The organism is Pseudomonas sp. R1-7 (genome assembly GCF_051132105.1).
In the GTDB taxonomy this organism is placed as follows: domain Bacteria; phylum Pseudomonadota; class Gammaproteobacteria; order Pseudomonadales; family Pseudomonadaceae; genus Aquipseudomonas.
Map to the genome: position 1 here is coordinate 3,843,733 of NZ_CP071661.1, position 461,373 is coordinate 4,305,105.

Annotated in this window: 392 protein-coding genes, 1 other RNA gene and 7 pseudogenes (2 of these 400 cut by a window edge); 150 read left to right on the forward strand and 250 right to left on the reverse strand. The window is 60.0% G+C overall.

Going from position 1 to position 461,373, the window contains the following annotated elements:
- Window positions 1-99, reverse strand: the 5' end (the start) of a protein-coding gene (locus J3P79_RS17145; protein ID WP_039589128.1) for a TerC family protein. The gene continues 651 nt to the left of window position 1, outside the view; only the first 99 of its 750 coding nucleotides appear in the window; the start codon lies at window positions 97-99; its stop codon lies off the left edge, out of view.
- A gap of 28 nt (window positions 100-127) precedes the next feature.
- A complete protein-coding gene (locus tag J3P79_RS17150) occupies window positions 128-391 on the reverse strand; it encodes a hypothetical protein (protein ID WP_434604469.1) in 264 nt (87 codons plus the stop codon).
- A gap of 136 nt (window positions 392-527) precedes the next feature.
- On the opposite strand from J3P79_RS17150, the gene nhaR reads away from it, so the two are divergent.
- Window positions 528-1,424 carry a transcriptional activator NhaR gene (nhaR, locus tag J3P79_RS17155; protein WP_434604472.1) on the forward strand — a complete coding sequence of 299 codons (897 nt, stop codon included), beginning with the start codon at window positions 528-530 and terminating at the stop codon, window positions 1,422-1,424.
- On the opposite strand, the gene J3P79_RS17160 is transcribed toward nhaR, so the two are convergent.
- Window positions 1,421-2,581: an MFS transporter gene (locus J3P79_RS17160; protein ID WP_434604475.1), complete on the reverse strand. Its 1,161-nt coding sequence runs from the start codon at window positions 2,579-2,581 to the stop codon at window positions 1,421-1,423. The genes nhaR and J3P79_RS17160 overlap by 4 nt on opposite strands.
- A gap of 280 nt (window positions 2,582-2,861) precedes the next feature.
- On the opposite strand from J3P79_RS17160, the gene sstT reads away from it, so the two are divergent.
- Window positions 2,862-4,094, forward strand: coding sequence for a serine/threonine transporter SstT (gene sstT / locus J3P79_RS17165; protein WP_434604478.1), 1,233 nt, complete (start codon window positions 2,862-2,864; stop codon window positions 4,092-4,094).
- Between the two features lie 89 nt (window positions 4,095-4,183).
- On the opposite strand, the gene J3P79_RS17170 is transcribed toward sstT, so the two are convergent.
- Window positions 4,184-4,693: a DUF1993 domain-containing protein gene (locus J3P79_RS17170; RefSeq protein WP_434604480.1), complete on the reverse strand. Its 510-nt coding sequence runs from the start codon at window positions 4,691-4,693 to the stop codon at window positions 4,184-4,186.
- A 129-nt stretch (window positions 4,694-4,822) separates the two neighbouring features.
- On the opposite strand from J3P79_RS17170, the gene J3P79_RS17175 reads away from it, so the two are divergent.
- Window positions 4,823-5,470, forward strand: coding sequence for a YceH family protein (locus tag J3P79_RS17175; protein ID WP_434604482.1), 648 nt, complete (start codon window positions 4,823-4,825; stop codon window positions 5,468-5,470).
- Between the two features lie 6 nt (window positions 5,471-5,476).
- On the opposite strand, the gene J3P79_RS17180 is transcribed toward J3P79_RS17175, so the two are convergent.
- Entirely contained in the window at window positions 5,477-6,298 is an 822-nt protein-coding gene (locus tag J3P79_RS17180; protein ID WP_434604485.1) for a shikimate 5-dehydrogenase, read from the reverse strand.
- A gap of 246 nt (window positions 6,299-6,544) precedes the next feature.
- Here J3P79_RS17180 and J3P79_RS17185 point away from each other — a divergent pair, with 246 nt between their 5' ends.
- Window positions 6,545-6,895, forward strand: coding sequence for a hypothetical protein (locus J3P79_RS17185; RefSeq protein WP_039589121.1), 351 nt, complete (start codon window positions 6,545-6,547; stop codon window positions 6,893-6,895).
- 88 nt (window positions 6,896-6,983) lie between these two features.
- Here J3P79_RS17185 and J3P79_RS17190 read toward each other — a convergent pair whose 3' ends face one another.
- From J3P79_RS17190 to J3P79_RS17215, 6 genes are all read right to left on the reverse strand, one after another.
- Complete coding sequence (locus J3P79_RS17190) at window positions 6,984-8,504, reverse strand: nucleobase:cation symporter-2 family protein (protein ID WP_039589120.1); 1,521 nt, start codon at window positions 8,502-8,504, stop codon at window positions 6,984-6,986.
- A 139-nt stretch (window positions 8,505-8,643) separates the two neighbouring features.
- A complete protein-coding gene (locus J3P79_RS17195) occupies window positions 8,644-9,465 on the reverse strand; it encodes an arylamine N-acetyltransferase family protein (RefSeq protein WP_434604488.1) in 822 nt (273 codons plus the stop codon).
- Between the two features lie 117 nt (window positions 9,466-9,582).
- Window positions 9,583-10,377, reverse strand: coding sequence for an exodeoxyribonuclease III (gene xth, locus J3P79_RS17200; protein ID WP_434604490.1), 795 nt, complete (start codon window positions 10,375-10,377; stop codon window positions 9,583-9,585).
- 70 nt (window positions 10,378-10,447) lie between these two features.
- Window positions 10,448-13,024, reverse strand: a complete 2,577-nt coding sequence (locus tag J3P79_RS17205; protein ID WP_434604493.1) for a bifunctional diguanylate cyclase/phosphodiesterase — start codon at window positions 13,022-13,024, stop codon at window positions 10,448-10,450.
- Window positions 13,025-13,235: 211 nt separating this feature from the next.
- Window positions 13,236-14,807, reverse strand: a complete 1,572-nt coding sequence (locus J3P79_RS17210; RefSeq protein ID WP_434604495.1) for a sensor domain-containing diguanylate cyclase — start codon at window positions 14,805-14,807, stop codon at window positions 13,236-13,238.
- Between the two features lie 235 nt (window positions 14,808-15,042).
- A complete protein-coding gene (locus J3P79_RS17215) occupies window positions 15,043-15,702 on the reverse strand; it encodes a ribonuclease T2 family protein (protein WP_434604498.1) in 660 nt (219 codons plus the stop codon).
- 275 nt (window positions 15,703-15,977) lie between these two features.
- Here J3P79_RS17215 and J3P79_RS17220 point away from each other — a divergent pair, with 275 nt between their 5' ends.
- Window positions 15,978-17,129 carry a mechanosensitive ion channel family protein gene (locus tag J3P79_RS17220; protein ID WP_434604500.1) on the forward strand — a complete coding sequence of 384 codons (1,152 nt, stop codon included), beginning with the start codon at window positions 15,978-15,980 and terminating at the stop codon, window positions 17,127-17,129.
- Between the two features lie 87 nt (window positions 17,130-17,216).
- The gene (locus tag J3P79_RS17225; RefSeq protein ID WP_434604502.1) at window positions 17,217-17,696 is read left to right on the forward strand and encodes a hypothetical protein; all 480 of its coding nucleotides are present in this window, start codon (window positions 17,217-17,219) and stop codon (window positions 17,694-17,696) included.
- 32 nt (window positions 17,697-17,728) lie between these two features.
- Here the strand turns inward: J3P79_RS17225 and J3P79_RS17230 are convergent, their stop codons facing one another.
- On the reverse strand, window positions 17,729-17,971 hold the full coding sequence (locus tag J3P79_RS17230) for a hypothetical protein (protein ID WP_434604504.1): 243 nt from the start codon (window positions 17,969-17,971) through the stop codon (window positions 17,729-17,731).
- Between the two features lie 109 nt (window positions 17,972-18,080).
- Window positions 18,081-19,304, reverse strand: a complete 1,224-nt coding sequence (locus J3P79_RS17235; protein WP_434604507.1) for an MFS transporter — start codon at window positions 19,302-19,304, stop codon at window positions 18,081-18,083.
- A gap of 241 nt (window positions 19,305-19,545) precedes the next feature.
- On the opposite strand from J3P79_RS17235, the gene J3P79_RS17240 reads away from it, so the two are divergent.
- Window positions 19,546-20,463 carry an AraC family transcriptional regulator N-terminal domain-containing protein gene (locus J3P79_RS17240; RefSeq protein ID WP_434604509.1) on the forward strand — a complete coding sequence of 306 codons (918 nt, stop codon included), beginning with the start codon at window positions 19,546-19,548 and terminating at the stop codon, window positions 20,461-20,463.
- 29 nt (window positions 20,464-20,492) lie between these two features.
- Here the strand turns inward: J3P79_RS17240 and J3P79_RS17245 are convergent, their stop codons facing one another.
- From J3P79_RS17245 to J3P79_RS17260, 4 genes are all read right to left on the reverse strand, one after another.
- On the reverse strand, window positions 20,493-20,714 hold the full coding sequence (locus J3P79_RS17245) for a LysR substrate-binding domain-containing protein (RefSeq protein WP_434604511.1): 222 nt from the start codon (window positions 20,712-20,714) through the stop codon (window positions 20,493-20,495).
- 276 nt (window positions 20,715-20,990) lie between these two features.
- Window positions 20,991-21,266, reverse strand: a complete 276-nt coding sequence (locus tag J3P79_RS17250; RefSeq protein ID WP_434604513.1) for a hypothetical protein — start codon at window positions 21,264-21,266, stop codon at window positions 20,991-20,993.
- A gap of 184 nt (window positions 21,267-21,450) precedes the next feature.
- Complete coding sequence (locus J3P79_RS17255) at window positions 21,451-22,302, reverse strand: TIGR03915 family putative DNA repair protein (protein ID WP_434604515.1); 852 nt, start codon at window positions 22,300-22,302, stop codon at window positions 21,451-21,453.
- Window positions 22,293-23,513 carry a putative DNA modification/repair radical SAM protein gene (locus J3P79_RS17260; protein ID WP_434604517.1) on the reverse strand — a complete coding sequence of 407 codons (1,221 nt, stop codon included), beginning with the start codon at window positions 23,511-23,513 and terminating at the stop codon, window positions 22,293-22,295. Before J3P79_RS17260 ends, J3P79_RS17255 begins: the two co-directional genes overlap by 10 nt.
- 161 nt (window positions 23,514-23,674) lie before the next feature.
- Here J3P79_RS17260 and J3P79_RS17265 point away from each other — a divergent pair, with 161 nt between their 5' ends.
- The 3 genes from J3P79_RS17265 to J3P79_RS17275 are packed head-to-tail and all read left to right on the forward strand — an operon-like array spanning window position 23,675 to window position 25,228.
- Complete coding sequence (locus J3P79_RS17265) at window positions 23,675-23,845, forward strand: YhfG family protein (protein ID WP_434604519.1); 171 nt, start codon at window positions 23,675-23,677, stop codon at window positions 23,843-23,845.
- Window positions 23,845-24,450 (forward strand): putative adenosine monophosphate-protein transferase Fic, encoded by a 606-nt coding sequence (locus tag J3P79_RS17270; protein WP_434604521.1) that lies wholly within the window; start codon window positions 23,845-23,847, stop codon window positions 24,448-24,450. The genes J3P79_RS17265 and J3P79_RS17270 overlap by 1 nt, the downstream gene beginning before the upstream one ends.
- A gap of 25 nt (window positions 24,451-24,475) precedes the next feature.
- Entirely contained in the window at window positions 24,476-25,228 is a 753-nt protein-coding gene (locus tag J3P79_RS17275) for a metallophosphoesterase (RefSeq protein ID WP_434604523.1), read from the forward strand.
- 295 nt (window positions 25,229-25,523) lie between these two features.
- On the opposite strand, the gene J3P79_RS17280 is transcribed toward J3P79_RS17275, so the two are convergent.
- A complete protein-coding gene (locus tag J3P79_RS17280; protein ID WP_434604525.1) occupies window positions 25,524-26,222 on the reverse strand; it encodes a potassium channel family protein in 699 nt (232 codons plus the stop codon).
- Between the two features lie 317 nt (window positions 26,223-26,539).
- Between J3P79_RS17280 and dusA the strand changes: the two genes are divergently transcribed.
- Together dusA and tal are read left to right on the forward strand one after the other, a co-directional pair.
- The gene (gene dusA, locus J3P79_RS17285; RefSeq protein ID WP_434604527.1) at window positions 26,540-27,526 is read left to right on the forward strand and encodes a tRNA dihydrouridine(20/20a) synthase DusA; all 987 of its coding nucleotides are present in this window, start codon (window positions 26,540-26,542) and stop codon (window positions 27,524-27,526) included.
- A 178-nt stretch (window positions 27,527-27,704) separates the two neighbouring features.
- Window positions 27,705-28,631: a transaldolase gene (gene tal / locus J3P79_RS17290; protein ID WP_434604529.1), complete on the forward strand. Its 927-nt coding sequence runs from the start codon at window positions 27,705-27,707 to the stop codon at window positions 28,629-28,631.
- A 123-nt stretch (window positions 28,632-28,754) separates the two neighbouring features.
- Here the strand turns inward: tal and rssC are convergent, their stop codons facing one another.
- The 3 genes from rssC to J3P79_RS17305 form a co-directional block, all read right to left on the reverse strand.
- Complete coding sequence (gene rssC, locus J3P79_RS17295; RefSeq protein ID WP_434604532.1) at window positions 28,755-29,237, reverse strand: anti-sigma factor antagonist RssC; 483 nt, start codon at window positions 29,235-29,237, stop codon at window positions 28,755-28,757.
- Window positions 29,237-30,418: a two-component system response regulator RssB gene (gene rssB, locus J3P79_RS17300; RefSeq protein ID WP_434604534.1), complete on the reverse strand. Its 1,182-nt coding sequence runs from the start codon at window positions 30,416-30,418 to the stop codon at window positions 29,237-29,239. Before rssB ends, rssC begins: the two co-directional genes overlap by 1 nt.
- A gap of 344 nt (window positions 30,419-30,762) precedes the next feature.
- Window positions 30,763-31,452 carry an MlaA family lipoprotein gene (locus J3P79_RS17305; protein ID WP_434604536.1) on the reverse strand — a complete coding sequence of 230 codons (690 nt, stop codon included), beginning with the start codon at window positions 31,450-31,452 and terminating at the stop codon, window positions 30,763-30,765.
- Window positions 31,453-31,653: 201 nt separating this feature from the next.
- Between J3P79_RS17305 and J3P79_RS17310 the strand changes: the two genes are divergently transcribed.
- Window positions 31,654-32,274, forward strand: coding sequence for an HAD family phosphatase (locus J3P79_RS17310; RefSeq protein ID WP_434604538.1), 621 nt, complete (start codon window positions 31,654-31,656; stop codon window positions 32,272-32,274).
- Window positions 32,275-32,382: 108 nt separating this feature from the next.
- Window positions 32,383-32,652, forward strand: coding sequence for a DUF4404 family protein (locus tag J3P79_RS17315; protein WP_434604540.1), 270 nt, complete (start codon window positions 32,383-32,385; stop codon window positions 32,650-32,652).
- 66 nt (window positions 32,653-32,718) lie between these two features.
- Here the strand turns inward: J3P79_RS17315 and queF are convergent, their stop codons facing one another.
- Window positions 32,719-33,549 carry an NADPH-dependent 7-cyano-7-deazaguanine reductase QueF gene (queF, locus tag J3P79_RS17320; RefSeq protein ID WP_434604542.1) on the reverse strand — a complete coding sequence of 277 codons (831 nt, stop codon included), beginning with the start codon at window positions 33,547-33,549 and terminating at the stop codon, window positions 32,719-32,721.
- Between the two features lie 61 nt (window positions 33,550-33,610).
- Window positions 33,611-34,132, reverse strand: a complete 522-nt coding sequence (gene copI, locus J3P79_RS17325) for a copper-resistant cuproprotein CopI (protein WP_434604544.1) — start codon at window positions 34,130-34,132, stop codon at window positions 33,611-33,613.
- Window positions 34,133-34,284: 152 nt separating this feature from the next.
- Between copI and J3P79_RS17330 the strand changes: the two genes are divergently transcribed.
- Together J3P79_RS17330 and J3P79_RS17335 are read left to right on the forward strand one after the other, a co-directional pair.
- The gene (locus J3P79_RS17330) at window positions 34,285-34,965 is read left to right on the forward strand and encodes a heavy metal response regulator transcription factor (RefSeq protein WP_434604546.1); all 681 of its coding nucleotides are present in this window, start codon (window positions 34,285-34,287) and stop codon (window positions 34,963-34,965) included.
- Window positions 34,962-36,311 carry a heavy metal sensor histidine kinase gene (locus tag J3P79_RS17335; RefSeq protein ID WP_434604548.1) on the forward strand — a complete coding sequence of 450 codons (1,350 nt, stop codon included), beginning with the start codon at window positions 34,962-34,964 and terminating at the stop codon, window positions 36,309-36,311. Before J3P79_RS17330 ends, J3P79_RS17335 begins: the two co-directional genes overlap by 4 nt.
- Before the next feature lie 69 nt (window positions 36,312-36,380).
- On the opposite strand, the gene J3P79_RS17340 is transcribed toward J3P79_RS17335, so the two are convergent.
- The 3 genes from J3P79_RS17340 to J3P79_RS17350 form a co-directional block, all read right to left on the reverse strand.
- Window positions 36,381-37,625 (reverse strand): lipoprotein-releasing ABC transporter permease subunit, encoded by a 1,245-nt coding sequence (locus tag J3P79_RS17340; RefSeq protein WP_434604550.1) that lies wholly within the window; start codon window positions 37,623-37,625, stop codon window positions 36,381-36,383.
- Between the two features lie 63 nt (window positions 37,626-37,688).
- Window positions 37,689-38,372 carry a lipoprotein-releasing ABC transporter ATP-binding protein LolD gene (lolD, locus tag J3P79_RS17345; RefSeq protein ID WP_162843734.1) on the reverse strand — a complete coding sequence of 228 codons (684 nt, stop codon included), beginning with the start codon at window positions 38,370-38,372 and terminating at the stop codon, window positions 37,689-37,691.
- A gap of 7 nt (window positions 38,373-38,379) precedes the next feature.
- Window positions 38,380-39,630, reverse strand: a complete 1,251-nt coding sequence (locus tag J3P79_RS17350; RefSeq protein WP_434604552.1) for a lipoprotein-releasing ABC transporter permease subunit — start codon at window positions 39,628-39,630, stop codon at window positions 38,380-38,382.
- Window positions 39,631-39,724: 94 nt separating this feature from the next.
- On the opposite strand from J3P79_RS17350, the gene J3P79_RS17355 reads away from it, so the two are divergent.
- Entirely contained in the window at window positions 39,725-40,321 is a 597-nt protein-coding gene (locus J3P79_RS17355; RefSeq protein WP_434604554.1) for a PilZ domain-containing protein, read from the forward strand.
- Window positions 40,318-41,040: a glycerophosphodiester phosphodiesterase gene (locus J3P79_RS17360; RefSeq protein WP_003199672.1), complete on the forward strand. Its 723-nt coding sequence runs from the start codon at window positions 40,318-40,320 to the stop codon at window positions 41,038-41,040. Before J3P79_RS17355 ends, J3P79_RS17360 begins: the two co-directional genes overlap by 4 nt.
- A 42-nt stretch (window positions 41,041-41,082) precedes the next feature.
- Here the strand turns inward: J3P79_RS17360 and sthA are convergent, their stop codons facing one another.
- Window positions 41,083-42,477 carry a Si-specific NAD(P)(+) transhydrogenase gene (sthA, locus tag J3P79_RS17365; protein WP_003183399.1) on the reverse strand — a complete coding sequence of 465 codons (1,395 nt, stop codon included), beginning with the start codon at window positions 42,475-42,477 and terminating at the stop codon, window positions 41,083-41,085.
- Window positions 42,478-42,675: 198 nt separating this feature from the next.
- Window positions 42,676-43,662 carry an FAD:protein FMN transferase gene (locus tag J3P79_RS17370; RefSeq protein WP_434611521.1) on the reverse strand — a complete coding sequence of 329 codons (987 nt, stop codon included), beginning with the start codon at window positions 43,660-43,662 and terminating at the stop codon, window positions 42,676-42,678.
- 131 nt (window positions 43,663-43,793) lie between these two features.
- Here J3P79_RS17370 and J3P79_RS17375 point away from each other — a divergent pair, with 131 nt between their 5' ends.
- The gene (locus tag J3P79_RS17375; RefSeq protein WP_434604556.1) at window positions 43,794-45,092 is read left to right on the forward strand and encodes an MFS transporter; all 1,299 of its coding nucleotides are present in this window, start codon (window positions 43,794-43,796) and stop codon (window positions 45,090-45,092) included.
- A 59-nt stretch (window positions 45,093-45,151) separates the two neighbouring features.
- On the opposite strand, the gene J3P79_RS17380 is transcribed toward J3P79_RS17375, so the two are convergent.
- On the reverse strand, window positions 45,152-46,615 hold the full coding sequence (locus J3P79_RS17380) for a glyceraldehyde-3-phosphate dehydrogenase (RefSeq protein ID WP_434604558.1): 1,464 nt from the start codon (window positions 46,613-46,615) through the stop codon (window positions 45,152-45,154).
- Window positions 46,616-46,783: 168 nt separating this feature from the next.
- On the opposite strand from J3P79_RS17380, the gene mfd reads away from it, so the two are divergent.
- From mfd to J3P79_RS17395, 3 genes are read left to right on the forward strand one after another with little or no spacing between them, the layout of a single operon-like run.
- Window positions 46,784-50,233 carry a transcription-repair coupling factor gene (gene mfd, locus J3P79_RS17385; RefSeq protein WP_434604561.1) on the forward strand — a complete coding sequence of 1,150 codons (3,450 nt, stop codon included), beginning with the start codon at window positions 46,784-46,786 and terminating at the stop codon, window positions 50,231-50,233.
- A gap of 10 nt (window positions 50,234-50,243) precedes the next feature.
- Window positions 50,244-50,810, forward strand: a complete 567-nt coding sequence (locus J3P79_RS17390) for a CsiV family protein (protein WP_434604563.1) — start codon at window positions 50,244-50,246, stop codon at window positions 50,808-50,810.
- Window positions 50,811-50,821: 11 nt separating this feature from the next.
- Complete coding sequence (locus tag J3P79_RS17395) at window positions 50,822-53,515, forward strand: DEAD/DEAH box helicase (RefSeq protein ID WP_434604565.1); 2,694 nt, start codon at window positions 50,822-50,824, stop codon at window positions 53,513-53,515.
- Between the two features lie 65 nt (window positions 53,516-53,580).
- On the opposite strand, the gene J3P79_RS17400 is transcribed toward J3P79_RS17395, so the two are convergent.
- The 3 genes from J3P79_RS17400 to J3P79_RS17410 all read right to left on the reverse strand — a co-directional run bounded on the left by J3P79_RS17400 (window position 53,581) and on the right by J3P79_RS17410 (window position 56,224).
- Window positions 53,581-54,321 (reverse strand): S-methyl-5'-thioinosine phosphorylase, encoded by a 741-nt coding sequence (locus tag J3P79_RS17400; protein ID WP_434604567.1) that lies wholly within the window; start codon window positions 54,319-54,321, stop codon window positions 53,581-53,583.
- A 10-nt stretch (window positions 54,322-54,331) separates the two neighbouring features.
- A complete protein-coding gene (gene nagZ / locus J3P79_RS17405; RefSeq protein WP_434604569.1) occupies window positions 54,332-55,342 on the reverse strand; it encodes a beta-N-acetylhexosaminidase in 1,011 nt (336 codons plus the stop codon).
- Between the two features lie 174 nt (window positions 55,343-55,516).
- Window positions 55,517-56,224, reverse strand: coding sequence for a TetR family transcriptional regulator (locus J3P79_RS17410; protein ID WP_434604571.1), 708 nt, complete (start codon window positions 56,222-56,224; stop codon window positions 55,517-55,519).
- Window positions 56,225-56,465: 241 nt separating this feature from the next.
- Between J3P79_RS17410 and lexA the strand changes: the two genes are divergently transcribed.
- Both lexA and sulA read left to right on the forward strand, forming a co-directional pair.
- The gene (gene lexA, locus J3P79_RS17415; protein WP_039589083.1) at window positions 56,466-57,074 is read left to right on the forward strand and encodes a transcriptional repressor LexA; all 609 of its coding nucleotides are present in this window, start codon (window positions 56,466-56,468) and stop codon (window positions 57,072-57,074) included.
- A 10-nt stretch (window positions 57,075-57,084) separates the two neighbouring features.
- Window positions 57,085-57,558, forward strand: a complete 474-nt coding sequence (gene sulA, locus J3P79_RS17420) for an SOS-induced cell division inhibitor SulA (protein ID WP_434604574.1) — start codon at window positions 57,085-57,087, stop codon at window positions 57,556-57,558.
- A gap of 72 nt (window positions 57,559-57,630) precedes the next feature.
- On the opposite strand, the gene J3P79_RS17425 is transcribed toward sulA, so the two are convergent.
- The 7 genes from J3P79_RS17425 to J3P79_RS17455 all read right to left on the reverse strand — a co-directional run bounded on the left by J3P79_RS17425 (window position 57,631) and on the right by J3P79_RS17455 (window position 66,049).
- Window positions 57,631-57,864 (reverse strand): hypothetical protein, encoded by a 234-nt coding sequence (locus J3P79_RS17425; protein ID WP_003183419.1) that lies wholly within the window; start codon window positions 57,862-57,864, stop codon window positions 57,631-57,633.
- Between the two features lie 105 nt (window positions 57,865-57,969).
- Entirely contained in the window at window positions 57,970-58,494 is a 525-nt protein-coding gene (locus tag J3P79_RS17430; RefSeq protein ID WP_434604576.1) for a DUF6586 family protein, read from the reverse strand.
- A gap of 206 nt (window positions 58,495-58,700) precedes the next feature.
- A complete protein-coding gene (gene topA / locus J3P79_RS17435; RefSeq protein ID WP_434604578.1) occupies window positions 58,701-61,313 on the reverse strand; it encodes a type I DNA topoisomerase in 2,613 nt (870 codons plus the stop codon).
- A gap of 115 nt (window positions 61,314-61,428) precedes the next feature.
- The gene (locus J3P79_RS17440) at window positions 61,429-61,665 is read right to left on the reverse strand and encodes a DUF1653 domain-containing protein (RefSeq protein ID WP_039589078.1); all 237 of its coding nucleotides are present in this window, start codon (window positions 61,663-61,665) and stop codon (window positions 61,429-61,431) included.
- Between the two features lie 109 nt (window positions 61,666-61,774).
- On the reverse strand, window positions 61,775-62,950 hold the full coding sequence (fadA, locus tag J3P79_RS17445; protein WP_039589077.1) for an acetyl-CoA C-acyltransferase FadA: 1,176 nt from the start codon (window positions 62,948-62,950) through the stop codon (window positions 61,775-61,777).
- Between the two features lie 30 nt (window positions 62,951-62,980).
- On the reverse strand, window positions 62,981-65,128 hold the full coding sequence (gene fadB / locus J3P79_RS17450; RefSeq protein WP_434604580.1) for a fatty acid oxidation complex subunit alpha FadB: 2,148 nt from the start codon (window positions 65,126-65,128) through the stop codon (window positions 62,981-62,983).
- Window positions 65,129-65,611: 483 nt separating this feature from the next.
- Window positions 65,612-66,049 carry a hypothetical protein gene (locus J3P79_RS17455; RefSeq protein ID WP_434604582.1) on the reverse strand — a complete coding sequence of 146 codons (438 nt, stop codon included), beginning with the start codon at window positions 66,047-66,049 and terminating at the stop codon, window positions 65,612-65,614.
- Between the two features lie 102 nt (window positions 66,050-66,151).
- Here J3P79_RS17455 and J3P79_RS17460 point away from each other — a divergent pair, with 102 nt between their 5' ends.
- On the forward strand, window positions 66,152-66,592 hold the full coding sequence (locus tag J3P79_RS17460) for a universal stress protein (protein WP_434604584.1): 441 nt from the start codon (window positions 66,152-66,154) through the stop codon (window positions 66,590-66,592).
- A 75-nt stretch (window positions 66,593-66,667) separates the two neighbouring features.
- Here J3P79_RS17460 and J3P79_RS17465 read toward each other — a convergent pair whose 3' ends face one another.
- The gene (locus J3P79_RS17465; protein ID WP_434604586.1) at window positions 66,668-68,587 is read right to left on the reverse strand and encodes an ATP-binding cassette domain-containing protein; all 1,920 of its coding nucleotides are present in this window, start codon (window positions 68,585-68,587) and stop codon (window positions 66,668-66,670) included.
- 214 nt (window positions 68,588-68,801) lie between these two features.
- Here J3P79_RS17465 and J3P79_RS17470 point away from each other — a divergent pair, with 214 nt between their 5' ends.
- Window positions 68,802-70,730, forward strand: coding sequence for a transglycosylase SLT domain-containing protein (locus J3P79_RS17470; protein ID WP_434604588.1), 1,929 nt, complete (start codon window positions 68,802-68,804; stop codon window positions 70,728-70,730).
- 120 nt (window positions 70,731-70,850) lie between these two features.
- Here J3P79_RS17470 and J3P79_RS17475 read toward each other — a convergent pair.
- Together J3P79_RS17475 and J3P79_RS17480 are read right to left on the reverse strand one after the other, a co-directional pair.
- Window positions 70,851-71,186, reverse strand: a pseudogene (locus J3P79_RS17475) (Fic family protein); the annotation flags it as partial.
- Between the two features lie 44 nt (window positions 71,187-71,230).
- On the reverse strand, window positions 71,231-73,000 hold the full coding sequence (locus tag J3P79_RS17480; protein WP_434604590.1) for an ABC transporter transmembrane domain-containing protein: 1,770 nt from the start codon (window positions 72,998-73,000) through the stop codon (window positions 71,231-71,233).
- 258 nt (window positions 73,001-73,258) lie between these two features.
- Here J3P79_RS17480 and J3P79_RS17485 point away from each other — a divergent pair, with 258 nt between their 5' ends.
- Complete coding sequence (locus J3P79_RS17485) at window positions 73,259-73,438, forward strand: PA1571 family protein (RefSeq protein ID WP_003199629.1); 180 nt, start codon at window positions 73,259-73,261, stop codon at window positions 73,436-73,438.
- Between the two features lie 66 nt (window positions 73,439-73,504).
- Here the strand turns inward: J3P79_RS17485 and pdxB are convergent, their stop codons facing one another.
- Complete coding sequence (gene pdxB, locus J3P79_RS17490; protein WP_434604592.1) at window positions 73,505-74,647, reverse strand: 4-phosphoerythronate dehydrogenase PdxB; 1,143 nt, start codon at window positions 74,645-74,647, stop codon at window positions 73,505-73,507.
- A gap of 157 nt (window positions 74,648-74,804) precedes the next feature.
- Here pdxB and J3P79_RS17495 point away from each other — a divergent pair, with 157 nt between their 5' ends.
- Window positions 74,805-76,208, forward strand: a complete 1,404-nt coding sequence (locus tag J3P79_RS17495) for an MATE family efflux transporter (RefSeq protein ID WP_434604594.1) — start codon at window positions 74,805-74,807, stop codon at window positions 76,206-76,208.
- On the opposite strand, the gene tusA is transcribed toward J3P79_RS17495, so the two are convergent.
- Window positions 76,205-76,456: a sulfurtransferase TusA gene (tusA, locus tag J3P79_RS17500; protein ID WP_434604596.1), complete on the reverse strand. Its 252-nt coding sequence runs from the start codon at window positions 76,454-76,456 to the stop codon at window positions 76,205-76,207. The genes J3P79_RS17495 and tusA overlap by 4 nt on opposite strands.
- A gap of 94 nt (window positions 76,457-76,550) precedes the next feature.
- Window positions 76,551-77,624, reverse strand: a complete 1,074-nt coding sequence (gene rlmM / locus J3P79_RS17505) for a 23S rRNA (cytidine(2498)-2'-O)-methyltransferase RlmM (protein WP_434604598.1) — start codon at window positions 77,622-77,624, stop codon at window positions 76,551-76,553.
- Between the two features lie 172 nt (window positions 77,625-77,796).
- On the opposite strand from rlmM, the gene acnA reads away from it, so the two are divergent.
- From acnA to J3P79_RS17520, 3 genes are all read left to right on the forward strand, one after another.
- Window positions 77,797-80,538, forward strand: coding sequence for an aconitate hydratase AcnA (gene acnA, locus J3P79_RS17510; protein ID WP_434604600.1), 2,742 nt, complete (start codon window positions 77,797-77,799; stop codon window positions 80,536-80,538).
- A 117-nt stretch (window positions 80,539-80,655) separates the two neighbouring features.
- Complete coding sequence (locus tag J3P79_RS17515; protein ID WP_434604602.1) at window positions 80,656-81,444, forward strand: lysostaphin resistance A-like protein; 789 nt, start codon at window positions 80,656-80,658, stop codon at window positions 81,442-81,444.
- A 76-nt stretch (window positions 81,445-81,520) separates the two neighbouring features.
- Window positions 81,521-83,086 carry a methyl-accepting chemotaxis protein gene (locus J3P79_RS17520; protein ID WP_434604604.1) on the forward strand — a complete coding sequence of 522 codons (1,566 nt, stop codon included), beginning with the start codon at window positions 81,521-81,523 and terminating at the stop codon, window positions 83,084-83,086.
- A 175-nt stretch (window positions 83,087-83,261) separates the two neighbouring features.
- Here the strand turns inward: J3P79_RS17520 and J3P79_RS17525 are convergent, their stop codons facing one another.
- Window positions 83,262-83,948, reverse strand: a complete 687-nt coding sequence (locus J3P79_RS17525) for an alpha/beta family hydrolase (RefSeq protein WP_434604606.1) — start codon at window positions 83,946-83,948, stop codon at window positions 83,262-83,264.
- Between the two features lie 95 nt (window positions 83,949-84,043).
- On the opposite strand from J3P79_RS17525, the gene ccoN (J3P79_RS17530) reads away from it, so the two are divergent.
- The 19 genes and pseudogenes from ccoN (J3P79_RS17530) to J3P79_RS17620 all read left to right on the forward strand — a co-directional run bounded on the left by ccoN (J3P79_RS17530) (window position 84,044) and on the right by J3P79_RS17620 (window position 106,201).
- Window positions 84,044-85,468 (forward strand): cytochrome-c oxidase, cbb3-type subunit I, encoded by a 1,425-nt coding sequence (gene ccoN, locus J3P79_RS17530; protein WP_434604608.1) that lies wholly within the window; start codon window positions 84,044-84,046, stop codon window positions 85,466-85,468.
- A 10-nt stretch (window positions 85,469-85,478) separates the two neighbouring features.
- Window positions 85,479-86,087: a cytochrome-c oxidase, cbb3-type subunit II gene (gene ccoO / locus J3P79_RS17535; RefSeq protein WP_003183469.1), complete on the forward strand. Its 609-nt coding sequence runs from the start codon at window positions 85,479-85,481 to the stop codon at window positions 86,085-86,087.
- Window positions 86,088-86,090: 3 nt separating this feature from the next.
- The gene (locus J3P79_RS17540) at window positions 86,091-86,291 is read left to right on the forward strand and encodes a cbb3-type cytochrome oxidase subunit 3 (protein WP_434604610.1); all 201 of its coding nucleotides are present in this window, start codon (window positions 86,091-86,093) and stop codon (window positions 86,289-86,291) included.
- The gene (gene ccoP / locus J3P79_RS17545) at window positions 86,288-87,241 is read left to right on the forward strand and encodes a cytochrome-c oxidase, cbb3-type subunit III (RefSeq protein ID WP_434604612.1); all 954 of its coding nucleotides are present in this window, start codon (window positions 86,288-86,290) and stop codon (window positions 87,239-87,241) included. The genes J3P79_RS17540 and ccoP (J3P79_RS17545) overlap by 4 nt, the downstream gene beginning before the upstream one ends.
- Window positions 87,242-87,724: 483 nt before the next feature.
- Window positions 87,725-89,167, forward strand: a complete 1,443-nt coding sequence (gene ccoN / locus J3P79_RS17550; protein WP_434604614.1) for a cytochrome-c oxidase, cbb3-type subunit I — start codon at window positions 87,725-87,727, stop codon at window positions 89,165-89,167.
- Entirely contained in the window at window positions 89,167-89,775 is a 609-nt protein-coding gene (ccoO, locus tag J3P79_RS17555; RefSeq protein ID WP_434604617.1) for a cytochrome-c oxidase, cbb3-type subunit II, read from the forward strand. Before ccoN (J3P79_RS17550) ends, ccoO (J3P79_RS17555) begins: the two co-directional genes overlap by 1 nt.
- 5 nt (window positions 89,776-89,780) lie before the next feature.
- A complete protein-coding gene (locus J3P79_RS17560) occupies window positions 89,781-89,966 on the forward strand; it encodes a CcoQ/FixQ family Cbb3-type cytochrome c oxidase assembly chaperone (protein ID WP_003183474.1) in 186 nt (61 codons plus the stop codon).
- Window positions 89,963-90,946: a cytochrome-c oxidase, cbb3-type subunit III gene (gene ccoP / locus J3P79_RS17565; RefSeq protein WP_039589058.1), complete on the forward strand. Its 984-nt coding sequence runs from the start codon at window positions 89,963-89,965 to the stop codon at window positions 90,944-90,946. Before J3P79_RS17560 ends, ccoP (J3P79_RS17565) begins: the two co-directional genes overlap by 4 nt.
- Before the next feature lie 60 nt (window positions 90,947-91,006).
- Window positions 91,007-91,105, forward strand: a pseudogene (locus tag J3P79_RS17570) (VapC toxin family PIN domain ribonuclease); the annotation flags it as partial.
- A gap of 95 nt (window positions 91,106-91,200) precedes the next feature.
- On the forward strand, window positions 91,201-95,532 hold the full coding sequence (locus J3P79_RS17575) for an RHS repeat-associated core domain-containing protein (RefSeq protein WP_434604619.1): 4,332 nt from the start codon (window positions 91,201-91,203) through the stop codon (window positions 95,530-95,532).
- 320 nt (window positions 95,533-95,852) lie between these two features.
- Window positions 95,853-96,560, forward strand: a pseudogene (locus J3P79_RS17580) (RHS repeat-associated core domain-containing protein); the annotation flags it as partial.
- 963 nt (window positions 96,561-97,523) lie between these two features.
- Window positions 97,524-98,939: a cytochrome c oxidase accessory protein CcoG gene (ccoG, locus tag J3P79_RS17585; RefSeq protein WP_434604621.1), complete on the forward strand. Its 1,416-nt coding sequence runs from the start codon at window positions 97,524-97,526 to the stop codon at window positions 98,937-98,939.
- A gap of 11 nt (window positions 98,940-98,950) precedes the next feature.
- Window positions 98,951-99,490 carry a FixH family protein gene (locus tag J3P79_RS17590; protein ID WP_434604624.1) on the forward strand — a complete coding sequence of 180 codons (540 nt, stop codon included), beginning with the start codon at window positions 98,951-98,953 and terminating at the stop codon, window positions 99,488-99,490.
- 194 nt (window positions 99,491-99,684) lie between these two features.
- Window positions 99,685-102,135, forward strand: a complete 2,451-nt coding sequence (locus J3P79_RS17595) for a heavy metal translocating P-type ATPase (RefSeq protein WP_434604626.1) — start codon at window positions 99,685-99,687, stop codon at window positions 102,133-102,135.
- 24 nt (window positions 102,136-102,159) lie between these two features.
- Entirely contained in the window at window positions 102,160-102,378 is a 219-nt protein-coding gene (gene ccoS / locus J3P79_RS17600) for a cbb3-type cytochrome oxidase assembly protein CcoS (RefSeq protein WP_434604628.1), read from the forward strand.
- Entirely contained in the window at window positions 102,371-103,054 is a 684-nt protein-coding gene (locus J3P79_RS17605) for a sulfite exporter TauE/SafE family protein (protein WP_198723086.1), read from the forward strand. The genes ccoS and J3P79_RS17605 overlap by 8 nt, the downstream gene beginning before the upstream one ends.
- Before the next feature lie 310 nt (window positions 103,055-103,364).
- Window positions 103,365-104,747, forward strand: a complete 1,383-nt coding sequence (gene hemN, locus J3P79_RS17610) for an oxygen-independent coproporphyrinogen III oxidase (protein ID WP_434604630.1) — start codon at window positions 103,365-103,367, stop codon at window positions 104,745-104,747.
- Between the two features lie 95 nt (window positions 104,748-104,842).
- Window positions 104,843-105,577, forward strand: coding sequence for a fumarate/nitrate reduction transcriptional regulator Fnr (gene fnr, locus J3P79_RS17615; RefSeq protein WP_039589048.1), 735 nt, complete (start codon window positions 104,843-104,845; stop codon window positions 105,575-105,577).
- 75 nt (window positions 105,578-105,652) lie between these two features.
- A complete protein-coding gene (locus tag J3P79_RS17620; RefSeq protein ID WP_003183509.1) occupies window positions 105,653-106,201 on the forward strand; it encodes an adenine phosphoribosyltransferase in 549 nt (182 codons plus the stop codon).
- A gap of 63 nt (window positions 106,202-106,264) precedes the next feature.
- Here J3P79_RS17620 and recR read toward each other — a convergent pair whose 3' ends face one another.
- From recR to dnaX, 4 genes are all read right to left on the reverse strand, one after another.
- Window positions 106,265-106,867 (reverse strand): recombination mediator RecR, encoded by a 603-nt coding sequence (gene recR, locus J3P79_RS17625; RefSeq protein WP_039589404.1) that lies wholly within the window; start codon window positions 106,865-106,867, stop codon window positions 106,265-106,267.
- Between the two features lie 66 nt (window positions 106,868-106,933).
- The gene (locus J3P79_RS17630) at window positions 106,934-107,962 is read right to left on the reverse strand and encodes an NADP-dependent oxidoreductase (RefSeq protein ID WP_434604633.1); all 1,029 of its coding nucleotides are present in this window, start codon (window positions 107,960-107,962) and stop codon (window positions 106,934-106,936) included.
- A 301-nt stretch (window positions 107,963-108,263) separates the two neighbouring features.
- Window positions 108,264-108,602, reverse strand: coding sequence for a YbaB/EbfC family nucleoid-associated protein (locus J3P79_RS17635; protein WP_003183512.1), 339 nt, complete (start codon window positions 108,600-108,602; stop codon window positions 108,264-108,266).
- 64 nt (window positions 108,603-108,666) lie between these two features.
- Window positions 108,667-110,745, reverse strand: coding sequence for a DNA polymerase III subunit gamma/tau (gene dnaX, locus J3P79_RS17640; protein ID WP_434604635.1), 2,079 nt, complete (start codon window positions 110,743-110,745; stop codon window positions 108,667-108,669).
- Window positions 110,746-110,888: 143 nt separating this feature from the next.
- On the opposite strand from dnaX, the gene J3P79_RS17645 reads away from it, so the two are divergent.
- Entirely contained in the window at window positions 110,889-111,656 is a 768-nt protein-coding gene (locus J3P79_RS17645; RefSeq protein ID WP_434604637.1) for a substrate-binding periplasmic protein, read from the forward strand.
- Here J3P79_RS17645 and J3P79_RS17650 read toward each other — a convergent pair.
- Window positions 111,608-113,350, reverse strand: a complete 1,743-nt coding sequence (locus tag J3P79_RS17650) for a putative bifunctional diguanylate cyclase/phosphodiesterase (protein ID WP_434604639.1) — start codon at window positions 113,348-113,350, stop codon at window positions 111,608-111,610. The two genes, J3P79_RS17645 and J3P79_RS17650, sit on opposite strands and share 49 nt — an antisense overlap.
- Window positions 113,351-113,688: 338 nt before the next feature.
- Here J3P79_RS17650 and J3P79_RS17655 point away from each other — a divergent pair, with 338 nt between their 5' ends.
- Window positions 113,689-114,003: a helix-turn-helix domain-containing protein gene (locus J3P79_RS17655; RefSeq protein WP_434604641.1), complete on the forward strand. Its 315-nt coding sequence runs from the start codon at window positions 113,689-113,691 to the stop codon at window positions 114,001-114,003.
- 80 nt (window positions 114,004-114,083) lie between these two features.
- Here J3P79_RS17655 and J3P79_RS17660 read toward each other — a convergent pair whose 3' ends face one another.
- The 7 genes from J3P79_RS17660 to J3P79_RS17690 all read right to left on the reverse strand — a co-directional run bounded on the left by J3P79_RS17660 (window position 114,084) and on the right by J3P79_RS17690 (window position 124,300).
- Window positions 114,084-114,737 carry a Pr6Pr family membrane protein gene (locus tag J3P79_RS17660; RefSeq protein ID WP_434604643.1) on the reverse strand — a complete coding sequence of 218 codons (654 nt, stop codon included), beginning with the start codon at window positions 114,735-114,737 and terminating at the stop codon, window positions 114,084-114,086.
- 274 nt (window positions 114,738-115,011) lie between these two features.
- Window positions 115,012-115,108: signal recognition particle sRNA small type (gene ffs / locus J3P79_RS17665), an RNA gene on the reverse strand.
- Between the two features lie 182 nt (window positions 115,109-115,290).
- Window positions 115,291-116,451 (reverse strand): zinc-binding metallopeptidase family protein, encoded by a 1,161-nt coding sequence (locus J3P79_RS17670; RefSeq protein WP_434604645.1) that lies wholly within the window; start codon window positions 116,449-116,451, stop codon window positions 115,291-115,293.
- Between the two features lie 91 nt (window positions 116,452-116,542).
- Window positions 116,543-118,900 carry an NAD-dependent DNA ligase LigA gene (gene ligA / locus J3P79_RS17675; RefSeq protein ID WP_434604647.1) on the reverse strand — a complete coding sequence of 786 codons (2,358 nt, stop codon included), beginning with the start codon at window positions 118,898-118,900 and terminating at the stop codon, window positions 116,543-116,545.
- 147 nt (window positions 118,901-119,047) lie between these two features.
- A complete protein-coding gene (gene zipA, locus J3P79_RS17680; RefSeq protein WP_434604649.1) occupies window positions 119,048-119,893 on the reverse strand; it encodes a cell division protein ZipA in 846 nt (281 codons plus the stop codon).
- 257 nt (window positions 119,894-120,150) lie between these two features.
- Window positions 120,151-123,639 (reverse strand): chromosome segregation protein SMC, encoded by a 3,489-nt coding sequence (smc, locus tag J3P79_RS17685; protein WP_434604651.1) that lies wholly within the window; start codon window positions 123,637-123,639, stop codon window positions 120,151-120,153.
- A 1-nt stretch (window position 123,640) separates the two neighbouring features.
- Window positions 123,641-124,300 carry a GntR family transcriptional regulator gene (locus tag J3P79_RS17690; RefSeq protein ID WP_045155498.1) on the reverse strand — a complete coding sequence of 220 codons (660 nt, stop codon included), beginning with the start codon at window positions 124,298-124,300 and terminating at the stop codon, window positions 123,641-123,643.
- A gap of 276 nt (window positions 124,301-124,576) precedes the next feature.
- On the opposite strand from J3P79_RS17690, the gene xdhA reads away from it, so the two are divergent.
- The 4 genes from xdhA to guaD all read left to right on the forward strand — a co-directional run bounded on the left by xdhA (window position 124,577) and on the right by guaD (window position 130,705).
- Window positions 124,577-126,031, forward strand: a complete 1,455-nt coding sequence (gene xdhA / locus J3P79_RS17695) for a xanthine dehydrogenase small subunit (RefSeq protein ID WP_434604654.1) — start codon at window positions 124,577-124,579, stop codon at window positions 126,029-126,031.
- Window positions 126,024-128,423, forward strand: coding sequence for a xanthine dehydrogenase molybdopterin binding subunit (gene xdhB, locus J3P79_RS17700; RefSeq protein ID WP_434604656.1), 2,400 nt, complete (start codon window positions 126,024-126,026; stop codon window positions 128,421-128,423). Before xdhA ends, xdhB begins: the two co-directional genes overlap by 8 nt.
- Before the next feature lie 120 nt (window positions 128,424-128,543).
- Window positions 128,544-129,380, forward strand: a complete 837-nt coding sequence (gene xdhC / locus J3P79_RS17705) for a xanthine dehydrogenase accessory protein XdhC (RefSeq protein WP_434604658.1) — start codon at window positions 128,544-128,546, stop codon at window positions 129,378-129,380.
- Window positions 129,381-129,400: 20 nt separating this feature from the next.
- The gene (gene guaD / locus J3P79_RS17710; RefSeq protein WP_434604660.1) at window positions 129,401-130,705 is read left to right on the forward strand and encodes a guanine deaminase; all 1,305 of its coding nucleotides are present in this window, start codon (window positions 129,401-129,403) and stop codon (window positions 130,703-130,705) included.
- A 117-nt stretch (window positions 130,706-130,822) separates the two neighbouring features.
- Here the strand turns inward: guaD and J3P79_RS17715 are convergent, their stop codons facing one another.
- Window positions 130,823-131,587, reverse strand: a complete 765-nt coding sequence (locus tag J3P79_RS17715) for a GntR family transcriptional regulator (protein ID WP_039589032.1) — start codon at window positions 131,585-131,587, stop codon at window positions 130,823-130,825.
- A 243-nt stretch (window positions 131,588-131,830) separates the two neighbouring features.
- Here J3P79_RS17715 and J3P79_RS17720 point away from each other — a divergent pair, with 243 nt between their 5' ends.
- Entirely contained in the window at window positions 131,831-133,030 is a 1,200-nt protein-coding gene (locus tag J3P79_RS17720) for a benzoate/H(+) symporter BenE family transporter (protein ID WP_434604663.1), read from the forward strand.
- An 82-nt stretch (window positions 133,031-133,112) separates the two neighbouring features.
- Here J3P79_RS17720 and J3P79_RS17725 read toward each other — a convergent pair whose 3' ends face one another.
- Complete coding sequence (locus J3P79_RS17725; protein WP_039589030.1) at window positions 133,113-133,457, reverse strand: YggL family protein; 345 nt, start codon at window positions 133,455-133,457, stop codon at window positions 133,113-133,115.
- Between the two features lie 233 nt (window positions 133,458-133,690).
- Between J3P79_RS17725 and dacB the strand changes: the two genes are divergently transcribed.
- Window positions 133,691-135,157: a D-alanyl-D-alanine carboxypeptidase/D-alanyl-D-alanine endopeptidase gene (gene dacB, locus J3P79_RS17730; RefSeq protein ID WP_434604666.1), complete on the forward strand. Its 1,467-nt coding sequence runs from the start codon at window positions 133,691-133,693 to the stop codon at window positions 135,155-135,157.
- Window positions 135,158-135,287: 130 nt separating this feature from the next.
- Here the strand turns inward: dacB and J3P79_RS17735 are convergent, their stop codons facing one another.
- Both J3P79_RS17735 and rlmKL read right to left on the reverse strand, forming a co-directional pair.
- Window positions 135,288-137,672: a sensor domain-containing diguanylate cyclase gene (locus J3P79_RS17735; RefSeq protein WP_434604668.1), complete on the reverse strand. Its 2,385-nt coding sequence runs from the start codon at window positions 137,670-137,672 to the stop codon at window positions 135,288-135,290.
- Window positions 137,673-137,810: 138 nt separating this feature from the next.
- Window positions 137,811-140,081: a bifunctional 23S rRNA (guanine(2069)-N(7))-methyltransferase RlmK/23S rRNA (guanine(2445)-N(2))-methyltransferase RlmL gene (rlmKL, locus tag J3P79_RS17740; RefSeq protein ID WP_434604670.1), complete on the reverse strand. Its 2,271-nt coding sequence runs from the start codon at window positions 140,079-140,081 to the stop codon at window positions 137,811-137,813.
- A gap of 530 nt (window positions 140,082-140,611) precedes the next feature.
- Here rlmKL and rmf point away from each other — a divergent pair.
- Window positions 140,612-140,827, forward strand: a complete 216-nt coding sequence (gene rmf, locus J3P79_RS17745; RefSeq protein ID WP_003223300.1) for a ribosome modulation factor — start codon at window positions 140,612-140,614, stop codon at window positions 140,825-140,827.
- Window positions 140,828-140,973: 146 nt separating this feature from the next.
- Here rmf and J3P79_RS17750 read toward each other — a convergent pair whose 3' ends face one another.
- Window positions 140,974-141,993 carry a quinone-dependent dihydroorotate dehydrogenase gene (locus J3P79_RS17750; protein ID WP_434604672.1) on the reverse strand — a complete coding sequence of 340 codons (1,020 nt, stop codon included), beginning with the start codon at window positions 141,991-141,993 and terminating at the stop codon, window positions 140,974-140,976.
- Between the two features lie 234 nt (window positions 141,994-142,227).
- Here J3P79_RS17750 and J3P79_RS17755 point away from each other — a divergent pair, with 234 nt between their 5' ends.
- The 8 genes from J3P79_RS17755 to cobA all read left to right on the forward strand — a co-directional run bounded on the left by J3P79_RS17755 (window position 142,228) and on the right by cobA (window position 153,762).
- The gene (locus tag J3P79_RS17755) at window positions 142,228-143,439 is read left to right on the forward strand and encodes a CmpA/NrtA family ABC transporter substrate-binding protein (protein ID WP_434604674.1); all 1,212 of its coding nucleotides are present in this window, start codon (window positions 142,228-142,230) and stop codon (window positions 143,437-143,439) included.
- 14 nt (window positions 143,440-143,453) lie between these two features.
- The gene (locus J3P79_RS17760; protein ID WP_025212689.1) at window positions 143,454-144,029 is read left to right on the forward strand and encodes an ANTAR domain-containing response regulator; all 576 of its coding nucleotides are present in this window, start codon (window positions 143,454-143,456) and stop codon (window positions 144,027-144,029) included.
- A 249-nt stretch (window positions 144,030-144,278) separates the two neighbouring features.
- A complete protein-coding gene (locus tag J3P79_RS17765; RefSeq protein ID WP_039589025.1) occupies window positions 144,279-145,490 on the forward strand; it encodes a nitrate/nitrite transporter in 1,212 nt (403 codons plus the stop codon).
- 9 nt (window positions 145,491-145,499) lie between these two features.
- A complete protein-coding gene (locus tag J3P79_RS17770; RefSeq protein ID WP_434604677.1) occupies window positions 145,500-147,170 on the forward strand; it encodes a protein kinase domain-containing protein in 1,671 nt (556 codons plus the stop codon).
- 341 nt (window positions 147,171-147,511) lie between these two features.
- Entirely contained in the window at window positions 147,512-149,965 is a 2,454-nt protein-coding gene (gene nirB / locus J3P79_RS17775; protein WP_434604679.1) for a nitrite reductase large subunit NirB, read from the forward strand.
- A complete protein-coding gene (gene nirD / locus J3P79_RS17780; RefSeq protein ID WP_030141942.1) occupies window positions 149,962-150,282 on the forward strand; it encodes a nitrite reductase small subunit NirD in 321 nt (106 codons plus the stop codon). Before nirB ends, nirD begins: the two co-directional genes overlap by 4 nt.
- Window positions 150,279-152,996 carry a nitrate reductase gene (locus J3P79_RS17785; protein WP_434604682.1) on the forward strand — a complete coding sequence of 906 codons (2,718 nt, stop codon included), beginning with the start codon at window positions 150,279-150,281 and terminating at the stop codon, window positions 152,994-152,996. The genes nirD and J3P79_RS17785 overlap by 4 nt, the downstream gene beginning before the upstream one ends.
- Window positions 152,997-153,006: 10 nt before the next feature.
- Complete coding sequence (gene cobA / locus J3P79_RS17790; RefSeq protein ID WP_434604684.1) at window positions 153,007-153,762, forward strand: uroporphyrinogen-III C-methyltransferase; 756 nt, start codon at window positions 153,007-153,009, stop codon at window positions 153,760-153,762.
- A 645-nt stretch (window positions 153,763-154,407) separates the two neighbouring features.
- On the opposite strand, the gene J3P79_RS17795 is transcribed toward cobA, so the two are convergent.
- From J3P79_RS17795 to ppsA, 8 genes are all read right to left on the reverse strand, one after another.
- Window positions 154,408-155,442 (reverse strand): OmpA family protein, encoded by a 1,035-nt coding sequence (locus J3P79_RS17795; protein ID WP_434604686.1) that lies wholly within the window; start codon window positions 155,440-155,442, stop codon window positions 154,408-154,410.
- Window positions 155,443-155,549: 107 nt separating this feature from the next.
- Window positions 155,550-156,140, reverse strand: a complete 591-nt coding sequence (gene sigX / locus J3P79_RS17800) for an RNA polymerase sigma factor SigX (RefSeq protein ID WP_025212681.1) — start codon at window positions 156,138-156,140, stop codon at window positions 155,550-155,552.
- A gap of 91 nt (window positions 156,141-156,231) precedes the next feature.
- A complete protein-coding gene (locus J3P79_RS17805) occupies window positions 156,232-157,056 on the reverse strand; it encodes a mechanosensitive ion channel family protein (protein ID WP_045155488.1) in 825 nt (274 codons plus the stop codon).
- 2 nt (window positions 157,057-157,058) lie between these two features.
- Window positions 157,059-157,304: a hypothetical protein gene (locus J3P79_RS17810; RefSeq protein WP_014337331.1), complete on the reverse strand. Its 246-nt coding sequence runs from the start codon at window positions 157,302-157,304 to the stop codon at window positions 157,059-157,061.
- Window positions 157,305-157,367: 63 nt separating this feature from the next.
- Window positions 157,368-158,363, reverse strand: coding sequence for a zinc transporter ZntB (locus tag J3P79_RS17815; RefSeq protein WP_434604688.1), 996 nt, complete (start codon window positions 158,361-158,363; stop codon window positions 157,368-157,370).
- A gap of 25 nt (window positions 158,364-158,388) precedes the next feature.
- Complete coding sequence (gene rraA, locus J3P79_RS17820) at window positions 158,389-158,880, reverse strand: ribonuclease E activity regulator RraA (RefSeq protein WP_039589016.1); 492 nt, start codon at window positions 158,878-158,880, stop codon at window positions 158,389-158,391.
- A 128-nt stretch (window positions 158,881-159,008) separates the two neighbouring features.
- Window positions 159,009-159,998, reverse strand: coding sequence for an alpha/beta fold hydrolase (locus tag J3P79_RS17825; protein WP_434604691.1), 990 nt, complete (start codon window positions 159,996-159,998; stop codon window positions 159,009-159,011).
- A gap of 87 nt (window positions 159,999-160,085) precedes the next feature.
- Complete coding sequence (gene ppsA / locus J3P79_RS17830; protein WP_434604693.1) at window positions 160,086-162,461, reverse strand: phosphoenolpyruvate synthase; 2,376 nt, start codon at window positions 162,459-162,461, stop codon at window positions 160,086-160,088.
- Between the two features lie 184 nt (window positions 162,462-162,645).
- Between ppsA and ppsR the strand changes: the two genes are divergently transcribed.
- On the forward strand, window positions 162,646-163,464 hold the full coding sequence (gene ppsR / locus J3P79_RS17835; protein WP_434604695.1) for a posphoenolpyruvate synthetase regulatory kinase/phosphorylase PpsR: 819 nt from the start codon (window positions 162,646-162,648) through the stop codon (window positions 163,462-163,464).
- A gap of 82 nt (window positions 163,465-163,546) precedes the next feature.
- Here the strand turns inward: ppsR and J3P79_RS17840 are convergent, their stop codons facing one another.
- Window positions 163,547-164,392 carry a type 1 glutamine amidotransferase domain-containing protein gene (locus J3P79_RS17840; protein WP_434604697.1) on the reverse strand — a complete coding sequence of 282 codons (846 nt, stop codon included), beginning with the start codon at window positions 164,390-164,392 and terminating at the stop codon, window positions 163,547-163,549.
- A 98-nt stretch (window positions 164,393-164,490) separates the two neighbouring features.
- Between J3P79_RS17840 and J3P79_RS17845 the strand changes: the two genes are divergently transcribed.
- Window positions 164,491-165,387, forward strand: coding sequence for a LysR family transcriptional regulator (locus J3P79_RS17845; protein WP_434604699.1), 897 nt, complete (start codon window positions 164,491-164,493; stop codon window positions 165,385-165,387).
- Window positions 165,388-165,574: 187 nt separating this feature from the next.
- Here J3P79_RS17845 and J3P79_RS17850 read toward each other — a convergent pair whose 3' ends face one another.
- The 4 genes from J3P79_RS17850 to J3P79_RS17865 all read right to left on the reverse strand — a co-directional run bounded on the left by J3P79_RS17850 (window position 165,575) and on the right by J3P79_RS17865 (window position 169,468).
- Window positions 165,575-165,802, reverse strand: a complete 228-nt coding sequence (locus J3P79_RS17850; protein WP_434604701.1) for an MbtH family protein — start codon at window positions 165,800-165,802, stop codon at window positions 165,575-165,577.
- Between the two features lie 84 nt (window positions 165,803-165,886).
- Window positions 165,887-167,296, reverse strand: coding sequence for an aspartate aminotransferase family protein (locus tag J3P79_RS17855; RefSeq protein ID WP_434604703.1), 1,410 nt, complete (start codon window positions 167,294-167,296; stop codon window positions 165,887-165,889).
- Window positions 167,297-167,456: 160 nt separating this feature from the next.
- Window positions 167,457-168,788 (reverse strand): ATP-binding protein, encoded by a 1,332-nt coding sequence (locus J3P79_RS17860; RefSeq protein ID WP_434604705.1) that lies wholly within the window; start codon window positions 168,786-168,788, stop codon window positions 167,457-167,459.
- Window positions 168,788-169,468 (reverse strand): response regulator, encoded by a 681-nt coding sequence (locus J3P79_RS17865; RefSeq protein WP_434604707.1) that lies wholly within the window; start codon window positions 169,466-169,468, stop codon window positions 168,788-168,790. The genes J3P79_RS17860 and J3P79_RS17865 overlap by 1 nt, the downstream gene beginning before the upstream one ends.
- Before the next feature lie 173 nt (window positions 169,469-169,641).
- Between J3P79_RS17865 and dsbD the strand changes: the two genes are divergently transcribed.
- Genes dsbD through dsbG form a run of 3 tightly spaced genes read left to right on the forward strand, consistent with a single transcriptional unit; the run spans window position 169,642 to window position 172,981 of the window.
- Entirely contained in the window at window positions 169,642-171,369 is a 1,728-nt protein-coding gene (gene dsbD, locus J3P79_RS17870; protein ID WP_434604709.1) for a protein-disulfide reductase DsbD, read from the forward strand.
- On the forward strand, window positions 171,369-172,238 hold the full coding sequence (locus J3P79_RS17875; protein ID WP_434604711.1) for a prolipoprotein diacylglyceryl transferase family protein: 870 nt from the start codon (window positions 171,369-171,371) through the stop codon (window positions 172,236-172,238). The genes dsbD and J3P79_RS17875 overlap by 1 nt, the downstream gene beginning before the upstream one ends.
- On the forward strand, window positions 172,214-172,981 hold the full coding sequence (gene dsbG, locus J3P79_RS17880) for a thiol:disulfide interchange protein DsbG (RefSeq protein WP_434604713.1): 768 nt from the start codon (window positions 172,214-172,216) through the stop codon (window positions 172,979-172,981). Before J3P79_RS17875 ends, dsbG begins: the two co-directional genes overlap by 25 nt.
- A 156-nt stretch (window positions 172,982-173,137) precedes the next feature.
- Here the strand turns inward: dsbG and J3P79_RS17885 are convergent, their stop codons facing one another.
- Both J3P79_RS17885 and J3P79_RS17890 read right to left on the reverse strand, forming a co-directional pair.
- Window positions 173,138-173,944 (reverse strand): alpha/beta fold hydrolase, encoded by an 807-nt coding sequence (locus tag J3P79_RS17885; protein ID WP_434604715.1) that lies wholly within the window; start codon window positions 173,942-173,944, stop codon window positions 173,138-173,140.
- 192 nt (window positions 173,945-174,136) lie between these two features.
- Complete coding sequence (locus J3P79_RS17890) at window positions 174,137-187,123, reverse strand: non-ribosomal peptide synthetase (RefSeq protein ID WP_434604717.1); 12,987 nt, start codon at window positions 187,121-187,123, stop codon at window positions 174,137-174,139.
- A gap of 282 nt (window positions 187,124-187,405) precedes the next feature.
- Between J3P79_RS17890 and J3P79_RS17895 the strand changes: the two genes are divergently transcribed.
- Window positions 187,406-187,954: an RNA polymerase factor sigma-70 gene (locus J3P79_RS17895; RefSeq protein ID WP_039589001.1), complete on the forward strand. Its 549-nt coding sequence runs from the start codon at window positions 187,406-187,408 to the stop codon at window positions 187,952-187,954.
- A 102-nt stretch (window positions 187,955-188,056) separates the two neighbouring features.
- On the opposite strand, the gene J3P79_RS17900 is transcribed toward J3P79_RS17895, so the two are convergent.
- The 3 genes from J3P79_RS17900 to J3P79_RS17910 form a co-directional block, all read right to left on the reverse strand.
- The gene (locus tag J3P79_RS17900; protein WP_434604719.1) at window positions 188,057-189,070 is read right to left on the reverse strand and encodes a GNAT family N-acetyltransferase; all 1,014 of its coding nucleotides are present in this window, start codon (window positions 189,068-189,070) and stop codon (window positions 188,057-188,059) included.
- A 67-nt stretch (window positions 189,071-189,137) separates the two neighbouring features.
- Window positions 189,138-189,911 (reverse strand): substrate-binding periplasmic protein, encoded by a 774-nt coding sequence (locus J3P79_RS17905; RefSeq protein ID WP_434611522.1) that lies wholly within the window; start codon window positions 189,909-189,911, stop codon window positions 189,138-189,140.
- Window positions 189,912-190,005: 94 nt separating this feature from the next.
- On the reverse strand, window positions 190,006-190,632 hold the full coding sequence (locus J3P79_RS17910; protein ID WP_434604721.1) for a TetR/AcrR family transcriptional regulator: 627 nt from the start codon (window positions 190,630-190,632) through the stop codon (window positions 190,006-190,008).
- A gap of 212 nt (window positions 190,633-190,844) precedes the next feature.
- On the opposite strand from J3P79_RS17910, the gene J3P79_RS17915 reads away from it, so the two are divergent.
- Both J3P79_RS17915 and J3P79_RS17920 read left to right on the forward strand, forming a co-directional pair.
- Window positions 190,845-191,387 (forward strand): exonuclease domain-containing protein, encoded by a 543-nt coding sequence (locus tag J3P79_RS17915; RefSeq protein WP_434604724.1) that lies wholly within the window; start codon window positions 190,845-190,847, stop codon window positions 191,385-191,387.
- A 79-nt stretch (window positions 191,388-191,466) separates the two neighbouring features.
- On the forward strand, window positions 191,467-191,751 hold the full coding sequence (locus J3P79_RS17920) for a pyrimidine/purine nucleoside phosphorylase (protein WP_003183665.1): 285 nt from the start codon (window positions 191,467-191,469) through the stop codon (window positions 191,749-191,751).
- Window positions 191,752-191,839: 88 nt separating this feature from the next.
- Here the strand turns inward: J3P79_RS17920 and J3P79_RS17925 are convergent, their stop codons facing one another.
- Together J3P79_RS17925 and J3P79_RS17930 are read right to left on the reverse strand one after the other, a co-directional pair.
- On the reverse strand, window positions 191,840-192,649 hold the full coding sequence (locus tag J3P79_RS17925; protein ID WP_434604726.1) for an MOSC domain-containing protein: 810 nt from the start codon (window positions 192,647-192,649) through the stop codon (window positions 191,840-191,842).
- A 72-nt stretch (window positions 192,650-192,721) separates the two neighbouring features.
- Complete coding sequence (locus J3P79_RS17930) at window positions 192,722-193,645, reverse strand: chemotaxis protein CheV (RefSeq protein ID WP_039588994.1); 924 nt, start codon at window positions 193,643-193,645, stop codon at window positions 192,722-192,724.
- A 483-nt stretch (window positions 193,646-194,128) separates the two neighbouring features.
- On the opposite strand from J3P79_RS17930, the gene J3P79_RS17935 reads away from it, so the two are divergent.
- From J3P79_RS17935 to J3P79_RS17945, 3 genes are all read left to right on the forward strand, one after another.
- On the forward strand, window positions 194,129-194,596 hold the full coding sequence (locus J3P79_RS17935) for a hypothetical protein (RefSeq protein ID WP_434604728.1): 468 nt from the start codon (window positions 194,129-194,131) through the stop codon (window positions 194,594-194,596).
- A gap of 225 nt (window positions 194,597-194,821) precedes the next feature.
- Window positions 194,822-195,715: a sensor histidine kinase gene (locus J3P79_RS17940; protein WP_434611524.1), complete on the forward strand. Its 894-nt coding sequence runs from the start codon at window positions 194,822-194,824 to the stop codon at window positions 195,713-195,715.
- Window positions 195,712-196,371 (forward strand): response regulator, encoded by a 660-nt coding sequence (locus tag J3P79_RS17945; RefSeq protein WP_434604730.1) that lies wholly within the window; start codon window positions 195,712-195,714, stop codon window positions 196,369-196,371. The genes J3P79_RS17940 and J3P79_RS17945 overlap by 4 nt, the downstream gene beginning before the upstream one ends.
- Here the strand turns inward: J3P79_RS17945 and yegS are convergent.
- Window positions 196,355-197,272: a lipid kinase YegS gene (gene yegS / locus J3P79_RS17950; RefSeq protein ID WP_434604732.1), complete on the reverse strand. Its 918-nt coding sequence runs from the start codon at window positions 197,270-197,272 to the stop codon at window positions 196,355-196,357. The genes J3P79_RS17945 and yegS overlap by 17 nt on opposite strands.
- 345 nt (window positions 197,273-197,617) lie before the next feature.
- On the opposite strand from yegS, the gene J3P79_RS17955 reads away from it, so the two are divergent.
- Window positions 197,618-197,926, forward strand: a complete 309-nt coding sequence (locus J3P79_RS17955; RefSeq protein ID WP_434604734.1) for a hypothetical protein — start codon at window positions 197,618-197,620, stop codon at window positions 197,924-197,926.
- A gap of 60 nt (window positions 197,927-197,986) precedes the next feature.
- Here the strand turns inward: J3P79_RS17955 and J3P79_RS17960 are convergent, their stop codons facing one another.
- Window positions 197,987-199,174: a molybdopterin molybdotransferase MoeA gene (locus tag J3P79_RS17960; protein ID WP_434611526.1), complete on the reverse strand. Its 1,188-nt coding sequence runs from the start codon at window positions 199,172-199,174 to the stop codon at window positions 197,987-197,989.
- A 22-nt stretch (window positions 199,175-199,196) separates the two neighbouring features.
- On the reverse strand, window positions 199,197-199,736 hold the full coding sequence (moaB, locus tag J3P79_RS17965) for a molybdenum cofactor biosynthesis protein B (RefSeq protein WP_434604736.1): 540 nt from the start codon (window positions 199,734-199,736) through the stop codon (window positions 199,197-199,199).
- Window positions 199,737-199,814: 78 nt separating this feature from the next.
- Here moaB and mobA point away from each other — a divergent pair, with 78 nt between their 5' ends.
- Complete coding sequence (mobA, locus tag J3P79_RS17970) at window positions 199,815-200,417, forward strand: molybdenum cofactor guanylyltransferase MobA (protein ID WP_434604738.1); 603 nt, start codon at window positions 199,815-199,817, stop codon at window positions 200,415-200,417.
- Between the two features lie 75 nt (window positions 200,418-200,492).
- Complete coding sequence (locus J3P79_RS17975; protein ID WP_039588986.1) at window positions 200,493-200,714, forward strand: YgdI/YgdR family lipoprotein; 222 nt, start codon at window positions 200,493-200,495, stop codon at window positions 200,712-200,714.
- An 80-nt stretch (window positions 200,715-200,794) separates the two neighbouring features.
- Here J3P79_RS17975 and J3P79_RS17980 read toward each other — a convergent pair whose 3' ends face one another.
- From J3P79_RS17980 to J3P79_RS17990, 3 genes are all read right to left on the reverse strand, one after another.
- Window positions 200,795-201,685, reverse strand: a complete 891-nt coding sequence (locus tag J3P79_RS17980; protein ID WP_434604740.1) for a pseudouridine synthase — start codon at window positions 201,683-201,685, stop codon at window positions 200,795-200,797.
- A 72-nt stretch (window positions 201,686-201,757) separates the two neighbouring features.
- Window positions 201,758-202,078 (reverse strand): transcriptional regulator, encoded by a 321-nt coding sequence (locus J3P79_RS17985; RefSeq protein ID WP_434611527.1) that lies wholly within the window; start codon window positions 202,076-202,078, stop codon window positions 201,758-201,760.
- Between the two features lie 91 nt (window positions 202,079-202,169).
- Complete coding sequence (locus J3P79_RS17990; protein WP_434611529.1) at window positions 202,170-202,406, reverse strand: glutaredoxin family protein; 237 nt, start codon at window positions 202,404-202,406, stop codon at window positions 202,170-202,172.
- 188 nt (window positions 202,407-202,594) lie between these two features.
- Here J3P79_RS17990 and J3P79_RS17995 point away from each other — a divergent pair, with 188 nt between their 5' ends.
- The gene (locus J3P79_RS17995; RefSeq protein WP_434604742.1) at window positions 202,595-204,307 is read left to right on the forward strand and encodes a cation:proton antiporter; all 1,713 of its coding nucleotides are present in this window, start codon (window positions 202,595-202,597) and stop codon (window positions 204,305-204,307) included.
- A 7-nt stretch (window positions 204,308-204,314) separates the two neighbouring features.
- Here the strand turns inward: J3P79_RS17995 and J3P79_RS18000 are convergent, their stop codons facing one another.
- Window positions 204,315-205,523: an ammonium transporter gene (locus J3P79_RS18000; protein WP_434604744.1), complete on the reverse strand. Its 1,209-nt coding sequence runs from the start codon at window positions 205,521-205,523 to the stop codon at window positions 204,315-204,317.
- Between the two features lie 339 nt (window positions 205,524-205,862).
- On the opposite strand from J3P79_RS18000, the gene J3P79_RS18005 reads away from it, so the two are divergent.
- The 7 genes from J3P79_RS18005 (at window position 205,863) to J3P79_RS18035 (ending at window position 216,007) form a co-directional block, all read left to right on the forward strand.
- Window positions 205,863-206,177, forward strand: a complete 315-nt coding sequence (locus tag J3P79_RS18005; RefSeq protein WP_434604746.1) for a DUF883 family protein — start codon at window positions 205,863-205,865, stop codon at window positions 206,175-206,177.
- A gap of 2 nt (window positions 206,178-206,179) precedes the next feature.
- On the forward strand, window positions 206,180-206,569 hold the full coding sequence (locus J3P79_RS18010; RefSeq protein WP_039588979.1) for a phage holin family protein: 390 nt from the start codon (window positions 206,180-206,182) through the stop codon (window positions 206,567-206,569).
- Window positions 206,566-206,901 (forward strand): hypothetical protein, encoded by a 336-nt coding sequence (locus tag J3P79_RS18015; protein WP_039588978.1) that lies wholly within the window; start codon window positions 206,566-206,568, stop codon window positions 206,899-206,901. Before J3P79_RS18010 ends, J3P79_RS18015 begins: the two co-directional genes overlap by 4 nt.
- Window positions 206,902-207,050: 149 nt before the next feature.
- The gene (locus J3P79_RS18020) at window positions 207,051-208,379 is read left to right on the forward strand and encodes a deoxyguanosinetriphosphate triphosphohydrolase (RefSeq protein WP_434604749.1); all 1,329 of its coding nucleotides are present in this window, start codon (window positions 207,051-207,053) and stop codon (window positions 208,377-208,379) included.
- Between the two features lie 345 nt (window positions 208,380-208,724).
- The gene (locus tag J3P79_RS18025; protein ID WP_045155463.1) at window positions 208,725-209,351 is read left to right on the forward strand and encodes a response regulator transcription factor; all 627 of its coding nucleotides are present in this window, start codon (window positions 208,725-208,727) and stop codon (window positions 209,349-209,351) included.
- A gap of 11 nt (window positions 209,352-209,362) precedes the next feature.
- A complete protein-coding gene (locus J3P79_RS18030) occupies window positions 209,363-212,983 on the forward strand; it encodes a transporter substrate-binding domain-containing protein (RefSeq protein ID WP_434604751.1) in 3,621 nt (1,206 codons plus the stop codon).
- Between the two features lie 75 nt (window positions 212,984-213,058).
- Window positions 213,059-216,007 carry an HD domain-containing phosphohydrolase gene (locus tag J3P79_RS18035; protein ID WP_434604753.1) on the forward strand — a complete coding sequence of 983 codons (2,949 nt, stop codon included), beginning with the start codon at window positions 213,059-213,061 and terminating at the stop codon, window positions 216,005-216,007.
- Here J3P79_RS18035 and J3P79_RS18040 read toward each other — a convergent pair whose 3' ends face one another.
- Together J3P79_RS18040 and J3P79_RS18045 are read right to left on the reverse strand one after the other, a co-directional pair.
- Window positions 216,008-216,490: a GAF domain-containing protein gene (locus tag J3P79_RS18040; RefSeq protein ID WP_434604755.1), complete on the reverse strand. Its 483-nt coding sequence runs from the start codon at window positions 216,488-216,490 to the stop codon at window positions 216,008-216,010.
- A complete protein-coding gene (locus J3P79_RS18045; protein WP_434604757.1) occupies window positions 216,487-217,377 on the reverse strand; it encodes an ATP-binding protein in 891 nt (296 codons plus the stop codon). Before J3P79_RS18045 ends, J3P79_RS18040 begins: the two co-directional genes overlap by 4 nt.
- A gap of 163 nt (window positions 217,378-217,540) precedes the next feature.
- On the opposite strand from J3P79_RS18045, the gene J3P79_RS18050 reads away from it, so the two are divergent.
- Window positions 217,541-219,862, forward strand: a complete 2,322-nt coding sequence (locus J3P79_RS18050; RefSeq protein ID WP_434604759.1) for a response regulator — start codon at window positions 217,541-217,543, stop codon at window positions 219,860-219,862.
- On the opposite strand, the gene J3P79_RS18055 is transcribed toward J3P79_RS18050, so the two are convergent.
- From J3P79_RS18055 to msrB, 3 genes are all read right to left on the reverse strand, one after another.
- Complete coding sequence (locus J3P79_RS18055) at window positions 219,846-220,307, reverse strand: MarR family winged helix-turn-helix transcriptional regulator (protein WP_434604761.1); 462 nt, start codon at window positions 220,305-220,307, stop codon at window positions 219,846-219,848. The two genes, J3P79_RS18050 and J3P79_RS18055, sit on opposite strands and share 17 nt — an antisense overlap.
- Entirely contained in the window at window positions 220,304-220,789 is a 486-nt protein-coding gene (locus tag J3P79_RS18060; protein ID WP_434604763.1) for a glutathione peroxidase, read from the reverse strand. The genes J3P79_RS18055 and J3P79_RS18060 overlap by 4 nt, the downstream gene beginning before the upstream one ends.
- A gap of 143 nt (window positions 220,790-220,932) precedes the next feature.
- Window positions 220,933-221,328 (reverse strand): peptide-methionine (R)-S-oxide reductase MsrB, encoded by a 396-nt coding sequence (gene msrB / locus J3P79_RS18065; protein WP_434604765.1) that lies wholly within the window; start codon window positions 221,326-221,328, stop codon window positions 220,933-220,935.
- 220 nt (window positions 221,329-221,548) lie between these two features.
- Between msrB and J3P79_RS18070 the strand changes: the two genes are divergently transcribed.
- Both J3P79_RS18070 and htpX read left to right on the forward strand, forming a co-directional pair.
- The gene (locus J3P79_RS18070; protein WP_003183730.1) at window positions 221,549-222,760 is read left to right on the forward strand and encodes a pyridoxal phosphate-dependent aminotransferase; all 1,212 of its coding nucleotides are present in this window, start codon (window positions 221,549-221,551) and stop codon (window positions 222,758-222,760) included.
- Window positions 222,761-223,060: 300 nt separating this feature from the next.
- The gene (gene htpX / locus J3P79_RS18075) at window positions 223,061-223,948 is read left to right on the forward strand and encodes a protease HtpX (protein ID WP_003183732.1); all 888 of its coding nucleotides are present in this window, start codon (window positions 223,061-223,063) and stop codon (window positions 223,946-223,948) included.
- Window positions 223,949-224,040: 92 nt separating this feature from the next.
- Here the strand turns inward: htpX and J3P79_RS18080 are convergent, their stop codons facing one another.
- Window positions 224,041-224,694, reverse strand: coding sequence for a thiopurine S-methyltransferase (locus tag J3P79_RS18080; protein ID WP_434604768.1), 654 nt, complete (start codon window positions 224,692-224,694; stop codon window positions 224,041-224,043).
- A 104-nt stretch (window positions 224,695-224,798) separates the two neighbouring features.
- Between J3P79_RS18080 and J3P79_RS18085 the strand changes: the two genes are divergently transcribed.
- The gene (locus tag J3P79_RS18085; protein ID WP_434604770.1) at window positions 224,799-225,566 is read left to right on the forward strand and encodes a DODA-type extradiol aromatic ring-opening family dioxygenase; all 768 of its coding nucleotides are present in this window, start codon (window positions 224,799-224,801) and stop codon (window positions 225,564-225,566) included.
- 200 nt (window positions 225,567-225,766) lie between these two features.
- On the opposite strand, the gene J3P79_RS18090 is transcribed toward J3P79_RS18085, so the two are convergent.
- Together J3P79_RS18090 and J3P79_RS18095 are read right to left on the reverse strand one after the other, a co-directional pair.
- Entirely contained in the window at window positions 225,767-227,440 is a 1,674-nt protein-coding gene (locus J3P79_RS18090) for a DEAD/DEAH box helicase (protein ID WP_030141884.1), read from the reverse strand.
- 382 nt (window positions 227,441-227,822) lie between these two features.
- A complete protein-coding gene (locus J3P79_RS18095) occupies window positions 227,823-228,578 on the reverse strand; it encodes a spermidine synthase (protein WP_434604772.1) in 756 nt (251 codons plus the stop codon).
- Window positions 228,579-228,719: 141 nt separating this feature from the next.
- Between J3P79_RS18095 and J3P79_RS18100 the strand changes: the two genes are divergently transcribed.
- Complete coding sequence (locus tag J3P79_RS18100) at window positions 228,720-230,066, forward strand: class II 3-deoxy-7-phosphoheptulonate synthase (RefSeq protein ID WP_039588915.1); 1,347 nt, start codon at window positions 228,720-228,722, stop codon at window positions 230,064-230,066.
- Window positions 230,067-230,200: 134 nt separating this feature from the next.
- On the opposite strand, the gene J3P79_RS18105 is transcribed toward J3P79_RS18100, so the two are convergent.
- Window positions 230,201-231,430, reverse strand: coding sequence for a winged helix-turn-helix domain-containing protein (locus J3P79_RS18105; protein WP_434604774.1), 1,230 nt, complete (start codon window positions 231,428-231,430; stop codon window positions 230,201-230,203).
- A 64-nt stretch (window positions 231,431-231,494) separates the two neighbouring features.
- Window positions 231,495-231,713, reverse strand: a complete 219-nt coding sequence (locus J3P79_RS18110; RefSeq protein WP_039588913.1) for a DUF1127 domain-containing protein — start codon at window positions 231,711-231,713, stop codon at window positions 231,495-231,497.
- Between the two features lie 97 nt (window positions 231,714-231,810).
- Between J3P79_RS18110 and J3P79_RS18115 the strand changes: the two genes are divergently transcribed.
- Window positions 231,811-232,665, forward strand: a complete 855-nt coding sequence (locus J3P79_RS18115; protein WP_027912697.1) for a LysR substrate-binding domain-containing protein — start codon at window positions 231,811-231,813, stop codon at window positions 232,663-232,665.
- On the opposite strand, the gene J3P79_RS18120 is transcribed toward J3P79_RS18115, so the two are convergent.
- Window positions 232,655-233,404 (reverse strand): sulfite exporter TauE/SafE family protein, encoded by a 750-nt coding sequence (locus J3P79_RS18120; RefSeq protein ID WP_434604776.1) that lies wholly within the window; start codon window positions 233,402-233,404, stop codon window positions 232,655-232,657. The two genes, J3P79_RS18115 and J3P79_RS18120, sit on opposite strands and share 11 nt — an antisense overlap.
- A gap of 144 nt (window positions 233,405-233,548) precedes the next feature.
- Here J3P79_RS18120 and J3P79_RS18125 point away from each other — a divergent pair, with 144 nt between their 5' ends.
- From J3P79_RS18125 to J3P79_RS18135, 3 genes are all read left to right on the forward strand, one after another.
- Window positions 233,549-234,010 carry a MarR family winged helix-turn-helix transcriptional regulator gene (locus J3P79_RS18125; RefSeq protein ID WP_434604778.1) on the forward strand — a complete coding sequence of 154 codons (462 nt, stop codon included), beginning with the start codon at window positions 233,549-233,551 and terminating at the stop codon, window positions 234,008-234,010.
- A 297-nt stretch (window positions 234,011-234,307) separates the two neighbouring features.
- Complete coding sequence (locus tag J3P79_RS18130) at window positions 234,308-234,727, forward strand: organic hydroperoxide resistance protein (protein ID WP_039588908.1); 420 nt, start codon at window positions 234,308-234,310, stop codon at window positions 234,725-234,727.
- Window positions 234,728-234,764: 37 nt separating this feature from the next.
- Complete coding sequence (locus J3P79_RS18135; protein WP_434604780.1) at window positions 234,765-235,778, forward strand: alpha/beta hydrolase; 1,014 nt, start codon at window positions 234,765-234,767, stop codon at window positions 235,776-235,778.
- Window positions 235,779-235,848: 70 nt separating this feature from the next.
- On the opposite strand, the gene J3P79_RS18140 is transcribed toward J3P79_RS18135, so the two are convergent.
- Both J3P79_RS18140 and earP read right to left on the reverse strand, forming a co-directional pair.
- Window positions 235,849-236,418 (reverse strand): elongation factor P, encoded by a 570-nt coding sequence (locus tag J3P79_RS18140; RefSeq protein WP_003226785.1) that lies wholly within the window; start codon window positions 236,416-236,418, stop codon window positions 235,849-235,851.
- A 48-nt stretch (window positions 236,419-236,466) separates the two neighbouring features.
- On the reverse strand, window positions 236,467-237,600 hold the full coding sequence (gene earP, locus J3P79_RS18145) for an elongation factor P maturation arginine rhamnosyltransferase EarP (protein WP_434604783.1): 1,134 nt from the start codon (window positions 237,598-237,600) through the stop codon (window positions 236,467-236,469).
- 121 nt (window positions 237,601-237,721) lie between these two features.
- On the opposite strand from earP, the gene J3P79_RS18150 reads away from it, so the two are divergent.
- Together J3P79_RS18150 and J3P79_RS18155 are read left to right on the forward strand one after the other, a co-directional pair.
- Entirely contained in the window at window positions 237,722-238,108 is a 387-nt protein-coding gene (locus tag J3P79_RS18150) for a hypothetical protein (RefSeq protein ID WP_434604785.1), read from the forward strand.
- A gap of 2 nt (window positions 238,109-238,110) precedes the next feature.
- Window positions 238,111-238,593 carry a GreA/GreB family elongation factor gene (locus tag J3P79_RS18155; protein WP_434604787.1) on the forward strand — a complete coding sequence of 161 codons (483 nt, stop codon included), beginning with the start codon at window positions 238,111-238,113 and terminating at the stop codon, window positions 238,591-238,593.
- A gap of 7 nt (window positions 238,594-238,600) precedes the next feature.
- On the opposite strand, the gene cysB is transcribed toward J3P79_RS18155, so the two are convergent.
- From cysB to J3P79_RS18175, 4 genes are all read right to left on the reverse strand, one after another.
- Window positions 238,601-239,575: an HTH-type transcriptional regulator CysB gene (cysB, locus tag J3P79_RS18160; RefSeq protein ID WP_003183769.1), complete on the reverse strand. Its 975-nt coding sequence runs from the start codon at window positions 239,573-239,575 to the stop codon at window positions 238,601-238,603.
- A 111-nt stretch (window positions 239,576-239,686) separates the two neighbouring features.
- Window positions 239,687-240,187 (reverse strand): universal stress protein, encoded by a 501-nt coding sequence (locus J3P79_RS18165; protein ID WP_434604789.1) that lies wholly within the window; start codon window positions 240,185-240,187, stop codon window positions 239,687-239,689.
- Between the two features lie 96 nt (window positions 240,188-240,283).
- Entirely contained in the window at window positions 240,284-241,189 is a 906-nt protein-coding gene (locus J3P79_RS18170; RefSeq protein WP_434604791.1) for a 5'-nucleotidase, read from the reverse strand.
- Between the two features lie 18 nt (window positions 241,190-241,207).
- A complete protein-coding gene (locus J3P79_RS18175) occupies window positions 241,208-242,170 on the reverse strand; it encodes a putative 2-dehydropantoate 2-reductase (RefSeq protein ID WP_434611531.1) in 963 nt (320 codons plus the stop codon).
- A gap of 217 nt (window positions 242,171-242,387) precedes the next feature.
- Between J3P79_RS18175 and J3P79_RS18180 the strand changes: the two genes are divergently transcribed.
- Window positions 242,388-243,464, forward strand: coding sequence for a 3-deoxy-7-phosphoheptulonate synthase (locus J3P79_RS18180; RefSeq protein ID WP_434604793.1), 1,077 nt, complete (start codon window positions 242,388-242,390; stop codon window positions 243,462-243,464).
- A gap of 84 nt (window positions 243,465-243,548) precedes the next feature.
- Here J3P79_RS18180 and J3P79_RS18185 read toward each other — a convergent pair whose 3' ends face one another.
- A complete protein-coding gene (locus J3P79_RS18185; protein WP_039588899.1) occupies window positions 243,549-243,830 on the reverse strand; it encodes a GNAT family N-acetyltransferase in 282 nt (93 codons plus the stop codon).
- Window positions 243,831-244,465: 635 nt separating this feature from the next.
- On the opposite strand from J3P79_RS18185, the gene oprI reads away from it, so the two are divergent.
- On the forward strand, window positions 244,466-244,717 hold the full coding sequence (oprI, locus tag J3P79_RS18190; protein WP_011335311.1) for an outer membrane lipoprotei OprI: 252 nt from the start codon (window positions 244,466-244,468) through the stop codon (window positions 244,715-244,717).
- Window positions 244,718-244,844: 127 nt separating this feature from the next.
- Here the strand turns inward: oprI and J3P79_RS18195 are convergent, their stop codons facing one another.
- From J3P79_RS18195 to J3P79_RS18205, 3 genes are all read right to left on the reverse strand, one after another.
- Window positions 244,845-245,816, reverse strand: a complete 972-nt coding sequence (locus J3P79_RS18195) for a L,D-transpeptidase family protein (RefSeq protein WP_434604795.1) — start codon at window positions 245,814-245,816, stop codon at window positions 244,845-244,847.
- Window positions 245,817-246,059: 243 nt separating this feature from the next.
- Complete coding sequence (locus J3P79_RS18200; RefSeq protein WP_003183788.1) at window positions 246,060-246,353, reverse strand: hypothetical protein; 294 nt, start codon at window positions 246,351-246,353, stop codon at window positions 246,060-246,062.
- A gap of 56 nt (window positions 246,354-246,409) precedes the next feature.
- Entirely contained in the window at window positions 246,410-247,015 is a 606-nt protein-coding gene (locus J3P79_RS18205; RefSeq protein WP_434604797.1) for an arylesterase, read from the reverse strand.
- Between the two features lie 10 nt (window positions 247,016-247,025).
- Between J3P79_RS18205 and J3P79_RS18210 the strand changes: the two genes are divergently transcribed.
- From J3P79_RS18210 to greB, 3 genes are read left to right on the forward strand one after another with little or no spacing between them, the layout of a single operon-like run.
- On the forward strand, window positions 247,026-247,709 hold the full coding sequence (locus J3P79_RS18210; protein ID WP_039588896.1) for an ABC transporter ATP-binding protein: 684 nt from the start codon (window positions 247,026-247,028) through the stop codon (window positions 247,707-247,709).
- Entirely contained in the window at window positions 247,709-250,213 is a 2,505-nt protein-coding gene (locus J3P79_RS18215; protein WP_434604799.1) for an ABC transporter permease, read from the forward strand. Before J3P79_RS18210 ends, J3P79_RS18215 begins: the two co-directional genes overlap by 1 nt.
- A 34-nt stretch (window positions 250,214-250,247) precedes the next feature.
- On the forward strand, window positions 250,248-250,745 hold the full coding sequence (greB, locus tag J3P79_RS18220) for a transcription elongation factor GreB (RefSeq protein WP_434604801.1): 498 nt from the start codon (window positions 250,248-250,250) through the stop codon (window positions 250,743-250,745).
- Between the two features lie 11 nt (window positions 250,746-250,756).
- On the opposite strand, the gene J3P79_RS18225 is transcribed toward greB, so the two are convergent.
- The 3 genes from J3P79_RS18225 to J3P79_RS18235 form a co-directional block, all read right to left on the reverse strand.
- Window positions 250,757-251,065, reverse strand: a complete 309-nt coding sequence (locus J3P79_RS18225; RefSeq protein ID WP_039588891.1) for a hypothetical protein — start codon at window positions 251,063-251,065, stop codon at window positions 250,757-250,759.
- Between the two features lie 249 nt (window positions 251,066-251,314).
- The gene (locus J3P79_RS18230) at window positions 251,315-251,749 is read right to left on the reverse strand and encodes a DoxX family protein (RefSeq protein WP_039588890.1); all 435 of its coding nucleotides are present in this window, start codon (window positions 251,747-251,749) and stop codon (window positions 251,315-251,317) included.
- 98 nt (window positions 251,750-251,847) lie between these two features.
- Window positions 251,848-253,269: a transglycosylase SLT domain-containing protein gene (locus J3P79_RS18235; protein WP_434604803.1), complete on the reverse strand. Its 1,422-nt coding sequence runs from the start codon at window positions 253,267-253,269 to the stop codon at window positions 251,848-251,850.
- Between the two features lie 232 nt (window positions 253,270-253,501).
- Between J3P79_RS18235 and J3P79_RS18240 the strand changes: the two genes are divergently transcribed.
- The 3 genes from J3P79_RS18240 to J3P79_RS18250 all read left to right on the forward strand — a co-directional run bounded on the left by J3P79_RS18240 (window position 253,502) and on the right by J3P79_RS18250 (window position 256,263).
- Window positions 253,502-254,311: a TatD family hydrolase gene (locus J3P79_RS18240; protein ID WP_434604805.1), complete on the forward strand. Its 810-nt coding sequence runs from the start codon at window positions 253,502-253,504 to the stop codon at window positions 254,309-254,311.
- A gap of 207 nt (window positions 254,312-254,518) precedes the next feature.
- Entirely contained in the window at window positions 254,519-255,736 is a 1,218-nt protein-coding gene (locus J3P79_RS18245) for a methyl-accepting chemotaxis protein (protein ID WP_434604807.1), read from the forward strand.
- Between the two features lie 164 nt (window positions 255,737-255,900).
- Entirely contained in the window at window positions 255,901-256,263 is a 363-nt protein-coding gene (locus J3P79_RS18250) for an Mpo1-like protein (RefSeq protein ID WP_434604809.1), read from the forward strand.
- Window positions 256,264-256,277: 14 nt separating this feature from the next.
- Here the strand turns inward: J3P79_RS18250 and J3P79_RS18255 are convergent, their stop codons facing one another.
- The 3 genes from J3P79_RS18255 to J3P79_RS18265 form a co-directional block, all read right to left on the reverse strand.
- Window positions 256,278-257,075, reverse strand: a complete 798-nt coding sequence (locus J3P79_RS18255) for an acyl-CoA thioesterase (RefSeq protein WP_434604811.1) — start codon at window positions 257,073-257,075, stop codon at window positions 256,278-256,280.
- Window positions 257,076-257,211: 136 nt separating this feature from the next.
- On the reverse strand, window positions 257,212-257,973 hold the full coding sequence (locus tag J3P79_RS18260; RefSeq protein WP_434604813.1) for a CHAD domain-containing protein: 762 nt from the start codon (window positions 257,971-257,973) through the stop codon (window positions 257,212-257,214).
- Window positions 257,974-258,078: 105 nt separating this feature from the next.
- Entirely contained in the window at window positions 258,079-258,369 is a 291-nt protein-coding gene (locus tag J3P79_RS18265; RefSeq protein ID WP_039588883.1) for a hypothetical protein, read from the reverse strand.
- 208 nt (window positions 258,370-258,577) lie between these two features.
- Between J3P79_RS18265 and J3P79_RS18270 the strand changes: the two genes are divergently transcribed.
- Entirely contained in the window at window positions 258,578-259,615 is a 1,038-nt protein-coding gene (locus J3P79_RS18270) for a patatin-like phospholipase family protein (protein WP_434604816.1), read from the forward strand.
- Between the two features lie 163 nt (window positions 259,616-259,778).
- Here J3P79_RS18270 and J3P79_RS18275 read toward each other — a convergent pair whose 3' ends face one another.
- The 7 genes from J3P79_RS18275 to J3P79_RS18305 all read right to left on the reverse strand — a co-directional run bounded on the left by J3P79_RS18275 (window position 259,779) and on the right by J3P79_RS18305 (window position 268,859).
- Window positions 259,779-260,477 carry a response regulator gene (locus tag J3P79_RS18275; protein ID WP_434604818.1) on the reverse strand — a complete coding sequence of 233 codons (699 nt, stop codon included), beginning with the start codon at window positions 260,475-260,477 and terminating at the stop codon, window positions 259,779-259,781.
- 48 nt (window positions 260,478-260,525) lie between these two features.
- On the reverse strand, window positions 260,526-263,177 hold the full coding sequence (locus J3P79_RS18280) for a DUF4118 domain-containing protein (RefSeq protein ID WP_434604820.1): 2,652 nt from the start codon (window positions 263,175-263,177) through the stop codon (window positions 260,526-260,528).
- Window positions 263,178-263,220: 43 nt separating this feature from the next.
- On the reverse strand, window positions 263,221-263,766 hold the full coding sequence (kdpC, locus tag J3P79_RS18285; RefSeq protein WP_434604822.1) for a potassium-transporting ATPase subunit KdpC: 546 nt from the start codon (window positions 263,764-263,766) through the stop codon (window positions 263,221-263,223).
- A 47-nt stretch (window positions 263,767-263,813) separates the two neighbouring features.
- On the reverse strand, window positions 263,814-265,868 hold the full coding sequence (gene kdpB, locus J3P79_RS18290) for a potassium-transporting ATPase subunit KdpB (protein ID WP_434604824.1): 2,055 nt from the start codon (window positions 265,866-265,868) through the stop codon (window positions 263,814-263,816).
- A gap of 10 nt (window positions 265,869-265,878) precedes the next feature.
- Window positions 265,879-267,573 carry a potassium-transporting ATPase subunit KdpA gene (gene kdpA, locus J3P79_RS18295; RefSeq protein WP_434604826.1) on the reverse strand — a complete coding sequence of 565 codons (1,695 nt, stop codon included), beginning with the start codon at window positions 267,571-267,573 and terminating at the stop codon, window positions 265,879-265,881.
- Window positions 267,574-267,581: 8 nt separating this feature from the next.
- Window positions 267,582-267,671 carry a K(+)-transporting ATPase subunit F gene (kdpF, locus tag J3P79_RS18300; protein WP_325918153.1) on the reverse strand — a complete coding sequence of 30 codons (90 nt, stop codon included), beginning with the start codon at window positions 267,669-267,671 and terminating at the stop codon, window positions 267,582-267,584.
- A 240-nt stretch (window positions 267,672-267,911) separates the two neighbouring features.
- Window positions 267,912-268,859: an IS110 family transposase gene (locus J3P79_RS18305; RefSeq protein WP_434604829.1), complete on the reverse strand. Its 948-nt coding sequence runs from the start codon at window positions 268,857-268,859 to the stop codon at window positions 267,912-267,914.
- Window positions 268,860-269,253: 394 nt separating this feature from the next.
- Here J3P79_RS18305 and eat point away from each other — a divergent pair, with 394 nt between their 5' ends.
- Complete coding sequence (gene eat / locus J3P79_RS18310; RefSeq protein ID WP_434604831.1) at window positions 269,254-270,618, forward strand: ethanolamine permease; 1,365 nt, start codon at window positions 269,254-269,256, stop codon at window positions 270,616-270,618.
- Window positions 270,619-270,737: 119 nt separating this feature from the next.
- Entirely contained in the window at window positions 270,738-270,905 is a 168-nt protein-coding gene (locus J3P79_RS18315; RefSeq protein WP_014337248.1) for a DUF2897 family protein, read from the forward strand.
- 185 nt (window positions 270,906-271,090) lie between these two features.
- Here J3P79_RS18315 and J3P79_RS18320 read toward each other — a convergent pair whose 3' ends face one another.
- The 4 genes from J3P79_RS18320 to J3P79_RS18335 all read right to left on the reverse strand — a co-directional run bounded on the left by J3P79_RS18320 (window position 271,091) and on the right by J3P79_RS18335 (window position 275,202).
- Complete coding sequence (locus J3P79_RS18320; protein ID WP_434604833.1) at window positions 271,091-271,942, reverse strand: urea carboxylase-associated family protein; 852 nt, start codon at window positions 271,940-271,942, stop codon at window positions 271,091-271,093.
- Window positions 271,943-271,957: 15 nt separating this feature from the next.
- Window positions 271,958-272,611 (reverse strand): GntR family transcriptional regulator, encoded by a 654-nt coding sequence (locus J3P79_RS18325; RefSeq protein WP_434604835.1) that lies wholly within the window; start codon window positions 272,609-272,611, stop codon window positions 271,958-271,960.
- A gap of 140 nt (window positions 272,612-272,751) precedes the next feature.
- A complete protein-coding gene (locus J3P79_RS18330; RefSeq protein ID WP_434604837.1) occupies window positions 272,752-273,087 on the reverse strand; it encodes a ComEA family DNA-binding protein in 336 nt (111 codons plus the stop codon).
- 114 nt (window positions 273,088-273,201) lie between these two features.
- Window positions 273,202-275,202: a polysaccharide biosynthesis protein gene (locus J3P79_RS18335; RefSeq protein ID WP_434611534.1), complete on the reverse strand. Its 2,001-nt coding sequence runs from the start codon at window positions 275,200-275,202 to the stop codon at window positions 273,202-273,204.
- 333 nt (window positions 275,203-275,535) lie between these two features.
- On the opposite strand from J3P79_RS18335, the gene cysC reads away from it, so the two are divergent.
- The 8 genes and pseudogenes from cysC to J3P79_RS18375 all read left to right on the forward strand — a co-directional run bounded on the left by cysC (window position 275,536) and on the right by J3P79_RS18375 (window position 286,252).
- Window positions 275,536-276,126 (forward strand): adenylyl-sulfate kinase, encoded by a 591-nt coding sequence (gene cysC, locus J3P79_RS18340; RefSeq protein WP_434604839.1) that lies wholly within the window; start codon window positions 275,536-275,538, stop codon window positions 276,124-276,126.
- Window positions 276,123-277,529 (forward strand): FAD/NAD(P)-binding protein, encoded by a 1,407-nt coding sequence (locus J3P79_RS18345; RefSeq protein ID WP_434604841.1) that lies wholly within the window; start codon window positions 276,123-276,125, stop codon window positions 277,527-277,529. The genes cysC and J3P79_RS18345 overlap by 4 nt, the downstream gene beginning before the upstream one ends.
- A 425-nt stretch (window positions 277,530-277,954) precedes the next feature.
- The gene (locus J3P79_RS18350) at window positions 277,955-279,889 is read left to right on the forward strand and encodes an acyltransferase family protein (RefSeq protein WP_434604843.1); all 1,935 of its coding nucleotides are present in this window, start codon (window positions 277,955-277,957) and stop codon (window positions 279,887-279,889) included.
- 469 nt (window positions 279,890-280,358) lie between these two features.
- Window positions 280,359-281,432, forward strand: coding sequence for a glycosyltransferase family 2 protein (locus J3P79_RS18355; RefSeq protein WP_434611537.1), 1,074 nt, complete (start codon window positions 280,359-280,361; stop codon window positions 281,430-281,432).
- Window positions 281,433-281,725: 293 nt separating this feature from the next.
- Window positions 281,726-282,492 (forward strand): annotated as a pseudogene (locus tag J3P79_RS18360) (IS5 family transposase); the annotation flags it as partial.
- 172 nt (window positions 282,493-282,664) lie between these two features.
- Window positions 282,665-283,696 carry a GDP-mannose 4,6-dehydratase gene (gmd, locus tag J3P79_RS18365; protein WP_434604845.1) on the forward strand — a complete coding sequence of 344 codons (1,032 nt, stop codon included), beginning with the start codon at window positions 282,665-282,667 and terminating at the stop codon, window positions 283,694-283,696.
- Between the two features lie 86 nt (window positions 283,697-283,782).
- Window positions 283,783-284,754 (forward strand): GDP-mannose 4,6-dehydratase, encoded by a 972-nt coding sequence (locus J3P79_RS18370; protein WP_434604847.1) that lies wholly within the window; start codon window positions 283,783-283,785, stop codon window positions 284,752-284,754.
- 79 nt (window positions 284,755-284,833) lie between these two features.
- Complete coding sequence (locus tag J3P79_RS18375; RefSeq protein WP_434604849.1) at window positions 284,834-286,252, forward strand: mannose-1-phosphate guanylyltransferase/mannose-6-phosphate isomerase; 1,419 nt, start codon at window positions 284,834-284,836, stop codon at window positions 286,250-286,252.
- Between the two features lie 120 nt (window positions 286,253-286,372).
- Here the strand turns inward: J3P79_RS18375 and J3P79_RS18380 are convergent, their stop codons facing one another.
- The 15 genes from J3P79_RS18380 to J3P79_RS18450 all read right to left on the reverse strand — a co-directional run bounded on the left by J3P79_RS18380 (window position 286,373) and on the right by J3P79_RS18450 (window position 303,604).
- Entirely contained in the window at window positions 286,373-287,374 is a 1,002-nt protein-coding gene (locus tag J3P79_RS18380; RefSeq protein ID WP_434604851.1) for a glycosyltransferase family 2 protein, read from the reverse strand.
- A 32-nt stretch (window positions 287,375-287,406) separates the two neighbouring features.
- Window positions 287,407-289,542, reverse strand: a complete 2,136-nt coding sequence (locus J3P79_RS18385; RefSeq protein WP_434604853.1) for an ArnT family glycosyltransferase — start codon at window positions 289,540-289,542, stop codon at window positions 287,407-287,409.
- 81 nt (window positions 289,543-289,623) lie between these two features.
- The gene (locus J3P79_RS18390; protein ID WP_434604855.1) at window positions 289,624-290,760 is read right to left on the reverse strand and encodes a glycosyltransferase family 4 protein; all 1,137 of its coding nucleotides are present in this window, start codon (window positions 290,758-290,760) and stop codon (window positions 289,624-289,626) included.
- 18 nt (window positions 290,761-290,778) lie between these two features.
- The gene (locus J3P79_RS18395; protein WP_434604857.1) at window positions 290,779-294,156 is read right to left on the reverse strand and encodes a glycoside hydrolase family 99-like domain-containing protein; all 3,378 of its coding nucleotides are present in this window, start codon (window positions 294,154-294,156) and stop codon (window positions 290,779-290,781) included.
- Window positions 294,153-295,496 (reverse strand): ABC transporter ATP-binding protein, encoded by a 1,344-nt coding sequence (locus J3P79_RS18400; RefSeq protein ID WP_434604859.1) that lies wholly within the window; start codon window positions 295,494-295,496, stop codon window positions 294,153-294,155. Before J3P79_RS18400 ends, J3P79_RS18395 begins: the two co-directional genes overlap by 4 nt.
- Entirely contained in the window at window positions 295,486-296,304 is an 819-nt protein-coding gene (locus tag J3P79_RS18405) for an ABC transporter permease (protein WP_434604861.1), read from the reverse strand. The genes J3P79_RS18400 and J3P79_RS18405 overlap by 11 nt, the downstream gene beginning before the upstream one ends.
- 291 nt (window positions 296,305-296,595) lie before the next feature.
- Complete coding sequence (locus tag J3P79_RS18410) at window positions 296,596-297,603, reverse strand: MraY family glycosyltransferase (RefSeq protein ID WP_434604863.1); 1,008 nt, start codon at window positions 297,601-297,603, stop codon at window positions 296,596-296,598.
- Window positions 297,600-298,562, reverse strand: a complete 963-nt coding sequence (locus J3P79_RS18415; protein WP_434604865.1) for a UDP-glucose 4-epimerase family protein — start codon at window positions 298,560-298,562, stop codon at window positions 297,600-297,602. The genes J3P79_RS18410 and J3P79_RS18415 overlap by 4 nt, the downstream gene beginning before the upstream one ends.
- Window positions 298,559-299,482 (reverse strand): glycosyltransferase, encoded by a 924-nt coding sequence (locus J3P79_RS18420; protein WP_434604867.1) that lies wholly within the window; start codon window positions 299,480-299,482, stop codon window positions 298,559-298,561. The genes J3P79_RS18415 and J3P79_RS18420 overlap by 4 nt, the downstream gene beginning before the upstream one ends.
- A 57-nt stretch (window positions 299,483-299,539) precedes the next feature.
- Window positions 299,540-300,430: a glucose-1-phosphate thymidylyltransferase RfbA gene (gene rfbA / locus J3P79_RS18425; protein WP_434604869.1), complete on the reverse strand. Its 891-nt coding sequence runs from the start codon at window positions 300,428-300,430 to the stop codon at window positions 299,540-299,542.
- Complete coding sequence (rfbD, locus tag J3P79_RS18430) at window positions 300,427-301,320, reverse strand: dTDP-4-dehydrorhamnose reductase (protein WP_434604871.1); 894 nt, start codon at window positions 301,318-301,320, stop codon at window positions 300,427-300,429. The genes rfbA and rfbD overlap by 4 nt, the downstream gene beginning before the upstream one ends.
- Window positions 301,317-302,393, reverse strand: coding sequence for a dTDP-glucose 4,6-dehydratase (rfbB, locus tag J3P79_RS18435; RefSeq protein ID WP_434604873.1), 1,077 nt, complete (start codon window positions 302,391-302,393; stop codon window positions 301,317-301,319). Before rfbB ends, rfbD begins: the two co-directional genes overlap by 4 nt.
- 228 nt (window positions 302,394-302,621) lie before the next feature.
- Complete coding sequence (locus J3P79_RS18440; protein ID WP_434604875.1) at window positions 302,622-302,861, reverse strand: LapA family protein; 240 nt, start codon at window positions 302,859-302,861, stop codon at window positions 302,622-302,624.
- A 30-nt stretch (window positions 302,862-302,891) separates the two neighbouring features.
- Window positions 302,892-303,188, reverse strand: coding sequence for an integration host factor subunit beta (gene ihfB / locus J3P79_RS18445; RefSeq protein WP_007899751.1), 297 nt, complete (start codon window positions 303,186-303,188; stop codon window positions 302,892-302,894).
- A 137-nt stretch (window positions 303,189-303,325) separates the two neighbouring features.
- Window positions 303,326-303,604, reverse strand: coding sequence for a hypothetical protein (locus tag J3P79_RS18450; protein WP_434604878.1), 279 nt, complete (start codon window positions 303,602-303,604; stop codon window positions 303,326-303,328).
- A gap of 407 nt (window positions 303,605-304,011) precedes the next feature.
- Between J3P79_RS18450 and J3P79_RS18455 the strand changes: the two genes are divergently transcribed.
- From J3P79_RS18455 to J3P79_RS18470, 4 genes are read left to right on the forward strand one after another with little or no spacing between them, the layout of a single operon-like run.
- Window positions 304,012-304,806, forward strand: coding sequence for a methyltransferase domain-containing protein (locus J3P79_RS18455; RefSeq protein ID WP_434604880.1), 795 nt, complete (start codon window positions 304,012-304,014; stop codon window positions 304,804-304,806).
- Entirely contained in the window at window positions 304,803-305,210 is a 408-nt protein-coding gene (locus J3P79_RS18460) for a GtrA family protein (RefSeq protein WP_434604882.1), read from the forward strand. Before J3P79_RS18455 ends, J3P79_RS18460 begins: the two co-directional genes overlap by 4 nt.
- A 2-nt stretch (window positions 305,211-305,212) precedes the next feature.
- Window positions 305,213-306,496, forward strand: a complete 1,284-nt coding sequence (locus J3P79_RS18465; RefSeq protein ID WP_434604884.1) for an NAD-dependent epimerase/dehydratase family protein — start codon at window positions 305,213-305,215, stop codon at window positions 306,494-306,496.
- Window positions 306,486-308,060: an FAD-binding protein gene (locus J3P79_RS18470; RefSeq protein ID WP_434604886.1), complete on the forward strand. Its 1,575-nt coding sequence runs from the start codon at window positions 306,486-306,488 to the stop codon at window positions 308,058-308,060. Before J3P79_RS18465 ends, J3P79_RS18470 begins: the two co-directional genes overlap by 11 nt.
- Before the next feature lie 122 nt (window positions 308,061-308,182).
- On the opposite strand, the pseudogene J3P79_RS18475 reads toward J3P79_RS18470, so the two are convergent.
- The 9 genes and pseudogenes from J3P79_RS18475 to mtnA form a co-directional block, all read right to left on the reverse strand.
- A pseudogene (locus J3P79_RS18475) lies at window positions 308,183-309,063 on the reverse strand (IS66 family transposase); the annotation flags it as partial.
- Window positions 309,064-309,152: 89 nt separating this feature from the next.
- Entirely contained in the window at window positions 309,153-310,844 is a 1,692-nt protein-coding gene (rpsA, locus tag J3P79_RS18480; RefSeq protein WP_215008676.1) for a 30S ribosomal protein S1, read from the reverse strand.
- Window positions 310,845-310,964: 120 nt separating this feature from the next.
- Window positions 310,965-311,654, reverse strand: coding sequence for a (d)CMP kinase (cmk, locus tag J3P79_RS18485; RefSeq protein ID WP_030141014.1), 690 nt, complete (start codon window positions 311,652-311,654; stop codon window positions 310,965-310,967).
- Window positions 311,651-313,858, reverse strand: a complete 2,208-nt coding sequence (locus tag J3P79_RS18490; protein WP_434611539.1) for a bifunctional prephenate dehydrogenase/3-phosphoshikimate 1-carboxyvinyltransferase — start codon at window positions 313,856-313,858, stop codon at window positions 311,651-311,653. Before J3P79_RS18490 ends, cmk begins: the two co-directional genes overlap by 4 nt.
- A gap of 28 nt (window positions 313,859-313,886) precedes the next feature.
- Entirely contained in the window at window positions 313,887-314,999 is a 1,113-nt protein-coding gene (gene hisC / locus J3P79_RS18495; protein WP_434604888.1) for a histidinol-phosphate transaminase, read from the reverse strand.
- A gap of 13 nt (window positions 315,000-315,012) precedes the next feature.
- Window positions 315,013-316,107, reverse strand: a complete 1,095-nt coding sequence (pheA, locus tag J3P79_RS18500; RefSeq protein WP_003199233.1) for a prephenate dehydratase — start codon at window positions 316,105-316,107, stop codon at window positions 315,013-315,015.
- On the reverse strand, window positions 316,107-317,192 hold the full coding sequence (serC, locus tag J3P79_RS18505) for a 3-phosphoserine/phosphohydroxythreonine transaminase (RefSeq protein ID WP_434604890.1): 1,086 nt from the start codon (window positions 317,190-317,192) through the stop codon (window positions 316,107-316,109). Before serC ends, pheA begins: the two co-directional genes overlap by 1 nt.
- A 106-nt stretch (window positions 317,193-317,298) precedes the next feature.
- Window positions 317,299-319,962, reverse strand: coding sequence for a DNA gyrase subunit A (gene gyrA, locus J3P79_RS18510; protein ID WP_039588855.1), 2,664 nt, complete (start codon window positions 319,960-319,962; stop codon window positions 317,299-317,301).
- A 423-nt stretch (window positions 319,963-320,385) separates the two neighbouring features.
- Window positions 320,386-321,462, reverse strand: a complete 1,077-nt coding sequence (gene mtnA / locus J3P79_RS18515) for an S-methyl-5-thioribose-1-phosphate isomerase (RefSeq protein ID WP_434604892.1) — start codon at window positions 321,460-321,462, stop codon at window positions 320,386-320,388.
- A gap of 106 nt (window positions 321,463-321,568) precedes the next feature.
- On the opposite strand from mtnA, the gene J3P79_RS18520 reads away from it, so the two are divergent.
- The 5 genes from J3P79_RS18520 to J3P79_RS18540 all read left to right on the forward strand — a co-directional run bounded on the left by J3P79_RS18520 (window position 321,569) and on the right by J3P79_RS18540 (window position 326,434).
- A complete protein-coding gene (locus J3P79_RS18520; protein WP_434604894.1) occupies window positions 321,569-322,900 on the forward strand; it encodes a TRZ/ATZ family hydrolase in 1,332 nt (443 codons plus the stop codon).
- Between the two features lie 60 nt (window positions 322,901-322,960).
- Complete coding sequence (gene ubiG / locus J3P79_RS18525; RefSeq protein WP_039588851.1) at window positions 322,961-323,659, forward strand: bifunctional 2-polyprenyl-6-hydroxyphenol methylase/3-demethylubiquinol 3-O-methyltransferase UbiG; 699 nt, start codon at window positions 322,961-322,963, stop codon at window positions 323,657-323,659.
- Between the two features lie 4 nt (window positions 323,660-323,663).
- Window positions 323,664-324,335 (forward strand): N-acetylmuramic acid 6-phosphate phosphatase MupP, encoded by a 672-nt coding sequence (gene mupP, locus J3P79_RS18530; RefSeq protein ID WP_039588850.1) that lies wholly within the window; start codon window positions 323,664-323,666, stop codon window positions 324,333-324,335.
- A 72-nt stretch (window positions 324,336-324,407) separates the two neighbouring features.
- The gene (locus tag J3P79_RS18535; RefSeq protein ID WP_434604897.1) at window positions 324,408-325,148 is read left to right on the forward strand and encodes a YciK family oxidoreductase; all 741 of its coding nucleotides are present in this window, start codon (window positions 324,408-324,410) and stop codon (window positions 325,146-325,148) included.
- 359 nt (window positions 325,149-325,507) lie between these two features.
- Window positions 325,508-326,434, forward strand: a complete 927-nt coding sequence (locus tag J3P79_RS18540) for a GGDEF domain-containing protein (protein WP_434604899.1) — start codon at window positions 325,508-325,510, stop codon at window positions 326,432-326,434.
- Window positions 326,435-326,564: 130 nt separating this feature from the next.
- On the opposite strand, the gene J3P79_RS18545 is transcribed toward J3P79_RS18540, so the two are convergent.
- On the reverse strand, window positions 326,565-327,368 hold the full coding sequence (locus J3P79_RS18545) for a TenA family transcriptional regulator (RefSeq protein WP_434604901.1): 804 nt from the start codon (window positions 327,366-327,368) through the stop codon (window positions 326,565-326,567).
- A 46-nt stretch (window positions 327,369-327,414) separates the two neighbouring features.
- On the reverse strand, window positions 327,415-329,874 hold the full coding sequence (locus J3P79_RS18550; RefSeq protein ID WP_434604903.1) for an EAL domain-containing protein: 2,460 nt from the start codon (window positions 329,872-329,874) through the stop codon (window positions 327,415-327,417).
- 291 nt (window positions 329,875-330,165) lie between these two features.
- Between J3P79_RS18550 and J3P79_RS18555 the strand changes: the two genes are divergently transcribed.
- Window positions 330,166-334,773 carry a deaminase domain-containing protein gene (locus tag J3P79_RS18555; protein ID WP_434604905.1) on the forward strand — a complete coding sequence of 1,536 codons (4,608 nt, stop codon included), beginning with the start codon at window positions 330,166-330,168 and terminating at the stop codon, window positions 334,771-334,773.
- A gap of 23 nt (window positions 334,774-334,796) precedes the next feature.
- On the opposite strand, the gene J3P79_RS18560 is transcribed toward J3P79_RS18555, so the two are convergent.
- The 5 genes from J3P79_RS18560 to J3P79_RS18580 form a co-directional block, all read right to left on the reverse strand.
- Window positions 334,797-336,680, reverse strand: a complete 1,884-nt coding sequence (locus tag J3P79_RS18560) for an ABC transporter ATP-binding protein (protein WP_434604907.1) — start codon at window positions 336,678-336,680, stop codon at window positions 334,797-334,799.
- A complete protein-coding gene (locus tag J3P79_RS18565; protein ID WP_434611541.1) occupies window positions 336,610-337,212 on the reverse strand; it encodes a DsbA family protein in 603 nt (200 codons plus the stop codon). Before J3P79_RS18565 ends, J3P79_RS18560 begins: the two co-directional genes overlap by 71 nt.
- A 36-nt stretch (window positions 337,213-337,248) precedes the next feature.
- Window positions 337,249-338,190, reverse strand: coding sequence for a rhodanese-related sulfurtransferase (locus tag J3P79_RS18570; protein WP_434604909.1), 942 nt, complete (start codon window positions 338,188-338,190; stop codon window positions 337,249-337,251).
- A 165-nt stretch (window positions 338,191-338,355) separates the two neighbouring features.
- Window positions 338,356-338,655 (reverse strand): BolA family protein, encoded by a 300-nt coding sequence (locus J3P79_RS18575; protein ID WP_041024552.1) that lies wholly within the window; start codon window positions 338,653-338,655, stop codon window positions 338,356-338,358.
- A gap of 12 nt (window positions 338,656-338,667) precedes the next feature.
- Entirely contained in the window at window positions 338,668-339,189 is a 522-nt protein-coding gene (locus J3P79_RS18580; protein ID WP_039588834.1) for a DUF2059 domain-containing protein, read from the reverse strand.
- Between the two features lie 202 nt (window positions 339,190-339,391).
- Here J3P79_RS18580 and J3P79_RS18585 point away from each other — a divergent pair, with 202 nt between their 5' ends.
- Window positions 339,392-340,786: a class II fumarate hydratase gene (locus J3P79_RS18585; RefSeq protein ID WP_434604912.1), complete on the forward strand. Its 1,395-nt coding sequence runs from the start codon at window positions 339,392-339,394 to the stop codon at window positions 340,784-340,786.
- A gap of 63 nt (window positions 340,787-340,849) precedes the next feature.
- Here J3P79_RS18585 and J3P79_RS18590 read toward each other — a convergent pair whose 3' ends face one another.
- Window positions 340,850-341,812, reverse strand: a complete 963-nt coding sequence (locus J3P79_RS18590) for a DMT family transporter (protein WP_434604914.1) — start codon at window positions 341,810-341,812, stop codon at window positions 340,850-340,852.
- Window positions 341,813-342,001: 189 nt separating this feature from the next.
- Here J3P79_RS18590 and J3P79_RS18595 point away from each other — a divergent pair.
- A pseudogene (locus J3P79_RS18595) lies at window positions 342,002-342,196 on the forward strand (DUF6316 family protein); the annotation flags it as partial.
- Between the two features lie 148 nt (window positions 342,197-342,344).
- On the opposite strand, the gene J3P79_RS18600 reads toward J3P79_RS18595, so the two are convergent.
- Together J3P79_RS18600 and pap are read right to left on the reverse strand one after the other, a co-directional pair.
- Window positions 342,345-343,529, reverse strand: coding sequence for a thiolase family protein (locus J3P79_RS18600; protein WP_434604916.1), 1,185 nt, complete (start codon window positions 343,527-343,529; stop codon window positions 342,345-342,347).
- Window positions 343,530-343,633: 104 nt separating this feature from the next.
- Window positions 343,634-345,143 (reverse strand): annotated as a pseudogene (gene pap, locus J3P79_RS18605) (polyphosphate:AMP phosphotransferase).
- A gap of 150 nt (window positions 345,144-345,293) precedes the next feature.
- Here pap and mnmC point away from each other — a divergent pair.
- The 5 genes from mnmC (at window position 345,294) to J3P79_RS18630 (ending at window position 352,690) form a co-directional block, all read left to right on the forward strand.
- Window positions 345,294-347,276, forward strand: coding sequence for a bifunctional tRNA (5-methylaminomethyl-2-thiouridine)(34)-methyltransferase MnmD/FAD-dependent 5-carboxymethylaminomethyl-2-thiouridine(34) oxidoreductase MnmC (mnmC, locus tag J3P79_RS18610; RefSeq protein ID WP_434604918.1), 1,983 nt, complete (start codon window positions 345,294-345,296; stop codon window positions 347,274-347,276).
- A 137-nt stretch (window positions 347,277-347,413) separates the two neighbouring features.
- Window positions 347,414-349,186, forward strand: coding sequence for an N-acetylglutaminylglutamine amidotransferase (locus J3P79_RS18615; protein WP_434604920.1), 1,773 nt, complete (start codon window positions 347,414-347,416; stop codon window positions 349,184-349,186).
- Between the two features lie 3 nt (window positions 349,187-349,189).
- Window positions 349,190-350,935 (forward strand): N-acetylglutaminylglutamine synthetase, encoded by a 1,746-nt coding sequence (gene ngg / locus J3P79_RS18620; RefSeq protein WP_434604922.1) that lies wholly within the window; start codon window positions 349,190-349,192, stop codon window positions 350,933-350,935.
- A gap of 146 nt (window positions 350,936-351,081) precedes the next feature.
- Window positions 351,082-352,272, forward strand: a complete 1,191-nt coding sequence (locus tag J3P79_RS18625) for an osmoprotectant NAGGN system M42 family peptidase (RefSeq protein ID WP_434604924.1) — start codon at window positions 351,082-351,084, stop codon at window positions 352,270-352,272.
- A 190-nt stretch (window positions 352,273-352,462) separates the two neighbouring features.
- Window positions 352,463-352,690 carry a YheU family protein gene (locus J3P79_RS18630; RefSeq protein WP_024778700.1) on the forward strand — a complete coding sequence of 76 codons (228 nt, stop codon included), beginning with the start codon at window positions 352,463-352,465 and terminating at the stop codon, window positions 352,688-352,690.
- Here the strand turns inward: J3P79_RS18630 and csrA are convergent.
- The 3 genes from csrA to J3P79_RS18645 form a co-directional block, all read right to left on the reverse strand.
- Window positions 352,679-352,879 (reverse strand): carbon storage regulator CsrA, encoded by a 201-nt coding sequence (gene csrA, locus J3P79_RS18635; protein ID WP_045155403.1) that lies wholly within the window; start codon window positions 352,877-352,879, stop codon window positions 352,679-352,681. The genes J3P79_RS18630 and csrA overlap by 12 nt on opposite strands.
- Before the next feature lie 149 nt (window positions 352,880-353,028).
- Window positions 353,029-353,361 carry a YnfA family protein gene (locus J3P79_RS18640; protein ID WP_434604927.1) on the reverse strand — a complete coding sequence of 111 codons (333 nt, stop codon included), beginning with the start codon at window positions 353,359-353,361 and terminating at the stop codon, window positions 353,029-353,031.
- Window positions 353,362-353,419: 58 nt separating this feature from the next.
- Window positions 353,420-354,235: an SDR family oxidoreductase gene (locus tag J3P79_RS18645; protein ID WP_434604929.1), complete on the reverse strand. Its 816-nt coding sequence runs from the start codon at window positions 354,233-354,235 to the stop codon at window positions 353,420-353,422.
- Window positions 354,236-354,523: 288 nt separating this feature from the next.
- Between J3P79_RS18645 and J3P79_RS18650 the strand changes: the two genes are divergently transcribed.
- On the forward strand, window positions 354,524-354,676 hold the full coding sequence (locus J3P79_RS18650; protein WP_018606531.1) for a DUF3309 family protein: 153 nt from the start codon (window positions 354,524-354,526) through the stop codon (window positions 354,674-354,676).
- 57 nt (window positions 354,677-354,733) lie between these two features.
- Here the strand turns inward: J3P79_RS18650 and J3P79_RS18655 are convergent, their stop codons facing one another.
- The 12 genes from J3P79_RS18655 to ccmA all read right to left on the reverse strand — a co-directional run bounded on the left by J3P79_RS18655 (window position 354,734) and on the right by ccmA (window position 365,505).
- Window positions 354,734-356,827, reverse strand: coding sequence for an LTA synthase family protein (locus J3P79_RS18655; protein ID WP_434604931.1), 2,094 nt, complete (start codon window positions 356,825-356,827; stop codon window positions 354,734-354,736).
- A 254-nt stretch (window positions 356,828-357,081) separates the two neighbouring features.
- Window positions 357,082-357,957, reverse strand: coding sequence for a polyamine aminopropyltransferase (gene speE / locus J3P79_RS18660; RefSeq protein WP_434604933.1), 876 nt, complete (start codon window positions 357,955-357,957; stop codon window positions 357,082-357,084).
- A gap of 160 nt (window positions 357,958-358,117) precedes the next feature.
- Window positions 358,118-358,525 carry a hypothetical protein gene (locus J3P79_RS18665; protein ID WP_434604935.1) on the reverse strand — a complete coding sequence of 136 codons (408 nt, stop codon included), beginning with the start codon at window positions 358,523-358,525 and terminating at the stop codon, window positions 358,118-358,120.
- A 14-nt stretch (window positions 358,526-358,539) separates the two neighbouring features.
- A complete protein-coding gene (gene ccmI, locus J3P79_RS18670) occupies window positions 358,540-359,742 on the reverse strand; it encodes a c-type cytochrome biogenesis protein CcmI (protein ID WP_434604937.1) in 1,203 nt (400 codons plus the stop codon).
- Window positions 359,735-360,208 (reverse strand): cytochrome c-type biogenesis protein, encoded by a 474-nt coding sequence (locus J3P79_RS18675; RefSeq protein WP_434604939.1) that lies wholly within the window; start codon window positions 360,206-360,208, stop codon window positions 359,735-359,737. The genes ccmI and J3P79_RS18675 overlap by 8 nt, the downstream gene beginning before the upstream one ends.
- A complete protein-coding gene (locus J3P79_RS18680) occupies window positions 360,205-360,741 on the reverse strand; it encodes a DsbE family thiol:disulfide interchange protein (RefSeq protein ID WP_434604941.1) in 537 nt (178 codons plus the stop codon). The genes J3P79_RS18675 and J3P79_RS18680 overlap by 4 nt, the downstream gene beginning before the upstream one ends.
- On the reverse strand, window positions 360,738-362,726 hold the full coding sequence (locus tag J3P79_RS18685; protein ID WP_434604943.1) for a heme lyase CcmF/NrfE family subunit: 1,989 nt from the start codon (window positions 362,724-362,726) through the stop codon (window positions 360,738-360,740). Before J3P79_RS18685 ends, J3P79_RS18680 begins: the two co-directional genes overlap by 4 nt.
- 3 nt (window positions 362,727-362,729) lie before the next feature.
- Window positions 362,730-363,185, reverse strand: coding sequence for a cytochrome c maturation protein CcmE (gene ccmE / locus J3P79_RS18690; protein WP_039593064.1), 456 nt, complete (start codon window positions 363,183-363,185; stop codon window positions 362,730-362,732).
- Window positions 363,182-363,358, reverse strand: a complete 177-nt coding sequence (gene ccmD, locus J3P79_RS18695) for a heme exporter protein CcmD (RefSeq protein ID WP_007939192.1) — start codon at window positions 363,356-363,358, stop codon at window positions 363,182-363,184. Before ccmD ends, ccmE begins: the two co-directional genes overlap by 4 nt.
- Complete coding sequence (locus J3P79_RS18700) at window positions 363,355-364,110, reverse strand: heme ABC transporter permease (RefSeq protein WP_039593065.1); 756 nt, start codon at window positions 364,108-364,110, stop codon at window positions 363,355-363,357. The genes ccmD and J3P79_RS18700 overlap by 4 nt, the downstream gene beginning before the upstream one ends.
- A 94-nt stretch (window positions 364,111-364,204) precedes the next feature.
- Window positions 364,205-364,873 (reverse strand): heme exporter protein CcmB, encoded by a 669-nt coding sequence (ccmB, locus tag J3P79_RS18705; protein WP_039593066.1) that lies wholly within the window; start codon window positions 364,871-364,873, stop codon window positions 364,205-364,207.
- Window positions 364,870-365,505, reverse strand: coding sequence for a cytochrome c biogenesis heme-transporting ATPase CcmA (ccmA, locus tag J3P79_RS18710; protein WP_039593067.1), 636 nt, complete (start codon window positions 365,503-365,505; stop codon window positions 364,870-364,872). Before ccmA ends, ccmB begins: the two co-directional genes overlap by 4 nt.
- A gap of 182 nt (window positions 365,506-365,687) precedes the next feature.
- On the opposite strand from ccmA, the gene J3P79_RS18715 reads away from it, so the two are divergent.
- Window positions 365,688-367,259, forward strand: coding sequence for a flagellar hook-length control protein FliK (locus J3P79_RS18715; RefSeq protein ID WP_434604946.1), 1,572 nt, complete (start codon window positions 365,688-365,690; stop codon window positions 367,257-367,259).
- Window positions 367,256-367,585, forward strand: coding sequence for an EscU/YscU/HrcU family type III secretion system export apparatus switch protein (locus tag J3P79_RS18720; RefSeq protein WP_420767903.1), 330 nt, complete (start codon window positions 367,256-367,258; stop codon window positions 367,583-367,585). Before J3P79_RS18715 ends, J3P79_RS18720 begins: the two co-directional genes overlap by 4 nt.
- Window positions 367,586-367,763: 178 nt before the next feature.
- Here J3P79_RS18720 and J3P79_RS18725 read toward each other — a convergent pair whose 3' ends face one another.
- The 65 genes from J3P79_RS18725 to J3P79_RS19045 all read right to left on the reverse strand — a co-directional run bounded on the left by J3P79_RS18725 (window position 367,764) and on the right by J3P79_RS19045 (window position 437,435).
- Window positions 367,764-368,159 carry a DUF2802 domain-containing protein gene (locus J3P79_RS18725; protein WP_030141059.1) on the reverse strand — a complete coding sequence of 132 codons (396 nt, stop codon included), beginning with the start codon at window positions 368,157-368,159 and terminating at the stop codon, window positions 367,764-367,766.
- A gap of 1 nt (window position 368,160) precedes the next feature.
- A complete protein-coding gene (locus J3P79_RS18730) occupies window positions 368,161-368,646 on the reverse strand; it encodes a chemotaxis protein CheW (protein WP_039593070.1) in 486 nt (161 codons plus the stop codon).
- Window positions 368,647-368,718: 72 nt separating this feature from the next.
- Window positions 368,719-369,591, reverse strand: a complete 873-nt coding sequence (locus J3P79_RS18735; protein ID WP_434604949.1) for a CheW domain-containing protein — start codon at window positions 369,589-369,591, stop codon at window positions 368,719-368,721.
- 96 nt (window positions 369,592-369,687) lie between these two features.
- Window positions 369,688-370,479 carry a ParA family protein gene (locus J3P79_RS18740; protein WP_039593072.1) on the reverse strand — a complete coding sequence of 264 codons (792 nt, stop codon included), beginning with the start codon at window positions 370,477-370,479 and terminating at the stop codon, window positions 369,688-369,690.
- 49 nt (window positions 370,480-370,528) lie between these two features.
- Window positions 370,529-371,413, reverse strand: coding sequence for a flagellar motor protein MotD (motD, locus tag J3P79_RS18745; RefSeq protein ID WP_434604952.1), 885 nt, complete (start codon window positions 371,411-371,413; stop codon window positions 370,529-370,531).
- Window positions 371,414-371,428: 15 nt separating this feature from the next.
- Entirely contained in the window at window positions 371,429-372,169 is a 741-nt protein-coding gene (locus J3P79_RS18750; protein ID WP_305499634.1) for a flagellar motor protein, read from the reverse strand.
- Entirely contained in the window at window positions 372,169-373,302 is a 1,134-nt protein-coding gene (locus tag J3P79_RS18755; RefSeq protein ID WP_434604954.1) for a protein-glutamate methylesterase/protein-glutamine glutaminase, read from the reverse strand. Before J3P79_RS18755 ends, J3P79_RS18750 begins: the two co-directional genes overlap by 1 nt.
- A gap of 48 nt (window positions 373,303-373,350) precedes the next feature.
- Window positions 373,351-375,600, reverse strand: coding sequence for a chemotaxis protein CheA (locus J3P79_RS18760; RefSeq protein WP_434604956.1), 2,250 nt, complete (start codon window positions 375,598-375,600; stop codon window positions 373,351-373,353).
- Between the two features lie 30 nt (window positions 375,601-375,630).
- Window positions 375,631-376,416 carry a protein phosphatase CheZ gene (locus J3P79_RS18765; protein WP_039593077.1) on the reverse strand — a complete coding sequence of 262 codons (786 nt, stop codon included), beginning with the start codon at window positions 376,414-376,416 and terminating at the stop codon, window positions 375,631-375,633.
- Window positions 376,417-376,434: 18 nt separating this feature from the next.
- The gene (locus J3P79_RS18770; RefSeq protein ID WP_003183998.1) at window positions 376,435-376,806 is read right to left on the reverse strand and encodes a chemotaxis response regulator CheY; all 372 of its coding nucleotides are present in this window, start codon (window positions 376,804-376,806) and stop codon (window positions 376,435-376,437) included.
- Window positions 376,807-376,973: 167 nt separating this feature from the next.
- A complete protein-coding gene (gene fliA, locus J3P79_RS18775; RefSeq protein WP_014337177.1) occupies window positions 376,974-377,717 on the reverse strand; it encodes an RNA polymerase sigma factor FliA in 744 nt (247 codons plus the stop codon).
- Window positions 377,714-378,544: a flagellar synthesis regulator FleN gene (gene fleN / locus J3P79_RS18780; RefSeq protein WP_003184001.1), complete on the reverse strand. Its 831-nt coding sequence runs from the start codon at window positions 378,542-378,544 to the stop codon at window positions 377,714-377,716. The genes fliA and fleN overlap by 4 nt, the downstream gene beginning before the upstream one ends.
- Window positions 378,545-378,658: 114 nt before the next feature.
- A complete protein-coding gene (gene flhF, locus J3P79_RS18785; protein ID WP_434604958.1) occupies window positions 378,659-380,008 on the reverse strand; it encodes a flagellar biosynthesis protein FlhF in 1,350 nt (449 codons plus the stop codon).
- Between the two features lie 11 nt (window positions 380,009-380,019).
- Window positions 380,020-382,149, reverse strand: coding sequence for a flagellar biosynthesis protein FlhA (gene flhA / locus J3P79_RS18790; RefSeq protein WP_434604960.1), 2,130 nt, complete (start codon window positions 382,147-382,149; stop codon window positions 380,020-380,022).
- 123 nt (window positions 382,150-382,272) lie between these two features.
- Complete coding sequence (locus tag J3P79_RS18795; protein WP_434604962.1) at window positions 382,273-383,013, reverse strand: hypothetical protein; 741 nt, start codon at window positions 383,011-383,013, stop codon at window positions 382,273-382,275.
- Window positions 383,014-383,179: 166 nt separating this feature from the next.
- Window positions 383,180-384,316 carry a flagellar biosynthesis protein FlhB gene (gene flhB / locus J3P79_RS18800; protein WP_434604964.1) on the reverse strand — a complete coding sequence of 379 codons (1,137 nt, stop codon included), beginning with the start codon at window positions 384,314-384,316 and terminating at the stop codon, window positions 383,180-383,182.
- Window positions 384,317-384,319: 3 nt separating this feature from the next.
- On the reverse strand, window positions 384,320-385,096 hold the full coding sequence (gene fliR / locus J3P79_RS18805; RefSeq protein WP_434611544.1) for a flagellar biosynthetic protein FliR: 777 nt from the start codon (window positions 385,094-385,096) through the stop codon (window positions 384,320-384,322).
- 10 nt (window positions 385,097-385,106) lie between these two features.
- A complete protein-coding gene (gene fliQ, locus J3P79_RS18810; RefSeq protein WP_024618176.1) occupies window positions 385,107-385,376 on the reverse strand; it encodes a flagellar biosynthesis protein FliQ in 270 nt (89 codons plus the stop codon).
- 23 nt (window positions 385,377-385,399) lie between these two features.
- Window positions 385,400-386,149: a flagellar type III secretion system pore protein FliP gene (gene fliP / locus J3P79_RS18815; protein WP_039593081.1), complete on the reverse strand. Its 750-nt coding sequence runs from the start codon at window positions 386,147-386,149 to the stop codon at window positions 385,400-385,402.
- Window positions 386,149-386,586, reverse strand: coding sequence for a flagellar biosynthetic protein FliO (gene fliO, locus J3P79_RS18820; RefSeq protein WP_434604967.1), 438 nt, complete (start codon window positions 386,584-386,586; stop codon window positions 386,149-386,151). The genes fliP and fliO overlap by 1 nt, the downstream gene beginning before the upstream one ends.
- Window positions 386,587-387,045, reverse strand: a complete 459-nt coding sequence (fliN, locus tag J3P79_RS18825) for a flagellar motor switch protein FliN (RefSeq protein WP_434604969.1) — start codon at window positions 387,043-387,045, stop codon at window positions 386,587-386,589.
- A gap of 59 nt (window positions 387,046-387,104) precedes the next feature.
- Window positions 387,105-388,073 (reverse strand): flagellar motor switch protein FliM, encoded by a 969-nt coding sequence (fliM, locus tag J3P79_RS18830; RefSeq protein WP_003184019.1) that lies wholly within the window; start codon window positions 388,071-388,073, stop codon window positions 387,105-387,107.
- Window positions 388,074-388,082: 9 nt separating this feature from the next.
- Window positions 388,083-388,586 carry a flagellar basal body-associated protein FliL gene (gene fliL / locus J3P79_RS18835; RefSeq protein WP_045155390.1) on the reverse strand — a complete coding sequence of 168 codons (504 nt, stop codon included), beginning with the start codon at window positions 388,584-388,586 and terminating at the stop codon, window positions 388,083-388,085.
- 230 nt (window positions 388,587-388,816) lie between these two features.
- Window positions 388,817-390,187 (reverse strand): flagellar hook-length control protein FliK, encoded by a 1,371-nt coding sequence (locus J3P79_RS18840; protein ID WP_434604971.1) that lies wholly within the window; start codon window positions 390,185-390,187, stop codon window positions 388,817-388,819.
- 86 nt (window positions 390,188-390,273) lie between these two features.
- A complete protein-coding gene (locus tag J3P79_RS18845; RefSeq protein WP_434604973.1) occupies window positions 390,274-390,618 on the reverse strand; it encodes an Hpt domain-containing protein in 345 nt (114 codons plus the stop codon).
- 31 nt (window positions 390,619-390,649) lie between these two features.
- Window positions 390,650-392,356: an ATP-binding SpoIIE family protein phosphatase gene (locus J3P79_RS18850; protein WP_434604975.1), complete on the reverse strand. Its 1,707-nt coding sequence runs from the start codon at window positions 392,354-392,356 to the stop codon at window positions 390,650-390,652.
- A gap of 5 nt (window positions 392,357-392,361) precedes the next feature.
- Window positions 392,362-392,667: an STAS domain-containing protein gene (locus tag J3P79_RS18855; protein WP_258648063.1), complete on the reverse strand. Its 306-nt coding sequence runs from the start codon at window positions 392,665-392,667 to the stop codon at window positions 392,362-392,364.
- A gap of 102 nt (window positions 392,668-392,769) precedes the next feature.
- Window positions 392,770-393,219, reverse strand: a complete 450-nt coding sequence (fliJ, locus tag J3P79_RS18860; RefSeq protein ID WP_434604978.1) for a flagellar export protein FliJ — start codon at window positions 393,217-393,219, stop codon at window positions 392,770-392,772.
- A gap of 6 nt (window positions 393,220-393,225) precedes the next feature.
- A complete protein-coding gene (gene fliI, locus J3P79_RS18865; protein WP_039593088.1) occupies window positions 393,226-394,584 on the reverse strand; it encodes a flagellar protein export ATPase FliI in 1,359 nt (452 codons plus the stop codon).
- Complete coding sequence (gene fliH, locus J3P79_RS18870) at window positions 394,574-395,404, reverse strand: flagellar assembly protein FliH (RefSeq protein ID WP_434604981.1); 831 nt, start codon at window positions 395,402-395,404, stop codon at window positions 394,574-394,576. The genes fliI and fliH overlap by 11 nt, the downstream gene beginning before the upstream one ends.
- A 7-nt stretch (window positions 395,405-395,411) precedes the next feature.
- Window positions 395,412-396,431 carry a flagellar motor switch protein FliG gene (gene fliG, locus J3P79_RS18875; protein ID WP_007958288.1) on the reverse strand — a complete coding sequence of 340 codons (1,020 nt, stop codon included), beginning with the start codon at window positions 396,429-396,431 and terminating at the stop codon, window positions 395,412-395,414.
- Window positions 396,424-398,208: a flagellar basal-body MS-ring/collar protein FliF gene (fliF, locus tag J3P79_RS18880; RefSeq protein WP_434604983.1), complete on the reverse strand. Its 1,785-nt coding sequence runs from the start codon at window positions 398,206-398,208 to the stop codon at window positions 396,424-396,426. The genes fliG and fliF overlap by 8 nt, the downstream gene beginning before the upstream one ends.
- Before the next feature lie 15 nt (window positions 398,209-398,223).
- Window positions 398,224-398,550: a flagellar hook-basal body complex protein FliE gene (gene fliE / locus J3P79_RS18885; RefSeq protein ID WP_238961932.1), complete on the reverse strand. Its 327-nt coding sequence runs from the start codon at window positions 398,548-398,550 to the stop codon at window positions 398,224-398,226.
- A gap of 215 nt (window positions 398,551-398,765) precedes the next feature.
- A complete protein-coding gene (locus J3P79_RS18890; RefSeq protein ID WP_434604986.1) occupies window positions 398,766-400,151 on the reverse strand; it encodes a sigma-54-dependent transcriptional regulator in 1,386 nt (461 codons plus the stop codon).
- Window positions 400,152-400,156: 5 nt separating this feature from the next.
- Window positions 400,157-401,365, reverse strand: coding sequence for a sensor histidine kinase (locus J3P79_RS18895; protein ID WP_434604988.1), 1,209 nt, complete (start codon window positions 401,363-401,365; stop codon window positions 400,157-400,159).
- 110 nt (window positions 401,366-401,475) lie between these two features.
- Entirely contained in the window at window positions 401,476-402,951 is a 1,476-nt protein-coding gene (locus J3P79_RS18900; protein WP_039593093.1) for a sigma-54 dependent transcriptional regulator, read from the reverse strand.
- Between the two features lie 173 nt (window positions 402,952-403,124).
- On the reverse strand, window positions 403,125-403,421 hold the full coding sequence (locus tag J3P79_RS18905) for a flagellar assembly protein FliT (protein WP_045155386.1): 297 nt from the start codon (window positions 403,419-403,421) through the stop codon (window positions 403,125-403,127).
- 11 nt (window positions 403,422-403,432) lie between these two features.
- The gene (gene fliS / locus J3P79_RS18910) at window positions 403,433-403,828 is read right to left on the reverse strand and encodes a flagellar export chaperone FliS (RefSeq protein ID WP_045155385.1); all 396 of its coding nucleotides are present in this window, start codon (window positions 403,826-403,828) and stop codon (window positions 403,433-403,435) included.
- A 131-nt stretch (window positions 403,829-403,959) separates the two neighbouring features.
- On the reverse strand, window positions 403,960-405,396 hold the full coding sequence (fliD, locus tag J3P79_RS18915) for a flagellar filament capping protein FliD (RefSeq protein ID WP_434604991.1): 1,437 nt from the start codon (window positions 405,394-405,396) through the stop codon (window positions 403,960-403,962).
- A gap of 82 nt (window positions 405,397-405,478) precedes the next feature.
- Window positions 405,479-405,844, reverse strand: a complete 366-nt coding sequence (locus J3P79_RS18920) for a flagellar protein FlaG (protein WP_063322409.1) — start codon at window positions 405,842-405,844, stop codon at window positions 405,479-405,481.
- Between the two features lie 72 nt (window positions 405,845-405,916).
- Window positions 405,917-406,768, reverse strand: a complete 852-nt coding sequence (locus J3P79_RS18925) for a flagellin domain-containing protein (RefSeq protein ID WP_434604993.1) — start codon at window positions 406,766-406,768, stop codon at window positions 405,917-405,919.
- Window positions 406,769-407,021: 253 nt separating this feature from the next.
- Window positions 407,022-407,291 carry a hypothetical protein gene (locus J3P79_RS18930; RefSeq protein ID WP_434604995.1) on the reverse strand — a complete coding sequence of 90 codons (270 nt, stop codon included), beginning with the start codon at window positions 407,289-407,291 and terminating at the stop codon, window positions 407,022-407,024.
- Window positions 407,288-408,580, reverse strand: a complete 1,293-nt coding sequence (locus tag J3P79_RS18935) for a motility associated factor glycosyltransferase family protein (protein ID WP_434604997.1) — start codon at window positions 408,578-408,580, stop codon at window positions 407,288-407,290. The genes J3P79_RS18930 and J3P79_RS18935 overlap by 4 nt, the downstream gene beginning before the upstream one ends.
- Before the next feature lie 85 nt (window positions 408,581-408,665).
- A complete protein-coding gene (locus J3P79_RS18940; RefSeq protein WP_198723637.1) occupies window positions 408,666-409,592 on the reverse strand; it encodes a ketoacyl-ACP synthase III in 927 nt (308 codons plus the stop codon).
- Between the two features lie 196 nt (window positions 409,593-409,788).
- The gene (gene pseI / locus J3P79_RS18945) at window positions 409,789-410,841 is read right to left on the reverse strand and encodes a pseudaminic acid synthase (protein WP_434604999.1); all 1,053 of its coding nucleotides are present in this window, start codon (window positions 410,839-410,841) and stop codon (window positions 409,789-409,791) included.
- Window positions 410,834-412,339 (reverse strand): UDP-2,4-diacetamido-2,4,6-trideoxy-beta-L-altropyranose hydrolase, encoded by a 1,506-nt coding sequence (gene pseG, locus J3P79_RS18950; protein ID WP_434605001.1) that lies wholly within the window; start codon window positions 412,337-412,339, stop codon window positions 410,834-410,836. The genes pseI and pseG overlap by 8 nt, the downstream gene beginning before the upstream one ends.
- Entirely contained in the window at window positions 412,336-413,037 is a 702-nt protein-coding gene (gene pseF / locus J3P79_RS18955) for a pseudaminic acid cytidylyltransferase (protein WP_434605003.1), read from the reverse strand. Before pseF ends, pseG begins: the two co-directional genes overlap by 4 nt.
- Before the next feature lie 6 nt (window positions 413,038-413,043).
- Window positions 413,044-414,204: a UDP-4-amino-4,6-dideoxy-N-acetyl-beta-L-altrosamine transaminase gene (gene pseC / locus J3P79_RS18960; RefSeq protein ID WP_434605005.1), complete on the reverse strand. Its 1,161-nt coding sequence runs from the start codon at window positions 414,202-414,204 to the stop codon at window positions 413,044-413,046.
- The gene (gene pseB / locus J3P79_RS18965) at window positions 414,201-415,202 is read right to left on the reverse strand and encodes a UDP-N-acetylglucosamine 4,6-dehydratase (inverting) (RefSeq protein ID WP_434605007.1); all 1,002 of its coding nucleotides are present in this window, start codon (window positions 415,200-415,202) and stop codon (window positions 414,201-414,203) included. Before pseB ends, pseC begins: the two co-directional genes overlap by 4 nt.
- 26 nt (window positions 415,203-415,228) lie before the next feature.
- The gene (locus J3P79_RS18970; RefSeq protein WP_434605009.1) at window positions 415,229-418,162 is read right to left on the reverse strand and encodes a TIGR00180 family glycosyltransferase; all 2,934 of its coding nucleotides are present in this window, start codon (window positions 418,160-418,162) and stop codon (window positions 415,229-415,231) included.
- Window positions 418,163-418,213: 51 nt separating this feature from the next.
- Window positions 418,214-418,951: a cephalosporin hydroxylase family protein gene (locus tag J3P79_RS18975; protein WP_434605011.1), complete on the reverse strand. Its 738-nt coding sequence runs from the start codon at window positions 418,949-418,951 to the stop codon at window positions 418,214-418,216.
- A gap of 15 nt (window positions 418,952-418,966) precedes the next feature.
- Window positions 418,967-420,037, reverse strand: coding sequence for a class I SAM-dependent methyltransferase (locus J3P79_RS18980; protein WP_434605013.1), 1,071 nt, complete (start codon window positions 420,035-420,037; stop codon window positions 418,967-418,969).
- On the reverse strand, window positions 420,027-420,896 hold the full coding sequence (locus tag J3P79_RS18985) for an NAD-dependent epimerase/dehydratase family protein (protein WP_434605015.1): 870 nt from the start codon (window positions 420,894-420,896) through the stop codon (window positions 420,027-420,029). The genes J3P79_RS18980 and J3P79_RS18985 overlap by 11 nt, the downstream gene beginning before the upstream one ends.
- Window positions 420,896-421,456: a dTDP-4-dehydrorhamnose 3,5-epimerase gene (gene rfbC, locus J3P79_RS18990; RefSeq protein WP_434605017.1), complete on the reverse strand. Its 561-nt coding sequence runs from the start codon at window positions 421,454-421,456 to the stop codon at window positions 420,896-420,898. The genes J3P79_RS18985 and rfbC overlap by 1 nt, the downstream gene beginning before the upstream one ends.
- On the reverse strand, window positions 421,453-422,535 hold the full coding sequence (gene rfbG, locus J3P79_RS18995; protein ID WP_434605019.1) for a CDP-glucose 4,6-dehydratase: 1,083 nt from the start codon (window positions 422,533-422,535) through the stop codon (window positions 421,453-421,455). Before rfbG ends, rfbC begins: the two co-directional genes overlap by 4 nt.
- Entirely contained in the window at window positions 422,517-423,290 is a 774-nt protein-coding gene (gene rfbF, locus J3P79_RS19000) for a glucose-1-phosphate cytidylyltransferase (protein WP_434605021.1), read from the reverse strand. Before rfbF ends, rfbG begins: the two co-directional genes overlap by 19 nt.
- A gap of 261 nt (window positions 423,291-423,551) precedes the next feature.
- Window positions 423,552-427,124 carry a glycosyltransferase gene (locus J3P79_RS19005; RefSeq protein WP_434605023.1) on the reverse strand — a complete coding sequence of 1,191 codons (3,573 nt, stop codon included), beginning with the start codon at window positions 427,122-427,124 and terminating at the stop codon, window positions 423,552-423,554.
- A 94-nt stretch (window positions 427,125-427,218) separates the two neighbouring features.
- A complete protein-coding gene (locus J3P79_RS19010) occupies window positions 427,219-428,784 on the reverse strand; it encodes a flagellar hook-associated protein 3 (protein WP_434605025.1) in 1,566 nt (521 codons plus the stop codon).
- A 13-nt stretch (window positions 428,785-428,797) separates the two neighbouring features.
- The gene (flgK, locus tag J3P79_RS19015; protein WP_434605027.1) at window positions 428,798-430,864 is read right to left on the reverse strand and encodes a flagellar hook-associated protein FlgK; all 2,067 of its coding nucleotides are present in this window, start codon (window positions 430,862-430,864) and stop codon (window positions 428,798-428,800) included.
- Between the two features lie 10 nt (window positions 430,865-430,874).
- Window positions 430,875-432,176, reverse strand: a complete 1,302-nt coding sequence (gene flgJ, locus J3P79_RS19020) for a flagellar assembly peptidoglycan hydrolase FlgJ (RefSeq protein WP_434605029.1) — start codon at window positions 432,174-432,176, stop codon at window positions 430,875-430,877.
- Between the two features lie 12 nt (window positions 432,177-432,188).
- Window positions 432,189-433,259: a flagellar basal body P-ring protein FlgI gene (locus J3P79_RS19025; RefSeq protein ID WP_162488974.1), complete on the reverse strand. Its 1,071-nt coding sequence runs from the start codon at window positions 433,257-433,259 to the stop codon at window positions 432,189-432,191.
- Window positions 433,260-433,304: 45 nt separating this feature from the next.
- Window positions 433,305-434,000 (reverse strand): flagellar basal body L-ring protein FlgH, encoded by a 696-nt coding sequence (flgH, locus tag J3P79_RS19030; RefSeq protein ID WP_039593103.1) that lies wholly within the window; start codon window positions 433,998-434,000, stop codon window positions 433,305-433,307.
- 63 nt (window positions 434,001-434,063) lie between these two features.
- A complete protein-coding gene (flgG, locus tag J3P79_RS19035) occupies window positions 434,064-434,849 on the reverse strand; it encodes a flagellar basal-body rod protein FlgG (RefSeq protein WP_039593104.1) in 786 nt (261 codons plus the stop codon).
- A 49-nt stretch (window positions 434,850-434,898) separates the two neighbouring features.
- Window positions 434,899-435,636: a flagellar basal body rod protein FlgF gene (locus J3P79_RS19040; RefSeq protein ID WP_198723594.1), complete on the reverse strand. Its 738-nt coding sequence runs from the start codon at window positions 435,634-435,636 to the stop codon at window positions 434,899-434,901.
- Between the two features lie 236 nt (window positions 435,637-435,872).
- A complete protein-coding gene (locus J3P79_RS19045) occupies window positions 435,873-437,435 on the reverse strand; it encodes a sigma-54-dependent transcriptional regulator (RefSeq protein WP_434605031.1) in 1,563 nt (520 codons plus the stop codon).
- Between the two features lie 328 nt (window positions 437,436-437,763).
- On the opposite strand from J3P79_RS19045, the gene phhA reads away from it, so the two are divergent.
- The 3 genes from phhA to J3P79_RS19060 all read left to right on the forward strand — a co-directional run bounded on the left by phhA (window position 437,764) and on the right by J3P79_RS19060 (window position 440,198).
- Window positions 437,764-438,549, forward strand: a complete 786-nt coding sequence (gene phhA, locus J3P79_RS19050; protein WP_434605033.1) for a phenylalanine 4-monooxygenase — start codon at window positions 437,764-437,766, stop codon at window positions 438,547-438,549.
- Window positions 438,550-438,648: 99 nt separating this feature from the next.
- Window positions 438,649-439,005 (forward strand): 4a-hydroxytetrahydrobiopterin dehydratase, encoded by a 357-nt coding sequence (locus tag J3P79_RS19055; protein ID WP_030141118.1) that lies wholly within the window; start codon window positions 438,649-438,651, stop codon window positions 439,003-439,005.
- Window positions 439,005-440,198 (forward strand): amino acid aminotransferase, encoded by a 1,194-nt coding sequence (locus J3P79_RS19060; RefSeq protein WP_434605036.1) that lies wholly within the window; start codon window positions 439,005-439,007, stop codon window positions 440,196-440,198. The genes J3P79_RS19055 and J3P79_RS19060 overlap by 1 nt, the downstream gene beginning before the upstream one ends.
- A 29-nt stretch (window positions 440,199-440,227) precedes the next feature.
- Here J3P79_RS19060 and J3P79_RS19065 read toward each other — a convergent pair whose 3' ends face one another.
- Window positions 440,228-440,791: an NAD(P)H nitroreductase gene (locus J3P79_RS19065; protein ID WP_434605038.1), complete on the reverse strand. Its 564-nt coding sequence runs from the start codon at window positions 440,789-440,791 to the stop codon at window positions 440,228-440,230.
- A gap of 154 nt (window positions 440,792-440,945) precedes the next feature.
- On the opposite strand from J3P79_RS19065, the gene J3P79_RS19070 reads away from it, so the two are divergent.
- Window positions 440,946-442,400: a TrkH family potassium uptake protein gene (locus J3P79_RS19070; protein ID WP_434605040.1), complete on the forward strand. Its 1,455-nt coding sequence runs from the start codon at window positions 440,946-440,948 to the stop codon at window positions 442,398-442,400.
- Here the strand turns inward: J3P79_RS19070 and J3P79_RS19075 are convergent.
- Window positions 442,357-443,412, reverse strand: coding sequence for an AraC family transcriptional regulator (locus J3P79_RS19075; protein WP_434605042.1), 1,056 nt, complete (start codon window positions 443,410-443,412; stop codon window positions 442,357-442,359). The two genes, J3P79_RS19070 and J3P79_RS19075, sit on opposite strands and share 44 nt — an antisense overlap.
- Window positions 443,413-443,571: 159 nt before the next feature.
- Between J3P79_RS19075 and J3P79_RS19080 the strand changes: the two genes are divergently transcribed.
- Together J3P79_RS19080 and J3P79_RS19085 are read left to right on the forward strand one after the other, a co-directional pair.
- Complete coding sequence (locus J3P79_RS19080) at window positions 443,572-443,883, forward strand: Mpo1-like protein (protein WP_434605044.1); 312 nt, start codon at window positions 443,572-443,574, stop codon at window positions 443,881-443,883.
- An 11-nt stretch (window positions 443,884-443,894) separates the two neighbouring features.
- Entirely contained in the window at window positions 443,895-444,479 is a 585-nt protein-coding gene (locus tag J3P79_RS19085; protein WP_434605046.1) for an HD domain-containing protein, read from the forward strand.
- Window positions 444,480-444,525: 46 nt separating this feature from the next.
- On the opposite strand, the gene J3P79_RS19090 is transcribed toward J3P79_RS19085, so the two are convergent.
- Window positions 444,526-445,344: a UDP-2,3-diacylglucosamine diphosphatase gene (locus J3P79_RS19090; RefSeq protein WP_039593122.1), complete on the reverse strand. Its 819-nt coding sequence runs from the start codon at window positions 445,342-445,344 to the stop codon at window positions 444,526-444,528.
- Between the two features lie 135 nt (window positions 445,345-445,479).
- On the opposite strand from J3P79_RS19090, the gene J3P79_RS19095 reads away from it, so the two are divergent.
- Together J3P79_RS19095 and J3P79_RS19100 are read left to right on the forward strand one after the other, a co-directional pair.
- Entirely contained in the window at window positions 445,480-446,229 is a 750-nt protein-coding gene (locus J3P79_RS19095; protein WP_434605049.1) for an AraC family transcriptional regulator, read from the forward strand.
- A gap of 92 nt (window positions 446,230-446,321) precedes the next feature.
- Window positions 446,322-447,212, forward strand: a complete 891-nt coding sequence (locus J3P79_RS19100) for a DMT family transporter (RefSeq protein WP_434605051.1) — start codon at window positions 446,322-446,324, stop codon at window positions 447,210-447,212.
- Window positions 447,213-447,218: 6 nt separating this feature from the next.
- On the opposite strand, the gene J3P79_RS19105 is transcribed toward J3P79_RS19100, so the two are convergent.
- Complete coding sequence (locus tag J3P79_RS19105) at window positions 447,219-447,506, reverse strand: SelT/SelW/SelH family protein (protein WP_434605053.1); 288 nt, start codon at window positions 447,504-447,506, stop codon at window positions 447,219-447,221.
- Window positions 447,507-447,577: 71 nt separating this feature from the next.
- Between J3P79_RS19105 and J3P79_RS19110 the strand changes: the two genes are divergently transcribed.
- Window positions 447,578-449,779 carry a patatin-like phospholipase family protein gene (locus J3P79_RS19110; protein ID WP_434605056.1) on the forward strand — a complete coding sequence of 734 codons (2,202 nt, stop codon included), beginning with the start codon at window positions 447,578-447,580 and terminating at the stop codon, window positions 449,777-449,779.
- A gap of 36 nt (window positions 449,780-449,815) precedes the next feature.
- Here the strand turns inward: J3P79_RS19110 and J3P79_RS19115 are convergent, their stop codons facing one another.
- From J3P79_RS19115 to recQ, 3 genes are all read right to left on the reverse strand, one after another.
- Window positions 449,816-451,795, reverse strand: a complete 1,980-nt coding sequence (locus tag J3P79_RS19115) for a FimV/HubP family polar landmark protein (RefSeq protein WP_434605058.1) — start codon at window positions 451,793-451,795, stop codon at window positions 449,816-449,818.
- A gap of 113 nt (window positions 451,796-451,908) precedes the next feature.
- Window positions 451,909-452,343 (reverse strand): MarR family transcriptional regulator, encoded by a 435-nt coding sequence (locus tag J3P79_RS19120; RefSeq protein ID WP_003199001.1) that lies wholly within the window; start codon window positions 452,341-452,343, stop codon window positions 451,909-451,911.
- Between the two features lie 116 nt (window positions 452,344-452,459).
- Complete coding sequence (gene recQ, locus J3P79_RS19125; protein WP_434605060.1) at window positions 452,460-454,586, reverse strand: DNA helicase RecQ; 2,127 nt, start codon at window positions 454,584-454,586, stop codon at window positions 452,460-452,462.
- A 260-nt stretch (window positions 454,587-454,846) separates the two neighbouring features.
- Between recQ and J3P79_RS19130 the strand changes: the two genes are divergently transcribed.
- Window positions 454,847-455,434: a UPF0149 family protein gene (locus tag J3P79_RS19130; protein ID WP_434605062.1), complete on the forward strand. Its 588-nt coding sequence runs from the start codon at window positions 454,847-454,849 to the stop codon at window positions 455,432-455,434.
- A gap of 8 nt (window positions 455,435-455,442) precedes the next feature.
- Window positions 455,443-455,838 carry a YbaN family protein gene (locus tag J3P79_RS19135; protein WP_434605064.1) on the forward strand — a complete coding sequence of 132 codons (396 nt, stop codon included), beginning with the start codon at window positions 455,443-455,445 and terminating at the stop codon, window positions 455,836-455,838.
- 162 nt (window positions 455,839-456,000) lie between these two features.
- Here the strand turns inward: J3P79_RS19135 and J3P79_RS19140 are convergent, their stop codons facing one another.
- A protein-coding gene (locus J3P79_RS19140) for a retention module-containing protein (protein WP_434605066.1) crosses the window boundary here: on the reverse strand, window positions 456,001-461,373 show its 3' portion. Its footprint extends 999 nt past the window's final position; only the last 5,373 of its 6,372 coding nucleotides appear in the window; its start codon lies beyond the right edge, outside the window — the gene reads right to left on this strand; it ends in the stop codon at window positions 456,001-456,003.

Here is a 461,373-nt window from a genome sequence, read left to right on the forward strand (position 1 = left end):
GATCAGGTTATCGATGCCAAGCACGATTTCCATGACGACCAGGGTTGCCAAGGCAATCCAGGCGGTGGGGCTGGCGGCGAGCTGTAACAGATAATCCATGGGTCAGTCCTGACTCGATATGACGGAGTTAAATGGTCTTGGTGGGGGATTGGGATTCTTCTATGTCTTTCTCAGGCTCTTTCTTGGGACTGATCAGTCCACCGGTGGCCTCGCTGAGCGCTTGTTCGGCCGCCTTATGCGTATCGTCGATGGCTTGCTTGGCCGTTTCGACCGCTTGCTCCTTCAACTGCTCGGCCAGTTGCTGAGCGCTTTTTTCCGCTTGTTCGCAGCCAACCAGGGCCGTCGTGGAAAAAGCGAGCAAGGCAGCAAGCCCCACGTTTCTGTACTTCATGCGCAATGCCTCTCAGAGAATAGACGGAGCCCAAAAGATGGCTCACCGATGGCCCGGGATTCTAGAGACGTAAATACTTCAGGAAAATTCGTATTTTCAGCGGCTATACTTCGATTTTTACGAAGTGGTGCGCGCCATGCTCAATTATCGACAGCTGCATTATTTCTGGGTGGTGGCGAAAACCGGCAGCATCGTGCGGGCCTGCGAGCAACTGAACCTGACCCCGCAAACCATCAGCGGACAGATTTCACTGTTCGAACAGACCTACAACATCAAGCTGTTCCGCCGCGTCGGACGCCAGTTGGAGCTGACGGAGGCCGGCCGTCAGACGTTGCCTTACGCCGAGCACATGTTCCAACTGGGCGGTGAGTTGGAGCTGATGCTGCGGGCCCAACCCAACGAGCAGCAAACGCTGTTCCGGGTTGGGGTGGCGGACGTCGTACCCAAGTCCATCGTCTATCGTTTGCTGGCACCGACCATGGAATTGAGCGAGCCGCTGCGCATCACCTGTCGAGAAGACAAGCTCGAACGGCTGTTGGCGGACCTGGCCATCCAGCGCCTGGACCTGGTGATATCCGACAGCCCGATGCCAAGCCATCTGGACATCAAGGGCTACAGCCAGAAATTGGGGGAATGCGGGATCAGCTTTTTTGCCACCCCGGCACTGGCCGACCGTCATGGACAGGATTTCCCCCAGGGCCTGCACGACGCCCCGCTGCTGATTCCCGGGCCGGAGACGGTCGTGCGCAGCCGACTGCAACGCTGGTTCGCCGAGCAACAGATCCAGCCGCGCATCGTCGGTGAGTTCGATGACAGCGCGCTGATGCAGGCGTTTGGGCAATCAGGCAGCGGGATTTTCATCGGTCCCAGCGTGATCGCCGAAGAGGTCCAGCAGCAATACGGCGTGCAGGTGATCGGCCAGACCGATGCCGTGAGCGAGTCGTTCTACGCTATTTCAGTGGAGCGCAAGGTCAGCCATCCGGGCATCGTCGCGATCGCCGAAGGGGCGCGCCGCGAACTGTTCAGCGTTTAGCGCTGCGCGCAGGCGGCACGTGGCTTGAAGGTCATCAGCAATAGCGCCAGCAGGATCGACACCAGAATGAACCCGGCCGCGGCAAAACCGACCTTGCCCAGCCCGAGGGTATCGATGACCCGCCCACCTACCATCGCCCCGAGGCCGATTCCCAGGTTCGCACCCGCGATATTCAGCGACGCGGCAAACGCCGGTGCCTCTGGCGCGGCCTTCATCAGCCGCACATGGCTGACCAAAAACAGCGCGGCCTGGGTCACGCCCCATATGCCCAACGCGGCAGCCAGCCCCAGGGTCGAATGGATGCTTGGCACCAGTGCGACCATGCCGCCGATCATAAACAGGCAGAACACCATCGAGGCGATCAACGGATGCCGGTCTACCGCTCGACCACCCAGGGAGTTGCCCAGCAGGCCCACGGCGCCAAAGCCCATCAGACACCAGCCTACAAGCGTGCCGTCGAAACCGGCCAGGCGTTCAAGGATATCCGCGAGGTAGGTGTAAGCGGTGAACATACCGCTGAACACCAGGATCGACAGCAGCACATGACCCTGCATCAACGGGCTGTGCAAGATTTTGAATTGCGAGCGCAAGCTCACCTGATGCTGGTGCAGGTCGGTCTTTGGCAGGTAGATAAACAACAACAGTGCCTTTGCGAACGAAATGACTGCCAGGATTGCAAAAGCGCTTCGCCAGCCGAATGCATCGCTGATCAGCGTACCCACCGGGATGCCGAACACCGTGGCGCAGACGATGCCGAAGCCTATCCGGGCGATCGCCCGTCCGGCGAACTGCGGCCCGACGATGTCCACCGCTGTTTCACTGGCCAACGCCCAGAACACCGGCAGGCCCAGCGCGGGAATCAGCCGGGCAACGGCCATTACCCAGATATTGGGCGCCAACGCTGCCAGGGCGTTGGCCAAACCGAACATCACGAGCACGCTGATAAACAATTTTCGCCGCTCAACCCGAGCGAACCAAGCGGTCAGGAACGGCCCGAACGCCGCGACGGTAAACGCAAACAAAGTCACCAGCAGCCCGGCCTGGGGGACGGTGACGTGCAAGTCGCGAGCGATGGAAGGCAGCAGGCCAACGATGATGAATTCCGTGGTCAGCACCGTGAAACCGGCGGCGGACAGCAGGAAAATGGGCAACAGCATGCGGAACTCCGAAAAACGACGACACCAGCGATAGCCAAAGGCTCGCTGGAGGGATTGAAAAGGTGAGTAGGACAAAGCCTACCAGAATGTGCCCGTCAGAAAAACGCGCTCAAACATGCGGTGACGGATCGTCACAGGTCCGTCAGATTTTTCGTCGGGCTGTGATAAAGTCCGCGACCTGCAAAAACGCTCTACCTTCTTTCGGTCCCGTCCAAGTGGCCTGCCGGCTCGTTGCCCCGTTCGGTTGACCGTTACACATAAAAAAATCAGAGATACCGTTATGACAGCTGTCTCCCCTTCTCTATTGCACCGCCTCAAACGCACTGGCCTGGTCACGCAGATCGTTATTGGCCTGATCGCCGGTATCGTCCTGGCATGGCTGGCGCCGGACCTGGCGAAATCCACTGAGTTCATCGGCAAGGTTTTCGTATCCGCGCTGAAGGCGGTAGCACCGATCCTGGTGTTCGTGCTGGTCATGGCGTCGATCGCCAACCATAAGCATGGCCAGGAAACCCACATCCGGCCGATCCTGTTCCTTTATCTGCTGGGTACCTTCGCGGCCGCCGTGGTCGCGGTCATTGCCAGCACGCTGTTTCCCTCCAGCCTGGTGCTGAGCGCGCAGGACGTCGCGATCACCGCGCCAGGTGGCATCAGCGAAGTGCTGCAAAGCCTGGCCCTGAGCGTCGTCGACAACCCCGTCCGTGCGTTGATGACCGGTAACTTCATCGGCATCCTGGCCTGGGCCATCGGCATGGGCATCGCCATTCGCCACGCCGGCCAAACCACGCGCACCGTCCTTGAAGACTTGTCCAACGGCGTGACCGTGATCGTGCGCCTGGTGATCCGCTTCGCCCCGCTGGGGATTTTCGGACTGGTGGCTTCGACTCTCGCCACTTCCGGCTTCAGTGCCCTGCTCGGCTATCTGCATCTGTTGATCGTATTGGTCGGCTGCATGCTGTTCGTGGCACTGGTGATCAACCCGCTCATCGTGTTCTGGAAGCTGCGTCGCAACCCGTACCCGCTGGTGTTTACCTGCCTGCGTGAAAGTGGCATCACCGCATTCTTCACCCGTAGCTCCGCGGCGAACATCCCGGTGAACCTGGAATTGAGCAAGCGCCTCGGCCTGCATGAGGATACTTACTCGGTTTCGATCCCGTTGGGCGCAACCATCAACATGGCCGGCGCGGCTATCACCATCACGGTCCTGACGCTGGCCGCCGTCCACACCCTGGGCATCGTGGTGGATGTTCCCACGGCCGTGCTGCTGAGTGTCGTTGCCGCCGTCTGCGCCTGCGGTGCTTCCGGGGTCGCGGGCGGGTCGCTGCTGCTGATTCCGCTGGCGTGCAGCCTGTTTGGCATTCCCAGCGAAATCGCCATGCAAGTGGTCGCGGTGGGCTTCATCATCGGGGTACTGCAGGATTCGGCTGAAACCGCGTTGAATTCGTCCACCGATGTCTTGTTCACGGCAGCGGCTTGCCTGGGCGAAGAAGAGCGGGCGCGGCGTACAGCCTAAGCAATGCGCCGACTTTAGGGCCGTCATCGAACAGCCACAAAAAAGCCCGGAACGGCCACACCGTTCCGGGCTTTTTCATGCTTGCGGGTTTAGAACGCGCCCATGTAATCGCGCTTGCCCACTTCCACACCGTTATGACGCAGCAAGGCATACGCAGTGGTCACGTGGAAGAAAAACTGCGGCAAGCCGTAGGTCAGCAGGTAGTTCTGGCCCGTGAAGCGTTTTTCCTTCGGCGTGCCCGGGCGGGTCACGATCTCGATGCCTTCCTTGCCGTCGATCTGCTCGGCACTGATGCCGTCAATGAAAGCCAGCACCTTGGCGATCAGTGCTTGCAGCTCAGCGAAGGTGGTCTCGCTGTCGTCATACTTCGGCACTTCAATCTCGGCCAGGCGCGCGGACACGCCCTTGGCGAAGTCCACGGCAATCTGCACCTGGCGTACCAACGGGAACATGTCCGGGAACAGGCGCGCTTGCAAGAGCGCATTCGGATCGATGTTTTTCGAGGTGGCGTGGGCTTCGGCCTTGTTCAAGACATCGCTCAGGGCGTTGAGCATCTGCTTGAAAACCGGGACGGAGGCGGCGTACAGGGAAATAGTCATGGCGATCTCATGGAATGGTAGAAGGAGGTGAATCAAACGTGGGCGATTATAGCCACGGCTTGTTGCGCACCTTGTCTTTTATTGCGCAAGGATTACGCTAGGCGCCTTCCACAGCATAGGGAACGCGCGATGAGCATCGAAGAACAAGGCCCGGCCGAAGAACCGCGGCTCAACAGCACGGAAATCCGCATTCTCGGCGCCCTGATCGAAAAGCAGGCCACCAATCCCGAGACCTACCCTCTCACCCTGAACGCACTGGTACTGGCCTGCAACCAGAAAACCAGTCGCGAACCCGTGATGAACCTCAATCCGGGACAAGTCGGCCAAAGCCTGCGGGCGCTGGAGGGACGGGGTTTTACCCGATTGGTAATGGGCAGCCGCGCCGACCGCTGGGAGCACCGTGTCGATAAGGCACTGGAATTGGTGCCAGCCCAAGTGATCCTGATGGGGTTGCTGTTCTTGCGCGGGCCGCAAACCGTCAACGAACTGTTGACCCGCAGCGGTCGCATGCATGATTTCGAGGACACCGAACAGGTGGTGCACCAGCTGGAGCGCCTGATCGCTCGTGGCTTGGCGCTGTTGGTGCCACGCCAGGCCGGCCAACGCGAAGACCGTTATGTGCACGCCATGGGCGACCCGGCGGACATCGAGGCGATCCTCGCCGCGCGTCACCAGCCGGCCGAACGCAGCGCCGCGGGCGGCGTATCGCTGGAACGTATCGAAGAACTCGAAGCGCGAATCGCGGCGCTGGAAGAGCGGCTGGCACGGCTGGAATAACGGCGCTTACCCGGCCCGGGCAAATGTTACGGCTTTGTCGAACTGTTCCAGGTCGGGGCGCACACCGGTGTAAAGGACAAACTGCTCCAGGGCTTGGATCGCAATGACCTCCAGCCCTGTGATCACCCGCTTGCCTTGCGCCCGGGCGCGCACGATCAATGGTGTTTCCGAAGGAATCGCCACGACATCGAATACGGTCTCGGCCGCAGCGATGGCGGCGGGCTCGAATGCCAGCTGGTCCGCTTCCGCACCGCCGGTCATGCCGATTGGCGTGACGTTGATCAGCATTTGTGGGCGCCGATCACCCAGTTCGGCTTGCCATTCGTAACCCAACGAATCGGCGAGGGCCCGGCCGGTGGTTTCGTTGCGAGCCACGATCAAGCCATTTTTGTAGCCGCCGTCCCGCAAGGCGCTGGCGACTGCCTTGGCCATGCCACCGCTGCCGCGCAGGGCAAACGTGGATTCCTTGGGCACGGCATGGTGCTGCAACAGTTGCGCGATGGCGATGTAGTCGGTGTTGTACGCTTTCAAATGACCGTTGGTGTTGACGATGGTGTTGATCGACTGGATAGCCGCGGCGGAAGGATCCAGTTCATCGACCAAGGCAATGCAGGCCTCCTTGAATGGCATCGACACACCGCACCCACGGATGCCCAGGGCGCGGATACCGCCGACGGCGCCGGGTAGATCCTGGCTGGTGAACGCCTTGTAATAGAAATTCAGCCCCAACTGCTCATACAAGTGATTGTGGAAACGCAGGCCGAAATTACCCGGGCGTCCCGATAGCGACATGCATAGCTGGGTGTCTTTGTTGGGGTTCATCTGCATGTTGGTCTCCTTCGAACCAGTTTCGGATGGACGGGCGTGCTGTCCCGACCAGTTCATTCGATGATCAGACACCGGGCGCAGCGAGCCGACTCGGCATTCTGTAAAAAAAATCCGCCACAGACCTTACACAATATTTACCCAACGGCGTCGTAAATCCTGGGAAAATCACTGTCAGAGCAAGTATCCCCGCGCCCCTACTCGGGTCTGCTACAGGCCATAGGCGCCGGGCCGGAACGAGGAAACGCCATGAAACGCAAACTCCCCATCATCGCCCTGCTCGTGGGGGCACTCGCGGTCACCGGCCAGGCATCCGCCCATGGTCGCGGTGGTTGGGAGGGGCCCGCAGTGTTCGGCGCCATCGTCGGCTCTGCCATTGTCGGCTCCGCGCTCATCAACCGTGACCGGCCGGTGTACGTCCAGCAACCGGTCTACGTGCAGCCACAGCCGGTCTACGTGCAGCAGCCTCCGCCGGTCTATTACCAGCCGCAGCCGGTGTACATCGAGCAACCGATCTACTATCGCCCGGCCCCGGTGTATTACGGCCCACCGAGGGGCTATTACTACGGTCCACCACGTGGGCACTACGGCCGCTGGTAAACGGCGCCCTTGCGCGAAACAAAAAAGCAGCCTGTGATCGATGATCACAGGCTGCTTTTTCATTGGGTCAAAATGCCCGTTGCAGGGTCTAGACGTGCTCGCTGCTTTTCAATCGCACCGGGCCATGTTCCGCGGTCGGATGGTCAGGCGCGGCCACCACGGGAATTTCATTGCCATCGCAGTCGTGCAACTTGCCGTCGCTGAAATAATCCCCCTCGCGCAGCGCCGCCAGATCCTGATAACGCAGCACCCGTTCGGTGCCGGCGGCGAATACCGATTGTTGATCGGAGTTGCCGGCGGTGAAGTGGTTGAAGGCCAGGTTCAGCACGATAGCCATGATGGCCGATGAACTGATACCGGAATGGAAGATCGTCGCGAACCAGCTCGGGAAATGGTCGTAGAAATTCGGCGCGGCGATCGGGATCATGCCGAAGCCGATGGAGGTCGCGACGATGATCAGGTTGACGTTGTTGCGGTAATCGACCTTCGACAGCGTGCGGATACCGCTGGCGGCGACGGTACCGAACAGCACGATACCGGCGCCGCCGAGCACTGAAGTCGGCACGGCGGCGATCACGCGTCCCATGAACGGCAACAGCCCGAGCACCACGAGGAACACCCCGCCCGTTGCCACCACGAAACGACTCTTGATCCCGGTCACGGCCACCAGTCCAACGTTCTGGGCAAAGGCGCTCTGGGTGAACGACCCGAAGATCGGCGCGATCATGCTCGACAGCATGTCGGCCCGCAAGCCGTTGCCCAGGCGTCGGGAGTCGACCTTGGTGTCGATGATCTCCCCCACCGCCAGGATATCGGCCGAGGTTTCCACCAGCGTCACCATGATCACAATGCACATCGACAGGATTGCGGCGATATGAAAGGTCGGCATGCCAAAGTGAAACGGTGTCGGGAAGCCGAACATCGGGCCTTCACCCACCGATGAAAAATCCGCCATGCCAAGAAACACCGCGATGACCGTACCGATGACCATCGCCAGCAGGATCGAAAGGCGGGAAATCGTCGCGCTGCCCATCTTGCTCAGCACCAGCACCAGCACCAGGGTCACGGCGGCCAGGCCAATGTTGGCCATGCTGCCGAAATCCGGTGCATGGCTGTTCCCACCCATTGCCCAGCGCGCCGCCACGGGCATCAATGTCAGGCCGATGGTGGTGATGACGATGCCGGTAACCAAGGGTGGGAAAAAACGCGTGATGCGGGAAAACACCGGGGTAATCAGCAGGCCGATCAAGGAAGCGGCGATCACCGCGCCGAGGATGGCCTGGAACCCTCCTTCCCCACCGGTGCCGACAATCGCAACCATGGTCGCGACACCGGAAAACGAAACGCCCTGGACCAGTGGCAGTTGGCAACCAAAAAACGGCAGGCCGAGGGTTTGCAACAAAGTCGCCAGTCCTCCTGCGAACAACGAAGCCGCGATCAGCAGACCGATGTCGGCCGCGGACAACCCGGCCGCCTGGCCGATGATCAAGGGCACCGCGACGATGCCTCCGTACATGGTCAACACATGTTGCAGGCCGTAAGCCATATTCGCGCCGACGCCGAGGTTTTCGTCCTCGGGCCGTGGGAGTGAAACATGGGGCGTTTTCATGGTTCGGGGGTTCCCTGTTTTTTGTTATGCGCACACTGTATTCAAAATCCAGGACAAATGTCCATAGAGTTGTATACAACTTGTTGCGCATGCGTCCCGAACAGGGATTGCAATTCCTAAACCAAAACGGCCAAAAACATCACACAAAAAGCCCTTCAATCGCAGGGCGCAGTAATTCCCGGGGTGGTACGGTGAGGCTGAACTCGGTTTCCACCAGCGCGATCAGCTCATCGGCGTCGCTGATGGTGCGTCGTTCGCTTTCATGTCCAATCCGGTGCACGGCATAGCTGTTGCCATTGAGCGTCTTGCGTATTCCATCACCCGTGCGGGCGACCATCAGCCTCCCCATGAATGGCGACTCGGGGTGGGAGCAGACGTACCAATTGCCGACGGTGTAATCGATTTCCTCCTGGCGTTGCAGGTCGAAGAGGTACATCGGGCGCCATTCATCGCCGACCTGGGCGCGCAGCATGTAGCCGTCCTGGTTGATGTCGATGCGATACGGCTCGTGAGGCGTGGGCTGGGCATCGCGGTTATCCAGCAAGAGCGGCGCGGTGGGCACCATGCCGCCGAAGCCGACGTCGGTGACATAGCGCACCCCATCCAGCGTCACCACGCTCAAGCGATGGGTACGCGCGGGCCAGGCGCCCTCCGGTGCGTTCATTACGACGCGTCCGGTGATGCCTCGGACATCGAAGCCCAGCGCCTGCAGCAACGCCAGGAACAATTGATTGAGTTCGTAGCAATAACCGCCACGACCTTGTTCGAAGACCTTTCGCTCGACCGACTCCAGATCGATGGGCACAGGCTGGCGCAGCAGCGTCGAGAGGGTCTCGAAGGGAAACTCGGCCGTATGGCGCCATTGAAGCTGACGCAGCGTATCCAGCGTGGGAGGCGGCGCCGTGTCGAAACCCAGGCGTCGCAGGTAGCGACCGGGATCGCTCAATCGGGGTTCGCTCATGAGGGGGTATCCTTTCCTGTCAGGGCAGGGCTTTCGGTTAGCTCGCTGCGACTGGGCAGGTATAAGGCATTTCCCTCCTACAGACAAATCTGACAAGGGCCTGGTCCGCTTGAACCGTCAGCGCCGTTTTCGCGAAGACAACCGGATCCAGGTCGGCGCGTGATCGCTGGGATGCTCCTGGTTCCTGACCCAGGCATCCACGCCCGCATCGCTCAGGTAAGCGCTGGCCATCGGGTTGAGCAGCAGGTGATCGATGCGCAGCCCGGAATTTTTCTGCCAGTGCTGGCGAAAATAATCCCAGAAGGTGTAGATCCGCTCCTCCGGATAGAGGTGACGCAAGGAGTCGGTCCACCCCTGCTCCAGCAACCGCTGATAACACTCACGGCTTTCAGGCTGCAGCAGCGCGTCCTTGAGCCAGGAACGCGGGTTATAGATATCCATGTCGGTGGGCACCACATTGTAGTCCCCGGCCAGTACCACCGGATGGTCGCTCGCCTGGAGTGCCTGCGCATACTCGATCAGGCGTTCGAACCATGCCAGCTTGTAGTCGAACTTCGGACCTGGCTGGGGATTGCCATTGGGCAGGTAGAGGCAGCCCACAAGGACGCCATGCACCGCTGCCTCCAGATAACGACTGTGACTGTCGTCCTCTCCTCCTGGCAGCCCGCGTCGGCTCTCCAACGGTTGCGCATCGCGGGCCAGGATCGCCACGCCGTTCCACGACGCCTGGCCATGCCAGATCGATCCGTATCCCGCCGACTCCAGCTCCGCGGCCGGGAAATCCTTGTCCGCAGCCTTGAGCTCCTGCAGACAAGCAATGTCTGGTTTTTCCCGCTCCAGCCATTCCAGCAGGTTAGGTAGCCGCGCCCGAATGCCGTTGATGTTGAAGGTCGCAATCCGCAGGTTCTTCATGGGCGAAAATTTCCTGAATGCCAAGACATAGTTGTGACCGGCGACAGGCCCCGCGGGTTGCAACCGTTGCTCAGGAACCGGTTCGCGGCAACGACTGGCCGCTTTCGAGCAGGTCCGCGAATGCCTGCTTGTCGATTGGCCGGCTGAGGAAATAACCCTGGACTTCGTGACACTCATCCGTGCCCAGTGACCCCAACTGCGCCAAGGTTTCCACGCCCTCCGCCGTGACGGTCAAGCCCATGGCCTTGCCCAGGTTGATGATCGCCTGGACTACCGCCCGGTCGTTGCTGCTGTTGCTCATCGAGGCAATGAAGCGCTTGTCGATCTTGATGCCGTCGAACGGGTACGTGCGCAGGTAACCGAGGGACGAGTAACCGGTACCAAAGTCGTCCATGTTCAAGCGCACCCCCAACTCCTTGAGCGCATTCATCACCTGGAGCGCGCCATCGACGTCGTTCAGCATGACGTTTTCGGTAATCTCCAGTTCGAGGCGACTCGCCGGGAAGTGGGTTTCGATCAATACCTGGCGAACATCCTCGACGACATCACTGCGCTCGAATTGCGCCGGTGACAGGTTGACCGAAACCATCAGCGCTCCCGGCCAGGTCAGCGCGGTCTCACATGCCTCGCGCAGTACCCAGCGTGAGAGCGGGACAATCAGGTCGGTTTGCTCGGCCAGCGGAATAAAGGCATCGGGGCCCAACAGCCCCTGGGTTGGATGTTGCCAGCGTACCAGCGACTCGACCGCGACGATCTCCCGGCCATCGACGGTGTAGCGTGGTTGGAAATGCAGGATGAATTCGTTGTTTTTCACCGCTTGGCGCAGGTCGCTTTCCAGCTGGCGGCGATGCTGGATCTGATCGTTCATGTGCGAGGCGAAATAGCACCAGGTCTTCTTGCCCTCGGACTTGGCCTGGTACAACGCGATGTCGGCGCAGCGGATCAACTCGCCCGGCACGTAGCCTTGGCGTCGGCTCACGGCAATGCCGATGCTCGCGCCAATGTGCAAGGAATGAGACTCGTAGTGGATCGGTTGCTGCAGGCTGTCGATCAGCCGCGTACAGAAACGATCGATTTCCGAGGTATGCTCCACGCCGCTGAGCACCACCACGAACTCATCCCCTCCCAGGCGCGCCACCAGGTCCTGCTCGCGAGTACTGTCACGCAGGCGCTGGGCCACTTCCAGCAACACCGCATCGCCCGCCGGATGGCCCAGCGAATCGTTGATCGGCTTGAAATTGTCCAGGTCCACCATCAGCAGGGCCAATGGCGCCGAATGCTCCTTGGCGATCAACGCGTCGTCCAGATGGCGTGCCAACTTGTTGCGATTCGGCAGGCCGGTCAACGCATCATGCAACGACAAATGCTGGACCTGAGCGTGGGCAGCCACCTCATCGGTGATGTCGCTGGCCGTGCCGCGATAGCCCGTCACGGTCGCCTTGACGTGGATCGGCCGTGCCGACACCCGACAGAATCGCAATTGCCCGGAATGATCTCGGTAAGAGCAACGCAGGTTGCTGGCGTTCTGTTCTTCGACCAGGTTGCCCAGCCAGGAGGCAATCGGCAACGTATCGCAATACAGCAACTGTTCGATCTCCTGGCCCAGCCACTGCTGATCGGAGAACCCGGTGACGGTGTTGAAGCGACCCGACAGATAGGTGATGCGTTGCTGACTGTCGATTTCCCATATCCAGTCGGATGCTGCCTCCGCCACGGCGCGAAAGCGCTCTTCACTGGCCTCAAGCGCCTGTTTCGACCTTTCCAGGCTGTCGTAGCTGGCGTCCACCTGTCGCGCCGTGCGCATGGCATAGCGAAGAAAATAAGCGGTGAGCAACGACAGGATCAGCAGTGCGCCTCCCAACGGTGGCGCCAGCGACCACAGCAGTTGCTGGCCCGGCCGCTCCAGTCGCGAGACCAGGCTGTAGCCGGTATTGTCCAGCGGCACCGCCGGCTGCTCGGGCGCCAATGTGGCGTCTTTTACCAGGTTCAGGTCGGTCAGGCCGTAGCCCTTGCCTAGCTTGCGCAGTTTCACCGGTGTCAATTGGTCGACGAACAGCAGGATCGACGTCCCCTTTGCATCGACCTGGGGACGTTCGTCGTTAGGCACGATCACCGAAGCCGTGACGACGGCCGGCCAGCCCTCGAACAAGGTGTAGCGGATCATCGGCCTCGTCAGGTCTGGTTGTGCCTGGAGCTCGTCCACGAGTTTCTTCAGCGGCGCGTCCATGTAGGCCGCCGCCTCTGCCTGCACATGCTGCCCCCGCACGACCGCATATTTGGTGCGCTCCCGGTCGACGACAAACACACCCTCGTATTCATCATTGGTGAAAAGGGTCTTGCCCATGTTCTGGTCGGCATAGGCCCACTGCACATTGACCTCGTCGTTGAGGTGCTCGTAGGCAGTGGTCCAGAACGCGTAGCTGGTGATGTAGTTTTTCGAGGCGGTGATGCGATTATCGAGGGCACGCTCGATGTAGAAGCGAGTCTCGTCCACATCTTGCGCATCCAGCTTTTGCGCAATATTGAACAGCGCGGCGACGGCTACCAGCACACCCAGGACAAACAGCCCGCCGAGGGCCGCCACCAGGCGACGAGTGATTGGCGTATGACGCGAGACATCAGAGGGGGTATCGGCAGTGGTATCCATTGACCTGCTCCTATCCTTTCGGCCCTTTCGGCGCGCGGGCTTCGTCGTGCAAGCAGCACCGCGTCAAGTGCATTCGACCGTTGCGTTTTCCTAACCTTAGCAGCCACCGCCCAGCCAAATGAGGGGCCCACAAGATTTGACGAAAGGGCCTACGCCTCGCCTGCATGATGAGCAATGGACCGTCAGCCGCCGCCGATGATTCCAACGGATCTCACCGATCGGAACGTTCCAACGCATCGAACGCACCTTCCCGGGACAAGGCCGCGACGCAGTTGCGACCGCTGTGCTTGGCCTGATAAAGCGCAGCATCGGCGCGCTGGATAAACACTTCGGTACTGTCCAGGCTGCTGGGCACGAAGGCATAGCAGCCGAGGCTGACCGTCAGGTAGCCGGAGGGCGAAGCCGAGTGGGTTATGTGCTTGTCGATGACGTTGCGGCGGATCTGCTCGGCCAATGCCATGGCGCCGTGCAGGTTGGTGTCGGGCAGCAAGACGGCGAACTCCTCCCCGCCGTAACGCACCGCCAGGTCGGCCTTGCGGTGGCAGCACGCCTTGAGCACCTTGGCCACCTCCGCCAAGCAGTGGTCCCCCGCAACATGCCCATAGGTATCGTTGTAGCGTTTGAAAAAATCGATGTCGAGCATGATCAGGCTCAGAGAGCTGCGCTGACGGGCGCCTCGGCCGAATTCGATGTCCAGGGCGCGTTCGAACAACCGCCTATTCGCCAGGCCGGTCAGGCTGTCGTGGGTAGCGATCAGCTCCAATGCTTCCTGGGCCTTGCGCAAATCCGCCTCGATCCGCTCGCTGTTGCGCACCTGGCGCACGAAGACCCAGCCGAACAGACAGACACCCAACACCACGAGGGCCACGATAAGGCTGGACTGGAAAGCCCTGTCGTACCAGCCCACCAGGATCGCTTGCTCGGACATCGCGGCGGTCACCACCAACGGATAAGCCTGCAAATGCCGGTGCCCATATAGCCTGACGATACCGTCGGAAGATGGCCGAAGATCCGTATCGCCGTCGCCCATGCTGGCGTGCTGGTGCTCGTATACGTACTCATCGGCAAGCGGACGACCGATCTGTGCTTCATCGAAAGGCCGGCGCGCCAGCAACGTACCGTCTGACAACGCCAAGGCCATTTCGCCCCTGTCGTCGATATTGAAGCTCTTAAAGAACTGATCGAAATACGTCATCTTGATGCCCGCCAGCAGCACGCCCTGGAAGTTGCCTTTTTGGTCATTCAATCGACGGGAAACCGGAATGATCCATTCACCGTTCTGTCGACTTCTAACCGCTGGGCCCACGTGGGCTATGAGCGAGGAATTCTGCTGGTGGAACTTGAAATAATCTCGGTCCGCAACCCCTGCGCCCCTGTGCAGGCGTTCGAAAGACGTCACGATCCAATGACCGTTCTTGTCGAACAGGAACAGGCCGTGCAACTGCTCCAACGACTGCACCCGTCGCGCAAAGGTCTGGTGCAAGCGTGGATGTGTCGTGGGACCGAACCCATCGTTCTGAATCCAGTCCGCAAGGCTGGCAAGTACCAGGTCGGCTTGCAGGAACGTGTCCTGGGCCTGTTGGGCCATGGCGCGGGTGAGGTTGGCCGAGGCGATGCCCGCCGACTCCAGGTCATGGCGACGCGATTGCTCCAATTGCAGGTAGAGCAAACCGCAAAGACAAAGGCACACAGCTGCAATGAACGCCACCGCGGCCTTGAGCAACGGCAGGCGCTTCAATGCAGCGCCGGGCGCATGGTTCGGATCATGGATGGGGATAGGCAAGCGAAATCCTGAGGAGGGCAAAAGCATGAGCGAATCGCTCAAAAGCCCCCAATAATCGGGAGCTTAGCGTACCGCTTGGGGGGCGGCAATTTGCCTTTAGGACTAAGTCGATGGATGGCTGGATGGATCCAAAAACACTCGTGTCTTCTGGCCAATATGCCCTTTTGAGCCAAGCAGGACACGACTTTTGGCGAAGCCTGGCGCCTCCGCCAAGAAGTCATGTCTGGTTCGTTTATCAGCGAACCGGCGGGACTCGGATTTCACCCTCTCGGCATTGAGTCTTGACGCCTTTGCCACAACTTGTGAATGCCAGATCCTTGTCCATGCACACCCGAACCTCGGATAATTGTGGTCCTCGGCAAATCACCGCGACACCATCCGGCCCGATGCCTGGATTGCTTTGACGGAATAACCGGACAACTTCCTCGGCTTTGAAATAGTGAGAAGCATTGAAAGGCTGCAACTGAGCGGGAATCTCGACGGCGCCAACGGCCCGATCTGTCACCTCGAGATAGCCCATGGCGCCGAGACCGCTGCACGTGCCGTGCTTGGACCACTCGTGCTCAAGCAATTTGCCGGTTGGAAACAACGTCAGCCCCTTTTCCCGCTCGCCAGCGTTCAACGGTACCCCGGCTGAACAGAATTGCGGCCAACCTCCGCTAGCATATTGTGGCCAGAGGCCATGCAGGACAAAACCATAGCCTTTGCCGGAACATTGCGGGTCGCTCTGGTGAGTAAGACAGAAAGTGGGTGACCAGGACAGCGACAGCACGTAGTAATCGAATACTCCCCCGACCGGTGCGGCCCGGGTTTGGCTTGGCTCGTTGGCAACGCCTGTGCCGATGAAGCCAATCATCAGTACAACCAACATGACCACTGATAAATTTTGTTTCATGACCCCTCCTTGGGACAAGTGTCGAATTGAAGAACTGCAATCCGGCCAGTGATTATTCCAGAAGTTCACACCTCCAATGCTCAACGGACAGCGTTGCTTACAATCAATCATTCGGGCATCTGAATTCCCCATCGCACGCCCGCCACACGGGCCGACAATAAAGTTGAACGGCCCCAGCTTCACATGAACTAACAAAGTTCATGGCCCGGCCCGTGCCTTTGCACTGAATCGGCCAGGGCACAACCTGAACAGCAATGGCACAGGTGAACCGACCCATGGATTCAAGCTCCCTCGAGATTCTTACCGACACCCAACTCCTCGGCATTTCCATCGCCAACTGGCTACTGGCACTCAGCGTGATGACGGTGAGTTTCATTGTCGCCAGGGCCGGCATCGGCTTCCTGTTGAAAAACGTGCGGGCCCGAGCACAGAAGCCCGACGCCTATATCAGTCATATCGCAGTCGAGGTGCTGTCCAGCACCAGCAACACCCTGTTGTTGCTGGCCTCGATTCTCATCGGCATCGGCGTTCTGGACCTGCCGGAGCGCTGGTTGGGCCGGATCAGCAGCCTGTGGTTCGTGGTGGCGGCCCTACAAGTCGGGCTGTGGGCGAACCGAGCGATCGCCCTGTCGCTGATGCACTATTTTGCCCGCCACAGCCACAGCGATATCCATCAGAAAAGTGCCTTGGCCACCTTGAGCCTATGGGGCGCGAAAGTGTTCCTGTGGGCGGTGGTATTGCTGGCGATGCTCTCCAACCTGGGCGTGAACATCACCGCGTTCATTGCCAGCCTCGGCGTCGGCGGCATCGCCGTAGCGCTCGCCGTGCAGAACATTCTCGGCGACCTGTTCGCCTCGCTGTCCATTGCCGTGGACAAACCCTTCGAAGTGGGGGACTTTATCGTGGTCGGCTCGCTGGCCGGTACCGTGGAACATGTCGGCCTGAAGACCACACGCATCCGCAGCCTGGGGGGCGAACAGATCGTCATGGCCAATGCCGGGATGATCAGCACTACCATCCAGAACTACAAGCGCCTGCAAGAGCGCCGGATCGTCTTCGAATTCGCCCTGCCCCAGGAATGTTCGACCGAACAACTTCGGCAAGTACCCGCCATCGTCGAAAACATCATCAAGGCCCAGGAGAAAACCCGCTTCGACCGCGCGCATTTTCGCAGCTTCGGCGAAAGCACGCTGGAATTCGAAACGGTCTACATCGTGCTGGACCCCAGCTATAACGTGTACATGGACATCCAGCAGGCGATCAACCTCGGGATGATGGACGAGTTCGCCAAGATCGGCGTGCGCTTTGCCATGCCGTCCCGCGCCGTGCATGTGGCTTCGTTGCCGGAGATGCCTGAACAATGGGTCAGAGGCAACAGTGAAAGAATGCCGCTACGAGTTGATGCGTCATCCGGCGCCCAGCATTGAGGCTAAATTGCGCTTCCATGACCCACCGCAAAAGCCTCTCCAGCCCCTTCGGCTAAGCTCAACCCATCACCAAGACAGGGAATCGACATGAGCAAGGCAGACGAACTCGCGGCAAAGCTGAGGCAGGCCCAACGCACGCCGGCCGACACCGATAATTGCGCCGATCTGGCGATCGAACATTGGCCTGGCCAGGTGTACGAGCTGTACCGCCAGGTTGAAAGCTGGCTGGCGCCGGTTTGTGAGGCGGGCCTGGTCATCCGACGCAACCCCACCCATGTCTTTGAAAGCCATTCCAGCGGTTCAACGTACAACTATGCCATCGACCAACTGGTGATAGAAGGCAATCACCGCCGCATCTCCCTCGACCCGATCGCCCGTTTCTCCCCCGATGCCGAGGGATGCATCGAAGTCCATATGAAGGGATTGGAACGCTGCATCCTGCGCACGGTGGGCGAACATGGCGAGTCGCGTTGGCATCTGCGGCCAACCGGCCAGCAGAGGCCCGAACCCGTGACGCTGGATGAAGACACTTTCCTGTCGCTCATCGAGGAAGGCTTGGGCCTCTGAGCGAAAACCGGCGATGCAACGCGTCGCCGGCCTTAGAGTGCAGCCGTTTCAAATGCCGCTTCGGGCCCGCGTTTGGTCGGCGTCCCGGCGGGCTTGCCGACGAGGAACGAGAGGGCATTGTCGATCTCATCGGCGGCCCGCTCTGCGTGTCGGGCATCCGCCCAGGTCCAGTATTGTTCGGATACCAGCCCACCCACTGCTTGGGCGCATAACGCGTCGCAACTGATGCCCATCTTTCCCGCCGCTGCAATCACGGCCAGGAGCGCTTGCTCCAAGGGTTGAATTCTTTCGGTAGACACAACTGACCAACTCGGTAGATAACCAGCCTGAAGCTTACCAAGATATCAATATGCCACCAACCGCAGGCGCCCAACGGTTCCTCACTCAACCTGCGGTGCCATATGCCGTGGGGGCGGACGTTTGCGCCGATTGCCGGGCCGTCGCGCGCGCCGCCAGGACCGTCAGTACAGCGGCCACAACCAACACCGCGGCGCTGGTTTCAAAGGTCGCACGATAGCCGCTCACGTCAAACAGAACGCCACCCACCGTAGCACCTGAAGCGATGGCCAGTTGAACGATCGCGACCATCAAACCGCCCCCTGCCTCGGCATTTTCCGGCAACGTCCTGGCCAGCCAGGTCCACCAGCCCACCGGCGCGGCCGTCGCCACCAGGCCCCAGACACCAAGCAGCAGGGCCGTGACGGGCGCGGAACTGCCGAACACCACCAACCCGAGGGCGATCGCCGCCATCAACAGCGGGATGACGATAAGTGTGGGATACAGGCCTTTTTTCAGGAACGCGCCGATCAGGAAGGTGCCGAGCAATCCCGCCAGACCAATCACCAGCAACATCAGCGAGAGCAGCGAGACGTCCACTTGCGTCACGCTCTCCAGGAACGGCCGCAGGTAAGTGAATAACATGAACTGGCCCATGAAGAAGGTGCTGACCGCCAACATGCCCAAGGCAACCGGTGCCCGGGTCATCAACTTGAACGGATTGTCGGCGCCCCGCTTTGCCTGTCTGGGCATCGAAGGCAGGCTAAACAGCAGCCATGCAAGGGCGAGCGCAGCGACAGGCACAATGCAGAAAAACGCACCACGCCAACCGATTATCGCTCCGAGGAAGCTGCCCAACGGGGCGGCCACCACAGTGGCCAAGGCATTGCCGCCGTTGACGATGGCCAACGCGCGAGGGATTTTATCCTCCGGCACCAACCGCATGGCCGTCGCCGCCGACAGCGACCAGAATCCGCCAATCGCAACGCCGATCAATGCGCGCCCGACCATGAAAATCAGGTAACTGGGCGCGAGCGCCGCCACTGTCCCGGAGATGATCATCAACAACGTCAGCGCCGAGAGCAGCCACTTGCGTTCGATTCGGGCCGCAATCGATGCGATGAACAGACTGGTGACCAACGCAAAGGCACCGGAGACGGCGATACCCTGGCCGGCCTGTCCTTCAGTGATCTGGAGATCGGCAGCCACCGGCGTCAGCAGGCTGACGGGCATGAATTCGGACGCAACGAGCGCGAAGGCTGCCAACGACATGGCAAGCACAGCGCCCCACGCTGGCTTGCCCTGTGGTTCTGGTGATGAGGTAGAGGTCATAACAATCCTGAAACTTCTGGAGGGCTCGGAAACCCTTGTGGGAGCATGCTTGCTTGCGATGGCGACGATGACGCCATGAACTGAATCCGATGGGTATTTTCACGAACCGGCGCCGCAGGCCGGTAGAACATTTCGCTGGAGTCCTTGCCCGATCCTGCGAACCCGCCTGTTGCCCATAGGCAACGCTTCGCTTGGCGGGGTAATGTTCTGCCCATAGCTCTCAACCCCGACAGATATCGACATGACCGCCCAAGACAGATCGCCCCAACAGAGGCTCGCCAACCTCATCGGTCACCGCACGACGGGCCCGGGCGACTTTGAAACGCCAATGGCCGGACTTTGTTTTTTCCGCCGCGACGCCCCTGCCCCGCCCATGATCTGCATGATCGAGCCAAGCATCGTCCTCGTCGCCCAAGGGGCGAAACAGGTGTGGATTGGCGGCCAGGCGTACGGGTACGACACCACCCGCTTTCTCATGACGTCACTGGACATGCCCGCGAACTCCGAAGTATTGGCGGCCAGCCCGGAACGGCCCTGCCTGGGGCTGGTCATGCGCCTCGATTTGCGCATGGTGGCGGATCTGGTCGCCCAAGGTTGCGTGGCGCCACGGGTCGAGCGTCCCGTCGGGATTGGTGCGGGAATCGGCACCACTTCCCAGGATTTCCTCGAGCCGTTCGTGCGCCTGCTGGCCCTGCTCGATGAACCCGAAGCGATCCCGGTGCTGGCGCCCCTGATCCAGCGTGAGATCCACTATCGGTTGTTGATGGGCGACCAGGCCGGGCGGCTTAGGCAGATTGCCTCCGTCGACAGCCAGGGTTACCGAATCGCCAAGGCCATCGACTGGTTGAAAATGAACTACACCGGGCCTGTTCGCGTGGACGATCTCGCGGCGCGCGTGCAGATGAGCGCCCCAACCTTCCATCATCATTTCCGCCAGCTCACGGCGATGAGCCCACTGCAATACCAGAAATGGCTGCGCTTGAACGAAGCAAAGCGCCTGATGCTCAACGAGCACCTGGACGTGGCGAGCGCCGCCTACCAGGTGGGCTATGAAAGCCCCTCGCAGTTCAGCCGTGAATACAGCCGACTGTTCGGCGCATCCCCGAAGCGGGACATCGCGGCGGTGCGCAGGCCGGCAGATGTCATGAAATCCGACTGATTCGCGGTGCGCAGGGCGCGTCGTTGCGCTCACCCGCCTGACATCGCCTGGTAGTACTGCGCCATGTAATCCACGATCACTCGAACCTTGGCCGGCAGATGCCGGGCGTGAGGATAAAGCGAGTAGTAGTGCCGCTCCCCAAGGGTGTGCTCAGGCAGGATCCGCACCAACCTTCCCGCCAGCAAGTCATCCTGCACCGTCGCCAGGGTAAACGCAGCAATGCCGCCGCCTGCCAGGGCATAAGCGTGCAAGGCAGTGATGGTGTCTGTATGAAACGTGCCGTGACAGTCCAGGGTGATCGATTCCTCCGGGAATGCTAGGGGTGTGGCCGGTACCCGAACACAGCGTGGGCGGCACAGGACTTGTTTGGGATTTGCACAGGTGAGCCTTGATCAGGGGCGTTGCCGCTCGCTAAAGGACGTCGAAAAAACCGTGGCGAGGGAGCTTGCTCCCGCTCGGCTGCGAAGCAGTCGTGAGGCGTTTTATCCAGCATCAAGGGGCGACCCTTAGTAGGGTCGCCGACTGCATCAAGACGCGAGAATTTGTGCCTGTAAGCGTCGTCCGATCACATCCAGCAAATCACAACCGTCGCGCAGAGGGATTGCCAGCACCTGGGCGAAGTCGTGCAACACGACGGCGTCCGTACCGATTTCGGAACGCATCGCGAGGTTTTCGAGCAGTTGCGTGACAGCGGCGATTCGGCAGGCGGCTGTGTCGTGCAGCACGTCCAGAGGTGCTTCCGTGTCGATCAGAAGGGCGTGGAAATTGTTTTCGATACCGGTGATGGGCATGTAGCGGGACATGGGTGTTTCTCCTGCAGAGTTAGGTGTCCTAGGCTTAAAAGGGCTTCCACACCCTGCCGCTGAATTTGCAGCGACGGAAGGAATTTAACGTGCGGGGCGATTGGCGGATAGTCAGCGGTGAGCGACGCAGTTTGAGGGAAATTTCCGATGGGGCTGTCCGGCGTTGGGTTCGCAGCTTGTTTAGCTATTCGTTAGCGACGGCACCAGCAACTATTCGCTTACCGATTTGCCTTCCCACCTCCAACGCCTGCCCATCCTTCTGCTTCCCCTGCCGCGCCTGCCCCACCAGCTGAGGAATCAAATCCCCTTCCGGCAAGTGCTTCCAGAATCGCCCCGGCATGTGCTGGCGCAACGCGGTGGGGTTGAGCCTCGCCGGGTTGAAGATGTGTCGATAATAGGTGCGCCACAATTCCGCTCCGGGGTCTTCGGCGTGGCGGGCCCATTGTTGCCATTGCTCGGGGCAACGGCGCTGGTAGTCCAGCGAATGCCCATCGAAACGAATGCCGTCGCGGGGCGTTGCGATCAGCCACCGCTGCCGGCCCAGCCGCTCGGCAAAATGCCCGCTCGCGCTTTCAAGGATGTCGTGGGCCGGCTGGTGGAAGGCCACCAGATCCAGTTGCAGTTGTTCGGCGACCGCAGGCGGCAAGGGTATGAAACGCACGAACGCGTGAAGGTGATGGGCTTCGCGGCTGACCTGCTTGATGCGCCGTTGCAACTCGCTGCCCAATCGATCACCGGCGAGCATCGCGGTGCGATCGCCATGGGCGACGCGCCAGAGGACTTCGTACAGCAGGCTCCAGCGTTGGTCGCCCTGGTAGCGACTGGCCTGTTCCAATTGACCCAACAACCCCGCCGGGACGCGCGTCTGGAACGGTCCCGGGCCTTGCGGCAATGGCGCCGGCACGGCCAGCAAGTCGGCCATGGGACCCTGGGCCCAGGTCACGTCGCTGGGGTCGATTCCATGGCCCAACAGTGTTCTGGCCTGATTACGCCAGGTGGCGAAATCCTCATCGCAATCCAGTGCAATCACGCCCACAGCCCCATTTGCACGGGCCGCTGCGGATCACGCAAACGGGCTCGGAGCAAGCCGCTGCGCATCTGCCCTTCAACGGGTCGGTAATCACTGGTCACAATAAACGGACGGGCCTTTTCCAATACGCAACGCAACTGCACCAGGTCGTCGTAGCGAATCCGACGCTCCCTGCGCAGTGTCACCAGGCGCTGGACGCTGCGCAGGCCGATTCCGGGAATGCGCGCGAGCAAGGCCGGCTCGGCTCGGTTGAGGTCGAGTGGAAATACCTCGCGATTGGCCAACGCCCAAGCCAGCTTGGGGTCGATGTCCAGATCCAGGTTGCCGGCTGTGGTCAACAGCTCGCCCGCCTTGTAACCGTAGCCACGCATGAGAAAGTCGGCTTGATACAGCCGGTGCTCGCGCAGCAACGGTGGCGCGGCGAGCGGCACACTGGCGGGGCTCTCGGGGATCGGGCTGAAGGCCGAATAATAGACTCGACGCAAGCCGTAGCCCTGATAGAGCGACTCGGCATTGCTGAGGATGGCATGGTCGTCAGTGGCGTCGGCCCCGACGATCACCTGGGTGCTCTGCCCGGCCGGGGCAAAGCGAGGCGCCCGTGGCTCGCCGGCCACCGCCTGTTGACTCTCGTGGATGGTGCCCATGGCCTGGCGAATCGTCGCCAATTGTTTTTCCGGCGCCAAGCGCTTGAGGCTGACCTCGGAAGACAATTCGATATTCACGCTCAGGCGATCCGCCAGCCGCCCGGCCTCTTCGATCAATAGCGGATCCGCGTCGGGAATGGTCTTGAGGTGGATGTAGCCTCGAAAGTGATGCTTCTCGCGCAGCAACCGCGCCACCCGAACCAGTTGCTCCATGGTGTAGTCGGCCGAGCGAATAATGCCGGAGCTCAGGAACAGGCCGCTGATGCAGTTACGGCGGTAGAAATCCAGGGTCAATCGCACCACTTCTTCGGGTGTGAAACGCGCCCGCGGCACATTGCTCGATCGGCGGTTGACGCAGTACTGGCAGTCGTACAGGCAGAAATTGGTCAACAACACCTTCAGCAGCGACACACAGCGCCCATCCGGCGTGTAGCTGTGGCAGATACCCATGCCATCCGTGGCCCCAAGCCCGTCCCGACCACGCGAACTGCGCTTTGGGGCACCGCTGCTGGCGCAGGACGCGTCATATTTGGCAGCGTCGGCAAGAATGCCGAGCTTGGCGATCAGCTCCATGGAAGACCCTCGAATACTGGATGCATGAACAGTATTCGGAGATTGACTGCGATGCAAGCGCCGTTGATCTATCCAGCCAACGAACTGATAGTGACGGATGGGTTTATCGGCGACGCGATGGGCTATAATCCGCTCATCCACACGATTCGAGGTCCCACCCCATGGGCACTGTCAGCCTTGAAACAAAGAAGGCCTACGCGGCCAGGACGCGCAGGTCGAACTACACAGCCAGCCTGCGCCTGGAAGGTTTCAAAGTGTCCTTCGAGGACGGCGAACGCAAGCTGCCTTCCCGTGAAGACGTCTTGAAAACCTTCACCAAGACCCGAGCCTGATGCCCGACAAATATGGCGTCGGCGAGGACGCCTACTGCTATCCCGGCTCCACGGTCCTGCGCAATAAACTCGATATCCGCGACGAACCCACCCTGGGTGAAGCCGAACAACAACTCTCCGCCATCGCGGCAAGCAACGTCGAATTCACCCCTCCTCCTTACAGCCTGTCTTACCTGCAGAATATCCATCGCGCATTGTTCGCCGACTTGTTCGAATGGGCCGGAGAACTGCGGACCGTGGGCATGGCCAAGCAGGACACGCGCTTTTGCCAACCCGAATTCATGGAAAAGGAAGCCAACAAGATCTTTGCCCGGATGGCGGTGGCAAACTGGTTCGAAGAAATGAGCCGGGATGAACTCATTGTCGCCGTGGCAGACGCCTATTCCGATATCAATGTCATCCACCCGTTCCGCGAAGGCAACGGTCGCGCCCAGCGCATCCTGTTCGAGCACCTCATCATGAACGCCGGGTTCGAAATCAGTTGGTGGGGCATCGAAAAAGACGAATGGATCAGCGCAAACATCGCGGCTTATAACTGCGTGCTTGATCCCATGGAAAGGGTTTTCAAGAAGTGCATTGGACAGCCGATACAATCTCGACCATAAGTTATCTGCGCCCTAAGTACATCCCTTGCCAGCCAAACCTGCCGAAACCCCTTATATGCACCGGATCGCCTCCTTTCCCGCGAACGAGCAAGGCCGAGACTTTGTCGTGGGCGACGTCCATGGACATTTCGAGCTTCTGGCCACAGTCCTGGATAAACTCGATTTCAATACCGAAATAGACCGTTTTTTTTCCGTGGGCGACCTCATCGACCGCGGTCCCGACTCCGAGAACGTATTGCATTGGCTCGCAAAGCCCTGGTTTCACGCCGTGCGCGGCAACCATGAACAAATGGTGATCGACGGCATCTGCGGCCGCGGAGACAAACCCAGGCACATCCGCAACGGCGGAGCTTGGCTCTATGAGTTGAACCCGGCCATCCAAGAGCAACTTCTAAACGCTCTTCAAGCACTTCCACTCATTATCGAAATTGATTTATCGGCAAATAAAAAGATTGGGATCGTACATGCCCAAGCGCCGATTATCGGGCCTAACAATGACTGGCAAGGTGCAAAAGACGCAATTACCGGAAAACTCGGAGAGCAGCTTCAACAGCAAGCCTTGGCGCAAGCCCTGTATGCCCGGGACAAAATCGAACAGCAGGATTCGACGCCCATCGAGGGCGTCCACGAACTCTATGTCGGACATTCAACCGTCCCCACCGTCACGCGCCTCGGCAACGTTGTCTATGTGGACACTGGTTGTTCCTTTTCCGACGGTGCACTGAGCCTCATGGAAATCACCAGCCAATCCGTTTTCAGCATGGGTATGACGGATTGAGGTAACGGACTGCCTCGCTCACCGATCAGGCCCGACTACAACTTCCTTACTTTTGGAACACTCGGTTTCAACCTGCTTTACATCATCAGTTGTACAAAAATTGGTATGAGATTCATTCCCTTCTCAGGGGGCCTACCTACCGTTCGTCACTTTCTAAGCGGCTGCTACGCTTTCCTCAATTCACGGAGGAAAAGCACATGCCCCGTTCAGATCGGCTGATTGTTTTGAAAGAGTCGGTCCTTCAAGAGGGAAGAGTCAACCGCAAACGCCCTGGGTGGCCAAGTCAAATCGGGTGTCATCTGGCCTGATGCGACGGATAAATACCGGCAAGCCGCGCTATCACGACTCCCACGTAAAAGACGCCTGAAAACTCCTCGACCATCACCAGCGAGCGGGCGTGGTTGGTCATCGGAATTACATCCCCGTAACCAGTGGTCGTAAGCGTCGTGAAGCTGAAATATATCAGCTTGAAGAAAGTGCCGGGCTGTCTGAAATCGAAGTTGCCAGGGCCGAATGAGCCAGCGGCGGAAATCTCGACCAGGGCATAGATGAAGGACCAAACGAAGGCCAGCATGATGTAGCCCGCAAGCGCGCCATGCAGCTTGTCCGCTGTAATCGGCCCGCGCTTGAGAAGGTAGCGCAGTATCCCGCTGAACGAAACCGTAAGAGACGCCGTATAGGTTATCCCGGCAAGTTCAAGAGTCGGGATACTCTCGGTCCACAAGGCCACCCATTGAAGGCCAATTCCGAGCAACGCCAGGCACAGTTTGAGGATGAACACGGGACGGGTCTGCCGGGTGGCGAAAGCGCCCACGAGCAGCACGACCGAAAACAGAATGCCGAGCAACATGCGAGCAATCAGCCCCTTCTCAAGAAAGGGGAACAGGAGGATCAGTCCCAGTAGAAGCAGCAATAGATAAGTGCATGGCCCTAGCCCTATCACCATCTGAGCTAAATCCGCGTCGGATTCGGTTTTATCTTGCGGACTTGTCATACCAGTTTCCTCGAGGCTGAAGTAACGCTCGTGACCTGACATTGCATCCTTGAAACCGGATCTGATTTTAGAATCTGGTTCTAGAATAGTCGGCAGTAAAACTCTAGTCGCGAATGCATTGAGGGAGGGCTCCGTCTGCCAGACAACTCTGGGTCGACAGCAGCATTTCATCTAAGGTCTAACGCGGGGCGACGGGACAGGGACTCGTCCCGGTCTGGATTCAACGAAGATAGTAGCGAGACTTGAGAACCCGCCAAGTACCCGACAAGCAACCCTGATAAACTGCGCCTCATTCGCCCCGATGACTCAGATTCCCAATGTCCCTACAACCTGCTCCACTCTCCCGCCGCTTTTCCGTCGCGCCCATGATGGATTGGACTGACGCCCATTGTCGCTACTTCCTACGCATCCTTTCCAAACACGCCCTGCTCTACACCGAAATGGTCACCACGGGCGCCCTGCTCAACGGTGATCACGAACGCTTCCTGCGCCACCACGAAACCGAGCATCCGCTGGCCCTGCAGCTGGGCGGTAGCGTTCCAGCCGATTTGGCCGCTTGCGCCCGGATGGCCCAGGAACATGGCTACGACGAGGTCAACCTCAACGTCGGCTGCCCAAGCGATCGGGTGCAGAACAACATGATCGGCGCTTGCCTGATGGGGCATCCAGGATTGGTTGCCGATTGCGTGAAGGCGATGCGGGATGCGGTGTCGATTCCGGTGACCGTCAAGCATCGGATCGGGATCAATGGACGCGACAGTTACGAGCAGTTGTGCGAGTTCGTCGGGACCGTGCGTGACGCCGGTTGCAACAGTTTTACCGTGCATGCGCGAATTGCGATTCTGGAGGGGTTGTCGCCAAAGGAAAATCGCGACATTCCGCCGCTGCGCTATGACGTGGTAGCGCGGTTGAAGGCTGATTTCCCCGAGCTGGAAATCGTGCTCAATGGTGGGATCAAGACCCTGGAGGCGTGCCACGAACACTTGCAGACCTTCGATGGTGTGATGCTGGGCCGCGAGGCGTACCACAATCCGTACCTGCTGGCCGAAGTGGATCAGCAACTGTTCGGCAGCACCGCGCCGATCACTACCCGAGCCGAGGCGCTGGCGCAGCTACGGCCCTATATTGCCCATCACTTGGCAACTGGCGGTGCCATGCACCACATCACTCGTCACGTCTTGGGGCTGGGCACCGGATTCCCGGGCGCGCGGCGGTTCCGGCAGTTGTTGTCAGTGGATATCCACAAGACCAAGGATCCGTTGGCATTGCTGGATCAGGCGGGGCAGTTGCTGGAAGGTCGTTAACCATCACTTGCTTTGAACCTGCGCGCTGTTTTGGCATCGTATCTACCGGTAGTTGCCCCGGCCTTTCAAACAGCCGTTTTCAGGTTGTTGCCGCTGGGGCCATCGATACCTCTTCACGCCCTTGAGTGGCTGCCGGCCCTCGGGTAATGTCAACGGACCCATAGGACAGAGCACGCTCATGACTTCCAAGCTGGAACAACTCAAGCAGTTCACCACCGTCGTGGCCGATACCGGCGACTTCGAAGCCATCGCCCGCATCAAGCCCGTCGACGCCACCACCAACCCTTCCCTGCTGCTCAAGGCTTCGGCGATGCATGGTTATGCCGAGTTGCTGAACGCCTGCGTTGCGGACTGCAAGGGCGATGTGGGCCTGGCCAGCGACCGCTTTGGCGTCGCGGTGGGCCAAGAGATCCTGAAAGTGATTCCGGGGCGCATTTCCACCGAAGTGGATGCACGCCTGTCGTTCGATACCGAAGCCATGCTCAAGCGCGCCCATCGCCTGGTCGAGCTGTACGAAAAAGCCGGCATTGGCCGGGAGCGTGTACTGATCAAGATCGCTTCCACCTGGGAAGGCATCCGCGCCGCCGAGAAACTGGAGCGCGAAGGCATCCAGTGCAACCTGACGCTGCTGTTCTCCTTCGCCCAGGCCGCGGCCTGTGCCGATGCCGGGGTGTTCCTGATTTCACCGTTCGTAGGCCGTATCTACGATTGGTACAAGAAAGCCAACGGCAACGACTACACTGGCGCCGATGATCCGGGTGTGCAGTCCGTCACGCGCATCTACAACTACTACAAGTCCAATGACTACAAGACCGTGGTCATGGGTGCAAGCTTCCGCAACCTCAATCAGATCGAGCAGTTGGCCGGTTGCGACCGTTTGACCGTCAGCCCTGAGCTGCTGGAAAAACTCGCTGCCGACGAAGGCAAGCTGGAGCGCAAACTGGCGCCTGGCCAAGCCGGGGAAGCGCGCTTGAGCCTCAATGAATCTCAATTCCGCTGGTTGTCCAACGAGGACGCCATGGCGACTGAGAAACTGGCGGAGGGCATTCGTCAGTTCGCCCGGGACCAGGAGAAGCTGGAGGCGTTGCTGCAAGCCAAGCTGTAAGCTGATTCGCAAGGCATGCAAAAGGGCGAACCTTGATGGGTTCGCCCTTTTTCATGCGGCTTAGCCTGAGAAACATCGCGCCTGCGCGCGAAAGCGTCAGTCCGATCTACACACGCCTAGTGCTCAGGGCCGCTCCAGCGCGCTCACCAAGTCATGGAACGCCTCGCGATTGGAGTCGTTCAGCCCCATGAGGATCTTGTGGGCCTCAAGCACCTTGATCCGCACTTCTTCCTCGGACTGGTCCTGGTCAGGCAGGTCATCCAGGCATTCGGGGCAAGGCACAGGATCGCCAACGATGTTGAACACTTGGTCGAAGCCCATCGATTGCAGGAGACGGGTAATGTCGTTGTGGATGGTGACGACAGTCGGCAGCAGGCCGACCTTTTGCCGCGACAGGATCGACAGCTTGGCCAGCAGGCCCAAGGTGGTGCTGTCGATGCTGCGGGTTTCGGTCAGGTCGATCACGATGGCGTTGAAGTTCAGCGCGGTGAAGATCTTCTCGATTGTCGCATCCAGCGCCGAACACAGGGTCAGGCGCACTTCACCGACAAACTTCAGGACAAAGGTGCCGTCCTGCTCGGCGAACTGGATTCTACCGGTACTCATCAAAGGTTCCTGCTCAACACTAATAGGGCGATATCATCCGGCATCTCCCCTAGCGTGGCTAATCCAAACACTTGGCGCAGGCCTTCCAGGCTGCCGCCCGCTGCACTTACCCGCTCGGGCAAGGCCGCTTCTTTCTCTTTGAGTGTAGGTTCTGACAAAAGGTCCAGAATGCCATCAGACATCAGCGTCAAGCTGAATGTCGGCGGCAGCTCCAGTACGTGGTCTTCATAGGTCGCCTCGTTGAACAGGCCTACCGGCAAACCACGACCCTCCAGGTAACGCACACTGTCAGGTGTATACAACACGGGCAACGGCAGGTGACCGCCGATGCTATACGTCAACAAACCAGTCTCCTCGTCGATGACCCCACCGACCATCGTGACGTGTTTGCCCAGCTTACAACTGATCAGGCCCCGGTTGATATGCCCAAGGACTTCCGAAGGCTTGAACTCGGGCAACGTGCCGTTGCGCTTGGACTCGAACAGCAGGCGCGTGGTCATGAATTTCAACAGCACCGTCACGAACGCCGACGAAGCCCCGTGCCCGGAGACATCCGCCAGGTAGAACGCCACTCGACGTTCATCGACACGGAAATAATCAACAAAATCCCCCGACAGGTACAACGACGGGATGATCTGGTGGGCAAAGCGGAAATCATCGACCGTCCAGGGGCTGACCGGCAGCATGTTCATCTGGACCTGGCGCCCGGCGTTCTGATCTTCCTGCAGCAGGTTCAGGCTGGCTTCCAGCTCGCGATTGGCGGTCTCCAGCTTCTCGCGGTAGCGCTGGTTTTCCACCAGCAGTCGCGAGCGGTCCAGGGCTCGGCGCACCGAGTGTTCAAGCACGGCGAGGTCTTCGAGGGGCTTGATCAGATAATCCGCCGCGCCCAGGCGCAACGCCTCGACCGCGTCGTTCATCACGCCCGCGCCGGAAACGACGATGACCGGAGTCTGGGACGACAGCTCGGTGACCTGGCGAATGAGCTCGAGTCCGCCCATCTGCGGCATGCGCAGGTCGCAGATGACCAGGTCGGGCTTCTCCTGCTCGAATACCTGAAGACCCTGTTGGCCGTTACTGGCCTGCAAGACGCTGAAACCACTGTCTTCCAAATAGGCGGCGAGACTGGCTCGCACCACTTCGTCATCATCGATTATCAGCAGCGTGGCACTGGTTTTTGGCATGTGGGCAAACGGCGCCAGAATTAGGTTGGCGTAGCGGGCACGGCGTTGGGCTTGGCGCGCACTACTGGATTCGCTTTCTAGCCTCTCTGTCGTACCTGCTTCAGGCCTTTGCCCTACACACGATTACACCAGAGGTGCCCTTCTAAGGCGCAGACGGTACTCCCATCCGCGGGGCGTTTCAAGCTCATGCGAATCGCCGCTTGCGCTCTTCATTTGTCAAAGCACAGAGAGTTATAAGAACCGAGCGAAGCGTAACTCAATGGAAGGATCAACCCGCCTTTGAACGCAAGCCAAAGCAAAGAAGGCGGCCTTTCGGGCCGCCTTCTTAAATTGACGAATCGAAATCAAAAATCGTCTTCGACCTGACCATCCTTGACCTTGAACTCACGGTTTTGCAGGAAGGCATTGCGGATAAACACATATTTGTCGCCGCTGACCAGCTTCTCGGCCGAGAGCAGGCTCGCACGGGTGTCGACGATGTTAAGGCCCCAGATCGAATTGCGGACCGAGACATTGTCGATATAAGGGTAAGGCGTGGTATGGCTGTCGACCAGCTTGGCCGGTGCATCACGCAGGGTGCTCGGCCCCAGCAACGGCAACATCAAGTACGGTCCGCTGCCCAGTCCCCAGTACCCGAGGGTCTGGCCGAAATCCTCGTCGTTACGCTGCAGCCCCATCTTGGTGCCCACGTCGAAGAACCCGAGGAGACCGAACGTGGTGTTGAAAATCAATCGGGCCGTGTCGACTCCGGCAGCGGCCGGCTTGGCTTGCAGCACATCGTTGGCCAGGTTGCCGACGTCACCGATGTTGCGGAACATGTTGTGGATGCCGTCCTCAAGGAACTGCGGCGTCACGTACTGGTAGCCCTGGGCCAGCGGCTTGAGCGCATAGGTGTCAATGGTGTCGTTGAAGGTGAAGATCGGACGGTTGATGCTTTCCCATGGATCTTCTTCCGTGGCGGCCTGGGCGGCAAACGGTACCAGCAGGACGCTGGCAGATAGACACAGCTGAGCGAGAAGATGGCTCCAGCGCATACGGAAAAACTCCTTGGATTGTTCAGGCAAGGGCGCCGAGCCCAGGCGGTAAGGCCGCTAGTATAAGTCGTAAAACATGGTTAGGCAGCATTGAAAGAGAAGCTCCCTGTAGGAACATTCCACAGATCGGCGACTTCATTTCACTGTCACCGGACTGTCATCGGCGCTCGTTACGCTGCTGGGTATTTCAAGGACGTTCCCATGCCGCGCGCCGAAGCCCTGCCCCTCCCCGCTCCCAGCCTTACCGCAGTACTGTTTGGCCTGAGCGGATGCCTGGTGGATTTCGGCGCGCGTGTACGCCAGCCAGGGGCAAAGCCTGCGGATCATGCCCATCCGACACCCGGCGCACTGGAAAGCCTGCAACGTTTGCAGCATCTGGACATCCCCTGCGCCTGGCTCGATGAGTTGCCTCCCGCCGTCAGCCATGGATTGGCGGTTTCGTTGCCGGTGTCCATCAAGGCGCCGCAACTTCCTGCAACAAATCAACCGTGGCCAGCGCCGCATGCCTGCTGGCAAGCGCTCATGGCACTTAACGTCCAGCAATTGGACGGCTGCGTGTTGGTGAGCGGCGAACCCAAGCTTTTGCAGTCGGGACTCAACGCCGGATTGTGGACCATCGGGTTGGCGTCCTGCGGCTCGTTGTGCGGCCTGTCCCCTGCCGATTGGCAGGCCCTGAGCCAGCAGGAACGGGAGGTCAAGCGGGCCAAGGCCACCGTTCAGTTGTTCAGCCTAGGCGTGCATTCGGTGATCGACCATTTGGGCGAACTGGACACCTGCCTCGCCGACATCAGCCTGCGCAGGCAAAAAGGCGAGAAGCCCTGACCGAGATCATGCAGGGCGCGCAAGTGTGGATTACTCTTAAAGCAGCCATGGACTTTTGACGCAGCGTCGCGGTCCATGGCAGTGCCTATCAATAAAGGGAGTACGCCAATGCCTGCCCGCCGCGAAGAATTGCAAGCCCAACTCGATACCTTGCGCGAGCAATTGGAACAGAACCCGCCGCTGTCTGAACCAGAGCGCGAACATCTGCAACAATTGATGGCGCAGATCGACGCTGAAATCCAACTGGAAAACCAGCTTCAGGACAACAATCTGGTCGACGGTGTAAACCTGGCCGTAGAGCGTTTTGAAGTGGACCATCCAACCATCGCCGGAACGCTGCGCAATATCGTCAATACCTTGGGCAGCATGGGGATTTAAGCCCTTCAAGTGCCAAAAGCCCTGCTATCGCCAGCAGGGCTTAGTTCTATGCCTCCCACAAAGGTTTTATTGGCGGACGAGGCGATGGTTTGGCAACTGCACCTCCTCAGTGCTGCGATACGGATTGATATCCAGCCCACCCCGCCGCACATACCGCGCATAAACCGTCAGCTTCTGCGGCTTGAGCAAGCGCTGCAGGTCCAGGAAGATCCGCTCGACACACTGCTCATGGAAATCCGAATGCTGGCGGAAGCTGACGATGTAGGCCAGCAGGCTGGCGTGATCCAGCGCCGCGCCACGGTACTCCACCGCCACGCTGCCCCAATCCGGCTGGCTCGTCACCGGGCAGTTGGATTTGAGCAAATGGCTGTGCAGGCTTTCCTCGACGATGCGCGAATCATCGCAACGCAGCAGTTCCGGGCGCGGATGCTCGTAGGAATCGACGCTGACATCCAACTCGTCGATGCATGCACCGGGCAACGCCACGATGCCTTCGTTTTCCACGTCCTTGAGACTGCGGATCCGTACACCCACTGGTTTACCGGCAGCCGCCGAAAGGTCCTTGCGCAAGGTCGCTTCCAAACTCGCGGTATCGGCGAACGGGGTCTGGTTCAACGAGTTCAGGTACAGCTTGAAGGATTTGGACTCGATGATGTTCGGCGAATCCGCCGGTATGGCGAACTCACCGATGGCCACCACTGGCTTACCCGAGGGCAACAGCCAGGACAATTCGAAACAGTTCCAGAAATCCACGCCTGTGTACGGCAAGGTCTCGGCTGTCAGGCCCAGTTCCGCCCATTTCGCGGTGCGCGGAATCGGGAACAGCAGTGACGGCGTGTACGTGGCGATGTATTCGCTGGATTTGCCCAGCGGCGAATGTTCGGCTGCGGGATGCATGACGGAAACCTGACTGAAGAATCAGCGGATTCTATCAGCCTTTGCCGCAGGCTTTGAGTGCTTACTGACTGACTGTCAGGTCGCCCTTCATGCCGGCCTGGTAATGTCCCGGAACATTGCAGGCGAATTCCAGGCGAGTGGCCTTGCTGAAGGTCCAGGTCAGTTCGGCGGTCTTGCCCGGCTCCACCAGCACGCTGTTGGGATCATCGTGGCGCATGCTCGCCTTGCCGTGGCCCATGGCGGCATGGTCTATTCCCGGCTTCATCGCGGTCGGCGTCAACTGGCCGCTTTGCTGCATCTTGAGCATTTCCTGCTGGTGTCCAACATGCATTGCAGCGTTGCCCAGATTGAACTCATGAAGCAGCTGGCCTTTATTGACCAGCACGAACCGAACCGTCTCGCCGGCCTTGATATCCAGCGCACCGGGATCGAACGTCATGTCACCCATCACCACATCAATGCTGCGACCGGCCTTGGCCGCTGGCGCAGGCTGGCCGAAATCGAAATGGCCCGGCGACGCCCACGACGGCGCACTGAGGGCCAGCGCGCAAACGGTCAGGATCAAGCGTTTTCCCATCAACATGTCCATACTCCAATCAGATTCAACGTGTGGGAAACTCTATCGCCACAGGCCTGCCAATCGGCTTACAACTCGATTACAACTTTGTCAGGTTGCGCCACGAACCCGCCCGCCACGGTATAACGCCCTCGTTCCAATCCTGCATTGAGCCGCCCATGAAATTGCTGATCGTCGAAGACCAACTGAAAACCGGCCAATACCTGCGCCAAGGCTTGAGCGAGGCCGGGTTCAACGCCGACCTGGTGGCCGACGGCATCACCGGCCAGCAGTTGGCCCTGAGCGGTGAATACGCGCTGCTGATCCTCGATGTGATGTTGCCGGGTCGCGATGGCTGGCAGATTCTGCAAGCCGTACGCGGGGCCGGCCTGGACACGCCCGTACTGTTCCTGACGGCGCGCGATGCCGTACAGGATCGCGTTCATGGCCTGGAACTGGGAGCCGATGATTACCTGGTCAAGCCCTTCGCCTTCTCCGAGTTGCTGGCCCGGGTGCGCAGCCTGTTGCGCCGAGGCAGCTCGGCGACCCAGGAAACCAGCCTGCAACTGGCGGACCTGCGCCTGGACCTGATCCGCCGTCGCGTGGAACGCAGCGGCCGGCGCATCGATTTGACAGCGAAGGAGTTCGCCTTGCTGGAAATGCTGCTGCGGCGCCAGGGCGAGGTGCTGCCGAAGTCGCTGATTGCCTCGCAAGTCTGGGACATGAATTTCGACAGCGACACCAATGTCATCGAAGTCGCGATTCGGCGCCTGCGGATCAAGATCGATGATGAGTTTCCCAACAAGCTGATCCACACCGTGCGCGGCATGGGCTACGTGCTCGAAGAGCGCAGCCTGTGAGCCGTCGGTGGTCATTGAGCAACCGGTTGGCGCTGCTGTTCGCCGCCTGCACCGCCATTGTGTCGCTGTTCGCCGGGGTGCTGTTCAGCCGAGGCAGCGAGGCACACTTCGTCGAACTGGACCAGCAATTGCTCGAAACACAATTGCTCGGCGTACGTCGCGCCCTGCAAGACGCTCACGGCCATGATCCGCAAGTTCGCCTCGAGGAGGAGCTGAGTCGTCGGGCGGACCTCGCCTTGCGCATCAGGGACGCCAATGGCGAGCGCTGGCATGGCTCGATTCGGATCCCGCCCCAAGTGCCTGAACGCACCGGATTGTCAACGCTCGACGATGCCGATAACAACTACCGGACACTGAGCGCACCGCTGTACCCCGACCGCCCGGATGCGGCCCAACTGACGCTGCTGCTGGACATCACCCATCACCAGCATTTCCTGCAGCGCATGCAACGCCTGATCTGGCTGACCGTCGGCCTCTCGGCCTTGGCCACCGCCCTGCTCGGCGCTTGGGCGGCCCGGCGGGGCTTGCGTCCCTTGCGGCGCATGGGCGCCATCGCCGGTAGCGTCTCGGCCCGCTCCCTCAATTCCCGCCTGCCGGAAGAGCATATGCCTGCCGAACTGGCGGAATTGGCCCACAGCATCAACGACATGCTCGGACGCCTCGACGACGCGTTTCAGCGTCTGTCGGCGTTTTCCGCCGACATCGCCCATGAATTGCGCACGCCACTGTCGAACCTGCTGACCCACACCCAAGTCACCCTCACCCGCGAGCGCTCGCTGGAGGACTATCGCGAAGCCCTGCACAGCAACCTGGAAGAGCTGCAATGGATGGCGCAACTGGTCAACGACATGCTCTACCTGGCCAAGGCCGACCATGGATTGTTGGCGCTGCACCGCGAACCGCTGCAACTGGCCGAGGAAGTGGACCTATTGCTGGACTTCTTCGCGCCCCTGGCCGAGGACGCCAACGTACGCCTGGGTCGCGATGGGGAAAGCCTGATCGAGGGTGACCGCAACATGCTGCGCCGGGCCCTTTCCAACCTGCTGGACAATGCCCTGCGCTTCACCCCGGCTGACGGCGAAGTGCGCGTACGAATTGTCGATGAGGCTCAAGGAGTGAGGGTGGCCGTGGAAAACAGTGGCGAGGGGATTCCAGCTGATCTGCTGCCGCGCCTGTTCGACCGTTTCTACCGCACCGACCCGGCCCGCCAGGAAGGCAGCAGCGAACATGCTGGATTGGGGCTCGCCATTACTCGCTCGATCGTCCGTGCCCACGGTGGGGAAATCCGCTGCGAATCGGCCGATGGCTGGACGCGGTTTGTGATTGAGTTGCCCAAAAATAATTGAGGCCGTACTCAATCCCCCGTGGCGAGGAAGCTTGCCCCCTCGCAACAAAAGCCGGTCCAGCAAACCGGCTCAGGAATACCGCAACGCCTGCGCCGGTTCGATCTTGGCCGCGCGCCAGGCCGGGTATACGGTGGCGAGGAAGCTGAGGATGAACCCGGCAGAACAGATCAACACCACGTCGCCACGCTGAAGCTCGGACGGCAGGTTGCTGACGAAGTACACGTCGGAACTGAAGATGTGCTGGCCGCTGACACGTTCCAGCCAACCCACCAGCGCACTGACGTTCAACGCCGCGATCACGCCCAGCACGCCACCGATCAGCGTGCCAACGACGCCGATCACCGTGCCTTGGACCATGAAGATCGCCATGATCTGCCGCGGCGTCGCGCCGATGGTGCGCAGGATGGCGATGTCCGCGCCTTTGTCGTTCACCACCATGATCAGCGTGGCGATGATGTTGAACGCCGCCACCGCGACAATCATCAGCAACAGCAAGCCAATCATGGTCTTTTCCATTTTCATGGCGCTGAAGAGACTGCCCTGGGTGTGGGTCCAGTCATCAGCCTTATAATCCGCGCCAAGGCCGGCGGCGATGTCACCGGAAACCTTCGGCGCCGCGTACAAATCTTTCACCGCCAGGCGCACACTTTGCACCTGGTTCGGCTGCCAGTGCTGCATCTGCGCGGCGTCGGCCAGGTGAATCAGCGCCATGGAGCCGTCCAGCTCGGCGCCGACCTTGAACACACCCACCACATTCAAGCGCTGCATTCGCGGAGTGATGCCACCCGGCGCGGTGCTGACTTCCGGCACGATCAACGTCAGTTTGTCGCCGACATTCAGGCGGAACCGCCGTGCTGTGATTTCGCCGATCACCACGCCAAATTCACCCGGCTTCAGGGCATCGAGGCGCCCTTGGACAATGTGCTGGGCAACGATGGACACCTTGCCTTCCTGAGCCGGGTCCACGCCACTGATCTGGATAGGCTGCATCGAACCTTTATGGCTCAGCATCCCCTCCATCTCGGTAAACGGCACGGCCGCGGTGACTTCGGGATTCTTCAGCGCGGCGGCGGCCACCGGCTGCCAATCGTCGATCGGGTTTACGCCAACGATCGTGGCATGCGGAACCATGCCAAGGATGCGCGAGCTCATTTCACGCTGAAAGCCGTTCATCACCGACAGCACGACGATCATCGCCAATACGCCAAGGGCGAGGCCGATCATCGAGGTCATGGAAATGAACGACACGAAGCGATTGCGACGCTTGGCGCGGGTATAGCGCGTGCCGATGAAAATCGATAACGGTCTGAACATTCGCTGGGCACCGTATGAAAATAAAAGACCCGGCACTTGCGGCAAGCACCGGGTTTCGGTCGGTCAGATAGGCGTCAGGCAACCTTCCTGCAAATGCAGGACACGGTCCATCTGGCGGGCCAGGTTCATATCGTGGGTCACCACCAGGAACGCCGTGCGCATCGAGGTGCTGAGCTCCAGCATCAAGTCCTGGATACCTTGGGCGGTATGGGAATCGAGGTTGCCGGTCGGCTCATCGAGCATCACAAGGCCGGGCTTGTTGACCAGGGCGCGGGCAATCGCCACGCGTTGGCGCTCGCCACCGGACAGCTCGGCCGGCTTGTGCTCCAGGCGATGGCCCAGCCCTACCCGCTCCAGCAACGCCGTAGCGCGCTGCCGGGCCTCGGGAATCGCCGTGCGGCCGATCAACAGCGGCATGCAGACGTTCTCCAGTGCGGTGAATTCGGGCAGTAGATGATGAAACTGGTAGACGAAACCCAGGGAACGGTTACGCAGCAGGCCCCGGGCCTTCTCGTTCAGAGCCGACAGTTCTTCGCCGGCCAGCCAGACACTGCCGGCGGTCGGCGTATCCAGGCCGCCCAGCAGGTTGAGCAAGGTACTTTTGCCCGACCCGGAGGTGCCGACAATCGCCACGCGCTCGCCAGGGTGCAGCTCCAGTTGCAGGCCCGACAACACCACCACCGACTCCGGACCTTCCTCGTAGGATTTGCCCAGGTTACGGCAGCTCAAGATTGCTTTTTCACTCATGCCCGACTCACTCATAACGTAACGCCTCCGCAGGCTGGGTGCGCGCGGCACGCCAGGCTGGATACAGGGTGGCGAGGAAACTCAGGACCAACGCGGCGCCGCAGACCATCAACACATCGTCGGCCTGCAACTGCGATGGCAGGTAGTCGATGAAGTACACGTCGGCGTTGAGAAACTTGTGCCCGATCAGGGTTTCGAGACCGGCAATCGCGGCACTCACGTTCAGCGCAGCGAACATCCCGACCAAGGCCCCGACGACCGTACCGATGACGCCGATGACCGTGCCCTGGACCATGAAGATGCGCATGATCTGCCCCGGCGTGGCACCGAGGGTACGCAAGATGGCGATGTCGCCCTTCTTGTCGTTCACTACCATCACCAGCGTGGAAATGATGTTGAACGCCGCAACGGCAACGATCAGCAACAACAGCAGGCCGATCATGGCTTTTTCCATGCGGATCGCCTGGTACAGGTTGCCGTGGGTGCGGGTCCAGTCCCGGGCGTAATAACGGTCTTCGCCAAGCTGCTGGGCAATGTTCCAGGCAACACGCGGCGCCTGGAACAGGTCATCGAACTTCAACCGCAGGCCCTGGACCTGGTCCGGCTTCCAACGATGCAGGCGGGCGAGATCCTGAAGATTGGTCACGCCCAGGTAGCCGTCGAGCTCGCCGGCGCCGACATGGAAAATGCCAACGACAGTGAAGCGTTTCATACGCGGGAACATGCCGCCCGGGGTGACGGTGACTTCCGGCGCGACGAAGGTCAGCTTGTCGCCGATGGCCACGCCGAGCTTGGCCGCGGCCTTGTCGCCGATCACTATGCCGAAACTGCCCGGCGCCAGATCGTCGAGTTTGCCCTGCTTCATGAAGTTGTCGATGATCGACACCTGCCGCTCCAGCCCGGGGTCGATGCCATTGAGCAAGACCTTGGAGACCTTGCCGTCGTTGGTCAGCAGCCCCTGCATCTGGGTGAAGGGCGCAACGGCCAGCACCTGCGGGTTCTGCTTGACCCTGGAGGCCAGGCTCGGCCAATCGCTGATGGCTTCGCCGGTTTCGAGTGTCGCGTGGGGCACCATGCCAAGCACGCGGGTACGCATTTCATGGTCGAAGCCGTTCATCACCGACAGCACGACGATCATCACGACCACGCCAAGGGCCAGTCCGATGATGGACGTCAGGGAAATGAACGATACGAAATGATTGCGACGCTTTGCACGGGTATAACGCGTGCCGATGAATACGAAGAGAGGTCTGAACATGTCGGGGCTTGTTCGGAGGGAAAAGGAACGTCCTTGTGGCGGGGGTCACAAACCAGCTTTACACTCAGACCACCGCCGCTACCATGGGTTCGCCATGTCGACATTAGATGAAGAAGATCGCCGCGAATACTACCGTATCGAGGACACGATCGCACTGGAAATTCGGCCCCTGTCCATTCCTGAAGCTGCCAGCCAGGAAGTGTTGCAGGATGAATCCCCATTGTTCAATCTGCTCAGCGAACTGCACCTGAGCGAATTCGAGTCACAGCACCTGTTGCGCCAGATCAGCGAGCGCGAGCGCAGCATCGCGGCGTACCTCAAGGCCATGAACAAACGCATCGACCTGCTCAGCCAGGTCATCGCCGTGACGGTACTCGGCGAAATCGGCGAACCGCAGCCGGTGATCATTTCCGAAGGCGGCATCGACTTCCAGTACCCCACCCCCGTCGCTGTCGGCGCGCATCTGTCGATCAAGCTGGTGCTGATGCCCCAGGCCCTCGGTCTGTTGCTGCGGGCGCGGGTCACCCATTGCGATCCGAAGGGTGGCGGCTACGACATCGGCACCGAGTTTGAACACCCGACCGACGCCCAGCGTCAATTGCTGGCCCGCTATATCTTGCAGAAACAGGCGCAAGAACGGCGCCTGGCCCGTGAACTGAACGAATCTGGCACCAATAAGGAAGAACCGTGACCCTCATTTATGGCCACCGCGGCGCCAAGGGCGAAGCACCGGAAAATACCCTCACCGGTTTCCAGGAATGTCTCAAGCACGGCGTGCGTCGTTGCGAGCTGGACCTGCACCTGTCCATGGACGGCGAGTTGATGGTCATCCACGACCCGACCCTCAAGCGCACCACGGATCGCCGGGGCAAGGTAGTCGAACATACCGCTGCCGAACTGGTGACCTACGATGCGCGCAAGGGTGGCCCGGGCTGGATCAAGCCATGCCCGATTCCGCGACTGGAAGAGTTGTTCGAGAAATGCGACTTCGAGCATTGGCAGCTCGAAGTGAAAAGCGCGTCACGTACCCGCGCCGCCGCCACCGTGCTGGGCATTCGTGAGATGGCCCAACGCTTCGGCCTGCTGGACAAGATCACCATCACCTCCAGTTCCCGGGAAGTGCTCAAGGCAGCCCTGGACCTGACCCCGGACATTTCCCGTGGACTGGTGGCCGAATACGCCTGGCTCGACCCATTGAAGGTCGCCCAGAGCTACGGCTGCGAGATTCTGGCGTTGAACTGGACCCTGTGCACGCCGGAACGCCTGATCAAGGCGCAGCGCCAGGGGTTGCATGTGTCGGTATGGACGGTCAACGAGCCCGCGCTCATGCGCAGGCTCGCCGATTTTGGCGCTGACAGCCTGATTACAGACTTTCCCGGTTTGGCCACTGCCACCCTCGAGAATTGCTGAAATCGGTCTCCCCGGCCGGCTCAGGCCACCGGCCGGAGCCGCTCAAAAAAGCCGGTTGAGCCCATCGTAGGCGGCTACCCGATAGGCTTCGGCCATGGTCGGGTAGTTGAACGTGGTGTTCACGAAGTATTTCAACGTGTTCAGTTCGCCCGGCTGGTTCATGATCGCCTGGCCGATGTGCACGATCTCCGAAGCCTGGTAGCCGAAGCAGTGCACGCCCAGCACTTCCAGCGTCTCGCGGTGGAAGAGGATTTTCAGCATGCCTTGCGGCTCGCCGGCGATCTGCGCACGCGCCATGCTCTTGAAGAAGGCCTTGCCCACTTCGTAAGGCACCTTGGCCTGGGTCAGTTCCTGCTCGTTCTTGCCGATCGAGCTGATCTCCGGAATGGTATAGATGCCGGTCGGCACGTCGTTGACGAAACGCCAGCTACCGTTGTCGACAATGCTGCCAGCGGCCGAACGGCCCTGGTCGTGGGCGGCACTGGCCAGGCTCGGCCAGCCGATCACGTCACCGGCGCCGTAGATGTTCGGCACGCAGGTGCGGTAGTTCTCGTCGACTTCGATCTGGCCACGGCTGTTGACTTTCACACCGATATTTTCCAGGCCCAGGGTGTCGGTGTTGCCGGTGCGGCCGTTGCACCAGAGCAAGGCGTCGGCCTTGATTTTCTTGCCGGACTTGAGGTGCAGGATCACGCCGTTGTCGACGCCTTCGACGCGATCGTAGTCTTCGTTATGGCGCACGGTGATGTTGTTGTTGCTGAAGTGATAGCTCAGGGCCTGGGAAATCTCGGAATCCAGGAAGCTCAGCAACTGGCCGCGGTTGTCCACCAGCTCCACCAGCACGCCCAGGCCGCTGAAGATCGACGCGTATTCGCAGCCGATCACGCCAGCACCGTAGACGATGAGCTTACGCGGGGTGTGACCCAGGCTCAGGATGGTGTCGCTATCGTAGATACGCGCATGGTTGAAATCGATGTCGGCCGGGCGATACGGGCGCGAACCGGTAGCGATGATGATGTGCTTGGCCACCAGTTTCTCGACCACGCCGTTGCCACAGACCACTTCGACCGTCTGCTCGTCGGCAAAGCTGCCAGTACCGAAGAACACATCCACGCGGTTGCGGGCGTAGTAGCCGGTACGCGAGGCCACTTGCTTGGAAATGACCTTCTCGGCACTCTTGAGCACGTCGGGGAAGGAGAACCAGCGCGGCTCGCCGATGGCTCGGAACATCGGGTTGGTGTTGAACTGCATGATCTGCCGGACCGAGTGACGCAAGGCCTTGGACGGGATGGTGCCCAGGTGGGTGCAGTTGCCGCCGACCTGCCGACGGCTGTCGACCATCGCCACCTTGCGCCCTGCCTTGGCCGCGTTCATTGCCGCGCCTTCCCCAGCAGGGCCGGAACCCAGTACCACCACGTCGTAGTTGTAGACAGCCATGCATACTCCTCAGAACAGGCCGCGATGCCACGCTTGGCACCGACAGCTAAATCATGCCGGCCGGCGGCATGAAGGAACAATTTGGGACCGGTTCACGAGCCCGGCCACAGTCTATAGAAGCTTCAACGCCGCGCACATTACCCCTTGGTCGCGTCGTAGGCTAGTTTTTGCCACATCTTACCTTTCAGGCCGCTGTCATCATTGGTTTTTTCCGAGACTCATCCGTTCAAACACATCGTTTGTTCGAACGACAAAACGGTCGTTGTCCCGCAACACGAAAAATACTCCGATGCCATGTTCCTGGGCATAGTCCCAAGCCTGTTCAGGACCCAGAATCAGCAACAGCGTCGATAGTCCATCGGCCATCATCGCTGAAGGATGAATCACCGTGACTGACGCCAGGTTGTGTAGGACCGGCGCCCCCGTGTGCGCGTCGAAGGTGTGGGAATAACGCTTGCCGCCCTGCTCGAAATATTTTCGGTAATCACCTGACGTCGAAACCCCGTAGCCGTTGACCTCGATGACGCGCTCGGCCACTTGCCGGTCGTCACGTGGCTCTTCCAGGGCGATGCGCCAGGGTGACCCGTCCGGCTTGCGCCCGACAGCCTTGAGTTCACCGGTGGCCTCGGCCAGGTAACTGTCGATGCCAAGGGCCTGGAGCCTGGCGGCGATGCGGTCAACAGCATAGCCCGCAGCGATACTGTTGAAGTCGACTTCCACCGCGGCGTCCTTGCACAGCCGGTCGCCCTCAATGCGCAAGTGTTTATGACCAACACGCTGACGAGCCTCGGCCAGGGCCTCAGCGCTTGGCACCTTTTCTTCCCGGGACTGCGGACCGAATCCCCATAGGTTCAATAAAGGCTCAACCGTCAAGTCGAAGGCACCGTCGCTTTGCGAAGACAGTTGCGCGCCTGCGCGGATCAGCTCGAGAACCGGGTCCGGCATGACCTGGCAACTGTCGGCAGGCAGCGTATTGAAACGCTCGATGTCCGAGTCGCTGCGATAGGTAGACAGTTGCTGATCCACTTCGGCGAGGATCTTTTCCACTTCGCCCCGCACCACTTTCGGGCCGGGTGTGGCGACATGCCTGACGTACTGGATCGAATAGCGACTACCCATGGTCGGGCCATCGAAGCGTTCAAGGGTGTCGCCGTTACCGCAACCGGACAACACGCCGGCCAGCATCACAAGCCCAATCCATCGTCTAGTTAACAAATCTTCATCTCCCCTCAAAACCGCGCCAGCCATTATGGGCTACAGCGCTCCCGCAGCGAGCAATGCTTCCCTACAAGATTGGCCAGAGTGAGTACCTATACATGTCTTCCCAAACGAGCAACGGCAAGGCGATTTTCCGCGTCGTCAGCGGCAACTTCCTCGAGATGTTCGACTTCATGGTCTACGGCTTCTACGCCACTGCCATCGCCAAGACGTTCTTCCCGACCGACAGCGCCTTCGCCTCGCTGATGCTATCCCTGGCCACGTTCGGCGCCGGGTTCCTGATGCGCCCACTGGGCGCGATCTTCCTTGGTGCCTACATCGACCGCCACGGTCGCCGCAAAGGCCTGATCATCACCCTGGCCATGATGGCCGCCGGCACGGTGTTGATTGCCTGCGTGCCGGGTTATGCCACGTTGGGCGTGGCGGCACCGTTGCTGGTGCTGCTGGGACGATTGCTGCAAGGTTTTTCCGCTGGCGTGGAACTGGGCGGGGTGTCGGTGTACCTGGCGGAAATCTCCACGCCGGGGCGCAAGGGCTTTTTTGTCAGTTGGCAGTCGGCCAGCCAACAGGCCGCAGTGGTATTCGCCGGCCTGCTGGGCGTCGGTCTCAATCACTGGCTGAGCCCGCAGGAAATGGGCGAATGGGGCTGGCGTGTACCGTTCCTGGTCGGCTGCTTGATCGTGCCGGTCATCTTTGCAATTCGCCGCTCATTGGAGGAAACGCCTGAATTCCAGGCCAGAAAACATCGCCCGACCCTGTCGGAAATTGTCCGCTCCATTGGTCAGAACTTCGGCATCGTCCTGGCCGGCATGGCGCTGGTGGTGATGACCACGGTGTCGTTCTATCTGATCACGGCTTACACACCAACATTCGGCAAGGCCGAATTGAACCTTTCAGACTTGGACGCGCTGTTGGTGACGGTGTGCATCGGCTTGTCTAACTTCTTCTGGCTACCAGTGATGGGCGCCTTTTCCGACAAGATCGGACGCAAACCGCTGCTGCTCGGCGCCACTGTCCTGGCAATCCTGACCGCCTATCCGGCACTGTCCTGGCTGGTGGCGAACCCCAGTTTCAGCCATTTGCTGATCGTCGAGCTGTGGCTGTCGTTCCTGTACGGATCCTACAACGGGGCCATGGTGGTCGCCTTGACGGAAATCATGCCGATCGAGGTACGCACCACCGGTTTTTCCCTGGCCTATAGCCTCGCCACCGCCACCTTCGGCGGGTTTACCCCGGCGGCCTGCACCTATTTGATCCATGTGCTGGATAACAAGGCCGCACCGGGGATCTGGCTCAGCGGTGCGGCGGTGCTGGGTTTGATTGCGACGCTGGTGCTGTTCAGGGGCAATCGCCATGAATTGCGGACCGCCCAGGCTTCTGCCGTTGGCGGCGCCTGACAAATCCCAGACAACAAAACGCCCCGACAAGTCGGGGCGCTTTCATTTGCAGCTAAGGCTTAGCGCGGGAACGCAGGCGGATTCACATCAGCCATGTCTTCCATCACGCGAACCACTTGGCAGCTGTAGCCGAACTCGTTGTCGTACCAGACGTAAAGGACAACGCGGTTATCCTGGACGATGGTCGCTTCGGCGTCGACAACACCGGCGTGGCGCGAGCCCACGAAGTCGGTGGACACCACTTCCTGCGAGTTGACGAAGTCGATTTGCTTATGCAGATCGGAGTGCAGCGCCATGTAGCGCAGGTACTCGTTCATCTCTTCGCGAGTCGCGGCTTTCTCGAGGTTCAGGTTGAGAATGGCCATCGACACGTTCGGCGTCGGTACACGGATCGCGTTGCCGGTCAGCTTGCCGGCCAGCTCAGGCAGGGCCTTGGCGGCAGCAGTGGCGGCACCGGTCTCGGTGATGACCATGTTCAGCGCGGCGCTACGGCCACGGCGATCGCCCTTGTGGAAGTTGTCGATCAGGTTCTGGTCGTTGGTGTACGAGTGAACGGTTTCGACGTGACCGTTGATGATGCCGAACTTGTCGTTCACGGCCTTGAGCACCGGCACGATGGCGTTGGTGGTGCAGGAGGCGGCGGACACGATCTTGTCGTCAGCGGTGATTTCGTTGTGGTTGATACCGTGAACGATGTTCTTCAGCTTGCCCTTGCCAGGCGCGGTCAGGACAACGCGGTCGATACCCGGGCAGGCCAGGTGCTGACCCAGGCCATCGGCGTCACGCCATACGCCGGTGTTGTCCACCAGGAGTGCGTCCTTGATGCCGTACTGGGTGTAATCCACCTCGGTCGGATTCTTCGCGTAGATCACCTGGATCAGGTTGCCGTTGGCGGTGATGGTGTTGTTTTCTTCGTCGATGGTAATGGTGCCATTGAACGAACCATGGACCGAATCGCGACGCAGCAGGCTGGCGCGCTTGGTCAGGTCATTCTCGGCGCCTTTGCGCACGACGATGGCACGCAGGCGCAGGCCGTCGCCACCACCGGTTTTCTCGATCAGGATGCGCGCCAGCAGGCGGCCGATACGACCGAAGCCGTACAGGACCACGTCGGTGCCCTTGCGGGGCGAAGCGTTTTGCTGGCCAACCACGTCAGCCATTTCTTCGCGAACGAACTGCTCGGCGCTACGGCCATTGGCTTCGCTACGGAATTTGAACGCCAACTTGCCCAGGTCTACCGAAGCCGCGCCGAGCTTGAGCTCGCTCATGGCCTTGAGCAGGGGGAATGTTTCGTGGACGGAGAGTTCGCTGTCGTCGGAAGAACGGTGGCGAGCAAAGCGGTGGGCCTTGAGGATCGCGATGACAGACTGGTTGATCAGGCTGCGGCCATAGATCGAGCTCACCACGTTGTTATTGCGGTAGAGCTGACCGATGAGAGGGATCATCGCTTCTGCGAGTGCTTCACGATCAATCCATTCACCAAGACACTGGTCGGGCTTCTGAGTCACGGTAACCTTCCACATGTAGGGGCTGAAAAAAGGGGCTACATTATGCCGCCGAGTCCTCTGCGGAGCAATGCGCGCCCGTCGCGCCGTGGTTTTGCGTTCTGACAGCGTAGTCCGCGACTGACAGCCGGGCACTTCCCCCGCTACAATTGTCGACTTTGTCGCAACGCTGGAGCTCAACCTTCCGTGCCCGTTCTGCGTCTTCCGCTTCTCCCTGCCGCGGCAGGTAAACAGCACTGGGGCAACCTGCCCGGTGCCGCCCTGAGCCTGGCTATCGCCGAGGCCGCCAGCGCTGCAAAGCGCTTCACCCTGTTGTTGACTGCCGACAGCCAAAGCGCCGAGCGGCTGGAACAGGAACTGGGTTTCTTCGCCCCGGATTTGCCAGTACTGCATTTCCCGGACTGGGAAACCCTGCCCTACGACCTTTTTTCGCCGCACCAGGACATCATTTCCCAGCGAATCGCCAGCCTTTATCGGCTGCCGGAGCTCAGTCATGGCGTTTTGGTAGTGCCCATCACCACAGCCCTACATCGCCTGGCCCCGACCCAATTTCTGCTGGGCAGCAGCCTGGTGCTGGACATCGGCCAGAAGCTCGACGTCGAACAAATGCGCACTCGGCTTGAGGCCAGTGGCTACCGCTACGTCGATACCGTTTACGAGCACGGCGAATTCACGGTGCGCGGGGCTCTGATCGACCTGTTCCCGATGGGCAGTAAACTGCCGTATCGCATCGACCTGTTCGATGACGAGATCGAGACCCTGCGCACCTTCGACCCGGAAAACCAGCGTTCCATCGACAAGGTCCAGTCGATCCGCCTGCTGCCAGCGAAGGAATTCCCGCTGCAAAAAGACGCGGTCACCCGCTTCAAAGCGCGGTTTCGCGAACGTTTCGACGTGGATTTCCGTCGTTGCCCGATCTTCCAGGACCTGAGCAGCGGAATCACCCCGGCCGGCATCGAGTATTATTTGCCGTTGTTCTTCGAAGAAACCTCCACGCTGTTCGATTACCTGCCTCAGGACACCCAGGTCTTTTCCCTGCCGGGCATCGAGCAGGCTGCGGAAAATTTCTGGAACGACGTGCGCAATCGCTACGAAGAACGTCGTGTCGACCCCTCCCGTCCGTTGTTGCCGCCCGCCGAGCTGTTCTTGCCGGTGGAAGATTGCTTCGCCCGCCTGAAGAGTTGGCCGCGCGTGGTGGCGAGCCAGCAGGACGTGGAAACCGGCGTCGGCCGTGAACGCTTCCCCGCCAAGCCCTTGCCCGACCTGGCAATCGAAGCCAAGGCCACGCAACCGCTGGCAGCCCTGGCCGGTTTCCTCGATGGATTCCCTGGCCGCGTGCTGTTTACCGCCGAGTCCGCCGGCCGCCGCGAAGTATTGCTGGAACTGCTCGAACGCCTGAAGCTGCGCCCGAAGACCGTCGACAGCTGGCCTGATTTTGTTTCGGGCAAGGATCGGCTGGCGATTACAATCGCGCCGCTCAACGACGGCCTGGTCCTTGACGATCCCGCCCTTGCCCTGGTGGCCGAAAGCCCGCTGTTCGGCCAGCGCGTCATGCAGCGTCGCCGCCGCGAGAAGCGCGCCGACGCCGCCAACGACGCGGTCATCAAGAACCTCACCGAACTGCGTGAAGGCGCGCCGGTGGTGCATATCGATCACGGCGTGGGCCGTTACCTGGGCCTGGCGACCCTGGAAATCGAAAACCAGGCCGCCGAGTTCCTGACCCTCGAATACGCCGAAGGCGCGAAACTCTATGTGCCGGTGGCAAACCTGCACCTGATCGCCCGCTACACCGGCAGCGATGACGCCCTGGCCCCGCTGCATCGCCTCGGCTCGGAAACCTGGCAGAAAGCCAAGCGCAAGGCCGCCGAACAGGTGCGCGACGTGGCGGCGGAATTGCTGGACATCTACGCCCGCCGCGCCGCTCGCGAAGGTTACGCCTTCGCCGACCCGAAAGCCGATTACGAAACCTTCAGCGCCGGTTTCCCGTTCGAAGAAACCGTCGACCAACAGACCACCATCGAAGCCGTGCGCGCCGACATGCTCGCGCCCAAACCCATGGACCGCCTGGTCTGCGGCGACGTCGGCTTCGGCAAGACCGAGGTGGCGATGCGCGCTGCGTTCATTGCCGTGCACGGCGGCAAGCAGGTGGCGATCCTGGTGCCGACCACCCTGCTCGCCCAGCAGCACTACAACAGTTTCCGCGACCGCTTCGCCGACTGGCCGGTGACCGTGGAAGTGATGAGCCGCTTCAAGTCCGCCAAGGAAGTTAACGCCGCCGTGGCCGACCTGGCCGAAGGCAAGATCGACATCGTTATCGGCACGCACAAACTGCTGCAGGACGATGTGAAGATCAAGAACCTCGGGCTGGTGATCATCGATGAAGAGCACCGCTTCGGCGTGCGCCAGAAAGAACAGCTCAAGGCCCTGCGCAGCGAAGTCGACATCCTGACCCTGACCGCCACGCCGATCCCGCGCACGTTGAACATGGCGGTTTCGGGCATGCGCGACCTGTCGATCATCGCCACGCCGCCGGCCCGGCGCCTGTCGGTGCGCACCTTCGTCATGGAGCAGAACAAGAGCACGGTCAAGGAAGCCCTGCTGCGTGAGTTGCTGCGCGGTGGTCAGGTGTATTACCTGCACAATGACGTGAAGACCATCGAGAAATGCGCCGCCGACCTGGCCGAGCTGGTGCCGGAAGCACGTATCGGCATCGGTCACGGGCAGATGCGCGAGCGCGAACTCGAACAGGTGATGAGCGACTTCTATCACAAGCGCTTCAATGTGCTGATCGCCTCGACCATCATCGAGACCGGCATCGACGTACCGAGCGCCAACACCATCATCATCGAGCGCGCCGACAAGTTCGGCCTGGCCCAGTTGCACCAGTTGCGCGGCCGGGTGGGACGCAGTCACCACCAAGCCTATGCCTACCTGTTGACGCCACCGCGCCAGCAGATCACCCCGGACGCGGAGAAGCGCCTGGAAGCCATCGCCAACACTCAAGATCTGGGGGCAGGCTTCGTGCTGGCCACCAACGACCTGGAAATCCGTGGCGCTGGCGAATTGCTCGGCGATGGCCAGAGCGGCCAGATCCAGGCCGTCGGCTTCACGCTGTACATGGAGATGCTCGAACGCGCGGTCAAATCGATCCGCAAGGGCGAGCAGCCGAACCTCGACCAACCCCTGGGCGGCGGACCGGAAATCAACCTGCGGGTGCCGGCGCTGATCCCCGAGGACTATCTGCCGGATGTCCACGCACGCCTGATTCTCTACAAACGCATTGCCTCGGCCTCCGACGAGGAAGGCCTGAAGGACCTGCAAGTGGAGATGATCGACCGCTTCGGCCTGCTACCGGAACCGACGAAGAACCTGGTGCGCACCACGCTGCTCAAGCTCAAGGCCGAACAACTGGGCATCAAGAAAGTCGACGGCGGGCCCAACGGCGGCCGGATCGAATTCGAGGCCCAGACCCCGGTCGATCCGCTGGTGCTGATCAAGCTGATCCAGGGCCAACCCAAACGCTACAAATTCGAAGGCGCCACGATGTTCAAGTTCATGGTGCCCATGGAACGCCCGGAAGAGCGCTTCAATACCGTAGAGGCGCTGTTCGAGCGCCTCAATCCGACCACTGCTTGAAGGACGCCCAATGCGCCTGTTTCACTCCTTGATGTTGTTGATGACGCTGATCGCTCCACTGGCGGTTGCCGACGACTTGTATCAGGTCGAAATGATCCTGGTCCGCCAGAATGCCGAGCCGGCCATTATCAGCCGCGCCGCACCGGAAGACTGGGACGCCGGCGCGCAACGCCTGGGCAAGGATAGCCAGCGTACGCCGGCGCTGGGCAACATCGTCGAAAAACTCAACGCCAGCGGTCAGTACACCGTGTTGATGCACAAGGCCTGGCAACAGAACCTGGGCGAACAGGGCCGCAAGATTGCCGTCAGCGACGGCGCCGAGCAGTTCGGCCAGTTTCCCATCGAAGGCACCCTGGAACTCAAACTCGGCCGCTTCACCGACGTGGACGCCGACTTCTGGATCAACCAGATCGACGCCAATGGCCTGGTCACGGCCAGCGAGCGCCTGAAACAGCAGAGCCATACCAAGAATGGCCAGCTGAATTTCCTCGATAATGGCCATCTCGGCTTGCTGATCAAGATCACGTCGTTGACCGCGCCTGCGCCACGGCAGGCTCCTGACGTCATTCCAGACTGATCGGCGCGCCCATGCCCTCGCCCCTGAGCAAACCGCTGGCACCTTCCTGGGTCAATCGATTCAAGGAACAAAGCCTGGAGCGTGGGCGCCGATACGCGCTGGAAAACCGCGTCAGGATCGTCGAGGCCGGCGACAGCACGATCATCGCCAGTTGCGAGGGATCGGGCGGCAGCGTCTATCGCCAGACCATTCGCCTCAAGGAGTCGGCCAAAGGCACGTTGATCCTGCTTGATGCTGCCTGCTCCTGCCCGGTGCGCATCAACTGCAAGCATTGCGCGGCGGTGCTGCTGCAAGTCCAGGAAACCCTGGCTTATCCTGCTGCGGAAAAAGACGCCCAGATGTTGGAGAAACTCCAGGCGGTGCTGGACAACCGCAGCCCCAAGGCCCCGCCGCAAGTCTTGGTGGAAAACGTGCAGCCGGTGCCACGACTATGGCTGGCGAGTGTCGAGTTCAGTGCCTTCGAACCGCGCAACGGCAAGATGCAGCGCTACATCCAGCACCGCGCCGCCCTGTCCTTCAGTTATCTGGACGAGTACGTCAGCGGCCAGCGCAACACCGACGTACTGATTCGCCAGGAAACCCAGACGCTGCGGATAAAACGCCAAACCGATGTGGAACAGTCCTACCGCGAACAGCTACGAATCCTCGGCTTCAAAATCGCGACCCGACAAAGCAAGGCCTTGCCGGAGAGCGCCGGCGAACTGTACGAAATGGTCAACGACAGCGCTTGGCTGACCTTTACCCTCAACGACCTGCCGAAGCTGCGCAACCAAGGCTGGGAATTGCAGATCGACGAAGACTTTGGCTTCGACCTGACGGCGGTGGACGAGTGGTACGCCTCGGTCGAGGAAACCCCGGAGCGGGACTGGTTCGATCTGGAGTTGGGCATTATTGTCAACGGCGAGCGATTGAGCCTGCTACCGATCCTGTTGAACCTGATGCGCTCGCACATCGAGCTGTTCAACCCGGAACGCTTGGCCAGGCGCCGCGATGACGAACTTATCCTGGTCAACTTGCCGCACCGTCCCAACTCGGAATTCGGCCCGCAGCAAGTGGCCCTGCCCTACGGGCGGTTGAAGCCGGTATTGGCGACCCTGGGCGAGTTCTACCTGCAAGAGCCCGGCACCACCAAGCTGCGCCTCAACAGCGCCGACGCCCTGCGCCTGAACCCGTTGCAAGACATGCCGCTGCGCTGGGAAGGTGGCGAACACATACGCAGCCTCGCCCAACGCTTGCGCGACATCAAGGATTACACTGCCACCGCGCCGAAGGGCTTGAACGCAACGCTGCGGCCCTACCAGCTCGAAGGCTTGAGCTGGATGCAGTCGCTACGGCAACTGGAAGTCGGTGGCATTCTTGCGGATGACATGGGGCTTGGCAAAACCCTACAGACGCTGGCGCACATCCTCAGCGAAAAAAATGCCGGGCGCCTCGATCGGCCGTGCATGGTGGTGATGCCGACGAGCCTGATCCCCAACTGGCTCGACGAAGCCTCACATTTCACTCCGCAGCTCCAGGTACTGGCCCTGTACGGTGCAGGACGCAAGAAACACTTCGAGCGCCTGGCCGATTATGACTTGATCCTGACCACCTATGCGTTACTGCCCAAGGATGTCGAACGCCTCAAGACGCAGCCGCTGCACGTATTGATCCTCGACGAAGCCCAGTACATCAAGAACCCCACCAGCAAAGCCGCCCAAGCCGCCCGGGAACTGGATGCCCGGCAACGGTTGTGCCTGTCCGGTACGCCATTGGAAAACCACCTGGGTGAACTCTGGTCGCTGTTTCATTTCCTGCTGCCGGGCTGGCTCGGCGACGTCAAGAGCTTCAATCGCGACTACCGCGTACCCATCGAAAAACGTGGCAGCGACGTACGATTGCAACACCTCAACGGTCGGATAAAGCCCTTTCTGCTGCGCCGAACCAAGGAGCAAGTGGCGACCGAACTGCCGCCCAAGACCGAGATCATCCATTGGGTGGAGCTCAGCGACGCCCAGCGGGACGTCTACGAAACCATGCGCCTGGCGATGGACAAGAAGGTACGCGACGAAATCACCCGCAAAGGCGTGGCACGCAGCCAGATCATCATCCTCGAGGCACTGCTGAAGCTGCGCCAGGTGTGCTGCGACCTGCGCCTGATCAGCGACGCCACCCTGCCCGCCCGCGGCAGCACCTCGGGCAAGCTCGACAGCCTCATGGAAATGCTCGAAGAGTTGTTCGAAGAAGGTCGACGGGTGCTGCTGTTTTCACAGTTCACTTCCATGCTGGCGCTGATTGAAGATGAGCTGAAAAAGCGCGGGGTGGCATACGCCATCCTGACCGGCCAGACCAGGGACCGACGCACGCCAGTGAAGGAATTCCAAAGCGGAAAGCGTCAGATCTTTCTGATCAGCCTGAAGGCCGGTGGCGTAGGCTTGAACCTGACAGAAGCCGACACCGTGATTCACTACGACCCCTGGTGGAACCCCGCCACCGAAAACCAGGCCACTGACCGCGCCTATCGCATTGGCCAGGAAAAACCGGTGTTCGTATACAAACTGATTGCCCGCGGCACGGTAGAAGAAAAGATCCAGCTGCTGCAGAAGGAAAAATCCGACCTGGCGGCCGGCGTGCTGGATGGGCGGGTGGCGGGGGATTGGAAACTGCAGAACGAAGACATCGAGGCGCTATTCGCGCCGCTGCCGGACAAGCTGGAAAAGCGTTAAGCATTTTCATGTGGGAGCGAGCAGGCTCGTTCCCACCAGGTTATTTCCGGGTCAACCAAGTTGGTTTAGCCCGCCATCAACACCCGTGCCAAGGTCGACTTCACCTTACCCATCCCGTCATGCAAAGCCTGCTCGATCTCAGCCATGGTGATCACAGCGGTGGACTTGCCCGCCGCCGGGTTCACCACCAGCGCCAGGCAGGCGTAATCCAACTCCAGCTCCCGAGCCAATGCCGCCTCAGGCATGCCGGTCATGCCGACGATATCGCAGCCATCGCGCTCCAGGCGGGCAATTTCGGCCACGGTTTCCAGGCGCGGTCCTTGGGTGCAGGCGTAGACACCGTGACTGCTGTAGCCACAGCCTTCGGCCGCCAAAGCCGCAATCAATCGCTGGCGCAGCAACTCCGTGTAGGGATAGCTGAAATCGATATGGGTCACCGCGTCCAGGTCATCGGCAAAGTAAGTGTGTTGGCGACCGCTGGTGTAATCGATCAATTGATGGGGCACGCAAAAATGCCCGGTCCCCATCGCGGCGTGGATCCCACCCACGGCGTTGACCGCCAGGATGGCCTCGGCTCCCGCCTGCTTGAGCGCCCAGAGATTGGCGCGATAGTTGACCTGGTGAGGCGGGAAACGGTGAGGATGGCCATGGCGCGCCAGGAACAGCACCTCGCGCCCGGCGTATTCACCGATCTGCACCTCGGCCGATGGCGTGCCGTAGGGCGTCTCTACCGCCAGGGATTGGCGCAGCGTCAAGCCTTCCAGCTGGGTCAGGCCGGTGCCGCCGATAATTGCATAAACGGTCATCAAAACATCCTCAATCAATCAGTTGGGCGGCTTTCAACGCGCCGATGGCGGTCAACCAGCGTGGATCCTGACGGTACTCGGTGCCGGCAAAGGCCTGGCCGCGCATGCGGGCAATCCGCGCCGAAGGCATGACCTTCAAGCGCTGGGCTGCGCTCAAGGCCAATTCGGCGACCGCGCGGTCGTTGCACACCAGCCCCATGTCGCAACCTGCCGTCAACGCAGCCTCGATCCGGCTGGCGGCATCACCGACCACATGGGCGCCGGCCATGGAGAGATCGTCGCTGAAGATAACGCCATCGAACTGCAGCTCACCGCGCAGGATGTCTTGCAGCCAACGGCGGGAAAACCCGGCAGGACCGGCATCCACCTTGGGATAAATGACGTGGGCCGGCATGACGGCCGCCAGTTGCTTGCTCAACCTGGCAAACGGTACCAAGTCATGGGCACGGATCTGCTCGAGACTGCGCTCGTCAGTAGGAATGGCGACATGGGAGTCTGCCTCGGCCCAGCCGTGCCCTGGGAAATGCTTGCCGGTGGCCGCCATCCCGGCAGCGTTCATGCCACGAATGAAGGCACCGGCCAGCAACGCGGCGCGCTCGGGATCGCCCTCGAAGGAACGGCTTCCCACCACCGCACTGCGTTGGTAATCGAGGTCCAGCACGGGGGCGAAGCTTAAATCGAGGCCGACCGCCAGCACTTCGGTGGCCATGATCCAGCCGCACTGCTCGGCCAAGTATTCGGCGTTCGGGTTATCAGCGATGGCCCGCATCGCCGGCAGACGTACGAAGCCTTGGCGCAGGCGCTGAACCCGGCCGCCTTCCTGGTCGACCGCTAACAAAAGTTCGGGACGAATGGCCCGGATCGAGGCACTCAGCTCGCGCACTTGGCGAGGATGCTCGATGTTGCGAGCAAAAATGATCAGCCCACCCACTTCGGGCTGACGCAACAGATGGCGATCTTCAGCCGTCAGCCAGGTTCCGGCGACGTCCACCATCAACGAGCCTTGAAGGGCAGCAGTCATAACAGTTCCTTTTCAGTAGCGGTGGATGCATGTAGCGACGCATGCACGATGGCGCCGCCAGGCTGACGGCCCGACAGGTCGCGCATAGGCGATGGGTTTGGATAGGAATTCAAAAGGCGGATCGGCATGGGCGGCTAGCTTAGCGGATGTAGCCAGCCGCGCCCACCCGTGTGCTCAAGCCTTGGCGAGTGCCGGCGTCGATTTGCTACGCGGACGCAGCTGTGCTGCAGCCATTGCCTCGTCGGTGACACCGCTTTCGGCGCGCATGCCTGCTGCCAGGAACGGCACCATCAGGCGCATCACCTGCTCGATAGAGGTATTCACACCGAAGTCGGTCTCGGCAATCGCCCGCAACGCCTTGATGCCGGACATGCTGAATGCCGCGGCACCGAGCATGAAATGCACGCGCCAGAACAATTCGATAGGAGGTATTCGCGGCGCCGCTTCGTTGACCAGCAGCATGTAGCGACGAAACACCTTGCCGTACATGTCTTCCAGGTAACGCCGCAAGTGCCCTTGGCTCTGGCTGAAGGCCAGGCCCAGCAGGCGCATGAAGATGGAAAGGTCGTTACCGCTGCGGGGCTGGACTACGAGGGCTTGCTCGACCAGGATCTCAAGGAGTTCCTCCAGCGAGGGCTTGACGTCAGGCTTGGCCTGGCGACGCTCCAGTTCGCGATCGAGACTGATACAGAACGGCCCGAGAAACCGCGAGAAAACCGCCTGGATCAGGGCTTTTTTCGAGCCGAAATGGTAATTCACCGCAGCCAGGTTCACCCCGGCCTTGCTGGTAATCAGACGCAAAGAGGTTTCAGCGAAACCTTTTTCCGCGAACAATTGCTCGGCAGCATCGAGAATGCGTTCAACGGTTTCCGACTGGGCCATGGCTACTCCGCCTGACAAACACTTGTTTGAAACATACGTTTCAGCCTGGGGATTGTCAAGCCTGCCGGGGCATTTTGCGAACGCTCGGTCAGCTATTTAACCACACCTTTGACAAGCTGTAGCGCCACCCCTTGAAGCGGCCCACTCAACCGTCCGGCAGCCCAGCCAAAAAAGGAGGATTGCCAAGCGGCTCGCACTGTATATAATCCCAGTCACTGTATAAAAAGACAGAGCGATCGATATGCTAAAGCTGACGCCACGCCAAGCAGAGATTCTGGCCTTCATCAAACGCTGCCTAGAAGACAACGGTTATCCGCCGACTCGTGCGGAAATTGCTCAGGAATTGGGTTTCAAGTCCCCTAATGCGGCCGAAGAGCACCTCAAGGCGCTGGCCCGCAAGGGTGCGATAGAGATGACGCCCGGGGCGTCACGAGGCATTCGCATCCCAGGCTTCGAAGCCAAGGCCGACGAAACCACCCTGCCGATCATTGGCCGCGTGGCGGCTGGCGCCCCTATCCTCGCCCAGCAACACGTCGAGGAGTCCTGCAACATCAACCCTTCTTTCTTTCACCCAAGGGCCGACTACCTTCTGCGCGTGCACGGCATGAGCATGAAGGACATCGGCATTTTCGACGGGGACCTGCTGGCAGTCCACACCACACGTGAAGCTCGTAACGGCCAAGTTGTGGTAGCGCGGATCGGCGACGAAGTCACCGTCAAGCGGTTCAAGCGCGAAGGCAGCAAAGTCTGGCTGATCGCCGAGAACCCGGAATTCGCCCCCATCGAAGTGGACCTGAAAGACCAGGACCTGGTTATCGAAGGCTTGAGCGTTGGCGTCATTCGCCGCTAAAGGAGGCTTTATGCAATTTCCTCACACACCACAGCACACACAACTACCGCTGTTCGAGGCATTCATGGCCCAACCGCTGGCTCCAGCCCTGAAAGAGGTCATCGAGTCGCCCTGGGGCGTTGAACCCGAAGCCTTCAGCGAGCTGTCGTTGCGTGGTGCGGCGGGAAATTGCCTGAACCTGCTGGCGCCGATCCTGAGGGAACTCAGCCAAGACCAGGATGCTCGCTGGCTCACGCTGATCGCGCCGCCCGCCAGCGTTACGCAGGCCTGGTTGCGAGATGCCGGCCTCAATCGCGAGCGAATCCTGCTGCTGCAACCACGCGGCAGCCAAAGCGCCCAGCAATTGACCTGCGAAGCGTTGCGCCTGGGACGCAGTCATACGGTGGTCAGCTGGCTCAATCCCTTGACCGCTACCGCGCGCCAACAGTTGATCAGCGCTGCGCGGACTGGGGATGCGCAAAGCCTGAATATTCGATTGGGCTAGGATTAACGCAGGGCTTCTCCAGAAGAGAGAAGCCAGATCCGTCACATTGTTTCAAAAACCGACAGGCGGGGATCAATGAAGAACCCGCGGCCCCTCTTCCTTGTTGAATTCGCCTTCAACCAGGCGACCTGCCATCTGGACGCCCACGCTAAGCATCGCCTTGGCGACCTCGACATGCTGGCCCTGGAGGAACACCTTGGCATCCTCGGAGAAGTTCAGGGTAACCAGAGAACCCTCATCTTCAGCCCTGCGCAGCTCAATGCGACCATCAGGAAGTTCGACAATTTCTAGAAAGGACGTAGGCATAAAAGTCTGTTCTCCACGAAAGGCGGGGATTATATAGTCATCGGCCAGGCTTCGCTCAGGATCTTGACCAAGCGTTATGGGCGGCCATCACGAGGCGAATGAAAATCAGCACTCGTTCAGCCCTTCACGGAAGCGAATAGCCAGGCTTTTGAGGTTCTGGCGCCAGCTCTCCAATTCTTCCCGACTCAGCTCCGGCTCTGGTTCTTGCTCGTCAAGATTGACTGCCACGATCAACGGCTGGGTGACGTCACCTTTCGGTTTGCGCGGGGCCCGTGGCGGCTGGAATAAAGCAGCATGCGCCTCGAGTAGCTTGGCCAGCCAGGTTTCCCGGTTTTGCGCCAGCTCGACCATTTCCGCCAGCTCGGGAATCGCAAGGTTATCCAATACCTCAGGCGTCAATATCAGCTCAGCCCGCGCGGCATTTGCCTGGGGCAAGCGATAGAACCCGGCGATTTCATGGCAGAGGCCCAACAAGGCACCGTACAGATGAAACAGCACTGATTCACGCCCAGCCTGGACCAGCGCCGGAGCATTCATCGCACGCCCGTCTTCTGCCCTTGCAAGTGCTTCAAGCGACAGGCCGGCGAAGTAAATCTTCTGGTTGGTGCGGGTGTAGAGTTCGTGGGCCATGGCGGCATTCTCCCCAACGAAATAAAAGCGTCACGCAGTGCGACAGTGTCGTGGATCAACCGAAGCCACTGCAAGCCAAAAACTAAAAGGCCGCATGAAAACCTATGGGTTGTCATGCGGCCTTTTGCTTACCTGGAGTCTAGAAGGACGACTGGGTCGTCCAGCGCGAGCAAGGTCGCTCGCCACAGGGATCGGGCAGAGTCATATCAGCGCTTGTCTTCAACCGTCCACTTACCACCGTCGTAGAACGCCTTCCAACCGGTCGGCTTGCCATCAACCTCGGTCTGCACGTATTGCTCCTTGGTCTTGCGGCTGTAGCGAATTACCGCTGGGCGTCCGTCCGGATCTTTCTGCGGCGCATCGCAGAGGAAATGGTACTTCGGATCGATCTCGTCCTTGTGCGGCAAGATTTCAATCACCAACGGGGCCCGAGTCTCGCGGTTTTTCGGGAACTGGCTGGCTGCCAGGAACAGGCCAGATGCACCATCGCGCAAGATATAGGTGTCGTTGACCTTCTCGCACTTGAGCTCAGGCATCTTTACCGGATCCATCTTCGGCGGCGCCGCATCACCGCTCTTGAGCAGCTTGCGGGTGTTCTTGCAGGTCGGGTTGGTGCAACCGAAGAACTTGCCGAAACGGCCGGTCTTGAGTTGCATTTCGCTGCCACACTTGTCGCATTCCAGGCTCGGCCCCTCGTAGCCCTTGATGCGATAGGTGCCTTCTTCGATCTCGTAGCCGGCACAATCGGGATTGTTGCCGCAGATGTGCAGCTTGCGCTTTTCGTCCAACAGGTAGGCATCCATCGCCGTACTGCAGATCGGACAACGGTGCTTGCCGCGCAGTACCAGGGATTCCGACTCACCCTCATCGTCCGCAGCGATTTCGTCGCCCGGCACCAGATTGACCGTCGCCTTGCAGCGTTCCTTGGGCGGCAGGCTGTAGCCTGAGCACCCGAGGAATACGCCAGTCGAGGCGGTACGGATCTGCATCGGGCGGCCGCAGGTCTGGCATGGGATGTCAGTCATGACCGGCTGGTTGGCGCGCATGCCATCTTCAGGGCTCTCGGCTACCTCGAGTTTTTTCTTGAAGTCGCCGTAGAACTCATCGAGCACATTCTTCCAGTCCCGCTCACCCTGGGCCACATCGTCCAGGTTTTCTTCCATTCCGGCGGTAAAACCGTAGTCCATCAGGTTCGAGAAGCTTTCGGAGAGGCGCTCGGTAACGATGTCCCCCATCTTTTCCGAATAGAAACGACGGTTGTGCAACGTCACGTAGCCGCGATCCTGGATCGTGGAAATGATCGCCGCATAAGTCGACGGACGCCCGATACCACGTTTTTCCATTTCCTTGACCAGGCTGGCCTCGGAGTACCGCGCCGGCGGCTTGGTGAAGTGCTGGGTCGGATCCAGCTTGACCAGCTTCATCACATCGCCCTGGGCCATGTCAGGCAAGACATCGTCGTCCCCTGGCTTGGTGATCTGCGGCATGACACGGGTGTAGCCGTCGAACTTCAGGATGCGGCCCTTGGCGCGCAGTTCGAAGTCGCCAGCACCGACGCTGACGGTGGTCGACAGGTATTGCGCCGGCAGCATCTGGCAGGCCAGGAACTGGCGCCAGATCAGCTCGTAGAGACGCTCGGCATCGCGCTCCATGCCCGACAGCTTGCTTGGCTCGGTATTGGCATCGGATGGGCGAATCGCTTCGTGAGCCTCTTGTGCGCCCTCCTTGCTGCTATAGACGTTCGGCGCATCCGGCAGGTATTTCTTGCCGAACTCGCTTTCTATATAAGTACGCGCCATCGCCACGGCATCGGCCGAGAGGTTGGTCGAATCGGTACGCATGTAGGTGATGTAGCCCGCTTCGTACAGACGCTGGGCCATCATCATGGTTTTCTTCACACCGAAGCCCAGGCGGTTGCTCGCGGCCTGCTGCAAGGTGGAAGTAATGAAAGGTGCCGACGGCTTGCTGCTGGTCGGCTTGTCTTCGCGCTTGACGATGCTGTAGCTCGAAGCCTTGAGCTTCTCCAGCGCCGCCATGGCCTGGGCTTCGTTGAGCGGCTTGAAGGCTTCGCCCTTCTTGCGGGCCACTTCGAAGCGCACGGTAGCGCCCTTGGCGGTGCCGAGATCAGCGTGGACTTCCCAATATTCCTCGGGAATGAACGCGCGAATCTCCCGCTCGCGCTCTACCACCAGCTTCACCGCGACCGATTGCACACGACCAGCCGACAGGCCGCGGGCGATCTTGGCCCACAACAATGGCGAGACCATGTAGCCCACGACGCGATCAAGGAACCGCCGCGCCTGTTGAGCGTTGACCCGGTCGATGTCCAGCTCGCCCGGTTGGGAGAAAGCTTCCTGGATGGCCTTCTTGGTGATTTCGTTGAACACCACACGCTTGTAGCGGCTGTCATCCCCACCAATGGCTTCGCGCAGGTGCCAGGCAATGGCTTCCCCTTCGCGGTCCAAGTCCGTCGCGAGATAGATGGTGTCGGCGTCCTTGGCGAGCCGACGCAGTTCTTCGATGACCTTTTCCTTGCCTGGGAGAATCTCGTACTTGGCTTTCCAGCCGTGTTCCGGATCGACCCCCATGCGTGAGACCAGCTGCTTGCGCGCCTTGTCCTTCGGCGACAGCGCCGGCGCTTCACCAGCGGCCGCCTTGCCGCGCTTGGCGGCTGGCTCCTTGCTGGCGCTAGCCGAACCGCTGGTGGGCAGGTCTCGGATATGGCCGATACTCGACTTCACCACGTATTGGTTGCCCAGATACTTGTTGATGGTCTTGGCCTTAGCCGGGGATTCCACAATGACCAGCGATTTGCCCATGGATCAGAAAATTCCTGAATTCTAAAAAGTGAAAGGCGGTTGGCGCCTGACGCGGCACCGCTATATATAGTGGCTGCAAGGTGAGGTCAAGGGCGGGGTCGCCCTCGCACTGGCCTCAAGGCTTGGAAAAAACGCTCTCCTCGACCTGCACCAAAGCAAAGCGCGGCACTTGTTCGCCGTCAACTTCGACAGACTCCTGGAACATGCTCAACGGACGCACCCAAAAGCCGTAATCGCCATACAGGGCTTGGTAGAAGACTACTTCTTCCTCGGTTTCCGAATGCCGCGCAACACTGAATACGCGGTACTGCGGACCTTTGTAATGCTGGTAGAGCCCAGGTTGTATCGGCATGCGTTGGCCCTCACTCAAATTTTTTCAAAATAAAAACAAAATCTTTTTTTTACTAAACCCAAAAAACAAAAACCGGGGCACTTGGCCCCGGCTTCCATCAACGCAACGCTCAGACGCGTTCGAAGACAGTGGCGATGCCCTGGCCGAGGCCAATGCACATGGTGGACACCCCAAAGGTGCCGCCGTTCTGCTTCATGACGTTGAGCAGCGTGCCAGAGATACGCGCACCAGAGCAACCGAACGGGTGACCCAGGGCGATAGCGCCGCCGTGCAGGTTAACCTTCTCGTTCATCTTGTCGAGTATTTTCAGATCTTTCAGCACAGGCAGGGCCTGCGCGGCGAAAGCTTCGTTGAGCTCGAAGAAGTCGATGTCGGAAATGCTCAGGCCTGCACGCTTCAAGGCTTTCTGCGTGGCCGGTACTGGACCATAGCCCATGATCGCGGGATCCACACCCGCGACAGCCATCGACCGAATCACTGCCATCGGCTGGATGCCCAGGTCCTGGGCACGCTGGGCCGACATCACGATCATGCACGACGCGCCGTCGGTGATCTGCGACGAAGTACCCGCCGTCACGGTGCCGCCCTTTGGATTGAAGGCGGGCTTCAAGGCTGCCAGGCTCTCCAGGGTGGTTTCCGGACGAATGGTTTCGTCGTAGTCGAACAGCTTCAGGAAGCCATTCTCGTCGTAGCCCTGCATCGGGATGATTTCATCCTTGAACTTGCCTTCCACGGTCGCCTTGTGGGCGAGTTGGTGGGAGCGCACGCCAAAGGCGTCCTGCTGTTCGCGGGTGATGCCATGCATCTTGCCGAGCATTTCCGCGGTCAGGCCCATCATGCCCGAGGCTTTTGCCGCGTACAGCGACATGTGCGGGTTCGGGTCGACACCGTGCATCATGCTCACGTGGCCCATGTGCTCGACACCACCGACCACGAACACATCACCGTTGCCGGTCATGATCGCCTGGGCGGCAGTGTGCAGCGCGCTCATGGACGAACCGCACAGGCGGCTGACAGTCTGGCCAGCGGCAGTGTGAGGGATCTGGGTCATCAACGACGCCATGCGGGCGATGTTCCAGCCCTGCTCCAGGGTCTGGTTCACACAGCCCCAGATCACGTCTTCGACTTCGTTGGGGTCGACCTTGACGTTGCGTTCCAGCAGTTTGCTGATCAGATGCGCCGACATGTCTTCAGCGCGGGTGTTGCGGTGCATGCCGCCCTTGGAGCGGCCCATCGGCGTACGACCGAAGTCGACAATCACGACGTCTCTAGGATTCAAGCTCATAAATGTTCTCTCGCTCTAGTCGTTGGGCGCTTAACCGAAGAAGCTCTGGCCATTCTTGGCCATTTCACGCAGCTTCGCGGTCGGGTGGTACAGCGCGCCCAGATCAGCGTACTGGTCAGCCAGGGCAACGAACTCGGCCACACCGATCGAATCGATGTAGCGCAGCGCACCGCCACGGAATGGAGGGAAACCGATGCCATAGACCAGACCCATGTCGGCTTCGGCGGCGGTTTCGACGATGCCGTCTTCCAGGCAACGCACGGTTTCCAGGCACAGCGGGATCATCATCCAGTTGATGATGTCCTCATCGGTGACTTCGCGCTGCTCGTAGACGATCGGCTTGAGCACTTCCAGCACCGACGAATCGGCGACTTTCTTCTGCTTGCCGCGCTTGTCGGTCTCATAGGCGTAGAAGCCCTTGCCATTCTTCTGGCCCAGGCGCTTGGCTTCGTAGAGCACGTCGACGGCCGAACGACGGTCGTCCTTCATGCGGTCCGGGAAGCCTTCAGCCATGACGTCGCGACCGTGGTGGCCGGTGTCGATGCCGACCACGTCCATCAGGTACGCCGGGCCCATCGGCCAGCCGAATTTTTCCATGATCTTGTCGATGCGCACGAAGTCCACACCGGCGCTGACCAGCTTGGCGAAGCCGCCGAAATACGGGAACAGCACGCGGTTGACCAGGAAGCCCGGGCAGTCATTGACGACAATCGGGTTCTTGCCCATTTTCTTGGCATAGGCCACGGTGGTGGCAATGGCCAGTTCGCTGGACTTCTCGCCACGGATGACTTCCACCAGCGGCATCATGTGCACCGGGTTGAAGAAGTGCATGCCGACGAAGTTTTCCGGACGCTTGAGGGCCTTGGCCAGCAGCGAAATGGAAATGGTCGAAGTATTCGAGGCGAGGATGGTGTCCTCTTTGACCTTGTCTTCGACTTCAGCCAGTACCGCCTGCTTGACCTTCGGGTTTTCGACAACGGCTTCGACCACCAGGTCGACATGGCCGAAATCGCCGTAAGACAGGGTCGGACGAATGCCGTTGAGGACTTCGGCCATCTTCGCGGCGGTCATGCGACCTTTGTCGACGCGACCGACCAGCAGCTTGGCGGCTTCGGCCAGGCCCTGCTCGATCCCGTGCTCGTTGATGTCTTTCATCAGGATCGGCGTGCCCTTGGACGCCGACTGATAGGCGATACCGCCACCCATGATGCCGGCGCCCAGTACGGCGGCCTGCTTCACGTCACGGGCGATTTCGTCATAGGCCTTGGCCTTTTTCTTCAGTTCCTGGTCGTTTAGGAACAGGCCGATCAGGCTTTGCGCAGCCGAGGTCTTGGCCAGCTTCACGAAACCGGCGGCTTCGACTTCCAGGGCCTTGTCGCGACCGAAGTTCGCAGCCTTCTGGATGGTCTTGATCGCTTCGACCGGCGCTGGGTAGTTCGGGCCGGCCTGGCCGGCCACGAAACCCTTGGCGGTTTCGAACGCCATCATTTGCTCGATGGCGTTGAGCTTGAGCTTTTCCAGCTTAGGCTGGCGCTTGGCCTTGTAGTCGAACTCGCCGCTGATGGCGCGCTTGACGGTCTCAAGGGCCGCTTCCTGGAGCTTGCCAGGTTCGACCACCGCGTCCACGGCGCCAACTTTCAGCGCGTCTTCGGCGCGGTTTTCCTTGCCAGCGGCAATCCACTCGATGGCATTGTCGGCACCGATCAGGCGTGGCAGGCGCACGGTACCGCCGAAGCCCGGGTAGATGCCCAGCTTGACTTCCGGCAGGCCGATCTTGGCCGCGGTGGACATGACGCGGTAATCCGCTGCCAGGCACATTTCCAGGCCGCCACCCAGGGCGATGCCGTTGATGGCTGCGACGGTGGGTACGTTGAGGTCTTCGAAGTCGCTGAAGATACGGTTCGCTTCGAGGTTGCCAGCGATCAGTTCGGCATCGGGCAGCTTGAAGTTGTCGACGAATTCGGTGATGTCGGCGCCGACGATGAACACGTCCTTGCCACTGCTGACGATCACACCCTTGATCGAAGCATCTGCCTTGATAGTGTCCACGGCCTGACGCAATTCATTCAGGGTAAGACGGTTGAACTTGTTGACGGACTCACCCTTGAGGTCGAATTTCAGTTCGACGATGCCACTTTCAAGAGCCTTAACCGTGATGGCTTTACCTTCGTAAATCATCAACTGATCTCCACGATATGGAAGCTGAACAGTACACGTTGGACGCTGGCCCCTGGCTCGGCACGGACATACCGCCGATGCTACGCCAATCCGCCAGACACACCCGTCAACGCGATAGTCGGGTTCTGTAGGAACGTTCTGAAAATACAAACGCTCAATTCATACGCCCGTTTGATTTGGGTACGTCACCTTCACGGAATTTCCGACAATTGTCAATCGCCCTAAACAAGCGTTTGAACGGGACTCCGCAGTCATTTCCGTACCGCACGGATCCGCAACACGGAGCCGCATGAGCAACCATTCATAGAATCAATAATTAGAAAAGTCGCCCTAATTCCAACCGCAACGGATTCAACCGACTACGCTGGTGACAACACATTGGAGTTCTATACGCGAAGGTCGTTTCGAATGAACGACCAGAAGAAATGCTTACCGGCCTGCCTGGCCACCCAGCCCGATGTACCTGTCGGGCTTTTTTACGCGTCAGGCCAGTGCCTTGAGCACTGCAGAAATGTCTTGCAAGACACTGGCTTCGCCTTTTTCCCCCCAGTACAACGCGATCATCTGCCGGTCGGCCTCGACCTTGTAGACATTATCCGGCAACGTTCTGAAATGATTGAGCAAGGATTCATCCTGGCAGGTTTCCTGCCATTGATTCACCCACACGCCGGGCGCCTTTTGCCAATAGCTCCAAACGGCCGGCCGGCTCCCACGCCGGGCCCGGTGGTATTGCGCACATGGGTTTGGCGGCTGCTGACCCAGCCAGTGTGGCCAATCTTGCGGGGTCAATTGCATGGCCAGCCCGAGGCGTCGCGCCTCCATGCGAAGGGCCATGCGCCCGCTCTGTGAACGGGACGGCCGCAACCATGCGAGGGGGCTCAATACCACTAACAGGATTGACACCACTATCCAGACCGTCATATCTGTACTCCCGAATTCTGAAGAGCCCATTGACCTGCGTCGCCATCAATGCGCTTGAAACCAGCCATACTTACCGTATCGCCATTCTCTGGAGTGCTTTCCATGTCCTACTCACACGTTCTGGTCGCCGTCGACCTCACTGAAGAATGCGATCCCGTCGTCAAGCGGGCCCTCGCCCTTTGCGAAGGCCGGGAAAGCAAACTGTCGCTGGTGCACATCGTCGAGCCGATGGCCATGGCCTTCGGTGGCGACGTTCCGATGGATCTTTCCCAGCTCCAACAGCAGCAGTTCGACCAGGCCAAGGAACGCCTTGACCGGCTGATCGTGAAATACCCTGCCTTGAAAAAGGAGAACAGCCACCTGACCTACGGCCAGCCGCGCCAGGAAATCCATCACCTGGCCAAGGAGCAAGGCTGCGACTTGATCGTGGTCGGAAGCCATGGCCGTCACGGTTTGGCGCTGTTGCTGGGCTCCACGGCCAACGACGTGCTGCATGGTGCGCCTTGCGATGTACTGGCGGTGCATCTGGTCAAGCGCACCTGACCTGCAAGGGATGGCCATTCCAAACAAAAATCCCGGCACTCATCGGTGAGCGCCGGGATCTTTGATCTCAACTGATCAAGCGTCCAGCTCAGCCCAACGCTCGACCAATGCATCCAGCTCAGCCTGCAACTGCTCCAGATGCGCGATCACTTTGGCGGTTTCGGCCGCTGGGCGTTGGTAGAAGCCGGCGTCAGCCATCTCGGCCTCCACGGCGGCGATCTGCTGCTCTTTCGCGTCGATATCGCCCGGCAACGCTTCGAGCTCACGCTGCAGCTTGTAACTGAGTTTCTTCTTCGCTGGAGCCGGTGCAGCAGCGGTGGCAACCGGCGCGGGCTCGGCCTTGACCACCGCCGAATTGAGGTCGGCCTTGCCAGACTTGCTCTCGGTCACGCCCAACAGGCGCGGCGAGCCACCCTGGCGCAGCCAATCCTGATAACCACCAACGTATTCGCGAACAAAGCCTTCGCCTTCGAATACCAAGGTGCTGGTGACCACGTTGTCGAGAAACGCCCGGTCGTGGCTGACCATCAGCACAGTGCCATTGAAGGTCAACAACACTTCTTCGAGCAGTTCGAGGGTCTCCACGTCCAGGTCGTTGGTCGGTTCGTCGAGCACCAGCAGGTTCGCCGGCTTGCTGAACAGCTTGGCCAGCAGCAGGCGTGCGCGCTCACCGCCCGACAGAGCCTTCACCGGCGTACGGGCGCGCTGCGGGCTGAACAGGAAATCGCCGAGGTAGCTCAATACATGGCGGCTCTGGCCATCGATCTCAATGAAGTCGCGACCTTCGGCCACGTTGTCGATCACGGTCTTTTCCAAGTCCAATTGATGGCGCAGCTGGTCGAAGTAGGCGACATCGATCTTCGTCCCCTCTTCCACCTTGCCGCTGGTCGGCACCAGGCCGCCCAGCATCAGCTTGAGCAAGGTCGTCTTGCCGGTACCGTTGGCGCCGAGCAGACCGATCCGGTCGCCGCGCTGCAAGACCATGGAGAAATCCTTGATCAGGAACGGGCCGCCTGGGTGAGCGAAGCTGACGTTCTCCAGCACCATGACCTGCTTGCCGGATTTATCTGCCGTTTCCAGCTGAATATTGGCCTTGCCGGTGCGCTCACGGCGTTCGCTGCGCTCGACGCGCAGGGCCTTGAGGGCGCGCACGCGGCCTTCGTTACGGGTACGTCGGGCCTTGATGCCCTGGCGGATCCAGACTTCTTCCTGGGCCAGGCGCTTGTCGAACAAGGCGTTCGCGGTTTCTTCGGCCGCCAGCACCGCTTCCTTGTGCACCAGAAAGCTGGCGTAGTCGCCATTCCAATCGATCAGGCCGCCGCGATCCAGTTCCAGGATGCGGGTTGCCAGGTTCTGCAGGAAGGAACGGTCGTGGGTGATGAACAGCACTGCCCCTTGGAAATCCTTCAGCGCTTCTTCAAGCCAGGCGATGGCGCCGATGTCCAGGTGGTTGGTGGGTTCGTCGAGCAGCAGGAGGTCGGGCTCGGACACCAAGGCCTGGGCCAGCAGGACACGGCGACGCCAACCGCCGGACAGTTCGGCCAAGGTCTTGTCGGCCGGGAGCTGCAGGCGGCTCAAGGTGCTGTCGACCAACTGCTGCAAGCGCCAGCCGTCGCGGGCCTCGAGGTCGTGCTGCACATGCATCAGCTTGTCCAGGTCGGCATCGGTGACGATGTTCTGGCTCAGGTGGTGGTATTCGGCCAACAGCGCGCCGACACCGTCCAGGCCTTCGGCAACCACGTCGAACACGGTCCGCTCGTCGGCCACCGGCAATTCCTGGGGCAATTCGCCGATCTTCAGGCCTGGCGCGCGCCAGACCGAGCCGTCGTCAGGCTTCTGGTCGCCCTTGACCAGCTTCATCATGCTGGACTTGCCAGTGCCGTTGCGGCCGATGATGCACACCCGCTCTCCACGGGCGATCTGCCAGGACACCTTGTCCAACAACGGCATCGCGCCGAAAGCAAGGGACACATCGCTGAATTTGAGCAGGGTCATGAGCTTCTCCAAAAACCGGGCGCGCATTCTACCTGAGAAGAGCCCTCAAGGGTCCGCCAATTTCATCGTCGAAGCACTCTGCACAACAAATGTTGCGAAGTTGTGCCAACGGCCCCGCAAAGCTTTCGCCGGTTGCTGGCAAAAGGCTAAGCTACAGGCAAGTTACCCTGGGTTTTTCCTTGGGCTTGTCATGTTTTTTTTGCCCGGACGTATCATGCGCAGTCGCCTTTTCAGTGTTCTATCTTGTTTGTTTGTGTGTGCCACTGCCGTTCAAACCGCCCAGGCGGTGGATATTTCCACCCAGCGCCAGTATTACGACGAGGCCAAGCGCGCCCTGGCGAAAGGCGATTCCGGCCCCTACTTTCGCTATAGCCAGGCCCTGCGTGATTATCCGCTGGAACCGTACCTGGCCTATGATGAACTGACCGCGCGACTCAAAAGCGCGAGCAACGCCGAGATCGAAAAATTCCTCGCCGAGCATGGCGACCTGCCCCAGGCCAACTGGATGAAGCTGCGCTGGTTGCGCTGGCTGGCCGAGCGTGGTGACTGGGCGACCTTCGTCAAGTATTACGATCCCAAGCTCAACTTCACCGAACTGGATTGCCTCAACGCCCAATATCAGCTCAGCCACGGCCTGAAGGCCGAAGGCTACGCCAATGCCGAAAAGCTCTGGCTCACCGGAAAATCCCAGCCGGCAGCCTGCGACGCGTTGTTTGGCGTGTGGGCCACGCAGGGGCAGTTGACTGAGCAGAAACGCTGGGAGCGCGCCAAACTGGCGGCCCAGGCACGCAATTATCCACTGGCCAACAGCCTGGTCAGCGGCCTGACCACCCTCGCCGCCCGGGGCAAGTTGTTGGTCGATGTCGCGCAAAAACCCGAACAGCTCAACCAACCTTCACGCTTCACCCCCGCCGACGAGCCGATGTCCGATATCGTCAGCCTCGGCCTGCGCCGCCTGGCCCGCCAGGATCCGGAGAAAGCCATGGCATTGCTGGACGGCTATGCCAGCACCATGCATTTTTCCCGGGACGAAAAAGTCGCCATTGCCCGGGAAATCGGCCTGACCTTGGCCAAGCGCTTCGACAGCCGAGCCCTGGATGTCATGACCAAATATGACCCCGAGCTGCGGGACGACACCGTATCGGAATGGCGCTTGCGCCTGCTCCTGCGCCTGGCCCGCTGGGACGACGCCTACCAACTGACCCGTCGCTTGCCCGAATCGCTGGCCAGCACCAATCGCTGGCGCTACTGGCAGGCCCGCAGCCTGGAACTGGCGCAGCCGCAGAATCCTGAAGCATTGACGCTGTACAAGCATCTGGCTCGCGAGCGTGACTTTTACGGCTTCCTGGCTGCCGACCGTTCCCAGTCACCCTATTCGCTGATCAACAAGCCGCTGCCCATGAGCCAGGCGCTGATCAACAAAGTACGCAACACCCCGGGTGTACGTCGGGCGCTGGAATTCCATGCCCGCGGTCAAATCGTCGATGGGCGACGCGAGTGGTACCACGTCAGCCGTCATTTCAACCGGGACGAAATGGTTGCCCAGGCAAAACTGGCCTACGACCTGAAATGGTATTTTCCGGCCATCCGCACCATCAGCCAGGCCAAGTACTGGGATGACCTGGACATCCGCTTCCCGATGGCCCACCGCGACACCTTGGTGCGCGAAGCCAAGGTCCGCGGCTTGCATCCAAGCTGGGCGTTTGCCATTACCCGGCAGGAAAGTGCTTTCATGGACGACGCCCGCTCCGGTGTCGGCGCCAGCGGCCTCATGCAACTGATGCCAGCCACTGCCAAGGAAACCGCACGCAAGTTCAGCATTCCCCTGGCGTCGCCGCAGCAAGTGTTCAACCCGGACAAGAATATCCAGCTGGGCGCGGCCTACCTGAGTCAGGTCCACAGCCAGTTCAACGGCAACCGCGTCCTCGCCTCCGCCGCCTACAACGCCGGCCCCGGCCGCGTGCGTCAATGGCTGCGCGGCGCTGATCACCTGAGCTTCGACGTCTGGGTCGAAAGCATCCCCTTCGACGAAACCCGCCAGTACGTGCAGAATGTGTTGTCCTATTCGGTGATCTACGGCCAGAAGCTCAACTCGCCGCAACCGCTGGTGGACTGGCATGAGCGGTATTTTGATGATCAGTGACTGATCTGCTCCTGTTGGAGGGAGTTTGCGCGCGATAACGTCAGTACCTTCAACAGGAGCATTGGCTGACTTATCGCAGTCGCGAGCAAACCCGCCTTGATCACTTCGTGCCGACAGAATTCAACCAGAACGTATCAGCGTGCGCTTACCCAGCTGGGTAAGCCGATACCGTTGTGCCGGGCTTCTCGGCGATTGAGGATCGGTCATTTCAACCAAACCGCACGCCAGCGCCGGCTTAAGGTAATTCCCCCGAAAAGTCGCCTTATGCGCTAGCCCCAACTGCTCCATCAATTCACTGACCTTCAAAGGACCCGCCCCTCTTAACACCTGAAGCAGCCTCGCTACTTGGTCGGTTACTTGGTCGGTTACTTGATCGGTGACCGGTTCATTGCTAATCGCTTCCCCGAGAGCGAGATTCAGCGATTGCAACATGAACTCTACAAATGGTGTCGCCTCCAAACAGTCCGACATAATGCCCCAACACGTCGGCGTCAGCAGCATCAATGAGCGTCCTCCCCCTGCTGGCTGAACTGCAACGCCGCCAACCGCGCGTACAACGCATTGCTGGCAACCAATTCCTGGTGACTACCAACGGCAACCACCTTGCCCTGGTCCATCACCGCAATCCGGTCGGCGTTTTTCACCGTCGCCAGGCGGTGGGCGATGACCAGGGTGGTGCGGTTTTTCATCAGGTTGGGCAAGGCTTGCTGGATGAGGTGTTCGCTTTGCGCATCGAGGGCGCTGGTGGCTTCGTCCAGCAGCAGGATCGGCGCGTCCACCAACAAGGCCCGGGCGATCGCCAGGCGTTGGCGCTGGCCGCCGGACAATCCGAGACCGCCATCGCCCAAGTGGGTCTGGTAACCGTCAGGCATTTTCTCGATGAAGTCATGGGCGTGGGCAATTTGCGCGGCCTCACGTACCTGCTCGAACGTTGCCTGGGGATTGCCGTAGCGGAGGTTCTCTTCGACCGTGCCGAAAAACAGCGCTGGGTTTTGCGAAACCAGGGCGAAATGGCGACGCAGGTCCAAGGGATCGACCGAGGTAAATGGCACATCATCGATCAGGAGCCGTCCTTGCAGCGGATCGTAGAAACGCAACAGCAAGTCGTACACCGTTGACTTGCCCGCACCGGAGGGACCGACCAGGGCGAGGGTCTCGCCGGCCTTGATATTCAGGTCGAGGCCATCGACCGCATAGCTGTCCGGCCGGGAGGGATAGGCAAATCGCACGGCTTCAAGGCGCAAGTCACCTCGTACCCGCTCTGGCAACTTCACCAGCCCCATAGCCGGCGGCTGGATGATGTTCTCCGAGCGCAGCAATTCGGCAATGCGCTCCGCGGCGCCCGCAGCCCGTTGCAGCTCGCCGATCACCTCGCTGAGGGTACCGAAGGCGCTGCCGACGATCAGGCTGTAGAACACGAACGCCGCCAACTCACCACCGGAAATCCGCCCGGCGATCACATCCATACCGCCAACCCAGAGCATCACCCCCACCGCGCCCAGCACCAGCACGATCACCAACGTGATCAGCCAGGCACGCTGAGCGATGCGCTTGCGGGCAGTGTCGAAGGCCTGCTCCACCGTTATGGCAAAACGTTGTTCATCCTGGACCTGGTGGTTGTAGGCCTGCACGGTCTTGATCTGGCCGAGGGTTTCGGAAACGTAGCTGCCGACGTCGGCAATGCGATCCTGGCTCTGGCGCGACAAGCTGCGCACGCGGCGACCAAACACCAGGATCGGCGCCAGCACCAATGGCAGAGCAACAACCACGATGCTGGTCAGCTTGGGATTGGTGATAAATAGCAGCACAATCCCGCCAATTACCATCAAGGCGTTGCGCAAGAACAACGACAACGACGAGCCGATCACCGATTGCAACAAGGTCGTATCGGCGGTCAGCCGTGACTGGATTTCCGAACTGCGGTTGTTTTCATAGAAGCCAGGATGCAGATACACCAAGTGATTGAACACCTGCCGCCGGATATCGGCCACCACCCGCTCGCCAATCCATGACACCAGGTAGAAACGTGCGAACGTACCGATCGCCAAGCCCACCACCAGCACCATGAACAAGCCAATGGACTGATTGAGCAGGTGCGGCGAGCGGGTCATGAAGCCCTGGTCTACCAGCAGGCGGATTCCCTGGCCCATGGACAACGTGATACCCGCCGTGACGATCAGAGCCAGTAACGCCCCGGCAACCTGCTTGCGATAAGGAGCGATGAAGCCGCTGGCCAGGCGTATGGCGCGGCGATGTCGGGATGAAAGCATTGAGAGTGTCCGATAATGCAACAGGAAATGGGTCGGCCGTCAGCACCGAAACGCAGCGGAACAAAATGGAATCAGAATGAGTCAGGTTAAATATGACCACCGAGACTAGCGCCTAGATGTTATCGGTCTAATGTCTGGCTGGAAACGCGAGTGTGTTTCTGGTTGAGTGGAGATGTCGTCATGAACCTTCAAGGAGTGTCATGGCTCGGTCACCTGACGACATTACGATAGGCACGCAACCTGATGAGGAGACAGGCCATGTCCTTGCAACACAGCAGCGACGACAAGATTCAAGTGATCCGCACCCAACCGGACCAGTCCCTGGGCTGTTCATTCATCGATGCCCAGGGGCGCGAAGTCCCGATCACCGAAGACATGATCCAGAAGGCCTGCAGTGAACTGGAGAAACGACTGGTCAAGCCTGCCGAACAAAAGTGATACGGCCCGTCTTCAATTGAACCCGACCTTGATGTCGGGTTTTTTATGCCTGTTCAGCCTGTCCGCTTAAACGGCAGTGGCACCCAGGGCAAGCACGATCCCTTGCAAGACTGGCGACTGTCCTTCGATACGCACCTTCAAGCTGTCGATTTCGCGGCGTGGCGGGTAATGCTTGCGCAACGCATCAAAAGCACTGCGCTGTTCGCTCACCGTGCCGATCAGGCTGCGGCGAAAATCCGCATCGTCACGGCGTGGGTCATACACGCTCCGGCACAACGCCGCCAGCGCCCAGGCCGGGTCGGTATCGGCGTCCAGCGTGATGCCTGCGAGCCAAGGCCGGGGCAGCAGGTCCGCCAGGCTGACGTCGGCGGGCCGCCCAAGGAAGTCGCACAAGGCCTGGTAGATTTGCGCCGTACCGCGCTGGCGACCGTCCAGGCTGTAGCCGGCGATGTGCGGAGTGGCGATGACGCAGAGGTCGGCCAGGTCCACATCCACGGTCGGTTCCTGTTCCCAGACATCCAGGACCGCCTGCAAGTCTTCGCGCTCCAACAGCACCTCGCGCAGCGCCGAGTTATCGATGACCGGGCCGCGCGCGGCGTTGATCAACCAAGTGCCAGGCTTGAGGTGGTTCAGGCGTTGCTCATTAAAAAGGTGCCAGGTCGGTTGCTCGCCCTCGCGGGTCAATGGCGTGTGCAGGCTAATGACGTCGCACTGCTCGATGATCTGCTCCAGGCTCACGTAGTCGCCGCCTTCGGCAGCCTGGCGAGGCGGATCACAGACTTTCACCGTCCAGCCAAGGCCCTTGAGGACCTCGATCAATCGCCCACCCACCTGTCCCGCGCCAACCACGCCAAACGTGCGCCGAGCAAGATCCGCGCCTTCGATCTCCGCCAGGGTCATGAGGCTGCCCAGCACGTAATCCACCACGCCGCGGGCATTGCAGCCGGGCGCGCTGGCCCAGCGGATGCCGGCCTCGGCAAAATAATCCAGGTCCAAGTGATCGGTGCCAATCGTGCAGGTGCCGACGAAGCGCACCTTGCTGCCTTCCAACAGCGCCCGATTGACCTGGCTCACCGAGCGCACCAGCAACACGTCGGCCTGCTCGACCAATGTCCGGTCGATGCCACGTCCCGGCACCCGGCGGATTTCACCGAAACCTTGGAAAAATGCATCGAGCAGGGGGATGTTTTCGTCGGCGACGATCAGCATGGCGAAGCTCCTTTGGCGGGATGGGCAGTGTAGGCGTTCCGCTGGGCCTGCGCATCACCTAGCGCGATTACAAATCCACAACACAGGTTTTTTCCTGACCACTGCGTCAAGGCGTAGAATTCGCCGCCTTGCGTTTATCTTTTCGGATGCTTGCCCCGTGAATCCCGTGATTGACACCCCCGCCGCCCTCTCCCGCCCGGCCCGCGTTCGCTTGGAGCTCAAGACGTTGCTCGCCCTCGCCTTGCCGATCATGGTGGCGCAGTTGGCGACCACCGCCATGGGCTTTGTCGATGCGGTGATGGCCGGCCGGGTCGGCCCGCGAGACCTCGCTGCGGTGGCGCTGGGCAACTCCATCTGGGTGCCGGTGTTCCTGCTGATGACCGGCACATTGCTCGCCACCACACCCAAAGTTGCCCAGCGTTTCGGCGCCGGCACGTTTGAACAGATCGGCCCCTTGGTGCGCCAGGCATTGTGGCTCGCCCTCGCGGTGGGACTGATCTCGACCCTGGCGCTGCTCAGCGCCGAGCCGATCCTGCACATCATGAAGGTCGATCCAGAATTGATCGGCCCGTGCATGGAATACCTTCGGGGCATCGGCACAGGCCTGCCAGCGGTGGCGCTCTATTACGTGCTGCGCTGCTTCAGCGACGGCTTGGGGCGTACGCGACCGGCGATGGTGCTGGGGCTGTGCGGACTGGCGCTGAACATTCCGCTCAACTACATCTTCATCTATGGACACCTGGGCGTCCCGGCCATGGGCGGGGTCGGCTGCGGCTGGGCAACGGCCATCGTGATGTGGTTCATGGCGGCGGGCATGGCGGTCTGGACATACCGGGCCCCGATCTATCAATCGAGCCGCTTGTTCACTCGCTTCGACTGGCCCCAATGGTCGATGATCAAGCGCCTGCTGGGCATCGGCCTGCCGATCGGCATCGCGGTGTTTGCCGAATCGAGTATCTTCGCGGTGATCGCCCTGCTGATCGGCAGCCTCGGCGCCACGGTGGTGGCCGGGCATCAGATCGCGCTGAACTTCAGCTCGCTGGTGTTCATGATCCCCTACTCCTTGGGCATGGCCGTGACAGTACGGGTAGGCCAGGCGCTGGGACGCGGTCAGCCTCGGGACGCGCGTTTCGCCGCTGGCGTCGGCATGGGCACCGCGTTGGCGTACGCCTGCCTGTCGGCGAGCCTGATGTTCGCGCTGCGCGGGCCTATCGCCGCGATCTACACCGCCGATCCGCGGGTAATCGAAGTGGCGTCGATGCTGATTGTCTACGCCGCGCTGTTCCAGTTTTCCGATGCGATTCAGGTCACGGCGGCAGGCGCGTTGCGCGGCTACCAGGACACACGGGTGACGATGATCCTGACGCTCTTCGCTTATTGGGGCATCGGCTTGCCGGTGGGTTACGCCCTGGGCTTGACCGACTGGCTCGGCACCGCCAGCGGCCCGAGCGGATTGTGGCAAGGCTTGATCGTGGGGTTGAGCTGCGCGGCGCTGATGCTGTCGATCCGCCTGGCACGCAGCGCGCGCGGGCAGATCCGCATCAGCCGCTCGACAAGTTAGGCGAGTTTCTTGCGGATCCAGTAGAGGTAGGTGCCGGCGTCCTCTTGCTGGGCCACCAGTTCGTGGTCCAGGAACACGCAAAACTTGGGAATGTCGCGGCGAGTCGAGGGATCGGTGGCGATGACTTTCAGCAGGCCACCGGGGGCCAGGTCGCGGATGTGTTGGTGCAGCATCATCACCGGCTCCGGACAGTTGAGGCCCGTTGCGTCCAGCGTGCCGTCCACCGGCGTGTCGTTCATTTCACTCATGTTCTACTCCTGAAACTGGCCGGCATTGTCGCGCAATGTCGGCGCGCCTAACAAATGTACATCAGCCCTGTGGCGAGGGAGCTTGCTACATACTTCAGCGGGACTTCGGCTTCTTGCTGTCCAACCGCCGCAAATGGCACGTCACTTCCTCACGGTCGTGGTACAGCTGCTTGCAGCCAATCTCGACCTTGATGCCTCGGGCCTTGAAACCCTCGGCGATGCGTTCGAGCAGGCGCTTCACCTCGGCATAACGCTGCTTCATCGGCAACTTGAGGTTGACCACGGCCTCGCGGCAATGGCCCTCGCCAATCCACTCTTCCAGCATCGCCGCGTTGCGCGCCGGTTTCTCCACGATGTCGCAGACCATCCAATCCACCGGCTGCTTGGGCTTGAACGTGAAGCCGTCCGCCATCAAGTGCTGCACCAGGCCGGTGTCCATCAGGCTTTCGGCCATCGGGCCGTTGTCGATGGCCGTCACCAGCATGCCACGGTTGACCAGTTGCCAGGTCCAGCCACCTGGCGCGGCGCCGAGGTCCACGCCAGTCATGTCACTGTGCAGGCGCTCGTCCCATTGGTCCCGCGGGATGAAATGGTGCCAGGCTTCTTCGAGCTTGAGTGTCGAGCGACTCGGCGCTTCACGGGGGAACTTCAAGCGCGGGATGCCCATCGGCCACATCGCCGAGTTATCCGCCTCCGCCAGGCCCAGGAACACTTCGCGACCGCTCTTGAAAGTCAGCAACAGCCGTGGCTTGCGCGGGTCGTCCACCAGCTTGCCGGCCCCACTCAAGGCCTTGCGCAGCGGGCCTTCGAATTTCTTGCAGAAGTTCGACAGTTCCTTACCGTCATTCGTATCAACCACTTCCAGCCACAGGCTGCCGCACGTCGGGAAGGCAGCCATCTGAGCCAGGATCACGCTGATACGGTCGGTTTCAGGCAATTCGATGAACGTGCCGCGGGCCCACTGCCGCGGGAAGATCAGCTCGGCGAAACGCTGCCCACGCATCAGCCGCTCGGCGCCGTCCTCCTCAGTGCAGACAAATTCGGCGCAGGCGCTGGCCGGCTTGGCCTTGGCATAGCCGGCCACGTTGAGCCGGACCGCGTGTTCGGCGATCTCGGAACAGACCTCGCCTTCGAAGCCTGGCCGGCAGTGCATAAAAAGCGTGTTCATTGAAACTCCGTAGCAAAGCCTGTCACGAAAACCGGCGCATGATAGCGGAGTTCGGAACCGCGAACCTGCCCATAGAGTCCAGTGATTAGTCATACGTTCAAAACAGGGCTAGGTTAAAGGCTCTGTCCGTTCCGTCAGTCCGTAGCCGTGCGGACTCAAAGGAGTGATTTCAATGCCGTCCCTCGATAGCCTGAAAACCCTTAAAACACTGCAAGTCGACGCCAGGACCTACCACTACTTCAGCTTGCCGGATGCCGCCCGAAGCCTCGGTGATCTGGACAAACTGCCCATGTCGTTGAAGGTGCTGCTGGAAAACCTGCTGCGCTGGGAAGATGAAAAAACCGTCACCGGTGCCGACCTCAAGGCCTTGGCCGGTTGGCTCAAGGAGCGCCGCTCCGACCGCGAGATTCAATACCGCCCGGCACGGGTGTTGATGCAGGATTTCACTGGCGTCCCTGCCGTGGTCGACCTGGCCGCCATGCGCGCAGCCGTGGAAAAAGCCGGTGGCGATCCCCAACGGATCAACCCGTTATCACCGGTGGACCTAGTGATTGACCACTCGGTGATGGTGGACAAGTTCGCCAGCCGACAGGCATTCGAGCAGAACGTCGAGATCGAAATGCAGCGCAACGGCGAGCGCTACGCTTTCCTGCGCTGGGGCCAGAGTGCCTTCGACAACTTCAGCGTGGTGCCGCCAGGCACCGGCATCTGCCACCAGGTCAACCTCGAATACCTGGGCCGCACCGTCTGGACCAAAGAGGAAGACGGTCGCACCTACGCCTTCCCCGACACCCTGGTGGGCACCGACTCCCATACCACAATGATCAACGGCCTCGGCGTGCTTGGCTGGGGCGTCGGCGGGATCGAGGCGGAAGCGGCGATGCTCGGCCAACCGGTGTCGATGCTGATTCCGGAAGTCATCGGCTTCAAACTCGTCGGCAAGTTGCGCGAAGGCATCACCGCCACCGACCTGGTGCTGACCGTCACGCAGATGCTGCGCAAGAAGGGCGTGGTGGGCAAATTCGTCGAGTTCTATGGCGACGGCCTTGCCGACCTGCCGCTGGCCGACCGCGCCACCATTGCCAACATGGCCCCGGAATACGGCGCCACTTGTGGCTTCTTCCCCGTGGACGATGTGACGTTGGATTACCTGCGCCTGTCCGGCCGGCCGACGGAAACCGTAAAACTGGTGGAAGCCTACTGCAAGGCCCAAGGACTGTGGCGCCTGCCCGGTCAGGAACCGGTATTCACTGACACGCTGGAACTGGACATGGGCAGCGTCGAAGCCAGCCTCGCCGGCCCCAAGCGCCCTCAGGACCGGGTCTCACTGCCCAATGTCGGCCAAGCCTTCAGTGATTTCCTCGGCCTGCAAATCAAGCCCACCAGCAAAGAAGAAGGTCGCCTCGAAAGCGAAGGCGGCGGCGGTGTCGCGGTGGGCAATGCCGACCAGGTGGGCGAAGCGGAATATGAATTCGAAGGCCATACCCATCGCCTGAAAAACGGCGCCGTGGTCATCGCGGCGATTACGTCCTGCACCAACACCTCCAACCCCAGCGTGATGATGGCCGCCGGATTGCTGGCTAAAAAAGCCGTGGAAAAAGGCCTGGCTCGCAAGCCCTGGGTGAAGAGCTCCCTGGCGCCGGGCTCGAAAGTGGTGACCGACTACTACAATGCCGCCGGCCTGACAGAATACCTCGACAAGCTCGGTTTCGACTTGGTGGGCTACGGTTGCACGACCTGTATCGGCAACTCAGGTCCGCTACCCGATCCGATTGAGAAAGCCATCCAGAAAGCCGACCTGACCGTGGCGTCGGTCCTGTCCGGCAACCGCAACTTCGAGGGCCGGGTGCATCCCTTGGTGAAAACCAACTGGCTGGCCTCGCCGCCCCTGGTCGTCGCCTATGCCCTCGCCGGTACCGTGCGGATCGACATCAGCAGCGAACCGCTGGGCAACGATCGCGACGGCAATCCGGTCTACCTCCGGGACATCTGGCCGAGCAGCAAGGAAGTGGCCGACGCCGTGGCCCAGGTCGACACCAGCATGTTCCATAAGGAATACGCCGCCGTGTTTGCCGGAGACGAGCAATGGCAAGCGATCGAAGTGCCGCAAGCGGCCACCTACGTCTGGCAATCGGACTCGACCTACATCCAGCACCCACCGTTCTTCGACGACATTGGCGGGCCACCACCGGTCGTCAAGAACGTCGAAGGTGCGCGGGTTCTCGCGCTGCTGGGAGACTCGGTGACCACCGACCATATCTCCCCGGCCGGCAACATCAAGGCCGACAGTCCGGCCGGTCGTTACCTGCGCGAACAGGGGGTGGAGCCACGGGACTTCAACTCCTACGGCTCGCGACGGGGCAACCACCAAGTGATGATGCGGGGCACCTTCGCCAACATCCGTATCCGCAATGAAATACTCGGCGGCGAGGAAGGTGGCAATACGATCTATATCCCCAACGGCGAACGCATGTCGATCTATGATGCCGCGATGTTGTATCAGGCTAGCGGCACGCCCCTGGTGGTCATCGCGGGCCAGGAGTACGGCACGGGTTCGAGCCGGGACTGGGCGGCCAAGGGTACGAACCTGCTCGGGGTCAAGGCGGTGATCGCAGAGAGTTTCGAGCGTATCCACCGTTCCAACCTGGTGGGTATGGGCGTGCTGCCGTTGCAGTTCAAGCTCGATCAGAATCGCAAGAGCCTGAACCTTACCGGCAAGGAAACCCTGGACATCCTCGGCTTGAGCGACACCGAGCTGACGCCGCGCATGAACCTCCCCGTGGTGATTACCCGGGAAGACGGCAGCCAGGAACGGATCGAAGTGTTGTGCCGGATCGACACCTTGAACGAAGTGGAATATTTCAAGGCCGGTGGGATCCTTCACTTTGTCCTACGGCAACTGATTGCAGGATAAAAAGAAGCGTCCTACGAAAACACCGCCTCAGATGGGGCGGTGTTTTTTTGGGCGCCTGCCTATAATCCCCGCCGGCTCTGCGAGCTTCGCCAGTTTTCCAGCCCCAAAGGATTCGACATGCCCGCCCTACCGTGGCCGTACCTGGCCCTTCTCTCGATCGGTTATGGCCTTGCCCTGGTCTATGGCCATCTGGCCTGGACAGCGGTTATTTCGATCGCGCTATTGTTATTCGCCGGGTATGCCGTTCGTCAGCGGCAGACGCCGGTCGGGCAATTCCTCGGGCATTGCCTGTTTGCCGTACTCGCGGTCGCGCTGGCGCTGCACTGGATGCCAGGCTTTTTCAATGGCAGGGCTATCGCGACGCAACGCTTTACAGAGGATGCCGTGCGGTTCGCCATGTACCTGAACCAGGACAAACCGCTGATCGGCTTCTGGCTCCTGCTGTTCTGCCCATGGATCGTCGGTCGGCGCCCGTTTCGCTTGTCCGTCTACGCCACGGTCCTCGGCTTGTGCCTGAGCGCGGTCATGGCACTAGGCGGGGCCCTGCTGCTGGGCATGACCCATTGGTCACCGAAATGGCCGGACCAGGCTTGGCTGTGGGTACTGAATAATCTTTTATTGGTGACGTTGGTGGAGGAAGCTCTGTTTCGTGGCTACATTCAGGGTGGCCTGAGCCGACGCTTCAAACATTTGCGCCATGGCGACAACCTTGCATTGCTGATGGCCTCGCTGGTGTTCGGCCTGGTACATGCCGGCGCCGGTTGGGAATGGATGCTGCTGTCGGGACTGGCCGGTATCGGTTACGGCCTGGCGTATCGATTTGGCGGCCTGGGCGCGGCGATTGCCACGCATTTTGGCCTGAACCTGCTTCATTTCGCCCTATTTACCTATCCGATGCTCGCGTGATACCGCCGGGAAGAATTATTTCAACAAAAAGCTGACGGTGCCGACAACCTTTCAAAGCCTTGCGGACTACAACACCATGCGTAACAACCAACCGATTACACAACGCGAAAGGACCTTCCCGGCCCAGCAACGATTGATTTCCACCACCAATACCAAGGGTGTGATTACCTACTGCAACGATGCATTCGTTGAAATCAGCGGGTTTTCCAAGGAAGAGCTGATCCATTCGCCACACAACCTGGTCCGCCATCCGGATGTCCCGTCAGCGGTGTTCGCCCACATGTGGAACACCTTGAAACAAGGCTTGCCATGGATGGGCATCGTCAAGAATCGCAGCAAGAACGGCGATCATTACTGGGTCAACGCCTACGTCACGCCAGTATTCGAAGGCAACCAGGTCGTTGGCTATGAGTCGGTACGGGTCAAACCCACCGCCGAGCAGATTACCCGGGCCGAAGCGCTCTACAAGCGCATCAATGACGGCAAGTCCGCGGTGCCGAGCAGCGACAAGTGGTTGCCGATCCTGCAGGATTGGCTGCCGTTCATCCTGGTCAGCCAGTTGAGTTTCGTTGTCGGCGCGTTCCTCAACTCTTCCTGGGGCTTTGCCCTCGCTGCCCTGCTCTCGGTGCCGTTGGGGCTGATGGGCCTGCAGTGGCAGCAACGCGGAATCAAGCGCTTGCTGCGCTTGGCCGAGCAAACCACCTCGGACCCGTTGATCGCGCGGATGTACACCGACAGCCGTGGCGTCCAGGCACGCCTGGAGATGTCGATCCTCAGCCAGGAAGCTCGCCTGAAAACCTGCCTGACCCGACTGCAGGACACTGCCGAGCACCTCAACGCGCAAGCCCGGCAGTCCAACTCCCTGGCGCACGACAGCTCCAGCGGCCTGGAACGCCAGCGGGTGGAGACCGAACAAGTCGCCACTGCCGTCAACCAGATGGCTGCCACCACGCAGGAGGTCGCCAGCCACGTGCAACGCACCGCCGATGCGACCCAGGAGGCCAATCGCCTGACGGGCCGTGGTCGCGATATCGCCGGGGAAACCCGCGAGGCCATCGAGCGCCTGTCGGTCGTCGTGGGGGAAACCGGGCAGACCGTGACTCAATTGGCCAAGGACAGCGATGAGATCGGTGGCGTAGTCGATGTGATCAAAGGCATCGCCGACCAGACCAACCTGCTGGCCCTCAACGCCGCCATCGAAGCGGCCCGTGCCGGCGAGATGGGCCGCGGCTTTGCCGTGGTGGCTGACGAAGTTCGGCAACTGGCGCAACGCACCAGTGAGTCCACCGGGCAGATCCATGCGCTGATCGCCAAGCTGCAACAGACCGCCAACAATGCCGTGCAGACCATGGACGCCGGTCATCGCCAGGCCGAAGAAGGCGTGGCGCGGGTCATGGAAGCGGACCAGGCGCTGGTGGGCATCAGCGAAGCGGTTGCCCACATCACCGACATGACCACCCAGATCGCCGCCGCGACCGAGGAGCAGAGTTCGGTGGCGGAAGAAATCAGCCGCAACATCAGCAACATTTCGGAACTGGCCGACCAGACCTCGGGCCAGGCCCACAGTTCGGCGCTGCTCAGCGAGGAGCTGACCCGCACGGCCAATACGCAGTATTCGTTGGTGGAGCGGTTTAACCGCTGACTGCAGCCTGCAAACAAAAAACCCGGACAGCGAAAGCTTCCGGGTTTTTTGTCGTCTGGCAGGCCGCTATCGCGAGCAAGCTCGCTCCCACAGGTTTCCACTGAGGTTATTCAACCGGGTTCAAATGTGGGAGCGAGCTTGCTCGCGATGAGGCCGGGACAGGCTGCCCGAGAACCTACTGGAGAAACCCGGCTACCCTGCGCGCCGCCGCGTCCAAATGCTGCTCATGACTAAACCCCGAAGCCTTCAACGGCTTCAAATCATGATCCCCCGCCACCAGCCACATCGCCTCGATGCTCGGTGACAAGGTATAGCCCTGCACCGCCTCCCGATTACCCAACGCATCCCGCTCACCCTGAACGATCAAGGTTCGAGTCTTCAATCCGGCCAGGTGCTCGACCCGCGGTTTCTCCGGCTTGCCCACCGCGTAGAACGGATAGCCCAGGCACACCAGCGCATCGGCGCCAAGCTCATCGGCCAGCAGGCTCGCCATGCGCCCGCCCATGGATTTGCCGCCAATGGCCAGCCGCCCAGCGACATAAGGCCGCACCGTGGCGTACACCTCTCGCCAGCATTCCAACAATTTCGGTGCGGGATTGGGTGGACGTCTACCCCCGTCCAAGCGCCGCTGGGCCATGTAGGGAAACTCGAAACGCAACACATTGACGCCATGCGCGGCAAGGCGCGCGGCCATTTCTTCCATGAATCCGCTGTCCATCGGCGCACCGGCACCATGGGCCAGAATCAGGGACGGCGGCTCGGCGCCGGCGGCCGGTTTCGCGGCTGTCCATAACCAGCCGTGATCGGCCACACATCGCGCCCATTGATCCCCGTCAATACTGGCCTTGTGCTGTTTGTCCATGCTTGCCTCGCTTTTAGTCTGCCTATAACTCCAGGCGAAGAACGCCGCACTGCCTTGCGCAGGCGCTACTTCGGCTGAACCGTGGATGGGGAACCATGAACACTTCTATCAGTACCGCCTACAACTACAAGGTGGTCCGCCAATTCGCCATTATGACGGTGGTGTGGGGCATCGTCGGCATGGGGCTCGGGGTTTTTCTCGCCGCCCAATTGGTCTGGCCACAGCTCAATTTCGATTTGCCCTGGACCAGCTTCGGCCGCCTGCGCCCGCTGCACACCAACGCGGTGATCTTCGCCTTCGGTGGCTGCGCCCTGTTCGCCAGTTCGTTCTACTCGGTGCAACGCACCTGCCAGACCCAGCTGTTTGCGCCGAAACTCGCCGCGTTCTGCTTCTGGGGCTGGCAACTGGTGATCCTGCTGGCGGCCATCAGCCTGCCGCTGGGCTACACCAGTTCCAAGGAATACGCCGAACTGGAATGGCCGATCGACATCCTGATCACTATCGTCTGGGTGGCCTACGCCATCGTGTTCTTCGGTACCGTGGCCAAGCGCAACACCAAGCACATCTATGTGGGTAACTGGTTCTTCGGCGGGTTCATCCTGACCGTGGCGATCCTGCACATCGTCAACAACCTGGAACTGCCGGTGAGCCTGACCAAGTCCTACTCGGTGTACGCCGGGGCCACGGATGCGATGGTGCAATGGTGGTACGGCCATAACGCCGTGGGCTTCTTCCTCACCGCAGGCTTCCTGGGGATGATGTATTACTTCGTGCCGAAACAGGCCGAACGTCCGGTGTATTCCTATCGCCTGTCCATCGTGCACTTCTGGGCACTGATCACCCTGTACATCTGGGCCGGCCCGCACCACCTGCACTACACCGCGCTGCCGGACTGGGCGCAGTCGTTGGGCATGGTGATGTCGCTGATCCTGCTGGCGCCGAGCTGGGGCGGCATGATCAACGGCATGATGACCCTCTCGGGCGCCTGGCATAAGTTGCGCAGCGACCCGATCCTGCGGTTCCTGGTGGTGTCCCTGGCGTTCTACGGCATGTCGACCTTCGAAGGTCCGATGATGGCGATCAAGACCGTCAACGCCCTCTCCCACTACACCGACTGGACCATCGGCCACGTACACGCCGGCGCGCTCGGCTGGGTGGCGATGATTTCCATCGGTGCCTTGTACCATATGATTCCGAAGGTCTTCGGTCGCACGCAGATGCACAGCATCGGCCTGATCAACGCGCACTTCTGGCTCGCGACCATCGGCACCGTGCTCTACATCGCCTCGATGTGGGTCAACGGCATCGCCCAGGGCCTGATGTGGCGTGCAGTGAACGAGGACGGCACGCTCACCTACTCCTTCGTCGAAACCCTGGTGGCCAGCCACCCTGGCTTCATCGTGCGGCTGGTGGGCGGGGCGATCTTCCTCAGCGGCATGCTGCTGATGGCCTATAACACCTGGCGCACCGTGCGGGCCTACCAGCCTGCCGAAGCCGCCGCTGCCGCGCAGATGGCTTGAGGAGTCCGCCATGAAACACGAAACAATCGAAAAAAACGTCGGCCTGCTGATGCTGTTGATGGTGCTGGCCGTGAGCATCGGCGGCCTGACCCAGATCGTGCCGCTGTTCTTCCAGGACGTGACCAATAAGCCGGTGGATGGCATGAAGCCCTACACCGCCCTGCAATTGGAAGGTCGCGACATCTACATCCGTGAAGGCTGCGTCGGCTGCCACTCGCAGATGATCCGTCCGTTTCGCGCCGAGACCGAACGCTATGGCCACTACTCGGTGGCCGGTGAAAGCGTCTGGGACCACCCGTTCCTGTGGGGCTCCAAGCGCACCGGACCGGACCTGGCGCGTGTCGGCGCGCGTTACTCCGATGACTGGCACCGCGCGCACTTGTACAACCCACGTAACGTCGTGCCCGAGTCGAAAATGCCGGCCTACCCATGGCTGGTGACACAGGCAGTCGACAGCAGCCACACCGAAGGCAAGCTGCGCGCCATGCGCACCCTCGGCGTGCCGTACACCGATGACGATATCGCGGGCAGTGTCGCCTCGCTCAAAGGCAAGACCGAAATGGACGCGCTGGTCGCCTACCTGCAAGTGCTCGGCACTGCCATCAAGAGCAAGAGGTGAGCCATGGTGCTTGAAATGAGTACTGGCATGATCCGCGGCCTAGGCACAGTCGTGGTCTTCATCGCCTTCATCGGCCTGGTCCTGTGGGTGTTCAGCAGCAAGCGCGGCCCGGAATTCGCCCAGGCACGCCTGCTGCCGTTCGCCGACGAACCGCCTGCTGACATTCCCCCCCAAGACCCCGCATCAAGGAGTACCCGGCCATGACCACTTTCTGGAGTACGTGGATCTGCGTACTGACCATTGGCAGCCTCATCGGCCTGACCTGGCTGCTGATCGGCACCCGCAAGGGCGAGACCAAGGGTAGCGTCGACCAGACCATGGGCCACAGCTTCGATGGCATCGAAGAATACGACAACCCGCTGCCACAATGGTGGTTCCTGCTGTTTGCCGGCACCCTGGTGTTTTCTGTCGGCTACCTGGTCCTCTACCCGGGCCTGGGCAACTGGAAAGGCATCCTGCCCGGCTATGACAACGGCTGGACCGGCGCCCATGAATGGGAAAAGGAAATGGCCAAGGCCGACGCCAAGTTCGGGCCGATCTTCGCCAAGTTCTCGGCCATGCCGGTGGAGGAAGTCGCCAAGGATCCGCAAGCCTTGAAGATGGGGGGCCGCCTGTTCGCCTCCAACTGCTCGGTCTGCCATGGCTCGGACGCCAAGGGCGCCTTCGGCTTCCCGAACCTGGCCGACAGCAACTGGCGCTGGGGCGGTAATGCCGAGACCATCAAGGCGACCATCATGGGTGGGCGCATGGCGGCGATGCCGGCATGGGGCGAAGTGCTGGGAGACGCCGGGGTCAAGAACGTTGCCGCCTATGTACGTCACGATCTGGCCGGCCTGCCCTTGTCTGCCGACAGCGGTGCCGACCTGCAAGCTGGCCAGCAAGCGTTCAACGCCACTTGCGTCGCCTGCCACGGCGCCAACGGCCAGGGCACCGAAGCCATGGGCGCGCCAAACCTGACGCAACCGGCCGGCTTCATCTACGGCACCAGCCTGGCGCAACTGCAACAGACCATTCGCCATGGCCGCCAAGGCCATATGCCTGCGCAGAATGAACTGCTCGGCAATGACAAAGTGCAACTGCTCGCCGCTTACGTCTACAGCCTGTCCCACGGCGCCGGAACCGAGCGCCTGCAAGCCGAAAACAAAAGCGAATAAATCCTGACCACACGAAACAGCCGCTTCCATCCGGAAGCGGCTGTTTCGTGCCCCTGCGCGACGCATTGTCGCACCCCTCCCATAGTCTTCCTTTCGGTTCTCTGGAATCGGGTCTAAGCTTGCCTTTGCGTGCACTGGCGACTGCCGGTTTCAGGTCGATCCGACCCGATGCGTTCGACAATCGTTCGTTCAAAAGGCCGCAAACGCAGGTGAATACCGGCTGTTGCGACAGTTGCCTGGCATCCCCCGAACGTCGTGTTTGAACACACCCCGTTACAACCGACCTGACCCCCTCGCCTCCTTCCTTTGTCGCGACATTTTGCCGTGGGCCAATTTTGTCCCTACACAGAACATGGAAAGGCCGCAGAATCAGCTTTGGAAAGCATTGACCCAGGTCATGGCGCGTTGCAATGACCCCCCGCTTTCTCCATACTTGCGACCGATTTTTATCCTAATAAAACACCCAAACCGTGGAACCTTAGAATGAGCACAGCAATCAGTCCGACTGCTTATAACTATAAGGTAGTCCGCCAGTTCGCCATCATGACGGTGGTCTGGGGGATCCTTGGCATGGGGCTCGGTGTCTTCATCGCCTCGCAACTGGTCTGGCCGGAGTTGAACTTCGATCTGCCATGGACGACATTTGGACGCCTGCGCCCGCTGCACACCAACCTGGTGATCTTCGCCTTCGGTGGTTGTGCATTGTTTGCCACTTCTTACTATGTCGTGCAGCGAACCTGCCAGACGCGACTGATTTCCGACAGCCTCGCCGCCTTCACCTTCTGGGGTTGGCAAGCGGTGATCATCGGCGCGATCGTGACTTTGCCGATGGGTTTCACCACCACCAAGGAATACGCGGAACTGGAATGGCCCCTGGCTATCCTGCTGGCGATCGTCTGGGTGACCTACGGTTTGGTGTTCTTCGGCACGATCGTCAAGCGCAAGACCAAGCACATCTATGTCGGCAACTGGTTCTACGGTGCCTTCATCGTCGTGACCGCCATGCTGCACATCGTCAACCACGCGTCGCTGCCAGTCAGCTTCTTCAAGTCGTACTCGGCCTATTCAGGTGCGACCGACGCGATGATCCAGTGGTGGTACGGCCACAACGCCGTGGGCTTCTTCCTGACCACCGGCTTCCTGGGGATGATGTACTACTTCGTGCCAAAACAGGCCGAGCGTCCGATCTACTCCTATCGCCTGTCCATCGTGCACTTCTGGGCGCTGATCACCCTGTACATCTGGGCCGGTCCGCACCACCTGCACTACACCGCGTTGCCGGACTGGGCACAGTCCCTGGGCATGGCGATGTCGATCATCCTGCTGGCGCCAAGCTGGGGCGGCATGATCAACGGCATGATGACCCTGTCGGGCGCCTGGCATAAGCTGCGCACCGACCCGATCCTGCGCTTCCTGGTGGTATCGCTGGCGTTCTACGGCATGTCGACCTTCGAAGGCCCGATGATGGCCATCAAGACCGTCAACTCCCTGAGCCACTACACCGACTGGACCATCGGCCACGTACACGCCGGTGCACTCGGCTGGGTCGCGATGATTTCCATCGGCGCCATCTACCACATGATCCCGAAACTGTTCGGTCGTGCGCAAATGCACAGCACCGGCCTGATCAACGCGCACTTCTGGCTCGCGACCATCGGCACCGTGCTCTACATCGCCTCGATGTGGGTCAACGGCATCACCCAAGGCCTGATGTGGCGCGCCATCAACGACGACGGCACCCTGACCTACTCGTTCGTCGAAGCGCTGCAAGCCAGCCACCCGGGCTTCATTGTCCGTGCCTTGGGCGGCGCGTTCTTCGCCAGCGGCATGCTGCTCATGGCCTACAACGTGTATCGCACCGTTCGTGCCTCTGACCCGGCTGAAGCTGAAGCCGCCGCCAAGATCGCCGTAGTTGGAGCTCACTGATGAAGCACGAAGCAGTAGAGAAGAATATCGGCCTGCTGGCCTTCTTCATGGTCATCGCGGTGAGCATCGGCGGTCTGACCCAGATCGTTCCGCTGTTCTTCCAGGACGTGACCAACAAGCCGGTAGAAGGCATGAAGCCACGCACCGCCCTTGAACTGGAAGGCCGCGACGTCTACATCGCCAACGGTTGTGTCGGCTGCCACTCGCAGATGATCCGTCCGTTCCGCGCCGAGACCGAACGCTACGGCCACTATTCGGTCGCCGGCGAAAGCGTCTGGGACCACCCGTTCCTGTGGGGATCCAAGCGCACCGGCCCGGACCTGGCCCGTGTTGGCGGCCGCTACTCCGACGACTGGCAGCGTGCGCACTTGTACAACCCGCGCAACGTGGTGCCTGAGTCGAAAATGCCGGCCTACCCGTTCCTCGTAGAAAACAAGCTCGACGGCAAAGACACCGCCAAGAAAATGGAAGTCCTGCGCGCCTTGGGCGTGCCTTACACCGACGAAGACATCGCCGGTGCCAAGGATGCCGTCAAGGGCAAGACTGAAATGGACGCGCTGGTGGCCTATCTGCAAGGCCTGGGCACCATCATCAAAAGCAAACGGTGATCTGGATGGATATCGGGATGATTCGTGGCTTGGGCACCGTCGTCGTGATGGTGGCCTTTATTGGCCTGGCCCTGTGGGTGTTCAGCCCCAAGCGCAAGTCGGAGTTTGACGACGCGACCTTGCTGCCGTTCGCGGATGATCCCGAAGCCATCAAGCACGTCGAGCAAGCTTCTAGGAGTAACAAAGAATGACTACGTTCTGGAGTCTGTACGTCACAGTCCTCAGCCTGGGAACGATCTTCGCCCTGACCTGGCTGCTGCTGTCGACCCGCAAGGGCCAGCGCAGCGAAGCCACCGAGGAAACGGTTGGCCACTCCTTCGACGGGATCGAGGAGTACGACAACCCGCTGCCGAAATGGTGGTTCATGCTGTTCGTGGGCACCATCATTTTCGCCCTCGGCTACTTGGTGCTCTACCCTGGCCTGGGCAACTGGAAAGGCCTGCTGCCAGGCTATAACTACCTGGACACCGAAAAGCAGACCGCCTTCGCCAACGGCCAGACCGGCTGGACCGGTGTGCACGAGTGGGAAAAGGAAATGGCTCGCTCGGACGCCAAGTTCGGTCCGATCTTCGCCAAGTTCGCCTCCATGCCGATCGAAGAAGTCGCCAAGGATCCGCAAGCCCTGAAGATGGGCGGTCGCCTGTTCGCCTCCAACTGCTCGGTCTGCCACGGTTCCGACGCCAAGGGTGCCTACGGCTTCCCTAACCTGACCGACGCCGACTGGCGCTGGGGCGGCGAGCCGGAAACCATCAAGACCACCATCATGGGCGGTCGTCATGCCGTCATGCCGGGCTGGGCTGCCGTGGTTGGCGAACAAGGCGTCGCCGACGTGGCCGCCTACGTGGTGACCAGCCTGCACGGTCGCAAACTGCCGGAAGGCGCCAAGGCCGATCCGGCCAACGGCCAGAAGCTGTTCGCAGCCAACTGCGTGGCTTGCCACGGCCCCGCCGGCAAGGGCACGCCCGCCATGGGCGCTCCCGACCTGACGCACCCGGCCGGCTTCATCTACGGTTCGAGCTTCGCCCAGCTGCAGCAGACCATCCGCTATGGTCGCCAGGGCCAGATGCCGGCCCAGGCCGATCTGCAGGGCAACGACAAGGTGCACCTGTTGGCCGCCTACGTCTACAGCCTGTCTCACGGCGAAAAGGCTCCGGCCGCTGACGCTCAGTAAGGCCAGCCCCTGTTACACGAAAGGCCCCGCCAAATCCAATTGGCGGGGCCTTTTTCATAGGCCTTCGCCGCGTTGGTCCACGGGCTGACCGTGGTAACTGGCAACGTGACGGATTTTCAAAGCAGCGGCGTGGCATTGCTCACCCCCTGGTCAAGCTGATATCACAGCGGACCCACACTTCACCGCCAGGGAGACAGGCGCAATGAAACGCATCGATCCACTCAAGCACACAGGCACCAGCCTGAGCATCGTCCATGTCTGATGCGCTCTGGGCGGCCCGCCTGGGCGACGCGTTGAATCACACCTCAATGATGGCCGACATCCTTGGGGGCGTGCTGGAGGTGGCGGCGAACATTGCGATTACTGCCGTGGCGACCGCCGCGGTAGTCGCGGCCACGGGTATTACGGTGGTCACCGGTGGCCTGGGCTGCTTCGTCCTGGGCCTGGTGGTGGGCACCGTCGTCGGCCTGGCGATGAGCAAGACCGGGGCCGACAAGGGCCTGAGCAATATATGCGAGGGTATTGGCAACGCCCTCTTTCCGCCCACGGTGCAGGCGAACATTCTCACCGGCTCCGCCGACACCTTTACCAATAACATCCCATCTGCCCGTGCCGCCGGGGCGATCGAATCCCACGTCGCCCCGGCCGGCACCGAGCTGGAAGACCAGGAACCTGAAGAAGAGCCCAGCTACCTGGACATGGCCGGAGAGTTCTTCTCGCAGATGTGGCGTCCTACGGTCGCCACACCGGCACCCGGCGCGGTACCCAAGCCGGAAGACCTGGTCATCTGCATGAAGCATCCGCCGATGCCACCGCAGTTCATGGCCGAAGGTTCGGACAAGGTCACCATCAACGGCCAGCCCGCCGTACGCAGCGGCGACCGCAGCACCTGCGATGCAACGGTGGTGTCGTCCGGGCTGATTTCCCCCAACGTGACCATTGGCGGCGGTTCGGTGGTGGTGCGCGAGATCCGCAGCGGCAAGACCCCGGGTGTTGGCCTGGCGGTCACAGCGTTGTTGATGCTCAAGGGCGGCAAAGGCAAGTTCTTCAGCAAATTGCCATGCATGCTGGTGGGCGGCGCGGTATCCATGGCCGCCAGCAGCGCGGCGAACGCAGCCGCCAATGCCGCCCTGGGTTCGTCGAACCCGGTGCATGCCGCTACTGGCGCCAAAGTGCTGGGCGGTGATGAGGAACTGGATTTCGTCTTGCCCGGCATCCTGCCGATCGACTGGCAACGCTTCTACAACAGCCGTGACGAGCGTCGCGACAGCCTGTTCGGTGCCGGCTGGAGCGTGACCTATGAGGTACGGGTCGACATCCTGCCTCACCCCGACGGCGGCGAAACCCTGGTCTACACCGACGAACAGGCGCGCCCCATCGACATGGGCTCCATCCCGTTGGGCGGCGCCGTATTCAGTGCCGGCGAAGGCCTGGCGGTGCGCCGCCATACAAGTGGGCAATTGCTGATCGAGAGCGATGACGGCCTGTACCGTTTGTTCGAACCCACGCCGGCCAACCCATCCCACTTGCGATTGAGCCAACTGGGCGACCGCAACGACAACCGTATCCACCTCGACTATGACGAGGGCGGACGCCTGGTGCGGCTGCGCGACACCTTCGATCTGGTGCAGGTCGAACTGATTCGAGAAGGCGAACGCGTCAGCCAGATTCAACGGCTCTACCCTGGTCAATCGCGGGAAGTGCTGGTCAGCTACGCCTACGATGCATCGGGCAATCTCGCCGAAGTACGCGACGCTGGCAACCAGGTGCAACGGTGTTTCAGCTATGACGCTGGCCACCGGATGGTCGAACACCAACTGCCCACGGGCCTGCGCTGCTTCTACGAATGGGCCTTGATCGATGACCAGGAATGGCGTGTAGTCCGGCACTGGACCGACGAAGGCGACGCCTACCAGTTCGACTATGACTTGCAAGCCGGTATCACCCGCATCCGCGACAGCCTGCAACGCGTCAGCACTCGGCACTGGAACAGCCAGCACCAGATCATCCGGTACAGCGACAACCTCGGCCAGACGTGGCTGTTCGAGTGGAACGATGAGCGCCAGTTGCTCAGCGCCACCGATCCACAGGGCGGCCAGTATCAATTCAGCTACGACGACGTCGGCAACCTGATCAGCGAAACCGACCCGTTGGGCCGCAGCGAATCCAGCCTCTGGCTTGAACACTGGCCCCTGCCGCTAGTGGACACCGATGCCGCCGGCAATAGCTGGACGTACCGCTACGATCAACGCGGCAACTGCACGGCGCAAACCGACCCGCTGGGCCATCGCACCCGCTACCGCTACGACGCCCACGGCCAGGTGGTAGAAATCATCGATGCCACCGGCAAAAGCAAGAAGCTGCGCTGGAACCCGTTCGGGCAACTGGTCGAACACGTTGATTGCTCGGGTTACCCGACACGCTTCAGTTATGACGCGCGCGGTTACCTGCAAACCATCACCGACGCCCTCGGTGAGCGCACCCAATTCAGCTACGACGCCCAAGGCCGGCTGCTGAGCAGCCAATTGCCGGACGGCCGCACCGAACGCTACCAGCGTGACACCGCCGGCCAGCTCACTGGCTACACCGACCCGGCCGGACACACCACGCACTATCAGTACAATCGTCGCGGCCAGGTCCGCCTACGCACCGACGCCCAGGGCCGGCAAGTGCAGTTCGCCTACGACAGCTTCGGCCGGCTGCAAGCGCTGACCAACGAGAATGGCGAGAGCTACCGGTTTGCCTGGGACGCTGGGGATCGGTTGAGCGAGCAACAAGACCTGGATGGCAGCGCCAAACGCTACGACTACGACCGCCTCGACAACGTCGCGGCAGTGACGGCGATGCCTGCACCGTACGGCACGGGCCTGGCGCTCATTCCCGAAATACCGCCGGCGCCCATCGTCCATTGCCTGGAACGCGATGCCGTGGGCCGGCTGATCGCCAAAGTCACCGACGACGGCCGCACCGAATACCGCTACGACCCGCTGGACCAACTCACCGCCGTCACCTTCACCGACCTGCAAGGCAACGCGCAAACCCTGAGCTTTACCTACGACGCCCTCGGCCAGCTGCTCGCCGAAAACGGCGCCGCCGGCAGCCTGCAACACCACTACGACGAACTCGGCAACCTGATCCAGACCCAACTGCCCGATGGCCGCTGGGTCAACCGCCTGTACTACGGCAGCGGCCACCTGCACCAGATCAACCTCGACGGCCAGGTCATCAGCGACTTCGAACGCGACCGCCTGCACCGCGAAGTGCTACGCACCCAAGGCCAGATCAGCACCCGCAGCGAATACGACCGCAGCGGCCGCCTGCGCACGCGACAACGCCGCCACAGCAGCCAACCCTCGCTGCTACCGGCAGCGGTGCAAAAACACTTCGAGTACGACCCCGCCGACAACCTCATCGGCAAACTCGACCAGCAACCCGACGCACAACAGCGCCAGCTCCTGCACTACGACGCCACCGGCCGCATCATCGCCACCCAGGACAGTCTCCACGGCCAGCGCGAAACCTTCACCTACGACGCCGCCGCCAATCTGCTGGACGGCCCGGCCCCCGGCGCCGGGCTGATGGTGCACAACAGACTGCTGACCTACCAGGACAAGCGCTACCGCTACGACGCCTTCGGCCGGATGATCGAAAAACGCAGCGCCAAACGCGGCGTGCAGCACTTCGCCTACGACGCCGAAAGCCGCTTGATCGAGGTGCGCAACGACAACGGCAGCGTGGTGAAAATGGCCTACGACCCGCTGGGCCGGCGCATCGCCAAGACCGAACACGACAGCAATGGATACCCGTTGGGCGAAACCCGTTTCACCTGGGATGGCCTTCGCCTGTTGCAGGAACACCGCCACCAGCAAACCAGCCTGTACCTCTACGAAGACGAAGGCTACGAACCCCTGGCCCGCGTCGACGGCAGCGGCCCGCTGCAAAAGATCCGCTACTACCACAACGACCTCAACGGCCTGCCGGAACAACTCACCGAAGCCGACGGACACAACGTTTGGCAGGCGACGTATCGGGTGTGGGGCAATACGCTGGAGGAAGTGCGCGAGCCGTATTACATCGAAGAACAGAATTTGCGGTTCCAGGGGCAGTACCTGGACCGGGAAACCGGGCTGCATTTCAATACGTTCAGGTTTTATGATCCGGATGTGGGGCGGTTTACCACGCCGGATCCGATTGGGTTGGCGGGGGGAATTAATCTCTACCTCTACGCCCCCAATCCATATGGCTGGCTGGACCCGCAGGGCTTAAAATCTTGTGGACCTAATCGGACGCGTCATGTTCCGAATCGACATATCAGAAGACACAACAACACCAGCAAAAGCAAGTTCACAGCAAAGGAAAAAACCAAACTACAAGCCAAGAGCAAATACAAAAAGCCTAGTCAATATAAAAAACTCGAGGACAGAACCATTCGAGATCCCAGTCGCACTATCATTCAGGGTGATGGCAGAATACGCTACGAGCGAGATTATGACCGAGTTATAGGTACCCGAGGAGAGAAAGGCCATGTGACTATCTATGATCCGAAAAAAGAGAAAATCATCACATCTTACCCTTCAGACTTCTAGAGGCCTCCTCATGCTAGATATTTCCTACCTTTCAGACGATAACAACGAACACCCCTCCTTCATAATAAAGGACTCTGAATTCAAACTGTTTGACCCAGCATTCACCAAACTAAAAAACCAAACAGGCGTCTACATTGACCCATATGGAAAATGCAGAATTTATCCAAGCCACCAAAAAATATTAATCTCACTACTTTCCAAGAACAACGAAAGTCGAGTTATTGACTTTATCAGCTTTCTAAAAAAAGCAATCCAGCTGGACGAAGTGCTCTTTGCTGACGGCGATTAATACATCGCTCATAGACCATAACTTATTACCCGGCGCTGGACTGGTGGTGCACAACAAACTGCTGACCTACCAGGACAAACGCTACCGCTACGACGCCTTCGGCCGGATGATCGAAAAACGCAGCGCCAAACGCGGCGTGCAGCACTTCGCCTACGACACCGAAAGCCGCTTGATCGAGGTGCGCAACGACAACGGCAGCGTGGTGAAAATGGCCTACGACCCGCTGGGCCGGCGCATCGCCAAGACCGAACACGACAGCAATGGATACCCGTTGGGCGAAACCCGTTTCACCTGGGATGGCCTTCGCCTGTTGCAGGAACACCGCCACCAGCAAACCAGCCTGTACCTCTACGAAGACGAAGGCTACGAACCCCTGGCCCGCGTCGACGGCAGCGGCCCGCTGCAAAAGATCCGCTACTACCACAACGACCTCAACGGCCTGCCGGAACAACTCACCGAAGCCGACGGGCACAACGTTTGGCAGGCGACGTATCGGGTGTGGGGCAATACGCTGGAGGAAGTGCGCGAGCCGTATTACATCGAAGAACAGAATTTGCGGTTCCAGGGGCAGTACCTGGACCGGGAAACCGGGCTGCATTTCAATACGTTCAGGTTTTATGATCCGGATGTGGGGCGGTTTACTACGCCGGATCCGATTGGGTTGGCGGGGGGCATTAATTTCTATGCTTATGCGCCGAATCCTGCAGGGTATGCCGACCCACTAGGACTGAGCTGTACCTCGGCCAAAGGCTTTGCCAGGAAAAATACGATAACCCAACGATGGACTGGAAAACTGACCGGGAAAAAACCTTATGACCTCATAAAAGACTCACCCGTCTACGTAAACGGCACGCTAATGAACAGTGGAACTTAAATGATTGATTTTGCAGCCGACATAAAATCCAAGCATTCAATTGCGAACATTTTATTGCAAGACAATATCTCGACCTACATGAATGAGCTCTATGAGCATCATAAAGTCTAGATAAAGAGCTACACGCTACCTGACGGTGAAACTAGAACAGCGTACGTAATCGATAGTACGCTCACCCTCTCGACCCTTCCTGACGGAACAATTTTTTCAATCGGTTGCAACGCGCGATACAAAGGGCTTTACCAAAATACGCTTTCCACAGGAATGCCTTTTGACCAGATAAAAAAGCTGACCGAACGCCAGCGCATATTTAATGGCGTCATAATCCTCAACGAGGATTTTGGCTTCTGCTACGTCTTGCCAACACCTTATGACGAGATAGCTGACAGCATCGAAAACATACCGCCGACGCTAACGCTGGATGAAATTTACATATCCGACTTTTCTTCCTGGCTTCATAAACCGCAATAACATAAACCATCAAATTATCCGTCTGAATGCCAGCTAGAAACAGGCAGCGCGGAACGCTGGCTGAGCACACGATTTGAGGCGAAACGCAGATCCCATGGCGAGAGAGCTTGCTCCCGCTGGCCAAGCCGCCCCAGCCATCCAGCACCCCGCCAACGCCATGCGGTGTCTATAGTCAATTGATCCAGGTCATGACTTGTTACATCCGCTACACCATTCGGCCCATACACCCAACGCGACCAAAGGTCGCACCCTTGACCTAGAGCGACAGGCGTATCATTGCGCCACTGCAATACCCTTTCTGACCGTGGTCGGCACGTACTGGCCTCGGCATTTTTCCACTGCCGTGGGATGCAATTGATGAGCAACCAGATTCCGGTACATGACGTTACCCCGCCTGCCAAGGACGCCAACAAAAGCGTCGACCTGTACGCCTCTCGGGAAAAAATCTACACCCGTGCTTTCACGGGCCTGTTCCGCAACCTGCGGATGGTCGGCGGGGCGTTCCTGTTCCTGCTGTATTTCGGCACGGTCTGGCTGAATTGGGGCGGTCACCAGGCTGTCTGGTGGAACCTGCCGGAACGCAAATTCTTTATTTTTGGCGCCACCTTCTGGCCCCAGGATTTCATCCTGCTGTCGGGGATGTTGATCATCGCCGCCTTCGGCCTGTTTTTCATCACGGTGTACGCCGGTCGTGTCTGGTGCGGCTACACCTGCCCGCAAAGCGTCTGGACCTGGATTTTCATGTGGTGCGAAAAGGTCACCGAAGGCGACCGCAACCAGCGTATCAAACTCGACAAGGCGCCCATGAGCGGCAACAAATTCCTGCGCAAATTCGCCAAGCACAGCCTGTGGCTGCTGATCGGTTTCGTCACCGGCATGACCTTTGTCGGTTACTTCACGCCGATCCGCGAGCTGGTCTTCGAGTTCTTCACCGGGCAGGCAGATGGCTGGTCGTACTTCTGGGTCGGCTTCTTCACCCTTGCCACCTACGGCAATGCCGGCTGGCTGCGTGAACAAGTGTGTATCTACATGTGCCCTTACGCCCGATTCCAGAGTGTGATGTTCGACAAGGACACCCTGATCGTTTCCTATGACCCACGTCGCGGCGAAAGCCGTGGCCCGCGCAAGAAAGGTGTCGACTACAAGGCGCTGGGCCTCGGCGACTGCATCGACTGCACCATGTGCGTCCAGGTCTGCCCCACCGGTATCGACATCCGCGACGGTTTGCAGATCGAATGCATCGGTTGCGCGGCCTGCATCGATGCCTGCGACAACATCATGGACAAGATGGATTATCCGCGCGGCCTGATCAGCTACACCACCGAACACAACCTCTCGGGGCAGAAAACCCATAAACTGCGCCCGCGCCTGATCGGTTATGCCCTGGTGTTGCTGGCGATGGTCAGCTTGCTGGTCACGGCCTTCTTCATGCGTTCGCTGGTGGGTTTCGACGTCAGCAAGGACCGCGTGCTGTATCGCGAGAACGCCGAAGGCCGGATCGAGAACGTCTACAGCCTGAAAATCATGAACAAGGACCAGCGCGACCATACGTACGTCCTCGAAGCCGCCGGCCTGCCTGATCTCAAGCTGCAAGGCCGACGGGAAATCAAGGTCGCCGCTGGTGAGATCTACAGCCAGCCGGTCGAGCTGTCCAGCGCACCGGAGCAACTGCCATCGAGCACCAACGAGGTGATCTTCATCCTCAAGGATGCCGATGACGAAAGCGTTCACGTTGAAGCCAAGAGCCGGTTCATCGGCCCACAGACTCGTTGAGAGAAATGAACATGCCTGCAGCAACCGCCACCAGCCCTTGGTACAAGCACCTCTGGCCGTGGATCATTATCGGGATCCTTGCCTGCTCGGTAACGCTGAGCCTGACCATGGTGACCATCGCGGTAAACAACCCGGATAACCTGGTCAACGACAACTATTACGAAGCCGGCAAGGGCATCAACCGCTCCCTGGAGCGCGAGCTGCTGGCCCAGACCCTGCAATTGCATGCCAACGTGCAGTTGGACGACCTCACCGGCGAAGTGGACCTGCGCCTGGACGGCAACAGCCGCCCCCAGACCCTGGAACTGAGCCTGATCTCGCCGACCCAGCCGGAGAAGGACCGCAAGATTGTCCTGACCCGCAACGACAGCGAACCTGGGCGCTACGTTGGCCAGTTGGCGGACAAAATCGAAGGTCGGCGCTTCGTCGAACTGCTGGGTGTGGAGAACGACAAGACCTGGCGTTTGTTCGAGGAAGAGCAGATCAACCACGACCAGGCCATCCTGCTCGGCGACGAGCCGCTGCAAGGCGCTGAAGACCTGAAAAAATAAGCCGCTTTGTGGCGAGGGAGCTTGCTCCCGCTGGGCCGCGAAGCGGCCCTGAAGCCTGAGTCCCGGCGCGATCAGGCTCCATGGTGTCGGCTGCTTTGGGCCTGCTACGCAGGCCAGCGGGAGCAAGCTCCCTCGCCACAAAAAGCGCCCTCACTTATAGCAAGCTCCTTCCACAAGGCCTTCATGCGACAACCATGACCACTCCACAGCCCTGCTATCACTGCGCCCTGCCCGTTCCTCCCGGCAGTCGCTTCACCGCCGTTGTCCTCGGTGAGACCCGCGAGCTGTGCTGCCCGGGTTGCCAGGCGGTGGCCGAAGCGATCGTCGCCGGCGGCCTGGAAAGCTATTACCAGCATCGCAGCGAAGCGTCGGCCAACCCCGAGACCTTGCCCGTCCAGTTGACCGATGAACTGGCGCTGTATGATCGCCCGGACGTGCAGCAGTCGTTCGTTCGCCATGAAGGCGAGCTGTCCGAAACCACCCTGCTGATGGAAGGCATCAGCTGCGCCGCCTGCGGCTGGCTGATCGAAAAACACTTGCGCACTTTGCCGGCGGTGGCCGAGGCGCGACTGAACCTGTCCAACCACCGCCTGCACGTCCGCTGGGCCGATGCTCAATTGCCGCTGAGCACCCTGCTCGCCGAATTGCGCCAGATCGGCTACGCCGCGCACCCGTACCAGGCCGATCAGGCCAGCGAACAGCTCGCCGCGCAAAACCGCCTGGCCCTCCGCCAGCTGGGAGTGGCCGGCTTGCTGTGGTTCCAGGCGATGATGGCGACCATGGCCACCTGGCCGGAATTCAACATCGACCTGAGCCCGGAGATGCACACCATCCTGCGCTGGGTCGCGCTATTTTTGACGACGCCCATCGTGTTCTACAGCTGCGCGCCTTTTTTCAAAGGTGCCATGCGTGACCTGCGCACGCGCCACCTGACCATGGACGTTTCAGTGTCCCTGGCCATCGGTGGCGCTTACATCGCGGGGATCTGGACGTCCATTACCGGTGCCGGTGAGTTGTACTTCGATGCCGTCGGCATGTTTGCCCTGTTCCTACTGGCGGGCCGCTATTTGGAACGTCGCGCCCGGGAGCGCACCGCTGCCGCCACCGCTCAACTGGTCAACCTGCTGCCAGCCTCGTGCCTGCGCCTGGATGATGACGGCCAGAGCGAGCGCATCCTGCTCAGTGAGTTGCACACCGGCGACAGGGTGCTGGTCCAGCCCGGCGCGATCCTGCCCGCCGACGGCAGGATTCTCGAAGGCCAGTCGAGCGTCGACGAATCGCTGCTGACCGGTGAATACCTGCCGCAACCCCGCCGGGCCGGCGATGCAGTCACGGCGGGCACGCTTAACGTCGAGGGCGCGCTGACCGTCCAGGTACTGGCGTTGGGACAGGACACGCGCTTGTCCGCCATCGTGCGCCTCTTGGAACGCGCCCAGGGCGAGAAACCACGGCTGGCGGAAATCGCCGACCGCGCCGCCCAATGGTTCCTGCTGTTCTCCCTGGTTGCGGCGACAGCCATCGGCCTGTTGTGGTGGTATCTGGACCCTTCGCGCGCCTTCTGGATCGTCCTGGCGATGCTGGTTGCGACCTGTCCTTGCGCGCTGTCCCTGGCGACGCCAACCGCCCTGACTGCCGCTACCGGCACCCTGCACAAACTCGGGCTGCTGCTGACCCGTGGTCATGTGCTGGAAGGCCTGAACCAGATCGACACGGTGATCTTCGACAAAACCGGGACCCTCACCGAAGGACGCTTGGCGTTGCGTGCCATTCGACCACTGGCGGCACTCGACAGTGACCAATGCCTGGGCCTGGCCGCCGCCTTGGAAAATCGCTCCGAACACCCGATTGCCCGCGCCTTCGGCCGTGCGCCGCTGGCCGCCGAGCATGTACAGAGTTTCCCGGGACTGGGGCTTGAAGGCGCAGTGAGCGGACAGCGATTGCGCATCGGCCATCCCGGCTTTGTCTGCGAACCGAGTGGCGCCTCCGTCCCGCAGATGCCGAACGAACCCGGACAATGGCTGCTGCTGGGCGACGACATAGGACCGCTGGCCTGGTTTGTCCTCGATGACCGCCTGCGTACGGATGCCCCGGCCCTGGTCGCGGCCTGCAAAGCGCGGGGCTGGCGCACCCTCCTGCTGTCGGGTGACAGCTCGCCGATGGTTGCCAGCGTTGCCGCCGAACTGGGCATCGATGAAGCTCGCGGCGGCTTGCGCCCTGACGACAAGCTGGCCGTGCTCCAACAGTTGCATCAGCAAGGGCGCAAAGTGCTGATGCTCGGCGACGGTGTCAACGACGTACCGGTGCTGGCGGCGGCCGATATCAGCGTCGCCATGGGCTCGGCCACCGACCTGGCCAAGACCAGCGCCGACGCGGTGCTGCTGTCCAACCGCCTCGAGGCCCTGGTCCACGCCTTCAGCCTCGCCCGGCGCACCCGTCGGGTCATCATCGAAAACCTGGTCTGGGCGGGGCTGTACAATGGCCTCATGTTGCCGTTCGCCGCCCTCGGCTGGATCACGCCCGTGTGGGCCGCGGTCGGCATGTCCATCAGTTCGTTGACCGTGGTGCTGAATGCGCTGAGGCTGACCCGCCAACCCAAGGCGCAGGTTCTCGACGCCACGCCCGATACCCGTCCGCAGCCGGCCTGAGCCGCGCGGGCATGGAGATCCGACATGCCAGCTCTTTACGTGATGATCCCCGCCGCGCTCCTGATCGTGGCCATCGCCGTGTACATTTTTTTCTGGGCCGTCGACAGCGGCCAATACGACGACCTTGACGGCCCGGCCCATAGCATTCTGTTCGACGACCAGGACCCGAACCACAAGGCGGCGGTGGACGAAGCCAGCGGCGAGACCCAAAAAACCGATGACAAGGCGCCGCCCCATGCTTGATCTGGCGCCGCTACTGGTCTCGGCCGTCATCCTCGGCCTGCTGGGCGGCGGCCATTGCCTGGGCATGTGCGGCGGCCTGATGGGCGCCCTTACCCTGGCGATTCCCAAGGAACAGCGCAGCCGGCGCTTTCGGCTGTTGCTGGCCTACAACGTGGGACGGATCCTGAGTTACGCCACGGCCGGCTTGCTGATCGGCCTGGCCGGCTGGGCCGTCGCCAACAGCCCTGCGGCGATGATCATGCGCGTGCTGGCGGGTCTGCTGCTGATCGCGATGGGCCTGTATCTCGCCGGATGGTGGAGCGGCCTGACCCGCATCGAAAGTATCGGCCGTGGTCTGTGGCGACACATCCAGCCCGTCGCCAACCGCCTGCTACCGGTATCGAGCCTGCCACGGGCGCTGCTGCTCGGCGCATTGTGGGGCTGGTTGCCCTGCGGGTTGGTCTACAGCACCCTGCTGTGGTCCGCCAGCCAGGGCAATGCGCTGGACAGCGCGCTGTTGATGCTCGCCTTCGGCCTCGGCACCTGGCCCGTGCTGCTCGCCACGGGCCTGGCGGCCGAGCGCGTCACCGCCCTGCTGCGTAAGCGTAGTGTGCGGATGGCCGGCGGATTGCTGGTGATTGTCTTCGGCATCTGGACGCTGCCGGGGCCGCACCAGCATTGGCTCATGGGGCACTGAGCGAATCGCCATCTTCGCCAGCCATTCAGAGAGAATGAACTCAACCACCGCAACAGCCCCCGTGGCGAGGGAGCTTGCTCCCGCTGGCCTGCAAAGCAGGCCCCTACGATCTTCAGGCAGAACGCATCTAGCTGATATTGCGTCTGCTGCGCAGCCGAGCGGGAGCAAGCTCCCTCGCCACGGGTCTTGAGTGGCCTGGACAGACGTCGCCCCTCGACGACTGCTGATGCGCCGTTGACGCAAATCAACACGCCCGTTTCCCCTCCCCCATAGACTTTCGACCATGCCAGCCTATCCGGGGAACGCCCGCATGCTCGACGCCATTCGTTGGGACTCAGACCTGATCCGCCGCTATGACCTGGCGGGACCACGCTACACCTCTTACCCAACTGCGGCGCAGTTCGCCGGCCAGGTGGGCTCCTTCGACTTGCTCCACGCGCTTCGCGACAGTCGCAAGGCGCTCAAGCCCCTGTCGTTGTATGTGCACGTGCCGTTTTGCGCCAATATCTGCTACTACTGCGCCTGCAACAAAGTCATCACCAAGGATCGCGGTCGCGCCCATGCCTACCTGCAACGCCTGGAGCAGGAAATCCAGCTGATCGGCTGCCACCTCGACCCCGCCCAGCGCGTTGAACAACTGCATTTGGGCGGAGGCACGCCGACGTTTCTCAGTCATGACGAACTGCGCCAGTTGATGGCCAAGTTGCGCCAGCACCTGAGCCTGATGGACGACGATTCCGGCGACTACGGCATCGAGATCGATCCCCGGGAAGCCGACTGGTCGACCATGGGCCTGCTGCGGGAACTGGGCTTCAACCGGGTCAGCATCGGCCTGCAAGACCTCGACCCAGCGGTGCAGCGAGCCGTCAACCGCCTGCAAAGCCTGGAAGAAACCCGCGCGGTGATCGAAGCTGCGCGCACGTTGCAATTTCGCTCGATCAACATCGACCTGATCTACGGCTTGCCCAAGCAAACACCAGAAAACTTCGCCCGCACCGTCGAGGAAGTCATCAGCCTGCAACCCGACCGCCTTTCGGTCTTCAATTACGCCCACCTGCCGGAACGCTTCATGCCGCAACGGCGGATCAATAGCCAGGACCTGCCGAACCCGGTCCAGAAACTGGCCATGCTGCAAGGCACCATCGAGCAACTGACCGCCGCCGGTTATCGCTACATCGGCATGGACCACTTCGCCCTGCCCGACGACGAACTGGCGATTGCCCAAGAGGAAGCGACCCTGCAACGCAACTTCCAAGGCTATACCACCCACGGGCATTGCGACCTGATCGGCCTCGGCGTGTCGGCCATCAGCCAGGTCGGCGATCTGTACTGCCAGAACAGCAGCGACCTGGCCCAATACCAGAACGCTCTTGCCGACGGGCAGTTGGCTACCAGCCGCGGACTGGTGTGCAATGCCGACGACCGGTTGCGACGCGCAGTGATCCAACAACTGATCTGCCATTTCTCGCTGGCGTTCGCCGAGATAGAGCAAGACTTCAATGTCGATTTTCGGGGTTATTTCGCGTCGTTATGGCCGCAATTACAGACAATGGCGTCCGACGGACTGCTGGAATTGACCCAAACGCATATCAAGGTACTGCCCGCCGGGCGCCTGTTGGTGCGTTCTGTCTGCATGGTCTTCGACGCGTATTTGGAGCAGCAAAACCGACAGCGTTTTTCCCGAGTCATCTGAGCGCGACAATTTGACGGTGATACTGCACTGGCCGGAGTTTGTACGGTGGGTTACCCTTACGGCTTATGTGTGTTTTTCTCACAAGGATTTAAGAAATGTCCGAGCCAGTCAAATCCCGCGCTCACAACCAGGCCCATTGCAAGGACTGCAGCCTGGCCCCGCTGTGCCTGCCACTTTCGTTGAATCTGGAGGACATGGACGCGCTGGACGACATCGTTAAACGGGGACGGCCGCTGAAAAAAGGTGAGTTCCTGTTTCGCCAGGGTGATGCCTTTGACTCGGTCTACGCCGTGCGCTCGGGCGCCTTGAAGACCTTCAACCTGAGCGACGGTGGCGAAGAGCAGCTCACCGGCTTCCATCTGCCCAGCGAGCTCGTGGGCCTGTCGGGAATGGACACCGAGACCCATCCGGTTTCGGCCCAGGCGCTGGAAACCACCTCGGTGTGTGAAATTCCTTTCGATCGTCTCGACGAACTGGCCCTGCAACTGCCGCAACTGCGCCGGCAATTGATGCGGGTGATGAGCCGGGAGATCCGTGACGACCAGCAGATGATGCTGTTGCTCTCGAAGAAGACCGCCGACGAGCGCATCGCCACGTTCCTGGTCAACCTCTCGGCGCGTTTTCGTGCCCGTGGGTTTTCGGCCAATCAGTTCCGCTTGAGCATGTCCCGCAATGAAATCGGTAACTACCTGGGCCTGGCCGTGGAAACCGTGTCCCGGGTCTTCACCCGCTTCCAGCAGAGCGAATTGATCGCAGCCGAAGGCAAGGAGATCCATATCCTCGATCCGATCCAACTCTGCGCCCTGGCCGGCGGCTCGGTCGAAGGCTGACGCGCTTGCGCGGCTGAGGCTTTTGCCCCGCCGCGCTATACTGCCGCGTTTGTAGCCAGCCAGGACACCTCGACGATGGTCTTCGACTCCTTCGACATCAAATCGCTGATCCGCCCCGTGATCGACTTTCCCAAGCCAGGCGTGATCTTTCGCGACATCACGCCGCTGTTCCAGTCACCCACCGCCCTGCGGCTGGTCATGGACAGTTTCGCCCACCGCTATGTAGAGGCCGAGTTCACGCACATCGGCGCGATGGATGCGCGAGGCTTCCTGATCGGCTCGATCCTGGCCTATCAGTTGAACAAGCCGCTGGTATTGTTTCGCAAGCAAGGCAAGCTACCGGCCGATGTATTGGCCGAGGGTTACCAGACCGAGTACGGCGAGGCTTTCCTGGAAGTGCACGCCGACAGCCTGTGCGAGGGTGATTCGGTGGTGATGTTCGATGACCTGATCGCCACTGGCGGGACGCTGATTGCCGCCGCCAACCTGATCCGCCGCATGGGCGCGAAGGTCCATGAAGCCGCCGCGATCATCGATCTGCCGGAGCTGCTCGGCTCCCAGCGCCTGGAAGACATGGGCATCCCGACGTTCTGCCTGACGCAGTTCTCGCTCAGCGAAAAATAACCTCTGAACAACGAATAACCCTGTGGGAGCGAGCAAGCTCGCTCCCACAGGGTCTGCGTGCAGCTACAACGCGATCGGCTTGCGCCCCGCAAACGAATGCGCCAGTGTCCCGCCATCGACCAATTCCAACTCCCCTCCCAGCGGCACGCCGTGGGCGATGCGAGAGGCGACCAGGCCTTTGTTGCTCAGCAACTGGGCAATGTAATGGGCGGTGGCTTCGCCTTCGACCGTCGGGTTGGTGGCGAGGATGACTTCCTTGAACGTACCCGCCTCTTCGATCCGCGCGATCAGTTGCGGGATGCCGATGGCTTCAGGCCCCAAGCCGTCGAGCGGGGACAAATGGCCCTTGAGCACGAAATAACGCCCGCGAAAGCCGGTTTGCTCCACCGCATACACGTCCATCGGCCCCTCGACCACGCAGAGCAGGCTGTCGTCCCGACGCGGATCGGCACATTGCGGGCAAAGGTCGTCTTCAGTCAGGGTACGACACTGGCGGCAGTGCCCGACACCTTCCATGGCCTGGCTCAAGGCCAGGGCCAGGCGCGACCCGCCGCTGCGATCACGCTCTAGCAGTTGCAACGCCATGCGCTGGGCAGTTTTCTGACCCACGCCCGGCAAGGTTCGCAGGGCATCGATCAGTTGGCGAATCAAAGGGCTGAAGCTCATGGAGGAAACGTCCGACATAACAACGAGACGCGGTTTATACCCGCGCCTCCGATTAGCGTCAAATACTCAATCGCGCCCCACTCGCACCACCAACTTGCCGAAGTTTCGCCCCTCCAACATGCCGATAAAGGCCTGGGGCGCGTTTTCGAGACCGTCGACCACGTCTTCGCGGAACTTGACCTTGCCATCGCGCACCCAAGGCGCCATGGCGCTGATGAACTCCGGCTGGCGATCACCGTAGTCGTCGAACACGATGAAACCCTGGATCCGCACGCGCTTGGTCAGCAGCGTGCGCTGTAACTGCGGCAGGCGATCCGGACCACTTGGTGGCTGATGATCGTTGTAGGACGCGATCAAGCCGCAAAGCGGGATGCGCGCCTTGGGGTTGAGCAGCGGCACCACCGCATCGAAGACCTTTCCGCCGACGTTCTCGTAATAGATGTCAATGCCTTGGTTGCAAGCCTGGGCCAGCTCTTCGGCGAAGTTCGCGCCTTTATGGTCGACGCAAGCATCGAAACCCAGCTCATCGACCACGTATTTGCACTTCTCGCTGCCTCCCGCCACCCCCACCACCCGCAGGCCCTTGATCTTTGCCACTTGACCCACCACAGAGCCCACGGCGCCCGATGCCGCCGCCACGACCAGGGTTTCGCCGGCCTTGGGCTGGCCAATGTCCATCAACCCCATGTAGGCCGTCATGCCAGGCATCCCCAGCACTCCAAGGGCCATCGAGGGACTGGGCAAGCCGGAAGGGATTGGAATCACGTTCCGGCCATCGCTGATGCAGTGGCTTTGCCAACCCGTGGCGCCCACCACCAGATCACCCTCATGGAATTTCGGATGCATAGAGCGCTCTACCCGGCTGACAGCGCCACCGGTCATCACCTCGTCGATTTGCACCGGCGCGGCGTAGGAAGGCGCGTCACTCATGCGCCCGCGCATGTAGGGGTCCAGGGACAGGAACAGCGTCTTGAGCAGGATTTGCCCTTCGGCCAGGTCCGGCAGCGTCACGTGTTCAAGACGAAAGTTTTCGGAGGTTGGCGCACCTTGGGGGCGTGAGGCCAAGACGATGCGCTGGTTGGAAATCGATGACATGGATGCGTCTCCTTGTTCGTTGAGCGGACACGTATAGGAAGCAGACCATTGCCGAGGGGGCGGCGTTCGATGTTTGTTCGGTTGGACCGCAGTGACCGCATCGCGAGCAAGCTCGCTCCCACAGTGGACTGTGGTGAATACAAGATTTGTGCTCACTCATGAACCCTGTGGGAGCGAGCTTGCTCCGGGCGGCGTTCCGACGATAGCGACCTGACATCCGCCGAAGTATCTGGACCAGAAACAAAAATGCCAGGCGCGATGCCTGGCATTGTGTGTAGCCCATCCCACGCGGGATGGCGAATCAGAACGGCAGTTTCATGCCCGGCGGCAGTTGCATGCCAGCGGTCATGCCGGACATCTTGTCCTGGCTGTTGGCTTCGATCTTGCGCACTGCGTCGTTGACGGCGGCGGCAAACAGGGCTTCGAGCATTTCCTTGTCATCTTCGCTCAAGCCTTCGACCACGCTCGGGTCGATGCTGACACGCTTGATGTCGTGGCGACCGGTCATGACCACGGTCACCATGTCGCCGCCGGACTTGCCGGTGACTTCAGCGTTGGCCAGTTCTTCCTGCATCTTGGCCATTTTTTCCTGCATCTGCTGCGCCTGCTTCATCAGGCCGGCCATGCCACCTTTCATCATGGTAATCACCTCGAAAGTACTTGGATAAACAACGCGCCCGGCCTGCCCGGCCCGGCGCCTTCAGTTATGAGCCCTGGGTGACCGGGGCCTCGACAGGTTCGATAGTATCGTGACGGACCACGGCGCCGAACTGTTGCATCATCTGCTGGATGAACGGATCGTTGTGGATCGACTCCTCGGCCTCGCGCTGTCGGTCGGCACGGCGCCGGGACGCGGCCTGGGCCGGGGTTTCCTGCTCGGGCTTGATCAGCTCGATGGTCAACGTGAGCGTGCGCTGGTGGTACTGGTTCAGCGCATCGTTTAGGCGACGCTGCTGGGTCGCGTTGAACAACGCGCTGTGGGCCGGATCCAGATGCAGCAACCAATGGTCGCCCTCCACCGAGATCAACGTACAGTTGGCGGCGATGCTGCCGGTCATGCCGCTGATCTGCAGCTTGGGGAACAGCTCCAGCCATTGCAGGGCCAGCCCGGTGGCCGGCATCGCCGCTGGTTCCGGCTCGGGCTCAGGGGCCGGCTCGGCGGCATGCTCACTGGCCAGGTCATCCAGGTAGCTGTACGCCGAATCCATGTCCGGCTCGATGTAATCCTCATCCAGCGGCGGCTCATCGTCCAGGTCGATGCCCGGCGTCGCGACATCGACGTCGGCCACCGTTGGCTCCGGCATCGGCGCAGCCACCCACTCGGGTGCATCGGGCACGACGCTGTCGGGGGTCGGCATGGGCATCGGCGGCAACTCGGGCTGCTCGGCGATGGTTTCCAGCACCGGCTCCACGGCGGGTTGCTGGACAATCTGCGGCTCGACAGGATCGTTCCAGGGCAGGTCGATGACTTCTTCGGCGACGGGCTCGGGCAACGCTTCGGCGGCTGGCTCAGGTTCCGGCTCGACGACCGGCTCCGGCGCGGTAACGACAGGCGCCGGTTGGGCTGCGGGCGCCGCTACCGGAGCAGAAGCCACTGCCGACGCAACAACGGGCGTGGCAGCCACTGGCTTGGCGGAATCAGCTGTGGCCTGGCTGATCCCCACTGGCTTTAGCGCTTGTCTCGGCGCGTCCGCCGTATCGGCCGGTCGGAACGCAAGCATTCGCAGCAGCACCATCTCGAAGCCGCCACGCGGATCCGGTGCCAAGGGCAGGTCGCGGCGACCGATCAGGCCCATCTGGTAATAAAACTGCACGTCTTCGGCCGGCAGCGCCTGGGCCAAAGACAGCACGCGGTCCCGGTCACCGTGGCCGTTGTCGACCCCCTCGGGCAAGGCCTGGGCGATGGCGACCCGGTGCAACACGTTGAGAATCTCTGAAAGCACGCCGTTCCAGTCCGGCCCCTGCTCGGCCAAGTGGCGCACCGCTTCCAGCAACGCCTTTGCGTCCCCTTCGATCAGCGCATGCAAAACGTCGTAGACCTGGCCGTGATCGAGGGTGCCGAGCATGGCGCGCACCTCGGCAGCCATGACCTTGCCTTCACCGAAGGCGATGGCCTGGTCGGTCAGGCTCATGGCATCACGCATCGAACCGTCGGCGGCGCGGCCCAGCAGCCACAGCGCATCATCCTCGAACGGCACGTTCTCGACACCCAGCACATGCGTCAGGTGCTCGACGACGCGTTCCGGCGTCATGTTCTTCAGGGAGAACTGCAAGCAGCGCGACAGAATCGTTGCGGGGAGTTTCTGCGGGTCGGTGGTCGCCAGGATGAACTTGACGTAGGGCGGCGGCTCTTCAAGCGTCTTGAGCAGCGCGTTGAAGGAATGGCTGGAGAGCATGTGCACTTCGTCGATCAGGTAGACCTTGAAGCGCCCACGGCTCGGGGCGTACTGCACGTTGTCGAGCAGCTCGCGGGTGTCCTCGACCTTGGTGCGGCTCGCGGCGTCGATTTCGATCAGGTCGACAAAACGACCTTCGTCGATTTCCCGACAGACCGAACATTCGCCGCAAGGCGTCGAAGTGATACCGGTTTCGCAGTTCACGCACTTGGCGATGATCCGCGCGATGGTGGTCTTGCCCACGCCGCGGGTGCCGGTGAACAGATAGGCATGGTGCAGCCGCTGGCTGTCCAAGGCATTGATCAGAGCCTTGAGCACATGGGTCTGGCCGACCATTTCGCGGAACGAGCGCGGACGCCATTTACGTGCAAGAACCTGATAACTCATCGAAAACCGTCGCAACGAAGGAACATAAGCGGCTAATGCTAGCGGAGCAGGGGCGAAATTGCATCCGGTGTCCTCGTCTAATCTGACTAAGCTTGGTTGGAAAGCTCGGTTGTCGACACGCTTTTGTACAGTCAGGAGAGTTTATGCGCTTGGCCATGGGGGCTTTGCTGTTATTGGGAACGGGATGTTTCGCTGATGAGGTCCCCTTGCGTTTCGCCATCACCGATGGCTGGGCCATGCCCATGGTGCAGATCGATAGAGGTCGCCCGACACAGGGCATCCTGCCGGACATCATGACCAGCCTGGCGACACAGGTGGGCATGCCGGCGCAATTCCATGTCCTGGCCCGCGCAAGGCTGGACAGCGCCATGGAGCATGGCGAAATAGACCTGCGCTGTTACGTCTCGCCTGACTGGGTAAAGGATAAAGGCGGGGATTATCTGTGGAGTGTCCCGCTATTTTTCCAGCGCGATGTGCTCGTCGGCTTGGCCAGCGCTCCCGCCCGCATAACGCCTCGGGCGCTCACGCAACAGGCCATCGGTACCGTGCTCAGCTACAGCTATCCCACCCTGCAGCCATTGTTCGACAGCGCTCACCTGCGGCGTGACGATGCGCGCAGCCAGGATCAAGTGTTGGCAAAACTGGTGGCCGGGCGCTATCGCTATGCGGTCAGTAATCAATGGGCGCTGGACTGGTTCAACCAGCGTCACAGCGCTGACCGACAGCTACATGAAGTCGCCGTCCTCCAGGAACAGCAATTGAGCTGCTATGTGCGCAATGATCCGAAGATTCCGGCACAGCGCATCCTGCGCACCTTGTTGAACATGAAGATGTCCGGGGAAATCGACGCGATCATCCAGCTCTATACCGGCCGCTCCGAAGGGTCGCAGGCCGGCGTCGCGTCTCCATGACTTCCTGGAAAGACCTGCCATTGCGGTGGCGGGACAAAGCTCTTCGCCCAGCCAGGCACCTGGCCGGCCGGCATGGGCCGGGCGATGAAATACCCTTGGGCCACCTCGCAGCCCAGGCGCAACAGCAACTGACCGTGCTCGAGGCTGTCCAGGCCCTCCGCGACCACCTGGCGACCAAATGCCCGGGCGAGGCCGATCACCGCCTTGGTCAACGCCAGGTCGTCTCGGTCCTCGAGAATATCGCGCACGAATGTCTTGTCGATCTTGATGGTTTGCGTACGCAAGTGCTTGAGGTCGTTGAGCGAACAATTGCCCGTGCCGAATCCACCCAGGGAAAACCCTACCCCCAAGGCTTGGCAGGCCTGGAGGCAGGCGCTGACCTGGGCGAGATTTTCCACCGCGACCGACTCGACAATCTGCAGGTCGAGCATGCGCGGGGACACCGCCGGATGCCGCTCCAACATCCCCTGCAACCGCTCGACGAAATCCGCCCGCTGGAAGTGCCGCGCCGATATGTTGATGCTCACCGGCCACCCCTGCCCCACACGTTGCCATTGCTGTAGCTGGGTCAACACCTGCTCCATGACCCATTCACCCACCTCGACAATCAGGTCGGTCTCTTCCACCAATGGCAGGAACTCACGCGGCGGCACCAGGCCACGTCGCGGGTGTTTCCAGCGCAACAACGCCTCGAGACCGACCACCGCGCCATTGCGCATGTTGACCTTGGGTTGGAAATGCAGCCGCAGCTCATTGTCAGCCAGGGCTTGGCGGACCCGCTCAACGGTCTGGTAGGTGGCCCGCACCTCTTTGTCCCTGGACACATCGAACAGATGGAAACGATTGCGACCGCTCTGCTTGGCCACATACATCGCCTGGTCGGCGTGGCGCAGCAACGTATCGGCGTCCTCGTTATCCCAGGGAGACAGGGTGACACCGACGCTGGCGAAAACATTGATGCTCTTGCCGTCGATGACGTAAGGCATGGAGACCGCGATCAGCACCCGGTTCAATGCCGCGTGCAGCTCGTCCATGCCATGCACATGACGCAACACCAGCACGAACTCATCCCCGGCCAGTCGAGCGACAACGTCCTCGCCCCGCACAATGCTGCGCAACCGCCTGGCGACCTCCATCAGCAATCGATCACCGATGGCGTGGCCATAACCGTCGTTGACTGCCTTGAAACCGTCCAGGTCGAGCATGCACACGGCGAGCGGCAGGTTTTCCACCCGGGAAAATTCAAGTGCCTGGTCCAGCAGGTCGGACAAGTAGGTGCGATTGGGCAACCCCGTGAGCACGTCATGACCGACACGCCATTGCAGTGAATGCAGCAGGCGCCGTTTTTCGCTGACGTCGAAGCGAATCGCCAGATAACGCTCGACGCGCCCCGTGGTTTCGTCGGCTACCGGCACCAGCGTGGTATCGACCCAATGCAGCGTACCGTCCTTGGCCCGATTGCAGATTTCACCCTTCCAGACTTTTCCCATGGCGATAGTCCGCCACATGGCGCTGAAGAACTCGCCGGGATGCTGGCCGGAATTGAGGAGCCGGTGGCTCTCCCCCAACAGCTCATCACGCGGGTAGCCAAACAGCTCGCAAAACTGATCGTTGACGTACGTGATACGCCCGCTCAAGTCGGTTTCGGAAAAAATGGCGGCGGCGTCGACAGCCCTGCGGTACTTCTTATCCATCGAAGCAGTCATCCATGAGTCAGGCTCGTTTGTCGCGCGCGGTTGCACCGCCCCCGGACGGGCGAAAATCAACTAGGCTCAAATACCTTGAGAGAGCTGGAGTACGGACGCTGGCGGTACGGCCTGAACACTCCAAGCCCCGCCTTGTGTCACTGCGAAAAGAAGCGCGAGCCCCGGCCTACCCACACGCCCGGCTTCCGAAGCAGATCACCAAACTCCCGTACCAAAGGTCGATTCTACGAAACACATCACATTTTGCAAAGCAAGGTGATGGAACACGCGGTTGCCTAATGCAAAAATCTATCGTTAAGTTCTTGATTCTGAATGGGAATTAAGCGATGCAAATTTCAAGTCTGGGTCCAGCCATCAGACGCTACCGCAAAGTAGCGGGGCTGACTCAGGCTGAACTTGGCGAAAAGACCGGTTTTGACCCCAAAACCATCAGCCGCTTCGAAACCGGTACTTACACTCCCAGCGTCGAGGCGTTGCTCCTGCTTGCCAACGTACTGGACGTCCAGCCCAAGGTTTTCTTCGCAGACATGGGCGACGAAGATGAGCAACGGGCGTACCTGTTCAGCGTCATCCACAAAGCCACCCCGAAAGACCTTGGGAAGCTGATTGCGGCGGTTGACCAGGCGTTGTCCAAGCCTTGAAGCGATGTGACGAGAGTCATCCAAACGGGCGATGCCTGACAGATCGGAACGCGTGGGGCCGGGCTGACAGTCCAAACCGATCAACCCTTGCCTCTCGCCCGATCCACAGCCACGACCACCCATGACACCACCAAAAAACCCAACAGCACCATCAACGCATTAGCCAGGGTCTGCGGATAACCCAATCGATCCACTTCGATGAATGGATAAGGATAGGAGCCGACCCAGCGGCCGCGTATCAGGATGTAAATGAAATAGACCAAGGGGTAGATCAGCCACGGCCACACACTGCCCCAGCGCAAGATTCCCTTTGGCACACAGAACCACCAATAGATGACAAACAGAACAGGCATCACGTCGTGCAACAACTCATCGGCCACCCATTGCAAACCCTGGGGATTCCAGGTGTGACGCAGCAGCAGGTTGTAGGCCAGGCAGACCACTATAATGGCAGCAGCCACCCCGCACTGCACGGACGGCCGGAGGAAGAAGCGCCGCAACGGCGAATCGCCTGAGGTCGCAGCGAACGTCAGCACCACGGCTACCAAAATATTGGTCAGCACCGTGAAATAACTGAAAAAGACGTCCACTCCCCCCAGCAAACTCCTCCCATCCTGCCAGCGCGAAGCCAGGATCAGGTAAAGCTGGAGGAACAATGCCAACCATCCGAGCGCCGCAGCGAACTTGACCGCGATGCCGCTTGCGCCTTGCGTCGATACCCTGTCTTCGCTCATGAGCTTGCCCCTGGCTGCGCGCCCCTGCGACTGCAAAGCCCCATGGATTGGGTACTCGATCAACAGGTGCCTGACGCACACGAACGTAGGAAAAAAGGGCATCCGGCTCTACTGTCAGATCTGACAGTCCCGATCAACGGTAGGAAACTGTCGAAACGTGTGAGCGCACGATACCTGGACAGCAGGGGACATTGACCGAACCCGGCGCAAACAAGCAATCATGGAGAATTTTGGCAGACCTTGCGAACGAAGGCCTGGAGCGTTATGGAGGCAACCCCACCAGCCACACCCCGGCACACAATGTTCCCGCTGTGGCTGCTTCCTTCCGGATCTGACCAGGTTCACGGGTAATCGTTGCGGGGGGACCGATGGGGTCACCATAACGACGCCCGCCTGACGGCGAGCCGCGCCATTGTACCTATCTGACAAGAAGTTACAACCGTTCGTGTCGTATTGAAAAACCGAAGGTGTTCAAGCACTTGCTGTGGGAGCAACGCTTGCTCGCGAAGGCGCCGGCACATTCGCGAGGGATGCCGGCTTCCATCCATAGGACCTACAACAACACCTCATCCGCTCGGCCGCCCTCCTCCTGGATCACCAGATGGATGAAATGCAATTTGGTGATCACCGCGGCCGGTACGACGAACGGGTAGAAATCCGGCTGCCCCATGCTGCGGGACAATTCGTTGAGCATACCGGCCAGTTCGATCCAGGCATTGACGAACGAAAGGAAAGCCGCACCGCCTGCGTGTTCGGCGTCGTACAAGGTCTCGGGGGGAAACGGCTGGTAGTCGAAATCCATTTCCCGCGCACTCATGCCGAAGCCCAACGCGGTGTCGACGGCATCCATCATGTGCAGGTAATGGGCCCAGGTTTCGGCCCAATCTTCCCATGGATGCATGGTGGCGTAGGCGCTCACGTAGCGGCTTTGCCAATCCAGCGGCGCGCCTTGTTGGTAGTGACGCTCCAAAGCCTCGGAATAACTGGCACGCTCATCGCCGAACAGCGTGCGAAACGGCTCCAGCCAATGGCTGTCGGCAATCAACCGATCCCAATAATAATGGCCCACCTCATGACGAAAATGCCCGAGCAACGTGCGATACGGCTCATGCATCTGCTGGCGCACGTGCTCGCGATGAGCATCGTCGGCTTCCTTGATGTCGAGGGTGACAAGGCCGCTGGCGTGCCCGGTCGTCGGCGGCTTTCCGTCGGGATCGACGCCGATGAAGTCGAAGGCCAGGCCGATTTCGTCGTCGGCGGTCTTCGGGATGACCGGCAGGCCGAGGGTAATGAGTTGTGCCACGAGACGACGCTTGGCGGTTTCGACCTTGCACCAGCGTTCAGGGTTTTCCGGGATCGACAGGTCAGGAATCGTGCGGTTCAGGCTGCAGGCGATGCACAGCGTGTCTTGCCCGTTGGCTGGCAGCAGCCAGTTGCAGGCCGCGGGGGTATCGAGATTGGCGCAGCGACGGAACAGTCCGGCCTGCGGGTCGGCATCCAAGGTCCAGGTACCAGGCTGCTCGCCGGGCTGCAGGGACGACAGGCGACTCTGCTCCGGCTGATAGCCCAGCGCCGCCAGACAGGCCAGGCATTGGCTGTTGCGAAAGAACAGCGACTGACCGCAACGACACGGCCAGATTTTACTGTTGCGTGATCGATCGCCCAGAAACGGCGCGGCGATGCGTGAGCTCAGTTGTTCGAAGAAGCGGTACATGGCGATCTCTCCTGGAGCCTGCAAGACTAGATCGCCCTGCCCTCATGATCGTTCCAAAAACGCTGAGTCATGACGCCACATAAGCCAAGCCTCAGAGCGCGACGCCATGCCCGGTCAGGAACTCGACAAAGGCTTGCTCATCGAGCACCTTGAGCCCAAGCTCGTTGGCCTTGGTCAATTTCGAACCGGCGCCCGGCCCGGCGACCACACAGTGGGTCTTCGCCGACACGGAACCGGCGACCTTGGCTCCCAGGCTTTCCAGCTTGTCCTTGGCGACATCGCGACTCATCAGCTCCAGCGAACCGGTCAGGACCCAGGTGTGCCCCGCTTCCGGCAAACCCTCGACGACTTTTTTCTCGCTCTGCCAATGCATGCCGAAATCCCGCAGTTGCTGCTCAGCGGCCAACGCCTGCTCGCGATTGGCGGCGATGGCGAAGAACTCGCGCACAGCGTTGGCCTGCTTTTCCGGCAGCGCTTGGCGCATGTCCAGCCAATCGGCATCCATGACCGCTTCGAGTGAGCCGAACTTGTCCGCCAGCTTTTGCGCGCCGCCCGGCCCGACCGACGGAATGTGCAGCTTGTCGAGGAAGCCGCCCAGGGTGGTGCTGGCGGAGAATTCCGCGCTCAGCTCGCCTTGATCCTGAATCTGCAGGCCATGGCGCAGCAAATCCTTGATGACCTGGCGATTGTGCGGGTCCTCGAAGAAGCTGTGGATCTCATGGGCGACTTCGAGGCCGACATCCGGCAGATACGTCAGCACGTGCGGCAACGCCGCCTGCACACGCTCCAGCGAACCGAGGGAGCGGGCCAGGACCTTGGCGGTTTCCTCGCCTACATCTGGAATGCCTAACGCATAGATAAAGCGCGCCAGGCTCGGCGTCTTGCTGTCGACAATCGCTGCCAGCAGATTCCTGCTGGACAGCTCGGCGAAGCCTTCCAGATCGACCACTTGCTCGAACGTCAACGCGTACAGGTCCGCCGGGGAACCCACCAGCCCCTCATCCACCAGTTGCTCGACACTCTTTTCGCCCAGGCCTTCGATATCCATGGCGCGGCGCGAGACAAAATGAATGATCGCCTGCTTGAGTTGCGCGCCACAGGCCAGGCGGCCGACGCAGCGGTACACCGCACCTTCGCTGACGGTTTCGCGGCCCTTGCTGCGCTTGATCAGCTGCGTGCGTTCAACGTGAGAACCGCACACCGGACACTGCTGTGGCACTTGCACCGGACGAGCATTGTCCGGACGCCGCTCCGAAACGACCTGCACCACCTGCGGAATCACATCACCGGCGCGGCGAATGATCACCGTGTCGCCGATCATCAGGCCCAGGCGCGCCACCTCGTCCATGTTGTGCAGCGTAGCGTTGGCCACGGTCACGCCAGCCACCTTCACCGGCTTGAGCCGCGCCACGGGCGTGACAGCGCCGGTACGGCCGACCTGGAACTCGACGTCCAGCAACTCGGTGAGTTCTTCGCTGGCGGGAAATTTATGAGCGATAGCCCAACGCGGCTCCCGTGCGCGGAAACCGAGTTCACGCTGTGACGCGATGCTGTTGACCTTGAACACCACCCCGTCGATTTCGTAGGGCAGCGAATCGCGTCGCTCGCCGATGTCACGGTAGTAATCCAGGCATTCGTCGATGCCGTGGGCCAGCTTCAGCTCCCGGCTGATGGGCATGCCCCAGGCCTTGAGTTGTTTGAGGTTGCCGATGTGAGTATCGGCGATGTCCGAGGTCACCTGGCCGATGCCATAGCAGCAGAACTCCAGGGGACGGTTGGCGGTGATCCGCGAGTCCAACTGGCGCAGGCTGCCTGCCGCGGCGTTGCGCGGGTTGGCGAAGGTCTTGCCGCCCGCCTCCAACTGCGTGGCATTGAGACGTTCGAAGCCAGCCTTGGACATGTACACTTCGCCGCGCACTTCCAGCACCGGAGGCCAGCCGCTGCCCTGCAGCTTGAGGGGAATATTGCGTACGGTTCGCACGTTGACGCTGATGTCCTCCCCCGTGGTGCCGTCACCCCGCGTGGCACCGCGCACCAGCATGCCGTCTTGATACAACAGGCTGACGGCCAAGCCATCGAGCTTCGGCTCGCAGCTGTATTCCACCGCCGCGCCACCACCCAGCAAGTCGCCCATGGGCAAGTCAAGGCCTTCGGTCACACGCCGGTCGAACTCGCGCATGGTGGTTTCGTCGAAGGCGTTGCCGAGGCTGAGCATCGGGATTTCGTGACGCACCTGGCTGAACGCCGAAAGAGCCACGCTGCCAACCCGCTGGGTCGGCGAGTCGCTGGTGACCAATTCCGGGTGCTGCTCTTCGAGGGCCTTGAGTTCGTGGAACAGCCGGTCGTACTCGGCGTCCGGGATGCTTGGTTCGTCGAGGACGTGGTAGCGATAGTTATGCTGATCCAGCTCGGTGCGCAGCTCTAGGATGCGGGTTTCGACGGCGTTCATGGTGTTCTCTCATAAAGCAAAAGAGCAGCCTGGGCTGCTCATTTTTTAAAGACTTCCTGGGAGGGCTTCGCCTGGCGCGCCAGCCCGGCCCAGCGGGAGCAAGCTCCCTCGCCACAAAAAGCCCTGGCCATAAAGACTCTGGCGGCTTCAGCGCTTCTGGGTCAGCGCACGGCGCTCGAATTCAACGATGCGCTGGCGATAGTGCTCGATGGTCTGGGCGGTCAGCACGCTGCGCTGATCGTCCTTCAGTTCGCCGTTGAGCTCCTGGGACAACTTGCGCGCCGCGGCCACCATCACGTCAAAGGCCTGCTTGGGATGACGCGGGCCTGGCAGCCCGAGGAAGAAGCTCACCGCCGGCGTGCTGAAATGATCGATGTCGTCGAGATCGAACACGCCAGGCTTGACCGCGTTGGCCATGGAGAACAGCACTTCGCCATTGCCGGCCATGCTTTCGTGACGGTGGAAAATGTCCATCTCGCCGAAACGCAGGCCGCTTTCCAGAATGTTCTGCAGCAACGCTGGGCCTTTGAAGCCGGCCGGGTCGCGGCAGATCACGCTGATCACCAGCACTTCTTCGGCCTGGGCCTGGTCCTTGTCGCCGCCGGACGACTTGCTCTCGTCCGGGAAGTCACCGTCACGGCTGTTGAAGCTCGGGCCACCATCCAGGTCGAGGTTCAGGTTCAAATCCCCCTGGGACGGCTCGCTGTTGCGCTTGCCTCGCTTGGAACCCGACTCCCGTGGCTCGCGGGCAGGCGCACTCATGGACGGCAAATCGTGCTCGTCCAGCTGCGGCTCCTTGTGGGTGTCCAGCACCCGGGGCGGGCCCAACAGCTCGGCGCTGTCGTCCTCATCGGGCAGGTTCGACAGGCTGCGATCCAGGCGAAACTTGAGTTTGCCCTTGCCGCCGCGCATGCGACGCCAGCCGTCGAAAAGAATACCGGCAATGACAATGATGCCGATGACGATCAGCCACTCGCGCAGACCGATTTCCATGTAATCCCGTGCCTCTATAAAAATGCTGAAAAATAAGGGGCTTAGCTATTTGCAAACCGCTTTAAAACGTGGCGCCAACTCTATGTTCTGAATGGCGTTTTGCCCACGCATACGAAAAATTGACATTAAACTAGCACGACCAAAGATAACTTTACACCGTCTGTCGCATAGGCTTGTGCCAATCTGTGAAATGTCCGGCAAGCCTTGTGGGTTAAAAAGACCTACAGGGCCTTAGGTAAACTCCTACAACTGGCACTTTAAGCATCCACCATCGCCATGGCCTCTTCCACATCCACTGCCACCAGCCGCGAGCAGCCCGGCTCATGCATGGTCACGCCCATCAACTGATCGGCCATTTCCATGGCGATCTTGTTGTGGGTGATGTAGATGAACTGCACCGTTTCCGACATTTCCTTCACCAACCGTGCGTAACGGCCTACGTTGGCGTCGTCCAATGGCGCATCGACTTCGTCGAGCATGCAGAACGGCGCCGGGTTCAATTTGAAAATCGCAAAGACCAACGCCAGCGCGGTCAACGCTTTTTCGCCACCTGAGAGCAAATGGATGGTGCTGTTCTTCTTGCCAGGAGGACGCGCCATGATTGTCACCCCTGTATCGAGTAGATCTTCGCCCGTCAGTTCCAAGTAGGCGCTGCCGCCACCGAAAACTTTCGGGAAAAGTGCCTGCAAACCGCCATTGATCTGATCAAAGGTATCCTTGAAACGGTTGCGGGTTTCCTTGTCGATCTTGCGGATGACGTTTTCCAGGGTCTCCAGCGCTTCCACCAGGTCATCGTTCTGGGCGTCCAGGTAACGCTTGCGCTCGGACTGTTGCTGATACTCATCGATGGCCGCCAGGTTGATCGCCCCCAGGCGCTGGATGCGCTGGGCAATGCGTTCGAGTTCTTCCTCGGCGTCTTTCTCGTTGGCTCCCGCCACCAGGGTGGCGAGAACACCATTGAGGTCGTAGCCATCCTCCAGCAATTGGTCCTGCAAGGCCTTGCGGCGCACGGTCAGGGCTTGCCATTCCATGCGCTGTTGTTCCATCTGGCCGCGGATCAGTTGCGATTGCTGCTCGGCCTGGCTACGACGTTTTTCGGCGTCGCGCAGTTCACGGTCAGCGTCCTCCAACGCAATCTGCGCGGTCTTGAGTTCTTCATCGATGCTCATGCGCTTGTCGAGCAACTCTTCGAGCTTGAGGCGCAGCTCTTCCAGCGGTGCCTCGCCCTCCTCCAGATTGAGGCTCAATTGTTCGCGTTTTTCGGTCAGGCGCTCGGACTGCATTTCCAGCCGTTCCAAGGCCTGCCGCGTGGAATCGTATTGCGCCTTGAGCGAGCCCAGGCGTACCGCCAATTGATGAGCATGATCCTTGTGCTGGCGCGCTTCCTGACGCACGCGGTCGAGACGCTCTCGAAGGCTGTCGCGTTGGGCCAACAGCAATTCACGCTGTTCGGTATCCAGCGCCATCGCGTCGAGGGCTTCTTGCAATTGCAGGCGCGCCTCGCCGATCTGCTCGTGTTCCAAAGCCCGCTGCTCGCCCAACTCGGCGATTTCTTCGTCGAGACGGGTCCGACGCAAGGCCAATTGTTCAACCTTGGCCTTGCCGGCCGACAGCTGCGCCTTGAGTTCGCCCTGCTGGCGCGCTTCGTCCTGCAACAGCCGACGCAAATGCTCGCGACCGTTCTCCTGTTGACGCTGTTGCGCCCGCAGGTTTTGCAGTTCGGTTTCCAGCGCTTCGACGCTGGCCTCGCGCTCCTCGCGCTCGGCGCCCAGGCGCTGGATTTCCTGGCCACGAGCGAGCATGCCGCTCTCTGCTTCGCTGGCCCGGCGCACCCGCAGGAAATGCCGGCCGACCCAATACCCGTCACGACTGATCAGGCTTTCGCCGGCCGCCAATTGCCCGCGCAAAGCCAGGGCCTGTTCGAGACTGTCCACTGGCTTGACCTGCCCCAGCCAGGGCGACAGATCGACCTGGGCTTCGACTTTGTCCAACAGACTGCCCGGCACCCGCACGCCGTCGCCGGCCGGGCTAAGCAGCCGTAGGTCGCCTTGCGTGAAGCCCGACAGGTCGAAGCCGGCGAAATCATCGACCAGCACCGCTTGCAAGTCGGCGCCCAACACGGTTTCTACCGCCAGCTCCCAACCGGTATCGACCTTCAGGCCTTCGGCCAGGCGTGGACGCTCGGCAAGGTGCTGATCGCGCAGCCATTCGGCGGTGCCGGTGCCAGGGTCCAACGCGGCCTGTTGCAGGGCTTCCAGCGACGCCAGGCGCCCATTGAGTCGCTGCAATTCGCCCTGGGCCTGTTGCTGATTCTGCAAGGCCAGTTGCAAGGCCTGGCGCAGTTGCTCAAGGCGTTCGACCTGGGCGTCTTCGCTGGCCTGCAAATCTTCGAGCGTGGCTTCGCTGGTGGCGAGTTGCTCGCTCAGCTCCAGGATGGCTGCATCCTCCGGGTCTGCCGCAAGCAATGCACGCTCTTCGGACTGACGCCTTTGACGCTCGGCCAGGCGCTCCATACTGGTTTCGAGTTGCTGGATGCGCGACTGCTGGACTTCAGCCTGGCGTCGCGGCTCGGCCGAGGTCAGGTTGAAACTGTCCCACTGCTCCTGCCAGCCGTGCATGGTCAGTTCGGCTTCTTCCAACGCGGCAGCGGCTTCTTCGGCGGCGGCGCTGGTGAGCTCCTGCTCCGGCGTGAGCCGTTCCAGTTCTTCGCCAAGCGTGAGCAGCAACGTGCGGTCGTGGCCCAGGTGCGATTCGGTTTCCAGGCGCGCGCGCTCGGCCTCCTTCAAGTCGTCCTGCAACTGGCGCAAGCGTTGCTGGCCATGCTGGATGCTCTGCTCGACCCGGGCAATGTCGCCACCCACGGAATAAAAGCGCCCCTGCACCAGATTAAAGCGCTCGGACAGGTCATGGTGCCCATCGCGCAGGCGCTCGATGGCGGCATCGGCGTTGCGCTGCTCGGCCACCAACGCTTCGAAGCTGACTTCCTGGTTGCCGATGATCGCCTCGCGCTGGCCGACCTGTTCGTTCAACGCCTGCCAGCGCAGTGCCGACAGTTGGGCCTTGAGCTGGCGCTCCTCGCCCTTGTATTCCTGATATTTCTTTGCCGCCTCGGCCTGACGGTGCAGGCGTTCGAGCTGGCGTTCGAGTTCTTCGCGAAGGTCGGTCAGGCGCGCGAGGTTTTCGTGGGTACGGCGGATACGGTTTTCGGTCTCGCGCCGGCGCTCCTTGTATTTGGAAATGCCGGCGGCTTCCTCGATGAAGTTGCGCAGGTCCTCAGGCTTGGCCTCGATCAGCTTGGAAATCATGCCCTGTTCGATGATCGAGTAGCTGCGCGGCCCCAGGCCGGTACCGAGGAAGATGTCGGTGATGTCCCGCCGACGGCATTTGGCGCCGTTGAGGAAATAGCTGTTCTGGCTGTCGCGGGTCACTTTGCGGCGAATGGATATTTCCGCGTAGGCTGCGTACTCGCCAATCAGCGTGCCGTCGGAGTTGTCGAAGACCAGCTCGATGCTCGCCTGGCTCACTGGCTTGCGACTGGTGGAGCCGTTGAAGATGACGTCGGTCATCGACTCGCCACGCAGGTTTTTCGCCGAGCTTTCGCCCATCACCCAGCGCACGGCGTCAATGATGTTCGATTTGCCGCAGCCATTGGGTCCTACAACCGCCGCCATGTTGCTGGGGAAGTTCACCGTCGTCGGGTCGACGAAGGATTTGAACCCTGCCAGCTTGATGCACTTGAGCCGCACGTCAGGCCGCCGTCAGCGCCGAGACCACCAGATCGCAACTGCGCTGGGCGTAAGCCGTGAGCACGATGCGGATCTGTGGCAAATCACGGGCCAGCACGGCGGCGAGCAGACGCTGGAACAACTCGAGGAACTCGCTCATTTCCGCCTTGCGCTGTTCCAGGGCCAGGAAATAGGCGCGGCTCATCGCCGGCTGCAGGTTCTCGACGGTTTCCTGCAAGTAAGGGTTGTTGGCAAAGGGATAGGCGGCGCGCATCACGCTGAAACTTTCGTCGACGAAGGTGCGGATGTCCTGGCGCGCGTAGGCGTCGTTGAGGCGCTGCTGGATCGCGACGAACGGCGCCATGTCGGCCTGTTCTTTCCAACCATGGGCCACGGCGTTGCCCAGCAGGATGTACAGCTCGCTCATCAATGCACAAAGGCTGCGCACCTTGTGTTCGGTCAGCTCGGTGACGTGCGCGCCCCGGCGCGGCAGGATCGCGATCAAGTGGCGTCGCTCCAGGATCAGCAAGGCCTCGCGGACCGATCCGCGGCTGACGTTGAGCGCCAGCGTGACCTTCTGCTCCTGGATGCGCTCTCCCGGCTTCATTTCGCCGCGAATGATGCGCTCGGCGAGATGGTGGGCGATTTGTTCGGCGAGGCTGTCCGGGGCCTTGAACGTCATGGTTGTCCTTCAAACTCTTAGATCTGCACAAGCGGCGCAGTGTAGCGCACTCGATACGTCATGGCGCAGGGCCTGCACCGGGTTTTGGCACGATATAAGCAAAAATCCAGTGGAGCGGAGCTTGCTCCTACAGAGAGACCATACTCAATGAATAGGTTGTCTATCGACAGAGCGGATTTTTCTTGACCTTTAAGTCAGAAAATCATTGACCGAAAAGTCAGAACTGCTAAATTCAGCCCACGTCGATACAACAATAATGAATCTGCGAGGCCTTCCGTGATCCAGTTTTTACTCAACCAGGAACTCCGTAGCGAGCACGCCCTGGACCCGAACCTGACCGTGCTCGACTATCTGCGCGAACACGTTGGTAAACCCGGCACCAAGGAAGGCTGCGCCAGCGGCGACTGCGGCGCGTGCACTGTCGTGGCAGGCGAATTGGAAACGGACGCAGATGGCCGCGAACGCATTCGCTATCGCAGCCTCAATTCGTGCCTGACTTTCGTCTCGTCGTTGCACGGCAAGCAACTGATCAGCGTCGAAGGCCTCAAGCACCAAGGCCAACTGCACAGTGTCCAGCAGGCAATGGTCGATTGCCACGGTTCGCAATGCGGTTTCTGCACGCCGGGCTTCGTCATGTCGCTGTTTGCCCTGCAGAAGAACAGCGAGCAACCCGACGCTCACAAGGCCCACGAAGCCCTGGCCGGCAATCTGTGCCGCTGCACCGGCTATCGGCCGATCCTGGACGCCGCCGCCCAGGCCTGTTGCGGCAAGCAACCGGATCAGTTCGATGCCCGCGAGACCGAGACCATCGCCCGACTCAAAGCCATCGCACCGACCGAGACCGGCGAACTCAACAGCGGCGACAAGCGTTGCCTGGTGCCGCTGACCGTCGCCGACCTGGCCGATCTCTACGACGCGTACCCCCAGGCACGACTGTTGGCCGGCGGTACGGACCTGGCCCTGGAAGTCACGCAATTTCATCGCACCCTGCCGGTGATGATCTATGTCGGCAACGTCGCCGAACTCAAGCGCGTCGAGCGTTTTGACGATCGCCTGGAGATCGGCGCCGCCACCCCTCTTTCCGATTGCTACGAAGCCTTGCAAGCCGAATACCCGGACTTCGGCGAACTGCTGCAGCGCTTCGCCTCGTTGCAGATCCGCAACCAGGGCACCCTGGGCGGTAACATCGGCAACGCCTCGCCGATTGGCGACTCGCCCCCCCTGCTGATCGCTCTCGGCGCGCAGATTGTCCTGTGCAAAGGCCAGGCCCGTCGCACCCTGGCCCTGGAAGACTACTTCCTCGATTACCGGGTCACCGCACGGCAGGAAAGCGAATTCATCGAAAAGATCATCGTGCCCCGGGCCAGCGCCGAACAGGCGTTCCGCGCCTACAAGGTTTCCAAGCGCCTGGACGATGACATTTCCGCCGTCTGTGCGGCGTTCAACCTGCGTATCGAAAACGGTGTGGTCCAAGACGCTCGCGTCGCCTTCGGCGGCATGGCCGCCACACCCAAGCGCGCCAAACATTGCGAAGCCGTCCTGATCGGTGCGCCATGGAAAAACAGCACCATCGAACGCGCCTGCATCGCGTTGGGCGAGGACTTCACGCCGCTGTCGGACTTCCGCGCCAGCAAGGAATACCGCCTGCTCAGCGCCCGCAACCTGCTGCGCAAATATTTCATCGAACTGCAAACGCCGCACATCGAGACTCGGGTGACCGCTTATGTCTAACCATCACGCCATAGAGAAGACCCAGGCTGAACTGGCGGAGCTGTTCGCCCGCGACCTCACCACCGGCGTGGGCCGTAGCGTCAAGCACGACAGCGCCGCCAAGCACGTGTCCGGCGAAGCACAGTACATCGATGACCGCCTGGAATTCCCGAATCAGTTGCACGTCTACGCCCGGCTGTCGGACCGCGCCCACGCCCGGATCCTGAGCATCGACACCGCGCCCTGCTACGCCTTCGATGGCGTGCGCATCGCCATTACCCACCAGGATATTCCGGGCCTGAAGGACATCGGTCCGCTGCTGCCCGGTGACCCGCTGCTGGCGATCGACGACGTGCAATTCGTCGGTCAACCGGTGCTGGCCGTTGCTGCCAAAGACCTTGAGACCGCACGCAAGGCGGCGATGGCGGCGGTCATTGAATACGAAGACCTGGAACCGGTGCTGGACGTGGTCGAGGCGCTGCGCAAGCGGCATTTCGTGCTCGACAGCCACACGCACCAGCGCGGCGATTCAGCCACGGCACTGGCAAGCGCCGAGCATCGCATCCAGGGCTCGCTGCACATCGGCGGCCAGGAACACTTTTACCTGGAAACCCAGATCTCCTCGGTGATGCCCACCGAAGACGGCGGCATGATCGTCTACTGCTCGACCCAGAACCCCACCGAAGTACAGAAACTGGTGGCCGAGGTGCTCGGCGTGTCGATGAACAAGGTCGTGGTGGACATGCGCCGCATGGGCGGCGGCTTTGGCGGTAAGGAAACCCAGGCCGCCAGCCCGGCGTGCCTGTGCGCCGTGATCGCACACCTCACCGGCCAGCCGACGAAGATGCGCCTGCCCCGGGTCGAAGACATGCTGATGACCGGCAAGCGCCACCCCTTCTACATCGAATACGACGTCGGCTTCGACAGCACCGGGCGCCTGCACGGCATCGCCTTGGAACTGGCCGGCAACTGCGGCTGCTCGCCGGACCTGTCGGCATCGATCGTCGACCGGGCGATGTTCCACGCCGACAATGCCTACTACCTGGGCGATGCGACCATCAACGGCCACCGCTGCAAGACCAACACCGCGTCGAACACAGCCTACCGAGGTTTCGGCGGGCCCCAAGGCATGGTCGCCATCGAAGAGGTGATGGACGCCATCGCCCGGCACCTGGGGCTCGATCCCCTGGCGGTGCGCAAGGCCAACTATTATGGCAAGACCGAGCGTAACGTCACCCACTACTACCAGACCGTCGAGCACAACATGCTCGAGGAAATGACCGCTGAGCTTGAAGAGAGCAGCCAGTACGCCGAGCGCCGCGAAGCGATCCGTCGCTACAACGCCAATAGCCCGATCCTGAAAAAGGGCCTGGCGCTGACGCCGGTCAAGTTCGGCATTTCGTTCACCGCCAGCTTCCTCAACCAGGCCGGGGCGTTGATCCACGTCTACACCGACGGCAGCATCCATCTGAACCACGGCGGAACGGAAATGGGCCAGGGCCTGAACACCAAGGTCGCCCAGGTGGTGGCCGAAGTGTTCCAGGTGGAAATGGACCGCGTGCAGATCACCGCGACCAACACCGACAAGGTGCCGAACACCTCGCCGACCGCCGCCTCCAGTGGCGCCGACCTGAACGGCAAGGCGGCGCAGAACGCCGCCGAAACCATCAAGCGCCGGCTGGTGGAATTCGCCGCGCGGCAGTACAAGGTCAGCGAGGAAGACGTGGAGTTCCACAACGGCCATGTGCGGGTGCGCGATCACATCCTGACGTTCGAGGCGCTGGTGCAGCAGGCCTATTTCGCCCAGGTCTCACTGTCGAGCACCGGCTTCTACAAGACCCCGAAAATCTACTACGACCGCAGCCAGGCCCGCGGCCGACCGTTCTACTACTACGCCTACGGCGCGGCGTGTGCCGAAGTGATCGTCGACACCCTCACCGGCGAGTACAAGATGCTGCGCACCGACATCCTTCACGATGTCGGCGCCTCGCTGAACCCGGCCATCGACATCGGCCAGGTCGAGGGTGGTTTCATCCAGGGGATGGGCTGGCTGACCATGGAAGAACTGGTGTGGAACGACAAGGGCAAGCTGATGACCAACGGCCCGGCCAGCTACAAGATCCCCGCCGTGGCCGACATGCCGTTGGACCTGCGGGTCAGGCTGGTGGAAAACCGCAAGAACCCTGAAGACACCGTGTTCCACTCCAAGGCCGTGGGCGAGCCACCGTTCATGCTCGGCATCGCCGCGTGGTGCGCGATCAAGGACGCCGTTGCGAGCCTGGGCGATTACCGGCATCAACCGAAAATCGACGCCCCGGCGACGCCGGAGCGGGTGTTGTGGGGGTGTGAGCAGATGCGAGGGTTGAAGGCAGTGAAAGCCGAGGAACCCGAGGCCGAGTTGGCTTCGCTTTAGACCGCGCGCGGCTATCGCGAGCAAGCTCGCTCCCACAGGGGATTTGTGTACGCCGATCCAATGTGGGAGCGAGCTTGCTCGCGATGAGGCCGGAACAGACAAAGAGATGTCGAGGTGAATATGTACAACTGGATCAGCGCCCTCGCCGACCTGCAAACTCGCGGTGAATCCTGCGTGCTGGTGACGATCATCGAAGAGCTCGGCTCCACACCGCGCAATGCCGGCTCGAAAATGGTCATCAGCGCCAGCCAGACGTTCGACACCATCGGTGGCGGGCACCTGGAATACAAGGCCATGGAAATCGCCCGGAACATGCTCGCCTGTGGCCGGCAGGACACCCATCTGGAGCGCTTCAGCCTCGGCGCCAGCCTTGGCCAGTGCTGCGGTGGTGTCACCGTGTTGCTGTTCGAACCCATGGGCCAGGTCCAGGCGCAGATCGCCGTGTTCGGCGCCGGCCATGTCGGGCGCGCCTTGGTGCCGTTGCTGGCGAGCCTGCCCTGCAAGGTGCGCTGGATCGACTCGCGGGAAGCCGAATTCCCCGAACAACTGCCCCACGGCGTGCACAAGATCGTCTCCGAAGAGCCCCTGGATGAAGTCGACGATTTGCCCGCCGGCAGTTACTGCATCGTCATGACCCACAACCATCAGCTCGATCTGGAGCTGAGCGCTGCGATTCTCAAGCGCAATGACTTTGCCTATTTCGGGCTCATCGGCTCGAAGACCAAGCGGGTCAAGTTCGAACACCGCCTGCGTGATCGCGGTTTCGACAGCGGCACCCTGCAACGCATGCGTTGCCCGATGGGCATCGGCGAAGTCAAAGGCAAGTTGCCCGTGGAAATCGCCATCTCCATCGCCGGCGAAATCATCGCCACCTATAACGCGGATTTCGGCCAGCACACCTCGCGCGCCGAACCCATTGCCAAGTTGCTGCCGGCTTCGCGCCGCAGCCAGCGTTAATCCCTTTACCGAGACAGACCATGCCCCTGACACGCAAAGCCTACCGCGCCGCCCTGCTCCACAGCCTCGGCGACCCGGCCGAAGTCGGTATCGAGGCGTCCTATGAATATTTCGAGGACGGCCTGTTGGTGGTGGAAAACGGCCAGATCAGCGCCATCGGCCACGCCAGCGACCTGCTGCCGACCCTGGCGGCGGACATCGAAGTCGCCCATTACCCGGACGCGCTGATCACTCCCGGCCTGATCGACACGCACATCCACCTGCCACAAACCGGGATGGTGGGCGCCTATGGCGAGCAACTGCTGGACTGGCTCAACACCTACACCTTTCCCTGCGAAAGCCAGTTCGCCGATGAAGACCACGCCAAGGCGGTGGCGGATATTTTCGTCAAGGAACTGCTGCGCAATGGCACGACCACAGCCCTGGTGTTCGGCAGCGTGCACCCGCAATCGGTGAACGCGTTTTTTGAAGTGGCCGAGAAGCTCGACCTGCGCATGATCGCCGGCAAAGTGATGATGGATCGCAACGCCCCCGACTACCTCGTCGACACCGCCGAATCCAGTTACACCGAAAGCAAGGCGCTGATCGAACGCTGGCACGGCAAGGGGCGCCTGCACTACGCCGTGACGCCGCGCTTCGCCCCCACCAGCAGCCCGGAACAACTGACCCTGGCCGGCCAATTACTGGGCGAATACCCGGACTTGTACATGCAGACCCACATCAGTGAAAACCTGCAGGAAGTGCAGTGGGTCAAGGAGCTGTTTCCAGAGCGCAAGGGTTACCTGGACGTCTACGATCACTACCAACTGCTCGGCGAACGCTCGGTGTTCGCCCACGGCGTGCATCTGTGCGACGACGAATGCGCGCGCCTGGCACAAACCGGTTCGGCCATCGCCTTCTGCCCGACCTCGAACTTTTTCCTCGGCAGCGGCCTGTTCAACCTACCGATGGCCGAAAAGCACAAGGTGAACGTGGGATTGGGCACGGATGTCGGTGGCGGCACCAGTTTTTCGCTGCTGCACACTTTGAACGAAGCTTACAAGGTGATGCAGCTGCAGGGGGCGCGCCTGAGCCCGTTCAAATCGCTGTACCTGGCCACCCTGGGAGGCGCCCGCGCCCTGCGCCTGGAGGACAAGATCGGGACGTTGCAGCCGGGGACGGACGCGGATTTCCTGGTGCTGGACTACAACGCCACGCCGCTGCTGAGCTATCGCCTCAAGCAGGCCAAGGACATTGCCGAGCGCCTGTTCGTGTTGATGACGCTGGGGGATGACCGGGCGGTGGCGCAGACTTATGCGGCGGGTCGGTTGGTGCATCAGCGCTAGATATCAGCGCCTGTCGAATCGCCATCGCGAGCAAGCTCGCTCCCACAGTGGATTTGTGTTGTCCACGCTGTGGGAGCGAGCTTGCTCGCGATTGACGGCATGACTGACTCGACTCGATCAGAGCTTGGCAGGCGTACGCCCTGGCTTCTTGCTTTGCAGCAAATGCGAGAACACCGCATGCAAATCATCCGACGCACTTTCTTCGTCGAGGTTGAGCTTGCTATCGATGTGGTCCATGTGATGCATCATCAGGTTCACCGCCAAGGCCGCATCGCGGGCCTCGATGGCGTCGATCAGTTGGGTGTGTTCATCGTAGGAACAGTGCGAGCGGTTGCCGCTTTCGTACTGCGCAATGATCAATGAGGTCTGGGACACCAGGCTGCGCTGGAAACTGATCAGCGGGGCATTTTTCGCCGCCTCGGCCAGCTTGAGGTGGAATTCGCCCGACAACCGGATGCCGGCGCCACGGTCGCCACGGGAGAAACTGTCGCGCTCGTCGCTGACCATCTGTCGCAGCTCGGCGAGCTGCTCGGCGGTGGCGTGCTGGACCGCCAACTCCGTGATCGCCTTCTCCACCAAGCGCCGGGCGAAGAACACCTGGCGAGCTTCCTCGACGCTCGGGCTTGCCACCACGGCACCACGATTGGGCCGCAGCAGCACCACACCTTCATGGGCCAGGCGTGACAGCGCGCGGCGAATGATGGTGCGGCTCACCCCGAAAATCTCCCCAAGTGCCTCTTCGCTCAATTTGGTACCGGGCGCCAGGCGTTGTTCGAGGATAGCCTCGAAAATGTGCGCATAGACGATGTCGTCCTGGGTTCCGCTGCGGCCGGCTTTGCCTGCTCGCGGTTGTTTCTTGAGGGGCTGCAACTGTTCGTTCATGGGCACTCGAGTCGGGAGAACTGCGGCGATTTAACCGTGACTGTAATACGGCACAGCGGGTCGCTGGCAAGTATCGCGTAAAAAACACGGCGATTGTACACAACCTCTGATGGCAACACGACTGTACGGCTGTTTGCGGACACGGCTGTATCGCAACCGGTCGGTGGGTTGAGTTTAGGCTTTAAAGCCGAACCTGTACCGCTATCACGCCCCGCCAATCTACAACAAGGATCACCGCCCACCATGACCGAAGTCACGACCGCGCCACTTCGTCCGTTGGCCGATACATCGCCCTCGGCCATCGTCGCCGGCTTCATCGCCATGATGACCGGCTACACCAGCTCACTGGTGCTGATGTTCCAGGCCGGCCAAGCGGCGGGCCTGACCAGCGGGCAGATTTCCTCATGGATCTGGGCCATCTCCATCGGCATGGCGGTGTGCTCCATCGGCCTGTCCCTGCGCTACCGCACGCCCATCACCATCGCCTGGTCGACACCCGGCGCGGCGTTGCTGATTACCAGCCTCGGCGGGGTGAGTTATGGCGAGGCCATCGGTGCGTATATCACCTGCGCAGTCCTGGTCACGATCTGCGGCCTGACCGGTAGTTTCGAGCGCTTGGTCAAACGTATTCCAGCCTCGCTGGCGGCGGCGTTGCTGGCAGGCATCCTGTTCAAGATCGGCAGCGAAATCTTCGTCGCGGCGCAACATCGCACCGGTCTGGTGCTGGGGATGTTTTTCAGCTACCTGATCATCAAGCGCCTGTCGCCGCGTTATGCCGTGCTGGCGGCGCTGCTGGTCGGCACGGCGTTGTCGGGCCTGCTTGGGCTCCTGGATTTCAGCGGTTTCGCCCTGGAAGTCGCGACGCCGGTCTGGACCACGCCGCATTTTTCCCTGGCGGCCACCATCAGCATCGGCATCCCGCTGTTCGTGGTAGCGATGACTTCGCAGAACATGCCCGGCATCGCCGTGCTGCGCGCCGATGGATACAACGTGCCGGCCTCACCGTTGATCACCAGCACCGGCATCGCTTCGCTGCTGCTGGCGCCGTTCGGCTCCCATGGCATCAATCTCGCGGCCATCAGCGCGGCCATCTGCACCGGGCCCCACGCCCACGAAGATCGCAACAAACGCTACACGGCGGCGGTCTGGTGCGGGATTTTCTACGGGATTGCCGGGGTGTTCGGCGCGACGCTGGCGGCGTTGTTCGCGGCATTACCAAAGGAACTGGTGCTGTCGATTGCGGCGCTGGCATTGTTCGGGTCGATCATCAATGGCCTGAGCATCGCCATGAACGAAGTGAAGGAACGGGAAGCGGCGCTGATCACCTTCATGGTCACGGCGTCGGGGCTGACGCTGTTTTCCATTGGTTCGGCGTTCTGGGGGATTGTCGCGGGGATATTGACGCTGCTGATCCTGAACTGTCGCAACGATTGCTCGCGATAGCGGCCTGAAGGGCAGCAGCGACCCAACAGGCAGGCACAAAAAAACCGGCACCCGTAAAGGCCGCCGGTTTTTTTCTACACCATCAAGCCTTCGGATTGATCGGCTTTTCCGGATACCACACGTCCAGCAACGGGCTGACTTCAACGCTGGTCAGCTCAGGACGGGCCTTGAGCCAGGCTTCTACGGCAGCGCGCTGCTCTTCGGTGACCGAGCCACGCTTCTGCAGGCAAACCAGACCGTAGTCGTCACCGCCGACGTAACCCAGGCCGTTGGCTTCCATGGCTTCTTTCAGGAAAGCGTCGAGGAAAGCGTCAATAGCCTCATCGGCCAGATCTTCTTTGAAATCCAGGTTCAGTTCGAAACCCAGCTCTTGAAATTCATCCACGCACAGCTTTTTGCGCAGACGCTGGGAACGGTTAGTCGCCATTGAAACAATCCTCATAAGTAATAACGGCCGGCACTTTACCAGTTTGGTGCGTCGATTGCCCGACTGATCGGGCATCTACGCCTACCGTCGGTAAAAAAATACCGCTTCGGCGGGCTTGGGCACGGCACAAGCCGTTGCGCCTTGGGGCATAATGCCGAACTTTCATGACCGTTGAGGACGTTCATTTTCATGTCCTCGTCTTTTCCCCCCTCGCCTGCAGGGTTTTACTTCACATGATCAGATCTTTGCGTCCACTGCTCCTGGCCAGCCTTCTTCTTCCCTTGGCCCTTCCTGTTTCCACCAGCGCCGCCACCATCAACACTGCCCTGTCGCCCAATGTGCAAAAGGCGCTGAAGAACAGCAAACTTCAAGACAACGCCCTCTCCCTGGTGATGGTCCCGCTGAACGGCCCGGGCACGCCGACGCTGTACAACGCCGATGTCTCGGTGAACCCGGCGTCCACCATGAAGCTGGTAACAACCTATGCGGCCCTGGAAATGCTCGGGCCGAACCATCAGTGGAAAACCGAGTTCTACACCGACGGAACCCTCAATGGCGGGATCCTCAACGGCAACCTGTACCTCAAGGGCGGCGGCGATCCCAAGCTGAACATGGAAAAGCTCTGGCTGTTGATGCGCGACTTGCGGGCCAACGGCGTGCGACAGGTGACCGGCGACCTGGTGCTCGATCGCAGCTTTTTCATCCAGCCGCAATTGCCCGAGTTCAACGATGACGGCAATGACGAGAACAAACCCTTCCTGGTCAAGCCCGACTCGCTACTGGTCAACCTCAAGGCCTTGCGCTTCGTCGCCCGCAATGACGGCGGCCGGGTACTGGTGTCGGTGGAACCGCCGATTGCCAGCATTCGCATCGAAAACGTGGTCAAGGCCGTCAATGGCAAGCAATGTGCCGGCGGCGTTCGCTATAACCCCGTAGCCCAAGCCGATGGCAGCATGACCGTCACCGTCAGCGGCCAACTGGGTGAAGGTTGCAGCTCCCAGACCTACCTGTCGCTGCTCGATCACGCCACTTACACCGCTGGCGCCGTCCGGGCGATCTGGAAGGAACTGGGCGGCAGCATCCAGGGCAACGACCGCCTGGCCGCGACGCCGAAGAGCGCCAAGCTGCTGGCCCGGGCATTTTCGCCGGACCTGGCGGAGATCATCCGTGACATCAACAAATACAGTAACAACACCATGGCCCAGCAACTGTTCCTGAGCCTGGGCGCGGAGTTTCGCAACGAGGCCGACGGTGACGACGCCAAGGCTGCGCAACGTGTTGTGCGCCAATGGCTGGCCAAGAAAGGCATCACGGCGCCGCACCTGGTGATGGAGAACGGCTCGGGCCTGTCCCGCGCGGAACGGGTCAGTGCCCGGGAAATGGCAGCGATGCTGCAAGCGGCGTGGCGCAGCCCGTATGCGGCGGAGTTCGTCAGCTCGATGCCTATCGCCGGCACCGACGGCACCATGCGCAAACGCCTGAAGACCACTGCCATGGCCGGCGAAGCCCACATCAAGACCGGCACGTTGAATACCGTGCGCGCCATCGCCGGCTACAGCCGCGACATCAACGGCAATACCTGGGCGGTCGTGGCGATCCTCAACGATCCGAAGCCATGGGGCGCTTCCTCTGTGCTGGACCAGGTGTTGCTGGACCTTTATCGCCAGCCGAAACTGCCACAGGCGGCGTCGCTGCTCTGAGCCAGAACCCTACGCCAACCCAATGTGGGAACGAGCTTGCTCGCGATTCGGTCGACCAGCACACATCGATGCTGAATGTCACACCGCTATCGCGAGCAAGCTCGCTCCCACAATGGGTAGCGTGAAGCCATTATCCCAGCTGCACCTCAACCCGATCCCTTCCAGCCTGCTTCGCCGCATACACCCCGGCGTCAGCCCGCAGCAACAACGCATCGGCACCTTCGCCGGCGTGCCAACTGGCGACACCAAAACTGGCGGTGATGACGCCTACGTCGTCGATCGGCGCGCTTCGAAGGCCGTCCCACAACCCCAACGCCAGCGTATAGGCGCTTTCGCTGTCGGTGTCGGGGCACAGCACCACGAACTCCTCCCCACCCAACCGGCAGAACACATCGGTGCGGCGCAATCGCTGGGTGATCCGCTGGCAGACCGCCTGCAGTACCCGATCCCCCACCGCATGGCCGTGCTGGTCGTTGACGCGCTTGAAATGATCAATATCGAGCATGATCACTGTCAGTTCCCCAGAGCCGCGCTCGACCCGGGTCATTTCCGACGTGAGGCGTTCCTGGAAGTAGCGCCGGTTGCGAATCCCGGTCAAGGCGTCGGTGACCGACAGCGCCCGCAACTCTTCCTCGACGCGCTTGAGGTCGGAGATATCCGAGATATAGCCGTGCCACAACACCCCGCCGCCAGGCAACTGTTCAGGTGTCGCCTCGCCACGCACCCAACGCAGGCCGCGATGCGGCAGTTGCACGCGATACTCTTCTCGCCAGGGGCTCAGGGTATCGGCCGACGTGCGAATCGAAGCGCGCACACGTGCACTGTCCAATGGATGGATGCGCGAGAAAATCGCTTCCGCGTGTCGCACCAGCACATCTGGCTCCAGTTCATAGATGTCGCGGATGCCATCGCTGGCGTAGATCACACTGAAGCCGCCGTTGAAATCCATCTTGAATTGGTAGATGCCGCCAGGCACATGGGCGCTGAGTTTTTTCAACAACAGATCCCTCGCTGCCAACGCTTCGTGGACGCGCTTGCGCTCGGTGACGTCGATGCAGATCGCCAGGTGCCCGACCCATAAGCCCTGCTCATCGAGCACCGGCGTGGCCAACATGTTGACTGTCAGGTGGCTGCCGTCGCGGCGCACCAGGGTCCACTCGCGGGCCTGCTGCTCACCTTGTTCACCGCCTTCGAGCAACATCGCGTGGCACGTGGGGATCGGTTTGCCAAAGCGGGCCGCCAGCTGTGCGGCACGGTACTGCAATTCGCGGGGGACATGGAGGCTCTCCAGGGTCATGCTTTGCAGGACATCGCAGCTGCGGTAGCCGAGCATCTGTTCGGCGCCGGCATTGAAGGTGGTTATCACACCGCGCAGGTCGGTGGCGATGATCGCAACCTGTGTCGCGGCGTCCAGCACGCCCCTCAGTTGGCCATGGGTGCCGCGCAGTTCCGATTCCCTGGCGCGCAGCTCCCGGGTTCGCTGCTCCACCAATGCCAAGGCCCGTTGCCGTTGACTGACCAGCATATAAAGCAAGGCGCTGAGCAACAGGCTGATCAAGCCTCCCAGCACCGTTAGGCTGATGACGTTGGAATGACTGCTCGACAGGAATGCAAGACTGGGCCGCAACTCTATGCGGAAGTCATGATCGGCGAGGCGCACCATCCGTACCGCCGACAAGTCGCTTTCGCCCGGCCGGTTCGAGGTTTCGAACAGGAGTTCCCAAGGGAGCTCGTGGGCGGAATCAAGCACGCGCATCGACAGGTTGTCATCGTCAACCTCCGGCAGGCCATCGGCGACCAACTGGCGCATGCTGATCGCCGCCACCACGTAACCGAACGGCTCGCCGGTTGATCGCTTGAAAACTGGCGCTGCCAGCATGACTCCACGGGAAAGGGCCGGATCGCCACCTATCAGGTCTATGGGCTCGGAAACCACCAAGGCGTTATGCTGACGGGCCCGTTCAAGTGTGGCGCGGCGCGTTGGGTGCCAAAGCAAATCCAGGCCCAGGGGCGCGCTAAAGGATGGCTGACTCTGGACGTACAGCACCGGGACATATTCGTCCCGTTCCTCGGCCACGCGCAGGTTCCCAGCCTCGTCCGGTTCACGCACGGTAAAGGTGCTGGACACTTCGGCCTGTGCCTGTTGTTCAAATGCCTGGAGCTCACCTCTCAGCACCCGAGGCGCCCAAGCGAAAGCCCAAGTACGTCGTAGCAGCGCTTCGGTGTAGCCATGGAATTCGGAGCTGGAAACCCCTGCGGAGTTGGCGAAAAAGCGCCTCAGACTGTCGAGACGTTGCTCCTGGTCCTGGAAACGCTCTTCGAGACGGCTATAACGCTCCTCGGCCAACAGGTCAAAGCGCTGGCGCAATTGCTGGTTGAATTGTTTCAACGTGCCCCAGGCCAACAAACCGGTCAGCAGCAGGCCCGCCACCAGAACCACGCAAGCCACTAGCCATGCCGAAGCATCTTCGCTGATAAAGCCCAGGATCCTGGGGCGCACCTGATGTAATGCCATACACATAACTCAGAAAAGGACCAGGCGTAGGTACAGCCCCGGCCACAGCCTAAGTTATAGCTATATGCCATCACTTTAGCCAGTCCTAGAGTGCCGGGAGCCTTGAATTTCAAGGCTCACATGGATCCAATGACCTGCTCAGCGCGCCATGATTTTCCAGGCGCGGTGGATCTTGGCGTTGCGGGCGAAATCCGGGTCGATGGTCTTGGCGGTGATTTCCTCCACCGCGTAGCGCTCGGCCAGGTTCTCTTCGAGCTGGAACTTGCGGAAGTTGTTGGAGAAATACAGCACGCCGCCCGGCGCCAGGCGCGCCATGGCCAGGTCGAGCAACTGCACGTGGTCGCGCTGCACGTCGAACACCCCTTCCATGCGCTTGGAGTTGGAGAAAGTCGGCGGGTCGATGAAGATCATGTCGTACTCGTCGCGACTGGCTTCAAGCCAAGCCATGACGTCGCCTTGTTCCAGGCGATTCTTGTCGGAAAAACCATTGAGCGACAGGTTGCGCCGTGCCCAGTCCAGGTAGGTTTTCGACAGGTCGACACTGGTGGTGCTGCGCGCACCGCCCTTGGCAGCGTGGACGCTGGCGGTCGCGGTGTAGCAGAACAGGTTGAGGAAACGCTTGCCGGCCGCCTCTTTCTGGATGCGCAAGCGCATTGGCCGGTGGTCGAGGAACAAGCCGGTGTCCAGGTAATCCGTGAGGTTGACCAGCAGCTTCACGCCGCCTTCGTTCACCTCGGTGAACTTGCCCTGGGCGCTCTGGCGCTCGTATTGCTTGGTGCCGCTCTGGCGCTCTCGACGCTTGATGACGACGCGGCTCTTGTCGACGTTCAAGGCCTGGGGAATCGCCGCCAACGCATCGAACAAGCGGGCCGAGGCCTTTTCCGGATCGATGGACTTCGGCGCGACGTACTCCTGCACATGAACCCAATCGTGATAGAGGTCGATGGCCATCGAGTATTCCGGCATGTCGGCGTCGTAGACCCGGTAGCAGTCCACGCCTTCACGCTTGGCCCATTTGCTCAGCAGCTTGAGGTTTTTTTGCAACCGGTTGGCAAACATCTGCCCACCTTCACTCAGGCGCGCCTGTTCGACCACAGGAGCCGGTGCCGGCGCTGGCTTGATCGGGTTGCCGTTCTTGTTGTATTGACGTTCCTGCGGAACATCCGGCGCCTGGTCGTAGGCGGATTGCTCACGCTCGGCCTGACGTTGTTCCGGGGTGCGACGTTCTCCCGTGACGAACTGATCCGGCAGCACCTTGATCAATAGCAACTTGCAGGGCAAGGCGCCGTTCCAGAACGAATATTGCTTGTGGCTGCGAATGCCCATGCGCTTGCCCAGGTCCGGCGCGCCGGTGAACACCGCGGCTTCCCAGTTCAGGCAGGCCTGGCGCAGGCGTTCGCCAAGGTTCTGGTAGAGGTAAAGCAGGCTGGCTTCATCGCCCAGGCGCTCGCCGTACGGCGGATTGCAGATCACCAGGCCCTTCTGGTTCTGGTCCGGGCGCGGCTCGAAAGTGGCAACTTCGCCCTGGTAGATCTTGATCCACTCGCTCAGGCCGGCGCGCTCGACGTTGTTGCGACCCGGCTGGATCAGCCGTGGATCGGCCTCGTAGCCACGGATCCACAGCGGCGGCTTGGCCAGCCCGGCGGCGGCGCGCTCCACGGCCTCTTCATGAAGCTTCTTCCACAACGCCGGCACGTGGCCGAGCCACGCGGTAAAGCCCCATTGCTGGCGACGCAGGTTCGGCGCCATGTCGGCGGCAATCATCCCGGCCTCCACCAGGAACGTGCCGACACCGCACATCGGGTCAGCCAGCGCCCCGCCTTCGGCGGCAATGCGCGGCCAGCCGGCGCGGATCAAGATCGCGGCAGCGAGGTTTTCCTTCAGCGGCGCGGCGCCTTGCTGCAAGCGATAGCCACGCTGGTGCAAGCTGTGGCCCGAGAGGTCCAGGGAGAGGATCGCTTCGCCACGGTCCAGGCGCAGGTGGATGCGCAGGTCCGGGTTGAGCTTATCGATGGAAGGACGTTCACCCGACGGCGTGCGCAATTTGTCGACGATGGCGTCCTTGACCTTCAGAGCGCCGAAATGCGTGTTGTCGATGCCCGAGCCGTGGCCACTGAATTCCACCGCCAGGGTGCCATCAGCGAGCATGTGGTCTTGCCAATCGACATCCAATACGCCGTGGTAAAGGTCTTCGGCGTCCTTCATCGGGAAGCGCTTGAGCACCAACAGCACGCGGTTCGCCAGACGCGACCACAGGCAGAGCCGGTAGGCCGTCTCCATGTCGGCGCTACCACGCACTGCCGAGGTGTGCTCGCGAGCCTCTTCGAGGCCAAGCCCGACGGCTTCCTCAAGAAGCAGGCCTTCGAGGCCCTTGGGACAGGTGAGGAAGAGTTCGAAACGGTCGGACATGGGATTTCCAGAGCCTTTGGCTAAGTGGACCGGGCAACGCATTGCCGGGCCGGGTTCAATCAGGTGCTTTTCTCAAGAGCACCCGCGTGGCACGAAAGTGTGCCGTTCCGTACTCGCCGCTCAGGTTCAAAGAGCTTAGATGCGTGTACAGATAAAAAATTCTGTGCAACAAATTGTGAAAAGTTGTCCCTTTCGTCGAATAGTACCCGAGTGCAACAGGAGGACATTCTCATTCGATCCTGGTGACCGCCTTCAACGCAGGGCTGATCATACAGGGGTCTTGCCCGAAAGCGGGTGTCGAACATCGTGTTACTTATCGCACTAGCATCTTTATTGTTACGTGCTTATGACAAAACGATCATTCCATCCGTGTGACGCTTTGGTTAGAACTCACCACAGGTTGACGTCGCAACGGCGTCAACACCTTGGCTCGTCACGCCGGCAACGAGCCGCCAACGGCAGAATGATTCTGCCCCGACCTCGATTGAGGTCGACGCTAAGCAACAGTCAACAAGTGAGGGCAACACCCTATGAGAAGACTTAAGCGTGATCCGTTGGAAAGAGCATTTTTACGCGGTTACCAATATGGCGTTGGTGGTAAATCCCGTGAGCTTTGCCCCTTTACTCTACCGTCGGTACGTCAAGCCTGGATCAATGGCTGGCGAGAAGGACGCGGCGACAATTGGGACGGTATGACCGGCACTGCGGGTATCCATAGACTCAACGAACTTCACGCCGTCGGCTGACACAGGGCTTATTACTCGAGAACTCGACAATCTGACACTTGTATCGATTTAACCACGCACGTCCCATCCGGACGGCGGGCTACGGCCCAGGGGGCTCCTTCAGGAGCCCTTTTTAATGCCCGGCAGATAGATCCGCCAGGCCAGATTCAACCCAACGCCGCAATCGCATCCACCGACTCACGAATCAACGCCGGGCCCTTGTAGATGAAACCCGAGTAAACCTGCACCAGGCTCGCCCCGGCGGTGATCTTCTCGGCGGCGTGCCGGCCTTCGGTAATCCCGCCCGCCGCAATGATCGGCAAGCGTCCCGCCAGTTCACCCGCCAGGACTTTCACGGTATGGGTGCTCTTGTCACGCACCGGCGCGCCAGACAAGCCGCCCGCCTCGTCACCATGCTCCAGCCCTTCGACACCTTCGCGGCCCAGCGTGGTGTTGGTGGCGATCACCGCGTCCATGCCTGTCTCGATCAGGGCCTGGGCCACCTGGACGGTTTCCTCGTCGCTCATGTCCGGGGCGATCTTGATCGCCAGCGGCACATGCCTGCCATGGATGACCGCCAGTTCCGCACGGCGCCGGGCCAGGTCGGCCAGCAATTGCTTGAGCGAGTCACCGAATTGCAGGCTGCGCAGCCCCGGGGTGTTGGGCGAGCTGACGTTGACGGTGACGTAGCTGGCGTGGGCATAGACCTTGTCCAGGCAGATCAGGTAATCGTCGACGGCGCGCTCCACCGGGGTGTCGAAATTCTTGCCGATATTGATGCCCAGCACGCCCTTGTACTTGGCCGCCGCGACACGGGTCAGCAAGTGATCGACGCCCAGGTTGTTGAAGCCCATGCGATTGATGATCGCCTCGGCCTGGGGCAGGCGGAACAGTCGTGGCTTGGGGTTGCCCGGCTGCGGACGCGGTGTGACGGTGCCGATTTCCACGAAGCCGAAACCCAACTGCGCAAAGCCGTCGATGGCCGCGCCATTCTTGTCCAGGCCCGCTGCCAACCCGACCGGGTTGGGAAACTCCAGGCCCATGACCGTCACCGGCAGTTTCGCCGGAGCCTTGCACAGCAGACCGTTGAGACCCAAGCGCCCGCCCGCGCCGATCAAGTCCAGGGACAGGTCGTGGGAGGTTTCCGGGGAGAGTTTGAACAGCAGTTCACGGGCCAGGGTGTACATGGGCGGCTTTGACTCGGGCGACGAAATGAGGCGGCGATTATAGCCGCGCAACGGCCTCGCAAGCGAGGCGCTCGCACAAAAGCGCAGCGCTGGCATATGCCTTGCACCTTTTTGGTCATCAGCGCCCCATGCCAACGACGGAATGAGTGACGCACTGTTTCAAAGGACAACGGCGTCGGCGTCCGGCCTCCCCAGGCCAGGACACGACGCTTTTTCATGTGGAAGGTGATAGCGATGAATGAAATTCCAGCCACGCCCCTGGCCTGGGTCAATGGCAGCGATGCCCCGGAAAAAAGCGCGGTCAACCTCGGCTTCATGGCCCTGAGCGACTGCGCCCCGGTGGTGGTGGCCGCCACCCAGGGCTTTGCCCAACCTTACGGCCTGACGTTGAACCTCAAGCGCCAAGCGTCCTGGGCCAACCTGCGGGACAAGCTGGTCAGCGGCGAAATCGACGCAGCCCACAGCCTGTACGGCCTGGTTTACGCCGTGCACTTGGGCATCGGCGGCGTTGCGCCCACCGACATGGCCGTACTGATGGGACTGAACCAGAACGGCCAGAGCATCAACCTGTCCCACGGTCTCCAGGCCCAAGGCGTGACCAGTCCTGAGGCACTGGAACGGCACGTGCACCAAACTCGCCCGAAACTGACCTTTGCCCAGACATTTCCCACCGGCACCCACGCCATGTGGCTCTATTACTGGCTCGCCGCCCAGGGCATCCATCCTCTCTCGGATGTCGACAGCGTCGTGGTGCCGCCGCCGCAGATGGTCGCGCACCTGCAAGCCGGGCGCATCGACGGCTTCTGCGTGGGCGAGCCTTGGTGTGCCAGCGCGGTAAAACAGAACCTCGGCTTTACCCTGGCGACCACCCAGACCATCTGGCCCGATCATCCAGAAAAAGTCCTGGGCTGCACCCGGGCGTTCGTCGAGCAATACCCCAACACCGCCCGGGCGCTGGTGATGGCGATCCTCGAAGCCAGCCGCTTCATCGAGCAAAGCGAGGAGAACCGTCGCAGCACCGCACAACTGCTGAGTGCTCCCGAATACCTCGACGCCCCGCTGGACTGCATCGAGCCGCGCCTGCTGGGCACCTACGCCGACGGCCTGGGCAACAGTTGGCAGGATCCCCATGCCATGCGCTTCCACGGGGGCGGCGAGGTGAACCTGCCGTACTTGTCCGATGGCATGTGGTTCATGACCCAGTTCCGCCGCTGGGGCCTGTTGCGCGAAGACCCGGACTACCTGGGCGTCGCCCGCCAGGTGCAGCAGCTCCAGCTGTACCGTGAAGCCGCAGCGGCGCTGGGCATAACCTCCCCAGGCCAGGACATGCGCAGCAGCCAACTGATCGACGGCACCATTTGGGACGGTTCGGATCCGGCCGGGTACGCCCGCAGCTTCAAACTGCACGCCTTGAGCGATGCGGCTCCCCTTCTCGCCAGCCGCTGACAGGAGCCACGACCATGCTGCGTATCCTGCTGATCAACGACACCGCGAAAAAAGTCGGTCGCCTGAAAGCGGCCCTGATTGAAGCCGGCTTCGAAGTGATCGACGAATCCGGCCTGACCATCGACCTGCCGGCGCGCGTCGAAACAGTGCGTCCTGACGTGATCCTGATCGATACCGAGTCACCCGGACGCGATGTGATGGAGCAAGTGGTGCTGGTCAGTCGCGACCAGCCGCGACCGATCGTCATGTTTACCGATGAGCACGATCCGGATGTGATGCGCCAGGCCATCAAGTCAGGTGTCAGCGCCTATATCGTCGAAGGCATCCACGCCGCGCGCCTGCAGCCGATCCTCGACGTGGCCATGGCCCGTTTCGAGAGCGACCAGGCGTTGCGTGCCCAGCTCCTGGCCCGGGACCAGCAACTGGCCGAACGCAAGCGCATCGAACTGGCCAAGGGCATGCTGATGAAGATGAAGGAATGCAACGAGGAACAGGCCTACACCCTGATGCGCCGACAGGCGATGAGCCGCCAGCAGAAGCTGATCCAGGTGGCTGAGCAGATTATCGCGATGAATGAGCTGCTCGGCTGAAAACCTTTCAGCGCCTGGCCTGCCCCTATCTGGCAGGTTGGCACAGATCTCGCTTAAGCAATCCCACAGGTAACCAACGGCGGTTGCCCCACCTACGACAAAGACGTCGCACACCCTACTTGCCTCTCTGGCGATCCGGGTTGCGGCGTTTTTTTGTTTTGGTCCTGCGGGACCGGTGGTGCGACCACAGGCGGCGCACTGCTCAAAGCACTGACTCATTTCTCGAGACTTTTACAGCTGAGGTGCGCGATGAATTCAAGCTTCTGGAAATCCGGCCACACCCCGACACTGTTCGCGGCCTTCCTTTATTTCGATCTGAGTTTCATGGTCTGGTACCTACTCGGCCCACTGGCGGTGCAGATCTCTGCCGACCTGCACCTGACTACCCAGCAACGCGGCCTGATGGTCGCCACGCCGATCCTGGCCGGCGCCGTGCTGCGCCTGTTCATGGGCCTGTTGGCCGACCGGATTTCACCAAAGACCGCCGGCATGGTCGGCCAGGTGATCGTCATCGGTGCGCTGTTCTGCGCCTGGAAACTCGGCATCCACAGCTACGAACAAGCGCTGCTGCTGGGCCTGTTCCTCGGCGTGGCCGGTGCTTCATTCGCCGTGGCCCTGCCGCTGGCGTCCCAGTGGTATCCGCCACAGCATCAGGGCAAGGCCATGGGTATTGCCGGCGCCGGCAACTCGGGCACCGTGCTCGCAGCATTGATTGCACCGGTCATGGCCGTGGCCTTCGGCTGGAGCAACGTGTTCGGCTTCGCGCTGATCCCGCTGGTGCTGACCCTGGTTCTCTTCGCCTGGCTGGCCAAGAACGCCCCCGAGCGACCAAAAGCCAAATCCATGGCCGACTACCTCAAGGCCCTGGGCGACCGTGACAGCTGGTGGTTCATGTTCTTCTACAGCGTGACCTTCGGCGGCTTCATCGGCCTGGCCAGCGCCCTGCCCGGCTATTTCAATGACCAATACGGCCTGAGCCCGGTCACCGCCGGCTACTACACCGCCGCCTGCGTCTTCGGTGGCAGCCTGATGCGCCCACTGGGTGGCGCCCTGGCGGACCGTTTCGGCGGCATCCGCACCTTGCTCGGCATGTACACCGTCGCGGCCGTCTGCATCGCCGCAGTGGGCTTCAACCTGCCGAGCTCCTACGCGGCACTGGCACTGTTCGTCTGCACCATGCTCGGTTTGGGTGCGGGCAACGGCGCGGTGTTCCAACTGGTGCCCCAACGCTTCCGTCGCGAAATCGGTGTGATGACCGGACTGATCGGCATGGCCGGCGGCATTGGCGGTTTCGCCCTGGCGGCGGGCATGGGCGCGATCAAGCAGAGCACCGGCAGCTATCAACTGGCGCTGTGGTTGTTCGCCAGCCTCGGTGTGCTGGCCTGGTTCGGCCTGCATGGCGTCAAGCGTCGCTGGAGAACCACTTGGGGTTCGGCCGCCGTCACTGCCGCGCGGGTATAACAACCAACCATGAGCTTGCAATTGAGTTTCGCCGAAGCCAGCGCCATCGGCCCACGGGAGGAAAACCAGGACGCCCTGCGCCTGGTCACCCCTGCCCCGGCCCTGGCCGCCAGCAAGGGTTACCTGTTCGCCATCGCCGACGGCGTGAGCCAATGCGCCGATGGCGGGCTGGCCGCCCGTTCGACTCTGCAGGCATTGGCGCTGGACTACTACGCCACGCCGCAAACCTGGGGCGTGGCCCAGGCGCTCGACCGGCTATTGTCCGCGCAGAACCGCTGGCTGCAAGCCAACGGTGGCGGGCAGCCGCTGCTTACCACCGTCAGCGCCCTTGTATTGCGGGGCCGGCGTTTTACGCTGGCCCACGTCGGCGATTGCCGGGTCTACCGCTGGCACGGCGATCACCTGCAACGCGTCAGTGAAGACCACGTCTGGGAACAGCAAGGCATGCAACACGTGCTCAAGCGTGCCCTGGGACTGGATCAACACTTGATCCTCGACTTCCTCGACGGCGAACTGCGCGAAGACGAAACCTTCGTCTTGCTCAGTGACGGTGTCTGGGCGGTCCTGGGGGACACGGCCATCGCCGGTATCCTTCGCGACCAACCGGACCTGGACCTCGCCGCGCAGACGCTGGTCAACGCCGCGCACCTGGCCGGCAGCCAGGACAACGCCAGCGCGCTGCTGGTGCGGGTCGATGCGGTGGGCGAAGCCAGCATCGGCGACGCGCTGATCCAATTGCAGCAGTGGCCTTTGCCCCCTGCGCTGAAGGCGGGCCAGACGTTCGAAGGCTGGCAGATCGAAGGTGCACTGGGCCAAAGCCAGCAATCATTGCTCTATCGAGTACGTGACGGCCAAGGCCAGCCCTGGCTACTGAAAACCCTTCCCGCGCAGCTACGGGACGACACCCGGGCCGGGCAAGCGCTGCTCTCGGAGGAATGGTTTCTCAAGCGGGTCGCGGGCAGGCAATTCCCCGAAGTGCATGGCCTTCCCCAACGTCAACATTTGTACTACGTGATGCGCGAATACCCGGGCGCGACGCTGGCCGAGCTGTTCAACCAGGGCGGGCCGCTGCCCCTGGCCCAATGGCAGGACTTGGCACAACGCCTGGTGCGAGCGGTGGGCCTGCTGCATCGACGGCAGATTTATCACCGCGACATCAAGCCGGAAAACCTGCACCTGGGCGACGACGGCGAATTGCGCTTGCTGGATTTCGGCTTGGCGTACTGCCCGGGCCTGTCCGAAGACCAGGCCAACGTCTTGCCCGGCACGCCCAGCTACATCGCTCCGGAGGCATTCGGCGGCACATTGCCTACGGCGCAGCAGGATTTGTACGCCGTCGGTGTGACGCTGTATTACCTGCTGACCGGGCATTATCCCTACGGCGAAATCGAAGCCTTCCAGCGACCGCGCTTTGGCGTGCCGGTGACCGCCAATCGATATCGACCGGACTTGCCCGAATGGCTTGGGCAGAGCCTGGAACGTGCCGTGGCGGCAGACCCGGCTCAGCGCTTTGAAACCGCCGAAGAATGGTTATTGCTGCTGGAACAGGGCGAGCGCCGCAGCTTGAGCGTAAGGCCCCGGCCGCTGCTGGAACGCGAGCCGCTGAAGGTCTGGCGGACCTTGGCGCTGGGGTCGTTGGTGGTGAATATTGTGTTGCTGTTCCTGGTGTTTCATGGGTGAGATCCGGTCGCGCCCATCGCGAGCAAGCTACCAGCTGCCACGCTCCATTACCGGGCAACACGCTTTGATTCGGTGCAATAAATCCCTCCCCAATCCGCTCAACCAGCCCGCCGCTCAATAAATTCGCGCCTTCGAGCCACTTGGCACAACCACTGCATGACCTCTCTCACCCTACATACAGCAACGCCTCCAACGATGAAGGCGGTGCTTCCCGAGAGAACGGGACCAGGACAAAGGCGTCCTCGCTAGCTTGCTAGCGGGACGCCTTTTTTGTTTTCGAAAAAATTGCCGAGCCAGCCTGACCGCCGTGATGAACAGGCCTGAGCTTGCGGAGAACCCTGATGAAAAAACTCAAACTGGTAATGATCGGCAACGGCATGGCCGGGGTTCGAACCCTTGAGGAACTGCTCAAGCTGAGCAACGAGCTGTACGACATCACGGTGTTCGGCGCCGAGCCCCACACCAACTACAACCGCATCCTGCTCTCGCCGGTGCTGGCCGGTGAGCAAACGTTCGAAGAAATCGTGCTCAACGACCTGAGCTGGTACCTGGACAACAACATCAAGCTGTTGCTCAACCGCAAGGTGGTGGAAATCGACCGGGTCAAGCGCCGGGTCATCGCCGAGGACGGCAGCGAAGCCGAATACGACCGCCTGCTCATCGCCACCGGCTCCACGCCGTTCATCTTGCCGATCCCCGGCAACACCCTGGACGGTGTGATCGGCTACCGCGACATCGCCGACACCCAAGCGATGATCGACACTGCCAAGACCCATAAGCACGCGGTGGTCATCGGCGGCGGCCTGCTGGGCCTGGAAGCCGCCAACGGCTTGAAGCTTCGCGGCATGGACGTGACCGTCGTGCACATCGGCGAATGGCTTTTGGAACGGCAACTGGACAAGACCAGCGGTCAGTTGCTGCAAACCGCCCTGGAAAGCCGTGGCTTGAAATTCCGCCTCTGTGAACAGACCCAGGCCCTGCACGACGCCGGCAATGGCCGGGTCGGCTCGGTACAGTTCAAGAACGGCGACATCATCCCCGCCGACCTGGTCGTGATGGCCGCCGGCATCCGCCCCAACACCGAACTGGCGGAAAAATCCGGCATCCCCTGCAACCGCGGGATCCTGGTCAACGACACGATGCAAACCTACGATCCGCGCGTCTATGCCATCGGCGAATGCGCCAGCCACCGTGGCACGGCTTATGGCTTGGTGGCGCCGTTGTTCGAACAAGCCAAGGTCTGCGCCAATCACCTCGCGCAACTGGGCTTCGCCACTTACAAGGGCTCGGTCACGTCGACCAAGTTGAAAGTCACCGGCATCGACCTGTTTTCCGCCGGGGATTTCATGGGTGGCGAAGGCACCGAGACCATCACCCTTTCCGACCCGATCGGCGGCGTCTACAAAAAACTGGTGATCAAGGACGACGTGCTGGTCGGCGCCTGTCTGTACGGCGATACCGCGGACGGTGGTTGGTATTTCCGCCAGATCCGTGAGAACCATGGCATCAGTGAGATCCGCGATCACCTGATGTTTGGAGAAAACGCACTTGGTGACGTAGGTCACCAGGGTCAGGACAAAGCCATGAGCATGGCCGACACCGCCGAAGTCTGCGGCTGCAACGGCGTGTGCAAGGGCACCATCGTCAAGGCCATCCAGGAACATGGGTTGTTCAGCGTTGACGATGTGAAAAAACACACCAAGGCCGCCAGTTCCTGTGGCTCCTGCGCCGGCCTGGTGGAGCAGATTCTGATCAACACCGTGGGCGGCGCAGCGGACGTCAAGCCGAAAAGCGAAAAAGCCATCTGCGGTTGCAGCGATCTCAATCACGGCCAGATTCGCCAGGCAATCCGCGACCAGCATCTGCTGACCATCGCCGGGGCAATGGGCTACTTGAACTGGCGCACCCCGAACGGCTGCGCCACCTGCCGCCCCGCCCTGAACTACTACCTGATTTCCACCTGGCCCGGTGAAGCCCACGACGACCCGCAGTCGCGCCTGATCAACGAACGCGCCCACGCCAACATCCAGAAAGACGGCACCTACTCAGTGGTCCCGCGGATGTGGGGCGGCGTGACCAACCCTTCGGAACTGCGGCGCATTGCCGACGTGGCCGACAAATACAACGTGCCTATGGTCAAGGTCACCGGTGGCCAGCGCATCGATTTGCTGGGGATCAAGAAACAAGACCTGCCCGGCGTCTGGAAAGATCTCGACATGCCATCCGGCCACGCCTACGGCAAATCCATCCGCACCGTGAAGACCTGCGTCGGCAGCGAGTTCTGCCGCTTTGGCACGCAGAACTCCACGCAGTTGGGCATCGAGCTTGAGCACGACCTGTTCAACATGTGGTCCCCGCACAAAGTGAAACTGGCCGTCTCCGGTTGCCCACGCAACTGCTCGGAAGCGGGCATCAAAGACGTCGGCATCATCGGCGTCGATTCCGGATGGGAGATGTACATCGGCGGCAACGGCGGGATCAAGACCGAAGTCGCCGAGTTCTTCGTCAAACTCAAGACCGCCGAAGAAGTGCGCGAATACAACGGCGCCTTCTTGCAGCTGTACCGCGAGGAAGCCTTTTACCTTGAACGCACCGTGCACTACATGCAGCGGGTCGGCATGGAGCACATCAAGAAAGCCGTGCTGGAAGACCCGGAGCGGCGCAAAGCGCTCCACGAGCGATTGAAGTTTTCCTTGTCGCTGGAACAAGACCCATGGAAACAGCGCCTGGAGCAGCCCCAACTGAAGAAAGAGTTCGAGGTCATCCCCGTGAAGAACCTGGAGGTGCCGGCATGAACTGGCTGGATATCTGCGCGTTGGACGAGATAAATGCCCTGGGTTCCCGGATCATCCAGGGGCCAAAGGGCGATATTGCGATTTTTCGTACCAGCGACGATGAAGTTTTCGCACTCGACGACCGCTGCCCGCACAAGGGAGGTCCATTGTCCCAGGGCCTGATCTACGGCAAGCGCGTGGCCTGCCCGCTGCATAACTGGCAGATCGATCTGGAAACCGGCCTGGCCCAAGCCCCGGACGTGGGTTGCGCCCATCACCACTCGGCCCGGGTCGAAAACGGCCGCGTGATGCTGGCCCTGCGGGAAGCAAGCTCATGAGCCGCCAGACCACAGCCTCGACCTGCTGCTACTGCGGGGTCGGTTGCGGCGTGTTGATCGAGCATGACGGCGAGCGCATCCTCGGCGTCAGCGGCGATCCCAGCCACCCGGCCAACTTCGGCAAATTGTGCAGCAAGGGCTCGACCCTGCACTTGACCGGCGACCTCGCCGCACGCGCCCTTTACCCCGAGCTGCGCCTGGGCAAAGGCCTGGCTCGGGCTCGCACCGACTGGGACAGCGCCCTGGACCATGCCGCCACTATTTTCGCCGAGACGATTGCCGAGCACGGCCCCGACAGCGTGGCGTTCTACATCTCCGGCCAGCTGCTGACCGAGGACTACTACGCCTTCAATAAACTCGCCCGGGCCCTGGTGGGCACCAACAACATCGACAGTAACTCGCGGCTGTGCATGTCCTCCGCCGTGGTGGGCTACAAGCGCAGCCTCGGCGCCGACGCCCCGCCTTGCAGTTATGAAGACCTGGAACTGAGCGATTGTGTGATGATCGTCGGCAGCAACATGGCCTACGCCCATCCGATCCTGTTTCGTCGCCTCGAAGAAGCAAAATCCCGCCGGCCTGAGATGAAAATCATCGTCATCGACCCCCGGCGCACCGACACCTGCGACCTGGCGGACCTGCACCTGGCGATCCTCCCGGGCACCGATGTCGCGCTGTTCCATGGGATTTTGCATTTGCTGCTGTGGGAAGACTGGATCGATCGCAGTTTCATCAAAGCCCACACCGAAGGCCTTGCCGATTTGAAGAATCTGGTGCGCGACTACACGCCTGCCATGGTTGCCCAGCTCTGCGGCATCAGCGTCGAGCAGCTGCACCAATGCGCCGAATGGGTCGGCACATCGCCCAGTTTCCTGTCGTTGTGGTGCATGGGCCTGAACCAGTCCACCGCCGGCAGCGCGAAAAACAGCGCGCTGATCAATCTGCACCTGGCCACCGGCCAAATCGGCCGGCCGGGCGCGGGACCGTTCTCGTTGACCGGCCAGCCCAACGCCATGGGCGGGCGCGAAACCGGCAGCCTGTCGAACCTGCTGCCAGGCCATCGCGAAGCCGCCAGCCCGGAACATCGCGCTGAAGTGGCCGATTACTGGGGCGTTGACCAACTGCCCGCGACCACCGGTTTGAGCGCCATCGAATTGTTCGAACAAGTGCGCAGCGGCAAGATCAAGGCCCTGTGGATCGCCTGCACCAACCCGGCCCAATCGATGCCGGACCAGGCCGCCGTGCGCGAAGCCCTGCAAGCCTGCCCGTTCGTGGTATTGCAGGAAGCCTTTCGCACCACCGAGACCGCCGCGTTCGCCGACCTGCTGCTGCCCGCAGCCAGCTGGGGCGAAAAAGAAGGTTCGGTGACCAACTCCGAGCGGCGCATTTCCCACGTGCGCCGGGCAATCAACGCACCGGGTGAAGCGCGACCGGACTGGGCCATCACCGTGGATTTCGCACAACGCCTGGAGAAACGCCTGCGCCCGGACCTGCCCAGCCTCTTCGCCTTTGAAACCCCAGCCCAGCTGTTCGATGAATACAAGCAATTGACCCGTGGTCGTGACTTGGATCTGTCCGGTATCAGCCATGCGCTGATCGATCAGCTCGGTCCCCAGCAATGGCCTTTCCGCGACGGCGCCACGGTCGGCACTGCCCGCTTGTACGTGGATGGGATTTTTCCTACCGAAAGCGGCCGTGCCCGATTTGTCGCCGACCCTTATCGCGCCGCCAAGGAACTGCGTGACGCGCGCTATCCCTTGACGCTGAATACGGGTCGCCTGCGAGACCAATGGCACGGCATGAGCCGCACCGGAACCGCTGCGCAGTTGTTTGGCCATGTGAACGAAGCAGTGCTTAGCCTGCATCCCGACGATTTGGTTCGCCATCGCCTGCAAACCGGTGACCTGGTCAGTCTCAAGAGCCGTCGCGGCAGCCTGGTCGTGGCGGTAGACAGCGATGAAAGCGTACGCCCCGGACAGGCCTTCCTGCCCATGCATTGGGGTGACCGGTTTCTCAAGGGCGGGGTCAATACCCTGACTCAACCGGCATTCGACCCGTTGTCAAAACAGCCGGAGCTCAAACACAGCGGGGTACGCCTGGAACCGGTGAACCTGCCCTGGCAGCTTTTCGCCCTGATCGAAGGTGATGTTCAACAGCATCTGGAGGCCCTGCGCCCCCTGTGCGAGGCGTTTTCCTACGTCAGCCTTAGCCTCACCGGTCGCGAACGTCCCGCGCTGCTGATTCGCGCCGCCAGCGCCGTCGCACCCGAACCGCAACTGCTACAGGCGATTGACGAACAGCTCGGCCTTATCGACGGGCCTGTCTTGGCCTATGACGACCCACGTCGCGCCATCGGCAAGCGGGTGCGGATCGAAAACGGACGCATCACTGCCATTCGCCTGGCCGGTGAAACCCTGGCCCGGCACTGGCTGCAGAACCTCTGGCTGGAAGGTCGTGCCGATGAGCAACTGCGGCGCTGGCTGCTGGCGCCGTTGAGCGCGCCGCCGGGCAACACCGGCGCCACCATGGGTGGCGGGAAAACCCTGTGCAACTGCATGAATGTCAGCCAGCGCGCGGTTTGCGCGGGTATCGAGCGCGGCCTGGATTTGCAGGGCCTGAAAAAAGAACTGGGCTGCGGCATGCAGTGCGGTTCCTGCGTACCGGAAATCAAGCGCCTGCTGGTTGCCTCCGCGCAACCGATGGCGGCTATCTCGTGAGGAAAACACTATGAACGCAAAAGTCTGGCTGGTAGGTGCAGGTCCCGGCGACCCTGAATTGCTGACCCTCAAAGCCGTGCGCGCCTTGGGCGAGGCTGACGTGGTGCTGATCGACGATCTGGTCAATGCCGCGGTGCTGGAGCATTGCCCCGCTGCGCGCGTCATCGCTGTGGGCAAGCGCGGCGGCTGCCGTTCCACGCCACAGGCGTTCATTCACCGGTTGATGCTGCGTTATGCGCGCCAAGGCAAATGCGTCGTGCGCCTCAAGGGCGGCGATCCGTGCATTTTCGGCCGGGGCGGTGAAGAGGCGCAGTGGCTACGCGAGCAGGGTGTCGAAGTGGAAATGGTCAATGGCATCACCGCCGGCCTTGCCGGAGCCACCCAATGCGACATTCCGCTGACCTTGCGCGGCATTGCCCGGGGCGTGACCCTGGTTACGGCCCACACCCAGGACGGCAGCAGCCTGAACTGGCAAGCCTTGGCGCAAAGCGGTACGACGCTGGTGGTGTACATGGGCGTGGCGAAACTGAGCGAGATTCGTGAGCAATTGCTGGCCGGTGGCCTGGCGGCGGACACACCTGTCGCCATGATCGAAAACGCCTCCCTGCCCCACCAGCGTGACTGCCGCAGCGACCTGGCCTCGATGGAAGCCGCTGCCAGCGCCTTCCAGCTCAAGAGCCCGGCGATACTGGTGATTGGCGCCGTGGCCGAAGCAGCCGAATTGGCCGCCTCACCGCCGGCTTGGACCCAGGTTTGCGCCCTCTAGCAGACACCCATCAGATCTGTGGGAGCAAAGCTTGCTCGCGATGACGATGGTTCAGTTAGACATGCATTGACTGACACACCTCCATCGCGAGCAGGCTCGCTCCCACAATTGGAACGGGGTATGACCGAAGAGCCAGGTCGGCTGCCAGGCCGCCATCGCGAGCAAGCTTTGCTCCCACAGATAAGATGGGTGTACGACCGAAAGAGCCAGGTCGGCTCTCAGGCCGCCTCGCTTTTGCTTTTGATCTGGAGGCCCCGTTAACCACGCTGGCCGAACGCAGGCATTGTGGAGTGGGCAATCCGGCATGGATGCCGGGTTAGCCGCGCTGGGCCATGGATGGCCCTTCGCGGCGGGCCCACGGAGCAATGCCGGAGAGAGGGCATGCCGAGCCTAGGCGAGGCACCGAGTGGTGGGGCAAAGCCTTTTTGGTTACTTTTTTGGCGTCTGAAAAAAGTGACCCGCCGTAAGGGCGGAACCCTAAGTAGCCGTTACCGCAGCAACGGATATGTACCCGATCAAGCCATCAGACCGCCATCGCGAGCAAGCTCGCTCCCACAGGTCTTGTGCTTCCCCCCCCGGATCTCCATAAATCGCAGGCAAAGAAAAACCCGGCCTAGGCCGGGTTTTTCCAAAGCTTCGGGCTAATTACTTAGCTTGGGCTTCAACCTGCGCTTCTACGCGACGGTTAACTGCACGACCAGCGTCAGTGGCGTTGTCAGCTACTGGGCGGGATTCGCCGTAGCCAACAGACTGAACGCGGGACGATTCAACACCGTACTGGTTGGTCAGAACTTGCTTGACGGCGTTTGCACGACGCTCAGACAGCTTCTGGTTGTAAGCGTCAGGACCGACGGAGTCAGTGTGACCTTCAACAGTGGTGCTGGTGGATGGGTACTGCTTCATGAAATCAGCCAGGTTCTTGATGTCGCCGTAGCTGTTTTCTTTAACAACAGACTTGTCGAAGTCGAACTTGACGTCCAGCTCAACACGTACGACTTCAGCAACAGCTGGGCAGCCATCAGCGTCAACAGTTACGTTGGCTGGGGTGTCAGGGCACTTGTCGACGTTGTCGCACACGCCATCGTTGTCGCTGTCGGAGCAGACTTCAGCCGGAGCTGGAACTGGAGCAGCAGCAGGCTTGGAGCCGCCACCGAAGTTCACACCGATACCGACGCTAGGAGCCCACTCGGTGTCGCCCTGGTCGATGTTGTACTGAGCTTCAACGCCGGCACGGGCGTAGAAGTTGTCGGTGAAATACAGCTTGGCGCCGCCACCAACGTTGGCGAAGGTAGAACGGTTACGACTGTTGCTACCGTTCTGGTCGATGCTCTGGTCGGAGAAACCGGCAGAGACGTAAGGACGCAGCATGTCGCCTGGGTTGTTGAAGTGGTACAGAGCGTCCAGAGCGGTGTTGGCGCCCTTGACGTTGGTGCCGTCTTCAGTACGTGCGTTGTGCACTTCGTCGTAGGCCAGACGCAGTTCAACGTCGTCGGTCAGGAAGTAACCAACCGAACCGCCGAACAGGTTGCCGTTGTTCTTGAAATCACGAGCGCTGTCGAACATTTCTTTCTTGGCGAAGCCTTCGATTTCAACTGCGCCTTGGCCTTGTGCCAGAGCGCCGAAAGAAGTGGCAGCAATCAAAGAACCAATGGCAAAGCCCAAGGTGTTTTTCAGTTTCATCCGTTAAATCCCCATCTGGTGATTGTGAAGCAGTCCCGCAAACCGGGGGACAACTCGGCGGCAAGTCTATCAGAACTTGCCTACACGTAAGAGATATTTGCACCGAACTAAGTTTCGGCAATGCCTGCAAATTTCTCACGCAGCTTATCGAGCGCGCGCTTGTAACGCATTTTTGTCGCGCTCAAACCCATATGCATTATGTCTGCGATCTCTTGGAATTCCAGTTCTGCGACAAAACGTAGCACCAGAATCTCCCGATCGATCGGGTTCACATAAACCAGCCAGCGATCGAGCCCACCCTTTTCCTCGGGCTTGGGCGCCTTTTCTTCAGACGCTTCCTCAAGGGGGTCAAGGCTCAACGCGTCCATTAACCGACGCTTTCGCCGTTCCTTGCGATACTGCGTGATGCATTCGTTGTAAGTGATGCTATATAGCCACGTCTTGAACTTCGATTTCCCCTCGAAGTTCTTCAAGCCGTACAGCACCTTCAACATCACCTCCTGACAGACATCATCAGCATCGCGATCGTTCCCAAGATACCGTGCACAAACATTAAATAATGTTCGTTGGTAACGGCGCATCAGCTCTTCGTAAGCGCGTGTTACGTGAAACAGCTCCGTATGCGCGCGCGCGACCAACTCCTCATCGGAGAGATCACGGGGGTCGTAGCGCGTGGATAGCGATTGGGGTTTGTTCAAAACAAGTCGGGCCGACAGTTTAGGTCAATGTGCGCCGCAGCCTGCGATAGCAGGCATTTTGCGGCGGCATACATTAGCAGGGTTTGCCGGGTTAGCGGCTACTCACATGCTGTTCCAGCAGAATCCGATTGGAAAGCGACACCAGCTCGCCCTCCTCGGTCAGCAATGTGGTCTTCACCGTGCCAATCTCTTCGATCTGGCCTTCGACCTCTCCAACACGCACTTGTTGCCCAACCTCATACAGCTCACGCACATAGATTCCCGCGAGAATCTGGCCGGCGATTTCCCGGCTTCCCAACCCCATGGCCAGCGCAACCGCCAGACCAACGGTAATCAAGACAATCACGATCACATGGTTGAGCAGGTCAGTCTTGACCTCCAACTGGCTGATCGCGACCGAAATACTGATGATAATGACCAGGCCCTGGGCGATTCGCCCGAGTCCCGAAGCATAGTCCAGCCCCACACCCTCTGCAGCGCCGCGCACCAGGCCGTTGGCCAGTTGCGCCAAGAGAACGCCCACCAGTAACACCAGGGCCGCGCCGAAGACCTTCGGCAAGTACAGCGCAAGCATGTCCAGGGTCGCTGAAACGCGCTCCAGGCCCAGGGACTCAGCCGCGGAAACCAGGAATATAAGCAGCACGAACCAATAGACGATCTTGCCCACCAGCGTGGAGATCGGGACCTGGATGCCGCCACGGGACAGGAGCTTGGTCAGCCCGGTGCCACCCATCAGGCGATCGAGGCCCAGCTTGGCGAGCAGCTTGGACAATAGCGTGTCCAGCAGCTTGGCCACGACGAAACCCAACAACAGCACCACCAGGGCGCCAAAGAGATTGGGGATGAAGTTAGCTATCTTGGTCCACAACGCAGTCATTGCCGTGACGAGGCTCTGAGTCCAGAGATCAAGTTCCATATTCAGTCAGCCTTATCAGCGGTGCGAGTAACGGGTTTACGACGGGAAACCGGCGAGACGTGGGCCGACCCGTTGTTCAGGGCGATCATCAGCGCGGGCAACCAACGGCCCAGCAGGCTGAACAAGTCGCCGGCGCCGACCTGGCGGTTGGCGGTTTTGAGTACACGGCCCAGGCATGCATCGTCGTCCCGGCTGGACGGCGAGGCCTTGAGCATGTCGCGCAGAGACTGTTCAAACGGATCGTGCATACGCACCTCTCGTGATGTCTGTGGAAGACGCGATCAGTTTTCGTCGGGTCACATGAAACCCCATCACACCCACCGCAAGCGGCGAAACAGCCACCATTGACCCATGGCCACGCAGACCATCAGCAGGCAGGCGACCAGGAACCCGTATGGGCTTTCGGAAAACGGAATGCCGCCGACATTGATGCCGAGCAGCCCGGTGAGAAAACTCATCGGCAGGAAGATCCCGGTGATGATGCCGAAGCGATACATAGTGCGGTTCATGCGCACCGAGAGACGCCGGTCCTCGGCCTCCAACACGAGCCCCACGCGCTCCCGAGTCAATTCCAGCTCCTCGAGGTAGCGGGTCAGGCTGTTGTTCAATTCATTCCAGTAATCACCGTCGTCCTCGACGAACCAGGGCAACTTGATCCGCGACATCTGGCCGAAAATATCCCGCTGCGGCGCCAGGAATCGCTTGAGCCCGGCCGCCCTTCGACGGATGTGAAGAATGGCGTCGTGCTCCGGCGTATACCGTTCGTCGGTATCGAGTTTTTCTTCCTCGGTGTCGACGATTTCGGACAGGCACGTCACCAGGTCCTGCACCTTATTGGTCAGGTATTGCGCCATATAAAGGATGAGTTCCGAAGCAGTCCTGGGGCCCTTGCCCTCGGACAGCTCGGCCAGCAGCTCATCGGTGGCGCGCAATGGGCGCAGCCGCAGGGATATCACCCGCTGAGCCGCGGCGAAGATGCGCACCGATACCATGTCTTCCGGCTCGGCCCCTGGATTGAGGTTGATCCCGCGCAAAAAAAGCAGCAATTCGGCGTTGGGCAGGGGCAGCAGTCGCGGCCGGGTGTTTTCTTCAAGCAGCAGGTCGCAGTTGAATTCACTCAAGCCACTGGATTTGCGCAACCACGCATGGGTTTGCGGATGACTGCGATCCCAGTGCAGCCACAGGCTTTCATGGGCCTGCAACTGCAGATCGTCAAGTTCGGTCCGGGCTATCGAACGCGCGCCACCTTTACCATCCAGCACCAGGGCGTGCACCAGCCCCCATTGCGCGTTTTCTTCCTCGAACATCCTCATCCCTTATGGCTTTGGTGCTTTATTCAGGCATCTTCAGCGGGCTTGGCGAGACAATCACGCCGTTGTTGTCCGCGTAGACATATTCGCCCGGACGGAACGTCACGCCAGCGAAGGTAACAACCACATTGAGATCACCGATGCCGCGCTTGTCGGTCTTCATTGGGTGGCTGGCCAGGGCCTGGACGCCGAGGTCGGTCTGGGCAATGACGTCGACGTCGCGAATGCAACCGTAGATCACCAGCCCTTCCCAGCCGTTTTTCGCGGCCTTTTCGGCCAGCATGTCGCCCAGCAGCGCCCGACGCAGGGAGCCGCCGCCGTCGACGACCAGCACCTTGCCCTTGCCATCGAGTTCAACCTGCTCCTTGACCAGCGAGTTGTCTTCGAAACACTTGATGGTCACGATCTCGCCGCCGAAGGAATCGCGACCGCCGAAATTGCTGAACATCGGTTCCACTACTTGCACGAGGTCCGGATAGGCATCGCACAGGTCAGGCGTGAGGTAATGGTTCATCGAACAACTCCTGTATGGACTGGAACGTCGGGCTGAAGTGAACCGCCGTTTGTGACCAGAACAGCGGAACGCGTCATATCTTAGCCGCAAGCTGACAAGAGCGAAATGCCCCCGTCAGAGCCTTCGCGTCAAACGGCCTCGGCCAGGCGCGGCTGGTCCGCCAGCAATGCCGCACCTTGATTTTCCAGCCATCGCGCCACCAGCGGCCAGACCTCGGCTTGCGCGGCCTTGCTGACGAGCATTTCGACGTGGCCGAAATCACCGCCGAAGCCTTGCTCGCGCCCGAGGCAGACAAATTGCTTGTGCTCGGAACCGATCTGGTCGAACAGTTTGCGGCAGGCCCAGGTCGGATCCTGCTGATCACCGGCGGCGCTCACCGCCAATACCGGCACCTGCACGTCGGCGAGGCCCGCCCACCAATTTTTCTCGGCATCACCAAAACGCCCGAACAGGCCATACCAGCGCAGGCTCTCCAGGGCCAGGCCGATGGGTTCATCTTCCGGACCACGCTTGAGCCTGGAACCGGACAAATGCGCGAAACGCTTGAGGATGAAACGCCCGCTCCATTCCACCGGCGGGATTTTCAGCGGCCAGTACGTACGACTGACCTGGGCCCCGAAGAACGCAGCCGACGCCACGGCAGGCTCGCCCAGATAGTGACCGCCCAAGGCAGCGGCCAGGGTAATGCCGCCCAGGGAATGACCGATCCAGTGCGGCACTTGCCCGCTTTGCTCACGCACAAAGGCGCCAATGGCCGGCAAGTCATAACGGGCGTAGTCGCCCACGCGGTTATTGCGGTAGCCCTGGTTGCGCTGGGACAACCCATGACCGCGCATCTCGGGAATCCAGACATCGAAGCCCAGGCGTGCCAGGTACGCACCCAGGCCGAGGCCCTTGGGGGAATACCAGAAGCGTCGGTTGGAAAAGCTGCCGTGCAACAGGATCACCGGGACACCACGGGTTTCGCCGGCATCGGCCATGCCCAGTCGGGTGACGGCCAGTTCGACGCTGTAGTCCGGGCTGTTGCCGGGTTTGAGGCGGTAGACATCTTCGCTCAGATCACCGCGCCATTCGGCGCTGATCAGGGCGACAGGAAATAGGTTGCTGCTGCTTTGCATAAGCTTCTTGCACAAAAAAGGGCGGCTTCCAGATGGAGCCCGCCCTACTTCAAATCAAAAAGGGGCTGGTGATGCCCCTTCACTCGATCAGACCGCAGCCTGCCCCTCAGCCAGGAAGAACCAGGTCTCCAGCACGGAATCGGGGTTCAACGAAACGCTTTCGATACCCTGCTCCATCAGCCACTTGGCCAGGTCCGGGTGGTCCGAAGGGCCCTGGCCGCAGATGCCGATGTACTTGCCGGCCTTGTTGCAGGCGGCAATGGCGTTGGCCAGCAACTTCTTGACCGCTGGGTTCCGCTCGTCGAACAGGTGGGCGATGATCCCGGAGTCGCGGTCCAGGCCCAGGGTCAGCTGGGTCAGGTCGTTGGAACCGATGGAGAAACCGTCGAAGAACTCGAGGAACTCGTCGGCCAGGATGGCGTTGGACGGCAGCTCGCACATCATGATCACGCGCAGGCCGTTCTCGCCACGGGCCAAGCCGTTTTCCGCCAGCAGGTCGACCACCTGGCTCGCTTCACCGAGGGTCCGTACGAACGGCACCATGATTTCCACGTTGGTCAGGCCCATCTCGTTGCGCACGCGCTTGAGGGCACGGCATTCGAGTTCGAAGCAGTCACGGAACGACTCGCTGATGTAGCGCGAAGCACCGCGGAAGCCCAGCATCGGGTTTTCTTCTTCCGGCTCGTAGAGCTTGCCACCGATCAGGTTGGCGTATTCGTTGGACTTGAAGTCCGACAGGCGCACGATGACCTTTTTCGGCCAGAAAGCCGCCGCCAGGGTGCTGATACCTTCCACCAGCTTCTCGACGTAGAAACCGACCGGATCGTCGTAGCCGGCGATGCGCTTGTCGACGCTGTCCTTGATTTCCTGCGGCAGGCCGTCGTAGTTCAGCAATGCCTTGGGGTGTACGCCGATCATGCGGTTGATGATGAATTCCAGGCGGGCCAGGCCCACGCCGGCGTTCGGCAACTGCGCGAAGTCAAAGGCGCGGTCCGGGTTGCCGACGTTCATCATGATCTTGAACGGCAACTCCGGCATCGCGTCCACGGAGTTCTTCTTGATGTCGAAGCCCAGCTCACCTTCGAAGATGTAGCCGGTGTCGCCCTCGGCGCAGGAAACGGTCACGCCCTGGCCGTCCTTGAGCAGCTCGGTGGCGTTGCCGCAACCGACCACGGCCGGAATACCCAGCTCACGGGCGATGATTGCCGCGTGACAGGTACGGCCACCGCGGTTGGTGACGATGGCGCTGGCGCGCTTCATGACCGGTTCCCAGTCCGGGTCGGTCATGTCGGAGACCAGCACGTCGCCGGCCTGGACCTTGTCCATCTCCGAGACGTCCTTGATGATCCGCACCTTGCCGGCGCCGATACGCTGGCCGATGGCGCGGCCTTCCACCAGCACGGTGCCGGTTTCCTTGAGCAGGTAGCGCTCCATGACGTTGGCCTGGGTGCGGCTCTTCACGGTTTCCGGACGGGCCTGCACGATGTACAGCTTGCCGTCGTCACCGTCCTTGGCCCACTCGATGTCCATCGGGCACTTGTAGTGCTTCTCGATGATCATCGCCTGCTTGGCCAACTCGCTGACTTCAGCGTCGGTCAGGCAGAAGCGTGCGCGATCAGCCTTGTCGACGTCGACAGTCTTGACCGAACGACCGGCCTTGGCTTCGTCGCCGTAGACCATCTTGATGGCCTTGCTGCCCAGGTTGCGGCGCAGGATGGCCGGGCGACCGGCTTCCAGGGTGCCCTTGTGGACATAGAATTCGTCGGGGTTCACCGCGCCTTGCACGACGGTTTCACCCAGGCCATAGGCACCGGTAATGAACACGACGTCGCGAAAGCCCGACTCGGTATCGAGGGTGAACATCACGCCGGCGGTGCCGGTTTCGGAGCGGACCATGCGCTGTACACCAGCGGACAGGGCGACCAGCTTGTGGTCGAAGCCCTGGTGGACGCGGTAGGAAATGGCGCGGTCGTTGAAAAGGGAGGCGAAGACTTCCTTGGCGGCCCGGATGACGTTTTCCACGCCACGGATGTTCAGGAAGGTCTCCTGCTGGCCGGCAAACGAAGCGTCCGGCAAGTCTTCGGCGGTGGCCGAGGAGCGCACGGCGACGGCGACATCGGGGTTGCCTTCGGAGAGCTTGGCAAAGGCCGTGCGGATCTCGGCGTTCAGTTTCTCGGGGAATTCGGCTTCCATGATCCACTGGCGGATCTGGGCACCGGTCTTGGCCAGGGCATTGACGTCATCGACGTCCAGGGCGTCGAGCGCATCGTGGATCTGCTGGTTCAGGCCGCTCAGTTCCAGGAAATCACGATAAGCCTGGGCGGTCGTGGCGAAGCCACCTGGCACCGATACACCGGCGCCGGCGAGGTTACTGATCATCTCGCCCAGGGATGCGTTCTTGCCCCCCACATGCTCTACATCATGGACGCCGAGCTTATCGAGGGAAACTACGTACTCTACCAAGGTGATCTCTCCACTAACTGTGTTGGAAAAGCTCAAGGTACCGGCGGCTCCAGGGGAGCGCTCACCGGCGATATGGCCTGGACCTGGAAAATAAGTGAGAATGCGGGCCACGGGCGGCCGGCAAATCGCGCCTATCATATCCAAGAATCGTCACTAGCTCACTAGCTTAAGGCCCAAGGCGCAAATGAAACGATCTGCTTTCTTTATCTCCGACGGCACCGGCATCACGGCCGAAACGCTAGGCCAGAGCCTGTTGGCGCAGTTCGAAAACATTACCTTCACCAAGCTGACACGCCCGTACATAGACAACGTCGACAAGGCGCGGGCCATGGTACAACAAATCAATAAAGCCGCCGAAAACGACGGTTTTCGTCCGATCATCTTCGATACCATCGTCAATCAGGACATCCGTGAGATTCTCGCAACGTCCAATGGTTTCATGATCGACATTTTTTCCACGTTCCTGGCGCCGCTCGAACAGGAACTGAGCGAACACTCCTCCTACTCCGTGGGCAAGTCCCATTCCATTGGCCACAACTCCAACTACATGGAGCGGATCGAAGCGGTCAACTTCGCGCTGGACAACGATGACGGCGCCCGCACGCATTATTACGACAAGGCCGACTTGATCCTAGTGGGTGTGTCGCGGTGTGGTAAGACGCCGACGTGCCTGTACATGGCGATGCAATTCGGCATCCGCGCGGCCAACTATCCGTTGACCGAAGACGACATGGAGCGCCTGCAACTGCCCAGCGCCCTGCGCGCCCACCAGCACAAGCTGTTCGGCCTGACCATCGACCCGGACCGCCTCACCGCGATCCGCAACGAGCGCAAGCCCAACAGCCGTTACTCAAGCTACGCCCAGTGCGAGTTCGAAGTGCGCGAGGTGGAAAACCTGTTCCGGCGGGAGAACATTCCCCATATCAACTCCACGCATTTTTCCGTGGAAGAGATATCGGCGAAGATCCTGGTGGAGAAAGGGGTGGAGCGGCGGTTCAAGTAAACCCGCTAACCACTAAAACCTGTGGAAAAACCTGTGGGAGCGAGCTTGCTCGCTCCCACAGGGGAATCGTGATGTTCCCGGATCAGCGTTTCAACCGCTCGACCAACGCCTGACCCACCTCCAGCGCCGACGCTGGATTCTGGCCGGTGATCAACTCCCGGTCCATGACCACATGAGAGGTCCACGGCGAGGTATTGCTGCTGTATTGGCCACCCGCCTGCTGCAATGCAGTCTGCGGATAAAACTTCATGGCGCCTCCACCCAGCAGTCCTTTGGCCAATTCCTCTTCCTGATTGCTGATGACCGTCATCTTGTAGCCCGCGTAGATCCAGCCGGACTGGGCCGAGGCCTGGCCCTTGGCCCTCATCTGGCCGACGAAGCCGTTGGCATCGGGCAGGGTCGCCAACAGGGCGATCGGCCCATGGCAAACGAGCGCGGTGGTCTTTCCCTTTTCGTGAAAGTGCGTCAGCACCCGCCCCAGCGACGCGCTCGTGAGCAAATCCTGCATCGGGGCATGGCCGCCGGGGACGTACACGGCATCGAAGCGATCCAGGCCGATCTGTTCGACACGGCTCAGGCTGATCACCGGTGAATCCTCGGGCGAGGTGATGTTCAGTTGGGTCAGCAACGCCTGGTAGCGCGCAAGTTCCGCCGCGTCGTTATTGAAGTACATCTTGTCCACCGAGGAGCGGTCCAGGGTCGGCGCCTTGCCCTCGGGCGTGGCAAAGGTCACGCGGTGACCGGCGTCCAGCAACAGTTTCACCGGCTGTAGCAACTCGTTGAGGTAGAACCCTGTGGAAAAGACCTGGCCATTCTTCAGATCCAGATGATCGGAGTCCGACAGAACCACGAGCACATTATCGGCATGGGCCGCGGCGCTGATGCCTGCCAGAACGACAGACGTTGCCAAGGTAGTGAGCTTTTTCATGATGACTCCGTTTCGATAAAAGATGCGCTCACTGTATTGACGCACTTACCGGCGATAAACTGGCCACCCGGAACATCACTTGGCCTCTGGAGGCAATAATGGCCCGTCGATTCGATCATCTGGCCGACGTGGAAGCCTTCGTCACGGTCGTGGAAAAAGGCACCCTCAGCGCCGGTGCCGTGGCGCTGGGCACCACGCCTTCAGTGTTGAGCCGTGCCATCTCACGCCTCGAAGCGCGCCTCGGGGTGCAACTGTTGCGGCGCACGACTCGCCGACTGAACCTGACCGATGCCGGGACCTTGTATCTGGAACAGTCGCGCTCGGCCTTTGCCTTGATCGACGACGCCGAGCGACGTATCCAGGGTCAGGACGGCGTCTTGACCGGTCGTGTGCGCCTCAGCGTGCCGACCACCTACGGCCATTACCGCCTGCCAGCGCTGCTGGCGCGTTTCGCCCAGGCTTGTCCGCAAGTGCGGGTCGAGCTGAGCATCACCAATCGCAACGTCGACCTGGTGGCCGAGGGATATGACCTGGCGATCCGCCTCGGGCCGCTGCCCGACAGCGGATTGGTCGGCCGCAAGCTGGAAGACGCTCGTCTCTGCGTGGTGGCCGCACCGCGATACCTTGAGTGCGCCGGAACACCCCGGCGCATCGACGAACTGACAGCCCACGCCTGCCTGCCCTTCGTGATGCCCAGTAGCGGACGCATCGCCCCGTGGCTGTTCCGCGAACACCAGCAAGACCGGGAATGGTTGCCGACAGGCAATGTGCAAGTGTCCGACGACGTGCTGGGCATCGTTTCCCTGGCACAGGCCGGATTGGGGATCTGCCAGACCTATGAATTCATCGTCCGGGAGCGGATCGAGCGGGGGGAATTGGTGGAATTGCTGGAGGACTTTGGCGGGCGCAGCAGAGCGTTTTCAATCATCTATCCGCCCCATCGGCAATTGCCGGCGGCGGCACGGGCGTTGATTGATTTTCTGGTGGAACAATAGGTGATAAACGCCAGCCCCCTTTGGAAGCGAGCTTGCTCGCGATTGCGGAGTATCAGTCAGCATCAATGTTGCTGATCCGCCGCTATCGCGAGCAAGCTCGCTCCCACACGGGTCCCTATGTGACTGCAAGATTTGTATTTCCCCACAGTCCTCCCGGAAAACTTCCTTGCTGCCACAGCTTCAACATTTAGTGAGCCGCAACCGCCTGCTCTTCCATCTTCTTGCGCAAGCTCAACGGCCGCATGTCGGTCCAGACCTCCTCGATATACGCCAGGCATTCTTTCTTGAAGCCGCTTTTGCCAACCGTACGCCAGCCTTCCGGAACGGCCTTGTAGTCCGGCCAGATCGAATACTGTTCTTCGTGGTTGACCACGACCTGGAAGAGGATGTCCTCACGGTCGAATACTGAAGTCATGGTGTTTCTCCGTCGTTGCTCAAGGTTCGCCGCGCCACGGGCGCAGCCAAGGTATGAAAAGGAACGTATCGGGCCGAATGAAAATTAGGCGTCGGCCACGGCGGCTTCGAGGGCGCGCCGGAAAATCTCCGCGACCCGGTCGATTTCCGCCGCCGTGATGATCAAGGGCGGCAGGAACCGCACCACGCCTGCTTGTCGTCCGCCCAGTTCCAGGATCAATCCACGCTTGAGGCACTCACGCTGCAACCGTGGCGCCAGGCATGCGTGCACCGGTGGATGCCCCTGGGTGTCCGGTTGGCCCGCCGGGTCTACCAGCTCGACGCCGAGCATCAGGCCACGACCGCGAATATCGCCCAACTGCGGAAAATCCCGTTGCAGGATATGCAAATGTTCGCTCAAGCGCTCGCCCATGGCGGCCGCGTGGGCCGGCAGGTTGTGCTCCACCAAATAACGCATCACGGCGGAACCGGCGGCCATGGCCATCTGATTCCCTCGGAAAGTACCGGCATGGGCGCCCGGCAGCCAAGTGTCCAGCCAGTCGCGATACACCACGACCGCCAGCGGCAGGCTGCCGCCGATGGCCTTGGACAGCACGACCACGTCCGGGACGATGCCGGCGTGCTCGAAGGCAAACATCTTGCCGGTGCGACCAAAACCGCTCTGGATTTCATCGACGATCAGCGCCACGCCGGCCTGCTCGGTGATCCGCCGCAAGCCGCGCAGCCAGTCGAGGTCGGCCGGTATGACGCCGCCCTCGCCCTGCACCACTTCGACGATGACGGCCGCCGGCAACTGCACGCCGGCCTCCGGATCGTTCAGCAGGTTTTCCAGGTAATGCAGATTGGCCCTGACGCCCGCCACACCGCCCAGTCCGAACGGACAGCGGTAATCGTAGGGATACGGCATGAACTGCACGCCATTGCTGAGCAAGGCACCCAAGGGTTTCTTCGGCCCCAGACTGCCCATCAGGCTCAACGCGCCCTGGCTCATCCCGTGATAACCGCCCTGGAACGACAGGACCGTGCTTCGCCCCGTCGCAGTGCGGACCAGCTTGAGCGCCGCCTCCACCGCATCGGTACCGGTGGGCCCGCAGAACTGGATTTTCGCCTCGGCGGCGAGGGCCGCCGGCAACAGGCCGAACAGGTCCTGGACAAAGCGGTCCTTGACCGGCGTCGTCAGGTCCAGGGTATGCAGCGGCAGTTCATCGGCGAGCACTTGCTGGATCGCCTCGATCACCACCGGGTGGTTGTGCCCGAGCGCCAGCGTGCCGGCGCCGGCCAGGCAATCAATGAAGGTACGGCCCTCGACATCCTCGACGTACAGGCCCTTGGCGCGCTTGAGTGCCAAGGGAATTCGCCGCGGATAGCTGCGGGCGTTGGATTCCTGGCGATTCTGACGAGCCAGCAATGGCGATTCGTTGAACTGGTAAAGCGTCTCGACCGGCGTGGAACTGCTTCGTACTGGCGACGCTTCGATAGGACTTGTGACTGACATGTTCTCGACCCCGCAATGAGTGACCAAACGGCGCACCGGGCAGGTGCGCATTCGGTAGCGCACATGCAGGTTTCCTGTTGTGGAAACGCATCAGCAGGGCAAGGATTTACTGCCGGATAAAGACCGTGGCGAGGGAGCTTGCTCCCTCGCCACGAGTTATCTACGGAGCGGGCGATAGTTGCACCGGCACGGTCAACTCGACCCGCAACCCGTCCGGGCGGCTGTCGAATTGCAGGCCACAGCCGCAACGCTGGACGATGGCCTGGACAATCGCCAGCCCCAGCCCGCAGCCATTGCTCTGGCCGTTGCGCCAGAAGCGCTGGGTCAGGTGCTGGATATCGTCGGCGGCGATGCCCGGCCCATGATCACGCACCTGGAAACGCACACGCTGGCCCACCATTTCCAGGTTCAGCTCCACGTCAGTCTCGTCCGGCGTATGGCGCAAGGCGTTTTCCAGCAGATTGCGCAGCGCGGCAATGGACAGCACCGCCGGCATCTGCACCGGAGCATCGGTCAGTTGAGGCGACACCCGCAGCCTGATCCGCTGGGATGCGCCGCCGGTGGCGTCCTGGATGGCCAGCCGCGCGACCTGCTCGGCGTTGCATTGCACGCCATCATCAAACGACAGGCTGCCTTCCACCCGGGCCAGCAGCAACAGTTGCTCCAGCGTGCGATGCATCCGGTCGGCCCCCTCCTCCGCCCGGGCAAGGGACTGGTCACGCGCGGCCCCCTCGGTCATCCGCGCCACCTGCAGGTGCGTCTTGATGGCCGTCAACGGGCTACGCAGTTCATGGGCGGCATCGCCGGTCAGCCGTCGTTCGCGCTCGATGGTCTTGCCGATGCGCTGGAGCAACTGATTCTGGGTTTCCAGCAAGGGCCGCAACTCGCTGGGCAGCGGATGAATCTGCAGCGGTTCCAGCGAATCCGCGTTGCGCCGCGTCAGTGCATCGCGCATGCGGTTGAGCGGTGCCAGGCCCTGGCCGATGCCCAGCCACAACAGGCACAGGCAACCGAGCAACGCCACGCCGACCGGCACCGATGCCGCCAGCAGCACCGACAGGTTCAAGGCTTCGCGTTCGATCTGGCGATCAGCGGTGGTGATGCGCAAGTCGCCTCGGGCCAGGGTAAAGCTGCGCCACGGCGCTCCGTCGATCATCTGGTCGTGAAAGCCCATTTTCTCGGCTTCCAGGGGTTGCCCCGGGGTGTCATGGCTGCGCGCCAGAATCTCCCCGCGCAGCGAGCTGACCTGGCAGGCCATGCCGCCAGGGACGCTCAATTGCTCGGCACTGAAATGCGTGCCTTCACCTTTGCTCGGAACCGGCGGCAACTGCTCCAGCAACCCGGCGACCATCCGCGCCGAGGCCACCAGGCGCTGGTCGAGGGAAAACATCATCTGGTTGCGCAGGTCGCTGAGCATCCACGCCGCGGCCAACGCCCAGATCAGGGCGAAGGCAGCGCCGAGGGTCAAGCTCAAGCGCAGTCGAAGGCTCATCACTTGGCGGATTCCCCGCCATCGGCCGGCCCCAGGCGATAACCCAGCCCGCGCACCGTTTCGACGATCCCGTTGCCCAATTTGCGCCGCAGGTGATGGATATGGACGTTCAGGGCGTTGCTTTCCAGTTCATCGCTGAAGCCGTAGACGCTGTCCTTGAGTTGTTCGGTGGAGAGTACTCGGCCGCGGCTGTGCAGCAGCGCCTGCAACAGCGCCTGCTCGCGGCGGGAGAGGTCCACCGACTGACCGTCCAGGATCGTTTCCCGGCTGCTCGGGTCGTACGTCAGGCGGCCATGTTCGATCAGGTTGACGCTGCGCCCTGCCACACGCCGCAGCAGCGTGTGCAGGCGCGCCGCCAGCTCGCGCAGGTCGAAAGGCTTGAGCAGGTAATCATCGGCGCCCGCCTGCAAGCCGTCGACACGGTCGGTCACCGAGTCCCGTGCGGTCAGGATCAGCACCGGGATTTCCAGGCCTTGCTGACGCAATTGCTTGAGCAGCTTGAGGCCGTCTTCATCGGGCAAGCCGAGGTCCAGCACCATGACGTCGAACGTCGCCACGCCGACCATCGCCCGCGCCGCCGATGCCGTGGCGACGTGCTCGACGGTCAGGCCTTGGGCCGTGAGCCCGGCAACGATGCCGCTGGCAATCAACTCATCGTCTTCGCAGACCAGTACGTGCATGGTGAGCCCCAAGGAAAAAGTAAATTAGGCAGGCGGCCGATTAAGCCGACATTATGCGACGAGTCGGGCAGATATGGGCGATCATTGGCCCTTGCCGTTATCGCTGGGTTAATCGACGGTTAATCGCCGGTCGCCACTGTGCCCTTCACTTGCTTCGTTCTAAGGCTTTGTCCATGCGTCGATTGATTTTGCTGTGGCTGTTCCTGATCTCGGGCCTGGCCCAGGCCGCCAATCCCTTCGAAACCAAACCCGACTTCCTGCCGGTGGGAAAGGCGTTCGTCTTCACCTCCGAACGCCTGGATTCCGGTGAAACCCAGCTGTTCTGGCAAATCGCCGACGGGTATTACCTGTACCAGCAGCGGCTCAAGTTCGATGGCCTGGCCGAAGCGCAAAAACCGAAGTTGCCCGAGGGCGAAGCACACAGCGACGAATTCTTCGGCGACCAACAAGTGTATCGCCAGGCCCTGGAACTGAAGATTCCCGCCGGAGCGACCGGCAAAATCAAGGTCGGTTTCCAGGGCTGTGCCGACGCGGGCCTGTGCTATCCACCCCAGACGCAAGTGGTCGACCTGGGCGGCACGGGTGCGGTGGCAGCCACTGGCGAAGCGCAGGACCAAGCCCTGGCCAGCGGCTTGCAACAACGCGCGCTGGGCTGGAGCCTGCTGGTGTTTTTTGGCCTGGGACTGTTGTTGGCGTTCACCCCCTGCTCGCTGCCGATGTTGCCGATCCTGGCAGGATTGGTGGTGGGCAGCGGCGCCGGCCCTCGGCGCGGCCTGGCATTGGCGGGCAGCTACGTGATCAGCATGGCCCTGGTGTATGCCGCCATGGGCGTGCTTGCCGCGCTGCTGGGGGCCAATTTGCAGGCAGTGCTGCAACAACCCTGGTTGCTGGGCACGTTTGCGGCGATCTTCGTCGTACTGGCCCTGCCGATGTTCGGCTTTTTTGAATTGCAATTGCCAGCCGGCCTGCGTGATCGCTTGGAAAACGCCGGCCGCCAGCGCCGCGGCGGCAGCCTGGCGGGCGCTGGCATCCTGGGGGCGCTGTCCGGCCTGTTGGTCGGCCCATGCATGACCGCGCCGCTGGCCGGCGCGCTGCTGTACATCGCCCAGAGCGGCAATGCGCTGCACGGCGGCCTGATCCTGTTCACCATGGGCGTCGGCATGGGCCTGCCGCTGTTGTTGCTGGTGACGGTCGGCAATCGTTTCCTGCCCAAGCCCGGCACCTGGATGAACCTGCTCAAAGGTGTATTCGGCTTCCTGTTCCTGGGTACCGCGTTGCTGATGATCCGCCCGGTCATCGACGGCTCGCTGTGGATCGGTCTGTTGGGCGCGCTGCTGGTAATTGCCGCCTACTGCGCCTGGCGCCAGACAGAAGGGTTCGGCCGCGCCGCCTATCTGTGGGGCAGCGTCTCGCTGCTGTTCGGGTTGTGGGGCAGCCTGCTGGTGGTAGGGTCAGCGGGAGGCAGCGATGATCTATTCAAGCCGCTGGAGGTCTACAGCGGTGCCCGCGCCACCGCGACCGCCGAGGCCCGGGACGCCTTCACCACGGTCAGCGAGCCCGCTGCCCTGCAGCGCGAACTGGACGCCGCCAAGGCCCGGGGCCAGTGGGTCTTGCTCGACTACTACGCCGACTGGTGCGTGTCCTGCAAAATCATGGAAAAGCAGGTGTTCGGCCGTGCCGAAGTCCTTGATGCGCTCAAGGACGTACGCCTGCTGCGCCTGGATGTCACTGCAGACAACGCCGCCAGCCGTGAGCTGCTCAGCCGCTATCAGGTGCCTGGACCACCGAGCCTGTTATGGCTCGGCACCGATGGCGAGGAGCGTCGAAGCCAGCGCATTACCGGCGAAATCGACGCGAAGGGTTTCCTGGAACGCTGGAACATGACCCGGAACGCGCCCTGATGCTGACGTTGACCTTGGGCACCTTTGCCATTGCCCTCAATCACTTGCTGTTGATCAGCGCATTGGCCTTGGCGACTTTCGTCGGCTGGCGCGTGGCAAGGCGCGGCGGCGAGAATCCCGAATCAGTGCTGTTCGCACTGTTCCTGCTGGGGCTCCTGGCCGCGAGGATCGGCTTTGTCGTCGCTTACTGGAGCCATTATCGGGACGACCCGTGGCAGATCGTCGATCTGCGCGACGGCGGATTCCTGGCCTGGCCGGGCATCGTCGCACTGCTGGTCGGTGCCCTGCTCTGGGCGCGTCGCCGCCCGGGCCTGCGCCGGCCATTGGCTTTCAGCGTCACCGGCGGCCTGCTGTTCTGGCTGGTGGCGACGATGTCGTTGACGATCTATGAACAAGGCACCCGTCTGCCGGAGATCGACCTGCGCAACGCCGAGGGCGAAACCGTGAACCTCGTCGATTATCAGGGCGGCCCGTTGGTGATCAATCTATGGGCCACCTGGTGCCCCCCCTGCCGACGCGAAATGCCGGTGCTGGAGGAAGCTCAAAAACAGCGCCCGGACCTGACCTTCCTGTTCGTCAATCAAGCCGAAAGCATGCAAAGCGTCAGCACCTACCTCGCCACGCAGGGCTTGAGCCTCACCAACGTGCTGTTCGACGGCAGCGGCCGCCTTGGCCAGGCCGTCGGCTCGATGGCGCTGCCAACGACGCTGTTCTACAGCGCCGATGGCCGCCTGCTGGGCAGTCACCTGGGCGAATTATCTGACGCGAGCCTGGCCCGGGCCCTGGAAAATTTCGATACGCCGGGTACCACCACGGCGGCCCACCCCGCGACAAGGAAACTGCCATGCCCCGCCTCCACCACCTGCTGACCCTGGCCTTCGCCGGCGCGCTGTTGCAAGCACCGCTGCTCCAGGCCGAGGAATTGCCCGCGGCCATCAAGAAGATCGAAGCCAAGGGCGCGAAGATTGTCGGCACCTTTGAAGCACCGGACGGCTTGCGCGGTTACGCGGCGCAATACCAGAACCGTGGCATGGCGCTGTACCTGACGCCGGATGGCAAGCATGTGTTGCTGGGCAATCTGTATGACGCCGATGGCAAGGACCTGAGCGCCGAACCGCTGCAAAAGCTGGTCTACGCGCCGATGGCCAAGGCAATCTGGGCGAAGATGGAAGCCAGCAACTGGATCGCCGACGGCAACAAGGACGCCCCCCGCACGGTGTATCTGTTCAGCGACCCGAACTGCCCGTACTGCAACATGTTCTGGGAACAAGCCCGCCCTTGGGTCAAGGCCGGCAAGGTACAGTTGCGCCACATCATGGTGGGCATCATCCGTGAAGACAGCCCAGGCAAATCAGCCGCGCTGCTGGCCGCCAAGGAGCCGGAAAAAGCCCTGGCGGACCATGAGAAGGCCGGCAAGGGCAGCGCACTCAAGCCGCTCAAGGAGATCCCGCCGGCCATCCAGGCAAAACTGGACGCCAACCAGGCGTTGATGGACGAACTGGAGCTCTCCGCCACCCCGGCGATCTTCTATCTGGATGACCAGGGCGAACTGCAACAGCAGCAAGGCGCGCCGTCGCCGGACAAACTGGTGAAGATTCTCGGACCGAAGTGACTGGCCTCACTTCAGAATCTTTGTGGGAGCGAGCTTGCTCGCGATGGCGGCAGATCAGTCAGCATTGATGTAACATACACATCGCAATCGCGAGCAAGCTCGCTCCCACAGGGGCTTTGCATCGGTCACAAAATCCCTGCTGGCGATCACGGTGGGTTAGCTACGCAGGAACGCCAACAACGCCTCCGTCACGAACGCCGGATTTTCCAGGTTGGAAATATGCCCCGCCTGCGGAATCAGCACATGATCGCAGCCAATCAGCTGGGCCATCTCCAATGCCTCGGACGGTGGTCGAGGCTTGTCCTGGTCGCCGCACATCACCAGCGTGCGCTTGGCATCCAGTCCGGGCAGCTGCGCCAGGATATCGTCCCGACCAAAAATGATCCGCCCCAACGGCACGATGCTGTCCTTCAGGCGGTCGGTTGGCAGCGCGGCCAAGGTGGCGCGAAACTGCTGGTAGAGCGCCGACTGCGGATCGATGCCCGGCCGGAAGAAAATCGGCACGATGATGTCCAGCAAAGGCTCGGGAATCGCGCCGCTGGCTTCGATTTTGTCGAACAGCGAAAAGTAATACAGCCGGGTCGGCTCCGGCTCGACGCCGACGTAGGTGTCCATCAGCACCAGCGATTGCACACGCTCGGGCGCCGCCAGCGCCAACCGTGCGCCCCACATTCCCCCGACCGACAACCCGACCAGGTTGAAGCAGTCGACCCCCAAGTGATCCATCAACGCCAACGTCTGGCGAGACAAATCGTCAAGCGAGCTCATGCCCTCAGGCAACCGCCCGGACTGCCCGTGGCCCCACAGCTCCGGGACAATGACCCGATAGTGCTTCGACAAGGCGTCAATCTGCGGCGCCCACATGCGGTGGTCCCACAAATAGCTGCTGCCCAGCACCACCACCGAACCTTGGCCTTGGTCCAGGTAATGGAACGGTTGTCCGTCGATTGCTGCAAAGGGCATGGGTGACCTCCTTGTTTGGGAATGAAAAACCTTGGGGAGACTGGGCCGCGAAGCGCCAGACGTCAACCTTGGGTCCTGAAGTGCTGGTAATGGCCTCTTCGCGAGCAAGCTCGCTCCCACAGGGAGTGATCGACACAAATCCCATGTGGGAGCGAGCTTGCTCGCGATGGGGGCGTTACACGCACCGCAAAACTAAAGCCCTTCCAACTCAGCCATCAAATCATTCAACCGATCCACCTTCTCCTCGGTGATTTCGCTGGCCTCCAATCCGCCGATGTATTCGGCCAATTCCCGCACCGTGCTGCACTCGAACATGGCCCTGAGCGGCACATTGCGTTGCAGGGCTTTTTGCACGCGGGAAGCGATCTGCGTCGCCAGCAGCGAGTGCCCGCCGAGCTCGAAGAAATTGTCCCGTACCCCCACCCGCTCGACCTTCAACACTTCGGCCCAGATATCGGCCAGGGTCTGCTCCAGTTCATTGGTGGGCGCCTGGTAGTCCTGGCTATGCAGCTGGCCGATGTCCAGCGCTGGCAGCGCCTTGCGATCGAGTTTTCCATTGGCATTGAGAGGCAGCCGGTCGAGCCATAGCCAGTGCAGCGGCACCATGTATTCCGGCAGCTCGCTGCGCAGGCGCTGTTTGATTCGATCCAGGCGTTCGCTCGGGCTGAGCGTGGCGTCGGCGGCAACGAGATAGCCCACCAGGTGCTTGCCATTGGCACCTTCCTGCACCCCGACGGCCGCGTCGCGGACTTCGGGCTGCTCGTGCAACCGTGCTTCGATTTCCCCCAGCTCGATCCGGTAGCCACGAATCTTCACCTGATGGTCGATGCGCCCGACATATTCCAACACTCCATCGCTGCGACGACGCGCCAGGTCGCCGGTGCGGTACAGCCGCTCGCCCGGTGCGCCGAACGGGTTGGGCACGAACACCGGCGCCGTACGCAGCGGATCGCTGACGTAGCCACGCCCAACCCCGATGCCGGCGACGCACAGCTCGCCCACCGCGCCCAATGGCACCAGTTCCAGCGCGCCGTCGAGCAGGTACAAGCGGTTGTTGTCGGTCGGCGCGCCGATGGGTAGGTAGGTGCCACGGGTCGAGGCCAGGTCAACTCGGAAGAACGCGACGTCATCGGAACATTCCGCCGGGCCGTAGGCGTTCACCAGGCCGATGCCTGGGTAACGCGCCAGCCACTGATGAGCCAACTCCGGGGGCATCGCTTCGCCGGTGGGTAGCATCCAGCGCAAACCCTCCAGGCCGATACGCTCCTGGGCCAGCATGCCCTGGATCAGCGACGGCACGCTCTCCAACACGCTAACGCCCTGGCGACCCACGTGGTCCAACAACCCTTGAGGATCGTGGGCGATGGCATTGGGCACGATGTCCACCCGAGCGCCGAACAACGGCGCGGCCAGGAACTGCCACACCGAAATATCGAAGCTTTGTGACGCGGTCTGGGCAATCACATCCGTTTCATCCAGCGCCAGGTACGGCACCTTGCTGAGCTGGTTATTGAGCATGCCGCGCTGCTGGACCATCACGCCCTTGGGCAATCCGGTGGAGCCGGAGGTATAGATCACGTACGCGAGGTTGTCCGGCCCGCTGTAGATGCCTGGATTGTCCGTCGAAACAGCGCGGGCCTGGACGTCTTCCCAGACCAGCAGCTTCGGCCGCCCTGCACAAGGGAACGCTTCCAGCAAGCCCTGCGCCTGCTCATGACAGGCCTGTGTGCAAACCAGCAACGGCGTGCGGCTCAGCTCGATGATGCGGCTCAGGCGCTGGCTCGGCAGGCCCGGGTCCAGCGGCAGGTAACCGCCGCCGGCCTTGAAGCTGCCGATGATCATGCCGAGCAGATCCAGATCGCGCTCGGCCAGCAGCGCCACCGGCTGGTCCAGACCGACGCCCGCCTCGATCAGCGCATGGCCGAGGCGATTGCTGCGTTCGTTCAACACAGCGTAAGTCCAGGTGTCGTCCTGGCAACTGGCGGCAATGCGTTGTGGATGAGCCGTCACCCGGGCCTCGAACAGCTCGGCGTAACTCTGTTCCAGTGGATAGGCCCGTGCGCTCTGGTTGCAACCTTCGATGAGGAAATCCTCCTCCTCAGCTCCGATCAGCGGCAGCTCGGCCATGTCGCCGTGGAAACCCTGCATCAACGCCAGCAGCAATCGCTTGAATTCGCCCAGCAGACCTTGGACGGTCGACTCATCGAAGTAGCGCTGGTCGTAGGACAGATGCAGCCCCAGGTCGTCGCCCGGATAACACACCGCCGTCAGCGGGAAGTTGGTGTGGGTGCGACCTGAATCCGAGGTGGCGTTGAGGCTCTGGGCGCGGTCCAGCACGGAAACTTCCACCGGCGCGTTCTCGAACACGAACAAGCTGTCGAACAGCGGCTGGCCCTTGGGCAGCTCGCTGACCTCCTGGATGCTCACCAGTGGCAGGTATTCGTACTCGCGCAGTTGCATGTTGTTATCCAGCAAGCCGCTGAGCCATTGGCGAACGCTGCAACGCTGGTCATCCGCCGGGATGCGCACGCGCAAGGCAACGCTGTTGATGAACAGCCCGACCGTGCGCTGCATGTGCGGCAGCTCCACCGGCCGCCCGGCCACGGTGACGCCGAACAATACGTCGCGATCACCGCTGATACGGCGCAGCACCAGGGCCCAGGCCGCCTGGGCGAAGGTGTTGACGGTCAATTGATGGGCCTGGGCCAGCTCCCGAAGGCGCGCACCGTCCCGGGCGTCGAGGCGGGTGTAGCAATCGCCGACAACCATGCCGCCGCTGTCACCGGCGTGCTCGCGCAGGAATGGTCGGTCGCCGGGGATCGGCGTGGTCCGCTCGAAGCCTTGCAGATTCTGCTTCCACCACTGCCGGGCGTCGGCCAGGCCCTGGCGCTGCAGCCAGCCGATGTAGTCGCGATAGCGCGGCGGCACGGCCAGGCGGGGCTCGCGATGCTCACCGAGGGCGGTGTAGATCTCGAAGAAATCGTCCATCAGCAGCGAACGGCACCACGCATCGATGAGGATGTGATGATTGCTCATCATGAACCAGTAGCGCGCCGCGCCGACCCGGATCAAACGCAAGTGGAACGGCGGCTCGTTCAACAGATCGAAACCGGCCTCGCGTTCGCTCTTGAGCAGCGCCTGGAGCTTGGGCTCCTGCGCTTGCTCGGGCACTTGCGTCCAGTCGAGGTATTCCACCGGCGTGCGGCCGGGCTTGTGGATGACCTGCAGCATGTCTTCGCCGACGTTCCAGCAGAACGAGGCGCGCAAGGCTTCGTGACGGGCGATCACCGCTTGCCAGGCCTGGGCGAAACGTTGGGGGTCGAGTTCGCTGTTGATGCGGTAGCGGTCCTGCATGTAATACAGGCCCGTACCGGGCTCCAGCAACGTATGCAACAGCATGCCTTCCTGCATCGGCGTCAGCGGGTAGACATCTTCGATCCCTGCGGCCGGCACCGGCAGGTTGTCCAGCTGTGCCTGGGTCAGTTTCGCCAGCGGGAAGTCCGATGGCGTCAGGCCGCCCGCCTCGTCCGTGAGGCAATGCTCGATCACATGCTGCAATTCCTCAAGATAAGCGTCGGCCAGCGCGGCGATGGCCTGGCGATCATGGCGCTCGGCGCTGAAGGTCCAGCGCAGCGCCAGTTCGCCGCCGCTGACCTGGCAGTCGAGGCTCAGCTCGTTGGGCAGCGGTGCGTCGGGGTCATGGATCGCGCCAAGCGCTTCGTCCAGCGGGCGGAGCAGCGCGTCCTGGCCGAGGGTATGGTCGAGCTGGCCGAGGTAGTTGAACGTGACTGTCGCTTGCGGCAGGCCGGCCATCGCCTCACGGGTGCCGGTGTCTGCCAGGTAACGCAGCACGCCATAGCCGAGGCCCTTGTGCGGCACCGCGCGCAGCTGTTCCTTGATGGCTTTGATCGAGCTGCCGATGTCAGCGGCCGACGGGCTCAGGCGCAGCGGATAGACGCTGGTAAACCAACCCACGGTGCGGGTCAGGTCGAGATCATCGAACAGCGCCTCGCGGCCATGACCTTCGAGCTGGACCAGGGCCGATTCGTGATTGCTCCAACGGCACAACACCCGGGCCAGCGCGGTGAGCAACAGATCATTGACCTGGGTGCGATAGGCGCTTGACGCTTGTTGCAGAAGTTGTCGGGTGCGCTCGGCGTCCAGGCGCAGGCTGACGTTGCCGGCATGACGCTCCTGCCGCCCGCCATCGGGACGCGCGCAAGGCAGCGTCACGTCCGGGCCATTCAATTGGCCTTGCCACCAGCTCAACTCTTCGCGCAGGGATTCGCTGCCGGCATAAGCCTGCAAACGCGCGGCCCAGTCACGGAACGGACTGGTCTTGGCCGGCAATTGCAGCGTTTGTTTGTCGATGCATTGGCGATAGGCCGTTTGCAGGTCGTCCATCAACACCCGCCATGACACACCGTCCACCACCAAGTGATGGATGGCGATCAGCAAACGCTGCCGACCGTCAGGCATTTGCGCCAGCACGGCCCGCAGCAGCGGCCCGCTCGACAGCTCGAAGCCACGCTGCGCCTGGGCAAACACGGCTTCGCAGGCGTGCGAAGAATCCACCGACACAGCCTCCAGCAGCGCCTTCTCGAACACTGGCTGATGCTCGGCGCGCCAGTGCCCGGCGCTGTTGCCGAAGCCCAGGCGCAAGGCATCGTGCTGCTCGAACACCGCGCGCAACGCTCGCTCCAGATAATCGGACTCCAAGCGCGTGGCTGGCTCCAGCAACAGCGCCTGGTTCCAGTGATGACGGTTGGGCATCTCGCTGGCGAAGAACCAATGCTGGATCGGCGTCAACCCAGACTCACCGGTCAACAAGCCTTGCTCGGCGCTGGCTTGTTCGCTGTGAGTGGCGACGGCCGCCAGGGCCTGCACGGTCTGGTGCTGGAACAAATCCCGCGGCGTGAAATGCAGGCCTTGTTGCCGGGCCCGGCTGACAACCTGGATCGACAGGATCGAATCGCCGCCCAGTTCGAAGAAATTGTCGTTGAGGCCGACCTGCTTGACGTTCAGCACGTCGCGCCAGATCGCCGCCAACGCTTGCTCCACGACATTGCTCGGCGCCACGTACTGCTGGCGATTGAGCTCCGGATCCGGCATCGGCAAGGCGCGGCGGTCGAGCTTGCCGTTGGCGGTCAGCGGCATGCTCGGCAACAGGATCAAATGCGCGGGCACCATATAGTCCGGCAGTTGCGCCTTGAGGTGGTTCCTCAGCGCTTCGCGCAGCGCCGCTTGCCCGGCGGCATCCTGTTCGGTGATGTCGCTGACCAGGTACCCGGCCAATTGCTTGCCGCCGGACATATCCAGGGCCAGTACCACGGCGTCGCGCACGGCGTCGTGCTCCAACAGGCGGTTTTCGATTTCCCCCAGTTCGATACGGAAACCGCGAATCTTCACCTGATGGTCGATCCGCCCCAGATACTCCACCTGCCCGTCATCGCGCTGGCGCACCAAGTCGCCAGTGCGGTACAGCCGTCCGCCATCAGCGGTGAACGGGTCGGCGACGAAACGCTCGGCGGTCATGCCCGGACGCTGGTGATAACCCTGGGCCAACCCGGCGCCGCCGACATACAACTCACCCGTCGCGCCCTGAGGCACCAGTGCCAGGTCGGCATCGAGAATGTAGGCCACGCGAGCGCCGATCACACTGCCGATCGGTACGCTGCCGGCGCCCTCTTCCAGCTGTTCCGGGGCAAGGCTCGCCAGGGGCATGACGACGGTTTCGGTCGGGCCGTAGGCGTTGAAGAACAGCTTCGGGCTGAACGCGGCGCGGATGCGCTGCAAATGCTCGCCCGTCAGGGCTTCGCCACCGGTGATGCACATGCGCACCGGCAGCGTCTGGCCCTGGGTTGCCAACCATTGCGCCAGTTGGCTGCCATAGCTGGGCGTGAAACCGAGGACGTTGATGCGGTGTTGGCGGATCAGGCCGCAGATTTCCTCGGCATCCCATTGGCCCTGGGCACGCAGCACCACATGGGCGCCACTGAGCAACGGCACCAGCAAGCGCTCGGTGGCGGCATCGAAATTGATCGAGTAGAAATGCAGTTCGCAGTCATCAAAGCGCATGCCGAAGCGCTGGATCACCGCCTGGCAATGCATGGCGATCTCACCGTGGGACACCACCACCCCCTTGGGTTTGCCGGTGGAGCCGGAGGTGTAGATCAGATAGGCCTGGTGCTGCGGCAGGTTGATCAGCGGCGGCGACTGCTCGGGATAATCCGTCAGGGTCGCGCTGTCATCTTCCAGGCACCAACTCCGTATGCCTTCCGGCAGTTGGCCGAGCGCCTGGAACATGGCCCGATCACTGAGCAGCAAGCCGACGCCGCTGTCCTCGATCATGTAGAGCAAGCGGTCCAGCGGATACTCCGGATCCAGCGGCACGTAGGCGCCGCCCGCCTTGAGGATCGCCAGCAGGCCGACGACCATTTCCAGCGAGCGCTCCAGGGCCAGCCCTACCCGGACCTGCGGCCCGACGCCGCGGTCGCGCAACATCCAGGCCAGGCGATTGGCCCGGCATTCGAGTTCGCCATAGGTCAGGGTCTGCCCGGCGAATGTCAGCGCCGGCGCGTCCGGGCGCACCCTGGCCTGTTCTTCGAACAATGAGTGGATGCATTGATCCAGGCGATGCTCGCCCGGCTCTTCGCCGAGACTGTCGAACAACTGCCGCTGTTCACTGGCGTCCAGCAGCGGCAGTTCGCTCAACCGCCGAGCCGGATCCACCAGCAGTGCTTCCAACAGGTTGCGCCAGTGCCCGGCCATGCGGGCAATGCGCGGTTCGTCGAACAAATCGGTGCTGTAGGTTAGGCAGCAGCCCAGGCGTTGGTCGAGGTCGGTGACTTCCAGGTTGAGGTCGAACTTGGTCGCACGCGCATCGTTGACCAGATAGTCGACGCTCATGCCGGCCAGCGTGCGGCTCTGCTGGAATTCCCAGCGCTGTACGTTGCACATCACTTGGAACAGCGGGTTGTACGCCGCGCTACGCGGTGGCTGCAAAGCTTCCACCAGATGATCGAACGGCAGGTCCTGGTGGGACTGGCCCTCGATCACCGTGTGGCGCACCTGCTCGAACAGCTCGCCCACGGACATCTGCCCGTCGAGCTGGCAACGCAGCACTTGGGTATTAAGGAACGCGCCGATCAGCCCTTCGCTTTCCGGCCGGATCCGGTTGGCCACCGGCGCGCCGATGCGCAGATCGGTCTGGCCGCTGTAGCGATAGAGCAGCACCGCCAGGGCAGCGGTCATGGTCATGAACAGGGTCAGGCCATGCTCGGCGTTGAACGCTCGGACCCGTGCGGCCAAGTCGTCGCCGAGGTCGAAACGGAACAGTTCGCCGCGATGACTTTGCACCGGCGGGCGCGGGCGGTCCGCCGGCAATTCCAGCAAGGGATGTTCGCGGCCCAGCTGCGTGGTCCAGTAATCAAGCTGACGCTGGCGCTCGCCGGACTCCAGCCATTGGCGCTGCCAGGCGCTGTAATCCAGGTATTGCACCGGCAACGGTTCCAGCGGTGACTCGCGGTCATCGATGAAGGCTTCGTACAGCGCGCTCAATTCGCGGGCAAAAATGTCCATCGCCCAGCCTTCGGTGACGATGTGATGCAGCGTCAGCACCAGGTAGTGTTCGCGCTCGGCGGTCTTGACCAGGCACGCCCGCAGCAGCGGCCCGGTTTCCAGGTCGAAGGGTTCGTGGGCTTCGCTGTCGGCCAATTGCTGCACATGCCGTTGGCGAATGTCGGCGTCGAGCATGGAAAAATCTTTCCAGTCCATGCGCAGGCCTGTCTCGTCGTGTACCTGTTGGCGCGGCACGCCGTCGACGCTCGGGAACGTGGTGCGCAGGGTTTCATGGCGCACGATCAAGGCCTGCAACGCCGCTTCGAAGCGCCCGACATCCAGCACCCCGCGCAGGCGCGCCATGCCGCCGACGTTATAGGCCGGGCTGTCCGGCTCCATTTGCCAGAGGAACCACATGCGTTGCTGGGAATAGGACAGTGGCACCGGTTGGCTGCGGTCGACTTTCTCGATCGGCGGCTGGCGGTTGGTCTGGCCGCTGGCCTGGATCAACCGCACCTGTTCGGCGAAGGCCCCCAGCTCGCTGGCTTCGAACAACGCGCGCAACGGCAGCTCGACGTCGCAGGCCTGGCGCGTGCGGGAAATGATCTGGGTCGCCAGCAACGAGTGGCCGCCCAGGGCAAAGAAATCGTCCCGCAGGCCGATGCGGGCAAGACCCAGCACGTCGCGCCAGATTTCGGCGATCTGCTGTTCGAGGACGCTGGCCGGCTCGACGTGTTCGCGCACCTGCCATTGCGGCTCGGGCAAGGCGCGACGGTCAAGCTTGCCGCTCGGGCTCAGGGGCATGGCGTCCAGGCGCAACAATTGCGCGGGCACCATGTAGTCAGGCAGCTCGCTGGCGAGGGCGTTTTTCAGGCGAGCGGCCTGGGCGGCGGCGTCTTCGTCAGGCGCTGCGGCGGTGTAATAGCCGATCAACTGCGGACCGGCCGCCGTGTCGCGCACCAGCACCGCCGCCTGGGCGACGCCGTCCTGGGCCAACAAGCGCGCCTCGATTTCCTGCGGCTCGACGCGGAAGCCGCGCAGCTTGACTTGCTGATCGAGGCGGCCGAGGTATTCGATCACGCCGTCGGCATCCCAGCGCGCCGAATCGCCAGTGCGATACAGCCGTGCGCCAGCCGGCCCTTGGGGATCAGCGATAAAACGTTCCGCCGTCAGCGCCGGGCGCCCGAGGTAACCGCGAGCCAGGCCCAGGCCACCGATGCACAGTTCCCCCGGCACGCCGACGGGCACGGGATTGAGTTCGCTGTCGAGGATCCGGCACAGCACATTCGCCAAGGGACGACCGATGGGCGAGCGCTCGCCATCGCCTGCGGTGCAGTGCCAATGAGTGACGTTGATCGCGGTTTCGGTTGGGCCGTAGCGGTTGTGCAACTGCGCGATCGGCAGATGCGCGAGCACTCGGTTACGCAATTCGGCCGGCAAGGCTTCGCCCCCGGAGAAAATCCGCCGCAGGCTCGTGCAACGGGCACTCAAGGGCTCGTTGATAAACAGGCCGAGCAGCGGCGGGACGAAGTGCAGCGTGGTCACGCCAAACTGCTCGACCAATTGGGCAATGCGGTGCGGGTCGCGGTGTTCACCCGGGCCGGCCAGGAGCAAGCGGCTGCCGGTGATCAGCGGCCAGAAGCATTCCCACACCGACACGTCGAAACTGATCGGCGCCTTTTGCATCAACACGTCGCTTTCATCCAGCCCATAGGTGGCCTGCATCCATTGCAGGCGCTCGGCCAGGGCCGCGTGAGTATTGCCAACGCCCTTGGGTTGGCCGGTCGAGCCGGAGGTGTAGATCACGTAGGCCAAATGATCGCCGTGCAGGTGCAGCCCCGGCGGATTGCTCGGCCATTGCTCCAGATGCAGCGCGTCCATGGCGATGACGCTGACGCCCTCGCAGGCCGGCAAGCGGTCGAGCAGCGCGGTTTGGGTCAGGAGCAGATCGACGCCGCTGTCGTGGAGCATGTAGGCCAGGCGCTCGCTCGGGTAATCGACATCCAGCGGCACGTAGGCGCCGCCGGCCTTGATGATCGCCAACACGCCGATAAGCAACTGCGGTGAGCGTTCGGTGGCAATCGCCACGCACACGTCCGGGCCGACGCCTTTGTCTCGAAGATAATGGGCCAGCCGATTGGCCTGGGCATGCAGTTCGGCGTAGTCCAGCGAACCACCGTCCCACTGCAATGCAATGCGTTGCGGGGTGTGGCGGGCCTGCTCATTGAGCAGTTCCGGTAGCCATTGCGTGGCGGGCTCGCAAGGTGCCGCCGCCCAACGCTGCTGCTCGGCGAGTTCTTCGGCGCTCAATAACGGCAGATCACCGAGGGCCTGCCGGGGATCAGCGCAGACCGCCCGCAGCAAGCTGCAAAAATGTTCGGCCAGGCGTGCGATGGTTGCCGCGCCGAACAGCTCGTCCGCGTAGTCGAACGACAACGTCAGCCGACCATGGCGATCTTCTTCGCTGTGCAATTGCAGGTCGAACTTGGCTTCGCGGCTGTGCCATGGCAACTCATCGGCCAACAGCCCGGGCAGGCGCCGCAACGCGCCGAGGTCGCGCTGCTGATGGTTGAACATCACCTGGAACAGACCTTGTTCGCGGGCCTGGGGGAAGGCTTCCAGCAGCTGTTCGAAAGGCAGGTCCTGATGGGCCTGGGCGCCGAGCGTCGCCTCTCGCGCCTGGGCCAGCAACGCGGCGAATGGCTGGCGCGAATCGGTTTGTGCGCGCAGTACCTGGGTGTTGATGAAAAAGCCGATCAGCCCTTGGGTTTCCAGGCGCGGGCGGTTGGCGTTGGGCACGCCGATGCGCAGGTCGGATTGGCCGGTATAGCGCTGCAACAAGGCCTGGAACGCCGCCAGCAATAGCATGAACACCGTGGCGTCATGGGCCTGGGCGACTTGGCGCAGGGCATCGCCAAGCACTCTGTCCAGGCGCAGGCTATGGCGCGCGGCGCTGCGATGCCGCTGGGCGCTGCGCGGATGGTCGGTATGCAACGCCAGGGTCGGGTGCTCGTCGCCCAATTGCTCTTTCCAATACGCCAGTTGGCGCTCGGCCTCGCCCTGGGCGAGCCATTGCCGCTGCCAACTGCCGTAGTCGGCGTATTGCAGCGGCAACGGCCCCCAGTCGGCGGTTTGCCCTTGGGACGCTGCGGCGTAGAGCCGCGAAAACTCATCGATCAAGACGTTCATCGACCAGCCATCGGCGATGATGTGATGCATCGTCACCAACAACTGGTGATCGTCTTCAGCCAGGCGCAACAAAGTGACCCGCAGTAGCGGCCCGTTTTCCAGATCGAATTGAGTGGCCGCCTCGTCTTCGCGGATCTGCCGCGCCCGCGCCTCGCGCTGGTCGGCGGGCACATCGCCGAGGTCGATCACTTGGAGATTGAACTCACCGGCCGGGTCGATCTGTTGCAGGGCCACGCCATCGCGCTCCAGAAAGCGTGTGCGCAGGGATTCGTGGCGCTCGACCAATTGCTGGAAGCTGGCGCGCAGCGCCGCTTCGTCCAGCTCGCCACGCAGGCGCAGGGCGCCGGGGATGTTGTAGGCGCGACTGGTAGGATCCAGCTGCCAAGTCAGCCACAAACGGCTCTGGGCCAGGGATTGCGGCAGGGCTTCGTCGCGGGCCAATGAATTGATAACGCCCTGGGCCTGGCCGCCGTCCTGTTGCAGATTCGCCACCGCCGTCGCGAAAGCACCCAGGGTCGGCGCTTCAAAAAGCAGGCGCAGGTTGAGCTCCATACCCAGCACTTCACGCAGCCGTGCAATGACTTGGGTCGCTGCGATGGAGTTGCCACCCAGCAGGAAGAAATGGTCATTGCCCTGCACCCGATCAATCTGCAACTGCTCGCACCAGAGACGGCCGATCAGGTCTTGCAGCTCGGATGACGGCGCGGATTCGTCGACCGTCTCAGCCTTGGGCGAAGGAAACAGTGCATAGCTGTCGAGGCTGCCATCCGCCAATCGGGCGCGGCACGCCGAACGTTGCAGTTTGCCGCTGGACGTCTTCGGCAGCGCCCCAGGGTTGAGCAGCACCACCACGCCAGGCGCTTGTTGGCAGGCGTCGGCCACGGCTTGGCGAATCGCGTTGATCAGGGCTTCGGGAGGCAGGATCTTCTGCACGCTGCGGCTGATCTCGGCGGCGATGCCGATGCCTTCCTCACCCGCCTCGTTGACGGCGAAGGCGGCAACGCGACCTTTGCGCACCACCTCCACTTCCCGCTCGATGGTTTGCTCGATGTCCTGCGGGTAAAGGTTGTGCCCACGTACGATCAGCATGTCCTTCAAGCGTCCGGTGATGAACAGCTCACCTTCGCGGACAAAACCCAGGTCGCCGGTGCGCAGCCACGTGCGGCCGTCATGCTCGACGAAGGTCTTGGCGCTCGCCTCGGGGTTGCGCCAGTAACCGCGGGCGATGCTCGGCCCGGCGGCCCAGACTTCCCCGACCTGGCTGTCGGTGAGCGGTTGCAAGGTGTTGGGCTCGACGATAAGCACCGCATGGCCCGGCTGGCTGACACCACAGCTCATCACCGCGCTGCCCTGCCCTGGCTCGGCACGGTTTTGCGTCAAGGCCGCATCATCCATGCGCATCGAGGGGATGCCCCGGCCACGTGGCGTGCCAGCCACGAACAACGTCGCTTCGGCCAACCCGTAGGAAGCCATGAAACTGTCGGCCGTGAAGCCGCACGTCGCGAATTTTTCGGCGAAGCGTCCAAGGCTGTCGAGGCGGATCGGTTCGGAGCCGGAGTAAGCGACGCGCCAGCCGCTCAGGTCGAGGCGGCCCAGGGCGGACTCACTGACCCGTTCGCTGCACAGGCGATAGGCGAAGTCCGGGCCGCCGCTGATGGTGCCGCCGTATTCGCTGATCGCTTCGAGCCAGCGCAACGGTCGCGCGAGGAAATAGGCCGGCGACATCAGCACGCAAGGCACGCCACTGAAAATCGGTTGCAACAACCCACCGATCAACCCCATGTCGTGATACAGCGGCAGCCAACTGACGATGACATCGTCGGGATTCACATCGATGCCGAAGCCATGGCGAATCAACAGCTCATTGGCCACGAGGTTGCCGTGGCTGACCTGTACACCCTTTGGCAATGCGGTGGAACCGGAGGTGTATTGCAGGAAAGCGATGTCATCGTCTTGCAGGTCCGGCATCCGCCATTGCTCGGCGCGAGTCGGATCGAGCGTATCGACGCACAGCACCGGCGGTGCCGATTCGATGGCTTGCAAGGTGTCGCGCAAGTCAGCGGTGGTCAGCAACAGCCGCGGTTCGGCGTCGGCGATGATCGACAGCAAGCGCTCCTGATGATGCCGACGAGTGGACTCCGGCGGGTAGGCCGGTACGGCGATCACGCCGGCGTACAGGCAACCGAAAAACGCCGCGACGTAATCCGGGCCGCTGGGAAACAGGAGCACCGCCCGGTCGCCGGATTCTGCTTCGGCCTGCAAGGCGGCGGCAATGGTCCGGGCGCGCAGATCCAGGTCGCGATAACTCAACACCACGCCCTGCTCCGGAGTGTCGGCAAGGAAGCGCAAGGCTACCCGGTCCGGGGTCAACGTGGCGCGGCGCTGGAGGGCATGAGCCAGGGTGCTGGGAAGTTCGAACGCGTCGGTCATGAGGGGCTCCTGCCTGAAATTCGGCTTGCAAGTGGTCACCCATGGGACGGATGACCCCGGCAAATAATTAGTCGCCGAACCCTGTTCCCACACGGGTACCAGACCTGCGGAGCACCGTGCACCGCGGCGATGAGTCGCAGCTGGGGAGCTGGACTTCCGCCCATCAATAATTCTTCTTCTCAATTGACAATAATTATCATTAAGCCTAATTTGGCCGTCGATGCGTAGGACATGTCCGCCGGACCGGTCGTCCTGCTAACTATTTGCAGCAAGGTGAATTCCATGACGGAACAAGTATCCACAAGCAGGTGCGACTCACCGCTACTCCAGGCATTCGTCGATAACCGAACCATCCTGGTCAAGATCGCAGCGCGTATCACTGGCTGCCGGTCCCGCGCCGAAGATGTGGTCCAGGATGCCTTTTTCCGGTTGCAATCGGCGCCCCAGATCACCTCATCCTTCAAGGCCCAGCTCAGTTACCTGTTCCAGATCGTGCGCAACCTGGCCATCGATCATTACCGCAAGCAAGCGCTGGAGCAGAAATACTCGGGGCCGGAAGAGGAAGGGCTGAACGTGGTGATCCAGGGTGCTTCGCCGGAGACGTCTCACATCAACTTTTCCACCCTTGAGCACATTGCCGAAGCATTGACCGAGTTGCCCAGCCGCACCCGTTACGCCTTCGAGATGTATCGCCTGCATGGCGTACCGCAGAAGGACATCGCCAAGGAATTGGGGGTCTCGCCGACCTTGGTGAACTTCATGATTCGCGACGCGCTGGTGCATTGCCGCAAGGTGTCCGGGGTGCGCGGGGATACGTTTGCACGGCGGTGATCAGCTGATTTGCCGATGCCATTGTGGGAGCAACTGTCTTGGATGGGTTTATTCAGCCATCTTTTCCAGGGACAGCAAGGCTCCCACAGCAACCTGCCCACCTCACATCAACGAACACCGATCAAAAAACCGCTCCCGCCCCAGGATCATCAACGCCGCTCGCTTGTGCGGAAAATCGAACTCCTTTTCGCAGTGAAAGCACTGGTTGTGCAAATGCCCGATCATTCGAGCATTGTCAGCCCTGGGCTCGGCTACCACGCGTTGGGTACGCGGGTCGTCCAGAAACAGATAATGCACCAGTGCCGATAACCAGCTGGCGACCTTATGCGGGCCGCGGTGTTGTTCTTCACCCACCAGCATATGGATGCCACGGTCATAATCGTCAGCCGGGTAGAACGGCGCGATTCGATCTTCCTTGGCCCAATACGCTTCGAAATACGCGAATGGCTGGTCGTCGAAACAGCCGATCAATGTCAAGACCCGTGGGTCGCGCTGCAGTTGGTTCAAGTACTCGCGATGCTGCTCCAGGCTGCCCTCCTCCTGCCAGAAGCTGGCGACCCGAGGGCTGTTTTGCCAACGATTGAAGCGCGTCAGGTCCTGCTCGATTTCAAGGGTTCGCAAGGACACCCAGGCACCCAACCGCGCATCGAAACGCCGGTACACCTCGCCACGCGGCTTGATCGGCCTGCGGGGATGTCGCTTGCCATCGGTGATGATCATCTGTTGCGGATAACTGCCGCTGAACGACACCCCTAGCCAGGGCTGCGGCAACTGCCAGAACAGCGTGCGCTCGCATGCGTATTCGTTGGGGGTTGCAGTGGCTACCAGCAGGCCGCTGAGCAAGGCTTCGCCGGGATGTTCGTCGAGGTGCCAGACCAGGCACTGGCAACCTGGATCCCGGGAGAACAGCCAATAGCAGGCCGCCCAGAGTGCCGGCCCCACTGGGCGATCGTTGGTTTCCTGCAAATGCACATGCAACGGCGAGCCGCGCTCCAGGCGCAACTGGATCAATGGCGCGCCTTCCAGCATCAGGCTCAGGTGACGTTCGGTTTCATCGGCGCCGAGGCAACGACCGCCGGGCAAAGGCAGCGTCGCTGGAGGATTGAGGTCAGGCATTGAAGGCTCACGTATTCGTCGGTAGTCAACGTGTGACGTGAGCCGGTAGGGGAAATTTAGTGGCGCTTCAGTGCTGGTGGGTCGACACCAGTTCGATCTGGTAAGGCTTGAAAATTTCCAGCAGTTGGCCGTTGTCTCGCAACTTGCCCAGCAATTGCCCGAACGCCTCGCTGGAGATTGGCGCCTGTGGCCGGATCAACGCGTAGTGGTGGTAGACCTGGTCGACACGTTCGGATACGAGCAGTTGCGGAGCGAATTGCGGATTGCGCAACAGATAGTCGCTGAGGTACGAGCGGGTCACCAACGCAACGTCCGCGCGCCCGCGCAAGACCATTTGCAGATTGCTGTCGTGGGAGTAAGTCAACGTGGCGTTGAACTGGCCAATGAGGAACTTGGGATCGGCATTGAATTCGGCGAAAGCGTAGTGATAACCGCTGAACAGTGCCAAACGCTTGGCCCTCAGGTCGGCGAAATAGCTCTGCTCGCGCTCAGGCAAACGCTGGGTCACAAAGATTTCCGCGTCTTCGAGCCCCATGTCTACCGTTGTGTGCGGCACATCCTTCCAGCCCCACTCCGGGTTCTCGAAGATTGCCATGTCGACCCGGCCTTGCTTGAAATCGTTGAAACGCCGCGGAATCGAAGTGGGTACGAGCACGAACTGGTAGTCGGTCTGGGAGCGATTCAACGCCTCGACCAGTTGCGGTAGCAGACCGGTGTCGGCGCCATTTTCGGGGCGAACGGTATAGGGCGGAAAATGTGCAGCGCCGATCCGGACCAGTTGCGCCGCCTCGACGGGCACCATCCATAAAAAGACCAGAGCAGCCAGAACCCGCGAGGTCATCCCCATCGGCGAAAACGTCAAGATAACCACTCCCCAGAAGCATTCTTCAATATGTTCACGCCAAGCGCTTTGAAGCGCTTAGCCAGCCGCTCGCTTATTGTTCTTCTTTCAATACCAGAATCAACGCCTGTTCCGCCAGTTGATCAAGGCTCAGGCTGCCTTCGGCGCGAAACCAGGTGCTGGTCCAGGACAACGCGCCGGTCAGGAAACGCCGGGTGACGAATACGTCTCCGCGAATATACCCGGCCTCCTTGGCCTCTCCCAGGACTTCAAGCCACACACGCTCGTAAATATCACGCAGGGCCAGCACCTGCCGCTGCCCTTGCTCGGACAAGGAGCGCCACTCGTAGACCAGCACCGCCATCGCCTCGCCGTTTCCGCCCGTGATCGATTGCAATTCGCAGCGGATCAGCGCCAGCACCCGCTCGCGAACGTTGGAACCCTCGGCCAGGGCCGCGCGCATCAACGCGGTGTTGTAGCGGACGGTTTCTTCCATCACCGCACGCAGGATCTCCTCCTTGCTTTTGAAGTGATGAAAAATGCTGCCCGACTGAATCCCCACGGCACTCGCCAGATCGCGAACCGTGGTGCGCTCGAAGCCTTTAAGGCGAAACAGGTGGGCGGCGGCCTGGAGCAGTTTGCCGCGAGCGCTGTCCGGATCTGTCAGTTGCCCGCCGTCGACCAGCTCACGCATCACGTCCAGGGCTTTTCGCTCGTCCACCGACTTGCTCCTCAATCGAACGATCAATGCGCGGCCACTATCAAAACGCCAGCGACACGGCAATTTAAGCTGGCCGGGGCAACCAAGCAAGCGCTCGGGCGCAAGAACCTGCGCTCGACTCCGTGGGTCGGCGCGTCAACACAGGACTAGGCGGATGCGCCGGGTTTGACTACGCTCAAAGCCATCAGCACGCCGATACCGGGAACACTGCAATGCCTCACTGGCTGGTGATTGATCTGGAGGCTACCACCGATGAAGGTGGCTGGCCGGTAACCGAAATGGAAATTATCGAAATCGGCGCGACCCTGGTGAATCGAGACGGCCGGGAAATTGATCATTTCCAGCGGTTCGTACGGCCGCTGAGGCGACCGTTGCTCACCTCTTTCTGTCGCTCGCTGACCCATATCAGCCAGGCCAACATCGACAGTGCCGGCCCCCTGACCGAGGTGTGGCCGGCATTCGAGCATTGGCTGGCGCCCTACCACGCCAAACTCGAAGGCTGGGTCAGTTGGGGTGATTACGATCGCAAGCAACTGCTCCAGGAATGGCAGCGACAGCAACTGCACAGCGTCCTCGGCCACGTGCCGCACATGAACCTCAAGCAGCGCTTTGCCAAGGCCCGCCGGTTGGAGCGGCCGTTGGGGCTCAATGGCGCGCTGCAACTGGCTGGGCTGCAATTTAGCGGGCAACAGCACCGCGCGCTGGAGGATGCCCGCAATACAGCGCGATTATTGCCCTTGGTTCTGACGGGCTGAGCCGGCGCAGCAGATGACGGCCCGTGTAGCCTTGTGCATACTGGCCGGCCTTTTTCAGCCCTTTCTCGAGGAATCGCCCATGTTCAAAGTCAACGAGTACTTCGACGGCACCGTCAAGTCGATCGCGTTCGGCACTGCCGAAGGCCCCGCGACCATCGGCGTCATGGCACCGGGCGAATACGAATTCGGTACCGCCCAGCGGGAAATCATGCATGTCGTTTCCGGCGCCCTGACCGTGAAGCTGCCTGACAGCACCGACTGGGAAACCTTCGCGGCCGGCAGCCAGTTCAATGTCCCGGCCAACAGCAAGTTCCAGCTCAAGGTCGCCGTCGACACGGCTTACCTGTGCGAGTATCGCGGCTGAATCGGGCCGTAGCGGAGACGTTTGCTCCCCTCGCGCAAAGCGATTGGTGATCAACAAAAATGCCCGTGCCCCACGACACGGGCATTTTTTATTCCAGCACTTCTACCGGCATGCCTATTTCGAGGCTGCCATGACCGTCGTTCACCAGGTTCTGGCCGAACATCGCGCCGTCCGGAGTGGACCGATACTGCTGCAGCGTTGCGAAAGGCTCGCGCTGCGGATCGCGCTCACCGGTCTGCGGATCGATCGTGGTCATGATGCAGCGCGAGCACGGCTTGACCACCCGGAACTCCACGTCGCCGATACGAATCCGCTTCCAACCGTCCTCTGCGAACGCCTCGCTGCCCTCGACCACCAGGTTCGGACGAAAGCGCAGCATTTCCAGCGGGCGACCGACCCTGCCAGACAGATCCTCCAATGAAGCCTGACCAATCAACAGCAAGGGGAAACCGTCGGCGAAGGCAACCTTGTCATCGTCCTTGCCATAACCGGCCGCCGTCGTGCGGGCCAATTCCACCGGCACGTGGACCAACCGGGTAGGGCTGCCGATAAACCCGCTGACCCAGGCCGCCGCTTCGTCACCGGCATCCGGCACGCGCAGCGTGTCACGCCAGATAATCACGCCGCGCCGTTGTTCTTCGAGGACAGGCGGCAGCGGCACGTCGATGGCGCCATGGCCCGGCGCACGGAGCGTCAGGCCACCCGCCTCGTTCCACAGCGCCGAGAGCTGGCTCATCTTCGCCACGGCCCGCTGGGTCAGGAACCGGCCGCTGGCCTCGTCCACCAGCATCCAGCGCCGGTCACCGTCGAGCCCGAGCTTGTCCAGGCCAATCCCTTGCAACGGCTGGCCCTTGCCGGACTTCAACGGATAACGGTACAGCGCGCTCAGCCGCAACATGGTCGACTTCCCTGGGAGGCGAAAAAACGCAACCTTATACGAGCCGGTCGACGAAGCAAACCTCGATTGGCCTCAGTCGAGCATCAACCGCTGGCGCACCACATCGACGAGCTTGTCCGGCTGGAATTTGGAGAGGAAATTGTCACAGCCGACCTTCTTGACCATCGAGTCGTTGAAGCTTCCGGACAACGAGGTATGCAACACCACGTAGAGCCCACGCAGGCGCGGGTCGTTGCGAATTTCGGTGGTCAGGCGATAACCGTCCATTTCCGGCATTTCCGCGTCGGTGAAGATCATCAGCAGCTTGTCGGTCATCACCTCGCCGGAATCAGCCCAGGCCTTGAGCATGTTCAATGCCTTCAGGCCGTCGCTGGCGATGTGCATCTTCACGCCCAACTGGCCCAGGGTGTCGCGCAACTGAGAAAGCGCGACATTGGAGTCGTCCACCAGCAAGACCTCGCGGCCACGGGCGCGCTCGAGCACCGGATCCTCGAGTTTGTCCCGGGAAACCTTGGCGTTGTACGGAACGATCTCCGCCAGGACTTTTTCCACGTCGATGATTTCCACCAACTGGTCGTCCACTTTGCTGATGGCCGTCAGGTAATGCTCGCGACCGGCGCTGGTCGGGGGTGGCAGGATCGCTTCCCAGTTCATGTTGACGATGCGATCGACGCCGCCCACCAGGAACGCCTGGACCGAGCGGTTGTACTCCGTGACGATGATGGTGCTGTTCGGCCCTGGCACCAGCGGACGCATGCCGATGGCCTGGGAAAGGTCGATGACCGGCAACGTCTGGCCTCGCAGGTTGACCACGCCGCAGACGAATGGGTGGCGCTGGGGCATCAAGGTCAGCTTCGGCAGTTGCAACACTTCCTGGACCTTGAACACGTTAATGGCGAACAGCTGCCGCCCCGCCAGGCGAAACATGAGAATTTCCAGGCGATTCTCACCCACCAGTTGGGTTCGTTGATCTACTGTGTCGAGAATGCCGGCCATCGATGACTCCTGGGCTTGTTCGGATGAATCTTATAAAGGCTCTATCGGCTGCCAGAGCCGGTTCTTGACCCCGATATGAAATACTGCCACGGGGGATTGATGTCACATTAACATCATGCTTTACTGGCGTTCCGTTTTCTCCCGTTATTATTTCGCTGCGCGACTCCGTTCTGCGCACAAAGTTCCCCTGTCTAAGGGATTCCCCTAGGCACAATCAGGTCCAACCTGATATTCCCGCTATCCAATAGCCATTAATGTGACGCCATTCTCATTGCTGAACGGAGTCAGGCTTTTGTGCGCCACTGCAGGACATCGGACCTCAAGCCTTCCGGCCGATCCCGCCCGTGCAATCGTTTGCAATCAGCAGGCCTTTGCCGAACGGCATGGGCTCGCCGGGCGTCTTCGTTCGTCAACGGCCATGAGATCCAACCGTTCGCCACGCGCGAGTTACTTTTCGCCTGACATGATGTTGTGGAGATAAGCATGCCGAACGATCGCAAGAATTGGAGCCAGCGCCTTCCTGAGTTCCTGATCGAAGCCGAGACCCTCTTGGCCAAGTCAGAAGAGTGCCTGAGCCACCTGCAATTGATCAGCAATGACAAAGACGCCATTGATTGCATGCTCAGTACGCTGCTGAAGCTGGCAAACAAGGCCGATGCGCTGGCGCTGGAGGCTGTTTCGGAGTTTTCGTTGCACATTCACGGCTTGCTCAGCCATGCGCAAAACATGGAACTGCACGAACAGGCACTGGGCGCGCTGAAGGATTGCTTCACGCTGATGGCCTGGCAATTGGAGTTGGTCGACCACACCACCGGCAAACTGGGCCTGGACAGCAGCGAACAGACCTCACTCATCGAAGCCTTCGCCTTCCAGGTGGGCCAGAACCCTTGCCAGGCGTTGCAACCACCGCGCCCGCTGGCATTGGTGCCATACGCCCAGAAACAAGCATGAGCGTGCTTGTCGCACCCCGTGGGCCTGTGCCTGGTTCATCAAGCTTTCCGGTCGCCAAGCCGAGCGCGACCAACGATATTTGAAGTGGTACTATGTCTCGCGTCAGTCGCTTCAACCAGCCGCCGCCAACTGAAGCCGTCCCCGACCTGAAACGTTTACCCGACCCGGCCCGTCAGATGCGCTGACCGGCTTGCCCGCAGCGAACATCCATTGGCTCCATCCGCTATGTACGCCAGCTTCAAGTCATTCATTTCCTGGCCTCCCTCCCGAGAAAACGCCCGCCGGTTCACACTGTTTCTGTGCATCTGCTCGACCCTCGGTTGCCTGCTGGCTTACTTGTCGGCCCTCACGGTGCCGTTGAGCTTGCTGGCGTTGAATGTTGCGGCCCTTGCCTGCGTCTGGATCCAATACCGGTTGTCACGAAAGTCCATCAAGTTCCAGCCGCAGGAACTCGCTGACCGGCTGCTTGAGGTCCAGGAAAATGAGCGTCATCGGCTCAGCCGGGAATTGCACGACGATATCGGTCAATTATTGACAGCGGCAAAGCTGCAAAGCGAATGGCTCAAGCGCCGCATGCCGGAAGAACTGCGGAGCCAGTGCTCGGTGCTCAGCGAGACGCTCGACGAAACGCTGAACAAGGTGCGCGACGTGTCGGCGATCCTCAATCCAAGACAACTGACCAGCCTGGGACTCGAAGCCAGCCTACGCGCCCATCTGCTCAAGACCCTGGCAAATACGCCGGTCAACTGGAGCCTGGATTGCCAGCAGCGCATGACCGGTATCCCGGAGGAAATGACGGTAGCGGCTTTTCGGATCACCCAGGAAGCGGTCACCAACATCCTGCGGCACGCCCAGGCAAAGAACCTGCTGGTGCGCCTGCAACGACTGCCCGAAGGGCTGACATTGCTGATCAGCGATGACGGCCAGGGGTTTGTCCCCGCCCCCCATCCCGCTCGTGAAGGGCAACGCGGCATGGCCGGCATGTCGGAGCGAGTCGAACAACTGGGCGGTACACTCAAGGTAACCAGCGAGACCGGCAAAGGCACGCATATCGAAGCTCGTTTTCCGTGGGCGCCTCGCACCCTGGAACGGGCCAGCAAGAATAAGGTTCTCCATTGACTTGTAATTTGCTTCTGGTAGATGACCATTCGCTGATCAGGGCGGGTGTACGCGCCCTGGTCCTCGACCTGCCTGGCTACGCCGTGGTCGGCGAAGCCAACGACGGCGCACAATTGCTGGAGCTGGTAGAGCGACTCAACCCCGATATCGTGCTGCTGGATATTTCCATGAAAGACACCAGCGGCCTGCAAGCCTTGCAACAGCTCAAGCAGGTCCGCCCCCACAGCAAGGTGTTGATCCTGTCCATGCACACCGATCCAGAGGTGATCATGCAGGCACTGGAATCCGGCGCACATGGGTATCTGCTCAAGGACGCCACCCCCACCGAACTGGAGCACGCCCTGGAAGCGCTACGCAACAACGAGCGCTACCTGAGCCCGGCCATCGCCCATACCGTGATCAACCAGGCGCTCACCCGGACCCAGAAACAGCAGCCCAATCCTGTCCAGAGCCACAACCTGACGGCGCGCCAACTGGAAATCCTGCGGCTGATCGTGCGCGGCAAGTCCACGCGGGAAATTGCCAACGGTCTCAGCCTGAGCATCAAGACGGTAGAGACCCATCGCGCACAGATCATGAAGCGCCTGCAGATCCATGATGTGGCAGGCCTGGTGTTGTTCGCAGTGCGCGAGCAGATTATCAGCCTGGACGATTGAGCACTCCGGGCGACCCCAACAGCGGCGAGTCCGCCGGCAAATGCACCCGCAGAGCCTTGGGCCGCAAGGTAAAATGCAGCGTGTCGACCTGTAAGGGCTCGCCATCCAGATTGATATCCAGCCCTTGGGCTACCTTGATTTCCACCCAGGGCAAGCGTGCCCGCACGAACATGTTGTCGATACCCAGGCCGCCGGCCAGCAGGTCCTTCAGCGTGCTGACAACTTCTTGGGGCGCCGGCAGGATGCTGATGTCGAGTAGTCCATCGTCCGCCAGCGCCTCAGGGCACAGCATATGGCCCCCACCGGCCTGCCGGCCATTGCCTATCCCCAATGCCAACAGATCGCCGCGCCAGTGGAAACCAGGCCCTTGCAGTTCGCCATAGGCGGCGCTCAGCTCGCTGAACCGAGAAATACCGGTAAACAGATAGGCGGCGCCGCCGAGCACTTTTTTCAGATCTTCGGACGTGTTCGCCGTCACCTGGCTACCGAAACCGCCCGTCGCCATGTTGAGGAAGATCTTCCCGCCCACCTCTCCCACATCGACCGCCCTGGGCTCGACATCGAGCAAATCCAGGGCCTGCTCAGGCTCCAGCGGGACACCGGCCGCCCGGGAAAAATCGTTGGCCGTGCCCAGTGGCAGCAACACCAGGCTGGCATCGCCAGACTGCTGGACAATGGCCTCGGCAATATCTCGCAAGGTCCCATCGCCGCCGCCGGCAATCAGCCGTGTATATCCGGCGGCCAATGCTTCCTCGACACACCGCCGGGCATCACCGGCTTCCCAGGTCAATCGAACCGCCAGGTCCCACCCGTGCTTGCGCTTGAGCATCACTGCGGCGCGAACCTCTTCGTTGAGCGCTTGCTTGCCATGCAGGATCAATAGCGCCTTGCCTTTGCTCATCGTCGTCTCCGTCATTGGAAGGATGGTTCACGAAATGGGACCGCACATTCACTGGAAAAAGCCAGGCCCCCATTCAAATAAAAGACATGGTGTCGACCAGCCAATCCCACTGAGCCCGGACGGGGCCACCCCACGGCATTTATGTATTCAAGGAATTTTCTTACGAGGCGTGGCGAATCAGCTCAATTGACCCCCTGGTCGTATTGAGACACCTTGGTTTGTGTCGCTTTGCACCGGCAAACGATCATTTAAACAAGGATGAGTCACCCATGGATGGATATGTCATGGCCCCCAGAGGCCCGTTGAATCGCTTGATAAATCATGGCAACAGGCAAGGAGCGTCCTATGCGCAGCCATGAACGCAAGGTCCCGCCTCAGCAGTTCGGACCGTACGCGAGCGAGCGGACCGACGCCAAAAACGAAGGTAAAAGTTGCAATAAACCCGCTGGAGGAATTGATTTGGAACCGCGTGTCGTTGAACTGGAAACCCACCTCAAATACATCCGCAGGGATATGGATGAAATCCGTACCGACGTAAAAGCGGTTCGCCACCGGCTAGCCTATCTGGCAGGCGCGGCGGCGGTAGTGGTCGGCCTGCTGGGCTGGGTCGCCAACAGCCGTTTCGATCAGTTGGTGACGCTGCTGTCGCGATAAGGCGATACCGCGAAAGGCCCGACTCCAACTCGGGCCGTAACCGATGAGTTGCGATCAGGATTAACCCAGCACTTCAGTCAAAGGGATGAAGCCCACTTCATCGCCCTCGACCAGTGTCCGCCCTTCGAGGACTTCGACCAGTCCATCGGCCCAAGCCGCGCTGCGCAGGACTCCTGAACTCTGGTTGCGGTAGATAATGGCCCGACCGTTCTCGATGCGGCCTCGCAAGTATTCCCGCCGACTGCCCGCCTTCGGCCAGGCAAAACCGGCTGGCACCTTGAACGTGAGCGGTGCCACTGACTGAACGCCTTGGCGTCGCAATAAATAAGGCCGCGCCAACAGAGCGAATGTCACCAGCGTCGAAGCGGGGTTTCCTGGCAAGCCTATTACCGGTACACCACGAAAATGCCCGAACGTCAGGGGTTTTCCTGGCTTGATGGCGAGTTTCCAGAGTGTCAGCTCACCTTCTTCACGAAGCGCGACCCCCAGGAAGTCGGCCTCACCTACCGACACACCACCCGTGGACAGGATCAGGTCGACGTCCGACAACCGGGCCAGGCAATTGCGCGTAGCAGGCAAGTCATCGGGCAGGATTCCCGCATCGACGACCTCGCACCCCAGGCGTTGCAGCCAGCCACAGAGCAACACGCGATTGCTGTTGTAGATCTGGCCCGCCCCCAGGGGCTGGCCAGGCTCCACAAGTTCATCGCCTGTGGACAGGACCGCCACGCGCACTTTGCGCACGACCGTCAGCGATGCACAGCCCAGGGATGCCGCCAGCCCCAGTTCGATCGGACCCAAGCGGGTGCCCGCGCAAAGCACCTGCTCCCCGACGGTCGTTTCCTGCCCTTGGGGGCGAATATTTTGTCCAATCGCCAGGGGCTGGGTGAGCCTTACCCGCCCATCATCTTCAACGACGACATTTTCCTGCATCTCGACGCAATCGGCGCCGACCGGAATCGGCGCGCCGGTAAATATCCGCGCGCAGGTGCCCACTGCCAAAGGTTCCGGGGCCTGCCCCGCGAAGATCCGCTGGCTGACCACAAGCGGCTCGCCGCGCGAGTCGGCCAGGCGCAAGGCGTAGCCGTCCATCGCACTGTTGGGCCACGGGGGCAAGTCGAGCGTCGCCACCAGGTCTTCGGCAAGCACCCGACCCTGCGCTTGTGCCAAGGACACACGCTCGCGCTGGACAATAGGCGAAGCCGCCGCACGCTCAAGCAATCGTTCCAACGCGACCTCGACGGCCATCAAGGCGCCGGCCTTGCCCGGTTTACCCACGGGATTCACAAGGAGCCGCCTGTTTCAAATGGGCTACGAAGTTACACGGCCGGTGCCGCGCATCCAACTGCTCGGCCAGGATGCCGTCCCATCCGGTGCGCACCGCATTGGTCGAGCCCGGCAGGCAGCACACCAACGTCCCGTTGGCCAGTCCCGCCAGAGCCCGGGACTGCACAGTGGAGGTGCCAATGTCGGCTACGGATATCTGCCGGAACAACTCACCGAAACCATCGACCTGTTTGTCCAGCAGGCACGCAACGGCCTCCGGCGTACTGTCGCGACCGGTAAAGCCGGTGCCTCCAGTGATCAGCACCACCTGCACCACCTCGTCGGCGATCCAGGTGGCGACTTGCGCGCGGATCTTGTACAGATCATCTTTGAGCAACACCCGCGCCGCGAGGTTGTGTCCAGCTGCCGAAAGCCGGTCGACGAAGACCTGCCCCGACGTGTCGGTTTCCAGGGTACGGGTGTCGCTGACTGTCAGCACCGCGATATTGAGCGGTACGAAAGGTACATCAGCCTTGGGTTTCATAGGCTCGTCCAGTTGTAGGGGAAACAGCCTGGTGTTATATCACAGCGCCCGTTTTTTTCGCCCGTGCGGAGACACACCATGACCATGATCGATCCCCTGCCATCCTGTTCCATCCTGCTCCTGGCGGGGGGGCGAGGACAACGCATGGGCGGACAGGATAAAGGTCTGCTGGAGTGGCAAGGCCGACCGCTGATTGCTCATCTGCACCGACAGACCCGAGCCCTGAGCGATGACTTGATCATCTCCTGCAACCGCAACCGGGAACGTTACGCCATATATGCCGACCAACTGGTTCATGACGACGAAGGCGATTTTCCCGGCCCGCTGGCGGGCATCCGCGCGGGCCTGAGGGCGGCACGCCATCCGTACCTGTTGGTCTTGCCATGCGACGTGCCGCAAATCGACACGAGCCTGCTCCAAAGCATGCGCGAAACAGCAAGCCGAAACCCCGACAAACCGCTGATGGTCCGTCATGGCGAACATTGGGAACCGCTGTTATGCGTTATCCCGAGCGCCTTGGCCGGGGCTTTCGAACAGGCGTGGAGCGAAGGTGAACGCAGCCCCGGCCGCATCATGCGCGCGCTGCACGCGGTCCCATTGCAATGTCCGGCGGATGATCCCCGGCTGGCCAATCTGAATACGCCGGAACTCCTTGTCCAACACAAAGGCGTGTCAGATTGACACTAGCCAGGAACTTGCGCGCGATGTATACGTCTGAAGGTCAGTAACTTGAAGAATCCCTTTCGGAGAAACACCATGACTCAACGGACCCTCGCTACTTTCATGCTCGCGCTGGGCCTCGCCACTCTTGCCGGGTGCGCATCGCCAACAGTGATTACCTTGAATGACGGTCGCGAAATCCAGGCCGTCGACACGCCGCATTATGATGAAGACAGCGGCTTCTACGAATTTGAACAGCTGGATGGCAAGCAGACCCGCGTGAACAAGGATCAGGTTCGTACCGTTAAAGACCTGTAATCCCCAGCGTCACCGCCAGATAAAGAAAAGCCCGCAATGCTTATTGCGGGCTTTTTGTTACCTGCTCGAAACGATGGCGGCTACCATCCCAACGAAATCCTGCTTTCAAAAAACCGCTCCTGCCCCGTAAGCGGATCGACGAAACGCACACCCTGGGCCAGCAGCTTGAGCGGATTGGCATAATCGTCCTCGGCGTCTCGCACCACATCCGGATAGAACGGATCATTACAGATAGCCGCGCCCAAGGCGTTCATGTGAACCCGTAGCTGATGCTTTTTACCAGTGACTGGGTACAGGCCGTAGCGCCACAGGTCCCCGTTCCTTTCAAGCACTTCCATGGCCGTTTCGGTGTTGGGCTCGCCTGCCCCTTCCTGCATCCGGAAGAATGGCTCCCCACCGACCATCCGGCTTTTGTGCACCCGGGGAAACGTCACCCCAGGCAACGCGGGAGCGATGGCCTGGTAGTATTTTTCAATCCGTCGCGTCGGAAACAAGGATTGAAAAAGCGAGCGGGTGTCCGGATTGGCTGAAAACAACACCAGCCCCGCCGTATGCCGATCGATTCGGTGCAAGGGCACCAGGTGAGGATTGTCCAGGCGACGAATCAACCTTCGCAACAACGTCTGCTCGACATACTCGCCCGCAGGGGTGACGGGCAGGAAATGCGGCTTGTCCGCCACGATCAGGTGCTCGTCGACATGGACAATCGACTCCACCACCGGAATCGGCTTTTCGTCGGGCACCTCCCGAAAGTAATGAATGCGCAGGCCCTCACGGTATGGCAGGTCAGCGGAAATCGCCTTGCCCTCTGCGTCCAGCACGCGGCCACGGGCGATGCGGTCCTGCCACTGCTCGCGGCTGATCGCGCTGAAATGCTCGCAGAGACAATCCAACACCGTCTGCCAGGCACCGGGCGGCAAATACAGCGTGCTGGCCTGATGCCGGGCTGCACAAAACGATGAATCGGACATGGATAACCCTTGAGCCTGTTGCGGGTTCGGCATTATCCGACAGTCACGCGGGCCAGCCCAGCGATGATTGACTCAGGCGGTGATCGGCGTCGGTCGCGCCGCAGCTTCGGTGAATTCCTTCAACCAGCGCAGCACTTCGACCGCCTCCCAGCGCCCCGGATCGTACAGCGCATACAAAAGCCCCTGATACCCCACCACATCCAGTTGCTTGTGGTAGCCGGCGCGCTGGAACAGCGCTTCTATCTCGGCGAAGCAGGTATTGAAGTGCAGCTTGTTGAAGGGTGTCTTGCCTTCGGTCACCAGCCCGTCCAGACGCAACTCCAGCACCGCCTCGCGCACAACCTCCACGGGCATCCGGTTCACGCTGTTTTTCAGTTGTTCGACATTGACCAAGGCATGCACTCCAGATAGCTGTATGGGCATACAGTAACCGAAGATCGTCTTTTCGCCAATCGCGTAATACCGACCCAGCCGATGGAAGGTATCAACTTAGAAACGCGGCAACCTGGTCTGAATCGAAGGGCCAGTTCAATTCCGCGCCCGTATCGATCCTGCGCAACACGGGAATGCGCAGGCCATAGGCTTCGAACAAGGCCTCGTTTTCGGCAATATCCACCAGCTCCACCAACAATCCATGTTCGACGAAGGGCATCAGCTCCCCCTCGGCAACTTCACACAGATGGCAACCCAGGGTGCCGAACAGCTGGCATTCAGGTGTCATGGCAGGTATCCAAAAAAGACAGATCGCCATTCTAGGCCCGCCCCACGCAGCCGTCGAGCCGCGTACCATGTCGCAGAATGCCTTGGTAAAACGCTGACGCAAATCATTGAGCCAAAATGACTTTCCGGTGATGCTCAATTTTATTCCTGTTCTACGCTGGACCTCGGAACCCTGAAACGGAGTGTCTCTTGTACGCCAACCTGCTGATCATCCTTGCCTCGTCCCTGGTGGTCATTGCCCTGTTCAGGCGCCTGCGCCTGCCGCCGGTACTCGGCTACTTGTGTGTCGGATTGGCCGTCGGGCCCACCGCGCTGGACTGGGTCAACGACAGCGAAGAGCTGCCCGATCTCGCCGAGCTTGGCGTGGTTTTCCTGTTGTTCTCGTTGGGCCTGGAATTCTCGTTATCGAAGATGTTGGAACTGCGTCGCGTAGTGTTTGGCCTCGGCAGTCTTCAGGTATTGGGTTCAGGGGTTTTGCTGGCGGTGCTGCTGGCGAGCATTGGAGTCCCGATGGTGGCGGCAGTGCTGCTTGGCGCCGGGCTAGCCTTGTCTTCCACCGCCATTGTCAGCAAGGAACTGACCAGCCTGGGGGAAATCTTCACCAGCCACGGCCAGAATGCCATTGGCGTGTTGTTATTTCAGGATGTTGTCGCGGTGTTGCTCCTGACCCTGGTGCCGGTGTTTGCCGGCAGCAGTGAACAGCCTTGGTATTGGGCACTGCCATTGACGCTGGGCAAGACCTTGGTGCTGTTTGGCGGCCTGTTGCTGGCCAGCCGTTTGTTGCTGCCGCGGCTGTTCCATGAGGTGGCAGCGTCGCGGTCCGCAGAACTGTTCGTGCTGCTGGCCCTGGTGATCGTTTTGCTGACGGCGTGGCTTACGCACCTGCTTGGCCTTTCCCCCGCCCTGGGCGCGTTCCTGGCCGGCATGCTGCTTGGGGAAAGTCACTACCGGCATCAGATCGAGGCCGATATACGCCCCTTCCGCGACATCCTGCTGGGGCTGTTCTTTGTCAGCATCGGCATGCTGATCGACCTGCAGTTGTTCGTCGACGATGGGCTGCTGATCCTAGGGCTGACACTCGGGTTGATGCTCATCAAGGGCTGCGTAGTCGCCGCCCTGGTGAAATGGCGCGGCAGCGACGGCGAAACCGCCTGGCGCAGCGGCCTTGCCCTGGCCCAAGGCGGTGAGTTCTGTTTCGCGCTGATGGCGCTGATGCAGCAGAACCGACTCATGCCAGGCGACATCGGCGGCCTGCTGTTGGCTGCCACCTTCTGCTCGATGCTGTTGACGCCGCTGCTGTTGCGCGCAGCACCGCGCCTGGCCGCTCGGCTGCACCGCAAACCCAACGAAGAGGCGCAGTTGGACCAGATCAGCGCGCTCAATGCGGGCTTGTCGGGTCACGTGGTGATTTGCGGGTACGGTCGCGTGGGACAGTCGATCGGCCGTTTTCTGCGCCGGGAGGGCCTGGCGTTCGTGGCCCTGGATGATGATCCGGTCATCATCCGTGAAGCGTCCGTCGGCGAACGATGCGTGCATTACGGAGACTCTCGCCGCGCGGATCTGCTGGACGCCGTAGGCCTGGGTCGCGCAAGGCTATTGGTCATCGCGGTGGACAAGACGGACATTGCGATGGCCGTGCTCAAGGAAGCCCGGCGGGTCAACGCGCAAGTGCCCGTCCTGGTGCGTACCCGGGACGACAGCCAGTTGGCTGAGTTGCAGGCCGCCGGAGCCACCGAGGTGGTTCCGGAATTGCTGGAGTCGAGCCTGATGTTGGCCTCCCACGCGCTGATCATGCTGGGACTGCCCGAACAGCGGGTACGGCACCATGTGGATCAAGTCCGTCACGAGCGCTATGGCTTGCTGCATGGCTTCTATCCCGGCAATCAGGACAAGGAGCCGTAGTGATGACTCAGTCCTGGTTGACCGCGCCGATCTTGTGAATCGACAGGTCGGCACCGTAGTACTCTTCTTCCTGAGTCAGCCGCAAGCCCAGCACGACCTTGATCACACCGTAGACCGCGAGTCCGCCCGCCAGGGCGATCACCACGCCGAGGACAGTGCCGACCAGTTGGCTCGCGAGGCTCACCCCACCCAAGCCACCCAGGGCGGCCTGGCCAAAAATCCCGCAGGCGATACCGCCCCAGACGCCGCACAATCCATGCAGGGGCCAGACGCCAAGCACATCATCGATTTTCCACTTGCCCTGGGCCGCGGTGAAACACCAGACAAACAAACCGCCGGCAATCGCGCCAGTCGCCAGGGCTCCAACGGGATGCATCAGATCTGAGCCGGCGCAGACCGCCACCAATCCCGCCAGCGGGCCGTTATGCAGGAAACCGGGGTCGTTGCGCCCAACGATCAATGCCGTCACGGTCCCGCCGACCATCGCCATCAATGAGTTGACCGCCACCAACCCGCTCACGCCGGGCAAGGTCTGGGCGCTCATCACGTTGAAGCCGAACCAACCGACAATAAGGATCCAGGAACCCAGCGCCAGGAATGGGATGCTCGAGGGCGCGAAGGCCACCAGCCGGCCGTCCCGGTAACGCCCGTTTCGCGGTCCGAGCAGAAGTACCGCGGCCAGGGCCAGCCAGCCGCCCATGGCATGCACCACCACGGAGCCGGCAAAATCATGGAAGCCGGCGCCGAAGCGTGCTTGCAGCCAAGCCTGCAGGCCGAAATTGCCGTTCCAGACCAGTCCTTCGAAAAACGGATAGATGAACGCGACGATCAGCACGGTGGCGCATAGCTGCGGGACAAACCTGGCGCGCTCGGCTATACCGCCAGAGATGATGGCCGGAATCGCGGCAGCAAACGTCAGCAAGAAGAAAAACTTCACCAAGCTGTAGCCGTGGTCAGCACTGAGAACGGCCGCCGGTTGCAGGAAAGTCACGCCATAGGAAATCCAATAGCCGATGAAGAAGTACGCCAGCGTCGAAACCGCAAAATCACTGAGGATTTTCGACAGGGCGTTAACCTGGTTTTTCTGCCGGACAGTGCCTACTTCCAGAAATGCAAACCCGGCATGCATGGCCAGGACCATGACCGCGCCGAGCAGGATGAACAGCGTATTGGAGCTATGGACGAGACTGTCCACAGCGCTTTGCAGATTTTCCATGGTATTGGCAGACCTGATGAAGTGGAAAAGAGCACCGTGACGGTTCATTCCAGTTGCCATTGCACCAAGTTGAAACGATCTTCCCGCCACTGTCGGGCAGACGAACCGCTTTGGTGCATGAAAGCCGGCGACGTGGCGCCCCGCTTAGAGGTGCTTCGCGGGTTTTGATTATTTGGGTTAAGGTTTTCGGGCTTTCGCCCAGCTTCAGCGCACTGTCACGGGCCAACGCACCAGTACATGGCAGAGACCCGAGCAAAAGTTGTACCAGCCAGTTGCACTGAACCTTCCGGCTGGGCTCATACTCGAACGCTTCAGACGTCACTTACGGAGATCCACCCCATGGCCAGAACCCAGGCAAAGACTGCTCAAGAAACCCTGATGGAAGATTTTCAGACGCTGGTCAAAGACACCGAACGATTGCTCGACCACACCGCGACGCTGGCCGGCGACCAGGCGGACGAATTGCGCAGCCAGATCCACGAAACCCTGCTGCGCGCCCGCGAAACCCTCAAGCTGACGGAAGATTCGGTGCGCGAGCGCGGCCAGGCAGCCGTGATCGCCACTGAGGAATACGTGCAGGCCAATCCCTGGCAATCGGTCGGCATCGCGGCGGGCGTGGGCTTTTTGATCGGACTGCTGGCGACACGGCGCTGATCATGGGTATCGACGAATCCGGATCGCCCGAAACGGGTGCAAAACCGACAGCGCGTCGCCTGGGCGCGGCGTTCCTTGGGTTGCTGCACAGTCACGTCGAATTGTTCGGCATTGAACTGCAGGAGCAGAAAGCTCGCACCGTCAGCCTGTTGTTATTCGCGGGCCTGGCGCTGGTTTTTGGCTTGCTGCTGCTGGTTGGGCTGTCGGCGCTGGTGCTGATACTGGTATGGGATACCTACCGATTGGCGGGAATCATCGGCCTGTGTCTGTTCTATCTGCTGGCGGCGCTGTTCTGCGGGCTTCGACTCAAGGCAGCGATTTATGATGAGTCCTCGCCGTTCCACGCCACCCTCGAAGAACTGGCCAACGACCGGGAGCGCCTGTTGCCATGAGCCGCCCTAATGTTCCTCAAGCCCGTACGCGGCAGGAAATGCGCAAGGCACTGGTGCGTCTGCGCATGGAAATGCATCGCCAGGAAATCCGCCAGGAAACACGCCAGTTGCTGCACCCGTTGCAACGGGTACGCGGGTTCACGCAAAGCTGGCATGAAGGGTTCGGCCTCAAGCACGCCTCGCTTTGGGGCGTCGCGGCTGTGAGCCTGCTCGGCTTCCTCGGTGGCAAGCGAACCCGCAGCGGTCGCTCCGGGGGCTTGTCGCGCCTCATCCGGCTGGCTACGGCGGTGATTCCACTGATCAAGCTTGCCAAGAGCGCACGCAAACCTTGAGTGCCGTTGACCGGGCCCTTTCCATCGAAGGGCCCGGTTCGATTGTCAACGCAACACCTGGGCACAACTGATCGAGCCCCACAGGCCTTGCAGGACATCGCTCGAACCGGGAAGCTAAGGCTTCGACTCATCAAACGGAGCAATCGGCCTTGGATTGGCACACCCTGCTGACTCGCGAACGCCTGGGAAAACCGCTGCACAGTCCGGAAGAACTGGGCCGCAGTCCGTTCCACAAGGATCATGACCGCATCATCTTCTCCGGTGCCTTCCGCCGCCTCGGGCGCAAGACGCAGGTGCATCCGGTTTCCAGCAACGACCATATCCACACGCGCCTGACCCACTCGCTGGAGGTCAGTTGCGTTGGCCGCTCCCTGGGCATGCGCGTAGGAGAAACGATCCGTGGCGCCCTGCCCGACTGGTGCGAGCCCAGTGACCTGGGCATGGTGGTGCAATCGGCCTGCCTGGCCCACGACATCGGTAATCCGCCGTTCGGCCATTCGGGGGAGGACGCCATCCGCTACTGGTTCCAACAGGCGGCGGGACGCGGCTGGCTTGACGCGATGAGCGAGGCCGAGCGCAACGATTTTCTGAACTTCGAAGGCAATGCCCAGGGATTCCGGGTTCTTACACAGCTCGAATACCATCAATTCGACGGCGGCACCCGGCTAACCTATGCCACCCTCGGCACCTACCTGAAATACCCTTGGACGGCTCGCCACGCCGACTCCCTGGGCTACAAGAAGCACAAGTTCGGCTGTTATCAGAGCGAATTGCCATTGCTGGAACAAATCGCCCATAAACTCGGCCTTCCGCAAATCGAGGACCAGCGCTGGGCAAGGCATCCGCTGGTCTACCTGATGGAAGCCGCGGATGACATCTGCTACGCGCTCATCGACCTGGAGGATGGCGTGGAGATGGACCTGCTGGAGTATCCCCAGGTGGAATCGCTGCTCCTGGACCTGGTTGGTGACGATCTGCCAGAGACGTACCGTCAACTCGGGCCACAGGATTCGCGACGGCGAAAACTCGCCATCCTGCGGGGCAAGGCCATCGAACACCTCACCAACGCGGCTGCCCGGGCATTCGTCGAGCAGCAGGAGGCGTTGCTCGCGGGCACGCTACACGGTGACTTGGTGGAGCACATGCACGGTCCGGCCAAGCGCTGCGTGTTGAACGCCAAGGACATGGCACGCAAGAAAATATTCCAGGATAAACGCAAGACGCTGAACGAAATCGGCGCCTACACCACCCTGGAAATCCTGCTCAACGGCTTCTGCGGCGCCGCCCTTGAACAACACGGTGGACGTACGCCGTCGTTCAAGAATCGCCGGATTCTCGACTTGCTGGGCAATAACGCACCCGATCCTGAAGGCTCGCTCCACAGTGCCTTCCTTCGGATGATCGACTTCATCGCCGGCATGACCGACAGCTATGCCAGCGAAATGGCCCAGGAAATGACCGGTCGTACGCGTCAATGAAATGACCGGCCACGTCACCGCCCCCGCGTGTGCTCGGGGGCACCCCACTATTGTGCTCACGCCAACTTTGCGGTTAAACGCTCCAACCACCTGGAAAGCGCTGGCGAGTGGCTGGAAACTAAATTTTCCGTTTAATACGCAATAACGAAAATACTTACAGTACTCAACAATAAAACATACAGTTTTCACCTTTCAGCCTTCCTAAAGCGAAATACGCCGTGGTACCTCGCCTCTTTTTTTGTAGGAAAGTTCTGAAATTCGCCATGTCCGCCTGTCTCCTCGCACGACCTGACCTTAACTGGGCTAAGGTGCGCGCTTTATTTAAGCTTGTAGGGGACTTTATTCATGAACTCCGTTTTCATTGTCGACGATCATCCGGTCATCCGCCTCGCCGTTCGAATGCTGCTGGAGCATGAAGGCTATAAAGTCGTAGGGGAAACTGACAACGGCGTCGATGCGATGCAAATGGTGCGTGAATGCATGCCGGACCTGGTGATCCTGGATATCAGCATTCCGAAACTCGACGGGCTGGAAATCCTTTCGCGCTTCAATGCCATGACCACTCCGCTCAAGACTCTGGTACTGACTGCGCAATCCCCGACGCTGTTCGGTATCCGCTGCATGCAATCCGGTGCTTCCGGCTACGTTTGCAAACAAGAGGATCTCAGCGAACTTGTCAGCGCAATCAAAGCGGTGTTGTCCGGGTACAACTACTTCCCGAGCCAGGCACTTACACCGGTTTCCCAAGATGATCCTCGCAGTATCGAGCTGGATCTTTTCAAAAGCGTCAATGACCGTGAACTGATGGTATTGCAACTTTTCGCCCAGGGCCGTACCAACAAGGAAATAGCCAAAGGCATGTTTCTGAGCAATAAAACTGTCAGCACCTATAAGAAACGGCTCATGCAGAAACTTAAAGTCAAGTCTTTGGTAGACCTGATTGAAATGGCAAAGCGAAACGCGTTGGTGTGAGAAAAAACCGGATGTTGAATCGCATAAGCAGACGCCTTTTATTATTAAGCGCATGGTTATACGCGGGAATCCTCGTGGCGGCCTCGAGTGTGCCCGAACGTTATACGCTGCTGAGTCGCTCGACTTCGGATTCTATCGAGGTCCGGCTCGATGATACCCATCGCACCTGGCTGCAAGGTCGTCGGGAACTGATCCTGGGAACCTCTGCGCCTGACTATCCGCCCTTCGACCTTTCCACCAGCGGGCGCGACTATGAAGGCATGACCGCCGACTACGCGGGCCTCATCGCCAAGGCGACCGGCCTGCCGATGAAAGTCCTGCGGTTCACTTCCCGTGAGGCGGCCCTTGACGCGCTCAAGAATGGACAAATCGACCTGCTCGGCAGTGCCAACGGTTTCGAAGCCCGAACCACAGGTGTCGTCCTTTCAACGCCCTACGCCGTCGATCAACCGGTCCTGGTTACCCGCACGAGCGAAAACCGTCCCCTGACCGACGATCTCGAAGGGCTGCGGCTTAGCATGGTTTATCACTACCTGCCGCTGCACGAGATCGAAAAGCTCTACCCCAAGGCACTCATTACCGCGTACCCCTCCTACCAGAACGCCATCAATGCGGTCGCCTTTGGGCAGTCCGATGTTTTCCTCGGCGACACCATTTCCACCCATTACATGATCAGCAAGGGATACCTGAGCAACATCCGCATGGCCAGCTTCGCAAAGCACGAGTCGCACGGATTCGGCTTTGCGCTACGGCAAGACAACGCCCGGTTGCTGGAAATCGTCAACGCTACGCTGAACCAGATTCCCATTGCCGAACAAGCAGCGATTGCCAAGCGTTGGAGTGCGGGCAGCGATCTTTACCTCACCAATCACAAGATACAACTGACCGAGCGCGAACAACGCTGGCTGGCTGAGCACCCCACGGTACGGGTGGCGGTGAACGAAACGTTTGCCCCCTTTACTTTTTTCGATCCGGACGGCGACTTTCGTGGCATCAGCGCCGACTTGCTTGAGCTGGTCAGGCTGCGTACCGGCCTGCGCCTGGATATCCAGCGCCATCGGACGGACAACGACATGATCGCCGCGGTCCTCAACGACCAGGCCGACGTCATTGCCGCGCTCCTGCCCAGCCGCGAGCGGCAGAACGTGCTCAAGTTCAGCCGCCCCTACCTGGACAGCTCTTTCGTGCTGTTGATACGCAAACAGTCCGACGCCCCCACGACGCTGGACCAATTCGCTGGCAAACGCCTGGCGGTCGCCAAAAGCAACCCCGTCATCGATTGGCTACGCACCCAGTATCCGAGCCTGCAGATAATCGAAACCACCGACTCGCTGAATGCAGTCCAGTTGGTCGCCCAAGGCCAGGCGGATGGGAGCGTGACTTCGCTGGTCATGGCCAGTTACTTCATGACGTCCCATGCATTGCGGGACGCACTGCAAATCAGCAGCACCGTCGGCACACGACAGGCGATGTTCTCATTAGCCGCCGCAAAAGACGCCACGGAGCTCAATTCCATTCTCGACAAGGCCCTGTCGAGCATCGACCCGGACGAACTGGGGGTTATCAACAACCATTGGCGGGGCTTTATCCCGGCGTCGGAAATGGCCTGGCGCACCTATAACCGCTTGTTCTTGCAAGTTGCCGCCGGCGCGGGCCTGTTGCTCCTGCTCTCGCTGGCATGGAACGCCTACATGCAACGACAGATCAGGCAACGCCAGCAGGCGGAACTGGCCCTCAATGACCAAGTAGAGTTCATGCATGCCCTGCTCAACGGCACGCCCCACCCCATCTATGTGAGAGATCGCAACGGATTCCTGCAAAGCTGCAACGACAGCTACCTTGAAACGTTCGATGTGAAACGCGAAGACGTCGTCGGAAAAAAAGTCATGCCCGACTCGATGAGTAACGCCTTCGAAGCACAGGAGTACTTGGCCGATTATCAGCGCGTCATGGCTGAAGGCTCGCCCATGATCGTTGATCGGCCGCTGCACATCGGCAACAGGAAACTGACGATCTACCACTGGATCCTTCCCTACCGCAATTCGGCGGCACAGGTGCAAGGCATCATCGGCGGCTGGATCGATATCAGCGAACGAAGGCAGCTTGTCGAAGAACTGCGGGCCGCCAAGGAGCAGGCCGAGAACGCCAATCGGGCCAAGAGTACGTTCCTTGCGACCATGAGCCATGAAATCCGCACGCCGATGAACGCCGTGATCGGCATGCTCGAGCTGGCCCTCAAGCATGCCGACAAAGGCCAGATGGACCGCGCGGCAATAGAAGTCGCCTACGAGTCGGCCTCCGGCATGCTCGACCTGATCGGCGATATCCTCGACATCGCCCGTATCGAATCTGGCCACCTGGGGCTTGCGCCCGAACGGGTCGACCTCAAGGCGCTGGTGCAATCGGTGATGCGAGTTTTCGAAGGACTGGCCCGGCAGAAAAACCTGGCACTGTCGTTGCGATTCGAACCCGCCGAGGGCAATCCGGATGTGTTGATGGACCCGTTGCGATTCAAACAGGTAATTTCGAACCTGATCAGCAACGCCCTGAAGTTCACCGAGCGTGGCGAAGTGAGTGTCAGCGTGAAACTGTCCCGCACGATCGGGGAAGACACCCTTCGAATGCAATTGGACATCCGCGACAGCGGCATTGGTATCAGCCCCGCAGACCTGCAACGCTTGTTCGAGCCGTTTGCCCAGGTCGACAACAGTAACCGGATGGCCCGCAAGGGTGCCGGGCTGGGCCTGGTGATCAGTCGCCACTTGTGCCAGGTCATGGGCGGTGAACTTCACATGAACAGTCAACCCGGCGCCGGGACCCAGGTCCAGGTTTGCCTGCCCTTGGCCATCCTGCCTGACGCAAAGGTTCGCGCTCCCGTCGCGCCTGTCGTTGAAACAGCCGCGTACCCGCTGAATGTCCTGGTCGTGGACGATCATCCGGCCAATCGCTTGCTGATGTCGCAGCAACTGGATTATCTCGGCCATCATCACCATGTCAGCCATGACGGCGAACAAGGCTTCAAGGCCTGGCAGGAAGGGAACTTCGACCTGGTCATCGCCGACTGCAACATGCCGGTCATGAGCGGCTACGAACTCGCCGGGGCGATCCGTCTGCACGAGGCCGAGCAACAACGATCGCCCTGCACCATCCTGGGATTCACGGCCAATGCACAACCCGAAGAAAAACAACGCTGCAAGGATGCCGGGATGGACGACTGCCTGTTCAAACCGATCAGCCTGAACGCCCTGAATCAATGGATGAGCGCCATCAAGCCCAACAACCGCCCCCCCACTTTCAACGTCCAAAGCCTGCACATGCTGACGGGTGGCGACCCTGTGTCCATCCAGCGCTTGCTGGCTGAACTGCTCAAGAGCAACCGTGCAGACCGCCAAGAGCTGCTCGACGTCGCCCGAGGGGCAAACCGACAGGCGATCACCGAGGCAGCGCACAAGATAAAAGGTGTCGCCCGCATCGTGCAGGCGACCTCACTGATCCAATTGTGCGAGGCATTGGAACAGGCCTGCCAGCAAGGTTCTTCACCGGAACGCATCGATGAATGCACGCACGCCCTGGGCCGGGCCATGGCCGAACTGGAGCAGGCCCTGGAAACGGAGATCGCCAAGGCAAATTGATCCAGCGTTTACTATGCTGTTCGCTTAGCAGTGCGTAGCCGGGGGCGATCTCCCCCAACACTTGGAGTGACGGAAATGCCCAGCGCACCGCGTCCGCAAAAACGTCGGTTTCCCCTGCACGTTCATATCAGCGTGATGTTCACGCTGCTCCTGCTGCTGACCGGTGTGGTGCTGGGCGTCTTCAACTACCGGCAGACCACCCAGATTATCCTGTCCAGCAGCGAACAGCTGTTCAATCGAATCGAACAGGACGTTCGCCTGGACCTTTACGACACCTATGAACCGATCCGCCATCTGCTGGGCCTGCTGGCCCACTACCCGGCGACCCAAGAGCCCCAGATGGCTCAGCGACTGGCCTTGCTCGGTCCTTTCACCCAGGCACTGCGGGACAACCCGAACCTGGCATCGCTGTACCTGGGCGATCGCAATGGCAATTTCCTGATGGTCCGGCCTTTGCGTACAGACGCCGCAAAAACCGCGCTCAAGGCACCGGCCGCTGCACGCTATGAGGTCTGGACCGTCGAGCGTCCGGGCAATGAAGTCCAGGTGCTTTCCCAGTCGCTGTTCTACGACCAGGACCTGACGCTCATCGGCCGTCGCGACAACCCCGGCGAGACGTTCGATCCGCGCAGCCGCAGCTGGTTTCGCAGCGCAATGGACAGCAACGAACAGATCACCACCGAGCCCTACGTGTTTTTTTCCAGTCGCAACATCGGCACGACCCTGGCCCGTCGAAGTGGCGATCAGGCGGTCATCGGTGCGGACCTGACCCTGGCCGCCCTCTCCCAGACGTTGGCCAAGCACAAGGTGACCGCCGGCACCGAAATTGTCCTGGTCGATCTCCAAGGCAACGCAGTGGGGTACCCCGACAGCGACCGGTTGATCACCGACAACCAGACGGCACGCCTGATCAAGGCACGTGACCTGCACCCCGCCATTGCCGCAGCGCTCGACAACGACGCCGACACACCGCGCCTGGAGGCGTTGGGCCGCGAGTGGATCGTTTCTCGCAGTCACATGCAGGAAGGCGGGCCGAAGGGACTGGAACTGGCTTTGCTGGTTCCGGAAGACGAATTGCTGGCCGGTGCCTATCGCATGCGCTGGCAAGGCGCGCTGATCACCCTCGCCACCTTGCTGCTGTGCCTGCCCTTGGGCTGGCTGACCTCCAGGATACTGGTCAAGCCATTGCGTGCCCTGGTGCAAGAAGCCGATGCCATCCGCAGTTTCAATTTCAATTACCCGGTGTCTCGTCGTTCCCCCGTTCTGGAAGTCGATCAATTAGGCGTTTCGATGGCCCGCATGAAAGAAACCCTGGCGAGTTTTTTCGAGATCACTGCCAGCCTGCGCGCCGAAACCCGCTTCGCCCCGCTACTGGAGCGCGTGCTGTTCGAGACCGTGAAAATCGCCCAGGCCCAAGCCGGCCTGATCTATCTGCGCGAGAGCGATGGCGAGCACATCAAGCCCTACGGACTGGTCATCGACGGATCGCCTCGGGATCCGCAAACCTTCGCGCTGCGAGGCTATGGGTTGGGCGCCGCGGACAACCCCCAGTGGCTTCGTGAACTGGCCACCGCGCAAACACTGGTTTCATCCCTGGGCTTCGAGCAGGCGGCCGACTTGCGCAGTGTCCTGCTTGCGCTGGACGCGCCACGGGTCCACCTGATCGGCATTCGCTTGTGCAATCGTCATCAGGAAACCGTCGGCGCGCTGGTCTTGTTGATCACTGACACAGGCACCGAAGCGGACCTGGAAAAACTCCAGCCGGACCGCATCGCATTCCTGCAGGCCGTGTCCGGCACCGCGACGGTGAGCATCGAAAGCCAGCGCCTGCAAGCCAGGCAAAAGCAACTGCTCGACTCATTCATACAGTTGCTTGCCGGCGCGATCGATGCCAAAAGCCCCTACACCGGCGGCCATTGCCAGCGAGTACCGGCCCTGACGCTGATGCTCGCCCAGGCCGCTGCCGCCAGCCCGGCGCCAGCGTTCGAAGGCTACCAGCCGACCGAAGACGAATGGGAGGCGCTGCACATCGCTGCCTGGCTACACGACTGTGGCAAGGTCACCACACCCGAATACGTGGTGGACAAAGCCACCAAGCTGGAAACCCTGAACGATCGCATCCACGAGATCCGCACCCGCTTCGAAGTCCTCAAGCGCGACGCCTGGGTCGACTATTGGCAGGCACTGGCAGCTGGAGGCGACGCCTCACCCCTGGCCGCGCAACGCGACGCGACACTGGCCGCCCTCGACGATGACTTCGCCTTCGTCGCACGTTGCAACCTCGGCTCCGAAGCCATGGCCGATGCCGACCTGCAACGCCTGAAACACATCGCCCGGCGCACATGGACCCGGACCCTGGACGATCGCCTGGGGGTTTCCTGGGAAGAGAACCGCCGCCAGGCGCGCACGCCCAAGCCGACGCTGCCCGTCGTTGAACCATTGCTGGCGGACAAACCCGAGCATCTGTTCGAGCGGCATGAGGCCGAGCTGATTCCGGCGGACAATCCCTGGGGCTTCCAGCTCGATGTACCGACCTGGAAATACAACCGCGGCGAACTCTACAACCTCAGCATCACGCGTGGCACGCTCACTCGCGAAGAGCGCTACGTGATCAACCATCACATGGTCCAGACGATCCTGATGCTCAGCCAGTTACCCTTCCCCAGCCACTTGGAAAACGTTGCGGAAATTGCCGGCGGCCATCACGAGAAAATGGACGGCACCGGTTATCCCAAGCGATTGAAGCGCGAGCAGATGAGCCTGCCGGCTCGAATGATGGCGATCGCGGATATTTTCGAAGCCCTGACGGCGGCTGATCGCCCGTATAAAAAAGCCAAGAAGCTGAGCGAAGCCCTGGGCATCATGGCCACCATGTGCCGCGACGCCCATATCGATCCCGAGCTGTTCGGGTTGTTCATCGAGGAAAGGATCTACCTGCGCTATGCCGAGGCGTTTCTTGACCCACGCCAGATCGATGAAATCGACCCGGACAGCCTGCTGGCCAAGGCAGGACTGACCGCATGATCAGCAATCGGTCAGGCGCAGGAATATCGCGGCCAATTGTTCGATGCCGGCCTGGTCATGCTCGGTAAAGCGCGCCAGTTTCGGACTGTCCAGGTCCAGCACGCCGATCAGGCGTCCGTCCTTGACCAACGGCACCACCAACTCACTGTTCGAGGCACTGTCGCAGGCGATGTGCCCGGGAAAGGCATGGACATCCTCGACGCGCTGGGTCTGGCGGCTTGCCGCAGCGGCTCCACACACGCCGCGGCCAAAGGGAATCCGTACACAGGCGATCTGCCCCTGGAACGGACCCAGCACCAGTCCATCGTTGCGATTGAGGTAAAAACCAGCCCAGTTGAGGTCGTCCAGCTGACTGAACAGAAAGGCCGAGAACTGTGCCGCGTTGGCAATGAAATCGCGCTCATCCGCCAGCAGCGATTGCAGCTGTGCCGATAACAAGCCATAGCCTTCGAGGCCTTCGCCGGTGCTCTTCAAATCGATCATGCGTTGTGCTCCAGGAGTTTGAGGCCCACCCAATAACGGGCAAATTGATAGGCGCAGCGCCCGTTGCGATTGCCACGTCCGGTCGCCCAGCGAACCGCCTGTATTTCCAACGCTTCGTCACGTTGCCAGGCCAGCCCGGCCTTCGCCGCGAGCTCGCCGATCCAATGCTCCACCACGTCGAGGAAATGCTCTTGGGTAAAGGGGTAAAACGACAGCCAGAGACCGAAGCGGTCGGACAAGGCGATCTTGTCCTCCACCGCTTCACTGGGATGAAGCTCGCCGTCGACCCGCTTCCAGTTCTCGTTGTCGCTTTCCTTTTCCGGCACCAGGTGGCGGCGGTTCGAGGTGGCGTACAGCAACACGTTGTCCGGGGCTTGTTCGAGGGAACCGTCGAGTACGCTCTTGAGCACGCGGTAATCACCTTCGCCGGATTCGAACGACAAGTCGTCGCAGAACACCACGAAGCGCTGGGGCAATTTCGCCACCTGCTCGACCACCCGAGGCAGATCGGCCAAATGATCGCGCTCGATCTCGATCAAGCGCAGCCCCTGGCCGGCATGTTCGGCCAGCAACGCCCGCACCAGGGACGATTTGCCTGTGCCGCGCGAGCCCCAGAGCAACGCATGGTTGGCCGGCATGCCATCGATGAATTGCCGGGTGTTGCGCCCCAACTGTTCGACCTGGCGATCCACACCGATCAGGTCCGACAACCGCATGTCGAGGCTGACCTGCAGCGGCAGCAGGAAACCGCCGCGCCCGTCGCGTTGCCAACGGGCGGCCAGGGTCTGGGTCCAGTCGATGGCGGGCCGTGGCGCGGGCAACAGGGGCTCGATACGGGCCAGCATCGCATCGGCGCGCTCAAGAAAAGCAATCAATCGGGCGTCCACGTCTTCTCCTCGGACAAGTTCACAGTAATGATGACGCTACAGCGACGAAACGACGAAGCCGATGGCGGGTCTGTTTCACACACTACACACCGGTCGCACCGGTATTCAGAGATGATCAGCTATGCTTGACCGGCGAAGGGAAACGTAAGTGGTTCACCATTCCATGGACATCAGGTTCACCCAACGTCTGTCGTACAAACAGGCCCGACTGACCGTCCTGGTGGGTTTCGTGCTGGGCACCTTGTTGAGCCTGGTGCAGATCGGCATCGATTATGCCAGCGAAGACGCGTCGATCAACCGTGAAATCCTTTCGTTGCTGGAAATCAGTCACAACCCGGCCTCGCGCATCGCCTACAACATTGACGCCGAGCTTGCCCAAGAACTGGCCCTGGGCCTGTTGCGCTCACCGGCCGTCATCGGCGCCGAACTGATCGACAACAACAATACGGTCCTGGCCAGCGTCAAGCGCCCCGAATTGCAGAGCAGCTACCGATTCATCAGTGACTTTCTCTTTGGCGCCCAACGCCAGTTCGAAGACCGGCTCTACCTGAACCATCTGCCCGCAGAATCCCTGGGTGTGTTGCGGTTGGATGTCGACACGTATTCGTTTGGCAGTCGCTTCCTGCGTCGGGCCGAGATCACCCTGCTCAACGGTTTCGCCCGCAGCCTGATCCTGACCGGCCTGCTGCTGGCGCTGTTCTACGTCATGCTCACAAAGCCGTTGGTGAGGGTCATCCGCGAGCTGAGCAGTCGCGATCCCGGCACCCTCGAACAGAGCCCGCTGGAATGCCCTTCCGGCCATCAATACGATGAAATCGGCGTGCTGGTATCGGTCGCCAACCAACAGTTCGAAAATATTTCCACCGAGATCCAGCAGCGGCGCACGGCTGAAAATCGCCTCACCGATTACCTGGCGCAACTGGAAAACATCGTTTCGGCGCGCACCGCCGAACTCAAGGCCATCAACGCCCGCCTCAGCCAGTCCAACCAAGAGCTGGAAGTGGCCCGGCGTACCGCCCTGGACATGGCCGACGCACGGTCCGCATTCCTTGCCAACATGAGCCATGAGATCCGCACGCCACTCAACGGCCTGCTCGGGATGATCGCGCTGTCGCTGGATGGCCCGCTGACCGCCGAACAACAGCAACAACTGTCGATTGCCCACGACTCGGGCAAAGTACTGGTGGAGCTGCTTAACGATATCCTCGACCTGTCCAAATTCGACGCCGGTCAATTGGAACTCGAACGCATTCCATTCGACCTGGGGTCGCTGATTGAAGACACCGCCAACCTGCTCTCACAAAATGCCGCCCCGAGCGTCGAGCTGGCGTGCCTGATCGATCCGCAGTTTCCCGCGCAGGTGCTGGGCGACCCGACCCGCGTCCGCCAAATCGTCAGCAACCTGCTGTCCAACGCCTTGAAGTTCACCCGCTTCGGCCGGGTCGATGTGCGCTTGAGCCAGTACGAAGGCGGCGTGCGGATCGAAGTCTGCGACACCGGCATCGGCATCCCCCAGGAGGCCCAGGCGCGGATTCTCCAGCCGTTCACCCAGGCCGGCGCCGGCATTACTCGCCAGTTCGGCGGCACCGGGTTGGGGCTGGCATTGACCTACAACCTCTGCGAAGCCATGCAGGGCCGGCTGACGATCATCTCCGAAGCCGGCTTCGGCAGCCAGTTCTGCGCCGAGCTGCCGCTGCCTTGCCATACCCCCGCCGCCCCCATCGAGCCCTTGCGCGGCAACGTCATCGCCATCACCACCGCCAGCAGCGGGCTGGCCGAATTGCTGGGCATGTTGCTGCCTGCCTGGGGATTGGATTACGTCCAGCGCTCCGTGGATGATGGGCTGCTGGGGCTCAATCCCGATATCCTGGTGACCGATTGCCCGGAATGCCTGTTCAACCTGCGACCGACCTTCGACGCCCCCATCCTGTTGGTCACCGCCTACGGCAGTTTCATGCCCAGCGAAGAAGCGAGCGCCCTTGCCCCCTTGCTGCAACAGGCCCGGCCGCTGGCGCGCCACGCGCTTTACCAGATCTTGCGTCGCGCCCTGCAAAGCGAGGCGACCACGATCAATGAGGCGCAGATCGAAACCTCGGCCCCTACCTTGCGTGCCCGCGTGCTGCTGGTGGAAGACAACCCCGTCAACCAACTGGTGGCCAAGGGCATGTTGGTCAAACTGGGGTGCGAAGTGGTTGTGGCGGCCCATGGCGCCGAGGGCCTGGAGCAGCTTGAACAACGGGAATTCGACCTCGTCTTGATGGACTGCAACATGCCGGTCATGGACGGTTACGAAGCCAGCCGGCAGATCCGCCGTAGCGGGCGCTGGCCGAACCTGCCGATTGTCGCGCTGACGGCCAACGCCATGCCCGAGGAACGGGAGCGCTGCCGGGCCGCCGGCATGAGCGATTATCTGTCCAAGCCGTTCCGCCGCGAAGAACTGGCCACATTGCTGGACCAATGGGTGCCCACTACGTCAGCGCTTTGATCTGGCTCAACAGGTGGTCCAGGCCGTCGCGCAGGCCACCCAAGCGATCCAGATCAACGCCGCTGTCGCACAACAAGCGAGCCTTGAGCGGGCCAACTTGCTCACGCAAGGCCTTTCCGCCTTCCGACAGGCTCAAGTGCACCTCGCGTTCATCACGGGCCGAACGCTGGCGCTGGACCAGCTCCAGTTGTTCCAAACGCTTTAGCAGCGGCGTCAGCGTGCCGGAATCGAGCAGCAAGCGTTCGCCCAGGGCTTTTACAGTCGGCTGCTCCGGCGTGTTGTCCTGCCATTCCCACAGTACGAGCATTACCAGGTATTGCGGATAGGTCAGGCCAAGCTGTTCCAGCATCGGCTTGTAGCCGCGAATCACCGCCCGCGATGCGGCGTACAACTTGAAGCACAGCTGGCTGTCGAGCTTCAGCGTATCGACTGACAGATCATTCATTTGAGCAGGGCTTCGATCTCAGCGGTGAGGTCCTGGGGCTTGGTGGTCGGGGCAAAGCGCTTGACCACTTGGCCGTCCTTGCCGATCAGGAACTTGGTGAAATTCCATTTGATGCCCTTGGACCCCAGCACGCCAGGCGCCCGCTGCTTGAGCTGGACGAACAATGGATGGGCATTGGCGCCGTTGACCTCGACTTTCTTGAACAGCGGAAAGCTCACGCCAAAATTGAGCTCGCAAAACTCGGAAATGGCGCCTTCGTTGCCTGGCTCCTGCTTGCCGAACTGATTGCAGGGGAAACCCAGCACCACCAGCCCCTGGTCCTTGTAGGACTGCCACAGCGCCTCGAGCCCTTTGTACTGCGGGGTGAAGCCACATTGACTGGCCGTATTGACCACCAAAACGGCCTTGCCGGCGAAATCGGCAAGGGTCTTTTGTTCACCCTTGATGGTGGTGCAGGGAATGCTCAGCAAATTGTCAGTCACGAGGGCGGCTCCTGGAAGGTTGGGAGGTCGAAGATAGCGAGCAATTAAATTGCGTGCAATTTAATTATCCGGCCCCCTCAATAAAACCATACGGCTCTTGCGGCGAGGGGGCTTGCTCCCTCGCCACGAAGGCCGCACCGAATTTACTCGCGCGGCACCAGATCCAGGCACACCGAGTTGATGCAATAACGCAAGCCGGTGGGTGGCGGCCCGTCGGGGAACACGTGGCCCAGGTGCGCGTCGCATTTGGCGCAGACCACCTCGGTGCGGATCATGCCATGGCTGACATCCCGCACTTCCACCACCGCACTGCCTTCGATCGGCGCGTAGAAACTCGGCCAGCCACAGCCCGAATCGAACTTGGTCGTCGAATCAAACAGCGGTTCGTTGCAGCAAATACAGTGGTAAACGCCTTCGGTCTTGGTCTGGTTGTACTTGCCTGAGAACGGTCGCTCGGTGCCTTTGAGCCTGCAGACGTTGTATTGCTCCGGATCGAGCATCTCACGCCATTCTTCAAGGGTTTTCTCCAACTTTTCCATCGTCCTACCTCGGCAATTGAAAAAGCCCGATCCGACGCTTTTCCGCAGATCGGGCGGCACGTATGATTGCGCCTCGTCAGGCGCCAGTCTGGCAGTCACGTCATGCGCATTCAAATGGATTGTGGCGCATCTACCGCGTCCGGCCCGCGCACAGACGCAGGATCCCCAGTACGGTAGTTCATCTGCCACCTGGATCGTTCATTTTCGGGAACACATCGCCATGCAGGTCAGCAAATCGAACAAGCTCGCCAACGTCTGCTACGACATTCGCGGCCCGGTGCTCAAGCACGCCAAACGCCTGGAAGAGGAAGGCCACCGCATCCTCAAGCTGAACATCGGCAACCCGGCGCCCTTTGGTTTCGAAGCGCCCGATGAGATCCTCCAGGATGTCATCCGCAATCTGCCGACCGCCCAGGGCTACAGCGACTCCAAAGGCCTGTTCAGTGCGCGCAAGGCGGTGATGCAGTATTACCAGCAGAAACAGGTCGAAGGCATCGGCATCGAGGATATCTACCTGGGCAACGGCGTGTCCGAGTTGATCGTGATGTCCATGCAGGCCCTGCTCAACAACGGCGACGAAGTGCTGGTACCGGCGCCGGACTATCCGTTGTGGACTGCTGCCGTGAGCCTGTCCGGCGGCAATCCGGTGCATTACTTGTGCGATGAACAGGCCAATTGGTTTCCCGACCTGGCGGACATCAAGGCCAAGATCACGCCCAACACCAAGGCCCTGGTGATCATCAACCCGAACAACCCGACCGGCGCTGTCTATTCCCGGGAAGTGCTGCTGGGCATGCTGGAACTGGCCCGCCAGCACAACCTGGTGGTGTTTTCCGACGAGATCTACGACAAGATCCTGTACGACGACGCCGTACACATCTGCACCGCCTCCCTGGCGCCGGACCTTCTTTGCCTGACCTTCAACGGTTTGTCCAAGTCCTATCGCGTCGCCGGCTTCCGCTCCGGCTGGATCGCCATTTCCGGTCCCAAGCATCACGCCCAGAGCTACATCGAAGGCATCGACATGCTGGCCAACATGCGCCTGTGCGCCAACGTGCCGAGCCAGCACGCGATCCAGACGGCGCTGGGCGGCTACCAGAGCATCAACGACCTGGTCCTGCCCCAGGGCCGGCTGCTGGAGCAACGCAACCGTACCTGGGAATTGCTCAACGACATCCCTGGCGTCAGCTGCGTCAAGCCGATGGGCGCCTTGTACGCGTTCCCGCGGATCGACCCGAAAGTCTGCCCAATCCACAACGACGAGAAATTCGTCCTCGACCTGCTGCTGTCCGAGAAGCTGCTGGTCGTCCAGGGCACGGCGTTCAACTGGCCTTGGCCGGATCATTTCCGCGTCGTGACCCTGCCACGGGTCGACGACCTCGACCAGGCCATCGGCCGCATCGGCAACTTTCTCAAGTCCTACCGCCAGTAGTCCGGCCAGCGTGCGAGGGCCTCGCCTCGCACGCTGTCTGATTCAGCAACACATCCGTTCTTCGCTCGCCGGCCGGCCTTCTACACTGGGAATCGGGCGTCCGGTAGAAGAGGATACTCAACGTTCAGAGGGCACGGACGTCAAATCTCAATTCCGCGACGACTTTCAGAAAAGTCTTTCAAACATTTAGGATGCGTGTAGGACACAGTTTGAAATAGTAGGCGAGTTGAATAGCCCGCGGCAGCACCTTATATACCCCGCATAACGCTACATCTTTAGCATGAGGAGATTGCTACCACCATGATGCGCATCCTGCTGTTTTTGGCCACTAACCTGGCGGTCGTGCTGATTGCCAGCATCACCCTGAGCCTTTTCGGCTTCAACGGGTTCATGGCGGCCAACGGGGTTGATCTCAACCTCAATCAGCTGCTGATCTTCTGTGCGGTGTTCGGTTTCGCCGGTTCCCTGTTCTCGCTGTTCATCTCCAAGTGGATGGCGAAGATGAGCACCGGCACCCAGATCATCAGCCAGCCGCGCACTCGCCACGAACAATGGCTGCTGCAGACAGTAGAGCAGCTGTCCCGTGAAGCCGGTATCAAGATGCCCGAAGTCGGGATTTTCCCGGCCTACGAGGCCAATGCCTTTGCCACCGGCTGGAACAAGAACGACGCCCTGGTCGCGGTTAGCCAGGGCCTGCTCGAACGGTTTTCGCCGGACGAAGTCAAGGCCGTGCTGGCCCACGAGATCGGCCACGTGGCCAACGGCGACATGGTGACCTTGGCGTTGATCCAGGGCGTGGTGAACACCTTCGTGATGTTCTTCGCCCGTATCATCGGCAACTTTGTCGACAAGGTGATCTTCAAGAACGAAGAAGGCCAGGGCATCGCCTATTACGTGGCGACCATTTTCGCCGAGCTGGTACTGGGCATCCTCGCCAGCGCCATCGTCATGTGGTTCTCGCGTAAACGCGAATTCCGCGCCGATGACGCCGGTGCACGACTGGCCGGCACCAGCGCCATGATCGGCGCCCTGCAGCGCCTGCGGGCCGAGCAAGGCCTGCCGGTGCACATGCCCGACACCTTGAATGCCTTTGGCATCAACGGCGGCATCAAGCAGGGCCTGGCTCGCATGTTCATGAGCCACCCGCCGCTGGAAGAGCGAATCGACGCACTGCGTCGCCGTGGTTGATCGCTAGAGCCTCAAAGGAAAGCCCGCAGCAATGCGGGCTTTTTTGTGGCTAACGATCCATGCGGTGCCTGGCCTGTCATAAGCACCACACATCAAAGCCTGGAAAGGAGATACACCCGCTCATCCAACCGCTTCACACCTGCCTGCAAGAATTTCCAGCTCTCTTGCAACACATCCTGCTCCAGCAAGACCTCCAGCTGCCAGCCCCCACCCAGCAACCGCTGCACCTCGTCATGCCCAACGGAAAAGGGGGGTCCAGGCATTTCGTCCTGGTTGTAATCGAGCGTAATCAACAGTCCGACGCAGTCTGGCAATATCCGCTGCAAGTGGGCCACGTACCGCTCGCGCATCGGCGCCGGCAAGGCGATCAATGCCGCGCGGTCATACAATGTCGCGCAATCAGCGACATCCAAAGGCGTCAAAGCAAAGAAGTCACCGCAGCGAATTTCGATGGCACCGGCACGAAATACCTTGAAAGCGCCCTCCTCACTCACGTTCGGCTCAAGCTGGTGCTCCCGGAAAAAGTCGGTGACGGCTTTTTCCGACAGTTCCACGCCGAGCACTGAGCAACCCTGCTCCGCCAACCACAGCATATCCAGGGTCTTACCGCACAGGGGCACCAGCACTCGCGTCTCTTCAGGCAATCCCAACTGGGGCCAGAAACGCTGAAGGTAAGGGTTCACTTGCGGCAGATGGAAGCCAATCTGATTGGCGGACCAGCGCTTATGCCAAAACTCGGGATCCATGGGGTTCGCTCCATAAATTCGATCAAAACAGCTTAAAACTTATATTAGATTTAGATCATTGACCTGACAGAAGATGACACATCTTAACGCTCAGGAGCCCGCTCATGCTGCCCAGCCTGTTTATCTCCCATGGCTCACCCATGCTCGCCCTGGAACCCGGCGAAAGCGGCCCGGCCCTGGCTCGCCTGGCCGCGCAACTGCCCAGGCCCAAGGCCATTATCGTAGTCTCGGCTCATTGGGAGAGCGATGAGTTGCTGGTCAGCGCCAATCCGCAGCCGCGCACCTGGCACGACTTCGGCGGTTTTCCGCCGGCACTGTATGACGTGCAATACCCGGCGCCTGGCGATCCTCGGCTGGCGAAACAGGTGGCAGACATGCTCAACGCCGCGCATCTGCCGGCACGCCTCGACCCTCAGCGGCCATCCGACCATGGCGTCTGGGTGCCGTTGTCGTTGATGTACCCGGAGGCGGATATTCCCGTGGTACAGATCTCTTTGCCTAGCGGTCAGGGTCCGACGCTGCAAACGCGAGTCGGCCGCGCGTTGGCGAGCCTTCGCGAGCAGGACGTGCTGGTGATCGGTTCCGGTAGCATTACGCACAACCTGCGCGACCTGGATTGGAATGCCGGCCCCGACAGCATCGAGCCGTGGGCCAAGGCGTTTCGCGATTGGATGGTCGAGCAACTGGCGGCCAACGACGAGCCTGCGCTGCACGATTACCGCCGACAGGCGCCCAATGCCGTGCGCAGCCATCCCAGCGATGAACATTTGTTGCCACTGTATTTTGCCCGGGGAGCCGGGGGGACATTCAGCGTTGCCCATGCAGGATTTACCATGGGCACGCTGGGGATGGACATTTATCGGTTCGACTGATCGCAAACCGAGTCGCGCCAATCGCGAGCAAGCTCGCTCCCACATTGGGTCTTCGGCGCTCACAAATCCCCTGTGGGAGCGAGCTTGCTCGCGATTGGCCTCCCCGCCGCTCGCATTGAAAAACGCCAAACGACAGGCGAAAAAAACCCCCGAACCAGTCGGGGATTTTTTCATGCTCGATCAATCAACCCGCAGGTCGATCAATCCTCGCGGTAGCGACGCAGCTTGAGCTGCTTGCCGGCCACGCGAGTGTCCTTGAGCTTGGTCAGCAACTTCTCCAGGCCATCTTCCGGCAGTTCCACCAGGCTGAAGCTGTCACGCACCTGGATGCGACCGATCGCTTCGCGGGCCAGGCCGCCTTCGTTGAGGATTGCACCCAGCAGGTTCTTGGCGGCGATGCCATCACGAGCGCCCAGCGCGGTGCGGCAACGGGCACGGCCTTCGGCCAACGGGATCGGTGCACGACGCTCCCGATCACCACGGTCCGGACGATCACCACTGCGCTCAGGACGGTCGCCACGCGGTGCGTTGTTCGGCACCAGTGGACGTTCCTTCTCGATTGCAGCCAGGTTCAGGGCTTGGCCGTTGGTTGCCTTGCGCAGCAGGGCTGCGGCCAGGGCACGCGGGGTGCAACCGATATCAGCGGTCAGGCGATCGAGCAGATCACCGTGGGTCGACTCGGCGTCAGCCACCAGCGGCGACAGGCTGTTGGTCAGCTTCTTGATGCGTGCATCGAGAACGGCCTGGGCGTCCGGCAGGCGAACTTCAGCCACCTTCTGGCCAGTCACACGCTCGATCACTTGCAGCATGCGGCGCTCACGCGGGGTAACGAGCAGCAGCGCACGACCTTCGCGACCAGCACGACCGGTACGGCCGATACGGTGAACGTAGGATTCCGGATCGTACGGCATGTCCACGTTGAACACGTGGGTGATGCGCGGCACGTCGAGGCCACGGGCAGCAACGTCGGTCGCCACAACGATGTCCAGGCGGCCATCCTTGAGGGAATCGATCACGCGCTCACGCTGGTTCTGGGCAATGTCGCCGTTCAGCGCAGCGGCCTTGTAGCCTTTGGCTTCCAGGGCACTGGCCAGGTCCAGGGTTGCTTGCTTGGTGCGGACGAACATGATCAGGGCGTCGAAATCCTCGACTTCCAGCAGGCTCAGTACGGCAGAGGTCTTCTGGTCGGCGTGAACCAGCAGGTGAGCCTGCTCGATCGCGGTGACGGTCTGGGTCTTGCTCTGGATCTTCACGTGCTTCGGATCGCGCAGATGGCGTTCGGCGATGGCACGGATCGATTGCGGCAGGGTAGCCGAGAACAGGACGGTCTGACGGGTTTCAGGCATGGCCTTGAAGATGACTTCCAAGTCGTCCATGAAGCCCAGCTTGAGCATTTCGTCCGCTTCGTCGAGAACCAGGTGGTTCACGGTGGCGAGGACTTTTTCGTCGCGACGCAGGTGGTCGCACAGACGGCCCGGGGTGGCGACAACGATCTGTGCGCCATTACGGATTGCTTTCAGTTGTGGGCCCATCGGCGCGCCGCCGTAGACAGCCACGACAGTCACGCCCGGCATTTGCTTGGCGTAGGTTTCGAAAGCGGTTGCAACTTGTAGCGCCAACTCACGGGTTGGGGCCAGGATCAGAGCTTGCGGCTCGCGCTTGGACGGATCAATGCGGTGCAGGATCGGCAGTGCGAACGCGGCGGTCTTACCCGTACCGGTTTGCGCCTGACCAATCATATCGTGACCGGCGAGAATGATCGGGATCGACTGCTGCTGAATGGCCGAAGGCTCTTCATAGCCGGTAGCGACTACTGCAGCGACAATATTGGGATGAAGTTCAAGAGCGGCGAAGCCGCCGATTTCCTGGGTCATGGGTCTGCCTCTAAGTGCATCCGCAAAGACCCATGCTCCAAAGCTGCGCATGCCGTGTTGAGACTCAAGAGTCGCCCTGGCAGCTTTGTCGGCGGGGATTTGCGAAAACGAATGAATGAAAAAGAACGTCGTGGAAGCATCCGTTGTGCGGACATGCAACCGAAGCTGGCTTCGGGGAATTGCGCTACCTTGACGCGGCCCGGCTAAAGGCCGGCGCGCACTATACCGGAATTCGCCCAAAAAGGGAGATTTTTTTATCGACGGAAGGTGTGGCGGAGCTCTGTGCGATAGCCGTTGGGGGGCGTCAGCTAAAACGATTCATCTCCGGATGGGATGAACTCCTGTGGAGAGGGGATTTATCCCCTCGCTACAGGAGTTCGTGTCACGTCGCCGGGCGGATGGCCTTGATCAACGACTGCAACGAATAACCCAATCGCGGCGCCAGCCCCTCGGCTCGTGCAACCAAGCCGTCCATGTCCAGCTCCTGGTCCAGGTCCGCAGGCACGATCAGGATCACATTGCCCTCCTTCACCGGCAGCTCCCAATAATGCCGGTGATAAAGGCCACGCAGCAATGCCGCGCCCAACGGCTTGCCGTCGTCGGTGGCCCATTGGTTGATCACCAGCCAGCCGCCGGGGTTGAGGCGCTTCTGGCAGTTTTCCAGGAAGCCCCAGGCCAAGTGCCCGACGCCCGGGCCGACATCGGTATAGAGGTCGACAAAAATCAGGTCCGCCGACTCGGCCGTTTCAAGCAATTCCAAGGCATCGCCAACGCGAATGTACAAACGCGGATCATCATCCAGCCCCAGGTATTCAATGGCCAGGCGCGGTACATCGGGGCGCAGTTCGATCGCCTCGACGTCTTCCAGCGGCAGGAACTTGAGGCACGCCTGGGTCAAGGTGCCGGCGCCCAGCCCCAGGAACAGCGCGCTTTCCGGCTGCTGGTGACACAACGCACCAATGAGCATGGCGCGGGTGTAGTCATATTCGAGCCAGCTCGGATCGGCTGTGAACACGCAGCTCTGCTCGATTGCATCGCCGAATTCGAGAAACCGGTAGTCGGCCACTTCGAACACGCGGATCATCCCGAACTCGTCGTGCACCTCGGCGAGCAAATGCTCGACGCGCTCCTCTGTCATTTCATCTCCTGATGTTGCCAAGCGGGCATGGGCCTGCGCATACGGGGCAAAGGCGCGATTGTCCGCGAAGCAAGCGGAACAGGTCACGTACTAATTTGCTGATAACATGAGCGCCCGAGCGTAAATCACCTAGAGATCATGATGAGCCAACCCTGGAGCCCTGACAGCTGGCGCGCCCTGCCGATCCAGCAGCAACCCCGCTACCCCGACGCTGCGCACCTGTTGCAGGTTGAGCAGACCCTGGCCAGTTACCCGCCATTGGTGTTTGCCGGTGAAGCCCGGGAGTTGCGCCGTCAGTTCGCCGAAGTCACCCAGGGCCGGGCCTTTCTGTTGCAGGGTGGCGACTGCGCCGAAAGCTTCGCCGAGTTCTCGGCAGCCAAGATCCGCGACACCTTCAAGGTGCTCCTGCAGATGGCGATCGTCATGACCTTTGCAGCTGGTTGCCCGGTGGTCAAGGTCGGGCGCATGGCCGGCCAGTTCGCCAAGCCACGCTCGGCCAACGACGAAACCATCGACGGCGTGACCTTGCCGGCCTACCGGGGCGACATCGTCAACGGCATCGGCTTCGACGAGAAAAGCCGCGTACCGGATCCGGAGCGATTGCTGCAGTCCTATCATCAGTCCACCGCGACCCTGAACCTGCTGCGGGCGTTCGCCCAGGGCGGCTTTGCCGATCTGCATCAGGTGCACAAGTGGAACCTGGACTTCATCGCCAACTCGGCACTGGCGGAAAAATACAGCCACCTGGCCGACCGCATCGATGAAACCCTGGCGTTCATGCGCGCCTGCGGCATGGACAGCTCGCCGCAACTGCGCGAAACCAGTTTCTTCACCGCCCATGAAGCGCTGCTGCTCAATTACGAAGAAGCCTTTGTGCGCCGCGACAGCCTGACCAACGACTACTACGACTGCTCGGCCCACATGCTATGGATCGGCGACCGCACCCGTCAGTTGGACGGCGCCCATGTCGAATTCCTGCGGGGAGTGAACAACCCGATCGGGGTCAAGGTCGGCCCGAGCATGAACCCTGATGACCTGATCCGCCTGATCGACGTGCTCAACCCGGACAACGACCCGGGCCGACTGAACCTGATCGCGCGCATGGGCGCCAACAAGGTCGGCGATCACCTGCCGCAGCTGCTGCGCGCCGTGCAGCGCGAAGGCAAGCAAGTGCTGTGGAGCTCCGATCCGATGCACGGCAACACCATCAAGGCCAGCAGCGGCTACAAGACCCGTGATTTCGCGCAGATCCTGGGCGAAGTGAAGCAGTTCTTCCAGGTCCATGAAGCGGAAGGCACCTATGCCGGCGGTATCCACATCGAGATGACCGGGCAGAACGTCACCGAATGCATCGGCGGCGCGCGACCGATCACCGAAGACGGCCTGTCGGACCGTTACCACACCCACTGCGACCCGCGAATGAATGCCGATCAGTCGCTGGAATTGGCTTTCCTGATTGCTGAAACATTGAAGCAGGTGAGGCGCTGAGCCAGACAGTTTTGTAGTGCCTGGCCTATCGCTTTCGCGAGCAAGCCCGCTCCCACATTGGACCGAGTCGGTCACTGATTTTGTGAACCCAACAGATCCTTTGTGGGAGCGGGCTTGCTCGCGAAATGGCCAGTTCAGTCACCACTTGACTGAGCTAATGCCTGGGCCAACCGCACCCCACTCACCCGCTGGCAATTGAGCTGCACCCGCTCCAGCCCCAGCCACCTGGCCATGCGCCACAAGTTCAGCGCCAAGGCCTGCATCCCCTCCTCGTCCAGCCCCGGCGATTCCTCGTGCACCGCATGCACCGCCAATTGCCCCAACGCCCGCTCCGCCCGCAAATCCACTCGCGCCGCAATCCGCTCGTTGTGCAGAAACGGCAGGACGTAATAGCCATACACGCGCTTGTGCACCGGTGTGTAGATCTCAAGCCGATAGCGAAAGTCGAACAACCGCTCGGTGCGGCTGCGCTCCCAGACCAGCGAATCGAACGGCGATAGCAGCGCACTGGCGGCGACCTTGCGGGGAATTTTCACGATGGGTCGGCACCAGGCTGGCTGCTTCCAGTCCTCAACCTGGCAACGTAGCAGTTCGCCCGCCTCCTCCAGTTCCGCGAGCCGCTCTCGGGCGTCCGCCGGGCTCAGGCGAAAGTAGTCGCGCAAGTCCTTTTCGGTACCGACACCCAAGGCTTCGGCAGCATGGATGAGTAAAGCGCGCTGGGCCTGGGCTTCGTCCGGCAGAGGTTGTTGCAGCACGCAGTTCGGCAGGACCCGTTCCGGCAAATCGTAAAGCCGCTCGAAGCCACGCCGCCCCGCCACCGTCACCTCACCCGCTGCGAACAACCATTCCAGCGCATGCTTTTCCGCGCTCCAGTCCCACCACGGCCCGGCCTTCTCCTGGCGAGTGGACAAGCTGCCGGCGCCAATCGCGCCCTGGTCCCGGACCGCTTGCAGCACACGATGAATCACATCCTGCTGCTCACGCCCAAAACGCGCCAGTTGTTGATAGATACCTTCGCCGCGCGCCGCCCGCACCATGCGCCAGCGCATCAACGGATACATCGCCACCGGCAACAGCGAAGCCTCATGTCCCCAATATTCGAATAAGGTGCGGCGTCGGCCCTGGCTCCAGGCAGCCTGGTCGAGTAGATCGCGATCGTAATGACCGAGTCGGGAGAACAGCGGGAGGTAATGCGCGCGCACCAGCGCGTTGACGGAGTCGATCTGCAGGACGCCGAGGCGTTCGATCAAGCGGTTGAGGCGCGAGGGTTGCACCGAGGCTGACGGCAGCCGCCCATCGAATCCTTGGGCGGCCAACGCCAGACGCCGGGCCTGTTTGAGGGTAAAGGACAGCGTCGCGGGCATGGGAATCTCCTTGTCTGCTCGCAACCTACCTCACCAATAAGGGGCTTGTGTAGGGAAGGATGGCTCATTTGTGCATGGGGTCATCCCAAAATGGCCGAACCACTTCCTGCTCCACGTCGGCGCGACTCACGCCGATGTCCTTGAGGGCCTCGTCGCTCATGCCGGCCAGCAACTCACGTTCGTGGTGTAATTCGTACCAGCGACTAACCTTATGCAGCAGGGCACTGACCGAGAAGCCGTGGGAGAGTTTGTCTATCAGCAGATAACCTTTCTGACCTTTCATCGTGATGTCCTCCGTTGGGGATGGCTCAAGTCTCGCGCCAACGGTAAGATCAATCCAACGAATGTTTCTTATGCAATACATCTCGGAGATTGATCAATTGTCGAGTTACCCGAGTATCGATACGGAAGTGCTGCGGACCTTTGTCGCCATCGCCGATCAAGGTGGCTTTACCCGCGCCGGGGAATTGGTCAACCGTACGCAGTCCGCGGTCAGCATGCAGATGAAGCGGCTCGAAGAAGACGTCTTGCAACGCCGGCTGTTCGAGCGCGACGGACGACAGGTCAAGCTCACCGCCGAGGGGCAAGTGTTGCTGGGTTATGCCCGGCGGATCCTCAAGCTGCACAGTGAAGTGTTCAATACCCTGCGCGAACCCCATATGGTCGGCACGGTGCGCATCGGCACGCCGGACGATTATGTGATGCGTTTCCTGCCGGGCATCCTGCAGCGCTTCGCCCAGTTCTATCCGCTGATCGAAATTGAGGTTCACTGCGAATCGTCCAAGCAGTTACTGCTGCGCCAGGACCTGGACTTGTCCATCGTCACCCGAAAGCCGGGGGACGAGATCGGCCAGTTGCTGCGCAAGGAGCGTTTTGTCTGGGCCGAAGCCGCCTGCTTCAACGTCCACGAACAGACGCCGCTGCCGCTGGCAATGTTCAACAGCGACTGTTTCTGCCGGCAATGGGCCTGCAATGCGTTGGATGCCATGGGTCGCGATTATCGCGTGGCCTACAACAGCTCGAGCCTGTCGGCGCTCATGGCAGTGGTGGGCGCCGGCCTGGCGATCACGGCGCAATTGGAAAGCCTGCTGACCCCGGACATGCGCGTGCTGGGCGAGGCCGAGGACCTGCCAGAACTGCCCGAGGCGAGCATCATGCTGATCCGCAACCTGCACAATCCGTCGCCGATCACCGAGTGTCTGGCCGAACACATCGTCGAAGGCTTCAAACTTTAAAGATGAGCAGCACCGCGCACAGCACCAGGAAACCGCAGAACAACCCACGCAGCAGTCGCTCCGGCAACGCGTGGGCGACCTTCACGCCCCAACTGATGCTCATCAACCCACCGATTGCCAGCGGCACACCGATCCACCAGTCCACTTCACTGTGGAAGGCATACGTAGCAAGGGTCACGCCGGTGCTGGGCAAGGCCAGCGACAGCGACAAACCCTGGGCAACCACCTGAGTCGTGCCGAATACGCTGGTGAGGAACGGCGTGGCGACAACCGCCCCACCCACACCAAACAGGCCACCCATTGTCCCTGACACCGCCCCCAGCACGCCGAGCCATGGCCACCCGTGGCGCATCTGCGCCGAAGCCGGTGCGGTGGGGGCGAACATGCGGATGAGGTTGTAGGCCGCCAGGACAACCAGGAACACCACGAAACCAAAGCGCATGCTTTCGGCATCGATGCCTACGGCCCAGATGGAGCCGAGCCAGGCGAAGCAGAATCCCATGGTCGCCAATGGCAGGACGTGGCGCAGCTCGATGCGATTGCGCTGGTGATAGCGCCACAGGGCCAGCATGACGTTGGGAACCACCATCACCAGGGCCGTGCCCTGGGCTATCTGCTGGTCCAGGCCGAACCATAAGCCCAGCACCGGTATCGCGATCAGCCCGCCACCAATGCCGAACAATCCCCCCAGGGTGCCCAGTGCGGCGCCCAACAGCAAATACAGCACGACCTCGATCACAGACGACTCTCCCTTAATCAGGGCGCCTATCCTACGCAGTTGGCGTCATTCATGGAACGCAACATCCAGTTACACGTCAGAATTATCTGGTGCATTAAAGATTCGTCCGCTAGATTCATACGATCATCGATGAAAGGTTTTGCCATGAGTACCCAACGCGACACTCCAGACCCTTGCGAAGCGCTGCTGCTGGATAACCAGGTCTGCTTTGCCCTGCATTCCACCTCGCTGCTGATGACCAAGGTCTACAAACCGCTGCTCCAGGCATTGGGCCTGACCTATCCGCAGTATCTGGCGATGATGGTGTTGTGGGAAAAAGACGGCCTGACCGTCGGTGAAATCAGCACTCGCCTGCTCACCGACCCAGGCTCGCTGACGCCACTGCTCAAACGCCTGGAGGCCGAAGGCTTGCTGAGCCGCACCCGCAGCCGTGAAGACGAGCGCGTGGTAATCGTCGAGCTCACTGAACAGGGCCGTGCCTTGCAGAAAAAAGCCCTCGACATCCCCCAATGCATCCTCGCCGCCAGCGGTCAGACGCTAGAGCAGTTGAAGAAACTGCAGCTTGATCTCCAGCAATTGCGCGGGCATTTGCAAGACAGCCTATAACCTCAGGAACACCGCCGGCCCTTTATGGGAGCGAGCCTGCTCGCGAAGGCGCCGGCGAGTCCACCACCCCACCGCCTTGACCCTCCGTTCTCCTCGCCAAACCCCACGCGTCGAAAAATTTTTAACCCCATATAACCGCTCTAGAACAGTCATTCCAGCCATTTCCGGCTTACTCATTCGCACTCGTCACGAAAATTTATCTTGCGCACAAACTATTAGCGCATTACATTCTCTCCACACCTACTTAGCGCGCAAACATTTAGCGCATATCACCCAACCTGAAACGAGGCGTCCACCATGAAAACTCTCTACACCGCAATCGCAACTTCCACCGGCGGCCGTGACGGTCGTGCTATCTCCAGCGACAACATCCTCGACGTCAAACTCGCCACGCCAAAAGAACTGGGTGGCGCAGGCGGTGCGGCGACCAACCCTGAACAACTGTTCGCCGCCGGCTACTCGGCCTGCTTCATCGGCGCGCTGAAATTCGTCGCCAGCCAGACCAAACGCAAGATCCCTGATGACGCCTCAATCACCGCCCACGTCGGCATCGGCCAGATTCCTGGTGGTTTCGGTCTCGACATCGACCTGCACATCAGCCTGCCGGGCCTCGATCAAGCCGACGCCCAGAGCCTCGTTGATGCAGCGCACCAGGTTTGCCCTTACTCCAACGCCACCCGTGGCAACGTTGATGTGCGCCTGCACGTGACCGTCTGACCCTCGCCCCCAACCGACTGAATTCAAGGAGATAGACATGAACACCATTAACAAAACCCTGACCGGTGCCCTTCTCGCCCTGAGCGTCAGCAACGCTTTCGCCAACGGTATCGTCGAACACAACACCCAGGCGTTCCTCGACGCGCTGAATGCCGGCACCGGCAAACCGCTGGAGCAGTTGTCGCCCAAGGACGCCCGCGCGGTACTGGTCGGCGCCCAGGCAGGCGTGAAGTTGACACTGCCCAAGGCCGATGTCAGCGAGAAGACCATCAAGGTAGACGGTCAATCGATCAGCCTGACGATCGTTCGTCCGGCCGGGGTCAAGGGTGAGTTGCCGGTGTTCATGTTCTTCCATGGCGGTGGTTGGGTGCTGGGAGACTTTCCGACCCACGAACGACTGGTCCGCGATCTGGTGGCGGGGTCGGGCGCCGCTGCGGTGTTCGTCAACTACACGCCGTCACCCGAAGCGCATTACCCGGTGGCGATCAACCAGGCTTACGCCGCAACGAAATGGGTCGCCGAGCACGGCAAGGAGATCAACGTCGATGGCAAGCGCCTGGCGGTAGCGGGCAACAGTGTTGGCGGTAACATGGCCGCCGTCGTGGCGCTGATGGCCAAGGACAAGGGCACCCCGGCGATCCGCTTCCAGGCGCTGTTGTGGCCGGTGACCGACGCCAACTTCGAGACGGCGTCCTACAACCAATTCGCTGAAGGGCACTTCCTCAGCAAGAACATGATGAAGTGGTTTTGGGACAACTACACCACCGATGCCGGGCAGCGCAACGAGATCTATGCCTCGCCATTGCGGGCAACCACCGCGCAACTCAAGGGCTTGCCGCCCGCGCTGGTGCAGACTGCCGAGGCCGACGTGCTGCGCGACGAAGGCGAAGCCTACGCTCGCAAGTTGGACGCGGCCGGCGTCCCGGTCACAGCGGTCCGTTACAACGGCATGATCCACGACTATGGCTTGCTCAACGTCGTGAGCCAGGTGCCAGCGGTGCGTTCGGCGATGTTGCAAGCGTCACAAGAGCTCAAGGAACACCTGAAGTAACAGGATCCCTGGCAGCAAGAATGAAAAAGCCCGACTCAATGGTCGGGCTTTTTCGTACAAGAGACTTCGCTTACTTAGCGCGGCCTTTGTAGGAACCGCCTTCGCGGGTATCGATCTCGATCATGTCGCCGATTTCGATGAAGTCAGCAACCGACAGCTCGGTGCCGTTCTTCAGTTTGGCAGGCTTCATGACCTTGCCGGAAGTGTCGCCGCGAGCGGAGCCTTCGGTGTAGTCAACCTGACGCACGATGGTGGTCGGCAGTTCTACGGAAACCAGGCGCTCTTCGAAGAATACGGCTTCGCAAACGTCGGTCATGCCTTCTTCAACGAACGGCAGAACGCTTTCGATGTCTTCGGCGTTCAGCTCGTACATGGTGTAGTCAGTGGTATCCATGAACGTGTAGGTGTCGCCGCTGATGAAGGACAGGGTCGCTTCCTTGCGGTCCAGGATCACGTCGTCCAGCTTGTCGTCCGCACCGTACACGGTTTCGGTCTTGTAGCCGGTCAGCAGGTTTTTCAGCTTGGTCTTCATGATCGCGCTGTTACGACCCGACTTGGTGAATTCAGCTTTCTGAACCAGCCAAGGATCGTTGTCGATACGAATCACGGTACCGGGTTTAAGTTCTTTACCAGTTTTCATTGCGAATATCCGAATTTGGATGGGATTTACAAAAATCTAGGCCGCGTATCATATCCAATTTCGGTAAAACTGCACCAGCGCCGTGGCGAGATCGGCCCGCGAGCCTTGTTCCAGGCACCATGCCTGGGCGTGCTCGGCCAGTTCAGAATGCTCAGCGCACACTGCTTTCCAGTGTTCGGCCATGTCCTGGCCGGCGTTCCAAGCCCGCCAAAGACCGCTGATCGCTTTTTCCGCCGACTGAGAAAGTCCCTGGGTATACAGCCTGAGAAAGGCCTCGAGCTTTTCCAGGTGGACGTCTTCTTCCTGTTGATAAATGTGCCAGAGCAGGGGCCGGCTCGCCCACTGCGCACGCACGAACGAGTCTTCGCCGCGCACCGCGTTGAAATCGCAGCACCAGAGCAATCGGTCATATTCATCCTGACGGATAAATGGCAACACCTGCACCGTCAGGCCGCCACGGCGATGCAACGCGCCGGGCTTCAAGTCGGCCACGCCCAGCCAACGCGCCACATCGCCCAGCACTCGACCTTCCGGGACCAGTACGTGAGACGGGCACACATCAGTCGCCATCGCCTCGAACCAGCTCGCCAGCCCCGCGTTTTCGTAGGCAAACAGCGAGATCAGGCGCGCCCCGGGCTCTCGCACAACACCCAATCCGTGCAGGAAACCTTTCTGCGCTGCGTCATCCTGTTGAAACTGCCGCCGATGCTCCAACAGGTCCGCCTCACGCAACAAGCCCCCCGTTCCCGCCTGGAAGCCGGGAAAAAAGAAATATTTCTGCACATGCTTGTATTTGACCGACGGCAGACCGTGGCAACCGATGACCCAGTCCTCGGCGCTCAGGTAGTCGAGGTTCATCCATAACGGCGTCACCTCGCGCTCGGCCATCGCGTCCATGTAGGCGCTGGGCAATTGGCAGGCAAATGCTGCGATGACGACGTCTGCTGCCTCGGTAGCAGGCCAATCCTCTGGCCACTGGCGCACTTGCACGCCCTGCTGCCATTGCTCGCGAAGGCTGACATCGATGTCCGGGCACAGCCGCTCGAAAGCACGCAGGTCGTCGACCCAAAGCCGCACAGCGCATTGATGCTCGGCCACCAATTGCCGGGCCAGGCGCCAGGTAACGCCAATGTCGCCGAAGTTATCCACGACGGTGCAAAAAATATCCCAACGCACGGTCATTCCCGACTCCCTGTGGCAAAACCTGATTGTCCCGCATTGAACCGGTGTTGCAGAAGGGCCGACGGCGATTAATCTTCATGCGACAATCAGCGCTTATCCATGCCCCTGCCAGGAAGCAGCCATGCCTGACCATCCCCACGCCCCGCGCCTCACAGCCTTGCGATTGACCGTCAGTATTGCCCTGGGACTGTGGCTGGGGTTCATCGCCATCGTTCTGACGGGCTGGCTGCTGTCCAGGTTCCTGTTCGAAGAACAACTGGCTCCGGTGGCCGAAGCGGTTCATCAACTGGCGCAACCACCCGCGGTGCAACCGGCGCCCGAGCCGCCCACGCCGATGTTCGAGCAGTACCAGCAGAATCTACAGAAGAACGAGCAGCGCCACGCGCTGGATCAGATGCGCAGCAATCCTCGCAACCTGTCCAACCCCAAATGCCAGTTCTGGCTGCAACAGGACCAGAACGCGCCCAGCGAAAAAAGCCGCGCCAACGTCCTGCAGTTTTGCGAGTGATCATGAACAAACAGACCGTCCACCAATTGATCCTCGACAAGCTCAAGGTCGACCTCGACATCGCCGAGCGCGCCGCGCAGACCGCCTACGAAACCGCGACCCACGAAGAAAACATCGCCGAGAACAAGTACGACACCCTTGGCCTTGAAGCGTCCTATCTTGCCGCGGGACAGGCCAAGCGTGTAGAGGAAATCCGCCAGGCCCTTGCCCTCTGCCAGAACCTGGCGCTCAGGCCCTACGATGACCAGCGCGGCATTCAGATAGGCACCTTGATTGGATTGGAAGATGAAGATGGCCGCCAACAGTGGCTGTTCCTGGGGCCGGATGCAGCAGGACTGAAGGTGTCGCTGGTGGGGCAACCTATCACTGTCATCACCCCTCGCTCGCCGCTGGGCCGAGGCCTGCTGGGCAAGTTCGAAGGGGATGAAGTGGAGATCGTCGTGGCGGGCGCCCGGCAACAGTTCGCTGTCACCGAGGTGATCTAGTTTCTGCTTAGTGCACCGGCAATTCGACGCCGTCGAACAGCTCTTCGAGTTCCTGCTTGTTGTGGCACTGGATGGCCTTGGCCATCACTTCCCGCGTCAGGTGCGGCGCGAATTTTTCGATGAAATCGCACATGAAGCCACGCAGGAAGGTGCCGCGACGGAAGCCGATCTTGGTCACGCTGGACTCGAACAGCTCGCTGGCATCCAACACCACCAGGTCATTGTCGAGCTTGGTATCGACCGCCATTTTCGCCACGATGCCCACGCCCAGGCCGAGGCGAACGTAGGTCTTGATCACGTCGGCGTCGGCGGCGGTAAACACCACTTTCGGCGTCAGGCCGCGGTGGCTGAAGGCTTCGTCGAGTTTTGAACGGCCGGTAAAACCGAACACGTAGGTCACGATCGGGTATTCGGCCAAGGCTTCCAGGGTCAACTTCGGCAGCTTGGTCAGCGGGTGTCCCTGGGGCACCACCACGCAGCGGTTCCAGCGATAGCACGGCATCATCACCAGGTCACCGAACAACTCCAGGGCCTCGGTGGCAATGGCGAAATCCACCGTACCGTCGGCGGCCATCTCGGCGATCTGCATCGGCGACCCCTGGTGCATGTGCAGCGCCACGTCCGGGTACTGCTTGATGAAATTGCTGATCACCGGCGGCAGCGCATAACGGGCCTGGGTGTGGGTGGTCGCGATGGACAGGGTGCCTTTCTTCTCGTTGGAAAACTCCTGGGCGATCTGCTTGATGCTCTCGACCTTGCGCAGGATCTCGCCAGCCGTGGTGATGATGCGTTCACCGGCCGGGGTGACACGGGTCAGGTGCTTGCCGCTGCGGGCGAAGACTTCGACGCCCAGTTCGTCTTCCAACAGGCGGATCTGCTTGCTGATGCCAGGTTGCGACGTGTAGAGGCTTTGGGCGGTAGCGGAAACGTTGAGGTCGTGGTGCGCCACTTCCCAGATGTAGCGCAATTGTTGAAGCTTCATATGTATCCCTCAAAGCAGTTGGATGCGACGGGCATCAGCGACGGCATATAACTATATGAATGGTTGTATTAAGAAATCTAGAACTTTTTTATAAGAAGCCATCATTTAGCCTCAGGTCTCTCCGTGACGCCGGCGCTGCACCAGCGGCACCAGGTAGACCGGCACCCGGGATAACTGCAATACCCGTGCGGCGGTCCTGCCCAAAGGGGTCTCGCCATTTGCCCCCTGGCAATGACTGCCAACGATCAGCAGATCGACGGAGAGTTTCGCCGCCTGCTCCAGAATGACCTGGGACGGGTCACCCTGGAATACCCTTACCGACTTGATCAACTGCAAGTCTTGCTGCCCCTCCCCCAACTCCTCGCGAAAATTGTCGAGGACCCGCTGCTCGATGTTGGCCATCACCGTACTCAGACCCTGGCGATGAAATTCGTTCAACGCGTGCTCATCGAGATAACTCTGCAACACCGACTCGGCGAACAGCCCCATCGGCTCCACCGCGTGCACTACATACAACTCGGCTTCGAACGTCCGTGCCAACGCCAAGGCATGCTGCATCACATAAGGGGCATAGAGGCCCAGGTCTGTGGCGTACAGCATCGAACGAATCATGTGACCTCCTCAAGTGCCAGAATGGCGGAGATTGATTCAGCTTAGCAGCGCCCCGAAGACTGCGACGTGCGGCATGACGCCCCGCGCAACCGGCGGTCAGAGCTTCACTTCGTTACTGATGCCGTGGGGCACGTGCCCGGTGGCGACCACTTCGCGGGCAAGCTCGCAGTGACCGGTCTGGTCGTCGAAAAATACATCGGCGGCAAAGGCTTCGAGAAACGCCGACTTGGTCAAGCCGCCCAGGAACAATGACTCGTCGAGGCGGATGTCCCATTCGCGCAACGTGCGGATGACCCGTTCGTGGGCCGGCGCCGAACGGGCCGTCACCAATGCCGTGCGGATCGGGCAGGCATCCTCGGGGAATTCTCGTTGCAATGCATTGAGTGCCGCCAGGAAACCCTTGAACGGTCCGCCACGCAGCGGTTCACGCGCGGCCTGGCGCTCACTGGCCTGGAAGGCTTCCAGGCCGCCGCTCTGATAGATGCGTTCCGACTCGTCGGAAAACAGCACTGCATCGCCGTCGAAGGCAATGCGCAACTCCTCGCTGGCGGCGCGGCTGGCGCCGCCCGACAGGATTGTCGCCGCTGCAAACCCGGCATCCAGTGCGCTGCGCACGTCTTCGGCATGAGTGGAAAGGAACAGGTCGCAGCCGAACGCCTTCAAATAAGGATACGGGCTGCGACCACCAACAAATGCGGCCCGGGAAATCGCCAAGCCGTAATGATGGATCGAGTTGAACACCCGAAGGCCTGTGTCAGCGCTGTTTCGCGAAACCAGGATCACCTCGACGCGGGCACGCCCAAGGTGTTCGTTGAGGTTGAGCAGTTTCTGCACCAGGGCGAAGGCATCCCCCGGCTCGAGGACTTCGTCCTCATGCTCGATCTGGTATTGCCGATAGGCCTCGACGCCACTCGACAGATAGACCTTGTGACTTTCCCTCAAGTCGAACAAGGCCCGCGACGAAATCGCCAGTACCAGTTTGTCATCGATGTTATTGCCCATGTTGTCCCCCTTCGCCTATCAACGGTTGCGACGATCCAGGAACGCCAGCGCCTGGTGCAACGCTTCGATCTTCGGCAGCTCGCAGCCCGCCGCCCTGGCCGCTGCCAATGGCCGGCCGTAGATCGCATCCAGCTCCAACGGTCGCTTATGGGCGTAGTCGTGATACATGCTCGGCCAATAGTCGGGCATCTTTTCGGTCATCGTGAACAGATAGTCCGCGTATCCAGCCGCGATTTCATGTCCGCAGGCCTGAGCACCGCGCACCACCTCGCCCATGAGCGCCTGGATCAGCCCACGGCTCTGATCGCTTGCCATCAACGGCGAGGTGCTGGCCCCCAGCAGAACCGACAGACCGTTGTACGGCACGTTCCACACCAGCTTCTGCCAACGGGCCTGCTGCAAGTCGGGCATCGCCTGGGAATCGATGCCGGCGCTACGGAACAGACCCGCCGCCGCCTCGACAACCGCCATGCGTTCAGCCTGCCCCTGGCAGGGGCCACTGTGATAGCCAATGTTGACCGCACCGAGCGCCTGGTGGGCGATGACGCCCGGGCCGACACGATTCACACAGATCAGGCACAAGCCACCCAACAGGTGCAGCGAATCGGGCAGCAGCGGCCGCAGGTCTTCTTCGACATCGAGGCCATTCTGCAACAAGAGGACTTTTGCGCCATCGGCGGCGGCCTGGATGATCGCCGGTGCCAGGTCGGCATTGCTCGTGGTCTTGGCGCCGACCAGCAGCCACTCGCAAGGCGGCATGTGCTCCGCCGAGCGGTATGCCTGGACAGGATCAAGGCTCAACGCGCCATGAACATCACTGGCGATACGCAGGCCGTCCTCGGCGACGGCGGCAAATTCGCTGCGTAACAAGAAGTGCACATCATGACCGGCGCGGGCCAGCATCACGCCGTAAAACCCGCCAATCGCCCCGGTGCCGATCATGCCGATCCTGCCTTTCCCGGCTCTAGCGCCTGCCTGCATCATGCAACTCCCCTGTCTGACTATCCTCGCGCATCATTACACAGGACCTACCTTGCGTGGCGAGCGACCTTGCCCGCAGCAATTAAAGGGACCCCTGCCCATTGTCGAGCCACCTCCGAACGCGCTAAGGTTCGGCTCCCCGACGCGCTTAACTTCGCTGTGCACCGCCGCGCGGGGATCGCTGGCGGCCGGCACCCGTGACCTGACGAGTAACACGATGGCTGATTTACCGATCAATGACCTAAACGTCGCCTCCAACGAGACCCTTATCACGCCTGACCAGCTCAAGCGCGATATTCCCCTGAGCGACGCTGCCTTGCGCACCGTGACCAAGGGCCGGGAAGTCATCCGCAACATTCTCGACGGCACCGACCATCGCCTGTTCGTGGTGATCGGGCCCTGCTCGATCCATGACATCAAGGCTGCCCACGAATACGCCGAACGCCTGAAGGTACTCGCCGCGGAAGTTTCCGACACCTTGTACCTGGTGATGCGCGTGTATTTCGAGAAACCTCGGACGACCGTTGGCTGGAAAGGCCTGATCAACGATCCGTACCTGGACGACTCCTTCAAGATCCAGGACGGCCTGCACATCGGTCGCCAGTTGCTGCTGGACCTGGCTGAAATGGGCTTGCCCACCGCGACCGAAGCCCTGGACCCGATCTCTCCGCAATATTTGCAGGACCTGATCAGCTGGTCGGCCATCGGCGCGCGCACCACCGAATCCCAGACCCACCGGGAAATGGCCTCCGGCCTGTCCTCGGCGGTCGGCTTCAAGAACGGCACCGACGGCGGACTGACCGTGGCGATCAATGCCTTGCAGTCTGTTTCCAGCCCTCACCGTTTCCTGGGTATCAACCAGGAAGGCGGCGTGTCGATCGTCACCACCAAGGGCAACGCCTACGGCCACGTGGTACTGCGCGGCGGCAACGGCAAGCCGAACTATGATTCGGTCAGCGTCGCACTGTGCGAACAGGCGCTGGACAAGGCCAAGGTCAAGCCGAACATCATGGTCGATTGCAGCCACGCCAATTCCAACAAGGACCCGGCGCTGCAGCCACTGGTGATGGAAAACGTCGCCAACCAGATCCTGGAAGGCAACCAGTCGATCATCGGCCTGATGGTGGAAAGTCATTTGAACTGGGGCTGCCAGGCGATCCCGAAAGACCTCGCCGACTTGCAGTACGGCGTCTCCATCACCGACGCCTGCATCGACTGGAGCACGACCGAGAAGACCTTGCGCGGCATGCACGCCAAGCTCAAGGACGTGCTGCCCAAGCGTCAGCGCAGCTGATCGGCTGCTTGAGCCGATAAAACATCGGCAATAAAAAACGCCGGGCTTTTCAGTCCGGCGTTTTTCATTGGCAATCGTTGCAGGTCAGAGCTTCGCCGCGTGCCGCTGGTGACGCTCCATGTAGCGCTCCACATAGGAGCAGGACGGGATCACCGTATAGCCCATTTCTTCAGCGAACCGCAGTGCTTCTTCAGTCAACTTCGCCGCAATTCCCCGGCCCCGCAGCGCGTTGGGCACGAAGGTGCGATAGATGTCCAAGGTCTGCTTGCCCAGGTCCATATAGGTCAGATAGGCACGATGACCGTCCACAGTGGTCTCGAACTGATGACCAGCCTGGTCATGGTGGATGGTAACCGCCTCGCTCATCACTACTCCTCGCGGGTCTGAATGCCGACCCCTACCTTACCGATGTTTTTCCGGCGAAGGAACATCTACGCCACCCCGTGCCTGCCTGGTCACCGAGCGCAAAAAACCAGTCGCTCAAACCCGAGCACGTCCTGAATAGTAGGCACCAATGACGCAAATGCTCAAGGCACGCCGGTCACTGAAGGGATAAACCCCGACGGGTTTATCGATTGAGCGTGACTTTCAGGCTGTAGTCGGTCAAGGCGCAATAGCTGAACATCGCCAGTTGTTGAGTCTTGAGACGAGCGCCGGATCTTAAAGTCACCGCCATGACCAATAAAAAGATGCCTGCGGTTGCGCAAAAAATGAGCAAAAGTCTAAGAGAATCAATAAACAGCAACTTTAATGTCGGCGACTGAGTTGCGCTCGCCAGCGGAACTTTTTTTCAGCGGCGCGCTCCATTCGGGAGGTTGAGGCTGTGTATTTTTTAAACAACCCCTGGAAAAGTTGCTTGAAAAAGAATCACCGCCTACAATTTTTTTGCTTCTTGCGCTACGTCAGTTTACTTACTACAAGTAATGAGTAGTATGTACGCCGGCTAACTCCTCACTCTGGGGAGACAGTCATTAAATAGAAAGTCCTTGAAGGGGAACACGATGAACAACGTTCTGAAATTCTCTGCTCTGGCCCTGGCCGCAGTTCTGGCTACCGGTTGCAGCAGCGCATCGAAAGAAACCGAAGCACGTCTGACTGCTACCGAAGACGCAGCAGCTCGCGCCCAAGCTCGTGCAGACGAAGCCTACCGTAAAGCTGATGAAGCTCTGGCTGCTGCTCAAAAAGCACAACAGACTGCTGACGAAGCTAACGAGCGTGCTCTGCGCATGCTGGAAAAAGCTAGCCGCAAGTAATAATCCTTCGGGATTGTTATCGAGCCGACCCATTACTGGGTCGGCTTTTTTATTGCCCTTGGTTTTTACAGGGCAAAAAAAAACCCGCCGGCATCGCAAGACATCGGCGGGTCGCTTCAGCAGATTTTTACTGGGGCATGTCGACCGGCGCGCTCGAGACCATCGACGCCGAGGCACCAGGGACAGCGATCTCCACTGGCAAGCCGTCTTCTGCAGCCACCACGTCTCGCACCACATCCCAGTTCATGCGCAAGTTGCTGGTGATGTCTTCGCGCTTGAGCATCGCATTGATGACCGAGGTGTGCTTGTCCACCACGGACGGATTGCCCTTGTCGTCCAGGGGCGTATGGGCTTCGAGATAAACCTTGCCGCCACTCACGCCCAACTTGTACGGATCGTTGATGATTCGCACCGACGTGCCCACCGGGACCATGCCGGCCATTTCCAGTACGTTGTTGTTGAACATCCGGAAGCAACCATGACTGGTGCGCATGCCGATGCCGAACTTCTTGTTCGAACCATGGATCAAGTAGCCCGGCGTACCGAGGGTGAACTTGAACGGACCCAATGGATTGTCGGGACCGGCCGGCACGACATTCGGCAGCGGGTCCCCATCAGCGGCGTGTTCGGCCTTGATCGAAGCCGGCGGCGTCCAGGTCGGGTTCGGGGTCTTGGCAATGATGCTGGTGTGGGCAATGGGCGAGCCCCAACCTTCACGGCCGATCCCCAGCGGGAACGTGTAGACCACGTTGCGCCCCTTGGGGAAATAGTAGAGTCGGTATTCCGCGAGGTTGATCACGATGCCTTCGCGCGGGCCCGGCGGCAGGATGAAGCGGGTCGGCAGGACAATTTCGGTGCCCGCCCCCGGCAACCACGGATCCACCCCTGGGTTGGCCGCGACCATTTCGGTATAACCCAGGTCATAGGCGGTGCCGAGGTCAGCGAAGGTATCTTCGTACTTGGCCTTGATGACCTGCACCTGGCCGACAATGTCTTCACCCGGCGGTGGCAGGGGCAATTCCAATGCAGCCACGGGACCAGCCATACACAGGGCGGCAAGAGACAGGCAGCGGGCGACGGCAGGCAAGCGCGGCAACATCCGGGAAATCCTTCGCAGATCGAACAAAAGGGCTATTGGAACCGCGATTGTACACTGCCGCCCGCTATTTCGGGGAGAGCGGCGCCGGAGTGTCCGATGCGCAGCATGCCGGGGGATCAACTGAAACCCTGTGGGAGCGAGCTTGCTCGCGATAGCGGTGGATCTGCTTGCATCAATGTTGAATGTGCCGCTGCCATCGCGAGCAAGCTCGCTCCCACAAGGGACATGTGGAGAGTCAGGGGACTACAACTCGAACCGCAACTCCGGCCAGATCGGCGAAGTGCCACGCTTCTGGGATTCCAGGATCGCCCGGCACAACGAACACAGGCGATGATCCTGGAAAATCTTGCGATCGACCCCGGACCAGCGCGGCTGGGCCGGCAGCAGGCTGCCGCACAGGGTCCGGTCGGCCGAACCGCCCAGCTCCAACTGCCGGGTCACCAGGTGCACCCGCACTTCCTGGCAGGCGAACAGATCCAACTGCTCGTCAGGCTCGATCAGTTGGTAGGCAAACAGGGACCAGGCGGGACGCGGCATCGGGGGCTCCAAATCGGGGGCGCCACATTAGCCGAAACACCGCCTGTAGAAAAGCGTCAAAGCAGCGGTTTCAGCGTCGGCCAGACATTTTCCAGCAACTTGCCCTGGGCCGCGACGGACGGGTGCAATCCGTCGCCCTGCATCATCCCCGGAACACCCCCGACATCCTTCAGAAAAAACGGCACCAGCGGCACCTGTTTCTCATCCGCAAGGGTGCTGTAGACCTTTGAAAAAGCCTCGGTGTAGCGCCGCCCATAGTTGGGCGGCAGCTGCATGCCCAGCAAAAGCACTTTCGCACCGCTGGACCGGGAGCTGTCGATCATCGCTGCAAGGTTTTGTTGCAATTGTGTTGGCGGCTGTCCACGCAGGCCATCGTTGCCTCCCAACTCCAGGATCACCAACTCCGGCTTATGGGCCGCAAGCAGCGTCGGCAGGCGCGCCAGCCCACCTGCACTGGTGTCCCCACTGATCGAGGCATTGATCACTTTATCGTCGAAACCCTCGGCCTTGAGCCGTTGTTCGAGCAACGACACCCACCCTTGCCGGGTATCCAGGCCGAAAGCCGCGCTGATACTATCGCCAACGATCAGGACTGTACCCGCCGCTGCGTTCTGGACCATGCACATCAAGGCCAGGCCGGCACTCAAAAACCACACACGCATCGGATTCTCCATGGGCTCAAGCATTCTCACCGCGACGGACCTTAGCAAAGTGGTTCCCAGCGCGGAAGGTGAACTGACCATCCTGCACGAACTCAGCCTGGAACTGAACAAGGGCGACAGCTTGGCCATCGTCGGCGCGTCCGGTTCCGGCAAATCGACACTGCTCGGCCTGCTGGCCGGCCTCGACCTGCCCAGCAAGGGCGAAGTGACCCTCGCCGGCCAGGCCCTCAGCGCACTGGACGAGGACCAGCGCGCGCGGGTCCGCGCCGAGCATGTCGGCTTCGTCTTCCAGTCGTTCCAACTGCTCGACAGCCTCAATGCGCTGGAAAACGTCATGCTGCCGCTGGAACTGGACGGTCGCAAGGACGCCCGTGAGCGCGCCACGCAACTGCTGCAACGGGTCGGACTCGGCCAGCGGCTGACCCACTCGCCACGCCAGCTCTCCGGCGGCGAACAACAGCGCGTCGCCATCGCCCGCGCCTTCGCGGCCGAACCCGACGTGCTGTTTGCCGACGAGCCGACCGGCAACCTCGACAGCCACACCGGCGAGCGGATCAGCGATCTTCTGTTCGAACTGAACAAGGAACGCGGCACGACCCTGGTACTGGTCACCCATGACGAACGCCTGGCCCATCGCTGCCGGCGCCTGATCCGACTTGAAGCCGGCCAGATGGTCGCGCCCCTGGAGCCTTGATGGCACGCTTGCCCCTGCTGCGCCTGTTCAGTCTTGCCATCCGCCAGTTGCTGCGCGACGCCCGCGCCGGTGAGCTGCGCGTGCTGTTCTTCGCCTTGCTCGTGGCCGTGGCGGCAAGTACCGCCATCGGTTACTTCGGTGCCCGGCTCAACGGCGCGATGATGATGCGTGCCACCGAGTTCCTTGGCGCCGACCTGCTGCTGGAAGGCAGCTCCCCTGCTCGCCCGGAACAGATTCGCAGCGGCACCGAACTGGGCCTGGAACATGCCCGGGTGGTTGAGTTTTCCAGTGTCGTGGCCACCGACAACGGTATCCAGCTGTCCAGCGTCAAGGCAGTCGATGATATCTACCCCTTGCGTGGCGAACTGAAAAGCGCCCCCGCACCCTTTGCACAGGAAGAAACGGGCGGACATCCGGCTCCGGGGGAGGCCTGGGTTGAAGCGAGGCTGTTGACGGCCCTGGACCTGAAGATCGGCGACAGCGTCGATGTCGGCAACAAGACCCTTCGCCTGAGCCGGGTGCTGACCTACGAACCGGATCGCGCCGGCAATTTCTACAGCCTCACCCCGCGGGTCATGATCAATCTCAAGGACCTGGACGCCACCGGCGTGGTGCAACCGGGCAGCCGGGTCAGCTATCGAGATCTATGGCGAGGCCCGCCCCCCGCACTGCAAACCTACCGCGACCTGGTCAAGCCGGGCCTGGAACCCAACCAGCGCCTGCAGGATGCCCGCGACGGCAACCGGCAGATCGGCGGCGCCCTGGGCAAGGCCGAGCGTTACCTGAACATGGCCAGCCTGGTGGCGGTGTTGCTGTCCGGCGTTGCCGTTGCCCTCTCCGCCAACCGCTTCGCCACCCGGCGCTTCGACGCCAGCGCGCTGTTGCGCTGCCTTGGGCTGTCCCGCCGCGAAGCCATGGTGTTGTTCAGCCTGCAACTGACGGTGCTGGGCCTGCTGGCCAGTATCAGTGGCGCCCTGCTTGGCTGGATCGCCCAGTTGGGCCTGTTCGCCTTGTTGCATGACTTGTTGCCGACCACCGTACCGCCGGGCGGCCTGCTACCGGCAATTGCCGGGATCGGCACCGGGCTGGTGGCATTGGCGGGGTTCGCCTTGCCGCCGCTGGCCGCGCTGGGCCGGGTCCCGCCGCTACGCGTGCTGCGCCGGGACATGCTGCCGATCCCCTCCAGCACCTGGGTGGTCTACGGTGCCGCATTGGGTGCGCTCGGGCTGATCATGTGGCGCCTGAGCCTGGACCTGGTGCTTACGTTTGCCCTGCTGGGTGGCGGCGTGATTGCTGCACTGGTACTCGGCGGCCTGCTGCTATTGGTGTTGCAGAGCCTGCGCCGGATGCTGGCCCGCGCCTCGTTGCCCTGGCGCCTGGGGCTCGGCCAATTGCTGCGCCATCCCCTGGCAGCTGCCGGCCAAGCCCTGGCATTCGGCTTGATTCTATTGTCCATGGCGTTGATCGCGTTGCTGCGCGGCGAGTTATTGGACACGTGGCAGAACCAGTTGCCAAAAAACGCCCCGAACTATTTCGCCCTGAATATCCTGCCAAACGACCGACAGGCATTCGCCGACAAACTGATGGAGCTCTCGGCGCAGTCGGCCCCGTTGTACCCCGTGGTACCGGGGCGGCTCATCAGCATCAACGGCGAACCGGCCAAGGAGTTCGTCACCAAGGACTCGGCGGGCGACCGCGCGCTGCAGCGTGACTTGAGTCTGACCTGGGCGGCGGACCTGCCTGCGGGCAATGTGGTCACCGTCGGGAACTGGTGGCCACAACAGCCACCGGACGATATCCCGGGGGTGTCGGTGGAAGGCAAGGTGGCCGAAAATCTCAAGATCAAGCTCGGCGACCGCCTGGTGTTCAATGTCGGGGGCCTCAACCGGGAGGCTAAAGTCACCAGCCTGCGGGAAATCAACTGGGATAATTTCCAGCCAAACTTCTTCATGATTTTCCAACCCGGCACCTTGAAGGATCTTCCGGCCACGTACCTCACCAGCTTCTATCTGGCGCCCGGTCACGACCGACAGATCGTCGATCTGTCCCGGGCGTTTCCCGCGGTGACTATCCTGCAAGTGGAGGCCTTGCTCGAACAACTGCGCAGCATCCTCGCCCAGGTTACGCTGGCCGTGGAATATGTATTGCTCTTCGTGCTCGCGGCGGGCATGGCCGTGCTGTTTTCAGGCTTGCAGGCCACCCTCGACGAAAGGATTCGCCAAGGCGCATTGCTACGTGCCCTCGGCGCCGGGCGCCCCCTGCTGACCAAGGCCCGGCGCATCGAGTTCGGGTTGCTGGGCGCGGTCAGCGGCCTGCTGGCCGCCCTGGGCTCGGAACTGGTGAGCCTGGTGCTTTATCGGTATGCCTTCGACCTGCCCTGGCATCCACATCCATGGCTGTTGGTGCTGCCATTGGTCGGCGCGTTGCTGATCGGTGCAGCGGGCGTGTTCGGCACCCGCCGAGCGCTCAACGCCAGCCCACTGACAGTGTTGCGCGAGGGTTGATAGACTTCCGGCTTCGCTATCACAAGAAGTTGCCATGAGTCGCTATCGCCCTCCCCGCACCGCCAGCACCGCGCTGATCACCCCTGAAGGTGAGGCGCGGATGCGCGCCGAGCTCCATGAACTTTGGCACGTGCGCCGCCCGCAGGTGACGCAATCGGTCAGCGAGGCGGCGGCCCAAGGCGATCGTTCGGAGAATGCCGAATACACCTACGGCAAAAAAATGCTGCGGGAAATCGACAGTCGCGTGCGCTTCCTGACCAAGCGCCTCGAAGCGCTCAAGGTCGTCAGTGAAAAACCCAGCGACCCGAACAAAGTCTATTTTGGTGCCTGGGTAACTGTAGAAGATGAGGATGGCAGAGAGTCCCGCTATCGCATCGTCGGCCCCGACGAGCTGGATTTGAAGCAGAACCTGATCAGTATCGACTCGCCCCTGGCCCGGGCGCTGATTGGCAAGGCCCTGGACGCCGAAGTACGGGTCCAGGCACCGACAGGGGAAAAACTGCTCTACATCGTCGACATCAGCTATCCGTAGCCTGACCCGCTTCAACGGCGAGTAATCAATCCCTGTCGGGCCACGCGGGTCAGTTGCCGGATCATTTCGGGTGCGTCTGCGGCATTCGGCGACTGGATCACCGCCAGGTCGAAACTGTCATTGGCGAAGCGCGCCAGGGATTCACCGTCTTCGACAAACTGGATCAGGAAGGCCGCCGGTCCGTGGCTGCGACGCGGCCAGCCGTCAAGGTAACGCAGCAGCGTTGGCTGGTGGGTACCACCCAGGAGAATTTTCGGATTGCGTTGGATAAGGTTCGCCGTGATCGGCGCAAGACGTACAAGGGGGCTGGGTGCGTTCATCGTGTCGTGTCTCTGCCTCAAAAGTCTGCATGGCAGGTGAGAGGCAACACCGAACCAGCGCTTTAGCGGTATTTCGAAGCCCTGTTTCCTGGCTTCTATCGGCAACTGAATGAGTCACCTGGCGCCCCGCAAGTAGCTGTTTAAATCGGCGCATGAGCGGCATCCTAGAGAAGCTGACCGGCCAGTGTCAAGAATCGACGCCTACAAAAAAGGCCCGTACTGGACGGGCCTCGGGATTGCGGCAAGCGCTTAGCGGGCGATGGCGTTGTCGGCCGAAAGCTTGCCCGCACCTTCGATCAGCACGGCGATGCTACCTGCCAGCAGGGCCAGGCCGAACTCATAACCATTATTGGCCATGAACAGACCGTTACCGATGTGCACCGAGAAGATCGCCACCAGCGACAGGATCGCCAGGCCCAGCGCCGCAGGGCGCGCCAACAGACCGATGATCAGCGCCAGCCCGGCGAAGAACTCGGTGCCGCCAGCCAATGTCGCCATCAGGTAACCGGGCGCCAGGCCGATGCTTTCCATCCACTGCGCGGTCCCGGCCAAACCGTAACCGCCAAACAGCCCGAACAGTTTTTGCGAGCCGTGGGCCGCGAAGATGATGCCGACGACGATGCGCAAGACAGTCAGGCCGTAGCCAGCACGGGAGAACAGTACTTTGTTGATAACAGTGCTCATGGATGCATTCCTTGGATGTGTGTGGTTGGACGCCATACTAATCGAATAAATTTATCTGAATAGCGCAAAAAATCCGCCATACCAATCAATTTATTTGATCACTTCCGTGAAACCACCTCTCGTTCCTGGGGCTCCAGCGACTCTCGCTCCCGATCAAACGCCAGATAGTATTTGTTCACACTGTTAACGTAGCTGACTGCGCCCATTCCCACCTGCTCCATGGCGATGCGCTCCACCTGGAAAAACCATTGGTTCGGGTTCAACCCGCGTCGCCGGGCCTCGGCGCGCATGCCTTGCACCCGTTCGGGCCCCATGTTGTAGGCCGCCAGGACAAACGCCATTCGTTCGCGCTCGTTGAGCTTGGGGCTGGAGAAAAACTTGCGGCGAATCATGGCCAGGTACTTGGCACCGGCCTGCACATTGCCGTCGAGGTTGCGGATGTCGTTGACCCCGACCCGCTGGGCCGCGGAGGGGGTGATCTGCATCAGGCCGGTGGGGCCGCTGCCGCTGCGTGCGTTGGGTTGCAAGGCCGATTCCTTGAACGCCAGGGCAGCCAGGTTGAGCCAGTCCATGCCCTGGGCCTGGGCGTGTTTTTGCAACACCGGACGCAGCTTTTCCAGGCGCTGGCGATTGGCGCGGGCCAGCGGGTAGTGGACTTGATACAAGCGACGGTAGATCCGCAGGAACGCAGCGTCTTCGTTGGACGGCGCCTTGTAGGTGGCGAGGAATCGATCGATGCTCGCCCGTAGCATCGCGGCGTCGCGGCGGACGAACCAGAACTCGTCACTCGGCTCGCCGATGAGCAATTGGCGGTCGAAGCGCAGCTTGGGCAGGATCTTGCCCCAGCGTTCGGCGATCGGCTGCTCGACGATGGTCAGGTGAAAAATCCCTCCCTGAACCATCTCCAGGACATCCTCCACCGCCAGGGTGGGGTCGACCCACTCGATCTTCACCGGTGGCAACTTGAGCAGCGCCAGCTTCTGATTGATCTGGCTGACGGCGTCCCCCGCCGCACTGCCATTGGGCAAGGCCAAGGTCTTGCCCGACAATTGTTCGACACGGGTATAACGCTTCTCGCCCTTGATCCCCACCAGCAGCAATGGTACGTCGGAGCGAATCGGGTTACTGGCGCTGACCGCCTGGCCGGCTTGCAGCTCGAGCAATTCGCCTGGCGCGACCAGGTCGCCTTCCCCACGTTGCAAGGCGCCAAGCAGTTGATCCTTGGCCTTGGGAATGATCTTGAGGGTGATTTCCTGGCCATCCCGGGCGTGACCGTTCAGGTATTGTTCAAACGCCCGCAACCGATGATATTCGACGCCAATGGGTTGCCCCTGCACCTCGCCGGAACTGTTGCGGCTTTGATTGACCAAGACCTTCAGTACCCGGCTGCTGCGGATTTGCGCCAGGTCACGAACCGTTCCCGGCGCCACGGCCTGCACCGGTCCGGGCAGCCGCGCTTCGGCCGGCATCGGCAACAACAGCGAACAACACAGCAGTAGCAACACCTGGGGACGTGTCATCCACTCTCCGGAAGGATATTGCCGGGCCATCCCAGGAGGAGCGGAATCGGGCCGACAAAACAGAGCACCTGGGGCGCTGAAAAGTGCGAAAGACTGGCACAACGATGGCTGTGATACCACCCCGACCTGTCTCGTGGCCTCAACAGACAGCCGCAACTCGTTGTAGTTCTTGGCTTTTCTTATAAATCTACAGCTCTGATATGCTTTCCGGCCTTTGGGCCGAGGTAGCACCATGCAACTCATCGATATCGGCGTCAACCTGACCAATCCCAGTTTTGCCGACAAACACCAGGCAGTGCTCGAGCGCGCCTATGCAGCCGGGGTCTGCCAACTGGTGTTGACCGGCACCAGCATCGAGGGCAGCGAACAGGCCCTCGAACTGTGCCGGCAACTTGACGAGGCTGGGCAACAGCTGTTTTCCACCGCAGGCATCCACCCCCACAGCGCCAGCGATTGGACCGCCGACAGCGCCCGGCATTTAAAGGATCTGCTCAAGCAAGAGCGCGTTCGCGCGGTGGGAGAATGCGGATTGGATTTCAATCGTGATTTCTCGCCGCGCTCACAACAGGAGAAAGTCCTGGAAGAACACCTGGCCCTTGCGGCGGAGTTGCAATTGCCGGTGTTTCTCCACGAGCGCGACGCCGACCAGCGTCTGCTGGAGATTCTTCGCGACTTTCGCGATCGACTGCCTGCGGCGGTCGTGCATTGCTTCACCGGCGAGAAAAAAGCGCTGTTCAGCTATCTCGACCTGGATTTGCACATCGGTATCACCGGGTGGATTTGCGATGAGCGCCGAGGCACCCACTTGCATCCGTTGGTACGGGAAATCCCCCGTGGCCGACTCATGCTCGAAAGCGATGCGCCATACCTGCTGCCGCGCACCCTGCGCCCCAAACCCAAGAACGGTCGCAACGAGCCGGCGTACCTGACTGACGTCTTGCGCGAGGTTGCCCTGCACCGGGGCGAAACCCAGGAGGACCTGGCGGCCCACAGCACCGCCTGCGCCCGGGCGTTTTTCGGGTTGCCGAACCTCTCCAATTAAATGGAAGGGCCGCTGTGGGAGCGAGCTTGCTCGCGATGACGGTGCATCAGTTTGCATGCATGTGACTGACCTACCGCTATCGCGAGCAAGCTCGCTCCCACAAGGGTTCTCGGCATCCGTTGACCCATATCAAAACCCAGCCCCTTGGATAGCAGCAGAATACTGGCACCTTGCCAAAACTGTTTCCGCTATCAGAGAAGACCTACCATGGGTGCCTGGCTTAGCAATATCTCGCTGAAGTATAAATTCTGGGCTGTCAACGCGGTCGCCTTCGCCACCACATTGCTGTTGGTGCTCTACGCCATGCACTTGGAACAGCAGCTGCGAGGGGTCAGCCTGGGCCAGGTCTTCGCTGACCGCTTCAGTCAATACGCCGTGGCGGTGTTCGTGTTGATGCTGGCGATGCTGGGTGCGTCACAGCTGTTGATCCGCTTTCTACTCAGTCAGCTCAACACCCTGAAAGACGTGATGCTGCATGTGGAAAAAACCGGTGACCTGTCCGCCCGCGTGCCCCTGGCCTGCCGGGACGAGGTGGGTCAGATGGCCGTCGCGTTCAATGCAATGCAAGCCGGTTATCAACGCGTGGTCGACACCGTCGCCAGCACCGCGCGACAACTGGACAGCGGCGCCGCCAGGCTCGCCTCCAGCATGAACGAAGTGCGCCACGGCATGCTCGGCCAGCAAAGCGAGACCGATCAGGCCGCCACGGCGATCAATGAGATGTCCGCCACGGTCTATCACATCGCCCAGCATGCCGGTGCCACCCGTGACCTGTCGAAAACCACCGACGCCCTGGCCGGTAACGGCCGCGAGGTGGTCAGCCGCGTCCAGCAATCGATTACCGGGCTGTCCACGGGTGTGCAGCAGACCGCCGAGATGATCCAGCGCCTGGCCGAAGACAGCCAGAAAATCAACGGCGTCGTCAGCGTGATCCACAGCATCGCCGAGCAAACCAACCTGCTGGCCCTGAACGCCGCCATCGAAGCGGCACGCGCCGGTGAAATGGGCCGGGGCTTTGCCGTGGTGGCCGATGAGGTCCGCAACCTCGCCAAGCGGGTGCAGACCTCGACGGATGAAATCACCACCATGGTCTCGGCGTTGCAGGCGGGAACCCGCGACGCGGTGGATTTCATGCAGGAAAGTTCGCACAAGGCCGACGACTGCGTTCAACAGGCCTGTGCGGCCGGCGAGGCATTGGCGCAGATCACCGAGGCGGTGGCGCAGATGCGCGAAAGCAACACCCAGATCGCCGTTGCGGCCGAGCAGCAAAGCCATGTCGCGGAGGAGATGAACCGGGCAGTGGTGAGTATTCGCGACGTGACCGAAAACACCGTGCGCCAGACCGTGGATTCGGCCACCACAAGTGATGAACTGGCGACGCTGGCGGGCGAGTTGAACAAAGCGATTGGGCAGTTGAAGCTTTAAACCCCTGAATAACTGAAAATCCGTGGCGAGGAAGCTTGCTCCCTCGCCAAAAGCCTTTTAGCTATGACTCGCTATCGCCACGATAGCCAACCGCGATTCGCCGCCATGCCCGGCCCGACCTATTCTTCGGTTATTCGGTTTCAACGGACTCAAGGAATAGCATCATGGGCAAACGTCACCCCAACCTTCCGGCCTGGCAATGGCGCGCCTATCCCGAAAATCATCGCCATCCGACCAACCTGGTGCTGCATCTGATCGCGGTGCCGTTGTTCATCGTCGCCTTTCTGCTGATCGTCTCCGGCGTGTTCAGCCTGAGCCTGGGCGACGTCGCCATCGGCGTCATCGGCCTGCTCGCCGCACTCGGGCTGCAGCGCCATGGCCACAGCCTGGAGAAACAAGCCTCCGAGCCGTTCAGTGATCGCAAGGACGCCATGTCGCGCCTGCTGGTGGAGCAATTCCTGACGTTTCCGCGTTTTTTTCTCAGCGGTGGGTGGTGGCGCGCCTGGCGGGATCGCCACCGTCACTGAATGACCGTGACACCTCAGCCGAAAATCGTCACGGTTTGCCGACTCATGGCGATCAGCCGCCCATCGGCGCTCCAGAATTTCGCCGCGACATGGCCGTAGCCGTCCTGGGCATGCTCGATCTCGGCCAGGTACTGGCACCAATCCAACGTCGTGAGCTCCAGCAATGGCTGGACGAACTCGATGGTCCAGGTCAGCGTGCTGCCCGGCGCCATTTGGGTAAGGTGCGGTAACAGTGCCGGGGGCCAGGCATCCACCAGCGCCAGGATATGCCCCTCGTCCAGCGGCTCTTCCTTCACATCGCCGCGCAAACGCACCCAACCGCCCATGCTACGGGATTTGTTCCCCGTGAACGGCAACCCGCCGACGCTCCAACGCATTGCTAGGTGGCGCATGAATTCCGGCGTTGCGCCCTTGACGTAGGGCAACTCCTGGCATTGCTCGACCCCCTTGAATTCGGGGGCGGGATCAGCCTGCACCGACACGACCGAAGATCGCGACGCGCCGAAGCTGCCTTGCACCACGGTCACGACCTCACCGTTCTGTACCGCACGCCCCAGGACCTGGCTGACGGCCTTGCCTTCGCGCAATACATCGACTTGAAAACTGACGGGAATGTCGGGCGCGACCGGGCCGACAAAGGTGATCGCCAGCGAGCGCACCGGGCGATCCGCCGGGACCTGCGCCCGCATCGCCTCGTATTGCAACGCCGCCACCAGGCCGCCAAAACTGGCACGGCCCTGGCCCCATTCCGGCGGGATCACAACGGCGTCTGGCTGATGGCGCACGGCATCGATCAAATCGGAGAAGCGCATGTCGACCTCTAGAAGCTGCGGAAAAAGATGAAGGGATCTTACCCAGCCAGGACAAGCGACACAGCGCTCATTCCGGCCAAAGAGACTGACAGAAAAGCCGTGGATTCTGAATATCCCACCGCGGTTATGGCGAGATTCAGGATTTATCGAAACAACTGGCGATCAGTTTATCCAGCACGCGGTCGGACTTGGCCTCGGCTTTTTCCATGGTGATTCGCCAGACCGGCACACAGGGCTGCAGGTCGGATTCGTGCTCGGCACGCGCCAGCCATTGCCAGCAATCATGCCAATCCCCCAGGGCGCCCTGGGCAGACTTGAGCCGTGGCATGGCCGCTTCCGGCAGGCGATCGAGTTCCGGATAGGCTTCGATGGCGTAGCGCACGCGCTTGATCAACAGACGCAATCGGTGACGGTCATGGGCGGGATCGCGCAGGGCCTCGGCGAGTTTTTTCCATTGCTTGTCGAGGCGTTTTTCGATGCGCTTGCGCAGCCCGGCCAGCAGGCCCTGGCGCTGGGCAGCACGGATGAAACGTGGGAACGCGTCGAGGATCATCAGCAAGTGCGCCAGCTCGGGGCTGCTGGCCACGGCGGGATAAGCCTCGGCCATTTGCACCTGGCGCCGTTGCGCTGCCTCGGTCTTGCCGTGTTTTTCCAGATAAGCCGCCAGCACTTCGCGGTCGCGCAACGGCGTGGTCAGGGTTCCCACTGCCGACGCGGCTGTTTCCAGCTGCTCGACACCGGGCAATCCACGCAGCGGACGAAGCAAGCTGCGCAAACGGCGCACCGTGGTCCGCAGGTCATGCAGTGCTTCACTGTCGGTTTGGGCATTCAAGCGGGCCTGGCAGGCCAACAGGCGGACTTCCAGGCCCAGTATCCGGGCCACCAGCCGATCAATCATGGGGGCGTACTCCGTACGCAGCTTCAAGTTTCGAGCCGCGAGCCGCAAGTGGAGGCGATGCGTACCGTCCTCTTGCGACTTGCAACTGGAAGCTCGCCGCTGTGTTTATCGTCCTGCGCGGGATTCGCGAATGTAGAAGCGCGCCTTTTCGGCTTTCTTGGTGCAGCCCTCGAACGCTTCGAATTGCTGTTGGGTCTTGGCGCCGGTCAGCAACGACAGGGCCTTGGAATAACTGACGGTGCCGGCGAAACCTTCGGCCTTGGCCAGGTCCAGTTCGCGCCATGCGCTGTCGAGTTGGCTGCCACAACTGTCGCGGTACGCGGTCTTGCCGGCACAACCGGCCAGGGCCAGAACCATCAGGGATGCCACCAGGGGCAGGCAGATCCGGGCTTTCATCGATAACACCTCAAGTCAGGTCAACAGTCGTGCTGGTAAGACGGTTTCGCCGGGAAAAAGTGCCTCGGCGCCACCGGTATATTCAAGTGTGGACGAGAATACGCAAATGCCGTCGTGGCGTGTCAAAAAACGACGCCTGCGCCACAACGATTTGAGCCGGGCCGTCGATCAGTGCATTGTTGACGTCTGTTCGACGAGAGGCCAGCTCATGACAAAACGTGTCGCATTGGTATTGGGCTCGGGCGGCGCCCGGGGCTATGCCCATATCGGAGTGATCGAGGAGATCGAACGGCGCGGCTACGACATTGCCTGTATCGCCGGTTGCTCCATGGGCGCCGTCGTGGGCGGAATCTACGCCGCCGGCAAGCTCGAGGATTACCGCAACTGGATCGAAAGCCTCGATTACCTCGACGTCCTGCGGCTGGTGGACGTCAGTTTTCGTCTCGGGGCGATTCGGGGCGAGAAGGTGTTCGGGCAGATCCGCAAGATTGTCGGCGAGCTCAACATCGAAGAACTGCGCATTCCTTATACGGCGGTCGCCACCGACCTGACCAACCAACAGGAAATCTGGTTCCAGGAAGGCTGCCTGCACCAGGCAATGCGCGCCTCGGCGGCCATTCCCAGCCTGTTCACCCCGGTGATGCAAGGCAACCGCATGCTGGTAGACGGCGGGCTGCTCAACCCGCTGCCGATCGTGCCGGTGGTGTCGAGCCATTGCGACCTGATCATTGCGGTGAACCTCAACGCCACCAACCAGAAGCAATATCGGTTGCCCGTCATCCAGCGCCCCGCCGCGTTCCGGCGTCGCTTCGACACCTTGGTCAGTTCCCTGGGGTCACGACTGCCGTTCCGCCGCAAACAGGCCGAGCAATTATTGCTGTTGGAACAGGAAGCCCTGAAGGCCGAAGCCGCGGATATCAACGCCTGGATCGAATCCGCCGAGCCGGAAGGCCAGCAACCGGCGGCCGCCCCAGAAAGCGATGGGGCGCCGAAATCCGCCACGGGTTCGTTCATCATCGATAACGTCGGGCCCGCGTCGCTGCTGGATCTGATCAACCAGAGCTTCGAGGTGATGCAGACCTCGCTGGCCCAGTACAAAATTGCCGGTTATCCACCGGACGTGTTGATCAACGTGCCAAAACGGGTGTGCCGGTTCTTCGAGTTCTACAAGGCGCCGGAGCTGATCGCACTGGGACGGGAGATTGCCCGGGATACGTTGGATCGGTATGAGAGTGAGCAGAATTGAAGGATCGCAGAGCTCCCGTGGCGAGGGAGCTTGCTCCCGCTGGGCAGCGAAGCGGCCCCGAAAACTTCAGATATGATTTTTGCCTGACACACCCCATGCTCAGGTTTTTAGGGCTGCTTCGCAGCCCAGCGGGAGCAAGCTCCCTCGCCACAACAGCGTCAAATCAAGCACCACCCTCTTCCAACAACCGATACCCCACCCCCGCTTCGGTCACGATAAACCGAGGCCGGGTCGGGTCGTCGGCGAGTTTCTGGCGCAGGTGACCGACGACGATGCGCAAGTAATGGCTATCTTCGACGTGGGTCGGGCCCCAGATGTCCTTGAGCAATTGCTGCTGGGTGATGACGCGCCCCGGATGCCGCGCCAGTTGCGCCAGCACCGCGTACTCCTTGCGGGTCAGGGCCACTTCGGTGCCGTCCAGCAGGACCCGGCGATAAGCCAGGTCCACCGTCAGCGGGCCGAAGGTCAGCGCCGCCGGCGGCGCCTCGCCTGTCGGCGCCTGGCGCAGCAACGCACGCACCCGGGCCAGGAACTCCTGGATGCCAAAAGGCTTGGTCACATAGTCATTGGCGCCGTTGTCCAGCGCCTCGACTTTCTGCGCCTCGCTGGCGCGCACCGAGAGAACCAGCACCGGCACCGTCGACCACTCGCGAAATTCGCGCAAGACCTGCTGGCCGTCCATGTCCGGCAGGCCCAGGTCGAGCACCAACAGATCCGGCTTGTTCAACGCCGCCTGGGCCAAGCCCTCGGCCCCCGTCTCGGCCTCGAGCACTTTGTAGCCTTGAGAGGCCAGGCTGATGCGCAGGAATTTGCGGATCTGCGGTTCATCATCGATGACCAAAAGGGTCGCGCTCTGGCTCATGGGGTCCGTTCATCGCAATCAAGTGGCGAGAGCATAACGCAGCGCCGGTCAGGCTTCATCGTCCATCCCCGGTTGTGCCTGCAAGGGCAGGTGCAGCGTGATGCAGGTGCCGCGACCGTCGAGGCCGTCATCAACACTGATCCGCCCGCCATGGGCCCCGACCATGCCCTGGCAGATCGCCAATCCCAGCCCGGTGCCCTGCCCGCCTCGATCTCCGCGCGCAGCGGTGTAGAACATGTCGAAAATCTTCTCCCGCTCTTGCTCGGGAATGCCCGGTCCTTCGTCCGCCACGGCAAACAGGATCTCTTGCGCCGTCGCCTCGGCGCTGAGCAGCAATCGCCCGTGGGCCGGGGAAAACCGCGCGGCGTTTTCCAGAACGTTGACCAGGGCCTGTTCGATCAGCGCGGCGTGGACATACAGCAACGGCAAGCCGACCGGCACCTCAACGCTGACCGCCAGCGGTGCCAGCACGGCCCGCAGGCGGTTCAACGCACTGGCGACGATGTCGGCGGGCGACACCCAATCGCGCGCCAGTTTCAGCGCGCCATGGCCGAGACGGGTCATGTCCAGCAGATTCTGGATATAGCGATCCAGGCGCTCGGCCTCGTCGCGAGTGCCTTCGAGCAGTTCGCGGCGGTCCTGCAACGGAATCGCCTCGCCCAGCGCCAGCAGGCTGTCGATGCTGCCGCGCATGGACGTCAGCGGCGTGCGCAAATCATGGGAGACAGACGCGAGCAAGGCACTGCGCAGCTGTTCGGTCTCGCCGTGCAGGCGCGCCGCTTCCAGATCCTGCGCCAGTTGCGCCCGCGCCAGCGCCTGGGCCAGCGGTTGGCTGAGGGCCGCCAGCAAACGACGGCGCTGGCCGCTCAAGGGTTTGCCGTCTTTCGAACAGACGCCCAGCAGCCCCAGCGGGCCGCCCTCGCTCGACAAGGGCCACCACCACCAGTGCCCGGACGGCAACGTCGCGGTGCCGGCACCGGCCGGTTGGTCGTGTTGCCAGGACCAGTCCGCGGCGGCGCGCTCGGCCTCGGTAAAGGTCAACGGCTCGGCGGTCTCGACCTTCCAACCGTGCGGTCCGTCGCGGTTGAGCAGGCACAGTTGCAGATCATCCTCGCTGTCGAGGTGCTGCACGGCGGCGCTGATTACGGCCTGGCGATCCGTAGCGGCGGTCAGCTTGCGCGACAGATCGAGCAATTCGCCAGTCTCCTGCTGGGTGTCGCGCAGCGCTTGCAATTGACGACGCTGGCGGGCCGCGAGGTTGCCCGTCAGGGCGGCCATCAGCAGGAAAAACACCAGCGTCAGCACGTCCTCTTCACGCTGGATCGTCAGGGAAAAATTCGGCGGGATGAACAGAAAATCGTAGGCCAGGAAAGACAACGCCGCACAGGCCAGCGCCGGGCCAAGGCTGCTGCGCACCGCCACCAGCAACACCGCCATGAGAAACACCAGGGAGATGTTCGGCAGCGCCAGCAGCCCTGAGACGCCCCAGGCCAAGGCGCTGGCCGCCACCGTGGCCGCGAGCGCCAGGGCATAATCGAAACCGGTGGCGAGGGTACTCGGGCTCAGGCGCGTGGGCGGTGGCGATTCGTCGCGGTCCAACACGTTGATTTCCAGGCCACGGGCATTGCGCAACAGTCGCGAAGCCAGGCCGCCCCCAAACAATCGCCGACGCAGACGCCGCCGGGACTGCCCTACCAACAGCAACGTGGCGCGGCGTTGCACGGCGTGCTGGATCAAGGTCCTGGCAACCTCCCCGGCGCGCAGTGACACCACCTCCCCACCCAGCCGCTCGGCCAACTGCTGGGCGCTCTGCAGGCGCTGGCGCGACGACTCATCCCGCGCCCCGCCGTTATCCACATGCACCACGCTCCAGGGCAGATGCCGGCGCTGGGCGACGCGGCTGGCGTGGCGCACCAGCCGTTCAGCCTGCAAGTCACCGTCCACGCCCACCAGCAACCGACCGCGCACCGCCGGCGCGGACTGGCCCAGTTGCCGATAGCCTTGCGCCAGATCGTCATCCACCTGCGCGGCGGCGGTCTGCATCGCCAGCTCGCGCAACGCGGTGAGATTGGTCTGGGTAAAAAACGCATCGATGGCCGCCCGCGCCTGCTCCGGCACGTAGACCTTGCCGTCGCGCAGGCGCTCCAGCAGCTCGCGCGGTGGCAGGTCGATCAGCAGCAGTTCATCGGCCTCCTGCAACACCCAGTCCGGCAGCGTCTCGCGCACTTGCACACCGGTGATGCCACGTACTTGATCGTTGAGGCTTTCCAAATGCTGGACGTTCACCGTCGTGTAGACATCGATGCCGGCCGCGAGCAATTCCTGGATGTCTTGCCAGCGCTTGGCGTGGCGACTGCCGGGAGCATTGCTGTGGGCCAGTTCATCCACCAGCACCAGGCTTGGACGGGCCGACAGCAGACCGTCGAGGTCCATTTCCTCGAGCATCACGCCGCGATATTCCGAACGCACCAGCGGCTGCTGCACCAGGCCATTCAACAGTGCTTCGGTCTCGGCCCGCCCATGGGTCTCGACGACACCGGCGATGACGTTCGTGCCTTGGCGTAACCGGGTGTGGGCCGCTTGCAGCATGGCGAAGGTCTTGCCGACGCCCGGAGCGGCGCCAAGGAAGACCTTGAGACGGCCGCGGTCGTGGCGCGGCAGATTGGCTAACAGTGCATCGGCGCGGCCGGAGTCGCTCATGCTGGATCTCTTGTCTCAGGAATGGAATTGAGCTTCTAGGTTTCTACATTTTTTCCAGGGCCATGTTCAGCGCCAGCACATTCACCACCGGCGGGCCCACCAAGGGTTGCTCGGTGTGGGCCTCGAGCAACTGCTGCAACGTCGGCACCGGGACATTCCGCGCCGCCGCGACACGCGCCAGTTGATAGGCAATCGCGGCCGGAGGCAAGTGCGGATCCAACCCACTGCCGGAGGTGGTCAGCAGCGCCAGGGGCACCGCGCCCTGGCCGGGGACTTGGAGTTTGTGGGCGTCATCGATCACGCGAGTGGCCAGCGCCGGATTGCTCGGTGAAAAGTTGCTCGCGCCACTGGCCACGGTCGCGAAGGCGCCCGCCGAAGGCCGCGGGTGAAACCAGCCATCGCCGACGAAATCCTGGGCGATCAGCCGGGAACCGCGGACCTTGCCGTCGGCGTCATGGATCAGGCTGCCGTTGGCCTGGTCCGGGAAGGCGATTTGCGCCACGCCGGTGACAATGAGTGGGTAAGCGATGCCGGTGATCAAGGTCATCAGGAGTAACAGGCTCAGGGCCGGACGAATAAAGGTGAACATTCTCGAATCCTCAGGTGAAAACACATCTTTGATGGGTGTTCTCAGGCTCAAACCAACCCCAGCCCCGTCAGTAACAGGTCGATCGCCTTGATCCCCACGAACGGCACCGCGATCCCGCCCAGGCCGTAGATCAGCAGGTTGCGACGCAGCAAGGCCGCCGCGCTCGCTGCCTGCACCCGCACGCCGCGCAGGGCCAGGGGGATCAGCACGACGATGATCAGGGCGTTGAAGACGATGGCCGACAGGATTGCGCTTTGCGGGCTCTGCAGGTGCATGACGTTCAACACGCCGAGCTGCGGGTAGATCGAGGCGAACAATGCCGGCAGGATCGCGAAGTACTTGGCAATGTCATTGGCGATGGAAAACGTGGTCAACGCGCCACGGGTGACCAGCAGTTCCTTGCCGATCTGCACCACATCCAGCAGCTTGGTCGGATCGCTGTCGAGGTCAACCATGTTGGCCGCCTCCCGCGCGGCCTGGGTGCCGTCGTTCATTGCCATGCCCACATCGGCCTGGGCCAGGGCCGGAGCGTCGTTGGCGCCGTCGCCGCACATGGCGACGAGCCGGCCATCGTTCTGCTCATGGCGAATGCGCGCCAGTTTTTTCTCCGGCGTTGCCTCCGCCAACACATCATCCACGCCCGCTTCGGCGGCAATCGCGGCGGCAGTCAGCGGGTTATCGCCCGTGACCATCACCGTGCGGATTCCCAACTTGCGCAGCTCGGCAAAACGCTCGCGGATGCCGGGCTTGACCACGTCCTTGAGGTGAATGGCGCCAAGCAATTTGCCGTCGACGCAGACCAGCAACGGCGTGCCGCCGCTTTGGGCGATCTTGTCGACTTCCCGTGCCAATGCGGCGGGCAGCCCATCACGGGGCAAACCGATGAAACTCAACAGTGAATCCACCGCGCCCTTGCGATAAACCCGTCCTTGATAATCCACGCCGGACAAGCGGGTTTCAGCACTGAACGGCACGGCTGTCAGCAACTCAGCGGCGGGCTCAGCCTGCGGATGCAACCCACGCAGATATTCGACGATGGACTTGCCCTCGGCCGTGTCGTCGGCCAGCGAGGCAAACAAGGCACCTTCAGCCAGCTCTTTGGCGCTTACGCCTGGGGCCGCATAGACCGCGGCACAGCGGCGATTGCCAAAGGTGATGGTGCCGGTCTTGTCCAGCATCAATACGTGCACATCCCCCGCCGCCTCCACGGCGCGACCGGACTTGGCGATCACGTTCAGGCGTACCAGGCGGTCCATCCCGGCGATGCCGATGGCCGACAGCAATCCGCCGATGGTGGTGGGAATCAACGTCACCAACAGCGCCACCAGGAACACCAGCGGCAAGCTGCCGTTGGCGAAATGCGCGAACGGCTGCAACGTCACCACCACCAACAGGAAGATCAGCGTCAGGCCGATCAGCAGGATATCCAGCGCCACTTCGTTCGGGGTCTTCTGGCGCTTGGCGCCTTCGACCAAGGCAATCATGCGGTCCAGGGTGGACTCGCCCGGATTGCTGGTGATGCGCACCAATAGCCAGTCGGAGACCAGCCGCGTATTGCCAGTGACGGCCGAGCGATCGCCACCGGACTCACGGATGACCGGCGCCGATTCCCCGGTAATCGCCGCTTCGTTGACCGCCGCGATGCCTTCGATCACTTCGCCGTCCCCAGGGATCATCTCCCCCGCCGCGACCCGCACCACATCGCCTTTGCGCAGGCGAGTAGCAGGGATCACCTCAAAACCGTCCGCCGTCTGGCGGCGCGCGCTCAAGCCTTCGCTGCCGGCCTTGAGGCTGTCGGCACGGGCCTTGCCGCGCCCTTCGGCCAGGGCTTCGGCGAAGTTGGCGAACAACACGGTAAACCACAGCCACAGCGCGATCTGCGCGGCCACAAAGGTCGGCACGGCGCTGTCGGGAACCAGACACAGCACGGTGGTGAGGATCGCGGTGAGTTCCACCACCAGCATCACTGGCGCACGGTGCAACTGGCGTGGATCAAGCTTGACGAACGCTTGCACCAGCGCCGGCCGCCACAGCGCCGACAGATTGGTTTTGGCTTGCTCCGGCGCCTTGGCGACGACGGTCTTGCTCATTGGCATGTTCATCATCAAATCCTCAGAAACCCAGGCTCAAGTGTTCGGCAATCGGACCCAGGGCCAGAGTTGGCAGGAAGGTCAGGCCACCGACCAACAGAATGGTCATGGTCAGCAGGGTCACGAAAAGCGGGCCATGGGTGGGGAAACTGTTCTGGCCGACGGGCGCGGGCTTTTTCATCGCGAGGCTGCCGGCCAACGCCAAGACGGGAAGGATGTAGCCGAAACGACCGATCAACATGCCCAGGCCCAGCATCACGTTATGGAATGGCGTGTTGGCGCCGAACCCCGCGAACGCCGACCCGTTGTTGGCCCCCGCCGAGGTGTAGGCATAGAGCAACTGGCTGAACCCGTGAGGGCCAGGATTGCTGACCGCCGCCGCAGGGCCGGGCAGGCTCGCGGCGATGGCACCCAGCACCAGGACGCTCACGGGCATCACCAACAGCGTCACCACCAGCAACTGCACTTCCCGGGCGCCGAGCTTCTTGCCCAGGTATTCCGGCGTGCGGCCGATCATCAATCCAGCGAGGAACACCGCGATCAGCACGTTCAACAACATCCCGTAGAGCCCGGCGCCGACGCCGCCGAAGATCACCTCGCCGACCATCATGTTCATCAGCGCCACCATGCCGCCCAGCGGATTGAGGCTGTCGTGCATGGCGTTGACCGAGCCGTTGGACGCCGCCGTGGTCGTCACCGACCAGAGCACCGATGCGGTGGTGCCGAAGCGCGCCTCCTTGCCTTCCAGCGGCGCGGCTTGTTCAACGGCGGCGTTGTCGAGGGCTGGATTGGGTTGGGACTCGGCCCACAACGATGTCGCGCCGCCGATCAGGAACAGCGCAAGCATGCAGGCGATGATTGCCCTGCTCTGGCGCAGGTCCTTGACGTAATGGCCGAAGGTGAACACCAGCGCCGCCGGGATCAGGATGATCGACGAAACCTCGAACAGATTGCTCCACGCCGTCGGGTTCTCGAACGGATGCGCCGAGTTGACGCCGAAGAAGCCGCCGCCATTGGTGCCCAATTGCTTGATCGCAATCTGGCTGGCCGCCGGCCCGAGAGGGATCACCTGATCCACACCCTGCATCGTCACGCCATGAACGTAATGCGCGAAGGTCTGCGGCACGCCCTGCCACACCAGGAACAACGCCAGCACCAGGCACAGCGGCAACAATCCGTAGAGCGTGGCACGGGTCAGGTCGACCCAGAAATTGCCCAGGGTCGCGGCGGACTTGCGCCCGATCCCGCGACACAGCGCCACCAGCACAGCCAGGCCGGTGGCGGCGCTGACGAAGTTCTGCACCGTCAGGCCGATCATCTGGCTCAAGTAACTGAGGGACGCTTCGCCGCTGTAGGACTGCCAGTTAGTGTTGGTCATGAAACTGACCGCCGTATTGAACGCCTGGGTCCATTCCATGCCGGGCAGGTTTTCAGTGTTGAGCGGCAAGTGCCCCTGTAACAGCAGAACCGCGAACAACAAGACGAAACCGGCCAGGTTGAAGGCGAGCAAGGCCAGGGTGTATTTCTGCCAACTCTGCTCGGTGGTCGGATCGACGCCAGCTACCTTGTAACAACCGCGCTCTACAGGACCAAGGATAGGCGACAGCCAAGTACGCTGGCCTTCCATCACCCGATAATAGAAACGCCCCAGGAACGGCGCCGGAATCAGCACCAACGCAAAGAAGCCGAGGATCAGCCCGTAGTCATAACCGTGCATAGCCGCTCCTAACCCCGGTCCGCGCGCAACAGCGCAACCAACAGATAAATGAACAGCGCCGCTGCCAGCAGCAGCGACACCCCGTCCAGAACACTCATGGGATTTCTCCGTGGTACGGCGTCGTGCCGTGTGTGGTGGGAATTGTGGGTAGGGTGGGTGTAAAGGTGCGAGATCGAGGGTTGGGTGGGAGAATAAAGAATGTGTAAAAACTGGCTTCTTGGTTGCCCGGGTGGGCCTCATCGCGAGCAAGCTCGCTCCCACGTTGCTCGGGTTGGGAATGAAGAATTCGGTTCCACTCAAAGTCCCCTGTGGGAGATTCTATGGTTGAGGGGAAGCCCTCAAGCCGCTTTTGGTTGGTATTCGCTTTGCCCTTTCAGCAGAGCGAATACGATCCGAGCAAGCTTGCGTGCCAGTATCACTAACGCCTGGGTGGTAGCGAAGCCTCGAGCTCTTAGTCTTTCATAAAAGCCTTTCCAGGCAGGCGTACGGCTGGCCGACATGGCTGCGTTGTGCAAAAGCCGACGAACTTCCGGATCGCCTCGTTTGCTCAAGCTTCGGCGGTCGTCTTTTTGTCCTGATTGGGACACTCGCAAATCCATCCCCAAGAAGGCAATAAAGGCGTCTGCATTTTTGAAGTCGCCCCGCTGAAACGCCGTAAGCAAGCGGGCTCCGGTCAGAAACCCGATGCCCTCGACCTTCAGGCAACGGTTCAGTTGCCCTAGCAAACCAGCATTTTTCAGATGATCCTTGATCGTCTTCTCGATCAATGCCTCAAGCCTTTGCATAGCTGCGATTTGCTCGGCGAAAGCGGTCTTGAGCAGCGGCTCATTGGCCCAGCTTTGTACCAGGGCAACTCGAGCCTGAACCAAGGCAGCGCGACGGCGGAAAAGGCTTAGAAGCTGGCGATACAGCGGAGATGGCGGCGCCCATGGATGAAGCTCGTGCCCTTCGTTCTTCAGGTAACGAGCCAACAGCTTGGCGTCCAACGCATCGGTTTTGGCGCGGATTTTTACGCCTTTGCGGTAATGATGAAGTTCATAACCGCCCATCATGTAGATTGTGCAACCGGCCTCATAGGCCAAATCAGCAAAGTCCAAGTGATAAGTATTGGTCGACTCAATGGCCACATCGACGGGGCCCGGCAGTACTTTCAACCACCGTTTGATGGCCGCCTTGTCGTTGGGAATCGCTTCCAACACATCAAGCTCTGCGTGATAGATCACCAGCTCGTTCTTGGCGACATCCACGCCCACGATCGGCTTTGTGACAGAAACCGGCATTGCCATTGAAAATCCTCCGGGCTAAGGTTTGAACACTTGAAGGGGTCACCCAGAGGCGCAGGCTTGTCTCTATCGTCGATCCAGGCCGAAGCATTCTTTATCGGCGCTTGGGTGAAAGGAGGAGGGGCGAAATCTCCCACGGTCTGTACTGCGCGAACAGTCAGAATCGAGCCTTGTCCCTCCTCCTCCCTTCAAGTCCTACCATACAAGCGAGCTTGCTCGCGATGAGGCCAGCCCAGGCACCGACGCTCCGAACTGGGGCACAAAACCAGCCCATCCGGCAGCGAACATCCCCGATACGACACGATTCCTCCCATTACGACCGCCCAACCCATACTGGCACGCCCACTGCACTGCCCCTCCTCCAGCGCTTTTGCTACTTATCGAGGGGGAGCCACCGATGAACACACAACTAAAACCCACACTGGGCACCCTGCACCTTTGGGGCATCGCCGTCGGGCTGGTGATTTCCGGCGAATACTTCGGCTGGAGCTACGGTTGGGGCGTGGCCGGCACGCTGGGCTTTTTGGTGACATCGTTCATGGTCGCGGCCATGTACACCTGCTTCATCTTCAGCTTCACCGAACTGACCACCGCCATTCCCCACGCCGGCGGGCCGTTCGCCTATAGCCGCCGGGCCTTTGGCGAAAAAGGTGGCTTGATTGCAGGGTTGGCAACCTTGATCGAATTCGTCTTCGCCCCGCCCGCCATCGCACTGGCCATCGGCGCCTACCTGAACGTGCAGTTCCCGGCGCTCGACCCGAAACACGCCGCCGTCGGTGCCTACATCGTGTTCATGGGCCTGAATATCCTGGGCGTTAAACTGGCCGCGACCTTCGAACTGGTCGTCTGCGTGCTCGCGGTCGCCGAGCTGCTGGTGTTCATGGGCGTGGTCGCGCCCGCCTTCAGCTTCAGCAGTTTCGCCCTGAACGGCTGGGCCGGCTCGGACGTCTTCGGCGCACCGGCCATCGCCGGGATGTTCGCGGCCATCCCCTTCGCGATCTGGTTCTTCCTCGCCATCGAAGGCGCGGCCATGGCCGCCGAAGAAGCCAAGGACCCGAAACGCACGATCCCCAAGGCCTACATAAGCGGCATCCTGACATTGGTATTCCTGGCCATGGGCGTGATGTTCTTCGCTGGCGGCGTCGGCGATTGGCGCACCCTCTCCAATATTAACGACCCGCTGCCACAAGCCATGAAAACCGTGGTCGGCGAAAGCTCCGGCTGGCTGCACATGCTTGTCTGGATCGGCCTGTTCGGCCTGGTCGCGAGCTTCCACGGCATCATCCTCGGCTACTCGCGCCAGTTCTTCGCCCTCGCTCGCGCCGGCTACCTGCCCGCCTCCCTCGCCAAGCTGTCACGCTTCCACACGCCGCACCGAGCCATCATCGCCGGCGGCCTGATCGGCATCGCCGCCATCTACAGCGACGGCCTGATCAACCTCGGCGGCATGACCCTCACCGCCGCGATGATCACCATGGCCGTGTTCGGCGCCATCGTCATGTACATCATGAGCATGCTCAGCCTGTTCAAGTTGCGCAAAACCGAGCCCAACCTGGAGCGCACCTTCCGCGCGCCGGGCTACCCGATCGTGCCGGGGATCGCCTTGGCCCTGGCGGTGGTGTGCCTGGTGGCGATGGCCTGGTTCAATGCACTGATCGGACTGATCTTCCTGGGGTTCATGGCGGTGGGTTTCGTGTACTTCGTCATGACCGCTCAGTTGCGTGCAGATGCTCCGGCCGATGCGATGTTGACCGGGCTATAAGCTGAACCCGGCATAACGGGCGTAGTATGGAACCACTGCGAACAGTCTTCGCTCATAAGTGGTAGGGGCAATGGCCGGCGAAAGACTCGCTTGGCCACCGCCCCCTCAAGGAGAGCCCTATGCCCTGGTATGCCTGGTTAATCCTGATCGTCGCCATCGGCTCGATCGTGGGTGGTTTGATGATGCTGCGCGACACCGCCCATAAGGTGGAGCTGACGGATGAGCAGCGTAAGCGTGTTGCCGAACGCAATGCGGAGATGGATGCGAAAGAGGCGAAGGATCGCTGACTGCTTGCTGCACAGCACTTCCGTGGCGAGGGGATTTATCCCCGCTGGGGCGCGTAGCGGCCCCAAAAACGTTTGGACATGCAGTTTAGAGTCAGGATCACTCCTGTAGAGATGGGGCTGCTGCGCAGCCCAGCGGGGATGAATCCCCTCGCCACAGTGGGCAGTGCCTTACCGCGCCAGCAGTGTTATTTCTCCCAATCCGCCTTGGCAATATGCAACCCATGCAGTCCCTTATAAGCCGCCCGCTCCGGCTGACTCCAGCCTTGTAACAACGAATCCTCCAACGAATATATTTCCACCCCTAGCGGACGACAAACGCTAAGCGGATCCTGCGCATCCGGCCCCCACATTGCCAGCGACAGATCACCGCCAGGACAGGTAGACAAAGCACACAGCAGATCGATCTCAGCGAAGAACTCCAGATAATCACCCTTCTGCGCCGGACACGCTTTCATGAAATACATGTCGTCATGATTCAGCCCGGTGCACTGGAAGATATTCAACACGTCATGCACATCGAACTCGGTCAAACCATGAGGCAACACCGCCCGGGTCAGGTTCGAGTGGCAATGATGATGGAAATCCTCGCCGGTCAGCATCTTGTTCACATACGGGTCACACCGCGTGCCCAGCAGATCGTGCAAACGCCCGCCGTGCTCGTCGATGCCATAGCCCGCGAGACTGTCATCGGTAATCGTCACCAACGGTCGCAGAAACGGCAGATTGGACCACAGCCGATCATAGGTGCTGACATGAGCGCCCTGAAGCTGGCGCGTGCGTGCTGCCCAAAGACGCTCCCGTGGATCGTGGGCATTCCAGACATTGAAATCACCCACCTGCGGGCCGACCGGCGTGGTCACGCGGAACACATGGCCGGCCGGCACCTGCCAGGCGCGCCCGGTGCGGATGGGTACTTCGAACTGCTCGATCAGCGCGCGCTTGTCATGTTCGCCGCGGATTCGGTCGTAGAACGGCTTGTCCACCTGGAGCGCAGAACCTTTGCTGACTTGATAAGCGGCTGGGTAGTCTTTGTACATGGCGCGGATCCTTGATCAGTGAGGTTTGGCGGATGTCAGCAGATGCAACAGCAACTGTTCGGAATCGTCGAGATAACGACTCATGCCTTCGTGAGCCGCCTGCCTGTTGCCTTCAGCCAACCAGTCATGAATTTGCCGGTCACGGGCGAGCCACGGCGCCTGGAAGCGCGCCTCATCGGGAGCGGAACAAAACACCAACCGAAGCTGTGCGACCACGTTGGTGAAGAATTCATCGAGCAATGGACTGCGCATCAATCCCACGACATGCTGATGGAATGCCAAGCCGTGCGTCCCCACGGCGCGCCAATCTTCGCGCTCCCGCGCAAGCTCAGCGGCTTCAAGGGCTTCGAGCATGCGGTCGGACTGGTACTCGCTCAGCGGCTTGCTGCTGAGAATCGCCTGTAGCTCCAAGGTACGACGGACCTTGAACAAATCCCGGACGTCATCGACGCCCAACCGGCGAACCATCACTCCCTTGTTACGTACGTAACGGGTCAACCCTTCCTGGCCCAAACGATGCAACGCCTCACGAATGGTATTGCGCGAAGCGTTGTAGGCTGAGACCAGGTTGTTCTCGACGAGCGCCATGCCCGGGATCAAACGACCGCCAATGATATCGGCGCGTAGCTCAAGCGTGATCTGGTCTGCCAAGGAAAGAGCGTTGGTCATTGATGAGGCCCTAGATTGTTGAACAATCGCTGACATCCTAGTAGTCACTTTCCATGCCAATGCAGGGCTTTCCAGCGGCTCGCTTCCGCCAGATAGCAAAAAGGCCAGTCAACTTGACCGGCCCTCCCTTCAATCACTCATCAATTCACTTCCAATTTGTCACGGTTCCTGTCGAGAATCGCCTTTCCGATCCCCTTGACCTCCAGCAACTCATCCACCGAAGAGAACGGCCCATTACTCTCCCGATACGCAACAATCGCCTCTGCTTTGCCCTTGCCAATCCCTGACAGTTCGCGCTGCAGTGTCTCGGCATTTGCCCCGTTCAGATCCACCTTGGCGCTTTGCGTTTGGGCCGGCTGTTCCACCGCTTGTGGCGCAGTCGTTGCCCCTGGCTTGGCTGTTGGCGCCGCAATAACAGCAATCGAGGCGCTGGTGAGGAAGGCAAAAATCAGAGAGTAGAAATAGCCTGTACGCATAAGTGACGCTCCATGACATCGTTGAGAGAGAAGCAGCTTTTCCGAAGCTGCTTCTCAAACTTAGGCGATGATGAAGGAGTGTCAAAAGTGTGTACGTTACGAGTTGTGTAACAATCAGGGTTCAAGGCGACGTTGCTGGTAGACCCAATCGACGATTTCACCGTCGGGGGTATAACCATGGACAGTTTCGCGTAATAGCTGACGCACCCGTGCGTAATCGTCGCTCTCAACGGCATCGAGCAGCTCATCGAGCTTGGACTTCAGCGTATCCCAAGGCAGATGATCCTCGTTCGCCGTCATGATCATGGGGTGCTCGGTCGCGGCAACGTTATCGCCGATCAACAGCTCCTCATATAGCTTCTCACCCGGCCGCAGACCTGTGAATTCTATGGAGATATCGCCTTGTGGATTGCGCTCCGAGCGAATGCTCAGGCCCGAAAGATGAATCATTTTTTCCGCCAGCTCGACAATCTTCACCGGGTCGCCCATGTCCAGGACAAATACATCCCCTCCCTGCCCCATGGACCCAGCCTGGATCACCAACTGCGCGGCCTCGGGAATAGTCATGAAGTAACGGGTGATTTTTGGATGCGTGACGGTCAGCGGACCGCCGGACTTGATCTGGCTGTGGAATAAAGGGATTACCGAACCCGACGAGCCCAATACATTGCCGAAACGCACCATGGTGAAACGGGTTTTATTGACCCGCGATACGTTGGCCTTATCGCCAAACAACACAGGCGCGATCTCACGACTCAAAGCCTGAAGCGTCAATTCGGCTAAACGCTTGGTACTGCCCATGACGTTTGTTGGGCGCACCGCCTTGTCTGTAGAAATCAGCACAAAGTTGGAAACCCCGGACTGCAAGGCTGCCTGAGCGGTGTTCAGCGTGCCGATGACATTGTTCAACACACCCTCTGCGATGTTGTGTTCCACCATTGGCACGTGTTTATACGCTGCCGCGTGGTAGACGGTTTCCACCTTCCAGGTTTTCATTACATCCAGCAATTTATCCGGATGGCGGATAGAACCCAGAATCGGCAACAATTTCACCGAAGCAGACTCTCGATCAACACGCTGCTCCAACTCGGACAGGATGCTGTAGAGGTTGAACTCGCTGTGGTCGAACAGCAGAAGCGTGGTTGGCCCCAGCGAGAAGATCTGCCGGCACAACTCAGAGCCAATCGACCCGCCCGCCCCGGTTACCAATACCGCCTTGCCCTTGATACAGCGTTCAAGCAAGTCAGCCTGGGCAGGCACGGCGTCACGACCCAGTAAGTCGGCGATATCCACTTCCTGGATATCGTCCACTTTTACCCGGCCGCTGGCGAGGTCTGTGAAATTGGGAACGCTTCGGATGTGCAAGGGGAAACGCTCGAGCATCGTGAGGATTTCCCTACGACGGGCACGGGTTGACGACGGTAAGGCCAGAAGGATTTCCTGGGCGCCTGTAACATCGATCATTTGCTGAATATGCTTGGGCTTGTAGACTTGAAGCCCGGAAATCGATCGATCAGCGATACTCGAATCGTCATCGATAAACGCCACGGGCCGCATCACTTTCCCCATGCGCAATGCGGCGACAAGCTGATTACCTGCAACCCCCGCACCGTAGATAGCAACCTTGGTCAAACCGTCGTCGCGGTTGGTGAACGGAATGTGTTGCCCACCGGTAAACCAGTCCCCCATAAAATATTGGCGCATGAACAGACGCAACCCACCGATGATGACCATGCTCAGCCACCAATAGTTGAAGACAATGGATCGAGGGACTACGGTCTGGTGGTTGCTGTACCAGTAGACGACGACGGCCAGGATCAGGGAGGACAGGCTGACGGCTTTGATGATGGCGACGAGGGCGTCGTTGCCGAAATAGCGCATGACGGCGCGGTACATGCCGAAGCGGATGAAGAGGGGGATGGCTATAATCGGCGCGCAGGCGAAAAGCCAGAAATGGACCCTAAACGGATCTTGCAGGTCGTCAATACCGAGACGAACGACAAAGGCGAGTCGAAGCGCTACCCAGACAAGCATCACGTCTGTTGCAACCTGGATGAGCCTTTTCTGCCTGCGAGGCAGTCCTAGCAATAGAGTCCGTAACCTATCCATTAACATCATTTGAGCGCGGAGCCCACTCCTTAAAAACGGCAGCCGCTATTGTAGCCGCCACAGGGGAAAAGAGACGACTATGGTAAATGATCCGCATCCCACTGACTCCCAGCGCTAGCATCTGCCCTAAGGTCCGCACGAGCAATTTGCCGCAAGCCTCGCTACAATTATCTTGTAAGCTACTCATGGGAAGGCCCCTAGGAATACTGCTATAGGAACGGATGTCGGATGGTATCACCAATCTCCGAACTCAGTATAAAACGTCTAATATGACTCTGCTTCCATGCCGACTAACTCATGCGCCCCAATTTTCGTCCTTATCGATTCCAACGAGATAGTATGTCAAATAATCTTGTAGCTCATCTACAGTCAGTGAACGCCGAACGTCGAAGCGAGTTAAAAAACCAACAGCCTGTCGTTATCTGGCTGACCGGTCTAAGCGGAGCTGGGAAGTCTTCAATTGCCAATGCGCTGGAGCTGGCCCTGTGCAACGCGGGCAACCACACCTATCTTCTTGATGGAGATAATATTCGATTGGGTTTGTGTAAAGACCTGAGCTTCAGTGACGCCGACCGGGTCGAAAATATTCGGCGAATATCTGAGGTTGCCAAACTATTTCTTGACGCTGGGCTCATTGTTATCACGGCCTTTATCTCACCGTTCATGCGCGATCGAGCATTAGCGCGAGACGTCATTGGAAATAGCACGTTCATTGAGGTTTTTGTCGACGCTCCACTGTCTGAGTGCATGCGGAGAGACCCCAAAGGTCTTTACAAAAAAGCTGAGCAAGGGCTGATAAAGAATTTTACCGGAATAGACTCTGCATACGAGCCTCCAGTGAATCCCGACATCCGAGTAAACACACTAGAAAACGGTGTTGAGACCTGCGTAGACCAAATACTCCAATACTTAAAAGCACCACGCAAATGAATACATTAGTTATTATTGGTGCCGGATTCAGCGGAACAGTTGCCGCCATTGAGTTTCTGCGCACTGCGCCAGATGGCTCCAAATTAATTATTGTCAATCGCTCAGGTCAAATGGCCAAGGGATTGGCTTATGGGACAAATAGCCCTATACACCTCCTTAACGTACCGGCGGGAAACATGACCGCCATCGTCAATGAGCCTGATTCTTATTTGAAATACTGTCAATTATATGACAAAAGTGTTACAGCGAGCAGCTTTACACCTAGAAGGCTATATGGCGAGTATTTGGAGTCTCTGCTTAAAGATGCAGAGTTCAGCGCAAAAGGTAGAGTCCGTTTCAAACAGGTTTGCGCAAATGTAAAACATATTTCAGGTCGTGCAAACGGAGCAACAATTGAACTAGACAACAAGGAAGAAATATTTGCGGACCATGTAATTCTAGCGCTAGGACATTTTCCTCCTCTAACTCCATTCGCATTGCGGAAGATTCAAAATAAGCATCGCTATATTCCCGACCCATGGTCCAAAAGCATATCACAACTTCATGATAGTGACGCTCCGATTCTTTTGGTAGGTGGTGGGTTAACTGCACTGGATGTGATCTCCAGTTTAAAAAAGAACAATCACACCGGCAAAATTTTCATGCTTTCTCGCCGCGGTCTGTTACCTTTACCCCATAGAAGCAGTAGAGACGCCATGGTATCCCACAACTCATTTCGCGAAGAATTAGTTCTACAGGCACCTACGACCCTAAATTATTTTCGCCAAATCAGGAAATATATCAACACCTGTAACGATTCTAATTGGCGCGACGTAGTCGCTGCACTTCGCCCCATCACATCGCAACTGTGGATGCGCCTGCCAGAAAAGGAGCGCGATAGATTTCTCCGTCATGTACAACCGTACTGGGACGTGCACCGTCATCGGGTTGCACCAAGCACATATGCAATGTTTGAAGAAGCACTTAAAGAAAACAAAATCTCTCCAATCGCGGGAAGAATAAAATTAGTTGACGAAAGAGCTAATGATTTAAATCTTACAATTAGCTTGCGCGGAAACCATCAAGAAATCAGCCTCAACGTAAAATACGTAATCAATTGCACCGGCCCAAACTCAAATCCGAAACTCATAGATGAACATTTGATAAAGTCACTTATAAGTGAAGACCTAATAAGTATCGACAAACACGAACTGGGAATAAACGTAACCAATGACTTAGCGGTTATCGATAGCACGGGAAAGGCTTCTACCTGGCTGACCTACGTTGGACCAATGCTGAAGGCAAAGTTCTGGGAAGCCACTGCTGTTCCTGAGTTGCGAGTTTATGCGTCAATGGCTGCTGCCAGAGTCTCTGCTTTAATTTCAAATAACATGTCAAAAAATGGAAAATGTAGGTCCCGATAGGATGCCAGTTACATGCCCCAGTACCGATCCCTACCTGCAACCACAGCACAGTTCCTGCCTCAGGTGCCTGACGCGAAGCGCTCCAGAGGTAAGGGTGAATGCTTCTAGATCTTGGTTATAGAGGCACCTAAAACGCATCACACTGATGGAATCTCGGTATTGGAAGTCACGGTTTTGATGAACTGCCGCCGATGGGAATGCCTTTCCCTAGCAGAACATAAGCCTATGCGATATATAATCCCCACCTTCCGACTAATAGCAGATCAACGCCACCACTCATCTCACCAACAGAGCTTCTGCTGCTTGGTGATAGGCGTCATCTCTCCTCGATTTCGCGGGGAATGAGGATTAGACTTTTGCAGAGGATCGTCTGCGGTTAGGCTACGCCTGCTTCGCAGCGAAGCTCACTGGAGATTTTCGAGTCAATGACGTCACTAAAACTTGAGCAGCAATTAAAAGCGACTGCAAACCATACACATATTACGTATCGCCGAGACATAGACGGGCTTCGCGCAGTAGCTGTTATCGCCGTGATTTTATTCCACGCCTTCCCCTCTTTCCTCAAAGGAGGATTCATTGGCGTCGATATATTTTTCGTTATCTCTGGCTTTCTAATCTCGTCGATTTTACTAAGAGAACTGAATAGCGAGTCATTTTCAATAGCAAGGTTCTACACAAGACGTGTAGTACGAATATTCCCTGCGCTTACCACCGTGCTTATTGCCTGTCTAGCCTTTGGTTGGCTTGCATTGTTTGCGGTCGAATACAAGTCCTTGGGGAAGCATGCACTGGCAGGCGCCGGCTTTGTATCCAACTTAGTATTTTGGAGTGAGACCAGTTATTTCGATGTAGCTTCCGAGGCTAAGCCCCTACTTCACTTGTGGAGCTTAGGCATTGAAGAGCAGTTCTATATGATGTGGCCCCTAGTTCTTTTTCTGTTCTATCGCTTTCGCACTCACATCCCATTAGCAATCACTGTGACTATCGCGATATCGTTCGGATTGAATCTGTTCCAAGCAGCGAACAACCCTACAGCCGACTTCTATTCACCACAGACGCGTGCCTGGGAACTGCTTACCGGCGCGCTAGTGGCATGTGTACCAAGTCACTGGAAGCCTTCTGTTCATATCGTCAATATCCTGTCCTGCCTCGGCGCAGCGCTGATCGTCGCCGGTGTTGTTATGATCAACAGTACCAGCGTGTTCCCTGGCACACTTGCCTTAGTCCCGGTTACCGGTGCAGTGTTGCTTATTGCAGCAGGCCCTAAAAGCCTGATTAACCGTATCGTACTTTCGAATCGACTGATGGTTGGTACAGGGCTTATCAGTTTTCCACTGTACCTGTGGCATTGGCCGCTTCTATCCTTTCCTCGAATCATAGAAAGTGAAACTCCTTCTATAAATACCAGGATTGCAGCAATACTCATTACAATAGTACTTTCATGGCTAACTTATAAATTTATTGAAACACCAATAAGAACAGGCTCGATATCCAGAGCAAAATCTGTTAAATTTTTATCCTGCGCCATGCTGGCAACTGCAACAATGGCTATGTTTATTTTTGCACAAGACGGATTAACTGACAGGGAAGGTGCTAACCCTATAGCAAGATACCCCAACGACCTTGGTCGCGACCCCTACCTGTCCTATATAAGCTCAAATTTTAGCAGATGTTCAGATATTAAACTTCGAGAACTCTCCTCATTAGATGCCAGCTATGGATACAGATGCTTCCAGTCCAAGCCAGATATGCCTATCAAAATTCTTCTGGTTGGCGATAGTCACGCTGAGCACTGGCTCCCAGGCATTGCCGAACAGTTTAGTGACGTAAACGTTGGCTCATTTATTCAGCCACAGCTTCCATCGTTAGATAGCCCAGCCTTCAAGCAGCCTCTTGACCTTATATCAAAAGACAACAACATAGAAACCATTATAATAAGTGCGATGTGGATAGACAAAATAGCTCCAGGGCTCATTGAGCCTGAAAAGCAGATAAGTCGAACTTTGAAAATACTCTCCAACGCAAACAAGAATATATATGTAATGGACGACATCCCTGTCTTTTCATTTACCCCAGAAAAGTGCAAATACGGACGTCGCTTCAGTAGCTCCAGCAAATGTGAAATGAGCTTATCCGACTACCAAAAACAAAAAACATACTATTCGACCATACTCCTATCTGCACTAAAACAAAATCCCGATGTGAAATTTATCGGAGTGCACGAATTATTATGCGACACAAAATCCTGCGCAATGACAGCGGACGAAAAACTGCTTTACCGTGATACAAACCATTTAAATATTGCCGGTTCGAAATACCTAGCTTATAGGCTAGTGAGCTCTGGAAAACTTCAGAAATAGCGAGATAAACTTTATAACACCCTTCGGCTGAGTCTGAGTGCACAACTCAGACTTCAACCAGCCGCCCCCAAATTAATTAAATCAACGGTTAACTAATGGTTGCATGTGCTCGCTGCACTAGATTACTTGGAGTATGCGGGGGTTATACCGCAACGAAAACGTTACCGCGAATCGAGTGAATAAATTGCTGGACGCGAGCACTACCTAAGTTTTAGGATATTGGGAGAGCGAACGCAAAAAACGAGTTGGACGGTCCGATGTTACGCTGAACCCACTCACAACTATGCGAAATCCAACGCGATGTAAAAAACAGTCACAATAATCAGCGCTAGCCGGGGGGGGGGGGGCAGCAGCAGGGCCTGTCAGCCCTGATAATTAAACTGGCGGAGAAACCCAAGCGAAGGTCACCGTCCGAACTGTCACAGTAAAAGACTTCGAAGTCTTGCTATCATGGAACCGCACGCCAGTGATGGCGAAGCAACATAATACCCACTTCTTTAAGGTGGGATTGGCAGATCACATGCTAGTAAACGATAGAGATAAGCACTTGAAAAAGCATCTACCGCTCAGAAAGCAGCCCCCCCTCCAATCCTTTGCCGTCTCGCCAAACCAGCAGTGCATTGGGGAAGCTGTTGCCATTCTTCTTTGCACCTATAACGGAGAGAAATATCTTTCCGAACAACTGGATTCTATAGCCAACCAAACCTATAAGAACTGGACTATATATGTTTCAGATGACGGATCCAATGACAACACATTACAGATCCTCGAACGCTACAGAGCAGAAATAGGAAAGCACAGATTGCATATCTTCGAAGGCCCCAAGGAGGGTTTTGCCAAAAATTTTTTGTCGCTGATTAAGCGCAAGGAAATCGAAGCAGCCTACTTTGCCTTTAGTGATCAAGACGATATTTGGCTACAAGACAAGCTAGAAAGAAGCGTTGTGCAAATAAAAATATCCCCCCCTAATACGCCAATACTTTATTGCTCTCGCACTCTAATATTTAGCGACTCTAGAAAAATGTCGACGAAATCACCACTCTTTAAATTTCCACCCAGCTTCGAAAATTCATTGGTACAAAGCTTGGCCGGAGGTAACACCATGATGATAAACAACAGAAGCCGAGAACTATTAAAGAAAATCGATGATAAGCACAAGATAATCTCGCACGACTGGATAGTCTACTTAATTGTTAGTGGTTGCGGTGGAACCGTTATATATGACCCAGAACCGACTCTACTTTATCGGCAACACGAAGCAAATTTGATTGGCGGAAACATGGGCTTTGGCGATCGACTAACACGTTTGCAAAACGCTTTAAAGGGCAGTTTTATTGAGTGGAACGATTACAATTTGCTGATCATAAACTCGTTAAAAAACCAGCTAACCGAAAAAAACAGACTAACACTAGAACAGTTTGAAGAAGCACGACATAGCAATTTATTGAAGAGAGTTTTTCTCATTAAAAGCAGCGGGGTGTATCGCCAGACTGTTGCCGGAAATATCAGTCTTCTCATAGCCACTATCTTAAAAAAAATCTAAGGATTAGGCACGCACCCAATTCCGGAAAGCCTCTAGCGACCCGACAAGCAAACCCGCACGAAAGATAGCGCTAATCAGGTACTACGATAGCCTTCCAAGTAACCTCCTGTAGATTTTCTCGCCTCACTTCAAACTGTGAGTCGCGGTGAGCTGCGGACCGGAGCATCAATGCAGTACGACACTCACAAAAAAAGATATAGGAGGCGTGCCAACCGAACCATATTCGTAAACCCAGTTCCTCATGCTAGCGGCAGCTTCATGGCAGCCTCTTTGGACAGCCCGGGCAGTGGTGCCCCAGAACCGATGATCGTTTGATGCTCAATGGTGTGCTCTGGGTACTTTCCTCAGGCGCCGCATGACGCGGTATGCCCGGGGCTTCGGGTCTGGGTCAATGCTCTACCATAGGTTTCGCGATTGGCGTAACCAAGGAGCGTGCAACCTGATGCCAGGCGGCTACATATTGAGCTGAACGAACAGGGATTGATTGACTTGGAAACATGGATGATCGACTCCACTGCTGTACGCGTAACCGGAGCCTCATCAGGCGCCGGGGAAAAGAGGGCCTGATGAACCCTCAGATCACGCGCTAGGCCGTAGTCGCGGAGGCCTGACGACCAAGATCCAAAACTTTACAACACCAATGGTATACATCTGCGTTTTCTGCTTTCGGGCGGACAGGCCGGCGAAATTCCGTATGCCCAGCCACTGCTTGACGAGGCCTATATCCTCAGTTTATGCGGTCGTCCTCGCAAACGCTGTCGCTGGCTTTTGGCTGACAAGGGCTACGATACTGAAGCCCTGAGGCGCTACTGTGACCGTTACCGGATGCAGCCGGTAATCCCTCTGCGATCCATGAAACGCAAACCCAAGCCGGGATTACCTCGTTGTTTGATCGGCAGATATACCTGAGCGAAACATCCTCGAACGCATGTTCGGCTGGTTGAAAGAGAACCGCCGCATCGTCACGCACCTCGACATGCTCGCGAAAAGTTACGCAGCGATGGTCGCGCTAGCTTGTACTATGCGGTGTTTGCGACATTGCTTTTCGTATAGTGCCTAGGACCAACCGCACTTCACACCCTGAAAATAGCCAATCCGGACAAAAAAAACAACCCATTAGTGCAATAGACACTCGCATACCGTAAAATACCAAGTCAAATATGATAGATTTTGTAGCTATCGCGACAATTTTTATAGAGAAATTTTGTAAAGTATCCTCTTGGAGACAATGCATGAAAGCCATCATCACAGGAATCACTGGTCAAGACGGCGCCTACTTGGCGCAACTTCTGCTGGAAAAGGGCTATATTGTATATGGCACCTATCGCAGGACCAGCTCTGTTAATTTCTGGCGAATTGAGGAATTGGGCATTGAACATCACGCGAACTTTCATTTAGTTGAGTACGACTTAACAGATCTTTCTTCGAGTATTCGCCTGCTAGAAAAAACAGAAGCGACAGAAGTTTATAATTTAGCTGCACAAAGTTTTGTCGGAGTATCCTTTGATCAACCTTTAACTACAGCAGAAATCACAGGTTTAGGGGCTGTAAATCTGCTAGAAGCTATCCGAATCGTAAATCCAAAGATCCGGTATTATCAAGCTTCTACGTCAGAGATGTTTGGTAAAGTTCAAGCAATACCACAAAAAGAAGACACACCGTTCTACCCCCGAAGTCCCTATGGGATTGCAAAACTGTATGCACATTGGATGACCATAAACTACAGAGAGTCATATGATATTTTCGCGACCAGCGGAATATTGTTTAATCATGAATCTCCACTTCGCGGTAGAGAATTTGTAACCCGGAAAATTACAGACTCCATTGCTAAAATAAAGCTGGGTAAACAACAGTCTTTTGAACTTGGCAACATGGATGCCAAACGAGATTGGGGATACGCCAAAGAATACGTCGAAGGTATGTGGAGAATGCTCCAGGCGAAGGAAGCCGATACATTTGTACTTGCGACCAATCGTGCTGAGACAGTCAGAGATTTTGTATCATTAGCTTGCAAGGCGGTCGATATCGATCTTGCCTGGCAAGGTACAGGCGAAAAAGAAGTAGGCATTGACAATGCAACCGGAAAAATCATTGTTTCGGTCAATCCAAAATTCTACCGCCCTACAGAAGTAGATCTTCTACTCGGAGATGCAACAAAAGCAAAAAAAATACTTGGCTGGGAAGCAACAACTTCATTAGAAACCTTGTGCCGGATGATGGTTGAAGCAGATATAAAAAGGAATGAACTCGGATTTTCATTCTGATTTTCTAAAACAATGCCCCTCTCCTGACTCATCAGCCAGCAGACATGGCGGGTGAGTCAGTCGGCTATACCTCAGAGGTGACATCAATGAAGCGTTTGTTATTAACAGGATCCAACGGTTTCGTTGGTAAAGTGTTACTTGAATACCTATTAACCGCCGGTTACCAAGTGACGTGTGTTACGGCGTCTCCCGTAAAAAATAAGCCCCTGAGTTTTAACAGCGTTCATCTCGATATTCGGAATAAAGAGGCTGTTGAAAATTTAATCAAAAAGGTCAAGCCAACACACTTGGTGCATCTCGCCGCAATCTCCGACGTTGCCAGCAGCTTTAGCGATCCCTTACTGACCTGGGAAACTAATGTATTAGGGACTGTTAATATTTTAGAAGCGACAAAACACCACGTCCCCGACTGCTTCTCACTATTCGCCAGCTCCTCAGAAGTATATGGCTCGGCATTCAAAAGTGGACTTCCTTTGGATGAGGAAAGTAAATGCCATCCTCTCAACCCCTATGCTGCCAGCAAACTGGCCGCAGAAGTTGCGATAAATCAATATCTGGATAGCCAATCGGTGCAAGGCGTTATCGCGCGTCCTTTTAACCATATCGGACCAGGTCAATCTCCGAGTTTCGTTACCGCCTCTTTTGCTAAACAAATTGCCATGATCGAGGCTAACAAGCAGGAACCAGTAATTAAAGTCGGAAATCTCGAAGCAAGCAGAGACTTTCTGGATGTGCATGATGTATGTCTTGCTTATATTAAACTCTTAGAAGAAAATTCCTCCCTTCGACATACCACATATAACATATGCTCAGGAAAGGCTTATAAAATAAGTAATCTTCTCGAAATTATGTTGAATCAAAGCAGCGAAAGCATTGCAGTAGAATTAGACCCCCTTAGACTCCGACCTTCTGACATACCTTTCGCCGTTGGCAACAATACAAGAATTGTTGACGACATAGGATGGCATATCGCGCGATCCATAGAAGATACCTTAATGTTACTATTAAACTATTGGAGGCACTCAACAAATACGAACCTCCATGACTTTAAAAGCTAGAAGGCCCTGCTGGTTTTCCGGAGAGCCTGACTAGACAGAACAAATAAAAAGTCAAATATACATCTCAGGAATAAATAAGATGTTAATTCCAGTAATTTTAAGTGGTGGTAGTGGAACACGTCTTTGGCCACTTTCGCGCAAAAATTTACCAAAGCAATTTCTTGCCTTGGTCGATGAAGAGTTAACACTGTTCCAACAAACACTGGACAGAGCCTCGCGCCTCCCGGACGCGCATGTGCCTATTATTGTTTGCAGCGAAGATCATCGTTTTGTTGCTGCTGAGCAAGCACGCGCTCAACTGGAAGATAAGCCTGCTGCCATAGTCCTTGAGCCGATGGCTAGAAACACCGCACCAGCCATCGCTGCTGCTGCATTACTGGCCCAAGAAATTGATAGCAATGCAAATATTATCGTATTCCCTGCAGACCATATTATTTATGACAATGACAGCTTCATAAATGCTGTTACAGCAGCATGCCCACTGGTTGAAGCAGGCTATCTAGTTACTTTCGGCATACGCCCGCGGGCGCCTGAAACAGGTTTTGGCTACATCCGTCGCGGTGAGAAGATAGATGAATCGGCTTTCAAGGTTGAAAAATTCGTAGAGAAGCCTAGTCTGCCGACCGCTATTGAATATTTGGAGTCCGGAAACTACGTATGGAACTCCGGAATATTCATGTTCAAAGCGTCTGAATTTATAAGTGAACTGTCGCTCTACGCTCCAGACATATTAAAGTATGTCGGTACAGCCGTTTTGAATGCCGACAAGGACATGGACTTCATTCGCCTTGACGAAGCTGCATTTAAGAGTTCACCTGACGTTTCCATCGACTATGCCATAATGGAGCAGACTAAAAAGGCAGCAGTCGTACCCGTAGATTGCGGTTGGAATGATATTGGCTCATGGTCTTCCCTCTGGGAAGTATCACCAAAGGATGATAATAAAAACCATCTCAAGGGCGATGTTATTGCGATTGATACAACATCAAGTATGATCATGAGTCATGAGCGTCATGTCATCGCAACAATAGGACTGAATGATCTAATAGTTATCTCTACGCCAGATGCGACGCTGATTGCAGCGAAAGACAAAGTCCAGCATGTCAAATCTATCGTCGACCAACTGAAAGCGTCCAAACGAACCGAACATCTCTCGCATAGAATTGTATATCGCCCTTGGGGATGTTATAACTCCATTGACTCCGGCGATCGATTTCAAGTTAAACGAATAATCGTTAAGCCTGGTGCGTCTTTGAGCTCGCAAAAACACTTTCATCGAGCTGAACATTGGATAGTCGTCTCGGGCACCGCAGAAGTTACCTGCGATGATAATGTCATTTTGCTCTCTGAGAATCAAAGCACCTATTTACCGCTGGGTTGCGTCCACCGTCTTCATAACCCTGGAAAGCTTCCGCTTGAACTTATTGAGGTTCAGTCGGGAAGCTATCTTGGGGAAGATGACATCATCAGATTTGATGATATCTACGGACGAAAATAGCACGTAATTGCGCAATGGCTTGGATAAATAAAGTTCAGGATTTATTGATAGGCGTGCCACAGAGCACTCTGTGACACGCCCCCCAAAAACATCCATATGTTGCTAGAATCAAAAAACACCTTAGGCGTTAGTGATAGTTTTACATTTGTCCACCAGCCTTCTATGCCATGGCTGTTTTGGAACTGCCGCAATGTCGTAAGCAATAAACGCTAGTATCAATTGCAACCCCATCAGAATCGGAAGGGCGGAAAGCATAACGGTCCCAGCAGGTGTTATGGCTCCCTTGCTGGACGAAGACAACCACTCCCCTAAACCGAAGAGGGTGCCAAATGCCATCAACGCTACACCTATTGGCAATTCAAGCGAAGCAATGGACAAATCGCGCAAATAATAATTATAGAAGATACGCTTGAAGAAGTTTCGACAATGCTTTCTCAGAAACTCTCCTACAATCTTTGATATTTTAAGATTGCTAACCTCGTCACCATAAGTCGCATCCATCGGAACATCATGTACTACCGCGCGAAGAATATTTAAACGAAAAAGGATATCTGTCTCAAAGAAATAACGGTTGCTAATTTTATTGAAAGGCAGATGTCTCGCGACATCAGCATGAATTGCAGTGTACCCGTTTGTGGGATCAAATAGATCCCAGTATCCTGAAGAAAATTTCGTCATAAATGATAGTACTGCGTTCCCAAAAATTCTGAGACCCGGCATTGCCCGAAGTTCTTCCAAGTCAAAAAATCGATTACCTTTTGTATAATCAGCTTCGCCGCGTAAAATTGGAGCGGCAAACACAGAAACAAGTGATGGATCCATTTGTCCATCACCGTCCACCTTGACAATTATTGAAGCACCATCAGCAATGGCTCGTTTGTAACCCGCCATTACAGCGCCGCCTACTCCTAAATTCACTTCATTATATAAAACGACAACCCTGGGATCGACGCAGGCTTTTTTTACGTAGTCCCCAGAACCTTCCGGGCATTTATCATCAACTACATATATTCGCCAGACCTCAGTTCCAAAACCGGCTATGACATTTTCAATATGAGTGAGCACTTTATAGCACGGAATTACTACGGCAATTTTTTCACCGCTTAAACATTCTTTATTCATAACACTCTCAACCAGATTAATATGCAAGTGAATCAATGTACCGGAATCACTTCAATTGAAAGCGAGGAGAGTGCTACACCTAATGTTCTGCCCGCCCCCTGCGCTCTAAACATTTTAGACATGACAATGAGCTGTTGGGTAGGCTCTTGGACATCAATGTTTAACTCATACTCTCCCCTAACATCCCGCATAAAGACAGGCGTTATGATCTGCCCAACTTTAATATAGATCGGATCGAAAGCATTTTCTTTAAGCGTCCATCCAGACAGCTTGATTTTCAGTCGTCCCGCCACTTTATATGGTAATTCTATTGAAGCTTCTCTACTAGACGTCCACGCCCCCCACTCCTCAGACTGATTAAATCCTTTAAAAATAATTCTATTATTATTATTTGCCAGAGAAACAAATAGCGTTTCGCCGACAGAAAGAACACGTTCGCTCTCGATCTTGTACAGACGTAGTGGCTGTAAATCGGCTATCAGCGTATTTTTAATTTTAAGATCATAATCGCCATCCACTATCAGCCAGCTTGCCCCGACTACGTCTTGAGGCGTGATACTGGATCCTGGGATACGATCCAGAGGGCGAACAGCTTGGCCTAAATTAAACAGGATGTATGATTCTCTACCAAATCTTTCTTGGGAAACCAGAACTCCATCTCCGAATTCTCCCGTTTCTATTAACTGCCCTAGAACCCGACTTTTAGCAGAAACATCTTCATTATTTATCAAGTGTATTGCGAGCCAACTATAGGTCTGCATCAATCCGGCCGACAATATCATAAACAAAAGCACAGCGTATCCTTGGGAGAAGAATTTTCGCTGTAAAAAACAAAAAACCAGGCCAAGGCACAAGACTAGATAGACTCCCGCGCCCCAATAAGCCAACTGAGAATTATAATTCCACTGATACCAATTTTTGCTATTAAAGAATGCGAACAACAGTGGATTGTCCCAAGGATACATCTTGAAAAAGCGATTAATAACAACGAGGGAGAACACAGCAGCAAATAAAGATACTGCAAGTGTGATTCTTTGACAGCGCCGGGCGAGATTTGCCACTGCGTAAAAATATAACCCTGGCAGTAATAGTAATGCTGGCCCTAGATAGCGTCCGTGTAGGCGGAAAGCCTCTCCTTCGCGCAGCAACGCTGCGCCTGCCGTGAACCAAGCGGTCATTGCAACATGTACACCAATAAGCGCCAAGGCCATGACTGCCAACATGCTTTTGTCAAAACTTTCCGGAGCTAGTGAGACACCGCGCCGAAAAACTCTACGCCATATGTGAGATAGCGACCATATAATCACAGGCCCAAAGATCAAACAAAGCACAACCACATGTATGAAAAAGTACAAGAAAAAGGTAGAGATTTTTTTGAGAAAAGTGATTTGTCCGATAGTAGTTTCAATGTACTGCCCGTAGAAAGACAGACCTAAGGCGCTAGAAGGGTCAAGACTCCAGTTGTTACTCATAGAGCCCCAAATAAGCATGACAGTGATATATACAAATATAATCATGCCCAGCACATGTATGCCACTCTTCCTCAAGCAATTACGTCTATCAGCAATAACTTGAAAAACGAACATAGCCCCAATAGTAGCCAACAACATTGCTAGCGCATGAGGTTTAATAAGGATGGCAATCGCGATCAAAATACCCGAAAGAGCACTTGCGATATATGGAGCCCGTGGGTAAGCACGTACCATAACATACGCAAGAAGAGCCGAAATAAAAACCAACTCGATTTCCGGCATAACGGAATAAATGTAAATTTGAGACGGCAGCATCAAAAACGCTGCAACACCCAATACACTGAATTTCTGCCCTATGGTCGGTGTTACAGTCTTAAACAAAAGCAGGGCCGAGGCTAGATACTCAATCACATGGACAAGCCTATAACCAACGACAAACTGAGAACCAAATAAGTCATAAAAAAAACGGACTATCGAAAAGTACAGTAAATTTGAAAGTGTCTGTAGAAGCGGATCTCTCTCATGAATCAATGCTAAATCACTATTAAATTTCCCACTGATAAAATACACATATTCATCAGATGCAAATATAGGCGCACCTGCTATAACTGAAAAGCCAAAAAAAAGCATCGCGACTATTAGCAGCAGAACTGGAACAGAAATTCTCAATCTCTCATTAAGCGGTACTTTAATCATCAGCTATTACTCAGCTCAGTTCTGCCTTCGTCACACGCTTTCAAACATGTCACATCACGTAGAGGATCACAATCATCGACCTCAGGATATTATTTCCCGAATTCGATCCAGTCGATTTGAGTATCGAAGACCAGTTTGACGAAAACTAAAATTTGTTTGCATATGAATACTTGCTTTGCGCCCTACTTCTCGACCAAAGCCGGGATCGTCAACAAGCTGTATCATGTATTCTGCCGCTTGCTGATTGTCTGGATCCGCCCAAAACTGCCCTTCATGATGTGGATACTCCCCATCAAGCACCGGAATCAATTCATATCTGACAGGTAATGAAACCTCCTCACTCATGAAGTCGAGGTTGCCTGAATATGAAGTTGCAATTACCGGCTTGCCAAGCACCATGGCTTCAGCTATACCAAAGCCATAACCTTCGGATCGATGCAAGGAAACAAAGCAATCACAGCACCGAGCCAGATTTTTAACTTCGTTACTGGTCATACCTTGATGGATAAGGGTGACCTGTTGATGTAAATCTTGGACCTGCTCACGCAACTCTTCGAAGGCCGCAGGATTGCTTTCAACGCCATTTACCTTCACAACCAAATGCGCCTTGGAATAGGGACGCGCCTCCAAAAGTCTGCGGAAAGCCGCTACGACTCCTTCAGGATTCTTACGAGTGGAGTATGACCGCAAGTCATAGAAAAACAGGAATGTATAGTCCGATTCAGGGATACCAAAATATCGTCGGCCAAGGAAATGATCTAAACTGATCTCACAAGCCAAAGGCATGTGGTAAACATCTTTTTTACACGCCTTCACTAATCCATCCATAATAAAGTTGGAGGGCGCCCAAACCTCATCAAATTTATCGAGAAGATCTGCCCAAACTTTTGGATAAATAGGTAATTCCCACAGCGGATAAATTACGTTATAGCCGCCCATCTTATGAACATTACTCAGGTGCTGCAATGCCTGCTCAATCTCATTTCCGTTTATATGAAAGATATTAATAGCCGCTAAACGCCCAGCTACGACGCAGGAGAACTCTTCCAACTCAACGGCCGCAGGTGTCTCGATCTGATAAATATCGATCACACCAGGCGTTTGATGAATGCGCTTAAGTGAACGAAACGATGCGCGAATATGCTCTCCCATCCCTATCGGAGCATAGGGGTGTCCCACTAGACATACATCTTTTTTTACCACACCAGTACGCGACATAATTTATTTACCAGTACGTTATTTTTTTAACAAACGCGATGCGTCAGTAGCGTTTTTAACAGCTTCTAGGTACGTGTGCCCATAGCGACGGTCAGGTTCAAGATAGGTACCTTCAGCCCACTCGTTCCAGGCATTGACAAAAACGATTTGCTCATCACCGAAATTCTGCTGTCTGGTTTCATCGATTGCTTCCTCCAGCCAAGCCTGAAACGCGCCTGGACTGGCATTTTCGAAACAAAAACTATTGTCCTGCCGACGAGCGGTATTGTCCCACCCAGGCATAACCCCTTTAAATCGGGTGTAGGCGGGCCCCTGCCGGGTGGCATATCTCACAGCAAGATCTCGATAGTCTGCTGTGCTTCCTTTAAATCCGGGGTTCAGCAATTTACCGGAAGGCTCTTTTTGCTCGGCCAAGCCTTGTGGTGGAAATTCCACAGCAGAATCGCAGCCGAAGGTAGACGGTGGGTTACCCGCATTAACCAGCTCGAATGACTCGACCATCGCTATATAAATTTCGCCTAAGCCCTGCTCCCGACAAACTTCTCTCCAGCGCGCAGCCGTTTCAGCGAAGTTGGGAAAAAGCGTCACTCGATACACCAGAATCAATGGACGCCCATCGATCTTGATATATCGCTCGTCACGGAAGAAACGAATCAGGTCACAAATGACCGCTATGTCATCTTCAACCGAATGAGCTTGCGCCATAAGAACTTCATTCTCCTGCCCGTCCCAGCGACGTGTCCAGTTTTCATTCGCCCAGCAAAGGCAAAATGGTATATCTGGGGTATTACTAGCAAGCAATTGTTCAACCGGACGCTCTAACAAGCGCTTACCGCCAAACCAGTAATAGTAGAAACAAAAACCATGCACTCCGTATTTGCGTGCCAGCTCCGCCTGCTGCTCCATTACCTCTAGCAAACGAAGATCATAGTATCCGATATCGGCAGGAAGTCTTGGCTGATAATGCCCGACAAAATTAGGACGAGCTTTACTTACATTGGTCCACTCGGTAAACCCCTTACCCCACCACTGATCATTTTCAGGCACGGGATGAAATTGGGGAAGGTAGAAGCTAATAATTCTCGGTGACGAACCGCTTACTAACGTTGCCTTCCACTTTTGTTGCAACGTACCGACGTTCTTAGCAATACAAGAAAGTTTGAAATCCTCATTGACGTCAACCGTGGTCTTGGACAAATGATGAATGATGGTCGCACCAGGATTATAATAAATATCGTAACCTTTAGCTCTCACACTCAAACAAAGATCACTGTCCTCACAATAACATGGCAAAAACTCCTCCGAAAATCCTCCTATATCTTTAACCACGTGAGTAGGTAACAAAAGACAAGCACCCGAGACATAATCGACACGACGAACATAATTGTACTTTGGTTGATTAGCGTCTTGATTCAATCCCACCATTACCGCACCGCCGTCAGGCATAAGCGCTGCACCAGCCTCCTGTAAATGCCCCGTAGGATAGACAAACTTTGGCCCAACAACTCCAACCTTCGGAAACTCCACAAAGGTGGCCAACATCACCTTCAACCAGTTTTGTGTCACCTGCACGTCGTTATTAAGGAATAGCGTATATTCCCCCTTAACGAGTTTTAGCGCGCCATTACAGTTCTGAAGAAATCCAAGATTATGTTCATTTCTTACATAGCGAATATTGTTTATCCGACTAAAAACCGCAGAGGTTTCGTCAGTAGATGCATCATCCGCCACAATAATTTCAAAAGATATATCAAAATCAATGAATTTTTCTATAGAACTTAGACACTCTAAGCTCAGCTTCACATTATTATAAACAGGAATTACGATAGTTACTTTCGGATTTTCTGAAAGCTCTGGAAACTGGAAATTTGAGGCTATTGTTAAATAGTCTTGGGAAGGCAGTTTAAGCAAATGTAAAGGATCTACTCGGACCTTCTCCAGTAGTGCCTTTTTCGTGCTCTTAATCCGGTCCTTGACAGAAAGATAGTCCTCCCACTCCCAGACTCCATCTGCATTAGGCAGTTCAACATTAGCAGTTACACCTTTGCCTGTCAGATCAGACTTCTTCACAGCCGGACTGCTATGCCAACGTCTATCGATACTTCTAAACTCTTTCCAGGTTGTGTAGGCACTGGATTTTCGAAAAAGGAAACCTAGGTAGGTGAAGGCGACGTTTTTGAGCTTCTGCTTCATATACTGACTAACTGGTAGGATGCGATAACACCTCAGCACAATTTTTCCTAATACCACGAAGACTTTCCTTATAAAAATAGCTATTGCTCTGAGCGGAGATGTCAAACGCCAGCTCGTCGACGCCCTAATTTCTTCGACCATGCTTTGATATAGAGCACGCTCTTGTGAAAGTTCACCTATTTTTTTGTTTAACTCTGCCCTCTCATCGAGCGACTGACGAATGCTCGCTTTATGATTCGTTATTTCTTTAGCTAGCTGCTGACGTTGTTCTTCAACATCTCTGACATGTGAGAGTTGTTCTGCCTCATGGGCAATAGCCTGCGCCTGCAGTCTACTTTCAGCAATATTCTCAAGTGAGGAGGCTGTCTGGCTAAATAACGAAACGAGCGTTGAAATCAGTCGTTTATGATTATTTATTGAGACAACTGAGTAAATCTCATCTGCTGGGATAGCAACTCTGTCGAGTTCTTCCCAAGTTTCCGCATCCAATGCAAGAACTGTTGCTGTATTGACAGATAAACTGTCAATATTTCTAGACCGACTTAGGCCTACATAAATGACATTCCCCGAAAGGCAAATGCCTCTTGTATAACCTTTCAAATATTTAGATCGTATTAGTACGCCTGACTCGGAATATTCACAAATTTCTTTCATTTCCGAGTTCGCGACAAGAAGATTGTCGCGATACTGTACTAGGCTATGAGGCTGTGACAACCCTGTAATCAGCGTCTCCCCTGTCTCGAGATCCTTGACGACTCCTTGGCCGGCTGACTTTCCTTTATAGCCACGATGTTCGGCAAACTCGCCGAAAGCAGAATAAACCACTCTATTATTCCAAATGGCCAAGCAGTTTAGATGCTTAGAGTCATCCTCTCCAGGGGCGCGCCACCGCTCAACCTCACTGCCATCTTTTTTAAACTTTATCACCTCATTATATGTTGTTCCTACAACATAGTAATGATCGTCATATTCGAGCACGTCATGTATATCGGCAAGGTCCACCGCTGTCTTATCTAACACGAGCGTCTGTTCATCACAAACCCATAGTGCATCGGGTTGAATTGCACGTAAAAACGAATTAGATGCCAGATTCAAACCTACCGTGCTTAAGCCATCTAACCTAAACACAACACCCGAATCCAAAAAGAACAATCCACCGCCATTGGGCGAGGATACAAAGAGGTTAGAAAATAAATCGTTCATATTTTTGTTACACCGGAAACACAGCCGAAATCTATTATTTCGGTAGCCAGATTTTCTTGTACTGGAGACACTCTAAAAACAAAAGCATCTACCAGTCGATGAAGTACAGTCTCTTCGCCACCGGCACTCATAGCGCCAAAAACACCTGCATTTATGAAGTAAGTGCCGGGATTCAGAGCACAATTGAAATCAAATGTGACGTTTAGAGTAGTGCCTGATTCAACATAGGAAACCGCATCTTTCAAAGAGGAGCTATGAGCACCGCCCAATGAAAAACCGGTGGTCGTTCTTACCACCATTCCGAAACGTACACCGAATGCCGGAACTTCAAATCTGACATCAAATGAATATCTATACACCCCGGCTCGATGCAGGTTATTGACCATTTTCGCATCGCTATTCCTTATTTCAGGGTTAGAAATATAGGCACCATGTGACTCAAACTCAATGGTTGACGTGGGCTTAAGATGAGGATCGTAATACTCTAAGTACGATTCTTCGATTTTTCCCTCAGAGTCTTCCGTCGCGCTTAATGTTTGGCTTTCACACTTCGAGCTGCCAGACAATCGAATTTCGTTACAGATTACCTCGCGCTTATCGGGAGGCGCATATAGCAACTTTTGATACTTAGCAACTATATCCTTGGGTGCTCCTGATGCCAATACCTCACCTGAATCAAGCAGTATCGCACTATCACAGAGTTCGACTATCGTACTTCCCGAATGAGACACGAAAAGGATTGTCGCCCCCTTGTTCTTGATTGCCTCGATTCGGGCAAAGCACTTACGCTGGAAGAGCTCATCTCCTACAGAAAGCGCCTCGTCTACTATCAAAATTTCAGGATCAACATTGATAGCGACTGCGAATGCCAATCTCACCAACATCCCGCTGGAATATGTTTTAACGGGTTGTTCTATGAAAAGCCCAATATCCGCAAAATCAACAATATCCTGGAATCGGCTATCCACCTCATCTTTAGTAAGCCCCAATACTGCGGAATTCATATAGACGTTTTCGCGCCCAGTGAACTCCGGATTGAATCCTGACCCAAGCTCCAACAATGCCGCTATTCTGCCGTTGGTTTCAACCTCTCCGTTGCTCTGACTTAGTGTGCCACATATCAACTGCAAAAGCGTAGATTTGCCGGATCCATTTTTACCAACGATGCCAACCGTGGAGCCTCGCTTAACGTTGAACGAGACGGACTTTAGCGCCCAAAACTCTCGATAATATTTTTTGATCTCTGGCGTTAACATTTGCAGCAAGCGATCACGGGGGTTGTCGTAAATATGAAAACATTTACTGACTTCACTTATTCTTATTGCGATATCAGAGCACATCGCCAAACCCCCTCCTTGTTTTTTGAAACCAAGCAAACCCTACCCAAGCGACAACCAGAGAGCCCAGCAAATAAAATCCCCAACTGAAAGCGTTGGGTACTTTTCCCCAAAACATTACAGACCGAGCCATTTCGATAGCGGGCGTTAACGGATTTAGATTCAGTAGAGAGCGATACTCTTCTGGCAATGCTTCTACCGGATAAAAAATGGGTGATAGGAACATTAAAACGGTGAGAATAATTCCGATAAACTGCGAAACATCACGCAAATAAACGCCCAGCGATGAAAGCGCCCATGTCAACCCAAGAATAAAAAATAACAATGGCAAAATGATCAGTGGCAGCAATAAAACCGAAACATGGGGCAACCCGTAAAGTGCCAAATAAACTATTAACCATACAAAAACACTAATGAATGTATGAAACAACGCAGACCCCAGCACCACCCACGGAAGTATCTCCAAGGGAAAAACGACTTTTTTCACGTAGTTAATATTCGCCAGAATCAGGCTTGGGGCTTTCCCAACACACTCCGAAAATAGATTGAACATGATAAGACCCGCGAACAATATCAATGCAAATTCGGTTTTTGAATCACTCCCCGAGTTCCACCGCGCTTTAAATACCACACTGAATACAAACGTATAAACCGCCAACATGAAAATGGGATTGAAGAAAGACCAAAGTATCCCCATAAATGATCCACGGTATCGTCCGACTACTTCTCGCTCGATCAGCACCCCGATCAAGCCATGATGACGATACAGACTCAGAATCATCTCTTTAGGTGTAGATGAAAATGCGCGCATCAAGTATCGACCTCTATCATTTTGTGCTCTCTTATAGCTTTAACCATTAGACTAGCCCTGGCAACGTTTAAAGAGTTTACGCCCGTCCAGAATGGGGTTTAGGGTCGCATATTTGTATAAAATTGGCCACTTTGAGCCCGATTCCGCTCTTCAGAAAACAAGCAATTTCCAGCTATCACCACAGCAACCAAAATGTCAAGACCAAAATCTACGCATTTGCCGCTACTGGCAGGAAAACTTATCGTAAAAATCTCTTGACACTTAACTTAGAGAAAGTGGAATAACCTGCCACTAATCCTTTCCCGATCTAAATCTAAAAGCAAGAAAGAAAAGCGGAATCCAGGATAAGAGCAACCCCGAGGCGCCATCGAACCCGCCAGTGCCCACCCCAATAGAAATTGGTAATAGCCACAGCAGATTTATCAATATTACACACAGCGTAACTTTTAAATGAGATCCGGATATTTTGGACGCATGCTGATAAGCATGAGTGCAATGCGCTTCGTATATTTTTTTTCCATTTATTAATCGACTTAACAACGCCCATGTCGAGTCGACTATGAAAACACCGAGCAAGATAATCCAACTCCACATAAGCTTCGGGTCACTCCATGATGCCTGAATCGCTAGCCCGCCAAAAATCATGCCGAGAAAGCCGCTGCCAACATCTCCCATAAAAATTTTTGCTGGAGGAAAATTCCAAAAAAAGAACCCCGCAACAGCAACTGACAACATTAGAGGTGCAGCAACAAGATCTAACTTGCCTATCGCCCAGTAAACGACACACATCCCAAGGCAAACAGTAATGGCCTCCACACTGGCAATACCGTCGATACCGTCCATAAAATTATATAAATTTAGCATCCAGACCAAGTATATCAGTGCCAGGATGGTACCAAACCATCCCATATCGACGGTGGTACCGAATAAAACAACGGGTGGGAGACCATTCAGCCAGTAAAGAGCCCAGAGTGCAGCAACAAAATGTCCGAGCAGCCGCCAGCGGGCAGCTATGTGTCCGTGATCATCGACGAACCCGATCACCGCAACGAGCCCTCCCGAACCCAACAGGCTGTACAGCACTGGAGCGGGCATCAGACTCAGACTTTCCAGGAAGGGAAGCGACAGCAGAAAGGACACGACGATAGCCAACCCTCCGCCTCGTGGAGTGGCTACTTTGTGAGAGCTACGTTCATTCGGCACATCCATAAGACTTTTAGATAAGGCGTAACGACGCAAGACAAGCGTCAATCCCCAAGAAGTAGCTAGTACGGGCAGTAACAACCACCAAACTGTCATTTAACTTTTTTTTCCATGTGATGATCTGCGGTCTGACGCATGGCGACCTGCCAATCAACAGGCGGAGTCCACCCTAATATTTCGCGATTTTTTTCAATATCAACTTGAAGTGAAGCGCAAACACGTTGAATAACCTCTCTTTTTCGCAACAATGATCCCACAAACTGCAACAACCTCTCGGGCAGTGGCACCAGTCTAGCTGTCCTGCCCAACGCGGTAGCCAGTTGACGAAGCAATCGGGACGTAGATAAATCCTCTCCATCGCTGACCAAGAACACTTGATTCCGCGCAGCTGGATGATTGATACACACGATAATAAGGTCTACCAGATTATCTATTGCCACTAAACTTCTTTGATTATGTATCGCGCCCAAAGGTAGAGGAATGCCTTTCCTCAGCCAGTTCAGCATGGTCAGAAAGTTAGCCTTTACCCCAGGCCCATACACCAACGGGGGTCGGATGATTACTATTTCAATACCTGTGTCACGACCTAGTTGCTTCAACGCCTCTTCAGCTTCGTACTTGGATACCCCGTAGGGATCGACAGGAGCAGGACGATCATCGGCCTTAAATGGTTTTCCCGGGCGAGTACTTTCACCATTTACCTTTATCGAACTGATGAAGATGAACCGTTTTACTCCGTCCTCTGCAGCCCGTCGGGCTAGACGAAGGGTGCCTGCCACATTGACTTTGCGAAATTCTGCAAGGACATCTTGAGTGGTTTCGTTCATCACATGCACTCTGGCGGCGGCATGAACAACTACCTGTACTCCCTTCAACCTAGGTAGAGAATTTTTATCCAACAGGTCAAATGGCATCACGCGGCATAAACCGTGCAGGCGCGTTGCATCACGAACAGCAGCGATCGGGGTAAACACCTTATCAACCAGAAGCCTTGATACCAATGCCTCCCCAACAAATCCGCTTGCCCCTGTCACCAAGACGTTAACAACTGTCATTTCGTTTTGCTTCCTATCAACGCAGTCGCCCAGCAGATACAGAAGAAAAAAACTTTATCTCTCACACGCCGCCGGCAACGCCAAGCATTGAAGGAAAGCTGGATAAGTTGCCTGCGTCGTAATTTCAACCAGGTGCTTACAAATGGATCTGTGCTCAGCCCCACTAAATGCGAAATCAGTTGCACCTGATTGAACCACCAACCGTCGTGAATGGTTTTATAACGGGCAATAAGCGGATTCAAACCTATGTTAGCACCTACTTGGTTCTGCTCATGCTGCCGGTAGCTCATAGACGGTTTCGGATCGATATACCACCGGTACCCATGACTTCGAGCAAAGGCATAGCAATACCAGTCGTGCAAGCTGACTTCTTGCAATGGCTGCCAGTTATTTAGCATAGAACTCTTTAGCGAATCGACAAGACTCTTGCACATAACATAAGTGCAACCTGGTCCCGCGGCCTCAAACAAAAAATCCCAGGCAACCTGAGGCTGCGCTTTGTCCAATAAACGGGTTGTTCCATCAGGCCAAAAAGCTACTACATTGCTGGAATAGGCGTCGAGGCTACGCACTCGAATGATATTGGCCGCACGCAATAGCTTGTCCGGATTCCAGATATCATCCTGATCAGCAAAGGCGACTAGGTCGTAGCCCCGAAGGTCGACATCGCGGATCAACCTGAAGAAGTTGCGCGATGCCCCGCCAAAGATTCCAGCGGGAGGAAGCACAATGATACTATCATGCCGATCGGCATAAGCTCTACACCAGGCTTCGGTACAGTCGGTTGATGGGTCGACACTGATATAAACGGTTACATCAACGCCCGTCTGGGCCAGGATTGAAGCCAACTGCTCTTCAACCCACTGCATACCGTTATAGGCAGCTAATAGAACTGCAACCTTGGGACGCTGTACTGACATGCTATTCCTGCTTGCACCGGTTAGACGCTACTGGTCGAAAAGGATCGAGCTTTCGAATCAGTGGGAAGGCGAGTCCAGGAGTTTCTGCAGGTACTGACCGTAGCCAGTCTTCTTCAGAGCATCAGCCTGAGCACCCAATTGCTCGGCAGTAATCCAGCCATTGTGATAGGCGATCTCTTCCAGGCACGCCACCTTCAAGCCTTGACGTTGCTCGATGGTATGCACGAAGTGACTGGCTTCCAGCAGCGAATCATGTGTACCGGTGTCCAGCCAGGCGAAGCCGCGGCCGAGAATTTCGACGTTGAGGGTCTTTTGCTCAAGGTATGCGCGGTTAACGTCAGTGATTTCCAACTCGCCACGAGGGGATGGCTTGATACTCTTGGCGATCTCGACAACCTGATTGTCGTAGAAATAAAGGCCTGTCACCGCGTAGCTGGATTTTGGCTTCAGCGGCTTTTCTTCGATGCTCAAGGCATGGCCGGCACCGTCGAACTCGACAACACCGAAACGCTCAGGATCGGACACGTGGTAACCAAATACAGTCGCGCCGTGCTCTTGAATGCTGGCGGAACGCAAGTTATCCGAAAAGTGCTGACCATAGAAAATGTTGTCGCCCAGAATCAGGCAGCAAGGGTCTTTGCCGATGAATTCTTCGCCGATGATGAAGGCTTGTGCCAGGCCGTCCGGGCTAGGTTGCTCGGCGTAGGTCAGCTTGATGCCGTACAGGCTGCCGTCACCCAGCAACTTGCGGAAGCACGGCAGGTCCTCAGGGGTGGAGATAATCAGGATTTCGCGCATGCCGGCGAGCATCAGCACGGATAGCGGATAGAAAATCATTGGCTTGTCGTAGATCGGCAGCATCTGTTTGGACACGCCGAGGGTCAGCGGGTGCAGACGAGTGCCCGAGCCGCCAGCGAGAATGATGCCTTTACGATTTGTCGTGGTCATTTATTCAAGACTTCCATCAGCATTCGAGTGACACCACTTTGCCAATCCGGCAAGTGTAGAGAAAAATTGTCGCGCAGCTTCTGAGTATTCAACCTTGAGTTCAGAGGGCGGCGCGCCGGTGTTGGGTAAGCGGTTGTGTCTATCGGATTGATCGCCGTAACGGCGAGTTCTTCATCGCTGGCCTTGGCAAAACCGATCACATGGCGGGCATAGCCGTGCCAAGAGACTTCTCCGGCGGCCGCCAGATGATACAGGCCCGCCAGTTCAGGACGCTGCAAGACTTGCTGAATGGCCAAAGCCGTCACGTCAGCAATCAAATCTGCGCCGGTCGGGGCGCCGATCTGGTCGGCGATAACGCTCAGGGTGTCGCGGTCCTTGGCCAGACGCAGCATGGTCTTGGCAAAGTTGTTGCCGCGCGCGCCATAAACCCAACTGGTGCGGAAGATCAGGTGCTTGCAGCCCGAGGCTGTAATCGCTTGCTCGCCGGCCAGTTTGCTGGCGCCGTAGCGGTTCACCGGGGCGACGGCATCGGTCTCTTGCCATGGCGCCAGGCCTTCACCGCTGAACACGTAATCGGTCGAATAGTGAATCAGCCAGGCGCCCAAGGATCCAGCTTCTTCAGCCATGACCTGGCTGGCTTGACCGTTCACACGGTCGGCCAGCTCGGCCTCGGATTCCGCTTTGTCAACGGCGGTATACGCCGCTGCGTTGACGATAACGTCGGGTTTGACCTGGCGGATCGTCGCACGCAGTGCATCGAGGTCAGACAGGTCGCCGCTCAAACCCTCCACCGGGTGCCGGTCCAGGGCAATCAAATCGCCAAGCGGCGCAAGGGAGCGTTGCAGCTCCCAGCCGACCTGGCCGTTTTTTCCCAACAGGAGGATTTTCATGCCTTGTCCGAACGATCCGTGTAGTTCTGGTCGATCCATTGCTGGTAGCTGCCGCTCTTCACGTGAGCCACCCACTCAGTATTGTTGAGGTACCACTCGACGGTCTTGCGGATGCCGGTTTCAAAGGTTTCTTCGGGCGTCCAACCCAGCTCGCGCTGGATTTTGCTGGCGTCGATCGCGTAACGCTGGTCGTGCCCCGGGCGATCCTGAACGTAAGTGATCAGGCTGGCATGTGGGCGATGAGCGGAGTCTGGACGCAGTTCATCGAGCAGTGCGCACAAGGTATGCACCACTTCGATGTTTTGCTTCTCGTTATGGCCGCCGATGTTGTAGGTCTCGCCGATCACGCCTTCGGTCACGACTTTATAAAGTGCGCGGGCGTGGTCTTCGACATACAGCCAGTCACGGACCTGATTGCCTTTGCCGTAGACTGGCAGCGGCTTACCTTCCAGCGCGTTGAGAATGATCAGCGGGATCAACTTCTCAGGGAAGTGGCAAGGACCGTAGTTGTTCGAACAGTTGGTCACCAGAGTTGGCAAGCCGTAAGTACGGCTCCAGGCGCGAACCAGGTGATCGGAACTGGCCTTGCTGGCCGAGTACGGCGAACTTGGCAGGTACGGCGTGGTTTCGGTGAAGAGGTCTTCCGGACCTTCGAGGTCTCCGTAGACTTCATCGGTGGAAATATGGTGGAAGCGAAAGACGGCTTTACGCGCATCATCCAGTGCCGCCCAATAATGGCGTGCAGCTTCCAGTAAGGTGTAAGTACCGATGATGTTGGTCTGGATGAATTCAGACGGACCGGAGATCGAGCGGTCAACATGGGACTCTGCGGCCAGATGCATGATGGCATCTGGTTGGTGTTCACACAGGACACGGTCCACCTGATCCCGGTCGCAGATGTCGACGCGCTCGAACACGTAACGCAAGTTTTGGCTGACTTCGGCAAGCGACTCAAGGTTACCGGCATAAGTCAGTTTATCGACGTTAACGACAGAGTCGTTGGTGCTGGAGATGATATGACGAATGACTGCCGAGCCGATAAACCCGGCGCCGCCGGTTACTAGAATTTTCACGCGAAACCATACCCTTAAATTGCTGACAGGGCCGCCAACCGCGCACTGTCTAATCCATGAATGCAAAAGCCATCAAGCCAGCCGTGGCCTCTGACAGAGTCAGTCTGAACCGATGCAGGAACGCCTCCAATCGGCCAAGCGCAGCATTTTACAGCTTAATGAGGGTTTTACTAATGGATATGGACACGCCATGACGCGAATTCGACGCGTTTAACAGATTTGTCGCAATCAGACAAGGCGCTTGCGTGAAGCTCTGGACGCACGTCCCAGAAACCAGCCGAGAACCGGCCCGATCAGCATGCCGATCAGCAGTGCGATCAGCATGATCAGCGACACTGGCAACTGTGGCCCAGCCCAGCCCAGGAATAACAGCGACACGCTTTGCTGATTTTCCAGAACGAACGCCAGGATCGCGAGAACGAGCAACAGGACAAATATAACGAGAAGTACGCGCTTGAGGTTACGCATCAGCGATACCTTGTTGAACTGCAACAGCTGTCAAAGCCCCTCCTCCTCTTCCTCGTTAACCCGATCACGCAGTTCTTTGCCCGGCTTGAAATGCGGGACAAATTTGCCGTCAAGACTGACGGACTGACCGGTTTTAGGATTGCGGCCTACCCGCGGCGCGCGGTAGTGCAGGGAGAAACTGCCAAACCCACGGATCTCAATTCGATCACCCGTGGCCAGGCACTGGGACATTTGCTCAAGCATGGTCTTGATGGCCAGCTCCACATCTTTGGATGAGAGTAGCCCTTGATGGGTGACAATTCGTTCGATCAACTCCGACTTCGTCATATTTTTCCCTTCTTTTTCAAGCAGCTAGGAAAATCGCTTGAAAAGGTTTTAGCATGCCCGGAGGAATTTTAACAGCCCAAGCATTGACATATCTACACCAAGCAATGGGTGCTATTTTCAATCGTAAGAAACCAGACTCAGCGACAGATCACGAGCATTGTCCGCGTTAGGTAGCCTGCAGGATTGAAGCCAAAAGGAAACTCATCTTCCTCTTTGGCATCATCAGACCTTGCCACCACCTTATAACCCGCCGCTTTGCACTCCTTCGCCGCACGCTTCCGACATTTATCCCAACCGGATCCAAGACCCGAACAATCGACTTTGAAACCGCTCACTCCTGGCAAGGTATGGGTTTTGGCGCTGGAGGTACAACCCGCCAAAGTCAGTACAACCAACGTAACGATGAGCCTATTCATTTGCTTCCTTATACCGGGATTTGTTGCCCGACCGCCGCCAGCATTTAGCTGAAGACTAGCCTCAAATAGGTAATAGCTTCACTAAAAGAAGCAGACCATCGGCGATCCGCATGGTTTCACCTCAAGCCGGTGACCCGCCTACCCGACTCCCTCTGTGAAACGCCCACAGACTCGCCTTGGCAGGCAAATCCAATTGTCGCTCGAGAGTCTCGGCCAACCTTCCGGATCGGATATACTCGACCACCTCGAACCAGGCAGCCGACCATCGAGAAAAATCGGTGGAGAAGCCCACAACGAGACAGGAGATCAACCAAAATCCAGCAGTGAAGCAAGAACCACCTGTAGAAAACGGACATCAGCTTTTTCCAAAAAATATCTAAAAAAACACAATGGCGTAGGATTATGTAATGAAAGGATTTATGGAGTACCTGTCAGAACCTTCCCTTAAGAAGTTCGATGTTGATGGCATTGAGCGCCTCGAACTTCACGGAAAAGTTCTTGAGAGCAAGCAAATGCTCAAGGAAGTATTCGTTGAATTTCATCACTCATTTCATCAGTTGGCCACCCGATTCCTCAAGACTGATGGCCTTGAGATAGAACTCGGTGCAGGCGTTGCACCTATGCGCGAGACTTATCCCACCGTGCTGGCGACGGACATTGTTTACGGCCCTCATCTAGACCGAGAGCTGAATGCTCAGAATATGGCACTGGATGATGAGTCCATAAGAGCCTTCTATGGTCAGAACTGCTTCCATCACTTTCCGGAGCCTGACCTGTTTTTCAAAGAAATCAACCGCACCCTCAAGGCTGGCGGGGGGGCAATTCTCATAGAACCCTACTATGGCTTTTTTGCGAGCGCTCTTTACAAACGACTTTTCAAATCTGAAGGTTTCGACAAGCATTACGCATCTTGGAATACGCCAGCAACTGGCCCCATGAACGGCGCAAACCAGGCACTGAGCTATCTGATATTTATTCGTGATAGAGAGGAATTCACACGCAAGCACCCCACTTTGGAAATCGTCCACCAAGAAGTGTGTAACAATTACCTTAGGTATTTGATTTCCGGGGGGCTGAACTTTCGCCAGCTGCTGCCCAATGCATGCATTCCGCTCATCAAAGCCTGCGAGGTAACCCTCAAACCCTTCAATCGACTGTTTGGTTTACATCACATATTGGTCATAAGGAAGAAAGCAGTTTGACATTTGCAAAATATATTGGCGTTCAGCTCCTGGCCTACGCCCTGGACATGAGCTCTTTTCTCCTGTTCGCATTCCTGCTAGACAGCCAGCATGTTCTGGCCAACATTTTCAGTAAACTGTTTTCTGGGGTTCTCGCATTCTTTCTGCATCGTCATTTCACGTTCGAATCAACAGAAACCAGCCGAAAAACCCAAGCAGTTCGCTACTTTGCCCTGCTCACAATCAACATTCCGATCTCTTCGGGTCTGCTTAGCTTGGCACTCGCGTTCATCGCACCTCCCGCACTCGCCAAGTTCTTATCTGACACCGCCTGCACCGCGATTACATATTGGATCAGCAAAGTAGCCATTTTCCACAGGAAACCCGACCACACCGTAAAGCCTGCCGATTCGAAAGGCCAATAATTATGAAACTGCTTATTACCGGCGCTACGGGTTATATTGGGGAACGACTGGCGAGACTCGCATTTAGAGAGGGGCATACAGTTTATTCAGCAAATCGCAAGCAGACTGATACTCACTATTGCTGGCTACCGTTCGATTTAAAAAAACCGACCCTCGAGATTCCAGATGAAACCCGTGCACTCGTTCATCTTGCTGCCGACACTACCCACAATAAAAATATCTCATCAGAAACCGAAGTACAGGCAGCTCGAGAGCTAATCCGCAACTCGGCACTTACCAACACAAAGCTAATATTTATCTCCAGCCAGACCGCATCCCCTGACGCCCCGACATCGTATGGACAAACGAAATGGCGCATCGAGCAGGACGTCATTGCCGCCGACGGCGTTGTTATCAGACCCGGGCAAGTTTATGGAGGCTATGAGCGCGGTCTGTTTGGGGTATTGTCATCCTTGGTACGGCGCTTTCCACTCATACCTGCGCTTATACCCACGCCCCTCATCCAGCCGATACATGTTGATGATCTTGCCGTAGCAATATTGACGGTGGCCGCGAGAGAGGATATCCGGGGTGAGATTCTCTGCCTTGGATCAGTGCGCCCAATTTCCTTTAGTGCATTTCTGGAGTCCATTGCCACAAACAGGCTGAATGTGTTGCGCATAGCTGCCCCCCTTCCTGTTCCGCTCATCACACTTGCCAGAGCAATACTAGGAAAACGCAGGACAGCACAACTGGGCTTGGATCGCCTGCTTTCCTTATTGACACTGAAGTCGATGTCGACACAGACCTCATTGCAACGACTAGGAATCACACTCAGACCACTCGCATATGGCATGCATCGGTCCGGAAACGGGCGACGCAGGCACTTGCTCGTCGAAGGCAACATTCTGCTGAGCTATCTATTAAAGAGCCCCCCTGACCAATCCCTACTTCGGCGTTATGCTAGAGCGATCGAAGCTCTTGGGAACGGACAAGCAATATTGGACTCCAAGCTACTACCCCTCTTTCCCAGCCTACTCGCATTGATAGACAACCCCTCATTCCTATGTAATGAGCAAGGTAAAGCACTATCGTGGAGACTCCACCTAGCAATGACTCTTGCTGAGGCAAGCCCACAGGGCGCGGTTGTTTTTTTGGGTCTGAAACGATCCGGTGGTTTCTTGAGGACCTTCATTGCCTTGGGAATGAGCGTCCTCAAAGAAGTGTGCTGGCGTACATTGGCACTTTTGACCAAACCCTTGCTTTCAAATATGCTTATTAAAAGGAAGAGCCCACGTGACGCCTGAATTTGATGTAATCATCGTGGGCAGCGGCCCAGCGGGCACATCTGCGGCATACCCGCTGGTTCAGGCCGGACTGAGAGTGCTTATGGTTGATGCGGCATCGACCGCGGCACCCCTTAGCCCACCGCAAGGCGATTATCTCTCTAACAGAGCCAATGATCATCAACAATGGAAATGGATGATTGGTGACATGTTCCATGCCCTCAACAACATGGATGCAGTCTCCCCAAAGCTAAAAACGCCCACGCACCGGCAAACATTCGAAAACTTCAACAAAGCCAATGGACTGGAAACGGAAAATTTTATTTCCGTTGGCTCGCTGGCAACAGGTGGACTGTCCAACGCATGGGGGTGCGGGGTTGCGCGCTTCCCCGCAGAAGATTTTGCAGAACTAGATATCTATGTCGATCTTGAAAAATCATACGAAATCGTATCCCGACGCATCGGCATCAGCGGCAATGAGCCTGACGATCTATCGAACTACTTTGGCGTAGATAAGTGGTCACAACCCTCACTTCCTATCGATCAGCTACACCAACGGTTATTGACCAACTACAACAAACATCGGGCATCCCTCCCTCAACTGGGATTCCAGATGGGTCGCTCGCGTATTGCTGCGTTGAGCCAAGACATGGATGAACGAAAGGCCTGCGATCTTTCGGGCAACTGCCTATGGGGCTGCCACAATCAGGCACTTTACTCGTCCGAACAGGAAATATCGAAGCTAAAGCTTTATCCTGGCTTCTCCCATGTATCGGGTATTTTAGTCGACGCTATTAGCAAATACGCTGACACATGGACCATTTCCAGCAGTCAAAGCGCAAGAAGGTTCTCGGCCAAACGACTATTACTTGCAGCAGGAACACTAGCCTCAACCAAACTAACGTTAAAATACCTCCAACATACCGCACCCGTAGCACTACAAGCGTCACCTACTGCGGCGTTTCTATTGTGGCTGCCACGAATGCTGGGAGCGAAACGAGTCCCTTCTCTTGGCCTAGGGCAGCTGTCGTTCGCACTGAAACTTGCATCCAACGTGACCGCCTTCGGCTCAACATTCAGTACCACCGGCTTGCCGATGTCCGAATTTGTCAGTCGCGTACCACTTAGCAAACGATATAGCGTAGACATCATGGCAAATTTGCTGAGCTCTTGCGTGGTAGGTAATGTGTTTTTACCCGGACATTTATCGAAACATAGCGTCTCCATGGTCGGCAACGAGGTGCTCCATATTAAGGGTGCCGAGCATCCCGATACTCACATGTTGATGAAGCAGACAGAGACCCTGCTTCGCAAGGCTTATTGGAAAATGGGGGCAATTCTAATGCCCATGAGCTTTACTGTTGGAAAACCAGGCGCCGACATTCACTACGCTGCTACCCTACCCATGCGATCAACCCCCGAACCCGTTACTACAAACCGACTTGGCGAAGTAAGCGGCCTCAAAGGACTACACATCGTGGACGGCGCCTGCTTACCCAAACTGACAGAAAAATCACATACATTGACCATCATGGCAAACGCGGACCGCATCTCAAGAGCCCTTGCTACACCACCGTTAGAGTGACAGCCTCAACAAGCTTGCGCATCATAGTAAAGCTCATATTCAAGGATCGAGTAGTAGGCGAATTCACATCCATCCTCCGCCCTCAAAGGTGGATCAGCGATTTACCATGGCATCTCCAACGATCAGTTCCACGGCAGCAAGCCTCCGTAGCCTTCGACCGACGAAGCGTGCCGCAGCCGCTCCAGTATGTGGCGAAGCCATGAGTAGGAGCCCCTGGTTGTCGACCTTGGCGGTCTCGATCAGACTGTAGATCTGCGCGCCGGCACTGTCGCCATGGATGGTATCGCTGAACAGACGCCTTACGTCCGACGACAAACAGCTTGATCGCTTTTTAGCGGTGTTGTTTCGATGAGTAAATAACCCGCTTCGACATAGAACTCCAGGTGGCTCCAGTTACTTGCCAGATAATGCACAGCCTTGACCAGCGCACTTTGCGGCGGAACCTGGGATTGGGTTTATCCAGCCACCCTTTCATTTGCGCCAGCATCAACAGGCTCTTTTCCTGACGACCGATGAACCGCTGTGAGTTCACAGTCAGTACCACACAGCTTGTTTATCATCGCCAGCGCAATATCGGCACGTCCGGCCTTACCCTTTGACCGAACTTTCTGAGCGTCGACGAGCTTGCACCGCGTATGGGCCATGCAGGCTAGACGCTTCACCACTGATTGCAATGCCATGGCGTTATAACGGCGCAATCATCGGTCATGACACAACCAAGATAACCGTCCAGCAAACGCATCGGTACAACACGACTTTGCGATCGGGCGGGCCGCTGACTTGTACCCACATTCAAGATTGGCTGGCTGGATCCGTTCTATTAACACACTGAAACGCGAGGCTCATCGCAGTGGATCACCGGGCTTTGCAACGGCTAGCCATCGACATAATTCGTCGTCAGCAGCATCGCCAGTACGTTTGGACTGGCCAAGCTCTTTTCAATTAACTAGGCCCTGGTTTGTCGGATGACCGGTAGGGTTTCACAGTCCCGGCAATCATAGACCTATCGGATGTGTTAGATGCCCCAGATCTGCACCACACCCCCACAAAAAAGGGCGACCGAAGTCGCCCTTTTTCATGGTCTGACAGAACTCAGTTCTGCTTTTCCATCTGTGCACGCAGCAGGTCGCCCAGAGTGGTAGGACCAGCAGCAATGTCAGTAGCTGGCTTGTCGCGCAGGCTCTGGATTGCTTCTTTCTCTTCAGCATCGTCTTTCGACTTGATGGAGAGCTGGATTACGCGGCTCTTGCGGTCAACGCTGATGATCTTGGCTTCTACTTCTTCGCCTTCCTTCAGGACGTTGCGCGCGTCTTCAACGCGGTCACGGCTGATTTCGGAGGCTTTCAGAGTCGCTTCGATATCGTCGGCCAGGGTGATGATGGCGCCTTTGGCGTCAACTTCTTTCACGATGCCCTTAACGATTGCGCCTTTGTCGTTCTCTTGGACGTACTCGGAGAACGGATCGCTTTCCAGTTGCTTGATACCCAGGGAGATGCGCTCGCGCTCTGGGTCAACCGACAGGATAACGGTGTCCAGCTCGTCGCCCTTCTTGAAGCGGCGTACGGCTTCTTCGCCCACTTCGTTCCAGGAGATGTCGGACAGGTGAACCAGGCCGTCGATGCCGCCGTCCAGACCAATGAAGATACCGAAATCGGTGATCGACTTGATGGTGCCGGAGATTTTATCGCCCTTGTTGAACTGGCCAGAGAAGTCTTCCCATGGGTTGGACTTGCACTGCTTGATGCCGAGGGAGATACGACGACGCTCTTCGTCGATGTCCAGAACCATGACTTCCACTTCGTCGCCGACTTGTACGACTTTCGAAGGGTGGATGTTCTTGTTGGTCCAGTCCATTTCGGAAACGTGTACCAGGCCTTCAACGCCTTCTTCCAGCTCAGCGAAGCAGCCGTAGTCAGTGAGGTTGGTAACACGAGCGGTGACGCGGGTGCTTTCTGGGTAACGGGCTTTGATAGCGACCCATGGATCTTCACCCAGTTGCTTGAGGCCCAGGGAAACACGATTGCGCTCGCGATCGTACTTCAGAACCTTGACATCGATCTCGTCGCCAACGTTGACGATTTCCGAAGGATGCTTGATACGCTTCCAGGCCATGTCGGTGATGTGCAGCAGGCCATCGACGCCACCCAGATCGACGAATGCGCCGTAATCGGTGAGGTTCTTGACGATACCCTTGACCTGCTGGCCTTCCTGCAGCGATTCCAGCAGAGCTTCACGCTCGGCGGAGTTCTCGGCTTCCAGGACACTGCGACGGGAAACGACAACGTTGTTGCGCTTCTGGTCCAGCTTGATGACCTTGAATTCCAGCTCTTTGCCTTCCAGGTGCGTGGTGTCGCGCACTGGACGGACGTCAACCAGGGAACCTGGCAGGAACGCACGGATGCCGTTAACGTCGACAGTGAAGCCGCCTTTAACCTTACCGTTGATAACGCCCTTGACCACTTCCTCAGCTGCGAAGGCCGCTTCCAGAACGATCCAGCATTCAGCACGCTTGGCTTTTTCACGGGACAGCTTGGTTTCACCGAAGCCATCTTCAACCGAATCCAACGCTACGTGAACTTCGTCACCAACGTTGATGTTCAGTTCGCCAGCGTCGTTGTAGAACTGCTCAAGCGGGATCAGCGCTTCAGACTTCAGACCAGCGTGAACGGTTACCCAGCGAGCCTGGTAATCGATATCAACGATAACGCCGGTGATGATGGAGCCTGCCTGAAGGTTCAGGGTTTTCAAGCTTTCTTCAAAGAGTTCCGCAAAGCTTTCGCTCATTTTAATTCCTGTTGATTAGGGCGAAGTAAACGCCCATCTCCACACCCCAGACGATGTGGGTTAGTTTCATATATAAGAAGCGCCGCAGGACTATGACTGGTCCCCTGCGGAGCTTCCTGGTCACCCGGCGATATCGCGAAGCGCGATCTCGCTCATGATGCGTTGCAACACCTGGTCGATGGACAACTCCGTGGAATCCAGCTGTATCGCATCGGCCGCCGGCTTTAGCGGGGCCACTGCGCGCTGGGTATCACGCTCATCGCGTGCACGGATCTCATCTAGCAGACTCGACAGACTAACATCCTCGCCTTTGCCCTTCAACTGCAAATATCGGCGGCGCGCCCGCTCCTCGGCGCTGGCGGTGAGGAAAATCTTCAGTGGCGCATCGGTAAACACCACCGTGCCCATGTCCCGGCCGTCCGCCACCAACCCCGGCGGCTCCTGGAAAGCCCGCTGGCGCTGGAGCAATGCTTCGCGCACCGCCGGCAGCGCGGCGACCTGGGAAGCCCCGGCGCCCACGCTTTCGGTACGGATGACGTCACTGACTTCGTCGCCTTCAAGGATGATCCGCTGCAGTTGGCCATCAGTGGCCGCGATAAATTGCACGTCCAGATGCGCGGCCAATGCCTTGAGCAGTTCTTCGTTGGTCAGGTCGACGCCATGGTTGGCGGCGGCGAAGGCCAGCAAGCGATAAAGGGCACCGGAATCGAGCAGATTCCAGCCCAGTTGCTTGGCCAGCATGCCGGCGATGGTGCCTTTGCCTGATCCGCTTGGGCCATCGATGGTGATGACCGGTGCCTTGATGTTCACGACTGTGCCTCTTGTGCGACTCGAATACCGACCTGCGCGCACAGCGCCAGGAAGTTCGGGAACGACGTGGCGACGTTGGCGCAGTCATGGATGCGGATCGGCGCGCTGGCGCGCAGGGACGCAACACTGAAAGCCATGGCGATGCGATGGTCGCCATGCCCATGGACTTCGCCGCCGCCAATCTGGCCGCCGTCGATGATGATGCCATCCGGCGTCGGTTCACATTTGACGCCAAGCGCCAGCAGGCCGTCCGCCATCACCTGGATGCGGTCCGATTCCTTGACTCGCAGCTCTTCGGCGCCGGTCAGCACGGTGCGGCCTTCTGCGCAGGCTGCCGCGACGAACAGCACCGGGAACTCGTCGATCGCCAGGGGAACCAGCGCTTCCGGAATCTCGATGCCCTTGAGTTTAGCCGCTCGTACACGCAAGTCCGCCACCGGCTCGCCGCCCACTTCCCGCTGGTTTTCCAGGGTGATGTCGGCGCCCATCAGGCGCAGGATGTCGATCACGCCGGTACGGGTCGGGTTGATGCCGACGTGCTCGAGCACCAGGTCGGAGCCTTCGGCGATCGAGGCCGCCACCAGGAAGAACGCCGACGAGGAAATATCGCCTGGCACTTCGATGTGGGTCGCCGTGAGCTTGTTGCCGGACTCAACGGACGCCGTGGCGCCGTCGACCGTGACCGGGTAGCCGAAGCCGCGCAGCATGCGCTCGGTGTGGTCGCGGGTCGGGGCAGGCTCGGTGACGGTGGTCTTGCCTTCGGCGTAGAGACCCGCCAGCAGCAGGCAGGATTTTACCTGGGCGCTGGCCATCGGCATGGTGTAGGTCAGGCCCTTGAGCTTGTTGCCACCGCGAATGGTCATCGGCGGACGACCTTCAGCCGCGGTCTCGATCACCGCGCCCATTTCCCGCAACGGGTTGGCAACACGGTTCATCGGACGCTTGGACAGCGAGGCATCGCCGGTCAGGGTGCTGTCGAAGTCCTGGGCAGCCAACAGGCCGGACAACAGGCGCATCGAGGTACCGGAGTTGCCGAGGTAGATCGGGCCCGGCGCAGGCTTGAGGCCGTGCAGGCCGACACCATGGATCGTCACACGGCCGTGGTGCGGGCCTTCGATGACCACGCCCATGTCGCGGAACGCTTGCAGCGTTGCCAGGGCATCTTCGCCCTCGAGGAAACCTTCCACCTCGGTCACGCCTTCGGCCAGTGAGCCGAGCATGATCGAGCGGTGGGAAATCGATTTATCGCCCGGTACACGAATCCGCCCACTGAGGGAGCCACCAGGTTGTGCCAGGAAAATCAGATCGTTGGAGTTCATAGCGTCCACATAGGCCCGACGGGCCAGGATTTTACTGAAATGCTCGCGGGCCACCCTGGCGCGTGTGAAAACGCCCAGCAATTGGTGCCCGTCCCCTGCATCGACCGCGTCGCGCAAGGCGTCGAGATCGCTGCGAAATGTATCAAGTGTGCGCAGGACAGCTTCGCGGTTGGCGAGGAAGATGTCGTGCCACATGACCGGGTCGCTACCCGCGATTCTCGTGAAATCGCGGAAACCGCCGGCAGCGTAACGGAAGATCTCAAGATTTTCATTGCGTTTGGCCAATGAATCCACCAGGCCGAACGCCAGCAGGTGCGGCAAATGGCTGGTGGCGGCCAATACTTCGTCATGTCGCTGGACTTGCATGTGCTCGACATCGGCTCCCAGCTCGCGCCACAGGCGATCCACCACCGCCAGCGCCGCCGGATCCGTCTGGTCCAACGGCGTCAGAATGACTTTGTGACGACGGAACAGCTCGGCATTGGACGCTTCTACCCCGCTCTGCTCGGAGCCGGCGATCGGGTGACCCGGCACGAAACGCGCCGGCATGCCACCAAACGCCTCGGTCGCGGCCCGGACCACGTTGCCCTTGGCGCTGCCGACATCCGTGAGAATCGCCTGCCCGAGGTCTATGCCGGCCAACCGGGCCAGCAGTTTCTCCATCGCCAGGATCGGCACCGCCAGTTGGATGACGTCCGCGCCCTGGCAAGCAACCAGCAAATCGTCTTCACAGCGGTCTACCACGCCCAGCTCTACCGCCAGCTTGCGCGATTGCGGATCGAGATCGACGCCGACGACTTCCCGGCACAGCCCGCTTTCACGCAGGCCCTTGGCGAACGAACCGCCGATCAACCCCAGGCCGACCACCACCAGGCGACCGATCATAGGTGCCGCAGGTTGCAGCGAGGTGACATCAACCACGAGCCAGGACCTTGCTCAACGCCTCCAGGAAACGGCTGTTTTCCGCCGGCAGGCCAACGGTGACCCGCAGGTGATTCGGCATGCCGTAATTCGCTACCGGACGGACGATCACGCCTTCGCGCAACAACCCCTGATAGACCGGCGCTGCGACGCGACCCACGTCGACACAAATGAAATTGCCCTTGGACGGAATCCAGCCCAGGCCCAACTCACGCAAACCGGTTTCCAACTGCTGCATACCGGCTTCGTTCAAGCGACGGCTTTCAGCCAGGTAGGCCTCGTCCTGCAACGCTGCACAAGCGGCAGCCAGGGCGAAGCTGTTGACGTTGAACGGCTGGCGCACGCGGTTCAGCACATCGGCCACCACGGCGGTGGACAAGCCATAGCCAACCCGCAGCGACGCCAGGCCATAGGCCTTGGAGAAGGTGCGAGACACCAGCAGGTTCGGGTAGGCCGCGAGGAAATCCAGGCCATCGGGCAAGTCGCTGCCTTCGGCGTATTCGATGTAGGCCTCGTCCAGCACCACCAGCACGTGCTCGGGCACGTCTTGCAGGAAGTCGTCCAGGGCCTGGGCGTCGAACCAGGTACCGGTCGGGTTGTTCGGGTTGGCGATGAAGACCACGCGGGTGTTGGCGTCGATGGCAGCCAGCATGGCCGGCAGGTCATGCCCCCTATCCTTGGCGGGCACGACATGGGCATCCGCGCCCACGGCCTGGGTGGCAATCGGGTAGACCGCGAACGCGTGCTCGCTGAACACGGCATTGAGGCCCGGCGCCAGGTACGCACGGGCAACCAGTTCGAGAATATCGTTGGAACCGTTGCCCAGGGTCACCTGGTTCAGCTCGACGCCGCAGCGCTCGGCCAGCAGGCTTTTCAGCGCAAAGCCGTTGCCATCGGGATAGCGGGTCAGTTCGGCCAGCTCGTCACGGATCGCCGCCAGCGCCTTGGGACTCGCGCCCAGCGGGTTTTCGTTGCTCGCCAGCTTGACGATGCTGGCCGGGGCAAGGTCCAGCTCACGGGCCAATTCGTCCACGGGCTTGCCCGGAACGTAAGGCGAGAGTTGTTGCACGCCTGGCTGAGCCAGTGCGAGGAAGTTGCCACTCATTAGCTATCCGCCCTTAAAGAACTGCCTTGGGGTAGGAACCCAGCACCTTGAGTGCCACTGCTTCCTGACTGATTTTCTCCAGCACACCTTTTACCAGCGGATCGCGGTGGTGGCCGACGAAATCGATGAAGAACACGTAGGTCCATTTACCGCTGCGCGACGGACGGGTCTCGATGCGTGTCAGATCGATACCGTTGTCGTGGAACGGCACCAACAGTTCATGAAGCGCGCCGGGCTTGTTGCTCATGGAGACGATGATCGACGTCTTGTCGTCGCCGGTTGGCGGGACTTCCTGGCTGCCGATCATCAGGAACCGTGTGGAGTTGTCCGGACGGTCCTCAATCTTCTCCGCCAGGCGCGTCAAGCCGTAGAGGCCTGCTGCCATATCACCGGCAATGGCCGCCGAGTTCCACTCGCCCTTGACCCGCTTGGCCGCCTCGGCGTTGCTCGACACCGCCACGCGCTCGACGTTCGGGTAATGGGCGTCCAGCCACTTGCGGCACTGGGCCAGGGACTGGGCGTGGGAGTAGATCCGGCTGATGCTGTCGGTCTTGGTGTTCTCGCCCACCAGCAGGTGGTGGTGGATGCGCAGCTCGACTTCGCCACAGATCACCATGTCGTGCTCGAGGAAGCTGTCCAGCGTGTGGTTGACCGCGCCTTCGGTGGAGTTCTCCACCGGCACCACGCCGAAATTCACCGCGCCGGCCGCCACTTCGCGAAAGACTTCGTCGATGGCCGCCATCGGTTTGCTGATCACGGCGTGGCCGAAGTGCTTCATGGCCGCTGCCTGGGTGAAAGTGCCTTCCGGCCCCAGGTAAGCGACTTTCAGCGGCTGTTCGAGGGCAAGGCACGAAGACATGATTTCGCGGAACAAGCGCGCCATCTCTTCGTTGCCCAACGGCCCCTTGTTGCGCTCCATGACACGCTTGAGCACCTGGGCTTCGCGCTCTGGGCGATAGAACACCGGCACTTCGCCTTCAGCCAAGGAGGCCATTTTTACCCGGGCGACTTCCTGGGCGCAGCGAGCGCGCTCGCTGATCAGCTCCAAGACTTTTTCGTCCAGGGCGTCGATGCGCAGGCGCAGCGCCTTGAGTTCTTGCTCAGACATCAGCCGTGCTCCTTCTCGAACTCCGCCATGTAGGCGACCAGCGCATTGACGGCGTTGATGTCCACGGCGTTGTAGATGGAGGCACGCATGCCACCGACCGAACGGTGCCCCTTGAGGTTCAGCAGGCCACGTTCGTCGGCGCCGGCCAGGAACGGCTTGTCGAGACGATCGTCGGCCAGGCGGAACGGCACGTTCATCCAAGAACGATCCGACTTGTTGATCGGGTTGCTGTAGAGGCCGCTGGCGTCGATGAAGTCGTACAGCGTGCGCTGCTTCACTTCGTTGAGCTTGCCGATGGCCTCGACACCGCCCTGCTCCTTCAGCCACTCGAACACCAGGCCGGAGAGGTACCAGGCCAGGGTCGGCGGCGTGTTGTACATCGAGCCGTTATCGGCCGCGACCTTGTAGTTGAGCATGGTCGGGCACAGGGAACGGGCACGACCGAGCAGGTCTTCGCGAATTATCGCGACCAGGATGCCGCTCGGGCCGATGTTCTTCTGGGCACCGGCGTAGATCATGCCGAAACGGGAGATATCCACCTGGCGCGAGAGAATGTCCGAGGACATGTCGGCCACCAGCGGCACGTCACCTGTTTCCGGGATCCAGTTGAATTCCAGGCCACCAATGGTTTCGTTCGGCGCGTAGTGAACGTAGGCGGCGTCCTTGGACAGGTTCCACTCGTTCTGGCCGGGAATCGCGAAATAGTCGTAGGGCTTGGCGGTGGCCGCGACGTTGACGTGACCGTAGCGCGACGCTTCTTCGATGGCTTTCTGCGACCAGATGCCGGTGTCGATGTAGTCGGCCTTGCCGCTTTCCGGCAGCAGGTTCAGCGGAATCTGGGCGAACTGCTGGCTGGCGCCGCCCTGCAGGAACAGCACTTTATAGTTGGATGGGATGTTCAGCAGATCACGCAAATCCTGCTCGGCCTTGGTGGCAATGGACACGAACTCATCGCTGCGATGGCTCATCTCCATGACGGACAGGCCCTTGCCGTGCCAGTCGAGAAGTTCACCTTGGGCACGCTTCAGGACCGCTTCAGGAAGCGCCGCCGGGCCGGCACAGAAGTTATAGGCTCTCTTGCTCACATCCAATCTCGCTCTGATCTGGTGGTCACTTAAATCTTTTGTGCAAATTTTCAAACGGAACAAACAACAAGGGGGCGAATCTTCATCCGCCCCCTTGTGTGTCCGCTTAGTCCTGCGGTTCTTCTTCGTCTGCGGCAGCGTCGAGTGGTTGATCGCCGACCGCGTCGTCGACATCGGCACCGAGGGTACCGTCGAACGCCACGCCGTCCTCGTCCTCCAACTCTTCGCCTTCGACTTCCGAAGGCTCCTGGACGCGCTCAAGGCCGACCAGTTTTTCGTCTTTGGCGAGCTTGATCAACGTCACGCCCTGGGTGTTACGCCCCAGGCTGGAAACTTCGTCGACCCGTGTGCGCACCAGCGTGCCTTGGTCGGAGATCAACATGATCTCCTCGCCGTCGAGCACCTGCACCGCACCGACCAGGCGGCCGTTACGCTCGTTGCTGACCATGGCGATCACGCCTTGGCCGCCGCGCTTGTACTCGGGGAACTCGCTGATGGCGGTACGCTTGCCGTAGCCACGCTCGGAAGCGGTGAGGATCTGGCTGCCTTCTTCCGGGATCAGCATGGAAATCAGCTTCTGTCCTTCCGGCAGGCGCATGCCGCGTACACCGCGGGCGGTACGGCCCATGGCGCGGACGTCGGATTCCTTGAAGCGCGTGACCTTGCCGCCGTCGGAGAACAGCATGACTTCACGCTCGCCGTCGGTGATGGCTGCGGAAATCAGCACGTCGCCTTCGTCCAGCTCCAGGGCGATCAGGCCGACGCTGCGCTGGCGGCTGAAGGATTCCAGCGGGGTCTTCTTCACGGTGCCGTTGGCGGTGGCCATGAAGATGTAGTGACCTTCGGTGTATTCCTCCACCGGCAGCATGGTGGTGATGTATTCACCCTCATCCAGCGGCAACAGGTTGACCAACGGACGGCCACGGGCAGCGCGGGACGCTTCAGGGATTTCGTAGGTCTTGAGCCAGTACACCTTGCCCTTGCTGGAGAACAGCAGCAGCGTGGTGTGACTGTTGGCGACCAGCAGGTGAGCAATGTAGTCCTCGTCCTTGACGCCGGTCGCCGACTTGCCTTTGCCGCCACGACGCTGGGCCTGGTAGGCCGCCAGCGGCTGGGTCTTGGCGTAGCCACCGTGGGAAATGGTCACCACGCGCTCTTCTTCCGGGATCATGTCTCCCAGGGTCAGGTCCAGGCGCGCATCGAGGATCTCGGTGCGGCGCACGTCGCCGTATTCGGCGCGGATCACTTCCAGTTCTTCGCGGATCACTTCCATCAGGCGCGTGGCGCTGTTGAGGATGCGGATCAGCTCGCCGATCTGGTTGAGGATTTCCTGGTACTCGGCCAGCAGCTTCTCGTGCTCCAGGCCGGTCAGGCGGTGCAGGCGCAGTTCCAGGATGGCTTGCGCCTGTTCCGGGGACAGGAAGTACTTGCCTTCGCGCAGGCCGTATTGTGGATCGAGGTTTTCCGGACGGCACGAATCGGCACCGGCGCGTTCGACCATCGCCACGACCGCGCTGGATTCCCAAGGGGTGCTGACCAGCGCTTCCTTGGCTTCCGACGGCGTTGGCGAGGCCTTGATCAGGGCGATGACCGGGTCGATGTTCGACAGGGCAACGGCCTGGCCTTCGAGGATATGACCCCGCTCGCGAGCCTTGCGCAGCTCGAACACGGTACGACGGGTCACGACTTCGCGGCGGTGACGGACGAAGGCTTCCAGCAGGTCCTTGAGGTTCAGGATCCGCGGACGGCCATCGATCAACGCGACGATGTTGATGCCGAACACACTCTGCAGCTGGGTCTGGGCGTAGAGGTTGTTGAGGATCACCTCAGGCACTTCGCCACGGCGCAGCTCGATCACGACGCGCATGCCGTCCTTGTCGGACTCGTCACGCAGCTCGGTGATGCCTTCGAGCTTCTTCTCTTTTACCAGCTCGGCGATCTTCTCGATCAGGCGAGCCTTGTTCAGCTGGTACGGCAGCTCGGTGATGACGATCTGCTGGCGACCGCCAACCTTGTCGATGTCTTCGACGGTGGAGCGGGCGCGCATGTAAATGCGGCCACGGCCGGTGCGGTAGGCCTCGATAATGCCGGCGCGACCGTTGATGATCGCGGCGGTCGGGAAGTCCGGGCCGGGAATGTATTGCATCAGTTCATCGACGGACAGCTCTGGATTGTCGATGAGGGCCAGGCAACCGTCGATGACTTCACCGAGGTTGTGTGGCGGGATGTTGGTCGCCATGCCCACGGCGATACCGCTGGAGCCGTTGACGAGCAGGTTCGGGATGCGGGTCGGCATGACCGCCGGGATCATTTCGGTGCCGTCGTAGTTCGGCACCCAATCCACGGTTTCCTTGTGCAGGTCGGCCAGCAGTTCGTGGGCCAGCTTGGTCATGCGCACTTCGGTGTATCGCATGGCCGCGGCGTTGTCGCCGTCCACCGAACCGAAGTTGCCCTGGCCGTCTACCAGCAGGTAGCGCAGGGAGAACGGCTGCGCCATACGAACGATGGTGTCATACACGGCAGTGTCGCCGTGGGGGTGATACTTACCGATCACGTCGCCGACAACACGGGCGGATTTCTTGTACGGCTTGTTGAAGTCGTTGCCCAGCTCGCTCATCGCGAACAGCACGCGGCGGTGCACGGGCTTCAAGCCATCGCGCGCATCCGGCAGCGCCCGCCCGACGATTACGCTCATTGCGTAGTCGAGGTAGGACTGTTTCAGCTCGTCTTCGATATTGACCGGGAGGATTTCTTTGGCCAGTTCGCCCATGAGAAGCCTGATTCCTTTTTCTGGTGAAACCTCGTCACATCCAGATGGGACGAACGAAGCTCGCCGCTGCAGGACAAATGCCGTGCAGCGACTTACGACAAATCAACGAGTTATGCCATGGATCTGCGCAGTAAAGGCCACCTCGCGAGGCAGCCTTGGAAACCGCCGGATGTTATCACAAGAGCCGCCACGCACCTATCCCCCAGATGCGCATGGTGCGTAGTTAGTTGACCGATGACAGGCTGGAATGGGACGAGAGGGGCTCAGAGGCGCTGGGAATGGCAATTCGTAGCTGGATTTGACTTATTTTCAGGCTTTGCCGACCCCATCGCGAGCAAGCTCGCTCCCACAATGGATCCATATTGCAATCAAAAGTGGGGGCGAGCTTGCTCGCGATGGGGCCAGCTCAGGCGCCGAAAGCCTTCAATGCAACCGCTTGCGACACATCAACTGCGCCATCTTCGCCGCATCCGGTCGCTCGACGATGCCCTTCTCCGTCACGATCGCATCGATCAGGTCCGCCGGGGTCACATCGAAAACCGGATTGAAGGCATCGGCATCCGCCCCGACCCGCTTGCCGCCGACTTCCAGCAACTCGCGACCATCACGCTCTTCGATGGGAATGTCGTCACCGCTGGCCAGGTTCATGTCGATGGTCGAGCTCGGCGCCACCACCATGAAACGCACACCGTGATGCATGGCGCAGACCGCCAGTTGATAGGTGCCAATCTTGTTTGCCACGTCGCCATTGGCGGTGATGCGGTCGGCACCGACGATCACCCAGGTCACGCCCTTGGTCTTCATGATGTGGGCAGCGGCGGAGTCCGCGTTGAGCGTCACCGGAATGCCTTCGTTCGCCAGTTCCCAAGCAGTCAACCGGGAACCTTGCAGCCACGGACGGGTTTCGTCGGCATACACCCGCTCGACCATGCCTTCGATGAACGCCCCGCGAATCACCCCGAGGGCGGTTCCAAAACCACCGGTGGCCAGGGCGCCGGTGTTGCAATGGGTCAGGATGGCTTGGGCGTTGCCCTGGTGCTTGCGGATCAGGTCGACACCGAGCTGGGCCATGGTCAGGTTCGCCTCGCGATCGCTTTCATGGATCGCGATGGCTTCGGCCTCAAGGGCCGCCAGCGGGTCGACCTGTTCTTTGACGCGCCCCAAGCGGTCGCGCATGCGGTCCAGCGCCCAGAACAGGTTGACCGCCGTCGGCCGGGAATCGGCCAGCAAGGCGAAATCCGCTTCCAACGCACCTTGCCAGTCACCCCCTTCAGCCAACCGCGCCCGTGCCGCCAGCACCACGCCATAGGCGGCACTGATGCCGATCGCCGGCGCGCCACGCACCACCATCGAACGGATCGCCTCGGCCACGCCGGCCGCGCTGGTGTAACCGATCCAGTTTTCCTCGAACGGCAAAACACGCTGATCCAGCAGATAAAGAGCGCCATCGCGCCAATCGATGGCCTTCACCTTCTCCGCAGCCAACAGTCGATCGCGCATCCTTCACCCCGCACTCATGAACAAAAGCCGCCGATTATAGCGATCCCTCCGCGAAGACGCTCGGGTATACTTCGCCATCCTTTATAACCCATGGAACCGTTCCACGATGCCCAAGCCTGCCGTTGCGCTCGACTTATTATTGCTGCCGACCTGGTTGGTGCCTGTCGAACCCGCCGGTGTCGTGCTCAAGGATCATGGTTTGGGCATCCGCGACGGCTGCATCGTGTTCATCGGACCACGGGCCGAAGCCATGAAGTGCGACGCCACAGAAGTCCGCGAACTGCCTGGCATGCTGCTCAGCCCCGGCCTGATCAACGCCCATGGCCATGCGGCGATGACACTGTTCCGTGGCCTGGCGGACGATTTGCCGCTGATGACCTGGCTTGAACAGCACATCTGGCCCGCCGAGGGCAGATGGGTCGATGAAGATTTCGTCCGCGACGGCACCGACCTGGCGATCGCCGAACAGATCCAGGGCGGCATCACCTGTTTCTCCGACATGTACTTCTATCCCAAGGTTGCCAGCGACCGCGTCCATAACAGCGGCATCCGCGCGCAAATCGCCATCCCTATCCTCGACTTTCCGATACCCGGTGCCGCCAGCGCCGACGAGGCCATTCGTCAGGGCATCGAGCTGTTTGGCGACCTCAAGCATCATCCGCGGATCAAAGTCGCATTCGGCCCCCACGCGCCGTATACCGTGGGCGATGAAAACCTGGAGAAAATCCGCGTGATCGCCGAGGAGCTGGACGCGGCCATTCACATGCATGTTCACGAAACCGCCTTCGAAGTGCAGCAGGCTGTGGACAACACCGGCGAGCGGCCAATGGCCCGACTGGCGCGACTTGGCTTGCTGGGGCCGCGTTTCCAGGCGGTGCACATGACTCAGGTCAGCGACGAGGACCAGGCCCTGCTGGTAGAACACAACTGCAGCGTGATCCATTGCCCGGAATCGAATCTGAAACTGGCGAGCGGTTTCTGCCCGGTGGAGCGCCTCTGGCAGGCCGGCGTCAACGTCGCAGTCGGCACCGACGGCGCGGCAAGCAACAACGACTTGGACCTGCTCGGGGAAACGCGCACCGCCGCGCTGCTGGCAAAGGCCGTCGCCGGTTCGGCCACCGCGCTGGATGCCCATCGGGCCCTGCGCATGGCCACGCTCAACGGTGCCCGGGCACTGGGCATCGAAGCGACAGTCGGTTCGCTGGAAGTCGGCAAGGCCGCCGACCTGGTGGCCTTCGATCTGTCAGGGCTGGCGCAACAACCGATCTACGACCCGGTTTCGCAGTTGATCTACGCCACGGGCCGGCATTGCGTCAAACATTTGTGGGTGGCCGGCAAACAGTTGCTGGAGGACGGTCGCCTGACTCGCATGGACGAGTCGCAACTGACCGCCACGGCCCAGGCCTGGGGCCGCCGGGTGAGTGGCCAGAACGAATAGCACGCCCCTTGAGCCACGGCTCGGGGTCACTGATTTTTCAAGTTTTTCGAGGATCTGCACATGAGCAACGTCGACCACGCTGAAATTGCCAAGTTCGAAGCCCTGGCCCATCGCTGGTGGGACCGCGAGAGCGAATTCAAACCGCTGCACGACATCAACCCGCTGCGGGTCAACTGGATTGACGAACGCGTCAGCCTGGCCGGAAAGAAAGTCCTCGATGTCGGCTGTGGCGGCGGCATCCTCAGCGAAGCCATGGCCTTGCGCGGCGCCACGGTCATGGGCATCGACATGGGCGAGGCGCCGCTGGCGGTCGCGCAATTGCATCAACTGGAGTCCGGTGTCAGCGTGGAATATCGGCAGATCACCGCCGAAGCCCTGGCCGAGGAAATGCCCGGTCAGTTCGACGTGGTCACCTGCCTGGAAATGCTCGAACACGTGCCAGACCCTTCCTCGGTAATCCGCGCCTGCTTCCAGATGGTCAAGCCCGGCGGCCAGGTGTTTTTTTCCACCATCAACCGCAACCCGAAGGCGTACCTGTTCGCCATCATCGGCGCCGAGTACATCATGAAGCTGCTGCCACGCGGCACCCATGACTTCAAGAAATTCATCCGTCCTTCCGAACTGGGTGCCTGGAGCCGCATGGCCGGGCTGACCGTCAAGGACATCATCGGCCTGACCTACAACCCGCTGACCAAGCACTACAAATTGGCCGCCGACGTTGACGTCAACTACATGATCCAGACCCTGCGCGAGGAATAAGTCGATGCGTCTCAAAGCGGTTCTCTTCGACATGGATGGCACGCTGCTCGACACCGCGCCAGACTTCATCGCCATCTGCCAGGCCATGCGTGCCGACCGTGGCTTGCCGCCGATGAATACCCAGCACATCCGTGACGAAATTTCCGGGGGAGCCCGGGCGATGGTCGCGGTGACGTTCTCGATGGATCCCGAATCACCGGGTTTCGAAGAACTGCGCCAGGAATTCCTCGACCGCTATCTCAAGGGGTGCGCGGTCCACAGCCATCTGTTCGACGGCATGGCCCAGGTGCTGGCCGACATCGAGGCGGCCAACCTGATCTGGGGCGTGGTCACCAACAAGCCGGTACGTTTTGCCGAGCCGATCATGCAGCAGCTGGGCCTGGCCGAGCGTTCGAAAGTGTTGATCTGCCCCGATCACGTGAAAAACAGCAAGCCTGACCCCGAGCCTTTGATCCTGGCCTGCAAGATGCTCGACCTGGATCCCGCCAGCGTGTTGTTCGTTGGCGATGACCTGCGTGACATCGAGTCCGGCCGCAGCGCCGGCACCAAGACCTGTGCGGTCACCTACGGCTATATCCACCCGGACGACAACCCCAAGCACTGGGGCGCGGATGTGGTGATCGACCACCCGCTGGCCCTGCGTGAAGTGCTGGATAACGCGCTGTGCAGTTGCTGATCTGAGTACCGCTTTTGTGGCGAGGGAGCTTGCTCCCGCACAGTACCGTGCCGCTTATTTGTTGAGGTTCTTATGTTTGATTATTCCGCCCGCCCCGACCTGCTCGAAGGCCGTGTCATCCTGGTCACCGGTGCCGGCCGTGGTATCGGCGCCGCTGCCGCCAAGACTTACGCTGCCCACGGCGCCACCGTGTTGTTGCTGGGCAAGACCGAGGCCAACCTGACCCAGGTCTACGACGAAATCGAAGCGGCCGGGCATCCGCAGCCGGCTGTGATCCCGTTCAACCTCGAAACCGCCCTGCCCCATCAATACGATGAGCTGGCCGCCATGATCGAGACCGAATTCGGCCACCTCGACGGACTGCTCCACAACGCCTCGATCATCGGCCCGCGCACACCGCTGGAACAGCTATCCGGCGAGAACTTCATGCGCGTGATGCAAGTGAACGTCAACGCCATGTTCATGCTCACCAGCACGCTGTTGCCGCTGCTCAAGTTATCCAAGGATGCCTCGGTGGTGTTCACCTCCAGCAGTGTCGGACGCAAGGGTCGGGCGTACTGGGGCGCTTATGGCGTGTCCAAGTTCGCCACCGAGGGGCTGATGCAGACCCTGGCCGACGAGGTCGACACCGTTGCACCCGTGCGCTCCAACAGCATCAATCCCGGCGCCACCCGCACCAGCATGCGGGCCCAGGCCTACCCGGGGGAAAACCCGCTCAACAACCCGACGCCTGAAGAAATCATGCCGGTCTACCTGTACCTCATGGGACCGGACAGCCAAGGCGTCAATGGCCAGGCATTCAACGCGCAATAACGGCCATCCGCGTCGCGGCGGTTTACCGTCGCGACGCCCCCCTTCCTGATACGGCACCCAGGCGAAACGCCAAGCCTCTGCCGCACCTTGCCCACATAAGGGCGATCTTTCGCACCCAACTCCTTGATTCAACGTCTGTTTTTTTCAAGGTGAACTGAATGGCACGACTTTCGCTCTAAACCTTTCAAACACGCCGTGTCCGGCGAGTAGTGAACATTGCGATGGGTTTCATGCCTGCCATTTAAAGCGGACTAAACTCAACTCAGTGTCCTTCGGGACTGATGGATCAGTACGACGCGTAGCCCAGAGCCGCTTCACCCCGCCGGTCAGGATCGATTAAGTTCAGGGGCTCACGCCATATGAAAACGCCCACACAGACCAACGCGATCGACTTTGACAGCGCCAAGTTGCAGCGCCTGGGTCTTGCCCAGCCGTCGCCGCGCGTGGCGCGGCCTGTCAGCCTGTCCCAGTTGCGCCAGCAGCTGAGCCAACAGTTGCAGACCAGCCTGGAGCCGCAACGGATCCTCGGCCTGTTCTTCCGCGAAGTGCAACGGCTGGTGCCCTTGGACGCGCTGGCTTACCAGCACAAACCCAGCGACCTGCGCCTGGAGTTCGGCCAACGCGGGCATCACAACCTCAGCTATAACCTGAGCCATGAGGGCGAGCATCTGGGCGAGCTGGTGTTCCGCCGCAACCAGCGCTTCACCGACTCGGAACAGAGCGATCTCGAGTCGATACTGTCCGCGCTGTTCTTCCCGCTGCGTAACGCCTTGCTCTACCGCGCAGCCACACAAACCGCCCTGCGCGATCCACTGACTGGCACCGGCAACCGCATCGCCATGGACCAGACGCTGGAGCGCGAGATCGACATGGCCCGGCGTCACATGCAGCCGCTTTCGCTGTTGATGCTGGACATCGACCATTTCAAGCGAATCAACGACAGCCATGGGCATGGCGTCGGTGACGAAGTGCTCAAGGCGGTGGCCGACTCGATCAAGAGCCAGCTGCGCAACGTGGACATGGTGTTCCGATTCGGCGGCGAAGAGTTTCTGATTCTGCTGGCCAACACCAGCCGGGACGCCGCGGCCATGGTCGGTGAACGGCTGCGTTATGCCGCCCAGACCCAGGATTATTTCGCCGGTGGAACGAGGATCGAACTGACCGTCAGCCTCGGATGCGCGACGCTGTTACCCGGTGAATCCGCTGAAAGCCTGCTGCGCCGGGCCGACAGCGCGTTGTACGTAGCCAAACGAGAGGGCAGGAATCGGTTGACGATGGCGGGCTGAGAAAGCCGATACACCGCCTTCGCGAGCCGGCTCACTCCCACAAGGGATTGGCGGCTCCAGGAAACTTCAGGTCACCACAAAACCAGTGTGGTAGCGAGCCTGCTCCCACACTGGGTCAAGCTATCGAGGATCAGCTCCCAGCCAGTGCCAGACGCTCACGGGCAGCAGCCGGTTTTTCAACAACGCCCGAATGCTCCAGCTGCATGCATCGCTCCAGGAACAAGTACATGTAGTCATAGCTTTTGCACACGGCCTGGCGCAGTTCCACCTGCAATGCCTTGCTCGGATTCATGCCTGCCAGCGTGCAGATGATTTCCAGCGCTTCCCAAGGATGGGCATCGTCATACTGGGCATGCATCTTCAGCCATTTCATGGCCCGCTTGCGGTCTTCCTCGGCGAACGCCGACGCATAGACGCCATTGGAACAAACCAGCGCCGACCACTCCCCGGTCGCACCCTCGATGGCGTAGTTGGTCGCGGCGATCGCCACGATCAGCGAGTCCGCCGAGCTGGTGTGCCAACACCAATGGCTCAGGGCATGCAGCTCGGGAGGCACTTGCTGTGCTTGCAGGTCCTCGAGTGTCACGCCATGGGCCGCACTCCAGTTCACCCAGTAGTCGGCATGATTGAGTTCGACACGAATGTTGCGCATCAACCAGCGACGCGCCATGTCCTCGCCGGGATGGCGGGCAAAACGGGTCTTGGTCAGATTCTGTGCCATGTATAAAGCGAACTGTTCAACGACCGGCCAACCACCAATGAGGTAGTGGCGCATGGTCTTGGCGCTGAGCTTGTTGTCACGCATGCGTTGATACAGCTCGTGTTCGACAACCCGGCGCTTGCTCTCGCTGCAATCGGCAATGAGCTGTTGTGCCCATTTCGGATAGCTGTCAGCGTCCATGAGCGGGCCTGTTCGGTTGAATGTCTCGATCACTGTCGGGCTCCTTTTGATTGTGATTTTCTGCGGACCAACAAGAGTTTCAGCGGAACGTGCCGGGGGCCTTGAATAACAGCGGCTGAGGCCTGGCCGGCCTGCATTGCAATGTGTCACAAGTAAACATCTGCGGACGCTCGATAACATACCCCTGAGCGTAATCCACGCCAATCTCCAGCAAGGCTTGTTCGATCTGCGCCGTTTCTACAAACTCGGCAATCGTGCGCTTACCCATGACGTGGCCGATATGATTGATCACTTCGACCATTGCCCGGTTAATCGGGTCGTCCAGCATATCCTTTACGAAACTCCCATCGATCTTCAAGAAGTCTACAGGTAAATGTTTCAGGTAAGCGAACGAAGACATTCCGGCACAAAAGTCGTCCAGGGAAAAATAACAACCCAAGCCTTTGAGTTCATTGATAAAGCGGATCGCACTGCCCAAATTGGAAATTGCGCTGGTTTCGGTAATTTCAAAACAAATCATTTCTGGCGGGATGGCGTAAGCCGCGAACTGTTTACGCAGGAAGTCGAGGAATGCCTGATCTCCTATAGTCGTGCCTGACAGATTGATCGCACACATTGCCAGCGGACCCTGTCTTGATTCGTTCAGGCATTGGCGAATGATCTTGAAGACATTCTCCACCACCCAACGGTCCAGCGACGTCATCAGGCCGTAGCGTTCCGCCGCCGGAATGAAACTGTCCGGCAGGATCATCCGACCCGCCTCGTCATGCAGGCGCAACAGGATCTCAATGTGACCGCCGCCGTGGTTACCTGGCCCCAATGCCGCGATTTCCTGGGCATAGAGACAGAAGCGGTTTTCCTCCAAGGCCATATGCAAGCGCTGGACCCACGCCATCTCGCCGAAGCGCAGGGACAGTTCCGAATCGTCGGCATGGTAGACCTGGACCCGGTTGCGCCCCTTTTCCTTGGCCATGTAGCACGCCATGTCGGCCGCGCGCAGGGACGCCTCCAGCGTGGTCGGGCTCTGGGCAATGTGCACGAGGCCAATGCTCACGGTGGTCACGAATGGCCGGCCTTTCCAGACGAAATGCAGGTTCTGTACGGTCTGGCGCAGACCTTCGGCAATTTTCTCCGCCGCCTCTGGCGAGCAGTTTTCCAACAAGATGCCGAACTCATCGCCGCCCAAGCGCGCCAATGTGTCGTTTTCCCGCAGCCCCGATTGCAACAACGCGCAAATATGCCGCAGCAATTCGTCCCCCGCGGCGTGACCACAGGTATCGTTGACCAGCTTGAATTGGTCCAGGTCAAGAAACATCAGGGCGTGGCGGCCAACTTGGCGCGTCAGGTTATGCAGCGCCTGTTCGAGTCGGTATTCGAATTCGCGGCGGTTCGCCAGGCCGGTCAAGGCATCGTGGGTAGCCTGCCAGGAAAGGTTGGCAATGTATTGGCGTTCCTGGGTCATATCGTGCAGTACCAACACGGCACCGCTGACCTTGCCCGCGTGGCGGATCGGTGCGCCGACCAGCGTGACCGACACGGTACTGCCGTCCAGCCTCTGGATCAGCTTGGAATGTTCACTGCCTCCGCCAAGCCGCCCGCTGAGGATGTGCTCGATCAAGGTCAATCCTTCGGCCTGGGCATTGTCATCGAGTAGATTGAATAGCGCCGCCAGGGGCAGCCCCGTGGCGTGCTCGGCTTTCCAGTGCGTCATCGCTTCGGCTGCGGGGTTCATGTAGGCAATGGCGCCTTCGACATCCGTGGTGATCACGCCGTCGCCGATCGACTGCAAGGTGATTTGCGCCCGCTCCTTTTCCAACTGCAGCGCATTGGCGAAGACCTGTCGCTGGGCCAGCAGCTTATGAGTGCGCAACAGCGCCAGGACAATCAGCCCCAGGGCGGTGGCGAAATTGGTCACGAGCAACAGGCGCAGGATAAACCGCGACCCCTCGCCCAGGGCATCGCTGAACGCCTTCGCGGCTGGGGTGACGGAATCGTTGATGGCGAAAATCTGTCCCTTCCAGCCGCGAATATCCGTTTCCGATGCCTGGCCGGTGCTGATGCTGGCGTGCATCTGCCGGGCGACATTGTCCAGTTCTATCAGATAGCCGTCCCCCACCGTCCAGAGATCGATGGCTTCCTCCAGATAGCTGAAATGACGGAAATTGAGGTAAAGCCAGATGACGCTGGCTACGTCGTCGGGGTGGTTGCCACCCTTGAGAATCCCCGCTCGCGCGGCATCGAGATCAGGCGGCTCGCGGTCCAGCGCTACCCGCAACTCATGGCCACCTTCGGGCACGGCGATCGCTTGCTGGTATTTGTGGAAAATCGTTTCGTCACGACTGTCGGCGTAAAGGTTGAGGTAATAAATAGCGTCTTTCTGGCCCTTGGACCAAAGGCTTTCCCCTGCCACATAACCGCGAACTGCGGACAAAACGTAAAGGCTGACACCCCCCAACAGAGCTTGAAACAGGACGACCGCAATAAAAGGCCAGACGATGCCCAACAACCGAGGGGTTCCGAGAGTCCGCGCTTGCTTCATGAGGTCCCTTGCACAGGTGGCTGCGATCAGCAATGACGCCAATCATCCTTGCAAGACTAGGAGGCGCAGCAGCTCCCCGCAAGAGGCTGTACATTTATTTGACACCCTCTATCCCGCGCGGCTGGCGCAGAAGGAGGATGAACATCGGGTTAGACACTCGCGTTCCCATATTTTTGAAGCGATATACATATGTACCACGACGATCTTTTTCGGAGTGCTTTGATACGACCTCCTGTCATTGCGAATTATCGCGCTGGCGGGGGCCCGTATTGACCACCGAGAACTATGCATATGTCATCACTGCTTACGCCCGACCCTCTAACTGCCGCGTCACTAAGCCCAGCCCCATCACCTGATGAGCAACACCAAGGTTTGTTGGGCGACTACGACTCTTTGCTCCTGCTGATCCGAAACACCGCCCCCGAGGAGCTTGCCAATACGCTGGTCAAACCAAAGCGGTGTTCGCCCATGTATATGGAGGACGAAGCCGGCCAGCGTCCTCTACAGGCACTGGTCCAACATCAAGACTACCGAGACCTGTGCAGATCCCTGGGCGCTTCTCACCACCCACTGACTGTCACCTGGAAAGACGGACGCGCCATCTACGAAACACTTCATACGCACAGCGAAGTAGCCATTCAAATTCCACTTGGCAGCAATCCCGTATGGGACGGATGGCTTCCCGATATTGAAAAAGCCGCTCGAAAACTGGGGGGGCAGATTCGCCAGCATGGCGAGGTTACGTTCGCAAGAATGGCCTGGTTTTACGGGATCAAGCTCCCCGATCCGCTGGATGATAAAGAATGCGAAGCCGCGGTCCAGGTATTGGAAGAAAAGCGCGCCCGTCATTCATTGGGACTGGGGTACGCGATTCGTGTCGACGAACTGGGTCACGGCGCCGACGCTGGGAGCAGGTCCGTCGAAGATTTGATTATGGAAACGATGCGTGAACGTCTCCCCCAACTTCGCACATCGTTACTGACTCACCTGAGCCCGATTGACATCGGTAGCCTGACGACCCGGGACCTACGAGCGAAGCCATCGTTTTATCTTGAAAAAATCCTGGCCTCGGAAGAGGCGCAAGCCTTAACGGATGCTCTGTTGCGAGCGCTGAAATGGTACGGAGGTAATCACGGCGAAGACAGCGCGCCAAGCATACGAATCAAATTGCTGGTCAAAGCCATTGATCTTTGGTTGCGGGCGGGGAAAAACCAGCAAGAGGGTGCTATCGCTGGCTATCAATGGCAGGCCCCCTCCAATTGGGGCAAGAGTTACGAGGCGATATGGCTGGCGTTTGAGTCACACCTGCTTGCCTCGAAACTCGCTTGCTCGGTAAATGAATCCATCCTGCTGGCCTGTTTGTACCGGTCATCGTTCCCCCTGGATTTTCAGATCCCCGATATTCCCTCGGGACTGCCCTACCGAAGCTCGATTGTTTGGGTCAACTTCATCCATGGCGTCCAGCTTGCCAATGCTGTCGATCCAACGCTGTTGCAACGATTGAGCGGCCAGCAACTGATGGACCTACCGGCCAAATACATTGATGAAGGCACCGCCGAAGACCTTAACCTTGTTTCACTCACGCGAGTCCAACCCGCGCTGGCGTGGGCGGTCACCAATGGGTTCGTTCCTGAACGTACCGATGCAAACTACTCGGTACAGGCCATCGAAAGGGCCATGCAAAAACTCGATGAGGCCATGACCGAGTTGAGTAGCACCATCATCGACCTCGACAAAAAGCCGCCCGAAAGACTAAAGATCGCAACACGTGAACTGACAAGGTTATTCCCGCGTACCGATTTCTTGACGCAGGAATGGAAGTTGGAGAGAGAGACCTCCCTTTCCCGCACCGTACCTCAGACAGCGATAAGCCTTCCGCAAGTCCACTCCCACTATTCGCTTGTCGATGTGTATGCCTCTGGCGAATTAAGCAAAGCAAAATGGTACATCACCCAGCCAAACACCCTGGCTTGGCTGACCTTATCCGAAGAAGGCACATTAGATACTAATCTCCTAAAGCGTGGATCTACCAAACGAAAGAGAATAACGCTACCCAATATAGAAGACACATTCGACGTACAATTCAAGGCCTACATCAAACTGATCCGCAGCGCCTACCGGACTTTGATCATCCATCAACTCGCGTCACTGCCCTTGATTGATCGACGGGCGTTGGAATACGGAACGATCAAGCTATACAGCCTCAGAAAAGCAACCGGCAATATAGGCGGCATGATTGGGGTCGAAGAAGAAACGTCCCCCCTCCGCACCCGCGGTGGTTTTATTTTAGAGGCAATTCACGACGGCAAGGCACGATACTACGAACTCCTGCCGCGAGCGGGCGTCATTCGTCCTCGACTGGATATCGCGCCGAACCAAGTCGGCGTCATTCCCACGCTTGGATTACAAACGAACCCTGCCGAGCAACTCCATCTCGGCGTTCCTGTTTCGTTCCAAGACAAAAACATCACCCTGCCTTTTGATTGGAATGCTCACACCAACGGAACAGTTCCTGAAGAAAATATGCAGTGCCAAGCTATCATCGCCCAAATTGGCGGCACATTGGGCAGGTTAATAAACAGTGATCTCCCCCACATTGTTCCTGCCACCTTGGAGTCAGAATCCATCCAGTCAATTGCCAATCACATTGCCGAACGTTTCCTTTTTATTGATGAAACAGCGTTGCGCCGCACCTGTTACGGTCACACCGAATTTGACCGCCAGAAGGCGAATTTCGACACGGTAACAAGCTCAATAAAATCGTTCATTCCATTCTGGGATAGCGTAGAAAACCTGAGCTCAGGTAAAAGAAAAAAGGTAAATGAGGGCTTGTTGGGTTTAGCCATCGACCTCGCAACCTTCGCATTGCCCCTTGGAAAATTTGCGTCCGGCTCCATGAAGATAATCAGAGCAGAGGGAAAACTTAGCTTCACTAAAAAACTGCCTTTACTTGCAAAAAAAACAGGCGCGCTCCTCAATGCCACCCTGAATCCGATTGATGGTATTCCATCGTTGCTCAAGGCCGGCGGCCTGAGTTTGTTCAGACTCAGTAAAAAAGGTTATCTGAGCCTCAAGACATTAAGCGGTCGAGCAGGACGATACGACTTTCTGCAAGGCGTGCCTCAGACCACCGAACCAGGCCACTGGCGCGCTTTGTCGGCAGAAGATCAACTGGCCATCGTCTACGGTACTGATGATGTCCCAGTGCGCAAGATCTTTTCCGGGGGCAAAGCCGAGTATCGTTTGATCGATCCCCAGTCGTCCAAGCCCTACGGACCTGCATTGAGCGAGGAATCATCAGGACTGGCGTTGGGACGATCCCACTACGCTACAACATATCTAACCGATACCCATGTCGTCGTCGAGCTGCCTCGACACACCCGGGTGCGCGAAGTCATGGGGCTCGATGCCAATCGGACTTTTTATTTGGATGACGTCCCCTATCGACTGGACGGCAATACCCTGCGTCGCGGTTATCACGCGAGCAGACTCAAGAAGATATCCTGCCGTGGCCGCCGGCGCCGCGCCTTGGACGAAGTTTGCCACCTGGGTTACTCGGTCCTGGACGGCTACGACCAGATACAGCGCCCGCCCAATGGCACATTCTCTACAGAGAAAGCGTGGGCTCCGTGGTTTTGCGACACGGTTGTTTATCCATCCGCAGCCCAGGATTCAGCACTGAGCGCTCACAGGGGGGAAATCTACATAATGAAGGGCGGTAAGTCCGTCTTGTTTGAAGGGACCTTGCAGGATATTGGCCTTCAGCCAGGTTCGCCCATCCCTAAAAAAGAAATAACTGCAAACATAGAATGCCAAACCGGGATATTTGCAGGCATCCTGGTTACCGGAAGCGCGTCAAACATTGACGACTTCCATCAGACCGGCGCCATCATTTTAGACTCGCTTAAAGAAGATGCGAGGTATGTCTTTACGGCACTCAACGATGAGCAATATTACCTAGCTAAAATCCCCCCCAGCGGTGCACTCCCCCCTGCCCTGACCTTGAATAAGCTGGAACCGGCGGAACTGTCTGACGGCACGCTCGGAGCGGAACTTAAACGGGTTTATCTAGGTTCCTACGAAGCCAACTACATGGCACGGATACACGGAACCGGGGAGATGCAAGACGTTCTGGAGCAACTCAAAGAAACGGCGGCATTGATGGGCGCACCGGCTATTCCTCCGACCAATATGAAGTGGGTAAAGGTCGACACCAGTCCCGCCGAGGCCTTGCTGTTTGACCGAGAAACCAGAGCGCTTGTCACTCAATATAAAGGGGGCGACGTGCAGACATGGAAGGCTATCGGAAAGTCTTCACGAGAGACAAAAAATAAAATAAACGAAACGTTAAATGTCATCTTTGGCAGCCCGACAAACCTCAACGAAGCGATAAAAAAAGTCAGGAAGGAAACTCGAAGCTTCCGCGATAAGAACATTGCCTTCGCCGAGCTCATCACCACCTCAAAACAAACCGAAGTCTACGTAAGCGTTTCCGGAACGAGTAATTTTACGGAGCGACTTCCGTTATTCAAAGATACGTATGGAGCCAACATCAATAAAGATGGGATCGTCTATATCAATGTCGACAACTACATCCAAGTCCCAGCAACTTCCATCAGCCAAGGCGCCTCCGGAAATCTGTTATCAATCCCTCGTACCGGCGATGCCGCGGCACACATAACTTCAGCGGACAGTGAAAGTAAACTGATTCGCTATATCACTGAACGACATCCAAACAGAGATAAAATCGAGTCGATCACACTCGTTACCGCTTTACCTCCTTGCGAGTCTTGCTCGGTGATTGTTAAGCAATACGCCTTTGAACATGACATCGCCAAAAAACTGGAGGTTATTTGGGGAAAACGTTCCACTCAACCTGGCGTGAAGATCAACACATGAAATAGAAGATTGAAACAACGTCGTCAATGCTGCAGATGGCCATAAAGCCTGGCGTACAACCCACCTTCGGCAATCAACTGTTGGTGATCGCCATCCTCGGCGATTTGCCCACCGTCGAATACCAATACCCGATCAGCCTGTTTCACGGCTGAAAGCCGGTGGGCGATGATCAACGTGGTGCGGTTGTCGAGAAAAAGAGCCAAGGCCTGGTGCAGATTGTATTCGGTGGCCGCATCCAATGCCGAGGTGGCTTCATCGAGAATGACCACCTTGGGTTCGGCCAACACCATCCTGGCAATAGCCAGACGCTGGCGCTGCCCGCCCGATAAACGCACACCGGAACGCCCGACGACGCTGTCCAGACCGTCGGGCAACTCCCGGATCGTGCTGTGCAGTTGGGCGATTTCCAGCGCCCGCCAACAGGCCTCGTCACTGCGTTCGCGGCCCATGGTCAAGTTGGCCCGCACCGTGTCGTTGAACAGCGCCGGATGCTGGAGCACCACGGCGACGTTCTCGCGAATGGTGTCCAGGCCGATTTCCTGCTGCGTGGCGCCCCCAAACCGAATGCTGCCGGACTGGGGGGTGTAGAGCCCCAACAACAATTGGATCAAGGTGCTCTTGCCGCCGCCGCTGGCCCCCACGATAGCGACCTTCTCCCCCGGCGAGATGGACAAGTTCATCTGGTCGAGGACCCGCTCTTCGCCATAGCCGAAACTGAGCCCCTGGATGTCGATGCCCACCGTATCGCGGCCCTTGAACGGGTTGACGGCGCCGTCGTACTGAGGCTCATCAGCGCGGGCCAACAGTTCGTTGATGCGATTCAAAGCGCCCGACGCTGCGTAAAACGCATATTGCAGGTTCAGCAATTGCTCGACCGGCCCAATCATGAACCACAAGTAGCTGAACACTGCGAGCATCTGGCCGACAGACAGGTCGGAAAACAACACAGTGAGCATGGCCGCAGCGCGAAATATATCGATGCCGAACTGGAACAGCAGGCCACTGGCACGGTTCGAGGCGTCGGTTTTCCATTGCGAATTCACCGCATAGTCACGCACTTCCCGCGCGCGTATCCCCAACCGTCCGATGAAAAACCCCTGGCGGTTACTGGCCCGCACTTCCTGGATGGCATCCAGGGTTTCGGTCAGGGCCTGGGTGAAACGCGAGGTGCTGTCGTTCTCCAGTTTCTTGAGGTGCTTGACCCGCTTGCCCAACTGCACCGTGGCGTAGATCACCAAGGGGTTGAACAAGAGGATCAGCAACGCCAGTTTCCAATGCATCCACATCAGGATGCCCGCGGTGCCCACCAGCGTCAGCATGGCCACCAGGAACCGGCTGAGGGTTTCGCCGACGAACTTGTCGAGGGTGTCCAGGTCGGTCACCAGGTGCGTGGTCACGGTGCCACTGCCCAGGCTTTCGTATTCTCCCAAGGAAATACGCTTGAGGCGTTCGATCAACCGGATACGGATGCGGTAGACGATGTCCTTGGCGAGGCTGGCGAACAATCTGGCCTGCAAGACGTTGAACAACAGCGCGCAGCAACGCAGCCCCAGCGTCACCAACAGCATCAGGCCGATGTAGCCGGCAGCGCTTTGCCAGCCCGTCGGCAGCGCGTGATTCATGATCTTCAGTGCCGCGTCACCGTGGCCCAGAAGCACTTCATCCACCAGCAATGGCAGCAGCAGCGGGATGGGCACGCTGCACAAGGTAGCCAGCACGGCTACACCATTGGCAATCCAGAGGGCTTTTTTATGCTTGAGGGCCAGGCGACGAATTTCTGCCCAGCTCAACCGATCGATATGCGACGGGGCCGATGCGCTGATGTTGGGCAGGTCATCAGGCACAGGTGGCCCGCTCCAGCCAGCGCCCCAGCAGTGGCGACAACTGGTCCAGGGGCTGGTAGCCATTGGTCAGCAAGGCCAATTGCCCGTCACGTTCGGCCAGCAGCGTCGGGAATCCCGCGATGCCAAGGTCCTGCACCCAGGTGAAATCCGCAGCGGTGGCAGCGTGCTGGTCGGCACGATCGAATGCTGCGGCGAACTCGATACGTGGCAGACCGGCCTGTTCAGCCAATTCCACAAGGACGCTGGCGCGAGTCACGTCGCGACCTTCTACATAAAAAGCCTGCTGGATCAGCTTCACCAGTTTCCAGGCCAGATCCGGCGCCAGACCGCGAGCTGTCACCAATGCCCGGCAAGCGGGCTCGGTGTCATAGACGAAACCCTCGGGTAGCGCGCCGTCGAGCTTGAACGGCTGGCCGGTGGCCTGGGTGACCGCCTGCCAGTGTTCGAGAATGTAGCGCCGAGTCGTCGGTTCCAGAGCCGAGCCGCTGCCGGTGCGCAAGCCGCCCACCACCAGGTGCAGTTCCACGCCCGCGGCCTGCGCCTGCTCGACCAATGCCTCGGCCACTGGTGCGAAGCCCCAGCACCAGGAACACATCGGGTCCATCACATACAGCAGGCGCGACGCCATGGCTCAAGCCTCGGAAGATGTTTGCTTGTAGTTGTAGCCGATTGGATGCGGCATGTTGCGCGCCTTGGCCAATTCGATCTGCTTTTGCCGGTCGATGGCGCTGCGACGGGTCTTCTCGCTCAGCTTGTCCCAGCAATGCGGGCAACTGATGCCGGGCACGTAGTGCTCGGAGGCGCGATCTTCCACGCTCACCGGGGTACGGCATGCATGGCACTGATCGTAGTCGCCTTCGCTGAGGTCGTGGCGCACGGTCACGCGGTTATCGAATACGAAGCAGTCGCCGCGCCATTTGGTTTCTTCCTGGGGAACCTCTTCGAGGTATTTCAGGATGCCGCCCTTGAGGTGATAGACCTCGTCAAACCCTTGGCCGAGCATATAGCTCGAAGCTTTCTCACAACGAATGCCACCGGTGCAGAACATCGCGACTTTCTTGTGCCGGGTTGGGTCGAAGTGGGCTTTGATGTACTCGGGGAACTCACGGAAGCTGGTGGTCTTGGGGTCGATGGCGCCTTCAAAAGTGCCGATCGCCACTTCGTAGTCGTTGCGCGTGTCGATGAGCAACACTTCGGGATCGCTGATCAAGGCGTTCCAATCCTGAGGCTCGACATAAGTGCCGACCTGCTTGTTCGGGTCCACGCCGTCTACGCCGAGGGTGACGATTTCTTTCTTGAGCTTGACCTTGGTGCGGTAGAACGGCTGCTCGTCGCAGTACGACTCCTTGTGGTCGATATCGTCCATGCGCGGGTCGTTCTTGAGCCAGGCCATCAACCCGTCGATCCCTTCACGGGTGCCGGAAACGGTGCCGTTGATGCCTTCTTCGGCGATCAGCAGCGTGCCTTTGATGCCATTGTCGAGCATGGCCTTGAGCAGGGGCTCGCGCAGCTCGACGTAATCTTCCAGGGTGACGAACTTATACAGTGCCGCCACGACAATGGGTGGTGTCATGGGTATTTCTCCAGGTGGCTACCCTCGTAAAGGGTGAACCGGATGCGAAAAAAAACGCGCCGGGTAAGCGGCGCGTTGCGGATTCTAGCAAAAACGTATGGGTTGCAGGACTGCAATTGCACGGCCGGTACATCGCTCTGTGGCAAGCGACCTCACCACTGGCAATCAGTGCTTGCTGCCACCAGCGCAGGTCGGCGAAGCCGGGGCCGCGTCGATCTGGGCCCATTCTTCCGGCGTGTAGGTGTGCAGCGCCAATGCATGGAATTCGCCCATCAACTCGCCCAGCGTGCCGTAGACCTTCTGGTGTCGCTTGACCCGATTGAGCCCCTCGAACTGCCGGCTGACCACCACCGCCTTGAAATGGGTCTGCAACCCACGGCTGTGCATGTGGCTTTCGTCCAGCACTTGCAGGTGCTCGGGCTGCAAAAGCCCGAGGGTCGATTCAATGCGTTGTTGCATGCTCATGCCAGGCTCCGCTTATGGCTTTTTCTTGGCCGGGGCGGCGGCTTTTGGCTCGAGCTCGGCGGTCATGTCCGCCAGCAGCTTGTTGACCACCGGCACGGCGCTTTCCAGCTTGGCCTGGGTCAGTTGCGCCGATTGCTGGGTCAGCTGCGGCATTTTTTCCAGGACTTTCTTGCCCAGGGGAGACTGATAGAAGGACACCAGGTCCTTGAGCTCCGACTCGCTGAAGTTGCTGGTGTAGAGCTTGACCATGTCCGGCTTGAGCTTGTTCCAGCCGATGGCCTGGTCCAGGGCGGCGTTGGCCTTGGCCTGGTAGGTTTCCAGGGTTGCCTTTTTCGACTCGGGAGCCTTGGTCTGCTCGAAGCGCTGGGCAAACATCTGCTGTACTTGCATGTAGACCGGGGTACCCAGCTTGTCGGCGTGCGCCAGGGTCAGGAACGCTTCGGCACTGGCGTTGTGGCTGGCGGTATCAGCGAAGACAGGGCCGCTGGCACACACCAGAGCAACCGCGGTACAGATGGCACGAAGACGGGTCATCGAGTTTCCTTTTCTAACAGGCGAGGTAAAACCCCAAGGGCGACCATTCTGCGCCTAAAAAACGCCGGGGCTCAACCCCGACCCTTGGCGGGTCCGATTGACGGACCGGACCGCACGCTCCTAGATTGGCGCGTGATTGAGGGAACCGCCAGCGCCCACCAGGGCCTAAACTGCGCATTCAGACCTACAGGAGTTTGACCCGATGAGCCGTATTGAAACCGACAGCCTTGGCCAGGTTGAAGTCCCGGATGAAGCCTACTGGGGCGCCCAGACACAGCGTTCCATGATCAACTTTGCCATTGGCAACGAACGCATGCCGCTGTCGGTGCTGCACGCCTTGGCGCTGGTCAAGAAAGCCGCCGCGCGGGTCAACGACCGCAACGGCGACCTGCCCGCCGACATCGCCCGCCTGATCGAACAGGCCGCCGACGAGGTGCTGGCCGGCCAGCATGACGACCAGTTTCCCCTCGTAGTCTGGCAGACAGGCAGCGGGACCCAGAGCAACATGAACGTCAACGAGGTGATCGCCGGGCGCGCCAATGAGCTGGCGGGCAACCCTCGCGGCGGCAAGAGCCCGGTGCACCCCAACGACCACGTCAATCGCTCCCAGAGCTCCAACGACTGCTTCCCCACCGCGATGCACATCGCGGCCGCCCAGGCCGTCTACCAGCGACTGCTGCCGGCCATCAGCGAATTGTCCGGCGGCCTCGCGGAACTGGCGGCGCGCCACATGAAACTGGTCAAGACCGGCCGCACCCACATGATGGACGCCACGCCGATCACGTTCGGCCAGGAACTGTCCGCCTTCATTGCCCAACTCGATTACGCCGAACGGGCGATCCGCGCCGCGTTGCCGGCCGTCTGCGAACTGGCCCAGGGCGGCACTGCGGTGGGCACCGGGCTCAATTCGCCCCATGGGTTTGGCGAAGCGATTGCCGCTGAGTTGGCGGCGCTGTCGGGCCTGCCCTTCGTCACCGCGCCGAACAAGTTCGCGGCGCTGGCCGGCCATGAGCCGCTGACCACATTGTCCGGTGCATTGAAAACCCTGGCCGTGACCCTGATGAAAATCGCCAACGACCTGCGCCTGCTGGGCTCCGGGCCTCGCGCCGGTTTTGCCGAAGTGAAATTGCCGGCCAACGAACCGGGCAGCTCCATCATGCCGGGCAAGGTCAACCCGACCCAGTGCGAAGCCTTGTCGATGCTGGCCTGCCAAGTGCTGGGCAACGACGTGGCCATCGGTTTTGCCGCCAGCCAGGGTCATTTGCAGTTGAACGTGTTCAAGCCAGTGATCATCCACAACCTGCTGCAATCGATCCGCCTGCTGGCCGATGGTTGCAGCAACTTCCAGCAGCACTGCATCGCCGGTCTCGAGCCAGATGCCGAACAGATGGCGGCGCATCTGGAACGTGGATTGATGCTGGTAACGGCGCTGAATCCACACATCGGCTACGACAAGTCGGCGGAAATCGCCAAGAAGGCCTACAGCGAAGGGCTGACCTTACGCGAGGCCGCATTGCAGCTGGGGTACTTGACCGATGAGGAGTTCGAGGCCTGGGTCCGGCCGGAAAACATGCTGGAGGCTGGCGGGCAGGGCTGAGTTTGTTGTTGTCTCAAAGGCCGCCATCACCGCACCTGACAGCCACCTCGCTTCCTCCGCGGTCTAGCGGCTGACAGCCAAACGCTCGCGCCGGGCCCTGAGTCCGGCGATGAGCGACGGCCCCAACGCCACCAGCGCCGATCCCAGTACCACCAGCACCGCCCCGCCATAACCCAACAGGTTGATCTGCTCGGCATGGACGTACTCAGGCCACCACCAGGCGGCCATCGCTACGGCGGCGAACGTCACCAGCGGCGTGATCGCCAGGGTTGCGCTGACCCGCGAGGCTTCCCAATGGGCCAATGCTTCGGCAAACGCACCATAGGCAATCAGGGTATTGAGGCAACAAGCGAGCAATAGCCAGCCTTGCAATGGGGTCAGCTGCAGCGCCTCCAGCGGATGAACCCAAGGCGTCAGCAGCATTGCGCAGAACAGGTAGATCACCATCATCACCTGCAGCGAATTCCACACCGTCAGCAGTTGCTTCTGGCCGAGGGCATAGAACGTCCAGACGGTCGAGGCCAACAGCACCAGCAAGACCCCGGCGGTGTAGTCGCTCAGGGAAGTCAGCAGCTCGATGAGACGCTGATTGAAGAACAGCGCGAAGCCGATCAGCAGCACGAGCAAGCCAATGCCCTGCCCCACGCTGAAACGCTCCTTGAATACAAACAGACTGGCGACCAGCAGCATGATCGGTCCCATCTGCACCACCAGCTGCGCGGTGCCGGGACTCAAGCGGTTCAGGCCCATGAGGTACAGGACGTAATTGCCCACCAGCCCCAGCACCGCCATCGCCACCAACCAGCCGCCACGCGGGCCGAGCACCTTGCGGCTGGGCAAGCGCCTGGTGGCCGCCAGGTAGACGAAGAGCAGACCGCCGGACACTGTCAGTCGAAACCAGGTCACCGTCACCGGATCCATCACCTGCAGCACTTGCTTGAGCTTGATTGGCAGGATTCCCCACAACAGGGCGGTCAGCAAGGCGAGGAACAGGCCATAGACCCAGCGACCGGACGAAATGTGCATGCAACCCTCGAAGCCAAGACATGAACGCCCATTCTAGGCCCGGATCGATCGTTGACACAGGGACAGTTCAGCCTTCGCCGTTGATGGAATTGTATGGGTCGCAGCCGTCGATCGGTTGGACAGGCGCAAATCACCGACACCACATATGCTCAATTGAAACGACCACGCTGCCCCCTATGGAGACCCGAAATGCCAGGAACGCGCGCCCACGATACAGACGCCCCCAAGACGATCTTCCGCAGTGACCGCATCTGCCGGGTAAATGGCGAGTTTTATTTCAATACGCGCGAAGGCACCCAGGAAGGCCCATTCGTCACTCGCGAGGCGGCGGAGCAGGAGATTGCGGCGTACATCCAGCGGATGCAGCAGTTGCCCAAGGTGGCTGAACAATTCGCAGCCCCCGTGGCGAGGGAGCTTGCTCCCGCTGGGCCGCAAAGCGGCCCCCCTACGGTTCAAACCTGGTAAAAAACGGCGACTGCTTCGCAGCCGAGCGGGAGCAAGCTCCCTCGCCACGAAAGCGCAGAGGCGGTGGTTACCGAACCGCCTCGAACAACCCCGTCGCCCCCATCCCGCCGCCCACGCACATGGTCACGATGCCATAGCGCAGGTTGCGCCGTTGCAGTTCACGCACCAGATGCCCCACTTGCCGCGAGCCGGTCATGCCGAACGGGTGGCCGATGGAAATCGAGCCACCGTTGACGTTGTATTTCTCGTTGTCGATTTCCAGCCGGTTGCGACTGTAGAGGCACTGGGAGGCAAACGCCTCGTTGAGCTCCCACAGGTCGACGTCGCCGATTTGCAAACCCTTGGCCTTGAGCAACCTGGGCACCGAGAACACCGGGCCGATGCCCATCTCGTCCGGCTCGCAACCGGCCACGGTGAAGCCGCGAAAAAAAGCCTTTGGCTTGAGCCCCAGGGCCAAGGCTTTTTCCAGGCTCATCACCAGCGTCATCGAAGCACCGTCGGATAACTGCGAGGAGTTCCCCGCCGTCACCGAACCGTCCTCGGCAAACACCGGTTTCAACCCGGCCAGGCTTTCGTAGGTGGTATCGGGGCGGTTGCAATCATCGCGCTCGACTACGCCGTCCAGAATCTGCACCGCACCGGTGTTCTTGTCCTCGACCCGGTACTTGACCGCCATCGGTACGATTTCGTCATTGAACAGCCCCTCAGCCTGGGCACGGGCCGTGCGCTGCTGGCTCTGCAAGGCGTAGCGGTCCTGTTCCTCGCGACTGACCTGATAACGGCGCGCGACGATCTCGGCGGTCTGCCCCATCGGGAAGTAGATGCCGGGGACTTGCTCCTTGAGCAGTGGATTGATCAGGTTGTCGGTGTTGACGCTCTTCATCGTCAGGCTGATGGACTCGACGCCGCCGGCGACGATGATCTCGCTGCAACCCGAAGCGATCTGGTTGGCGGCAATCGCGATGGCTTGCAGGCCCGACGAGCAAAAACGGTTGAGGGTCATCCCCGCCGTGCCGATGCCCAGTTGCGAGAGCACCGCCACGTTACGCCCGATGTTGAAGCCTTGGGCACCTTCGTTGGAACCGGCGCCGACGATGCAATCCTCGACGCTGGCCGGGTCGATGTCGTTACGCGCCAGCAACGCGTTGACGCAATGCGCCGCCATGTCGTCCGGACGGGTCATGTTGAACTTGCCGCGAAAGGACTTGGCCAATCCGGTCCGTACGCTGTCGACGATCACCACTTCACGCATGGCGGCACCTCATTGTTGTTATCGGTTAGGAATGCAATCGAGGATAGATCCACCCCATGACCGAACGCGACAATCATTCACCCCGCGTATGCGTGCCCATCGGGCTAGTTCTTTTTCCGCGCTTGCCTGGCGGAACGCTCGAACGCGGCCTCCAGCGCCTCATTGAGCGTGCGCAACACCTTGACCCGGGCCCAACGCTTGTCGTTGGCTTCCACCAATGTCCAGGGCGAGATCTCCGTGCTGGTGCGATCGACCATGTCGCAGACCGCAGAGCGATAGGCGTCCCACTTGTCCCGATTGCGCCAGTCGTCCTCGGTGATCTTGAAGCGCTTGAAGGGGATTTCCTCCCGTTCCTGGAAGCGCGCCAATTGGGTTTCCTTGTCGATCGCCAGCCAGAACTTGACGACCACCACGCCGGCGTCGGCCAGTTGTTCCTCGAAGTCGTTGATTTCACCGTAGGCCCGAAGCCAGTCGGCGCGGCTGCAAAAGCCCTCGACCCGCTCCACCAGCACCCGGCCATACCAGGAGCGGTCGAACATGGTGAACTTGCCCCGCGCCGGAATGTGCCGCCAGAACCGCCACATGTAGGGGTGGGCACGTTCTTCCTCGGTGGGCGCGGCAATCGGCACGATGCTGTACTGGCGCGGATCGAGCGCCGCCGCGACCCGGCGGATCGCCCCGCCCTTGCCCGCCGCATCGTTGCCTTCGAACACTGCCACCAAGGCATGCCGACGCATGCGCTTGTCGCGCAACAGGCCGGCGAAGCGGGCCTGCTCGGTGATCAGTTGTTCTTCGTAGTCGGCCTTGTCCAGGCGCAGCGTCATGTCCAGGCTGCCGATCAACGTCACCTGGTCATCCAGCGCCGGCAACGGCGCCACGTTGACCTTGGCCGCCTTGACCTTCTGCCGGTCCAGGGCCTGGCGCAGGCCTTCGAGCAGGATCCGCCCGACCGCAAGGCTGCGGTAACAGGCGTCCACTCCTTCGATCACATGCCACGGTGCGTAATCGCGACTGGTGCGGCGCAGCACGCGCTCGCCGTACTTGACGAACTTGTCGTAGGTCTGCGACTGCTGCCAGTCCAGCGGACTGATGCGCCAGCTGTGCAGCGGATCGTCCTTGAGGCTTTTGAGCCGGGCCTTCATCTGTTTCTTGGACAGGTGAAACCAGAACTTGAAAATCAGCGCGCCTTCATCGCAGAGCATTTTCTCCAGGCGTTCGGCACCGTTGATCGCCTGGTCGAGCCGGGTCCTTGAACTCGCCATGGACCCTCCCCTGCAGCATCTGGCTGTACCAGTTACCGAAAAAAATCCCCATGCGCCCCTTGGCCGGCAACATCCGCCAATAGCGCCAGGCCGGCGGCCGCGCCAGTTCCTCGTCGGTCTGCTGGTCGAACGTGCGGACTTCGATCAGCCGCGGGTCCATCCACTCGTTGAGCAACTTCACCGTCTCGCCCTTGCCCGCGCCTTCGATGCCGTTGATCAGCACAATGACCGGGAAACGGCCCTGCTGGTGCAGCTCGAATTGCGCTTCGAGCAACGCTTCACGCAGTGCCGGGACTTCGGCCTCATAGGTTTCTTTATCAACGACGTGACCGATTTCGGCGGACTCGAACATGGGCAGCTCCTTCCAGGAATGGGGCAAGACTAGCGGATTGGATGCGCGCCTGCGCAGCAGATTCCTTCCGGATGCAGGCTCGTTTGCCCTGGATCAAGCAACGCCTTGCCGATCGGCTAGAATGGCGCCTTCATTTTCACCGAGCCTGTCATGACGCCCATCCAACACCACGCCCAACTCGACTGGGACGACCAGGGCCGCCCCCGCTCCCGGGCATTCAACGATGTGTATTTCTCCGACCAATCGGGCCTGGAAGAAACCCGCTATGTGTTCTTGCAGCAGAACAACCTGGCCGAGCGTTTCGCAGCACTGACCGAGGGCGGGCGTCTGGTGATCGGCGAAACCGGGTTCGGTACCGGGTTGAATTTTCTTTGCGCCTGGCAGCTGTTCGAGCAATGCGCGCCGGCTGGCGCGCGGCTGCATTTTGTCAGCGTCGAAAAGTTTCCCCTGAGCCCTGAAGACCTGCGCCGAGCCCTGGCCTTGTGGCCGGAGCTCAAGGCCCAGGCGGATCAACTGCTTGGGCAGTACGTTGCGATTCACCAGGGTTTCCAGCGCATCACACTGGCGAGCGGCCGGGTCACCCTGACGCTGCTGATTGGCGACGCCCTCGAGCAATTGCCCCAGCTCGAGGGACAAATAGACGCCTGGTTCCTGGACGGTTTCGCCCCGGCGAAAAACCCTGAGATGTGGAGCGCCGAACTGTTCGCCGAGCTCGCCCGACTGGCCGCGCCGGGGGCCACCCTCAGCACCTTCACCAGCACCGGCTGGGTGCGACGCCGACTGAACGCGGCGGGCTTCAAGATGAAGCGCACGCCAGGCATCGGCCATAAATGGGAGATTCTTCGCGGTGCGTTCCTCGGTTGGCCGGAGCAGACCGCGCTACCGGCGCCGATCAAACCCTGGTATGCCCGGCCCGCATTGCATGCCGGCGAGCGCCGGGCCCTGGTGATCGGCGGCGGCCTGGCCGGTTGTGCCAGCGCGGCCAGCCTCGCGGCCCGTGGCTGGCAGGTGACCTTGCTGGAACGTCACGCCGGCTTGGCCGAAGAAGCGTCCGGCAACCCCCAGGGCGTGCTGTACCTCAAACTGTCGGCCCACGGCACCGCGTTGTCACAGATGATCCTCAGCGGTTTCGGCTACACGCGGCGCTTGCTCGAACACCTGCAGCGGGGCCTCGACTGGGACGCTTGCGGCGTCTTGCAACTGGCCTTCGATGCCAAGGAGGCCGAGCGCCAGGTGCGGTTGGCCGAGGCGTTTCCAGCCGGCCTGTTGAAAATCCTCGATCGCAGCGAAGCCGAGGCGCAATCCGCCATCGGTTTGCCCAGCGGCGGTCTGTTTTATCCTGAGGGCGGCTGGGTGCATCCGCCAGCGTTGTGCCGCTGGCAAGCTTCGAGGCCGGCGATCACGTTGCAGGCACATCATGAAGTGCTGGAACTGCGCCGCGTCGACGGCCAATGGCAGGCCTGGGACGGCGAACGCTGCCTGGCCAGCGCACCGGTGGCCATCCTCGCCAGCGCGGCCGAGATCAAACGCTTCGAGCCCGCCGCCGAGCTGCCGCTCAAGCGCATTCGGGGACAGATCACCCGCCTGCCGCAAACCACCCGCAGCCAGCGCCTGGCGACGGTCGTCTGCGCCGAAGGCTACGTGGCACCGCCGCGAATGGGCGAGCACACGCTGGGGGCCAGTTTCGATTTTCATAGCGATGACCTGACCCCTACCGCCGCCGAGCATGCCGGCAACCTGCAGATGCTCGAAGAGATTTCCGTGGACCTGGTGGATCGGCTGGACGCCCGAGCCCTGGATCCCGCGCAACTGGAAGGCCGCGCAGCGTTTCGCTGCACCAGTCCGGACTACCTGCCGATCGTCGGTCCGTTGGCTGACCACCCTGCCTTCATCGAAGCGTATTCGGCGCTGGCCAAGGACGCCCGCCAAGTGCCCGACACGCCCTGCCCTTGGCACGACGGCCTGTACGTCAACAGCGGCCACGGTTCCCGAGGCCTGATCACCGCGCCGCTGTCGGGCGAATTGATCGCCGCCTGGCTGGAGAACGAACCGCTGCCGCTGCCACGAAGCGTGGCCGAGGCGTGTCATCCGAACCGGTTCGCGCTGCGGGCGGTGATCCGGGGCAAGGCCTGAACTCTACGCCCCCCAATCGTCGGCTTATAACGCATCGATATAAAACTCACAGCAATCCCATCGGTCAGTTCCAGAGTACCCGCCCTTTCGGCGTGTATGGCTTGACCCCTCCCCAACGGAAAAACCGGTAAGGACTTATGTGCGGATTAGCTGGTGAGTTACGTTTCGATCAACAACCTGCGGACCTTGCGGCCGTAGAGCGCATCACCCATCACTTGGCCCCTCGTGGCCCCGACGCGTGGGGTTTCCATAGCCAGGGGCCAATTGCCCTTGGCCATCGACGCCTGAAAATCATGGATTTGTCCGACGGCTCGGCGCAGCCGATGATCGACAATCAACTGGGCCTGTCCCTGGCGTTCAACGGCGCCATCTACAACTACCCGGAACTGCGGGCCGAACTCGAAGGTCTGGGCTACGCCTTTCATTCCGGCGGCGACACCGAAGTGCTGCTCAAGGGTTACCACGCCTGGGGCGAAGCGCTGCTGCCCAAGCTCAACGGCATGTTCGCCTTCGCCATCTGGGAACGCGATGCCAAGCGGCTGTTCATCGCCCGCGACCGTCTCGGCGTGAAGCCGCTGTACCTGTCACGCACCGGCCAGCGCCTGCGCTTTGCCTCGGCGTTGCCGGCACTGCTCAAGGGCGGCGACATCAACCCGATGCTCGACCCCGTCGCCCTGAACCACTACCTCAATTTCCATGCGGTCGTCCCGGCGCCTCGCACCCTGCTGGCCGGCATCGAGAAGCTGCCGCCGGCCACCTGGATGCGCGTCGAGGCGGACGGTAGCACCGAGCAGAAAACCTGGTGGACGCTGCCCTACGGTCCTCGACCCGATGAGCAAAACCTCAATCTGCAAGACTGGATCGAACGCGTGCTGGACAGCACCCGCGAAGCGGTCGCCATCCGCCAGCGCGCCGCCGTCGATGTGGGCGTGTTGCTGTCGGGCGGCGTGGATTCGAGCATGCTTGTCGGCTTGCTTCGTGAGGTCGGCGTCGAAGACCTGTCTACCTTCTCCATCGGCTTCCAGGACGCCGGTGGCGAACGCGGTGACGAATTCCAGTATTCGGACTTGATCGCCAAGCACTACGGCACCCGTCACCATCAATTGCGCATCGATGAAAAAGAGATCATCGAACAACTGCCGGCCGCGTTCCGTGCCATGAGCGAACCGATGATCAGCCACGACTGCATCGCCTTCTACCTGCTCTCGCGGGAGGTGGCCAAGCACTGCAAAGTGGTGCAAAGCGGCCAGGGCGCCGACGAACTGTTCGCCGGCTACCACTGGTACCCGCAAGTGGATGGCGCCAGCGACCCGTATGCGGCCTATCGCGCGGCGTTCTTCGACCGCAGCTACGAGGAATACGCCGCCACCGTGCAACCCAAATGGATGACCGCCAACGACGCGGCCGGTGACTTCGTCAAGGCGCATTTCGCCCAGCCGGGCGCCGATGCCGCAGTGGACAAGGCCTTGCGCCTGGACAGCACGGTGATGCTGGTGGACGACCCGGTCAAGCGTGTCGACAACATGACCATGGCCTGGGGCCTGGAAGCACGCACGCCGTTCCTCGACTACCGACTGGTGGAGCTTTCCGCCCGGGTACCGGCGAAATTCAAACTGCCCGATGGCGGCAAGCACGTGCTCAAGGAAGCGGCCCGCCGAGTGATCCCAAGCGAAGTCATCGACCGCAAGAAAGGTTATTTCCCGGTGCCCGGCCTCAAGCATCTTGAAGGCAACACCCTGGCCTGGGTCCGTGAACTGCTGCTGGATCCGAGCCAGGATCGCGGGCTGTTCAATCCGACCATGCTCGATCGCCTGCTGACCGACCCCAACGGCCAACTGACGCCGCTGCGCGGCTCGCGGCTTTGGCAATTGGCGGCGCTGAACCTGTGGCTCAGCGAGCAAGGAATCTGACCGATGAAACCCCATTCCACCCTTCACAACCAACGACTTCTGCGCGGCCAACCGCCGTCTTACGAACGCTTGCAGGCACGCTTGGCCGAAGACGGCAGCGAACTGGGCGCAGACCCCATCGCCGTGCATTGCGGCTGGGGTCGGCTGCTGATTGGCCATACCTTCCCGGACCCGGCGAGCCTGGCCCAGGAACTGCTCAACGAACAACCCGGCGAACGTGACATCGCCCTGTATGTCGCGGCGCCGCAACAGGTGCTGGGGTTGGAACCGGCGCATCTGTTCCTTGATCCGTCGGACACCCTGCGCCTGTGGTTCAGCGACTATCGGCAAGCCACGCGGGTGTTTCGCGGCTTCCGGATTCGCCGCGCCCAGAGCGACAGCGACTGGCAGGCCATCAACCAGCTCTACCAGGCTCGCGGCATGCTGCCCATCGACCCGGAGCGGTTGACCCCGCGCCACCAAGGTGGCCCGGTCTACTGGCTGGCCGAGGACGACGACACCGGCGCGGTGATCGGCAGCGTCATGGGCCTCAATCACCAGAAAGCCTTCAATGATCCGGAAAACGGCAGCAGCCTCTGGTGCCTCGCGGTCGACCCACAGTGTTCGCGCCCCGGCGTTGGCGAAGTGCTGGTGCGCCATCTCATCGAGCATTTCATGAGCCGGGGCTTGAGCTATCTGGACTTGTCGGTGCTGCACGACAACCGACTGGCGAAAAATCTCTACGCCAAGCTCGGTTTCCGCAACCTTTCGACCTTCGCCATCAAGCGCAAGAACGGGATCAACCAGCCGTTGTTCCTAGGGCCTGGCCCCGAGGCGCAGTTCAACCCCTACGCGCGAATCATCGTCGAGGAAGCGCATCGGCGCGGCATCGAAGTCCAGGTGGATGACGCCGAGGCCGGCCTGTTCACCTTGGTCCACGGCAGCCGCCGGATTCGTTGTCGGGAATCTTTGAGCGACTTGACCAGCGCCATCAGCATGACGCTGTGTCAGAACAAAAGCCTGACCCACAAGGTGCTGAAAAACGCTGGCCTGAACCTCCCGGCCCAACAACTGGCGGGCAATGCCGACGACAATCTGGCGTTTCTCGACGAGCACGGACGTATAGTCGTGAAACCGCTGGACGGCGAACAGGGCCAAGGCGTGGCGGTGGACTTGCGCACGATCGAAGAAGTGCAGACCGCTATCGAAGCTGCCCGGCGCTTCGACAGCAGCGTGTTGCTGGAAAGCTTCCACGAGGGACTGGATTTGCGAATCCTCGTGATCGGCTTTGAAGTGGTAGCAGCGGCGATCCGACGCCCGGCCGAGGTGATCGGCGACGGCCAGCACACCATCGGTGCGCTCATCGAAGCCCAGAGCCGACGGCGCCAGGCCGCTACCGGTGGCGAAAGCAAGATCCCGATGGACGCCGAAACCGAGCGCACCTTGAGCGCGGCCGGCTATGACTATGAAAGCGTGCTGCCCAAGGGCGAGCATCTGTTCGTACGGCGCACGGCGAACCTGCACACCGGAGGTGTCCTGGAGGATGTGACTGCCATCCTTCATCCAACATTGACCGATGCCGCGGTCCGGGCGGCACGGGCCTTGGACATTCCCATGGTCGGCCTGGACCTTCTCGTCCCGGCGGCCGATCAACCGGAGTATGTGTTCATCGAAGCCAACGAACGCGCCGGGCTGGCCAATCACGAACCACAACCCACCGCCGAGCGCTTTGTGGATTTGTTGTTCCCCCATAGCCAGGCGGTGGTCTGAGATACCTGTGGCGAGGGAGCTTGCTCCCGCTGGGCCGTGAAGCGGCCCTCCTGATTTGCCCGAAGCATGCGACTGCTTCGCAGCCGAGCGGGAGCAAGCTCCCTCGCCACGGGATTGCTCATTCCAATATTGCGCGAGGAGTTTCCATGATCAGCAAAATCCCCGAACCAAATCTCGAATACTTGCAAAAAGTCTTGCTGGAAATGCTCGCCATTCCCAGCCCGACCGGTTTTACCGACACCATTGTCCGGTACGTCGCCGAACGGCTCGAAGAGCTGGGCATTCCATTCGAAATGACCCGGCGCGGCACGATCCGCGCCACCCTGAAAGGCCGCAAAAACAGCCCCGACCGGGCGGTATCGGCGCATCTGGACACCATCGGCGCCTCGGTACGGGCCATCAAGGACAACGGCCGCTTGACGCTCGCCCCGGTGGGTTGCTGGTCGAGCCGGTTTGCCGAGGGTAGCCGGGTCAGCCTGTTTACCGACACCGGCGTGATTCGTGGCAGCGTCCTGCCGTTGATGGCGTCCGGTCACGCATTCAATACGGCGGTGGATGAAATGCCCATCAGTTGGGACCACATCGAACTGCGCCTGGACGCCTACTGCACGACCCGCGCCGACTGCGAGACCCTGGGCGTCGGCATCGGCGACTACGTGGCCTTCGATCCCTTGCCGGAATTCACCGAAAGCGGCCATATCAGCGCCCGGCACCTGGACGACAAGGCCGGGGTCGCCGCATTGCTGGCGGCGCTGAAGGCCATCGTCGACAGCGGCGAAGAGCTGCTGATCGACTGCCATCCGCTGTTCACCATCACCGAGGAAACCGGCAGCGGCGCGGCAGCCGCGCTGCCCTGGGACGTCAGCGAGTTCGTCGGGATCGACATCGCGCCGGTCGCACCGGGCCAGCATTCCAGCGAACACGCGGTGAGCGTGGCCATGCAGGACTCTGGAGGCCCTTACGACTATCATCTGTCCCGACACTTGTTGAAACTGGCCAAGGAGAACGAGCTTCCCGCACGCCGTGACCTGTTTCGCTATTACTTCAGCGACGCCCATTCGGCGATCACCGCCGGCCACGATATCCGCACCGCCCTGCTCGCCTTCGGCTGCGACGCCACCCATGGCTACGAACGCACCCACATCGACAGCCTGGCGGCTCTCAGCCGCTTGCTCGGCGCCTACATCCTCAGCCCACCGGTGTTCGCCAGCGATGCGCAACCGGCCCAGGGATCACTGGACCGCTTCAGTCACCAGATCGAACACGATGCGCAAATGGAAAGCGACACCCGGGTGCCTTCAGTGGATAGCCTGATTGGGCAGCGTTCGGAGAGCTGATCCGACATGCTCGCTGCCTGGTCGATTGCCATCGCGAGCAAGCTCGCTCCCACCAGAGTCTCCAATGCACTGCGGCCCTTGTGGGAGCGAGCTTGCTCGCGATGGGGCCAGAGCAGACATTAAAAAGCCCGGGCTAGCCGCCACAGCTCATCCGCCGTAGCATCCGCCCACTAGTTAGCGGAGCCCTATCATGCTGATCCCCCATGACCAACTCGAAGTCGACACCCTCACCCGCCTGATCGAAGATTTCGTCACCCGCGACGGGACCGACAACGGTGACGACACGCCTTTGGAAACCCGCGTCCTGCGGGTACGACAGGCCCTGACCAAGGGCCAGGCGATGATAGTCTTCGATCCGGAAAGCGAACAATGCCAGTTGATGCTCAAGCACGATGTGCCCAAGCATCTATTCGATTGAGCACGCCTTGCGTGCCGCCTGGGCCTTTTTCCTCTGGATCTTGTCGTAGATTTCGGAACGATGCACATCGACGTGTCGTGGCGCTTCCACGCCGAAACGCACGGTGCTGCCGCTGACCGACAGCACGCGGACGGTAATGTCATCACCAATGGATATCAACTCACCTACAGCGCGGCTTAGTACGAGCATGGTTCTTGTCCTTAAGAATATCTGGACCTCGACCATGCCCGGCCAATTTTCCGGGCACAAGACCACGGCGCTAATTCAGTAATCCCCTACACCCAGGGATCCCGGTAGCTGAAGGAAATGTCCTGCAAAAAACCGTTTATTGCCCAAAATCACGGTCCGGAAAGTCGTGGGCCAAACAGAATCACCCCCGCCCCCAACACACAGAGCGCCACGCCGATCCAGTCGGAGGCAAGCGGCCGCGCGCGCTCGATGAGAGCCAGCCAGCCGATGGAAGCAACGATATAAATCCCCCCATAGGCGGCATAGGCGCGACCAGCGTAGGTGGCTTCGATGCGGGTCAACAAAAGGGCGAACAGCGTGAGGCTAAGCAACGCCGGTGCAATCCACCAGACGCTCTTGCCTTGGCGCAACCACATCCAGAAGGCATAGCAACCGGCGATCTCGAAGAGCGCGGCGAGAAAAAACCACAGATAGTTGAGCATTAAGCGGTCCATCAGGAAGGCACGAAGGCACCATCCTGATAGATGCCGGGAAGGCAGGTCAACTCAGGGTCTGTCGAGCCTTGGCGCGCATTTTGTCAGCCATGGAGGTCATTTCATCGTAGAGCAGCTGTGGATTCTTCTGCTTCATGGCCCAGGCCGCACGCCCCTGTTCGTGGGGCAGGATCATGAACTGACCCTGCGCAACGTGCTGGTAGATGTAATCGGCAATGTCGGCGGCGGTGATCGGTGAACTTTCCAGCAATTTACCGACTTGGGCTTTCATGGCCGGCGTCGGCCCACGGAACGAATCCAGCAAATTGGTCTGGAAAAATGATGGGCAGACCACGTGCACCCCGATTTCCTGCTGCGCCAGTTCGATCAACAGGCTTTCCGACAACGCCACCACACCGGCCTTGGCCACGTTGTAGTTGCTCATGGCAGGGCCTTGCATCAAGGCTGCCATGGAGGCGATGTTGATGATTTTTCCGCGACTTTTCTCCAACAGCGGCAGGAACGCCTTGCAGCCCTTGACCACGCCCATCAAGTTGATCGCTATCTGCCAGTCCCAATCTTCAAGCGACAGTTCGCTGAAGAATCCACCGGAAGCCACTCCGGCGTTATTGACGATGACGTCAATGCCGCCGAACTTTTCCTCGCAGGCCTGGGCAAACGCGGTGAGCTGGCTGTAGTCGCGCACATCGCAACGTTGGACAAAGCCGTCGCCGCCCGCTTCGCGAACCAGCCGGAGGGTTTCCAGAAGGCCTGGCTCACTGACATCGGATAAGGCCAGGCGCCATCCTTCGCGGGCCCAGCGCAGGGCGATTTCGCGTCCCAGGCCAGAGCCGGCGCCGGTGATCATCATGCGATTTTGCATAGGGAAACAGCCTTGTTGTTCCGGGAGAGATAGGCCGAGTGTAGCGAAGGACCGGGCCCGACCCACGTTCCATCAGAGTGCTGAATGGCGGGGGCAAACCGCAGGCGGGTTTGTGTCGCTTGTGCATAAGTGACGGGGCTCTGAGCGACGCTTTAAGGCACTAACAAAAAACTTTGAATTTTTTACAGGACGTTACGGTCGGAATTGATAAGCCGCCCGGATTTAACGCATGCGCGCTGGCAGTTGAAAGTTACATCACTGACGAACTGACCAATAAGGAAATCAACAATGGGCACTATTCTTATCATCATCCTGATCCTCCTGCTGATCGGTGGCCTGCCGGTCTTCCCGCACTCCAGAAGTTGGGGTTACGGACCGTCCGGTATCATCGGCGTAGTCTTGGTGGTGCTGTTGATCTTGCTGTTACTCGGCAAGATATAAAGACCCAGTGCAAAAAAAAGAGGCCCTTCAAGGCCTCTTTTTTATTGTCCGCTGTTCTCAGTCCGGCTTGCCGTCAATAACCCCGGCCGTGTTGTCCAACAGGCTCTTGGTCGCCGTTTGCAGGAATGATTCAAGCTTGAGCTTCATCTCAGCGGTCTCTGGCGCATCCGGGATGACCTCTGCATGCGGATTGGCGCCCAATTGATAGCGGAACAGTTTCGGTGCCATCGCCTTTTCCTCCGGCAAAACCAAAATCTTGTCGTCGTGGATCAGGGCGGTGGTCTGGTCGCTGCCCGACGGCTTGATGACGCCAAAGCCGGTGTCGCCTGGCGGCAGGTTCAATAAGTCGCGGCCCCAGCACTGGTTGCGCACTTCCCCGCCGAGCCGGCCCATGATGGTGGGGACGATATCGACCTGGGTGCCTACGGTGTGATTGAGCTGGCCGAACTTCTCCTGGACGCCCGGCCCGATCAGCAGCATCGGCACGTTGAAGCGGCCCAGGTCCATTTCGGTGATCTGGCGTTCATTGCCGAAGCCATGGTCGCCGACCACGACGAACAGGGTTTCCTTGAAATAAGGCTCCTTGCGCGCCTTCTCGAAGAACTGGCCCAGCGCCCAATCGGAGTAACGCATGGCGGTGAGGTGTTCGTTCAGGCGGCCACGGTCAGTGACCGGTTCGACCGGCAACGGCGTCGGCAGTGCGTACGGCGTATGGTTGGACAGCGTTTGCAGCAACGCATAGAACGGCTTGCCGTTTTCCCGGGCCTTGAGCTCGATCAGGCCACGGTCGAACATGTCCTGGTCGGACACACCCCAGGTCGGGTCCGAGAACACCGGATTGACGAAATCGTTACGCCCGATGAACGTGGTCATGCCCTGGCTGCTGAAGAAACCGGACTGGTTATCCCAGGCAAAATCGCCGTTATAGACATACACATCGTCGTATTGGCGGGCGCTGAGCAACTGTGGCAGACCCGACAGTTTGTGGCTGCCTTCCGGCGTCTGCATCAGGTATTCAAAGCCTGGCAGGTTCGGGAAACAGGCCATGGTGGCGAACATGCCTTGATGGGTGTGGGTGCCGTTGGAGAAGAAACGGTCGAACAACAAGCCTTCCTTGGACAGTTTGTCCAGATAAGGCGTGATGTTGCCCGGCGCGCCCAGTGCGCCGACGGAGTGACCGGCCATGCTCTCCATGAGGATCACGACGACGTTCTTGATCGGCAGTGTCTTGTCGGCCGGCGGCGTGTAGTCGCGGCGCACAGCGGCCGTCTCGGTGTCGACGAGCTTATCGTCCGGCAGCACCAGCATGTCCCGCACGGTCTGCTGGGCCAACGGCTGCTCCAGGGTAGCTTTCCAGATATTGTCCCGGTCTTCGGACATCCGGCTCTTGGCCGCCGCCACCAGGGACAACGTTCCGTTGAGGCCCAACTGGTTGGCGAAATTCGAATCGGTGGTATAGACGTCGCCCCAACGCAGTGGAGGGCCTTGGCGCAGGGTGCCGCGAGCAGCGGCCACGGCCACCACCAGGCAAACCATGAATACCGCGACACGGCCGTACCATGGCGCGATCTGCCGGGTGCCAATGCTGCCACCGCTGAAAGGACCGCGCGGACGCGTGGCACGATCGGCGCCCTTGAACGCCAAGCTCAGGATGATAGTGCCGCCGACCCAGGCCAGCAGATAGCGCACCACGGGAAACCCGTACCAGAGCATGCTCATCACGGTTTTCGGGTCTTCCTTCACGTACTGGAAGACGAGGCCATTGAGGCGCTGGTGGAACTCGCGATAGAAGTCCATCTCCATCAAGCCCAGGAACAGGGCGATGCTGGAGGTGACGGTCAGCCAGGAACGAAAGAATCCGCGTGCGGCCATGGCCCGCGCGTTGAACAACGCCAGCAGCAGCGGAATGCACAGATAAACGACCAGGCGCAGGTCCAAGCGCAAGCCGTTGGCGAAGGCTTCGACGAAGGTGGAGGCCGGCGTATCGAGGATCATCTCGCGGTTGTAGACCAACAACGCTACGCGCAGCAGGCTTAGCATGACCATCATCACCAAGGCACAGAGCAACGTATAGGCGAGGTGCGATTTGACGGTCGGTTGCAGCAGGCGATGTGTGGTGCGCTGCTGGCTCAGGGCGTCCTGGATTGCCATGTGGTTTAGGGACCTATTGGAATTGGAGGAACAAAGATCAACGGCGCGCCCTCTTCAGGCCAATGTGGCGCCGGGGCTTTCGCAAAAGCGCGAATCCTGCACGAACGGCCATGGCGTTGCCATTAAATAGCCGCCGCACTAGAAGCGCGTGGGATTGTCCGCAAGGTCTGGTGAAAATTTCGTTCAAAGAATGTTTGGCAACAAAAAAGCGCCCGCTCATTCGAGCCGAGCGCCTCTGTGGCAATGCCGAATTTTCAGTCGTTGCTCGGCTTGTTGATCGCCTGCAACACATATTGCGGCATGGCGAACGCACCGATATGGATCTCGGGGTTGTAGTAACGCGTCACGATACCGCTGCTGATGAAGCGCTCGCGCAGGGTTTCACGGGAAAGCTTGCGGTAAGAGGCATCCGTCGCCCCCCAGGCAAAGGTCATGGCGCCGCCGATGTAGGTCGGCACGGCGGCCTGGTAGAAATGCCAGTCGGCGAACAGGCCATGCAAGCGCCCGGCGGTGGTCTGGACTTCGCCCAGTTGCATGAACGGCGTACCGTTCTGGGTCACCAGGATCCCACCTTCGTTCAGGCAGCGGTGGCAAGCCTGGTAGAAGTTTTCCGAGAAAAGTACTTCGCCCGGCCCGATCGGGTCGGTGGAATCGGAGATGATGACGTCGAATTTTTCCTGGGTCGTGGCAACGAAACGCATGCCATCGTCGATCACCAGGTTCAAGCGCGGATCGTCATAGGCGCCCTTGGAGTGGTTGGGCAAGAACTCCTTGCACATGTCCACCACCGTGCCGTCGATCTCCACCATGGTGATGTGCTCGATGCCCGCGTGCTTGGTCACTTCGCGCAGCATGCCGCCGTCGCCCCCGCCGATGATCAGCACGCGCTTGACCGCACCATGGGCCAGGATCGGCACATGGGTCAACATCTCGTGGTAGATGTATTCGTCGGCTTCGGTGGTCTGGATCACACCGTCCAAGGCCATGACACGACCCATCCGCGGGTTTTCGAAGATCACCAGGTGCTGGTGCTCGGTGCGCACTTCGTGCAGCAGCTTGTCCATGCGAAAACGTTGGCCGTAGCCTTCGTAGAGGGTTTCCAGGTAATCGCCGGTCGGGGTGGTCGTCATGGTCAGGTGCTCCGATAAATACGCGGTTGGCCAGTGAGGCTCGCAAAGGCGCGCATTCTACGACGCTGGGGATGACAGGTCGAACCTTCAACACACTGGCAATGCAACACGGCCCTGGTGGCGAGGACGCAAGCTCCCTCGCCACGGTTGTTTCGAGTCGTTAGTTGAATTGGCGTCCGAGACCAGCCGGCACGCCTTCGATGGTGGTGTCTTCCCACGGCCCGTTCGGGCTCACGGAGCGACTCCAGCCGTTGTTCCAACGATAATACGTACGCTGGCGATAAAACGTATTGGGCTGCTTATCGAGCACATAGACCCCGAGCTTGGCATCCCAGTGGCTGTTGCCACCCGGTGGCGGGGCAAAACTGGCGGAGGTGCGCGGCAGCGGCTTGGCCGGTTTGTTCGGTGTCACTGGTTTGCCGGGGGCGGTCGACGGAGCCGGTTTGTTGGTCGGCGTCGAGGGCTGTATGGGTGGCAGCGGCGCCGAAGGCTCGGGCGGGCGCTGGACCGCACAAGCGCTCAGGCCCAGGACGAGCGTGAGCAGGGTGAGACGAGCGATGGCGGTCATGGTGCGAGTTCCTGTCATTGGTCCGGACTGTCGATGGTCAATTGCTGCAGCGCGGTGGTGCTGCTCGCCAAGGGTTGGCTGCGACCGATCCACTCGCCGGCGGTCGGTTGACCGGCTCGGGATATGCGCGCCACCAGTTGGACTTCGGGGAAGTTCGACAGTTTCAGTTGCGGCATCATTGCGTCGGCGTCCCCCAGCTCGACGCTGGCCGGCAGGTCGGCGACCGTCAGGCGCTTGGCCGCCAGCGGTGCCGGCGGACCGGAAACGGCGCGGGCGAAAATGAACACGCTGTCACCCGGCTGCACCTTGGCTTTAAGGGCCGGAGCCAGGTCGACGCGAACCTTGAGCAAGGCCGCGGCCTTGGCCGGCGGCGCCTGGACGACCTTGCCACCACCGGCCTGGAGTTTCTCGGTGGCACGGGTAATCCCGCCCTGCAACGCTTCACGGGATCGATCGCCTTCGGGCAACTGCGCCAGCAAGCGTCCCCAATAATCGATCGCCTCCTGATAACGCTCGCCTTCAAACGCGGCGATGCCCAGCAGGCCAAGGCTGGTCACTTCCTTGGGATCGAGCTTCAGCGCTTCGTCGGTCAAGGCCTGGACCTTATCCGACCATTTCTTGCCATCGGCAAAGTACTGCGCCTGGGCCCATTGGCCCAACAGCTCCGGCTGGCGCCCCGCGACCGCCACGGTGCGCTCGAAAATCTTCGCCGCGTCCGCCGGTCGATCCTGGGCCATGTAGGTCCGGCCGAGGAAATACAAACCCTCAGCGGAATCCGGTTGAGCGGCCACAGCGCGCTCCAGGCGCAAGGTCATCTCTTCCATGGACTGCGGCGCCTGGGCGAATTCGCGAGTCAGCTCGACTTTATCGCTGGCGCCGAAATGCAGGTACAGCGCCAGGCCCAACACCGGCACCAGCACGGCGGCGAGCAAGGGCAAAGGCTTGCCCAGCCGGGACTCACGCGGCGCGTCGGCGCCCTCGGTATCGGCCAACAGCTCACGGGCGGCTTCGGCGCGACCGGTGTCCAGTTGGGCCGCGTTGAGCACGCCCTCCTCCCGCTCGGCCTGCAGTTCGGCAACGCGTTCCTGATACAGCGCCACGTTCAGCGCAGTGCGGTCTTCTTCCAACTGGGCGCGGCGGCCACGCAACACGGGAATCAACAGGAAACTCAGGGCAATAAGGAGAAGCAGACCTGCGGCGAGCCAGAAATCAATCATGCTTGGTTTTATCCAACAGTTGGTCGAGGCGCTGGCGCTCTTCGACAGAAAGCGTATCCGGGGCGGCGCTGCGCTGGACCCGGCGGCGACGCACGATCACCGCAATAACGACGAAACCACCGAGCAACAGCCCGGCGGGACCGAACCAGAGCAGCGCAGTCTTGGACGTCAGGGCTGGGTTGTATCGAACGAACTCACCGTAGCGATCCACCATGAAATCGATGATCTGCTGGTTGTCCTTGCCCTCGCCGAGCATGCGGAAGATTTCCTTGCGCAGGTCGGCGGCAATGGGCGCGTTGGAATCGGCGATGTCCTGGTTCTGGCACTTGGGGCAGCGCAGCTCCTTGGTCAGTTCGCGAAACCGCTCGCGCTCGGCGTCGTTGGCGAATTCATAGGTATCGATGGCGGCATGGGCCACGCCCGCCAGGGTCAAGCCGAGGACGGCAGCGGCTAACCAGCGCCTCATGGCTTGGCCTCGTCCACCAGCGCCTGGTACTTGGCCGCCAGTTTCTCGCGCCAGACCTGTTCATCGATCACACCGACGAACTTGTCGCGGATGATGCCCTTGGCGTCGATGAAAAAGGTTTCAGGCGCACCGTAGACGCCGAGGTTGAGGCCGAGGGTGCCTTCTTCGTCGCGAATATCCAGTTGGTACGGGTTGTGAAACTCAGCCAGCCACTTCAAGGCGTCGGCATTGACGTCCTTGTAGTTGACGCCGTAGATCACCACGCCGTTCTGGGCCAGCTTGTTCAACACCGGATGCTCGACCCGGCAAGAGATGCACCAGGTGCCCCACACGTTGACCAGCGCAGGCTTGCCCAGCAGGTCGGCGCGGGTCAGGGTCTTGTCACCTTGCACCGACGGCAGGGAAAACTCCGGGAACGGCTTGCCGATCATTGCCGAGGGCAGTTCCGAGGGGTTCAGGAATAGCCCCCGATAGAGGAAAACCGCAACGATCAGGAACAGCGCCAGCGGCAATACCATCAACCAACGTTTCATGCAGGGGCTCCTGTCACACCCAGGGCTTCACGCACCCGGGTCTTCACTTTGACGCGATAACGCCGATCCAGGGCCGCCAGTACGCCGCCCAGGCCGGTCAGCAAGCCACCGAACCAGATCCAGCGCACGAACGGCTTGACGTGGACACGCACCGCCCAGGCGCCATCGCCCAGGGATTCGCCGAGCGCTACATAGAGATCGCGGGTGAAACCGGCATCGATCCCGGCTTCGGTCATGACCGAGTTCTGCACGGTGTAGAGGCGTTTTTCCGGGTGCAGCACGGTAATTTCCTTGCCGTTGCGAAGGACCCGCACGGTGCCCTTGTCGGACGTGAAGTTCGGGCCCTCGAAGTGCTTGGCACCCTCGAAGACGAACTGGTAGCCGCCCAGGTCCATCGACTCACCCGGCGACAAGCGCAGGTCACGCTCGGCGCTGTTCTGGCTGGATAGGACGACGCCCAAGGCACAGACAGCGATACCCAGGTGAGCCAGCTGCATGCCCCAATAGCTGCGCGTCAGTGTCGGCAAGCCTTTGATCAAACCCTTATGACGCGTCTTGTCGAAGATGTCCCGGACACCGGCCAGCAACACCCAGGCCGCCAGTACGAAGGTGGCCAGTACCGCCCAGTTGAAATCGCCATAGGCGATACCGGCGACGACGGCCAAGGCCGCCGTGCCCAACAGCACCGGCGTCAGCATGCCCAGCAGCCATTTGACCGGGGTGTCTTTCCAGCGCACCAGCACACCGACCGCCATCACCACCATCAGGATCGCCATCAGCGGAATGAACAGCGCGTTGAAATACGGCGGGCCGACCGACAGCTTGGCGCCGGACAACGCGTCGAGCACCAGCGGGTACAACGTGCCAAGCAGGATCATCGACGCGGCAACTACCAGTACCAGGTTGTTGCCCAGCAGCAGGGTTTCCCGTGACCACAGGTTGAAGCCGACCTGGCTCTTGACCACTGGCGCACGCAGGGCGAACAGCGTCAGCGAACCACCGACCACGAACATCAGGAACATCAGGATGAACACGCCACGCTCGGGGTCCGAGGCGAAGGCATGCACCGAGGTCAGCACGCCGGAACGCACCAGGAATGTCCCCAGCAGGCTCAAGGAGAATGCCGCGATAGCCAGCAACACGGTCCAGCTCTTGAACACACCGCGTTTTTCCGTGACGGCCAGCGAGTGGATCAGCGCCGTGCCGACGAGCCATGGCATGAAGGAGGCGTTTTCCACTGGGTCCCAGAACCACCAGCCGCCCCAGCCGAGTTCGTAATAGGCCCACCACGAGCCCAGGGTGATGCCGATGCCCAGGAACGCCCAGGCAACGATGGTCCATGGACGCGACCAGCGTGCCCACGCGGCATCGAGGCGCCCACCGAGCAACGCGGCGATGGCGAACGCGAAGGCCACGGAAAAGCCGACGTAGCCCATGTAGAGCATCGGTGGATGGACGATCAGGCCGATGTCCTGGAGCAACGGATTCAAGTCGCGCCCGTCGGTCGGTACTTGGGGCAGGATGCGCTCGAAAGGATTGGACGTGACGATCAGGAACAGCAGGAAACCGGTGCTGATCATGCCCATCACCGCCAGCACGCGGGCGAGCATCACCTGTGGCAACTGCCGGGAAAACACCGACACCGCAAAAGTCCAGCCGGCGAGGATCAAGGCCCAGAGCAGCAACGAACCTTCGTGGGCGCCCCATACCGCGCTGAACTTGTAGTACCACGGCAAGGCGCTGTTGGAGTTGCTGGCGACATATTCAACGGAAAAGTCGTCGGCCATGAACGCATAGGTCAAGCAGCCGAAGGCAAACAGCATGAACGCGAACTGTCCCCAGGCCGCTGGCTGGGCAAGGCTCATCCACAAACGATCGCCCCGCCAGGCTCCGAGCAATGGGACCACGGCCTGCACGAGGGAAAAACACAGGGCCAGGATCATCGCCAGATGGCCCAACTCGGGAATGAAGATACCGGTGGTCATCGATCAGCCCTCCTTCACGGGAGCGGGCGCCGACTGGCCGCTGTCTTTCAACGCCTTGGTCACTTCCGGCGGCATGTATTTCTCATCGTGCTTGGCCAGCACCTCATCGGCCACCACTACACCGTCGGCGTTGAGCTTGCCCAGGGCGACAATGCCCTGCCCTTCGCGGAACAGGTCCGGGAGGATGCCGCGATAGGTGATGGTCACGGTCTTGTTGAAGTCGGTGACGTTGAACTTCACGTCCAGCGAATCGCCGGAACGTACCAGCGAGCCCTGCTCCACCATGCCGCCGGCACGGATGCGGGTGTCCTTGGGCGCTTCGCCATTGGCGATCTGGGTCGGGGTATAGAACAGGTTGATGTTCTGCTGCAGGGCACTGAGGGCCAGGCCGACCGCAGCGCCGACGCCGACCAGGATCGCCAGGATGATGACAAGACGTTTTTTGCGCAGCGGATTCACTGACCGTTCTCCCGGCGCAGACGACGCGCCTCTTGTTGCAGATACCGCTTGCGGGCCAGGATCGGCGCCGCCACGTTGAGGGCCAGCACTGCCAGGCAGATGCCGTAGGCTGACCAGACATACAGGCCGTGATGGCCCATGGCGAGGAAATCGCCGAATGAAGCGAAACTCATCGAGCGGCCTCCAGGCTGTTCTGTACTTCGGCCTTCACCCAACTGGCCCGCGACTCGCGCTTGAGCACTTCCAGGCGCATGCGCAGCAGCAGCACCGCGCCAAAGAAACAGTAGAAACCCAGCGCGGCCAGCAACAGCGGCAGCCACATCTCGACGGGCATCGCCGGCTTTTCGGTGAGGGTGAACGTCGCGCCCTGGTGCAGGGTGTTCCACCACTCCACCGAGTATTTGATGATCGGGATGTTGATCACCCCGACAATCGCCAGCACCGCGCAGGCCTTGGCCGCGCTGTCACGATTGCTGATGGCGTTGCCCAGCGCAATAAGACCGAAGTACAGGAACAGCAGGATCAGCATCGACGTCAGTCGCGCATCCCAGACCCACCATGAGCCCCACGTCGGCTTGCCCCAGATCGCCCCGGTGACCAGCGCCACGGCGGTCATCCAGGCGCCGATGGGGGCCGCGCACTGTAGGGCGACGTCGGCCAGTTTCATCTTCCACACCAGCCCGACCACGCCGCAGACCGCCAGCATCACGTAGATCGACTGGGCCAGCATCGCTGTCGGGACGTGAATATAGATGATGCGGAAGCTGTTGCCCTGTTGGTAGTCCGGTGGCGCGAAGGCCAGGCCCCAGGCCAGGCCGATACCGATCAGCAACAGGGCAGCAATGCTCAACCAGGGCAACATTCTGCCGCTGATGCCGTAGAACCACTTGGGTGAGCCGAGCTTGTGAAACCAGGTCCAGTTCATTGCAGTTTCCATCACGGTTGCGGTTCGTTATCACGAACCGCCGGGGCGACCTTTACTTCCTGGGAAGTGGTCAATTCTTGACCAGGCCTCATTATTATTCGCCGACGCTGATTTTCAGGCCAGCGGCTATTGCAAAGGGTGTCAGGGTTATCGCCAGGGCGGTCAGGCTCCCAAGCCACAGCAGATAACCGGTTGCCGGCATCCCTTGCAATGCCGCCTGCAAGGCGCCACTGCCAAGGATCAACACCGGAATGTAAAGCGGCAGGATCAGCAGGGCCAGTAACAAGCCTCCGCGCTTGAGCCCCACCGTCAGCGCCGCGCCCACCGCGCCGAGCAAGCTCAGCACCGGGGTGCCCAACAACAGCGACAACAGCAGCACCGGCATGCACGCGGCAGGCAGGCCCAGCATCATCGCCAGCAACGGTGAAAGCAGCACCAGCGCCAGGCCGGAAAAAACCCAGTGTGCCAGTACCTTGGCCAAAACCAGAAGGGCCAGGGGGTGCGACGAAAGGACCCACTGTTCCAGGGAACCGTCCTCGAAATCACTGCGGAAAAGCCCGTCCAGCGAGAGCAGGACCGATAAAAGCGCCGCCACCCAGACCAGCCCGGGCGACAAGGTTTGCAACAATTGAGTCTCGGGACCGACCGCCAGCGGGAACAAGGCGATGACGATTGCGAAGAATACCAGCGGGTTGGCCAGTTCGGCCGGACGACGAAACAACAGGCGCGCTTCACGGGCGAGCAACAGGCCAAAGACACTCATACCGCCCAGTTCCCCAGGTCAATGCTGCGATAACCGGAGGGCATCCGGGCCAAGGTGTGGTGGGTGGTCAGCAGCACCATGCCGCCGTTCTCGCAATGACGGGCCAGGTGCTCTTCCAGCTGCGCCACGCCCTGTTTGTCCAGCGCGGTGAACGGCTCGTCGAGGATCCACAGCGGCGGGCTCTCCAGATACAGCCGGGCCAAGGCCACGCGGCGCTGCTGGCCGGCCGACAGGGTGTGGCTCGGAACGTCCTCGAAGCCTTTCAGTCCTACCGCCGCCAAGGCCTGCCAGATCGCCTCGCGCCCGGCCGGACGGTGAAGCGCGCAGAGCCAGCTGAGGTTTTCTTCGGGGGTCAGCAGGTCCTTGATGCCGGCGGCATGGCCAATCCACAACAGATTGCGCGCCAGTTCGCTACGCTGGCTGTGCAGCGGCTGGCCGTTGAGCAAGATCTCACCGGCGGTGGGCTGCATCAACCCGGCCAGCAGGCGCAACAGGCTGGTCTTGCCGCTGCCGTTGGGGCCACTGATCTGCACCATGTCGCCACGTGAGAGTCTCAATTCGAGATTTTCGAAAAGCAGCCGCAGATCTCGCTCACAGGCGAGGCCGACAGTTTGCAAGAGAGGACTGGTCAAGGGATCACGGGCCTTATACGGTTCAAGTCGGCCGTGCAGCAGCCGTTAAAGTGATGCAGCATAGATGCATTGACGGACCGTTCCACAGAGCTGCGTCAAACAATTGCAAGGTTTTCGCCACTCTCTGGAAGGCGGGCGGCATTATACATGTGAAGCTCTACTCCCCAAGGTAATAACCGCAGATGACAGGCGACATGAACATCCCGCCGCTGCCCCAGCCCACGGCAACGACGCGTATGCCGGCGGTAACGGGCGAGCTGCTCAAGCTGCTCGCACCGGCCGAGGGGCTGATCGGCCCGGGCCAGACCGCCAAGGCCGAGGTGTTGTCGCTCAAGCAAGCGGACCAGGCTTTCCAACTGCTGCTCAAGGTCACGCTGGAAAGCGGTCGGCAGGCCACCGTGCAAGCCACCAGCACCCAGCCATTGCCCCAGGGCACCAGCCTGGCCGTGACCCAGCCTTCGGCGAGCAACCTTGCGATCACCGTGCAACAGGCCCTCGCGTCCAGCGTCGCGACCCTGACCCGGATCGACACCACGCAATTGCCCGTGGGCACCTTGTTGCAAGGCAAAGTACTGACCAGCCAGGCCTTGCCGCAACTGCCCGGACAACCGGCCGTGTATCGCTCGCTGGTGAGCCTGCTCAACACTGCCCAGGCCGGTAGCACCCTGGACATCGATAGTCCGCAGCCGCTGCGTATCGGCATGCTGTTGAGCGCCCAGGTGCAGGATGCGCAAACATTGAAATTCGTGCCCCTGAGCAATCGCCAGGAGCAATTGGCGGTGAGCCAGCAATTGGTGACCCAAGTGAGCCGCCAGGGCTCGCTGGACAGCCTGCTCAGCGCCCTGCAGAACCTTCCCGCCAGCGACGAAGCCGGCCCCGAGCTGCGCGCCGCGGTAACGCGCCTGCTGGCCGGCTTGCCGGACGTACAACAACTGAGCACACCCAAGGGCCTGGCCCAAGCCATGGTCGCCAGCGGCGTCTTCCTGGAAAGCAAACTGCTGGCTGGCCAACCGCCAAGCCTGGCCCCGGATATGAAAAATGATTTGCTGAAACTGATCGCCCAGCTGACGCCCGCCCTGCCCGCTTCAACCAATCTCTCTGCGGTGATCGCCGCCAACACATTGGCCCAGGCGCTCCCAAGCTTTGTGCGCAGCGCCCTGGGGATGCTCGGCCAGGTCAGCGCCAAGCCACAACCCACCAGCTTTCCGCTGCCTGCGCGATTATTGAAAGGCCAGGACGAAGAAGGCGACCTGGAACATCTGCTGCGCCTGGCAGCCGCCGCCGTGTCGCGCCTGCAAAGTCATCAACTGTCGAGCCTGGAGCAGACAGGGCTGACGGATGACGGTCGGTTGATGAGCACCTGGCAAGTGGAGATTCCGATGCGCAACCTGCAGGACATCGTGCCATTGCAGGTCAAGTTCCAGCGCGAGGAAACCGCCGCCCGGGAGCAACCGGACGAACGCCGCGAACACCCCGAACCGAAACAGCAGCTCTGGCGCGTCGAGCTGGCGTTCGACATGGAACCGCTGGGGCCGCTGCAGATCCAGGCCCAGCTGCTCAGCGGCAGCCTGTCCAGCCAGTTGTGGGCAGAACGGCCCTATACCGCAAGCCTGATCGAACGGAACCTGACCGCACTGCGCGAGCGCCTCTTGACGTGCGGGCTGAATGTCGGCGATCTCGATTGCCACGTCGGCACTCCGCCCCAAGGCCCCAAGACCCGGCTGGAACAGCGCTGGGTGGACGAAACCGCATGACAACCCACACCGAACCCCGCCAGGCCATCGCCCTCAAGTACGACGGCCATCACGCCCCGACCCTTACCGCCAAAGGCGACGAAGCCTTGGCCGAGGAAATCCTGCGCATCGCCCGCGAGAGCGAAGTCCCTATTTACGAAAATGCTGAATTGGTGAAGTTGCTGGCGCGACTGGAGTTGGGCGACAGCATTCCTGAAGAGCTGTACCGCACGATTGCCGAGATCATTGCGTTTGCGTGGAACCTGAAGGGCAAGTTTCCGCAGGGCTTCGACCCCCATGCGCAGAACATCGAGAAGGACGTGACGGAACGTGGGGACGATTACTAGCCGCTGAAGGCGCTATCCCGTGGTGACTCGCTGGAATGACAAATTATTGAGCGCCAGAAAAACCTGTGGGAGCGAGCTTGCTCGCGATGGCGGGCTCACACTCAACATCTCTATTGACTGTCACACCGCTATCGCGAGCAAGCTCGCTCCCACATTGGCCTTGGGCGATAGATGAATATCAGCCGCCCTTGTGCAATTTGCTCATCAGTTCGGCCTCGGCCTGGGTCAGGCCGCACGCCTGGGTCAGTTCGTCGATGCTGGCGCCCATGCCGACCAGTCGGGCGGCCTGGGCGAAGGACAGGCTGGAGGGGTCGCGCTGCTCCAGTTGTGCCAGTTTGTCCGGCAACGGCGCGACCACGGCACGCAGCTCATGGAGCGCTTCGCCCATGCGCACGGTGCCGTTCTGATAGTCGTCGACACGCTTGGCCAGGTCCTTGATGCGCTGGTCGCGCAGCGCATCACCCTGGGCCTGCTGAGCGGCGATATCCCGCTGGCCACGTATATAGGACAAAAACATCGCCAGCGTGCCTGCCCAGAAAAGGAACAGGACAATGACTGCTACCTCAAGAATCAAATCAGATACTCTCCAGTTCCGACCACTCTTCTTCACTCATCATTTTTTCCAGTTCGACCAGGATCAGCAACTCATTGTTCTTGTTGCAGACGCCCTGGATGAACTTCGCCGATTCCTCGTTACCGACGTTAGGCGCGGTTTCGATTTCCGACTGACGCAAGTAAACCACTTCGGCAACGCTGTCGACCAGGATACCGACCACTTGCTTGTCGGCCTCGATGATCACGATGCGGGTGTTGTCGTTGACGTCGGAGGAGTCCAGGCCAAAACGCTGGCGAGTATCGATGACGGTCACGACGTTACCGCGCAGGTTGATGATGCCCAGCACGTAGCTTGGCGCACCTGGAACCGGGGCGATCTCGGTGTAGCGCAGCACTTCCTGCACGCGCATCACATTGATGCCGTAGGTTTCGTTATCGAGCTTGAAAGTCACCCATTGCAAGATCGGATCTTCGGAACCCTTGAGAGACGACGCCTTATCATTCATACCCTGACCCCTCGAAAAACCGCCTGTGGCGGTGTGTGTTCTGTCCGGCGCCGTCCTGCGCCGCCGGTTGTCTTATTTCGGTTTCCGGACCGGCTTGGCGCCGTCCAGGTGTTTTGCCCCGCCGCTGGCGATCAGCTCCGCCAGTTCGGAAACGTCCAGCAAGGCGCACATGTGTTCAATCACCGTACCGGCCAGCCATGGCCGTTGCCCTCGATGGCTACGCCACTTGATCTCGTTCGGGTCCAGGCGCAGCGAACGGCTGACCTGGTGCACCGCCAATCCCCATTCGTAGCCTTGCACTGAAATCACATATTGCAGGCCCTGGCGAAAATCATCGCGATAACGGTCCGGCATGACCCAGCGCGCGGTATCCAGTACTTTCAGGTTGCCCGCCTGGCTCGGCAGGATTCCGAGGAACCATTCCGGCTGGCCGAACAACGGCGTCAATTCCTGCCCGGCCAGAGAATAAATCGATCCCAGGCAAACCAGCGGCACCGCCAGCGTCAAACCGGCCACGTCGAACAACAAACACTCGAACGGCTCGGCGGCCCACGCCGGACGGTCATCAACCTGCACCGGCGGCGGTGTGTTGCTCGGCGGCACGTGGATCTCCACCACCGGCGTTGCCAGGCCCTGTAACAACGGCGCAACGGTGGAAACCGGCGACAGGATCGGTACCGGCGCTTCCATCACTGCCAACTGCGGCTTGACGGTCGGCGCCTCCACTGCTGCGGCACTCACTGAGGCCTGTGCATCACGGGCCTGTTCTTCGAGCACCGCGGCCTGGAACTCGTCCAGCACGGGTTCGGCTTCGACAGGCTCAGGCAACGCCTGGACCGCGCTCGGCGGCGCTGGCAATTCATCGGTCGCTTCCTGCAACAGCCCATCCAGATAGGATTGCAAGGCCATTTGCGGGCGCGAAGTTGTCTTGATCGGGCGGTTCATGGGAACTGGGCGCCACTTGAAAAGGTTATCGGCATGGATACGGCAGGACTTGAGCGCTCGCAAGCAAGCACAACGTCTACGGAGAACTTCATCAACTCAAGCCACCTGCTGCGGAACGAGCTGCTGGGCCAGCAGATGCTTGAGCAGCGCGCGATAAGCCAATACGCCACGGCTTTTGCCATCGAACTGCGAAGGGGTCACGCCGGCACGGCTGGCATCGCGCAGGCGGGTATCCACCGGGATGTAGCCTTGCCAGATGTCGTCCGGGTACATGTCGCGCAGCACCCGCAGGGTGCCGAGGGACGCCTGGGTACGACGGTCGAACAGCGTCGGCACGATGTTGAATGCCAGCGACTGCTTGCGCGAGCGGTTGACCATCGCCAGGGTGTTGACCATGCGCTCCAGGCCTTTCACCGCCAGGTGTTCGGTCTGCACTGGAATAACCAATTGTTGGCTGGCGGCCAAGGCATTGACCATCAGCAGTCCCAACAACGGTGGGCTGTCGATGATCGCGTAATCGAAATCCTGCCACAGCTGCGCCAGACTCTTGGCGATCACCAGGCCCAGGCCACTCTGGCCAGGCGATTGGCGCTCCAGGGTGGCCAGGGCCGTGCTCGATGGCAGCAGCGAAATCCGCTCGTCGCTGGTGGACAGCAGCAATTGTCCCGGCAAGCCTTCGGGCACGCTGCCCTTGTGCAGGAACAAGTCGTAGTTGCTGTGTTCCAGGCTGTCGGGATCGTAGCCGAAATAACTGGTCATCGAGCCATGGGGGTCCAGATCGACGATGACCACGCGCTTGCCCGCCTCGGCCAGCAAACCGGCTAAAGCGATGGAGGATGTGGTTTTGCCCACACCACCTTTTTGATTGGCGACTGCCCAGACTCTCATTCGGATCGTTCCTCCCGGTCGAGACGGGCCCGACCGAGAAATAGCTCGGTTATAAAGCCGGTGACGTAGAATTGACGGCGTTCTGTCTATCCGGCGACTTGACCGGGGTCGGTGCAGTTTGTGTGCCAGCCCGCTTCAATGCCGCATCCGGTTTTGCATTGGCAGTGCCGGTACCGGTCAGGCTGCGACGCACATCGAGGTTGCGCGACACCACCAGCACCACCCGACGGTTGCGCGCGCGGCCCTCGGCCGTGGCGTTATTGGCCACCGGCTGGAACTCGCCATACCCCACCGACGCGAGGCGGCCCGGATTAACGCCCTGCATGGCGAGCATGCGCACGATGCTGGCCGAACGGGCCGAAGACAACTCCCAGTTGGTGGGGTATTGCGCAGTGCGGATCGGCTGGTCATCGGTGAAGCCTTCGACGTGGATCGGGTTGTCGAACGGTTTCAGGATCGCCGCCACCTTGTCGATGATGTTGAACGCCATATCGCTGGGCATGGCATCGCCACTGCCGAACAGCAGGCTGGAGTTGAGTTCGATCTCGACCCACAACTCGTTGCCACGCACGGTCATCTGGTTGGAACTGATGAGGTCGCCGAACGCCGCGCTGATATCTTCGGCAATGCTCTTCAACGGATCGCTGCCACCGGCAATGCCGGCGTCGACCTGCTCGCTGTCCTTGACCAGCGGCTTGGCCGGGGTCGTCGTCTTCGGACGTTCGTCACCAATGGGAATCGGCTTGAGGGCGCGGTCCGAGTCAGTGAAGACGCCAATCAGCGCTTCGGAAATGACCTTGTATTTGCCTTCGTTGACCGAAGAGATCGAATACATGACCACGAAAAAGGCGAACAGCAGCGTGATGAAGTCGGCGTAGGAAACCAGCCAGCGTTCATGGTTGACGTGTTCTTCACGATGTCTGCGACGCGCCATATTCCATATCCTCCATCAGTCCATGAAGCCCTGGAGCTTCAACTCGATGGAACGCGGGTTTTCACCTTCGGCGATCGACAGGATCCCTTCCAGCAGCATTTCGCGATAGCGCGACTGGCGCAACGCGATGGACTTGAGCTTGGCCGCGATCGGCAGCAACACCAGGTTGGCGCTCGCCACGCCGTAGATGGTCGCGACGAAGGCCACGGCAATGCCGCTGCCCAGTTGCGACGGGTCGGCCAGGTTGCCCATCACATGGATCAGACCCATGACCGCACCGATGATACCGATGGTAGGCGCATAGCCGCCCATGCTCTCGAACACCTTGGCCGCTTCGATGTCACGGCTTTCCTGGGTGTAGAAATCCACTTCCAGGATGCTGCGGATCGCTTCGGGTTCGGCGCCGTCCACCAGCAATTGAAGACCCTTGCGCGAGTAGCTGTCGGGTTCGGCATCGGCCACCCCTTCCAGACCCAGCAGGCCTTCCTTGCGAGCGGTCAGGCTCCAGTTCACTACGCGGTCGATGCCACCGGCCAGGTCGACGCGAGGCGGAAACAGAATCCACACCAGGACTTGCATGGCCCGCTTGAACGCGCTCATGGGCGACTGCAACAGCGCAGCGCCGACGGTGCCACCGATTACGATCAACGCAGCCGGGCCGTTGGCCAGTGCACCGAGATGACCGCCTTCCAGATAATTGCCACCAATGATGGCGACGAACGCCATGATGATGCCGATCAGGCTGAGCACATCCATTACAGGCACGCCTCGACCAGATGTTTACCCATGTCGTCCAGGCTGTAGACCGCGTCGGCCAGGTCGGCCTTGACGATCGCCATGGGCATGCCATAGATGACGCAGCTGGCTTCGTCCTGGGCCCAGATCGCGCTGCCGCCCTGTTTGAGCAGGCGCGCGCCTTCGCGACCGTCGGCACCCATACCGGTGAGCACAACCGCCAGAACTTTGTCGCCGTAGGATTTCGCCGCAGAACCGAAAGTGATGTCCACGCAAGGCTTGTAGTTCAAGCGCTCGTCGCCCGGCAGGATTTTCACCGCGCCACGACCATCGATCATCATTTGCTTGCCACCCGGCGCCAACAGCGCCAGGCCTGGCCGCAGGATGTCGCCATCCTCGGCTTCCTTGACGCTGATGCGGCAGAGCTTGTCCAGGCGCTCGGCGAACGCCTTGGTGAACGCGGCGGGCATGTGCTGGATCAATACGATCGGCGCCGGGAAATTCGCGGGCAGCTGGGTCAGGACCCGTTGCAATGCCACCGGGCCGCCCGTGGAGGTGCCGATGGCGACCAGTTTGTAGGCCTTGCGCTTGGGCGCTGGCGACGACGGGCTGGCTGGCGCCGGGCGAGCGGGCGCCGGAGCCGGAGCACTGCGAGCCGGCGCCGGATTGAAACTGCTCGACGCAGAAGGCGCAGGCGGTGGCGTTGGCGCAGCCGTCGGCGCTGGCGCCGGTGCGCTGTAGGCACTGACGCGGCGATTGCTGCGGGAAATGCTGTGGACCTTCTCGCACAGCAACTGGCGGACCTTGTCCGGGTTGCGCGAGATGTCTTCGAAGTTTTTCGGCAGGAAGTCCACCGCCCCGGCGTCCAGCGCATCGAGGGTCACCCGGGCGCCTTCGTGGGTCAGGGAGGAGAACATCAAGACCGGGGTCGGACAGCGCTGCATGATATGCCGCACGGCCGTGATGCCGTCCATCATCGGCATCTCGTAGTCCATGGTGATCACGTCCGGCTTGAGGGCCAGGGCCTGATCGATCGCCTCTTTGCCGTTAGTCGCGGTACCGACGACCTGAATACTCGTGTCCGCCGAAAGAATTTCCGAGACGCGGCGACGGAAAAACCCCGAATCGTCCACCACCAGGACTTTAACTACCATAAACACTCCGTTAGACGAGACGCGGCCCTGGGCCGCGCCCCTCCAGAATCAAATACGCCGGGCGGCGTAACGCTTGAGCATGCTCGGCACATCGAGAATCAATGCGATGCGACCGTCGCCGGTGATGGTGGCGCCGGACATGCCCGGGGTGCCTTGGAGCATCTTGCCCAACGGCTTGATGACCACTTCTTCCTGGCCCACCAACTGGTCGACGACAAAGCCGATCCGCTGGGTACCTACCGATAGGATCACCACATGGCCTTCGCCCTGTTCCACATGGGCGGCGGAGCTGACCAGCCAGCGCTTGAGGTAGAACAGCGGCAGCGCCTTGTCCCGCACGATGACCACCTCCTGCCCGTCGACGACGTTGGTACGCGACAGGTCGAGGTGGAAAATCTCGTTGACGTTGACCAGCGGGAAAGCGAACGCCTGGTTGCCCAGCATCACCATCAGGGTCGGCATGATCGCCAGGGTCAATGGGACCTTGATGACGATCTTCGAGCCCTGCCCCTTGGTCGAGTAAATGTTGATCGAACCGTTGAGCTGGGAAATCTTGGTCTTCACCACGTCCATGCCCACGCCACGGCCCGACACGTCGGAGATCTCGGTCTTGGTCGAGAAGCCCGGGGCGAAGATCAGGTTGTAGCACTCGGTGTCGCTCAGGCGGTCGGCGGCATCCTTGTCCATCACACCACGCTTCACGGCGATGGCACGCAGGACGTTCGGGTCCATGCCTTTGCCGTCGTCGGAAATCGACAGCAGGATGTGGTCACCCTCCTGCTCGGCGGCTAGGATCACCTTGCCGCTACGGACCTTGCCCGAGGCTTCGCGCTCTTCCGGCGACTCGATGCCGTGGTCGACCGCGTTACGCACCAAGTGGACCAGCGGGTCGGCCAGGGCCTCGACAAGGTTCTTGTCCAGGTCGGTCTCTTCACCCACCAATTCCAGGTTGATTTCTTTCTTGAGCTGGCGAGCCAGGTCACGAACCAGGCGCGGGAAGCGCCCGAAGACTTTCTTGATCGGCTGCATCCGGGTCTTCATGACCGCGGTCTGCAAATCGGCCGTGACCACGTCGAGGTTCGACACGGCCTTGGACATGGCTTCGTCCTGGCTGTTGAGGCCCAGGCGCACCAGGCGGTTACGCACCAGCACCAGTTCGCCGACCATGTTCATGATCTCGTCCAGGCGCGCGGTGTCGACCCGAACGGTGGTCTCGGCTTCGCTGGCCGGTTTTTCGGCGGGCGCGGCGGAAGGAGCCCGAGCAGGGGCAGGCGCCGCTGCGGCGGCAGGCTTGGGTGTTTCAGCTTTCGGTTCCGCTGCCTTGGCAGCCGGCTTCGGCGCGGCCTTGGCGGCGGGCGCGGCAGTGGCGGCAGCGGCAGGCGCAGCGGCAGCCGCACCCACTTCGCTGAACTTGCCCTTGCCGTGCAGTTCGTCGAGCAGCGATTCGAATTCGTGGTCGCTGATCAGATCGCTACCGGCTGCCGCGGCCGCTGGCTTGGCCGGCGTCGGCGCCGAAGCGATGGCCGAGTCCAGTGCATCGACGGCAAAGTTGCCCTTGCCGTGCAACTGGTCGAGCAAGGCTTCGAATTCGTCATCGGTAATGTCCGAGTCATCACCCGCTGCCTTTGGCGCAGCCGGGGCAGCCGGGGCCGCGACCGCATCGGCGGCGAACTGGCCCTTGCCGTGCAGTTGGTCGAGCAGCGACTCGAACTCATCGTCGGTAATTTCATCGCTGGCAGCGGCATTGGCGGCTGGCGCAGCAGGTGCGGCCGGAGCCTCGGCTTCGGCCTTGACGGCGCTCAGCGAGTCCAGCAGCGATTCGAATTCGTGATCGGTAATGTCACCCGATTCTTCGGCAACCGGCTCTTCAACCACAGGCTCGGCAGCCGGCGCGGCTTCGTCAGCCGACTGCGGCTCGGCCAGGCGCGACAGCGCGGCGAGCAGCTCGGGGGTGGCTGGGGTGATCGGCGAGCGCTCGCGCACTTCGCTGAACATGCTGTTGACCGCATCCAAGGCTTCGAGCACCACGTCCATCAGCTCCGAGTCGACGCGACGCTCACCCTTGCGCAGGATGTCGAACACGTTCTCGGCAATGTGGCAGCACTCCACCAGCTCGTTGAGCTGGAGGAAGCCGGCGCCTCCTTTTACAGTGTGGAAACCGCGAAAAATTGCATTGAGCAGATCCGCATCATCAGGTCGGCTTTCCAGCTCGACCAGCTGTTCGGACAGTTGCTCTAGAATCTCGCCGGCCTCAACCAGGAAATCCTGAAGGATCTCTTCATCGGCGCCGAAGCTCATTAATGGCTGCTCCTAAAATAGGGCTAAAACTCAAAATCCAAGGCTGGACAACAAATCGTCCACATCGTCCTGACCGGACACAACGTCTTCTCTTTTATCGGCATGAATTTGCGGACCTTCACCCTGAGAGAGATGTTTTTGTGGATCTTTTTCAGCAAGTATCGCCGCGCGGTCGTGTTCGATGCCGGCAAAGCGATCCACTTGGCTTGCCATCAACACCAGCTTGAGCAAATTGCTTTCAACTTCGGTGACCAACTGGGTCACGCGCTTGATCACTTGGCCGGTCAGGTCTTGATAGTCCTGGGCCAGCAAAATGTCGTTGAGGTTGCCGGCCACGGCGCGGTTCTCGGTGCTGCTGCGCGCCAGGAATCCGTCGACCCGACGGGCCAGTTCGCGAAATTCCTCGGCGCCGACTTCGCGACGCATGAACCGTCCCCAATCGGTGCTCAACGCCTGGGCTTCCTCGCTCAGGCCGTTGACCAGGGGCGTTGCGCTTTCCACCAGGTCCATGGTGCGGTTGGCCGCGGCTTCGGTCAGCTTGACCACATAACCCAGGCGCTCGGTGGCGTCGGTGATCTGCGAGACTTCCTCGGCCTGCGGCATGTTCGGATCGATCTGGAAATTGACGATCGCGCTGTGCAGTTCACGGGTGAGCTTGCCGACTTCCTGGTACAGACCACGATCCCGGGTCTGGTTGAGCTCATGAATCATTTGAACCGCATCGCCGAAGCGGCCCTTTTCAAGGCTGTCGACCAGTTCGCGGGCATGTTTTTTCAGGGTCGATTCGAAATCGCCCATTGAAGATTCGTTGTCCATAGCTCCCCCGTGGCGCCGTTAACCGATGCGTTCGAAGATTTTTTCGATCTTCTCTTTCAACGCCTGGGCCGTGAAGGGTTTGACCACATAGCCGTTAACACCGGCCTGGGCGGCTTCGATGATCTGCTCGCGCTTGGCTTCGGCAGTGACCATCAGCACCGGCAGGTGCTTGAGTTTTTCATCGGCGCGCACGTGGCGCAGCAAGTCGATACCGGTCATGCCAGGCATGTTCCAGTCAGTCACCAGAAAGTCGATGCTCCCGCTGTTGAGGACCGGAATGGCGGTAGTGCCATCGTCGGCCTCGACCGTGTTGGTGAACCCGAGGTCACGCAACAGGTTTTTTATGATCCGCCGCATCGTTGAGAAGTCATCAACGATGAGGATTTTCATGTTCTTGTCCAATTCGACCTCCAAGCAGTCTTAAACGCGCCCAGCACCTGGACGCGCCATTTCAATCAATCCGGCACAACACTCGACAACGGTCTGGAGCACAACGGGTGGAGACTGGCCCGGCGCGTGCCATGCCAGCCTCGTTCGCAGTGTCCCCACACTGCTCGTCAGCGCGCTCGCCACTCCCCCAAACGCCCCCGCAAGCGGGCCGCGCACTGGCTGTGTAACTGGCTGACCCGCGATTCGCTGACCCCCAGGACCTCACCGATTTCCTTGAGGTTCAGCTCTTCGTCGTAGTACAGCGCCAAGACCAGTCGCTCACGCTCCGGCAAATTGGCGATCGCATCCGCCAGCGCGCTCTGGAAACGCTCATCTTCCAGGTCACGCGACGGCTCCATGTGAGCACTCGCGTTATCCTCGTGCAGCCCTTCGTGCTCGCCGTCCTGCAACAGGTCGTCGAAACTGAACAGGCGACTGCCCAAGGTATCGTTCAAAATCCCGTAATAATCATCGAGACTCAACTGGAGTTCGGCTGCAACTTCGTGATCTTTAGCGTCTCGTCCGGTTTTCGCTTCAATCGCGCGAATCGCATCACTGACCATGCGCGTATTGCGATGCACCGAACGCGGCGCCCAGTCGCCCTTGCGGACTTCATCGAGCATCGCCCCGCGGATGCGGATACCGGCGTATGTCTCGAAGCTGGCGCCCTTGCTCGCGTCGTATTTGTTCGACACTTCGAGCAGGCCGATCATGCCCGCCTGGATCAAGTCCTCGACCTGCACACTGGCCGGCAAGCGCGCCAGCAAGTGATAGGCGATGCGCTTGACCAGGGGCGCGTAACGCTCGATCAACTCGTACTGGGCGTCCCGTGCCGATTTTTTGTAGAGATGGTTGTAACCGCTGGCTGTCATAACACGGGCCCTGCTGTTTGTTGCACGAGACGCTCGACGAAAAATTCCAGATGCCCGCGTGGGTTGGCCGGCAGAGGCCAGGTATCGACTTTCTGGGCGATCGCCTTGAACGCCAGCGCGCATTTGGAACGTGGAAAAGCTTCATAAACGGCACGTTGCTTCTGGACCGCCTTGCGTACACTTTCGTCGTAAGGCACTGCGCCGACGTATTGTAGGGCGACGTCCAGGAAGCGGTCCGTGACCTTTGTCAACTTGGCGAACAGGTTGCGTCCTTCCTGTGGGCTCTGGGCCATGTTGGCCAGGACGCGGAAGCGGTTCATGCCATAGTCGCGGTTAAGCAGTTTGATCAGGGCGTAGGCGTCGGTGATCGACGTCGGTTCGTCGCAGACCACCAGCAAGACTTCCTGGGCGGCGCGGACAAAACTGACCACCGAGTCACCGATACCGGCAGCCGTGTCGATCACCAGCACATCGAGGTTGTCACCGATGTCGCTGAACGCCTGGATCAGGCCGGCGTGCTGCGCAGGCGTCAGGTGCACCATGCTCTGGGTGCCGGAGGCGGCCGGCACGATGCGAATCCCGCCGGGGCCCTGCAACAGCACGTCGCGCAACTCACAGCGCCCTTCAATCACGTCCGCCAGCGTGCGCTTGGGTGTGAGCCCCAGCAGCACGTCGACGTTCGCCAGGCCCAGGTCGGCGTCCAGCAGCATGACCCGTCGGCCAAGCTCTGCCAGAGCCAGGGACAAGTTCACTGACACGTTAGTCTTCCCGACGCCACCTTTGCCGCCGGTCACCGCGATCACCTGTACGGGATGCATGCTGCCCATGTTCGTTCTTTACCTTGTCTTACTTAGACGGAGGCCACATTACTGGCTGCGCGTTCACTCGGAACAATGCATGGCAGACCATCGATGTAGGTACAAAAAATATTCATGATTACCTCAGCCAACCTGCTTGGTCGGGCTGTGGTAGATGTCAGCGAACATATCAGCCATGGCTTCTTCGCTGGGTTCTTCCTGCATTTGCACACTCACGGCACGACTGACCAGTTGATGACGGCGCGGCAGATGCAAATCATCCGGGATCCGCGGCCCGTCGGTCAGGTAGGCCACCGGTAGTTCATGACCGATCGCCAGGCTCAACACCTCGCCCAGGCTTGCCGTTTCGTCCAGCTTAGTCAGGATGCAGCCGGCCAGCCCGCAGCGTTTGTAGCTGTGGTATGCGGCGGTTAGAACCTGTTTCTGGCTGGTGGTTGCCAACACGAGATAATTTTTTGACTTGATGCCACGCCCGGCCAGGCTTTCCAGCTGCATGCGCAGGGCCGGATCGCTGGCTTGCAGGCCGGCGGTGTCGATCAGCACGACGCGTTTGCGCATCAGCGGCTCCAGCGCCTGGGCCAGGGATTGACCCGGATCCACATGGGTCACCGACACGTTGAGGATCCGACCCAGGGTCTTGAGTTGCTCCTGGGCGCCGATGCGGAAACTGTCCATGCTCACCAGGGCGATGCTCTGGGCGCCGTACTTGAGTACATAACGGGCCGCGAGCTTGGCCAGGGTCGTGGTCTTGCCCATGCCGGCCGGGCCGACCATGGCAATCACTCCGCCCTCCTCCAGTGGCTCGATTTCCGGCGTGGCGATCATCCGCGCCAGGTGAGCCAGCAACATGCGCCAGGCCTGGCGAGGCTCGTCGATGTCGTTGATCAGGGCCAGCAGGTCGCGCGCCAACGGGCCGGACAAGCCAATGCGTTGCAGGCGACGCCACAGGTTGGCCTGGGCCGGACGGCTGCCTTGCAGTTGGTTCCAGGCCAGCGAACCGAGCTGGACTTCCATCAACTCGCGCAGGCTGTTGAGTTCGAAGCGCATCGAGTCCAGGGCACGCGGATCAACGCCTGGGGCCGGGGCGGCTGGCGCGGGTGCCGGACGACGCGGCTCGGCCGGCGTCGGCTCGATCAGCGGTTCGGCAGCGGTCAGCGGCAGGCCTGCGGTCAAGGGCTGGCCGGCGAACAATTGACGATTGGTGCCCGCGCTGCCCGTGCCTTCGCTGGCGCGCAGGCTCAGCTCGGCCTGGGCGCTGGCGATGCGCGACTGGGTCTTGCGCAGCTCGTCCTCGAGTTCCATGTTTGGAACGCGCGGGGCCAGCGCCGACAATTTGTAATCCAGGGCCGCCGTCAGCTCGACACCGCCGGCGATACGACGGTTGCCGATGATGGCTGCTTCAGCGCCCAGCTCGTCACGAACCAGTTTCATGGCCTGACGCATATCGGCGGCGAAAAAACGCTTCACTTGCATAAACCACTACCTCAGCCGTTGGGCCCTACTGTCGCAACGATGGTCACTTGCTTGTTGTCCGGTATTTCCTGGTACGCCAGCACATGCAGCCCCGGGACCGCGAGGCGCCCGAATCGCGAGAGCATCGCTCGAATCGGACCGGCCACCAGCAGGATCACTGGCTGGCCTTGCATCTCTTGCCGCTGGGCTGCGTCGATCAGCGAACGCTGCAGCTTCTCGGCCATGCTTGGCTCCAGCAGAACACCCTCTTCCGAGCCTTGTCCTGCCTTCTGCAGACTATTGAGCAATATCTGTTCCAACCTTGGCTCCAGAGTGATCACAGGCAGCTCAGACTCAGTGCCTACAATGCTTTGGACGATTGCGCGGGATACGCCAACCCGCACCGCAGCCACCAGAGCGGCGGTATCTTGACTCTTCGAAGCGTTGTTGGCGATCGCTTCGGCAATGCTGCGGATATCGCGCACCGGAACCTGTTCGGCCAGCAGCGCCTGCAATACCTTGAGCAATTGCGACAGCGAAACCACACCCGGCACCAGCTCTTCGGCCAGCTTCGGCGAGCCCTTGGCCAGTACTTGCAGCAATTGCTGGACTTCTTCGTGACCAATCAGCTCGCTGGAATGCTTGTAAAGAATCTGGTTCAAGTGGGTCGCCACGACCGTGCTGGCGTCCACCACGGTATAACCGAGGGACTGCGCCTGGGCCCGCTGGCTGATTTCGATCCACACCGCTTCCAGGCCGAAAGCCGGATCCTTGGCGGTAATGCCATTGAGCGAACCGTAGACCTGCCCGGGGTTGATCGCCAGCTCGCGGTCCGGGTAGATCTCGGCTTCGGCCAGGATCACGCCCATGAGCGTCAAGCGATAGGCGCTCGGTGCCAGGTCGAGGTTATCGCGGATATGAACGGTGGGCATCAGGAAGCCCAAGTCCTGGGACAGCTTCTTGCGCACGCCCTTGATCCGCGCCAGCAATTGACCACCCTGGTTGCGGTCGACCAAGGGAATCAGGCGATAGCCGACTTCCAGGCCGATCATGTCGATCGGGGTTACGTCATCCCAGCCCAGCTCCTTGGTTTCCATGGCGCGGGCCGGCGACGGCAGCAGCTCCTGCTGACGCTTGACCTCTTCCAGCGCCTGGACCTTCTGCACATTCTGTTTTTTCCAGAACAGGTAGGCGCCACCTGCGGCCAAGGCCGCCATGCTCAGGAAAGAAAAGTGGGGCATCCCCGGCACCAGGCCCATCACCGCCATCAGGCCGGCCGCCACGGCAAGGGCCTTGGGCGAGGCGAACATCTGACGGTTGATCTGCTTGCCCATGTCTTCGGAGCCCGAAGCACGCGTCACCATGATTGCCGCCGCTGTGGATAACAACAGTGATGGCAATTGCGCCACCAAACCGTCACCAATGGTCAGCAAGGCGTAGACCTTGCCGGCGTCGCCGAAGGTCATGCCGTGTTGGAAGATACCGACGGCCATGCCGCCAATCAGGTTGATGAAGAGAATCAGCAGGCCGGCGATGGCGTCGCCGCGGACAAATTTACTGGCACCGTCCATGGACCCGTAGAACTCGGCTTCCTGGGCGACTTCCAGGCGACGGGTCTTGGCTTGGCCCTGGTCGATCAGGCCAGCGTTGAGGTCGGCGTCGATCGCCATCTGCTTGCCGGGCATCGCATCGAGGGTGAAACGCGCGCTCACTTCGGAAATCCGCCCGGCGCCCTTGGTCACCACGACGAAGTTGATGATCATCAAAATCGCGAAGACCACGATACCGACCACGTAATTGCCGCCGATCACCACCTCACCGAAGGCCTGGATCACCTTACCGGCGGCGGCGTGGCCCTCGTGGCCATGAATCATCACCACCCGGGTGGATGCCACGTTCAGCGCCAGGCGCAACAGCGTCGCCACCAGCAAGATGGTCGGGAAGACGGCGAAATCCAGTGGGCGCAAGGCATATACGCACACCAGCAGCACCACGATCGACAGGGCGAGGTTGAACGTGAAGAACACGTCCAGCAGGAACGGCGGCACCGGCAACATCATCATGGCGAGCATGACCAGCAGCAACAGCGGCACGCCCACATTACCCCGGCTGAGGTCTGCTACGTTGCTGCGCGCGGTGCTGAGTAACTGAGAGCGATCCACCAATATTCCCCGTTCCTGTGAAGCAAACTTTTGACGCCCGGAAGGGGCGCAGACGGGGTATTGCAAGAAGCTTTCCAACTTTCTCAACAGCACGCATTCATAGCCGCTCGACGCATCGGGCGATCATTGCGCTATCAGTATTTGCTCCGGCGTAATGTCCTCCGAACCCAACTCCCAGGCCCTGACGTACCGCGTTCCCCTGAACATTAACGAGCCATCGACTAGAACCTTGTCCTCGCTCATGTACATGAACGTAACCACTGAACCTGGCGCCACGGAGTCGGACGAAGGCTTGTCGGACGATTTTTTTTCGTGGCCCTCCATTACGTTGAGTGCCCATTCAAAGGGAATGAGCGGAAGCTCAGCGATCGAGATATTCGATCCATCCCACTTCTCAAAGTACGTGCCCGCGAAGATCCGCAATTTGCCTTCAACGATCTGAAAATCCGGTAGGCGATAACACCACTTCAGGGCGCTCCCCCACCACTCACTGATATAGTCTCGAGGATTGTCAAACAGCTTGAACAAGGCTTCGCTGCTATTGATACGGCCAGCTTGACCAGCAAGATAATTGAATGAATTGTGATAGGCCAAGCCAAGCAGTTCAGGCCGGATGGCATTTTCCTCATGGTCTAGATAATCAGGCAACCAACTATTGGCCGCTTCCTTGAAGTTCTTGAATTCCAGCACCATGTCGAACGTGAACTGACAGTTGATGCTCTTTCTATCCGGACTGCGTTTAACCGTCCCCGCCACGAATTCCAGCGCCATGCCCCTTAGATTTTTAATCGGGCGGTCCTTGCCCTCACGATTCTGGAGCGAGAGCGGGAGCGGTGGCGGACGCGGGCACGGGGGCTTAGTCATGTCATGGTCTCTTGTGATGATTGGTCGAGAACCCATTACAGGGACAGAGAACGCTGCCGTCTACTGTCAGTCCTGACAGTCCTGACAGTAGAGACGGAACGACCCAACGCAGTAAGATACTGTCGCCACAACAGTCCAGCGCCGATTCTTGCGACAATCGGTCGACTCAGGAATCGCGCCGCAGATCCGGCGGGATCGGCAGGTCCTTGAGCGGCTCCGGACGCTTGCCCTTGCCCGCGCGGTGCTGGCGGATCTGGTAGACGTAGGCCAGCACCTGGGCCACGGCCAAGTACAGGCCTCCGGGGATTTCCTGGTCGAGCTCCGTGGAGTAATAAATCGACCGCGCCAAGGCCGGGGATTCGAGCAGCATCACTTCGTTGGCGACGGCGATCTCGCGGATCTTCAACGCCAGGAAATCGCTGCCCTTGGCCAAAAGAACCGGGGCGTTGCCTTTGTCGGGATCGTACTTGAGCGCAACGGCATAATGGGTTGGGTTGGTAATAACCACGTCGGCGTCGGGAATCGCCGCCATCATCCGCCGCTGGGAGACCTCGCGCTGCAACTGGCGGATCCGCTGCTTGACCTCCGGCTTGCCCTCCGAGTCCTTGTACTCATCGCGCACTTCCTGCTTGGTCATCATCAATTTCTGCTTGCTCTGGTAGAGCTGGATCGGCACGTCGATGGCGGCGATGAGAATCAAGCCGCAAGCCATCCACAACGTGCTCCAACCCACCAGTTGAACGCTGTGGATAATGGCTTGTTCCAACGGTTCGTGGGCGATGCGCAGCAGGTCGTCGATATCGGCTTGCAGCACCATCAAGGCAACAAACAGCACCAGGAGAAATTTCCCGAAGGCTTTGAGCAGCTCCATCAACGCAGTTGTGGAAAACATGCGCTTGATGCCAGCGGCCGGGTTCATCCGGCTGAACTTGGGCGCTAGGCTACCGGCGGCGAATAGCCATCCACCAAGGGAAATCGGACCGATAAAAGCAGCGAGCAATAAAAAAATCAGGATGGGCTGCATCGACAGAAGCGCGATCTTGCCCGAATGCAGCAGATGTTGCGCCATGGTACCGGGGGATAACAGCACTTCCCGTGGCAGCGAAAAATTCAGGCGCATGATTTCCAGCAGATCCAACGCCAGCCCACCGCCATAAATCAGCAAGCCACCGGCACCGGCCAACATGATCGCCAGGGTATTGAGCTCCTTGGAGCGCGCAATTTCCCCCTTTTCCCTGGATTCTTTCTTGCGCTTCTCCGTGGGGTCTTCTGTCTTGTCCTGACCGCTTTCGCTCTCGGCCATGGTTTAGCGCGCCTGTGCCATGTCGCGTAACAACTGCAAGGCCTGGGTGGCCAGCGGCTGGTACTGGTTGAGGATGTCCCCGAGGCTGACCCAGAAAATCACCATGCCCAACACCAGGGTCAGCGGGAAGCCGATGGAGAAAATGTTCAACTGCGGTGCCGCCCGGGTCATCACGCCGAAAGCGATGTTGACGACCAGCAGCGCCGTGATCGCCGGCAACACCAGCAACATTGCCGCGCCAAGGACCCAGCCGAGCTTGCCGGCAATGTCCCAGAAATGATTGACCAGCATCGCGCTACCCACCGGCATCGTCGTGAAGCTCTCGGTCAAGACCTCGAACACCACCAGATGCCCGTTCATGGCAAGGAACAGCAACGTCACCAACATCGTCAGGAATTGCCCAATGACAGCAGTGTTGACGCCGTTAGTGGGATCGATCATGGAGGCGAACGCCATGCCCATCTGGATCGAAATGATCTGCCCGGCCACCACGAACGCCTGGAAAAACAACTGCAGCGAAAAGCCCAGCAAGACGCCGATGAGGATCTGCTCGGCCACCAACATCAGCGCACTGAGGTCAAGGGCGTTGACCGGCGGCATCGGCGGCAGACCGGGAGCGATGACCACAGTGATCGCCACAGCCAAGTACAAACGCACACGCCCCGGCACCAAGGTCGTGCCAAACACCGGCATGCTCATCAGCACGGCGGTGACACGAAACAACGGCAGGATAAACGACGCCACCCAAGTACTGATCTGGGTGTCCGTCAGCGCGAGCATCGACATCAGGTCAACCGATCAATTGCGGAATACTGCCGTACAACTGCAGGATGTATTCCATGAAGGTTTGCACCAGCCAGGGACCGGCGACAATCAGCGTCACCAGCATCACCAGCAGGCGCGGCAGGAAGCTCAGCGTCTGTTCGTTGATCTGAGTGGCGGCCTGGAACATCGCCACCAGCAAGCCCACCAGCAAGCTCGGGATCACCAGGATGGCAACCATCACGGTGGTCAGCCAGAGGGCCTCGCGGAACAGGTCTACCGCTACTTCAGGCGTCATATCGTGCTACCCGCGCAAGTGGTCTAAACACCGCCGAAACTGCCCGCCAGGGTGCCAATGATCAACGCCCAGCCATCCACCAGCACGAACAACATGATCTTGAACGGCAAGGAAATGATCAGCGGCGACAGCATCATCATACCCATGGCCATGAGGATACTGGCGACCACCAGGTCGATGATCAGGAACGGGATGAAAATCATGAAGCCGATCTGGAACGCGGTCTTGAGTTCGGAGGTCACGAACGCCGGTACCAGGATGGTTAGCGGCGCCTGGTCAGGGCTGGCGATGTCGGTGCGCTTGGACAGGCGCATGAACAACTCCAGGTCGCTGCTGCGAGTCTGGGCGAGCATGAAATCCTTGATCGGCACCTGGGCCCTTGCCACCGCATCCTGGGCACTGAGGGTTTCCGCCAGATAGGGTTGCAGCGCATCCTGATTCACCCGGTCGAACACTGGCGCCATGATGAACAGGGTCAGGAACAGCGCCATGCCGGTGAGGATCTGGTTCGAGGGCGTCTGTTGCAGGCCGAGGGCCTGGCGCAGGATCGAGAAGACGATGATGATCCGGGTGAAACTGGTCATCAGCATGACGAACGCCGGGATGAAACTCAGCGCGGTCATGATCAGCAGGATCTGCAAGCTGACCGAGTATTCCTGCGCGCCTTCGGCGTTGGTGCCCAAGGTAATCGCGGGGATCGACAGCGGGTCGGCGGAGAACGCCAGCGGCGCGGCCAGCATCAGGGCCAACGCCAACAGAATGCGCAACGGCATTACTTTTTATCCTTTTGGTCTTTTCCCAGCAGTTCCATGAGCCGTTGGGCAAACTCGGGCGTGGCCTGCTCGGTGGTGGGCACCTGCACTGGCTCCTTGAGGACATGCAATGCAGTGATGCTGCCAGGGCTCAGGCCAAGCAGGATCTGCTCGTTGCCGACCTGCACCAGCACCAGCCGATCCCGTGGGCCCAGCGCACGGGAACCGACGATGTCGATGACCTGCCCTTTACCGGCAGGGCCGGCCTGTTGCACGCGTCGCAGCATCCACGCCAGGAAGAAAATCAACCCGAGCACCACCAGCAGGCCCAGCACCAGTTGCGCCAACTGCCCAGCCATGCCGCTGCCACTCGCCGGCGCAACGGCCGCAGTGGCTACCGGCTCGGCCGCCAACACGCTGAACGGCAGCATCACGGCTGCGGCGAGAAAGCCTTTCATTCAGCGCAGCTTCTTGATGCGTTCGCTCGGGCTGATCACGTCCGTCAGGCGAATGCCGAACTTCTCGTTGACCACCACCACTTCGCCATGGGCGATCAAGGTGCCGTTGACCAGCACATCCAGCGGTTCACCGGCCAGGCGATCCAGCTCGATCACCGAGCCCTGGTTAAGCTGCAGCAGGTTGCGGATGTTGATGTCAGTGCTGCCAACCTCCATGGAAATCGACACCGGGATGTCGAGGATCACGTCGAGGTTGGGGCCATCGAGGGTCACTTGTTCGTTGCTTTTCGGCACGCTGCCGAACTCTTCCATTTGCAGACGGCTGGAAGCGTGGTTGCCAGTGTCGGCCGCCAGCAAGGCATCGATGTCGGCCTGCCCGGCATCACCGGTTTCTTCCAGGGCCGCAGCCCATTCATCGGCCAGCGCCTGGTCATCCTGGGTATTCATATCGTCAGCCATCATGTTTCCTCGGCGGGCAAAAATCAGTTAAAAACGAAAACTTAAGAAGTTGACACCGCTCAGCGGCGTTCGATCGGCTCGATCACCTGCAACGCCAGGTTGCCCTTGTGAGAGCCCATCTTGACCTTGAACGCCGGCACGCCATTGGCGCGCATGATCATGTCTTCCGGCATTTCGACAGGGATGATGTCCCCTGGCTGCATGTGCAGGATGTCCCGCAGTCGCAACTGGCGCCGGGCGACTGTCGCACCGATCGGCACGTCGACATCCAGCACGTCCTGGCGCAAGGCGTTGATCCAGCGTTCGTCCTGGTCGTCGAGGTCCGACTGGAAACCAGCGTCGAGCATTTCACGCACCGGCTCAATCATCGAATACGGCATGGTCACGTGCAGGTCGCCGCCGCCACCGTCCAGCTCGATATGGAACGTCGAGACGACAATGGCTTCGCTCGGGCCGACGATGTTGGCCATCGCCGGGTTCACTTCCGAGTTGATGTACTCGAAGTTCACTTCCATGATCGCCTGCCAGGCTTCCTTCAGATCCACGAAGGCTTGCTCCAGCACCATGCGCACGACACGTAGCTCGGTCGGTGTGAATTCGCGACCTTCGATCTTGGCGTGACGACCGTCGCCACCGAAGAAGTTGTCCACCAACTTGAACACCAGCTTGGCATCGAGGATGAACAGCGCCGTGCCGCGCAGCGGCTTGATCTTCACCAGGTTGAGGCTGGTGGGTACGTACAGCGAGTGCACGTACTCGCCGAACTTCATCACCTGCACGCCACCGACGGCCACATCGGCCGAGCGGCGCAGCATGTTGAACATGCTGATGCGGGTGTATCGGGCAAAACGCTCGTTGATCATTTCCAGGGTCGGCATGCGTCCGCGAACGATGCGATCCTGGCTGGTCAGGTCGTAGCTTTTGACGCTGCCCGGTTCAGCAGCGTTTTCGGTCTGCACCAGGCCGTCGTCGACGCCATGCAACAGCGCGTCGATTTCGTCCTGGGACAACAAGTCCTGCACGGCCATGTCGTGTTCCTACTGCAATACGAAGTTAGTGAAGAGCAACTGTTCGATCACCACTTTGCCGAGTTCTTTCTGGGCCACTTCCTGCACGCTGGCCGTGGCTTTCTGACGCAGCATTTCCTGACCGACCGGAGTGGCCAGGGTGTCGAAACTCTGTCCGGAAAAAAGCATGACCAGATTATTGCGAATCAGCGGCATGTGCACGCGCAACGCTTCCAGGTCGGCTTGATTGCGGCCCTGCAAGGTGATGCTCACCTGCATGTAGCGTTGACGACCGTTCACGGTGTAATTGGCAACAAAGGCCGGGGCCATGGGTTCGAAAATCGCGGGTTGCTTGCCCACCGGGGCGGCTTCCACCACCTCCGCCGGCTTGCTTTGGGCGCTGTGCATGAAATACCAGGTCGCCCCGACGGAAACACCCACGGCCAGGAGCAAGCCCACCACGATCAGGATGATCATCTTGAGTTTGCCTTTGGTTGCGGGGTCTTTTACAGCTGCTGCTTCGCTCTTCGCCATGCCAATAATCCGTCACTAATCGGGGGGTTCACTGTTGCATGGCTAGGCTGGAGCAAGTGTTATGCCAGAAGTGTCTGTGCCTGGAATAGCGAGCTGACGCAATCTTCAGGACCGCAGAAACCAGTGTGGGAGCGGGCCTCCTCACGAAGGCGGTGCGTCAGTCAGATTAATGCTGACTGATACACCGCCTTCGTGAGCAAGCCCGCTCCCACAGGGTTTGTTGCGTTGAATCAGGCGTAGAAGTCGACTGCGCTGGTGCCAATGACGCTGGTGGTGCCAACCGCCACTTCGGCAGCGCTGGCCGGCAGCTCTTCATCCACCGAATCCACTCGCCCGCCGGAGGATGTGGTGCGTCCAGCCTGGGCCTGCTGCTGGGCTTGCTGATCCTGATTCTGCGAGCCGCGGGATTGATCCGAGACGTTAACATCGACCTGCCCCATGCCCTGCTGGGCGAAGCTGTCGCGCAGCCGATGCATCTGGCCTTCGAGGGCTTCGCGCACGCCTGAGTGGGCGCTCATGAAGGTGACCTGGGTCTGTTGGTCTGGAATCATGTTCACCCGGATATCCAGGCGCCCGAGTTCGGCCGGTTGCAACTGGATATCGGCCGCCTTGAGATTGGCGCTCGACAGGTACATCACCCGATTGACCACTTCCTCGGTCCAGCCGCCCTGGTTCATGGCGATGGGCTGGTTGACCGGTACTGCGTTGGCGGTTTTCGGCGTGGCGGCCTGGGTCAGTGCCGCCAGGCGATTGGCAAAGTCGTCGACTCGGGTATCGCTGGAGGCGGCCGTCAGGTCCTTGAGGCCTTCGCTGATGAGGCCGCTGAAGGCCTTATCGCCACCCTCACTGCCGGCGCCGGTGCTGTCCTGGTCGGCTTGCACGTTGAGCATACTCGCCATGCCGGCAGCAAACGTCTGGGCCGAGGTCGGCTCGCCATCAAGGGACGCCGGCGCTGCGGCCTTGGGCTGCGCCTGGCTGGAAGCGGATACATGACCGCTCTGCTCCATCGCCAACCGCAACGCCGGCAATGCATCGAGCGGATCGGCCTGCGGGTCGAACTCTGGATCAGTCACGGGCGCCGAGGCATTGGCACCCACGCTCGGAACAACGGGAGCCGCTACCGTCGCGGTCACTTGAGCCTCGGTCGCGATGGCCACAGGGGCCGGCAGTACCTCGGCGACGACCTCAGTAACCACTGCGCCTGGTAACAACGCTGGGTCGAGCGTCGGATCCACAGGCGTGGCGTCCGCAACAGGCGTTTCAGGGGTATCGCCAGCGGCATCGTCCGCCGTCTTGCCATCAGCAGCAGCCGGCTTGTCGGCGGGCAAGGGTTTGCCGCTATCGGCAACCGCCGGCTCCGGAGCGGCAGCCGTGTCACTGTCGGGGTCCTTCTTGATGGTGTTATCGGACGACTTGTCGCGCATCGGTTTTGCCGGGGGCTCAGGCACCGTCGGTGATTTGACGGGCGCCTGCTTGGCGAAGACCAGCGCAAAGCTGGAGGCTTTATTCCCGGCGTCCGGGCCTGCTGCCAGTGGATTGACGGCGGCCTGCGGCTTGGCCTGGGCAGCGGCCTGGAGCAGTGTATTTGGCGTAACGGGCATAAAATGGTCTCCGCTGCACTGGAATCATAGATGCAGTCGGACAGGACCATGCAAGGGGCGGGCCAACGCGCCGAGCGGCAAGATTTTCAGCAGTGAAAGCTCTCGCGCTCCTCCCGGCAAAGGGCACGCACGTGTGCGAACTCACTATCGATTTCGTTGACCAGGCTCTCGATACCGCGCAACGAAGGCTCCCTGGCACGCTGCTCCAGCTCACCGCACAGCTCGGCGAGGCGGATGGCGCCCATATTGCTGCTGCTACCCTTGAAACTATGGGCAGTGGCGCTCAGCATTTCGGCATCCGTCTCCTCATGCAACACACGAAGACGTGCTTCGGAATCCTTGAGAAAAGTATCCAGCAGTTCCGGATACCCGTCCTCCATGACTTCCTTCAACGTGCTGAGCACGTCGAGATCCAGATGAATTTCGCTCACTTGTTCGCTCCCTGATCAAGAATGGCCCCGATTATGACAGAGCCTCCCAGAAAAACTCCACGCGCGCACTGCGACCATCGTCGGACCAGGAGGCCTGATGGCAGAGTTGGCGCACCAGGCTTACGCCGCGCCCTGACAATCGGTCCCGCTCCAGCGGCCGCGCCAGCACCTTGGCGACATCAAAGCCCTTGCCGCTGTCTTCGACTTCGATGACCAGCCGGCCACCATCGCCCTGAGGCGTGACGTGCAGATGCACCCGCACGTGACCGTCACCCAGCTCGTCCAGGCGCACATTGCGCTCTTGGTAATAACGGGCAAAACCCGTCGCATCACGCTTCAGGCTTGAATCGAGCCCCAGCACCCCGTGTTCCAGGGCGTTGGAATAAAGCTCCGACAACACATTGTACAACGCTCCGCTTTGCGCCCTCAGCCCATGCACCTCCAACAATAATTGCAGCAGGTACGGCATCGGATTGAAACGCTTGAGCGTCTGGGCACGAAACTCGAAGCTCACCGACCAATCCAGCGGGCTGGACTGGCCGCTATCGGAATAGACCGGTGGGGGCGGGTTGAGTTGCGTCGGCGCGACCAACCGCACCTCGACCATGCTGAAGTCGTCACGGGCCTCGCCGCGAAAATCCAGCAGGGCCTGCTGGATGTCCTCGAAAAGACGGTCAGGTTCGCGGTTGGCCGAGAACACTTGCTGCAAGCGCTCCACGCCAAACGGCTGATCGTCTCGATCGCTGGTCTCGATCACCCCATCGGACAACAGGAACACCCGATCGCCAACCGACAGCGGGTGGACTTCGGTGCGATCGTCGAACAACTGGGGCGTCAGCACACCCAGCGGCAAATGCTGCGCCGGCAACGGCGTACGGATACCGCTAAGGCTGTCGTGCAGATAGCCGTCGGGCATGCCGCCGTTCCAGACTTCCACGGTGCAGCGCTGGAAACTCATGCTCAGCAGCGTCGCGCAACAGAACATGTCTACCGGCAGGATGCGCTTGAGCTTGGCATTCATCTCCCGCAGGATTTGCGCCAGGCCGTAGCCCTTGGCCGTCATCCCGTAGAACACCTCTGCCAGCGGCATCGCCCCGACCGCCGCCGGCAAGCCGTGCCCGGTGAAATCGCCGAGCAGGATATGCATATCGCCGGCTGGGTTGAACGCGGCCAGCAGCAAGTCGCCATTGAACAAGGCATAGGGCGACTGCAGGTAACGGATGTTTGGCGCGCTCAGGCAACCAGAGTGGGCAATCTTGTCGAACACAGCCTTGGCGACGCGCTGCTCGTTGAGCAGATAGTGGTGGTGCCGGGCGATCAGGTCGCGCTGCTCCACCACCGTCGCCTGCAATCGACGCAAGCGGTCCATGGCCTTGATTTTCGCAGCCAGGATGACTTGGTTATAGGGTTTGGCCAGGAAATCATCGCCCCCAGCTTCCAGGCAACGGGCCAGCCCTTCGCTTTCGGTCAATGAGGTGAGAAAAATGATCGGGACCAACTGGTCCCCGGCCAATTGCTTGATCTTCTGGGCCGCTTCGAAGCCGTCCATGACGGGCATCATCGCGTCCATCAGCACAAGGTGCGGACGCTGCTGCGAATAGACCTCGACCGCCTCGGCACCATCGGCCGCCGTGAGCACCTGATGCCCCTGGCGACGGACAATGGTCGACAACAGCAGTCGGTCAGCGGCACTGTCTTCGGCAATCAGGATCGTCAGCGGCTCCGGTGACGATTGCATGGCTATCAACTGATATCGAACAGCTTGTCGAAATTGGAAATCGCGAGGATTTTCTTGACGTCGCTGCTGCTGTTGACGACGCGGATATCCGACTCGTCGCCGCCGGCATGATCACGCAACAGCAGGAGCATGCCCAAGGCGGAGCTGTCGAGGTACGTGGCTTCTTTCAAATCCACCACGATCGACTCGGGTTTCGTATTGAGCTTTTCATAGGACTCACGAAACTCCTGGTGGCGGCCAAAATCGAAGCGACCCTTGATCGAGATCGTCAGTTTTTGCCCATCAGGAGACACTTCGGTAACGACAGACATATTCACTTCCTTGTCGTGGACATACGTGTACAAGGTTTAGCACTTGGTAGAGGTCTGAGCAAGGTTTGAAATCACCTACCCGACAAAACTCCACCGCCTCTATCAATACGGATCCTGGCGCGGCAGGCGCTGGGACAATTCATCCAGCAGTTTCTGCTCGCGCCTATCCTCCAATTGCCGCGCCTCGTCGATGTAACGCTGTACAAGCTTGCGCAACCCTTCGACGCGAGCAAACGCTTCCTGCCAACTCTGGCGAGCTTTTTCCAGATTGTTCTGATGCCAGACCAGGCTCTGACGCTGTTGGTCGATGGCGGTGCCCAACTGTGCCAGGAACCCTTGGTAACCCAACAGCCACTGACCGGAAACCCCGTGGCTGCCACGGGCGATCCACTGCTCCTGGTATTCGAGCCTGAAATTCTCGAGATCCGCCAACTTGCTCTCGGCAACCGCCACTTGGCCCTGGAAATACGCCAGCCGCTGGACGGCGGTCTTCTCGGCCTTTTCCGCCATGTCCACCACTGGCGCCAGGCGCGCCGCACGACTCGTGGCCATGATCGGTTACGTGCCGGAGACAGGGGCGAAAATGGTTTGCAGGTGCGCTTCGCTGGCGCCCATGCCGATGCTGTCGTTGAGCGCCTGGCGCAGATACACCGCCATGGACGGATAGAGGCTGATGGCCGTGTCGGTCTCACGATCGCCGCCAGGTACATAGGCACCTACGCTGATCAGGTCACGGCTCTGCTGATAACGGGACCAGTACTGCTTGAACTGTTGCGCACGCTTCATGTGCTCGGCGCTGATGACTGACGGCATGACCCGGCTGATCGACGCTTCGATGTCGATGGCCGGGTAATGCCCTTCCTCCGCCAGGCGCCGGGACAGAACGATATGGCCGTCGAGCACGCCACGGGCCGAGTCGGCGATCGGATCTTGCTGGTCGTCGCCCTCGGACAGCACGGTATAGAACGCAGTGATGGAGCCACCGCCCTTCTCCGCGTTACCGGCACGCTCCACCAGTTTTGGCAGCTTGGCGAAGACGGAAGGTGGATAACCCTTGGTGGCCGGCGGCTCGCCAATGGCCAGGGCGATTTCCCGCTGGGCTTGGGCGAAACGGGTCAGCGAGTCCATCAGCAACAGGACGTTTTTGCCCTTGTCACGAAAATATTCAGCGATGCGCGTGCAGTACATGGCGGCACGCAGGCGCATCAGCGGCGCGTCGTCCGCCGGCGAAGCCACGACGACGGAACGCTTGAGCCCTTCTTCACCGAGGATGTGCTCGATGAATTCCTTCACCTCGCGACCCCGCTCGCCGATCAAGCCCACCACGATGATGTCGGCTTCGGTAAAGCGGGTCATCATGCCCAGCAACACACTCTTGCCCACGCCGGTACCGGCGAACAGGCCCAGGCGCTGGCCACGTCCTACCGTCAACAAACCGTTGATGCAACGAATGCCCACGTCCAGCGGTACGCTGATGGGGTCCCGCTTGAGCGGGTTGATCGTCGGGCCGTCCATCGGCACCCAATCCTCGGCCTTCATCCCGCCCTTGCCGTCCAGGGCCCGCCCGGCGCCGTCCAGGACGCGGCCAAGCATGCTCATGCCCATGGGCAGGCGGCCGGTGTCGGCCAGCGGCACGACGCGGGCACCCGGGGCGATGCCGGCGACACTGCCCACCGGCATCAGGAATACTTTGCTGCCGGAGAAACCCATGACCTCGGCTTCGACCTGCACCGGGTGATAGCTGTCATCGTTGATCACCAGGCAACGGCTGCCCATGGCGGCACGCAAGCCTTCCGCCTCGAGCGTCAGGCCGACCATGCGCAACAGACGACCTTCCAGGATCGGCTGCCCGGCCAGTTCGGTGGCCTCGGCGTAGCTGCCCAGGCGCTTGCCGAAGCTGGTTCGTTCAAGGCGCATCGTGGCCGTCCATCGCAGGGACAAGCGGCTCGGCACTATCCGGATCGACGATGACGGCGGCCTTGGGTTCGTCCGGCAAATCCAGGCTCAGGTCGGCCGGGGCCGGATGCAGGGCCTGTTCGTGCAGTTGGTCAAAAAGTTTTGCCATGATCTGGCTGATGCGTGTCTCGATGGTCGCGTCGATGCGACTGTGCTCGGTTTCTACGCGGCAACCGCCCGGCAGCAGGGATTCATCCTCGACGATGCGCCAGGTTTCCTCGTGGCGCTCGCGCAAGGCCTTGACCAGCTCGAAGTCCTGCGGGTTGATGTACAACCGCACGTTGCCCACGCCCAGCGGCAGAAGCTTGAGGGCTTCGCGCATGACGTGTTCGATCTGGCTCGAATCGATGGCCAGCTCGCGCTGGATCACCTGGCGGGTGATGTGCTGCACCAATCCGACCAATGACTTTTCGATCTGAGTGTCCTGCTCGGCGATGGGCTCGAACAGGTTGAGCATCAGCGATTCCAATGCGCGCAGCTTCGCCGTCAGCGCGACGTCGGCTTCCTGGCGGACCTTGATCGCGGTGCTGTGGAAGCCTTCTTTTTCGCCAATGGCGAAGCCTTCGTTGTAGGCCTCCTGGCGAATGCTTTCGACTTCCTCCAGGGTCAGTGGCTGGACTTCCTCCAGCGGCACTTCCTCCATCTCCGGCAGTTCTTCCACCGGTTCCGGCTCGGGCTCGGGCACAAAGGGGTCGAAGCTGGGCAGCGACCAGACGTCGAAACCACCGACGTCCCGGGCGCGGATCAGGTCGCTGGGTGCATCATCACTCTTGGCAGACATAACGACCTTAGATCATCTCTTCGCCGCCCTTGCCACCGAGCACGATTTCTCCGGCTTCGGCCATACGGCGGGCGATGGTGAGGATTTCCTTCTGTGCGGTTTCCACGTCGCTGACGCGCACCGGGCCCTTGGCCTCGAGGTCGTCGCGCAACAGTTCGGCCGCCCGTTTGGACATGTTCTTGAAGATCTTCTCCTTGACGCCTTCGTCCGAACCCTTGAGGGCCAGGACCAGGACATCGGAGGACACTTCGCGCAACAGTGCCTGGATGCCGCGATCGTCGACATCGGCCAGGTTGTTGAACACGAACATGAGGTCTTCGATCTGACCGGACAGGTCTTCGTCGACTTCGCGGATCGAGTCCATCAATTGACCTTCGATCGAACTGTCGAGGAAGTTCATGATGTCCGCCGCGCGCTTGATACCGCCCAAGGTGGTGCGCGAAGCATTGGAGTTGCCCGAGAACTGCTTCTCGAGGATCTGGTTCAATTCTTTCAGGGCCGCCGGCTGTACGGTGTTCAACGACGACACGCGCAGGATGATATCGAGGCGAACCTTGTGGTCGAAGTTGCCCAGCACTTCGCCGGCCTGGTCCGGGTCGAGATACGCCACCACGATCGCCTGGATCTGGGGGTGCTCGTAACGGATCACGTCGGCCACCGCGCGCGGCTCCATCCACTTGAGGCTGTCCAGGCCACTGGTGTTGCCACCGAGCAGGATCCGGTCGATCAAGCCGTTGGCCTTGTCCTCGCCCAGGGCCTGGGTGAGCATCTTGCGCACGTAATCGTCGGAACCGACGCCCAGGCTGGTCTGGTCGCCGACGATGTCGACGAACTCGCTCATGACCTGCTCGACCTGCTCGCGGTGCACGTTGCCCATCTGCGCCATGGCCACACCGACGCGCTGGACCTCCTTGGGCCCCATGTGACGCAGCACTTGTGCAGCGTCGGTCGAACCCAGGGACAGCAGCAAGATCGCGGCTTTGTCGACCCGGGACAATTTGGCAACAGCGGCTCGATTATCACTCATCTGCGTTAATCCACTCTTTCACGACCTGGGCCACACGACCCGGATCTTCTGCCACCAGACTCTTGATGGCGTTCAACTGAGCGTCGTAGCCTTCGCTCGGGCTTGGCAGCAGGATGCTCTGCGGCCCGCCGAGGCTGACGCGATCGTTGGCCAATTCGCCATCCAGGCCGCCCATGCCTCCCAGCTCGACATCGCCCAAGCCTGCCAACTGCTTGTTCTTGCCGCCACCGGTGATGTTGTTCAGCACCGGACGCAACACACCGAACACCAGTATCAGGATGAACAGCACACCCAATACTTGCTTGACCACATCCCAGAACCAGGGTTGCGAATAAAACGGAATGTCGGCGATTTCTTCACCGCGCTCCAGGGAGAACGGCACGTTGATTACGCTGACGCTGTCGCCACGGCTGGCGTCGAAACCGACGGCGTCCTGTACCAGGCGAGTGAAGCGCGCCAATTCGTCGGCGCTCCACGGCGCACGGCTGGTTTCGCCGTTGGCCGGGTTGACCTTGACCTGATCGTCCACGACCACGGCGACCGACAGGCGATTCAAACGGCCCTGCTGCTGCTTGGTGTGGCTGATGGAACGGTCGAGCTCGAAGTTCTTGGTGGATTGTTGACGCTTGTCGGCCGGGTATGGCGCCAGCATCGGCTGGCCGGTGGCCGGGTCCATGATCTGCTGGCCATTGGCATCGATCAGCGGCTGGCCGGGCTGCACCATACCCGCGGCGGCGGTGGCGCCACCGGTGGTTTGCGGCGCGCTGGCTGGCGATGGCGGCTGGTTGCTCAGGGCACCCGGCACGCCTTGCGGACCATTGCTGGCGGTACGCTGTTCATTCACCGACTGCTCGCTGCGCAACGCTGGCTGATCCGGATTGAACTGCTCGGACGTCGATTCGACCGCGCTGAAATCCACATCTGCCGAGACTTCAGCCTTGTAGCGGCCGTTGCCCAGGATAGGTTGCAGGATGTTATGCACCCGCTGGGTGAACATGCCTTCCATGCGGCGGCTGTAGTCGTATTGCTTGCCGGCCATGGTCAATTCGGAGTTTTCCGCCTGGTCTGACAGCAGGTTGCCCTTCTGGTCGACCACGGTGATTTGCGACTTGCTCAATTCGGGAACGCTGGTCGCCACCAGGTTGATAATGGCAACGACTTGGCCTGGCTCCAGGGAGCGGCCGGAATACAGTTCAACCAGTACCGAAGCACTCGGCTTGCGCTCATCGCGCACGAACACCGAGCTTTTCGGAATCGCCAGGTGCACACGGGCGGCCTTGACGTTGTTGAGGCTGGAGATGGTGCGCGCCAGTTCGCCCTCAAGGCCGCGACGATAACGCGTCGCTTCCATGAATTGGCTGGTGCCCAGGCCCTGCTCCTTGTCGAGAATCTCGAAACCGATATTGCCATCGGTCGGCGTCACGCCGGCGGCAGCAAGCTTGAGGCGCGCGCGTGCCACATCGTCGGCCTTGACCAGCAAGGCGCCAGAGTTGGGTTCAACGGTGTAGGGAATGTCGGCAGAAGCCAGGGTCTCCATGACTTGCTTGGCATCCATGCCTTCCAGGCTACCGTACAACGGACGGTAGTCTGGCTGCTGGGACCACAACACGACGGCGAAACCAATCGCCACACTGGCAGCCAGGCCGACCAACAGGCCCACCTGACGCAGCATGGTCATCTCGGAGAGGTTTTCCAGGAAAGACAGACCGAACAACGGCGGTTTGCCGTCTACCGGAGTGGCCTTGGCTGGAACGTTATCAACGGCTGCTTCTGCCATGACTCAATAATTTCCTTAAACCGGCATCTGCATGATGTCTTGGTAGGCTTGGACCAGTTTGTTGCGTACCTGGGTCAATGCCTGAAACGAGACACTGGCTTTCTGCGAGGAGATCATTACGTCCGTCAGGTCGACGCCACTTTTGCCAATCTCGAAAGCACTGGCCAACTGGTTCGAAGCCTGCTGGGTATCGTTCACTTTATTGACGGCCTGACCGAGCATGTCGGAAAAGCTGCTGCCGGCCACTTGGGGCACCGCGACCGATTTCGGCTGGGCCATGGCGTCCATTTGCATGGCCCGCATGTCCAACATCAATCGATTAAATTCAATACCTTGGCTCATGGACTATTCTCTCTGGCGGCCCGCATTTTTTTGACACTTACTCGGCGGGTACATAGGTGTTAGCAACAAGGGTGCCAGCTCGATGACCGGCCAAAACAAATGCATGTGGGAGCAGGCCTGCTCGCGAAGGCGGCGGATCAGTCAATGCAACGGTGACTGACGGATCGCCTTCGCGGGCAAGCCCGCTCCCACAGGGATATTCGAGCCCACACCGCTCAACTGGCGAAAAGGTAAGCCTCCACATCCATCCCGGCATCACGCATCTGGGCCAACTTGTAGCGCAGTGTCCGGGGGCTGATGCCAAGGCGTTCGGCCGCTTCCTTTCGACGGCCGCGCTCGGCGCGCAGGGTGTCGATGATCATTTGGAATTCGCGTCGACGCAGGTCGTCTTCCAACGCACCGGCCGACTCCGTCACGTCCATCGGCGGCACCACGGTCGGCGCCGGCTGCAAAATCGGCAAAGGCGCGCAGGCCACCGGACCCGCCAGGCAGAAATCCTCGGGCTGGATCAAGCCGCCCTGCTGCAGGATGAGCGCTCGCTGAATGGCGTTATCCAATTCCCGAACGTTGCCCGGCCACGGATAAGCGATCAGGCAAGCCTGGGCATCGGCGGACAGCCGTGCCGTGGCATGCTTCATTTTATTGACGTGCTTGGCCAAGAGACGCTCGGCCAGCGGCAGGATATCGGCGGTGCGTTCGCGTAACGGACGCCAGGCCAACGGAAAAACTGAAAGCCGGTAATACAGGTCTTCTCGGAAACGGCCCGCCGCCACTTCGCCCGCCAGGTCGCGGTTGGTTGTCGCCACCACGCGGATATCGAGACTGATGGGCTTGCGTGCGCCGACCCGTTCCACTTCTCGCTCCTGCAATACCCGCAGCAGCTTGGCCTGCAGGCCCAGTGGCATTTCGGAGATTTCGTCCAGCAGGATAGTGCCGCCGTCTGCCTGTTCAAACTTTCCGGCCTGGGCCGCGATGGCGCCGGTGAACGAGCCTTTTTCATGGCCGAACAACGTCGCCTCGAGCATGTTGTCGGGAATCGCCGCGCAGTTGATGGCAATGAACGGTTCACTGGCGCGCCGGGACTGCTGATGGATATACCGAGCCAGCACTTCCTTGCCAGTCCCGGATTCACCGGAAATCAGAACGGTTGAATCACTGCGAGCAACCCGCGCCGCCAACTCCAGCAGCTGCGCGCTGGCCGGTTCGATGGCCACCGGGCCCTCACCTTCGGCGGCGAGACTGCCCAGGGCATGGCGCGACACCAAGTCAAGCAGCGCCTTAGGCTCGAACGGCTTGACCAGGTAATCCGCCGCACCTTGGCGCATGGCATCCACCGCACGCTCGACCGCACCGTGGGCAGTCATCAACAGGACCGGCAACTGAGGCTGGCGCGCCCGCAGCAAACCGAGCAATTGATGGCCATCCATGCCCGGCATATTGACGTCGCTGACCACCAGGCTGAACGGCTCACGAGCGACAGCCTGCAACGCCTCCTCCGCCGAACCGACGGCAGCATGATCATGCCCGGCCAACAGCAGCGTATCGGCGAGCGCCTCGCGCAGGGCGCGATCGTCCTCTACCAGCAAAACCTTGATTGCCATTGCCTTCACTCCACCCCTGGCGCACTGGAAAACAGCGGCAGGATGACCAGCGCACACGTGCCGCGCCCCGGTCGCGAGCGCAACTGCAATTCTCCCTGATGGGCTCGGGCGACGGCCTTGACCACGGTCAGGCCGAGGCCCGTCCCGGTGGTCTTGGTGGTGAAAAACGGTTCGCCCAGACGGGTCAACACGATTGGATCGATACCGCTACCATTGTCGCTGACGCACAGGCGCAACGTGCTGCCACGGGTGTACAGGTGGACTTTCAAGCGGACGCCACCGGCGCTGGCCTGGATCGCATTTTCAATCAGGTTCAACACCGCGCCCACCAGCGTGTCGCGATTGCAGAGGATCTCGCCCGCATGGCTGTCGCACTGCCAGCGGATCGGCAGATCCTGCACATGGGTCAACGCCGCGGCCTGCAAGGACTGCAGCAATGCCTTGGGCGTCACGCGATCGGTCAACGGCAATTCGCCCCGGGCGAATACCAGCATGTCGCGCACTTGGTGCTCCAGCTCGTGCAGACGCTCTTTCAAGCGGCCCGCAAAGCGCTGCTGGGTTTCCATGGGCAACTGCTGCTCAGTCAAATGACTGGCGTACAGCAAGGCGGCGGACAATGGCGTACGGATCTGATGGGCCAGCGAAGCCACCATCCGTCCGAGGGAAGACAGACGCTCGTGGCGGGCTAGCTGATCTTGCAGATGACGGGTTTCAGTCAGGTCGTTGAGAAGTACCAATTGCCCGGGCTCGGCGTCCAGCGAACGGGTCGAGATGGACAGGCGACGACCGTCCTTCAGGGAGACTTCGTGACCGTCGTCTTCTCGCGGAGCGAAGCAGCGCGTGATGACGTGGCGCCAGAGCTGGCCTTCCAACGGCAGTCCAAGCAGTTCGCACGCCGCCGGGTTGGCTTCACGCACGAAACCGTGGGCGTCGATGACAATGACGCCGCCAGGCAATAGGTCGAGGAGATTTTGCAGCCGATTGGCCAGGCGTTCTTTTTCCGCCAGTTCCTGCATGCGCTGGGCGCTCACGACCGCCAGCTCGCCCTTGAGCTCGGTGACCCGGGCTTCGAGCAGGCTGTAGGAGTCCGTCAACTGGCTGGACACCTGGTTAAACAGCGAAAACGCCTGTTCAAGTCCAAGCCGGCTAGCCTGTTCGGCGGACGGCATGTGTCCCGGCTCGGGGACAGGAGACATCAGGGCGGCTTGGGTCATCGTGCTCTCTCGCTTGGCTGACCGTCAGTTAAACGGAACGTTGCGAGGGCTGTAGCAATACCCGTGCCGAAAAAAAACCGCCTGAAATTCAGGCGGTTATAAAACAGGCGTCAATCATCCGCCTGTTCATCTCCTTCGCGCCGGCTCATGCCGTACTTGCGCATCTTTTCAACCAGGGTCGTGCGACGAATGCGCAGCCGTTCCGCCGCACGCGCCACGATGCCGTTGGCATCGTCCAAGGCCTGCTGGATGAGGCCCTGCTCCAGGCCTCCCAGGTAATCCTTGAGATCCAGGCCTTCCGGCGGCAGCAGAGCGTTGCTGGTGAAATCCGGCGTATGGCCGTTGATCGCCACGCGCTCTTCAAGATCGCTGCGCAGGCTGTCGACCATTTGCTCGTCTTCGTCGTCGACGTAGCGGAATTTCTTCGGCAGCTCGGCCACGCCGATCACGCCGTAGGGGTGCATGATCGCCATGCGCTCCACCAGGTTGGCCAGCTCGCGGACGTTGCCCGGCCAGCCATGGCGGCACAGGGACATGATCGCCGCAGAGTTGAAGCGGATCGAACCGCGCTTCTCATGCTCCATGCGCGAGATCAGTTCATTCATCAGCAGCGGAATGTCTTCGACCCGCTCGCGCAGCGGCGCCATCTCGATCGGGAACACATTGAGACGGTAATAGAGGTCTTCGCGGAAACTGCCAACCTCGATCATGCTCTCCAGGTTCTTGTGAGTCGCGGCGATGATCCTCACGTCGACACTCTGGGTCTTGTTGCTGCCCACGCGCTCGAACGTGCGCTCTTGCAGCACGCGCAGCAGTTTGACCTGCATCGGCAGCGGCATATCGCCGATTTCATCGAGGAACAGTGTGCCGCCGTTGGCCAATTCGAAACGCCCGGCGCGGCTGGTGATTGCCCCAGTAAACGCGCCCTTCTCGTGACCGAACAATTCGCTTTCCAGCAACTCGGCTGGGATCGCCCCGCAATTGACCGGTACGAACGGCGCTTCGCGGCGCTTGGAATGGTAATGCAGGTTGCGCGCAACCACTTCCTTGCCGGTGCCGGACTCGCCCAGGATCAGCACGCTGGCGTCGGTGTCGGCCACCTGCTGCATCATCTGGCGCACGTGCTGGATCGCCCGGCTGGTGCCGACGAGGCTGCGGAAAAGATTGGGTTCGCGATGCCGGCCGCGTTCACGGGCCTGGTCGTACATCTCGCGATAAACCTGGGCGCGGTGCAGCGAATCGAGCAATTTGCTGTAGCTCGGCGGCATTTCCAGGGTGGAGAGTACCCGGCGGCGTTGGTCTTCCGGCAAGTCCAGGGAAGAATTTTCGCCCATTAGCAAAACTGGAAGGAACTCATCCCAGGTTGACAGTGTCTTTAGCAAGCCCAAAAGCGATGCGGGGGCATTTACGGTCCCGATAAGGACGCAAATGACTTCACGACTGGACGACAAGGCGCCGACAGCCTGCTGCCAGTCATGGCTGCCGCAGGGTAAATTTTCTTCGCCGAGAAAATTAAGGATCACCGCCAAGTCGCGGCGGCGGACGCTGTCGTCATCGATCAGGAGAATTTTGGTTTCACGCCACATGCAATAGCAACTTCCCTAGTCAACTCAGTGCCCGAATTTGGGGGCAAGCTAGACGCTTGCAGACTTGTCATGCCTGTAGACGCCTGAAATCTGTAAACAGCCACTAGTTAAGTCAAAAAATCGTGCACAGTCAAATTTATGGCGCACTTTGTTCGGATTAAATGAAAATTAAATCATCCGAACAGGTTGTAAACCTTCGCCGCGTTCTGTGACTGATGCACCTGCGACATTTCGTTCACGATCGCCTGACGCTCCCCAGTCGCCGCCTCCAGCAATTGCCGGTACACCCCCAGCAACTCTTCCAGATTGTTACGCAACGCCGCCTCGTCCACCTCGGACTCGCTCATGACGTCTTCCATGCAGGAACGGCACGCCAGGTCCAATTGACCGATGGCTTCCCAGTTTCGTTCGGCCAAGGCATCAACCAAAGCGTCACGGGTTTGTTCGATTCGCTGCAAGACAAGACTCATGAGCATATTCCTCAGAATTGCGGGCCAGGTGGCGCGATGCCGTCCCAGCCTTCCTTGACCGTGCGGAGCAGATCGGCGACTTCGTCGAGGATCTTCGGATCGGTCTTGGCATTGGCTTCGGCGAGACGTTTCATCATGTAGGTGTAAAGGGCATCCAGCTCGGCTACCGACTCGGCCTGGTTTTCCAGATCCAAGCCCTCACGCAGGCCGCCCACGATACCGATGGCCTTGCTGATCAGTACGCCTTTGTTCGCGACATCCTTGCGTTCCATGGCGCCCTTGGCCTGGGCGATACGGTCCAGCCCGCCTTCCATGAGCATCTGCACGAGACGATGGGGACTTGCTTCGGAGGTTTGCGCCTGGGCGCCAATCTTCTGGTATTGGCGAAGGGCTAACATCGGATTCATGTTCTACCTCATCAAAAAACTTCGGTTCGTATAAACAGCGTATCGACGCTGCGTCAAAAAACTTTAGATCGAAAAGCCGAAAGCCCGGAACGTTGTCAAAACGTTGCCGGGCTTTTTTGCGACGGGCGAAATCAGCTGTTCTTCTGCTGCGCCGTCATTGCTTCGAACATGGAAGTGATGTTGCTGGCGGTGGCTTTCAGCCTGCCGACCAGGGTGTCCATGTCGTTGTACTTTTTGGTCAGTACGGCGGTAAGGGTTTCGATTCGGCGATCAAGAGCCTGCTGATCTTCGAACAGCTTCGTCTTGATGATATCCAGGTTCTTGGAGCGAGTAGTCAGGATAGCCTCTGAGCCCCCGATACCGCCCACACCCGTTTTGCCTTCAGTGTACGGCTTAATGGCATTATCCATGCGCTCAAGCAGGCCGTTCTCACCTACAAACAGTGTCTGGATCTCCCCACCCAACTGTTTGTCATTCAACGCAGAGGTGAATTTCCCACTGTCGAAATCCAGAGTTCCGGTCGTCTGATTGGTGGTGATTCCCAACTGAGAAAGAACCGTCAGCTTGTCACCTGCACCGGTCTCAGACAAAGGCGCGCGAATGGCCGCCAAAAGCGAGCGAGGCAACGAGTCACCGGTCAAGGCCGCTGGAACCGAGTTACCCTCAGCATCTGTGGTCGGCTTGGTCAGGGACGTCACGGCCTTCGCAACAGCATTATAAGCGTCGACGAACTTCTGGATCGAAGCTTTCAGGCCGTCGGTGTTGGTAGCGACGGTAACGATTGTCGGGCCAGTGTCCTCGACGAGTAACGTCATACTCAAGCCCGAGACCACGTTATCCAGCTTGTTGGTCGGGCTGCTCATCTCCAGACCATCTACGGTGAATTTGGCGTCCTGTGCGAACCCTAGAGAACCTGAAGAAGTCGCGGTAGGTGGCGAGACCATTTCTACGGCGCCGTCAGCTGCGAGGCTGGCAATGCCGCTGAGGGAGATATCATTACCCGCACCGGTTTTAGTCGAGCCGACCACCAGGCGTGAACCAAAGCTGTCGGTCACGATGTTGGCGGTCAGACCGCTGGACGAGTACTTGCTGTTGATGGCGTCCCGAACCGACTGCAGCGTCGAATCAGCAGGTATATCAAGGGTGTAATCCGTGGCTCCTTGACTGATGGTCAGCGTACCGGTTTCCACAGCACTGGAAGCACCACCGGCGAACGCAGCCGTCGCAACTTTCGACGAGGTTGCCAACTGAGTGACGTTTACCGTGTAAGTGCCGCTAACCGCCGAATTGCCGGCTGTCACCGTCAACGCGCTGGTGTTGGCCGAAGTCGCGGAAACCCCGGTAAATTGAGGCGTAGTCGTGCTGCCCAGGCTTTTCAGCGTGGATTGGAAAGTAGCCAGCAGCGACTTCAGGGTGCCGATCCCCGAAATATTTGCCGTATTGATCTTGGTGGCACGATCAATCTGACCTTGCTTGGCTGCTTTGTCAGAATCCACCAATGCCTTGACGATAGCACCGGTATCAAGGCCAGAGCCTAAACCCAAGCCAGGTAGAATTGGACTTGCCATGTGGGACTCCCTTCAGTGTGTCGCCGGACTTTTGACCAATACAACGTACAAAAGAACATAACAACAGAATTCGTGCCGGCTGTCAGGCTTCAGCGCTGAACAACAAGCTGTTTGCATCATTCAAACTGTTGGCCAGCTTCAGAACTTCTTCGTTCGGGATCTGGCGAATCACTTCACCGGAACCACTGGCAATTACTTTGACCACTACTTTGCCTGAAGGCTCATCGATAGAGAACTCCAGGTTACGCTTGACCGACTGGACGAATTTCTCGATTTCCTGAACGGCTTTCTTCAGTTTGTCCTGCTCGGCAGCAGCGTCTTTGGGGGCTTCCTTGACCGGAGCTACCACAGCAACCTCGGCCCGAGGCTTCTCCACGGGCTTATCGGCCACACTGGGCGCCGGTTTCGCCGCCGGATAAGACAAGTTCAGCTTCACGCTCATATCCATGTCCATCACCTCTAGAACGGAAAAAGCGAGAGAGTACGCAAGCGCACCCCCCCGCTAAAGCTCATCCGACTATTACTGAAGCAGCTTCAGTACAGCGGATGGCAACTGGTTGGCCTGGGCCAGAACCGAAGTGGAAGCCTGTTGCAGAGTCTGCTGCTTGGTCAGTTGGGCAGTTTCAGCAGCGAAGTCGGTGTCTTGTACGCGACCCAGTGCAGCAGCGGCGTTTTCGTTCACGTTCTGCAGGTTGGAGATGGTGCTGGTCAGACGGTTTTGTGCAGCACCGAGGTCTGCACGGCTGGAGTTGATGGTTGCCAGAGCAGCGTCGATTGCGTCGATTGCAGCAGCGGTGCTGGCTTCTGCAGTGGCGCTGCTGTTACCGGTGATGGCGATGGCACCAGAGTCAACACTCAGAGTTGCAGCGTCGAAGCCGCTATCCAGAGTCAGGGTAATCTGGTTGGTAGCACCGGTGTTGGAACCGACCTGGAAGGTCATGGTGCCAGCGGTACCGTCGATCAGGTTCTTGCCGTTCAGGTTGGTCGATTCGGCGATACGGGTCAGTTCGTCCGACATCTGAGCAAATTCTTTGTTCAGAGCCACACGGTCAGCAGTACCGTTGGAGTCGTTTCGAGCCTGGACAGCCAGTTCACGCATACGCTGCAGGATGTTGGTGGATTCCTGCAGAGCGCCTTCAGCGGTCTGAGCGATGGAGATACCGTCGTTGGCGTTCTTGATCGCAACAGTCTGACCGCGGATTTGCGAAGTCATACGGGTAGCGATCTGCAGGCCGGCGGCGTCATCCTTGGCGCTGTTGATTTTCAGGCCGGACGACAGACGGGTCATCGAAGTGGAGAGAGCATCGGAAGCCCGGTTCAGGTTCTTCTGAACGTTCAACGATGTGACGTTGGTATTTACTGTTAAAGCCATGACGAATTCCTCGTTGGTTGGGTACTGCGGCTTCCGGCCCTGGCAACCGCCGGGTGTGGCCTAGAGAACCTTCGTAATAGTTATCGTCGTAATCGGAACTTGCTTTAGCAGATTTTTCAAAAATTTTGCCATCAGGATGCCACCCCTCGTAAATCAAGGACTTGGCTGCGATTTAAGCGTGGAAAAATGGCGCCAGGGAAACGCCGCAGCCGTCATTGAAGGCAAACGACGGCTGCAACGCAGCGCAAGCGAGCTAGACAGTCTGACCAGCGGTCAGCAGTTGGACCCATTCATACTCAAGGTAATCGGCCAGAGAGATCCAGTTCTGCGCCTGCTGGTCATCGAACATCAAGGCAAGCAGCCCATTCCATGATGTGGTGACATCGCCTGGCATCCGTTCAACCAAGGGCTGAGTCGATTCAACCAACGCGACCATTGCCAACCCCGCCTCGACGTCCCTGCCGAGACGAAACAGGCGCGCGCATTCACGGGCCTCATTGAGTGCCTCATCAAGCGTGGTCATTGCGCGTACTCCGGGTGGAAATCAGTGCCGACAATCATCGCCCCGTCCCGACTGCTGTTAAGGAAACGCACCTGGGGGTGTGCGGCGACAAATCGCTCCAGTTCGCAAAGGTAACTGCGGAAATTGAGCTGGGTCTTGACTCGCCGACCATACCCATCGAGCACCCAATGCCGGGACGCGCCCAGTTGCGGGCCCAAATCACCGTCGCCCCAACCTGCATGAGTCTTGTCATGGGGAAAGGCAAAATCGGCGCCGAAGAGCGTTACCTGCGCGGCGCCCATTTTCACCGCCAGGTCGACGGCCGGATGAATCACGCTGCCCCCTACATGGAGTTTGGCGCGGCGCAGCTGCGCGCACATCTCACGGTAGACAGGGCTCGAGGAGCAGCCGACATAACGCGCGCCCCGCCACGCTCCGATCACCAAGGGGTCGGCCATCGGTAGATAGACCAGCGCAATGCCGTCGGTGTTTTCAGGCGGAAGATGGCGCGCCGAGATACGCTGATCGATGCTCACCACGATATCCGGGATAATGCCGTGATCGACCAACGGTCGGTAAGCCGTATCGACACAAATCAACAGCGGTCGCTCGGCTTGCTTGCTCAAGTGATGCAGTTTCTCGAAGTGCTGCTCAAGGCTGGGACCGGTGGCGATGACAAACGCCTCACGCCCGTTCAAGCTCCCAAACAACTCGGCAACGTCGCGATCTTCCTGGACAAGACTGAACGTCGATTGCAAACGCTCGAGAATCTCAGGGGACCGGGGGTCGAACGCCTGGTTGGTAAAGTCCAGATGAATTTCGCTGATCAAGCGATCACGAATCTTGGCGTTGTAATCATCGGCCAGTACCAACTCGGCGGGGAGCGCAAGAAATGGCAGTTGGATTTCCGCCAGATCACCGGCGTAGCGCAACACCACTCTCGGATCGGCAAGCCAGGCCGATTGATCCAGCACCTGCAGCACCAGGGCGAACACCGCGCCGTTGAGTATGTGCACCGACAATCGCTCAAGCCCGGTCCGCTCCAACAGGCGGCTCTGCAAGTCGCCCAGCCCCGTGCCATAGACATGCACAATGGCCGCGTCCAGCGCCACACTGGCGGCTTGCAGGTCGGCCTCGGCGATGCGGTCATGGCGACTGGTCAACTGAATGCCATTGATGCTCAAGGTCGAACCAAGCCCCTCGACCAGATCAGCCTGCAACCCATCAATGTCTTCCAGCAGCAGACGATCGGCCAGGGCCGGCCAACGCTGCTGGATGACCTGGAGATTGCGCTCGAAGAACTCGTTCATGATGTCTCGCTTTTCGCTCGGGCAAAAAAAATAGCGTTCAAGGTTACACCTTGGACGCTATTTTTGTGCCTGGGTTTTAAATGACTCAGGGACGATAGATGATCGCCGAGCCCCAAGACAACCCGACACCAAAACCGCTCAACGCCACGCGTTTCCAGGCGGAATCGAGCACGTGCTTCTCCAGCAGCAGCGGAATGCTCGACGACACGGTGTTGCCCGTCTCGACCATGTCCTTGATGAACTTCTCCGGCTCGCCTTCGAAACGACGCGCCACGGCATCGACAATCGCAGCACTGCCCTGGTGGATGCAAAACGCATCGATATCGCTGGCTTGCAGGTCGGAATCGGCCAGCAGCTCATGCAGATGTGCCGGTACCTTGAGCAAGGCGAAGTTGAACACCTGGCGCCCGTTCATGAAGAACACGCCGTCACTCACCTTCAGGTGCGGCGCACCGGAACCGTCGGTGCCAAACTTGGCCTTGCCCAGTTGCCACGGCGCATCTTCGCCCATCCACGTCGCGGTGGCGGCGTCGCCGAACAGCATCGTGGTGTTGCGATCTTCCGGGTCGACGATTTTCGAATACGGGTCGGCGGTCACCAACAGGCCATTCTTCAGGCCGGCTGCTTCCATGAAGCCCTTGATGGCGTAGATGCCGTAGACATAACCCGAGCATCCCAGGGAGATATCGAACGCCGCCACGCTGGTGGGCAGGCCGAGTTTGTCCTGGACGATGGCCGCGGTGTGAGGCAAACCTTCCTCGTCGCCGTTCTGGGTGACGACGATCAGCACATCAATGGATTCGCGCTTCAGATCAGGATTATTGGCAAACAGCGCATTGGCCGCTTCGACGCACAGATCCGAGGTTTCCTGGCCGTCATCCTTGCGAGGCAAGAAGGCGGAACCGATCTTGCCGAGGATGAATTCTTCATCCTTCTCAAATTTTGCACCTTGTGCGTAATTGTCCACGCCGGCTACAGGAACGTAGCTCGCAATGCTTTTTATGCCAATCATTACGGCTTCCCAATCAAAAACAGCCCAATACCACCGCTCGCAAGGAATCGAGGGGCGCCGACAAACGGGAAGTGTAAAGGGCTATCACCGGTCCTGATAAGGGCCAGGCGCCATCTTCCCGGTCAATACAATACAGTGAAGATGCGCGTTATGACTCGCAGGTCACGCTAAATCGCCGAATAATCCCATTGAAAAGCTATTCAACCAATGACCAGGACAGCGCCGTGCCACGCTTGATTGTCTGGCGGGCGCGACGGCCTATCAAGGAGTCCAGGTGTTTGGGCGCCAACCCGAGCCCCGGACGGATCGCCCGGACGTTCTGGGGCGTGAACACTTCGCCGGGCGCCATGTCCTGCGTTGCGTACAGCGAGCGGCGATAGACCAGCGACTTTACCTCGGCCTCGGTCACGCCATAGCGCACCTGCCCCATGGCCTGCCAGGCGCGTTCGGTTTCGACCACCAGCGCTGCCAACTCTGCCGGTTCGAGGGAGAAACTGGCGTCCACACCGCCGGCGGCACGATCAAGTGTGAAATGCTTTTCAACGACCGTCGCCCCTAGCGCCACCGCTGCCACGGACACACCGACACCCATGGAATGGTCCGACAACCCCACCTCGCAACCGAACAATTCCCGCAAGTGGGGAATGGTGCGCACGTTGCTGTTGGCCGGCGTCGCCGGATAGGTGCTGGTGCACTTGAGCAACACCAGATCCTTGCAACCGGCCTCGCGGGCGGTCCGCACGGTTTCGTCGAGTTCGGCAACGCTCGCCATGCCGGTGGAAATGATCAACGGCTTGCCCGTCGCGGCAACCCGACGAATAAGCGGCAGGTCGGTGTTTTCGAAACTGGCGATCTTATAGGCCGGCACGTCCAGGCTTTCCAGGAAGTCCACCGCCGTTTCGTCGAAGGGCGTTGAAAATGCGAGCATGCCCAGTTCCTTGGCCCGGGCGAAAATCGGAGCATGCCATTCCCAGGGCGTATGGGCCTTTTCGTACAAGTCATAAAGCGATGTTCCAGCCCAAAGGCTGCCGGGGTCCTTGATGAAGAACTCCCCTTCGCTCAGATCCAGCGTCATGGTATCGGCGGTGTAGGTCTGCAGCTTCAAAGCGTGAGCACCGGCTCGGGCAGCAGCTTCGACGATCTGCAAGGCCACCTCCAGGGACTGATTATGGTTGCCGCTCATCTCGGCAATGATGAACGGCGGCGCGTCAGCCCCGATGCTGCGCTGGCCGATCTTGAAACTACTCATGAACTTCATCCTTCAATACGCGGGTGAGCACGCATGTGCCCTGACTGAAACCGGCCTGGCGGAACAGCGCCAGAGACGCTTGATTAGCGGGCAGTACCTGAGCGGTAAAACTGCGTAGCTGCGACCAGTGGACGCGAGCAAACGCCTCACCATGGGCCAGCAATGCCCTGCCCCACCCCAACCCCAGGCGGTTCTCAACTAGATAAATCGATACCAGCGCTTCGCTGCCTTGCAGGTCATAACGCAATACGCCGACGGGTCCGTCGGACGCTTCGCCAACCAACAACAAGCGCTGTGGATTGATCAGGCTGGCTTGCAGCCATTGGCAATGACGGTCCCAGTCGATGATTGAATTATCCAGCGATACACGGCGCACGGCCTCGGCATTCCGCCCCTCGAAAAGCAAACGGGCGTCGGCTTGGGTGGCCGGACGAAGCCGCAACAAGGCGCCAGCCAGTGCAACGGCGACGCGCGAGGCACCCAAGCCATCGACCAATTTCCGGGAGTGCTGCGCCAGACTCAGACGCAATCCCTGGTTATCCGCGACAAAGCCGATGGCCTGCCGCAACTGTTCAACGGTGACGCTCTCTCTGCCCCCGAGATAGACATGGGCTCCGAACGACGCCATCGCATCGCTGTTGGCCTGCTGATTGTTCGACACCGCGATACAAATCGTGGGCAAGCCCATGGCGGCCCGCTCCCAACTGGTTCCGCCACCGGCACCAATGAATAGATCGGCCTCCAGCATGAGCTGATGAAAATGGCTGACGAAGCTGTGCAATCGCCAGTGGGGTCGGCTTGCCGCCATTGATTGCATCCGAGCCCAGGCCGGGTTGTCCGCGCCGGCGACAAAATCCACTTCCAGCTCAGGGTAATCCGCCAGCGCCATCATTGCGTGATGGGTCTGCATCGCCGCATCAAATCCGCCGAAGTTGACGAGCACGCGCTTGGCCTTCGGCTTTATCTCAATCGCCCCGCAACGAAACTCATCGCGCAACAACGCGTAACGTGGTCCCAGCAGCATGCGGCAACCTTCGGGTAGCAATCCTTCATACGCCGCTTGCGTGCCGGACAGATTCTGATTGAGCAGGAGGTCGACACTGTAAGTCCGCGTCGCCAGGTCATCCACCGCCATGATCCTTGGCGTAAAGCGCCGGGCAGCGTTCTGCCAGTGATGATCCAGGCCATAGTGGTCAACGATGATCCAGTCGAAACCGGGCCGATCGGCCAGCGCTTGTTCCAAAGCCTGAATATCCGCTTGCCAGGGCAGCAGCGACTCAATGGCCTGTTGCGGATCCTCCCCGGAATAAACGTCCGGCAGGGCGAACGTCTCGAAGCCCTCGGCCGCCAGAACGTGCAGACGGTGCCCCGCGAGTAGCCGACAGGCAAATGCGACGTGAGCACCCTGCACCCGCAATGCTCTCGCCAGGGTCAGGCAACGGGCAATATGCCCGCTGCCGATAGTTGGCGAAGCGTCGGCGCGGATCAACACTCTCATTGCAGTTCACCGCCCGCTTTCAAAGCGGCGTAGAGATACTCGGCGCGCTTCCAGTCTTCGGCTGAGTCGATGTCTTGTACCAGATGACGAGGCAGGATTACCGGCAGGCTTTTCGACGAAAACAATACGTCGCCACGCAACCAGGCGTCCCGGCGCCCCCAATAGAATTGGCCGGCATCCTGGAAAGCTTCGGCCAGGTCCTGGGAGCGCGTATTGCGAAATTGCGGATACAGTGGGGTCAACGCCCCCTGCTCATCCAACGTCAAGGCACGCTGTACGGGAAAGCCGAAACCGCTCACGGAAAACGCGAACGACTTGTCGGGATGGCCGCGCAGCAAGTCAAAACCCTCACGCAGAAACCGTGCTTGCAACAAGGGAGCCGTGGCATAGATGCAACAGGCGAATTCGAACGAACGCTCACGTAGCTCATCCAGGGCGTGAACCATCACCGCCGCCGTCCCGGTGAAATCATCCGCCAGCGCGGCAGGTCGCAAGAACGGCACTTGCGCACCGTGAGCCATCGCCAATTCAGCGATTTCTTCGTCATCGGTGCTGACGATCACCGCGTTGAACAGCCCCGAGTCCAACGCTGTACGAATCGAGCGGGCTATCATTGGCACGCCATCGAACGGCTTCAGGTTCTTGCGAGGAATGCGCTTGCTGCCGCCACGGGCGGGAATGATCGCGATTGCGCTCACGCGTCGTTACTCCTCAAGCAATCGTTGCAGTTGCCCCACCACGTAGTCCTGCTGTTCATCGCTAAGGGAAGGAAACATCGGCAGGCTGATGGCCTCGGCGTAATAACGTTCAGCCTGTGGATAGTCTCCTTGGGCAAATCCGAGATCGCGGTAATACGGCTGCAGGTGGACCGGTATGTAGTGCAGGTTCACGCCAATCCCTGCCGCACGCAAGCCTTCGAAGACCTGACGATGATCGAGGGATATCTCGTCGAGCCGCAAGCGCACGACATACAAGTGCCAGGCCGATTCGGCGTCGGGCTGCAAGCCGGGCAAGGTCAGGGGCAAACCGCCCAGCAACCGACTATAGCGTGCCGCCAGTTCACGACGCCGGGCGATGAACCTTTCAAGCTTATCCAGCTGGGAAAGCCCCAAGGCAGCTTGAAGATCCGTCATGCGGTAATTGAAACCCAGCTCCACCTGCTGATAGTACCAAGGCCCATGGCTGGGCTCGGTCATCTGTCCGGCGTCACGAGTCATTCCGTGGCTACGCAGACGTTGCAGACGCTGCGCCAGCTCCGGGCGATTGGTCAGGACCATCCCGCCTTCGGCGCTGGTGATAATTTTCACTGGGTGGAAACTGAACACCGTCATGTCTGCAAATTTGCCACACCCCACCGGCCTGCCGGCATAAGACGCCCCCACCGCGTGAGAGGCATCTTCAATGACCGTGAACCCGTAGCGCTCGGACAAGCGGGCAATTTCACGCATGTCACAGCTTTGTCCGGAGAACGCTACCGCCACCAATACCTTGGGCAGGGTCCCGTCACGCTCGGCCTCCGCAAGCTTTGCGGCCAGGACAACAGCATCCAGATTCCAGGTCAGCGGATCGATATCAACGAAGTCCACCTGCGCGCCGCAATATCGACCGCAGTTGGCCGAGGCCAGGAAGGTGTTGGGCGTGGTCCACAAACGATCCCCCGGCCCAAGCCCCGCCGCCAGGCAAGCGATGTGCAGCGCAGCGGTCGCGTTGCACACCGCCACGGCATGACCGGCCTGGCAGCGGCGGGCCATGGCCTGTTCAAAACGTTCGATCGCAGGCCCTTGTGTCAGCCAGTCGGACTGCAACACGGCCACCACGGCATCGATGTCAGCCTGATCGACACTTTGCCGACCGTAAGGAATCATACCGACAGCCGGGCGTGCAAATCGGCGATCTGCTCCACCGACAGAAAGTGCGGATTGGTGTCTGAGCGATACTCGAAATCCTCGGCGACAGGCCGGCCTCGCTCGCCCAGGTTATCCACAGCGAAATCCACGTCCACGCTGGTGAAGCGAATCGATGGCTGGATCGTGTAATGGTCGGAGAATTCGATAGTCATGCGCGCATCGTCCAGCGGCACCATCAACTCATGAAGTTTTTCACCGGGCCGAATGCCGACGTTCTTGTGAGGCAGGTGCCCGGCCATGCCCGACGCCAGGTCGACGATGCGAATCGACGGGATCTTCGGCACGAACACCTCGCCGCCGTGCATGCGAGCGAAGCTGTCCAGCACGAATTGCACGCCGTGATCGAGGGTGATCCAGAAGCGGGTCATGCGCTCGTCGGTAATCGGCAATTCGGTGGCACCCTCGGCAATAAGCTTGCTGAAGAACGGCACCACCGAGCCCCGGGAACCGGCAACGTTGCCATAGCGCACCACAGCGAAGCGGGTCTGCTGTTCACCCGCGATATTGTTGGCGGCCACGAACAATTTGTCCGACAGCAACTTGGTCGCGCCGTACAGATTGATCGGGCTGGCCGCTTTGTCGGTGGACAGCGCAACGACCTTTTTCACGCCGTTGTCGATGGCCGCTGCGATGATGTTTTCAGCACCATTGACGTTGGTGCGAATGCATTCGGTGGGATTGTATTCTGCCGCAGGCACCTGTTTAAGGGCCGCGGCATGCACCACGTAATCGATGCCGCGCATGGCCTGGCGCAGGCGATCGGCGTCACGCACGTCTCCCAGGAAATACCTCATGCACGGAGCGTTGAAGGTCTGTTGCATCTCGTACTGCTTGAGTTCGTCGCGGGAAAACACCACCACGCGCTTGGGCTGGTATTGCTCCAGCAACCGACGGATGAAGTTGCGCCCGAACGAGCCGGTGCCGCCTGAGATGAAAATCGATTTACCGTTGAACATACCCTGATTCCTTTTGCCTGGCAGGCTTATGCGAGCAACCGCGCCCAATCGACAGCCGTGGCGGTACCCAGCGCAAAACCGGTGTCCGTCAAGGCCAGGTTCGGGTTACGGGCCGCGTCATGGTCAAAGCGTGACTGCCATTTGTTGCGCAAGGCGTCGGCCGCCTCAGGCGCATCGGGGAACGCACCGGCGTGCAGCATCTGCGCCTGGGGCGTCCAGACTGTGAGATAGCCTGCATCGGCGACTTTCAAGCAAAGGTCGACGTCGGCAAACGCCTCGGCGAATTGATCCTCGTCCAGGCCACCAACAGCTTCGAACAAGTCTTTGCGGATCATCAGGCACACGCCTGACACCGCCGAGTAGCTCTGTTCCGCCTGATGGCCGTTGAGATAGCCCTTGGCGTCCTTGCGCTCGCCAACGAACACCGAGGCCACCTGCCCGTCGGGCTTGAGCACCAAGCCAGCCTGGGTGGTGATACCACGGATATTCATCTGTTTGCTGCCGACGATCCCCACTTCCGGGCGCAGGGCCTGGTTGAGCAGGCTGTCGAGCCAGTTGGTATTGATCACTTGGGCCTCGGCAGAAAGCAGCACCAGGTACTCACCCTTGGCCTGGGTGCTCGCCCAGTTGTTCAGGGCCGAAGCGCTGAGGCGTCGATCGCTGCGCAGGATACGGATCCGGTCGCCCTTGCCTTCCAGGCTGTCGAGCCATTGGGCCATTGCCTCGGACTGGCTATGGTTATCGGCGATCAGAATTTCATGACGATGATAACGGGTGCGCTGCAGCACGCTGACCAGTGCCTGCTGTACCTGTTCGAGATTGTCCTGGCTTTCGAGAATGATCGATACCAACGGCCGCTCGGCATGCTGGTAGTCGACTTGATAGGTCAACGGTTGCGCCGAAGTGACCTGGGCACGATAACCCCGGGCCGCCAGGTGGCGTGTCAGTACTTGACGCTCCTGGGCATTTTCCTCTTCAGCCGGGGCGCCACAGATCAGCAACGGCTCGGACAGATGCGCCAGGCCGGCAAGCCCCTCGTCCTCGATCAGACGCAACAGGACGTCCAACTCCAACGCCTGGGTGTATTCAGGCGTAAATCCACGCGCCTGTTCCAGCACGTCACGACGAATCAGCCAATGCCGGGCCATCAGCGAAGGCACCGATTGCAGGAAATCGAGATTGACGCCAGGGCGGAACACATCGACCAGGCTGCCATCGGCCTTGCGCTGGATTTCATCCATGGCTACGGCGCGCACGCCGTCGGCGCCGATCAGCTCAAGACTGGCGCGCAGCAGGCCGCTTTGAGTGAACTGGTCACCGGCCTCGGCCAGCACCATCCAGTCGGCGGAGGATTGCCCGATGATCTGGTTGATGCGCTCGACATAGTTGGTGGTGGTGACTTTGACGAAATGCACGGTGTCGCGCACGGTGGTGGTCGCCGGCAGGTCGCCGGTGGTGAACACCACCACGTTGAACGCCTTGCAATGGCCGTTGACCAGGCTGTCGAAGGTCGCTTGGAGCTTGAACATATCAGCGTCCAGGTCCAGCAACAGGATGCCGAACCGCGGGCCGCCTTGATGGTTGGCCAGGTGAGCGGTGATGGACTTCAGTTGCTCGGCATCCGGATTGCGCGCCTCAAGCCAACTCAGCAAACGACCGGAGTGCATGTTTTCCAGCAAGCGCCGATCCGACTGCCCAGGCACCGAGTCCAGACGCTCGGCCCAAGCCTGCAATTTCACCGCCTCATCAGGCTCGTCGCTGCTTTTCAACGACTCGGCCAGGCGCTTGACCACGGTGCGGTTGAACGCATACAGGCCCTGGGCTTCCCACAAGCGACTGCGCAATGTGCGCTCGTTATCGTTGGGCTGCACGCGCATCAGTTCATGCTGGCGCAGCAGGATGCCTTCCAATTGCTGAAGCTGCAGGCGACCGGCCGGCATGGCGTGCAACAGGAATTCAAACTGGGTCAGGAGATCGAAAACCTTCTGATTGTAAAATGGCATTTCGACAAACTGCTGTGGGCCAAAGGAACGTATCGGCTCGCCCCCCGCTTCCAGCCAGGCCGAACGAATGATCTGCGTGCCCTTGAGCGAACGCCCTTGTTGCAGGCAGTCGGCCATGGCCGCAAAACTGTCCAGGGCGATCTGCTTGATGCGTTCCGGAGCCTGCTCGCTGAGCTGGGTCGGCACGGATGCCAGGAACTCGGCGAATTGCTCACGCTCGGCGACGCTTTTCGCGTCTTTGTAACTCAACACCGTCAGGACGTTGGTGTTGTGTTCGGAACCGCCGTAGTTGAGTTCCCGCACGGCGAACGGAATCGGCAGGATCCGTGCCTTGGCGCAAGCCAGCAGGTAGAAGCTATGGCCGATTTCCTGCCACTCGAAACTGGTGCCAGGCGGCAACATGCCGTACCACTGTTGCAGCAAGTCAGTGCGGGTCACGGCGTAGAACGGCGGCAGGAATTGATCCATGAAACGGATCACACGGTCCTCGGCCGATTCGCTGTCGTAGTCCTCATGCACCTTGCGGTCACGGCGGAAATAGCAGACTTCTGTCGCGCAGGACAAATACATGATGCCGTAGCCATGGCAAAGGCCATAGTCGGGGTTGGCTTCGAGAAACTCCACCGATTCGGTCAAGGCATCATGCAGCAGGAAATCGTCATCAGCGGCGAACACCATATAGGGCGTTTTGACCTGGTTGACACCATAGGTCAGTTTTTCCTGAAGCCCTTTGTAGGTGAACTGAGGCAAGTGGCGGTAATCGACCGACGGAAAATCCTGGGCGATCCGATCATCGCGCTCCACCGACGAGTCCAATACCAGTACCGAGCACGGATAGCTGCTGTAGTAATGCAATGTGCGGCGCAGGAAGGCGCTGCGGTTGTGGGAGATGACCACCACGGTGAACCGCTCGCTCAGCGGTGCCACGTTGTTTTGAAGCGTATTTCGAACCTGCATATTTCCTAGTCCCCACAACCTGCCAGACGCCAATGACTTGAAACGGATGGATTAACGAACCCGACGCAGATAACCATCCGGCGCAACGGTGATCAGCAGCTTGTTTTGCAGTTGCTGGTCGATTTCGAAGCTGTCGTTCTCTTCGAGGTATTTCCATACGGCGGTTTTCGGGTTATCGCCCGGTCCCCATGGGCGATCCGGGAAGAAGTCCGCAGGCATGTCTTCCACCACCGTGTCCATCACCACGCAATAGCTGCCCACCGAAACCAGTGGCGCGTAAAGACGCAGCTCTTCGAGCACATGGTCATGGGTGTGGTTGGAATCGAGCACCAGGATGACTTTCTTGCCTTTGGCCGCTGCGTGGACCTGCTCGGCGATGGCCGGATCGATGCTCGAACCTTCGATCATCGAGATGCGCTTGCTCATCGGATGGCTCTCGATGGCTTCGCGATTGTGCGGGCGGATATCCAGGTCGATGCCCAGCACTTCGCCGTGGCCTTGCAACTCCAGCAACGAAGCGTAATAGATGATCGAGCCGCCATGGGCGATGCCGCATTCAATGATCAGGTCAGGCTTGATCTGCCAGATCAGCTCCTGCATGGCCATCATGTCCTGCGGCAGTTGGATGATCGGCCGCCCCATCCATGAAAAATGGTAGCTGTACTTGTGGCGGGCCGATTCGTTGAAAAACTCCTTGGCCAGCGCAACGACATTCTCGTCTTGGCCTTGAGCTGAGATTTCAGCTTGGCATTGGGCTTCAAAAGATTTGTGAAGGGTGTTGTCGGTCATGTTCGAGTCTCGCGGTTATTGGAACGAAGCGCTGTCAACGGCGTGATAGACGTAGCGCCCACCGGTCATCCGCTTGATCTCTTCGAGGTAATTGGAATTCATTACGAACAGGTTGGCGCCTTCGGGCAAGGTCTCCATCGCCTCTTCGGGCGAGGACACGCGCACGCCACTCAGAGGCAAGTAGCGCCCCTGCTTGGCGGGATTGATATCCACCACTCGATCAACTGCAACGCCCGCGCGTTGTAGCGCCAATGAATAGATCACACCTTTGGACGACGCGCCCCAGATTGCCGAACCTTGCTCGGGCGCGCCCAGGATAATCTGCACGGCACGGTCAAGGCTGGCGGTGAAGTTCTCCGGCAGCATCAGCGACTGCGGTGCATCGGCTGGCGTGCTGCGCAAAGTGGAAAGATCCGCAACGATATAAAGGTATTGGCCACCGAACAAATGCCCGGCCTCGTGCACAGTCCCGAACATCGCGCGCAAGTCGGCGATGCGAAAGTAATTCACGTGCTCGTAGAACACGTCGAACCAGGCGTTGTGCTGAATAATCCAGTCGAAACACGGCACTTCGATATAAATCTGTCCGCCCTGGTTGGCGGCGGCGATTTCAGCCAAAAAACTGATCGGATTACTGATGTGCTCCAGGACATGGCGCAGCACGATGGCGTCAGCCGCCAGCCCCAACTCGCGACTGAACGGGGCCTTGATCACATCAGGGTTGTCCCCTTCATAGGAAGGATCGATCCCAGTGATGGCGTAGCCGAGGCCTCGCAGCATTTCGAGGAAAAAACCTTTGCCGCAGCCAACCTCAATCAGGCTTTTGTCCTTGAAATGTGGCGCCAGGATAGCCTCGACGTCATTCAGGTGCTGTTGGAACTGCACCGAATGGGCTTGCTCGTTTTGATAGTCGACGTCATAGCTGAGTTTGCTGGCGTCGAATGCCTGGTTGAAAATCAGACCGCTCTGACTATCCTGCACCAGCACGATATCAGCGCTGGCCGATGCCTGAGCCTGTTCGGCAGTGGCAAATGTACGGTTCTGCAGGATCGGCAGTCCACTTGCCCGATAAAGTTCATGCTGCATGCTCTTCTCTCCTGAGTTGCGAAATCCGCCGGGCATCGCCCCAAAACGCCATGGGCTCATGACCTGAGTACCCATAGTGCCCCAGGTTCAAGGCGATGGCCGACTGACGCTCGCGCACTCGCTGTTCAACCAGTGTCCGTACCGAAACCGGATAGCCACTGCAACAGTTGATTACTCCATCCACATCGCGCCGCGAAATCAGCGAGGCCAGCTGAGAAGCGGCTTGTCCGATTTCCAGATAATCTCGTAATTGGTCGCCCGCAGACATGTTGAATTGGGCATCACCTTCGTCGATCGCCCGATCAAGACTGGCCAACAGACTATTCGGACTCTGTCCTGCACCATGCAGATAAAACAGGCGTGCCCACTGCAACGTAAATGCATGTTCTCGCTGCAAGGCTTCAAGGAACCGATGCAAAGTATGCTTCGCCAGACCATACGGCGTGCAGGGTTGTGCGATCACCGTCTCACTCAATGGGCCACTTTGCAGTCCGTACTCGAAACAGGTACCAGTGACCAGAACATGGCTGATGCCGGCTTCGATCACGCGCTTGAGAAACGCGTAATCCAGCGGCAAGGTTCGCTCGAAATGGAACAGCGCCTGATAGTTCGGCAGACCTGGCCACGCCAGATGGGCGATGGCATCGACGCCGTCGGTCAGGACACCCACGTCGAGATCTGGTGCGTGGATGTCCGCCACACGGAATTCCACATCTTCAAACCATGGCATAGCGCGCGCGATCTCGACGTTTCGACCTGAAGCGCGAACCTTGAAGCCTTTGGCGAGCAAAGCACTGACCAGATGCCGACCGACAAAACCGGTGGCCCCCGTGACCAGCACGGTCGAGGAATGGCCCATTACAGCTCAACTCCACTGAAATTTTGGCCCAGCAACGGATGACTCGCGTCTTTGGCTGACAGGTTTTTAACCGGCAGCGGCCAGGGGATAGACAGTGCAGGATCATTGACTGACAGGCCGGCCTCATGATCCGGAGCGTAGTCAGCATCGGTAAGGTATAGCACTTCAGCGTCATCGGTCAGGGCTTGGAAACCATGGGCGAAGCCGGCAGGAATCAGGAAACTGCGTCCGTCATCGGCTCGCAGTTCTTCGGCATGCCACTGCAGGTAGGTTGGGGATTTTGGTCTCAAATCGACCACCACATCCCATACCGCACCACGTATACAAGTAATGAGTTTGGACTCTGCGTATCCGGCCGTTTGGTAGTGCAGGCCGCGTACGCTACCTTTTTCGACCGTACGTGAATGATTGATCTGACGAATAGCGAACGGTCGCCCCTGGATCGTGAGGCGGGACTGGCAGAACAATCGGGCAAAACGCCCCCGATCATCGCAGAAGACTTTTTGCCGGATCAGATACAAGCCTTCCGGCGCTAACGCCTGAAGGGTGAAATCAGTCATACCCGCCCCCTATAGAGGTTCAATTGATTCAGAGTTATTGCACGCATGTCGTCACCGTTCTGCCACGCCAAATGCCAATCCAGGGTCTGGGCCAGGCATTGCTGCAACGACCAGCGTGGCTGCCAGCCGAGCAGCTGCCGGGCGCGGCTGCTGTCCAGGCGCAACAGGCCAGCTTCGTGCAAATCGCTCGGCTCAATGCGCAGGCCGGGCGCTTGCGGCCAGCGCTCGGCCAACAACTGGACGACTTCGCCGACGCTGCACATGTCGGCCTCACCAGGGCCGAAGTTCCAGGCACCGGCGAACTCTGGTCCCTGTTGATACAGGCATTCAGCCAATAACAGGTAACCAGCCAAGGGTTCCAAGGCGTGCTGCCACGGACGAACGGCCTGTGGATAACGCAGCGTCACTGGCTCGTCTGCCGACCAGGCTTTAAGCACATCGGGAATCAGGCGCTCGGGCGCGAAATCACCGCCGCCCAGCACGTTGCCGGCCCGCGCCGTGGCCAGGGCCAGGCCATGCTCGGCATAGCGCTCAGCCGAAAAGAATGAGGCGGCATAAGACTGCGCCAGCAATTCGCAGCAGGCCTTGCTGCTGCTATAGGGGTCGTGACCGCCCAAAGGCTCGTTTTCGCGGTAGGGCCATAGCCATTCCTGGTTGGCGTAGACCTTGTCAGTGGTGACCAATACACACGCCTTGACGCCGCCCGCCTGGCGAACCGCTTCCAACAGGTTGAGAGTGCCCATGACGTTGCTGGAATACGTGCCCAACGGGTCGCGATAACCTTCACGCACCAACGGCTGCGCAGCGAGGTGCAGGACAATCTCCGGCTGCACGTCGGCCAGCAGCTCCAACAAGGCGCCGAGGTCGCGCAAGTCACCGCGCCGGTCATCGATGCCCTCGCGCACGCGGGCCAGCTCGAACAGGTTTGGCTGGGTGGCCGGGTCAAGGGAAAAACCACTGACCTTGGCCCCCAGGCTTTGCAGCCACAGCGTCAGCCAACTGCCCTTGAAACCGGTATGGCCGGTGACCAGCACGCGCTTGCCACGCCAGAATTCCGGGCTCACGACCATTGCTTCCATGGGGCCTCGCCGCTTTGCCACAGGGCTTCGAGGTGGTTTTTATCCCGCAGCGTGTCCATCGGATGCCAGAAACCATCGTGCTGGAACGCCTGGAGCTGCTGCTCGGTCGCCAAGGCGGCCAGCGGCTCTGCTTCCCAGGAGGTGTGGTCATCGGCAATAAAAGGCAAGACTTTTGGCGAGAGGACAAAGAACCCGCCATTGATCCAACCGCCATCACCCCGTGGTTTCTCGGTGAAACCCAGAACACTATCGCCGTCGCGCTCCAGTGCACCGTAACGCCCCGGAGGCTGAACCGCCGTCACGGTGGCCAGCTTGCCGTGGGACAAGTGAAAGTCCACGAGCGCGCCAATATTCAGGTCCGACACGCCGTCACCATAGGTGAAGCAGAACGCCTCTTCGTTTTCCAGGTAACGCGCCGCCCGACGCAGACGACCGCCGGTCATGGTCTCTTCGCCGGTGTCGATCAGCGTCACGCGCCATGGCTCGCTGTAGTTCTGGTGAACGTCCATGCGGTTGTTGCACATGTCGAAGGTGACGTCGGAGGTGTGCAGGAAGTAGTTGGCGAAGAAATCCTTGATGGCATAGCCCTTGTAGCCCAGGCAAATGACGAAGTCGTGGATCCCGTGGGCGGAATACTGCTTCATGATGTGCCAAAGAATTGGCTTGCCGCCGATCTCGATCATCGGCTTGGGCTTGAGGTGCGACTCCTCGCTGATCCGCGTGCCGAGACCACCTGCCAAGATAACTGCCTTCATCGTCTCCCCTCTTGTTCATCACCGGGCTCGGCCAAGCGTTGTTTCGCTTTGCGGGCGCGGGGATTACACCTTCGATGCCGATCCGGGCGCTGCGATGGGCCGCGAGCGCTCGTTTTATGGCGATATGAGGGGGACTTGCAGGAAACGCGCCAGCTCTGGCGGGAGCAGTTTCAGGGGAAAGAAGTCAAAGAGAAGGCCGCACGCGATCTGTGGCGAGAGGGCCTGCCCCCTCGCCACAGCCAACGCTGCACAAGGCAACGTTCAATCCGGCAACCACCCCCACAACCAATGCTGCAGGTTCTTGCCGCTGAGCATGTAGTCCCGCAACACCGCCTCGCGCAGTTCATCTCCCATGCGGTAACTGGCGTCCGGGTCTGCCAAGTGCATGCGTATTGCGGCGATCCATTCCTCGGTGCTGTTGCTGCGCACCTTGGTGCAGGGCAGGAACCCGTCGTAGGCCTTGGTGTCGGTGCAGATGACCGGGTAGCCACACGCACCGTATTCCAGCAAGCGCAGGTTGCTCTTGCAATCGTTGAAGATATGGAACTCCAGCGGGGCCAGGGCCAGGTCAAGATTCAGGCTGGCCAGTTTGAACGGATAGTGGGTCAAAGCGATTGATCCATGGAATTCATGGATATAGGGCCGCAATGCTTCCGGGCACATACCGAAGAACACCCACTCCACTTCATCGGCGAGTTCGCGAACCACGTCCGCAATGATCTCCAGGTCGCCACTGTGGCTGGTCCCTCCTCCCCAGCCCACCCGGGGCTTGGAGGACGTGCCGCGCCGGCTGGTCAGCTTCGCCCACGGCTCAGGTGGCAACATGTTAGGCACGATACGAATCTCATTGTGCATGCTGGACAAGGCATCAGCGAGCGAAGGCGTGGTCACCACCACGCGATCACACAACCCGATTCCTTCGCGCAGCATCTGTTCGATATTGGCCGGCTTGTTGCGCGCATGCGTGTTTTTCTTGGGCGCCTGGACGACGTAATCGTCGAGTTCGAAGATCCGCAAGGCGCCAGAATATTTCTTCATTCTGAGGATATCGCCGGCCGCCCCTTCGCTATAGCGCCCCTGCAATACGATCGTATCCGGCGACAAGCGCTCGATCTCAACGGTCGAAGGCGACTCGTAGGCGACCCGGGCGATTACTCGTCCGGCGGCCTCCAACTCGGCCAACGGGGCCGTGACCCGATAATGACCAACCGCGGTGGCGTTGACCGGCAAGCCAAGTATCAATGGCAGGGCGCGAGTGCAGAACGGGTTCCAGTTGTTGCGCAGCGACGGTTCCAGGCTGAAGCTGGAGGCTCCCAGGCTCAATGCTGGGTTGTAGCCCGGATCCCGGGCGATCTGCGGCAGCCATCTGAGATAGAAGATTTCGCGCTCGCGCTCCGCCAACGGGGTTTCTTCAGGCTGGGCAGCGGTCGATTGCGGATCGTCTTTCACGACCGTGGCGTAAGGCGTCCAGACCACCAGATAACCGCTTTTACCTGCGCGCAGGCACAGGTCGACATCGCTGAGGCCGAAGGTAAAGGACGCATCGTCCAGGCAGCCGAGCTCGTCGAAAACCTGCTTGCGCACCATCAGACAATCGCTGCTGACCGAACTCCAGTTCTGGGTCGTATGCAAACGCTGCATGTAGCCGCGCGAAGCCGCCGCTTCGCCGTAGAACGGCGTACCCACCGGCCCAGCCAACCCGAGAACCTGCCCGCCGCCGACAATCGTGCCTTGAGGACTGAGTATTCTCGCACCGACCACCGCAACCTCAGGGCGCTGGGCATGATTGACCAGTTCGTCCAGCCAGTCATTTTCACAAACAACCAAGTGCGGACTGAGCAGTAGCAGGTAGTCGCCCCGAGCCTGGCCAGCAGCAAAATTATGCACAGCGGCATCACTGCGCTCACCGGCATATCGCAGCACCCGCAACATGCTCGCGCCCAGCTGCGACATGTTCTCCAGCCAGTCAAGCATGGCCGGATCCCGGACGCCGCTGTCCACGATCAGAATTTCATAATGGGTATAGGCCGTGCGCTCGATCAGGCTCTCGGCACAACGCTGCAAGGCGGCGAGCGACTCACCGGTGCGCAGAATGATCGATACCAACGGACGCTCGCCGTGTCGGTAGTTGATGCGGTTGATCAACGGCAACGTGTCCGGGGAAATCTCATGATCGATGCCGATACGCTCCAGATGCGCACCCACCAACCGGGCGTTGCCCTCGATAACCTCGGGCAGCGACAACCACTGGGCGAAGCTCAGGAGCGACTCGACCTGGATTTCCGCAATGTGTTCGATGGTCTGAGGGCCGGCCTCTTCCACCAGGCGCCAGAGCAGATCGTGGGGCGCCAGTTCACCGTGAGCCGGCTCAAAGCCACCGAGGGCCATGAATCGTTCACGTTCGAAAGCCAGGGTCCGACCAACATAGGGGTAGGCGCGCATCAAGTCCAGGTTGAAATCCGGCTTGAACACCGGCTCGAAGGACTCCCCATCCACCAATGCACCTTCATCACTGTAGACGCAAAGGATGCCCTGCCTTCCGGCAACGCGCTCGGCCAGGATCAGCAACGCCGAATCGCGGAGCACGTCGCCCGCTCGCAGTAAGTAGAACCAGTGCGCGCCCTCCAGCTGTGGCACGATGGCATTGAGCTGACGCGGCCAATCGGCCTGATAAGGCAGTTGCAGCACTCGCTCATCCGCTTCGCAATGAGCATCGGAAAGCACCACCACGGCCTGGGCTGGATACAGCTGGCCCTCGATGCTACGTAACGTCGTCGCAAGCGATGTCGCATCGCCGACAGCATCGATGATCAGTGGCACGATGTTCGGCCGAAACGGCCAACTATCGATGCGTGCGGGCATGACGCGTCGCTCTACTTCACTGAACCGGCGGACGGCCAGCCATTCGCGATAGAAGTCCGCATAACTCTCACACTGCGCCCCCACTCGACCGTTCACGACGGTATTGCGGTTGCCCAAAACGCGGGTTACGCAGAGCTCCTGCCAGGCATGAGGCTCATCGGTGATTTTGTCCAGATCAATGCAGCGCACCCAACCCGAAGCCGGAGCCGCTTCACCGCTGCGCGCAACCAGCATCTGCGCCAACCATCCCCACTCTGTTTTTGCCGCCTTGAGCATTTCCGGGGTCTTGCTCAGACGCTCCGGGTAGAGGCGCTCGATACTCAACACGGTATTCAAGGCAATCAGGTTGCCGCGCCGCATCAGGCAGACAAACAAGGCGAAGTCGAGTACCGCGACAAAACCGGCACCGTCCTGAATAAGGGCAGGCAGTAGCTCCAGCACATCAGCCCGGCGCATCAGGGTCGAACTGAAATTGCCAACAAAGTTGGTTGGCGTGCTCTCGAAAATCGCCAGCATGTCGTCGCCCTTGAGCAAGGCGTCATTTGGCGAGAAACGGCAATTGTCCACACGGGGCGGCAAGATGAAGTTGCCTGCATCGCACAACAGCCGCAGCGCGAACACCACACTCGCGTCAGCATGGTCCATCAACGCCTGGGCCTGCAGCGCAATACTCGGTGCGAAAAGACGGTCGTCATCGCACAGCACCTTGATGAATTCGCCCCGCGCCTCTTCGACACAGCGCAACAGGTTGCCTTGCAGTCCTAGCCGTTGAGGGTTTTTCAGATAGCGGACCGGATGGGCCGGCTCTTTGAAGGACGCGACTATGTCGCGGATTTCATCGCCAGGTGAATCGTCGCAAACGATGATTTCAACGTTTTCGTACGTCTGCGCCAAGGCACTGAGCAGTGCCTGGTCGAAAAACCGAGGGTTGTAGGCAGGAATGACAATGCTGACGAGGGGGAGTGACTTCACGGTTTAAACTCTCGAGCGGCGGGCCCCGGCCTTTTCAGGTCGGAGCCCCGGAACCGCTTAAAAAAAGACGGTTGGCGGCTCGGTCGACACCGGCTCAGATCTTGTTGAACAGACCCAACTGGGCAATCTTGCTGAACGCCAATTGCGAGGCTTGCAGCATGGTCTGTTGCAATGTCAGGCGAGTCATCACCTCGGCCGCATCCGAATCGCGGATTGACGATTGGGTGTGGTTGTTGGCCAGGATCAAGCTCTGGTTGGTGTCGCTCTGGGTGTCCAGAGCGGCACCACGACCACCCACTGAACTGAGGGCGCTGGACAATTGATCGGTGCCGCTTGCCAGGTTGCCAATACCGGACGCCAGCGAAGCCTGCAGCTTCTGCAGCGCAATAGGATCGTTGTTGGTCGGCGTGCTCAACGCGGTCTTCAACTGATTCACGGTGTCCAGGATGTTCTGGGTTTCGTGGGTGTTGACCGCGATGCTGAACTGATCGTCCGCGGCTGGCGTGCCGTCCAGGGTGAAGCTCACGCCCGAAGCAGTGGCCACGTTACCGGCCAGGGTGCCGCTGGACACGGGTTGGCTGTTAGCCGTGAGCGGTGCCGCGTAAAGGTCGAAATCGGTGGCGCTGGTGAACTTCAATACCGCCGCACCCGTCGGGAAACTGGCGTGGTAGGCCACCGGATCGGTGATCTCGCTGCCGGTGATCTGTACCGCGGTCGGGTTGCCCGGACTGCGCATCGGAACGAAGGTGTCCGGCTTGGCCGCCAGGGTGAAAGTATGGCCTGGCAACACAGTGCCGGGGACATCACCCGTTTGCAGATTGATGTTGAGGGTCAGTTCCACACCACGGAACTGGACCGCCTGCCCGCTCTTGCTGTTCGGGTCGAACGCACCGCCCTGGCTGGCTTCTGCAGTCACGTCATTGCCGAGCGCATCGGTGATTCTCAGCTGCGTGCCACTGGTGAACTCCACGGTGTAAGGCTCGCCACTGCGGAACTTGGCGTTATAGCTGACACTGGACGACACCTGGCCGTCGGACAGGACCACGCGTCCATCGTCCACCGGCGGCGCGGTGCGGGTGACCTGGCTGCGGCTGGTGTTGACGGCTTGCTGGAACACTTCCCAACCGGTGCTGTTGGTGGCCATCGACATGGTGTCGCCGACCGGCAGGTCGAGTGTCACCTGGTCACCGTTGTAGCTGTAGCTGCCGTCGGTGTTGCGGGTGAATGGGATGGTATCGCCCTTGGAACCGGCGAAGATGTACTTGCCGTTTTCATCCTTGCTGTTCATCAGGCTCAGCAATTGTTCTTCGATCTGCGCCAGCTCCGAAGCGTTGGCCTGGCGGTCGGCGTCGGTGTAACCGGCGTTGCCGGCACCGACAGCCAATTCCTTGGCGCGCTGCAGCACGTTGCCGATGCTGTTCATCACCGCTTCGGTGGTGCCCAGGGTGGCCTTGATGGTGTTGGCGTTGGTTTCGTACTGGGCCAGCATCGAAGCCTGGGTGCCTAATTGCAGCAGGCGCGAAGCCCCCACCGGATCATCGGCGGCAGTGTTCACCCGCACCAGACTGCTGGCCTCTTCGCTGGTCTTGACCACGTTGGCGAAGTTTTTCTGGTAGTTCGCAGCCGTGCTTTCGTAAAACTGAGAAGTAGAAATGCGCATGGGCTACGGCTCCTTAAAGACTGTTGATCAATGTGCTGAAGATTTCCTGCGCAGCCTTGATGATCTGCGAAGACGCGGTGTAGTACTGCTGGAACTTGACCAGGTTGCCGGTTTCTTCGTCCAGGTCGACGCCTGACAGCGAGTCGCGGGCATTCTTGGCGTTGTCCAGGATCGCGCCGGTGGCGGCGCTGTCCAGCTTGCCTTGGGCAGCCTTGGCACCGACGCCTTCCACCAGCTTGCCGTAGGCATCATTCAGGGAAATGCCTTTGCTGGCCGAACCGGTGTCCACGGTCTTGGCGGTCTGCAAGCCGGCGAGCGCGGTACCGTTACGGTTGTCCAGGCTGCCGGGCTGGCTGAGGCTTATATCGATGCCGGAACCTTCGGATGGCGCGCCGGCAATCGACATATCGAACGTGACGGTACGCTGCACCGGCGGTACGGACGAATCCATGATCGGGGTGCCGGTGGCGTCCTTGAGCGGAACGCTCAGGCTCAGGGTGTTGCTCTGCCCAGGCTTGATCGTACCGCTGCTGATCAGGCCGCCCTTGGCATCGAGCAATTGATAGGCCTGGCTGGTACCACCGGCCGACGTCGCCCCGAACACCACCTTGACCGGCATCGAAGTCTTGATGCCGTTCTGGATGATGCTGGTGGTGGCTTCGTCGTAGATGTCCAGCTTGGTGGTCATGGTCGGCTGGCCGCTGGCCGGAATGGTCAGCGTGCCGCTGCCGCCCGGCGTGATGGCGGCGCCCAGCGGCGCGGCAATCGCCAGCCGCTTGGAGTCGGTCATCTCGGTCTTAATGCTGCCCGCCGCGTTGCGGGTCGGGGTGATCTTGAACGAATCACCGGCCACCGCCGGGCCACCGCCGAAGGTCAAGGCGAAACCATCGACCACCGGTGGAGGCGTAGTCGCGGTGTTGAACGCCCCCATCGGCGTGTTATCCGGCAAGCGCTGCACGGTGTAGTCGGTAGCGCTGGTGAACGTGATCTTGTAGTCGTTGGTGGTCAGCTTGCCGGTGTCTTCGATGGCCACGTTGAAGTTGCCGGACCCGGCGCTGTTGCCCAGCGAGGCGACGCTGCGCTGGCTCATCTGGGCGGCGCTGTTGATGCTGCTGAACAGGTTGGAACCAAACGCACCGTTCTTGTCGATGCCCGAGGCCTGGATGCTGTTCATCTGGTCTGCGACGACCAGCGCCACGCGACCCAGCTCGTTCATGGTGGGGTCGAGCACGGTGCTGCGGTAGCGCATCAGGCCGCCTATTTCACCACCGGTCAGCACCTGGGTAAGGTCCATGACGCTGGAGCCGCTGTTGAGCTGGATGCCCATGCGCCCCGGATCGTTCTTGTCCGGCACTGCTTCCAGTTTATTGGTGATATTGCCCATCACCAGTGGCTGGCCGGAACCGAGGTAGATGTCCAGGCTGCTGCCGTTCTCCACGACCTGAGTGCCAGTGAAGGTTGACAACTGGCGAATGGTTTCGCTGCGGGCGTCGAGCAGGTCGTTCGGAGCGCCGCCGGAGTTGGAGACTTCGGCGATTTTCTTGTTCAACTGGGCGACGGTGGTGGCCAGGCTGTTGATCTGGTCGACCATGTTCGACAGGTTGCCATTGATGTTCTCGTTCTGCGCGGTCAGCTGGCTGGCAACCGAGTTGAAACGGTTGCTCAGGGCCTGGGCATCGCTGAGCAGCAACTGGCGTGAAGCATCGTCGCCCGGCTTGGCGTTGACGTTCTGCACCGAGGCGAAGAACTTGGTCAGTGCGCCATTGAGACCGGTGCCGCTGTCCGACAGCAGGGAATCGAGTGGAGTGATCTGCCCCTGATAGGCCGCCGCATCGCTGTTGAGCGAGGTGGTGGTCTTCAGTTGTGCCTCAAGGTACGAGTTATAGACCCGGCGCACATCCGCCAGGGTCGTGCCGGAGCCGATGAACACGTTGCCGTACTGGTTCGACGCCTTGGTGGTCTGCACGGTCTGCTGACGCGAATACCCTGCGGTATCGACGTTGGCGATGTTGTTACCCGTGGTCACCAGTGCGGTCTGGCTTGCGGACAGACCCGACATCCCGATATTGAGCAAACTCATGGTTCAGACCTTATAAAGTCGTGGTGGCACCAGCCGAGGCGTAGTTTTGGTAACTCGTCATCTGCCGGGCTATATTCGAAATCTTGTTGGCGTAGTTCGGGTCGGTGGCGTAACCGGCCTTCTGCAACTCGCGTACAAACTGTTCCGGGTTATCGGCCGACTTCAGCACATCTTGATAGCGACTGTTGCTTTGCAGCAGGTTGACCAAGTCATGGAAACTGTCGCGGTACGAAGCGTAGGAACGGAACTCGGCCGTCTCCTTGACCATCTCGCCATTGCGGAACTCGCTGGTGATCGCCCGCGCCGAATCGCCCGTCCAGTTCTTGCTGGCCTTGATACCGAACAGGTTGTGGCTGCTGCTGCCATCGGGCTGGCGCATCACCGATTTGCCCCAACCGGTTTCCAACGCGGCCTGGGCCACCAGGTAACGTGGGTCGACGCCGATACGGTCCGCCGCTTCCTTGGCCATTGGCAGCATGGCGTCGACGAATTCATCGGCATCGCGGAAGGCCTTGCGCGCCGGTGCCAGCGGTGGCTGGGCCACGGCGCGACCGTAAACCTGCATGTCGCCTTTGGGCTCGGCAGCCTTGAGCGCGGCCAGCCAGTCACCGTTGGCCAGCTCACCGGTAGCCGGCTTGACGGCGGCAACGGCACGATCCGGCAAGACGTTCTGCGCGACGGCCTCAGGCTTGACCGATGCCGAAGGCACCAGCCCGGCAAGCAGGCGGTCGGCGAGTTTCGGCGGCAGGGCCAGGCGGCGCTGGTTGATCAATTCCATGTCGTTGCGGTGAATGCCCTCGGCCCCTTGCGGCGCGCTCACAGCCCGCGAGGCCCAGAGCGGACGCTGGCCGTTGCTGCGCGACAAAGGACCATCGGGCAGCGTTCCGGCCGCCACAGGCGTAGGCACTGGCGCCTTGGCCTTGTCCAGCGCCTCTTGCTGCTTGGCGGCAGACAAGGTGGCCGCCTCGCCCGAGGCCAGCGGCTTGTTCTTCGACATCTGGCGCAGCAGCACGTCGGCCAGACCGATACCGCCGCCCTCGCGGGACATGGAAACGGCCAACTGCTGGTCGTACATTTCCTGGTATTGCTTGGCTTCCGGCGTGTTCATCGGATTGTCCTTGCCCAGGGCCTCGGTGGCCGAACGCATGGACTTGAGCATTTCGCCGAGGAACAGCGACTCGAACTCCTGCGCCACTTTGCGCAGGTTGCCTTCGCTGTTCTTGTCGCCGACCTTGAGCTGGTTCAGGCGATTGAGGTCCGAATAGGACGCTGAATCCCCACTGATCAAGGCGCCTATGCGCATATCCACCATGACCGCTTTCCTTTAAATCACGATCAGGTCGGCTTGCAACGCGCCGGCCTGCTTCAAGGCTTCGAGAATCGCCATCAAGTCGCCCGGTGCCGCGCCGACCTGGTTCACCGCCCGGACGATTTCATCCAGGGTGGTGCCTGGGCCGAACTTGAACATCGGCTTGGCTTCCTGCTCGGCATTGACCCGCGAACGTGGAACCACGGCGGTCTGGCCGTTGGACAATGGGCCCGGCTGGCTGACGATCGGGTCTTCGGTGATGGTCACCGTCAAGCTGCCGTGGGTCACGGCGGCCGGCGAAACCTTGACGTTCTGGCCGATCACGATGGTGCCGGTGCGCGAGTTGATGATGACTTTCGCCACCGCCTGGCCCGGGTCGACTTCGAGGTTTTCCAGGATCGACAGGTAGTCGACCCGCTGGCTCGGATCCAGTGGCGCGGTGACGCGAATCGAGCCGCCGTCGATGGCCTGGGCAACACCTGGGCCGAGCATGTCGTTGATCTTGTCGACGATGCGCTTGGCCGTGGTGAAGTCGGAACGGTTGAGGTTCAAGGTCAGGCTGTTGCCTTGGTTGAAACCGCTCGGCACCGCACGCTCCACCGACGCACCGCCAGGGATGCGACCGGCCGACGGAACGTTGACGGTAATCTTCGAACCGTCGCGGCCCTCGGCGTCGAAACCGCCCACCACCAGGTTGCCCTGGGCGATGGCGTAGACGTTGCCGTCGATACCCTTGAGCGGCGTCAGCAACAAAGTGCCGCCCCGCAGGCTCTTGGAGTTACCGATGGACGAAACGGTGATATCCACTTGCTGGCCGGGCTTGGCAAACGCCGGCAGATCGGCACTGACCGACACCGCCGCGACGTTTTTCAACTGCACGTTGCCGGAGCCGGCCGGCACCTTGATGCCGAACTGCGACAACATGTTGTTGAAGGTTTGCAGGGTGAACGGGGTCTGCGTGGTCTGGTCGCCGGTACCATTGAGGCCCACGACCAGGCCGTAGCCGATCAACTGGTTGGAACGCACGCCGGAGATGCTAGCGATGTCCTTCAAGCGCTCGGCTTGAGCGGTGAAGGCTGCCGACATCACCAGGGCACCGATCAACAGCTGTTTAAGATTCAACTTGATCACCTAGAAAGGGAACTTCGGGCTGAGGAAGAAACGGTCGAACCAACCTGGCTGACTCGCATCGGCAAAGGCACCAGTGCCCGAATAGGTGATGCGCGCATCGGCCACGCGGGTCGATGGAACAGTGTTGTCGGTGGAAATGTCATCAGCGCGGACCATGCCGGCGATGCGCACCAGTTCGTCACCGGTGTTGAGCGTCAACCACTTCTCGCCGCGCACGGCGATGATGCCGTTGGGCAGCACATCGGCGACGGTCACGGTGATCGAGCCGGTCAGGCTGTTGCTCTGGCCGGACTGGCTGTCGCCTTTGCTCGATCGGTCGGCACCGTAGCCGGCATTGAGGCTCAGGTCGCCGCCACCGATCGGGTTGTTGGTGGTCAGGCTGGAGCCGAACAGCGAGGTCAGGCCGACACTGGTCTCGCTGGTCTTGTCGATCTGCGAGTTGGCGTTCTTGCTGGCCTGGGTCCGCTCGTTCAGGGTGATGGTGATGATGTCACCGACCCGGAAAGCCTTGCGGTCGCTGTACAGGTTCTGTTCGAAACCGGCCTGGTAGATCGAGCCGTTATTGGCTGCGGCCGGCAACGGCGTGCGTGGCAACACCGGAGCGTAGTACGGGTCATTGGGCCTTGGTGTTGGCGCGACACAGCCCGCCAATGCGGTAATCCCACTCAATGCCAGAACAGATACGAAGCGATTCATGACCCTACCTCTTGGTGTTGCAGGCGGCCTCAGGCCGCCCTGTCTACGGATTTTGCGACGCGATTACAGATTCTGCGTGACGAACGAGAGCATCTGGTCGGCGGTGGAAATCACCTTGGAGTTCATTTCGTAGGCGCGCTGGGTGGTGATCATGTTGACCATCTCCTCAACAGTGCTCACGTTCGACGTTTCCAGGGTGTTCTGCAGCGTGGTGCCGAAACCGTTCAGGCCTGGGGTGCCGACTTGCGGCGCACCGCTGGCGGCGGTTTCCATGAACAGGTTGTTGCCCACGGCTTGCAGGCCGGCCGGGTTGATGAAGTCAGCGGTCTGCAGGTTGCCGATCACTTGGGAAGCAGGGTTGCCGGCCACGGTGATGGACACGGTACCGTCACGGCCCACGGTGAAGGTCTGGGCATCGTTCGGAATGACGATGGCCGGCTCCAGGGCGAAACCGCTGGCGTTGACGATCTGGCCATTGGAATCGAGGTGGAAGGTACCGTCACGGGTGTAGGACGTGGTGCCGTCCGGCTGCAGGATCTGGAAGAAACCCCGACCGTCGATGGCCATGTCCAGCGGCTGCTCGGTGGTTTGCAGGCTACCGGCGTTGAAGTTTTTCTGGGTGCCGACGATGCGCACACCGGTACCCACTTGCAGGCCCGACGGCAATTCGCTGTCCTGGGTCGACTGGGCGCCTGGCTGGCGTTTTACTTGGTACAGCAGGTCCTGGAACTCGGCGCGATCACGTTTGAAGCCCGTGGTCGAGACGTTCGCCAGGTTGTTGGAAATAGTGGAAAGGTTGGTGTCCTGGGCGGACAGACCTGTTTTGGCAACCCAAAGAGCCGGAAGCATTCGATTCTCCTCTCACGCCTGTTTTTCGGCGCAGCGCTGTAATTAATAGTTAGATCTGCAAGACCCGAGCCATGGCTTCATCGCCTTCTTTGGCGGTGTTCATCATCTTGACGTGAAGCTCGAACTGCTTGGCCAACGCCAGCACGGAAGTCATTTCATCCACGGCATTGACGTTGCTCGCCTCCTGGAAGCCCGACACCAACTGCACGTTGGCATCGATGGGCGCCGGCTGGCCGTCCTTGGTACGGATCGAGCCATCCAGGCCCTTGGTCATGTTCCTGAGGTCCGGGTTGACCAGCTTGATGCGGTCTACCTCAGCCATCACACGCGGGCCTTCGCCCATGGCGCGGATACTGATGGTGCCGTCCTGGCCGATTTCGATTTTCTGCTCCGGCGGCACGGCGATCGGACCGCCATTGCCCATCACCGGCATGCCGTTGCCGGCCCGCAGCACGCCCAGGGCGTCAACGTTGAGGCTGCCGGTGCGCACGTAGCTTTCACCGCCATCGGGGTTCTGCACGGCCATCCAACCCGGCCCGCTGACCGCCACGTCCAAGTCACGACCGGTTTCCACCAGCGCACCCGGGGTAAAGTCAGTGGCAGGCCGCTCGGACATGGCAAACGCCCGCGCCGGAAAGCTGTCGCCGAACACCGGCATCGAACGTGCCTGCTCCAGGTCTTTCTGAAAACCATTGGTGGAAATGTTCGCCAGGTTGTTGGCATGGGCCCGTTGCGCCAGTGCGTTCTGGCTGGCGCCGGTCATTGCCACATAAAGGTACTTGTCCACTGTCGTTCCTCTGCATGCCGGACGTTTGCCGTCCACTGCTGTGTTGCACAGCCTTAAGCAAATTGCAGACCAACTTTTTTCTGGCGCCAGAGAGCCCGGCAAACAAAGGGCTTGAGAGAATTGGAGGAAATTATGGAAGTCTATCGAAGACGAAAAACCGGCGGTGCCATGCCGGTTGCGGCAAGTGTCCGCCTAAGCAATCAACTAGACCTCCCTCGCCACGAAAACCAACATTTTCACGCGCCAGATTCTTTGCCAACTTCGTATTCCCTCAACTTATTGGCAATAGTCGTATGGGAAACTCCCAGCCGCTTGCCCAGTTGCCGGCTACTCGGGTGCTCGGAATACAAACGCTCCAGGACGGCCTTTTCGAAGCGGCCAACGATCTCGTCCAAGCCACCCTCAAGGGAAAAATCGCCGAGGGGCTGCCGCACGCCGTAGTCCGGCAGGCGGATGTGCTCGGCCTTCACCGTCCCGCCGTCGCACAGGGAAACGGCCTGGAACAGCACGTTTTCCAACTGTCGGACATTGCCCGGCCAGTGGTAATGGCTGAGCCGGTCCATCGCCGCCGGGGCCAGCCTCGGCAGTGGGCAGCCGATCTGGCGGCTGGCCTGGTCGAGAAAATGCTCGACCAGCGGGGCCAGCCCGTCGAGGCATTCGCGCAACGGCGGGATGTGCAGAGAAAGCACATTCAGGCGATGGTACAAATCTTGACGGAATTCTCCCCGGGCGCAGAGCTCGGACAAATCGACTTGGGTCGCGCAGATCACCCGGACATCCAGGTACACCTCTTCGTCGCTGCCTACGCGACGGAAGCATCCGTCCTGCAGGAAGCGCAGCAATTTCACCTGCAAACGCGGGCTCATTTCCCCGACACCGTCGAGAAACAACGTCCCGCCCGCCGTCAGTTCCAGCAGGCCGAGCTTGCCTTCGGCCCGGGCGCCTTCGAAAGCACCGGGACCGTAGCCGAACAGCTCGGTCTCGGCCATCGACTCCGGCAGGCCGGCGCAATTGAGGGCCATCAACGGTGACTGCCCTCGTGGACTGGCCAAATGGCAGGCACGGGCCAGCAACTCCTTGCCGGTGCCGGTTTCGCCTTCGATCAACAACGGCGCGTCGAGAGGCGCCATGCGCCGGGCCTCCCGGACCACTGCCGCCATCACTTTCGAACTCTGGAAGATGCTGTCGAAGCCGCGCAGTTCTTGCTTGCGTACGTTATAGATGCGTTCGCCCACCCGGTCGGCGCGGTGCAGCGTCAGCACCGCACCGGCCATGGCTTCGCTGTCGTCATGTTCCGATTGCAAGGGCGCGATGTCCGCCAGGAACACGTCGCCCTTGACCTTGACCCGCAAGCCATTGATGCGCGACTTGTTGGCGCGCACCAGTTCCGGCAGGTCGAAATCCTCGGCGTAGCGGGACAGGGGAATCCCCGGCACCTCGTCCACCCGCACTCCCAGCAGCTGCGCCGCCGCCCGGTTGGCCGCGACGATAGAGCCGCCCATGTCGATGGACAGCACCGGAAACTCCAGGGCGCCCAGCAAGGCGTTGAGCTCCATGTGCCGACGCTCACTGGGCATCAACCCTACACGCTTTACACCGAATACCCCGGCGATGCCTTCGAATTTCGGACGCAGGGCTTGGAACTGGATGTTGATCAGGTTCGGGCAATGCAGGTAGATCGCATTGCCATGCTCGCCCCCTACTTCACCGCGGGCGACGTTGATGCCGTATTCCACCAGCAGGTTGAGAATGTCCCGCAGGATGCCGATGCGGTTCTGACAATGGACTTTGATACGCATGAAAAGGCCCGATGTGTTTGCAAGCATGAAATGGGGGGCTACTTCGTAGCCCAGCGGGAGCAAGCTCCCTCGCCACGGTTTTCTGCGCTGCGGCGCAAATAGCCGTCAAGATTATGTGACAGTTGTAGGAACTTTCCCAAACGAAAATGCCCGAAACATCGAGACTCGTCCATTTATGTAACGAACGTTTTACGATTTTGACGGCGACGGGCCGTTAAACCCCGGGATAGCCTGCTGCACAGATCTCTGCTTCAAGTTATCTCTACTGCATCGCTGGACATAACAACAAACAAGTCTTCCCCCTGAGGGATATCAGCAGGAGAGCAGCATGAAGCAGACGCAGTACGTGGCCCGCGAGCCCGATGCGCAAGGTTTTATCCACTACACCGCTGAAGAACACGCGGTGTGGAACACGCTGATCACCCGCCAGCTCAAAGTCATCGAGGGCCGTGCGTGCCAGGAATACCTGGACGGTATCGACAAGCTCGGCCTGCCCCACGACCGCATCCCGCAACTGGACGAAATCAATAAAGTGCTGGGCGAAACCACGGGCTGGCAGGTCGCCCGGGTGCCGGCACTGATCCCGTTCCAGACCTTCTTTGAATTGCTGGCCAGCAAGCAGTTTCCGGTCGCGACGTTTATTCGTACGAGGGAAGAACTGGATTACCTGCAAGAGCCGGACATTTTCCACGAGATCTTTGGTCACTGCCCCTTGCTGACCAACCCTTGGTTTGCAGAATTTACCCACACCTACGGCAAACTCGGCCTACAGGCTTCCAAGGAAGAACGCGTCTACCTCGCTCGCCTGTATTGGATGACCATCGAATTCGGCCTGGTGGAGACGCCACGGGGTCGGCGCATCTATGGCGGCGGTATCCTCTCGTCCCCCAAGGAAACCGTGTACTGCCTGTCCGACGAGCCGGAGCATCAATCCTTCGATCCGTTGGAAGCCATGCGCACACCGTATCGCATCGACATCCTGCAACCGGTGTATTTCGTGTTGCCCGAGCTCAAGCGCCTGTTCGACCTGGCCCATGAAGACATCATGGGCATGGTCACGCGCGGTCGGGAATTGGGGTTGCACGTGCCGAAATTCCCACCCAAAGCGGCGTGAACCGCTAGTTTTGATTTCAATTGAGTCTGTTGCGCCAAGCGGCTTTGCTTTAGCGTGGGCGCATCGACGTTTAATAAATATTCGATCCAGGAACACACCATGAACACTCTGAACCAAGCCCACTGCGAAGCCTGTCGCGCCGATGCCCCGCAAGTCAGCGACGAAGAACTGCCGGTGTTGATCAAGCAGATCCCCGACTGGAACATCGAAGTGCGCGACGGCGTGATGCAACTGGAAAAGGTCTTCCTGTTCAAGAACTTCAAGCACGCCCTGGCGTTCACCAACGCCGTCGGCGAGATCTCCGAGGCCGAGGGCCACCACCCAGGCCTGCTCACCGAGTGGGGCAAAGTCACCGTCACCTGGTGGAGCCATTCGATCAAGGGCCTGCACCGCAACGACTTCATCATGGCCGCCCGCACCGACGAGGTCGCCAAGACCGCCGAGGGCCGCAAGTAATGCATTTCGATGCCATCGGTCGCGTGCCCGGCGACCCGATCCTCGGCCTGATGGAGGCCTATGGGGCGGACAGCAACCCTGGGAAATTCGACCTCGGCGTGGGCGTGTACAAGGATTCCCGGGGCCTGACGCCGATCCTGCAATCCGTGAAACAGGCCGAGCAACACCTGGTGGATCGCCAGTCCACCAAGACCTACATTGGCGGTCACGGCGAAGCCGCGTTCGGCCAGTTGATCAATGAACTGGTGCTGGGCGTGGACTCGCCGCTGATCAGCGCAAAACGCGCCGGCGCGACTCAGACCCCCGGCGGCACCGGCGCCCTGCGCCTGAGCGCCGATTTCATCGCCCAGTGCCTGCCGGGCCGTGGCGTCTGGCTGAGCAACCCGACCTGGCCGATCCACGAAACCATCTTCGCCGCCGCGGGCGTCAAGGCCAGCCATTACCCCTACGTGGGTGCCGACAATCGCCTGGATTTCGACGCGATGCTCGCAACCCTAGGCCAAGTGCCGAAGGGCGATGTGGTGCTGCTGCATGCCTGCTGCCACAACCCAACGGGATTTGACCTGTCCCACGAACAATGGCGCCAGGTGCTGGAAGTGATGCGCAGCCGTGGACTCCTGCCATTGATCGACTTCGCTTACCAAGGCTTTGGCGACGGGTTGGAACAGGACGCCTGGGCCGTGCGGTTGTTTGCCGAAGCGTTGCCCGAAGTGCTGGTCACCAGTTCATGCTCGAAGAATTTCGGCCTCTATCGCGACCGCACTGGTGCGCTGATTGTCTGTGCCCGTGATGCCGAAAAACTGGTCGACATTCGCAGTCAACTGGCCAACATCGCCCGCAACCTATGGTCGACGCCGCCGGACCATGGCGCGGCGGTGGTGGCGACGATCCTTGGCAACTCGGAGCTGAAAACCCTCTGGGCCGACGAAGTGGAAGCCATGCGCCTGCGCATCGCGCAACTGCGCAGCGGCCTACTGGAGGCGCTCGAACCCCACGGCTTGCGCGAGCGCTTTGCCCACATGGGGGTGCAACGCGGAATGTTTTCCTACACCGGACTTTCTCCGGAACAGGTCAAGCAGTTGCGCGAGCGCCACAGCGTTTACATGGTCGGAACCGGCCGGGCCAACGTCGCCGGCATCGATGCAACGCGCCTGGATGCGCTGGCGGTGGCGATTGCGGATGTGTGCAGGTAGCTCTCAATCGCCACAGAGGTGGAGCCAGACTAGACGCCCGTCCACTCCTTCACAAACTGCCCGACATCTTCCTGAGGCGCCGTGCGCGCCTCTTTCTGCGGCGTCCCCAGGTAGAGGAAACCAATCACCTCCTCGCCTTCCTCAAGCCCCAAGCCCCTGGCCACGTGCGGCGAGTAAGCCAGCTCGCCGGTGCGCCACACGCCGCCGATGCCCTGGGCGTAAGCGGCCAGCAGAATGCCATGAGCCGCACAGCCGGCCGCCAGCAACTGTTCAGGCTTCGGAATCTTGAAATGGTCTTGCAACCGCGCGATCACCACGACTACCAGCGGCGCACGCAGCGGACCGTTGAGGGCCTTTTCCACGACGGCTTCGGGCACCAGCGGATCATTGAAGCGTGCAGCTTCGGCCAGCAACTCACCCATGCGATGACGCGCTTGCCCTTCGACCGTCAGGAACCGCCACGGGCGCAATTGGCCGTGATCGGGGGCACGCAGCGCGGCCGCGAACATGACTTCGCGCTGTTCCGGCGTGGGCGCCGGGTCCACAAGGCGTGGAACGGAAACACGGTTGAGCAAAGCATCTAAAGCCTGCATCGGTGACCTCCTGGAAAAATGTTCGGCTATTCTAGTGGCTGTGCCGTCAATTCGTTAGCCCAAATTCAGATACAAGCAACGCCGGACGCCGGTTTACATGCCGCTTGTCGCAGGTAGAATGGCGCCCTTTCCCCTTTCAGCCCGAGCGGACTTCATGGCGTTGCCGACCCTACGGATCATTGGTTTCATCATCGGCATCTTCCTGATCACCCTGGCGATCTTCATGGTCGTGCCGATGGCCACGTTGCTGATCTACGAGCGCACCGGCGACCTGCCATCGTTCCTCTGGTCGAGCATGATCACCTTTGTCGCCGGCCTGGCGCTGATTCTTCCCGGGCGCCCGGAGCATATCCATCTGCGTCCCCGCGACATGTACCTGCTGACGGTCAGCAGTTGGCTGGTGGTGTGTGTGTTTGCCGCGCTGCCCTTCCTGTTGACCCAGCACATCAGCTACACGGACTCGTTCTTTGAAAGCATGTCGGGCATTACCGCCACCGGCGCGACGGTGTTGAGCGGCCTGGACACGATGTCGCCCGGGATCCTCATGTGGCGCTCGCTGTTGCACTGGCTCGGCGGCATCGGCTTCATCGGCATGGCCGTGGCGATCCTGCCGCTGTTGCGCATCGGCGGCATGCGGCTGTTCCAGACCGAATCGTCGGACCGCTCGGAAAAAGTCATGCCGCGCTCGCACATGGTGGCTCGGCTGATCGTGGCGTCCTACGTAGGTATAACGATCCTTGGCACTCTGGCACTCTGGTGGGCCGGGATGAGCCTGTTCGACGCGATCAACCATTCGATGTCGGCGATTTCCACCGGTGGTTTCTCCACTTCGGACCAGTCCCTGGCCAAATGGACCCAGCCCGCCGTGCATTGGGTCACTATTGTCATCATGATCCTCGGCAGTCTGCCGTTCGCCCTGTACGTCTCGACGCTGCGCGGCAATCGCCGGGCGCTGATCAAGGACCAGCAAGTCCAGGGCCTGATCGGCGTGCTGCTGATCACCTGGCTGGTACTTGGCACCTGGTACTGGGCGACCACCGACCTGCACTGGCTCGAAGCGCTGCGGCACGTGGCCCTGAACGTGACATCCATCGTCACCACCACCGGTTTCGCCCTGGGGGACTACAGCCTGTGGGGCAATTTCTCACTGATGTTGTTCTTTTACCTTGGATTCGTCGGCGGCTGCTCGGGCTCGACTGCCGGCGGGATCAAGATTTTCCGCTTCCAGGTTGCCTATATCCTGCTTCGGGCCAACCTTAATCAACTGATTCACCCGCGTGCGGTGATCAAGCAGAAATACAACGGCCACCGCCTCGATGAAGAGATCGTGCGGTCGATCCTGACCTTTTCGTTCTTCTTCGCCATCACTATCTGCGTGATCGCCCTGCTGCTGTCGCTGTTGGGCGTGGAGTGGATGACGGCGTTGACCGGCGCGGCCAGTACTGTGTCCGGCGTCGGTCCGGGGCTTGGCGAGACTATCGGCCCGGCCGGCAACTTCGCGCCGCTGCCGGACGCGGCCAAGTGGATCCTCTCGGGCGGCATGTTGTTGGGCCGACTGGAGATCATCACGGTGTTCGTGCTGTGCATTCCGGCGTTCTGGCGTCACTGACCGGCTTGGCCACGCCCCGCGCCCGATAGTCCCCTGGTGTGGTGCCGAACCAGCGGCGGAAGGCCCGGAAAAAATTGCTCGGGTCGGCAAACCCGAGCAGGTAGGCGACTTCCAGCAAGGTCATGCTCGGTTGCGCCAGGTATTGCTCGGCCAGTTCGCGCCGGGTGTCGTCCAGCAAGCTCTGGAAACTGGTGCCCTCCTCCTGCAAGCGCCGCTGCAAGGTGCGTTGGGACAAGTGCAGCGTCTGCGCCACCACGTCACGCTTGGGTTCGCCCTGGGGCAACAGCCGACACAGTACCTGCCGCGCCTGATGCGTGACGCGACTGCCGGAAAACCGTGCCAGGTACTCGCCTGCGAAGCGATCGTGCAGCACCGCCATGGCCTCGTTGGCGGTGGGCAGCGGTGCTTCCATGTCGTCCTGCTGGAAAATCAACGCGTCGTAGGGCGCATCGAATACCAAGGGCGCGCCGAAGGCCTGTCGATAAGGTCCGACATCGGCGGGCTCAGCGCCCTGGAACAGCACCTTCACCGGGTGCAAGGTCCGTCCGGTCAGCCAGTTACACAAGGCCAGCGCGCAGGCCAGGGACGCTTCGGTACTTTGCCGGGTGGGCGGGAGGTGGTCGCCATGCACCGTCAGGATCAGCCCGTAGCCTTCATTCAAATGACGGAAGCTCAGGTCGGCGCTTTCGGCGATGATCCGCTGATAACGCACCAGCCGCTGGAATCCTTCGACCAGCGTCCGACTGGACATCAGCGCGTAACCCACCACATGGAACGACGCCGGGCGTACCACCTTGCCCATGTTCAGGCCGATGGCCGGGTTGCCCGACTGCTCCACCGCCAACTGCCAGAGCCGTGTCATCGAATCCTGGGGAAAGCGCGCGTCCGGATCGTCCAGCGCGTCGAAATCCAGCCCCAGTTCCTTGAACAGCGCCCGACAGTCCAGGCCGTCGATTTCCAACGCCTTGACAATCCCCATCGCCCAGCTTGAAGAAGTCGTTCGTTCGCTCATGACGTTTTACTTGCATGACGAGCCGCAGGGTACGGCTGGATTTGCGAAGGATACTAAAGTGGCGCTGATTGTCACTGGTCGTTACAAATGAGCACTCTAGACTTGTTAATAAGCTGAAAAACATCTCCAGCCAAAACAATAACCACAGAGAGCGCAGTCGTGGAAAACGCGAGACGATTCAACACCTTCGCCGAGTTCTATCCCTACTACCTCAGCGAACACAGCAACAGCGCCTGCCGACGCTTGCACTTCATCGGCACTTCCCTGGTGTTGCTGATTTTCGCCATGGCGCTGGTGGTCGGCGCCTGGTGGCTGTGGGTCGCCCTGCCCGTGGCGGGCTATGGCTTCGCCTGGGTCGGGCACTTTTTCTTCGAAAAAAACCGACCCGCGACCTTTCAGCATCCGTTCTACAGCCTGCTCGGTGACTTCGTCATGTACCGCGACATGCTGGTGGGCAAAGTCGCGTTCTAGGAGGATTGCCGATGAACTCTCACGCGCGCTTCACCCACATGCAGGACGGGACCCGGGAAGACTGGGCGATCATCGCCACCGATTTCAGCGCCTACGCCCGTCAGCTGCCAAGTCGGGTCCTCGCCCATCTGAAATTACTCGACGGCGATTTTGGCGGATTCCCGGTGGATCGCCTGACCCATTCCCTGCAAACCGCCACCCGCGCCTACCGTGACGGGCGGGACGAGGAATATGTGGTCTGCGCTCTGCTCCATGACATCGGCGATACGCTGGGCAGCTACAACCACCCGGACATCGCCGCGGCTATCCTCAAGCCCTTCGTCAGCGCCGAAAACCTGTGGATGGTAGAGAAGCACGGAATCTTCCAAGGCTATTATTTTTTCCATCACCTGGGCATGGACCGGCATTTGCGCGAGCAGTTTTGCGAACATCCGCAGTACCAGGCGACCATCGACTTCTGTGCGAAATACGACGCCGCGGCGTTCGATCCTGGGTACGAAACCCTGCCGCTGAGCTTCTTCGAGCCGATGCTGGAAAGGGTATTTGCGGCGCCGAAACAGTCGATCTACAAGGCGGCGATGGCAGAACAGCCCTGAGTTCGTGCAGACGCAGCAAGCGCCCTCGCCACGGACTTATGTGGGCTCAGGCGGGCTCAGCCACTTTCAATTCAGCCTTGAGCAGCGCCTCCCGCGCCTGGGCGTCCGCCAACCGATACAACTCGATCGTCCCGTCCCAATGCTCGATCAGCGCGGTGCAGGATTCGACCCAGTCGCCGCAGTTGAGGTATTCCACCTCGCCGACCTTGCGAATCTCGGCATGGTGGATGTGCCCGCACACCACGCCATGCAACTCTCGCTTCACACATTCGTGGGCGATGGCTTCTTCGAAGTCGCTGATGAAGCTGACGGCGGTCTTGACCTTGTGCTTGAGGTACGCCGAGAGCGACCAGTAACCGTAGCCGTAACGGGCTCGCCAATGGTTGAGCCAGCGGTTCAGCGTCAGCGTGAATTCGTAGGCCGAATCCCCGAGGAACGCCAGCCAGCGGTGATACCGGGTGATGACATCGAACTGATCGCCATGAATCACCAGCAGGTGGCGGCCGTCGGCGGTGACGTGCACCGCTTCGTCCACCAGTTGGATATTACCGAGGATCAGCTTCGAATAACGCCGCAGGAATTCGTCATGGTTGCCGGTGACATAGATGACTTCGGTGCCGCGCTTGCTCATGGTCAGCAGGCGACGAATGACGTTGGTATGGGCCTGGGGCCAATACATGCCGCTGCGCAGTTTCCAGCCGTCGATGATATCGCCCACCAGATAGACCTTGTCGGCGTGATAGCCTTTGAGGAAATGCGACAGGTGCTCGGCCTGGCAATCCCGGGTGCCCAAGTGCACATCGGAAATCCACAGGGTGCGAACACGCTGCTTGCGGCTGGGTCTGGCGAGCTCGGCGCTGGTCATTGGGCAACCCTCTGATCGTTTTCACCACAGTGCACCCGAGCGGTTAATGCTCCGTGACAGCAATAAGTCGATTACATGACAGCGCGAGGCGTTGCGCCCTCGGTGTAGACTGACCGCCAGCCACGGGAGACCGCGATGAGACCGATCCTCACGCTACGCCACTACAGCCACGATCTGATTGTCCACAGCCATGACCACGCACAATTGGTGTTCGGGTTGTCTGGCGCGCTGGACTTCGAAGTCGAGGGTCGTGGCAGCCAAGTGGTGCAGCAGAGCTTCGTCGTGGTGCCGGCCGGTGCTCATCACGCGTGCGGCAGCCCACAAGGGAGTCGCTGCCTGGTGCTCGATGTGCCTGGCGACGAGTGGGTCGGGCAATGCCTGGGCGACCATGCCGACGCCAGCCGCCGGTTGCTCGATAGCACCAGTCGCCTGCCGCTGGATGCGGGGCAAAGCCAGTTGGTGACTTGGTTGGCGAGCAGCCCGGTGGACGACCCGGTGATTGCCCAGCAAGGCGCAGTGTTGTTGCTCGCCAGCCTCAACGGGGGGCACCAGGAAACCGTCGGCGGCCGGCGCCTGCCCTATGCCGCGCTGAATGCTCACATCGACCAATATGCCGCCTACCCGCTGCAAGTGGCGGACCTGGCGCGCGTCGCCGGGCTTTCCAGCGCTCGCCTGCATGCCCGTTTCGTCGCCGAATGCGGCCAGACACCGATGGAATACATCCGCAGTCGCCGCCTGCACAAGGCCGTAGGGTTGTTGCGTGACTCGCAACTGCCGATCGGTGAGATTGCCCATCGAGTTGGCTACAGCTCGCAAAGCGCTTTCGCCGCAGCCGTGCAGCGCGAGTTCGGCGTCTCACCGGGCAAGCTTAGGCAGTCACGCTAGTCTCGCGCTAAAAATCGCTAGGATCGCGACAGACAAAAACCGTTGGCAGCGGGCTTAATGGCCGAACGTCCAACCGTTCACCAAGGATTGCAATGACACCCCGTACCGCCCTCGGCGCCCTGCACATCGGCGCACTCATGTTCGGCCTGACCGGTGTATTCGGCAAACTCGCCGCAGCCTCGCCGGCCGTCATCGTATTCGGTCGCGCGGTGTTCGCCGTGCTGGCCCTCGCGGCTTTTGCCCGATTCGCCAGCCCGACCCGCTGGGAAAAACTCCGGGGCCGGGACATGCGCCGGTTGCTGCTCGGCGGCCTGTTGCTGACCGGGCACTGGGTGAGTTTCTTCATTTCGGTGAAAGTCGCCGGCGTAGCAATCGCCACCCTGGGATTCGCCAGTTTTCCTGCCTTCACGGTGCTGCTCGAAGGGTTGATTTTCCGCGAGCGAATCCGCGCCAACGAAATCGTCCTGGTGGTACTGGTGAGCGTCGGCCTGGTGCTGGTCACCCCGACCTTCGACCTGGCCAGCGGCGCTACCACCGGCCTGCTCTGGGCGGTGGCCTCGGGGCTGTTGTTCTCACTGTTGTCGCTGACCAATCGCGCCGGCTCCGGACATGTGCCACCGGTACAGGCAGCGCTCTGCCAGAACGTCGTGGTCGGCCTCTGCCTGCTGCCGATGGCTGCGCCGCAATTGGCCGAGGTTCGTCCGCTCGACTGGTTGTGGATCGGCCTGCTCGGGGTGTTCTGCACAGGCCTGGCCCACAGCCTGTTCGTCGCCAGCCTGGCGGTGATCAAGGCCCGCACCGCCGCGGTGGTGTTCGCCATGGAGCCCGTCTATGGCATCACCATTGCCTGGCTGTTGTTCGATGAAAACCCGACGCTGCGCATGTTGCTCGGTGGCGTGCTGATCATCGTTGCGATCGTGGTGTCGAGCCAGCTGGACGGCACGAAAAAAAACAGCGCTGGCGCCCAGGCCCCGTCTCACTGAGCCCGGTCATTGAATTCTATCGTTGTGCCCCAGGTCGCGCTCCGGATCGATCTGGTCGCGGACCCGCTGCTTGAGTACCTTGGCTTCGGGAAACCCGCCATCCGCCTTGCGCTCCCAGATCTGGGTGCCATCGCAGCCAATGTGGAAAACCCCACCGGTGCCTGGCACCAGGGACACCTTGGCGAGATCGTCGCCGAATGTGCTGAGCAGTTCCTGGGCCAGCCAGGCGGCCCGCAGCAGCCATTGGCATTGGGTGCAATAGGTGATGACGATTTCCGGTTTGTTTGCGCTCATTGCGGGTGAACTCCTGGTTCCAAAGGCGTCGTTATACTACTCGCCTTTGATCGCCAGCTTCGAGATTGACCATGCGCCGCCTGCTGCCTTGCCTGCTTCTTCTGCTTTTGCCGTTACTCGGCCATGCCAACGAGCCCACCGTCGAAACACCGCGCCCGAAGATCGGCCTGGTGCTGTCCGGCGGCGCGGCCCGTGGCCTGGCTCACATCGGTGTGCTCAAGGCCTTGGAAGAGCAAGGCATCAAGATCGACGCCATCGCGGGCACCAGCATGGGCGCGGTGATCGGCGGCCTTTACGCCTCGGGCTACAAGATCGACGAACTGGAGAAGCTCGCCCTGGGCATCGACTGGCAACAAGCCCTCTCCGATGCCCCGCCGCGCAAGGACGTGCCCTTCCGGCGCAAGCAGGACGACCGTGATTTCCTGGTAAAGCAGAAACTGAGCTTTCGCGACGACGGCAGCCTCGGCCTGCCGCTAGGGGTGATCCAGGGACAGAACCTGGCCCTGCTCCTGGAAAGCCTGCTCGCCCACGCCAGTGATACCCGGGACTTCGACAAACTGCCCATTCCTTTCCGCGCCGTGGCGACCGACATCGCCACCGGCGAAAAGGTCGTGTTTCGCAAGGGCCACCTGCCCAAGGTCATTCGCGCCAGCATGTCGATTCCGGCCGTGTTTGCGCCGGTTGAACTGGACGGTCGGCTATTGGTGGACGGTGGCATGACCGACAACATCCCTTTGGATGTGGCCCGGGAAATGGGTGTGGACGTGGCTATTGTCGTGGACATCGGCACCCCATTGCGCACCCGCAAGCAATTGGTCACGGTGGTGGATGTGCTGAACCAGTCGACGACGCTGATGACCCGGCGCAACTCCGAGGAGCAACTGGCCACATTAGGCAAAAACGATGTGTTGATCCAACCGGCCCTGGCGAGTTTTGGCTCCACCGATTTCGGCCGGGCTCCGGAGATGATCGATGCCGGCTACCGCGCCACACGCATACTCGAAGCGCGCCTGGCGCACTTGCGTCCTGCCGAGCCGGCCGACGCCGAACTGCTGGCGGCACGCACCGCGAACGAGCGCACGCCGATCATCACTGGGATCCGGGTGGAAAACGACTCGAAGGTCGGCGACGACGTGATCCGCTATTACATTCGCCAGCAAATCGGCGAACCGCTGGACCTGGGTCGCCTGCAAACCGACATGGGCACGCTGTACGGCCTGGATTACTTCGAGCAGGTGCAATACCGCGTCGTGCACAAAGGCGCGGACAACACCTTGGTCATCAATGCCCGGGGCAGACGCACCGGCACTGATTACCTTCGCCTGGGCTTGAGCCTGTCGGACGACATGCGCGGCGACAGCGCCTTCAATCTTGGCGCCAGTTATCGGGTCAACGGCATCAATCGCCTGGGTGCCGAATGGCTGACCCGGGCGCAGATTGGCGACAAACAAGAGTTGTACAGCGAGTTCTACCAGCCGCTGGATGTCGGTTCACGCTACTTCATCGCGCCCTACGGGCAGTTCGAATCGCGCAATGTCGAGTCGATCCTCGACAACGATCCGGTGGCGCAATATAGGGTCGAACGCTACGGCTTCGGCCTGAACCTGGGCCGGCAGATCGGCAACAGCGGGGAGATCCGCTTCGGTGTCGGCCAGGCCTGGGGCAAGGCAGATGTGCGTATCGGCGACCACGACCAGCCCAGCGAAAACTTCAACGAGGGCTTCTACGAGCTCAAGTATTCGTTCGACTCCCTGGACAGCGTGTATTTCCCCCACGATGGCGAAGACATCGGCTTGTCCTGGCGCCAGTACGAACCGGGCCTGGGTTCGGACCAGCGTTATCGCCAGTGGGAATTCAAGCTGGACAAGGCCCTGAGCAGCGGCCCGGACACCTTCATCCTGGGCGGGCGCTACGGCCGCACCCTCGACACTGCCGAGGTCGTGACGTCCAGTTTTGTCCTCGGCGGCGCACGGCAATTGTCGGGCTTTCGCGAAGACGGGATATCCGGCCAGAACATGAGCCTGATGCGCGCGGTGTATTACCGCAGGCTCACGCCTCGCGCCTACCTGCCGTTGGACTTCCCGCTGTACATCGGCGGCTCGCTGGAGCGCGGCCGGGCCTGGAACAACGACAACGAGTTCGACAGTGGCTACATCAACGCCGCCAGTGTCTTCCTGGGCTTTGACACGCCGCTGGGGCCTTTGAACTTCAGTTATGGCTTCAATGATGACGACGAGCAGGCGGTGTATCTGAACCTGGGGCAGACGTTTTAAGGCCCCGTAGCATCCCCGTGCAGGAGCGCCGAACCCTCAACGAATCCCGGCCAGCAGCACCCGGGCGGTTTCCTTGAGCGGTTCATCCCCTTCTTGCAGCAGCTCTTCCAGCAGCGTAATAGCGCTCTTCAGGTCGCCCTCGTCGATGCGATTCTGGGCTTCTTCAAGTTTTTCCGAATGCTCCGATGCTTGCGGTTCGAAGGAAACAGGTTCGAGCGAAAGGGATTCGAATTCAGGTCCAACGGGCATCGGCTCCAGCTCCAGCGCCTGCTCTTCGTCGGCAAACCCATCGAGGAAATCATCGTCCAACGACTCCGTTTCCAACGGCGCCCCCCACTGCAGGTCCGGCTCGTCAAAACCCGATAACGTCAGCGTTTCGGCAGCGGTGGAGGGAGTGTTTTTTGGCTCTGGGGGCGCCGGCTGGTCATCGGCCAAGTCCCAGCTGTTTTCCAGGGCGAGCCCATCGAGCTTCAACTCGAATTCATCGTGGGGCGCAGCAACAGGTTCGGGCGCGGGCATGGGAGCCTGGAGTTCAGCCGAAGTTTCCGCCGGCGCGTTGACCGGGGTGACTTTCGGGTAACGGTTGCGAATATCCTCCAGCGCCTGATGAGCGACGCCTTGGGCCAATAGATGATTTTCCTGGGCCTGGAAGCCGATGACGTCGCCCTGCTTACCCAGTACATCCAACAACTTCAGGCCCAGGTCGGTACGCTCCGGCTCGGCCAGCAATGCCGCGCGCAGCAGCCCCGCGGCTTCGTTGAAGCGGCCATACGTCAGGTAGATCCCCACGCCCTCGAGCACGTCTCCCATGGGAGCGTCGCCGTTATTGAAGGACGCGACGACCTCGGGGGGCTCGATTTCGGCGCTCTCGGCATAGGTTTCGGTGTCATCATCCAGGTTCAAGTCACGCTGATGTTCGGCCAAAGGCCCAGTCCCTGTCGATGCCTGCTGTTGCCGGTGACGAAGGAGCAGCAAAAGCGCCAGTAACCCAAGCAGCCCCGCCAATCCCCCTACCCACAGCCAGTCGATGCCTTCGGCCTCCGTCACTGGCGCTGTGTCGACCGCGGGAACGGATTCAGCGGGTTCGGTGGATTCGGCGGTTTCCGGAGCAAGTTCCGAGGTGATCGTCGGTGCCGAGGCCTGGGCCAGTTGCGCTTGGAGCTCGCTGATCTGCTGGCGCTGGCCGGCGATTTCCTGGTCCTGGGACTGGACCCTGGCCTGCAGTTGTTCGATCGTCTGCTGTTGCTGTTGGCCCAGCAGGACACTGTCCGCTAATTGTTCAGCGCTGTTATCGGACGCGCCGGAACGCGCCGCTGCGGGGGGCTGGACAGCAGGAGGCAAGATAGCCGAATCGGGCAGCAACAAGCGTTGGCCGATGGAAAGCCGCTCGCTACCGGGGTTCAGCGCCTGGATCCCTTGCATCAGTTCGTTGACCGACGCATTGCTGCCCGCATCATGCAGACGCTTGGCGATCACCCAGGGATTGTCGCCCTGTATGACGGTGTAGCGTTTGCCCTGTGTCGCCGGGGGCGGCTTGATGGCCGATGTTGTTGCTTGGGCTGCGGCAGAAGGTTCGTCAGCGACCGGCACAACGCCTGGGGTGCCCGGCGGGTCGATCAGCACGGTGTATTCGCGCAACAGTCGCCCGTTGGGCTGGTTGAGCTGTACGAGGAAATTAAGGAACGGCTCCTCCACCGGCTTGCTGGACGTCACCCGAATGAAACTGCGGCCGCCGCGCAGCACGGGAGTGAAGCGCAGGTTATTGAGAAAGAATACCCGCTCCACCCCGGCACGGCTGAAGTCCTCCGGCGCCGCCAGGCTTGCAGACAGGTCGCTCTCGTTGAGTCCCGCCGCATCAACCAGGGCAATATCGGCGCGCAACGGCTGATTCAAGGCTGAATGGAGCGTGATCTCCCCCAGCCCCAGCGCCGACGCCAGGGCGGGAAACCCCAGGGCACCCACGACGACCGACACGTTGATCCAACTGCGCAACGTGGACTGCAAACTTTCAAGCATGGGTATCCCTTTCGACTACCAGACTGAGCGCAAACGCTTCCAATACGATCGCTTAGTACTGGTTATAGTTCGCTAACCGCCGAATCTCAAAAGCCTGGCGCCAGGGATATGCCTCAGGATTTTTCCAGATTGGCCAGGATAGTGCCGTGGACTCGCATGCAGACCCGCATATCCGCTTCGTCGACGCCTTCGAACAACTCCCGGCGCAGCTGCGTAGCAATGGTTTCGATTTGTTCGATCAACGGCAGCGCCGGGGCGCAGAGCACGATCTTCTTGGCCCGGCGGTCTTCGGCCACGGCTTGGCGTTGCACCAGTCCCTGGGTTTCCAGGCTGTCGAGCAAGCGGGCCAGGGTCGGGCCTTCGACGGCAACGCTCTGGGCCAACTCGCGCTGGGTCGGCGCCTGTTCGAAACGGGCCAAGTGCAGCAGCACCAGCCAGCGCGCCTGGGACAGGCCTAACCCAGCGAGGCGACGGTCCAATTCAGCGCGCCAGCCACGGGACATCTGGGCCAGTTGCATGCCAAAACGGTGTTGATCGGTCAAAGGCATAAAAAACTCATCAATCTTAAATAGAGAAAAACTAATTATTAGTTAGCTAAGCATGACCTTTGGATTCAGGCAAGGCTCGCACTGTAGTGAATCGTTAAAGGAACGTAACGGGTTGATCAGACTTCGAATTCCGATTGCAGCGCAGCCCTGACGCAATACAAGACGCCCTCAGGGACACGTCCTACAAACAACGCGGCAACTTCTGATACGGGAGGCAACTCGCCTTCCCCATCGAGAAACGCATCCTGTACTTCGCCCATCAACTCTTCCGGCAGATCCAAAGCCTGTTCCAAGGACAGTTGCTGTTCACCAATGGCCTCGGCCAGCATCGTATAGACGTTCTTTTCCGAACATTGCAATTGGCCGGCAATCTGCAGCGGGGTCATGCCGGCGCGGGTCAGGGTGATGAGTTCGTGGCGCACATCGGCCACCGCTGGCGGTGCCTCGGCTTCGCCGCCCAGCACCTGGAGGAAGGCCTCGCCATAACGCTCGAGTTTGCGCGCGCCGACGCCACTGACCCGGGCCATTTCCGCCAGGGAAGTCGGTTGGCTGCGGAGCATCTCCAGCAAGGTTGAATCGGGGAAGATGACGTAGGGCGGAACACCGTGTTCCTCGGCCAGCTTGCGCCGCAGGGCACGCAAGGCTTCCCATTGATCGCGCTCTTCGCCGCGCACCAGTTGGCTGGCCTGGCTCTTGCTGCTCTTGACCGCTGTCGCCGGCTTGAGGTCGCGGCGCAACTCCAGAGTGACTTCGCCCTTGAGCAGGGGTCGGCAGGTCGCGCTCAGGCGCAGGCCACCGTAGCCTTCCAGGTCGATGTCCGCCAGGCCACGCGCCACCAACTGCCGGAACAACGAGCGCCATTCGCTCTCGCTGCGGGCCTTGCCCACGCCAAACACCGACAGGTGCTGGTGGCCGAAGCTGCGGACTTTCTCGTTGTCCTTGCCCAGCAACACGTCCACCAGGTGCCCGACGCCATAGCGCTGGCCGGTGCGATAAATCGCCGAAAGCGCCTGTCGGGCCGGCTCGGTGGCGTCCCAGGTTTCCACGCCGTCGACGCAATTATCGCAATGGCCGCACGGCTGGGGCATGTCTTCGTCGAAATAGGCGAGCAAGGTCTGGCGACGGCAGCGGGTTTCTTCGCACAGCGAAAGCATGGCGTCGAGCTTGTGCTGCTCCAGGCGCTTGTGTCGCTCATCGCCCTCGGAGTTCTGCAACATTTGCTTGAGCATCACCACGTCCTGCAGGCCGTAGGCCATCCAGGCGTCCGCGGGCAAGCCATCTCGACCGGCACGCCCGGTTTCCTGGTAATAGGCCTCCAGGGACTTGGGCAGGTCCAGGTGAGCGACGAAACGCACGTTGGGCTTGTCGATGCCCATGCCGAACGCCACGGTGGCCACCATGATCAGGCCTTCCTCGTTGAGGAAGCGCTTTTGATGATAAGCCCGCAGATCGTTGGGCAGGCCCGCGTGATAAGGCAATGCCGGGAAACCTTGTTCGCTGAGGAATGCGGCGACTTCCTCGACCTTCTTGCGCGACAGGCAATAAACAATGCCCGCGTCGCTACGCCGCTCGGCAAGGAATGCCAGCAATTGCTTGCGCGGCTGCTCCTTGGGCACGATGCGATAGAAAATATTCGGGCGGTCGAAGCTGGAGAGGAACCGCTCGGCGTTCTGCAGATGCAGGCGGTCGACGATTTCTTCGCGGGTACGCTTGTCGGCGGTGGCGGTCAGGGCAATGCGTGGGACATCGGGGAACAGCTCGGCCAGTTGTCCCAGCTGCAAGTATTCGCGACGGAAGTCGTGGCCCCATTGGGACACGCAGTGCGCTTCGTCGATGGCGAACAGGGCGATTTCCAGGCTTTGCAAGAACGCCAGCATGCGCGGCTGTACAAGGCGCTCCGGCGCCAGGTAGAGCATTTTCACCTCGCCGCGCTTGATGCGCGCCGCCAGGTCCCGCTGTTGCTCGGCGCTCAAGGTGGAGTTCAGCGACGCGGCGGCGACCCCCAGTTCTTCCAGAGTGGCGACCTGGTCATCCATCAAGGCGATCAGCGGCGAAACCACCACCGCCAGACCGTTGCGCAGCAGCGCCGGCACCTGGAAGCACAGCGACTTGCCGCCGCCGGTGGGCATGAGCACCAGGGCATCGCCACCGCTGGCCACGCGCTCAATGATGGCACCCTGGCGACCACGGAAACTGTCGTAGCCGAAGATGTCCTTGAGAACGCGTTGAGCCTGTTCGAGCATAGAAACTCCAAAATCACCGAAACATCCCTGCAAGGCTGGTCCAGAATCACAAACACTGCACTGGCGAATCGTAAGTGCGCGTTTCCAACCGACCGCAGGGCATCGCAAAACGCGGCAGTATACCCGAGGGTTTCGTTGCGCAGGGGGCTGCTGACAGGAGGTGCTAGCGTTTGCAAGAAGGCAAATCCACCACGCGGCTGGCCTGCCCGCTCAAGAAGGCCTAGAATTCCCGCATTGTTTATTCCCCAAGGTAGCCCGTAATGTCCTTCGCTGAGCAACTGACCCGCCTGCAAGTCTTCCTCGACGCCGATGAGCTGCACGAAGAGGCGCTGGATTACGTGGCCGCTCATGGCTATCTGACCGCCCTGTCGATCTGCTCCGAAGCGGTGCCGGACCGTGAATGGATCGACGCCCTGTTCGCCGAAGAGCCGCATTACAGCGACGAAGCCCAGCGGGCCGAAATCGAAGCCACGCTGGTCGGCCTCAAGGCCCACATCGCCCGTCAGTTGGCCTCCGATGAGGAATTCGAGCTGCCGTGCGAACTGGACCTGGGCGACGACCCGGACGATTCGGAACTGCGCGGCTGGTGCATCGGCTTCATGGAAGGCGTATTCCTGCGCGAAGCCGCCTGGTTCGAAACCGCCGAGGAAGAAGTCAGCGAAATGCTTCTGCCGATCATGGTCGGGTCCGGCCTGTTCGACGAGCAACCGGAGTTTTCCGACATTGCCGCCGATGCGAACCTGATGGACGACATGATCGTGCAGATCCCCGAAGCGCTGACGGCCCTGTACCTGCTGTGCAATGCCCCGGACGAGAAACCGGCGATTCTCAAGCCTCGCCATCACTGAGCCACCGGGTGCCCGCCCCCATCGGCAAGCGCCCGCTGATCCTGCGTTACGCTCTGCTGGCCATCGGCTGGCTGAGCGTGGTGCTGGGGGTCATTGGCATCTTCGTTCCTGTTCTCCCCACCACCCCCTTCCTCCTCTTGGCCGCCGCCTGCTTCGCCCGCAGTTCGCCGCGCTTCTACCACTGGCTGGTAACACATCCCCGCCTCGGCCCATGGATCAGCGACTACCTCAGCGGTCATGGCATTCCGCTCAAGGGCAAGGTCTACGCGATCGGCTTGATGTGGGCGAGCATCCTGCTGTCCTGCTACTTGGTGCCCCTACCGTGGGCGCGGGGATTCATGCTCACCAGTGCGGTGCTGGTGACGATATATATCCTCAGGCAGAAGACGTTGCGCAGCCGCTGAGCAATAATTCGGTGTTCCCTAGGCGAGGAAGCTTGCTCCCGCTGGGTGGCAAAGCCGCCCTGAAACCAGCCAACGCAGTCCTCCAGGCAGGCCGCGCCAGCCGGTTTTACGACTGCTGCGCAGCCGAGCGGGAGCAAGCTCCCTCGCCACAGGCTCTTGGTTTCACACCGTGTCTACCTTCAACGAATGATCATTCAACATCCCATTGATGATCGTCGCGGTATCAGCTCCGCCAATCATTCCACCCGATCCCGGCATGACGCCGTAATGGCTGGCAAGATCGACGCCCGCCAGGTCGATGGTCTGGTTCGGCGTCGCGCCGGCGGTGCTGCTGACGTCAATGCTGGTAATGACCGATGCACCGGCCCCCGTGACGGTGAAGTGCAGGTAGTCGTCCAGGGACGCGGCGCTGCCGTTCTCGCCCAATAGCAGTTGGGACAAGTCGAGTTTGTCGAGGCCCGGGGTGAAGTCAGTGATGACGTCGTGGCCGCTGTTGCCTGCCTGCCATTGGAAGGTGTCGGCGCCGCTGCCACCGGTGAAGGTGTTGTTGCCCAGGCCGCCGATCAGGATGTCGTCGCCGCCACCGCCATTGAGCACGTCATGGCCAAGCCCACCGTCAATGCGATTGCCCGCGCTGTCACCGGTCAGGGTGTCGTTGAAGTTCGAGCCGACGAGGTTTTCGATGCCCGCCAGGGTATCGGTCCCGGCGCCCAAGGTGTTTTGCGCGGCCAGCAGACCGAGGTTCACGGTGACGCCAGCGGTGGCATGGGCGTAGCTGGCGGTGTCGTTGCCGGTGCCGCCGTCGAGCAGGTCGTTGCCGGTGCCGCTGTAGAGCAAATCATTGCCCGCTTCGCCATGCAGGGTGTTGTTGCCCGTGCCGGTGGCAAGAATGTCATCGCCGTCGCCAGCGTTGAGCACGTTGTCGCCGTTGCCGGCCAGCAGCACATCGTCGCCTGCCGTCCCCGTGAGGGTGTGGCCTGCTTGATAGCTGATGCCTACCCCGGCGCTGTCGCTGCCGCCGTGGTTGTCGCTGGCGGTGTAGGTGCCGTGGAAATCCGCCGTACTGTCCTGGGCGCCCGCGTAGTTGACGGTCATGGACAGTTGGTAGTTTTCCGAGCCATTGCCAGGATTCGGGATGTTGATCACGTGAATCTGGTAGTTGCCGGTCGCCGCCGCCGTGAACGAAGCGCCATCGCTGATCGCGATGAACGGCCCGCCGTTGAAGGCGTACTCCATGGCGATGCGACCCGCCGCCAGGTCGTGGTTCAGCGTGAGGGTTTCGCCCTGCTTCAGGCTGATGTTGAGCCGGTCTTCATCGTTGCTGTTGTTGTTCGACACGGACCCCAGCGCGCCACTGACCACCAGCACGGCGGTCATGCTCGCGGCGTTGGCGACGAAGGCGCTGCGGTTGAGGTTGATCGACTGGACGTTATTGCCGGCGAAACTCGCAGTACCGGTGCTGCCGGTGAAGTCCGCGCCCTTGCCGACCCAGCCGGTGTTGAAACTGGTCGGCGACGCCGTGAGCGGGTCGCCATTGGCGTCGCTGTCGTTGCCCAGCAGCAGCTCACCGGGCACCACGATGTTGCCCGACAGGACGTTGGTGATGATGTTGTCATCGACCGCCACGGGAGGGCTGTTGGGTTGGACCTTGATGACGAGGTTGGAACTGGCCAGATCGCCGTCGTTATCGCTGAGGGTGTAGCCGATGTTCTCGGTGATCAACGTACCGGTGTTGGTCTGGGATGTGTAGCTGAAGGCGCCGGTATCCAGATTGACCACCAGGGTGCCGTCGTGGCCGGTGGCGATGCTCAGCGTGTTGGTCGCCGTGTTGAAGGCGCCATGGTTGACTCCGCCGCTGGCGGTCAGCGCTCCGTGGCCACCGTTGGCGTCCGGGTTGTAGTTGTAGGTCGTGCCATCCACCACCAGGCTTTTGACAAATCCACCGTCGGCGCCGAACGAACCACCTTCGCCGAACAGGCTGCCGGCGACCGGCACGCCCTGCACGGTGCCGGAAAGCACCGAGTTGAGTTGGCTCAGGTCGGTGACCACCACCGCGTTGGTGTCAGTCTGCGTGCTGCCGTCGTAAGCCAGCGGATCGAGGTTGATGTTTCTCGCGCCGCTGCCCAGGCCGATCGCATAGTTCTTGATGTCATTGGCTTCGAGGAAAGCTTTCCACGCGGCTTCGTCCGCCGAGTCGATCTCGCCCAAGGTCGGTTTGCCGTCGGAGAAGAAATAGCCAATGTTCTGGGCGTCGGTCAGTTGACCCGAGGTGGCGAACGAAGTCTGGGCCATCGCCACGGCCGCATCGTAGTTGGTGTCACCGTGGGCATTGAGCGCGGCGATCAACGTCTTGGCCGTTGCCACGTCCACCCACACGGGGCTCTGGGCGGTGGCGCTGCCGCTGAAGGTCACGAGTTGGACTTTCACATCACCCATGTCGTCGTATTTGTCGAGCAAGGCATTGATTGCCTGTTTGGCCAGGTCCATTCGTGAGAGGCCTGGCACGCCGGAGGGGTCTTTCATGCTGCCGGAGACGTCGAGCACGATCAGCAGGTTCGAATCGATCTCGGTCGCCGTGACCGAGCGCTCGGACGCGACAGCCTTGGGTACGTCATCGACGATGCTGACCACCAGGTTGCCCGTGGTGCTGTTGCCCAAGGCGTCTGTGGCCTGATAGGTGAACGTTTCAGTCAATACGTTCGGGCCATCGTTGGCATTGGGTGAGGTGGCCGCCGGTGAGGTCAGCGTGTAGGTGTAGGACCCGTCGGGATTGAGCAGCAGTTGACCATGGGCGCCAGTGGCACCCCCCACCAGGGCGAACGTGACGGCTCCGGTTGCGCCGGTGACCGCCCCCACCAGGGAGCCGGTCGCGGTTTCGCTGGACGAGCCCGGCTCGCTGCCGGTCGCGGTGCCGGGCGCCAGGTCCTGGCCGTCCTGTTTCAGGTCGAGGGCCTTTTCGTAAACGGTGATGTCATGGTCGGTCTCGGCAACCAGGCAGCTGTTATGCACATCGATGGTGATGGTGGTCGTGCTTTCATCGCCGTCACCGTCGCGCACGGTGTAGGTGAACACGTCGGTGGCTCCCGCCTCGCCGACGGAACCCGGATAGCTGTGGTAAACCGCGTTGCCGCTGGCATCCAGGGTCAGGTAGCCATAGGTGCCATTGATCTGCGTATTCAGGCCACCATTGGCCGAACTTGAGGTGTCATTGCCGGCGCGCACGCCAATCACCGTGCCACCGTCGGCGCCCAGCACGTCGTTGTGCAACACGTTGCCGCTGACCGTCCCGCCCTCCACCACCGCGGCGGTATCACAATGCGCCTTGGGCACGTCATCGACGATCGTGATGACGATGGTGCTGGTGACGGTGTTGCCGAGTGAATCCGTGGCCTGGTAAGTGAAACTTTCGCTCAGCTCATTCGGGCCGTCGTTGGCGGCGGGCGTTGTCGTGGCGGGTGACGTCAGCGTGTAGGTGTAGGAGCCGTCCGGGTTGAGCAGCAGTTGACCGTGGGCGCCGATGGCATTGCCAACCAGGGCGAAGGTGACGGCGCCGACGGCACCGGTCACCGAGTCGAGCAGGCTGCCGCTGGCGGTTTCGCGAGTGGCGTCCGGCAGGCTGCCGGCGACGGTGCCAGGCGCCAGGTCCTGGCCGTCCTGGTTCAGGTCGAGCGCGCTTTCGTGCACGCTGATTTCATCGTCCGGAGCGGCGACGAGGCCGCTGTTGTACACATCGATGGTGATGGTGGTGGTGCTTTCATCCCCATCGGCGTCGCGCACGGTGTAGGTGAACACGTCGGTGGCGCCCGGTGCGCTGACGGCGTTCGGGTTGCTGTGGTAGACCGCGTTGCCGTTGGCGTCCAGGGTCAGGTAGCCGTAGGTGCCGTTGATCTGGCTATTGAGGCCGCCGATGACCGAGGTCGAGGTATCGCTGCCGGCGCGAACACCGATCACCGCGCCGCTCGCCGCAGGCCCATCCGCACCGCCGTCGTCATTATTGAGGACATTGCCGCTGACCGTCCCGCCCTCATCCACCGAGGCGGAGTCAGCGTGGGCGGTGGGCAGGTCATCAACGATGTTCACGTCCAGATTGCCGTTGGCCGTGGTGCCGTTATCGTCGGTGACCACCACCGCAAATTGCTCGCCCAGGCTGTTGGCACCGTTGGCGTTGGGGTGGGATTCGTTGTCGAGCAAGGTGTAGCTGTAGCTGACCACGCCGGTGGCGGCGTTGAAGCCGGTCACGGTCAGGGTGTTGCCCAGCGCCGTGGTGATCGATTGTGGAAAACCTGCCGTCACGCCGCCGCTGACGACGGTGATGCCGCCGACGCTCAAGGTCTGCACGCCGTCCAGCGCGGTCACGGTGAAGGTGCCGCTTTGCGTCAGCGCCGAGGTGTCCGGGCTGCTGCCGTCGTCGAGGTTTTTCTCCTGGACGGTGAGTTCACCGCCTTCGGTGTCAAGGCCGTCGATGGTCACCGGATCGTCGTTGTTGTGGACCTGCAACACCAGGTTTGCGGTGCTGGTGTCGCCATCGGCGTCGGTCAGGGTGTAGGTGAAGGTTTCCGTGCCGTTGCCGCCGCCGTTCAGGCCTTTGAAATCGGTATCGGACGCGTTGAGCGTGTAGGTGTAGGAACCGTCGGCGTTGAGCACCAGGGTGCCGTAGGTGCCGGTAAACGTGCCGGGAGTGATCGGACCGGACGCCACCTGATCGGCGCCTTGACTGTCGTTGGGCAGCACGCTGCCGGTGAGGGTCAGGTTGCTTTCCGAAGCGGTGCCGGCGTTGTTGTCGTCCACGGCGTTGGGCACGTCATCGACAATGCTCACATCCAGATTGCCGTTGGCCGTGGTGCCGTTATCGTCGGTGACCACCACCGCAAATTGCTCGCCCAGGCTGTTGGCGCCGTTGGCGGTGGAGTGGGATTCGTTGTCGAGCAAGGTGTAGCTGTAGCTGACCACGCCGGTGGCGGCGTTGAAGCCGGTCACGGTCAGGGTGTTGCCCAGCGCCGTGGTGATCGATTGTGGAAAACCTGCCGTCACGCCGCCGCTGACGACGGTGATGCCGCCGACGCTCAAGGTCTGCACGCCGTCCAGCGCGGTCACGGTGAAGGTGCCGCTTTGCGTCAGCGCCGAGGTGTCCGGGCTGCTGCCGTCGTCGAGGTTTTTCTCCTGGACGGTGAGTTCACCGCCTTCGGTGTCAAGGCCGTCGATGGTCACCGGATCGTCGTTGTTGTGGACCTGCAACACCAGGTTTGCGGTGCTGGTGTCGCCATCGGCGTCGGTCAGGGTGTAGGTGAAGGTTTCCGTGCCGTTGCCGCCGCCCTGCAACGCGACGAACTGTGGATCGCTGGTGTTCAGCGTGTAGGTGTAGGTGCCGTTGGGATTGAGGACCAGGGTGCCGTAGGTGCCGGTGAACGTGCCGCCAATGATCGGCCCGCTGTCAGGGCCGGTGGGAATGCGGTCAGCGCCCTGATGATCGTTGGGCAAGACATTGCCAGTGAGCGTGACAAGGGTTTCCGACGCCGTGCTGGCGTGGCTGTCGTC

Bases quoted from the DNA above. Each gene is read 5' to 3' on its own strand.
- pseG (WP_434605001.1), bottom strand. From the start codon at position 412,339: ATGAGAGTGTTGATCCGCGCCGACGCTTCGCCAACTATCGGCAGCGGG.
- xdhC (WP_434604658.1), top strand. From the start codon at position 128,544: ATGTACAACTGGATCAGCGCCCTCGCCGACCTGCAAACTCGCGGTGAA.
- J3P79_RS17330 (WP_434604546.1), top strand. From the start codon at position 34,285: ATGAAATTGCTGATCGTCGAAGACCAACTGAAAACCGGCCAATACCTG.
- J3P79_RS17980 (WP_434604740.1), bottom strand. From the start codon at position 201,685: ATGTCCGATTCATCGTTTTGTGCAGCCCGGCATCAGGCCAGCACGCTG.
- J3P79_RS17305 (WP_434604536.1), bottom strand. From the start codon at position 31,452: ATGCGCTGGAGCCATCTTCTCGCTCAGCTGTGTCTATCTGCCAGCGTC.
- J3P79_RS18255 (WP_434604811.1), bottom strand. From the start codon at position 257,075: ATGCGCTTCTCCGATTTGATCGATGCCGTGCGCCATCAGCCAGACGCC.
- J3P79_RS18260 (WP_434604813.1), bottom strand. From the start codon at position 257,973: ATGATTGATCGGCTGGTGGCCCGGATACTGGGCCTGGAAGTCCGCCTG.
- J3P79_RS17630 (WP_434604633.1), bottom strand. From the start codon at position 107,962: ATGTCATCGATTTCCAACCAGCGCATCGTCTTGGCCTCACGCCCCCAA.
- J3P79_RS18080 (WP_434604768.1), bottom strand. From the start codon at position 224,694: ATGGATCCCGAGTTTTGGCATAAGCGCTGGTCCGCCAATCAGATTGGC.
- J3P79_RS18305 (WP_434604829.1), bottom strand. From the start codon at position 268,859: ATGGCAATGCCGGTTTCTGTCACAAAGCCGATCGTGGGCGTGGATGTC.
- pheA (WP_003199233.1), bottom strand. From the start codon at position 316,107: ATGTCTGAGCAAGAACTCAAGGCGCTGCGCCTGCGCATCGACGCCCTG.
- ccmD (WP_007939192.1), bottom strand. From the start codon at position 363,358: ATGAGTTTCGCTTCATTCGGCGATTTCCTCGCCATGGGCCATCACGGC.
- J3P79_RS18655 (WP_434604931.1), bottom strand. From the start codon at position 356,827: ATGGCAATCCAGGACGCCCTGAGCCAGCAGCGCACCACACATCGCCTG.
- tal (WP_434604529.1), top strand. From the start codon at position 27,705: ATGACTTCCAAGCTGGAACAACTCAAGCAGTTCACCACCGTCGTGGCC.
- J3P79_RS17375 (WP_434604556.1), top strand. From the start codon at position 43,794: ATGTCTTCCCAAACGAGCAACGGCAAGGCGATTTTCCGCGTCGTCAGC.
- J3P79_RS17410 (WP_434604571.1), bottom strand. From the start codon at position 56,224: ATGGCCCAGTCGGAAACCGTTGAACGCATTCTCGATGCTGCCGAGCAA.
- J3P79_RS18900 (WP_039593093.1), bottom strand. From the start codon at position 402,951: ATGTGGCGTGAAACCAAAATTCTCCTGATCGATGACGACAGCGTCCGC.
- J3P79_RS18000 (WP_434604744.1), bottom strand. From the start codon at position 205,523: ATGGAAAATCTGCAAAGCGCTGTGGACAGTCTCGTCCATAGCTCCAAT.
- J3P79_RS18895 (WP_434604988.1), bottom strand. From the start codon at position 401,365: ATGACCCAAGCCGCCCTGATGTCTCCTGTCCCCGAGCCGGGACACATG.
- J3P79_RS17975 (WP_039588986.1), top strand. From the start codon at position 200,493: ATGACTCAACGGACCCTCGCTACTTTCATGCTCGCGCTGGGCCTCGCC.
- J3P79_RS18345 (WP_434604841.1), top strand. From the start codon at position 276,123: ATGAATACATTAGTTATTATTGGTGCCGGATTCAGCGGAACAGTTGCC.
- J3P79_RS18330 (WP_434604837.1), bottom strand. From the start codon at position 273,087: ATGCGTACAGGCTATTTCTACTCTCTGATTTTTGCCTTCCTCACCAGC.
- J3P79_RS18055 (WP_434604761.1), bottom strand. From the start codon at position 220,307: ATGAATGATCTGTCAGTCGATACGCTGAAGCTCGACAGCCAGCTGTGC.
- J3P79_RS17260 (WP_434604517.1), bottom strand. From the start codon at position 23,513: ATGGAGCTGATCGCCAAGCTCGGCATTCTTGCCGACGCTGCCAAATAT.
- J3P79_RS17840 (WP_434604697.1), bottom strand. From the start codon at position 164,392: ATGAAAAAGCTCACTACCTTGGCAACGTCTGTCGTTCTGGCAGGCATC.
- J3P79_RS18090 (WP_030141884.1), bottom strand. From the start codon at position 227,440: ATGACCCAGGAAATCGGCGGCTTCGCCGCTCTTGAACTTCATCCCAAT.
- phhA (WP_434605033.1), top strand. From the start codon at position 437,764: ATGAAGCAGACGCAGTACGTGGCCCGCGAGCCCGATGCGCAAGGTTTT.
- ccoP (WP_434604612.1), top strand. From the start codon at position 86,288: ATGACCACTTTCTGGAGTACGTGGATCTGCGTACTGACCATTGGCAGC.
- oprI (WP_011335311.1), top strand. From the start codon at position 244,466: ATGAACAACGTTCTGAAATTCTCTGCTCTGGCCCTGGCCGCAGTTCTG.
- pseB (WP_434605007.1), bottom strand. From the start codon at position 415,202: ATGTTCAACGGTAAATCGATTTTCATCTCAGGCGGCACCGGCTCGTTC.
- J3P79_RS17170 (WP_434604480.1), bottom strand. From the start codon at position 4,693: ATGACTATTTCCCTGTACGCCGCCTCCGTCCCGGTTTTCAAGCAGATG.
- J3P79_RS17930 (WP_039588994.1), bottom strand. From the start codon at position 193,645: ATGGCCGGCATTCTCGACACAGTAGATCAACGAACCCAACTGGTGGGT.
- J3P79_RS17855 (WP_434604703.1), bottom strand. From the start codon at position 167,296: ATGTCAGTCACAAGTCCTATCGAAGCGTCGCCAGTACGAAGCAGTTCC.
- J3P79_RS19130 (WP_434605062.1), top strand. From the start codon at position 454,847: ATGTCCTTCGCTGAGCAACTGACCCGCCTGCAAGTCTTCCTCGACGCC.
- nagZ (WP_434604569.1), bottom strand. From the start codon at position 55,342: ATGACTGCTGCCCTTCAAGGCTCGTTGATGGTGGACGTCGCCGGAACC.
- J3P79_RS17850 (WP_434604701.1), bottom strand. From the start codon at position 165,802: ATGACTTCAGTATTCGACCGTGAGGACATCCTCTTCCAGGTCGTGGTC.
- J3P79_RS18765 (WP_039593077.1), bottom strand. From the start codon at position 376,416: ATGGACAACGAATCTTCAATGGGCGATTTCGAATCGACCCTGAAAAAA.
- J3P79_RS18520 (WP_434604894.1), top strand. From the start codon at position 321,569: ATGCCCAAGCCTGCCGTTGCGCTCGACTTATTATTGCTGCCGACCTGG.
- J3P79_RS18840 (WP_434604971.1), bottom strand. From the start codon at position 390,187: ATGCCCGTTACGCCAAATACACTGCTCCAGGCCGCTGCCCAGGCCAAG.
- xth (WP_434604490.1), bottom strand. From the start codon at position 10,377: ATGAAGAACCTGCGGATTGCGACCTTCAACATCAACGGCATTCGGGCG.
- J3P79_RS18215 (WP_434604799.1), top strand. From the start codon at position 247,709: ATGGCACGCTTGCCCCTGCTGCGCCTGTTCAGTCTTGCCATCCGCCAG.
- J3P79_RS17270 (WP_434604521.1), top strand. From the start codon at position 23,845: ATGCCCGACAAATATGGCGTCGGCGAGGACGCCTACTGCTATCCCGGC.
- fliJ (WP_434604978.1), bottom strand. From the start codon at position 393,219: ATGGCCACGAGTCGTGCGGCGCGCCTGGCGCCAGTGGTGGACATGGCG.
- guaD (WP_434604660.1), top strand. From the start codon at position 129,401: ATGCCCCTGACACGCAAAGCCTACCGCGCCGCCCTGCTCCACAGCCTC.
- J3P79_RS17430 (WP_434604576.1), bottom strand. From the start codon at position 58,494: ATGGCCCACGAACTCTACACCCGCACCAACCAGAAGATTTACTTCGCC.
- J3P79_RS18685 (WP_434604943.1), bottom strand. From the start codon at position 362,726: ATGACCACCGGTATCTTCATTCCCGAGTTGGGCCATCTGGCGATGATC.
- J3P79_RS17735 (WP_434604668.1), bottom strand. From the start codon at position 137,672: ATGGCATTACATCAGGTGCGCCCCAGGATCCTGGGCTTTATCAGCGAA.
- J3P79_RS17485 (WP_003199629.1), top strand. From the start codon at position 73,259: ATGTCCTTGCAACACAGCAGCGACGACAAGATTCAAGTGATCCGCACC.
- J3P79_RS17205 (WP_434604493.1), bottom strand. From the start codon at position 13,024: ATGGATACCACTGCCGATACCCCCTCTGATGTCTCGCGTCATACGCCA.
- J3P79_RS18200 (WP_003183788.1), bottom strand. From the start codon at position 246,353: ATGCCGCGTCCCGCCTGGTCCCTGTTTGCCTACCAACTGATCGAGCCT.
- J3P79_RS18325 (WP_434604835.1), bottom strand. From the start codon at position 272,611: ATGACCAACGCTCTTTCCTTGGCAGACCAGATCACGCTTGAGCTACGC.
- xdhB (WP_434604656.1), top strand. From the start codon at position 126,024: ATGTCTAACCATCACGCCATAGAGAAGACCCAGGCTGAACTGGCGGAG.
- recR (WP_039589404.1), bottom strand. From the start codon at position 106,867: ATGAGCTTCAGCCCTTTGATTCGCCAACTGATCGATGCCCTGCGAACC.
- J3P79_RS17425 (WP_003183419.1), bottom strand. From the start codon at position 57,864: ATGCCTACGTCCTTTCTAGAAATTGTCGAACTTCCTGATGGTCGCATT.
- zipA (WP_434604649.1), bottom strand. From the start codon at position 119,893: ATGGAAATCGGTCTGCGCGAGTGGCTGATCGTCATCGGCATCATTGTC.
- J3P79_RS18550 (WP_434604903.1), bottom strand. From the start codon at position 329,874: ATGAAGCAAGCGCGGACTCTCGGAACCCCTCGGTTGTTGGGCATCGTC.
- J3P79_RS18135 (WP_434604780.1), top strand. From the start codon at position 234,765: ATGAACACCATTAACAAAACCCTGACCGGTGCCCTTCTCGCCCTGAGC.
- J3P79_RS19095 (WP_434605049.1), top strand. From the start codon at position 445,480: ATGAGACCGATCCTCACGCTACGCCACTACAGCCACGATCTGATTGTC.
- greB (WP_434604801.1), top strand. From the start codon at position 250,248: ATGAGTCGCTATCGCCCTCCCCGCACCGCCAGCACCGCGCTGATCACC.
- recQ (WP_434605060.1), bottom strand. From the start codon at position 454,586: ATGCTCGAACAGGCTCAACGCGTTCTCAAGGACATCTTCGGCTACGAC.
- cysC (WP_434604839.1), top strand. From the start codon at position 275,536: ATGTCAAATAATCTTGTAGCTCATCTACAGTCAGTGAACGCCGAACGT.
- J3P79_RS18380 (WP_434604851.1), bottom strand. From the start codon at position 287,374: ATGAATAAAGAATGTTTAAGCGGTGAAAAAATTGCCGTAGTAATTCCG.
- J3P79_RS19060 (WP_434605036.1), top strand. From the start codon at position 439,005: ATGCATTTCGATGCCATCGGTCGCGTGCCCGGCGACCCGATCCTCGGC.
- J3P79_RS18720 (WP_420767903.1), top strand. From the start codon at position 367,256: ATGACAACCCACACCGAACCCCGCCAGGCCATCGCCCTCAAGTACGAC.
- J3P79_RS18740 (WP_039593072.1), bottom strand. From the start codon at position 370,479: ATGAGAGTCTGGGCAGTCGCCAATCAAAAAGGTGGTGTGGGCAAAACC.
- J3P79_RS18140 (WP_003226785.1), bottom strand. From the start codon at position 236,418: ATGAAAACTGGTAAAGAACTTAAACCCGGTACCGTGATTCGTATCGAC.
- J3P79_RS18030 (WP_434604751.1), top strand. From the start codon at position 209,363: ATGTTGAATCGCATAAGCAGACGCCTTTTATTATTAAGCGCATGGTTA.
- rlmKL (WP_434604670.1), bottom strand. From the start codon at position 140,081: ATGTCCGACCGTTTCGAACTCTTCCTCACCTGTCCCAAGGGCCTCGAA.
- J3P79_RS18855 (WP_258648063.1), bottom strand. From the start codon at position 392,667: ATGTCTGTCGTTACCGAAGTGTCTCCTGATGGGCAAAAACTGACGATC.
- J3P79_RS17895 (WP_039589001.1), top strand. From the start codon at position 187,406: ATGACGGAACAAGTATCCACAAGCAGGTGCGACTCACCGCTACTCCAG.
- J3P79_RS18730 (WP_039593070.1), bottom strand. From the start codon at position 368,646: ATGAATGATAAGGCGTCGTCTCTCAAGGGTTCCGAAGATCCGATCTTG.
- J3P79_RS18015 (WP_039588978.1), top strand. From the start codon at position 206,566: ATGAGCCGCCCTAATGTTCCTCAAGCCCGTACGCGGCAGGAAATGCGC.
- J3P79_RS18155 (WP_434604787.1), top strand. From the start codon at position 238,111: ATGAACAAACAGACCGTCCACCAATTGATCCTCGACAAGCTCAAGGTC.
- J3P79_RS18250 (WP_434604809.1), top strand. From the start codon at position 255,901: ATGGGCAAACGTCACCCCAACCTTCCGGCCTGGCAATGGCGCGCCTAT.
- J3P79_RS17225 (WP_434604502.1), top strand. From the start codon at position 17,217: ATGAGCAAGGCAGACGAACTCGCGGCAAAGCTGAGGCAGGCCCAACGC.
- J3P79_RS17960 (WP_434611526.1), bottom strand. From the start codon at position 199,174: ATGGCCGTCGAGGTCGCGTTGGAACGATTGCTTGAGCGTGCGGCGGCT.
- lexA (WP_039589083.1), top strand. From the start codon at position 56,466: ATGCTAAAGCTGACGCCACGCCAAGCAGAGATTCTGGCCTTCATCAAA.
- mupP (WP_039588850.1), top strand. From the start codon at position 323,664: ATGCGTCTCAAAGCGGTTCTCTTCGACATGGATGGCACGCTGCTCGAC.
- ihfB (WP_007899751.1), bottom strand. From the start codon at position 303,188: ATGACGAAGTCGGAGTTGATCGAACGAATTGTCACCCATCAAGGGCTA.
- mtnA (WP_434604892.1), bottom strand. From the start codon at position 321,462: ATGCGCGATCGACTGTTGGCTGCGGAGAAGGTGAAGGCCATCGATTGG.
- J3P79_RS19025 (WP_162488974.1), bottom strand. From the start codon at position 433,259: ATGTCGGCAGCCTTCACCGCTCAAGCCGAGCGCTTGAAGGACATCGCT.
- J3P79_RS17690 (WP_045155498.1), bottom strand. From the start codon at position 124,300: ATGACGTTCAAGGCCCCGGACAGCCTCGCCGAACAAATCGCCCACCAT.
- J3P79_RS17355 (WP_434604554.1), top strand. From the start codon at position 39,725: ATGTCGACATTAGATGAAGAAGATCGCCGCGAATACTACCGTATCGAG.
- J3P79_RS18205 (WP_434604797.1), bottom strand. From the start codon at position 247,015: ATGCGTGTGTGGTTTTTGAGTGCCGGCCTGGCCTTGATGTGCATGGTC.
- rfbA (WP_434604869.1), bottom strand. From the start codon at position 300,430: ATGACCACGACAAATCGTAAAGGCATCATTCTCGCTGGCGGCTCGGGC.
- nhaR (WP_434604472.1), top strand. From the start codon at position 528: ATGCTCAATTATCGACAGCTGCATTATTTCTGGGTGGTGGCGAAAACC.
- J3P79_RS17885 (WP_434604715.1), bottom strand. From the start codon at position 173,944: ATGCCCTTTGCAGCAATCGACGGACAACCGTTCCATTACCTGGACCAA.
- ccmB (WP_039593066.1), bottom strand. From the start codon at position 364,873: ATGAGTGTCTTTGGCCTGTTGCTCGCCCGTGAAGCGCGCCTGTTGTTT.
- rssB (WP_434604534.1), bottom strand. From the start codon at position 30,418: ATGCCAAAAACCAGTGCCACGCTGCTGATAATCGATGATGACGAAGTG.
- J3P79_RS18225 (WP_039588891.1), bottom strand. From the start codon at position 251,065: ATGAACGCACCCAGCCCCCTTGTACGTCTTGCGCCGATCACGGCGAAC.
- J3P79_RS18370 (WP_434604847.1), top strand. From the start codon at position 283,783: ATGAAGCGTTTGTTATTAACAGGATCCAACGGTTTCGTTGGTAAAGTG.
- fliQ (WP_024618176.1), bottom strand. From the start codon at position 385,376: ATGACGCCTGAAGTAGCGGTAGACCTGTTCCGCGAGGCCCTCTGGCTG.
- J3P79_RS18265 (WP_039588883.1), bottom strand. From the start codon at position 258,369: ATGAAAGCCCGGATCTGCCTGCCCCTGGTGGCATCCCTGATGGTTCTG.
- flgG (WP_039593104.1), bottom strand. From the start codon at position 434,849: ATGCTTCCGGCTCTTTGGGTTGCCAAAACAGGTCTGTCCGCCCAGGAC.
- J3P79_RS18040 (WP_434604755.1), bottom strand. From the start codon at position 216,490: ATGATCGATTTGAAGAGCACCGGCGAAGGCCTCGAAGGCTATGGCTTG.
- J3P79_RS19055 (WP_030141118.1), top strand. From the start codon at position 438,649: ATGAACACTCTGAACCAAGCCCACTGCGAAGCCTGTCGCGCCGATGCC.
- J3P79_RS18385 (WP_434604853.1), bottom strand. From the start codon at position 289,542: ATGATTAAAGTACCGCTTAATGAGAGATTGAGAATTTCTGTTCCAGTT.
- J3P79_RS17825 (WP_434604691.1), bottom strand. From the start codon at position 159,998: ATGCAAAGCAGCAGCAACCTATTTCCTGTCGCCCTGATCAGCGCCGAA.
- J3P79_RS17440 (WP_039589078.1), bottom strand. From the start codon at position 61,665: ATGCCGATACAACCTGGGCTCTACCAGCATTACAAAGGTCCGCAGTAC.
- J3P79_RS17755 (WP_434604674.1), top strand. From the start codon at position 142,228: ATGAATGAAATTCCAGCCACGCCCCTGGCCTGGGTCAATGGCAGCGAT.
- flgK (WP_434605027.1), bottom strand. From the start codon at position 430,864: ATGAGTTTGCTCAATATCGGGATGTCGGGTCTGTCCGCAAGCCAGACC.
- J3P79_RS17920 (WP_003183665.1), top strand. From the start codon at position 191,467: ATGTTCAAAGTCAACGAGTACTTCGACGGCACCGTCAAGTCGATCGCG.
- J3P79_RS17395 (WP_434604565.1), top strand. From the start codon at position 50,822: ATGCCCTCGCCCCTGAGCAAACCGCTGGCACCTTCCTGGGTCAATCGA.
- J3P79_RS17190 (WP_039589120.1), bottom strand. From the start codon at position 8,504: ATGAAAACGCCCCATGTTTCACTCCCACGGCCCGAGGACGAAAACCTC.
- fliP (WP_039593081.1), bottom strand. From the start codon at position 386,149: ATGCCGTTGCGCATTCTGTTGGCGTTGGCCCTGATGCTGGCCGCGCCG.
- J3P79_RS19085 (WP_434605046.1), top strand. From the start codon at position 443,895: ATGAACTCTCACGCGCGCTTCACCCACATGCAGGACGGGACCCGGGAA.
- fliN (WP_434604969.1), bottom strand. From the start codon at position 387,045: ATGGCTGACGATATGAATACCCAGGATGACCAGGCGCTGGCCGATGAA.
- J3P79_RS18165 (WP_434604789.1), bottom strand. From the start codon at position 240,187: ATGATTCGTTCGATGCTGTACGCCACAGACCTGGGCCTCTATGCCCCT.
- J3P79_RS17645 (WP_434604637.1), top strand. From the start codon at position 110,889: ATGCGCTTGGCCATGGGGGCTTTGCTGTTATTGGGAACGGGATGTTTC.
- J3P79_RS17605 (WP_198723086.1), top strand. From the start codon at position 102,371: ATGCTTGATCTGGCGCCGCTACTGGTCTCGGCCGTCATCCTCGGCCTG.
- kdpC (WP_434604822.1), bottom strand. From the start codon at position 263,766: ATGTTCACCTTTATTCGTCCGGCCCTGAGCCTGTTACTCCTGATGACC.
- hisC (WP_434604888.1), bottom strand. From the start codon at position 314,999: ATGAGTGGCAACTTCCTCGCACTGGCTCAGCCAGGCGTGCAACAACTC.
- J3P79_RS18490 (WP_434611539.1), bottom strand. From the start codon at position 313,858: ATGATCGGTCGCCTGGTGGTGGTCGGCCTGGGGTTGATCGGCGGTTCG.
- J3P79_RS18275 (WP_434604818.1), bottom strand. From the start codon at position 260,477: ATGAGCCAGAGCGCGACCCTTTTGGTCATCGATGATGAACCGCAGATC.
- J3P79_RS18625 (WP_434604924.1), top strand. From the start codon at position 351,082: ATGATCAGCAAAATCCCCGAACCAAATCTCGAATACTTGCAAAAAGTC.
- fliA (WP_014337177.1), bottom strand. From the start codon at position 377,717: ATGACAGCCAGCGGTTACAACCATCTCTACAAAAAATCGGCACGGGAC.
- J3P79_RS18590 (WP_434604914.1), bottom strand. From the start codon at position 341,812: ATGCACATTTCGTCCGGTCGCTGGGTCTATGGCCTGTTCCTCGCCTTG.
- J3P79_RS18850 (WP_434604975.1), bottom strand. From the start codon at position 392,356: ATGCAATCGTCACCGGAGCCGCTGACGATCCTGATTGCCGAAGACAGT.
- J3P79_RS18795 (WP_434604962.1), bottom strand. From the start codon at position 383,013: ATGACTAAGCCCCCGTGCCCGCGTCCGCCACCGCTCCCGCTCTCGCTC.
- J3P79_RS17380 (WP_434604558.1), bottom strand. From the start codon at position 46,615: ATGTGGAAGGTTACCGTGACTCAGAAGCCCGACCAGTGTCTTGGTGAA.
- J3P79_RS19090 (WP_039593122.1), bottom strand. From the start codon at position 445,344: ATGACCAGCGCCGAGCTCGCCAGACCCAGCCGCAAGCAGCGTGTTCGC.
- J3P79_RS17455 (WP_434604582.1), bottom strand. From the start codon at position 66,049: ATGACGGTCTGGATAGTGGTGTCAATCCTGTTAGTGGTATTGAGCCCC.
- J3P79_RS18410 (WP_434604863.1), bottom strand. From the start codon at position 297,603: ATGACAGTTTGGTGGTTGTTACTGCCCGTACTAGCTACTTCTTGGGGA.
- flgJ (WP_434605029.1), bottom strand. From the start codon at position 432,176: ATGGTGGATATGCGCATAGGCGCCTTGATCAGTGGGGATTCAGCGTCC.
- ccoG (WP_434604621.1), top strand. From the start codon at position 97,524: ATGAGCAACCAGATTCCGGTACATGACGTTACCCCGCCTGCCAAGGAC.
- J3P79_RS18935 (WP_434604997.1), bottom strand. From the start codon at position 408,580: ATGAACGAGTTCTTCGAGCGCAATCTCCAGGTCATCCAGCAGCGTTGG.
- dnaX (WP_434604635.1), bottom strand. From the start codon at position 110,745: ATGAGTTATCAGGTTCTTGCACGTAAATGGCGTCCGCGCTCGTTCCGC.
- J3P79_RS18195 (WP_434604795.1), bottom strand. From the start codon at position 245,816: ATGTTGCCGCGCTTGCCTGCCGTCGCCCGCTGCCTGTCTCTTGCCGCC.
- sstT (WP_434604478.1), top strand. From the start codon at position 2,862: ATGACAGCTGTCTCCCCTTCTCTATTGCACCGCCTCAAACGCACTGGC.
- J3P79_RS18565 (WP_434611541.1), bottom strand. From the start codon at position 337,212: ATGTGTTCCTGGTGCTGGGGCTTCGCACCAGTGGCCGAGGCATTGGTC.
- J3P79_RS18100 (WP_039588915.1), top strand. From the start codon at position 228,720: ATGAGCCAACCCTGGAGCCCTGACAGCTGGCGCGCCCTGCCGATCCAG.
- J3P79_RS18450 (WP_434604878.1), bottom strand. From the start codon at position 303,604: ATGAATAGGCTCATCGTTACGTTGGTTGTACTGACTTTGGCGGGTTGT.
- J3P79_RS17370 (WP_434611521.1), bottom strand. From the start codon at position 43,662: ATGCTGGCCGGCGTGTTGTCCGGTTGCGGTAACGGCGACACCCTTGAA.
- J3P79_RS18920 (WP_063322409.1), bottom strand. From the start codon at position 405,844: ATGGATATGAGCGTGAAGCTGAACTTGTCTTATCCGGCGGCGAAACCG.
- csrA (WP_045155403.1), bottom strand. From the start codon at position 352,879: ATGCTCGTACTAAGCCGCGCTGTAGGTGAGTTGATATCCATTGGTGAT.
- ccoS (WP_434604628.1), top strand. From the start codon at position 102,160: ATGCCAGCTCTTTACGTGATGATCCCCGCCGCGCTCCTGATCGTGGCC.
- J3P79_RS18560 (WP_434604907.1), bottom strand. From the start codon at position 336,680: ATGGCTACCAGCCCCTGGACCAGTTGTCGCCACTGCTGGGGCGCTGGC.
- fliF (WP_434604983.1), bottom strand. From the start codon at position 398,208: ATGGCAGAAGCAGCCGTTGATAACGTTCCAGCCAAGGCCACTCCGGTA.
- J3P79_RS18415 (WP_434604865.1), bottom strand. From the start codon at position 298,562: ATGACAGTTGTTAACGTCTTGGTGACAGGGGCAAGCGGATTTGTTGGG.
- J3P79_RS18925 (WP_434604993.1), bottom strand. From the start codon at position 406,768: ATGGCTTTAACAGTAAATACCAACGTCACATCGTTGAACGTTCAGAAG.
- gyrA (WP_039588855.1), bottom strand. From the start codon at position 319,962: ATGGGCGAACTGGCCAAAGAAATCCTCCCGGTCAATATCGAAGACGAG.
- fliM (WP_003184019.1), bottom strand. From the start codon at position 388,073: ATGGCCGTGCAGGACTTGTTGTCCCAGGACGAAATCGACGCGCTGTTG.
- J3P79_RS18230 (WP_039588890.1), bottom strand. From the start codon at position 251,749: ATGAGCACTGTTATCAACAAAGTACTGTTCTCCCGTGCTGGCTACGGC.
- J3P79_RS17465 (WP_434604586.1), bottom strand. From the start codon at position 68,587: ATGACCCTGCTCAAATTCAGCGATGTGTCCCTTGCTTTCGGCGCGATG.
- fliI (WP_039593088.1), bottom strand. From the start codon at position 394,584: ATGCGCCTTGAACGAACCAGCTTCGGCAAGCGCCTGGGCAGCTACGCC.
- ccmI (WP_434604937.1), bottom strand. From the start codon at position 359,742: ATGATTGATTTCTGGCTCGCCGCAGGTCTGCTTCTCCTTATTGCCCTG.
- rfbC (WP_434605017.1), bottom strand. From the start codon at position 421,456: ATGACTGATTTCACCCTTCAGGCGTTAGCGCCGGAAGGCTTGTATCTG.
- J3P79_RS18665 (WP_434604935.1), bottom strand. From the start codon at position 358,525: ATGACCGCCATCGCTCGTCTCACCCTGCTCACGCTCGTCCTGGGCCTG.
- J3P79_RS18760 (WP_434604956.1), bottom strand. From the start codon at position 375,600: ATGAGCTTCGGCGCCGATGAAGAGATCCTTCAGGATTTCCTGGTTGAG.
- fliH (WP_434604981.1), bottom strand. From the start codon at position 395,404: ATGTCTGCCAAGAGTGATGATGCACCCAGCGACCTGATCCGCGCCCGG.
- J3P79_RS18420 (WP_434604867.1), bottom strand. From the start codon at position 299,482: ATGTCAGTACAGCGTCCCAAGGTTGCAGTTCTATTAGCTGCCTATAAC.
- J3P79_RS18170 (WP_434604791.1), bottom strand. From the start codon at position 241,189: ATGGGCAATAACATCGATGACAAACTGGTACTGGCGATTTCGTCGCGG.
- J3P79_RS17595 (WP_434604626.1), top strand. From the start codon at position 99,685: ATGACCACTCCACAGCCCTGCTATCACTGCGCCCTGCCCGTTCCTCCC.
- fnr (WP_039589048.1), top strand. From the start codon at position 104,843: ATGTCCGAGCCAGTCAAATCCCGCGCTCACAACCAGGCCCATTGCAAG.
- ngg (WP_434604922.1), top strand. From the start codon at position 349,190: ATGAAACCCCATTCCACCCTTCACAACCAACGACTTCTGCGCGGCCAA.
- sthA (WP_003183399.1), bottom strand. From the start codon at position 42,477: ATGGCTGTCTACAACTACGACGTGGTGGTACTGGGTTCCGGCCCTGCT.
- mnmC (WP_434604918.1), top strand. From the start codon at position 345,294: ATGACGCCCATCCAACACCACGCCCAACTCGACTGGGACGACCAGGGC.
- fliR (WP_434611544.1), bottom strand. From the start codon at position 385,096: ATGCTCGCGCTGACGGACACCCAGATCAGTACTTGGGTGGCGTCGTTT.
- fliG (WP_007958288.1), bottom strand. From the start codon at position 396,431: ATGAGTGATAATCGAGCCGCTGTTGCCAAATTGTCCCGGGTCGACAAA.
- J3P79_RS18390 (WP_434604855.1), bottom strand. From the start codon at position 290,760: ATGTCGCGTACTGGTGTGGTAAAAAAAGATGTATGTCTAGTGGGACAC.
- J3P79_RS17990 (WP_434611529.1), bottom strand. From the start codon at position 202,406: ATGACACCTGAATGCCAGCTGTTCGGCACCCTGGGTTGCCATCTGTGT.
- J3P79_RS18770 (WP_003183998.1), bottom strand. From the start codon at position 376,806: ATGAAAATCCTCATCGTTGATGACTTCTCAACGATGCGGCGGATCATA.
- mobA (WP_434604738.1), top strand. From the start codon at position 199,815: ATGACCATGATCGATCCCCTGCCATCCTGTTCCATCCTGCTCCTGGCG.
- rfbF (WP_434605021.1), bottom strand. From the start codon at position 423,290: ATGAAGGCAGTTATCTTGGCAGGTGGTCTCGGCACGCGGATCAGCGAG.
- J3P79_RS18555 (WP_434604905.1), top strand. From the start codon at position 330,166: ATGTCATCACTGCTTACGCCCGACCCTCTAACTGCCGCGTCACTAAGC.
- queF (WP_434604542.1), bottom strand. From the start codon at position 33,549: ATGCATCCCGCAGCCGAACATTCGCCGCTGGGCAAATCCAGCGAATAC.
- rpsA (WP_215008676.1), bottom strand. From the start codon at position 310,844: ATGAGCGAAAGCTTTGCGGAACTCTTTGAAGAAAGCTTGAAAACCCTG.
- J3P79_RS18890 (WP_434604986.1), bottom strand. From the start codon at position 400,151: ATGGCAATCAAGGTTTTGCTGGTAGAGGACGATCGCGCCCTGCGCGAG.
- fliS (WP_045155385.1), bottom strand. From the start codon at position 403,828: ATGAATCCGATGTTAGCCCTTCGCCAATACCAGAAGATTGGCGCCCAG.
- J3P79_RS18175 (WP_434611531.1), bottom strand. From the start codon at position 242,170: ATGCAGGCAGGCGCTAGAGCCGGGAAAGGCAGGATCGGCATGATCGGC.
- J3P79_RS17150 (WP_434604469.1), bottom strand. From the start codon at position 391: ATGAAGTACAGAAACGTGGGGCTTGCTGCCTTGCTCGCTTTTTCCACG.
- J3P79_RS19010 (WP_434605025.1), bottom strand. From the start codon at position 428,784: ATGCGCATTTCTACTTCTCAGTTTTACGAAAGCACGGCTGCGAACTAC.
- J3P79_RS17470 (WP_434604588.1), top strand. From the start codon at position 68,802: ATGCGCAGTCGCCTTTTCAGTGTTCTATCTTGTTTGTTTGTGTGTGCC.
- J3P79_RS17390 (WP_434604563.1), top strand. From the start codon at position 50,244: ATGCGCCTGTTTCACTCCTTGATGTTGTTGATGACGCTGATCGCTCCA.
- J3P79_RS17875 (WP_434604711.1), top strand. From the start codon at position 171,369: ATGCTGACGTTGACCTTGGGCACCTTTGCCATTGCCCTCAATCACTTG.
- fleN (WP_003184001.1), bottom strand. From the start codon at position 378,544: ATGGGCAGCATGCATCCCGTACAGGTGATCGCGGTGACCGGCGGCAAA.
- J3P79_RS19115 (WP_434605058.1), bottom strand. From the start codon at position 451,795: ATGCTTGAAAGTTTGCAGTCCACGTTGCGCAGTTGGATCAACGTGTCG.
- J3P79_RS17195 (WP_434604488.1), bottom strand. From the start codon at position 9,465: ATGAGCGAACCCCGATTGAGCGATCCCGGTCGCTACCTGCGACGCCTG.
- J3P79_RS18645 (WP_434604929.1), bottom strand. From the start codon at position 354,235: ATGCAAAATCGCATGATGATCACCGGCGCCGGCTCTGGCCTGGGACGC.
- J3P79_RS17865 (WP_434604707.1), bottom strand. From the start codon at position 169,468: ATGCACGTACTGGTCTGCGAAGACGATGAGTTGATTGCCAGCGGCATC.
- J3P79_RS17925 (WP_434604726.1), bottom strand. From the start codon at position 192,649: ATGTTGCGGCTGAGCGCGCTGTACCGTTATCCGTTGAAGTCCGGCAAG.
- J3P79_RS18395 (WP_434604857.1), bottom strand. From the start codon at position 294,156: ATGAACGATTTATTTTCTAACCTCTTTGTATCCTCGCCCAATGGCGGT.
- fliL (WP_045155390.1), bottom strand. From the start codon at position 388,586: ATGGCGAAGAGCGAAGCAGCAGCTGTAAAAGACCCCGCAACCAAAGGC.
- cobA (WP_434604684.1), top strand. From the start codon at position 153,007: ATGAACGCAAAAGTCTGGCTGGTAGGTGCAGGTCCCGGCGACCCTGAA.
- fadB (WP_434604580.1), bottom strand. From the start codon at position 65,128: ATGATTTACGAAGGTAAAGCCATCACGGTTAAGGCTCTTGAAAGTGGC.
- kdpA (WP_434604826.1), bottom strand. From the start codon at position 267,573: ATGCACGGTTATGACTACGGGCTGATCCTCGGCTTCTTTGCGTTGGTG.
- dacB (WP_434604666.1), top strand. From the start codon at position 133,691: ATGATCAGATCTTTGCGTCCACTGCTCCTGGCCAGCCTTCTTCTTCCC.
- J3P79_RS17220 (WP_434604500.1), top strand. From the start codon at position 15,978: ATGGATTCAAGCTCCCTCGAGATTCTTACCGACACCCAACTCCTCGGC.
- hemN (WP_434604630.1), top strand. From the start codon at position 103,365: ATGCTCGACGCCATTCGTTGGGACTCAGACCTGATCCGCCGCTATGAC.
- J3P79_RS19100 (WP_434605051.1), top strand. From the start codon at position 446,322: ATGACACCCCGTACCGCCCTCGGCGCCCTGCACATCGGCGCACTCATG.
- msrB (WP_434604765.1), bottom strand. From the start codon at position 221,328: ATGGAAAAGTTGGAGAAAACCCTTGAAGAATGGCGTGAGATGCTCGAT.
- J3P79_RS17810 (WP_014337331.1), bottom strand. From the start codon at position 157,304: ATGCACGATCCGTTTGAACAGTCTCTGCGCGACATGCTCAAGGCCTCG.
- J3P79_RS17635 (WP_003183512.1), bottom strand. From the start codon at position 108,602: ATGATGAAAGGTGGCATGGCCGGCCTGATGAAGCAGGCGCAGCAGATG.
- J3P79_RS18355 (WP_434611537.1), top strand. From the start codon at position 280,359: ATGGCGAAGCAACATAATACCCACTTCTTTAAGGTGGGATTGGCAGAT.
- J3P79_RS17520 (WP_434604604.1), top strand. From the start codon at position 81,521: ATGCGTAACAACCAACCGATTACACAACGCGAAAGGACCTTCCCGGCC.
- rfbD (WP_434604871.1), bottom strand. From the start codon at position 301,320: ATGAAAATCCTCCTGTTGGGAAAAAACGGCCAGGTCGGCTGGGAGCTG.
- J3P79_RS17765 (WP_039589025.1), top strand. From the start codon at position 144,279: ATGAATTCAAGCTTCTGGAAATCCGGCCACACCCCGACACTGTTCGCG.
- kdpF (WP_325918153.1), bottom strand. From the start codon at position 267,671: ATGAGTGTTCTGGACGGGGTGTCGCTGCTGCTGGCAGCGGCGCTGTTC.
- moaB (WP_434604736.1), bottom strand. From the start codon at position 199,736: ATGAAACCCAAGGCTGATGTACCTTTCGTACCGCTCAATATCGCGGTG.
- J3P79_RS17955 (WP_434604734.1), top strand. From the start codon at position 197,618: ATGCGCAGCCATGAACGCAAGGTCCCGCCTCAGCAGTTCGGACCGTAC.
- topA (WP_434604578.1), bottom strand. From the start codon at position 61,313: ATGGGCAAATCGCTGGTCATTGTGGAATCCCCGGCTAAGGCCAAGACC.
- tusA (WP_434604596.1), bottom strand. From the start codon at position 76,456: ATGAGTGAAATGAACGACACGCCGGTGGACGGCACGCTGGACGCAACG.
- J3P79_RS18235 (WP_434604803.1), bottom strand. From the start codon at position 253,269: ATGACACGTCCCCAGGTGTTGCTACTGCTGTGTTGTTCGCTGTTGTTG.
- J3P79_RS18570 (WP_434604909.1), bottom strand. From the start codon at position 338,190: ATGACACCACCCATTGTCGTGGCGGCACTGTATAAGTTCGTCACCCTG.
- J3P79_RS18680 (WP_434604941.1), bottom strand. From the start codon at position 360,741: ATGAAACGTTGGTTGATGGTATTGCCGCTGGCGCTGTTCCTGATCGTT.
- J3P79_RS19105 (WP_434605053.1), bottom strand. From the start codon at position 447,506: ATGAGCGCAAACAAACCGGAAATCGTCATCACCTATTGCACCCAATGC.
- J3P79_RS18600 (WP_434604916.1), bottom strand. From the start codon at position 343,529: ATGCGTGAAGTGGTGATCGTCGACAGCGTACGGACCGGATTGGCCAAG.
- earP (WP_434604783.1), bottom strand. From the start codon at position 237,600: ATGACCGTGCGTTGGGATATTTTTTGCACCGTCGTGGATAACTTCGGC.
- J3P79_RS17905 (WP_434611522.1), bottom strand. From the start codon at position 189,911: ATGACCTCGCGGGTTCTGGCTGCTCTGGTCTTTTTATGGATGGTGCCC.
- J3P79_RS18095 (WP_434604772.1), bottom strand. From the start codon at position 228,578: ATGACAGAGGAGCGCGTCGAGCATTTGCTCGCCGAGGTGCACGACGAG.
- ppsR (WP_434604695.1), top strand. From the start codon at position 162,646: ATGAAACGATCTGCTTTCTTTATCTCCGACGGCACCGGCATCACGGCC.
- J3P79_RS18755 (WP_434604954.1), bottom strand. From the start codon at position 373,302: ATGGTAGTTAAAGTCCTGGTGGTGGACGATTCGGGGTTTTTCCGTCGC.
- J3P79_RS18455 (WP_434604880.1), top strand. From the start codon at position 304,012: ATGAAAGGATTTATGGAGTACCTGTCAGAACCTTCCCTTAAGAAGTTC.
- dusA (WP_434604527.1), top strand. From the start codon at position 26,540: ATGTCCCTACAACCTGCTCCACTCTCCCGCCGCTTTTCCGTCGCGCCC.
- J3P79_RS17900 (WP_434604719.1), bottom strand. From the start codon at position 189,070: ATGCCTGACCTCAATCCTCCAGCGACGCTGCCTTTGCCCGGCGGTCGT.
- J3P79_RS18130 (WP_039588908.1), top strand. From the start codon at position 234,308: ATGAAAACTCTCTACACCGCAATCGCAACTTCCACCGGCGGCCGTGAC.
- J3P79_RS18905 (WP_045155386.1), bottom strand. From the start codon at position 403,421: ATGAGTCTTGTCTTGCAGCGAATCGAACAAACCCGTGACGCTTTGGTT.
- J3P79_RS18615 (WP_434604920.1), top strand. From the start codon at position 347,414: ATGTGCGGATTAGCTGGTGAGTTACGTTTCGATCAACAACCTGCGGAC.
- J3P79_RS17845 (WP_434604699.1), top strand. From the start codon at position 164,491: ATGGCCCGTCGATTCGATCATCTGGCCGACGTGGAAGCCTTCGTCACG.
- rmf (WP_003223300.1), top strand. From the start codon at position 140,612: ATGAGAAGACTTAAGCGTGATCCGTTGGAAAGAGCATTTTTACGCGGT.
- J3P79_RS17265 (WP_434604519.1), top strand. From the start codon at position 23,675: ATGGGCACTGTCAGCCTTGAAACAAAGAAGGCCTACGCGGCCAGGACG.
- J3P79_RS18010 (WP_039588979.1), top strand. From the start codon at position 206,180: ATGGGTATCGACGAATCCGGATCGCCCGAAACGGGTGCAAAACCGACA.
- J3P79_RS18315 (WP_014337248.1), top strand. From the start codon at position 270,738: ATGCCCTGGTATGCCTGGTTAATCCTGATCGTCGCCATCGGCTCGATC.
- flhF (WP_434604958.1), bottom strand. From the start codon at position 380,008: ATGCAAGTGAAGCGTTTTTTCGCCGCCGATATGCGTCAGGCCATGAAA.
- J3P79_RS18465 (WP_434604884.1), top strand. From the start codon at position 305,213: ATGAAACTGCTTATTACCGGCGCTACGGGTTATATTGGGGAACGACTG.
- J3P79_RS18280 (WP_434604820.1), bottom strand. From the start codon at position 263,177: ATGAGCGACTCCGGCCGCGCCGATGCACTGTTAGCCAATCTGCCGCGC.
- J3P79_RS18035 (WP_434604753.1), top strand. From the start codon at position 213,059: ATGCCCAGCGCACCGCGTCCGCAAAAACGTCGGTTTCCCCTGCACGTT.
- J3P79_RS17180 (WP_434604485.1), bottom strand. From the start codon at position 6,298: ATGCAGATGAACCCCAACAAAGACACCCAGCTATGCATGTCGCTATCG.
- J3P79_RS17240 (WP_434604509.1), top strand. From the start codon at position 19,546: ATGACCGCCCAAGACAGATCGCCCCAACAGAGGCTCGCCAACCTCATC.
- J3P79_RS18025 (WP_045155463.1), top strand. From the start codon at position 208,725: ATGAACTCCGTTTTCATTGTCGACGATCATCCGGTCATCCGCCTCGCC.
- rraA (WP_039589016.1), bottom strand. From the start codon at position 158,880: ATGAACCATTACCTCACGCCTGACCTGTGCGATGCCTATCCGGACCTC.
- kdpB (WP_434604824.1), bottom strand. From the start codon at position 265,868: ATGAACATGCCAATGAGCAAGACCGTCGTCGCCAAGGCGCCGGAGCAA.
- flhB (WP_434604964.1), bottom strand. From the start codon at position 384,316: ATGGCCGAGAGCGAAAGCGGTCAGGACAAGACAGAAGACCCCACGGAG.
- J3P79_RS17235 (WP_434604507.1), bottom strand. From the start codon at position 19,304: ATGACCTCTACCTCATCACCAGAACCACAGGGCAAGCCAGCGTGGGGC.
- J3P79_RS18185 (WP_039588899.1), bottom strand. From the start codon at position 243,830: ATGAGCGAGGCGGTTACCATCCACCATGACCAGGCTGGTCATCAGTTC.
- J3P79_RS19110 (WP_434605056.1), top strand. From the start codon at position 447,578: ATGCGCCGCCTGCTGCCTTGCCTGCTTCTTCTGCTTTTGCCGTTACTC.
- J3P79_RS18575 (WP_041024552.1), bottom strand. From the start codon at position 338,655: ATGAGCATGCAACAACGCATTGAATCGACCCTCGGGCTTTTGCAGCCC.
- J3P79_RS18335 (WP_434611534.1), bottom strand. From the start codon at position 275,202: ATGTTAATGGATAGGTTACGGACTCTATTGCTAGGACTGCCTCGCAGG.
- rlmM (WP_434604598.1), bottom strand. From the start codon at position 77,624: ATGAACACGCTTTTTATGCACTGCCGGCCAGGCTTCGAAGGCGAGGTC.
- J3P79_RS17560 (WP_003183474.1), top strand. From the start codon at position 89,781: ATGGATATCGGGATGATTCGTGGCTTGGGCACCGTCGTCGTGATGGTG.
- ccoN (WP_434604608.1), top strand. From the start codon at position 84,044: ATGAACACTTCTATCAGTACCGCCTACAACTACAAGGTGGTCCGCCAA.
- J3P79_RS18405 (WP_434604861.1), bottom strand. From the start codon at position 296,304: ATGCGCGCATTTTCATCTACACCTAAAGAGATGATTCTGAGTCTGTAT.
- motD (WP_434604952.1), bottom strand. From the start codon at position 371,413: ATGGCGCGTCGCAGACATCGTGAAGAACACGTCAACCATGAACGCTGG.
- htpX (WP_003183732.1), top strand. From the start codon at position 223,061: ATGATGCGCATCCTGCTGTTTTTGGCCACTAACCTGGCGGTCGTGCTG.
- rfbG (WP_434605019.1), bottom strand. From the start codon at position 422,535: ATGGAAGCAATGGTCGTGAGCCCGGAATTCTGGCGTGGCAAGCGCGTG.
- speE (WP_434604933.1), bottom strand. From the start codon at position 357,957: ATGACGACCACCCCGACCGGCGATTACCTGGAAACCCTCTACGAAGGC.
- J3P79_RS17915 (WP_434604724.1), top strand. From the start codon at position 190,845: ATGCCTCACTGGCTGGTGATTGATCTGGAGGCTACCACCGATGAAGGT.
- J3P79_RS17785 (WP_434604682.1), top strand. From the start codon at position 150,279: ATGAGCCGCCAGACCACAGCCTCGACCTGCTGCTACTGCGGGGTCGGT.
- ccoP (WP_039589058.1), top strand. From the start codon at position 89,963: ATGACTACGTTCTGGAGTCTGTACGTCACAGTCCTCAGCCTGGGAACG.
- J3P79_RS18930 (WP_434604995.1), bottom strand. From the start codon at position 407,291: ATGACCACGCTTGATGAGGCACTCAATGAGGCCCGTGAATGCGCGCGC.
- J3P79_RS17310 (WP_434604538.1), top strand. From the start codon at position 31,654: ATGCCGCGCGCCGAAGCCCTGCCCCTCCCCGCTCCCAGCCTTACCGCA.
- nirB (WP_434604679.1), top strand. From the start codon at position 147,512: ATGAAAAAACTCAAACTGGTAATGATCGGCAACGGCATGGCCGGGGTT.
- fadA (WP_039589077.1), bottom strand. From the start codon at position 62,950: ATGAGCTTGAATCCTAGAGACGTCGTGATTGTCGACTTCGGTCGTACG.
- J3P79_RS17540 (WP_434604610.1), top strand. From the start codon at position 86,091: ATGGTGCTTGAAATGAGTACTGGCATGATCCGCGGCCTAGGCACAGTC.
- fliO (WP_434604967.1), bottom strand. From the start codon at position 386,586: ATGAAAGGCTTTCTCGCCGCAGCCGTGATGCTGCCGTTCAGCGTGTTG.
- J3P79_RS17795 (WP_434604686.1), bottom strand. From the start codon at position 155,442: ATGAAACTGAAAAACACCTTGGGCTTTGCCATTGGTTCTTTGATTGCT.
- yegS (WP_434604732.1), bottom strand. From the start codon at position 197,272: ATGAGCAAAGGCAAGGCGCTATTGATCCTGCATGGCAAGCAAGCGCTC.
- J3P79_RS18125 (WP_434604778.1), top strand. From the start codon at position 233,549: ATGAGTACCCAACGCGACACTCCAGACCCTTGCGAAGCGCTGCTGCTG.
- J3P79_RS19045 (WP_434605031.1), bottom strand. From the start codon at position 437,435: ATGCGTATCAAAGTCCATTGTCAGAACCGCATCGGCATCCTGCGGGAC.
- J3P79_RS18105 (WP_434604774.1), bottom strand. From the start codon at position 231,430: ATGCCCGCGACGCTGTCCTTTACCCTCAAACAGGCCCGGCGTCTGGCG.
- J3P79_RS17160 (WP_434604475.1), bottom strand. From the start codon at position 2,581: ATGCTGTTGCCCATTTTCCTGCTGTCCGCCGCCGGTTTCACGGTGCTG.
- J3P79_RS19075 (WP_434605042.1), bottom strand. From the start codon at position 443,412: ATGAGCGAACGAACGACTTCTTCAAGCTGGGCGATGGGGATTGTCAAG.
- J3P79_RS18675 (WP_434604939.1), bottom strand. From the start codon at position 360,208: ATGAGGCGCTGGTTAGCCGCTGCCGTCCTCGGCTTGACCCTGGCGGGC.
- J3P79_RS18540 (WP_434604899.1), top strand. From the start codon at position 325,508: ATGAAAACGCCCACACAGACCAACGCGATCGACTTTGACAGCGCCAAG.
- J3P79_RS17280 (WP_434604525.1), bottom strand. From the start codon at position 26,222: ATGACAAGTCCGCAAGATAAAACCGAATCCGACGCGGATTTAGCTCAG.
- ccoN (WP_434604614.1), top strand. From the start codon at position 87,725: ATGAGCACAGCAATCAGTCCGACTGCTTATAACTATAAGGTAGTCCGC.
- J3P79_RS17400 (WP_434604567.1), bottom strand. From the start codon at position 54,321: ATGACCGTTTATGCAATTATCGGCGGCACCGGCCTGACCCAGCTGGAA.
- J3P79_RS17670 (WP_434604645.1), bottom strand. From the start codon at position 116,451: ATGTACCGCTTCTTCGAACAACTGAGCTCACGCATCGCCGCGCCGTTT.
- J3P79_RS17250 (WP_434604513.1), bottom strand. From the start codon at position 21,266: ATGTCCCGCTACATGCCCATCACCGGTATCGAAAACAATTTCCACGCC.
- J3P79_RS17525 (WP_434604606.1), bottom strand. From the start codon at position 83,948: ATGGACAAACAGCACAAGGCCAGTATTGACGGGGATCAATGGGCGCGA.
- J3P79_RS17655 (WP_434604641.1), top strand. From the start codon at position 113,689: ATGCAAATTTCAAGTCTGGGTCCAGCCATCAGACGCTACCGCAAAGTA.
- J3P79_RS17350 (WP_434604552.1), bottom strand. From the start codon at position 39,630: ATGTTCAGACCTCTCTTCGTATTCATCGGCACGCGTTATACCCGTGCA.
- J3P79_RS18350 (WP_434604843.1), top strand. From the start codon at position 277,955: ATGACGTCACTAAAACTTGAGCAGCAATTAAAAGCGACTGCAAACCAT.
- ligA (WP_434604647.1), bottom strand. From the start codon at position 118,900: ATGAACGCCGTCGAAACCCGCATCCTAGAGCTGCGCACCGAGCTGGAT.
- J3P79_RS18585 (WP_434604912.1), top strand. From the start codon at position 339,392: ATGAGCCGTATTGAAACCGACAGCCTTGGCCAGGTTGAAGTCCCGGAT.
- J3P79_RS19120 (WP_003199001.1), bottom strand. From the start codon at position 452,343: ATGCCTTTGACCGATCAACACCGTTTTGGCATGCAACTGGCCCAGATG.
- gmd (WP_434604845.1), top strand. From the start codon at position 282,665: ATGAAAGCCATCATCACAGGAATCACTGGTCAAGACGGCGCCTACTTG.
- J3P79_RS18440 (WP_434604875.1), bottom strand. From the start codon at position 302,861: ATGCGTAACCTCAAGCGCGTACTTCTCGTTATATTTGTCCTGTTGCTC.
- J3P79_RS18630 (WP_024778700.1), top strand. From the start codon at position 352,463: ATGCTGATCCCCCATGACCAACTCGAAGTCGACACCCTCACCCGCCTG.
- J3P79_RS19065 (WP_434605038.1), bottom strand. From the start codon at position 440,791: ATGCAGGCTTTAGATGCTTTGCTCAACCGTGTTTCCGTTCCACGCCTT.
- J3P79_RS17175 (WP_434604482.1), top strand. From the start codon at position 4,823: ATGAGCATCGAAGAACAAGGCCCGGCCGAAGAACCGCGGCTCAACAGC.
- pdxB (WP_434604592.1), bottom strand. From the start codon at position 74,647: ATGCTGATCGTCGCCGACGAAAACATCCCCCTGCTCGATGCATTTTTC.
- J3P79_RS18400 (WP_434604859.1), bottom strand. From the start codon at position 295,496: ATGTGCTCTGATATCGCAATAAGAATAAGTGAAGTCAGTAAATGTTTT.
- J3P79_RS18750 (WP_305499634.1), bottom strand. From the start codon at position 372,169: ATGGATGTGCTCAGCCTGATCGGCATCATCATGGCGTTCGTCGCCATC.
- J3P79_RS18240 (WP_434604805.1), top strand. From the start codon at position 253,502: ATGCAACTCATCGATATCGGCGTCAACCTGACCAATCCCAGTTTTGCC.
- J3P79_RS17460 (WP_434604584.1), top strand. From the start codon at position 66,152: ATGTCCTACTCACACGTTCTGGTCGCCGTCGACCTCACTGAAGAATGC.
- sulA (WP_434604574.1), top strand. From the start codon at position 57,085: ATGCAATTTCCTCACACACCACAGCACACACAACTACCGCTGTTCGAG.
- J3P79_RS18970 (WP_434605009.1), bottom strand. From the start codon at position 418,162: ATGCAGGTTCGAAATACGCTTCAAAACAACGTGGCACCGCTGAGCGAG.
- J3P79_RS18320 (WP_434604833.1), bottom strand. From the start codon at position 271,942: ATGTACAAAGACTACCCAGCCGCTTATCAAGTCAGCAAAGGTTCTGCG.
- J3P79_RS18150 (WP_434604785.1), top strand. From the start codon at position 237,722: ATGCCTGACCATCCCCACGCCCCGCGCCTCACAGCCTTGCGATTGACC.
- J3P79_RS17860 (WP_434604705.1), bottom strand. From the start codon at position 168,788: ATGAGCCTTCGACTGCGCTTGAGCTTGACCCTCGGCGCTGCCTTCGCC.
- J3P79_RS17890 (WP_434604717.1), bottom strand. From the start codon at position 187,123: ATGACCGACGCGTTCGAACTTCCCAGCACCCTGGCTCATGCCCTCCAG.
- acnA (WP_434604600.1), top strand. From the start codon at position 77,797: ATGCCGTCCCTCGATAGCCTGAAAACCCTTAAAACACTGCAAGTCGAC.
- J3P79_RS17935 (WP_434604728.1), top strand. From the start codon at position 194,129: ATGCCGAACGATCGCAAGAATTGGAGCCAGCGCCTTCCTGAGTTCCTG.
- J3P79_RS18110 (WP_039588913.1), bottom strand. From the start codon at position 231,713: ATGAAAGGTCAGAAAGGTTATCTGCTGATAGACAAACTCTCCCACGGC.
- fliE (WP_238961932.1), bottom strand. From the start codon at position 398,550: ATGAGCCAAGGTATTGAATTTAATCGATTGATGTTGGACATGCGGGCC.
- J3P79_RS17725 (WP_039589030.1), bottom strand. From the start codon at position 133,457: ATGGCGACTAACCGTTCCCAGCGTCTGCGCAAAAAGCTGTGCGTGGAT.
- J3P79_RS17650 (WP_434604639.1), bottom strand. From the start codon at position 113,350: ATGGATAAGAAGTACCGCAGGGCTGTCGACGCCGCCGCCATTTTTTCC.
- J3P79_RS17315 (WP_434604540.1), top strand. From the start codon at position 32,383: ATGCCTGCCCGCCGCGAAGAATTGCAAGCCCAACTCGATACCTTGCGC.
- ccoO (WP_003183469.1), top strand. From the start codon at position 85,479: ATGAAACACGAAACAATCGAAAAAAACGTCGGCCTGCTGATGCTGTTG.
- J3P79_RS17660 (WP_434604643.1), bottom strand. From the start codon at position 114,737: ATGAGCGAAGACAGGGTATCGACGCAAGGCGCAAGCGGCATCGCGGTC.
- copI (WP_434604544.1), bottom strand. From the start codon at position 34,132: ATGTTGATGGGAAAACGCTTGATCCTGACCGTTTGCGCGCTGGCCCTC.
- J3P79_RS18085 (WP_434604770.1), top strand. From the start codon at position 224,799: ATGCTGCCCAGCCTGTTTATCTCCCATGGCTCACCCATGCTCGCCCTG.
- J3P79_RS17720 (WP_434604663.1), top strand. From the start codon at position 131,831: ATGACCGAAGTCACGACCGCGCCACTTCGTCCGTTGGCCGATACATCG.
- J3P79_RS17750 (WP_434604672.1), bottom strand. From the start codon at position 141,993: ATGTACACCCTGGCCCGTGAACTGCTGTTCAAACTCTCCCCGGAAACC.
- J3P79_RS17575 (WP_434604619.1), top strand. From the start codon at position 91,201: ATGTCTGATGCGCTCTGGGCGGCCCGCCTGGGCGACGCGTTGAATCAC.
- J3P79_RS17185 (WP_039589121.1), top strand. From the start codon at position 6,545: ATGAAACGCAAACTCCCCATCATCGCCCTGCTCGTGGGGGCACTCGCG.
- nirD (WP_030141942.1), top strand. From the start codon at position 149,962: ATGAACTGGCTGGATATCTGCGCGTTGGACGAGATAAATGCCCTGGGT.
- J3P79_RS18535 (WP_434604897.1), top strand. From the start codon at position 324,408: ATGTTTGATTATTCCGCCCGCCCCGACCTGCTCGAAGGCCGTGTCATC.
- J3P79_RS18180 (WP_434604793.1), top strand. From the start codon at position 242,388: ATGGCTGATTTACCGATCAATGACCTAAACGTCGCCTCCAACGAGACC.
- J3P79_RS18650 (WP_018606531.1), top strand. From the start codon at position 354,524: ATGGGCACTATTCTTATCATCATCCTGATCCTCCTGCTGATCGGTGGC.
- J3P79_RS17815 (WP_434604688.1), bottom strand. From the start codon at position 158,363: ATGTTCGAGGAAGAAAACGCGCAATGGGGGCTGGTGCACGCCCTGGTG.
- J3P79_RS18210 (WP_039588896.1), top strand. From the start codon at position 247,026: ATGGGCTCAAGCATTCTCACCGCGACGGACCTTAGCAAAGTGGTTCCC.
- rssC (WP_434604532.1), bottom strand. From the start codon at position 29,237: ATGAGTACCGGTAGAATCCAGTTCGCCGAGCAGGACGGCACCTTTGTC.
- J3P79_RS18980 (WP_434605013.1), bottom strand. From the start codon at position 420,037: ATGCAGCATGAACTTTATCGGGCAAGTGGACTGCCGATCCTGCAGAAC.
- dsbD (WP_434604709.1), top strand. From the start codon at position 169,642: ATGCGTCGATTGATTTTGCTGTGGCTGTTCCTGATCTCGGGCCTGGCC.
- J3P79_RS18070 (WP_003183730.1), top strand. From the start codon at position 221,549: ATGCAGGTCAGCAAATCGAACAAGCTCGCCAACGTCTGCTACGACATT.
- J3P79_RS18640 (WP_434604927.1), bottom strand. From the start codon at position 353,361: ATGCTCAACTATCTGTGGTTTTTTCTCGCCGCGCTCTTCGAGATCGCC.
- J3P79_RS17480 (WP_434604590.1), bottom strand. From the start codon at position 73,000: ATGCTTTCATCCCGACATCGCCGCGCCATACGCCTGGCCAGCGGCTTC.
- dsbG (WP_434604713.1), top strand. From the start codon at position 172,214: ATGCCCCGCCTCCACCACCTGCTGACCCTGGCCTTCGCCGGCGCGCTG.
- flgH (WP_039593103.1), bottom strand. From the start codon at position 434,000: ATGAATCGCTTCGTATCTGTTCTGGCATTGAGTGGGATTACCGCATTG.
- J3P79_RS17770 (WP_434604677.1), top strand. From the start codon at position 145,500: ATGAGCTTGCAATTGAGTTTCGCCGAAGCCAGCGCCATCGGCCCACGG.
- ccoO (WP_434604617.1), top strand. From the start codon at position 89,167: ATGAAGCACGAAGCAGTAGAGAAGAATATCGGCCTGCTGGCCTTCTTC.
- J3P79_RS18700 (WP_039593065.1), bottom strand. From the start codon at position 364,110: ATGAACTGGACCTGGTTTCACAAGCTCGGCTCACCCAAGTGGTTCTAC.
- J3P79_RS17340 (WP_434604550.1), bottom strand. From the start codon at position 37,625: ATGTTCAGACCGTTATCGATTTTCATCGGCACGCGCTATACCCGCGCC.
- J3P79_RS17590 (WP_434604624.1), top strand. From the start codon at position 98,951: ATGCCTGCAGCAACCGCCACCAGCCCTTGGTACAAGCACCTCTGGCCG.
- J3P79_RS18715 (WP_434604946.1), top strand. From the start codon at position 365,688: ATGACAGGCGACATGAACATCCCGCCGCTGCCCCAGCCCACGGCAACG.
- pseC (WP_434605005.1), bottom strand. From the start codon at position 414,204: ATGATTCCTTACGGTCGGCAAAGTGTCGATCAGGCTGACATCGATGCC.
- J3P79_RS17715 (WP_039589032.1), bottom strand. From the start codon at position 131,587: ATGAACGAACAGTTGCAGCCCCTCAAGAAACAACCGCGAGCAGGCAAA.
- J3P79_RS17805 (WP_045155488.1), bottom strand. From the start codon at position 157,056: ATGGAACTTGATCTCTGGACTCAGAGCCTCGTCACGGCAATGACTGCG.
- J3P79_RS17940 (WP_434611524.1), top strand. From the start codon at position 194,822: ATGTACGCCAGCTTCAAGTCATTCATTTCCTGGCCTCCCTCCCGAGAA.
- J3P79_RS18245 (WP_434604807.1), top strand. From the start codon at position 254,519: ATGGGTGCCTGGCTTAGCAATATCTCGCTGAAGTATAAATTCTGGGCT.
- fliD (WP_434604991.1), bottom strand. From the start codon at position 405,396: ATGGCAAGTCCAATTCTACCTGGCTTGGGTTTAGGCTCTGGCCTTGAT.
- cysB (WP_003183769.1), bottom strand. From the start codon at position 239,575: ATGAAGCTTCAACAATTGCGCTACATCTGGGAAGTGGCGCACCACGAC.
- J3P79_RS18580 (WP_039588834.1), bottom strand. From the start codon at position 339,189: ATGACCCGTCTTCGTGCCATCTGTACCGCGGTTGCTCTGGTGTGTGCC.
- J3P79_RS18975 (WP_434605011.1), bottom strand. From the start codon at position 418,951: ATGACCGACAACACCCTTCACAAATCTTTTGAAGCCCAATGCCAAGCT.
- ubiG (WP_039588851.1), top strand. From the start codon at position 322,961: ATGAGCAACGTCGACCACGCTGAAATTGCCAAGTTCGAAGCCCTGGCC.
- J3P79_RS18940 (WP_198723637.1), bottom strand. From the start codon at position 409,592: ATGATTGGCATAAAAAGCATTGCGAGCTACGTTCCTGTAGCCGGCGTG.
- J3P79_RS17215 (WP_434604498.1), bottom strand. From the start codon at position 15,702: ATGAAACAAAATTTATCAGTGGTCATGTTGGTTGTACTGATGATTGGC.
- J3P79_RS18735 (WP_434604949.1), bottom strand. From the start codon at position 369,591: ATGAACCGCCCGATCAAGACAACTTCGCGCCCGCAAATGGCCTTGCAA.
- J3P79_RS18270 (WP_434604816.1), top strand. From the start codon at position 258,578: ATGACAAAACGTGTCGCATTGGTATTGGGCTCGGGCGGCGCCCGGGGC.
- J3P79_RS17760 (WP_025212689.1), top strand. From the start codon at position 143,454: ATGCTGCGTATCCTGCTGATCAACGACACCGCGAAAAAAGTCGGTCGC.
- J3P79_RS18375 (WP_434604849.1), top strand. From the start codon at position 284,834: ATGTTAATTCCAGTAATTTTAAGTGGTGGTAGTGGAACACGTCTTTGG.
- lolD (WP_162843734.1), bottom strand. From the start codon at position 38,372: ATGAGTGAAAAAGCAATCTTGAGCTGCCGTAACCTGGGCAAATCCTAC.
- J3P79_RS18985 (WP_434605015.1), bottom strand. From the start codon at position 420,896: ATGGGCCATTCCTCGACCGTGCTGGTCACGGGGGCCACCGGTTTTGTC.
- J3P79_RS19070 (WP_434605040.1), top strand. From the start codon at position 440,946: ATGGCGTTGCCGACCCTACGGATCATTGGTTTCATCATCGGCATCTTC.
- J3P79_RS17620 (WP_003183509.1), top strand. From the start codon at position 105,653: ATGGTCTTCGACTCCTTCGACATCAAATCGCTGATCCGCCCCGTGATC.
- J3P79_RS18050 (WP_434604759.1), top strand. From the start codon at position 217,541: ATGGACATCAGGTTCACCCAACGTCTGTCGTACAAACAGGCCCGACTG.
- eat (WP_434604831.1), top strand. From the start codon at position 269,254: ATGAACACACAACTAAAACCCACACTGGGCACCCTGCACCTTTGGGGC.
- pseI (WP_434604999.1), bottom strand. From the start codon at position 410,841: ATGAGTAGTTTCAAGATCGGCCAGCGCAGCATCGGGGCTGACGCGCCG.
- J3P79_RS18005 (WP_434604746.1), top strand. From the start codon at position 205,863: ATGGCCAGAACCCAGGCAAAGACTGCTCAAGAAACCCTGATGGAAGAT.
- J3P79_RS17515 (WP_434604602.1), top strand. From the start codon at position 80,656: ATGCCCGCCCTACCGTGGCCGTACCTGGCCCTTCTCTCGATCGGTTAT.